The organism is Pseudomonas sp. Marseille-Q7302, assembly GCF_965111925.1.
Genome location: NZ_CBCOPK010000001.1, coordinates 2410468 through 2862063 on the forward strand (window position 1 = coordinate 2410468; position 451596 = coordinate 2862063).

406 protein-coding genes, 3 tRNA genes, 6 pseudogenes and 2 riboswitches (2 of these 417 cut by a window edge) are annotated in these 451596 nt (G+C 65.5%); of the genes and pseudogenes, 214 read left to right on the forward strand and 201 right to left on the reverse strand.

From position 1 onward, the window contains the following. The 8 genes from argE to ACWPW1_RS11365 form a co-directional block, all read right to left on the reverse strand. Positions 1-918: the 5' portion of an acetylornithine deacetylase gene (gene argE / locus ACWPW1_RS11330; RefSeq protein ID WP_454252943.1), read on the reverse strand. It extends 234 nt beyond the left edge of the window; the window shows 918 of its 1152 coding nt (coding positions 1-918); the start codon lies at positions 916-918; the stop codon falls past the left edge of the window. Beyond that, entirely contained in the window at positions 915-1592 is a 678-nt protein-coding gene (locus ACWPW1_RS11335; protein ID WP_454252944.1) for a DUF1028 domain-containing protein, read from the reverse strand. The genes argE and ACWPW1_RS11335 overlap by 4 nt, the downstream gene beginning before the upstream one ends. A 9-nt stretch (positions 1593-1601) precedes the next feature. Next, positions 1602-2018, reverse strand: a complete 417-nt coding sequence (locus ACWPW1_RS11340) for a RidA family protein (protein WP_323149868.1) — start codon at positions 2016-2018, stop codon at positions 1602-1604. A gap of 135 nt (positions 2019-2153) precedes the next feature. Next, entirely contained in the window at positions 2154-3446 is a 1293-nt protein-coding gene (locus ACWPW1_RS11345) for a flavin-containing monooxygenase (RefSeq protein ID WP_454252945.1), read from the reverse strand. A 78-nt stretch (positions 3447-3524) separates the two neighbouring features. Beyond that, positions 3525-4256, reverse strand: a complete 732-nt coding sequence (locus ACWPW1_RS11350) for a class II aldolase and adducin N-terminal domain-containing protein (protein WP_454252946.1) — start codon at positions 4254-4256, stop codon at positions 3525-3527. 19 nt (positions 4257-4275) lie between these two features. Next, positions 4276-5109 (reverse strand): ABC transporter substrate-binding protein, encoded by an 834-nt coding sequence (locus ACWPW1_RS11355; RefSeq protein WP_454252947.1) that lies wholly within the window; start codon positions 5107-5109, stop codon positions 4276-4278. A 28-nt stretch (positions 5110-5137) separates the two neighbouring features. Further along, positions 5138-6010: a phytanoyl-CoA dioxygenase family protein gene (locus tag ACWPW1_RS11360; protein ID WP_059314823.1), complete on the reverse strand. Its 873-nt coding sequence runs from the start codon at positions 6008-6010 to the stop codon at positions 5138-5140. 28 nt (positions 6011-6038) lie between these two features. Next, on the reverse strand, positions 6039-7559 hold the full coding sequence (locus ACWPW1_RS11365; protein WP_059314824.1) for an amino acid ABC transporter permease/ATP-binding protein: 1521 nt from the start codon (positions 7557-7559) through the stop codon (positions 6039-6041). Positions 7560-7950: 391 nt separating this feature from the next. Here ACWPW1_RS11365 and ACWPW1_RS11370 point away from each other — a divergent pair, with 391 nt between their 5' ends. The 9 genes from ACWPW1_RS11370 to ACWPW1_RS11410 all read left to right on the forward strand — a co-directional run bounded on the left by ACWPW1_RS11370 (position 7951) and on the right by ACWPW1_RS11410 (position 17443). Next, a complete protein-coding gene (locus ACWPW1_RS11370) occupies positions 7951-8883 on the forward strand; it encodes a LysR family transcriptional regulator (RefSeq protein WP_059314825.1) in 933 nt (310 codons plus the stop codon). Positions 8884-9007: 124 nt separating this feature from the next. Beyond that, on the forward strand, positions 9008-9520 hold the full coding sequence (locus ACWPW1_RS11375) for a sigma-70 family RNA polymerase sigma factor (protein ID WP_313648146.1): 513 nt from the start codon (positions 9008-9010) through the stop codon (positions 9518-9520). Continuing rightward, entirely contained in the window at positions 9514-10461 is a 948-nt protein-coding gene (locus tag ACWPW1_RS11380; RefSeq protein ID WP_454252948.1) for a FecR domain-containing protein, read from the forward strand. Before ACWPW1_RS11375 ends, ACWPW1_RS11380 begins: the two co-directional genes overlap by 7 nt. 71 nt (positions 10462-10532) lie before the next feature. Continuing rightward, positions 10533-12929, forward strand: a complete 2397-nt coding sequence (locus tag ACWPW1_RS11385) for a TonB-dependent siderophore receptor (RefSeq protein WP_454252949.1) — start codon at positions 10533-10535, stop codon at positions 12927-12929. 101 nt (positions 12930-13030) lie between these two features. Then, the gene (locus ACWPW1_RS11390) at positions 13031-13855 is read left to right on the forward strand and encodes an ABC transporter substrate-binding protein (protein ID WP_454252950.1); all 825 of its coding nucleotides are present in this window, start codon (positions 13031-13033) and stop codon (positions 13853-13855) included. Beyond that, positions 13852-14853: a FecCD family ABC transporter permease gene (locus tag ACWPW1_RS11395; RefSeq protein ID WP_454252951.1), complete on the forward strand. Its 1002-nt coding sequence runs from the start codon at positions 13852-13854 to the stop codon at positions 14851-14853. The genes ACWPW1_RS11390 and ACWPW1_RS11395 overlap by 4 nt, the downstream gene beginning before the upstream one ends. Further along, positions 14843-15874: a FecCD family ABC transporter permease gene (locus ACWPW1_RS11400; protein ID WP_454252952.1), complete on the forward strand. Its 1032-nt coding sequence runs from the start codon at positions 14843-14845 to the stop codon at positions 15872-15874. Before ACWPW1_RS11395 ends, ACWPW1_RS11400 begins: the two co-directional genes overlap by 11 nt. A 10-nt stretch (positions 15875-15884) precedes the next feature. Continuing rightward, on the forward strand, positions 15885-16682 hold the full coding sequence (locus ACWPW1_RS11405; RefSeq protein ID WP_454252953.1) for an ABC transporter ATP-binding protein: 798 nt from the start codon (positions 15885-15887) through the stop codon (positions 16680-16682). Beyond that, positions 16673-17443, forward strand: coding sequence for an IucA/IucC family C-terminal-domain containing protein (locus ACWPW1_RS11410; protein ID WP_454252954.1), 771 nt, complete (start codon positions 16673-16675; stop codon positions 17441-17443). Before ACWPW1_RS11405 ends, ACWPW1_RS11410 begins: the two co-directional genes overlap by 10 nt. A gap of 13 nt (positions 17444-17456) precedes the next feature. Here the strand turns inward: ACWPW1_RS11410 and ACWPW1_RS11415 are convergent, their stop codons facing one another. Continuing rightward, entirely contained in the window at positions 17457-18353 is an 897-nt protein-coding gene (locus ACWPW1_RS11415) for a LysR family transcriptional regulator (RefSeq protein ID WP_454253914.1), read from the reverse strand. 86 nt (positions 18354-18439) lie between these two features. On the opposite strand from ACWPW1_RS11415, the gene ACWPW1_RS11420 reads away from it, so the two are divergent. The 4 genes from ACWPW1_RS11420 to ACWPW1_RS11435 are packed head-to-tail and all read left to right on the forward strand — an operon-like array spanning position 18440 to position 22775. Beyond that, positions 18440-19216 (forward strand): SDR family NAD(P)-dependent oxidoreductase, encoded by a 777-nt coding sequence (locus tag ACWPW1_RS11420; protein WP_454252955.1) that lies wholly within the window; start codon positions 18440-18442, stop codon positions 19214-19216. 1 nt (position 19217) lies between these two features. Next, positions 19218-19970, forward strand: a complete 753-nt coding sequence (locus ACWPW1_RS11425) for an SDR family NAD(P)-dependent oxidoreductase (protein WP_454252956.1) — start codon at positions 19218-19220, stop codon at positions 19968-19970. 40 nt (positions 19971-20010) lie between these two features. Next, entirely contained in the window at positions 20011-21411 is a 1401-nt protein-coding gene (locus ACWPW1_RS11430; RefSeq protein WP_454252957.1) for an aspartate aminotransferase family protein, read from the forward strand. Beyond that, positions 21408-22775 (forward strand): glutamine synthetase family protein, encoded by a 1368-nt coding sequence (locus ACWPW1_RS11435; RefSeq protein WP_454252958.1) that lies wholly within the window; start codon positions 21408-21410, stop codon positions 22773-22775. Before ACWPW1_RS11430 ends, ACWPW1_RS11435 begins: the two co-directional genes overlap by 4 nt. Positions 22776-22784: 9 nt before the next feature. On the opposite strand, the gene ACWPW1_RS11440 is transcribed toward ACWPW1_RS11435, so the two are convergent. After that, entirely contained in the window at positions 22785-24110 is a 1326-nt protein-coding gene (locus ACWPW1_RS11440) for a tetratricopeptide repeat protein (RefSeq protein WP_454252959.1), read from the reverse strand. A gap of 333 nt (positions 24111-24443) precedes the next feature. On the opposite strand from ACWPW1_RS11440, the gene ACWPW1_RS11445 reads away from it, so the two are divergent. The 3 genes from ACWPW1_RS11445 (at position 24444) to ACWPW1_RS11455 (ending at position 27724) form a co-directional block, all read left to right on the forward strand. Continuing rightward, entirely contained in the window at positions 24444-25160 is a 717-nt protein-coding gene (locus ACWPW1_RS11445) for an HAD-IA family hydrolase (RefSeq protein ID WP_059314840.1), read from the forward strand. 33 nt (positions 25161-25193) lie between these two features. After that, positions 25194-26477, forward strand: a complete 1284-nt coding sequence (locus tag ACWPW1_RS11450; RefSeq protein WP_454252960.1) for an NAD(P)/FAD-dependent oxidoreductase — start codon at positions 25194-25196, stop codon at positions 26475-26477. Between the two features lie 158 nt (positions 26478-26635). Then, entirely contained in the window at positions 26636-27724 is a 1089-nt protein-coding gene (locus ACWPW1_RS11455; RefSeq protein ID WP_454252961.1) for an ABC transporter ATP-binding protein, read from the forward strand. A 200-nt stretch (positions 27725-27924) separates the two neighbouring features. On the opposite strand, the gene ACWPW1_RS11460 is transcribed toward ACWPW1_RS11455, so the two are convergent. The 4 genes from ACWPW1_RS11460 to ACWPW1_RS11475 form a co-directional block, all read right to left on the reverse strand. Continuing rightward, the gene (locus tag ACWPW1_RS11460) at positions 27925-28719 is read right to left on the reverse strand and encodes an ABC transporter permease (protein ID WP_454252962.1); all 795 of its coding nucleotides are present in this window, start codon (positions 28717-28719) and stop codon (positions 27925-27927) included. After that, on the reverse strand, positions 28719-29606 hold the full coding sequence (locus tag ACWPW1_RS11465; RefSeq protein ID WP_454252963.1) for an ABC transporter permease: 888 nt from the start codon (positions 29604-29606) through the stop codon (positions 28719-28721). Before ACWPW1_RS11465 ends, ACWPW1_RS11460 begins: the two co-directional genes overlap by 1 nt. Before the next feature lie 58 nt (positions 29607-29664). Next, positions 29665-30717: an ABC transporter substrate-binding protein gene (locus ACWPW1_RS11470; RefSeq protein ID WP_059314845.1), complete on the reverse strand. Its 1053-nt coding sequence runs from the start codon at positions 30715-30717 to the stop codon at positions 29665-29667. 257 nt (positions 30718-30974) lie between these two features. Next, on the reverse strand, positions 30975-31445 hold the full coding sequence (locus ACWPW1_RS11475) for an Lrp/AsnC family transcriptional regulator (RefSeq protein ID WP_313648162.1): 471 nt from the start codon (positions 31443-31445) through the stop codon (positions 30975-30977). A 159-nt stretch (positions 31446-31604) separates the two neighbouring features. Here ACWPW1_RS11475 and ACWPW1_RS11480 point away from each other — a divergent pair, with 159 nt between their 5' ends. Together ACWPW1_RS11480 and ACWPW1_RS11485 are read left to right on the forward strand one after the other, a co-directional pair. Further along, positions 31605-32618, forward strand: a complete 1014-nt coding sequence (locus ACWPW1_RS11480; RefSeq protein ID WP_059314847.1) for a 1-aminocyclopropane-1-carboxylate deaminase — start codon at positions 31605-31607, stop codon at positions 32616-32618. A gap of 34 nt (positions 32619-32652) precedes the next feature. After that, positions 32653-33051, forward strand: coding sequence for a hypothetical protein (locus tag ACWPW1_RS11485; RefSeq protein ID WP_313648164.1), 399 nt, complete (start codon positions 32653-32655; stop codon positions 33049-33051). Positions 33052-33060: 9 nt separating this feature from the next. Here ACWPW1_RS11485 and ACWPW1_RS11490 read toward each other — a convergent pair whose 3' ends face one another. From ACWPW1_RS11490 to ACWPW1_RS11500, 3 genes are all read right to left on the reverse strand, one after another. After that, on the reverse strand, positions 33061-34347 hold the full coding sequence (locus ACWPW1_RS11490; RefSeq protein WP_454252964.1) for a HipA domain-containing protein: 1287 nt from the start codon (positions 34345-34347) through the stop codon (positions 33061-33063). Further along, entirely contained in the window at positions 34344-34595 is a 252-nt protein-coding gene (locus ACWPW1_RS11495) for a helix-turn-helix domain-containing protein (RefSeq protein WP_059314850.1), read from the reverse strand. Before ACWPW1_RS11495 ends, ACWPW1_RS11490 begins: the two co-directional genes overlap by 4 nt. 196 nt (positions 34596-34791) lie before the next feature. Continuing rightward, a complete protein-coding gene (locus ACWPW1_RS11500) occupies positions 34792-35709 on the reverse strand; it encodes a LysR family transcriptional regulator (RefSeq protein WP_454252965.1) in 918 nt (305 codons plus the stop codon). 117 nt (positions 35710-35826) lie between these two features. On the opposite strand from ACWPW1_RS11500, the gene ACWPW1_RS11505 reads away from it, so the two are divergent. The 6 genes from ACWPW1_RS11505 (at position 35827) to mgrA (ending at position 41905) form a co-directional block, all read left to right on the forward strand. Beyond that, positions 35827-36591, forward strand: coding sequence for a 5-oxoprolinase subunit PxpA (locus ACWPW1_RS11505; protein ID WP_454252966.1), 765 nt, complete (start codon positions 35827-35829; stop codon positions 36589-36591). A 93-nt stretch (positions 36592-36684) separates the two neighbouring features. Continuing rightward, positions 36685-36936, forward strand: coding sequence for an acetyl-CoA carboxylase (locus ACWPW1_RS11510; RefSeq protein WP_454252967.1), 252 nt, complete (start codon positions 36685-36687; stop codon positions 36934-36936). A 17-nt stretch (positions 36937-36953) separates the two neighbouring features. Continuing rightward, the gene (locus tag ACWPW1_RS11515) at positions 36954-38306 is read left to right on the forward strand and encodes an acetyl-CoA carboxylase biotin carboxylase subunit (protein ID WP_454253915.1); all 1353 of its coding nucleotides are present in this window, start codon (positions 36954-36956) and stop codon (positions 38304-38306) included. Continuing rightward, positions 38303-39175: a 5-oxoprolinase subunit B family protein gene (locus ACWPW1_RS11520; protein ID WP_313648169.1), complete on the forward strand. Its 873-nt coding sequence runs from the start codon at positions 38303-38305 to the stop codon at positions 39173-39175. The genes ACWPW1_RS11515 and ACWPW1_RS11520 overlap by 4 nt, the downstream gene beginning before the upstream one ends. Beyond that, complete coding sequence (locus tag ACWPW1_RS11525; RefSeq protein WP_454252968.1) at positions 39172-40146, forward strand: 5-oxoprolinase subunit C family protein; 975 nt, start codon at positions 39172-39174, stop codon at positions 40144-40146. Before ACWPW1_RS11520 ends, ACWPW1_RS11525 begins: the two co-directional genes overlap by 4 nt. Positions 40147-40867: 721 nt before the next feature. Beyond that, positions 40868-41905, forward strand: coding sequence for an L-glyceraldehyde 3-phosphate reductase (gene mgrA / locus ACWPW1_RS11530; RefSeq protein ID WP_271654822.1), 1038 nt, complete (start codon positions 40868-40870; stop codon positions 41903-41905). Positions 41906-41998: 93 nt separating this feature from the next. Here mgrA and ACWPW1_RS11535 read toward each other — a convergent pair whose 3' ends face one another. Beyond that, on the reverse strand, positions 41999-42904 hold the full coding sequence (locus ACWPW1_RS11535) for an AraC family transcriptional regulator (RefSeq protein ID WP_454252969.1): 906 nt from the start codon (positions 42902-42904) through the stop codon (positions 41999-42001). A 246-nt stretch (positions 42905-43150) separates the two neighbouring features. On the opposite strand from ACWPW1_RS11535, the gene ACWPW1_RS11540 reads away from it, so the two are divergent. Together ACWPW1_RS11540 and ACWPW1_RS11545 are read left to right on the forward strand one after the other, a co-directional pair. Then, positions 43151-44458 (forward strand): ABC transporter substrate-binding protein, encoded by a 1308-nt coding sequence (locus ACWPW1_RS11540; protein WP_454252970.1) that lies wholly within the window; start codon positions 43151-43153, stop codon positions 44456-44458. Positions 44459-44534: 76 nt separating this feature from the next. Then, the gene (locus ACWPW1_RS11545; RefSeq protein WP_313648345.1) at positions 44535-45308 is read left to right on the forward strand and encodes an L-iditol 2-dehydrogenase; all 774 of its coding nucleotides are present in this window, start codon (positions 44535-44537) and stop codon (positions 45306-45308) included. A gap of 11 nt (positions 45309-45319) precedes the next feature. On the opposite strand, the gene ACWPW1_RS11550 is transcribed toward ACWPW1_RS11545, so the two are convergent. The 5 genes from ACWPW1_RS11550 to ACWPW1_RS11570 all read right to left on the reverse strand — a co-directional run bounded on the left by ACWPW1_RS11550 (position 45320) and on the right by ACWPW1_RS11570 (position 50840). Beyond that, positions 45320-45913: a DUF1349 domain-containing protein gene (locus ACWPW1_RS11550; protein WP_454252971.1), complete on the reverse strand. Its 594-nt coding sequence runs from the start codon at positions 45911-45913 to the stop codon at positions 45320-45322. Positions 45914-45997: 84 nt separating this feature from the next. Beyond that, positions 45998-46483, reverse strand: coding sequence for a DUF2269 family protein (locus ACWPW1_RS11555; RefSeq protein WP_454252972.1), 486 nt, complete (start codon positions 46481-46483; stop codon positions 45998-46000). Then, the gene (locus ACWPW1_RS11560; protein WP_454252973.1) at positions 46480-47580 is read right to left on the reverse strand and encodes a saccharopine dehydrogenase family protein; all 1101 of its coding nucleotides are present in this window, start codon (positions 47578-47580) and stop codon (positions 46480-46482) included. The genes ACWPW1_RS11555 and ACWPW1_RS11560 overlap by 4 nt, the downstream gene beginning before the upstream one ends. Before the next feature lie 643 nt (positions 47581-48223). After that, a complete protein-coding gene (locus tag ACWPW1_RS11565; RefSeq protein WP_454252974.1) occupies positions 48224-49168 on the reverse strand; it encodes a DNA replication terminus site-binding protein in 945 nt (314 codons plus the stop codon). Positions 49169-49265: 97 nt separating this feature from the next. Further along, positions 49266-50840, reverse strand: coding sequence for an alkaline phosphatase D family protein (locus tag ACWPW1_RS11570; protein ID WP_454252975.1), 1575 nt, complete (start codon positions 50838-50840; stop codon positions 49266-49268). A 204-nt stretch (positions 50841-51044) separates the two neighbouring features. Here ACWPW1_RS11570 and aroA point away from each other — a divergent pair, with 204 nt between their 5' ends. Further along, positions 51045-52313 carry a 3-phosphoshikimate 1-carboxyvinyltransferase gene (gene aroA, locus ACWPW1_RS11575; RefSeq protein WP_059314864.1) on the forward strand — a complete coding sequence of 423 codons (1269 nt, stop codon included), beginning with the start codon at positions 51045-51047 and terminating at the stop codon, positions 52311-52313. Positions 52314-52350: 37 nt separating this feature from the next. Continuing rightward, a complete protein-coding gene (locus ACWPW1_RS11580; RefSeq protein ID WP_454252976.1) occupies positions 52351-55422 on the forward strand; it encodes a PAS domain S-box protein in 3072 nt (1023 codons plus the stop codon). Here the strand turns inward: ACWPW1_RS11580 and ACWPW1_RS11585 are convergent. Further along, positions 55382-56299, reverse strand: a complete 918-nt coding sequence (locus ACWPW1_RS11585; protein WP_323148107.1) for a helix-turn-helix domain-containing protein — start codon at positions 56297-56299, stop codon at positions 55382-55384. The two genes, ACWPW1_RS11580 and ACWPW1_RS11585, sit on opposite strands and share 41 nt — an antisense overlap. 113 nt (positions 56300-56412) lie before the next feature. Here ACWPW1_RS11585 and pobA point away from each other — a divergent pair, with 113 nt between their 5' ends. Beyond that, the gene (gene pobA, locus ACWPW1_RS11590; protein WP_454252977.1) at positions 56413-57597 is read left to right on the forward strand and encodes a 4-hydroxybenzoate 3-monooxygenase; all 1185 of its coding nucleotides are present in this window, start codon (positions 56413-56415) and stop codon (positions 57595-57597) included. Between the two features lie 77 nt (positions 57598-57674). Then, entirely contained in the window at positions 57675-58451 is a 777-nt protein-coding gene (locus ACWPW1_RS11595) for a TSUP family transporter (protein WP_271654835.1), read from the forward strand. Here the strand turns inward: ACWPW1_RS11595 and nudC are convergent. The 5 genes from nudC to ACWPW1_RS11620 form a co-directional block, all read right to left on the reverse strand. Next, positions 58419-59246: an NAD(+) diphosphatase gene (nudC, locus tag ACWPW1_RS11600; protein WP_454252978.1), complete on the reverse strand. Its 828-nt coding sequence runs from the start codon at positions 59244-59246 to the stop codon at positions 58419-58421. The two genes, ACWPW1_RS11595 and nudC, sit on opposite strands and share 33 nt — an antisense overlap. Further along, the gene (locus ACWPW1_RS11605) at positions 59243-60922 is read right to left on the reverse strand and encodes a ferrous iron transporter B (RefSeq protein ID WP_454252979.1); all 1680 of its coding nucleotides are present in this window, start codon (positions 60920-60922) and stop codon (positions 59243-59245) included. The genes nudC and ACWPW1_RS11605 overlap by 4 nt, the downstream gene beginning before the upstream one ends. 414 nt (positions 60923-61336) lie before the next feature. Next, the gene (gene dnaQ / locus ACWPW1_RS11610; RefSeq protein ID WP_271654838.1) at positions 61337-62071 is read right to left on the reverse strand and encodes a DNA polymerase III subunit epsilon; all 735 of its coding nucleotides are present in this window, start codon (positions 62069-62071) and stop codon (positions 61337-61339) included. 17 nt (positions 62072-62088) lie between these two features. Next, positions 62089-62553, reverse strand: a complete 465-nt coding sequence (gene rnhA, locus ACWPW1_RS11615) for a ribonuclease HI (RefSeq protein WP_271654839.1) — start codon at positions 62551-62553, stop codon at positions 62089-62091. Continuing rightward, positions 62546-63322, reverse strand: coding sequence for a methyltransferase domain-containing protein (locus ACWPW1_RS11620; RefSeq protein ID WP_059314871.1), 777 nt, complete (start codon positions 63320-63322; stop codon positions 62546-62548). The genes rnhA and ACWPW1_RS11620 overlap by 8 nt, the downstream gene beginning before the upstream one ends. A gap of 77 nt (positions 63323-63399) precedes the next feature. Here ACWPW1_RS11620 and gloB point away from each other — a divergent pair, with 77 nt between their 5' ends. From gloB to fabI, 3 genes are all read left to right on the forward strand, one after another. Beyond that, positions 63400-64179 (forward strand): hydroxyacylglutathione hydrolase, encoded by a 780-nt coding sequence (gene gloB / locus ACWPW1_RS11625; protein ID WP_454252980.1) that lies wholly within the window; start codon positions 63400-63402, stop codon positions 64177-64179. Between the two features lie 145 nt (positions 64180-64324). After that, positions 64325-65959, forward strand: a complete 1635-nt coding sequence (locus ACWPW1_RS11630) for a lytic transglycosylase domain-containing protein (RefSeq protein ID WP_156428944.1) — start codon at positions 64325-64327, stop codon at positions 65957-65959. A 195-nt stretch (positions 65960-66154) separates the two neighbouring features. Next, positions 66155-66955: an enoyl-ACP reductase FabI gene (gene fabI / locus ACWPW1_RS11635; RefSeq protein WP_042134086.1), complete on the forward strand. Its 801-nt coding sequence runs from the start codon at positions 66155-66157 to the stop codon at positions 66953-66955. Between the two features lie 56 nt (positions 66956-67011). Here the strand turns inward: fabI and ACWPW1_RS11640 are convergent, their stop codons facing one another. The 9 genes from ACWPW1_RS11640 to ACWPW1_RS11680 form a co-directional block, all read right to left on the reverse strand. Further along, positions 67012-67875 (reverse strand): formate/nitrite transporter family protein, encoded by an 864-nt coding sequence (locus tag ACWPW1_RS11640; protein WP_059314874.1) that lies wholly within the window; start codon positions 67873-67875, stop codon positions 67012-67014. After that, a complete protein-coding gene (locus ACWPW1_RS11645) occupies positions 67875-68120 on the reverse strand; it encodes a hypothetical protein (protein ID WP_059314875.1) in 246 nt (81 codons plus the stop codon). The genes ACWPW1_RS11640 and ACWPW1_RS11645 overlap by 1 nt, the downstream gene beginning before the upstream one ends. A 95-nt stretch (positions 68121-68215) precedes the next feature. Beyond that, the gene (locus ACWPW1_RS11650; RefSeq protein ID WP_156428945.1) at positions 68216-68599 is read right to left on the reverse strand and encodes a response regulator; all 384 of its coding nucleotides are present in this window, start codon (positions 68597-68599) and stop codon (positions 68216-68218) included. Positions 68600-68703: 104 nt separating this feature from the next. Beyond that, entirely contained in the window at positions 68704-68916 is a 213-nt protein-coding gene (locus ACWPW1_RS11655) for a hypothetical protein (RefSeq protein ID WP_059314876.1), read from the reverse strand. A gap of 231 nt (positions 68917-69147) precedes the next feature. Beyond that, positions 69148-70500 (reverse strand): OprD family porin, encoded by a 1353-nt coding sequence (locus ACWPW1_RS11660; protein WP_454252981.1) that lies wholly within the window; start codon positions 70498-70500, stop codon positions 69148-69150. A 128-nt stretch (positions 70501-70628) separates the two neighbouring features. After that, the gene (locus ACWPW1_RS11665; RefSeq protein WP_454252982.1) at positions 70629-72095 is read right to left on the reverse strand and encodes an ABC transporter ATP-binding protein; all 1467 of its coding nucleotides are present in this window, start codon (positions 72093-72095) and stop codon (positions 70629-70631) included. After that, the gene (locus ACWPW1_RS11670) at positions 72092-72913 is read right to left on the reverse strand and encodes an ABC transporter permease (RefSeq protein WP_454252983.1); all 822 of its coding nucleotides are present in this window, start codon (positions 72911-72913) and stop codon (positions 72092-72094) included. The genes ACWPW1_RS11665 and ACWPW1_RS11670 overlap by 4 nt, the downstream gene beginning before the upstream one ends. Further along, positions 72910-73845, reverse strand: a complete 936-nt coding sequence (locus tag ACWPW1_RS11675; protein WP_454252984.1) for an ABC transporter permease — start codon at positions 73843-73845, stop codon at positions 72910-72912. The genes ACWPW1_RS11670 and ACWPW1_RS11675 overlap by 4 nt, the downstream gene beginning before the upstream one ends. Then, on the reverse strand, positions 73842-75383 hold the full coding sequence (locus tag ACWPW1_RS11680; RefSeq protein ID WP_454252985.1) for an ABC transporter substrate-binding protein: 1542 nt from the start codon (positions 75381-75383) through the stop codon (positions 73842-73844). The genes ACWPW1_RS11675 and ACWPW1_RS11680 overlap by 4 nt, the downstream gene beginning before the upstream one ends. 677 nt (positions 75384-76060) lie before the next feature. Between ACWPW1_RS11680 and dusA the strand changes: the two genes are divergently transcribed. Continuing rightward, the gene (dusA, locus tag ACWPW1_RS11685) at positions 76061-77071 is read left to right on the forward strand and encodes a tRNA dihydrouridine(20/20a) synthase DusA (protein WP_454252986.1); all 1011 of its coding nucleotides are present in this window, start codon (positions 76061-76063) and stop codon (positions 77069-77071) included. Between the two features lie 47 nt (positions 77072-77118). Then, positions 77119-78045, forward strand: a complete 927-nt coding sequence (tal, locus tag ACWPW1_RS11690) for a transaldolase (RefSeq protein ID WP_454252987.1) — start codon at positions 77119-77121, stop codon at positions 78043-78045. 12 nt (positions 78046-78057) lie between these two features. Here the strand turns inward: tal and rssC are convergent, their stop codons facing one another. Next, positions 78058-78540, reverse strand: a complete 483-nt coding sequence (gene rssC, locus ACWPW1_RS11695) for an anti-sigma factor antagonist RssC (RefSeq protein ID WP_059314913.1) — start codon at positions 78538-78540, stop codon at positions 78058-78060. After that, positions 78537-79721 (reverse strand): two-component system response regulator RssB, encoded by a 1185-nt coding sequence (rssB, locus tag ACWPW1_RS11700; protein ID WP_454252988.1) that lies wholly within the window; start codon positions 79719-79721, stop codon positions 78537-78539. Before rssB ends, rssC begins: the two co-directional genes overlap by 4 nt. A 204-nt stretch (positions 79722-79925) precedes the next feature. Between rssB and ACWPW1_RS11705 the strand changes: the two genes are divergently transcribed. Then, positions 79926-80225, forward strand: a complete 300-nt coding sequence (locus tag ACWPW1_RS11705; RefSeq protein WP_313648365.1) for a PilZ domain-containing protein — start codon at positions 79926-79928, stop codon at positions 80223-80225. Between the two features lie 57 nt (positions 80226-80282). Here ACWPW1_RS11705 and ACWPW1_RS11710 read toward each other — a convergent pair whose 3' ends face one another. Then, a complete protein-coding gene (locus ACWPW1_RS11710; protein WP_454252989.1) occupies positions 80283-80909 on the reverse strand; it encodes an MlaA family lipoprotein in 627 nt (208 codons plus the stop codon). Positions 80910-81128: 219 nt separating this feature from the next. Between ACWPW1_RS11710 and ACWPW1_RS11715 the strand changes: the two genes are divergently transcribed. Then, a complete protein-coding gene (locus tag ACWPW1_RS11715) occupies positions 81129-81398 on the forward strand; it encodes a DUF4404 family protein (RefSeq protein WP_007158392.1) in 270 nt (89 codons plus the stop codon). Here the strand turns inward: ACWPW1_RS11715 and queF are convergent, their stop codons facing one another. The 3 genes from queF to ACWPW1_RS11730 are packed head-to-tail and all read right to left on the reverse strand — an operon-like array spanning position 81399 to position 83948. Continuing rightward, positions 81399-82226: an NADPH-dependent 7-cyano-7-deazaguanine reductase QueF gene (queF, locus tag ACWPW1_RS11720; RefSeq protein WP_454252990.1), complete on the reverse strand. Its 828-nt coding sequence runs from the start codon at positions 82224-82226 to the stop codon at positions 81399-81401. Between the two features lie 13 nt (positions 82227-82239). Further along, complete coding sequence (locus ACWPW1_RS11725) at positions 82240-83019, reverse strand: ABC transporter permease (RefSeq protein ID WP_017640581.1); 780 nt, start codon at positions 83017-83019, stop codon at positions 82240-82242. Further along, complete coding sequence (locus ACWPW1_RS11730; protein ID WP_059314918.1) at positions 83016-83948, reverse strand: ABC transporter ATP-binding protein; 933 nt, start codon at positions 83946-83948, stop codon at positions 83016-83018. The genes ACWPW1_RS11725 and ACWPW1_RS11730 overlap by 4 nt, the downstream gene beginning before the upstream one ends. Before the next feature lie 141 nt (positions 83949-84089). Between ACWPW1_RS11730 and ACWPW1_RS11735 the strand changes: the two genes are divergently transcribed. Continuing rightward, the gene (locus tag ACWPW1_RS11735) at positions 84090-84500 is read left to right on the forward strand and encodes a PA2817 family protein (protein ID WP_454252991.1); all 411 of its coding nucleotides are present in this window, start codon (positions 84090-84092) and stop codon (positions 84498-84500) included. A gap of 61 nt (positions 84501-84561) precedes the next feature. On the opposite strand, the gene nfuA is transcribed toward ACWPW1_RS11735, so the two are convergent. From nfuA to ACWPW1_RS11750, 3 genes are all read right to left on the reverse strand, one after another. Beyond that, positions 84562-85146 carry a Fe-S biogenesis protein NfuA gene (nfuA, locus tag ACWPW1_RS11740; RefSeq protein WP_059314920.1) on the reverse strand — a complete coding sequence of 195 codons (585 nt, stop codon included), beginning with the start codon at positions 85144-85146 and terminating at the stop codon, positions 84562-84564. Positions 85147-85227: 81 nt separating this feature from the next. Continuing rightward, positions 85228-86193 (reverse strand): sensor domain-containing diguanylate cyclase, encoded by a 966-nt coding sequence (locus tag ACWPW1_RS11745; protein WP_059314921.1) that lies wholly within the window; start codon positions 86191-86193, stop codon positions 85228-85230. Between the two features lie 2 nt (positions 86194-86195). Next, complete coding sequence (locus ACWPW1_RS11750; protein WP_156428952.1) at positions 86196-87197, reverse strand: response regulator; 1002 nt, start codon at positions 87195-87197, stop codon at positions 86196-86198. 226 nt (positions 87198-87423) lie between these two features. Here ACWPW1_RS11750 and metH point away from each other — a divergent pair, with 226 nt between their 5' ends. Beyond that, on the forward strand, positions 87424-91140 hold the full coding sequence (metH, locus tag ACWPW1_RS11755) for a methionine synthase (protein ID WP_454252992.1): 3717 nt from the start codon (positions 87424-87426) through the stop codon (positions 91138-91140). 93 nt (positions 91141-91233) lie between these two features. Next, positions 91234-92361 (forward strand): PQQ-dependent sugar dehydrogenase, encoded by a 1128-nt coding sequence (locus ACWPW1_RS11760; protein ID WP_454252993.1) that lies wholly within the window; start codon positions 91234-91236, stop codon positions 92359-92361. 36 nt (positions 92362-92397) lie between these two features. Here the strand turns inward: ACWPW1_RS11760 and ACWPW1_RS11765 are convergent, their stop codons facing one another. Then, positions 92398-92700, reverse strand: a complete 303-nt coding sequence (locus tag ACWPW1_RS11765; protein WP_007158402.1) for a DUF1883 domain-containing protein — start codon at positions 92698-92700, stop codon at positions 92398-92400. Between the two features lie 85 nt (positions 92701-92785). Between ACWPW1_RS11765 and ACWPW1_RS11770 the strand changes: the two genes are divergently transcribed. From ACWPW1_RS11770 to ACWPW1_RS11810, 9 genes are all read left to right on the forward strand, one after another. After that, complete coding sequence (locus ACWPW1_RS11770; RefSeq protein ID WP_454252994.1) at positions 92786-93814, forward strand: RNA methyltransferase; 1029 nt, start codon at positions 92786-92788, stop codon at positions 93812-93814. A gap of 100 nt (positions 93815-93914) precedes the next feature. Next, the gene (locus ACWPW1_RS11775) at positions 93915-94319 is read left to right on the forward strand and encodes a hypothetical protein (RefSeq protein ID WP_059314926.1); all 405 of its coding nucleotides are present in this window, start codon (positions 93915-93917) and stop codon (positions 94317-94319) included. A 51-nt stretch (positions 94320-94370) separates the two neighbouring features. Further along, positions 94371-95393 (forward strand): YncE family protein, encoded by a 1023-nt coding sequence (locus tag ACWPW1_RS11780; RefSeq protein WP_454252995.1) that lies wholly within the window; start codon positions 94371-94373, stop codon positions 95391-95393. 150 nt (positions 95394-95543) lie between these two features. After that, positions 95544-96401, forward strand: a complete 858-nt coding sequence (efeU, locus tag ACWPW1_RS11785; RefSeq protein WP_454252996.1) for an iron uptake transporter permease EfeU — start codon at positions 95544-95546, stop codon at positions 96399-96401. Then, the gene (gene efeO, locus ACWPW1_RS11790; RefSeq protein ID WP_454252997.1) at positions 96398-97597 is read left to right on the forward strand and encodes an iron uptake system protein EfeO; all 1200 of its coding nucleotides are present in this window, start codon (positions 96398-96400) and stop codon (positions 97595-97597) included. The genes efeU and efeO (ACWPW1_RS11790) overlap by 4 nt, the downstream gene beginning before the upstream one ends. Beyond that, complete coding sequence (gene efeB / locus ACWPW1_RS11795; protein WP_454252998.1) at positions 97594-98886, forward strand: iron uptake transporter deferrochelatase/peroxidase subunit; 1293 nt, start codon at positions 97594-97596, stop codon at positions 98884-98886. Before efeO (ACWPW1_RS11790) ends, efeB begins: the two co-directional genes overlap by 4 nt. A 21-nt stretch (positions 98887-98907) precedes the next feature. Beyond that, entirely contained in the window at positions 98908-99723 is an 816-nt protein-coding gene (gene efeO / locus ACWPW1_RS11800) for an iron uptake system protein EfeO (RefSeq protein ID WP_271654913.1), read from the forward strand. Positions 99724-99923: 200 nt separating this feature from the next. After that, positions 99924-101582, forward strand: coding sequence for a nitrite/sulfite reductase (locus ACWPW1_RS11805; RefSeq protein WP_271654914.1), 1659 nt, complete (start codon positions 99924-99926; stop codon positions 101580-101582). Then, positions 101566-102066, forward strand: a complete 501-nt coding sequence (locus ACWPW1_RS11810) for a DUF934 domain-containing protein (RefSeq protein WP_059314933.1) — start codon at positions 101566-101568, stop codon at positions 102064-102066. The genes ACWPW1_RS11805 and ACWPW1_RS11810 overlap by 17 nt, the downstream gene beginning before the upstream one ends. 57 nt (positions 102067-102123) lie before the next feature. Here ACWPW1_RS11810 and ACWPW1_RS11815 read toward each other — a convergent pair whose 3' ends face one another. Together ACWPW1_RS11815 and sohB are read right to left on the reverse strand one after the other, a co-directional pair. Next, on the reverse strand, positions 102124-103116 hold the full coding sequence (locus ACWPW1_RS11815) for a YhdH/YhfP family quinone oxidoreductase (RefSeq protein WP_059314934.1): 993 nt from the start codon (positions 103114-103116) through the stop codon (positions 102124-102126). 41 nt (positions 103117-103157) lie between these two features. Then, positions 103158-104183, reverse strand: a complete 1026-nt coding sequence (sohB, locus tag ACWPW1_RS11820; protein ID WP_271654916.1) for a protease SohB — start codon at positions 104181-104183, stop codon at positions 103158-103160. 259 nt (positions 104184-104442) lie between these two features. On the opposite strand from sohB, the gene ACWPW1_RS11825 reads away from it, so the two are divergent. Further along, complete coding sequence (locus ACWPW1_RS11825) at positions 104443-104754, forward strand: SCP2 sterol-binding domain-containing protein (protein WP_140216302.1); 312 nt, start codon at positions 104443-104445, stop codon at positions 104752-104754. Between the two features lie 51 nt (positions 104755-104805). Here the strand turns inward: ACWPW1_RS11825 and ACWPW1_RS11830 are convergent, their stop codons facing one another. The 7 genes from ACWPW1_RS11830 to ACWPW1_RS11860 form a co-directional block, all read right to left on the reverse strand. Beyond that, a complete protein-coding gene (locus ACWPW1_RS11830; protein WP_454252999.1) occupies positions 104806-106287 on the reverse strand; it encodes an efflux transporter outer membrane subunit in 1482 nt (493 codons plus the stop codon). Beyond that, complete coding sequence (locus tag ACWPW1_RS11835; protein ID WP_454253000.1) at positions 106284-109394, reverse strand: efflux RND transporter permease subunit; 3111 nt, start codon at positions 109392-109394, stop codon at positions 106284-106286. The genes ACWPW1_RS11830 and ACWPW1_RS11835 overlap by 4 nt, the downstream gene beginning before the upstream one ends. A gap of 1 nt (position 109395) precedes the next feature. Next, on the reverse strand, positions 109396-112515 hold the full coding sequence (locus tag ACWPW1_RS11840) for a multidrug efflux RND transporter permease subunit (protein ID WP_454253001.1): 3120 nt from the start codon (positions 112513-112515) through the stop codon (positions 109396-109398). Positions 112516-112524: 9 nt separating this feature from the next. After that, positions 112525-113760 carry an MdtA/MuxA family multidrug efflux RND transporter periplasmic adaptor subunit gene (locus ACWPW1_RS11845; RefSeq protein WP_059314938.1) on the reverse strand — a complete coding sequence of 412 codons (1236 nt, stop codon included), beginning with the start codon at positions 113758-113760 and terminating at the stop codon, positions 112525-112527. Between the two features lie 159 nt (positions 113761-113919). Then, positions 113920-114420 carry a thiol peroxidase gene (tpx, locus tag ACWPW1_RS11850; protein WP_059314939.1) on the reverse strand — a complete coding sequence of 167 codons (501 nt, stop codon included), beginning with the start codon at positions 114418-114420 and terminating at the stop codon, positions 113920-113922. Positions 114421-114499: 79 nt separating this feature from the next. Next, the gene (locus ACWPW1_RS11855) at positions 114500-118192 is read right to left on the reverse strand and encodes a translocation/assembly module TamB domain-containing protein (protein WP_454253002.1); all 3693 of its coding nucleotides are present in this window, start codon (positions 118190-118192) and stop codon (positions 114500-114502) included. Next, positions 118189-119865 carry an autotransporter assembly complex protein TamA gene (locus ACWPW1_RS11860; protein WP_454253003.1) on the reverse strand — a complete coding sequence of 559 codons (1677 nt, stop codon included), beginning with the start codon at positions 119863-119865 and terminating at the stop codon, positions 118189-118191. Before ACWPW1_RS11860 ends, ACWPW1_RS11855 begins: the two co-directional genes overlap by 4 nt. 178 nt (positions 119866-120043) lie before the next feature. On the opposite strand from ACWPW1_RS11860, the gene xthA reads away from it, so the two are divergent. Further along, positions 120044-120856, forward strand: coding sequence for an exodeoxyribonuclease III (gene xthA, locus ACWPW1_RS11865; RefSeq protein WP_313648592.1), 813 nt, complete (start codon positions 120044-120046; stop codon positions 120854-120856). A 69-nt stretch (positions 120857-120925) separates the two neighbouring features. Then, positions 120926-122281 carry a substrate-binding domain-containing protein gene (locus tag ACWPW1_RS11870; protein ID WP_454253004.1) on the forward strand — a complete coding sequence of 452 codons (1356 nt, stop codon included), beginning with the start codon at positions 120926-120928 and terminating at the stop codon, positions 122279-122281. A 359-nt stretch (positions 122282-122640) separates the two neighbouring features. On the opposite strand, the gene ACWPW1_RS11875 is transcribed toward ACWPW1_RS11870, so the two are convergent. Then, complete coding sequence (locus ACWPW1_RS11875) at positions 122641-123126, reverse strand: DUF192 domain-containing protein (RefSeq protein WP_454253005.1); 486 nt, start codon at positions 123124-123126, stop codon at positions 122641-122643. 64 nt (positions 123127-123190) lie between these two features. Here ACWPW1_RS11875 and ACWPW1_RS11880 point away from each other — a divergent pair, with 64 nt between their 5' ends. Both ACWPW1_RS11880 and ACWPW1_RS11885 read left to right on the forward strand, forming a co-directional pair. Then, positions 123191-124399: an MFS transporter gene (locus ACWPW1_RS11880; protein ID WP_454253006.1), complete on the forward strand. Its 1209-nt coding sequence runs from the start codon at positions 123191-123193 to the stop codon at positions 124397-124399. Beyond that, positions 124396-125604, forward strand: coding sequence for an MFS transporter (locus tag ACWPW1_RS11885; RefSeq protein WP_454253007.1), 1209 nt, complete (start codon positions 124396-124398; stop codon positions 125602-125604). The genes ACWPW1_RS11880 and ACWPW1_RS11885 overlap by 4 nt, the downstream gene beginning before the upstream one ends. A gap of 60 nt (positions 125605-125664) precedes the next feature. Here the strand turns inward: ACWPW1_RS11885 and ACWPW1_RS11890 are convergent, their stop codons facing one another. Then, a complete protein-coding gene (locus ACWPW1_RS11890; RefSeq protein WP_059314947.1) occupies positions 125665-125859 on the reverse strand; it encodes a hypothetical protein in 195 nt (64 codons plus the stop codon). 227 nt (positions 125860-126086) lie between these two features. On the opposite strand from ACWPW1_RS11890, the gene ACWPW1_RS11895 reads away from it, so the two are divergent. Beyond that, complete coding sequence (locus tag ACWPW1_RS11895; protein ID WP_454253008.1) at positions 126087-126485, forward strand: response regulator; 399 nt, start codon at positions 126087-126089, stop codon at positions 126483-126485. Between the two features lie 317 nt (positions 126486-126802). On the opposite strand, the gene ACWPW1_RS11900 is transcribed toward ACWPW1_RS11895, so the two are convergent. Continuing rightward, entirely contained in the window at positions 126803-127063 is a 261-nt protein-coding gene (locus tag ACWPW1_RS11900) for a hypothetical protein (RefSeq protein ID WP_271654925.1), read from the reverse strand. 157 nt (positions 127064-127220) lie between these two features. Between ACWPW1_RS11900 and ACWPW1_RS11905 the strand changes: the two genes are divergently transcribed. Continuing rightward, complete coding sequence (locus ACWPW1_RS11905) at positions 127221-127454, forward strand: hypothetical protein (RefSeq protein WP_454253009.1); 234 nt, start codon at positions 127221-127223, stop codon at positions 127452-127454. Between the two features lie 676 nt (positions 127455-128130). Here the strand turns inward: ACWPW1_RS11905 and ACWPW1_RS11910 are convergent. Further along, positions 128131-128313: a hypothetical protein gene (locus tag ACWPW1_RS11910; protein ID WP_454253010.1), complete on the reverse strand. Its 183-nt coding sequence runs from the start codon at positions 128311-128313 to the stop codon at positions 128131-128133. A 362-nt stretch (positions 128314-128675) separates the two neighbouring features. Between ACWPW1_RS11910 and ACWPW1_RS11915 the strand changes: the two genes are divergently transcribed. Both ACWPW1_RS11915 and mqo read left to right on the forward strand, forming a co-directional pair. Beyond that, on the forward strand, positions 128676-130265 hold the full coding sequence (locus ACWPW1_RS11915) for an ABC-F family ATPase (protein ID WP_454253011.1): 1590 nt from the start codon (positions 128676-128678) through the stop codon (positions 130263-130265). A 455-nt stretch (positions 130266-130720) separates the two neighbouring features. Continuing rightward, positions 130721-132217, forward strand: coding sequence for a malate dehydrogenase (quinone) (mqo, locus tag ACWPW1_RS11920; RefSeq protein WP_184287940.1), 1497 nt, complete (start codon positions 130721-130723; stop codon positions 132215-132217). A gap of 133 nt (positions 132218-132350) precedes the next feature. Here the strand turns inward: mqo and ACWPW1_RS11925 are convergent, their stop codons facing one another. From ACWPW1_RS11925 to ACWPW1_RS11935, 3 genes are all read right to left on the reverse strand, one after another. Beyond that, complete coding sequence (locus ACWPW1_RS11925; protein WP_454253012.1) at positions 132351-134147, reverse strand: gamma-glutamyltransferase family protein; 1797 nt, start codon at positions 134145-134147, stop codon at positions 132351-132353. Positions 134148-134221: 74 nt separating this feature from the next. After that, positions 134222-134722 carry a DUF1294 domain-containing protein gene (locus ACWPW1_RS11930; RefSeq protein WP_082696335.1) on the reverse strand — a complete coding sequence of 167 codons (501 nt, stop codon included), beginning with the start codon at positions 134720-134722 and terminating at the stop codon, positions 134222-134224. Then, positions 134719-135555 carry an undecaprenyl-diphosphate phosphatase gene (locus ACWPW1_RS11935; RefSeq protein WP_271654931.1) on the reverse strand — a complete coding sequence of 279 codons (837 nt, stop codon included), beginning with the start codon at positions 135553-135555 and terminating at the stop codon, positions 134719-134721. Before ACWPW1_RS11935 ends, ACWPW1_RS11930 begins: the two co-directional genes overlap by 4 nt. Before the next feature lie 266 nt (positions 135556-135821). On the opposite strand from ACWPW1_RS11935, the gene pnuC reads away from it, so the two are divergent. The 5 genes from pnuC (at position 135822) to ACWPW1_RS11960 (ending at position 138483) form a co-directional block, all read left to right on the forward strand. Beyond that, positions 135822-136385 (forward strand): nicotinamide riboside transporter PnuC, encoded by a 564-nt coding sequence (pnuC, locus tag ACWPW1_RS11940; protein WP_434776621.1) that lies wholly within the window; start codon positions 135822-135824, stop codon positions 136383-136385. Beyond that, positions 136382-136909, forward strand: coding sequence for an AAA family ATPase (locus tag ACWPW1_RS11945; protein ID WP_454253013.1), 528 nt, complete (start codon positions 136382-136384; stop codon positions 136907-136909). The genes pnuC and ACWPW1_RS11945 overlap by 4 nt, the downstream gene beginning before the upstream one ends. A 37-nt stretch (positions 136910-136946) precedes the next feature. Further along, entirely contained in the window at positions 136947-137501 is a 555-nt protein-coding gene (locus ACWPW1_RS11950) for a Smr/MutS family protein (protein ID WP_059314958.1), read from the forward strand. A 63-nt stretch (positions 137502-137564) separates the two neighbouring features. Then, positions 137565-138113 carry a GTP cyclohydrolase I FolE gene (gene folE, locus ACWPW1_RS11955; RefSeq protein WP_059314959.1) on the forward strand — a complete coding sequence of 183 codons (549 nt, stop codon included), beginning with the start codon at positions 137565-137567 and terminating at the stop codon, positions 138111-138113. Positions 138114-138177: 64 nt separating this feature from the next. Next, positions 138178-138483 carry a putative quinol monooxygenase gene (locus ACWPW1_RS11960; protein ID WP_454253014.1) on the forward strand — a complete coding sequence of 102 codons (306 nt, stop codon included), beginning with the start codon at positions 138178-138180 and terminating at the stop codon, positions 138481-138483. Positions 138484-138886: 403 nt separating this feature from the next. Here ACWPW1_RS11960 and ACWPW1_RS11965 read toward each other — a convergent pair whose 3' ends face one another. Beyond that, on the reverse strand, positions 138887-139435 hold the full coding sequence (locus ACWPW1_RS11965) for an adenine phosphoribosyltransferase (RefSeq protein WP_454253015.1): 549 nt from the start codon (positions 139433-139435) through the stop codon (positions 138887-138889). Between the two features lie 207 nt (positions 139436-139642). Between ACWPW1_RS11965 and ACWPW1_RS11970 the strand changes: the two genes are divergently transcribed. Genes ACWPW1_RS11970 through rbsD form a run of 6 tightly spaced genes read left to right on the forward strand, consistent with a single transcriptional unit; the run spans position 139643 to position 145463 of the window. Then, positions 139643-140599, forward strand: coding sequence for a substrate-binding domain-containing protein (locus ACWPW1_RS11970; protein WP_454253016.1), 957 nt, complete (start codon positions 139643-139645; stop codon positions 140597-140599). A gap of 15 nt (positions 140600-140614) precedes the next feature. Continuing rightward, entirely contained in the window at positions 140615-142171 is a 1557-nt protein-coding gene (locus ACWPW1_RS11975; RefSeq protein WP_323148513.1) for a sugar ABC transporter ATP-binding protein, read from the forward strand. After that, complete coding sequence (locus ACWPW1_RS11980) at positions 142168-143145, forward strand: ABC transporter permease (protein WP_454253017.1); 978 nt, start codon at positions 142168-142170, stop codon at positions 143143-143145. Before ACWPW1_RS11975 ends, ACWPW1_RS11980 begins: the two co-directional genes overlap by 4 nt. Continuing rightward, positions 143145-144164 carry a LacI family DNA-binding transcriptional regulator gene (locus ACWPW1_RS11985; RefSeq protein WP_454253018.1) on the forward strand — a complete coding sequence of 340 codons (1020 nt, stop codon included), beginning with the start codon at positions 143145-143147 and terminating at the stop codon, positions 144162-144164. The genes ACWPW1_RS11980 and ACWPW1_RS11985 overlap by 1 nt, the downstream gene beginning before the upstream one ends. Next, positions 144154-145062: a ribokinase gene (rbsK, locus tag ACWPW1_RS11990; protein WP_313649676.1), complete on the forward strand. Its 909-nt coding sequence runs from the start codon at positions 144154-144156 to the stop codon at positions 145060-145062. Before ACWPW1_RS11985 ends, rbsK begins: the two co-directional genes overlap by 11 nt. After that, complete coding sequence (gene rbsD / locus ACWPW1_RS11995) at positions 145059-145463, forward strand: D-ribose pyranase (RefSeq protein WP_271654938.1); 405 nt, start codon at positions 145059-145061, stop codon at positions 145461-145463. The genes rbsK and rbsD overlap by 4 nt, the downstream gene beginning before the upstream one ends. Here rbsD and ACWPW1_RS12000 read toward each other — a convergent pair. Then, positions 145460-148333: a sensor domain-containing phosphodiesterase gene (locus ACWPW1_RS12000; RefSeq protein ID WP_454253019.1), complete on the reverse strand. Its 2874-nt coding sequence runs from the start codon at positions 148331-148333 to the stop codon at positions 145460-145462. The two genes, rbsD and ACWPW1_RS12000, sit on opposite strands and share 4 nt — an antisense overlap. A 350-nt stretch (positions 148334-148683) precedes the next feature. Here ACWPW1_RS12000 and ACWPW1_RS12005 point away from each other — a divergent pair, with 350 nt between their 5' ends. From ACWPW1_RS12005 to ACWPW1_RS12015, 3 genes are all read left to right on the forward strand, one after another. Then, complete coding sequence (locus ACWPW1_RS12005; RefSeq protein WP_323149140.1) at positions 148684-149196, forward strand: ferritin-like domain-containing protein; 513 nt, start codon at positions 148684-148686, stop codon at positions 149194-149196. Positions 149197-149236: 40 nt separating this feature from the next. After that, complete coding sequence (locus ACWPW1_RS12010) at positions 149237-150136, forward strand: manganese catalase family protein (RefSeq protein ID WP_059314969.1); 900 nt, start codon at positions 149237-149239, stop codon at positions 150134-150136. A 404-nt stretch (positions 150137-150540) separates the two neighbouring features. Beyond that, positions 150541-150897, forward strand: a complete 357-nt coding sequence (locus tag ACWPW1_RS12015) for a hypothetical protein (RefSeq protein ID WP_059316882.1) — start codon at positions 150541-150543, stop codon at positions 150895-150897. 45 nt (positions 150898-150942) lie between these two features. Here ACWPW1_RS12015 and ACWPW1_RS12020 read toward each other — a convergent pair whose 3' ends face one another. Both ACWPW1_RS12020 and ACWPW1_RS12025 read right to left on the reverse strand, forming a co-directional pair. Next, positions 150943-151542, reverse strand: a complete 600-nt coding sequence (locus ACWPW1_RS12020) for a glutathione S-transferase family protein (protein ID WP_059314970.1) — start codon at positions 151540-151542, stop codon at positions 150943-150945. A gap of 1 nt (position 151543) precedes the next feature. Beyond that, on the reverse strand, positions 151544-152713 hold the full coding sequence (locus ACWPW1_RS12025) for an aminotransferase-like domain-containing protein (protein ID WP_454253020.1): 1170 nt from the start codon (positions 152711-152713) through the stop codon (positions 151544-151546). An 80-nt stretch (positions 152714-152793) separates the two neighbouring features. Between ACWPW1_RS12025 and ACWPW1_RS12030 the strand changes: the two genes are divergently transcribed. The 5 genes from ACWPW1_RS12030 to ACWPW1_RS12050 all read left to right on the forward strand — a co-directional run bounded on the left by ACWPW1_RS12030 (position 152794) and on the right by ACWPW1_RS12050 (position 157318). Beyond that, positions 152794-153255, forward strand: coding sequence for a MarR family winged helix-turn-helix transcriptional regulator (locus tag ACWPW1_RS12030; protein ID WP_059314972.1), 462 nt, complete (start codon positions 152794-152796; stop codon positions 153253-153255). A 108-nt stretch (positions 153256-153363) separates the two neighbouring features. Further along, positions 153364-153969 carry a LysE family translocator gene (locus ACWPW1_RS12035; protein WP_059314973.1) on the forward strand — a complete coding sequence of 202 codons (606 nt, stop codon included), beginning with the start codon at positions 153364-153366 and terminating at the stop codon, positions 153967-153969. Between the two features lie 8 nt (positions 153970-153977). Further along, on the forward strand, positions 153978-155162 hold the full coding sequence (locus ACWPW1_RS12040; protein ID WP_454253021.1) for a benzoate/H(+) symporter BenE family transporter: 1185 nt from the start codon (positions 153978-153980) through the stop codon (positions 155160-155162). Positions 155163-155219: 57 nt separating this feature from the next. Then, positions 155220-156221, forward strand: a complete 1002-nt coding sequence (locus ACWPW1_RS12045; protein WP_059314975.1) for an NADP-dependent oxidoreductase — start codon at positions 155220-155222, stop codon at positions 156219-156221. A gap of 173 nt (positions 156222-156394) precedes the next feature. Continuing rightward, positions 156395-157318, forward strand: coding sequence for a GGDEF domain-containing protein (locus tag ACWPW1_RS12050; protein ID WP_454253022.1), 924 nt, complete (start codon positions 156395-156397; stop codon positions 157316-157318). Between the two features lie 31 nt (positions 157319-157349). Here the strand turns inward: ACWPW1_RS12050 and rluB are convergent, their stop codons facing one another. The 4 genes from rluB to zwf all read right to left on the reverse strand — a co-directional run bounded on the left by rluB (position 157350) and on the right by zwf (position 161536). Then, positions 157350-158402, reverse strand: coding sequence for a 23S rRNA pseudouridine(2605) synthase RluB (gene rluB / locus ACWPW1_RS12055; RefSeq protein ID WP_059314977.1), 1053 nt, complete (start codon positions 158400-158402; stop codon positions 157350-157352). 308 nt (positions 158403-158710) lie between these two features. Next, a complete protein-coding gene (locus tag ACWPW1_RS12060) occupies positions 158711-159349 on the reverse strand; it encodes a bifunctional 4-hydroxy-2-oxoglutarate aldolase/2-dehydro-3-deoxy-phosphogluconate aldolase (protein WP_313649380.1) in 639 nt (212 codons plus the stop codon). 20 nt (positions 159350-159369) lie between these two features. Then, entirely contained in the window at positions 159370-160080 is a 711-nt protein-coding gene (gene pgl, locus ACWPW1_RS12065; RefSeq protein WP_454253023.1) for a 6-phosphogluconolactonase, read from the reverse strand. Next, positions 160067-161536, reverse strand: a complete 1470-nt coding sequence (gene zwf, locus ACWPW1_RS12070) for a glucose-6-phosphate dehydrogenase (protein ID WP_059314979.1) — start codon at positions 161534-161536, stop codon at positions 160067-160069. Before zwf ends, pgl begins: the two co-directional genes overlap by 14 nt. A gap of 163 nt (positions 161537-161699) precedes the next feature. Here zwf and ACWPW1_RS12075 point away from each other — a divergent pair, with 163 nt between their 5' ends. Next, positions 161700-162569 (forward strand): MurR/RpiR family transcriptional regulator, encoded by an 870-nt coding sequence (locus ACWPW1_RS12075; RefSeq protein ID WP_271654949.1) that lies wholly within the window; start codon positions 161700-161702, stop codon positions 162567-162569. Between the two features lie 189 nt (positions 162570-162758). On the opposite strand, the gene ACWPW1_RS12080 is transcribed toward ACWPW1_RS12075, so the two are convergent. The 7 genes from ACWPW1_RS12080 to ACWPW1_RS12110 all read right to left on the reverse strand — a co-directional run bounded on the left by ACWPW1_RS12080 (position 162759) and on the right by ACWPW1_RS12110 (position 168621). Continuing rightward, on the reverse strand, positions 162759-163808 hold the full coding sequence (locus ACWPW1_RS12080) for an AI-2E family transporter (RefSeq protein WP_059314981.1): 1050 nt from the start codon (positions 163806-163808) through the stop codon (positions 162759-162761). Between the two features lie 125 nt (positions 163809-163933). Then, entirely contained in the window at positions 163934-165610 is a 1677-nt protein-coding gene (locus ACWPW1_RS12085; protein WP_454253024.1) for a methyl-accepting chemotaxis protein, read from the reverse strand. 67 nt (positions 165611-165677) lie between these two features. Next, a complete protein-coding gene (locus ACWPW1_RS12090) occupies positions 165678-167021 on the reverse strand; it encodes a sensor histidine kinase (protein WP_454253025.1) in 1344 nt (447 codons plus the stop codon). Then, positions 167018-167683 carry a response regulator transcription factor gene (locus ACWPW1_RS12095; protein ID WP_454253026.1) on the reverse strand — a complete coding sequence of 222 codons (666 nt, stop codon included), beginning with the start codon at positions 167681-167683 and terminating at the stop codon, positions 167018-167020. The genes ACWPW1_RS12090 and ACWPW1_RS12095 overlap by 4 nt, the downstream gene beginning before the upstream one ends. Further along, on the reverse strand, positions 167684-168040 hold the full coding sequence (locus ACWPW1_RS12100; RefSeq protein ID WP_423815089.1) for a PepSY domain-containing protein: 357 nt from the start codon (positions 168038-168040) through the stop codon (positions 167684-167686). Further along, a complete protein-coding gene (locus ACWPW1_RS12105) occupies positions 167980-168288 on the reverse strand; it encodes a PepSY domain-containing protein (protein WP_271654954.1) in 309 nt (102 codons plus the stop codon). Before ACWPW1_RS12105 ends, ACWPW1_RS12100 begins: the two co-directional genes overlap by 61 nt. A 75-nt stretch (positions 168289-168363) precedes the next feature. Then, positions 168364-168621 carry a DUF3253 domain-containing protein gene (locus tag ACWPW1_RS12110; RefSeq protein ID WP_271654955.1) on the reverse strand — a complete coding sequence of 86 codons (258 nt, stop codon included), beginning with the start codon at positions 168619-168621 and terminating at the stop codon, positions 168364-168366. An 81-nt stretch (positions 168622-168702) separates the two neighbouring features. Here ACWPW1_RS12110 and ACWPW1_RS12115 point away from each other — a divergent pair, with 81 nt between their 5' ends. The 4 genes from ACWPW1_RS12115 to ACWPW1_RS12130 all read left to right on the forward strand — a co-directional run bounded on the left by ACWPW1_RS12115 (position 168703) and on the right by ACWPW1_RS12130 (position 172607). After that, a complete protein-coding gene (locus tag ACWPW1_RS12115) occupies positions 168703-169800 on the forward strand; it encodes a DNA topoisomerase IB (RefSeq protein WP_271654956.1) in 1098 nt (365 codons plus the stop codon). 274 nt (positions 169801-170074) lie between these two features. Then, positions 170075-170809, forward strand: a complete 735-nt coding sequence (aztA, locus tag ACWPW1_RS12120) for a zinc ABC transporter ATP-binding protein AztA (RefSeq protein ID WP_059314988.1) — start codon at positions 170075-170077, stop codon at positions 170807-170809. After that, positions 170806-171675 (forward strand): metal ABC transporter permease, encoded by an 870-nt coding sequence (locus ACWPW1_RS12125; protein WP_059314989.1) that lies wholly within the window; start codon positions 170806-170808, stop codon positions 171673-171675. Before aztA ends, ACWPW1_RS12125 begins: the two co-directional genes overlap by 4 nt. Positions 171676-171686: 11 nt before the next feature. Then, a complete protein-coding gene (locus tag ACWPW1_RS12130; RefSeq protein ID WP_454253027.1) occupies positions 171687-172607 on the forward strand; it encodes a metal ABC transporter substrate-binding protein in 921 nt (306 codons plus the stop codon). A gap of 129 nt (positions 172608-172736) precedes the next feature. Here the strand turns inward: ACWPW1_RS12130 and ACWPW1_RS12135 are convergent, their stop codons facing one another. From ACWPW1_RS12135 to cobW, 4 genes are read right to left on the reverse strand one after another with little or no spacing between them, the layout of a single operon-like run. Then, the gene (locus ACWPW1_RS12135) at positions 172737-173399 is read right to left on the reverse strand and encodes a vWA domain-containing protein (protein WP_454253916.1); all 663 of its coding nucleotides are present in this window, start codon (positions 173397-173399) and stop codon (positions 172737-172739) included. Positions 173400-173401: 2 nt separating this feature from the next. After that, positions 173402-174448 carry an ATP-binding protein gene (locus ACWPW1_RS12140; RefSeq protein WP_454253028.1) on the reverse strand — a complete coding sequence of 349 codons (1047 nt, stop codon included), beginning with the start codon at positions 174446-174448 and terminating at the stop codon, positions 173402-173404. A 1-nt stretch (position 174449) separates the two neighbouring features. After that, entirely contained in the window at positions 174450-178199 is a 3750-nt protein-coding gene (cobN, locus tag ACWPW1_RS12145; RefSeq protein ID WP_454253029.1) for a cobaltochelatase subunit CobN, read from the reverse strand. 6 nt (positions 178200-178205) lie between these two features. Further along, the gene (gene cobW / locus ACWPW1_RS12150) at positions 178206-179258 is read right to left on the reverse strand and encodes a cobalamin biosynthesis protein CobW (protein WP_059314994.1); all 1053 of its coding nucleotides are present in this window, start codon (positions 179256-179258) and stop codon (positions 178206-178208) included. A gap of 102 nt (positions 179259-179360) precedes the next feature. Beyond that, positions 179361-179700, reverse strand: a riboswitch (cobalamin riboswitch). Positions 179701-179758: 58 nt separating this feature from the next. Beyond that, positions 179759-180096: riboswitch (cobalamin riboswitch) on the forward strand. Between the two features lie 87 nt (positions 180097-180183). On the opposite strand from cobW, the gene ACWPW1_RS12155 reads away from it, so the two are divergent. The 3 genes from ACWPW1_RS12155 to ACWPW1_RS12165 are packed head-to-tail and all read left to right on the forward strand — an operon-like array spanning position 180184 to position 181430. Next, positions 180184-180369 (forward strand): CbtB domain-containing protein, encoded by a 186-nt coding sequence (locus ACWPW1_RS12155; protein WP_059314995.1) that lies wholly within the window; start codon positions 180184-180186, stop codon positions 180367-180369. Between the two features lie 12 nt (positions 180370-180381). Continuing rightward, entirely contained in the window at positions 180382-181059 is a 678-nt protein-coding gene (locus tag ACWPW1_RS12160) for a CbtA family protein (protein WP_323149691.1), read from the forward strand. Beyond that, the gene (locus ACWPW1_RS12165; RefSeq protein WP_313649142.1) at positions 181056-181430 is read left to right on the forward strand and encodes a cobalamin biosynthesis protein; all 375 of its coding nucleotides are present in this window, start codon (positions 181056-181058) and stop codon (positions 181428-181430) included. The genes ACWPW1_RS12160 and ACWPW1_RS12165 overlap by 4 nt, the downstream gene beginning before the upstream one ends. On the opposite strand, the gene ACWPW1_RS12170 is transcribed toward ACWPW1_RS12165, so the two are convergent. From ACWPW1_RS12170 to ACWPW1_RS12180, 3 genes are all read right to left on the reverse strand, one after another. After that, positions 181421-182149 carry a segregation and condensation protein A gene (locus ACWPW1_RS12170; protein WP_323149693.1) on the reverse strand — a complete coding sequence of 243 codons (729 nt, stop codon included), beginning with the start codon at positions 182147-182149 and terminating at the stop codon, positions 181421-181423. The genes ACWPW1_RS12165 and ACWPW1_RS12170 overlap by 10 nt on opposite strands. 110 nt (positions 182150-182259) lie before the next feature. Next, on the reverse strand, positions 182260-182889 hold the full coding sequence (locus ACWPW1_RS12175) for an L-threonylcarbamoyladenylate synthase (protein WP_059314999.1): 630 nt from the start codon (positions 182887-182889) through the stop codon (positions 182260-182262). Next, positions 182886-183758, reverse strand: a complete 873-nt coding sequence (locus ACWPW1_RS12180; RefSeq protein WP_059315000.1) for a PHP domain-containing protein — start codon at positions 183756-183758, stop codon at positions 182886-182888. The genes ACWPW1_RS12175 and ACWPW1_RS12180 overlap by 4 nt, the downstream gene beginning before the upstream one ends. Before the next feature lie 61 nt (positions 183759-183819). Here ACWPW1_RS12180 and ACWPW1_RS12185 point away from each other — a divergent pair, with 61 nt between their 5' ends. From ACWPW1_RS12185 to ACWPW1_RS12200, 4 genes are all read left to right on the forward strand, one after another. Next, positions 183820-184404, forward strand: coding sequence for a septation protein A (locus ACWPW1_RS12185; protein ID WP_059315001.1), 585 nt, complete (start codon positions 183820-183822; stop codon positions 184402-184404). A gap of 4 nt (positions 184405-184408) precedes the next feature. Continuing rightward, the gene (locus tag ACWPW1_RS12190; RefSeq protein WP_059315002.1) at positions 184409-185086 is read left to right on the forward strand and encodes a response regulator transcription factor; all 678 of its coding nucleotides are present in this window, start codon (positions 184409-184411) and stop codon (positions 185084-185086) included. Positions 185087-185200: 114 nt separating this feature from the next. Continuing rightward, positions 185201-185635 (forward strand): LTXXQ domain protein, encoded by a 435-nt coding sequence (locus ACWPW1_RS12195; protein ID WP_454253030.1) that lies wholly within the window; start codon positions 185201-185203, stop codon positions 185633-185635. A 241-nt stretch (positions 185636-185876) separates the two neighbouring features. Next, positions 185877-187250 carry a sensor histidine kinase gene (locus ACWPW1_RS12200; RefSeq protein ID WP_454253031.1) on the forward strand — a complete coding sequence of 458 codons (1374 nt, stop codon included), beginning with the start codon at positions 185877-185879 and terminating at the stop codon, positions 187248-187250. On the opposite strand, the gene ACWPW1_RS12205 is transcribed toward ACWPW1_RS12200, so the two are convergent. Continuing rightward, positions 187225-187791 (reverse strand): nitroreductase family protein, encoded by a 567-nt coding sequence (locus ACWPW1_RS12205; RefSeq protein ID WP_454253032.1) that lies wholly within the window; start codon positions 187789-187791, stop codon positions 187225-187227. The genes ACWPW1_RS12200 and ACWPW1_RS12205 overlap by 26 nt on opposite strands. A 200-nt stretch (positions 187792-187991) precedes the next feature. Here ACWPW1_RS12205 and ACWPW1_RS12210 point away from each other — a divergent pair, with 200 nt between their 5' ends. Continuing rightward, entirely contained in the window at positions 187992-189374 is a 1383-nt protein-coding gene (locus ACWPW1_RS12210) for an adenylate/guanylate cyclase domain-containing protein (RefSeq protein WP_059315006.1), read from the forward strand. A gap of 67 nt (positions 189375-189441) precedes the next feature. Here ACWPW1_RS12210 and ACWPW1_RS12215 read toward each other — a convergent pair whose 3' ends face one another. Together ACWPW1_RS12215 and ACWPW1_RS12220 are read right to left on the reverse strand one after the other, a co-directional pair. Then, on the reverse strand, positions 189442-191148 hold the full coding sequence (locus tag ACWPW1_RS12215) for a DEAD/DEAH box helicase (RefSeq protein WP_059315007.1): 1707 nt from the start codon (positions 191146-191148) through the stop codon (positions 189442-189444). Positions 191149-191429: 281 nt separating this feature from the next. Continuing rightward, positions 191430-192179, reverse strand: a complete 750-nt coding sequence (locus tag ACWPW1_RS12220; RefSeq protein WP_313649146.1) for a spermidine synthase — start codon at positions 192177-192179, stop codon at positions 191430-191432. A gap of 113 nt (positions 192180-192292) precedes the next feature. Here ACWPW1_RS12220 and ACWPW1_RS12225 point away from each other — a divergent pair, with 113 nt between their 5' ends. Continuing rightward, complete coding sequence (locus ACWPW1_RS12225; protein WP_271654966.1) at positions 192293-193639, forward strand: class II 3-deoxy-7-phosphoheptulonate synthase; 1347 nt, start codon at positions 192293-192295, stop codon at positions 193637-193639. Between the two features lie 34 nt (positions 193640-193673). On the opposite strand, the gene ACWPW1_RS12230 is transcribed toward ACWPW1_RS12225, so the two are convergent. Then, on the reverse strand, positions 193674-194873 hold the full coding sequence (locus ACWPW1_RS12230; protein ID WP_454253033.1) for a winged helix-turn-helix domain-containing protein: 1200 nt from the start codon (positions 194871-194873) through the stop codon (positions 193674-193676). A gap of 33 nt (positions 194874-194906) precedes the next feature. Next, positions 194907-195158, reverse strand: coding sequence for a DUF1127 domain-containing protein (locus ACWPW1_RS12235; RefSeq protein ID WP_454253034.1), 252 nt, complete (start codon positions 195156-195158; stop codon positions 194907-194909). 100 nt (positions 195159-195258) lie between these two features. On the opposite strand from ACWPW1_RS12235, the gene ACWPW1_RS12240 reads away from it, so the two are divergent. After that, a complete protein-coding gene (locus tag ACWPW1_RS12240; protein WP_454253035.1) occupies positions 195259-196110 on the forward strand; it encodes a LysR substrate-binding domain-containing protein in 852 nt (283 codons plus the stop codon). On the opposite strand, the gene ACWPW1_RS12245 is transcribed toward ACWPW1_RS12240, so the two are convergent. The 3 genes and pseudogenes from ACWPW1_RS12245 to earP form a co-directional block, all read right to left on the reverse strand. After that, complete coding sequence (locus ACWPW1_RS12245; RefSeq protein ID WP_059316885.1) at positions 196111-196851, reverse strand: sulfite exporter TauE/SafE family protein; 741 nt, start codon at positions 196849-196851, stop codon at positions 196111-196113. A gap of 121 nt (positions 196852-196972) precedes the next feature. After that, positions 196973-197539, reverse strand: a complete 567-nt coding sequence (gene efp / locus ACWPW1_RS12250) for an elongation factor P (RefSeq protein WP_167348583.1) — start codon at positions 197537-197539, stop codon at positions 196973-196975. 48 nt (positions 197540-197587) lie between these two features. Beyond that, a pseudogene (earP, locus tag ACWPW1_RS12255) lies at positions 197588-198715 on the reverse strand (elongation factor P maturation arginine rhamnosyltransferase EarP); the annotation flags it as partial. 137 nt (positions 198716-198852) lie between these two features. On the opposite strand from earP, the gene ACWPW1_RS12260 reads away from it, so the two are divergent. After that, a complete protein-coding gene (locus ACWPW1_RS12260; protein WP_454253036.1) occupies positions 198853-199545 on the forward strand; it encodes an endonuclease in 693 nt (230 codons plus the stop codon). 6 nt (positions 199546-199551) lie between these two features. On the opposite strand, the gene miaE is transcribed toward ACWPW1_RS12260, so the two are convergent. From miaE to ACWPW1_RS12275, 3 genes are all read right to left on the reverse strand, one after another. Beyond that, positions 199552-200163: a tRNA-(ms[2]io[6]A)-hydroxylase gene (miaE, locus tag ACWPW1_RS12265; protein WP_271655832.1), complete on the reverse strand. Its 612-nt coding sequence runs from the start codon at positions 200161-200163 to the stop codon at positions 199552-199554. Between the two features lie 73 nt (positions 200164-200236). After that, positions 200237-200713, reverse strand: a complete 477-nt coding sequence (locus tag ACWPW1_RS12270) for a DUF1289 domain-containing protein (RefSeq protein WP_271654970.1) — start codon at positions 200711-200713, stop codon at positions 200237-200239. A 96-nt stretch (positions 200714-200809) separates the two neighbouring features. Continuing rightward, the gene (locus tag ACWPW1_RS12275; protein ID WP_454253037.1) at positions 200810-202255 is read right to left on the reverse strand and encodes an NCS1 family nucleobase:cation symporter-1; all 1446 of its coding nucleotides are present in this window, start codon (positions 202253-202255) and stop codon (positions 200810-200812) included. A gap of 296 nt (positions 202256-202551) precedes the next feature. On the opposite strand from ACWPW1_RS12275, the gene ACWPW1_RS12280 reads away from it, so the two are divergent. The 11 genes from ACWPW1_RS12280 (at position 202552) to ACWPW1_RS12330 (ending at position 215785) form a co-directional block, all read left to right on the forward strand. Continuing rightward, positions 202552-203256: an FCD domain-containing protein gene (locus tag ACWPW1_RS12280; protein ID WP_434774262.1), complete on the forward strand. Its 705-nt coding sequence runs from the start codon at positions 202552-202554 to the stop codon at positions 203254-203256. 8 nt (positions 203257-203264) lie between these two features. Then, on the forward strand, positions 203265-203996 hold the full coding sequence (locus ACWPW1_RS12285) for an aspartate/glutamate racemase family protein (protein WP_059315016.1): 732 nt from the start codon (positions 203265-203267) through the stop codon (positions 203994-203996). Between the two features lie 358 nt (positions 203997-204354). Beyond that, complete coding sequence (gene acnB, locus ACWPW1_RS12290) at positions 204355-206955, forward strand: bifunctional aconitate hydratase 2/2-methylisocitrate dehydratase (RefSeq protein WP_271654973.1); 2601 nt, start codon at positions 204355-204357, stop codon at positions 206953-206955. A gap of 156 nt (positions 206956-207111) precedes the next feature. Then, the gene (locus ACWPW1_RS12295) at positions 207112-207324 is read left to right on the forward strand and encodes a hypothetical protein (RefSeq protein WP_454253038.1); all 213 of its coding nucleotides are present in this window, start codon (positions 207112-207114) and stop codon (positions 207322-207324) included. 331 nt (positions 207325-207655) lie between these two features. Next, on the forward strand, positions 207656-207874 hold the full coding sequence (locus ACWPW1_RS12300; RefSeq protein ID WP_059315019.1) for a hypothetical protein: 219 nt from the start codon (positions 207656-207658) through the stop codon (positions 207872-207874). Positions 207875-208016: 142 nt separating this feature from the next. After that, a complete protein-coding gene (locus ACWPW1_RS12305; RefSeq protein WP_017640468.1) occupies positions 208017-208106 on the forward strand; it encodes a potassium-transporting ATPase subunit F in 90 nt (29 codons plus the stop codon). 9 nt (positions 208107-208115) lie between these two features. After that, the gene (gene kdpA / locus ACWPW1_RS12310; RefSeq protein WP_454253039.1) at positions 208116-209813 is read left to right on the forward strand and encodes a potassium-transporting ATPase subunit KdpA; all 1698 of its coding nucleotides are present in this window, start codon (positions 208116-208118) and stop codon (positions 209811-209813) included. Position 209814: 1 nt separating this feature from the next. Then, positions 209815-211845, forward strand: a complete 2031-nt coding sequence (gene kdpB, locus ACWPW1_RS12315; RefSeq protein ID WP_454253040.1) for a potassium-transporting ATPase subunit KdpB — start codon at positions 209815-209817, stop codon at positions 211843-211845. 10 nt (positions 211846-211855) lie between these two features. Then, the gene (gene kdpC / locus ACWPW1_RS12320; protein ID WP_454253041.1) at positions 211856-212407 is read left to right on the forward strand and encodes a potassium-transporting ATPase subunit KdpC; all 552 of its coding nucleotides are present in this window, start codon (positions 211856-211858) and stop codon (positions 212405-212407) included. Further along, complete coding sequence (locus tag ACWPW1_RS12325; RefSeq protein WP_454253042.1) at positions 212404-215031, forward strand: ATP-binding protein; 2628 nt, start codon at positions 212404-212406, stop codon at positions 215029-215031. The genes kdpC and ACWPW1_RS12325 overlap by 4 nt, the downstream gene beginning before the upstream one ends. A gap of 61 nt (positions 215032-215092) precedes the next feature. Further along, positions 215093-215785: a response regulator gene (locus ACWPW1_RS12330; RefSeq protein WP_454253043.1), complete on the forward strand. Its 693-nt coding sequence runs from the start codon at positions 215093-215095 to the stop codon at positions 215783-215785. A 291-nt stretch (positions 215786-216076) separates the two neighbouring features. Here ACWPW1_RS12330 and ACWPW1_RS12335 read toward each other — a convergent pair whose 3' ends face one another. The 4 genes from ACWPW1_RS12335 to ACWPW1_RS12350 all read right to left on the reverse strand — a co-directional run bounded on the left by ACWPW1_RS12335 (position 216077) and on the right by ACWPW1_RS12350 (position 218726). Continuing rightward, on the reverse strand, positions 216077-216451 hold the full coding sequence (locus ACWPW1_RS12335) for a histone-like nucleoid-structuring protein, MvaT/MvaU family (protein ID WP_059315025.1): 375 nt from the start codon (positions 216449-216451) through the stop codon (positions 216077-216079). Positions 216452-216805: 354 nt separating this feature from the next. After that, the gene (locus tag ACWPW1_RS12340; protein WP_454253044.1) at positions 216806-217381 is read right to left on the reverse strand and encodes a hypothetical protein; all 576 of its coding nucleotides are present in this window, start codon (positions 217379-217381) and stop codon (positions 216806-216808) included. A 156-nt stretch (positions 217382-217537) separates the two neighbouring features. Further along, positions 217538-217614: transfer RNA gene (locus tag ACWPW1_RS12345), tRNA-Asp, on the reverse strand. Between the two features lie 164 nt (positions 217615-217778). Then, positions 217779-218726, reverse strand: coding sequence for a LysR substrate-binding domain-containing protein (locus ACWPW1_RS12350; protein WP_313649697.1), 948 nt, complete (start codon positions 218724-218726; stop codon positions 217779-217781). A 180-nt stretch (positions 218727-218906) separates the two neighbouring features. Between ACWPW1_RS12350 and ACWPW1_RS12355 the strand changes: the two genes are divergently transcribed. From ACWPW1_RS12355 to ACWPW1_RS12385, 7 genes are all read left to right on the forward strand, one after another. After that, positions 218907-220205 carry an MFS transporter gene (locus ACWPW1_RS12355; protein WP_454253045.1) on the forward strand — a complete coding sequence of 433 codons (1299 nt, stop codon included), beginning with the start codon at positions 218907-218909 and terminating at the stop codon, positions 220203-220205. Between the two features lie 13 nt (positions 220206-220218). Further along, complete coding sequence (gene rhmD / locus ACWPW1_RS12360) at positions 220219-221403, forward strand: L-rhamnonate dehydratase (RefSeq protein ID WP_059315028.1); 1185 nt, start codon at positions 220219-220221, stop codon at positions 221401-221403. Positions 221404-221424: 21 nt separating this feature from the next. Then, on the forward strand, positions 221425-222759 hold the full coding sequence (locus ACWPW1_RS12365; RefSeq protein WP_064308599.1) for an MFS transporter: 1335 nt from the start codon (positions 221425-221427) through the stop codon (positions 222757-222759). An 18-nt stretch (positions 222760-222777) separates the two neighbouring features. Then, positions 222778-223578 (forward strand): aldolase/citrate lyase family protein, encoded by an 801-nt coding sequence (locus tag ACWPW1_RS12370; RefSeq protein WP_064308600.1) that lies wholly within the window; start codon positions 222778-222780, stop codon positions 223576-223578. 13 nt (positions 223579-223591) lie between these two features. Further along, a complete protein-coding gene (gene aldA / locus ACWPW1_RS12375; protein WP_454253046.1) occupies positions 223592-225025 on the forward strand; it encodes an aldehyde dehydrogenase in 1434 nt (477 codons plus the stop codon). Positions 225026-225134: 109 nt separating this feature from the next. Further along, complete coding sequence (locus ACWPW1_RS12380; RefSeq protein WP_059315031.1) at positions 225135-225359, forward strand: DUF2188 domain-containing protein; 225 nt, start codon at positions 225135-225137, stop codon at positions 225357-225359. 126 nt (positions 225360-225485) lie between these two features. Then, positions 225486-226052: an NUDIX hydrolase gene (locus ACWPW1_RS12385; RefSeq protein WP_454253047.1), complete on the forward strand. Its 567-nt coding sequence runs from the start codon at positions 225486-225488 to the stop codon at positions 226050-226052. Positions 226053-226557: 505 nt separating this feature from the next. On the opposite strand, the gene gabD is transcribed toward ACWPW1_RS12385, so the two are convergent. Beyond that, complete coding sequence (gene gabD, locus ACWPW1_RS12390; RefSeq protein ID WP_454253048.1) at positions 226558-228003, reverse strand: NADP-dependent succinate-semialdehyde dehydrogenase; 1446 nt, start codon at positions 228001-228003, stop codon at positions 226558-226560. A gap of 52 nt (positions 228004-228055) precedes the next feature. After that, positions 228056-229462 (reverse strand): purine-cytosine permease family protein, encoded by a 1407-nt coding sequence (locus ACWPW1_RS12395; protein ID WP_454253049.1) that lies wholly within the window; start codon positions 229460-229462, stop codon positions 228056-228058. A 271-nt stretch (positions 229463-229733) separates the two neighbouring features. Between ACWPW1_RS12395 and ACWPW1_RS12400 the strand changes: the two genes are divergently transcribed. The 6 genes from ACWPW1_RS12400 to ACWPW1_RS12425 all read left to right on the forward strand — a co-directional run bounded on the left by ACWPW1_RS12400 (position 229734) and on the right by ACWPW1_RS12425 (position 235161). Continuing rightward, positions 229734-230771, forward strand: coding sequence for an LLM class flavin-dependent oxidoreductase (locus tag ACWPW1_RS12400; protein WP_059315034.1), 1038 nt, complete (start codon positions 229734-229736; stop codon positions 230769-230771). A gap of 83 nt (positions 230772-230854) precedes the next feature. Next, positions 230855-231445 (forward strand): amino acid synthesis family protein, encoded by a 591-nt coding sequence (locus ACWPW1_RS12405; RefSeq protein WP_059315035.1) that lies wholly within the window; start codon positions 230855-230857, stop codon positions 231443-231445. 13 nt (positions 231446-231458) lie between these two features. Next, positions 231459-232298: an alpha/beta fold hydrolase gene (locus ACWPW1_RS12410; protein ID WP_454253050.1), complete on the forward strand. Its 840-nt coding sequence runs from the start codon at positions 231459-231461 to the stop codon at positions 232296-232298. Beyond that, a complete protein-coding gene (locus ACWPW1_RS12415; RefSeq protein ID WP_231355139.1) occupies positions 232295-233776 on the forward strand; it encodes an aldehyde dehydrogenase in 1482 nt (493 codons plus the stop codon). The genes ACWPW1_RS12410 and ACWPW1_RS12415 overlap by 4 nt, the downstream gene beginning before the upstream one ends. Before the next feature lie 15 nt (positions 233777-233791). Further along, complete coding sequence (locus ACWPW1_RS12420) at positions 233792-234277, forward strand: flavin reductase family protein (protein ID WP_059315038.1); 486 nt, start codon at positions 233792-233794, stop codon at positions 234275-234277. Between the two features lie 128 nt (positions 234278-234405). Further along, on the forward strand, positions 234406-235161 hold the full coding sequence (locus ACWPW1_RS12425; RefSeq protein ID WP_313649639.1) for a GntR family transcriptional regulator: 756 nt from the start codon (positions 234406-234408) through the stop codon (positions 235159-235161). 44 nt (positions 235162-235205) lie between these two features. Here the strand turns inward: ACWPW1_RS12425 and ACWPW1_RS12430 are convergent, their stop codons facing one another. Next, a complete protein-coding gene (locus ACWPW1_RS12430) occupies positions 235206-235493 on the reverse strand; it encodes a DUF1330 domain-containing protein (RefSeq protein WP_059315040.1) in 288 nt (95 codons plus the stop codon). Positions 235494-235571: 78 nt separating this feature from the next. Here ACWPW1_RS12430 and ribBA point away from each other — a divergent pair, with 78 nt between their 5' ends. The 5 genes from ribBA (at position 235572) to ACWPW1_RS12455 (ending at position 240792) form a co-directional block, all read left to right on the forward strand. Beyond that, complete coding sequence (ribBA, locus tag ACWPW1_RS12435) at positions 235572-236681, forward strand: bifunctional 3,4-dihydroxy-2-butanone-4-phosphate synthase/GTP cyclohydrolase II (protein ID WP_323149437.1); 1110 nt, start codon at positions 235572-235574, stop codon at positions 236679-236681. Between the two features lie 190 nt (positions 236682-236871). Further along, complete coding sequence (locus ACWPW1_RS12440; RefSeq protein WP_454253051.1) at positions 236872-237894, forward strand: ABC transporter substrate-binding protein; 1023 nt, start codon at positions 236872-236874, stop codon at positions 237892-237894. A 1-nt stretch (position 237895) separates the two neighbouring features. Then, on the forward strand, positions 237896-238819 hold the full coding sequence (locus ACWPW1_RS12445; protein WP_082696340.1) for an ABC transporter permease: 924 nt from the start codon (positions 237896-237898) through the stop codon (positions 238817-238819). A gap of 4 nt (positions 238820-238823) precedes the next feature. Continuing rightward, positions 238824-239633: an ABC transporter permease gene (locus ACWPW1_RS12450; RefSeq protein ID WP_059315043.1), complete on the forward strand. Its 810-nt coding sequence runs from the start codon at positions 238824-238826 to the stop codon at positions 239631-239633. A gap of 16 nt (positions 239634-239649) precedes the next feature. Continuing rightward, positions 239650-240792, forward strand: coding sequence for an ABC transporter ATP-binding protein (locus tag ACWPW1_RS12455; protein ID WP_271654991.1), 1143 nt, complete (start codon positions 239650-239652; stop codon positions 240790-240792). A 29-nt stretch (positions 240793-240821) separates the two neighbouring features. Here the strand turns inward: ACWPW1_RS12455 and ACWPW1_RS12460 are convergent, their stop codons facing one another. Continuing rightward, complete coding sequence (locus tag ACWPW1_RS12460; protein WP_160922563.1) at positions 240822-241730, reverse strand: LysR family transcriptional regulator; 909 nt, start codon at positions 241728-241730, stop codon at positions 240822-240824. A gap of 364 nt (positions 241731-242094) precedes the next feature. On the opposite strand from ACWPW1_RS12460, the gene ACWPW1_RS12465 reads away from it, so the two are divergent. The 18 genes from ACWPW1_RS12465 to madM all read left to right on the forward strand — a co-directional run bounded on the left by ACWPW1_RS12465 (position 242095) and on the right by madM (position 261215). Then, a complete protein-coding gene (locus tag ACWPW1_RS12465) occupies positions 242095-243258 on the forward strand; it encodes an isovaleryl-CoA dehydrogenase (protein WP_059315046.1) in 1164 nt (387 codons plus the stop codon). A 10-nt stretch (positions 243259-243268) separates the two neighbouring features. Continuing rightward, positions 243269-244876 (forward strand): carboxyl transferase domain-containing protein, encoded by a 1608-nt coding sequence (locus tag ACWPW1_RS12470; protein WP_454253052.1) that lies wholly within the window; start codon positions 243269-243271, stop codon positions 244874-244876. A 3-nt stretch (positions 244877-244879) separates the two neighbouring features. Continuing rightward, positions 244880-245680 (forward strand): enoyl-CoA hydratase-related protein, encoded by an 801-nt coding sequence (locus ACWPW1_RS12475; RefSeq protein ID WP_454253053.1) that lies wholly within the window; start codon positions 244880-244882, stop codon positions 245678-245680. After that, positions 245677-247611: an ATP-binding protein gene (locus ACWPW1_RS12480; RefSeq protein WP_454253054.1), complete on the forward strand. Its 1935-nt coding sequence runs from the start codon at positions 245677-245679 to the stop codon at positions 247609-247611. The genes ACWPW1_RS12475 and ACWPW1_RS12480 overlap by 4 nt, the downstream gene beginning before the upstream one ends. Next, positions 247608-248522 (forward strand): hydroxymethylglutaryl-CoA lyase, encoded by a 915-nt coding sequence (locus tag ACWPW1_RS12485; RefSeq protein WP_454253055.1) that lies wholly within the window; start codon positions 247608-247610, stop codon positions 248520-248522. Before ACWPW1_RS12480 ends, ACWPW1_RS12485 begins: the two co-directional genes overlap by 4 nt. Positions 248523-248612: 90 nt before the next feature. Next, entirely contained in the window at positions 248613-249644 is a 1032-nt protein-coding gene (locus ACWPW1_RS12490; protein ID WP_454253056.1) for a LacI family DNA-binding transcriptional regulator, read from the forward strand. A 309-nt stretch (positions 249645-249953) separates the two neighbouring features. Continuing rightward, positions 249954-251309 carry an MFS transporter gene (locus tag ACWPW1_RS12495; protein WP_271654998.1) on the forward strand — a complete coding sequence of 452 codons (1356 nt, stop codon included), beginning with the start codon at positions 249954-249956 and terminating at the stop codon, positions 251307-251309. An 18-nt stretch (positions 251310-251327) separates the two neighbouring features. Further along, positions 251328-252686, forward strand: a complete 1359-nt coding sequence (gudD, locus tag ACWPW1_RS12500; protein WP_454253057.1) for a glucarate dehydratase — start codon at positions 251328-251330, stop codon at positions 252684-252686. Positions 252687-252892: 206 nt separating this feature from the next. Continuing rightward, entirely contained in the window at positions 252893-253603 is a 711-nt protein-coding gene (locus ACWPW1_RS12505; RefSeq protein ID WP_454253058.1) for a YfdX family protein, read from the forward strand. Between the two features lie 164 nt (positions 253604-253767). Next, a complete protein-coding gene (gene mdcA, locus ACWPW1_RS12510; RefSeq protein WP_271655000.1) occupies positions 253768-255444 on the forward strand; it encodes a malonate decarboxylase subunit alpha in 1677 nt (558 codons plus the stop codon). Next, a complete protein-coding gene (locus tag ACWPW1_RS12515) occupies positions 255444-256301 on the forward strand; it encodes a triphosphoribosyl-dephospho-CoA synthase (protein ID WP_454253059.1) in 858 nt (285 codons plus the stop codon). The genes mdcA and ACWPW1_RS12515 overlap by 1 nt, the downstream gene beginning before the upstream one ends. Beyond that, on the forward strand, positions 256301-256615 hold the full coding sequence (locus ACWPW1_RS12520; protein ID WP_059315057.1) for a malonate decarboxylase subunit delta: 315 nt from the start codon (positions 256301-256303) through the stop codon (positions 256613-256615). The genes ACWPW1_RS12515 and ACWPW1_RS12520 overlap by 1 nt, the downstream gene beginning before the upstream one ends. Then, on the forward strand, positions 256608-257474 hold the full coding sequence (locus ACWPW1_RS12525) for a biotin-independent malonate decarboxylase subunit beta (RefSeq protein ID WP_454253060.1): 867 nt from the start codon (positions 256608-256610) through the stop codon (positions 257472-257474). The genes ACWPW1_RS12520 and ACWPW1_RS12525 overlap by 8 nt, the downstream gene beginning before the upstream one ends. Further along, positions 257471-258286, forward strand: a complete 816-nt coding sequence (mdcE, locus tag ACWPW1_RS12530) for a biotin-independent malonate decarboxylase subunit gamma (RefSeq protein WP_454253061.1) — start codon at positions 257471-257473, stop codon at positions 258284-258286. The genes ACWPW1_RS12525 and mdcE overlap by 4 nt, the downstream gene beginning before the upstream one ends. 11 nt (positions 258287-258297) lie before the next feature. After that, positions 258298-258987: a malonate decarboxylase holo-ACP synthase gene (locus tag ACWPW1_RS12535; RefSeq protein WP_454253917.1), complete on the forward strand. Its 690-nt coding sequence runs from the start codon at positions 258298-258300 to the stop codon at positions 258985-258987. Further along, positions 258984-259919, forward strand: coding sequence for a malonate decarboxylase subunit epsilon (gene mdcH, locus ACWPW1_RS12540; RefSeq protein ID WP_454253062.1), 936 nt, complete (start codon positions 258984-258986; stop codon positions 259917-259919). Before ACWPW1_RS12535 ends, mdcH begins: the two co-directional genes overlap by 4 nt. A 115-nt stretch (positions 259920-260034) precedes the next feature. Next, positions 260035-260439 (forward strand): malonate transporter subunit MadL, encoded by a 405-nt coding sequence (gene madL, locus ACWPW1_RS12545; protein WP_434774292.1) that lies wholly within the window; start codon positions 260035-260037, stop codon positions 260437-260439. A 5-nt stretch (positions 260440-260444) separates the two neighbouring features. Further along, positions 260445-261215: a malonate transporter subunit MadM gene (madM, locus tag ACWPW1_RS12550; protein WP_434774293.1), complete on the forward strand. Its 771-nt coding sequence runs from the start codon at positions 260445-260447 to the stop codon at positions 261213-261215. 9 nt (positions 261216-261224) lie between these two features. On the opposite strand, the gene ACWPW1_RS12555 is transcribed toward madM, so the two are convergent. Continuing rightward, positions 261225-262133 carry a LysR family transcriptional regulator gene (locus ACWPW1_RS12555; protein WP_278441214.1) on the reverse strand — a complete coding sequence of 303 codons (909 nt, stop codon included), beginning with the start codon at positions 262131-262133 and terminating at the stop codon, positions 261225-261227. Positions 262134-262266: 133 nt separating this feature from the next. Here ACWPW1_RS12555 and ACWPW1_RS12560 point away from each other — a divergent pair, with 133 nt between their 5' ends. The 3 genes from ACWPW1_RS12560 to ACWPW1_RS12570 all read left to right on the forward strand — a co-directional run bounded on the left by ACWPW1_RS12560 (position 262267) and on the right by ACWPW1_RS12570 (position 265717). Continuing rightward, positions 262267-263166, forward strand: a complete 900-nt coding sequence (locus tag ACWPW1_RS12560) for a LysR family transcriptional regulator (RefSeq protein ID WP_454253063.1) — start codon at positions 262267-262269, stop codon at positions 263164-263166. Between the two features lie 188 nt (positions 263167-263354). After that, positions 263355-264671 (forward strand): MFS transporter, encoded by a 1317-nt coding sequence (locus ACWPW1_RS12565; protein ID WP_454253064.1) that lies wholly within the window; start codon positions 263355-263357, stop codon positions 264669-264671. Positions 264672-264718: 47 nt separating this feature from the next. Beyond that, complete coding sequence (locus tag ACWPW1_RS12570; RefSeq protein ID WP_454253065.1) at positions 264719-265717, forward strand: succinylglutamate desuccinylase; 999 nt, start codon at positions 264719-264721, stop codon at positions 265715-265717. A gap of 72 nt (positions 265718-265789) precedes the next feature. On the opposite strand, the gene ACWPW1_RS12575 is transcribed toward ACWPW1_RS12570, so the two are convergent. Further along, on the reverse strand, positions 265790-266671 hold the full coding sequence (locus ACWPW1_RS12575) for a LysR family transcriptional regulator (protein WP_454253066.1): 882 nt from the start codon (positions 266669-266671) through the stop codon (positions 265790-265792). An 89-nt stretch (positions 266672-266760) separates the two neighbouring features. Between ACWPW1_RS12575 and ACWPW1_RS12580 the strand changes: the two genes are divergently transcribed. From ACWPW1_RS12580 to ACWPW1_RS12595, 4 genes are all read left to right on the forward strand, one after another. Next, entirely contained in the window at positions 266761-268110 is a 1350-nt protein-coding gene (locus ACWPW1_RS12580) for a CitMHS family transporter (RefSeq protein ID WP_454253067.1), read from the forward strand. Beyond that, positions 268111-269463 (forward strand): acyclic terpene utilization AtuA family protein, encoded by a 1353-nt coding sequence (locus ACWPW1_RS12585; RefSeq protein WP_454253068.1) that lies wholly within the window; start codon positions 268111-268113, stop codon positions 269461-269463. After that, on the forward strand, positions 269460-269774 hold the full coding sequence (locus tag ACWPW1_RS12590) for an AtuA-related protein (RefSeq protein ID WP_313649091.1): 315 nt from the start codon (positions 269460-269462) through the stop codon (positions 269772-269774). The genes ACWPW1_RS12585 and ACWPW1_RS12590 overlap by 4 nt, the downstream gene beginning before the upstream one ends. Before the next feature lie 378 nt (positions 269775-270152). Beyond that, complete coding sequence (locus ACWPW1_RS12595) at positions 270153-270434, forward strand: hypothetical protein (RefSeq protein ID WP_454253069.1); 282 nt, start codon at positions 270153-270155, stop codon at positions 270432-270434. 60 nt (positions 270435-270494) lie between these two features. Here ACWPW1_RS12595 and ACWPW1_RS12600 read toward each other — a convergent pair whose 3' ends face one another. After that, complete coding sequence (locus ACWPW1_RS12600) at positions 270495-271466, reverse strand: SDR family NAD(P)-dependent oxidoreductase (RefSeq protein ID WP_454253070.1); 972 nt, start codon at positions 271464-271466, stop codon at positions 270495-270497. Between the two features lie 169 nt (positions 271467-271635). After that, entirely contained in the window at positions 271636-273519 is a 1884-nt protein-coding gene (locus tag ACWPW1_RS12605) for a sigma-54-dependent Fis family transcriptional regulator (protein ID WP_454253071.1), read from the reverse strand. A gap of 365 nt (positions 273520-273884) precedes the next feature. On the opposite strand from ACWPW1_RS12605, the gene ACWPW1_RS12610 reads away from it, so the two are divergent. Genes ACWPW1_RS12610 through ACWPW1_RS12630 form a run of 5 tightly spaced genes read left to right on the forward strand, consistent with a single transcriptional unit; the run spans position 273885 to position 279153 of the window. After that, positions 273885-274934, forward strand: a complete 1050-nt coding sequence (locus tag ACWPW1_RS12610; RefSeq protein WP_454253072.1) for an ATP-NAD kinase family protein — start codon at positions 273885-273887, stop codon at positions 274932-274934. 1 nt (position 274935) lies between these two features. Further along, positions 274936-275913, forward strand: a complete 978-nt coding sequence (locus ACWPW1_RS12615) for a thiamine pyrophosphate-dependent dehydrogenase E1 component subunit alpha (RefSeq protein WP_059315076.1) — start codon at positions 274936-274938, stop codon at positions 275911-275913. Between the two features lie 25 nt (positions 275914-275938). Continuing rightward, complete coding sequence (locus tag ACWPW1_RS12620) at positions 275939-276958, forward strand: alpha-ketoacid dehydrogenase subunit beta (RefSeq protein ID WP_454253073.1); 1020 nt, start codon at positions 275939-275941, stop codon at positions 276956-276958. Further along, complete coding sequence (locus ACWPW1_RS12625; RefSeq protein WP_454253074.1) at positions 276955-278076, forward strand: acetoin dehydrogenase dihydrolipoyllysine-residue acetyltransferase subunit; 1122 nt, start codon at positions 276955-276957, stop codon at positions 278074-278076. Before ACWPW1_RS12620 ends, ACWPW1_RS12625 begins: the two co-directional genes overlap by 4 nt. 12 nt (positions 278077-278088) lie before the next feature. Next, positions 278089-279153 carry a 2,3-butanediol dehydrogenase gene (locus ACWPW1_RS12630; protein WP_454253075.1) on the forward strand — a complete coding sequence of 355 codons (1065 nt, stop codon included), beginning with the start codon at positions 278089-278091 and terminating at the stop codon, positions 279151-279153. A 46-nt stretch (positions 279154-279199) separates the two neighbouring features. On the opposite strand, the gene ACWPW1_RS12635 is transcribed toward ACWPW1_RS12630, so the two are convergent. The 3 genes from ACWPW1_RS12635 to ACWPW1_RS12645 form a co-directional block, all read right to left on the reverse strand. Beyond that, positions 279200-279778 (reverse strand): glutathione S-transferase family protein, encoded by a 579-nt coding sequence (locus tag ACWPW1_RS12635; RefSeq protein WP_454253076.1) that lies wholly within the window; start codon positions 279776-279778, stop codon positions 279200-279202. A 65-nt stretch (positions 279779-279843) separates the two neighbouring features. After that, positions 279844-280806, reverse strand: a complete 963-nt coding sequence (locus ACWPW1_RS12640) for a methyltransferase (RefSeq protein ID WP_454253918.1) — start codon at positions 280804-280806, stop codon at positions 279844-279846. Between the two features lie 69 nt (positions 280807-280875). After that, positions 280876-282348: an iron-containing redox enzyme family protein gene (locus ACWPW1_RS12645; RefSeq protein ID WP_454253077.1), complete on the reverse strand. Its 1473-nt coding sequence runs from the start codon at positions 282346-282348 to the stop codon at positions 280876-280878. Positions 282349-282619: 271 nt separating this feature from the next. Here ACWPW1_RS12645 and ACWPW1_RS12650 point away from each other — a divergent pair, with 271 nt between their 5' ends. Then, positions 282620-283537, forward strand: coding sequence for a diguanylate cyclase domain-containing protein (locus tag ACWPW1_RS12650; RefSeq protein ID WP_454253078.1), 918 nt, complete (start codon positions 282620-282622; stop codon positions 283535-283537). On the opposite strand, the gene ACWPW1_RS12655 is transcribed toward ACWPW1_RS12650, so the two are convergent. From ACWPW1_RS12655 to ACWPW1_RS12665, 3 genes and pseudogenes are all read right to left on the reverse strand, one after another. Then, entirely contained in the window at positions 283534-283842 is a 309-nt protein-coding gene (locus ACWPW1_RS12655) for a hypothetical protein (protein WP_454253079.1), read from the reverse strand. The two genes, ACWPW1_RS12650 and ACWPW1_RS12655, sit on opposite strands and share 4 nt — an antisense overlap. 155 nt (positions 283843-283997) lie before the next feature. Further along, positions 283998-284879 (reverse strand): methyl-accepting chemotaxis protein, encoded by an 882-nt coding sequence (locus ACWPW1_RS12660; RefSeq protein ID WP_442964888.1) that lies wholly within the window; start codon positions 284877-284879, stop codon positions 283998-284000. Continuing rightward, positions 284853-285617 (reverse strand): annotated as a pseudogene (locus ACWPW1_RS12665) (MCP four helix bundle domain-containing protein); the annotation flags it as partial. The gene ACWPW1_RS12660 and the pseudogene ACWPW1_RS12665, both read right to left, overlap by 27 nt. 225 nt (positions 285618-285842) lie before the next feature. On the opposite strand from ACWPW1_RS12665, the gene ACWPW1_RS12670 reads away from it, so the two are divergent. Next, complete coding sequence (locus ACWPW1_RS12670; RefSeq protein WP_454253080.1) at positions 285843-288923, forward strand: response regulator; 3081 nt, start codon at positions 285843-285845, stop codon at positions 288921-288923. A gap of 21 nt (positions 288924-288944) precedes the next feature. On the opposite strand, the gene ACWPW1_RS12675 is transcribed toward ACWPW1_RS12670, so the two are convergent. Further along, complete coding sequence (locus ACWPW1_RS12675; protein ID WP_434774309.1) at positions 288945-290261, reverse strand: amino acid permease; 1317 nt, start codon at positions 290259-290261, stop codon at positions 288945-288947. A gap of 392 nt (positions 290262-290653) precedes the next feature. Between ACWPW1_RS12675 and ACWPW1_RS12680 the strand changes: the two genes are divergently transcribed. Further along, a complete protein-coding gene (locus ACWPW1_RS12680) occupies positions 290654-293569 on the forward strand; it encodes a PAS domain-containing protein (RefSeq protein WP_454253081.1) in 2916 nt (971 codons plus the stop codon). On the opposite strand, the gene ACWPW1_RS12685 is transcribed toward ACWPW1_RS12680, so the two are convergent. Together ACWPW1_RS12685 and ACWPW1_RS12690 are read right to left on the reverse strand one after the other, a co-directional pair. Further along, the gene (locus ACWPW1_RS12685; RefSeq protein ID WP_454253919.1) at positions 293566-294411 is read right to left on the reverse strand and encodes a SphA family protein; all 846 of its coding nucleotides are present in this window, start codon (positions 294409-294411) and stop codon (positions 293566-293568) included. The two genes, ACWPW1_RS12680 and ACWPW1_RS12685, sit on opposite strands and share 4 nt — an antisense overlap. A 183-nt stretch (positions 294412-294594) precedes the next feature. Then, positions 294595-295578: a helix-turn-helix transcriptional regulator gene (locus ACWPW1_RS12690; RefSeq protein ID WP_454253082.1), complete on the reverse strand. Its 984-nt coding sequence runs from the start codon at positions 295576-295578 to the stop codon at positions 294595-294597. Between the two features lie 277 nt (positions 295579-295855). On the opposite strand from ACWPW1_RS12690, the gene ACWPW1_RS12695 reads away from it, so the two are divergent. Beyond that, positions 295856-296821 carry an alpha/beta hydrolase gene (locus ACWPW1_RS12695; protein WP_454253083.1) on the forward strand — a complete coding sequence of 322 codons (966 nt, stop codon included), beginning with the start codon at positions 295856-295858 and terminating at the stop codon, positions 296819-296821. A 15-nt stretch (positions 296822-296836) separates the two neighbouring features. On the opposite strand, the gene ACWPW1_RS12700 is transcribed toward ACWPW1_RS12695, so the two are convergent. The 3 genes from ACWPW1_RS12700 to ACWPW1_RS12710 all read right to left on the reverse strand — a co-directional run bounded on the left by ACWPW1_RS12700 (position 296837) and on the right by ACWPW1_RS12710 (position 300144). Continuing rightward, positions 296837-297970, reverse strand: a complete 1134-nt coding sequence (locus tag ACWPW1_RS12700; RefSeq protein WP_454253920.1) for a D-alanyl-D-alanine carboxypeptidase family protein — start codon at positions 297968-297970, stop codon at positions 296837-296839. A 145-nt stretch (positions 297971-298115) separates the two neighbouring features. Beyond that, the gene (locus ACWPW1_RS12705) at positions 298116-299489 is read right to left on the reverse strand and encodes a sensor histidine kinase (protein ID WP_454253084.1); all 1374 of its coding nucleotides are present in this window, start codon (positions 299487-299489) and stop codon (positions 298116-298118) included. Continuing rightward, positions 299467-300144: a response regulator transcription factor gene (locus ACWPW1_RS12710; protein ID WP_454253085.1), complete on the reverse strand. Its 678-nt coding sequence runs from the start codon at positions 300142-300144 to the stop codon at positions 299467-299469. Before ACWPW1_RS12710 ends, ACWPW1_RS12705 begins: the two co-directional genes overlap by 23 nt. A gap of 151 nt (positions 300145-300295) precedes the next feature. Here ACWPW1_RS12710 and ACWPW1_RS12715 point away from each other — a divergent pair, with 151 nt between their 5' ends. After that, complete coding sequence (locus ACWPW1_RS12715) at positions 300296-301084, forward strand: substrate-binding domain-containing protein (protein WP_454253086.1); 789 nt, start codon at positions 300296-300298, stop codon at positions 301082-301084. 17 nt (positions 301085-301101) lie between these two features. Here the strand turns inward: ACWPW1_RS12715 and ACWPW1_RS12720 are convergent. The 3 genes and pseudogenes from ACWPW1_RS12720 to ACWPW1_RS12730 all read right to left on the reverse strand — a co-directional run bounded on the left by ACWPW1_RS12720 (position 301102) and on the right by ACWPW1_RS12730 (position 305122). After that, positions 301102-302414 (reverse strand): annotated as a pseudogene (locus tag ACWPW1_RS12720) (CitMHS family transporter). A 114-nt stretch (positions 302415-302528) separates the two neighbouring features. After that, positions 302529-303842 (reverse strand): C4-dicarboxylate transporter DctA, encoded by a 1314-nt coding sequence (gene dctA, locus ACWPW1_RS12725; RefSeq protein ID WP_454253087.1) that lies wholly within the window; start codon positions 303840-303842, stop codon positions 302529-302531. A gap of 200 nt (positions 303843-304042) precedes the next feature. Then, positions 304043-305122, reverse strand: a complete 1080-nt coding sequence (locus ACWPW1_RS12730; protein WP_454253088.1) for a 4-oxalomesaconate tautomerase — start codon at positions 305120-305122, stop codon at positions 304043-304045. 146 nt (positions 305123-305268) lie between these two features. On the opposite strand from ACWPW1_RS12730, the gene ACWPW1_RS12735 reads away from it, so the two are divergent. The 5 genes from ACWPW1_RS12735 to ACWPW1_RS12755 all read left to right on the forward strand — a co-directional run bounded on the left by ACWPW1_RS12735 (position 305269) and on the right by ACWPW1_RS12755 (position 310217). Further along, positions 305269-306168, forward strand: coding sequence for a LysR family transcriptional regulator (locus ACWPW1_RS12735; protein WP_323150026.1), 900 nt, complete (start codon positions 305269-305271; stop codon positions 306166-306168). 120 nt (positions 306169-306288) lie between these two features. Continuing rightward, positions 306289-307230 (forward strand): cytochrome ubiquinol oxidase subunit II, encoded by a 942-nt coding sequence (locus ACWPW1_RS12740; RefSeq protein WP_271655036.1) that lies wholly within the window; start codon positions 306289-306291, stop codon positions 307228-307230. Then, on the forward strand, positions 307223-309286 hold the full coding sequence (locus ACWPW1_RS12745; RefSeq protein WP_454253089.1) for a cbb3-type cytochrome c oxidase subunit I: 2064 nt from the start codon (positions 307223-307225) through the stop codon (positions 309284-309286). The genes ACWPW1_RS12740 and ACWPW1_RS12745 overlap by 8 nt, the downstream gene beginning before the upstream one ends. Then, entirely contained in the window at positions 309283-309912 is a 630-nt protein-coding gene (locus ACWPW1_RS12750) for a cytochrome c oxidase subunit 3 (protein ID WP_323150029.1), read from the forward strand. Before ACWPW1_RS12745 ends, ACWPW1_RS12750 begins: the two co-directional genes overlap by 4 nt. Further along, on the forward strand, positions 309909-310217 hold the full coding sequence (locus tag ACWPW1_RS12755; protein WP_454253090.1) for a cytochrome o ubiquinol oxidase subunit IV: 309 nt from the start codon (positions 309909-309911) through the stop codon (positions 310215-310217). Before ACWPW1_RS12750 ends, ACWPW1_RS12755 begins: the two co-directional genes overlap by 4 nt. 53 nt (positions 310218-310270) lie before the next feature. On the opposite strand, the gene ACWPW1_RS12760 is transcribed toward ACWPW1_RS12755, so the two are convergent. Continuing rightward, entirely contained in the window at positions 310271-311566 is a 1296-nt protein-coding gene (locus ACWPW1_RS12760; RefSeq protein ID WP_271655040.1) for a PQQ-dependent sugar dehydrogenase, read from the reverse strand. Then, the gene (locus tag ACWPW1_RS12765) at positions 311563-311991 is read right to left on the reverse strand and encodes a DUF2231 domain-containing protein (protein ID WP_271655041.1); all 429 of its coding nucleotides are present in this window, start codon (positions 311989-311991) and stop codon (positions 311563-311565) included. Before ACWPW1_RS12765 ends, ACWPW1_RS12760 begins: the two co-directional genes overlap by 4 nt. A gap of 263 nt (positions 311992-312254) precedes the next feature. Between ACWPW1_RS12765 and ACWPW1_RS12770 the strand changes: the two genes are divergently transcribed. Further along, positions 312255-313379, forward strand: a complete 1125-nt coding sequence (locus tag ACWPW1_RS12770; RefSeq protein ID WP_454253091.1) for an MFS transporter — start codon at positions 312255-312257, stop codon at positions 313377-313379. A gap of 47 nt (positions 313380-313426) precedes the next feature. On the opposite strand, the gene ACWPW1_RS12775 is transcribed toward ACWPW1_RS12770, so the two are convergent. From ACWPW1_RS12775 to ACWPW1_RS12810, 8 genes are all read right to left on the reverse strand, one after another. Next, positions 313427-314752: a M20/M25/M40 family metallo-hydrolase gene (locus ACWPW1_RS12775; protein ID WP_059315102.1), complete on the reverse strand. Its 1326-nt coding sequence runs from the start codon at positions 314750-314752 to the stop codon at positions 313427-313429. 149 nt (positions 314753-314901) lie between these two features. Further along, positions 314902-316983 (reverse strand): 3-hydroxyacyl-CoA dehydrogenase NAD-binding domain-containing protein, encoded by a 2082-nt coding sequence (locus tag ACWPW1_RS12780; RefSeq protein ID WP_454253092.1) that lies wholly within the window; start codon positions 316981-316983, stop codon positions 314902-314904. Positions 316984-317001: 18 nt separating this feature from the next. Then, the gene (locus ACWPW1_RS12785) at positions 317002-318252 is read right to left on the reverse strand and encodes an OprD family porin (protein WP_454253093.1); all 1251 of its coding nucleotides are present in this window, start codon (positions 318250-318252) and stop codon (positions 317002-317004) included. A 64-nt stretch (positions 318253-318316) separates the two neighbouring features. After that, positions 318317-319315 carry an ABC transporter substrate-binding protein gene (locus ACWPW1_RS12790; RefSeq protein WP_439000282.1) on the reverse strand — a complete coding sequence of 333 codons (999 nt, stop codon included), beginning with the start codon at positions 319313-319315 and terminating at the stop codon, positions 318317-318319. Positions 319316-319357: 42 nt separating this feature from the next. Continuing rightward, positions 319358-320125, reverse strand: coding sequence for an ABC transporter permease (locus ACWPW1_RS12795; protein ID WP_059315106.1), 768 nt, complete (start codon positions 320123-320125; stop codon positions 319358-319360). Positions 320126-320151: 26 nt separating this feature from the next. Beyond that, a complete protein-coding gene (locus ACWPW1_RS12800) occupies positions 320152-320979 on the reverse strand; it encodes an ABC transporter ATP-binding protein (protein WP_017641234.1) in 828 nt (275 codons plus the stop codon). Positions 320980-321195: 216 nt separating this feature from the next. Next, a complete protein-coding gene (locus tag ACWPW1_RS12805) occupies positions 321196-323283 on the reverse strand; it encodes an acetate--CoA ligase family protein (RefSeq protein ID WP_454253094.1) in 2088 nt (695 codons plus the stop codon). After that, a complete protein-coding gene (locus ACWPW1_RS12810) occupies positions 323280-324092 on the reverse strand; it encodes an enoyl-CoA hydratase/isomerase family protein (protein WP_454253095.1) in 813 nt (270 codons plus the stop codon). The genes ACWPW1_RS12805 and ACWPW1_RS12810 overlap by 4 nt, the downstream gene beginning before the upstream one ends. 84 nt (positions 324093-324176) lie before the next feature. On the opposite strand from ACWPW1_RS12810, the gene ACWPW1_RS12815 reads away from it, so the two are divergent. The 4 genes from ACWPW1_RS12815 (at position 324177) to ACWPW1_RS12830 (ending at position 328216) form a co-directional block, all read left to right on the forward strand. Continuing rightward, positions 324177-325013, forward strand: coding sequence for an IclR family transcriptional regulator (locus ACWPW1_RS12815; protein ID WP_454253096.1), 837 nt, complete (start codon positions 324177-324179; stop codon positions 325011-325013). A gap of 475 nt (positions 325014-325488) precedes the next feature. Next, on the forward strand, positions 325489-326355 hold the full coding sequence (locus tag ACWPW1_RS12820; RefSeq protein WP_454253097.1) for an ion channel: 867 nt from the start codon (positions 325489-325491) through the stop codon (positions 326353-326355). Further along, positions 326355-327179 (forward strand): hypothetical protein, encoded by an 825-nt coding sequence (locus tag ACWPW1_RS12825; RefSeq protein WP_454253098.1) that lies wholly within the window; start codon positions 326355-326357, stop codon positions 327177-327179. Before ACWPW1_RS12820 ends, ACWPW1_RS12825 begins: the two co-directional genes overlap by 1 nt. A 413-nt stretch (positions 327180-327592) precedes the next feature. Then, complete coding sequence (locus ACWPW1_RS12830; protein WP_454253099.1) at positions 327593-328216, forward strand: VOC family protein; 624 nt, start codon at positions 327593-327595, stop codon at positions 328214-328216. Positions 328217-328250: 34 nt separating this feature from the next. On the opposite strand, the gene ACWPW1_RS12835 is transcribed toward ACWPW1_RS12830, so the two are convergent. The 3 genes and pseudogenes from ACWPW1_RS12835 to ACWPW1_RS12845 form a co-directional block, all read right to left on the reverse strand. Further along, the gene (locus ACWPW1_RS12835) at positions 328251-329480 is read right to left on the reverse strand and encodes an HD-GYP domain-containing protein (RefSeq protein ID WP_313648474.1); all 1230 of its coding nucleotides are present in this window, start codon (positions 329478-329480) and stop codon (positions 328251-328253) included. Positions 329481-329836: 356 nt separating this feature from the next. Beyond that, entirely contained in the window at positions 329837-330721 is an 885-nt protein-coding gene (locus ACWPW1_RS12840; RefSeq protein WP_423815093.1) for a methyl-accepting chemotaxis protein, read from the reverse strand. Beyond that, positions 330695-331465: pseudogene (locus ACWPW1_RS12845) on the reverse strand (MCP four helix bundle domain-containing protein); the annotation flags it as partial. The gene ACWPW1_RS12840 and the pseudogene ACWPW1_RS12845, both read right to left, overlap by 27 nt. Before the next feature lie 276 nt (positions 331466-331741). Here ACWPW1_RS12845 and ACWPW1_RS12850 point away from each other — a divergent pair. From ACWPW1_RS12850 to ACWPW1_RS12905, 12 genes and pseudogenes are all read left to right on the forward strand, one after another. Next, positions 331742-332743, forward strand: a complete 1002-nt coding sequence (locus ACWPW1_RS12850; RefSeq protein WP_454253100.1) for a substrate-binding domain-containing protein — start codon at positions 331742-331744, stop codon at positions 332741-332743. Further along, positions 332740-333753, forward strand: a complete 1014-nt coding sequence (locus tag ACWPW1_RS12855; protein ID WP_454253101.1) for an ABC transporter substrate-binding protein — start codon at positions 332740-332742, stop codon at positions 333751-333753. Before ACWPW1_RS12850 ends, ACWPW1_RS12855 begins: the two co-directional genes overlap by 4 nt. Before the next feature lies 1 nt (position 333754). Beyond that, positions 333755-334612 carry an ABC transporter permease gene (locus ACWPW1_RS12860; protein ID WP_271655076.1) on the forward strand — a complete coding sequence of 286 codons (858 nt, stop codon included), beginning with the start codon at positions 333755-333757 and terminating at the stop codon, positions 334610-334612. Next, positions 334609-335403 carry an ABC transporter permease gene (locus ACWPW1_RS12865; protein ID WP_017641248.1) on the forward strand — a complete coding sequence of 265 codons (795 nt, stop codon included), beginning with the start codon at positions 334609-334611 and terminating at the stop codon, positions 335401-335403. Before ACWPW1_RS12860 ends, ACWPW1_RS12865 begins: the two co-directional genes overlap by 4 nt. Continuing rightward, positions 335400-336431 (forward strand): ABC transporter ATP-binding protein, encoded by a 1032-nt coding sequence (locus tag ACWPW1_RS12870; RefSeq protein ID WP_454253102.1) that lies wholly within the window; start codon positions 335400-335402, stop codon positions 336429-336431. The genes ACWPW1_RS12865 and ACWPW1_RS12870 overlap by 4 nt, the downstream gene beginning before the upstream one ends. A gap of 12 nt (positions 336432-336443) precedes the next feature. Beyond that, positions 336444-337271, forward strand: a complete 828-nt coding sequence (locus ACWPW1_RS12875; protein WP_454253103.1) for a phosphodiesterase — start codon at positions 336444-336446, stop codon at positions 337269-337271. A gap of 184 nt (positions 337272-337455) precedes the next feature. Beyond that, complete coding sequence (locus ACWPW1_RS12880; protein ID WP_313648481.1) at positions 337456-338142, forward strand: GntR family transcriptional regulator; 687 nt, start codon at positions 337456-337458, stop codon at positions 338140-338142. Positions 338143-338182: 40 nt separating this feature from the next. After that, the gene (locus ACWPW1_RS12885; protein WP_454253104.1) at positions 338183-338989 is read left to right on the forward strand and encodes an ABC transporter substrate-binding protein; all 807 of its coding nucleotides are present in this window, start codon (positions 338183-338185) and stop codon (positions 338987-338989) included. A 12-nt stretch (positions 338990-339001) separates the two neighbouring features. Continuing rightward, positions 339002-339769: an amino acid ABC transporter permease gene (locus ACWPW1_RS12890; protein ID WP_059315130.1), complete on the forward strand. Its 768-nt coding sequence runs from the start codon at positions 339002-339004 to the stop codon at positions 339767-339769. Between the two features lie 2 nt (positions 339770-339771). Next, positions 339772-340547: pseudogene (locus ACWPW1_RS12895) on the forward strand (amino acid ABC transporter ATP-binding protein). A 13-nt stretch (positions 340548-340560) separates the two neighbouring features. Next, on the forward strand, positions 340561-341649 hold the full coding sequence (locus tag ACWPW1_RS12900; RefSeq protein WP_454253105.1) for a polyamine ABC transporter substrate-binding protein: 1089 nt from the start codon (positions 340561-340563) through the stop codon (positions 341647-341649). A gap of 16 nt (positions 341650-341665) precedes the next feature. After that, the gene (locus ACWPW1_RS12905; protein ID WP_454253106.1) at positions 341666-343282 is read left to right on the forward strand and encodes a gamma-glutamyltransferase family protein; all 1617 of its coding nucleotides are present in this window, start codon (positions 341666-341668) and stop codon (positions 343280-343282) included. A gap of 41 nt (positions 343283-343323) precedes the next feature. Here the strand turns inward: ACWPW1_RS12905 and ACWPW1_RS12910 are convergent, their stop codons facing one another. Together ACWPW1_RS12910 and ACWPW1_RS12915 are read right to left on the reverse strand one after the other, a co-directional pair. Continuing rightward, positions 343324-345525, reverse strand: coding sequence for an OsmC domain/YcaO domain-containing protein (locus tag ACWPW1_RS12910; RefSeq protein ID WP_454253107.1), 2202 nt, complete (start codon positions 345523-345525; stop codon positions 343324-343326). 109 nt (positions 345526-345634) lie between these two features. Then, the gene (locus ACWPW1_RS12915) at positions 345635-346513 is read right to left on the reverse strand and encodes a LysR family transcriptional regulator (RefSeq protein WP_454253108.1); all 879 of its coding nucleotides are present in this window, start codon (positions 346511-346513) and stop codon (positions 345635-345637) included. 106 nt (positions 346514-346619) lie between these two features. Here ACWPW1_RS12915 and ACWPW1_RS12920 point away from each other — a divergent pair, with 106 nt between their 5' ends. The 4 genes from ACWPW1_RS12920 (at position 346620) to ACWPW1_RS12935 (ending at position 348785) form a co-directional block, all read left to right on the forward strand. Further along, positions 346620-347483 carry an SDR family oxidoreductase gene (locus tag ACWPW1_RS12920; RefSeq protein ID WP_454253109.1) on the forward strand — a complete coding sequence of 288 codons (864 nt, stop codon included), beginning with the start codon at positions 346620-346622 and terminating at the stop codon, positions 347481-347483. Positions 347484-347584: 101 nt separating this feature from the next. Next, on the forward strand, positions 347585-347935 hold the full coding sequence (gene bigR, locus ACWPW1_RS12925; RefSeq protein WP_423815125.1) for a sulfite-sensing transcriptional repressor BigR: 351 nt from the start codon (positions 347585-347587) through the stop codon (positions 347933-347935). Further along, positions 347932-348342, forward strand: a complete 411-nt coding sequence (locus ACWPW1_RS12930; RefSeq protein WP_271655087.1) for a YeeE/YedE family protein — start codon at positions 347932-347934, stop codon at positions 348340-348342. Before bigR ends, ACWPW1_RS12930 begins: the two co-directional genes overlap by 4 nt. Further along, entirely contained in the window at positions 348339-348785 is a 447-nt protein-coding gene (locus ACWPW1_RS12935) for a DUF6691 family protein (protein ID WP_454253110.1), read from the forward strand. The genes ACWPW1_RS12930 and ACWPW1_RS12935 overlap by 4 nt, the downstream gene beginning before the upstream one ends. Here the strand turns inward: ACWPW1_RS12935 and ACWPW1_RS12940 are convergent. Then, entirely contained in the window at positions 348751-351159 is a 2409-nt protein-coding gene (locus tag ACWPW1_RS12940; RefSeq protein WP_454253111.1) for a membrane-bound PQQ-dependent dehydrogenase, glucose/quinate/shikimate family, read from the reverse strand. The genes ACWPW1_RS12935 and ACWPW1_RS12940 overlap by 35 nt on opposite strands. 415 nt (positions 351160-351574) lie before the next feature. Here ACWPW1_RS12940 and ACWPW1_RS12945 point away from each other — a divergent pair, with 415 nt between their 5' ends. Then, complete coding sequence (locus ACWPW1_RS12945) at positions 351575-352285, forward strand: SOS response-associated peptidase family protein (RefSeq protein ID WP_454253112.1); 711 nt, start codon at positions 351575-351577, stop codon at positions 352283-352285. Between the two features lie 52 nt (positions 352286-352337). Here the strand turns inward: ACWPW1_RS12945 and ACWPW1_RS12950 are convergent, their stop codons facing one another. Continuing rightward, complete coding sequence (locus tag ACWPW1_RS12950; RefSeq protein ID WP_454253113.1) at positions 352338-352805, reverse strand: Lcl C-terminal domain-containing protein; 468 nt, start codon at positions 352803-352805, stop codon at positions 352338-352340. Between the two features lie 429 nt (positions 352806-353234). Here ACWPW1_RS12950 and ACWPW1_RS12955 point away from each other — a divergent pair, with 429 nt between their 5' ends. After that, entirely contained in the window at positions 353235-353741 is a 507-nt protein-coding gene (locus ACWPW1_RS12955) for a hypothetical protein (protein ID WP_454253114.1), read from the forward strand. A gap of 143 nt (positions 353742-353884) precedes the next feature. Here ACWPW1_RS12955 and ACWPW1_RS12960 read toward each other — a convergent pair whose 3' ends face one another. Together ACWPW1_RS12960 and ACWPW1_RS12965 are read right to left on the reverse strand one after the other, a co-directional pair. Then, positions 353885-355915, reverse strand: coding sequence for an ATP-binding protein (locus ACWPW1_RS12960; RefSeq protein ID WP_454253115.1), 2031 nt, complete (start codon positions 355913-355915; stop codon positions 353885-353887). Positions 355916-356161: 246 nt separating this feature from the next. After that, complete coding sequence (locus tag ACWPW1_RS12965; RefSeq protein WP_454253116.1) at positions 356162-357151, reverse strand: GlxA family transcriptional regulator; 990 nt, start codon at positions 357149-357151, stop codon at positions 356162-356164. A gap of 107 nt (positions 357152-357258) precedes the next feature. Between ACWPW1_RS12965 and ACWPW1_RS12970 the strand changes: the two genes are divergently transcribed. Together ACWPW1_RS12970 and ACWPW1_RS12975 are read left to right on the forward strand one after the other, a co-directional pair. Continuing rightward, entirely contained in the window at positions 357259-357807 is a 549-nt protein-coding gene (locus ACWPW1_RS12970; protein ID WP_454253117.1) for a cysteine hydrolase family protein, read from the forward strand. Between the two features lie 348 nt (positions 357808-358155). Beyond that, on the forward strand, positions 358156-358686 hold the full coding sequence (locus ACWPW1_RS12975; protein ID WP_454253118.1) for a ProQ/FinO family protein: 531 nt from the start codon (positions 358156-358158) through the stop codon (positions 358684-358686). Between the two features lie 331 nt (positions 358687-359017). Here ACWPW1_RS12975 and ACWPW1_RS12980 read toward each other — a convergent pair whose 3' ends face one another. The 10 genes from ACWPW1_RS12980 to ACWPW1_RS13025 form a co-directional block, all read right to left on the reverse strand. Further along, positions 359018-360574 (reverse strand): UxaA family hydrolase, encoded by a 1557-nt coding sequence (locus tag ACWPW1_RS12980; protein ID WP_454253119.1) that lies wholly within the window; start codon positions 360572-360574, stop codon positions 359018-359020. Between the two features lie 13 nt (positions 360575-360587). Next, on the reverse strand, positions 360588-361598 hold the full coding sequence (locus ACWPW1_RS12985; protein WP_454253120.1) for a zinc-binding alcohol dehydrogenase family protein: 1011 nt from the start codon (positions 361596-361598) through the stop codon (positions 360588-360590). Beyond that, entirely contained in the window at positions 361598-362782 is a 1185-nt protein-coding gene (gene uxuA, locus ACWPW1_RS12990) for a mannonate dehydratase (RefSeq protein ID WP_454253121.1), read from the reverse strand. Before uxuA ends, ACWPW1_RS12985 begins: the two co-directional genes overlap by 1 nt. A 1-nt stretch (position 362783) precedes the next feature. After that, positions 362784-364217, reverse strand: coding sequence for a mannitol dehydrogenase family protein (locus tag ACWPW1_RS12995; RefSeq protein ID WP_454253122.1), 1434 nt, complete (start codon positions 364215-364217; stop codon positions 362784-362786). Further along, positions 364214-365491, reverse strand: a complete 1278-nt coding sequence (locus ACWPW1_RS13000; RefSeq protein WP_059315152.1) for an MFS transporter — start codon at positions 365489-365491, stop codon at positions 364214-364216. Before ACWPW1_RS13000 ends, ACWPW1_RS12995 begins: the two co-directional genes overlap by 4 nt. Positions 365492-365561: 70 nt before the next feature. Beyond that, positions 365562-366590 carry a Zn-dependent oxidoreductase gene (locus ACWPW1_RS13005; RefSeq protein WP_434774354.1) on the reverse strand — a complete coding sequence of 343 codons (1029 nt, stop codon included), beginning with the start codon at positions 366588-366590 and terminating at the stop codon, positions 365562-365564. Between the two features lie 14 nt (positions 366591-366604). Beyond that, complete coding sequence (manD, locus tag ACWPW1_RS13010; protein ID WP_454253123.1) at positions 366605-367816, reverse strand: D-mannonate dehydratase ManD; 1212 nt, start codon at positions 367814-367816, stop codon at positions 366605-366607. Positions 367817-367820: 4 nt separating this feature from the next. After that, positions 367821-368804, reverse strand: a complete 984-nt coding sequence (locus tag ACWPW1_RS13015) for a sugar kinase (RefSeq protein ID WP_454253124.1) — start codon at positions 368802-368804, stop codon at positions 367821-367823. A 14-nt stretch (positions 368805-368818) separates the two neighbouring features. Then, on the reverse strand, positions 368819-369712 hold the full coding sequence (locus tag ACWPW1_RS13020) for an SMP-30/gluconolactonase/LRE family protein (protein ID WP_454253125.1): 894 nt from the start codon (positions 369710-369712) through the stop codon (positions 368819-368821). Further along, on the reverse strand, positions 369699-371003 hold the full coding sequence (locus ACWPW1_RS13025; RefSeq protein ID WP_454253126.1) for an MFS transporter: 1305 nt from the start codon (positions 371001-371003) through the stop codon (positions 369699-369701). The genes ACWPW1_RS13020 and ACWPW1_RS13025 overlap by 14 nt, the downstream gene beginning before the upstream one ends. A gap of 181 nt (positions 371004-371184) precedes the next feature. Between ACWPW1_RS13025 and kdgR the strand changes: the two genes are divergently transcribed. Both kdgR and ACWPW1_RS13035 read left to right on the forward strand, forming a co-directional pair. Beyond that, the gene (gene kdgR, locus ACWPW1_RS13030; protein WP_323148840.1) at positions 371185-371967 is read left to right on the forward strand and encodes a DNA-binding transcriptional regulator KdgR; all 783 of its coding nucleotides are present in this window, start codon (positions 371185-371187) and stop codon (positions 371965-371967) included. Between the two features lie 204 nt (positions 371968-372171). Then, positions 372172-372903, forward strand: a pseudogene (locus ACWPW1_RS13035) (methyl-accepting chemotaxis protein); the annotation flags it as partial. Between the two features lie 37 nt (positions 372904-372940). Here the strand turns inward: ACWPW1_RS13035 and paaX are convergent. Next, positions 372941-373864 carry a phenylacetic acid degradation operon negative regulatory protein PaaX gene (paaX, locus tag ACWPW1_RS13040; protein WP_454253127.1) on the reverse strand — a complete coding sequence of 308 codons (924 nt, stop codon included), beginning with the start codon at positions 373862-373864 and terminating at the stop codon, positions 372941-372943. 76 nt (positions 373865-373940) lie between these two features. Further along, complete coding sequence (gene paaY, locus ACWPW1_RS13045; protein WP_454253128.1) at positions 373941-374540, reverse strand: phenylacetic acid degradation protein PaaY; 600 nt, start codon at positions 374538-374540, stop codon at positions 373941-373943. 317 nt (positions 374541-374857) lie between these two features. Between paaY and paaF the strand changes: the two genes are divergently transcribed. From paaF to paaZ, 11 genes are all read left to right on the forward strand, one after another. Continuing rightward, a complete protein-coding gene (paaF, locus tag ACWPW1_RS13050; RefSeq protein ID WP_454253129.1) occupies positions 374858-375631 on the forward strand; it encodes a 2,3-dehydroadipyl-CoA hydratase PaaF in 774 nt (257 codons plus the stop codon). A gap of 35 nt (positions 375632-375666) precedes the next feature. Then, positions 375667-376458 (forward strand): 2-(1,2-epoxy-1,2-dihydrophenyl)acetyl-CoA isomerase PaaG, encoded by a 792-nt coding sequence (gene paaG, locus ACWPW1_RS13055; protein WP_454253130.1) that lies wholly within the window; start codon positions 375667-375669, stop codon positions 376456-376458. 1 nt (position 376459) lies between these two features. After that, complete coding sequence (paaH, locus tag ACWPW1_RS13060) at positions 376460-377977, forward strand: 3-hydroxyacyl-CoA dehydrogenase PaaH (protein WP_454253131.1); 1518 nt, start codon at positions 376460-376462, stop codon at positions 377975-377977. Next, a complete protein-coding gene (paaI, locus tag ACWPW1_RS13065) occupies positions 377970-378419 on the forward strand; it encodes a hydroxyphenylacetyl-CoA thioesterase PaaI (protein ID WP_313649890.1) in 450 nt (149 codons plus the stop codon). The genes paaH and paaI overlap by 8 nt, the downstream gene beginning before the upstream one ends. 86 nt (positions 378420-378505) lie before the next feature. Next, a complete protein-coding gene (gene paaK, locus ACWPW1_RS13070; protein ID WP_454253132.1) occupies positions 378506-379825 on the forward strand; it encodes a phenylacetate--CoA ligase PaaK in 1320 nt (439 codons plus the stop codon). Between the two features lie 300 nt (positions 379826-380125). Beyond that, positions 380126-381118 (forward strand): 1,2-phenylacetyl-CoA epoxidase subunit PaaA, encoded by a 993-nt coding sequence (gene paaA, locus ACWPW1_RS13075; RefSeq protein WP_059315166.1) that lies wholly within the window; start codon positions 380126-380128, stop codon positions 381116-381118. Positions 381119-381136: 18 nt separating this feature from the next. Beyond that, positions 381137-381418 carry a 1,2-phenylacetyl-CoA epoxidase subunit PaaB gene (gene paaB, locus ACWPW1_RS13080; protein ID WP_271655109.1) on the forward strand — a complete coding sequence of 94 codons (282 nt, stop codon included), beginning with the start codon at positions 381137-381139 and terminating at the stop codon, positions 381416-381418. A gap of 8 nt (positions 381419-381426) precedes the next feature. Beyond that, the gene (paaC, locus tag ACWPW1_RS13085) at positions 381427-382188 is read left to right on the forward strand and encodes a 1,2-phenylacetyl-CoA epoxidase subunit PaaC (protein WP_454253133.1); all 762 of its coding nucleotides are present in this window, start codon (positions 381427-381429) and stop codon (positions 382186-382188) included. After that, positions 382175-382708, forward strand: coding sequence for a 1,2-phenylacetyl-CoA epoxidase subunit PaaD (gene paaD / locus ACWPW1_RS13090; protein WP_454253134.1), 534 nt, complete (start codon positions 382175-382177; stop codon positions 382706-382708). The genes paaC and paaD overlap by 14 nt, the downstream gene beginning before the upstream one ends. A gap of 25 nt (positions 382709-382733) precedes the next feature. Continuing rightward, the gene (paaE, locus tag ACWPW1_RS13095; protein ID WP_454253135.1) at positions 382734-383807 is read left to right on the forward strand and encodes a 1,2-phenylacetyl-CoA epoxidase subunit PaaE; all 1074 of its coding nucleotides are present in this window, start codon (positions 382734-382736) and stop codon (positions 383805-383807) included. Positions 383808-383883: 76 nt separating this feature from the next. Continuing rightward, positions 383884-385935 (forward strand): phenylacetic acid degradation bifunctional protein PaaZ, encoded by a 2052-nt coding sequence (paaZ, locus tag ACWPW1_RS13100; protein ID WP_454253136.1) that lies wholly within the window; start codon positions 383884-383886, stop codon positions 385933-385935. A gap of 119 nt (positions 385936-386054) precedes the next feature. Here the strand turns inward: paaZ and ACWPW1_RS13105 are convergent. From ACWPW1_RS13105 to leuC, 18 genes are all read right to left on the reverse strand, one after another. Then, a tRNA-Asp gene (locus tag ACWPW1_RS13105) sits at positions 386055-386131 on the reverse strand. 38 nt (positions 386132-386169) lie between these two features. Further along, a tRNA-Val gene (locus ACWPW1_RS13110) sits at positions 386170-386245 on the reverse strand. An 80-nt stretch (positions 386246-386325) separates the two neighbouring features. Continuing rightward, a complete protein-coding gene (locus ACWPW1_RS13115) occupies positions 386326-387093 on the reverse strand; it encodes an SDR family oxidoreductase (protein ID WP_454253137.1) in 768 nt (255 codons plus the stop codon). Beyond that, positions 387090-388301 (reverse strand): O-succinylhomoserine sulfhydrylase, encoded by a 1212-nt coding sequence (locus tag ACWPW1_RS13120; RefSeq protein ID WP_454253138.1) that lies wholly within the window; start codon positions 388299-388301, stop codon positions 387090-387092. Before ACWPW1_RS13120 ends, ACWPW1_RS13115 begins: the two co-directional genes overlap by 4 nt. Before the next feature lie 10 nt (positions 388302-388311). Next, complete coding sequence (gene purF / locus ACWPW1_RS13125; RefSeq protein WP_323150152.1) at positions 388312-389820, reverse strand: amidophosphoribosyltransferase; 1509 nt, start codon at positions 389818-389820, stop codon at positions 388312-388314. Positions 389821-389902: 82 nt separating this feature from the next. Further along, positions 389903-390448 (reverse strand): CvpA family protein, encoded by a 546-nt coding sequence (locus ACWPW1_RS13130; RefSeq protein ID WP_271655117.1) that lies wholly within the window; start codon positions 390446-390448, stop codon positions 389903-389905. 54 nt (positions 390449-390502) lie between these two features. Further along, complete coding sequence (locus tag ACWPW1_RS13135; RefSeq protein WP_454253139.1) at positions 390503-391156, reverse strand: SPOR domain-containing protein; 654 nt, start codon at positions 391154-391156, stop codon at positions 390503-390505. A 3-nt stretch (positions 391157-391159) separates the two neighbouring features. Continuing rightward, positions 391160-392452, reverse strand: a complete 1293-nt coding sequence (gene folC / locus ACWPW1_RS13140) for a bifunctional tetrahydrofolate synthase/dihydrofolate synthase (protein ID WP_434774368.1) — start codon at positions 392450-392452, stop codon at positions 391160-391162. After that, positions 392452-393321, reverse strand: a complete 870-nt coding sequence (gene accD / locus ACWPW1_RS13145) for an acetyl-CoA carboxylase, carboxyltransferase subunit beta (protein ID WP_059315178.1) — start codon at positions 393319-393321, stop codon at positions 392452-392454. The genes folC and accD overlap by 1 nt, the downstream gene beginning before the upstream one ends. 208 nt (positions 393322-393529) lie before the next feature. Further along, positions 393530-394159, reverse strand: a complete 630-nt coding sequence (locus ACWPW1_RS13150; RefSeq protein WP_059315179.1) for a phosphoribosylanthranilate isomerase — start codon at positions 394157-394159, stop codon at positions 393530-393532. 54 nt (positions 394160-394213) lie between these two features. Then, positions 394214-395065: a tRNA pseudouridine(38-40) synthase TruA gene (gene truA, locus ACWPW1_RS13155; RefSeq protein ID WP_007158660.1), complete on the reverse strand. Its 852-nt coding sequence runs from the start codon at positions 395063-395065 to the stop codon at positions 394214-394216. Positions 395066-395135: 70 nt separating this feature from the next. Further along, entirely contained in the window at positions 395136-397754 is a 2619-nt protein-coding gene (locus tag ACWPW1_RS13160; protein WP_454253140.1) for a FimV/HubP family polar landmark protein, read from the reverse strand. A 174-nt stretch (positions 397755-397928) separates the two neighbouring features. Next, the gene (locus ACWPW1_RS13165) at positions 397929-398924 is read right to left on the reverse strand and encodes an aspartate-semialdehyde dehydrogenase (RefSeq protein WP_271655120.1); all 996 of its coding nucleotides are present in this window, start codon (positions 398922-398924) and stop codon (positions 397929-397931) included. Between the two features lie 77 nt (positions 398925-399001). Continuing rightward, a complete protein-coding gene (asd, locus tag ACWPW1_RS13170; RefSeq protein ID WP_007158663.1) occupies positions 399002-400114 on the reverse strand; it encodes an aspartate-semialdehyde dehydrogenase in 1113 nt (370 codons plus the stop codon). Positions 400115-400170: 56 nt separating this feature from the next. Beyond that, positions 400171-401253 carry a 3-isopropylmalate dehydrogenase gene (gene leuB, locus ACWPW1_RS13175; protein ID WP_059315183.1) on the reverse strand — a complete coding sequence of 361 codons (1083 nt, stop codon included), beginning with the start codon at positions 401251-401253 and terminating at the stop codon, positions 400171-400173. A gap of 19 nt (positions 401254-401272) precedes the next feature. After that, positions 401273-402037 carry a methyltransferase domain-containing protein gene (locus tag ACWPW1_RS13180; RefSeq protein ID WP_434774371.1) on the reverse strand — a complete coding sequence of 255 codons (765 nt, stop codon included), beginning with the start codon at positions 402035-402037 and terminating at the stop codon, positions 401273-401275. Positions 402038-402082: 45 nt separating this feature from the next. Then, positions 402083-402727, reverse strand: coding sequence for a 3-isopropylmalate dehydratase small subunit (gene leuD / locus ACWPW1_RS13185; protein ID WP_454253141.1), 645 nt, complete (start codon positions 402725-402727; stop codon positions 402083-402085). Between the two features lie 11 nt (positions 402728-402738). Beyond that, on the reverse strand, positions 402739-404163 hold the full coding sequence (gene leuC / locus ACWPW1_RS13190; protein ID WP_271655124.1) for a 3-isopropylmalate dehydratase large subunit: 1425 nt from the start codon (positions 404161-404163) through the stop codon (positions 402739-402741). A 141-nt stretch (positions 404164-404304) separates the two neighbouring features. Here leuC and ACWPW1_RS13195 point away from each other — a divergent pair, with 141 nt between their 5' ends. Then, the gene (locus tag ACWPW1_RS13195; RefSeq protein WP_271655125.1) at positions 404305-405180 is read left to right on the forward strand and encodes a LysR family transcriptional regulator; all 876 of its coding nucleotides are present in this window, start codon (positions 404305-404307) and stop codon (positions 405178-405180) included. A 661-nt stretch (positions 405181-405841) separates the two neighbouring features. Here ACWPW1_RS13195 and ACWPW1_RS13200 read toward each other — a convergent pair. The 12 genes from ACWPW1_RS13200 to edd form a co-directional block, all read right to left on the reverse strand. Then, complete coding sequence (locus ACWPW1_RS13200; protein ID WP_082696425.1) at positions 405842-406015, reverse strand: DUF1289 domain-containing protein; 174 nt, start codon at positions 406013-406015, stop codon at positions 405842-405844. Between the two features lie 92 nt (positions 406016-406107). Further along, the gene (locus tag ACWPW1_RS13205; RefSeq protein ID WP_434774373.1) at positions 406108-407508 is read right to left on the reverse strand and encodes a carbohydrate porin; all 1401 of its coding nucleotides are present in this window, start codon (positions 407506-407508) and stop codon (positions 406108-406110) included. Between the two features lie 221 nt (positions 407509-407729). Then, positions 407730-408941, reverse strand: coding sequence for an AGE family epimerase/isomerase (locus ACWPW1_RS13210; protein ID WP_454253142.1), 1212 nt, complete (start codon positions 408939-408941; stop codon positions 407730-407732). 40 nt (positions 408942-408981) lie between these two features. Then, entirely contained in the window at positions 408982-409887 is a 906-nt protein-coding gene (locus ACWPW1_RS13215) for a carbohydrate kinase family protein (RefSeq protein ID WP_454253143.1), read from the reverse strand. Positions 409888-410015: 128 nt separating this feature from the next. Continuing rightward, positions 410016-411116 carry an ABC transporter ATP-binding protein gene (locus tag ACWPW1_RS13220; protein WP_271655128.1) on the reverse strand — a complete coding sequence of 367 codons (1101 nt, stop codon included), beginning with the start codon at positions 411114-411116 and terminating at the stop codon, positions 410016-410018. 11 nt (positions 411117-411127) lie between these two features. Next, complete coding sequence (locus ACWPW1_RS13225) at positions 411128-411958, reverse strand: carbohydrate ABC transporter permease (RefSeq protein WP_454253144.1); 831 nt, start codon at positions 411956-411958, stop codon at positions 411128-411130. After that, on the reverse strand, positions 411951-412868 hold the full coding sequence (locus ACWPW1_RS13230; RefSeq protein ID WP_059315193.1) for a carbohydrate ABC transporter permease: 918 nt from the start codon (positions 412866-412868) through the stop codon (positions 411951-411953). Before ACWPW1_RS13230 ends, ACWPW1_RS13225 begins: the two co-directional genes overlap by 8 nt. A 141-nt stretch (positions 412869-413009) precedes the next feature. Next, positions 413010-414272, reverse strand: a complete 1263-nt coding sequence (locus ACWPW1_RS13235; RefSeq protein WP_454253145.1) for an ABC transporter substrate-binding protein — start codon at positions 414270-414272, stop codon at positions 413010-413012. A gap of 284 nt (positions 414273-414556) precedes the next feature. Next, complete coding sequence (locus ACWPW1_RS13240) at positions 414557-416005, reverse strand: ATP-binding protein (RefSeq protein ID WP_059315195.1); 1449 nt, start codon at positions 416003-416005, stop codon at positions 414557-414559. Then, complete coding sequence (locus tag ACWPW1_RS13245; RefSeq protein ID WP_059315196.1) at positions 415995-416735, reverse strand: response regulator; 741 nt, start codon at positions 416733-416735, stop codon at positions 415995-415997. Before ACWPW1_RS13245 ends, ACWPW1_RS13240 begins: the two co-directional genes overlap by 11 nt. Positions 416736-416839: 104 nt before the next feature. Continuing rightward, complete coding sequence (locus ACWPW1_RS13250) at positions 416840-417817, reverse strand: glucokinase (protein WP_007158679.1); 978 nt, start codon at positions 417815-417817, stop codon at positions 416840-416842. Beyond that, positions 417814-419643, reverse strand: coding sequence for a phosphogluconate dehydratase (gene edd, locus ACWPW1_RS13255; RefSeq protein WP_313647337.1), 1830 nt, complete (start codon positions 419641-419643; stop codon positions 417814-417816). Before edd ends, ACWPW1_RS13250 begins: the two co-directional genes overlap by 4 nt. Before the next feature lie 136 nt (positions 419644-419779). Here edd and gap point away from each other — a divergent pair, with 136 nt between their 5' ends. Then, positions 419780-420784 (forward strand): type I glyceraldehyde-3-phosphate dehydrogenase, encoded by a 1005-nt coding sequence (gene gap, locus ACWPW1_RS13260; RefSeq protein WP_454253146.1) that lies wholly within the window; start codon positions 419780-419782, stop codon positions 420782-420784. Positions 420785-421317: 533 nt separating this feature from the next. On the opposite strand, the gene scpB is transcribed toward gap, so the two are convergent. Next, positions 421318-422061, reverse strand: coding sequence for an SMC-Scp complex subunit ScpB (gene scpB, locus ACWPW1_RS13265; protein WP_454253147.1), 744 nt, complete (start codon positions 422059-422061; stop codon positions 421318-421320). Positions 422062-422198: 137 nt separating this feature from the next. On the opposite strand from scpB, the gene ACWPW1_RS13270 reads away from it, so the two are divergent. Together ACWPW1_RS13270 and ACWPW1_RS13275 are read left to right on the forward strand one after the other, a co-directional pair. Then, positions 422199-423185: a GlxA family transcriptional regulator gene (locus ACWPW1_RS13270; protein WP_454253148.1), complete on the forward strand. Its 987-nt coding sequence runs from the start codon at positions 422199-422201 to the stop codon at positions 423183-423185. A gap of 64 nt (positions 423186-423249) precedes the next feature. Beyond that, a complete protein-coding gene (locus ACWPW1_RS13275) occupies positions 423250-423399 on the forward strand; it encodes a DUF1272 domain-containing protein (protein ID WP_454253921.1) in 150 nt (49 codons plus the stop codon). A gap of 155 nt (positions 423400-423554) precedes the next feature. On the opposite strand, the gene ACWPW1_RS13280 is transcribed toward ACWPW1_RS13275, so the two are convergent. From ACWPW1_RS13280 to ACWPW1_RS13300, 5 genes are read right to left on the reverse strand one after another with little or no spacing between them, the layout of a single operon-like run. After that, entirely contained in the window at positions 423555-424466 is a 912-nt protein-coding gene (locus ACWPW1_RS13280) for a bestrophin family protein (protein ID WP_454253149.1), read from the reverse strand. Beyond that, positions 424463-424945 carry a GNAT family N-acetyltransferase gene (locus ACWPW1_RS13285; protein ID WP_323148404.1) on the reverse strand — a complete coding sequence of 161 codons (483 nt, stop codon included), beginning with the start codon at positions 424943-424945 and terminating at the stop codon, positions 424463-424465. Before ACWPW1_RS13285 ends, ACWPW1_RS13280 begins: the two co-directional genes overlap by 4 nt. A 50-nt stretch (positions 424946-424995) precedes the next feature. Continuing rightward, entirely contained in the window at positions 424996-425520 is a 525-nt protein-coding gene (locus ACWPW1_RS13290; protein WP_059315203.1) for a chromate transporter, read from the reverse strand. Next, positions 425517-426068, reverse strand: coding sequence for a chromate transporter (locus ACWPW1_RS13295; RefSeq protein ID WP_454253150.1), 552 nt, complete (start codon positions 426066-426068; stop codon positions 425517-425519). The genes ACWPW1_RS13290 and ACWPW1_RS13295 overlap by 4 nt, the downstream gene beginning before the upstream one ends. A gap of 13 nt (positions 426069-426081) precedes the next feature. Then, positions 426082-427449, reverse strand: coding sequence for a GntT/GntP/DsdX family permease (locus tag ACWPW1_RS13300; RefSeq protein WP_313647330.1), 1368 nt, complete (start codon positions 427447-427449; stop codon positions 426082-426084). A 196-nt stretch (positions 427450-427645) separates the two neighbouring features. Here ACWPW1_RS13300 and ACWPW1_RS13305 point away from each other — a divergent pair, with 196 nt between their 5' ends. Together ACWPW1_RS13305 and ACWPW1_RS13310 are read left to right on the forward strand one after the other, a co-directional pair. Beyond that, entirely contained in the window at positions 427646-428278 is a 633-nt protein-coding gene (locus ACWPW1_RS13305) for a cyclodeaminase/cyclohydrolase family protein (RefSeq protein WP_059315206.1), read from the forward strand. A gap of 5 nt (positions 428279-428283) precedes the next feature. After that, positions 428284-429537, forward strand: coding sequence for a DUF2254 domain-containing protein (locus ACWPW1_RS13310; protein ID WP_454253151.1), 1254 nt, complete (start codon positions 428284-428286; stop codon positions 429535-429537). Positions 429538-429547: 10 nt separating this feature from the next. Here the strand turns inward: ACWPW1_RS13310 and ACWPW1_RS13315 are convergent, their stop codons facing one another. Then, positions 429548-430486, reverse strand: a complete 939-nt coding sequence (locus ACWPW1_RS13315; RefSeq protein WP_313647328.1) for a cation diffusion facilitator family transporter — start codon at positions 430484-430486, stop codon at positions 429548-429550. A gap of 227 nt (positions 430487-430713) precedes the next feature. Between ACWPW1_RS13315 and ACWPW1_RS13320 the strand changes: the two genes are divergently transcribed. After that, positions 430714-432420, forward strand: a complete 1707-nt coding sequence (locus ACWPW1_RS13320; RefSeq protein ID WP_454253152.1) for an amidase — start codon at positions 430714-430716, stop codon at positions 432418-432420. Positions 432421-432526: 106 nt separating this feature from the next. Here the strand turns inward: ACWPW1_RS13320 and ACWPW1_RS13325 are convergent, their stop codons facing one another. Continuing rightward, positions 432527-433165, reverse strand: a complete 639-nt coding sequence (locus tag ACWPW1_RS13325; protein WP_454253153.1) for a TetR/AcrR family transcriptional regulator — start codon at positions 433163-433165, stop codon at positions 432527-432529. Between the two features lie 172 nt (positions 433166-433337). Between ACWPW1_RS13325 and ACWPW1_RS13330 the strand changes: the two genes are divergently transcribed. Beyond that, entirely contained in the window at positions 433338-434483 is a 1146-nt protein-coding gene (locus tag ACWPW1_RS13330; RefSeq protein ID WP_454253922.1) for an MFS transporter, read from the forward strand. 93 nt (positions 434484-434576) lie between these two features. On the opposite strand, the gene ACWPW1_RS13335 is transcribed toward ACWPW1_RS13330, so the two are convergent. From ACWPW1_RS13335 to ACWPW1_RS13355, 5 genes are read right to left on the reverse strand one after another with little or no spacing between them, the layout of a single operon-like run. After that, positions 434577-436118 (reverse strand): APC family permease, encoded by a 1542-nt coding sequence (locus ACWPW1_RS13335; protein ID WP_454253154.1) that lies wholly within the window; start codon positions 436116-436118, stop codon positions 434577-434579. A gap of 57 nt (positions 436119-436175) precedes the next feature. After that, positions 436176-436922: a gamma-glutamyl-gamma-aminobutyrate hydrolase family protein gene (locus ACWPW1_RS13340; protein WP_454253155.1), complete on the reverse strand. Its 747-nt coding sequence runs from the start codon at positions 436920-436922 to the stop codon at positions 436176-436178. A 45-nt stretch (positions 436923-436967) separates the two neighbouring features. Next, positions 436968-438245 (reverse strand): NAD(P)/FAD-dependent oxidoreductase, encoded by a 1278-nt coding sequence (locus ACWPW1_RS13345; RefSeq protein WP_454253156.1) that lies wholly within the window; start codon positions 438243-438245, stop codon positions 436968-436970. Positions 438246-438299: 54 nt separating this feature from the next. Continuing rightward, positions 438300-439793 (reverse strand): aldehyde dehydrogenase, encoded by a 1494-nt coding sequence (locus tag ACWPW1_RS13350; protein ID WP_454253157.1) that lies wholly within the window; start codon positions 439791-439793, stop codon positions 438300-438302. An 11-nt stretch (positions 439794-439804) separates the two neighbouring features. Beyond that, complete coding sequence (locus ACWPW1_RS13355) at positions 439805-441187, reverse strand: glutamine synthetase family protein (protein WP_454253158.1); 1383 nt, start codon at positions 441185-441187, stop codon at positions 439805-439807. Positions 441188-441390: 203 nt separating this feature from the next. Here ACWPW1_RS13355 and ACWPW1_RS13360 point away from each other — a divergent pair, with 203 nt between their 5' ends. Continuing rightward, positions 441391-442278 (forward strand): LysR family transcriptional regulator, encoded by an 888-nt coding sequence (locus tag ACWPW1_RS13360; RefSeq protein WP_271655148.1) that lies wholly within the window; start codon positions 441391-441393, stop codon positions 442276-442278. Between the two features lie 112 nt (positions 442279-442390). Here the strand turns inward: ACWPW1_RS13360 and ACWPW1_RS13365 are convergent, their stop codons facing one another. Both ACWPW1_RS13365 and ACWPW1_RS13370 read right to left on the reverse strand, forming a co-directional pair. Beyond that, complete coding sequence (locus tag ACWPW1_RS13365; protein ID WP_454253159.1) at positions 442391-443077, reverse strand: LrgB family protein; 687 nt, start codon at positions 443075-443077, stop codon at positions 442391-442393. After that, on the reverse strand, positions 443070-443417 hold the full coding sequence (locus ACWPW1_RS13370; protein WP_271655150.1) for a CidA/LrgA family protein: 348 nt from the start codon (positions 443415-443417) through the stop codon (positions 443070-443072). The genes ACWPW1_RS13365 and ACWPW1_RS13370 overlap by 8 nt, the downstream gene beginning before the upstream one ends. Positions 443418-443734: 317 nt before the next feature. Between ACWPW1_RS13370 and ACWPW1_RS13375 the strand changes: the two genes are divergently transcribed. Continuing rightward, on the forward strand, positions 443735-444934 hold the full coding sequence (locus tag ACWPW1_RS13375; RefSeq protein ID WP_454253160.1) for an amino acid aminotransferase: 1200 nt from the start codon (positions 443735-443737) through the stop codon (positions 444932-444934). A 129-nt stretch (positions 444935-445063) separates the two neighbouring features. On the opposite strand, the gene ACWPW1_RS13380 is transcribed toward ACWPW1_RS13375, so the two are convergent. After that, the gene (locus ACWPW1_RS13380; RefSeq protein ID WP_454253161.1) at positions 445064-446053 is read right to left on the reverse strand and encodes a LacI family DNA-binding transcriptional regulator; all 990 of its coding nucleotides are present in this window, start codon (positions 446051-446053) and stop codon (positions 445064-445066) included. 163 nt (positions 446054-446216) lie between these two features. Here ACWPW1_RS13380 and ACWPW1_RS13385 point away from each other — a divergent pair, with 163 nt between their 5' ends. The 4 genes from ACWPW1_RS13385 to ACWPW1_RS13400 all read left to right on the forward strand — a co-directional run. Then, on the forward strand, positions 446217-447383 hold the full coding sequence (locus ACWPW1_RS13385; protein ID WP_454253162.1) for a Gfo/Idh/MocA family protein: 1167 nt from the start codon (positions 446217-446219) through the stop codon (positions 447381-447383). A 2-nt stretch (positions 447384-447385) separates the two neighbouring features. Further along, positions 447386-448456: a sugar phosphate isomerase/epimerase family protein gene (locus ACWPW1_RS13390; RefSeq protein ID WP_454253163.1), complete on the forward strand. Its 1071-nt coding sequence runs from the start codon at positions 447386-447388 to the stop codon at positions 448454-448456. Between the two features lie 49 nt (positions 448457-448505). Further along, a complete protein-coding gene (locus ACWPW1_RS13395; RefSeq protein WP_454253164.1) occupies positions 448506-449738 on the forward strand; it encodes a nucleoside permease in 1233 nt (410 codons plus the stop codon). 348 nt (positions 449739-450086) lie between these two features. Beyond that, positions 450087-451596 carry the 5' portion of a sugar ABC transporter ATP-binding protein gene (locus ACWPW1_RS13400; protein ID WP_454253165.1) on the forward strand. 41 nt of this gene lie beyond the right edge of the window, so 1510 of the gene's 1551 nt are visible here — the first part of the coding sequence; its start codon is at positions 450087-450089; the stop codon falls past the right edge of the window.

Here is a 451596-nt window from a genome sequence, read left to right on the forward strand (position 1 = left end):
AGTGTCCAGGCCAGGGTAGCTGGAGAGTTCGGCAAAACTCACCGTGCTCTGACCGCTGATGGCACGCATGGCGGGTAGCAGCGTCGCTTCGGCATAGGCCTGCAGCTGATGGATCACCTGGTAGGGGTCCTGGGCGGGCAGGGCGCGGATTTCGAAATCGAAGGTGCAGTCCTGGGGCACGATGTTCAGTGCCTGGCCGCCACTGATGAGGCCGGTCTGCACCGTGGAGAAGGGCGGATCGAAGCGGGGGTCCTGGCTTTCCGCTGTCTTGAGCGCCTCACCGAGCCGGCCGAGCTCCACGACCAGACGCGCGGCGTATTCGACGGCGTTGACGCCCTGGGGCGCATAGGCCGAATGACAGGCCGCGCCGTGCACCTGGCAGCGCATGGCTACCTTGCCCTTGTGGCCGAGCACGGGTTTCAGCTCCGTGGGCTCACCGATCAGGCACAGCAGCGGCTTGACCGGACGCAGGGTCAACTGGTCGAGCAGGCTGCGCACGCCGAGGCAGCCGACTTCCTCGTCGTAGGACAGCGCCAGGTGCAGCGGGCGGCGCAGGGCCGCACGGCTGGCCGCGGGCACCAGTGCCAGCAGGCAGGCCAGAAAGCCCTTCATGTCGGCGGTACCGCGACCGTAGAGCTTGCCGGCGCTTTCGCTGAGGACAAAGGGGGGACGGGTCCAGGCCTGGCCGTCTACCGGCACCACGTCGGTATGGCCCGAGAGCACGATACCGGGCACGTCCGCCGGCCCCAGGGTGGCGAACAGATTGGCCTTGGTGCCTTCGCCGTTGTGAATCAGCTCGTAGGGTACGCCGAAGCCCTCCAGGTAGCCGGCGACGAAGTCGATCAGCGCGAGGTTGGATTCGCGGCTGGTGGTGTCGAAGGCCACCAGCCGTGCCAGTAGTTCACCGCTGGCGCTCATCGGTCGTCTCCCGGGACGCCGTAGCCGGGGGCGAGATCCGGGCGTACCGCCCGGTCGAGATAGTCCTGCAACTGGGGTTCATAGGCGCGCCACAGCGCCGCCAGCTCGCCGATCGGGTCCGTTTCGGCCCAGTCGACCCGCAGGTTGACGATGGGCCAGCTGGCGTCGCCCACCACCAGCAGCGCCGCCGAGTGCACCGGACCGGCCTCGCCACCGGCGGCCATCGCCGCCTGCATGGCCAGCAGCAAGCGCTCGGCGAGGGCGCCCTGGCTGGCTTCGAAGCTTTCCACCAGCGCCTCCACCACTGCGGGAGTCGCCAGCATGTTGCCAGCGCCCACGCAGTCCCGGCCGCTGCGCGCCTGGTGCACGCCCAGGGTATGGGCACCGCTGTGATTGGCACTGCGGCCCTGGGCGTCGATGACGGTCACCTGGCGATACTCGGCGTAGCCGTCGCCGGCCAGGCTCTCGGCCAGGGCCGCGCTGGGAGCCTGTCCCGCGGCCAGTCGCTCCAGGGTGCGCGGCCCCAGCGCGGGCAGGGTGATGTTCTGCGAGCTGACCGCGCCGACACCCGCCCGCAGCCAGGGACAGCGGGCGCCCACGGCGATGCTCGACGAGCTGATGGCGATGCCGAACTGACCGGTCGTGGCGCAGCGGGCGGTGAGGGAAAAGGTCATGGCGTGGCCTCAGTCGGGAATGACAGCGATGACGTCGATTTCCATCAGCCACTGGGGCTGGCCCAGGGCCGCCACCACCAGGCCGGTGGAAATGGGGAAGACCCCCTTGAGCCACTTGCCGACCTCCTGGTACACCGGCTCGCGGTAGCGCGGATCGATCAGGTAGGTGGTGGTCTTGACGATATGGCTGAGGTCGCTGCCGGCTTCTTCCAGCAGTTGCTTGACGTTCTTCATGGCCTGCTCGGCCTGGGCCCGGGGATCGCCCAGCCCTACCAGCTTGCCGTCGAAGTCGGTGCCCACCTGGCCGCGCACATAGACGGTGTTGCCGGCGCGTACGGCCTGGCAGAGGTCGTTGTCCAGGGTCTGGTTGGGGTAGGTGTCCTTGGTGTTGAACATGCGGATACGGGTGTGGGTCGGCGCGGCCATGGGGATGCTCCTTTTTTCGAAGTAGGTTGGGCTGAGGTGGCTCCATCGTCGAAGCCCAACACGGTGGATTTGATCTCGATCATGTTGGGCTTCGCTGGCGGTCAGCCCAACCTAGGCGCCCTATAGGGGTGGGTATCAGGCGCTGCGCGAGTGCTGGATCGGCGCACCGGCGGTTTCGCTCGGGTGGTAGTCCTGGTAGCGGCGCTGGATGGCGATCTGGTCGGCCACATGGCGGGCGTCGTGCCAGCAGCCCCAGATGAAGGCCGAGCCGCGGCGACTGAGCCAGGGCAGCCCGACGAAATAGATGCCCGGCTCGGCGCCGACCCCGCGCTGGTGCCTGGGCTTGCCGTTGTCGCCGAAGGTGTCCACCTGCAGCCAGCTGAAGTCGGTGGCATAGCCGGTTGCCCAGATCACTGACGTGACGCCTGCGGCCTTCAGGTCCAGCTCCTTGAGCGGTTCGCGGATGCAGGCGGCGTCCGCCACTCGTTCGCGGGCTGCGGGCTCTTCGGGCAGGTCCAGGCCGTGGCGCGCGGCATAGGCGTCGGCGGCGTCCAGCAGGGCCAGGTAGTTGGCATCGCCGGCGTCGAGATTCTGGTTGAGGTCCGGGCGGAAGCGCACCACGTCGTCGACGAAGACGTCGGTGAGGCCCACCAGGGTCATGCCGGCCTGGGCCAGGCGGCGGAAGTCCACAGTATGGCCGCCCCGAGCCCCGCTGACGGCGATGGTCACGTGCTCGCGACCCGGCTGCATGGTCTCGGTGTCCCACAGGCCGAGTACGCCCAGCCACCAGCAGAAGTCGCGCCCGCGATAGGCGCGGGGCGGACGATCATGGGGGCCTACCGAGAGATAGACGCGCCTGCCCGCGCGCAACAACTCCTCGGCGATCTGCACCCCGGAAGAGCCGGCGCCCACCACCAGCACCGCGCCCTCGGGCAGTTGCTGCGGATTGAAGTACTGGGCGGAATGGATCTGGTAGAGGCCCTCGTCCTCCGGCGCGATGGGCGGGATGACCGGCTTCTGGAAGGGGCCGGTGGCCACTACCACCCGTTGCGCGCTCAGGCTGCCGGCGCTGGTCTCGACCAGGAAGCCACCCTGGCCTGCCCGGCGGGTCACTCGGGTGACGGCGACGCCGGTGCGGACGGGCGCGTCGATCTGCCGGGCATAGGTCTCGAAGTAGGCGGCGATTTCGTCCTTGCCAGGAAAACCATCCGGCGGCGTGTCGAATTCCAGGCCGGGGAAGCGGTCATGCCAGGCCGGGCCGTTGGCCACCAGGGAGTCCCAGCGGCCGGTGCGCCAGGCTTCGGCGATGCGGTTCTTTTCCAGCACCAGGTGCTCGATGCCGAGCCGCCCCAGGTGTTCGCTCATGGCGATCCCGGCTTGGCCGGCGCCTATCACCAGGGTGTCGATAGCGGTGGGTAATGTGGACATGAGAGTACCCTTCGGCCGCTCCGCAGGGTGCGGCCGTCATCTAAGCAGTAGGAAGGCGGAGCGGAGGCTCCGCGGTGGTCAATCCAGCACGGAAGGGTCCTGCTGGATCATCAGTTCTTTCATCTCGGCGAAGTGCTGCTCGGAGAAGTCGGTGATGCCTTCCCAGGCTCGCGCGGTCTTCTCGGCGACCGCGTCAGAGAGCACCTTGAGCGGCTGACCGGTGGACCAGGCGGTGACCAGGATCTGGCAGGCCCGCTCCAGGGTCCAGATGTCGTCGAAGGCCTGGCCGATGGTGGGGGCGATCACCATGACGCCGTGGTTGCCCATCAACAGCCGCTGCTTGCCGTCGAGCAGACCGGCCAGGCGCGCGCCCTCGGCCTCGGTGTCGGCCATGCCGCCATAGAGCTCGTCCACCGCCAGGCGGTTGAAGTAGCGTGCGGTGTTCTGGTCGATGGGCGGCACCTCAGGCTTGGCCAGGCAGGCCACCGCCGTGGTGTAGACCGGGTGCAGGTGCAGCACCACCCGGGCCTCCGGCAGTCGTCGATGGATCTGCCCATGGATCGACCAGGCCGTGGTGTCCACGTCAGGCCGCTCGGCGCCCTGCGGATCGTCCGCGTCGAGCAGTAGCAGGTCACTGGCGCGGATGCGCGAGAAGTGCTTCCACTTGGGGTTGATCAGGAACTGCTTGCCATCTGGCGAGACGGCCGCGCTGAAGTGGTTGGCGACGGCCTCGTGCATGCCGAGGTGGGCGATGACGCGAAAGGTCGCGGCCAGATCGATACGCAGCCGTTCCTCGTGAGAAATTACCATGGTCGTGACTCCGTAAGGCTCAGGGCTTGGGCATCAGGGCGGCGATATCCGCCTCGGTGGGCGCCTGGAAGTTGTATCTCTCCAGCAGCGCGGCGTATTCGGGAGTGGCGCTGTATTGCTTGAGCGCGTCCACCAGGGCGGTCCTGACCTCGTCGTTGCCCTTCTTCACGCCGAAGCCGTTGAGCACCGGGTAGATCAGGGTGTCCGAGGAGATCACCACGCGATTGCCAAGTTTTTCCACCAGGCCACGGGCCACGGCGGCGTCGGTGATCTGCGCCTCCACGGCCCTGGACAGCAGCGCCTGGGTGGTCTGGGGATCGGTGCCGTACTCGCTCACCGCGATGGGCTTGAGGCCGTTCTTCACACAGTACTCGTCCGACAGCTTGTGCAACTGCTGCAGCCAGGAGGTGGCGCCCATGGAGCCGATCTTGTGGCCACAGAAGTCCTCCGGCTTCTTGGGCTGATAGCTGCTGCCCTTTAGCGAGATGATCGATTCTCCGCTCTTGAGGTAGGGGATCATGTCGATCACCTTCAAGCGCTCCGCAGTGATGTACATCGAGGAGTTGGTGATGTCGAAGCGTCCCCCCTGCAGTCCGGTGATGAGGTTGGGGAAGCGGGTGTCGAGCGTCTCCACGGAGCGGCCCATGACCTTGGCCAGTCCCTCGACGAATTCGATGTCGAAGCCTGCCGGCTTGTTGTCCTGCACGTATTCATAGGGAAAGAAGGTCAGGTCGGAACCGGCGATGAGCTTGCCTGGCTGTTGGAAGGCCCCGGCAGCGGTCGAGGCCAGGGCGATGGCAGCGCCCAGCAGGGTGGCGGCGAGAGGGCGAATCGAGACGCTGAAGCTGTGCATGGCGATGCTCCGTGACGGATAGGAAGGATCAACCGGCGGCCTGGTCGAGCCCGGCCTGCTGGACGAAGAAGGAGGCGCCGCGCGGCTTCTGTGGCAGGCGCACGCTATTGGCTACGCTGCGCACCAGACCGCTTTCCTGACCGGCCACCAGGACGCCGGCGTGCTCGCTGGGCAGCGGGTTCTCGCCGAAGGGCAGGGCGTCCTCGGCGGCATAGACGCTGATGAACAGGGTGCGCGGCAGCTCGGTCTGGTTGGGGCTGGAGGCATGCAGCAGGCGGGTGTGCATGAAGCACACCGAACCGGCCGGGCCGAAGCAGGCGGTCGGCTGGCCGCAGTGCTCGGCGACCACCCCGTCATCGACGGCGCCGCTGAAGCGACCGTCCTGCCAGTGCGACCACAGCGGACCCTGGTGGCTGCCGGGAATGACGGTCAGCGGGCCATTCTCCGGAGTGACCTCGCTCACCATCAGCAGCGCGGTGACCACGTCGTCGTTGCTGTGCGGGGTGAACAGAAAGTCCTGGTGCCATTTCACTTGGGTGGCGGTATGCGGCAGCTTCGAATTGATCTTGCTGTGGTGAAAACGGGTGCCGTTGCCGCCGATCAGCTGGGCGGCGACCTGCGCCATCCGCGAGGAAAGGGCGACCTGGCGATAGGTTGCGGAGATTTCTGTGGGCGAGCTGACCCGGCGCAGGGATGGGTGGTCGGGCCGATGGTCCAGCTCCACGTCGAAGCGAGCCCGACCATCCTGGGTCTCGCCCCAGGCCTCGGCATGGCTGCGGCTGTCTTCGACCCAGAGATCGAAGTCGGCCTGCAGGGCGGCGATCTCCTCGGCCGACAGCAGGTTCTCGACCACCAGGTAGCCGTCTCTGTGGAACTGGTCCAGTTGCGCTTGTTCGATCATGTCGTTTCTCCGAAAGCCAGGGGTGGGGTCAAGCCAGGGACACGTCCTTGAGGAAGGCCTCGACGCGCGGGTGCTGGCCGTTACGCAGTACCTCGGGCGCGTCGTCGCAGACCACGCGGCCCTTTTCCATGAACACGATGCGATCCGAGACCTTGAAGGCGAAGTTCATCTCGTGGGTGACGATCACCATGGTGATGCCCTCCTGGGCCAGGGCCTCGATCACCTGCAACACCTCGTTGACCTTTTCCGGGTCCAGCGCCGAGGTGGGCTCGTCGAAGAGCATGATCTGCGGCCGCATCATCAGCGCCCGTGCGATGGCCACCCGCTGCTGCTGACCGCCAGAGAGCTGGTGCGGATACTTCCAAGCGTGGTCGAGCATCCCGACCTTGTGCAGCAGGGCGTAGGCCTGCTGCCGCAGGGCAGCTACGGTATCCAGGCGGTGATAGCGCGGTGCGAGCAGCAGGTTGTCCAGCACCGTCAGGTGGGGAAAGAGGTTGAAGCTCTGGAACACCATGCCGATGTCCAGGCGATGCTCGCTGTTCTCGATGAAGCGCGGTTTCTGGGCGCCGTCCTTGTGCAGGTGAAGAAAGGGCTGGCCGTTGATGCGGATCTCACCGTTATCCAGTTGCTCCAATCCATTGAGCAAGCGGATCAGCGTGGTCTTCCCCGAACCCGAGGGGCCGATCACCGAGACCACCTCGCCCGGGTGGATGCGCAGATTGACCGAGCCCAACACCTCAACGTCGTTATAGGCCTTGTGCAGGCGCGCGGCCTGCAGCGCCGGGGTGGTGGCGTCCCATTGCGGCTTGGCGCTGGCGGTCGAGGCCTGGGTGGCCAGGGCCAGCACCTGGGCATCGGGGGTACGTACCACCTTGCGCTGGGTAACGTCGAGGAAGCGCTCCAGGCGTTTGAGCAGGAAGTCAAACAGGGTGACGATCAGCACGTAGTAGAAGGCCACCGCCACCATGGTTTCCATGACCAGGAAATTCTGCGAATAGAGGCGCTGGCCGACCATGAGGATCTCGGTGAGGGAGATCACCGACACCAGGGAGCTGAGCTTGACGATGGAGATGTATTCGTTGGCCAGCGAGGGCAGGGCCACCCGCAGTGCCTGGGGGATGACGATGCGCCACTGGGTGCCAAGAAAGCGCAGGCCCAGGGCTCGCGCCGCCTCACCCTGGCCCTTGGGAATCGACAGCAGGCCGCCGCGATGGATCTCGGCGACATAGGCCGTCTCGCTGATCACCAGGCCGATGAGCCCGGCCCAGAAGGGATCGGCCAATACCACCGAGGTAGCCGGCAGCGCCTGGGGCAGGTTGTAGATGAAGATCAGCAGCACCAGCAGCGGCACGCTGCGAAAGAACCAGATGTAACCCCGCGCCGGCAGGCTGAGTGCGGGCAGCCGGGATTGCTTGGCCAGGGCGATGAAGAAGCCCAGCGCGATGCTGATGATCCAGGTGAGGGTGCTAAGTTTGATGACCGTCCAGGTTGCCAGCCAGAATTGAGTGTCGCCGATAAGGCCGAACATGTAGTTCCAGTCGAAAGTCATCGTCGAAAGACCCGTTGCCATTCATTGAAAGTGCGTGCCCGAAGAGGGGCGCGCTGTAGCGGTAATTACAGAATTGGCAGTCAGCGGACTTGTCGTCAATTAACAAATTACGGGCCTTTGTATAGGACTTTCCTATACAGAAAACCGCTTGTTGAAGCCTCTGATTCATATGCCCCGATACAGGGCAAGGCGCCGTCATTCAGGGCGCTAATGCGGAATTTTGGTGCAGTCTTGCAGAAGGGTCGGGAGTTGATAGCGGGCAGGATTCGCTGGATATACAGGCATTTGTCCGTTGTTTGAGCAGGATGTCGGGTGGCTGGCACAGCTTTCGCTTCAGGGGTAGAGGCTATGCAGAACCATTCTCTGCACTGTTTTTTCCTATAGGCGATATGTGACGCATTTTACGCTGAGACAACTTCGTTACTTCGTGGCAGTGGTCGAGGAAGACAGCATTGTCGAGGCGGCGCGGCAACTCCATATATCGCAGCCGTCGATATCCGTGGCCATCAAGAATCTCGAAGAAAGTTTCGAGCAGAAGTTGTTCATTCGCCATCACGCTCAGGGTGTTTCCCTGACGGCCAGCGGGCGTCGGCTCTATGAGAAGGCCAAGCAGTTGCTGCGGCTTTCCCAGGAACTGGAGCAGAACGCCCGGGCGGAAAACGAGATGGTCTCGGGCACGGTGGCCATCGGTTGTTTCGAATCCGCCGCGCCGCTCTATCTGCCCAGGCTGGTCGCCGGCTTCAAGCGGCTCTATCCGGAAATCACCATCCAGCTGCAGGACGGCGAACAGCACGAGCTGATGCATGGGGTACACCGCGGGCGTTTCGACCTGGTGTTTCTCTATGACCTGGAGCTGGGCGACTCCATCACCAAGGAAAAGCTCAACGCGCCGCACAAGCCCTACGCCTTGCTGCCCATTGCCCATCCGCTGGCACACAAGAAGGCGGTGACGCTCAAGGAGCTGAGTCGTGAGCCCATGATCCTGCTGGACGTGGTACCCAGCCGCAATTACTTCATCGACATCTTCAAGGAGAAGGGCTACCACCCCACGGTGGCCTACAGTTCACCCTCCATCGAGATGGTGCGCTGCATGGTGGGGCAGGGCCTGGGCTTCTCGGTGCTGGTCACTCGGCCGACCACGGACCTTACCTACGACGGCAAGCGCCTGGCGCAGGTGAACATCCATGACGACATGCCGGCCTCGACCTTCATCATGGCCTACCTGCGCAACAACGAGCCTACCAAGGCGACCCGGCTGTTCATGGACTATTGCCGGTCCGTGGACCTCTCGCCGCTGGCGCCCGAGCCAGCTGCACGAGATTAATCCTCACCATTCGAGCCTTTTACCTGAGCCCGTGCGCGCGATAGAGCGCCCGGGACTGGTCGATGCCAAGGATGTAAAGTAGAATCAATATCATCTAGACATCATCGACCAGGTAGCAGCCGGCATGAGTGATATGGCTCTCGAGTCCTCGCGCACCCTCCAGGCGTTCTATCGCGACCACAGCGGTTGGCTGCAGGCCTGGTTGCGGCGGCGGCTGGGCAGTGAGTGGGATGCCGCCGATCTCAGCCAGGAGGCCTTTCTGCGACTGCTGCGCAATCCTCAGGTGCTGAGCGAGTTGCACGAGCCTCGTGCCTATCTGCTGACCATTGGCAAGCGCCTGCTGATCAATTTCCAGCGTCGGCGCAGCCTGGAGCAGGCCTATCTCAATGCCCTGGCGGAATTGCCCGAGGCCTGCGCCCCGTCACCCGAGCAGCGCTGGGTGCTGCTGGAGACCTTGCAAGCCCTGGACGAACTGCTCGACGGCCTGCCATCCGCGGTGCGCCAGGCCTTTCTGCTCAGCCAGCTCGAAGGCCTGACCTATCGCGAGATCGCCGACCAACTGCAGGTCTCCGAGCGCACCATCAAGAGATACATGGCGCAGGCCTACGAGCACTGCCTGCTGGCCGAATTGTGCTGAGCGACTCCCAGGACCGCCGGCGGACGGCCATCCGCGAGGCGGCTGGTTGGTTGGCGCTGCTGGAGTCGGGTGAGGCCACTGCGCGGGAACAACAACTCCTGCAGGAGTGGCGCGAAGCCGATACCGAGCACGAGCGCGCCTGGCAGGCGGCGCTGACGCTGCAACAACGCTTCGCCACGGTGCCCTCGCGGCTGGCCATGGCCAGTCTGCGGCCAGCCGATCGCGGTCGCCGCACGGCCTTGCGTCAGCTGCTTGGCCTGGCGGTGGTGATCCCGACCGGATGGTGGCTGATGCGCGAGCTGCCGCTGGACGCCTGGACCGCCGCCGTCAGCACCGCTACCGGTGAACACCGCAGCCTGACCCTGGCCGACGGTAGCCTGCTGCAACTCAATACCGCGACCGCCGTCGACCTGGATGAGACACGCCGCTACCTGCGGCTGATTCGCGGCGAAGCCTCGTTGCAGGTGCCCGGCGCCCTCCCCATGACCCTGGATACCGGCTTCGGCGCGGTGACGCTGCGCCAGGCCGAGGTCTGCGTGCAGCGGCATGACGAGGGGTGCGACGTGCGCGTCGTCAGCGGCAGCGTGGATATCCAGCCGCTGGCGGGGCCTCGCCTGGAGCTGGGAGAGGGCCGGCAGCTGCGTCTGAGCGCCCTGGGCGTCGGTGCCATCGAGCCCTTCGCCGCGACCGTGCTGAGCTGGCGCCAGGGCGTGCTGATCGCCCAGGACCAGCCGCTCGGTGAGTTCCTGGAGGAATTCAGCCGTTATCGCCTCGGCCTGCTGCGCTGGGACCCGGCGGTAGCCGATCTGCGAGTGACCGGCAGTTTCCAGCTCGCCGATACCGACCGCGTCCTGGCGCTGCTGGCCGCCACCCTGCCGGTGGACGTGCAGTGGCGGACCCGCTTCTGGGTCACCCTAGTGCCGCGCTCGACCACCGCCTGAAAAAAGCCTGTCCCCTTTTACGCGCTCGTCGGTCATTACCGGCATAGGACAAACAACAGGAGGGGGATTCGATGGTGGCGTTGGTATGGCGTCCGTTGCTGCGCACGGGCTTGCTGGTAGCGTTGAGCGGTACCCCCTGGTGGGCCGGGTCGGTCTGGGCGCAAGAGGCTGCCCGGCGCCACTATGAGATACCGGCGGGCAGCCTCGCCCAGGCGCTGACGCGCTTCGCCGCGGAGTCCGGCGTCAACCTGGCCGTGGATCCGGGGCTGGTGAGCAATCGCGCCAGCGCCGGCCTCAATGGCGACTACGGCGTGGAGGAGGGCTTCAGCCGCCTGCTCGCCGGCTCGGGGCTGCGGCTGCAGCCGCTGGGCGAGCGGGACTTCACCCTAGCGCCGGCGCCGCGGGAAAGTGGCGTTCAGGAGCTGGCCAGCACCTCCATCGTCGCCACCAGCCTCCAAGCCGACGAAGCCCCCTACGCCGGTGGCCAGGTCTCACGCCAAGGCTCCCAGGGGTTGCTAGGCAAGCGCGATTTCATGGACACACCCTTCAGCCAGACGGCCTACACCGCCCAGACCGTACGGAATCAGCAGGCGCGCACCCTTACCGATCTGATCGCCAGCGATCCCTCGGTACGTTCCACCAATCCTTCCGGTGGGCGCTTCGAGCAATTCACCATCCGCGGTCTCAGCCTCTACAACAGCGATGTAGCTTACAACGGCCTCTATGGTGTGCTGCCGACCTATTCCATCGACCTGGAGATGGCCGAGCGGGTCGATATCCTCAAGGGACCGAGCCAGCTGCTCAATGGCATCTCCCCGCGCGGCAGTGTCGGCGGCGGCATCAACGTGGTGCCCAAGCGCGCCACCGACCAGCCCATCACCGAATTCACCGGGAGCTATGCCTCTGATAGCCAGGTGGGTGGGGCCGTGGACATCGGCCGTCGCTTCGGCGAGGACAATCGCTTCGGGATGCGCTTCAACGGCGTCAAGCAGGCAGGCGACACCACCTGGGATCACCAGCACGTCGACCGCCAGATGGGTGTGCTCGGCCTGGATTACCGCGTGGAACGCCTGCGTCTGGGGCTGGACCTGGGCCACACCGAGCGTGATACCGACGCGCCCCAGGAACGGGTGCTGGTAGGCGCCAATGCGCGGGTGCCCGATGCCGACGACGTGCGCCACAACTATGCCCAGCGCTGGACCCGCGCCCAGACCAAGGACACCTTCGGTGCCTTGCGCGGCGAATTCGACGTGGACGAGTCGCTGATGGTCTACGGCGCCGTGGGGGCGCGCCGCAGCGATCATGATTTCCTGCGCCACAACGTCTCCCTCACCAACGATGCCGGCGACTTCACCGTCCAGCCGCGCGACTTCACTCGCGACGAGAACGTACGTACGGCCAACATCGGTGCGCGCAAGTGGCTGCAGACCGGACCGGTCAGCCACGAGCTCAACGTCAGCGCCGACTACTTCTACATGGACTTCGAGAACGGCGGCGGGCGCTATGCCACGGGCACGAGCAACCTCTACAGCCCCCGCGACCTGCCGCCGCCAGGCGTGCAGACCCGCTCCGATGGTGAGGACTACACCGAGAACCGTTTCAGCGGTGTGGCCCTGGCCGATACCCTGGGCTTCTTCGATGATCGTTTGCTAGTCACCGTCGGCGCTCGTTGGCAGCGGGTGAAGGTGGACGACTGGTCCGATGGCGTGAAGCAGGACACCGCCTACGACGAGGAAAAGGTCTCGCCCTCGGCCGGCGTGCTGTTCAAAGCCACCGAGAAACTGTCGCTCTATGCCAACTACATGGAAGGCCTGAGTCAGGGCAAGATCGCTCCCTCGAGCTCGATCAACGAGGACGAGATCTTCCCGCCCTTCATCAGCCGCCAGGCGGAAGTGGGTGCCAAGTATGACTTCGGCGCCTTCGCCGTCACGGCGAGCGCCTTCCGCATCAAGCAGCCCGCCTACGAGACCAATGCCACCAGCCGGGTCTTCGGCCCCAATGGCAAGCGAATCAACGATGGGGCGGAGCTGAGCGTGTTCGGCGAGCCGCTGCAGGGCTTCCGCGTGCTTGGCGGCCTGATGTACATCGACAGCGAACTGAAGGGCACCGTGGGTGGCACCTTCGACGGCAATCGCGCCCCGGCCACGCCCAAGCTCAATGCCAACCTCGGCGCCGAACTGGATATCCCGGCGGTGCCCGGCCTGACCCTGACCGGTCGCGGGATCTACACCAGCTCCCAGTACCTGGACCAGGCCAACAGCAAGGAAATCGATGCCTGGCACCGCTTCGACGTGGGCGCACGTTATGCCTTCAAGGTCGACGCTACCCGCGTCACCCTGCGCGCCTCGGTGGAGAACGTGATGAACGAGCGCTACTGGGCCTCGGCGGGTGCCCCGGACGATGCCGAGCCGGGCCTGACGATTTCCACGCCACGCACGCTGGTGCTCTCGACCACTCTGGCGTTCTGACGGCCTTGGCGTTGCGCATTCCTGGCGGCTCCGGTCTGACCCGTCGCCACCTGCTCAGGTGCTGGGGTGGGCTCGTCACAGGCGCCGCCTTGGGCCCAGCCATGGCGGCCACCCAGCCGACTCGCGTGGCGACGCTGTTCCAGGGCGCGACCGACAGCACCGTGGCCCTGGGGCTCAGGCCCTGCGGGGTGGTCGAGTCCTGGAGCGAGAAACCCGTCTATCGCTACCTGCGCCCGGCGCTGGCCGGGGTGCCCTCGCTGGGCCTCGAAACCCAGCCGAGCCTGGAGGACCTGGCGCTGCTGGCGCCAGATCTGATCATCGGCTCGCGCTTTCGCCATGGCCGGGTCGCGCCGCTGCTGCAGCAGCTCTGTCCGGTGGTGATGCTGGAGGAAGTCTTCGAGTTCAAGCAGACCCTGCTGGCCCTGGGCACGGCCGTGGGGCGCGAGCCGGCCGCCACGGCCTTGCTGCACGGCTGGCAGGCGCGCATCGCCCGCCTGCGCGGCGCGCTGCAGCGGCACTACGGGGCTCAGTGGCCGCCGACGGTGGCGGTGCTGGACGTGCGCGCCGATCACCTGCGCAGCTACCTGCCCGACAGCTTCGCCGGGCGGGTACTCAGTGAGCTGGGCTTCGCCTGGCCGGCGGCCAGCCAGGGCAGCCAGGCCCCCTCGATCAAGCTGACCTCCCGGGAAAGCCTACCGGTGGTGGAAGCCGACGTCTTCTTCGTCTTCCTGCGTGCGGACCAGGCGTCGCAGCGCAACTATGCGAGCCTGATCGAGCACCCACTCTGGGAGCGCCTGAGCGCGCCCCGGCGCGGGCAGGTCTGGCGGGTCGATGGCGTCGCCTGGAGCCTGGGCGGCGGTATCCTCGCGGCCAATCTACTGCTGGACGACATCGAGCGCGTGCTGGCTTCCAAGGGGGCCGCATGACCGCGCCTGTGCGACTGCTGTTGCTGGCGCTGGCACTGGTGCTTACCGCCTGGCTGAGCCTCTCGGTCGGCGCCCGCTGGATCGCGCCCGGCAGCGTGGCGGCGGCCCTGGTGCAGGAGGCGTCGTTCGCGTTGGACGCCACCCTGGTCAACACCACGCGCCTGACGCGGCTGCTGATCGCCCTGGTAGTGGGCGCCAACCTGGCGGTGGCCGGGGCCCTGATGCAGGCCATGACGCGCAATCCCCTGGCCTCGCCGGGACTGTTCGGCATCAACGCCGGCGCCACCTTTGCGTTGGTGCTGGGAATCACCCTGCTCGGGCTGTCCAGCGCCGAAAGCTGGATGCTCTGCGCACTGCTGGGCGCGACGTTGGCCGGAACGCTGGTGTGGACGCTGGGCAACAGGGGCCAGGCACGCCTGACGCCGCTGCGCATCGTGCTGGCTGGCGCGGCCCTGGCGGCGCTGTTCACCGCCTTCAGCCAGGCACTGCTGGTGATCAACCAGGAGGGGTTGGACAGCGTCCTGTTCTGGCTGGCCGGCTCGGTGGGCGAGCGCAACCTCACTGCCGCCACACCGTTGCTGGTGTTCAGCCTGCTGGCCCTGGTCGCTGCGTGGATACTTGCCGGCCAGCTCGATGTGCTGGTCGCCGGCGACGACCTGGCCCGAGGCCTGGGGCAGCCCATCGGCCTGATCCGGCTGCTGGCCGGGGTGCTGGTGATCTGCCTGGCCGGAAGCGCCGTGGCCCTGGCCGGCAATATCGGCTTCATCGGCCTGATGGTGCCGCATCTGGTACGCGGTCTGTTGGCGCGATCGCGCCATGAGCATCGCTGGCTGATCCCGGGCTGTGCCCTGGGCGGGGCTCTGTTGCTGGTGCTGGCCGACAGTCTGGCGCGGGTGGTAATCCTGCCTCAGGAGGTGCCCGTGGGCATCATGACCGCCCTGTTCGGCGGGCCCTTCTTTATCCATCTCGCCCGCCAGGGAGGTCGCCATGGCCGCTGAACGCGTCTGGCGGCTCGGCCATTTTTCCCGGCGCCTGGCCCCGGCCATCCTGGGACGGCTAGCCGCTGCACTGTCGGTGGCTCTGGTCGTGTTGCTGCTGTGCCTGTGCCTGGGCAAGGTCTGGCTGGCGCCGACTCAGGTGTTCGCCGCCTTGAGCGACGCACACCACGGTGGCCTGGGCTTTATCGTCACCCAGCTACGCCTGCCGCGTGCGCTGCTGGCAGCCCTGGTCGGAAGCGCCCTGGCGCTGTCCGGCCTGCTGCTGCAGGGCCAGGTACGCAATCCCCTGGCCTCACCGGACCTGCTGGGCATCACCAGCGGCGCCAGTGCCGGGGCGGTGTGCTATCTGGCCCTGCTGGCGGGTAGCTTCGGGCCCACGGGCCTGCCAGTGGCGGCCATGCTCGGCGCGGGCCTGGCGGCGCTGCTGGTCTACGGCCTGGCCTGGAATCACGGCGCCTCGCCGCTACGCCTGGTGCTGGTGGGGGTAGGGGTGTCGACCATGCTCGCCGCGGCCACTACCTTCCTGCTGGTATTCAGTCCGCTGACCACCACGCTGTCCGCCTACGTCTGGCTGACCGGCAGTGTCTATGGCGCCAGCTGGCCAGAGGTCCGCGCCCTGGCGCTCTGGTGGCTGGCCCTGCTGCTGCCGCTGACTGCCCTAGCACGGCACGCCATGCTGGCGCAGCTAGACGACGACCTGGCCCGCGGCCTCGGCGCACGCCTGCAGCGGCAACGCGCAGCCTCGCTGGCGCTGGCCGTGGCTCTGGCCGGGGTGGCCATCGCCTGGGGCGGTGCCATCGCCTTCGTCGGCCTCATCGCGCCCCACATCGCCCGCCGCCTGGTCCCGGGTGGTTTCGCCGGTCAGGCCTGCATGGCGATCCTGGTGGGCGCCGTGCTGGTCATGCTCGCCGACCTGCTGGGTCGTACCCTGTTCCTGCCCCTGGATCTGCCGGCTGGCATCTTCGTCGCCGCCCTGGGGGCGCCCTTTTTCCTCTACCTGCTGATCCGGCAGCGTCCCTGAAGGAGTCCTCATGGCAACCCTGGCCAGCCGTGGCCTGACCCTCCGCTATGGCACCCAGACCATCATCGAGGATCTCGACCTCGAACTACCGCCGGGACGCGTCTCGGTCCTGATCGGCAGCAACGGGTCCGGCAAGAGCACCTTGCTCAAGGCCTGCGCCCGCCTGCTGGAACCGCGCCGGGGCCAGGTCCTGCTCGATGGCCAGGACATCCATCGGCAGTCCACCGCGGCGCTGGCTCGGCAACTGGCGGTCCTGCCGCAGATCCCGGTGGCTCCCGAGGGTATCAGCGTGCGGCAGCTGGTCAGCCTGGGCCGCTATCCGTACCAGAATTGGATGCGCCAATGGTCGGCGGAGGATGCCGCGGCGGTGGACAAGGCGCTGCGCCTCACCGACCTGCTGGACCTGGCGGAACGGCCGGTGGACGATCTCTCCGGCGGTCAGCGCCAGCGCGCCTGGATCGCCCTGACCCTGGCCCAGGATACCGACTGCCTGTTGCTGGACGAGCCCACCACCTACCTGGACCTGGCGCACCAGATCGAGGTGCTGGACCTGCTGCGCCAGCTGAACCGGGAGGAGGGCAAGACCATCGTCATGGTGCTGCACGACCTCAATCTCGCCTGCCGCTACGCCGATCACCTGGTCGCCGTCCACCAACGCCGTGCCTTCGCCCAGGGCGCTCCCGCAGACGTGTTGACGGAAGCGCTGGTACGCGAGGTGTTCGCACTGGAGTGTCGGATCATCGCCGATCCCTATTTCGGCACGCCGCTTTGCATTCCCTTCGGCCGCGAGGTGCCGCCATGTGCCTGAGGCCGACCCTGGATAGCGCGGCGCGGGACGAGCTGCGTGCCACCTTCGGCCTGCGCGAAGCCAGTGAGCGCGACGGGCTGCACAGCCAGCCGGTCGCCGCCTGGCTGGACGCCGCGCGCTGCGCCGAGCTGCTCGACGACCTGGCCGTGCGGATGGAAGCCCCCACGCGACGGGTCGCGGCATCGCTGCTGACCAAGCGGCTGGGCTTTCTCACCACGGGGGTGGCCTTCCATGCCCTGTCGGCCTTTGACCGGCGCCTGGACCTGACGCCTGGCAATGTCTGGATCGAGGACGGCCATGCCCAGGGCCGCTGGCGAGCGATGCTGCCGCTGATCGATACCCGGCCGCTGCCCGCCCTCGACGATCACGCCACCGCCCGGGCGTTGCTGGCCCGCACCCTGTTCGGCGATCTGCTGCGACCGCTTTGGGAAACCCTGGCGCGGGTCGGCCGCGTCTCGCCACGCATCCTCTGGGAAAATGCCGCGGTGCGGCTCTACGCGCTGTACGACCGCCGCCTCACCGAGCTGGCCGATCCCGCGATCCGCGCCCGTTGCGCCGAGGACTTCGCCTGGCTGCTGGCCGCCTCGCCGAGCGAGCTGGGGCTGGAGACCAATCCGCTGGCGCAGTTCCGCCGCCCCGCGACCGCCAATAGCGCGGGCCGCGCGGTTCGCTTTCGGCGTACCTGCTGCTTCTACTACCAGGCGACGACGCCGGCGGAATACTGCTCCAACTGCCCGCTGATCAGGCCCCGGGAGGCCTAGGCAGCGGGGCAGGCTACTCCGGCTTGGTCCCGATCTGCTCGCGCAACAGCTGCAGATAGCGCCGTGCCCCCAGGCCCTGGGGGCGGTTCTTGATCCAGATGACGTCGATCCAGCGGCGGATCTGGCTGGCCATGTTGTCGAAGCCGACCGGTTCGAGCAGGCCGGCGGCAATCAGGGGGCGTACCAGCGGATGGGGCAGATAAGCCCAGCCCAGGCCGGCCTGGACCAGGTCGAGGGTGGCCAGGTAGCTGTCTGTCAGCCAGACCCGCTGCGATAGCACGATCTGCGGGTCCGAGGCGTTGCGGTCGCCGCCGGCCACCACGATCTGGCGGGTATCGGCCATCAGCGTTTCGCCCAGAGGTCGACCGGTGCGGGTCGAGGGGTAGCCGGGCGCCGCCACCGCCGTGAGCAACTGGCTGCCGGCCTCGGCGAAGCCCTCGTGCTCGTCGATCCCCGGACGCTCGAAGATCAGCGCCATGTCGACGCTGCCCTCGTGCAGCAGCCGGATCGCCTCGGCGCGTGCCGCCGAGCGGATCTCGATCTCCAGTGCCGGAAACTCCTCGGCCAGGGTGGCGAGTGGCCGGCTCCAGGCGCCGGTCTGCAACTCGGGCGCCATCACCAGCACGAAGCGCCGCTCCAGGCCTGCGTGCAACTGCAGAGCGTGGGCATCGAGCAGATTCAGCTGACTGGCCACCTGCCGCGCCTGGGGTTCCAGGGCGCGGGCGGCAGCGGTGGGCAGGGCCTTGCGGGTGGCGCGGTCGAACAGCACCAGGTCCAGCTCGGCCTCCAGCTGGGAGATCGCCATGTTCACCGCTGACGGCACCCGCCCCAGGACGCGGGCAGCCGCGGAAAAGGAGCCCTCGTCGATCACGGCGAGGAAGACCCGAAGCGTTTCGCTGGTAAAGGCCATGGTTGTCAATTTCACTGATAACGATCGTCTTTTTGTATCAGCCAGACAGGCTTAGAGTCCAGTCAGACAACAACGGAGACAGCGACATGAGCGAGTCGACGGCGGGCCAGGTGGCCCTGATCAGCGGTGCCGGCAGTGAATCCGGCATCGGCATGGCGATCGCCCGCCGCCTGGGCGCGGCGGGGGCACATCTGATCGTCGCTGCCAGTAGTGCCCGGATCGCCGAACGGGTGGAGGAGTTGCGCGCTGCCGGTTTCACGGTGGAGGGGCGGGCACTCGACCTGACCGAAGAGGCGGCGGTCAGGGATTTCGGCCAGTGGGCCCAGGCGCGTTGGGGCCGCATCGACATCCTGGTCAACAACGCCGGCATGACCATGCAGGGCAGTCCCGAGCCCCTGGTGGAGGTGGCGCGGATGACCCTAGCCGACTGGAATCTGACCCTGGCGCGCAACCTGACCACGGCCTTCCTGCTGACTCGTGCCGTATTGCCCGGCATGCAGGCGCGCGGCTATGGCCGCATCGTCCATGTCAGTTCCGCCACCGGCACCCGGGCGGGCATTCCGCAGGCGGCGGCCTACAGTGCGGCCAAGGCGGCCATGGTCGGCATGAACATGAGTCTGGCATTGGAGGTGGCCGGGCAGGGCATCACGGTCAATGCCGTGGCGCCCGGCTGGATCGAGACCGCTTCCAGCCTGCCGGAAGAATTGCTGGCCGCGACCCGGGTCCCCGTGGGCCGCGCCGGCCGCCCCGCCGAGGTCGCCGCGGCGGTGGCCTTCCTGGCCTCGCCCGAGGCCAGCTACATCACCGGCGAGTACCTGGTGGTGGACGGCGGCAACAGCCGCATTGAAAACAAGGGGACCTGACATGCAGCCGGTCGTACTCATCAGTGGGGTACTAGGTGGCATCGGTGGTGCGGTGCGCGAGCATTTCCTGCAAGCGGGCTGGCAGGTCTTCGGCACCGATCTCGATGACGCCGCGCTGGCCGCGCTACAGGCCGATGGCAGGCTGGCCGGCTACCACGCCGCCGATCTGCGCCGGACCGGCGCGGCCCGCGAGGTGGTGGCCGCCGCGGCGACATTGGGGCGCCTGGATGCCCTGGTCAACTGTGCCGGTGTCTGGCGCGAGGGCCCGGCCGAGACCTTCAGCGAGGAAGACTTCGACCTGGTGCTGGACGTCAATCTCAAGGCCAGCTTCTTTCTCTGCGCTGCCGCCATTCCCGCCCTGCGCGAAACGCGCGGTGCCATCGTCAACCTGAGCAGCGATGCCGGTCGCCAGGGCAATCGCAATGCCGCCGTCTACTGCGCCAGCAAGGGCGCGGTGACCCTGATGACCAAGGCCCTGGCGCTGGATCTGGCGCCCAGCGGGGTGCGCTGCAACAGCATCTCGCCCGGGGACGTGGCGACGCCCATGCTGAATTTCCAGGCCGAGCGCTATGGCGAAGGCGATCCGGCCGGCTACCTGCAGGACCTCCTGGCCAAGTATCCGCAAGGCGAGCAGGCGCGCTTCATCCAGCCCGAGGAAGTCGCCGAGCTGGCCTTCTTTCTCTGCCAACCCGCCGCCCGCTCCATCACCGGCGCCGACATGGCCATCGATTGCGGCGTCTCGGCCGGGCACTGAGCCCGGGCCGATCCGCCCTTCACCTCAAGAGGAATCCGACATGACTACCAGTGGCATCAGCGAAGCGGCCGTCGAGGCCTTCACCGCGCGCGAGCGCGAACGCTTTCTTGCGCGCAACCCCCAATCCCTTGCGCTGGCCGAGCGGGCCAGGCAGTCGCTGTTCGGCGGCGTACCCATGCACTGGATGAGCGACTGGTCGATGCCCAGCGCGTTGTTCGTCAGCCATGCCCAGGGTTCGCGTTTCCATGACGTCGACGGTCACGACTACGTCGACTTCTGCCTGGGCGATACCGGCAGCATGTTCGGCCACTCGCCCGAGCCCATCGCGCGCGCTCTGGCCGAGCAGGGGGCGCGTGGCCTAACGACCATGTTGCCGGGCGAGGATGCGGTCGTTGCCGGGGAACTGCTCGCCGAGCGCTTCGGCCTGCCGTTCTGGCAGGTGGCGACCACGGCCACCGACGCCAACCGCTATGTCATCCGCTGGGCGCGCGCCATTACCAATCGCAAGATGCTGCTGGTGTTCGACGGCTGCTACCACGGCACCGTCGACGACGTGATGGTGCGCCACCAGGATGGCCGCACCGTGCACCGTGGCGGCCTGATCGGGCAGGCGCACAACCTGGCCGAGACCAGCCGGGCCGTGCCCTTCAACGACCTCGCAGCGCTGGAGGCAGCGCTGGCGAAGGGCGACGTCGCCGCGCTGCTGTGCGAGCCGGCCATGACCAACATCGGCATGGTGCTGCCCGAACCGGGCTTCATGGATCGGGTGCGGGCCCTGACCCGCCAGTACGGCACCCTGCTGATCCTCGACGAAACCCATACCCTGTCCACCGGCCCTGGCGGCTGCACCCGCGCCTGGAATCTGGAACCGGATTTCATCACCTTCGGCAAGCCCATCGCCGGTGGTGTGCCCTGTGCGGCCTACGGCTGCAGCCACGAGATGGCCCATGCGATGCGCCTGGCGCAGCAGCATGCCAGCGAGACCAGCCACGGCCATGGGCACAGCGGCATGGGGACCACCTTGTCGGCCAATGCCCTGGCCATGCGCTGCCTGCGTGTCTGCCTCGAAGAGGTGATGACCCCGGCCGCCTATGCGCGGATGCTGCCACTGGCGGCGCGACTCGCCGCCGGCCTGCGCGAGGTGATCGCCCGCCATGGTCTCGCCTGGTCGGTCACCGAACTGGGCGCGCGTTGCGAATTCCAGTTTTGCGCCACACCGCCCCGTACCGGTGCGGAAGCCGAGGCCGCCTTCCACGACAGTCTGCAACAGGCGCTGCATCTCTACCTGATCAACCGCGGCATCCTCATCACGCCGTTCCACAACATGACCCTGTGCTGCCCGGACCTGGCGCCCGCAGACGTCGATCTGCTGCTCGCCACCCTCGACCAGGGGCTTGCCGAACTGCTGGCGCTGCCGGGCGCCCGGGAGGTGCAGCCATGAAATTCGCCGACGCCCAGGAAGCCCGGGACTTTCTCGCAGCGCACCCCGAGGTGCGCAGCATCGAGCTCATCCTGATTGACGCCAACGGCGTGCCGCGCGGCAAGCTGCTGCACCGCGACGAACTGCTGGCCATCTACGAGCAGGGCCGGCCGCTGCCCAGCTCCATCCTGGCGCTGACCCTGCAGGGCGAAGACGTCGAAGCCACCGGCCTGGTCTGGGAGGTGGCCGACGTCGATTGCTGGACCTATCCGCTACCCGGCAGCCTGACCCTGCAACCCTGGCGCAGCACCCCTACCGGTCAGGTGCAGGTGAGCATGCACCCGACCCAGGGGTTGCCGGCCACGCCCGCCGATCCCCGGCATGCGCTGGTGCGGGTGATCGAGCGGCTGCAGGCGGATGGCTACCAGCCGGTGATGGCGGTGGAGCTGGAATTCTATCTGCTCGACCGCGCCCGCGATGCCCAGGGCCGTCCGCAACCGGCCGTGCAGATGAATGGCGTGCGGCCGGGTTCGCCCCAGGTCTATGGCGTCTATGAACTGGAACAGCTGCAGCCTTTTCTCGACGACCTCTATGCCGCCTGCGAAGTGCAGGGGCTGCCGGTGCGTACGGCCATCTCCGAATACGCCCCCGGCCAGCTCGAACTGACCCTGCTGCACCGGGCCGATGCCCTCCAGGCGATCGACGAAGGGATTCGCTACAAGCGCCTGGTCAAGGGTGTGGCCAACCGCCATGGGCTGCAGGCTTGCTTCATGGCCAAGCCCTTCGGTGACCAGGCCGGCAGTGGCCTGCACCTGCACGTCAGCCTGGCCGATGCCGAGGGCAACAACCTCTATGCCAGCGAAGATCCACAGGGCACGCCGCTGCTGCGGCATTCCATCGGCGGCATGCTGCACCGGATGCTGGATGCGCTGGCGATCTTCTGCCCCAACGCGAATTCCTACCGGCGCTTCCAGGCCAACAGCTACGCGCCTCTGGCCAAGAGTTGGGGCGTGAACAATCGCAGCGTCTCCCTGCGCGTACCGGGTGGTCCGGCCAGCAGCCGCCATATCGAGCACCGCATCTGCGGCGCCGATGCCAATCCCTATCTGGCCGCCGCGGCCATCCTGGCGGCCATCCACGAAGGAATCCGTGACGAACGCCACCCCGGACCGGCCATCGTCGGCAACGGCTACGAGCAGGCCACCGCCTTCCTGCCCACCGACTGGCTCACCGCGCTGCAGGCGCTGGAACGCTCTGCATGGATCAAGGAGGCGCTGGGGGACCGGTTCATCGAGGTGTATCTCGCCATCAAGCGCGCGGAGTACCGGCAGTTCATGGCCGAGGTAGGGGAGCAGGACTGGCGCTGGTATCTGACCCACGCCTGAGCGTTTTCTTCAAAGCGCCAGGCTGGCCTGCCAGCGCCGGTCCCGCTGTGAAGGCCGTCGGTGCAGGCGCTCGTCCAGCAGCGCGCCGGCCTTGGTGTGGTCGCCGCCGCGTAGCAGGGCGACCAGCAGGGTGTCTTCGATGACTTCGCGCTGGGCGCCACTGCCACCGATGCGGGTGACATCCGCGCGCAACGGCTCCAGCAGCCGTGCGCAGCCCTCATAGTCCTCGTCGGCGAAGGCCAGCAGGGCGCGGCAGAGCAGGGGGGCGACCGGACCGGCTGGCAGGTTGCCGGCGCGCAAACGGGTTTCGAGTCCGGCGACCCGCTCCTGCACCGCCTTGCGATCACCGGTTGCCGCGGCGATCAGGGCCATATGGATGTCGGCGAAAGCCAGGCCAGGCTGCTGGAACAGTCCGGTCGCGCTGGTGGCCGTGGCCTGCCAGAGGCCCGCTGGTACCTCGTGGCCATAGAGGCCGAGGCGCCAGAGAAAGGAGGCATTGTCACTGACCCGATTGAGCGGGCCGGCGGTGGACGCCGCCGGTGCTACGAACCGCTGATAGAGATCCAGCGCGCCCTGGCTGTCGCCCTGTTCCAGCGCCACAAGGGCACCATGCCAGGCGATATGGCCATGCAGGGTACCGTGCCGGGGATACTCGGGCAGCCAGCCGGCGATCAGGGCTTCCGCCGCCTGGCTGTCACCGGATTCATGCAGGACGTGGGTCAGGGCATGGGCCGCGTTGACGTTGTGTCGCCGTAGCTCCAGCGCCCGCTCGGTCATCTGCCGGCCCCGCACCACTTCGCCGTTCTCGCCAAGTGACCAGCCGCGGTAGGTCAGGAACCACCAGTCATCCGCGGCGAACTGGCGGGCATGGCGTTCACAGAGGTCGACCCGCGCCTGGTCATGATCGGCGCGTCCGGAAAATGCCAGCAGGCCGAAGGCTCCCAGGGGCAGGCCCAGGATGAGGATGTCCCGCGGCCAGCGGTCGGCATGCGCCAGCGCGTCTTGCAGCGCCTGGGCGGACTCGCCAGCGATCAGCCGCTGCAGGACCTGCACATGGCTGCGCTCACGCGGTGTGCCGCGTCGCTCGACCAACCGTTTTGCCAGGGCGATGGCATCCCGTGCTGCACCCGCCTGGTTGTCGATCAACTGCAGGCGTGCCCGGGCGGCGTGGGCCAGGGCGAAGTCGGGGTCAGCGGCGATGGCCTCGTCCAAGGCTTCCGATGCCCCCGGCCACAGCGACAGCAGCAGATCGACGCCATCCCGATAGCGGTCGGCGGCAAGGGCGGAAGAGGTGGACAGCGGCAGGTCGTAGCGGTCGGTATAAGGCGTGGGCATCGTGTGTGTCTGTCATCCGGGAAAGGGGGCCGCGGCTCGGGCGCCGGCGCGCTGTCAGGCGCCATGAATAGCAGCCAGGCCGGGTGCTGGATAGCGCCCGTCGCTCAAGGTGACATGAGTGAGTCTCATCGTCGGGAACGGATCTGTCTGCGTCAGGCGCGGAAGTCACTCGAGGCGCGCGCGCTGCCCCAGGGCGCGATCAGCGTCACCCTACATTAAGACGAGCGAGCGCCCGCAAACGGCCGATTGTGTTTCACCCCTGGGCCAAAACGAAACTTCTGTCGAGTGGGGGCGAGGATACTGAAGACACTTCAGACCCCGGAGCCTTCACCCATGTCCTTCCGCCCGTTCAAAGCCATGACCTTCGACGTCGTCGGCACGCTCATCGATTTCGAAGCCGGCATCCTCAATCACGTGCGGCAGGTCAGTGGAGAAGCCGGCAAGGCGCACGGCGATGACGACATTCTTCAGGCATACCGCTATGCCCGGGCCAAGAAGGATGCAGGCTGGTTCCCGGACGACTTGGAGCGCTGCTATCACCTCATGGCGGCGCAACTCGGGCTGCCGGACAGCGAGGATCACGCCCGAGGGCTGGCGCAGTCGGTCAGGAACTGGCCGGCGTTCCCGGATTCGGTCGAAGCCCTCAAGCGCCTGCGCAAGCATTTCAAGCTGGTGGCCATGACCAATGCCCAGCGCTGGGCCCTGGACTTCATGGCCAAGACCCTGGAAAACCCTTTCGATCATGAATTCACCATCGATGACTCGCGCTACGAAAAGCCCGATCCGCAGTACTTCGCCTTCGTGCGGGGGGCGCTGTCGACCGACGGCATCCGCTTCGAGGACATCATCCACACCGCCCAGAGCCAATACCACGACATCGGTGTCGCCATGCGCCTGGGCTATCCGACCTGCTGGATCGAACGGCGCTTCGACAAGCAGGGTTCTGGTGGCACCCTCGAGTCCGAACGCACCGAGCCGACCCATCATTTTCGTTCGCTGGCGGAACTGGCTGACGCCGTCGACGCCGAGCTGCTCAGCCAATCGGCCTGAGCACGGCCATAACCCTCGCTGGCGGACGCCCTGATGACTCCCGATTCCCTCTGGAACGCCACTGCGCTACCGGCGCCGACCTTGCCCGCGCTCCAAGGCGACCACCGCTGCGATGTGGCCATCGTCGGTGGGGGGTTCACCGGGCTGGCGGCGGCCCATCGCCTGGTGCAGGCCGGCCAGGAGCCCGTCGTACTGGAGGCGAACAGCCTGGGCTGGGGCGCCAGCGGCCGTAACGGTGGCGTGGTATCTCCCAAGTTCCGCTTCAGCTTCGCCGGGATGATGGCCCGGCACGGTCGCGAGGCCGCCCTGCAGATGTACCGTCTCGGCTATGCCGCCATCGATGCGCTGGCGGAAAACATCGAACGGCTGGGGCTGCACGAGGCCGAGCTGAAGCTCTGCGGGCACATCGCCGCTGCCCATACCGAGCGCGCGCTGGCCGGCCTGCGGAGCACCGCCGAGTGGATCAGTCGGGAGACCGGTGGTGCCTCTTCGGTCATCATCTCCCGCGAGCAGGTCCGTGAACTGACTGGATCGGACCTTTACCATGGTGGACTGCTGACGCCCAAAGCCGGCGGCATCCATCCGCTCAACTACGCACGGGGGCTGGCGCGGACCCTGATCGAGCGCCAGGTCGGGCTCTTCGAGCACAGTCCGGTCGCGTCGGTACAGCGGGAGCAGGGCGGTTTTCGCCTGCGTACCCCAACCGGTAGCCTGCTGGCTCGACAGGTGATCTATGCCACCAACGGCTACTCCAACCAGACGGCAGCGACCGCCACCTTGCATCGGCGGCTGATTCCCTTCCGCAGCGCGATCATCGCCACCGAACCGCTGGCGCCGGATGTCCTTGCCCGGATCCTGCCGGGCGGACAGGTCTGCGGCGATACCAAAAGGATGCTGCGCTGGTTCCGCCTGGTCGGGAACCGCCTGATCTTCGGCGGCCGTGGCGCCTTTGGCAGCACCGACTCCGAAGCTGCCTTTCGCGATCTGCAGCGCAGTCTGGGCACGGTGTTTCCGCTGCTTGCAGAAGCACGCATCGATTATCGCTGGTCCGGGCTGGTCGCCATGACCCTGGACTATCTGCCCCACGCCGGTCAGCTGGACGACGGCCAGTTCTATGCCGTTGGCTACAACGGTGGGGGCGTCGCGCTCTCGACCTATCTGGGTCAGCAGGTCGCAGCCCTGAGCCTGGGGGAGACGCCGGAACTGGGCCTCATGGTCAGCCAGGGCTTCAACCCCATTCCGCTGCATGCCTTTCGCGCCCCCGGTGTCCGTCTGGCGGCCGGCTGGCAGCAGTTCCTCGACGCGGTCGGGCGCTGAACCCGACCGCGCGGCCCGCCAAACACAATCTGTGCGTCGGCTCTTCCAGAACAGCAGGAAGCGATACCGGCGGCGCTGAAAAGAGCATTTCCACCAGTGGGTACTATGGTGAGATGGCTGCATCGCAGACTCACGGCCATCGCGCCGCAGGAGGAACCATGCAGGGCTTCAACGAAGGCTTCGAGTCGGTCACCATCGACAAGGTGTGCAAGCACTACGGCACCCTCAAGGCGCTGGACAATGTCGACCTCAAGGTCGAGGCGGGCGAGTTCATGTCCTTGCTCGGCCCGTCCGGCTCGGGCAAGACCACCTTGCTCAGCATCCTTGGCGGCTTCAATCGCGTGAGTTCCGGCAGGATCTTCTTCGGTGACCGCGACGTGACCCTGATGCCACCGCACAAGCGCGACATTGGCGTGGTGTTCCAGAACTACGCGCTCTTCCCTCATATGAACGTGCTGGAAAACGTGGCCTTCCCGCTCAAGGCGCGCGGGGAGAAGGCGGCCAGTGCCCGCGAGCGGTCGTTGCGGGCGTTGGCCACGGTCGAGCTGAAAGGCTATGAAGATCGGGACATCGCCGCGCTATCGGGCGGACAGCGCCAGCGGGTGGCGCTCGCCCGCGCCATCGTCTTCGAGCCCAGGCTGATCCTCATGGACGAACCCCTGTCCGCCCTGGACAAGCAGCTGCGGGACGTCATGCAGATCGAGCTGCGCGCCCTGCATCGGCGCCTCGGCGCCACCATGGTCTATGTCACCCACGACCAGCGCGAAGCCCTGACCATGAGCGACCGTATCGCGGTTATGAAGGGCGGCAAGCTGGTGCAGGTGGATACCCCGCGTCGCCTGCACGATCACCCGAGCGATGATTTCGTCGCCAGCTTCATCGGTGAGAGCACCCTGGTACCCCTTTCCCGGGGTGTCGGCGGCGAGTTGCTGCTGGGCCAGACGCCCCTGCGCACGGCTCGGCCCGTACCGCTTTCCGGCGAGCTCTTCCTCGCCGTCCAGGCGGAAAAGCTGCTGCTGGACAGCGAGGTCGCCGGCGGCGATTGGAATCGCCTGCGCGGCCAGGTGATCGACATCGTCTTCCAGGGTGAAAGCCTGAAGATCTTCGTCGAGCTGGAAAACAAGCAGCGGATCAGCTTCCGCCAGTCCAGCCATCACGAAGGCAATCTGCAGCTGCCCCAGGTAGGGGATTCGCTGTCCTTGCGACTGCATCCGGAAGACACCATCGTGGTACCCCGCGCAGCCTGACAAGGGCTTGGCCCAGCGGCATTGGCACTGAGCCAATGCCGGCTTTTCATAGACCACCTGGCGCTTTACCGTCCAGGCCTTATCGCGGCCATGGCGGTCCGCCAATGCGGCCGCTCCTACAGTCAGGGTATCGCTGTAGGAGCGGCCGGGCGGACCGCCATCGCCGCGATAAGACAGTTGCGCCGCTGCACGCCTTCCCGTCAGGCGTGCTCTTTGCCGCCACGACCGGCGATCAACACCATCAGCAGGGTGATGGCGACCAGCATGGTGCTGATGGCGGCGATGGTCGGATCGATTTCATCACGCAGGGCCGTGAACATCCGCTTGGTGATGGTCTCGTTGCTGCCGCCGGAGATGAACAGGGCTACCACGGTTTCATCGAGGGAGGTGATGAAGGCGAACAGCGCGGCCGAGACCACGCTGGGTTTGATCTGCGGCAGCGTCACGGCCATGAAGGCACGGAAGCGATTCATGCCCAGGCTGCGGGCGACCATTTCCTGGGTCATGTCGAAATTGCGCAGCCCCGCCAGCACGGCGATGATCACATAGGGCAGCGCCAGCATGATGTGCGCCAGGACCAGGCCGAATAGCGTACTGATGATGCCGACCCGCGCGTAGACGAAGAAGACCCCGGCGGCGATCAGGATGATGGGCACCATCATGGGCAGCAGCAGGACCAGTTGCAGCGTCCGCATGACCCGGAGTGACGAATTGCTGATCGCATAGGCCGCTGCGATGCCCATCGGCAGGCTGATCAGGGTGGTGGCCACCGCGGTGATGAAGCTCACCTTGGTAGCGGACATCCATTCGATGCTGTCGAAGAAGGCCTGGTACCAGGTCAGTGAGTAGGCCTTCGGCGGAAACTGCAGGAAGCGCGCCTCGGAGAAGGACATCGGCACCACGATCAGGATCGGCAGCACCAGATACAGCAGGATCAGCCCGACCAGCAGGGTGAACAGGAGGCGCGACGGTTTGAGCCCTTGCCGGATGTTCATCAGCGCACCCCCAGTACACGTTCGATGGGAATCACCTTGTTCACCGCCCAGAAGATCAGGAACACCGCGGCCAGCAATGTCAGGCCGACCGCACTGGCCGCGCCCCAGGCGTGGTAGAGCTCGACGTTGCGCTGGACCAGCATGGACACCAGCACGGTGCGTCCGCCGCCGAGCAGTTCCGGGGTAATGAAGAAGCCGAGGCAGATGACGAAGACCAGGATCGAGCCGGCCATCACCCCGGGCGCGGCCATCGGCAGGAAGACGCGGCGAAAGGTATAGAAGGGCCGGGCGCCCAGGCTGTCGGACGCCAGCAGCAGATCGTTGGGGATCTTCTTCATCACCGAATACAGCGGTAGCACCATGAAGGGCAGCATGACGTGCAGCGTACCGATCACGGTACCCGTCGCATTGTGCACCAGCTCCAGGGGGCGGCTGATGATGCCCAGGTCGAGGAGTGTCTGGTTGATGACGCCGCGGCGCTGCAGGAGCACCAGCCAGGCATAGGAGCGGACCAGCACGCTGGTCCAGAAGGGCAGGATCACGCAAAGCAGGATGAGGCTCGACAGCAAGCCGCGGGTGCGGGCCGCGGCATAGGCGATGGGAAAGCCCAGCAGGATGGACAGGACCGTCACGATCACGCTGATCTGCAAGGTCGTGCTGAAGGTGTCCCAGTAGATGGCTTCGGTGAAGATGCGGGTGTAGTTGGCGAGGGACAGGCCTTCCTCGCCCTGCACGGATTGCAGGCCCAGCCAGAGCAGCGGGAGCACCAGCAGCAGGGCTACCATCAGCAGCGCAGGGGTCAGCAGGAGCACCATCGTCAGATGCTCCCTGCGCTCCTCCTTGACCACGGCGGGACTGGTGAACAGCCCCTGTTCCGACGTTTGCAAGGCGCCTCCGGGCAAGGTCTGGATCGTTGTCGACTGGGTCATGCGCAGAAGCCTCCGATCATTTGGCCTGGACGAAGGACAGCCAGCGCTCTTCTGCCTTGACGCCCTCGGCCGAGGCCCACCATTTGGCGGACAGCACCGCTTGCTTGGCCAGGTTCTCCGGCGAGGAGGGCAGCACCGCCCGCCGTGCGGCCGGGATGGTGCCGAGGCTGAAGGCCTCCGGATTGAGCGGGCCGTAGTCGATGATCATCGGCAGGGCCGCCTGCAGCTTGGCGCTGATGGCTTCGTTGACGAACTTCATCGCCGCCTCCCGGTGCCTGGTGCCCTTCAGGACACAGAGGGAATTGGTTTCCAGGATGCCGTCGTTGTAGGTGAAGGCCACTGGTGCCCCGGCGGCCTGCACGGCGGAGGCGCGACCGTTCCAGATCTGCACCATGTCCACCTCGCCGTCGCTGATGAGCTGGGCGGACTGGCCGCCCGAGGTCCACCAGGTGGTGATGTCCGGCTTGATGGCTTCCAGCTTCTTGAAGGCGCGGTCGACATCCAGCGGGTAGAGCTGGTCGGCCGGCACCCCGTCGGCGCGCAGCGCGATTTCCAGGGTGGGGCGCGGCAGATTGCGTAGCGCGCGAGCACCCGGAAATTTCTTGGTGTTCCAGAAATCGGCCCAGGTCTTGGGCGCGTTCCCGTCATCGAAGGCATCGGTCCGGTAGGCCAGGACCGTGGAATAGCTGATGTAGCCGGCCATGTAGTCGTCTTTCAGCTCGGCGGGCAGCTTGGCCAGGTTGGGAATGAGCTGAGGATCCAGCTTTTCGAACAGGCCCTCGGCCTGGCCCCGTACGCAGTCACCGGTGGGCAGGTCGACCACGTCCCAGCTGACGCGACCGCTTTCGACCTGGGTCTTGATGATCGGATAGGCCTTGGGTGAACTGTCCTGCTTCAGCGTCAACCCCAGGTTCCGCGCCGCCGGCTCCAGAATGGCCTTGGCCTGGGCCTCCTGATAGGCACCGCCCTGGGAAACGAAGGTGATCTCTTCAGCGCTGCTGGCGGTCGCCAGACTTGTCAGCCCAAGGGCGACGACCAGCGAGGTGACCTGGTTGCTTAGGTGAGACATGGTCTATCTCCCGTAGTGGCAGAGCTCGAGAATGGCGGAACCTTTGTTATCCCCCGATCGCGCTCAGGATGTTCTCGCCTCAGGTCACTGTAATGATTCTGTTAAATACGAATGCGCTGAAATCTCCGACGCAGGAACGCAATCTCCTGTTTTGCGGGAGGTCGGCGACATGTATTGCTTGGGGAGGCATGGGCGACCTTTGCGGGTATCGGCTTCCTCGGCATGGATACCGCCACGAACGCGCGCCACCTCTCGGATCAGATCGGCAGCAGCCCCTCGCTCTTGACCTCGTTCAGCACGAAAAAGGTGCGTACCTGGCGCACCCCGGGTAGGGCGATCAGCCGTTCGCTGTGCAGGCGATTGAAGGCGGCGATGTCCTTGACCCTGAGCTTGATGAAGTAGTCGACGTCGCCGGCCACCAGGTAGCACTCCAGCACCGGGGGCAGGGCACGTGCGGCGGCCTCGAAGGCCTGGAAAGATTCCGGCGTCGACCTGTCCAGCACCACGCCCACCAGCACCGCGGTTTCCCGTTGCACGGCCTTGGGGTCCACATGGGCCCGGACGCCGGTGATGACGCCGCTGTCGAACAACTTGCGCGTGTGGTTCCAGCAGGCGCTGGGGCTCAGGGATACCTGACGGGCCAGTTCGGCATTGCTCAGGCGCCCGTCCTGCTGCAGGGCTCTCAGGATCTTGCGTTCGACAGGGGTGAGTTCCGCGCTTTCATTCATCGAAAGATTCTCCTTTGTAAGGGGCTTCTGGCTGAAGGGCCTTGTCATTCAGTCAGTTCATCCAAAAGGAAAGCAGCTTTTGTACCGGCTATTCGAAAGCACCTTTTCCAGGGCTTTGCCTAGCATGGAAGGCGACCTTTCATCGCTGGAGTCACCGCCATGTCCCTGGATCTAGAAAAGCGTTTTCCCCGCGTCAAACTCGGCTATTTCCCATCCCCGTTGCACAAGCTGGAGCGGCTGTCGAAGGACCTCGGTATCGACCTCTGGGCCAAGCGCGACGATGTTTCCTCCGGACTTGCCTATGGCGGCAACAAGGTGCGCAAGCTGGAGTGGCTGGCCGCCGATGCCCTGGCGCAGGGCTGCGACACCCTGGTCTCCATCGGCAACATCCAGTCCAACCACACGCGCCAGGTGGCGGCCGTCGCCGCCGTGCTCGGCCTCAAGTGCCGGTTAGTCCAGGAGGAGTGGACCAAGTGGGACGATCCGGTCTACGACAAGGTCGGCAATATCCTGCTTTCGCGCCTGATGGGCGCCCAGACGCTGCTGGAAGGCGAGGGCTATTCCACCGCGGTGAAGGCGACCTGGGAGCGCGCGCTGGACGAGGTGCGTCGCGAAGGCGGCAAGCCCTATGCCATTCCCGCCGGCGCCTCGGACCATCCCCTGGGCGGCCTCGGCTATGCTCATTTCACCGATGAACTGGCTGCCCAGGAACGTGAGCAGGGCATCTTTTTCGATACCGTGGTGACAGCCACCTGTACCGGTTCTACCCAGGGCGGCATGGTGGTGGGCTTTCGCGCCCAGGAGCGGGAACGCCGCCTGATCGGCATCGATACGGCGGCGGACGCCGAGATGACCCGCGCCGCCGTGACCAAGATCGCGCGCAACACCGCCGAGATGATCGGTCTCAAGCAGGAGATCAGGGACGAGGACGTCATCATCGATCCGCGCTTCTGCGGTCCTGACTACGGCTTGCCGGACGCACCTACGGTAGAAGCGATCCGCTACACCGCGCAGATGGAGGGGATGCTCACCGACCCGGTCTACGAAGGCAAATCCATGGCTGGGCTGATCGCCATGGCGCGCAGCGGCGAGATCGCCAAGGGCAGCCGGGTGCTCTATGTTCACCTCGGGGGAGCACCAGCGCTCAACGCCTACCACAACGCCTTCGCCTGAACCCAGGCGACGTCCGGTCACCAGGAGGTCCGGCATGACGATCCAGCCCTGGACAGCGGTAGACGACCTCCGACCGGCCTTGGCGCTGGTCATCCTGCATCGCGGCCTCGAACCGGCGGTGACAGTTGAATTACGTACCGGCCTACCGGGTTGCAGCGACCTGCCCGTGTTGCAACTGGAGGACGCTGCCCGTCTGCATGAGGATTGGCTGGCGCGTGGCCCACAAAGCCGGGTCGTGAATCTGCTGTCCCGCCTGGGCAGCGATTGCCTGCTGCTGGTCGTCGAGCCGGAAGGCGCGAGCGAGCTGGAGTGGCTGGGATCGGTCGCGGGTCAACGGCTGCAGCATTTCTCGACCGCTACGGCCACGAGCGAGCTGATCGCGCGGCTGCAACAACTCAGGCGCGAACGCTTGCTGGCGGTGTTGCCGCTTTGACCCTGTCCGTCACGCCAGTCGTTCGACCTGTTCGGCAATCAGCGCCTTGATCGCGCGCAGGCAACGCAACTCGCCGGCAAAGATGGCCCGCAGCTCCGGTCGCGCGCTGGCCAGGGTCTGATTCTCCTGCTCGGTCTGTTCCAGCAGGAGTTGAGCTTGTTGCGGCAGGCGCTGACGCAGCCGCTGCAACATGGCAGCCGCTGGCGAGCGCTTGATACCTAAGGCCTCGGCGGCATCCAGCAACCGCTCGCGGTCGATGGCAGCCAGGCGGCTTTCACCCAGGATCGGCCAGGCGAGGGTGGTCGCATCCGGCCAGCGCTGCTGATCGAACGCACGGCTCTCATAGACGGCGGTGCAGAGCAGGTCGTAGCAGGGCGCCAGGGTCAGGCCGCGAGGGGAGACCAGGAAGCCCAGATTCTTCAGATGGGCATCGGTATTGCCCACCAGCACGTTGAACGCCAGCCAATTGAACAGCCGCGTACGGGTCACGGCAGGTGCCACGCACAGCCGGGCCAACTCGGCCAGGCGCTCCAGGCTACCGGCCTGGTACTTGAAGTGGCGGTCCAGCCCCAGCACCTGGCAGGCGTCGATGCCATGTTGCCGCTGCCAGCCCCGGGCGGTATGGACCCGGTCGAAGCGCTCGATCAGATAGACCGGTTCGGGTACGTAGCGCCGCTCGACGGCAGGAACGATCAGTCCCACGGTACCCGCCAGGCGCATGGTGAACCACTCGTTGATCACCGAATGAGCGAAGGCCTCGTGAGGGTGATCCGGCTTGAGGATATGGGTCGAGGGCCAGGCCCCCACCGGCTCCTGCAGCCCCTGCTCATCGAGGATCACCGCCAGCTTGTGTTGGGCGCCGGCCAGCGACATGCGTTTGTGCGCTTCATGGGTCAGCGGCAACTGCGGCATGGCGCGGATTCGCCGGGAGAGGTCGGCATCGCTCAGGGGACGACGATCTCCGGGTGGAAGGCGCTGGCCGTCGGCGAGCAGGGTGAGAGAGCCGGCGGATTCGGCGCCGTACCAGTTCAGGAGCGCGAAGGCATCGGCCGCATCGAGGCGGGCATCCTGGGCGAGTAGGTGTCGCTGGCCTTCTTCGGGAAGCAGGTTGTCGAAGTACCACTGCACCGGACGCTGCGAGCTGCCGTCGATTAGTAGCCCGGACTGCAGGGGGAGCTGCGGGCAGAGCGCGAAGGCCTGCCAATCGGGCTCATACTGGAAGGACCAGATACCGTTCTCGTCCCGTAACCGACCTACCAACCGGTCGTCGATCCAGGCCAGCAGTTCACGCCTCATGGTTTGCGGGCATCTGAGAGGAGGTCCACCTCAGGGGGCAGATCCACGATCAGGCGCACGCCTAGGCCTTCGAGCACCTGAAACAGCTTGCCCCACTGAACGCTTTCACCGCCGCGTTCGACCTTGCCAAGGAAGTTTTCGCTGACGCCAAGACTGCCCGCGGCATCGTCCTGGCGTAGCGCCTGAGCCTTGCGCGCCTGGCGAACGAGAGGCCCTAGATCGGCGGCATTTTTGAGTATCACTTGCATGATTTATCCTCACGAGCGTGAGGACTATCTTACCGCCGTCGGTTGATTCCATACAATCCTTACGAGCATGAGGATTTTGCTAGAGCCCATAAACATATCCTTTCGAATCCTTTCGATCGTGAGGATTTAGGCTCGACGCAGCCACCTTATCGATTAGAGCGCCGCTTGGACGGACTCGCTCAAATCAGGCCCGGGATCAACGCCGCGCCCCTATCTGCTGGGGCGCGAGAAAGGCGCTGTGGAAGTAGCTGCGAAAGGCCTGCATGGCTGGCGTCAGCGGCCGTTCACGGTGCCAGGCCAGGCCCACGCTCATCGGCGTGATGGGCTCTACCAGCGTACGCGTTTCCAGCCGCTTGCCTTCCAGCGACCAAGGGCGATAGACCAGGTCGGAGAGGATGGCCACGCCGCTGCCATTGGCCACCATGCTGCGCACCGCTTCTACCGAACTGGTGCGCAGCAGTACCTGGGGCTCATGATCCGCCTGGCGCCAATAGCGCCTCGCGCTCTGTTCTGCCTCGTCGACGGTAAGCAGGATATAGGGCTCGCGGGCGACGTCGGCCAGGCTGACGTTGGGATGGTCCCGTAGCGGATGGCCGCTGGGTAGCCAGAGGCGGCGCTCGGAGTTGAACAGCGTTTCGGAAACGATGTCCTCGTGGGTCAGGTTGGCGGTGAGCACCACCGCCATGTCGATGCGCTTGTCCAGCAGGGCTTCCTCGATGGCCTGACGCTCCTGCTCGTGGACCGCCACCCGTACTTCGGGATAAAGCTGTGCCAGGCGTTGCAGGTGGTGGGGCAGGAAGTAGCCGATCACCGTGTAGCTGGCGGCGATACGCAGTTCGCCGCTGGCACGGTGGTCGGGCAGGGCGCTGCTTAGGGCGTCATCCACCCCGCGCAGGATGCCGTAGGCATGATTGAGGAAATGCCGACCGGCATCGGTCAGCGCCATGCCCTGGGCCGAGCGGACGAACAAACTGGCGCCCAGCAAACTCTCCAGCTCCTGAATGGCACTGGTAACGGCCGACTGGGAAATGTTCAGGTGAATGGCTGCCTGGGAAATCTGCCCCAGTTCGGCGGTCGCGGTGAAGTAACGCAGCTGACGCAGGGTAAGGGCCATGGCGATCGTCCTTGGGTATCGATTTTTCCGAACGCTGGGCTTTGGATAATAAATCTTCCCAAGGGGGCAGGGCAGTCCTAAGGTCGAGGACAACGCACCGCTGCCAGGAAGACCGCAATGATCGAAGTGGATTTCAATTCCGACATGGGCGAGGGCTTCGGCGCCTGGACGCTGGGCGATGGGGTGGATGACCAACTGCTCGACCTGGTCAGCTCCGCCAACATCGCCACTGGCTTCCATGCCGGTGATCCCAGTCTCATGCAGCGCACCGTGCTACAGGCCAAGACGCGCCAGGTGGCCATCGGTGCCCATCCGGGCTATCGCGATCTGGTGGGCTTCGGTCGCCGTCCGTTGCAGATGTCCGCTGAAGAGCTGGTGGCCGACATCGTCTACCAGCTCGGCGCCCTGCGTGAATTCGCCCGGCTGCATGGTCTGCGGCTACAACACCTCAAGCCCCATGGCGCGCTGTTCATGCACCTAGCACGGGACGAGACGGCGGCCCGCCTGCTGGTAGAGACGCTGCAGCGGCTTGAACCCGAGCTGCTGCTCTATTGCCTGCCCAACTCAGCCACCTGGCGTATCGGTCATGAGCTGGGGCAGCCGCTGGTGCGCGAGTTCTATGCCGACCGCGACTACGACGCCAGCGGCTCCATCGTCCTGGTGCGCCGTATGGGTGCCCTCGATCCCCAGGCGGTGGCAGACCGGGTACTGCGTGCCTGTCAGCAGGGCCGAGTCGCCACGGTGGAGGGGGGCGAGGTCGAGGTGGCCTTCGAATCCATCTGCCTGCACAGCGATACCCCTGGTGCGCTGGGCCTGGCCCAGGCCATTCGACAGCGGCTGGACGCGGCCGGCATCGCCGTTCGCGCACCCAGCGCCAGCTAGTTCCGCGTTCGACACCGGCGCCTGAGACGCCTGGTCCTTCATCCATTGGCTACGCCTGCCTTTCCGACAACATCGCCTAGAAGAGGAATCGTCATGGCCGAACATTCGGTGCTTTCACCCCTGCCCGGGACGTTCTATCGCAAACCCACGCCCGATGCGGCGCCCTATGTGGATGTCGGCGAAACCGTCACCGCCGGCACCGTGATCGGTCTCGTCGAAGTGATGAAGCAATTCTCGGAGGTCCATGCCGAAGTCGATGGGACCCTGACGGCTTTCGCGGTCGAGGACGGTGATCCGGTCGAGCCGGGTCAGCTGCTGGCCACTCTGACCGGAGCGGCCTTGTGAGCTCGGCGGCAGGGGGGATCCGCCGTCTGCTGATCGCCAATCGTGGCGAGATCGCCGTGCGCATCCTGCGCGCCGCCAAGGCCCTGAACATCGAAACCGTACTGGCCTGCAGCGAGGCTGATCAGGATTCGCTGGCAGCTCGGCAGGCCGACGCCGTGGTGGTGATCGGCCCGGCGCGGGCGGATCGCAGTTACCTGAATATCGAGGCGCTGCTCGCTGCCCTGCGGGACAGTGGCGCCGATGCGGTCCATCCCGGCTACGGTTTTCTTGCCGAGAACGCTGCCTTCGCCGACGCGGTGGAGGAGGCGGGTGCCATCTTCGTCGGCCCTTCGGGCGACATCATCCGCCGCATGGGCGACAAGGCCGAGGCGCGACGGACCGCCTTGGCCGCTGGCGTCCCCGTGGTACCCGGTTCTGAAACCGAGCCGGTCGATATAGACGCCGCTGTGGTCGCCGCCGAGGCCGTGGGCTACCCCTTGCTGATCAAGGCTTCGGCAGGCGGAGGAGGCCGGGGCATCCGTCTGGCCCGGGATGCCAACGAGCTGGCCCGGGAATTTCCCATCGCCCAGCGCGAGGCCCAGAGCGCCTTTGGCAGCGGCGCCCTCTATCTGGAACGCTTCATCGAGCGTGCCCGCCATATAGAGGTACAGATCCTGGGTGATGGTCAGCGCGCGGTGCATCTGTTCGAACGCGAATGTTCACTGCAGCGCCGTCGCCAGAAACTCATGGAGGAGGCGCCGTCACCGGTTCTGACCGTCGTGCAACGCGAAACCCTCTGTGCCAGTGCGGTACGGCTGGCCGAAAGCCTTGGCTATCGCGGCGCAGGCACCCTGGAATACCTGTTCGATGAAGCCAGTGGCGAGTTCTACTTCATCGAGATGAACACCCGTATCCAGGTGGAGCACCCGATCAGCGAGATGGTCACCGGCATCGACCTGGTCCAGGCCATGCTGCGCATCGCCGCGGGCGAACCTCTGGCGCTGCGCCAGGAGGAAATCTACCTGCAGGGTGCCGCCATCGAGCTGAGACTCAACGCTGAGGACCCAGCGCGCAATTTCTTTCCCAGTCCCGGGACGGTCGAGCGTCTCCAGTGGCCGCGTGGCGCGGGCATCCGCGTCGATAGTCATCTGTATGCAGGGTACCGGGTACCACCGTACTACGATTCGCTGCTGGCCAAGCTAATCGCCCACGGCGCCGACCGTCGCGAGGCGCTGGCCCGCGCGCGTCAGGCGTTGGACGAACTACGCCTCACCGGCATGGCCACCACCGCAACCCTGCATCGACGCCTGTTGGACGAGCCCTGGGTGATTGAAGCCCGCTTCGATACCGGTACCCTGGAACACTGGCTGGCCGAGGAGATTCCCGCATGACGACCGATATCCGCTACAGCTTCGGCGGCGACGAGCACCTGTTCGTCGAAGTGTCCGAAAGCATGTCCCTGGAAGCCTTTTTCCGTGGCTTGGCCATGACCCGCGCGGTCCAGGAGCTGCAGCTGCCAGGCATCCACGACATCTGCCTGGCCAACGCCTCCTTTCAGATCCGTTTCGATCCCGATGTGCTGCCGCCCGACCAGCTATTGGCGGCGGTCCAGGGTGTGGAAGCCCTGGCGGTAGCCGAGCGCCAACTGGCCACCCGGCTGATCGAGATCCCGGTGCTCTACAACGATCCCTGGACCCACGAGACGCTGATGCGCTTTCGCGATCGCCACCAGGATCCGTCCGCCACGGACTTGGAATATGCGGCCCGCATCAACGGCCTGGCCGATGTCGAGGCCTTTATCGCGGCCCACAGCGGCGCGCCCTGGTTCGTGTCCATGGTGGGCTTCGTGGCCGGACTGCCGTTCATGTTCCAGATGGTGGAGCGCGAGCGCCAGCTGCAGGTACCCAAATACCTGCGGCCACGTACCGATACACCCAAGCAGACCCTCGGTCACGGCGGCTGCTTCGGCTGCATCTATTCGGTACGCGGCGCTGGTGGCTACCAGATGTTCGGCGTGACGCCGGCGCCCATCTACGATCCAGCCCAACGTCTCGACTATCTGCAGGAGCACATGGTGTTCTTCCGGCCCGGCGACATCGTCCGCTTCCGCGCCATCGACCGGGCCGAATACGACCGGATGCTGGCCGAGGTAGAGGAGGGTAGCTTCACCCTGAATATCCGTCCGGTGGACTTTTCCCTGGACGGCTTTCTCGACGATCCCCGTGGCTATCCGCGCACCCTGATGGAGGAGCCGGCATGATCAAGGTACTCAAACCCGGCCTGGCCACCGCGATCCAGGATCTCGGTCGCGAAGGCTACTATCACCTGGGCATCCCGCCGTCTGGTGCCATGGACAGCTATGCCTTGCGCGTCGCCAATCTGCTGGTGGGTAATGCCGCCAGCGCTGCGGCATTGGAATGCACCTTGCTCGGACCGGAGCTGCAATTCGCCGAAGATGCCTTGGTCGCCCTGAGCGGCGCGCGCATGACGCCACGCCTGGACGGCGCCGAGATGCCCTTGGATGAGGCTTTCACCGTGCGAGCGGGTCAGGTGCTCAAGTTCGATTATCTCAAGGCCGGCGCCCGTGGCTATCTGGCGGTGGCCGGAGGCTTCGACGTGCCCGAGATGCTGGGCAGTCGCTCGACCTATACCTTGGGTGGGCTCGGTGGCTTCCAGGGTAGACGTCTCGCCGCAGGAGACGAACTGACTGTCGGAACCCCGACGACAGGCGCCAAGCCTGGAGCCCGGTTGCCAGGCGATCTGGTGCCGGCTTGCGGTGGCGAGGTGATCCTGCGTGTCGTGCCGGGTCTCTACCATCACCGCCTGACCGCGGACGCGGCCGAAGCCTTTTTCGCCGATACCTGGACGGTAGGCTCCGAAGCCGACCGCATCGGTTATCGCTTCAAGGGCGGCCGACCGCTGGAATTCACGCCACGCGAGCAACCCTTTGGCGCCGGCTCGGATCCGTCCAATATCGTCGACAGCTGTTATCCCATTGGGTCGATCCAGGTACCGGCGGGCCTCGAACCCATCGTCCTGCACCGAGACGCCGTGTCGGGTGGCGGCTACGCCATGATTGGCACGGTCATCAGCAGTGACCTGGACCTGATCGGCCAGCTGCAGCCGAATCAGAAGGCACGCTTTGTCGCCGTAACGCTGGAAGATGCATTAGCGGCGCGTCGGGTTTATCAGGAACGTTTGCAGCGCCTGGAGCAGACCTTGGCAGGATGACTGGCGGCAAGCAGCCAGAACGCTCAGCGGTGAACTGAAAGATCCTGAAGACGCGGTCGGTAACCGGCACGTCTTCAGGATCGTCGCTGAGCGACCTTTAGTAGAAACGCTGAGCAACGATGCGTGCGGGTGACACTGGAAGCCGGCGGCAAATTGTTCTGCAGCTGTGTAGAGGTCCAGCGATTCTTCAGCGGCCTGACTAGCGAAGGCAACCTCGCAAGCCAAAGACGGTTTTGTTCGCACAGCGAAGATTCGTCACAAGCAGCAATCGCTGCAATGAAAACAAGCTGATCGACAACGTGAGGGTAGGGAAGCCAAAGCCGAGACTGGTCTGGCAGTAAGGGAGAAAGGCAGTGGCCTAATTGGATGCAAAGGGCAATGGCCAGCACCAGTCCATATCTAATTTAACATAATATACATTATGCGAAGTTGTGGTTATGGAGCGCTGCACCGAGTGTCTGCCTTTTCACGTTGGCTGAATTCTCCATTCCCTACGATCTGGCCATTTTGCCTGACATTGCGCCTCCAGGGATTCGGATCGCCGCTTGCCACACACCTGCACCGCAAATTCCGCAGCACTCGTTTGTGCAAGACGTCGTCGCCCGCTTTAATCGGATAGCGTCTTTTCGCCGGACCTCGTTTCGGTTGTCGCGCCTCTGCTGTGTCACCATGCGCGAACGTCCTGGGCTTCCAACAACTATTTCATCCCGAGGAGTTTTAAATGGCTTATCAAGCCGCATCCGATCGTTATGACCGTATTCCTTACCGCCGCGTCGGCCGCAGCGGTCTCGTGCTGCCGGCGCTGTCCCTGGGTCTGTGGCACAACTTTGGCGACACCACGCCGCTGGATCGCCAACGCGCCTTACTGCGCACCGCCTTCGACCTGGGCATCAATCACTTCGACCTGGCCAACAATTACGGTCCGCCTTACGGCAGCGCCGAGATCAATTTCGGTCGGCTGATGCGTGAAGACTTCGCCGCCTACCGCGACGAGCTCATCATCTCCAGCAAGGCCGGCTGGGACATGTGGCCCGGCCCCTATGGCCAAGGTGGCGGCTCGCGCAAATACGTCCTGGCCAGTCTGGACCAGAGCCTCAAGCGCCTGGGGCTGGATTACGTCGACATCTTCTATTCCCACCGATTCGATGAGCACACGCCGCTGGAGGAAACCGCCAGCGCCTTGGCCACGGCGGTCCAGCAAGGCAAGGCGCTCTATATCGGCATCAGCTCCTATTCGGGAACCAAGACCCGCGAAATGGCCAAGCTGCTGGCCGACTGGAAGATCCCGCTGCTGATTCATCAGCCGGCCTACAACCTGCTCAATCGCTGGATCGAAAAGGATTTGCTGGATGCGACCGAGGAAATCGGCAGTGGCGTAATCGCCTTCACGCCGCTGGCCCAGGGGCTGCTGACCGACAAGTACCTCAACGGCGTACCGGCGGAAGCCCGGGTCAACCAGCCCGGTGGCCAGTCACTGCAGCAAGGTCATCTGTCTGCGGAGAACCTGGCCCGGGTCCGTGCCCTGGATGCCATCGCCAAGCGCCGTGGCCAGAGCCTGGCGCAGCTGGCCCTGGCCTGGACCCTGCGCGATCCCCGCATTACCAGTGCCCTGATCGGTGCCAGTCGGCCTGAGCAGATCGTGGAAAACGTGGCGGCCTTGGACAACCTGGCCTTTACCGCCGAGGAACTGGCCGAAATCGATACCCATGCGGTCGAAGGCGACATCAACCTCTGGGCGAAGCCGTCCAGCGCGGAATAAGCCGCTATCTGGCGTACCTGGCCGTTCGACGATCAGGTACGCCAGCGTCCAGCTTGAGACGCAACCACCCTCACCCGCCCTCGCCCATTCGGCTCATGGCTGGCGTCTGGTCCCGACCAGTGCCCGTCGATACTGACTCGGCGTCTGTCCCATCTCGTTCCGGAAATGCCGGTTGAAGTTGGACAGATTGGCGTAACCCACCTCGAAGCAGATGGTTGCGATGGACAGCTCCGCCTGTAGCAGCAAACGACAGGCCCGCTGAATACGCAGCTTGCGCGCCAGTTCGATGAAACCGTGGCCCGTGACTTTCTTGAAAAACCGCGAAAAGCCTGCCTCGCTCATGCCAACGCGCTTGGCGATCACCGGCAGCCGGATATCCTCGGTGAGTTCGCTCAGCAGATAGTCGAACGCCTGATGGACACGTGCGGAACTGCGGGCATCCAGGGCCGGTGCATAACAGGCACTCGCCAAGACCGACATCTCGCTGGCCGGCGCCTTGACCAGCAAGCCAAGCAAGGCGAAGAGCTTGAGCAGCCGTGCGGCGCCCTGTACCTGGCCGATCCCCTCGATCAGTTCGGCGGCCTGCCGGGCCGTATCACCGCTGAATTCCAGGCCGCGTCTGGCCTGTTCCAGCAAAGGTAGATAGTCACCAAGCTCGGGAGCCAAGGCGCTTAGCGAGCGCAACAGCTCGCCGTTGAACTGGATGACCACGTCACGACCGGTCAATACCTCACCGGGCGGCAGATCACCAATCCAATCGTGCGGCAGGTCAGGACCGATCATGGCCACGTGGCCGGCCGCGAACGGCCCGACATAGTCGCCGGCCAGTAGCCGTCCGCTACCCTGGCGGATCAGATGGATCTCGTATTCCGGATGGTGATTCCAGCGCGCCAAGGCATAGGGATAATCGTGCTCGTACCAGCGAAAGCTCTGGTCGGGCGCGGACAGGATCACTTCCAGCTCTGCCGGCCGCGCTTCGAGGAAGGCGGAAGCCTTCATGGTGCCACCTCTGCTTGTTATGGGCCGTTCTACCCTGCCTGAGCCTATCGATGCTTTTTTGATCTGCGACACCTAGGCACTGCCGGTCAAAAAAGTATCGGCACCCGGTCAATGGCCAGTTAGCAAGGGCTTGGGTGCTGCTGTTGTAATCATCTCCAGCCGCCAGGTTGAAATCAAATTTCCATCGGCGACCCACGATGCATAACAACAACAAGCTGCCGTTGCGGCAGTCACGGAGCGAAAACGATGAAGCGCCCCTGCGCATTGCTGCTGTTGGCCGGTCTCGGATTGACCGGTGTCGCTCAGGCTGTCGAATCCGTCACCGTTGCCACCGTCAACAACAGCGACATGGTGCGTATGCAGCGTCTGTCCCAGGTATTCGAAAAGCAGCATCCCGACATCAAGCTCAATTGGGTAGTGCTCGAAGAGAACGTGCTGCGGCAGCGGCTGACGACCGATATCACCACCGGCGGCGGCCAGTTCGATGTGCTGACCATCGGCACCTACGAAACACCGCTGTGGGGCGCCAAGAACTGGCTGGAGCCGCTCGACAACCTACCGGCCAGCTACGACGTCGAGGACATCTTCCCCGCAGTTCGTCAGGGTCTGTCGGTGAACGACCACCTCTATGCCCTGCCATTCTATGGCGAAAGCACGGTTACCTATTACCGCAAGGATCTGTTCAAGGCGGCTGGGCTGCAGATGCCGGACAAGCCGACCTGGTCGCAACTCGCCGACTTCGCCAGCAAGCTCAACCAGCCAGACAAGGACCAGTACGGACTCTGCCTGAGAGGCAAGGCCGGCTGGGGTGAGAATGTCGCCCTGCTCAGCCTGATGGGTAACGCCTTCGGTGCGCGCTGGTTCGACGAGCAATGGCACCCTGAGCTGACCAGTCCGGAATGGATCGCGGCGGCCAATTTCTATGTCGACAACATGAAGAAGTACGGCCCACCCGGGGCGTCCAGTAATGGCTTCAATGAAAACCTGGCGCTGTTCAACAGCGGCAAGTGCGCCCTCTGGGTGGATGCGAGCGTGGCCGGCTCCTTCACCACCGACAAGACCCAGAGCAAGGTAGCCGACCAGGTCGGCTTCGCCGCCTCGCCCCAGGAGGTGACAGACAAGGGATCTTCCTGGCTGTATGCCTGGTCGCTGGCGATTCCTGCCAGTGCCAAGCACAAGGAGGCTGCCAAGACCTTCATCACCTGGGCGACCTCCAAGGAATACATCCAACTGGTGGCCGATCAGGATGGCATCACCAATGTGCCGCCGGGCACTCGGCAGTCCACCTACAGCCAGGCTTACCTGACCGCTGCGCCCTTCGCCAAGATCACCCTGGACATGATGCAGCACGCGGATCCGGCCCATCCCTCGGCCAAGCCGGTGCCCTATGTCGGCATCCAGTACGTGACCATCCCCGAATTCCAGGCTATCGGCACCTCGGTCGGCAAGCTGTTCTCCGCGGCCCTCACCGGCCAGATGAGCGTCGAACAGGCCCTCAATGCCGCCCAGACTTCGACGACACGCGAGATGAAACGCGCGGGCTACTTCAAGTAACGCCCCCTTACCCAAGAGGCCGCCGCCCGCTGCACTAATGACTCGCGCGGCCGGCTTCGCTGATCGGAGCAAGATCATGAACAGACTGGAAGGAAAGAGCGCCCTCATCACCGGGGCCGCCCGCGGAATCGGCAAAGCCTTCGCCCAGGCCTACCTCAGGGAAGGCGCGACGGTAGCCATCGCTGATATCAATATCGAAAGAGCACGCGAGACCGCCGAAGAGCTGGGCGAAGGTGCCTATGCCCTGGCCATGGATGTCACTGACCAGGCCTCAATCGATACCGCCATCACCCAGGTGGTCGCCACTGTGGGCAAGCTCGACATCCTGGTCAACAACGCTGCCCTGTTCGATCTGGCCCCCATCGTCGAGATCTCCCGGGAAAGCTATGACCGGCTGTTCTCCATCAACGTGGCTGGTCCTCTCTTCACCCTGCAGGCCGCGGCCCGCCAGATGATCGCCCAGGGCCACGGTGGCAAGATCATCAACATGGCCAGCCAGGCGGGCCGCCGCGGCGAACCCCTGGTCGCCATCTATTGCGCGACCAAGGCCGCGGTGATCAGCCTTACCCAATCGGCTGGGCTCGATCTCATCAAGCACCGCATCAACGTCAATGCCATCGCTCCAGGGGTGGTCGATGGCGAACATTGGGAAGGCGTAGACGCCCTTTTCGCCCATTACGAACAGCGTCCGCTGGGCGAGAAGAAACGTCTGGTCGGCGAAGCCGTACCCTATGGCCGCATGGGAACCGCGGAAGACCTGGTCGGCATGGCGGTGTTCCTGGCCTCCAGCGACAGCGACTTCGTAGTCTCCCAGACCTATAACGTCGACGGTGGCAACTGGATGAGCTGATCGCCATGCGGTCAGCTCAGGTCGTGCAGTTCCTTGACGATCGCTGGCCCGATCTGGAGGTCGGCAAAGCTGACCTCCAGACCTTCACGCTGCGGCGAGCAGCAATAGGGGCCGACTTCCAGGGCCGCGGCCTCTCCGCTCGCGAACCGGCACAGCCGTAACAGCGGCCAGGCCACCCCGTCCAGGGAATACTGGATGCGCAGCACTTGCTCATGCAGCGTCATCCGCAGCCAGAAACCCCGGACGGCATCGGGCATCGGACCGAGCGCCCAGTCGGAATGCCCCAAGGTCAGGACGCTACCCAGATGGGCGATACCATCGTTGATCTCGAGCCCCGTCTTGCACCAATGCTCGCTCCCCTGCCTTACCATCAGGCCAGCCTGATCGTACAGCTCGGTAAAGGTCCCGGTGATCCGTACCTGTGCCGTGAAATCCTCACCGGCCGTGAAGCCGCGGAAATGCCCACTGTCACGCTCGAAGCCGTATTGGGTCTTCTGCCAGAAGTCGGTCCCGCTATCGGTTCTGATGTGCAGCACGCCGTCCGTGTCGGACCAGTGCATCGGCTCGTTGAGCCATTGGGCAGGCAGGGTCTTCGTTGGGCTCATGGAGAGGCATCCGCAGCTGATGGGCTGCGAACACGATAGATCAAGGATGGGCGATGCGCCAAAGCCGGTCCCAAATGGGTGACGCTACAAGGTCAGCAACTGATGAGGATAGAGCTTGGTGACCATCATAAGCAGGATGATGAACATCCCCAGAAAGCCGGCTATACCCATCCAGAACCACCAGGCATAAGCTCGCTGGAAATCGGCGCCCAGCAATTCACCACGCTCGGTAGCCTGCCGGGCCAGCTTCAACATTCGGCCCTGCAACCAGAGCACCGGTAACCAGAGAGCTCCTACCGCGAAAAACAACACGAGCGAGGTGAATACCCAGCTGGCGAATGGTGACAACCCCATCAGGGTAACCAGCGCAATCCCTGTGCCCAGCTGCAGGAAGCCAGCCGGCGTGGTGATCCAGGTATCGAAGAACACCACCATACGCGCGACATGGGTGATGACCTGCGGTGTGCGGCTGCGTGTGGCCGCGATCAAATAGAGATAGGAACCCATGCCGAAGCCAAATAAAAACACCGCGGCCAGGATATGCAGGTACTTCAACAACAGGTAGGTCATCGCGACCACTCCGTGATCGTGATGAATGAAGGCCCTATCGCCTCAAGGTATTCTTGCAGGCCTATTTCTCCCACACAGACCCGAGCCCCTGATGTGGGCTGGTAGCCTGCGGCCATCTTGCGAGCCAGAGCAATGGCTGCACAGCATGGAATTTCGGGTCCCTTGTTGTGGGTGGCCAGCAATTCCCAACGGTAACTCGCCGGCTGATTGCCAAGCAAACCGCCCAATTCCAGAAAGAAGGCGCTCTTGCCAGTGCCGAACGTTTCGAACCGTTGCCCAAGGCGGTGCAACTGACCGGCCATCTCCCTCGGTCTGCTTACCAGGCCGCTCCGAACGGCCCGTGCCAACAGGTGGTTGGCCAGCGTACCCAGTGCCAGACCGGGACCAGCTTTGAAGCGGATGTCCCGCAGACCATAACGTTCCGGGAAGACTGCCATGTCGGGTACATCCACATCCGCCACGAGGCGTCGACCTCGAATACCCCTTATAGGTACCCATTCCAGACCATACCAGCCTGGTACTTGCTCCAATCGTCCATTTCGCTGCTGCGGAATGGGACTCCCAGCGTAGCTGAGCACACCCTGGACCGTGGAAAGCCCAGGCATTTTGGCTGATGAGGTGATGCCGTAGCACAGCTCCTCCGGCCGAAAATCGCCAGCTGTTCCGGCCAGGTAGGCATCGATGACGGCTGCAGACAATGTAGGTACGGAACTGCAACCGCTAAGAATCGCTACCCCTCGGGCACGAGCGGCCTCATCGAGCTGGGTAATACCCGCGACGAATTCACGAGCGTCGGACAGATCGCAATAGTGTGCACCCTCTTTGATACAAGCCCTGGCGACCGCATAGTTCTGCCCCTGGAAAGGCCCCGCTGTATGAATGACAAGACCTATCTGAAAGGTTCGTAAGGCTTCAGCGAAGTTGGGGCTCAACGCATCACCCTGCCAGAATCTGGTGCCAAGCTCCTGAGCCAATACAGCTACCTGCGCCGCGCGCCCTGCCAGCGTGAGTTCGATTCCGTCCACTCGCGCCAGGCGACGGCTGATGATGGAACCGAAATTCCCATACGCGCCGACTACCATCACCTTCAGACTCACCAGAAGCCGTCCTCTCTCGATTCAAGATCTGCCACCAGCGGCCTGGCGACACCCTTTCTGGAGCATAGGTCAACAAGGTACGGAGTGTCGGATAAGGTCCGGTAGCAAGGCGCGACATTGGTCCTTGACCAGGGAACTGTTCTGAAAGGCGCAACGTGGATTTCGCCATAGGAGTCATAGCCGACTGGTTGCGGTGCGCTGTAAGCACCACTGAAATCGGCGCGAAGCTTTCTTGCAGGCATGAAAAAAGGGAGCCCTAGGGCTCCCTCATCCAAGTACGTCTGCTGTCCTCTTGTTTTTGTTGTCGGACGTCAACGTCATCGATCTTTAGTACGCCCCACCAGAGGTGGGAAGTGAACAGATTACTTTGGTCGCTCTGGAGCGTTCCAAAATGATCGGTTCGCGAGCCTTGGCCATCTTGTTTTTGTTGTGGGCTGTTAGCGGCGCATCTTGTTGTTCTTGTGCCAATAATAAAGCAGGCACTGTGCCAACATTTTTAAGTTGCTGAATTTACTGATTTTTATCAATTCAGCTCCAAAACGAAGCTAGCCCGGCCATAGGATTTCGTTACCTTTTCACTCGGAAATGAAGGATCTGGTTACGACATCCACCCGCCCGGTAACGCCATCGGTTTCCGGAATGGTCAGCGACTGTAGGTCGATCGCTTGAGCGTGGCTTCATTGTTGCGCTGGGCCACTGGCCGCTCCGGATTGTCGGTCGGCAGGTACAACAGTCGTGTAGCCAGCACTTCGCGACGCGGCTTGATGTCGGGTCGCAGCGCCCCGCGCTGGGTGCGGTCGAAGTCCCGCAGATCGACGACCTGCATGCCATCCTGGGCCGGTACCACGAAGACCGGCAGGTTGGCGTGGATCATGGCGTCGTAACGGCTTTCCTCGCCGAACCAGAGCATCGCCCGAGGATGCGGGGCGATTTTCTTGTGCCGAACCAGGATGTCGTCGTCGGCCATGCGATTGAGCGCCTGGTGTTCCTGCCATTCCGGAGTGCGATCCAGGGCGATCCGCTCACGGTCGGCACGTGCCATGGCCAGGGTCTTTAGCTGCTCCCGTACCTTGGCTACCTTCACCCGCTCTCCTCCCGCCGTATGTCCGGCCCAGGTAAAGGTCAGCTGCCGCACCGGGTCGGGAAAGCCATGCACCTTGCGGATCAGCTGCTTGGTATTGAAAGCGCCACCCAAGGCCTTGCGCATGATTCGCGGCCGCGCTTCAGGAGCCAGTTCCAGTTCCAGGCGTGTCTGCTCGATCGCCTCGCTAAAGGCAGCCTTGCAGGTGTTGATGGCCAGGATCTCTTCCATCAAGGGCTCGGCCAAGGCGATATAACCTGGCAGACGACTGACGGTACCCGGCGCCTGCCCCGGTTGCAGATGGAACGCCAGCAAGGCATCGCGGGTGAGTTCCACGGCGGCGGCGCCCTCGAAAGACTCCGCCGCGATGTGGTCAGGCACACGCTGCTGCGCCAGCAAGGGCAATCGCCACGCCCGCGCGGCTATCACTTTACTGGGCCACCGCTCATTGAAGGTCTCGATACTTCGCTTGAGATCTTCGAACGCGCTCTTGATGTCTTCGTGCATAACCGACTCCAACCTGATAACTACCAGATTGTAGCATTTGCGCGAATTTACCCTCTTCCTTGATTACCCTGCGTAGGGGTTTCGATAATTAAATTGCCTATATAGGGGTGGTATTACTTAGCACGGGATGGAGCTGCTGGGTGAATTGGGAGCGTCCATCCTGATCACGCAAGGTGACGGTCAGAACAGCGGATTCGCCCTCGATCTCCACTTCGCCAAAGAACTGAAAGCCTCCCAGGGGGGATGTATTGGCCTGAGGCGGCGCTTTCTGGAAAACAATCTCGGGGCCGAAGGTGGCATCCAGTGGATTGGGGCCGAAGCTACCCGCATTGAGCGGTCCTGCCACGAATTCCCAGAAAGGCTCGAATTCCTGGAAGGCAGCCCGGTTGGGGTGATAGTGGTGAGCGGCGCAGTAATGCACGTCCGCGGTCAGCCAGACGGTATTGCGGATCTTCTGGCGAGAGATGAAGCGGAGCAAGTCGGCCATTTCCAGCTCCCGCCCCTTGGGTGCACCAGGATCGCCATTGGCGATGGCTTCCCAGCGTGCCTGACCCTGCGCATCCTTGCCGTCCGGGACCTGCAGGCCGATGGGCATATCGGCGGCGATGATTTTCCAGGTCGCGGTGGACCCTTGCAGCCCCTTCTTGAGCCACTCCAGTTGCTCAGCCCCTAGGAAAGCACCAGGACCGCCCTCCTCGCTGCCCAGGTTGCTGTCATTACCCGCGCGATAGCTGCGCATATCCAGGACGAACACGTCCAAGAGCGGGCCGTAAGCGATCTTGCGGTAGATGCGCCCTGCCCCGTTGGCCGACACGCCACGCATGGGCGCGTACTCCAGAAACGCCTGACGTGCCCGACCGCTCAGGACCTTGATGTCCTTGACCTGGTAGCGATCGTCCAGCGTCTTGCTTGGCGACCAGTTGTTGGTGGTCTCGTGATCGTCCCATTGCCACACCTGCGGGACTTCGGCATTGAATCGCTTCAGATGGGTATCCATCAGGTTATAGCGATAGTTGCCGCGGAATTCGTCCAGCGTTTCCGCCACCTTGCTTTTGGCTTCGGTAGTGATATTGCGCCAGATGCGCCCTTCTTCAACCGTTAGCTGTGCTGGTACGGGGCCGTCCGCATAGATGGTGTCGCCACTGTGCAGGAAGAAATCCGGATGCCGCTCGCGCATGGCGCTATAGATGCGCATGCCGCCGATGTCGGGGTTGATGCCAAAGCCCTGCCCCACGGTGTCGCCACCCCAGACGAAACGAATATCGCGGCGCTGAGTGGGTGCCGAACGTAGGTGGCCGGCAACGGGCTCGCTGAGGGCACCGGTATCCAGATCCTCGAAGCGGACGCGGTAGAAGATCTGCTGATCAGCCGGCAACCCCGCCAGATCGACGCGGGCGGTGTAGTCCTGGGCTGCCGTGGTGACCGGCCCCGCCGCTTTGTGCGCCGAGCGAAAGCTCGCCTGGGTATCCCACTCAACCAGCAGCCGTGCCGGCCGATCCGTGCGACTCCATATGAGGGCACGGCCGTCCATGACATCTCCGGCCTGAATCCCATCGGTTATGGCCGGTCGCCCTGCAGGCGCTGCCCAGGTACGAGCCCCGAAGGCAGGTAGCAATAACGTAGCGCCCAGCCCCTGCAGGACACGACGACGATCAGGACGAACAAGAGACATGGCAGCAACCTCTGGTGGAAAGCTGCTAGCACTACCCTGCCTTGATTACTTGTTCGTGACAGAGGAGGTTCAGAGATAACAGGTGCCTACACTATAGGGGTGGTATTAAGATCAGATGCTTGGGGTTGCATGCCCTGAAATGGCATCATGGCGCCCCTGTTGCGGCCCGCCGCCATGGCTGTCGCGAAGTTGCTTGGAGCCCCCATGTCCGCCAGACCCTACATCGTTGTCACCCCTACCAAATCCGCGCTGCACGGACGAATCGCCCCTCCCGGCTCCAAGTCCATCACCAACCGGGCGCTCTTGCTGGCGGCCTTGGCCAAGGGCACCAGCCGCCTGACCGGCGCGCTCAAGAGCGACGATACCCGGCACATGTCCGAGGCGTTGCGATTGATGGGGGTGACCATCGATGAACCGGACGCCACCACCTTCGTGGTGACCAGTAGCGGGCGCCTGCAGCAGCCGACGCAACCCCTGTTCCTGGGTAATGCAGGCACCGCGGTCCGCTTCCTGACCGCGGCGGTCGCCACCATTGATGGCACCGTCACCCTGACGGGCGACGCCTACATGCAGAAGCGCCCTCTCGCGCCCCTGCTGGACACCTTGAGTGCCAACGGCATCCAGGTGGCAGCCCCGACGGGCTGCCCTCCCGTGACGGTCACTGGCCAGCGGCGTCTCACGGCGCGCCGCTTCGAGGTGGATGCCGGCCTCTCCAGCCAATACGTCTCCGCGCTACTGATGCTGGCAGCGCTGGGTGAAGCGCCCGTGGAGGTTGCCCTGCGCGGCAGCGATATCGGCGCCCGTGGCTACATCGATCTTACCGTGGCGGCCATGCACGCCTTTGGTGCCGAGGTCGAGCAACTGGACGCCGCGACCTGGCAGGTGGCACCGACCGGCTACGTTGCACGGGACTATTTCATCGAGCCGGACGCCTCTGCCGCTACCTATCTATGGGCCGCACAGGCCTTGACCGGTGGCACCATCGACCTGGGCGTGGCCGACGCTGCCTTTACCCAGCCAGACGCCAAGGCCCGCGAGTACATCGCGGCCTTCCCGCGGCTGCCAGCGGTCATCGACGGTTCGCAGATGCAGGACGCCATCCCTACCCTGGCAGTGCTAGCAGCTTTCAACGAAACCCCGGTGCGTTTCGTGGGCCTGGCCAACCTGCGCGTCAAGGAGTGCGATCGCGTGGCCGCGCTGCACGATGGCCTGAACGCCATCCGTCCCGGTCTCGCCCAGGTGGAAGGTGATGACTTGCTGGTAGCCGCGGATCCCGCCTTGGCCGGCAGCCAGGTCGCGGCCGTGATCGAAACCCACGCCGACCACCGCATCGCCATGTGCTTCGCCCTGGCCGGACTCAAGGTGGCGGGCATTCGTATTCTGGATCCCGAATGCGTGGGCAAGACCTATCCTGAGTACTGGAATGCCCTACGCAGTCTGAACGTCCAGCTGAGCGAGGGTATCGAAGCCTAATAACCCGCATTGCGCGCTCGCTGAACGGAACCCCAGCATGTCGATCACTTCGCTCGAACAGCAGGCACTCTTGCAGCTGACGTCCCATGCCCTGGTCATCACCGACCGCGATGGGCGTATCGAGCGTTGGAACCGGGGAGCGGAGCTCCTGTGCGGCTGGCCAGCTGCGCAGGCACAGGGGCAGCTCCTGCTCGAACTGCTGACGGCTGGCCAGGGCAGCGCCTTCCTGGCGACCGCCCAGCATCAGTCGCTGGTCGATGACCACGGTCGCGGTGCGGGCTGGATCGCCGTTCAGGGCAGCGCCTCCCGTTGGGTGGAAGTCGCCACGACGGCGCTGAGAAGCGCTGACGCGGTACTCGGCTTCGCCCATGTCCTGCAGGATCGAACCGATCAGCTGGTGTCCGAGGAGCGCGTGCGCCTGGCCCAGGAGGTCGGGCGCGTCGGCACCTTCGAGTTACTGCCGGATGAAGCCCGCCTGCTCGTGTCTTCCGGCTTCTGTCAGCTCTGGGGGCTGCCGGAGCGACGCAGCTATGGCCTGGATGAGTTGATCAGGCAGTTGCATCCCAATGACATCGGCAGTCTGCGTACCCTGACCGCGACGCCCGCTGACGACGCCCTCGATTATCTCGAATACCGTATTCGTCGGGCCGATACCGGTGAGGAACGCTGGCTGGGACGCCGTGGCCAGTTGATGAACAGTCAGGGCGGTGGGCGCTACCTGGGCGTCTGCTACGACATCACCGAGCGCAAGCGCGATGAGGCGGCCATTACCGAACGGGATGTCTGGCTGCAGGAGCTTTACCACGGCATGCGCGAAGGGTTCTATACCGCCCAGGCGATCCGGGATGCCAATGGCCTCATGGAAGACTTCCGCTTCCTGGAGGTCAATCCGATCTTCGCCACCCTGACCGGCATCCCGCTGGACCAGGTGCTGGGCAGGACGCTGCGCCAGTCGCTGCCGCAACTGGAAGCCGATCTGCTGCCCGCCTACATCGATTTCATGAACTCCGACGCCGAGTTCACCCAGTTCGACATCCTGTTGCACCTGCAGCACGAGCACTGGTACGAAGTGCGTGCCCACAAGTTGCCGGGCGATCGCTTCGCGGTGCTATTCATCGACATCAGCGGCCACCGCCGCCAAGCCCAGGAACTGGCCCGCAACGAGGCGCAGCTGCGCGCCATCATCAACTCCATCGACCAGATGGTGTGGGCCACCCGGCCCGATGGCCATCACTTCTACTTCAACGATCGCTGGTATGAATTCACCGGGGTGCCCGAAGGCTCCACGGAAGGCGAAGGCTGGGCCAACGTCTTCCATCCCGATGACCAGGAACGCACCTGGAAGGTGTGGCACCACAGCCTCAGCACGGGCGAGCCCTACCACATCGAATACCGCCTGCGGCATCGTTCCGGTCGCTACCGCTGGGTACTTGGCCGGGCGCAACCGGTACGTGACGCCAAGGGCCGCATTGAGCAGTGGTTCGGCACCTGCACCGATATCCAGAGCATCGTCGATGCGCGGGAGGTCCTGACCCGCTCGCGCAAGGAGCTCGAACACCAGATCGAACTGCGGACCCGCGAGCGTGACCGGATGTGGCGCATCAGCCACGATCTCATGGTGATCTGCCGAGCCGACGGCGAGGTGAAGACCGTCAACAGCGCGGCCACTCGCCTATTGGGACGACGCGAGACGGACCTGGCCAGCGTTCAGTTGGCCGAATTGATTCACCCCGACGATCAGCGCCAGGTGTTCGATACCCTGAGCTGCCTGGGGCGTCAGCAGGGCTCCGCGAGCCTGAGGGCACGGTTGCGAGGGCGTGACGGCAGTTACCGGGTGCTCGACTGGACGGCGACGGCCGAGGATGACCTCATCTATGCCGTGGGCCGGGATGTCACCGAGCAGCAGGAACTGCAGGAGCAGCTGCGCCAGGCGCAGAAGATGGAAGCGGTCGGTCAGCTCACCGGCGGTATCGCCCATGACTTCAACAACCTGTTGACCGGCATCATGGGCAGCATCGACATGCTGCAGCGCCACCACAAGGCCGGGCGCCAGGACAAGTTCGATCAATACCTGCACTCGGCGTTGAGCTCCGCCCAGCGCGCGGCGGCTCTGACCCAGCGCCTGCTCGCCTTCTCCCGGCGCCAGGCACTCGATCTGCAGCCCATTCACGTGAACGATAGCGTCAGGTCCATGGAGGAGCTGCTGCTGCGCAGTCTGCGCGGTGACATCGTCCTGGTGCTCGATCTGAACGAGGATCTCTGGCAGGCGTTGACGGACGGGCACCAGCTGGAGAGCGCCCTGCTTAACCTGGTCATCAACGCTCGCGATGCCCTGCCCCACGGCGGGACCATCCGCATCGAAACGCGTAATGTCTACCTTGCCGAGAGTGGCAATGGCCTGGATGCGGTGAGTGCCGGTGACTACGTGGCGCTGCTGGTCACCGACGACGGCACCGGGATGCCGCCCGAGGTCGTGGCGCGCGCCTTCGATCCCTTCTTCACCACCAAACCCATCGGCCAGGGCACCGGTCTGGGCCTGTCCATGATCTACGGCTATGCCAAGCAGTCCAAAGGGCACGTCCGTCTTGATTCCGTACCCGGCAAGGGCACGATCGTAGGCCTGTATCTGCCCCGCTACCTGGGGGCCGACGTCGAGCCACCCCAGGTGGCCATCCCTGCCCCTACCCCCAGCGGCGCCGGCAAGACCGTTCTGGTGGTGGAGGACGAGCCCGTCGTGCGGCAGATGGTCGTGGATCTGCTACGGGAACTGGGCTACGCCACCCTGCAGGCCGAGGATGCCCGCGCCGCCCTGCCCCTGCTGGAAAGCCAGCGTCCGATCGACCTCTTGCTCTCCGATGTCGGCCTGCCCGGCATGAACGGGCGCCAGTTGGCCGAGATCGCACGCCAGCGCCGCCCCGGGCTCAGGGTGCTCTTCGCCACCGGGTATGCCGAGGGCGCTCATCTGGAAGGCTATCTCGACCCGGGCATGACCCTGATCACCAAGCCCTTCAACCTGGATGCCCTGGCGCTTCGCGTCGGCGAAACCCTGGCCGCGGACAGCGACGGCCTCAGCGCCGCAATTCCTCGCCCGCAAGACGTCGATAGCTGAGCGGACTCTGCCCGGTGCCGCGGCGAAAGAAGCGCGAGAAATAGGCCGGGTCGGCGAAGCCGAGCAGATCGGCTACCTCCGCTACCGATGCCTGGGTATAGGTCAGCCTGCGCCGTGCTTCCAGCAACAGGCGCTGGTGCACGATGGCCAGGGCCGAGGCACCCGCCAGCTGCCGGCACAGACTGTTCAGATGCACGCCCGAGATACCGAGCGCCGCCGCATAGCGGCCGAGACTCCACTGCTCGCGATAATGCTGCTCCACCAGCGCCAGGAAGCGACCCAGGTGCTGTTCGGCGCGGCGTGGCAAGGCTACCTCCTGCTCATGTCGATGTTGCCGAATGAGCCAGATCGCCAGGCTATCGAGCAGGGCTTCGAGCAGCACTTCGCGTCCCGGCCGGCGCCCTTCGTATTCTGCGACGAGCTGACCGACGAGCTGGTCGATCCACAGGGCGTCGTCATTGGCCAGCACCAGGCGCTCTGCCTTTAAGAACAGGCCCTGTCCGGCTCTCTGGCAGCGTTGCTTCAGGCGCTCCAGCTGCGGGACCGGCAAGGTGATCACGAAGCCTTCGACCGCTGGATCGAAGGCGAAGGCGTGCACGCACAGCAGGGGTAGCACCACCAGCGAGGGCCCGGACAGCTCGCCGTGCCAATCCTCCAGCTGCAATCGCACCCTGCCCCGGCGTACATAGAGCAACTGGGCCAGATCCGCGTGCCTATGGCTCTCGATGCACCAGCCATGCAACCGACTGCGACTCTCGATCGTCTCGCAGTGCAGCAGATCCGGTGCCGGCCAGGCCTGAGCCTCGCCGTACAGCTTAAAAATAGGTGGATAGGCGTCGTTCACCGTCAGCCCCTGGGCGATAGCCGCACGAATCATTGGAAAGTACCAGAAAGTCAGCGCAAAGCGCCTGCCAATACTCGAAAAAATCGTTCAAAAATACCGGAGCTATACAAGAAGACGGCGATCACGCCAGTAAGAGGACCTGCTTCATGCATACCCATGTCGTCATCATCGGCGCCGGCCCATCGGGCCTGCTGCTCGGCCAGCTGCTCACCCGCTCCGGGATCGATAACGTCATCGTCGAGCGCCAGACCGCCGACCATGTCCTCAGCCGCATCCGCGCCGGGGTACTCGAGCAAGGTACGGTGGATCTGCTGCGCCAGGCAGGTGTCAGCGAACGGCTGGAACAGGAGGGGCAGGTGCATGAGGGGGTGGAATTCGCCATCCATGGCCAGCGCGAGCGACTGGACCTAAACGATCTGCTCGGCGGCCGCTGCGTCACCGTCTATGGCCAGACGGAGGTGACCCATGACCTGATGGCCGCCCGGGTGGCCAGCGGCGCTCCTACCCTCTACCAGGCCAGCGAGGTTCAACTCCACGAGGTCAAGGGTCAACGGCCCTCTGTTACCTGCCAGGTCGCAGGCGACGCCTTGAGGATCGACTGCGACTACATCGCCGGCTGCGACGGCTTCCACGGCGTCTCGCGCCGCACCATTCCAGAAGGTGTGCTCACCGAGTACGAGCGGGTCTACCCCTTCGGCTGGCTGGGGCTGCTGAGCGATACCCCGCCGGCCAGCGAGGAACTCATCTACGTCAATCATCCCCGCGGCTTTGCCCTCTGCAGTATGAGATCCGCGACGCGCAGTCGCTATTATCTGCAGGTGGATGCCAGCGATTCGGTGGAGAACTGGTCGGACGAGCGCTTCTGGACAGAACTCAAGGCACGGCTTCCCGCCGAGACGGCCGCCCAACTGGTGACCGGACCCTCCCTGGAAAAGAGCATCGCCCCGCTCCGCAGCTACGTGGTCGAACCGATGCAGTATGGCCGGCTGTTCCTGGTCGGCGACGCGGCTCATATCGTGCCGCCCACCGGCGCCAAGGGACTCAATCTGGCCTTGGGCGATGTGCGCAATCTGCATCTGCTGCTGGAGCGGGCCTATCACCACGGCGACGCCAGCTGTCTCGAGCGCTACTCCGAACTTTGTCTCAAGCGCGTCTGGGCCGCGGTCCGTTTTTCCTGGTGGATGACCACGGCGCTGCATCGTTTTCCCAATACCGATGCCTTCACCCAGCGGGTGCAGGATGCCGAGGTGCGTGCGGTGCTGGACTCCAGAGCCGGTCGCACTACCCTCGCGGAGAACTACGTCGGCCTGCCCTTTCCCGACCTGGATTGATCGAGCGGGCAGACAGGTGGTGAGCGGCGCCCGTCTGATGCATGATGGCGCCCCCGATCCATCTGGCGCCCGCTCCCATGTTCGAATTCGCCCTGGACCCCATGACCCTGACGCTGCTTGCCGGGGTCGCCTTCCTGGCTGGTTACATCGATGCCATCGCCGGCGGTGGAGGTCTGCTTACGGTTCCTGCGCTGCTGATGGCAGGCATCCCGCCCCATCTGGCCATTGGCACCAACAAGCTCAGCTCCACCTTTGGCAGCGCCACTGCCGCCTATACCTTCTATCGCCGCAAGCTGTTCCAGCCCCGTCAGTGGCGACATGCGCTGGTGGCAACCGCCGTGGGCGCGGGCATCGGAGCGCTGGTGGCTCACCATTTGTCCGCGGAATTCCTCAATCAGCTGCTGCCGGTGGTGGTTTTCAGCTGCGCGCTCTATCTGCTGTTTGGCGGCACGCCCAAGGCGCCGGTGCTGAGCGATGCGCCCGTGCCGCAACGGCGACAGTGGCCCCAGGGCCTGACGCTCGGGGCATACGATGGCATGTTCGGTCCCGGGACCGGCGCCTTCTGGACCGTCAGCAGCCTGTTGCTGTATCCCCTGGATCTACTCAAGGCCAGCGGCGTGGCACGCACCATGAATTTCGTCAGCAACGGCGTGGCGCTGGTGATGTTCATCGCTCTCGGTCAGGTGATCTGGGTACTGGGGCTGACCATGGGATTGTCGCTGACCCTGGGTGCCTATCTGGGCGCACGCAGCGCCATCGCTGGCGGTGCCAAGTTCATTCGCCCGGTATTCATCTGCGTGGTGCTGGCGCTGACCGTCAAGCTAATCTGGCAGCATTGGTTTGGTCCCGCCTAGGCGTTCGACCCGATAAAGATCGATCAGATAGCGGGAGATTGAGAACGGCGGCGGTAGCGTCGGCAGCTCGTTCAGGTGGAACCAGCGGGCATCTTCGATTTCTTCCGGCTGGCAACGGATATCGCCATCCAGGTAATCGACGTGGTACCCCAGCATCAGCGAGTGCGGATAGGGCCAGTTCTGACTGCCCTGGTAGCGCAGGTTGCCAACCGTGACACCCACCTCTTCTATGATCTCCCGGTGTACGCAGGCTTCTGCCGACTCGCCCGGCTCGACGAAACCCGCCAGGGTACTGAAGACCCCTGGCGCGAAGCGCGGCGATCGTGCCAACAGGACCTCGTCACCCCGGGTGATCAGGGCGATCATGCTCGGGGATAACCGCGGATACTGGGTCAGCTGGCAATTCGGGCATTTCAGGCCACGCTGCCCATCCAGCGCGAAGGTGCCTGTGCCGCACTGACCGCAAAAGCGGTGCTGGCGTGCCCAGGTACCGATCTGATTGGCATAGCCCAGGAGCTTGAACAACGCATGGGGCGATTGCAGCATCAGGGGCCGCAGGGGCTGCCAGGTACAGCCCTCGATGTCCGGTGGCGAATCCAGTTCGAGCAAGGTGACGGGCTGATCCTGCCAGAGCCCCAAGCCATGACGATCACCAGCAAGGCCCTGGACGTGCGGATCGTCCGGGGCGAAGAGCACGTCCGTACCCCGAGAGAGAAAGGACTGACCGCTATGGACGACCAGCCAGCCGGTCGCGGGTTGGGTGGTCTGAAACCAACCAGGCTGCCAGGCCATCATGCGGCAGCCGAGGTCCAACCCAGGGCGCGAATGCTCTGTGCCGCGATGTCGAGGATTTCCGGCGTACCGTCCTGGCCCTCGGTACCGCCACTCTCGACAAAGAACTCGATGCTGCTGAGAGCGTCGGCCAATACTTCCAGGGTGGCCGGCTCACAGGCCTGGCCGCCTTCGATCAGGCAGCGCTGGATATAGCCGGTACAGGCCCGTACCAGTTCAGCGGCACGTGGATTGCCCAGGAAGAACAACGCCCCACGTACGGTATCGAGCAGCGCGGGGACCGTGGCTAGGTGCAGAGCATCGCCACGGGAGTCGAGGAAGGCGCCGATCGCGCGCTTGGCATCTGTCAGGCCCTTGTAGGCTTCACGGTGCAGCAACGCCTGGGCTTCGCCGAGCTGATAGTGGGCGACACTGACCTGGACATCGTCGGCTTCCAGGGGAACGTCGATCAGGGAACCCTGCCCTTCGGGATGAGCCACCAGGCTTTCCACGAGCAGCAAGGCGTCGGCCAGGGGGCTGAGATCTTCGAGTACGAAGGTCTTTTCCCGGAGCTGGGAGATGCTCGGCAGGCACTGCTGCAACACCTGCCCGGCATTCTCCTGGCCAACCATCTCCAGCGTCTTGCCAAGCAGGCCGACCTGGACATACAGCCGGGAGACATTGTCGGACACCGGCGCACGATTCTGCACGGCGGCGTTGCGCACCTCGCTCTCGATGAGATCGATCAGGTCCTTGACCGTCTCCAGCTCTTCGCGAATGGCTGCGGACAGCGAATGCATGACCGCATGACCGGGACCGGCCAGACGCTTCTTGCCCGCTTCGAGCTGGCTATCGGTGAAACCGAGACGCTCTATGCTGTAGGCGTTCATGACTTCCTGCTGGTGGGCGCTATCAGCCCCTGCCAGCGCCAGCAGGTAGAGAAGTTCCTTGAGGGTGCTGCGCGCAGGCTCATGCAGATCATTGCCCAGCATCTGGCGCAACTCGCGGTCGACACGGGCGAACAGCTGCTTGCGTTCGCGGGTGGCGGTCAGGCGGCCTTGGGCGAACCCCTCGACCGTGGCGGCCGCGACCCAGGGCAGATAGCCGCCAACATGATCATGCAGCAGTGCAGCGGATCGTTCCAGGGCGCGCGCCATGAGTCTGAGACTGGCCACGGCATTGACGTCACGCAGGAATCCCAGCAGGCCGATCTGGTACATCTGCCGCATCCGGCGAGCCTGGGCCTGGCGTTCACGCATGCCGAGTCGGGTGGTCTCGCTGATCAGCGGACGCTGATCGAGACGAACGCTGAAAAAATAGCTTTCCGAAAGCTCGGGCTCGCCCCCGGCAAGGCGCAGGGCGTTAATCGCGGGCAGCAGCAGTTCGGGCATCTCGTCCTGGCCGCTGCGCAACTGTTCCAGGTACCGGCGCAGTACATGCAGGCCCCGACAGATCGACATCAGGTGTTCGTCGTGTTCGGGACCAGCGCCGGCGGGGATGTCATTGGCGATCTGCAGCGTTTCGTGGGCGAGCAGTTGGGCACCCGCCAGTTCGATGAGCGTCAAGGCGCCTCGAATCTGGCCGATACTCTCGACCGCGCGCTGCAACAGACTGCTGCAGTGCCGCTCGACAATGAAACGTTCAAGATGGGACTCAGCTTCCTCGATGGTCGCGAACAGCTGTTCGCGGACCAAGCTCAAAGCTCTCGCTCCGGTCACCATGGTGCCTTACGCCTCCTGCGCCAATACAACCTCGCAAACGCCACTCTAAAACGGGAAGAAAGATTTGCTGTTTCCGATGAAGCCTAGGTGCCCGTGTCTTCCTGACCGAGCCACGCTAATCATCCCATGCATGGTTGCCGGGATCACTGCTCCGAAACACCAGACCTGTAAATCCACAACAGCGAAGCGATTATTCCGAATCGTCTTATGAATCAAAGGAACGAAGAAAGTTCCGTGAGACTCGAAATATGATGCTTCATGCGGGCTCAATTGCTTAGCCTGCAGCATCTTTGTTGAACGGTAGCTGAAAATTGTGAAGGCTTTCAGCTTATTCAGACGAACGCTAACGCCTTACCAATGATAGGCCAGGCGGTTAGCCGTGCAGAGGAGCTATCACTCGGCGCCAGGCGTGGATAGCCAGAGTGGTACCCTGCCGCAGCTTTTTTCGATCGCTGCCATACGGGCGGCATGGGCGTCGAGATCCTCCGCGGTGGCGCTGATGACCCGAGTCCGCTGCCGATCGGCCGGCAGGCGCTTGATCGGCATGACGTAGTTGCCATCGCCATTGCCCTCCTGCCCATGCGCGGCCAACGACAGGCTGGTCTGGCCACCGGTCATGGCCAGGTAGACGTCGGCGAGAATCTCGGCGTCGAGTAGTGCGCCGTGCAGTTCGCGGTTGGAATTGTCTACGCCATAGCGCTTGCAGAGGGCGTCCAGGCTGTTGCGCTGACCGGGATGGCGACCGCGCGCCATGACCAGGGTATCGAGCACCGAGCAATGCTGGGTGATATCGGCCCGCTCGGGGTGAACACCCAGGCGTGCGAACTCCATATTGATGAAGCCCACGTCGAAGGGCGCGTTATGGATGACCAGTTCCGCGCCTTCGATGAATTCGAAGAAGCTGTCGGCGATCTCGGCGAAGCGTGGCTTGTCGGCGACGAACTCGTCGGTGATGCCGTGGACCGCGATGGCACCCTCGTCGATCTGCCGATCCGGATTGAGATAGACATGGAAATGCCGCCCGGTCAGACGCCGGCCAATGACTTCCACTCCCCCGATCTCGATGACCCTATGCCCATCGGTCACCGGCATGCCGGTGGTTTCGGTATCCAGCACTACGTATCTCATCGCTACCTCTCGCCCTGCTAGACCTTGGCGGCCTGCCTGGCCTGTCTGACTTCGTCCACGCCTCGATTGGCCAACTGGTCGGCCCGCTCGTTCTCCGGGTGACCGGTATGGCCGCGCACCCAGCGCCACTCGACCTGGTGGCGTTGGACCTGGGCATCCAGGGCTTGCCACAACTCGGCATTTTTCACCGGCTGCTTCGCGGCGGTCTGCCAGCCGCGCTTCTTCCAGTTAACCAGCCACTGGGTGATGCCCTTCATTACATACTCGGAATCAGTGGTCAGGCGGATCTGGCAGGGGCGCTTGAGCGCTGCCAGGGCCTGGATGGCCGCCATCAATTCCATGCGATTGTTGGTGGTGTTGGCTTCTCCGCCCCAGAGCTCGCGCTCCGCACCCTTGAACTTCAGCAAGGCACCCCAGCCACCCGGCCCGGGATTACCCTTGCAGGCGCCGTCGGTAAAGACCTCGACGATGTCGTCACTCATTGGATTCACTCGATTCGCGCCGGCTGATCTTGGCCACCGGCATGGGCAGCAGCTTGCCGCGCGGTTCCCTGCGCACCTGGGGTGCGGGGCGCATGCCAAACATCAGCTTGCGCGCCGATAGCAGATAGAAGCCCGCACCCGCCGCCTGTTCGCGGTTGGGTTCGGCTTCGCCTTGCTCCATCCAGGCCAGACGCTGTTGCCACTTGGGGGATGAAAGCGGCGGACGATAACACCCGAAGCGCCGTTTCTCCAGCGCGAACCCCAGCACCGACAGCCAGTCCGCGACCCGATGAGCACCGAAACAGCGCGCCTTGCGCAGCGCATCGCGGGCTAGGTAATGACGCACCCCCCATAGACTCCAGGGATTGATCCCGACCACCACCAGATGCCCGCCGGGCCTGACACTGAGCGCCGCCTCACGTAGCAGTCGATGGGGGGCCAGGGAGAAATCCAGACCATGCTGCAGTAGCACGACATCCGCCGCGTGTTCGCCCAGTGGCCAGGCCCCCTCCTCGCAAACGATATCGACATCGCCGAGCGGCGGACCGATACGAACACGATGCCGGAGTTGGCCACAGTTGGCTGGCGACTCGGGATGAGGGCCATAGTGAACCAGGTAGCTGCCGAAATGCCGCTTGAGCTCTTCATCGATCAGCAGCCGCTCCTGTTCGAGCAGCAACTGCCCCAGGGGCCCCGACAGCCACTCCCGGGCCGAGCTCATCAGTTTCAACCAGCGCGGATCGACCTGGGCGGAGAATTCATCGTGCATCGTCTGGTCCTCTGATACTGAAGCCTCTGCTGTTACCGTGCTACCGACTGCTACCCTAGCGATCAGAGAGTAACCTCATGTTCGACATCCTTCCGCTGCGCGCTTTCAACGACAACTACATCTGGCTGATCACCGACACCGAGAAGAGACAGGCGGTCGTGGTCGATCCCGGCGACGCCGCACCGGTGCTGACCTGGCTCGATGACCACCCCGACTGGCGGCTGACCGACATCCTCATCACCCATCACCACAACGACCACACCGGCGGTATCGCCGCACTCAAGCAGCGCTGCGGTGCCCGAGTGGCGGCACCGGCCGACGAGCATATCGCCGAGGTCGACCTGCCGCTGGCGGACAACGATCGTCTGGAAGTCCTGGGCGCTACCTTCGAAGTCCTGCGAGTCCCTGGCCATACCGCCGGCCATATCGCCTTCTATCTCGCCGGCAAGCGACCGCTGCTGTTCAGCGGCGACACCCTCTTTTCCGCAGGCTGCGGTCGCCTCTTCGAGGGGACGCCTAGCCAGATGCTGGCCTCCCTACGCCGACTGGCCAGACTGCCGGACGCCACCGAGATCTACTGCGGCCACGAATACACCCTGAGCAACCTGCGCTTCGCCCAGGCCGTGGAACCGGATAGTCCCGCCGTCCAGGAAGCCCTGGCCGAGACCAAGCGGCTACGTGACGCCCAGCGCCCCACCCTGCCCTCTACACTAGGTCGTGAACGCCACATCAATCCCTTCCTGCGGACGACCGAGCGCAGCGTTCGGCAACGTTTGCAAGAGCAGCGCGAGGTGGCCGCGGATGCCTCGGAGGATACCTTTTTCGCGGCCCTGCGAGCCTGGAAGGACACGTTCTGACACTCATTGACCGACCTCTCTGGCAGCGCTGGAACAGCGGGTCTTCGGTCGTCGTACAGGTCACAGGCTGACGGGTTGTTCCTTGACCCCCCGGGATGCGGTTTCTAGAATCGCCCATCCTCCAGTTCCCGGAAAGCCCAGACCAATGCCGCCAGCGACGCCGAAAACCCGCGAAATAGACGTGCTGGCCACCTCTTTCAAAGTCTCGGCGCTATGCCTTGCCGTCTTCCTCGCAGGTTGCCAGAGCACCCCGCAGTCGGCGGATCAGCCCTACCAGGCCGATCTGGAAATGACGCCCAACAAGATGCAGCGGCCTCCCGAGTGGTTGCGCAAAGCCCCGGCGGCGGCGGCCACCAGCGGCGATATCTGGGACAGGGTGAGGGACGGCTATCAACTACAGGGCGCGGGCGACAACGGGACCAACCCACGCATCGAACGCCAGCGACTCTGGTACGCGAGCCACGAGGCGGCGCTCGCGCAATCCTGCAGCCGCGGCGCCCCCTATCTGCACTACATCGTCGAGCGCCTCAAGGAGCGCAACATGCCGCTGGAACTGGCCCTGCTCCCGGTGGTGGAAAGCTCCTTCAATCCCAATGCCCTCTCGCGTAGCGCCGCCTCCGGTCTCTGGCAGTTCATCCCGACCACGGGCAAGTACTTCAACCTGCGCCAGACACGCTTCTACGACGGTCGCCGCGACATCACCGCGTCCACCAATGCCGCGCTGGACTATCTGACCAAGCTGCACGACATGTTCGGTGGCGATTGGCTGCTGGCCCTGGCCGCCTACAATGCTGGCGAGGGAACGGTGAGCCGCGCCATCGAGCGCAACCAGTCGCTCGGCCTACCCACCGACTACTGGAATCTGTCCTCGCTACCGGCAGAAACCCAGGATTACGTGCCCAAGCTGCTCGCCGTTTCCCAGATCGTACGCAATCCGGACGCCTATGGCCTGGCCCTGGAATCCATTCCGGACGAGCCCTACTTCGAGGTGGTGGACATCAAGCAGCACCTGGACCTGGCGCGGGTCGCGGAGCTGGCCGACCTGGATGCCAACGAACTCTATCGCCTCAATCCCGCCTACACCCAGCGCGTGACCATGGACGGCCCCAAGCATCTGCTGGTGCCGGCGGAAAAGGCCAAGCGTCTGGTCGCGACCCTGCCCAATATCGCCCCTGAAGCCGTGGTGCGCTGGCAGGAATACCGGATACGTAAGGGCGATACCGTGCGCAGCATCGCCAAGCGCAATCGCGTGAGCGTCGAGCAACTCGTAGCACTCAACAAACTCAGTAGCAGCAGCCGCCTGTCCGCTGGCCGGGAATTGATGATTCCGCGTCGCGAGACCGGCAAGACCACCACCCCTCTCGAAACCATCGCCGTGGCCGAAGAGCCCGTGGTACGGACCTACAAGGTACGGACCGGCGACAGCCTCTGGTCCATCGCCCGCGCCAACGAAGTGGAACTGGGCGATCTCAAGCGCTGGAACGATCTGGGCAAGCGTGGCCTCAAGGTCGGTGAAACCTTGAAGCTGCATGGCACTGGCAGCAGCACTGCCACGGCCGTGGCGATGCCGGCGTCCTATACCGTCAAGACCGCCAAGGCGGCAGCCAAGACGACCAAGACCGCCAAGGCTGCCCCAACCTACTACCGGGTCAAGGCCGGTGATTCGCTGTACCAGATCGCCAAGCGCTACAACATCGGCGTGCAGGCCCTGCAGGATTGGAATCCGCGCATCGCGTCGGCCCTGACGCCTGGTCAGACACTGACGCTGTTCCTCAACTGAGCCGCGACCCCGCACCGCAGCGGTCATCCAGCGCTTTTGTCGCGGGTATCGACCTGCTACCTTACCGCCCCACCCGTGTCGGGTACCTCCAGGTGCCCGGACCAGATCTCGCTCTGACCTGCGCAGAGCCCTGCCCAACCCGGACCTCAGCCCTCTGGCTGCTGCCTGGGATTCAACACAGAAGAGGAAAAAACCATGGGATTTCTCGCCGGTAAGCGCGTTCTCATCGTCGGCGTCGCCAGCAAGCTGTCCATTGCCTCCGGCATCGCCGCGGCCATGCACCGCGAGGGCGCCGAGCTGGCCTTCACCTACCAGAACGAGAAGCTCAAGGGTCGCGTCGAAGAATTCGCCGCAGGCTGGGGCTCGAACCCCGAGCTGTGCTTCCCGTGCGACGTCGCTGACGACGCCCAGATCGAAGCCGTGTTCGCTGCACTGGCGAAGAAGTGGGATGGCCTGGACTGTATCGTCCATTCCGTCGGCTTCGCTCCTGGCGATCAACTGGATGGCGACTTCACCGCTGTGACCACCCGTGACGGCTTCAAGATTGCCCACGACATCAGCGCCTACAGCTTCGTCGCCCTGGCCAAGGCCGGTCGCGAGATGATGCGTGGCCGCAACGGCAGCCTGCTGACCCTGTCCTACCTGGGTGCCGAGCGCACCATGCCCAACTACAACGTCATGGGCATGGCCAAGGCCAGTCTAGAAGCCGGTGTACGCTACCTGGCCGGCAGCCTCGGCCCGGAGGGTACTCGCGTCAACGCCGTGTCCGCCGGCCCTATCCGTACCCTGGCGGCCTCGGGCATCAAGAGCTTCCGCAAGATGCTGGCCGCCAACGAGCGCCAGACTCCCCTGCGTCGCAACGTGACCATCGATGAAGTGGGCAATGCCGGCGCCTTCCTGTGCTCCGATCTGGCCTCGGGCATCAGTGGCGAAATCCTCTACGTCGACGGCGGCTTCAACACCACCGCCATGGGCCAGCTCAACGACGACGAGTGATCGTGGCAGCTGCCTGATCAGCGCGAAGGGCCGGCTATCTGCCGGCCCTTCTGCTTTCAGGTTTCGCTGCGTACCTGAGCGTGGCTGATCAGCGCGAAGATCAGGCTGCCCCCGACGATATTGCCTGCCAAGGTCGGCCCGGCGAAGGTCAGCCAGAAGTCCCCCCAGCTCGCCTCTCCAGCGAACACCAGATACGCCACCTCCACACTGCCCACCACGATATGGGTGAAGTCGCCCAGTGCCATCAGATAGGTGATGAGCACGATGATCCAGATCCTGGCGTTCTCCGCTGCCGGCAACATCCAGACCATGGTGGCGATCATCCAGCCCGAGACGATGCCCTTGGCGAACATCGCCGAGACATCGTTCTCCATCACATGGGTACCGATCTGCAGAAATTTCGCATCGGTCTTGGCATCGAACAGCGGCAGGTGCAGGACCACGTAGGCCACCAGGATGGTACCCAGCAGGTTACCGACCAGCACCACGCTCCACAGCCGCGCCAATCGGCCGAAGTTGTGTAGCGTAGGCTCGCTCATCACGGGTAACACAGCCGTGAGGGTGTTCTCGGTGAACAGCTGCTGGCGCGCGAGGATCACCGCCAGAAAGCCTGCCGAATAGCCGAAGCTGGCGATGATCTTGGTGTAGCCCCCCTCGGGCAGATTGGCATTGAGCAAGCCCATGGCCATCAGCGACAGGCCCATGGTCAAACCCGCGGCCAGCGCCGACCAGAACAGCGCGGCGAGGGTCCGTTCCAGCTCGTGATCACCCTGGGTACGAATGATCTCGTGCAGCACCACGGCACGTGGCAACTGGTTTTCGTCGACATCCTCCTCTTCTTCGCGACTCAGCTCCGGATCTTCCGGAGTGGACTCCCCGCTCTGTCGAGGTTCTTCGTCACGCTCCTGGTCTCGCTTCATCAGACGGCCTGCTCGTCCCAGAGAAGTTCATCGTTCTCGCCGATTTCCGTCACGCGATTGAGGGCCGCATCGGCGGCTTCCTCCGCTTCGGAGGCCAGGTCGAAATGCCGCTCGGTCGCGACCTTGTGAAAGGTCGGATGTGCATCCTCCCGCCGCGCCTTGACGGCGATGACCGCTTCGAATCCTTGCTCAGCCGGAACGGCAGACGAGATCGCTTCGTGATGAGTGAAATGCTTGATAGCCATGGACGCCGATGTCTCCCAACCTGAGGCGACCGGACTGGTCGCGCCTGATCAATAGACTGTCCTGGCGGGAAAACGATCTGTGTGGGGGGTGTCGATCAGGCGCCGAGCAGCTTCTGCACCTGCAGGTGAAGACGTTCGAGGGAGAACGGCTTGGTCAGCAGGGGAACCTTGCCCAGCAGGGGGGAGCCAGTGTCGATGATTTCGGCCGGATAGCCGCTGATGAAGAGGACCTTGAGGTCGGGGCGCAGCTTGAGTGCCGGCTCGGCGATCATCACGCCGGAAACGTCATCGGGCAGACGAAAATCGGTGATGAGGAGATCGAGATGTGGCCTGCCCGCGAGGATACGAAAGGCTTCCAGCGAAGACGGGGCCTGCAAGACGGTGTAACCCAGTTCGGAAAGATAGTCCGCAAGGATCATCAAAATCTGCGGCTCATCCTCGACCACCAGGACGACCTTGCCAGTTTCCCCACTCACCATCTAACCCCTGTACGCAAACGTTCGGCTCCCTTCGACAGAAAGGGCCGATAAAGTTCAAACTATCGAAAGGTAAGGGCCGCCGAGCGTACCGGCAGCCCCTTGCCTTACTGCTGTTTTTTCTGGCCTTGCTCGTTGATGGTGGTCTTGCCAGCACCGGTGGCGGCGCCAGCGCCTTCACCGGTCTTCTGACCAGCCGGGGTACCCATACCAGCACTGTTGGCCTTCGGCGGGTTACCCGCGCTCTCGGCTGCGAAGGCAGCGCCACTGACGGCGATCAGACCAGCAAACATCAAGGCGGCGGTTTTCTTTGCGTTCATGGTAGGACTCCGGTTTGATTGGACACTGTTTAGGCAGGCCAAGCGCCGATTCGTTCTCCACCTCTGCATGCGAGGGCTGTAACCGGATGCGAACCCCAAGAGCGCCGCTCATTTCTGCAGGGCGTTAGCGCCCTCTCACCTGCTCGCGCTCAACCGGCTGGCGCCAGGCCTGGCTTGGAACATCCACACCAGACCCACCGCCACAATCGTGCCAGCCGTACCGGCAGAGCGTCAGAGCAGTCGCAACGGATAGTCGACGATCACCCGCAGCTGATCCACCGAACCACCGGTGGAGAGCGAGCCGCGGTGCCAGGCCTGGCGCACCCTGATGGACAGTCCCTTGGCCGGACCGGCCTGCACGACATAGCGTCCTTCCAAATTCAGCTCGCGCTCCTGGTCATCGGCTCCGTACATCCCTCGGTAGGCGCTACCCATGGGCAGGTGGCTGCCATCGATGTCAGTACCCTTGATATAGCGGGTCATGAGACTGAGACCCGGCACGCCCAGCGTCTTGAAGTTGAGGTCGTAGCGCGCCTGCCAGGAGCGCTCTCCGGGTGCGTTGAAGTCGGAAAACATCGAAGCGTTGCCCAGGAACAGACCACCGCCGGTACGGCCGTTGTCACCCATGCCGATGTAGTCGAACGGCGTATCGCCATCGATCCGCTGCCAGCCGAGGGTGAAGGTCTGGGGGCCGTGGCTGTAAGCAGCAGCCAGGCTGTATGACGTATTGTCGATAGGGCCAGCATTGGCGGCGCCGGTATCCCGGGTGCGATAGAGGTTGCCGTCGAAGGTCAGGGATTGGGTGGCGGACAGTGGCCGTACCAGATTGAAGTTGCCGTAATACTGGTTCCAGATGTCATCGAGCTGGGCCGCATAGAGCGACAGACTGACGCCCTCGGCCAGCCTGTACTTGCCACCGGCGAAGTCGACGTGATCGGCGCGGCGGCGGGCATAGCCCGCCCAAAGATCGCCGTCCCTGTTGGTACTGACCTGATCGGTACCCGAGGTGAAATGCCCGGCTTCCAGGGTCAGGTCGGGGATATCGGTGCTCAAGAGGCTCCAGCCGGTGGCACTCTGGGGCACCAGGCGGCTGGTGCTGATGGCGAACACCGGCGCTGTGGGCAGTTGCTGGCCATAGCGAACAACCGTCTGCCCCAGCCGCAGCTTGGCTGCCGCGCCGGCCCGGGAGTATTCGTCTGCCGGCTCGTTGCCGGCATGGATTGGCAGGTTGCCGGTACCCCGCCGCCCAGGACCGGCATCTAGCTTCATGCCCAGATAGCCGAAGGCATCGACACCCAGGCCAACGGTGCCCTGGGTGAAGCCGGACTGGTAGTCCAACAGGAAGCCCTGGGTCCAGTCCTTCTGGTCAGCACGCCCGTTGCGGCGATCACTGCCGAAGTAATAGTTGCGCAGGGTCAGCGTGAGCTTGCTGTCGTCCAAGAAGCCGTCAGCCCTGGCGTCCTGCCCATTCAGGAGTAGTACGCAGCTACCCAGCACGCCGAGCGCGAGAGGTGCGGCCAGACTGCGCCCCTTCAGCCCGTGAGCGCGAGGGGATGTTCCTTTCCGATAAAGCGAGAGTTCCATGAAGTCCTCTGGATACTGTTGGCGATCTGGTTATGTGAAAGGCGCGCGCGCGAAAGCAGCGGATTCCTTCCGCGGCGGTGGCGACGTCCGGTGGGTGAGGCCCGCCCTCCCCAGCGCGGGCCGTTACGTCAGGTCAGGGACTCAGCCAATCGGCTGCCCCGTCCTGCTACAGGTGCCGGCTCCTGCAGCGGCCTCGTGCCGCCGGCCAGATGCAGGCGCCGGTCCGACACGGCGTCCACGAGGTCTTCGTCGTGACTGACCAGCAGGATGGCCGTCCCGAAGGCTTCGGCAGTCTCGGCCAGCAGCTCGATCATCTCCTTCTGGGTGATGAGATCCAGCCGCGAGCTGGGTTCGTCGGCAAAGATCAGCACCGGATCGAGCAGCAGTACGCGCAGCAGGGAAAAACGCTGCAGCTCGCCACCCGAGATGTTGCCGGGCAGTCGATCCAGCAAGCCTTCGTCGAGGCGCAGGCGCTGCATCAGTCGGCCGATTCTGGAGGCGTCCAGCCGGTGCAGCTGAACCAGATCCGCCAGCAGCTGGCGAAGGGTCACCGAAGGCGCAAAGGCGGCGACCGGATCCTGGTGCAGCTTCTGGAAGGCGAAGCGGCTCAGACCAGGCTGACGCCGGATCTCGCCCGCGCTGGGAGTGGTAAGCCCCAGGATGAGGTCGCCCAGGGTCGACTTGCCACATCCGGATGGTCCGGTCACTCCGAGAATCTCGCCTGGCCTGACCGCGAAGGAGAGGTCTTCGAACAGCTGCCGACCACCGCGCTGGACTGCCAGCCCCTCGACCGCCACCACGGGATCGCCCGTGAGCGGTCGCGGCACCCGTCTGGGCCACTGCGCAGGATCGGCGGCCAGCAACTGGCGGGTATAGGCGTGCTGCGGCTGATCAAGGACCTGTTCAGCGCTACCGGACTCGACCACCCTCCCCTTGAGCATGATCATCACCTCGCCGCCCAGTCGGCGCGCCACTTCAAGATCGTGGGTGATGATGAGCAGACTGCCGCCATCGGCCAACATGGCCTTGAGCAGGTCGATGACCTCATCGATACGATCCCGATCCAGGCCCTTGGTGGGCTCGTCGGCGATCAGCACCGGCGAGCCACCGGCATGGGTGGCGGCGAAGGCCAGGCGTTGCGCCATGCCGCCGGACAACTGGAAGGGATACTTGCGCTCGGCGCCGGCCAGGCCCAGTCGCGCCAGATCCGCGGTAGCCTTGTGGCGGCCCTCCGCGGTCTTGAGCCCGACCACCTGGGTATAGGTCTCGGTCACCTGGGACAGCGCCTTCATGGTTGGGTCCAGGCTCAGCCAGGGTTCCTGGGGCAGCACCGCCAGCCCCCTGCCCCAATGCTGGCGGCGGCCGGACTGACGCCCCTCCTCGCTGAAGCCGTCCGGCAAGCCGACCTGCCCGTGCGCCTGCAGCCCCGCCGGCAAATTGCCGACGACGCCCTGGGCGAAGAGACTCTTGCCGGAGCCGGTTTCACCGATGATGGACAGCACCTGACCCGGTGCCAGGCTGATGGACAGCGGTGCCACCAACTGCGCCTCGGCCGTGCGGATCTCCAGCGCCGTGGTCGTGAGCGACGAGGTCATGGCTTGCGTCCTCCAGTGATGAGCATCAACGACAGCACGGTCAGAAAGATCGCGATGATCGGCAGGGCGATGACGTAAGGCGCCTCCGCGTAATAGGGCAGCAACTCGGTAATCATCAGCCCCAGCTCCGCCGTGGGTGGCCGCACGCCGATACTGACGAAGCCCAGAGCGGCAATGGCCATGATGGTCGAGGCGGCGCCAAAGGCGGCGATGGTCAGCAGCACCGGTGCCAGCTGTGGCCAGAGGTGACGGCGCACGATGTAGACGGGACCGAAGCCCAGCAGCTGGCTGGCGGACACCGCCGGCGAGGCCAGCACGCTGCGCGACAGGGCGCGGGTCATGCGGAAGTATTCCACCCACAGCACCAGGGCCACGGCGCTATAGAGCGCGACGAAAGACCCGGGAAATACCGCGACGATCAGCAGTACCAGCAGCAGACCCGGCAAGGCCAGGAACAGCTCGGCCAGCCCGCCCAGCAGCTTGTCGACCAGACCGCCCTTCCAGGCAGCGAGGATCCCTAACAGCACACCGGGGATGGCAGCGGTACAGACACTGATGAAGGCCAGTCCCAGGGAGAAGCGGATGGCCACCGACAACCGGGCCAGCATGTCGCGCCCCAGGTGGTCGGTACCGAAGGGATAGGCGCTGCTGGGTGCCGCGAGGATCGTCATATAGTCCTGGCGGGCGATGTCGCCTTGCCAGAGCAGCGGGGTCAGCACTGCGAAGGCGACCAGGGCTCCCAGCAGGCTCAGGCCCAGCCAGCGGGCGGAGGATTTTACCGGTGGCGCCGCCAGGGCGGCGGTAGCGTCCAGATTCATGCGTTTCTCCCGCGCGGATCGATCAGGTGGTTGGCTAGATCGACGAGGGTATTGAGGACGACGAACAGCAGGCCCATCGCCAGGGCGGTCCCCTGCACCATGGGCACGTCGCGCTGGACGATGGAATGGACCAGGCCGTGGCCGATGCCCGGCCAGGCGAACAGCGTCTCTACCACCACCACGCCCTCGATGAGATACACCAGCTGCACCCCGAGGTAGGTCACCACCGGCACCCCGATATTGCGCAGGCCATGGCGCAGGAACACGCTGGCGCCTCTCAGCCCCTTGAGTCGGCCAAAGCTGTAGTAGGCGGATGCCGCCACCTCCACGGTGGCGTCCCGGGCAACGCGGGAAGACACGGCCGCCAGGCCCAGAGCCAGGGTCAACGTGGGCAACACGCTGTGCCAGAAGGTACCGTGCCCAGCCGCCGGAAACAGCTTCCAGGAGATAGCGAACAGCAGCACGAAGATCACGCCCAGAACGAATTGCGGCAGCGCCCGGATGGCGGTGGTCAGCACCAGTAGGCCGCGATCCAGCAGACTGCCCGGACGCAGACCCGCCACCACGCCCAGCGGCGGACCGATCAGTAGCGACAGGCAGACGGCGCCGATGGCCAGTCGGATGGAGCTACCTAGCTCATGGGCGACGACGTCCATCACCGGCTTACCGGACACCAGCGAATGCCCGAGATCCAGGGTCAGCAGATCGCCGATCCAGGTAAAAAAGCGCCAGAGCAGCGGCTGATCGAGATTGAGTTCGGCCCGCACTGCCTCGGCGGCGGCGGTATCCACCAGGTCGTAGCCGTAACGTCCGGCCGCGATGCGGTAGGCGGCGTCACCCGGCAGCAGATTCATGAACAGGAAGGTAAGGCCTCCAACCACCAGGGCGACCAGGCCCGCCTGCAGCAGGCGAAAGGCGAGCAATCGGGTCATTGGGTCCACCGCATCTTGCTCAGGCCGAAGGTGCGCTCGAAGGGATCGATGGCGGCGCCTTCGACGGCATTGGAGACAGCCATGGTCTGGCGGTACCAGGCCACGGGAATCACCGGCAGGTCCTTTTGCACCTGGGCAATGGCGGCATAGCGCTGGCGCTGTTGCTCGGCTGGATCATCGCTGGCCAGCAGCGCGGCCAAGGCCTGGTCGAAGGCAGGATTCTTCCAACCCAACGGCCCCCATTCGGCGCCGCCGTGGCTGAAATCATTTAAGAGGGTGACCAGAGGATCGGGCACCAGGGCGAAGTTGCGGCCATAGAGCGCCAGCTGCAGTGAGCCGTCATTGTGGGCTGCCGGAATGGCGCTGGAGTTCTGCACCGCGACCTCGACATCCACGCCAACCTCCCGCAGCTGCGCCTGCAACGCGGTAGCGATCAACGGCAGCTCAGGACGATCGGAATAGGTCAGCAGCTTGAGCTTGAGAGGCTTGCCGTCCTTCTGCAGGATGCCATCGGCTCCAGGTGCCCACCCCTGCCCGGCCAGTAGCGTGCGCGAAGCGCCCGGATCGTAGGCGAGTGGCGCCAGCTCGGGGTCGTGCCAGGCAGGCACGTTCTTGGCGAACAGCTGGGTCGCCCCGGTACCCGGCGCTCGCAATACGGCGGCAGCGACTCCCTCGCGCTGGATGGCCAGACTGAGCGCCTGGCGGACCTCGACCGGCGCAGTGGCGCCAGCGCCGGAGTTGGGGGTCAGCAGCACCACCCGCGGGACCGGCTCGATCAGCACCTTGAGGCTGCTCGAGCGCTTGAGCCGGGCGATGCTCGGCGGATCGAGCTGGAATACCAGCTCCGCATCGCCACTCTCCGCCATCAGGGTACGCGTCTCGCCCCGGCCGGCGGCCAGGTAGGTCGTCCGGGCGATTTCCGGCTTGGCGCCCCAGTAACCCGTGAAGCGCTCCGCGGCCAGGCGCTGCGGCGGCTCCAGCAGCGTCAGTTGGTACGGTCCCGTGCCGATGATCTTCTGCACCTTGCCCTCGGCGTCATAGGCCGCTGGTGCCAGGATGTTGGTGGAGGAATGCGCCAACAGTGCCAGCAGCGGTTTGAAGGGCTTCGCCAGGCGGATCACTACCTCATTGCCTTCCGCGGTGACCGACTCCATGCCGGCCTGCTTGAGTACTCCGGGCTTGCCGCGTGCCGCATTGAGCGCAGCGGCCGCGGCTTCCGCCGTAAGGTCGCTGCCGTCATGGAATTTCACCCCCTGGCGAATGGCGAGCCGCCAGGTCAGGCCATCTGCCGATTCCGTCCAGCGCTCTGCCAATCCGGGAAGCGGCTTACCTTTGGCGTCGGCTTCCAGCAGCGTTTCGGTGATCTGCATGCGCTGGAAGACAAAGCCCGAGATGGACGGATCCAGCCCGCCAATCTCGAAGGGGCCGACCACGTCGAAGACGCGGTCCTGGGCATTGGAAAGCGTGGGCACGAAAGCGACCAGGGTCGCCAAGGCCGAAGCCGTCAGGGCTGTACGGAAGGTGCGGGATAAAAGCATGACAGTCCTTAGCAAAGCGATAACGCCGATACCCACTGCTGACGCCAGAGCATCGGCCAAGCCAATGAAGGCACACGTTATATCATAACGTTTTCACGGGAATCCAAAGACATCCCTTGATGGCAACATCTTGAAACAGCTAGCTAAAATCAAACGATGGAGATCTGGCTGTCGTCGTCTAATAGCAGCGGACCTGCGCTCTGGTAGCCCTGGACGATTCACTGCTGGAGGCCCGTGCAGGAAGAAAGGCCGGTATGTTCATGTGCTGAAGATGGCGTGTTACATCCAAGCGCCTTCCTGACAGGCGACTAGCGTGTCATTGGTGAGATAGCCGTCATCAAGGGCGCGGTCGTTGCTGGCATCGGCCTATCCCACGAACCGCCAAGGGGTGTACAGATTTGCAGCGCTAAGCCCACGCATCCCATGCTCCGCATGCGTCCCCCTCAAGCCTAAGCAGTCAGGGTCCGCTCGGAGACCGGGAAATCTTGATAGACTGTGGGCCTCTCGCGGCGCCGCCTGATCTGGGCATAGTCATTCACGCCCTTATCTCTTTCTCGCCGTGTCATCCTTTCTTCTGCTGCCGAGTGCTAGACGTTTTTCCCGAGTGCTTAGGTTTAGCACTGAGCCAGGAAGACACTCCCACAGGTGCAGCACATTGCTACAAACGAAGTCTCCCAATGCTTGCCGAAACCGCCTCAAACCCAGCAACCACGCGCCCTGAGCCGTCCCGCCGCTTTTCCGTGGCGCCCATGATGGACTGGACGGACCGTCACTGCCGTTATTTCCATCGCCTGCTGTCCCAGCACGCCCTGCTCTATACCGAAATGGTCACTACCGGTGCCTTGCTGCATGGCGATGCCCAGCGGTTTCTGCGCCATGACGAGACCGAGCATCCCCTGGCGCTGCAGCTGGGTGGCAGCGTGCCGGCTGAACTGGCCGCCGCGGCGCGGCTGGGTGAGCAGGCGGGTTATGACGAGATCAACCTGAACGTTGGCTGCCCTAGTGATCGCGTGCAGAACAACATGATCGGCGCCTGCCTGATGGCCTATCCCGAGCGAGTGGCCGACAGCGTCAAGGCGATGCGCGATGCCGTGGCCATTCCGGTGACGGTCAAACACCGCATCGGCATCTCCGGGCGTGACAGCTACGAGTCCCTGCGGGACTTCGTCGGCCAGGTCGCGGAGGCCGGTTGCTGCAGCTTTACCGTGCATGCGCGCATCGCCATCCTGGAGGGCCTGTCGCCCAAGCAGAATCGTGAGATTCCGCCGCTGCGCTACGACGTGGCCGCGCAGCTGGTGCAGGATTTTCCGGATCTCGAGTTCATTCTCAATGGCGGCATCAAGACCCTGGATACCTGCCGGGAGCAGCTGGAGGTCTTTAATGGGGTGATGCTGGGTCGCGAGGCCTATCAGAATCCCTATCTGCTGGCCGAGGTGGATGCGGCGCTCTACGGCTGCGATCGTCCGCAACTCACCCGTCATGAAGTGATGCTGCAACTGCGGCCCTATGTCGAGACGCACCTGCAACAGGGGGGTGTCATTCATCACGTCACTCGCCACGTCCTGGGTCTGGCGCAGGGGTTTCCCGGTGCGCGGCGCTTCCGCCAATTGCTGTCCACCGACCTGCATCGCAGCCCTGAACCGCTGCGCCTGTATGACGAGGCCACTGAACTTCTCAGAGGCCACTGAGTCACGTCTCCACGATGTCCATTCGCTAACCGAAGGAAAGACCTGCCATGAGCAAGCTGGAACAACTCAAGCAATACACCACGGTCGTCGCCGATACCGGCGATCTGGACGCCATCGCCCGTCTCAAGCCCTACGACGCCACGACCAACCCCTCGCTGCTGCTCAAGGCTGCCTCCCTGCCCCGCTATGAAGAACACTTGCAGGTTGCCTTCAGTGGCGCTAACGGCGACATCGGCCTGGCCTGCGATCGCTTCGCCGTGGCGGTAGGTGGCGAGATCCTCAAGCTGATCCCCGGGCGCATCTCCACCGAGGTGGACGCACGCCTGTCGTTCGACACCGGCGCCACCCTGGACCGTGCCCATCGTCTGATCGAGCTGTACGAGAAGGCCGGCATCGGCAAGGACCGCGTACTGATCAAGATCGCCTCCACCTGGGAAGGCATCCGCGCCGCCGAGCAACTGGAGAAGGAAGGTATCCAGACCAACCTGACCCTGCTGTTCTCCTTCGCCCAGGCCGCGGCCTGCGCCGACGCCGGCGTGTTCCTGATTTCGCCCTTCGTCGGTCGCATCTACGACTGGTACAAGAAGGCCGAAGGCCGTGACTACGAAGGCGCCGAAGATCCGGGCGTGAAGTCCGTGACCCGCATCTACCAATACTACAAGGCCAATGGCTACGACACCGTGGTGATGGGTGCCAGCTTCCGCAACCTGAACCAGATCGAACAGCTGGCCGGCTGCGACCGCCTGACCATCAGCCCCGAACTACTGCAGCAGCTGTCGGACGCCCAAGGCGATCTGCCCCGCGTGCTGACCACCGGCACCAGTGGTGGTGAGCCCAAGCAGCAGCTGAACGAACCTGCCTTCCGCTGGGCACACAACGAAGACGCCATGGCCACCGAAAAGCTGGCCGAAGGCATTCGCCAGTTCGCGCGGGATCAGGAAAAGCTGGAAGTGCTGCTACCCGGCAAGCGCTAAGAGCCGACGCGGTCAGTGCCTTTCGAGGGCACTGACCAGATCGCGAAAGGCGTTGCGATTGGATTCATTGAGGCCCATCAACACCCGGTGGGCTTCAAGCACACGACTGCGCACCTCGGCTTCTGACTGATCCTGCGGTGGCAGGTCGGTCAGGCAGTCCGGGCAAGGCACCACGGTTTCGACGATATTGAACACCTGATCGAAGCCCATGGAATCCAGCAGCCGCAGGATGTCCGGGTTGTTCGTGGTCAGCATGGGCAATAGCCCGATGCGCTGCCGCGACAGGATCGACAGCTTGGCCAGTAGGCCCAGGGTGGTGCTGTCGATGCTCTGCGTCTCCGTCAGATCGATGACGATGGACGAGAAATTCAACGACGAGAAGATGTGCTCGATGGTCGCGTCCAACGCCGAGCAGAGGGTCAGACGCACCTCGCCGGTAAACTTCAGGACGAAGGTACCGTCCTGCTCGGCAAATTGGATTTTTCCGGTGCTCATGCCAGGTTCCTGCTCAACACCAGCAAAGCGATATCGTCAGGCATCTCGGTAACGGATGCCAGATCCAGGGCTTCGCTAAGGCCTGCCAGTGTACCGCCAGCACGGCGGACGTAGTCGGGCAAGATGTGTTCTTTCTCTTTCAAATTGTCTCCCGGCAGCAGATCGAAGATGCCATCCGAAAAGAGGGTCAGGCTGAAACGCTCGGGCAAGGCCATCTGGTGGTCGTTGTAGGTGGCCTCCTGGAACAGGCCGACCGGCAGCCCCTTGCCCAGCAGGAAGAGGGTTTCTTCCGGCGTGTGCAGGACAGGCAAAGGCAGATGGCCACCGATGCTGTACGCCAGGGTACCCGTGGTTTCGTCGATGACGCCACCCAGCATGGTCACGTGCTTGCCCAATTTGCAATCCAGTAGACCCCTGTTGATGTGACCGAGCACATCCGACGGCTTGAATTCGGGCAGCGTGCCGTTGCGCTTGGACTCATAGAGCAGGCGCGTGGTCATGAACTTGAGCAACACGGTCACGAAGGCCGACGAGGCGCCATGACCGGAAACGTCGGCCAGGTAGAAGGCGACCCGGTGTTCGTCGATGCGAAAGTAGTCGACGAAATCGCCGGACAGATAGAGCGAGGGGATGATTTCGTGGGCGAAGTTCAGCCCCTCGGTCTCCCAGGGCGTCACTGGCAGCATGTTCATCTGCACGTGCCGCCCGGCGTTCTGGTCTTCCTGCAACAGACTCAGGCTGGCCTGCAGCTCGCGATTGGTGTTTTCCAGCTTGACCCGATAGCGATCGTTTTCCAGTCGCAGGCGCGCACGATCCAGGGCGCGATTGACCGAGTGCTCGAGCACCATCAGGTCTTCGAGCGGCTTGATCAGGTAATCGGCCGCGCCCAGCCGCAGGGCTTCCACGACGTCGCTCATGACGCCGGCGCCGGACAGCACCAGCACGGGCGTATCGATGGACAGCTCACTGATGCGGCGCAGCAGCGTCAGCCCGTCGACCTGCGGCATGCGCAGGTCGCAGATGATGAGGTCAGGCTGTTCGCGCTCGAACATCTCTAGGCCCTGCTGACCATTGCTGGCCTGCAGGACATTGAAGCCACTGTCTTCGAGATAGTCGGCGAGACTGAGGCGAACCACCTCGTCATCGTCAATGATCAAGAGCGTGGCAGGCGAATTAGACATAGAGGATCCAGGCATGCACCCGAACGGCAAACCGGCGGACACGATCCGACACGGGCCACGGTGATTACGACACGGCGGAGACACTACTCCCATCCACCGGGGCGTTCAAGCTTGCCAACCGGATGGAATTTCTTTACAGGGTGCCGTTCATGAGTTTATACCTCCAGCACACCGCCATCCATCCTCCCAAGCAGTAGGATTGCCATGAGTACCATTGACCGCTCTTACAGTGAAAAGCGCGATTTCATTCGCATGCACATCGACTCCAAGGCCGTACTGAAGGTGGGCGATGCCTCCTTCGAGGCGCGCTGCGTCGATTTGTCCAGCACCGGTTTCCAGATCGAGGCCGCCACCAGCCTGCAAGTCGGTGACAAGGTGACTGTCCTGATCCCCTCCAGCCATGCCGAACTCCCCGGACTGGAAGCGGATGCCGAGGTCCTGCGCGTCCAGGCTAGCGATTCGGGCAAGCAGCTGCTGGGCCTGTCCGTGCTCGATATGCGCTAGGCGCAACGACTATAAAAAAAGGCAGCCCATGGGCTGCCTTTTTTTATAGGGCCGAGACTAGAAGTCGTCGACCACGTGACCATCCTCGACCTTGAATTCACGGGTCTGCAGATAGGCGTTGCGTATGAACACGTACTTGTCGCCGGTGATCAGGCGCTCGGCCTGCAGTAGACCGGCACGGGTATCGACGGTACTGAGGGCGAAGGCGCTGTTACGCACGGCCACATCATCGACATAGGGATAGGCACTTGTGTAGCTATCCGGTACCCGGGCCAGGCCGTCACGTACGCTGCTGGGGCCGAAGAACGGCAGGACCAGATAAGGACCGCTACCAGCGCCCCACTTGCCCAGGGTCTGGCCGAAGTCTTCGTCGTTGCGCTGCAAGCCGGCCTTGGTCGCCACGTCTACCAGGCCAAGACCACCCAGGGTGGTATTCATCAGCAGGCGCGCCGTATCGACCCCGGCGTGCTCGACCTTGCCCTGCAGCATGTCGTTGGCCAGGTTGCGCACGTCACCCAGGTTGTTGAAGAAGTTGCTCACGCCGGTCTGCACGAAGCCGGGAGTAAAGCGCTGATAGCCCTGGGCGACCGGCTTGAGGGCATAGGTGTCCAGGGTATCATTGAACACGAAGATCTTACGGTTGAAACCTTCCCAGGGATCGGGATTCTCGGTTTCAGCCGCCATCGCCTGACCGGCAAACGTCAAGGCCGTTACAAGGAGCGCTCCCCAGACCCTGGAACCACGTCGCTCGATCATCATCGCTTCTCTCCTCGTTACACTCAGACGCCTGAAAGGCGCCGATTATAGTCATAGCTTTGCCACTTTGGCTTAGGGCCAGACGCTGTCACTCGATCTTTGACCCAACGTTGCGGTCAAAGAGTCCGAACACAGGAGAAACGCCCCATGACCACCTCTCATCTGCAGGAACAGCTCGACCACCTCCGCCACCAGCTGGACCAGGATCCGCCCGCCTCGCCCGAGGATCGGGAAGAACTGGAGCTGCTGATCAGGGACATCGAATTCCAGCTGGCCAACGAAGACGCCACCCATACCCGGGATGGCAGCCTGGTAGAAGGCGTCAATCTGGCCGTGGAGCGTTTCGAGGTCAGTCACCCCACCATGGCCGGCACGCTCCGTTCGATCATGAACAGCCTGAGCAGCATGGGCATCTGATCACTGCCGTACGTAGCGCTCGGCAGCGGGCTGGACGGCGTCACTGCTTCGGTAGGGATTGATGTCCAGCCCGCCGCGCCGCACATAGCGGGCGAACACCGTCAGCTTCGCTGGCTTAAGTAGCGGCCACAGGTCCAAGTAGATGCGCTCGACGCACTGTTCGTGAAAGTCCGCATGCTGGCGGAAGGCGACCAGGTAGCGCAGCAAGCTGGCCGGGTCCAGCGCCAGCCCCTCTGCGTACTCCACCACCACGGTGCCCCAGTCAGGCTGTCCGGTGACCGGGCAATTCGATTTGAGCAGATGGCTGTAAAACCTTTGACTATCGCGCGCTTCACCCACGCTCAGCAGTTCCGCCTGCGGGTGGGCGTAGCGATCCACGCTGACATCCAGATCATCGACGCACTGGCCGCCCGGGCGCTGCACACCCCGGGTCGTCCAGGCATCCAGCGATACCAGGCTGACACCCACAGCACCGCCAGCTGCTGCGCTCAGGTCCCTGACCAGTACGGCTTCCAGTTCGGCCATGCTGGCGAACACCGACTGGTTCAGGGAGTTGAGGTACAGCTTGAACGACTTGGATTCGATAATGTTCGGCGAATCGGCCGGGATGGCGAATTCGGCGATGGCCACCACCGGCTTGCCGGAAGGTAGCAGCCAGGACAGCTCGTAACAGGTCCAGACATCCACACCGCGAAACGGCAGGCGCTGCCCGTCCAGGCCCAGCTCCGCCCACTTGGGCGCGCGCGGGATCGGATAGAGCAGCGTCGGCGCGTACTGGCTGACGTACTCGGTGCTTTTGCCCAGGGGCGATTGTTCTACGCTATGCATGACGCTCAGACACTCAATGACGCATGCCGCGCCCGCTCACGAGCAGGCGGATGCTGACCAGATAAAGCACGACTACGGCGAACAGCATGAAGGCGATCGCCACCCCGATGCGGATGTCGGACACTCCGAGGATGCCGTAGCGGAAGGCGTTGACCATGTGCAGGATCGGATTGACCAGCGACACCTTCTGCCAGAAGGCCGGCAGCAGGTCGATGGAATAGAAGACCCCGCCCAGGTAGGTCAGGGGCGTCAGCACGAAGGTCGGTACGATGGAGATGTCGTCGAAGTTGCGTGCGTAGACGGCGTTGATGAAGCCGCCCAAGGCAAAGATCGCCGCAGTAAGGACGATCACCAGCAACATGATGCCCAGGTGGTGCACCTGCATGTTGGTAAAGAACAACGACAGCAGGCTGACGATGGCCGCCACGGCGAGGCCGCGCAGGATGCCACCCATGGCATAACCGATGAGGATCACGTGGGGCGACACCGGCGAGACCAACAGCTCTTCCACGGAGCGCTGGAACTTGCTGCTGAAGAAGCTGGAGACCACGTTGCTGTAGGCATTGGTAATCACCGACATCATGATCAGACCCGGCACGATGTACTGCATGTAGGTGAAGCCACCCATGCCACCGATGCGGTTGCCGATCAGGTTCCCGAAGATCACGAAGTACAGGACCATGGTGATCGCCGGGGGCAGCAGCGTCTGCGCCCAGATGCGGGTGAAACGGCGCACTTCGCGATGGACGATGGTCCGCAGCGCCACCATGTTGGCTTGGAATTCGGTACTCATCGGGCGACCTTGGCTAGATTCTTTTCCACCAGGGAGACGAACAGCTCCTCCAGGCGATTGGCTTTGTTTCTCAGGCTCTGGACCTGAATGCCGGCAGCGTCCAGCTGACGGAACAGGGCATTGACCCCGCTGGCCTTGTCGATCTGCACCTCGAAGGAGTGATCGCCCAACAGCTTGGCCGGATAGCCTTCCAGCTGCGGCGCCACCGTCAGCGGCTGGACCACGTCGACGATGAAGGTCTCGACGTTGAGCTTCTGCAGGAGCTTGCGCATGCTGGTGTGCTCGACCAGCTCGCCATGGTCGATGATGGCGATGTTGCGACAGAGGTGCTCGGCTTCTTCGAGGTAGTGAGTGGTGAGGATGATGCTGGTCCCCTGCCTGTTCAGCTCGGTGAGGAAACTCCACATGGAGCGGCGCAGCTCGATGTCGACCCCGGCGGTGGGTTCGTCGAGGATCAACAGACGTGGTTTGTGGATCAGGGCGCGAGCGATCATCAGGCGACGCTTCATACCGCCGGAGAGCATGCGCGAGGGCGTATCGCGCTTGTCCCACAGCCCAAGCTGGGTGAGGTACTCCTCGGCGCGTTCACCGGCGATACGCGCGGGAATGCCGTAGTAGCCGGCCTGGGTGACGACGATGTCGAAGGCCTTCTCGAACTGATTGAAGTTGAATTCCTGGGGCACCACGCCCAGGCAGCGCTTGAGGCCTGCGGGATCCTTGTCCAGGTCGTTGCCGAACACGGACACCTCACCACCCGACTTGTTGACCAGGGTCGAGAGGATGCCGATGGTGGTCGACTTGCCCGCCCCGTTCGGACCGAGCAGCGCGAAGAAATCACCTTCGACCACATCCAGGTCGATTCCCTTGAGGGCGGTGAAGCCGTTGTTGTAGGTCTTGGTCAGACCACGAATGGAGAGAGCTAGACTCATGTGCCTCCCGGCAAGAACTGATTCGTAAAGAAAGTGCTACTTCCTATAACCCCGGCGGAGGGCAAAGGTTCGATCCTAGTCGAACCAGACAACGTCGGACAGTGCCCCTATACTGCGCAGCCGCTTTTTCAGGAGACACCCATGGCCACTTCCTATCTCGCCCACCACGTCGCCCTCCTCGCCCAGCTGCGTGCGGTCTTGGCCGACGTCGGCGCAGCCGAGCAGGTGCCCTCGGAGAACCATGCGCTGTTCCTCGACCGCTTCGATGAGCTGGTCGCCGGACTGCCCCAGGCGCCCGAAGAGTACGCCTATCTTGGCCAGGATCTGCTCAGCCAGATCTTCAGCCGCTATCCACAAATCGCCCACCGGGTACCGCGCGACCTGCTGTGGTTCTTTGGCGGCGATTGCCTGCACTTCATGCCGGATGAAGAGCTGGCGCTCTACCAGCGGCTGGACGAGCGTCGCCACGAGGCGGAATCCAGCGGTGAAGCCTTCGACTGGGAGCAGGAACAGCGCCTGCTGACCCTGCCGGAAGACGCAGCACGTCACTGAAATGTCGAAGGGCTATCGATCGGCTCGATAGCCCTTCACGACTGCAAGGCCGCCAGGCTACCTAGTAGTAGGCGTTTTCGCGGTTGGTATGGTCGGTCACGTCCCGTACGGCGGTGAGCTCGGGGATACGCTCCAGCAAGGTGCGTTCGACGCCGTCCTTGAGGGTCAGGTCGACCTGGCCACACCCCTGGCAGCCACCGCCAAAGCGAAGCACCGCGACATTGTCATCGACGATGTCGACCAGGCTGACCATACCGCCGTGGCTGGCGAGCCCCGGATTGATCTCGGTCTGCAGGTAGTAGTCGACACGCTCGTTGAGCGGGCTGTCCTCGTTGACCATGGGCACCTTGGCGTTGGGCGCCTTGATGGTCAGCTGGCCGCCCATGCGATCGGAGGCGTAGTCCACCAGGGCGTCTTCGAGGAAGGGCTGGCTGATGGCGTCGATATAGGCGGTAAAGCTCTTCAGCCCGATGGGCTGGTCATCGGGTTTCTCTTCACCGGGCTTGCAGTAGGCGATACAGGTCTCGGCGTACTGGGTGCCAGGCTGGGTAATGAAGATGCGGATACCGATCCCAGGGGTGTTCTGCTTTTCCAACAGATCAGCCAGGTAATCCTGAGCCGCGTCGGTAATGGTGATGGCGCTCATGGTAACTCCTCAACAGGTACCACAAGTTTACGCCACCCCACCCCTCGACGAAAGCCCTAGTGAAACAGTCGGATAATCGTCTCAGTCCAGCCGCTGAACGAAGCTGCTCACCCGATTGCGCCCGCCATGCTTGGACTCATAGAGCGCCTTGTCCGCCTGCTGGATCATCTGTTCGTGATTACCCAACGGCACGGACAGGTCCGTGATGCCGATGCTGATGGTGAAGGCGACGGGCGTGCCCAGCACGTCGAGACGCATGGCCTCCACAGCCTCGCGCAGGCGTTCGGCGAGCAGCCGGGCGCCCTCCACCGCCGTATCGAGCAGCACCACGCCGAATTCCTCGCCACCGTAGCGCCCGGCGATGTCGGCGTTGCGCACGTGGGTCTTGATCACCCCGGCCAGGGCCTTGATCGCCTGGTCACCGACGGCATGGCCATAGGTGTCGTTGATACGCTTGAAGTGATCGATGTCGAGCATCATCAGCGCCAGGCGGCCGCCATAGCGCTGGTGACGGGCGAACTCCTCCGTAAGGCGTTCTTCCCAGTAGCCCCGATTGGCCAGGCCGGTGAGGCGGTCGGTGCGCGACAGCTCCTGCAGCTTGTCGTTGGAGAACTCCAGTTGCCGCTTGTTGATGGCGACATCGGTGACGTCGTAGATCACCACGCAGATATGGGCGATGGCGCCGGTGGAGTCACGCAATGGCAGCAGCGTCACGTTTTGGTACATGAAGGCCTCCACGCCGGTGATCGGCTGGTAGCTCTTGAAGTGCACCAGGTAAGGCCGCTGCTCCCAGATGGAGAAAGCCCGGGTGCCGAGCAGGACCACGCTTTCAGCCTTGGCGCGAAACCAGGCCTCGTCGATTTCGGCGAAGACCGCGAACAGCGATTGCTGGCTGACCTCGCTGAGAATTCGACCGGAATGGTTTTCCATGAAGCTGTTCCAGACCTCGATGCGGTAGTCGAGGTCCAGCACCACGACGCCGACATCGATGTTCTGCACGATGTCCAGCAGCCAATGGAGTTCGTTGATATCGATCTGTGCGGCCATGTTCAATTCATCAGGTAGCCGATCTTGCGCGTGATGCGCTTCACCGAGTCCTCGGTGAACAGCAGCAGCAGATCGAAGTGGACGTTATGGCCTTCCAGGCTGTAGCTGAGCTCGACAGCCAGGGTCTTCTTCCAGCGCGTCTTGTTGATGACGATGAGTTCGTCGATGGACGCGTGATGACCGAGGATGGTGGGGTGCCCTTGGGAGAAGCGGATGTCGAACTGTTCGGCGATGCCGGCCAGGCAGGCACCGATGATGATGCTCGACAGATCCAGCAGCATCTCGATGTCGCCGGACTCGCCCGCCTCGCGCCAGCGCACCAGGCGCGCCATGTCATCGAACTCGGAGTCGTGGAAGATCAGCAGCGCCTCGCCGGCGATACCCTCGCCGATGTAGCCCTGGCACACCGCACTGAGCCTATCCTCGCGCTGCGCATCCACCAGCGTCATATGCAGCTCGCTGACTTCCAGGATGTTGACGTTCGGAATGGGCAGCTGCACGAAGACATCCAGCGCCTTGGCCAGCAGGGCACCCGCGCGCCCCATGGAGACGTTCACGACCTCGCGGAAGGCATCGCGGAAACTGACCTGCAGTTCGGGACGCTCGACCGGCTCCGCTGGAACCGCGGGATTGGGGGTGTAGAGACCATGCCGCTGGAGCACCGCGGCCAATTCACCGGGATCCGCGGGCTTGCGAATGAAGTCTAGGGCACCCAGTTCGCGAACCCGCGCCAGCGCCTGTTCCTGGACGTCGCCGGAGACCACGATCACCTTGACGGCCAGGCCTTCGTTGCGGATGGCAGCCAACGTACCATAGCCATCCAGGATCGGCATGGTCAGGTCCAGCAGCATGACCTGGCCCAGCCCCTGACGCAGCGCCGCCAGGGCTTCTTCGCCATTGGTGGCCTGGGTGATGGCTACTCCCCAGCCTTCCGGCAAGGAGCGAACCAGCTGCTTGCGCGCCATGTTCGAGTCATCGCATATCACCAGAGGAATCACGGCCACCTTCCATGACGCAGTTTTGACGCACAGTAAACGTCGGTCATCAGACAGTAAAGCAGCGCTTCAGCGGTTTGCACGGCGCCCACGCCGGATCGCGACGGCGCTGACAATGAAAGAGCCGCTGACCCTGTATGAGCATTGCTCATCCTAGAGACCTTCCAATGCCGGGAGCACCCTTGGCTTTTGCTATGCTGCCGGCCTTTGTCCTTTGCCTCTTCATCTGTGTGGAATGCCCATGACCGATCGCACCGCTCGCCTCGCCGCCCTTCGCCAAGCCCTCGCGCAGCGCATTCTCATCCTCGACGGCGGCATGGGTACCATGATCCAGAGCTATCGGCTGGAGGAAGCGGACTACCGGGGCGAACGCTTCGCCGACTGGCCGAGTGACGTCAAGGGCAACAATGACCTGCTGCTGCTGACCCAGCCGAAGATCATCGCCGAGATCGAAAAGGCCTACCTGGATGCCGGTGCGGACATCCTGGAAACCAACACCTTCAATGCCACTCGGGTCTCCCAGGCCGATTACGGTATGGAAGAGATCACCTATGAGCTGAACCTGGCCGGTGCCCGGGTCGCCCGTGAGGTAGCCGATGCCAAGACCCTGGAGACACCGGAGCGTCCGCGCTTCGTCGCCGGCGTGCTCGGCCCCACCAGCCGTACCTGCTCCATTTCCCCGGACGTCAACAACCCCGGCTATCGCAACGTCACCTTCGACGAACTGGTGGAGAACTACACCGAGGCCACCCGCGGCCTGATCGAAGGCGGCGCCGATCTCATCCTGATCGAGACCATCTTCGATACCCTGAATGCCAAGGCGGCGATCTTCGCCGTCCAGGGGGTGTTCGAGGAGGTCGGCATCGAGCTGCCGATCATGATCTCCGGCACCATCACCGACGCCTCCGGCCGCACCCTGTCCGGCCAGACCACCGAAGCCTTCTGGAACTCGGTGCGCCACGCCCAGCCGATTTCGGTCGGCCTCAATTGCGCCCTGGGCGCCAAGGAACTGCGGCCCTACGTCGAGGAACTGGCAACCAAGGCCGATACGTTCGTCTCGGCCCACCCCAACGCCGGCCTGCCCAACGCCTTCGGTGAATACGACGAAAGCCCCGAGCAGATGGCCGCAGTGGTCGAGGAATTCGCCGCCAGCGGCCTGCTCAATATCGTCGGCGGCTGCTGCGGCACCACCCCGGCGCATATCCAGGCTATCGCCGAGGCGGTCGGCAGGCATGCGCCGCGCCAGTTGCCGGACATTCCCAAGGCCTGCCGCCTCTCGGGCCTGGAACCTTTCACCATCAGCCGCGAGTCGCTGTTCGTCAACGTCGGCGAGCGCACCAACATCACCGGCTCGGCCAAGTTCGCCCGGCTGATCCGCGAAGAAAACTATGCCGAGGCCCTGGAAGTGGCCCAGCAACAGGTGGAGGCCGGCGCCCAGGTCATCGACATCAACATGGACGAGGGCATGCTGGATTCGAAGGCGGCCATGGTCACCTTCCTCAACCTGATCGCTTCCGAGCCGGACATCTCCCGCGTGCCGATCATGATCGACTCCTCCAAGTGGGAGGTGATCGAGGCGGGCCTCAAGTGCATCCAGGGCAAGGGCATCGTCAATTCCATCTCCATGAAGGAAGGCGTCGAGGCCTTCATCCACCACGCCAAGCTATGCAAGCGCTATGGCGCTGCGGTGGTGGTCATGGCCTTCGACGAAGACGGCCAGGCCGACACCGAGGCGCGCAAGAACGAGATCTGCGCCCGCTCCTACGACATCCTGGTCAACCAGGTAGGCTTCCCGCCGGAAGACATCATCTTCGACCCCAACATCTTCGCGGTGGCGACCGGGATCGAAGAGCACAACAACTACGCCGTCGACTTCATCAACGCCTGCGCCTATATCCGCGACAACCTGCCCTACGCCCTCACCTCCGGCGGCGTGTCCAACGTCTCCTTCTCCTTCCGCGGCAACAACCCGGTGCGCGAGGCCATCCACTCGGTCTTCCTCTACCACGCCATCCAGAACGGCCTGACCATGGGCATCGTCAACGCCGGCCAGTTGGAGATCTACGATGAGATCCCAGCCGCCCTGCGCGAGCGGGTCGAGGACGTGGTGCTCAACCGTACCCCGGCAGGCACCGACGCCCTGCTGGCCATCGCCGACGACTACCGGGGCGGCGGCGCGGTCAAGGAAGCCGAGACCGAAGAATGGCGCGGCCTGCCGGTGGGCAAGCGACTGGAGCATGCGCTGGTCAAGGGCATCACCACCTATATCGTCGAGGACACCGAGGAGTGCCGCCAGCAATGCGCGCGCCCTATCGAGGTCATCGAAGGCCCGCTGATGAGCGGCATGAACGTGGTCGGCGACCTGTTCGGTTCGGGCAAGATGTTCCTGCCCCAGGTGGTCAAGTCCGCCCGGGTGATGAAACAGGCGGTAGCCCACCTGATCCCCTTCATCGAGGCGGAGAAAGGCGACAAGCCCGAGGCAAAGGGCAAGATCCTCATGGCCACGGTCAAGGGCGACGTCCACGACATCGGCAAGAACATCGTCGGCGTGGTGCTGGGTTGCAACGGCTACGACATCGTCGATCTGGGTGTCATGGTCCCGGCGGAAAAGATCCTGCAGACAGCCATCGCCGAGAAGTGCGACATCATTGGTCTCTCCGGCCTGATCACCCCTTCGCTGGACGAGATGGTCCATGTCGCCAAGGAAATGCAGCGCCAGGGCTTCACGCTGCCCTTGATGATCGGCGGCGCCACCACCTCCAAGGCCCATACCGCGGTCAAGATCGAGCCGCAGTACAAGAACGATGCCGTGGTCTATGTCACCGACGCCTCTCGCGCGGTGGGCGTGGCTACCCAGCTGCTGTCGAAGGAACTCAAGGCAGGCTTCGTCGAGCGCACTCGCGCCGACTACGTCGAGGTCCGCGAGCGCACCGCCAACCGCAGCGCCCGCACCGAACGCCTCTCCTACGAAAAGGCCGTGGCCAACAAGCCGGCCTTCAACTGGCTCGGCTATAAGGCGCCCAAACCGACCTTTACCGGTGCCCGGGTGCTGGAAGACATCGACCTGGCGGTATTGGCCGAATACATCGACTGGACCCCCTTCTTCATCTCCTGGGACCTGGCCGGCAAGTACCCACGCATCCTCACCGATGAAGTGGTCGGCGAAGCGGCCACTGCGCTGTTCCACGACGCCCAGGCCATGCTCAGCAAGCTGATCGACGAGAAGCTGATCAAGGCGCGCGCCGTGTTCGGCTTCTGGCCGGCCAACCAGGTGCGCGACGACGATCTGGAAGTCTATGGTGAAGACGGCCAACCCCTGGCCACCCTGCACCACTTGCGCCAGCAGACCATCAAGCCCCAGGGCAAGCCCAACCTTTCTCTGGCCGACTTCGTCGCGCCCAAGGAGAGCGGCGTCACCGACTACATGGGTGGCTTCATCGTCACCGCGGGCATCGGCGCCGAAGAGCTGGCCAAGGATTACGAGCGCAAGGGCGACGACTACAACTCGATCATGGTGAAAGCGCTGGCCGACCGCCTCGCCGAGGCCTGCGCCGAGTGGCTGCACGAGCAGGTGCGCAAGGAACACTGGGGCTATGCCGCGGACGAGACCCTGGACAACGAGGCCTTGATCCGCGAGCAGTACAAGGGCATCCGCCCTGCCCCTGGCTACCCGGCCTGCCCCGATCACACCGAGAAGGCCACCCTCTTCAAGCTGCTGGATCCCGAGGCGAGCTTCAACGAGGCCGGCCGTAGCGGCGTCTTCCTCACCGAGCACTACGCCATGTTCCCGGCAGCAGCGGTCAGCGGCTGGTACTTCGCCCATCCCGAAGCCCAGTACTTCGCCGTGGGCAAGATCGACAAGGATCAGGTCGGCAGCTACACCGAGCGCAAGGGCCAGGAGCTGGCGGTAACGGAGCGGTGGTTGGCGCCGAACCTGGGCTACGACAACTAGTCTGGCAGACGCCTCAGGTAACAAAAACGCGGCCCTTTTCGCTGGCGTCCCTACTAGGGTGTAGGGACTTCCACCGACGAGGACAGCGTGCCCATGAAAGGTCTCACCCTAGCTGCCGGCAGTCTCCTGCTCGGTCTCGCCACCCTGAACGCCAATGCCGCGCCCCAGGCTCTCTCCCAGGATCAGTGGCCCTTCACGGCCACGCCCAGGGCCACCCTGGACGCGCCCTGGGCCATCGCCTTCCTGCCGGATGGCACTGCCCTGGTCACCGAGAAAGGCGGTGTGCTCAAGCACCTGAATGTGCAGACCGGCAAGGCCCAGGACATCAGCGGCGTGCCCAAGGTGGTCGCCGCCGGCCAGGGCGGACTGGGCGATGTCATCCTGCATCCGCAATACGCCAGCAACGGGCTGATCTACCTGAGTTATGCCGAAGCCGGTGAAGACGGTACCCAGGGTGCCGCCGTAGCCCGTGCCAAGCTGACCTTGAAAGAAGACGGCAGCGGGTCGCTCGGCGATCTCGAGGTGATCTGGCGGCAGACGCCCAAGGTCAGTGGCAACGGTCACTACGGCCATCGCATGAGATTCGGCCCGGACGGCAAGCTGTGGATCACTTCGGGTGAACGGCAGAAATTCACGCCGGCCCAGGACATGACCGGCAACCTGGGCAAGCTCATCCGCCTCAATGACGATGGCAGTGTCCCCGCGGACAACCCCTTCGCCAAGCAAGGCGGCGTGGCGGCCCAGGTCTGGTCGCTGGGTCATCGCAATCCGCTGGGTATCGCCTTCGATGCCCAGGGTCGGCTGTGGGAACAGGAGATGGGCCCCCAGGGTGGCGACGAACTCAACCTGATCCAGCGCGGCGGCAACTACGGCTACCCTGAGGTCTCCAACGGCGACCACTATGGCGGCAAGCCGATTCCGGATCATTCCACCCGCCCGGAATTCATCCCGCCAAAGGTGACCTGGACACCGGTGATCTCCCCTGCCGGATTGATGATCTATGGCGGCCAACGCTTCCCGGCCTGGCAGGGCAATGCCTTCATCGGCGGGCTGTCGTCCAAGGCGCTGGTGCGGGTCGAGCTCAAGGGCGAAGAGGCACGCGAAGTGGAGCGCTATGCCATGGGCAGGCGCATTCGTGACGTCGAGGAAGGCCCCAACGGCAGTCTCTGGGTACTGGAAGACGGCGCCAATGCACGGCTGCTGGAGCTGCAGCCGAAGTGACGGTCAGGGTCACCCCAGGTTAGGGTGACCGCTGCCTCAGCGCAGCTCGGAGGGCGAGCGGCGGACGATCTTGATCGAGTGCTTGATGTCGGGCTTGCGGGTCACGCTGATCGGCCGCTTGGTGACGGTATCCAGGGTGATGTTCCAGAAACCGGTGCTGGGTACGGTGATGCGCGCCGGAAAGGTATCGAAGGCGCCACCATGATAGGTGTGGCGGCCGCCGTTCTTGAAGCTGCGGAAATTCGCATCGTTCATCAGGCGGATGTTGCACACCCCCGAACTCTGGATGACGACCAGGTCGCCCTCGTTGAGATGCTCGCGCTGGTGGATGAACTTCATGACGGGTCCTCGTCTTGCAAAGGACTAGGATAGCATCCCTGCCCTGTCCTATTATCCCCGCCCGCCCTCGAACTGCCCTTTTCCCATGCGTATTCCCGATGTCGTCCAGTTGCTCGCCGATGCCGGCGCCAAGCCCAAGCACAGCGCCAGAATCCTGCGCGCCTGGTGCCAGGGCCTGCCCCTGGACACCGGCACTCGCCGCCAGCAGGCGGAAAACTTCCTGCCGCTGGAGGTGCGCCGTGCCATCCCGGCGCTGACCGAGCGCCTGGAAGGACTGGCGCGGGTCACGTCGGAACATCCCGGCGCTGACGGTTCGGCACGGATGCTGGTGACCCTGGGCGACGGTCAGGCGGTGGAAAGTGTGCTGTTGCCCCGTGACGGGCTCTGTGTGTCGTCCCAGGTTGGCTGCGCAGTGGGCTGCGTCTTCTGCATGACCGGCAAGAGCGGCCTGCTGCGCCAGGTGGGCAGTGCCGAGATCGTCGCCCAGGTCGCCCTGGCGCGACGGATCAGGGCGGTCAAGAAGGTCGTCTTCATGGGCATGGGCGAGCCTGCGCACAACCTGGACAACGTGCTGGAAGCCATCGACCTGCTGGGCACCGCCGGCGGTATCGGCCATCGCAACCTGGTGTTTTCCACTGTCGGCGATCCACGGGTATTCGAGCGACTGCCCCAGCAGGCGGTCAGGCCGGCACTGGCGCTGTCGCTGCACAGTACCAATGCCGAGCGCCGGGCCCACCTGCTGCCCAAGGCGCCGCGCTACGAACCGGGCGAGCTGATCGAACAGGGTGAAGCCTATGCCCGACTGATCGGCTATCCGATCCAGTACCAATGGACGCTCCTCGCCGGCATCAACGACAGTCAGGAAGAGATGGACGAACTGCTGCGCCTGATGAAGGGCAAATACGGCGTGCTCAATCTGATCCCCTACAACAGCCTGGAAGTGGATGACTACCAGCGCCCCGATGGCGAGCGCATCGTGCAGATCGTGCGCTACCTGCACAGCCGTGGCCTCCTCACCAAGGTGCGCAATTCCGCCGGCCAGGATGTCGATGGCGGTTGCGGCCAGTTGCGGGCCCGGGCCGAGGTGCTGCGGCCAAGACGCGTCAGCGCCTGACCGATCGTCCTGCGACTGGCCCCGCCCATCAGGTGTGGCGGAACGCCAGGCCGGGCGGCCCCTCAGAGTGCACTCGCACCATTCAGAGGGAAGTTTTTCCATGCAGGATCGCATCAAACGCCACGACCCCTTCATCGCCGGTCTGAAGGAACGCCTGCCCGAAGAGCTGCGCGAATCCTTTACCGAGGAGCAGCTGGAAGCCCTCAAGCTGGCCTTCGGCACCCGCAGCTGGGGCAAGCACAGCGTCGATCTGCGCGGCACCGTCAAGTTCTGGCACCGGCGTTACTACTTCGTCTTCCTCGCCGGTCGCAACTACCGTCAGCTCTCGCGCCTGGAGCAGGAATTGTCCCTGCTCGGCAAGGCCACGGTGCTGGCGGCGATCCTGCTGGCCTGCGGTCTCGTGGGTCTGGTGCTGCTCTATCTGCTGAAGTCCGCGCTGGGCATCGACATCTTTCCCGACTACTCCTTCGGAGTTTGGACCTGGTTCAAGGGTCTATTCGAGTAGCACGGATTCGCTTGACCCTGGCAGGGAGGCTTGCCCATCGGGAGACTTCCTATGCCCCATCTGAATCGCCGTCAGACCCTCGGCCTGCTGGCTGCCAGCGCCGCCCTGCCCCTGCTGGGCGGCTATCCGCTCCACGCATTCGCGGCGAGCGATGAATACCTCGCCCTGGTCGAGAAGGAAGCCCCCGGCCTTGGCTTCTATCGTCTGGCCGATGGCAAGCGCATCGGCAGCCTTGAGCTACCCGAGCAGCCCCATGAGATCGTCGCCGATCGCCAAGGCCGCTATGCCTATGTCGGCCAATATGGCGTCAAGAGCTGGCAGGCACCCGGCGAAGGGGGGCATCAGGTCAGCGTGATCGATCTGGCCGAGCGCCGACTGGTACGGTCCATCGACCTGTCGCCCTATCACCGCCTGCACGGCATGCGCCTGGACGACCAGGGTCGCCTCTATGTGCTCAGCGAGACCGATTCGCTGCTCATTCGCTTCGACCAGCCCGCCACCGCCGAATCACCCAGTCAGATCGTCCCGGTGGGCGGTACCCGCAGCCACTACTTCGTGCTGACCCGCGATGGGCGTCGCGCGTATGTCGCCGATACCCTCAGCGGCCTGGTGATCCTGGTGGATGCGCATAATCCGGCCGTGCTACCGGTGAAGAAATATCTCGGCCAGGCGCCGGAAGGCTGCTGCCTGAGTCCCGACGAGCGCATCTTCTATGTGCTGGATCGGTTCGCCGGCATCCTCCATGCGCTGGACGCCCGCGACTTGACCCCGATCCACCAGATCAAGCTGCGTGGCGAAGCCGTGCGCGTGGCTGCGCTGCCAGATGGTCGCCTGCTGGTCTCCAATCTGGCGGACAAGAGTCTTTCGCTGCTCCGGCCCGATACCCTCGCCGAAGTCGCCTATCTGCCCATGGGTAGCGCCGTGCCGGGGCTCAATCTCGACGCCCGGGGTGAACGTCTGTTCGCCGCGCTGGAAGACAACCAGCTGGCAGTGGTCGACCTGCGCAACTGGCGCGAGATTCGCCGCTTCGCCACCGGCAAGGCGCCGGATACCGCGGTGGTCTTCCAGGCCTGAATCCTGCCAGCACCGTGATCCGCTGCAAGCAACCGAGCGGATTCCGGCGGCACGAGAATCATCCTCATTTAACAATCCGAATCATTGTGATACAAATCACCGACCTCCGGGCGCCTTCGCGCCCCTTCGCTTATGTCGGTGATAGCTTTCATGCTCGTTCCCTTTCTGATCATGCTCCGCGAAGGCATCGAAGCGGCGCTTATCGTTGGCATCATCGCCAGCTACCTGCAACGTACCGGTCGCGGACACTGGATGCCCGCGGTCTGGATCGGCGTGATGCTGGCCGCTGCCCTGGCGCTGTTCGTCGGCGCCGGCCTGCAGCTGGCCAGTGCCGAATTTCCGCAACGCCAGCAGGAGCTGTTCGAGGCGATCGTCGGCCTGGCCGCCACCGCCATCCTCACCTCCATGGTGTTCTGGATGCGCAAGGCGGCGCGCTCGATCAAGACCGAGCTGCACGACTCCCTGGAAAATGCCCTGTCCGCCTCACGCAACCAGGTCTATGCCCTGATCGGCATGGTGTTCCTGGCCGTCGCGCGCGAGGGCCTGGAAACCGTGTTCTTCCTGCTCGCCATCTTCCAGCAGAGCGCTGGCCCCGGTGCCCCCCTGGGCGCCCTGCTGGGGCTGATCATCGCCATCGCGGTGGGCTATGGCCTCTATACCGGCGGTGTAAGGCTGAACCTGGGCAAGTTCTTTCGCTTCACCGGCCTGTTCATTCTCTTCGTCGCCGCCGGCCTGTTCACCAATTCGATCAAGGCCCTGCATGAGGCCGGGCTGTGGAATGCGCTGCAGCAGGTGGTCTTCGACTGGAGCCACCTGCTGCCAGCGGACGGCCCGATCGGCACCGTGCTGTCCGGCATGTTCGGCTACCAGGACACCCCCACCGTCAGCACCCTCGGCGCCTATCTGCTGTTCCTGGCCGTGACCCTGCCGCTGTTCTTCCGCACCCCGGCGCCGCCCCAGCGCCCGGTCGCCGCTACTTCCAACGCCTCGCTGGAGCGCCCGTCGTGAGTAACCCCACCCCTCATCCGCCGAAGAGCAGCTCACTGGCGATGCGCCTGGCCGTGATCGGCTCCGCGACCCTGCTGATCGTGGCGGCCGCTGCCTTCTACTATGCCTCGCGCTCGGCTGGCCAGCGCCATGCCGAGGTGGGCGATGGCGAAGTCAGGGTCGAGATCCTGGCCAACCGCTGCGAACCCAACGCGCTCGAAGTACCCGCCGGGCCAGCACGCTTCCGCATCGTCAACCGTTCGGATCGAGCGGTGGAGTGGGAGATCCTCGATGGCGTCCTGGTGGTCGAGGAGCGCGAGAACATCGCCCCCGGCCTCAGCCAGGTCATCAATGCCACCCTGGCGCCCGGGGACTACGCCATCACCTGCGGCCTCCTGAGCAATCCGCGCGGGACGCTGAAGGTGCTGCCCACGGCCGCATCGGAAGCCGCCAGCAAGGCGGGCCCGACCCTGACCCAATTCGTTGGTCCCTTGTCGGAATACCGCGTCTACCTGAATCAGCAGAGCCGGCTGTTGCTGCAGGGCATCGCCACCCTGCAGCAGGCGCTGGCCGCGGGTGACCTGACGCAGGCGCGTGCCGCCTATGCCGCTGCCCGCCTGCCCTATCAGCGCCTGGCGGCGACCGCGCAGCGCTTCGCCGAGCTGGACAATCGCCTCAATGCCCGCGCCGACTACTACGAAAAGCGCGAACAGGATCCGGCCTTTGGTGGCTTCCATCGCCTCGAACAAGGCCTGTTCGCTGGCAACAGCACCCAGGACCTGGAGCCGGTCGCCGACCGTTTGCACCAGGACGCCGGCGCACTGCGCGATGCGCTCCTCGGCCAGTCGCTGCCACCCGAGCAGCTCAGCGGCAATGCCGCGCGCCTGCTGCACAACCTGGCCAGCACCCGGATTTCGGGTGAGGAAGAACGCTACAGCCAACTCGTCCTGCCAGGCTTCGCCGCCAACCTGGAAGGTACCCGCAAGGTGATCGACCTGCTGCGTCCGCTGCTGAGCAAGGGTCATGCGGATCTGCAACAGCGCCTCGACACCCAGGCCCAGGCCTTCGCTGACGCCCTGGGCGATGTCCAGCGCCCCTACACCGCCCTGTCCACCGACGACCGCCACCGCATCGCTACGGCGGCCCAGGCCCTGGCCGACTCCCTCGACCAGGTCGCCCCGGCCCTGGGCCTTGCCGCGACCAAGACCACGCCATGAAGAAGTCCGCCCCCGATCAGCCCAACATCGACCGTCGCCGCCTGCTGGGTGGCCTCGGCGCCACCGGCCTGGCCCTGGCTGGCGCCGGCCTCTGCCCGATGCATGCCCGGGCGGCCAGCACCGCCGAGGTGACCCGCGCCCCTGGCAGCGCCAATACCCATCAGCACCAGGCCTTCTTCGGCCGGCATCAGAGCGGCATCGTCACCCCGCGCCCGGCCGCTGGGATGATCGTGGCCTTCGATGTGCTGGCCAATGACCGTGAAGACCTGGAACGGTTGCTGCGTACCCTCGACGAGCGTATTCGCTTCCTGATGCAAGGCGGCCCGGTCCCCGAGGTGGATCCCAAGCTGCCGCCGTTGGATTCGGGCATCCTCGGCCCGGTGGTGACGCCGGACAACCTCACCGTCACCGTCTCGGTGGGCGAGTCGCTGTTCGATGATCGTTTCGGCCTGAGCGAGGTCAAGCCGCGGCAGCTGCAGCGCATGACCGGCTTTCCCAACGACGCCCTGGAAGCGGACTGCTGCCATGGCGATCTCTGCCTGCAGTTCTGCGCCAACACCCCGGACACCAACATCCACGCCCTGCGCGACATACTGAAGAACCTGCCCGACCTCCTGGTGATCCGCTGGAAGCAGGAAGGCAGCGTGCCGGTGCAGGATCCGCCGCCCGGACAACCGGCGGAGAGCGCGCGCAACTTCCTGGGCTTTCGCGACGGTTCCGCCAATCCAGACTCCACCGACCGACAGGCGATGGATCGCATCGTCTGGGTCCAGCCCGACAGCGGTGAGCCCGCCTGGGCTGCCCAGGGCAGCTACCAGGCGGTACGCATCATCCGCAATTTCGTCGAGCGCTGGGATCGCACCCCACTGCAGGAGCAAGAAGCCATCTTCGGCCGGCGCAAGGCCAGTGGCGCCCCCATGGCCGGCGGTCACGAGACCGACGTGCCGGACTACGAGAGCGACCCCAAGGGCAAGGTCACACCGCTGGACGCCCACATCCGCCTGGCCAATCCCCGCACCCCGGAGAGCCAGCGCAACCTGATCCTGCGCCGCCCCTTCAACTACTCCAATGGCGTGCGCAAGAACGGCCAGCTCGACATGGGCCTGCTGTTCATCGCCTACCAGGCGGACCTGGAACAGGGCTTCATCGCCGTGCAGAAACGTCTGGATGGCGAGCCTCTGGAGGAATACATCAAGCCCATCGGCGGCGGTTACTTCTTCGTGCTGCCAGGCATCACCGATCCAAAGGACTATCTCGGCCGCAGCCTGCTGGCAGCCGCACCGCTTTAAACCCTCGACAGGAGAAGTCGAATGAAACGCTCGTTCCTCGCCGTTGCCCTCGGTCTGGCCCTGGCCACGCCGGCCTTCGCCGCCAACTCGCCGCTGGATCTGGTCGGCCCCATCTCCGACTACAAGATCTACGTCACCGACAACCTGGCCAAGCTCACCGAGCAGACCCAGGCCTTCACCGCGGCGGTCAAGCGTGGCGACCTGGCCACCGCGCGCAAGCTCTATGCGCCGACGCGGGTCTCCTACGAGCAGGTCGAGCCCATCGCCGAACTCTTCAGCGACCTGGACGCCGCCATCGACTCCCGTGAAGACGACCATGAACAAGGCGTCAAATCCGAGGACTTCACCGGCTTCCACCGCCTGGAACACGCCCTCTTCACCCAGAACACCACCGAGGGCCAGGGGCCCATCGCCGACAAGCTGCTGGAGGACGTCAAGGACCTGCAGAGCCGCGTCGACGGCCTGACCTTCCCGCCGGAAAAGGTCGTGGGTGGCGCCGCGGCGCTGATGGAGGAAGTGGCGGCGACCAAGGTGTCGGGCGAGGAAGAACGCTACAGCCATACCGATCTGTACGATTTCCAGGCCAACGTCGACGGCGCCAAGAAGATCGTCGACCTGTTCCGCCCGCAGATAGAGAAGCAGGACAAGGCCTTCGTCGCCAAGGTCGACAAGAACTTCGCCACCGTCGACAAGATCCTGGCCAAGTACAAGACCAAGGATGGCGGCTTCGAGACCTACGACAAGGTCAGCGAACGTGATCGCAAGGCCCTGGTCGGCCCGGTCAATACCCTGGCCGAAGACCTCTCCACCTTGCGCGGCAAGCTGGGCCTCAATTAAGGCCCCAGGTGGGCGGCATCCGGCCCCGCCCACCGTCTCCCCCTTATCGCCGGAATAGATTTATATATAAAGAAACATCGCTTTTAAGCATATAGACCTGCTGCTATCGTGCACGGCCTAGAAAAGTCGCCAGAGCGCCCCCGGGTGCCCAAGACTTCGATCACGCGCAGCCGTGCGCGCCGCCTGACAGCAGGATGACCATGTACGTTTACGATCAGTACGATCAGCGGATCGTCGAAGAACGTGTCGCCCAGTTTCGCGACCAGACCCGCCGCTTCCTGGCCGGAGAGCTCGGCGGTGAAGAATACCGCCCGTTGCGCCTGCAGAACGGTCTCTATATCCAGCGCTATGCGCCCATGCTGCGCGTCGCCGTACCCTATGGCCTGCTGAACACCAAACAGGTGCGCAAGCTGGCGCAGATCGCTCGCGACTACGACAAGGGCTACGCCCACATCAGTACCCGCCAGAACTTCCAGTTCAACTGGCCGGAGCTGGAAGACGTCCCCGAGATTCTTGCCGAGCTGGCCACCGTGCAGATGCATGCCATCCAGACCAGCGGCAACTGCATCCGCAACACCACCACCGACCAGTTCGCTGGTGTCGCCCATGACGAGCTGGTCGATCCGCGCCCCTGGTGCGAGATCATCCGCCAGTGGTCGACCTTCCACCCCGAATTCGCCTTCCTGCCGCGCAAGTTCAAGATCGCCGTCAATGGCGCTGCCCTGGACCGCGCCGCCATCGAGGTGCACGACATCGGCTTGGAAGCGGTGCGCAACGACGCCGGCGAGCTGGGCTTCCGCGTCCTGGTCGGTGGCGGTCAGGGCCGTACCCCCCATACCGGTGCGTTCATTCGCGAATTCCTGCCCTGGCAGCACCTGCTCAGCTACCTGGAAGCCACGCTGCGGGTCTACAACCGCTATGGTCGCCGGGACAACAAGTTCAAGGCGCGCATCAAGATCCTGGTCAAGGCACTGGGCGCCGAGGTCTTCGCCGAGAAGGTCGAGGCCGAATGGGCCCACCTCAAGGACGGCCCCATCACCCTGACCGACGCCGAGGTCGCACGGGTCTCGGCCTTCTTCGTCGACCCGGCCTATGCCGACCTGCAGGACCAGGACGAGGCCCTCGCCCGCCTAGACGCCGAGCACCCCGGCTTCGCCCGCTGGCGGCAGCGCAACACCTTCCGCCACAAGCGTCCGGGCTATGTCGCCGTGACCCTGTCGCTCAAGCCCACCGGCGTAGCCCCGGGTGACGTCACCGACCGCCAGCTGGATGCCATGGCCGACCTTGCCGATCGCTACAGCTTCGGCGAGCTGCGTACCTCCCACCAGCAGAACGTCATCTTCGCCGACGTACGCCAGGACCAGTTGCTGGAGCTCTGGCACGAGTTGCGCGAGCATGGCTTCGCCACGCCCAACATCGGCCTCCTGACCGACATCATCTGCTGCCCCGGTGGCGACTTCTGCTCCCTGGCCAACGCCAAGTCGATCCCCATCGCCGAATCCATCCAGCGCCGTTTCGACGACCTGGACTATCTGTTCGACATTGGCGAGCTGGACCTCAACATCTCCGGCTGCATGAACGCCTGCGGCCACCACCACGTCGGCCACATCGGCATCCTCGGCGTGGACAAGAAGGGCGAGGAGTTCTACCAGGTATCCCTGGGCGGCGACGCCGGCCGTGACGCCACCCTGGCCAAGATCCTCGGCCCCTCCTTCGCCCAGGACCAGATGCCCGAGGTGATCGGCAAGCTGATCAACGTCTACGTCGAGCAACGCACCGAAGACGAGCGCTTCATCGACACCTACCGTCGTATCGGGATCGACCCCTTTAAGGAGCGCGTCTATGCAAAGAATCATTAAGGGCGACCAGCTGGTCACCGACAACTGGCACCTGCTACCCAAGGACGTCGCCTTCGAAGACGTCCCCAACAGCGACGACGTGATCATTCCGGCCGCGCTGTGGCTGGAACACGGCCATGCCCTCACCTGCCGCGACGGCCGCCTGGGTATCTGGCTGGACAGCGACGAAGAGCCGGAGAGCATCGCTGGCGATCTGGAGCACTTCGCCCTGATCGCCATCAACTTCCCGGCGTTCGTCGATGGGCGCGGCTATTCCTATGCCCGCCTGCTGCGCGAACGCTTCGGCTGGACCGGCGAGCTGCGCGCCATTGGTGATGTCCTGCAGGACCAGCTGTTCTTTCTCAAGCGCTGTGGCTTCGATGCGTACGTGATCCGTGCCGATCGTGATCCGGAAGCGGCCCTGGCCGGTCTGCGCGACTTCAGCGTGACCTACCAGAGCGCAGTGGATCAGCCAGAACCGCTTTTCCGCCGTCGTCAGGCCTGACCGCCTCGGACGCAAAAGAAAACCCGCCGCGGCGGGTTTTCTTTTGCCTGGGATCGCTCAACCGAGATCGACCACCACGCGACCTACCATCTTTCCCGCCAGGATCTGGCTGATGGTATCGGGCAGTTCTTCGAGGCCGATCTCCCGGGTCAGGCTGTCCAGGTCGTCCAGCTTCCATTGCACCGAAAGCTTGTCCCAGAGCGCGGCCTTGGCCATCAGTGGCAACTCGACGGAATCGACGCCCAGCAAATTCACTCCGCGCAGGATGAAGGGAAAGACCCCCGCTTCGAATGTGGTGCCAGCAGTCATGCCACAGCAGGCCACGCTGCCGCCGTACTCCAGCGACTTGATGACGTTGAAGAGGATGTCACCACCCACGGTATCCACCGCCCCGGCCCACTGCTGATCCAGCAGCGGCTTGCCGACGCCGTCGGCAAGGGTCGCGCGATCGAGGATCTGGCGGGCGCCCAGCCGATGCAGCCACTCCGCCCGCTCCAGCTTGGCGGTCGATGCGGCGACGTGGTAGCCGAGCCGGGCCAACAGCTTGACCGCCAGGCTGCCGACGCCACCGCTGGCACCGGTCACCAGTACGGTGCCCGCCTCGGGAGTCAGGCCCATCTGTTCGAGCTTCTCGACGCACAGGGCCGCGGTGAGACCGGCAGTGCCCAGCACCATGGCTTCCCGCAGGCCGAGGTTGTGCGGACGGCGGATCACCCAGGCCGCCGGAACGCGGACGTACTGGCCGAAACCACCCGCCGTATTCATGCCCAGGTCATAGCCGGTGACGATGACCTCATCGCCCACGGCGAATTCGGCGGCGCTGGAGGCTTCCACCACGCCGGCGGCGTCGATGCCAGGGGTATGGGGATAACGCCGGGTCACGCCGCGGTTGCCGATGGCCGACAGCGCATCCTTGTAGTTGAGGGATGAGTAGCGCACCCGGATCAGCACCTCGCCCTCGGGCAGGTCGTCCAGGGTGCGCGTCACCACCTCTTGCCGGAAAGCGCCATGGGCCCCTTCGGTCACCCAGAGCGCCTGGAAATTGCTCATCGCAGATCCTCCCTCGAAATCTTGTTATGGAGTTATCGACCTCAGCGCCAGCGGGTCGACTCGGCCAGGCGCTCCCACCAGGTGGTCACCAGGCGATCGACGCCGAGGCTTGCGGCCATGCCAAGGCGTTCGGGCAGCGACTTCTTCTCGACGAAACGCAGGGAGAAGACCTCGACCACCTGGGCCCGTTCGGCCAGGTATTCGTCGCTGGTGCGCAACTCGTCCACCAGTTGCTTGCCGAGTGCAGCCTGGCCCAGCCAGACCTCTCCGGTAGCGACCTCGTCGATATTGAGTTGCGGCCGATAGTGGGCGACGAAGTTCTTGAACAGGACATGGGTGGTGTCCAGGTCGTGCTGGAATTTTTCCTTGCCCTTCTCGTCGTTCTCGCCGAACACGGTGACGGTGCGCTTGTATTCGCCGGCGGTGAACACCTCGAAGTCCACATCATGCTTCTTCAGCAGGCGATGGACGTTGGGCAGCTGGGCGACCACGCCGATCGAGCCAAGGATGGCGAAAGGCGCGCTGAGGATACGGTCGCCGATGCAGGCCATCATGTAGCCACCGCTGGCCGCCACCTTGTCGACGCAGATGGTCAGCGGGATTCCCGCCTGGCGGATGCGCGCCAGCTGCGAGGCAGCCAGGCCATAGCTGTGGACCAGGCCACCGCCGCTTTCCAGGCGTACCACCACCTCATCCTTGGGTGTGGCGAGGGTCAACACCGCGGTGATCTCGTTGCGCAGGTGTTCGTTGGCCGTGGCCTTGATGTCGCCATGGAAATCGAGCACATAGACCCGCGACTTGCCGGACTCGCTCTTGCGCTTGGTCTTTTCGGCCTTGGTCTCACGTTTGCGCAGCGCCTTGAAGGCTTCCTTGCCCAGCACGCTCTGCTGCAATCTCAGGCGTAGATCGCGATAGAAGTCGTTGAGCTTCTGGACCTGAAGCTGGCCGGCAGAGCTGCGCCGATTGCGGCCACGGACGGCGGCGGTGAACAGCAGCACGGCGATGATGGCGACCACCACGGTGACGGTTTTGGCCAGGAAACTGGCATAGTCGGCAAGAAACTCCACGGACTCTCCTAGGATGGCGGCAGCAGTGCCCTGCCCAGCATACCGAGTCGTCGGACCGATAGAAACTCGGCTACCTTCAACCTGTTCTCCAGGCCGCACCCTCGACCGCCTGGATCAGGACGTGCTCGGCCTCCGGGCTTTCAAACAAGCGTATGAATATCCGTTGACAGGGCTCCTGCCGCCCCCTACCCTCGGTCGCGTGCCCCTGCCAGATCGCCATGACCTGGCCTTACCGATAAAGACCACAAGGACCCTCGCCATGAGCGCAGCCGATGCCATCGCCACCCTGAAGAGCAAGTTCGATCCCTCCGCCGCGGCCGGCCTGGATCTCACCTATCAGTTCGACGTCGAGGGTGGTGACAACTACTACGTGGTCATCAAGGACGGTACTTGCGACGTCCAGCAGGGCGATGCGACCGACCCGGACTGCACCCTGATCATGGACCAGGCCACCCTGGCCGGCATCGTCAGCGGCGAGACCGACGGCATGCAGGCCTTCATGTCGGGCAAGCTGCGCGTCGAAGGCAACATGATGCTGAGCATGAAGCTGGGCGAACTTTTCCCCAACTAAGAGTCAGTCGAGAAAAAGCCGGGCAATCGCCCGGCTTTTTCGTGCCTGGGATCAAGGCCGCCGCGGCGGCTCGGGCGGCGTGAGGTTGCCGTCCCAGCCGCCACCGAGCGCCGCGATCAGCTGGACGCTGGTGCTGAGGCGACTGCCCAGCAGGGTCAGGTTGGTGCGTTCGTTGCTAAGCGCGGTGGTCTGCAGGGTGACCACATTGAGGTAGTCGATCAGCCCGGCCTGGTACTGGTTCTCCGCCAGCTGCAAGGCGCGGCGCGCGGCGTCCAGGGCCTCCTGGCGCACGCCGGCTTCGTCATCATAGGTCCGCAGCTGCACCAGGTAGTCTTCCACCTCGCGGAAACCGTCGAGCACGGTCTGGCGATAGCCGGCCACCCGGGCATCGTAACTGGCCTCGGCGGACTCCACCTGGGCCCGGCGCAGCCCCCCATCGAACAGCGCCAGGGCAAAGGACGGCCCGATCGACCAGAAGCGATTCGGTGTGCTCACCAGGCTGCCCCATTGGCTGGCGCTGTAGCCGCCGCTGGCGCTCAGGGTCAGGTCGGGATAGTAGGCGGCTTCGGCCACGCCGATGGCGGCATTGGCGGCCATGACCTGGCGCTCGGCCTGGGCGATGTCCGGCCGCCGTTCCAGCAGCGCCGAGGGCACGGCGCTCGGCAGCGGTGGCAGTTGGGGAATGGCCTTCACCGCAGCCAGCTGGAAGTTGGCGGGTACCTCACCCACCAGCACCGCGATGGCGTTTTCCAGTTGGGCGCGCTGGTACCGGAGGTCGATGGCGTCGGCCTGGGTGCTCTTGAGCTGGGTAGTGGCCTGGGCGACGTCGGCCGGGGTGACGATGCCGGCGCGATACTGGTTCTGGGTCAGCCGTAGGGAACGCTCGTAGGCCGCCACGGTGGCGTCGAGCAGACGCTGCTGGGCGTCCAGCACCCGTAGCTGGAGGTAGTTGGTGGCCAGTTGCGTCTGCAGACTCAGGCGGGTAGCCGCCAGCTCCGCGGCGCTGGCCTGGGCAGTGGCCCGATCCGATTCCACCTGGCGGCGCACGCGCCCCCAGAGATCGACCTCCCAGCTCACGCCGAGGCTGGCGTCATAGGCATTGTTGATGGTGCTGACGCCACCACTGCTGAAGGTACTGCTGGTCCCACTGGAATTGCGGATGACGGTGTTGCTGCCCGAACCGCCGCCGCGACCGGAGCGGGTCGCGCCCAGGCTGCTGGACAGGGTGGGAAACAGCGAGGCCCGTGCCTGACGCACCAGCGCAAGGGATTGCCGATAGGTGGCTTCGGCCTGGGCCAGACTCTGGTTGCGCTGGTTGAGCTGGACCATCAGGCGATCCAGGGTCGGATCATCATAGCGGCGCCACCAATCCCCGCGGATGTCCAGGTCCTTGGGCGCGGCAGCCTGCCAGCCCTCGGCATGCCGATACGCGACCGGCACCGTGGTGGTTGGTCGCTGGTAGTCCGGGCCCAGGGTACAGCCGGCCAGCAACAGTGCCAGGGTCAGCGTCGGCAGGCGCAGGAGTGGGGTCATAGCGGCGTATCCAGGGCAGCGTCGGTACGGATGCCGCGCCAGCGATTGACGCGGCGGCGCAGGCGTTCGAAATAGAGATAGACCACCGGAGTGGTGTAAAGCGTGAGGATCTGGCTCAAGACCAGGCCCCCGACGATCACCAGGCCCAGTGGCTGGCGCATCTCGGCGCCTTCGGTATTGCCGATCAGCAGCGGCACGGCGCCAAGGATGGCGGCCATGGTGGTCATCAGGATCGGCCTCAGACGCAGCAGGCAGGCCTGACGGATGCCCTCCTCGGGCGTCAGCCCCTGCTGGCGCTCCAACTGTAGCGCCAGGTCCACCATCATGATGGCGTTCTTCTTCACTACCCCGATCAACAGGAACAGGCCAAGCATGGAAATCAGGCTGAACTGGCCACCCGTGACCTGGATGGCCAGCAAGGCCCCTACCCCTGCCGACGGCAGCGTTGAAAGAATGGTCAGCGGATGCACGTAGCTCTCGTAGAGCACACCGAGCACGATGTAGACCAGCACCAGGGCGCCGAGGATCATCAGCGGCTGCCCGGAGACGGTACTGGCGAAGATGTTGGCGGATCCGCCCAGGCGACCCTGGACATCGGTCGGCAATCCGATGGCGGCCACCGCGCGCTGCACCGCGCGGGTCGCCTGCTCCAGGCTGACATTCGGCGCCAGATCGAAGTTGATGCTTTCCGACGCGAACTGGCCGTCGTGGGTGACGCGGTCCTCGGCGAGGCTGTTGGTGTAATGGGCGAAAGCCGACAGCGGCACCTGGGCGCCGCGACTGGTGATGACGCGGATCTGGTCCAGGACGGTCGGGTCCTGCGCATAGCGCGGGTTGATCTCCATCACCACCTTGTACTGGTTGAGCGGCTCGTAGATGGTCGAGATCTGCCGCTGGGCAAAGGAGTTGTTGAGCACCGCGGCGACGGTCTCCATGTCCACACCCAGCCGCTTGGCCTTCTCCCGGTCGATCTGCAGGGTGATCTGCTGGGTACTGCCCTCGCGTCCATCCACCGCGGTCAGCTCCGGCAGTGCCTTGAGCGCGGCCAGCACCTTGGGTTGCCAGACCTGCAGCAGCTGGACATCGCCGGAGAGCAGGTTGTACTCGTAGGACGAGGTGCTCTGCTGGCGACCGCCAAACCTGAGGTCCTGGTCGGCCATGAGGAAGAGTTGGGCGCCCGGCACCTTGGGCGCATTGGCGCGGATGCGCTCGATGACCTTTTGCGCATCCAGCTTGCGCTCGGCGATGGGCTTGAGGCGGATCAGCATCACCGCGTTGTTCACCCCGCTGCCGGAACCGGAGCTGCCGACGAAGCCGGAGGCGCTGTCCACCGCCGGATCGGCCAGCAGCGACTTGCGCAGGATCTCGATCTTGGGCTGCATGACCTGGAACGACAGGGCGTTGTCGCCACGGATGAAACCGATCAGTTGCCCGGTGTCCTGCTGTGGCATGAAGGTCTTGGGCACCACCACATAGAGCACCACGTTGAGCGCTATGGTGGCGATCAGGCTCAGCAGGGTCAGCCGGCGATGGCGCAATGCCCAGCCGAGGGTCCGGTCGTAGCCGGCCACCAGGCGCCGATGGGCACGCTCGCTGAAGCGCTGCAGCCGGCTCTCGTTGGTGGGATCATGGGGCCTGAGCCAGCGGGCGCACAGCATGGGCGTCAGCGTCAGGGACACCACCAGGGAGACCAGGATGGCGGCGGCCAGGGTCAGGGAGAACTCGCGGAACAGCTTCTCGACGATGCCGCCGATGAAGAGAATGGCGACGAAGACGGCCACCAGGGAGACGTTCATCGACAGCAGGGTGAAGCCCACCTCGCGGGTACCCTGGTAGGCGGCCTTGAGCGGCGCCATGCCGTTGTCGATGTGCCGGGCGATGTTTTCCAGCACCACGATGGCATCGTCCACCACCAGCCCCGCCGCCAGGATCAGCGCCATCAGCGACAGGGTGTTGAGCGAGAAGCCGAGGATGTACATGACGGCGAAGGTGCCTACCAGCGAGATGGGCACCGCCAGGGCCGGGATCACCGCGCTGCGCAGGCGACCGAGAAACAGCCAGACCACGCCGATCACCAGGAAGACGGCGATGACCAGGGTCAGCTCGGCTTCGTGCAGGGTGGCCTTGATTACCCCCGACCTGTCCATGGCCACTTCCATCCGGGCACTGGCCGGGACGATGGCCTCCAGCGCCGGCAGGCGCGCCTTGAGCGCAGCGATGGTCTCGATGATGTTGGCGTTGGCCTGCCGGTTGACCACCAGCAGTACCGCGCTCTGGTCGTTGTAGAAGCCGGCGTTGTAGCGGTCCTCCACGGCGTCGCTGACCTTGGCGACATCGCGCAGGCGCAGCGCCGCGCCGTCCTGGCAGCGGATGATCAGGGGCGCATAGTCGGCAGCCTTGAACAGCTGATCGTTGGCCTGGATCTGCCAGTTGTGCTCGTCATTGGCCACCGCCCCCTTGGGCCGACGCTGGTTGGCGCTGTTGATCGCGGTACGGACGTCGTCCAGCGCCAGCCCATAGTGCTCCAGCTGTCGCGGCTCCAGCTCGATGCGTACCGCCGGCAGGGAGCTACCGCCGATCTGTACCTCGCCGACCCCGTTGACCTGGGACAGGCTCTGGGCCAGGACCGTCGAAGCGAGGTCATAGAGCTCGCCCTTGCTCAGGGTCTTGGAGGTCAGGGAGAACACCATGATGGGTGCCTGGGACGGATTGACCTTGCGATAGCGCGGCATCTGGCGCATGCCGCTGGGCAGCAGGTTGCGCGAGGCATTGATGGCCGCCTGCACCTCGCGGGCAGCGGTGTTGACGTTCTTATCCAGATCGAACTGGATGATGATCTGGGTCGAGCCCTGGCTGCTCCGGCTGGTCATGGAGCTGATGCCGGCTATGGTGCCCAGCGAGCGCTCCAGGGGCGTCGCCACGCTGGAAGCCATCACCTGAGGACTGGCACCGGACAGCGTCGCCGACACCGTGATGGTCGGGAAATCCATCTGCGGCAGGGGCGCGACCGGCAGTAGCCGGAAGGCGATGGCACCGAGCAGCAGCAAGGCCAGGCTCAGCAGCAGGGTCGCCACCGGCCGGGCGATGAAAGGCGCCGAAAGATTCACCTCAGGCCGCCCTGCGCCGACCCAGGCGGTCGAAGGCCAGGTAGATCACCGGGGTGGTGAACAGCGTCAGTACCTGGCTGACCAGCAGGCCACCCACCATCACCAGGCCGAGCGGCTGGCGCAATTCGGCACCGGCACCGGTCGCCAGCATCAGCGGCACCGCGCCGAACAGCGCGGCCAGGGTAGTCATGAGAATCGGCCGGAATCTCAGCAGCGCGGCCTGGTAGATGGCCTCCTCCGGCTTCAGGCCCTGGTGCCGTTCGGCGTCGAGGGCGAAGTCGATCATCATGATGGCGTTCTTCTTGACGATACCGATCAGCAGGATGATGCCAATCACCGCGATCAGGCCCAGATCGTTGCCGGTCAGCAACAGCGCCAGCAAGGCGCCGATGGCCGCCGACGGCAGCGTCGAGAGGATGGTCAGGGGGTGGATGAAGCTCTCGTAAAGCACCCCCAGCACGATGTACATCACCACCACCGCCGCCAGGATCAGCAGCAGGGTGCTGGACAGCGAAGCCTGGAAGGCCGCTGCCGCGCCCTGGTAGTGGGTGTTGATGCCCACCGGCAGGCCGATCTCCTGCTTGGCCGCGTCGATGGCCGCCACCGCGGCACCCAGGGACACACCGTTCGCCAGGTTGAAGGACAGGGTCACCGCCGGGAACTGGCTCAGGTGATTGATCACCAGGCGGGTCGGACGCTGCTCCATCTTCACCAGGCTGGACAGGCGCACCGGAGCGCGGCTGGTGTCCGTGGTGGTTTCGGTCGTGCTGGCCGTGCCGGTACCACTGCTGCCGCTGGAAGAGGTACCACTGCCCGCCTTTACCCAGACCTGGTTCAGGGCATCTGGCCCCAGGCTGTCGGCAGCGGCACTGGCGAGCACTACCCGGTACTGGTTGGCCTGGGTGTAGATGGTCGAGATCTGCCGCTGACCCAGGGCGTCGTAGAGGGCGTCGGTGATGGCCGAGACCTGCACTCCCAGACGCGCCGCGGCGTCGCGATCGATGGTCAGGTACAGCTGCAGCCCCTTGTTCTGCAAGTCGCTGGTGACATCGGTGAGTTCCGGACGCTCCCGCAGGGCCTCGGTCAGGCGCGGTACCCAGGTGTCGAGCAGGTTGGCATCCGGCGAGTCCAGGCTCAGCTGGTACTGGGTGCGGCTGACCCGGTCCTCGACGCTGAGGTCCTGCACCGGCTGCATGTAGAGGGTGATGCCCACTACCTTGGCGACCTCGGGCCGCAGGCGGTCGATCACCTCCTGGGCGGTGACGTCGCGCTCGCTCTGCGGCTTGAGGTTGATCTGCATGCGACCGCTGTTGAGGGTGACGTTGTCACCATCGACGCCAATATAGGAAGACAGGCTCGCCACCGCCGGATCCTGCAGCACTACCGCGGCCAGGGCCTGCTGGCGTTCGCTCATGCCGCGGAAGGAAATGGACTGGGGCGCCTCGGTGATGCCCTGGATCGAGCCGGTATCCTGGGCCGGAAAGAACCCCTTGGGCACCAGCAGGTAGAGCACCGCGGTCAGCACGAAGGTGGCCACCGCCAGCAGCAGCATCAGTGCCCGGTGCGCCAGCGACCAGCGCAGCGCGCGTCCGTAGCCGGCGATCAGCCGCTCCAGCCAGACCAGCTGGTGCTCGGCGGCTTCCTCGCGCTTGAGCAGCCGCGCGCACATCATCGGTGTCAACGTAAGGGAGATCACCAGCGAGATGAGGATGGCCACCGCCAGGGTGATGGCGAATTCGCGGAACAGTCGGCCCACCACGTCCTGCATGAACAGCAGCGGGATAAGAACGGCGATCAGCGAAACGGTCAGGGACACCAGGGTAAAGCCGATCTGCCGGGCGCCCTTGAGCGCCGCCTCCATTGGCGTGGCGCCCTCTTCCAGATGCCGGGAGATGTTTTCCAGCATGACGATGGCGTCGTCGACGACGAAGCCGGTGGCGATGGTCAGGGCCATCAGCGACAGGTTGTTCAGCGAGAAGCCGGCCAGGTACATGGCGCCGAAGGTGCCGATCAGCGACAGTGGCACCGTGACCGAGGGAATCAGGGTGGCGCTGAACCGGCGCAGGAAAACGAAGGTGACCATCACCACCAGCCCTACCGCCAGCAGCATCTCGTGCTGGACGTCGGTGACGGCGGCGCGAATGGTCTCGGTACGGTCACTGAGCACGGCGATGTCGAGGCCGGCCGGCAGGCTTTCCTTGAGGCTCGGCAGCAGCGCCTGGATGCGGTCGACGGTCTGGATGACATTGGCGCCAGGCTGGCGCTGGACGTTGACCAGGATGGCACCGCTGCGATTGGCCCAGGCGGCCAGGCGGTCGTTTTCCGCGCCCTGGGCGATGGTGGCTACATCCCCGAGACGCAGGGCGCCGTTGTCGGCGTAGTTGAGGATCAGATCGCCATAGGCCTTGGGATCGCGCAACTGGTCGTTGGCGTCCAGGGTAGCCACCCGGGTGGGACCGTCGAAGCTGCCCTTGGGCTGGTTGGTGTTCTCGCTGGTGACCAGGCTGCGTACATCGGCCAGGGTCAGGTTGTGGGCCGCGAGCTTGTCCGGATCGACCTGGATGCGCACCGCCGGGCGCTGGCCACCGGCGAGGCTGACCATGCCGACCCCGGTCACCTGGGCGAGCTTCTGCGCCATGCGGGTGTCGACCAGGTCATAGAGCGTGGGCAGCGGCAGCGTCCTGGAGCTGATCGCCAGGGTGACGATGGGCGTATCGGCCGGGTTGACCTTGTTGTACACCGGGGGCGCCGGCAGATCATTGGGCAGCAGGTTGTTGGCCGCGTTGATCGCGGCCTGGACTTCCTGCTCGGCGACCGACAGGTCCAGTTCCAGGTTGAACCTGAGGGTGATGACCGAGGCGCCACCGGAGCTGGTCGAGGCCATCTGCGACAGGCCCGGCATCTGCCCGAACTGACGCTCCAGCGGCGCGGTGACGGCGCTGGTCATGACATCGGGACTGGCGCCGGGATAGAGGGTGAGCACCCGGATGGTGGGATAGTCCACCTGCGGCAATGCTGCGACCGGCAGCAAGCGATAGGCCAGCAGACCGGCGATGAGCAGTGCCACCATCAACAGGGTGGTGGCGACCGGGCGCAGGATGAAGGGGCGCGAGATATCCATCGCGGCCGATCAGCCCTGGGTCTTGCCGGGCTTGCGTACCGCCGGCTTGGCCGGTTCGCTGGGCGCCGCAGAAGCCCCGGTGACCACTTCCACCTCGTTGCCCTCGCGCAGGCGATCGGTGCCTTCGGTCACCACCCGGTCGCCAGCGGCCAGGCCTTCGGTGACCACGGTCAGGCTGCCGTCATCCGGACCCAGCTTGAGGCTGCGGACCTGGATCTTGTTGTCGGGTCCCACCACATAGGCGAAGGTGCCATTGGAGCCGAACTGGATGGCTGCCGAAGGCACCACCAGCGCCTGGTCCAGCACCTGTTCGCGCACCCGGACGGTCACGAACTGATTGGGGAACAGTGCCTCGTCGCCATTGGCGAAACGGGCCCGGAACTTGAGCGTACCGGTGGCCGTATCGATCTGGTTGTCGAAGCTCTGCAGGGTACCGTCCGCGACCTTGCGCGCACCGCCGCGGTCCCACGCCTCCACTGGCAGGGTCTGGCCGGCACGGGCTCGCTTGAGCAACTCGCCGAGCTGGCTTTCCGGCAGGGTGAAGACCACCGAAATCGGCTGGGTCTGGGTGATGACGGCCACCACGGTGCTGTCGTTGGCGGACAGCAGGTTGCCGCCGTCGAGCTGACGCAAGCCGACGCGGCCGGCGATGGGCGCCTTGATCTGGGTGAAGGCCAGATTCAGCTTGGCATCGGCCACCGCGGCCTGGCTGTTCTTGAGGGTGCCGCGATACTGGTTGACCAGGGCTTCCTGGGTATCCAGCGTCTGCTTGGCGATGCTGTCTTCGCGGAACAGGCCCTGATAGCGCTTGAGGTCCAGCTCGGCGTTGCGCAGCTGCGCCTGATTCTGCTGCAGGGTGCCCTCGGCCTGCTGCAGGGCCACCTGATAGGGTCGCGGATCTATGGTGGCCAACAGGTCGCCGGCTTTGACCTTTTGCCCTTCCTCGAAGGCAACGCGTACCAGCTCACCGGCGACCCGAGTGCGGACGTTCACGGTATTGAGCGCGGTCACCGTGCCGATGGACCGGCGCACGATGGGAAAGCTGCGCTGCTCGACCGCCACCACGCGCACCGGCGTCGGCCCGGTCATGCCAAAGGGCGAGCGCGCGCCCTTGCCCGCGGCAGCCTCGCTCTTCTGCCCGTGCTGGTGATACCAGTACCAGCCGCCAGCGGCCGCCAGCACGATGAGGACGAGCAGCCAGACGAGTCGGCGACGGGAGGAGGAGCGGAGCGAAGAGTCGGCCATCGGAGAATACGTACACGCTGGAGAAGGCGGAAGATAAGCAGTAGCGAGACGGCTAACCAGCGCCTTTACTGCGATTTTACCTAAAGCAAAACGGGCAGACACAAAAGGCGCCTGCCCGTTTCGAAGCGCCCACCGCTCTGGGCGGTGGGTTGTCGGCAATCAGCCGAGAACGGCGAGTGCGGCCGCGTAGTTCGGCTCCTGGCCGATCTCGGGCACCAGCTCGCTGTGCAGCACCTTGTCCTGCTCGTCCAGCACGACCACGGCGCGGGCAGCCAGGCCTTGCAGCGGACCGCTGGCCAGGGCGACGCCATAGTCCTGCAGGAATTCGGCACCGCGCAGGGTGGAGAGGTTCATCACCTTTTCCAGGCCTTCAGCGCCACAGAAGCGCTTCTGGGCGAACGGCAGGTCGGCGGAAATGCACAGCACCAGGGTGTTATCCAGCTTGTCGACTTCGGTGTTGAACTTGCGCACCGAGGCGGCGCAGGTCGGGGTATCGACGCTGGGGAAGATATTGAGCACCTTGCGCTTGCCGGCGAGGCTGGCCAGGGTGATGTCCTGCAGATCGCCATTGACCAGGCTGAAGGCCGGCGCCTGCTGCCCGGGCTGCGGCAGGTTACCCTGCACCTCGACCGGATTGCCGCGCAAATTGACGGTTGCCATGAACTGCTCCTTTCTGATGAGACGGGACAGGGAGTAAACACGTTTTCCGCAGACGATCAAAGCGTTACACGCCCCTGCTTTAAAAATCGCGGCGATAGAAGAAATCCAGGGAATTGGCCAGACCGCTGGCAATCTCGAGATAGAGCCGTCGGGTGAGCTGGTAGCGCAGCGCGACGGTATTGGCCGAATCGAACACCCCTACGCCATAGCGCACCGACAATCGATCGGTAAGGTTGCCCGAGGCGACGACGCTGGTCTTGTCCCCTGACCCGGCGGTATCCAGCTGGAAGTTCTGGATGCCCAGGCGCTGCGCCAGGGCGCCCGCGGTACCCGAGCTGCCGGCCAGGCCCAGCGCCAAGGCGGCCTGACCGAGCACGTTGTTGTCTCCCTCGCTTCCGCTCGACAGCGGCCGCCCCAGGACCAGGTAGGCCAGCGCCTGCTCCTGGCTCATGCTCGGCTCGGAGAACACCTCGATACGTGGCTGCTGGGCGAAGCCCGAGAGGCGCAGCCCCGCGGTGACGTTCTGCTCCTGCACCACGCGCACCGCCTCCACATCGATGTAGGGCTGGGCGATGGGGCCCTGGAAGAACAGTCGGGCGCGCCTCATGGTCAGCCGCTGACCGTAGGCGTTGTAGCGGCCGTTGCGCAGATTCAGCTCGCCACGGGTGTCGAGGTTGTCACCGATATGCACCTTGCCGACGATTTCGGCTGACAGGCCGAAGGCATCGAAGGTGAGCTTGTCGGACCCGACCAGGACGTCGACGTCCATGGCGATCTGCATGGCCTGCTGCTTGGCCGGTGCCTCCTGGCCGACGATGACGGCATCGTCCGACACCTTGACCGTGGACGGGGGCAGCTGCTGCACCCGGATACGGCCGCGGGGTACCCGGACCTCACCAGCCAGGGCCAGACGCCCGTCCTTCATCAGTATCTTCAGATTGGGCGCTACTTCCAGCTGCGCATAGGGCTCGACGTTGACCGGCAACTTGTCGCCGGTAATCGCCACGTCGACATCCAGGCCTTCGGCCCAACCGACACTGCCCTGGATCTGTCCACGCCCCTGGGTGCCGCTGCGCCAGCCCCCGTCGAGGATCGCGGTATCGCCCTGGATGCGTGCGGTAAGACCGAGATCTTGCAGACGGGTCGGCACGCTACCGCCGCCAATGTCCCCGCCAGTGAGCTGGATCTGGCCATTGACCCGCGGCTGCAGCAGGGTGCCGCCCAGTTCGCCGGAGCCGCTGACCTTGCCTTCGAGATGCTCGATGCCCTCGACGAAGGCCTTGCCCAGGGCCAGGTTCAGCCCCTGCAACTGAAAGCGCCCGGCCAGCGCCTGACGCGGATCGCGAGGATCCAGCCGGGCCTGGACATTAAGTTGCCCGAGGTCGGCACTGGTCAGTTGCACCTGGGTATCCACCTGTTGCGGCTTCAGGGCGCTGGTGGCATCGAGGCGGTCATAGCTGAAGGTCTGCCACTGACCGGCGGCGTCGCGCAGCTTGAGGCTACCGCGCCCGGCCTGCAGGCGTATCTCGCCATCGGGCCCGGCCTTGGGCAGGCGCAGGTCGACGTCGCCGTCGAGGGTGCCTTGCCAGGCCAGCTCCGGTGGCAACAGGGGTTGCAGACTGGCCAGCGGGAAGGCACGCAGGTGCCAGGCGAGACGGGTATCGGGCAGCAACTGCTGATCGTCGCCACAGAGGCTGGCCGCGCCGGAGCGCCAGCAGTGGCGACCCAGCTCCAGACGACCACTGTTCAGGCGCTCGATGCGGGCCGGACTCTGCAGGGTCCAGTTCTGGCCGCTGGCCGCGACTGACCCACGAGACAGCCGACCCTTCCAGTCCCCGTTGTCGGCCAGGGTGCCACCTGCCGCGAGCATCAGGTTCAGTTGCGATCCCTTGAGCGAAAGATCCGCCTGCTGCTGACGGCGATCACCCTGTCCCTGCAGGCGCAGGACACCGAAATCGCGACCGGCGGCCTGCAGCCCCTGGGCTGTCAGGTCCAGCGTGCCGTGTTGGCGATCATCCAGGTTGGCGGCCAGCGCGAGGCTGCTGATGCGGCTGTCGGCATAGGCCAGCTGGCGACCGTCGAGGCGCAACTGACCGGCAGGGGCCTTGAGGGTCCCGGCCACGTCCAGACGGCCCTTGGCGCTACCGGAAAGATCGGGCCAGAGCTGGGCCAGGCGGCGCAGGTCCAGCTGGAGCTGACCTTGCAGACGCTGGTCGAGGGCGCCCTGCCCCTGAATCCGGTTGTCACCCAGGCGAATGTCGAGCTCGGATACCTGCCACTGCTCGCCAGCGCCCTTGGCCTTGGCAGCCAGCACGGCCGGCTGGTTGCGCAGTCGACCCTTGAGGTCCAGATCGGCATCCAGCTGCAGGCGACCATCCTTGAAAGCGCCCGAGCTGCGCAGCGGACCGCCAAGGCTGCCGGGCAGCTGGGCTACCCAGAAGGCCGGATCGAGGCGGCTCAGGTCCAGGGCCGCCTGCCAGCTGACGCCGTCGGTGAAGCCCAGATTGACCTTGCCCTGCGCCCGCCCCTGGCCGGCCTGGAGATCCAGGGACGGCAGATTGAGCTGGGTGGTGTCGCCACTGAAGGGGGTGGCCAGGGTAAAGGCGCCGGCCGGGCCCGTGGCGGCGGCCTTGAGATTGCCCAGGTAGGCGCCATCTCGATAGGCCACTTCGCCTTGCAGGCGCTGCAGGCTCACCGGTGGCTCCGCCATGGGATACAGCCGCCGCCAGGGGAAATCACGCCAGTCCAGCGTGGCATCGGCGGCCAATCCCTCGTGCCAGTCGACCTGCCCGGCCAGCACCACCCGTTGTTCGGGCGTGGCCTGCAGGCGCAGGGCGGCGATCCGCGCGCCCTGGGCATCGACGCGGCCATCCAGATTCAGGGCCACCGGACCACCCTCGCCCGGCAATTTCGCCTGGCCCACCAGGGCGTAGCCGGCGGCAAGATCGCCCCGGGCGGTCAACGTGAGGTCATTCAGGCGCAGGGTGTCGGGCAGACTGGCCGCCGCCTTGAAACCATCAGCCACCAGTTGCAGATCGGCCGGGACATTCTCCACCAGCGGCTGGACCGTGCCGGTCAGCCGTCCGGGTAGATAACCACTGCTATCGGCCTCCAGGTGGAGGGCCTTCTGCAGTTCGCCTTCGAGCTTGAGCGTCAGCGGCCAGGGAGCATTATCCGGCGCGGGCAGGCCCAAAGCGCCCTGCAGTTGCAGCGGCCAGTCGCCGTTGGGTTGCAACCGACCATGGGTATCCAGGGTGACGCCGTGGGCTGCGCCGGCCAGACGCTCGATGGCGATGCCATCGGCCTGCCAGCGGGCCTGCAATTCCACGTCTCGTGCCTGCTCGGCACCGTTGTAGAGCACTTCGCCGATGCGGACCTCGCCCAATTGCACACCGAGCGGCAGGTCCAGGCTGGGCAAGCGAACCGGACCGTCCTTCTCTGGCGCGGGCTCGGTGCTGGGCGCCTGGTCGATGGCGATCCGCGAGGCGACCAGGGTGTCGATGCACAGCTGCAACCGGAACAGGCAGCCGGGCCGCCAGGCGAATTCGGGCGCCTCGACCGTCACCCGCGTGGCGCCGCCATCCCACACCAGCTGCCGCGCCTGCCAGTGGCCGCCCAGACGGCCCTGGAAATCGGCTAGGGTCAAACCAGGAACGTGATCCAGCACCAGGCGGCCGATACTGCCGTTACCCAGCACCAGGGCCAGCAGCAGGATCAGTGCACCGAGCAGAGTCGCCAGTACGCCAAGGATGACACCACCTACCGACTTCACAGCTCAGGTCCTATGGAAAAGTGCAGACGGATGCCGCCGGGTTCGTCGAGGCCGTGGGCCAGGTCGACACGGATCGGTCCTACCGGCGAGACCCAGCGTACGCCTATGCCGACGCTGGTCTTGAGTTCGTAATTGTTGAGGTCGTTGAAGGCGCTGCCCTGGTCGATGAAAGTCGCCAGGCGCCACTTGTCGCGCAAGGGATACTGATACTCGACGCCGCCCGCGACGAGGTATCGGCCGCCTACGTAGTCACCTTCGTCGTTTTCCGGCGACAGGGTCTGGTAGTCATAGCCGCGGACGCTCTGGTCGCCCCCCGCAAAGAACCGCAACGACGGTGGGACCTTGTTGTAGCCGTTGGTGAGGTTGCCCCCCAGTTGCAGCCGCCCCAGGAAGCGATGGCCATCGCCCACCGTGATCAGGCCACGAGCCAGGGCGGTGGCATGGATCATGTTGGCGTCCGAGAGCAACCCCTCCTTCGCCGCCGAGACGCCGAACTGCAGCCGATAGCCGCGATTGGGGTCGATCCGGTTGTCACTGCGCAGGAGCGAGAAGTCCACCCCAGGCATCACCAGGTTGGAGGTGCCCTCGTCGTTGCCCAGGCGATAGCTTTCGTTACGCCATTTGAGGGACAGCACCCGCTCCCACCCGTTGGGAAACTTGCGGTGCCACTCGGGGCCCACGGTAAGCAGCTGGCTCAGGGAATCGTCGTCGGCGATCTGCTCGTACTGGTAGCCGCCGGCGAAGCGGAACTTGTCGTCGATCGGATCCTGGCCAGGGATGTCGTACCAGGTGGCGATGCTCTGCCGGGGCGCAGACAGCTCGGCCTCGGCGCCCAGGCTATGCCCCTGAGGGTTGAGCCAGTGGTTTTCCCAGGTGAATCTGAGTCGCGGGCCAACGTCCGTGGAATAGCCGGGGCCAAAGCCGAAGGTCCGCGGCTTGCGGGTTCTCAGGGTCACGGTCACCGGCACCTCGGCGGCGCCTTCGGACTTTGGATAGGTATCGAGCCGCGCACCGTCGAAGAAGCCACTGGCCAGCAGGTTGCTCTGGAAATCGGCGATCAGCTCGGAATCGTAGGGCGTACCAGGGGCGAAGGGCACCATGCGCTGCAGCAGATCGGGATCGAAGGGGGCATTGCCTTCGAAGGAAACCTTGCCCAGGACAAAACGCGGGCCGCTGTCGAACACCAGCGCGATGTCGGCGAACCCGGTGGCAGGATCGATACGCAACTGATGCTGGGTAAAGGTGCCGCGAAAGAAGCCGTAGCGCTGCGCCTGATTCTGGATCAGGCTCTTGGCGTCTTCATAAAGTCCCTGATTCAGCGCCTGACCGGGCTTCAAACCCGCCGGAACCGGCCGTTGGAAGGCGCGCAGCTCTCGCGCCGGACCCTCGATACGGATGTCGACATGGCGCAACTTGACCGGCTCGCCTGGACGCACCTCGACCACCAATCTCGGCGTCTCCCCCGGCTCGACCCGGGTCTCGATCTGCGCGTGGTAGTAACCCAGCGCCTGCGCCGCCTGCTCGGCCTGCCGCTCCGTTGCCGTACGCAGACGCTGCAAGCCTGCCGCATCGCGCCCCTCGACAGAGCCGATATAGGCCTGAATGTTGTCTCGCAGTGGGTTGTTGGCCGGCTGAACACGAACACTGACCTCGGCCGGCGCCGCCCAAGCCATGCCATGCAGACAACAAACACCAATCAGGACACGGCGTAGAGCGTTCGGTTTATTCATACAGGAATGCTAACGGGCGTTGCGCTGTGAGACAAACCGGAAAGGCCAGGGTTCGCCTGGTGGCCGCTTCGGCGAGGCGCTTTCTGATAGGCTAGGACCAATCATCTTTCAGGAAGGTAACATGAAGATTATTTGCTTCAATATCAATGGATTGCGCGCAAGACCTCATCAGCTTTCTGCGATCATAGAACGCTACGATCCCGACGTGATCGGCCTGCAGGAAACCAAGGTATCGGATGACCAGTTTCCCCTGGCGGACGTGGAGTCCCTCGGGTATCACGTGCATTACCACGGCCAGAAGGGCCACTACGGTGTGGCGCTACTGTCGCGTCTGGCGCCGTTGGAGCTGCACAAGGGTTTTCCGGGCGACGGCGAAGAGTCCCAGAAAAGATTCATCTACGGGGTCTTCGCCGACAGGCAGGGCCAGCCCCTGGTGGTCATGAATGGCTATTTTCCTCAAGGCGAGAATATCGCTCACCCCACAAAATTCCCTGGCAAGAGGAAGTTCTACGCCGATCTTCAGAATCTACTTGAAGAGCGTTTCTCGCCTGACACGCCCTTGCTGCTCATGGGTGACTTCAATATCTCCGCCCAGGATCACGACATCGGCATCGGTGCAGCCAATGCCAAGCGCTGGCTGAGAACCGGCGCCTGCAGCTTCCAGCCCGAAGAGCGCGAGTGGATGCAGCGCCTGCTGGGCTGGGGCCTGATCGACAGCTACCGTCATCTGCATCCGGACGTGGACGATCGCTTCAGCTGGTTCCCCTATCGCAGCCGGGGTTTCGAAGACGAGCCCAAGCGTGGCCTGCGCATCGACACCATCCTGGCCTCCCGGGCGTTGCGCGAGCGTATCGCCGGGGCGGGCGTGGACTATGAAATCCGCGGTATGGAGAAGCCCTCCGACCATGCGCCGGTCTGGCTAGAATTGACGTGAAGTCCTGTCACGCCGCCGTCACACGGCGTGCCTAAGGTGGCGGCCTCGTTTCAGCTTCGAGGCCCGACCATGAACCGCTCTGCGCCAGTATTCCGCCGCCTGTTCCTGCAGAGCACAGTGCTCATGCTGCTGTTTCCGCTGCTGCCCTTGCCGCTCCTGGCCAGCCAGCCGGCAACCACCCTGCTGCGCCTGCAGGGCTCCAACACCATCAACGCACGCCTGGGACCCCGTCTGGTTGCGGCGCTACTCGCCGAGCGCGGCTACCGCGATCCCCAAGTGGTACCTACCGACGTGATGGACGAATGGCGGCTGACCGCCCGCGCCCCGGACGGCACCTGGGTGGCAGTCCCCATCGCCGCCCATGGCTCCAGCACTGGTTTCACCGCGCTGGCCGCCGGCACCACGGACCTGGCCGCCGCCTCGCGACCGATCAATGATGCTGAAGTCAACGCCCTGGCCGGCCTTGGAGACTTGCGCAGCAAGGACGCGGAATATGTCATCGGCCTGGACGGCCTGGCGATCATCGTGCATCCGGGCAACTCCTTGCACGAGCTCAGCCTCCAGCAACTGGCGCAGGTCTTCGCAGGAGAGATTACCGACTGGCAACAGCTGGGCGGCAAGCCTGGTCCGATCCGGCTCTATGCCCGGGATGATCGCTCGGGCACCTACGACACCTTTCGCGAGCTGGTTCTGAACCCACAGGGCAAGCACCTCAACGCCGCCGCCAAACGCTATGAATCGAACGAGGAACTCGCGCAACAGGTCGCCAGTGATCCGGCGGGCATTGGCTTCACGAGCCTGGCGGCGGCGGCCAAGCTGCCGAAGCTCGCCCTGCGCGATGGCCAGGGTCGGGCCATCGCACCCAGCGAAGCCAGCATCGCCACCGAAGACTATCCGCTGGCACGGCGACTGTTCCTCTACGGCCCGCCGGCGCGGCGTTCGGATTGGGCCCGCGCCCTGCTCGAATTCAGCCAGACGCCGGCGGGCCAGGCCGTGGTCCAGCAGAGCGGGTTCGTCGCCCAGCGCATCGAGCCAGTCAAGATCAGTGATACCCAGGGTATGCCGGCCCCCTATGCCGAACTGGCCCGACGGGCGCAGCGCCTCACGGTCAACTTTCGCTTCACCGCCGGCAGTGCGCATCTCGACAACAAGGCGCTGCGCGACGTGGAGCGGCTGGCCGCCTTCATGCGCCGCCCGGAGAATGCGCAACGCCAGCTCATCCTGGTCGGCTTCAACGACACCACCGAAGACCCCGCGCGCGCCGCCCTCCTGGCCCGCCTGCGGGCCAACGCAGTCGCCACGGCCCTGCGTCACCAGAAAGCCTTCGCCAACGAATTGCTCTGGCTTGGCGACCAGTTGCCAGTGGCGGGGCTATCTCCCAATGGCCGCGTGAAGAATCGCCGCGTCGAGGCCTGGATTCATTAGAGATCGCGCATCCTGGCTTTGAGGCGAACGCGTAACGGCAGCGTAAGGCGCTACGCGATTGGCCGTTGCAGGCTAGTGAAAAGACGTTTCCTGACGGCCGTCCCGACAACCCTAGCTCGTGTGCACCATGCGGGGAGACTTAAAGTGGTTTCTCAAGATTAGTTCATAAATAACTTCAATAAGTATACTTAACCTATTGATCCAAAGCATATTTATCAGGGAGTAAATCGCATTGCCTTCTAGCTGGGACAGCCTCAATTCCCATCTTGATATCTTCAACGCCCAATCGACCTGAGTCCAGGCATCGGCTTGTGTCACCTAGACCAGGCAGCCCAACCAATGCTTCTCGCGCGTCGCAATCATCTGGGCACAGGCGCGACGGCACCGAGCCCCTGGATGCGCTCCCCCGGATGAATGTCCCGCGTCGAGAACCAACCCGTGGCTGTTTCCAAGGCATAACGCGCAGGTGCGCGCGAGCAGTGATGGGTGTCGCTCAATGGGCGCATCTCGACGACGTTCAGAATGTCGCCTTGCGCAGAGATGAAGGCGGCGGCCAGCGCACTGGGCGTATCGCGCATCCATAGGCAGCGCGCTTCGTCACCAGGGAAGACAAACAGCATGCCCTCGTCCGCTCCCAGGGGCGAACGCCCCATGAGCCCGCGAGCCCGTTGCTCAGGCGTGCTCGCCACCTCGACGCGGAGCCGATGGTCGCCGATCCGTAGAACAAGGGGCTCGGCTGCCGCAACCGAAAAAGCACTCAGTGCCGCCAATAGGACAGCCAGTCTGGCCATGCCCGGCGACCGGCGCTGCCTGAGTGCCTGGAGATCATGGACAAAAAACCTCATGACGTGTGACCTTTGCCAGGCGAAAGCAATCTATCCCACATTGTCAGACAACCTCTCGAGTCCGATGTCGACCGCAAGCCTACCACCCGCACCCTCACCCGCGCTGGCCACCCGCATCACCCTGGGGACGGTGCTCTTTACCTTCATTGCCTACCTGACCATCGGTATTCCGCTGGCCGTGCTGCCGGGCTATGTGCATGAGGATCTGGGCTTCAACTCCATCATCGCGGGGCTGGTCATCAGCAGTCAGTACCTGGCTACCCTGCTCTCGCGCTCCCACGCCGGTCGCCTTATCGACACCGTGGGGGCCAAGCAGTCGGTGCTCTACGGCATGCTCGGTTGCGGCATCAGCGGACTGCTGATGCTGGCGTCGATCCTCCTGCAGGACTGGCCCTGGATCAGTCTCGGCGCTCTGCTGCTTGGGCGCCTGGTACTGGGCTGTGCGGAAAGTCTGTCGGGTACCGGTGCCATTTCCTGGGCAATCGGCCGCGTCGGCCCGTCCAATACCGCCAAGGTGATCTCCTGGAATGGCGTCGCCAGCTATGGCGCCCTGGCCATTGGCGCGCCCCTTGGCGTCGTGCTGGTCGACCTGCTGGGTCTCTGGGTCATGGGCGCCAGCATCATAGCCCTGGCGGTATTGGGCTACCGCATCGCCAAGCCGCGCCCACCCATCGTTCCGGTACGCGGTGAACGCCTTCCCTTCACCACGGTGCTCGGGCGGGTCCTGCCCTTTGGGCTCGGCCTGGCGCTGGGCGGTATCGGTTTCGGCACCCTGGCCACCTTCATCACCCTGTATTACGCCAGCCAGGGCTGGAGCGGCGCGGCGCTGTGCCTGACGGTGTTCGGCTGCTTCTTCATCGGCGTGCGCCTGGTATGCGCCAATGCCATCAACCGGCATGGCGGCTTCCGTGTCGCCATCGTCAGCCTGGCGGTGGAAGCCATCGGCCTGGCCACGCTGTGGCTGGCGCCCAGCATGACCACTGCCCTGGTCGGCGCGGCCCTCACCGGGATCGGTTTCTCGCTGGTGTTCCCGGCGCTGGCCGTGGAAGCGGTGCAGCGGGTCCCGGCCTCCAACCGGGGCGCTGCCCTGGCAGGCTATTCGGTGTTCATCGACCTTTCGCTGGCGGTGACCGGCCCGCTCATCGGCGCGGTAGCCACCCACTTCGGCTATGCCGCCAGCTTCCTGTGCGCCGCGCTGTCCGCCCTCGCCGGCCTGTGCCTCAGCGTCCGCCTCCTCCGCCGTTTCGACGAGTCTTCTCGAGAACAGCCATGACCACGACCGTCCCGCCTGTCACCGCACTCGCCATCAATCGACGCATCGTTTCCATCGTCATCTTCAGCTTTCTGCTGTTCCTGGCCATCGGTCTGCCACTGGCGATCCTGCCGGGCTATGTGCATGACGATCTCGGCTACGGTTCGGTGATCGCGGGGCTGGCGATCAGTATCCAGTACCTGGCGACGCTGTTCACTCGACCGCTCGCCGGCAAGCTGGCCGATAGCATCGGCGCCAAGCGCGGGGTCATTTACGGATTGTTCGGCTGCGTCGCCTGCGGCGTCCTTACCTTGCTCGCGACCTCGTTGCAGAGCGTGCCGGCGCTTAGCCTGGGCTTGCTGATCGTCGGTCGGGTGATCCTGGGCATGTCCCAGGCCATGATCGGCACCGGCTGCCTCAGTTGGGGCATGGGCAGCGTCGGCATGCAGCACGTGAGCAAGGTGATCTCTTGGAACGGCATCGCCGCCTACGGTGCCCTTGCCATAGGCGCACCACTAGGCGTCGCCATGGTGGCCAGCTTGGGGCTGTGGAGCCTGGGTGTCGCTATCGCCCTGCTGGGTGCTCTGGGCCTAGCGCTGGCCTGGAACAAGGAACCGGCCCCGGTCATCGCCGGTGATCGACTGCCCTTCCACAAGGTATTCTGGCGCATCAGTCCTTTCGGTCTTTGCCTGCTGCTGAGCTCCATCGGCTTTGGCGCGATCGCAACCTTCGTCACCCTCTACTACGCCAGCAATGGCTGGCCGAACGCGGCCTTCTGCCTGACCGCCTTTGGCGCCGCCTTCATCTGCGCCCGGCTACTGTTCGCCGGGGCTATCAACAAGATCGGCGGCTTCCGCGTTGCCCTGGCCTGCTTCACGGTCGAGACCATGGGGCTGTTACTGCTCTGGTTGGCGGTCACGCCCGAGATGGCCCTGATTGGCGCCGCCATGGCCGGCTTCGGCTTGTCACTGGTCTATCCGGCCCTGGGAGTCGAGGCCATCGTCAAGGTACCGCCCACCAATCGCAGCGCTGCCCTTGGCGCCTACTCTCTGTGCCTGGATCTGGCGTTGGGGATTACCGGGCCGCTGGCTGGTGCCATTGCCAATGGCTTCGGTTTCAGCGCCATCTTTCTCTTCGCTGGCTTGATGGCCCTGGCGGGTCTGGGCCTGAGCGCGCTGCTCTATCGCCGCGCGCTCAGGGAAAATCTCACCGCCTCAGGTGCCTAGGCCAGCCTGGGGGGCGATGCCCTAGTGGTCCGGCGCGACGCCCCCGCCTGGCTACTTTTCCTACAGTGGACCAGGATCCGGAATCGGCGCGGGCGGCTTGGCCGGCTCGGTCAGGTTCTCCGCCACCTCATCGGGGATCTCGGTATCGATCTCCTCGTCGGCCATGTCGGAGTCGTTGAGCGGCGCCTGGTCACCACCCAGCCACCAGGCCAGGGGTACCGTCGTGTCGGGTGCGGAAGAAAGCAACAGGTTCATGCCAAGCTCCTATGAGGGGTAGGTCTTGAGCATTAGTAGGCGGTCAGCCGCAGAGGTTGCAGCGAAGCCGTGACCGCACGTCGTCATGGCATCGCTCGTGGCGAGGCCCTGGCCAGAGCAACGCCCAAGGCCAGACTCGATCAGGAATCTGCCTTGGCACAATCGGCCAGGCAAAAAGCCGGCGCTTGACTAGACTCCAGATATCCTCCATTCCTGGAACGCCGCCTATGGATACGCCGACCCGTCCAGCCAACGATGCCTATCTGCTCGCCGTCGTCTCAGAAGATGAATTGCTGCTGCAAGCCCTGGTGCGCGAGGTGCTCAAGCAGGAAGGCTTCCAGGTGGAAACCTTCGGGACCGCCGATGCCGCCCTGCAGTTTCTGGAACTGCACTGGCAGCAGGTGAACGTAGTGGTGTCGAACGTACGAATGCCTGGGGTGATCGATGGCATCCAGCTGGCCAAGATCGTCACCGAGCGCTGGCCCGCGGTGCCCTTCGTGCTGATGTCAGGCTATGCCGGCCTGAGAAACGACGTGCCACCCGGCGTGCCCTTCCTGCATAAACCCTGGACCCTCGATCAGCTGACCGAGGCCGTCTGGAAGGTCGTCCCGCTACCGGCGCCTTAAGTCGCCATGGACAGGGATGTCCGCCGACCCGTTGACGGGGAACCGAACGCTCAAGGCATCTGTATCAGCAGGACAGATGTCGCAGGTTAGGAAATGACCAAGTCCCCTACTGCATGGCATCGCCAAGGTGAGCCCGCAGACATCGGCTGCTGCCAGGCAGGCGTTCGTGCACAGAATACGGCCATCAGAGGCGGGCGCGGACGAGAAAGAACGTGGCCCTTACGGCCGGCAGTTGCCCACTGCGATGGCAAAGGGCACCCATCCCAGGTGGCAATGGTCACCATCATCTTTATCACTCACTTAACCTCTGATGCGAATTAAGGCGCCTTCCTGCCGATGAGCACCGTATCGGCTTGCAAAGGAACAAGAGAGCCTTTCAGACGAAGTTCGTTGACGGCATACAACACCATGACATTGAGTGCCTCACTATTCAGTACCGTGCGTTTGGCAATGAGGCGCGATACCTTCGCTGGCACCTTGGGATCCAAAAGCGTCAGCAAGACGTCTTCACCCCGGTATTCGATGAAATGCTTCACCGGAGGATCCAGCATCTCCAACGCTTCTTTTAACCTGTTCATGGGACTCCCGGGTGAAACTACCGATACGTCTCATCCTTTGACATATATCTCGCAACGCTGTCGTTGACCACCCATCCGACACTTCGGGTTTAAACTCTTTCCTAACGGTGGCAAAACGATCGCCGGATACCGATCAGCCCGTACCGGAGGAAGTCGCATGAACGAACAGGACCGAAAGCATGGCCTGCTGCTACTGGAGCGATACGCCGCGGAACAGGATGCGATCAACCAGCTACTGCGACAGATATACGAATGCCACGGAACCGATGACTCAGAAGCGCTCAGGGACATGCTGACGCTGTGCATCGCAGAGATACAGGACCGCCAGACCACCGTTCAAAGTGCGTTTCGCTTTTTACTCGACCTACAAGACAAGCCAGTTATCAAATAGCGAAGCGGCACTTACGATTACCTTCCACTCAAACTCCTTGCTGTTTAGCCGCTTCGTTTAATACAGACCAATAGTGGAATCAGAGAACCACATTCTTTACTGCCGTTACTTCCCAATAGTGCCGATTGCATCACCCTTCAAGATAGGGCTCTGGAGTTTCAGAAAGACGTCCTCGTTATTGACGATAGAAGGCACATTTAGCCCAATCCAAAGGAAAGCACTCTTCGGGCAGCTGAAAGCGTCAAAAAGCCTCTTCATGCTGGTGCATTACCTGCCGCTGTTCGTGAAAGAGCCCAACACGTCGGCTGGGCTCTATCGGGACTCAGGGGATTACCGAGGCGCTGGTTCCTGGTCGTCGCTTTCGCCAGGCACCGGCGTCGAGGGCTCGTCAGGATCGAGCACAGACTGATCGGTGCCATCCGTATCGGCAGGCTCCGGTAGCTCAGCCGGAGCGGGCTCTATGGCCTGCCCACCTTGCTCCCCAGCCAGCTGGACGTCGATCCCGAACATCGACCTTGCGATCATTCCGGGAGCCTGTGGCCAGCTGAATCTTTGCCAATGAGTGGTCGTTGTGATCATGGGTCACCTCGCAGTGAGGCCAATAGTGGCCTCACTGTATTGGAGACGCGCAAGGAGGTACCTGTTCAGTGGCCACTATGACCGATGGTCCCGAGGCTCAAGGCACCTGCTTTTCATTCCTGGCAGCGGTGAGCGACCGTTCCGCCAGCGCCTGCTGGCGTTGCTTCGCCATCTTCTGCATCCGCAGCTCGGCATTGCGGGCCTGTATCTCTTCCAGCGTGGGCGGCAACTGCTCCCGCGGCGCTCCAGCATCTATTCGGCTCTTCGTCTGCTCGGACATATCTGCTCCTGGGATGGCTGCATCGGTGCAGCATGAGAAGCGTGCGGGTGATCGCCGTTCACTGGCCATCATCACCAGCGGTCCGAAGATCATGCGACCCAGGGCGAGTCGGAGCAGCGCTCCGGTACCCACGGCGGCCTTATCACCGCTGGCGGACCTATGCGACAATGAACGCAATGTCCGGCATGAGCTTCGGCCTCATCGCCCTACAGCTGGGAAACCCTCCTCCAGATTTTTTCTTTCCACCTACGCTCGCTGGATCGGCACAGGTTCAGCTCCGAGCGAGATAGCCAAGCTCGGCGTCGGTATCGAATCGATACCGTCAGCTCTCGCGACGCCTTTAGTCCCTGATAGGTACCCCCTTGATCTCCACCGCTAACATCACCATGCAGTTTGGCGCCAAGCCGCTGTTCGAGAACGTGTCCGTCAAATTCGGCAACGGCCATCGCTACGGCCTGATCGGCGCCAACGGCTGCGGCAAGTCCACCTTCATGAAGATTCTCGGGGGTGACCTCGAGCCCACCGGCGGCCAGGTGATGCTCGAACCCAATGTGCGCCTGGGCAAGCTGCGCCAGGACCAGTTCGCCTACGAAGACTGCACCGTCATCGATACCGTGATCATGGGCCACGCCGAGTTGGCCAAGGTCAAGGCCGAGCGCGACCGCATCTACTCCCTGCCGGAAATGAGCGAAGACGACGGCATGGCAGTGGCCGAACTGGAAGTGCAGTTCGCCGAATACGATGGCTACACCGCCGAAGCGCGGGCGGGCGAGCTGCTGCTCGGCCTGGGCATCCCGCAGGACCAGCACTTTGGCCCCATGAGCGCCGTCGCCCCCGGTTGGAAGCTACGGGTACTGCTGGCCCAGGCACTGTTCTCCGATCCGGAGCTGCTGCTGCTCGACGAACCGACCAACCACCTGGATATCAACACCATCCGTTGGCTGGAAGGCATCCTGGTCGCGCGCAACAGCACCATGATCATCATCTCCCACGACCGCCACTTCCTGAACAGCGTCTGCACCCACATGGCCGACCTGGACTACGGTGAGCTGCGCCTGTTCCCGGGTAACTACGACGAGTACATGACCGCCGCCACCCAGGCCCGCGAGCGCCTGCTGTCGGACAACGCCAAGAAGAAGGCCCAGATCGCCGAACTGCAGCAGTTCGTCAGCCGCTTCTCGGCCAACGCCTCCAAGGCCAAGCAGGCCACCAGCCGGGCGCGCCAGATCGACAAGATCCAGCTGGACGAGGTCAAGCCGTCCAGCCGCGTCAGCCCCTTCATCCGCTTCGAGCAGAACAAGAAGCTGCACCGCCAGGCGGTGACCCTGGAGAACGTCACTCAAGGCTTCGACGGCACCCCGCTGTTCAAGCGCCTGGGCCTGCAGATCGAAGCCGGCGAGCGGGTCGCCATCATCGGCCCCAACGGCATCGGCAAGACCACCCTGCTGCGCACCCTGGTGGGTGAGATGGCTCCCCAGAGCGGTGAAGTGAAATGGACCGACAGCGCTGATGTCGGCTACTTCGCCCAGGACCACGCCGAGGATTTCGCCGACGATGCCACCCTGTTCGAGTGGATGGCCCAATGGACCCAGGGCGGCGAGCAAGTGGTGCGTGGCACCCTGGGCCGCATGCTGTTCTCCAGCGACGACATCCAGAAGTCGATCAAGGTCATCTCCGGTGGTGAACAGGGACGCATGCTGTTTGGCAAACTGATCCTGAAGAAGCCCAACGTGCTGGTGATGGACGAGCCCACCAACCACCTGGACATGGAGTCCATCGAGGCGCTGAACCTGGCCCTGGAAAACTATCCGGGCACCCTGATCTTCGTCAGCCACGACCGCGAATTCGTGTCCTCCCTGGCCACCCGCATCCTCGACATGAGCGAGAGCGGTGTGGTGGATTTCAGCGGCAGCTATGACGATTACCTGCGCAGCCAAGGCATCAACGGCTAAGCCCGAGGTCCGTGTAGTGGGTCCTGATACCCACTACACGGTTAAAATAGATGGTGCCCTAAGCAGTTACCCTAGGTATCATTTCGCACCGAAACGGGTACTCGACCAGGATCGCCGCGATCAATACCTATCGTTTGCGCCGGGAGACCAGGGGTCTCCTGCCACGTCTCGTAACACGTAGCGCCCCCTTCCGGCACGCTCGACGGGCTCCCTGTCGCATCCTGGCCGCCCCGCCTGGCATCGGCCTCCGCCGATCCACCAGGACATTTGGCTCCAACTCAATAAATCAGAACATTGCCGGACGGCCGCTGTCGCAACTGACTGCCATGCCCTACCGGTTGCTCACCCCTGCTCGGCCCTTTGCGGCCAGCTCGGGGTTGCCCAACTCGAGGTCGGGCTCCGACGCCCGATCTCCCTCAGGTGTAAAGCGAGACACTGTCTCAGGAGTACGATGAATGCACAGTGGTAACGAAGAGTCGGATTTCGTTTTCGTCGGCGCGGGAATCATGAGTGCGACCCTGGCGGTCATGCTCAAGGAGCTGGAGCCCACGAGTACCGTCGAGGTACTCGAACTGCTCGACGTAGGCGCGGCGGAGAGTTCCAACCCCTGGAACAACGCCGGAACCGGCCATGCGGCCCTCTGCGAGTTGAACTACACGCCCGAAAAGGCGGACGGCAGCATCGACGTCACCAAGGCCCTCAGCATCAACGGCATGTTCGAGGCTTCCAGGCAGTTCTGGTCCTACCTGGTCGAGGAAGGCCACTTCGGTTCGCCGCGCGCCTTCATCAGCCCCGTGCCACACATGTCCTTCGTGCATGGCGCCAAGGACATCGCCTTCCTGCGCAAGCGCTATGAGGCCCTCAAGGACCACGCCTGCTTCGACGGCATGGAATATTCCGAGGACCACGCCAAGCTGCGCGAGTGGATGCCCCTGGTGATGGAAGGCCGGCCAGCTACCGAAGCCGTGGCGGCGACCCATGTGGCCGGTGGTACCGACGTCAATTTCGGCGCCCTGACCATGAGCCTGCTGGGTCACCTGCAGACCCGCCCCGGCACCCAGGTCCGCTACAACCAGAAGGTGGTGGACCTGACCCGCGAAGCGGATCAGCGTTGGCGCCTGACCATCGAGGACAGTCGCTCCGGTGCTACCCGCACGCTGATCGCCAAGTTCGTCTTCCTCGGCGCCGGTGGCGCGGCCCTGCCGCTGCTGCAGAAGTCCGGCATCCCCGAAGGCGCCGGCTACGGTGGATTCCCGGTGAGCGGCCAATGGCTGCGCTGCGACGATCCGCACATCGTCGAACGGCACCAGGCCAAGGTCTACGGCCTGGCCGGGGTCAACTCCCCGCCGATGTCGGTACCGCACCTGGACACCCGCGTGGTGGATGGCAAGAAGTCGTTGCTGTTCGGACCCTTCGCCGGTTTCACCACCAAGTTCCTCAAGCGCGGTTCCTTCCTCGACCTGCCCAAGTCGATCAAGTCGGGCAATATCGGCCCCATGCTCGCCGTGGCGCGGGACAACATGCCGCTGACCCGCTACCTGGTCGGCCAGGTCCTGCAGTCCTTCGACCAGCGCGTCGAAGAGCTGCGCGCCTTCTACCCGGCCGTGCGCAAGCAGGACTGGCGCCTGGAAGTGGCCGGCCAGCGGGTGCAGATCATCAAGAAGGACCCGCAGAAAGGCGGCATCCTGCAGTTCGGCACCGAGATCGTCGCTTCCGGTGACGGTACCATCGCCGCCCTGCTGGGCGCCTCTCCAGGTGCTTCCACCTCGGTGTCCATCATGCTGACCCTGGTCGAGCGCTGTTTCCCGAGCCGCTACCAGAGCGAAGAGTGGCAGGCCAAGCTGCGCAAGATGTTCCCCTCCTTTGGTCACAAGCTGGCCGAAGAGCCGGAGCTGCTGCGGGAAGTGCGGGAGCGCACCACCCGCGTACTGCAACTCGACCAGCCGGCGTGATACCCAAGGTGCCGAACCGGAAGTGGTCCGGCGCCTCCTTTCCCCGCGAGCCTGCTCCAGCGCCCTAGTGGCTTCCTCTCCCCCTGGGAGAGGACTGGGGTGAGGATCCTCCCCAGCCCCGACGACCCGCGACCTAATCCCCCAGCGCCGCGCCCTCGCGCCGCGGATCGGCGCCACCCTGCCAACCTGATCCCACCCGGCGAATGACCTGGATGCCACTGGTCATCTCGTCTTCGCGCACCTGATGCCCACGCTGCTCCAGCGCCTGGCGCAAGGCCGGCGTGGTCTCGCCGCGCTCCAGCTCGGTGGGGCCGTTACGGCTGCCGAAATTCGGCAAACCCGCCGCCGTCTGGGGATCCAGCTGCCAGTCCAGCAAACCAACCAGCGTCTTCACCACATAGCCGGCGATCTGGGAGCCACCCGGCGACCCCAGAGCCGCTACCAGGTCGCCGCTCTGGCGATCGAACACCAGGGTGGGCGACATGGTCGAGCGCGGGCGCTTGCCCGGTTCGACCCGATTGGCCACTGGCAAACCCTTCTCGCGAGGCACGAAGGAAAAGTCCGTCAGCTGGTTGTTGAGCATGAAGCCCTTCACCATCAGGTGGGAGCCGAAGTAGCTCTCTACCGTGGTCGTCATGGACAGCGCGCCACCCCAGGCATCCGCAGCGACCACCTGGGAGGTGGAGATGCGCAGCGGTGAACGATCCGGCGCCCAGGCCAGGGTCGGCCCCGGCGGCGTACCCGGGGCGGCCTTGCCCAGGCTGCGCTCGCCTACCTGCTGAGCGCGACTGGCCAGATACCCTGAATCAAGCAGGCCGCTGACGTTGACCGGCACCAGATCCGGGTCCGCCACGTATTGGGCGCGATCGGCATAGGCCAGGCGTTCGGCCTCACTGATCAGGTGCACGGCTTCTGGTCTGGGCTCCTGCGCCGCCGGCAGCGCGGTTGGCACCGGGCGCAAGGGAGCCAGGGCCCAGGCCGGGTCGCGCGCCTCCAGCGCCTGGAGAATGCCGAGCGTCTGGGCCACGGTGATACCACCGGCCGGCGGCGGCATGCCGCAGACGCGCCAGCGTTGGTAGTCGGTGCACAGCGGCGTGCGGACCTTGGCGCGATAACCGGCAAGGTCCTTGAGGCTCAGGCTACCGGGATTGGGACTCCCCTGTACCGCTGTGGCGATGGCTTTGGCCAGGTCGCCGCGATAGAGCGCGGCCGCACCCTCCTTGGCAATCAGCGCCAGGGTATCGGCCAACTCAGGGTTACGCAGGCGGGTTCCCACCGGCTTCACCTGGCCTTGGGCATCGAGATAGAGCGCAGCCATGCCGGGCGATTGCCTAAGGAAGGGATCGTGGAGGAGCTGGTTGTGCAACCGTGGCGACAGCGGAAAGCCTTCCCGCGCCAGGCGAATGGCCGGCTCGAACAGGCTTTGCCAAGCCAGCTTGCCATGGTCGCGATGGGCGAGCTCCAGGGCGCGCAATACCCCCGGCACGCCCACCGAACGACCACCGATGCGGGCCTCTTCGAAGGCCATGGGGCTGCCATCCGCGTGCAGGAAGAGATTTTCCGTGGCGCCTGCGGGCGCCGTCTCGCGACCGTCGTAGGCCTGGACCCGGTGACCGTCCCAATAGAGCAGGAAAGCACCGCCGCCGATACCCGAGGACTGGGGCTCGACCAGGGTCAGAACCGCCTGCATGGCGATGGCGGCATCGATGGCCGAACCACCTCGGCGCAGGATCTCGCGCCCCGCCTCGGCGGCGAGGGGATTGGCCGCTGCCGCCATCTGCCGGGTGGCTTCACTGGCCGTCAGCCCGCTCCGGTAACCAGAACCGGCCTCGGGAGCCGTGGGCAAGGGGGTTTCGCGACTCTGGCTACAGGCGGCCAGGATCAGGGACAAGAACAGTGGCGTGAGGATCGTTCGAGGGGTTCGCAACATGGGGCTCCTGGGCAACGGGCGGCATTCGCCCGCAAGCCTAGCCCATCACCTGCATCGGTGCCGCTTGCCTGACCTCAGAGCGGCAGGTGACGGTGCAGAAAGCCGCCGCAGAGCACATCCAGCCACAGCAACTGATGCAGGGCGACGATGGCGAAGAACACCAGGCGAAAACTCAGCTTGACCGTCTTGTGGCGAAACCGCTGCTGGGCGATCAGGGCGCCCGGCCAGCCGCCGAGCAGCTCGCCCAGGTGCAGGACCCGCTCCGGCACCCGCCAGCCCTTGTCGCGTGCGCGTTGCTTGTCATGCTTGTAGAGCAGGTAGGTAACGATGCTGGCGATCAGGTATAGCGGCAGTGGCCAGAGCACGCCGCGGCCGAAGGCCAGGGACAGCATGCCGACCAGGGGCAGGATGAAGACTGCGATCTGCAGCAGCGCCAGCATGTCCTGACGGGCGATGGCCGCGCGCTGTTGATAGGGCGTCGGTGCGGACGCCCGCTTGGCGGTCTTGGGCGTAGCGGACTGCGCAGATGCACGAGCCGGCTTGCGCCGGCTCTGCTGTTCCTTCTCGGGTTTCACCCGGCCGCCTTGGCCGCATGCCAGTCGATCCAGCCGAACTGCCAGGTGGCCAGAATCAGCAGTCCGAAGACGATACGGTACCAGCCGAAGACCACGTAGCTGTGATTGCCGATGAACTTCAGCAGCGCCTTCACCGCCAGCATGGCGAAGATGAAGGAGGTGACGAAACCAACCGCGAAGATCATGGCGTCGCTAGGGACGAACATGTGGCGGTACTTGTAGACCGAATAGACCGTCGCGCCGACCATGGTGGGCATGGCCAGAAAGAAGGAGAACTCGGTGGCAGCCTTGCGCGACAGGCCGAACAACAGGCCGCCGATGATGGTCGAGCCGGAACGGGAGGTGCCCGGAATCATAGCCAGGCACTGGGCGAAACCGACCTTGAGGGCGTCGTGCCAGCGCATGTCGTCCACTTCTTCCACGCGGATGCGGTGCTTGCGCTTTTCCGCCCAGATCATGATCACGCCGCCGATCACCAGGGCGAAGGCCACGGTGATGGGGTTGAACAGGTACTCGTGGATCAGGTCGCCCAGGATCACACCCAGCACCGCCGCCGGCAGGAAGGCCACGATCAGGTTGCCGGTGAACCGCTGCGCATAGGATTTGCGCGGCAGGTCGGTAACGATCTCGAAGACCTTGAAGCGGTACTCCCAGACCACGGCCAGGATGGCCGCCAGCTGAATCACGATGTTGAAGGCGATGACGGTATCGCCGCGAAAGCCGATCAGGTCAGCCACCACGATCTGGTGGCCGGTACTGGAAACCGGCAGGAATTCGGTGATGCCCTCGACGATCCCCAAAATCAGCGCCTGCAAGGCACTCCATAGGTCCATGGTATTACTCCATCCAAGTGAAACATTTGCAGGTAGCCGGGTCCGAAGACGCCGGCGGCAACGGGGTTCGAACCGTGACGCTCCGCAGGGCGTGGCCCTTCGCGGTACCCAGGACAGCTCATGCTGTAGCGGCCGCCCGGCACCTTACCAGAGCGAGACCGGTTGAAGAGACCGATAGACGGCCATTAGGTGCCGTACAATGACGAATTGAATCTTTCCGGATGTGAAGCATGTCGTTTCTGGAGTCACTCACCACCCTGCTGGGCATGTCGCCCGTGGAGCTGCTGGCCGCCGTTCTCGGGGTGATCGCCGTCTGGCTGACGGTCCGCCAGAACATCTGGGCCTGGCCCATAGGCCTGGTGATGGTGGTGCTCTACGTCTGGATCTTCTACGACGTCAAACTCTATTCCGACATGCTGCTGCAGTGCGTCTATGCGGTGCTGCAGCTCTACGGCTGGTGGCAGTGGCTGCGTGGCGGCCAGCAACATCAGGGTCGGGTGGTCAGCTCGCTCACCGCCAAGCCGTTGCTGGCCGGCCTCCTGGCGGGTGCGCTGGGTAGCCTTGCACTCGGCTATCTCATGGGCACCCACACCGACGCCGCCCTGCCCTGGCTGGACGCGGCGCTCACCGGCTTCAGCCTGGTCGCCCAATTCTGGATGGCGCAGAAGCGGCTGCAGTGCTGGATGCTGTGGTTCGTGCTGGACGTCATCTATGTGGGCCTCTTCTATTACAAGGGCCTCTACCCCACCGCGCTTCTCTATGCGGTCTTTGTCGCCCTGGCCGCCTACGGCTGGCTCGACTGGCGCCGCGCCCTGGCGAGCCCTCGATGAAGGTGGTGGTGCTGACCGGCCCCGAGTCGAGTGGCAAATCCTGGCTGACGACAGTCCTCGCCGAGCGATTCGGCGGTGTCCGGGTCGATGAGTACGTCCGCGAATACTGCGAGCGGCACGGCACCGACACCACCCTGGCGGACGTGGAAGTCATCGCCCGCGAGCAATTGCGCCGCGAAGACCAGGCGCGGGCCGCCACGCCGGCCCTGCTGCTGCTCGACACCCATCTGCTCAGCAACCTGCTCTGGAGTCGCCTGCTGTTCGGCGACGCGCCTGCCTGGCTGGAACCCGCGCTGCTGGCCCGCCGCTACGACCTGCACCTGCTGCTCGACCCCCGCGATGTGGCCTGGCAGGACGACGGTCAGCGCTGCCAGCCGGATCTTGCCCAGCGCCTGGCATTCTTCGCCCACTGCCGGGACTGGCTGCGGGCGCATCGCCAGCCGGTCCTGGAAATCTCCGGCGATTGGGCCGAGCGGCAACAGGCCGCGCTGGCCGCGGTGAGCCGATTGCTGCACGAGTCCTGACCCGCCGGTAGAATGACGCCCTGTACCGGAGAACGCCATGCACGACGACGATGCCTCTTTCGCTGACTTCACCCGCGGGATCCGTCCGCTCAAGCAGGATCGCGCCGACACCGGCAAGCCACGCGCCGACCTCGGCCAGGTCGCCCAGCGCCGCGCCGATGCGACCAGAACCACGACCGCGATCCGGGTCGACGGCCTGAGCGATGCCTTCGTCATCGACGTGGGCGCCGAGGACGAACTCTACTGGGGCCGTGACGGACTGCAGGACAGCCAGTTGCGCCGCCTCAAGGGGGGGCAGATCCCCTTCGAAGGTAGCCTGGACCTGCACGGCATGACCGTGGAGAAGGCGCGCGAAACCCTCTGGGACTTTCTCGCCGAGGCGACCCGCCTGGAAATCCGTTGCGTGCGGGTCACCCACGGCAAGGCCGCGCGCACGGATGGCCGCCGGCCGCTGATCAAGAGTCACGTCAACACCTGGTTGCGCCAGCACCCCCAGGTGCTGGGTTTCACGTCCTGCCTGCCGCGCCATGGCGGGACCGGCTCGCTTTATGTCTTGCTCAAGCGCACCATGCTAGAAGGTCGCGACGAGTGATCCTGTGACTCGGGTGACGTCTCATCCGAGCGCTCTCTTCCTTATCGACAAACAGGAACCCAAATGTCTCTCGAACAGCACTACTCCTCGATCCTGACCGGACTCGGCGAAGACATCAGCCGGGAGGGGCTGGTGGACACGCCCAAGCGGGCGGCCAAGGCCATGCAGTATCTCTGCCGCGGCTACAACCAGACGCTGGAAGAAGTGGTGGGCGACGCCCTCTTCACCTCGGACAACAGCGAGATGGTGCTGGTGAAGAACATCGAGCTGTATTCCCTGTGCGAGCACCACATGCTGCCCTTCATCGGCAAGGCCCATGTCGCCTACATGCCCAAGGGCAAGGTACTGGGCCTGTCCAAGGTCGCACGAGTGGTCGACATGTTCGCCCGCCGCCTGCAGATCCAGGAAAACATGACCCGGCAGATCGCCGAGGCCATCGAGCAGGTCACCGGCGCGGCAGGTGTCGCCGTGGTGATCGAGGCACAACACATGTGCATGATGATGCGCGGCGTGGAAAAGCAGAACTCGTCCATGGTCACCTCGGTGATGCTCGGCCAGTTCCGCGCCAACGATGCCACCCGCGCGGAATTCCTCGGCCTGATCAATCGCTGAGACCGCTGCGACGTCCGCTATCCTGAAGGGTCGAAACCTCGATCCTTCAGGAGACTCCCACACCATGCCGGACGTCCATAGCCTTACCCTGCTCAGGGCGCAGCCCGAACGCTCTCTGGCGCTGGGCGCCCATCTGCTGGATCTGGCCACCCTGGCCGTGACGGATGCGGGATGCCTGGACTACCGGGTATTCCAGGGCGGTGAAGACCGCGATCTCTGGGTGATCCAGGCCCGCTGGGCCTCGGTCGCCGCCCAGGACGATCACTTCAACCAGCCGCATACCCTCGCCTTTCTGAACGAGTTGCCCAAGCTGGCGGACGAGGTGGATCTGTATCCGCTGGAGCCCAAAAAGCCTACGGCTGAGCTTTGACGAGAGGCTGCCAGGCTTGCGATAAAGCGTAGGTTGGGCTGAGACGGCTTTATCGTCGAAGCCCAACGGGGCCGGCGCCAAGGCAGGAGCTGTTGGGCTTTGCTGGGCTCAGCCCAACCTACGACTTGATTGACCTTTTACGGCCATGGCGATCTGCAGACGCGGCCGGTCCCGAAAAGGTACCACCGTCGTAGGGTGGACAACGGCGCAGCCTTGTCCACGAACGAGCATCGGCATCAGGTGGAAAACGCTACGCGGTTTTCCACGCTACGGGCTGGACGCAATCGCGGCCATGGGCCGCTCCTACATTTGTTCGGTGTACCTGTAGGAGCGGCCCATGGCCGCGATAAACGAGAGCAAAGGCACAGCAGTGCGGACCGCGATAGTCGCGATCAACTGCAACTCAATACTCGGACAGCGCAAAGCTCGTCAGGGCGAAGGTGGGAATGCCTGCCGCTTCCAGGCGCTTGGAGCCACCTAGCTCAGGCAGGTCGACGATGGCGGCGGCTTCATGGACCTCGGCACCCAGGCGCTTGATCAGGTTGCCAGCGGCGACCAGGGTGCCGCCAGTGGCGATGAGGTCGTCCACCAGGAGCACCGAATCACCGGCGCCGACGCTGTCCTTGTGCACCTCGATCACCGAGTCGCCGTATTCGGTGCTGTAGACCTCGGTCAGCAGCTCCGCCGGCAGTTTGCCCTGCTTGCGAAACAGCACCAGTGGTTTGCCCAGTTCATAGGCCAGGATCGGGCCGATGAGGAATCCGCGCGCATCCAGCGCCCCGACGTGGCTGAAGGACGCCGAGCGATAGCGTTCCAGCAGTGCCTCCATGACGGCACGCAGGCCTTCGGGCGACTGGAACAGCGGCGTGATGTCCCGAAAGATCACCCCCGGCCTGGGAAAATCGGGCACGGCGCGGATGAGGGATTTCAGGGCGGATTCGGAAAAGGACATGGCAGAGACTCTCGGGCGTCGGGCGCCTGGTTGAACACGATTGCACAGTATACCGGGGCCTGCCCAGCCAGGGCCAACCAGCCGTCCCTGGAAGCTGAATCGATTCATGTAGTGACTTCCGTTGACAGCTACCAACGAAGCGGACATCCTCCTTTCCGCGCAAACGTTTGCGCGACCACAAGAACCATAAGAATTCGGAGATCCCCTATGCTGGCCTTTCGCCCTGCCCGCCTGCTGGCGGCTATCGCTCTCACCTCCGCTTCGCTGATCCTGCCGCTCACCGCCAGTCATGCCACGGCCGCCGAAAAGCCCAAGGTCGCGCTGGTCATGAAGTCCCTCGCCAACGAATTCTTCCTGACCATGGAAGACGGCGCCAAGACCTACCAGAAAGCGCATTCCGCGGACTTCGACCTGATCTCCAACGGGATCAAGGACGAGACCGATACCTCCAGCCAGATCCGCATCGTCGAGCAGATGATCGTCTCCAAGGTCGATGCCCTGGTCATCGCGCCGGCCGACTCCAAGGCCCTGGTTCCGGTGCTGAAGAAAGCCAGCGACGCCGGTATCAAGGTGGTCAACATCGACAACCGCCTGGATCCCGAGGTGCTCAAGTCCAAGGCCCTGGACATTCCCTTCGTCGGCCCCGACAACCGCAAGGGCGCACGCCTGGTGGGCGAATACCTGGCCAAGCAGCTCAAGCAGGGTGACCAGGTCGGCATCATCGAGGGCGTCTCCACCACCACCAACGCCCAGCAGCGCACCGCGGGCTTCAAGGACGCCATGGAAGCGGCCGGCATGAAGATCGTCGGCGTGCAGTCCGGCAACTGGGAGATCGACAAGGGCAACGCTGTCGCCGCGGCCATGCTCAACGAATACCCGGACCTGAAGGCCCTGCTGGCGGGCAACGACAGCATGGCGCTGGGCGCCGTCTCCGCCGTGCGCGCCGCTGGCAAGAAAGGCCAGGTGCAGGTGGTCGGCTACGACAACATCAAGGCCATCAAGCCGATGCTCAAGGACGGTCGCATCCTCGCCACCGCCGACCAGTACGCCGCCAAGCAGGCCGTGTTCGGTATCGAGGCCGCGCTCAAGCTGGTCAAGAGCGAGCCCACCGGTGCCAAGGACGGGGTGATCGAGACGCCGGTCGAACTCGTCACCCAGCCCTGATCCGAGGAGAACCCCATGTCGTCCGAGGTCATCCTCAGCGCCCGTGGCATCGGCAAGACCTATGCCCAGCCGGTACTCGGCGGCGTGGACCTGGAATTGCGCGCCGGCCAGGTGCTGGCGCTCACCGGGGAAAACGGCGCCGGCAAGAGCACCCTGTCCAAGATCCTCTGTGGCCTGGTGCAGCCCACCACCGGTGAGCTGAGCTTCCTCGGCCGCCCCTATGCACCGGGTAGCCGCCGCGAAGCGGAAGCCCAGGGTGTGCGGATGGTCATGCAGGAGCTCAATCTGCTGCCTACCCTCACCGTGGCGGAAAATCTCTTTCTCGACCGCCTGCCCCGCCGTTTGGGCTGGATCGACCGGCGCCAGCTGCGCGAACAGGCGCGGCTGGCCATGGCCCAGGTCGGTCTGGAGTCCATTGATCCCGACACCCCCATCGCGGAGCTCGGTGTAGGTCACCAGCAGATGGTGGAAATCGCCCGCAACCTGATCGGCGATTGCCGGGTGCTGATCCTCGACGAGCCTACCGCCATGCTCACCTCCCGCGAGGTGGAGCTGCTGTTCGAGCAGATCGAGCGCCTGCGCGCCCGAGGCGTGGCGCTGGTCTACATCTCCCATCGCCTGGAAGAACTCAAGCGTATCGCCCAGCAACTGGTGGTGCTGCGCGACGGCCGCCTGGTGGCCGATGCGCCCATGGCGCACTACGGCATCGACGAGATCGTCAGCCTCATGGTGGGTCGCGATCTTGGCGAACACCTGGACATGGGCGAGCGCCGCTTCGGGCCACCGCTGCTGGAAGTCCAGGGCCTGAATCGCGCGGACAAGGTGCGCGACGTCTCCTTCAGCGTCCGCGCGGGCGAGATCTACGGTATCTCCGGCCTCATCGGCGCCGGTCGCACCGAATTGCTGCGCCTGATCTTTGGTGCCGACCGTGCCGACTCCGGCGCGGTGCGCCTGGCTGGCAAGCCGGTCGACCTGGGCTCGCCGGCCAAGGTGGTGCGCCAGGGCATCGCCCTCATCACCGAGGATCGCAAGGGCGAAGGGCTGCTTCTCAGCCAGCCGATCAGCGCCAATATCGCCCTCGGCAATATGGCCAAGGTCGCCCGGCAGGGCGTGGTCAGCGGCGCCCGCGAGGCAGCCCTGGCCGAGCGCCATATCAAGAGCCTGCGCATCCGCTGCAACGATGGCACCCAGCCGGTGGGCGAGCTCTCCGGCGGCAACCAGCAGAAGGTGGTGATCGGGCGTTGGCTCGAACGCGACTGCCAGGTGCTGCTGTTCGACGAACCCACGCGCGGCATCGACGTCGGTGCCAAATTCGAGATCTATGGCCTGCTGGCCGAACTCACCCGCCAGGGCAAGGCCCTGGTGGTGGTCTCCAGTGACCTGCGCGAGCTGATGCTGATCTGCGATCGCATCGGCGTGATCTCTGCCGGGCGCCTGGAAGCCACCTTCGAACGCCATGACTGGGATCAGGAGCGGCTGCTGGCCGCCGCCTTCGCCGGCTATCGCTCGCGCGAAGCCCTGCTGGAAGAACCTGTCCCGCCGCAACCCCTTTCTCAGGAAGCCATTCGATGAGCAGCCTTCCCGTCACCTCTTCCCGGCGTGCCTTCGGCCTGGGCCTGGGCACCTACATCGGCCTGGCCGCTGCCCTGCTGGCCATGATCGTGCTGTTCTCCCTGATGAGCAGCCACTTTCTCTCCTACGCCACCTTCACCACCCTGGCCAACCAGATCCCCGATCTGATGGTGCTGGCGACCGGGATGACCTTCATCCTGATCATCGGCGGCATCGATCTCTCGGTGGGTTCGGTGGTGGCCCTGGCCGCTGCCGTGGTCAGCGTCGCCACCCTGGAGTGGGGCTGGGGCATCCTGCCGGCTGCCGCCCTGGGCATGCTCTGCGCGGCCCTGACCGGCACCCTCACTGGCAGCGTGACCGTCGCCTGGCGCATCCCGTCCTTCATCGTCTCCCTGGGCGTACTGGAGATGGCGCGTGGTGTGGCCTACCAGCTGACCGATTCGCGCACCGCCTACATCGGCGATGCCTATGCCTGGCTGTCGACGCCCGTCGCCTTCGGCATCTCGCCGTCCTTCGTCATCGCGCTGCTGGTGATCGTGGTCGCGCAGCTGCTGCTGACCCGTTCGGTGCTCGGCCGCTACCTGATCGCCATCGGCACCAACGAGGAAGCGGTCCGCCTCGCGGGGATCAACCCCAAGCCCTACAAGATCATCGTCTTCGCCCTGATGGGCCTGCTGGCGGGCCTGGCCGCGCTGTTCCAGATATCGCGCCTGGAAGCCGCCGACCCCAATGCCGGCGTCGGCCTGGAACTGCAGGTGATCGCCGCCGTGGTGATCGGCGGGACCAGCCTCATGGGCGGCCGTGGCTCGGTGATCAGCACCTTCTTCGGCGTGCTGATCATCTCGGTGCTGGCCGCGGGCCTGGCCCAGATCGGCGCCAGCGAACCGACCAAGCGCATCATCACCGGCGCGGTCATCGTCGTCGCGGTGATCCTCGACACCTACCGTAGCCAGCGCGCCAAGAGACAGGGCTGATGGCGACCATCAAGGATGTCGCCGCGCGCGCCGGCATCTCCTACACCACGGTCTCCCATGTGGTGAACAACAGCCGCCCGGTGAGTCCGGGCGTGCGGGAAAAGGTCGAGGCGGCCATCGCCGAGTTGGGCTACGTGCCCAGCGGCGTGGCCCGCTCACTGCGCAGCCGCGCCACCGGCACCTTTGGCGTGCTGGTGCCCAATGCGGTGAACCCCTATTTCGCCGAACTGGCACGCGGCATCGAAGATCACTGCGAGCGCCAGGGCTACAGCGTCATCCTCTGCAATTCCGATGACGATGCGGACAAGCAGCTGCGCTACCTGCGAGTACTCAAGGAGCGACGGATCGACGGTCTGGTGGTCGCCACCGTGGACGGCGATCCGCGCTTCGCCAGGGCCCTGGCCGGCCTGCGCATCCCCCTGGTCCTGGCCGACCGGCCACTGGAAGGCGTCCAGGCCGCGCACATTCGCGTCGATCACCACCAGGGCGGGCTGCTCGCCACCCGCCATCTGCTGGAACTCGGCCACCGCCGCATCGCCTGCATTGGCGGCCCTGGCGACTCTCCGGTCGCCAGCGAGCGTATCACCGGCTACCAGCAGGCCCTGGCGGACGCGGGCGTGCCAGCAGGTACCATCCGGCGCTGCCCCTTCACCGCCGCCGCCGGTCATGCCGCGGCGCGCGAGCTGCTGGCCCAGCAAGAGGGTCCGACCGCGATCTTCGCCGGCAACGACACCATCGCCCTGGGCGTGCTGCGCGCCGCCGCCGAACACGGGCTCAGCGTACCCGGCCAACTCTCGGTAGTAGGCTTCGACGACATCGAACTCAGCCGCTATCTCTACCCTGCCCTGACCACCATCGGCCAGTCGATCCGCGACCTCGGCGAGCGCGCGGCCCAGTTGCTGCTGGCGCGACGCGAGGCGGTCGGCAGCCCTTCCACCCACGACATCGCCGTACCCCGGCTGGTGCTGCGCGAATCCACCGCGGCGCCCCCTGCTCTGGAGACCTCCCATGCACCCTGACGTCGTCGTCATCGGCAGCCTCAACATGGATCTGGTGGTGCGCGCCCCGCGCCTGCCCAAGGGCGGCGAGACCCTCGCCGGCCATGACTTCACCACGGCGCCTGGCGGCAAGGGCGCCAACCAGGCGGTCGCGGCTGCGCGCCTGGGCGCCCGGGTCGCCATGATCGGCTGCGTCGGCGCCGATCCCTATGGAGACTTCCTCACCCGCAGCCTGGTCCAGGAAGGCATCGATTGCCGCGGCGTGTCGGTGGCCGCCGAGGTGCCTACAGGCATCGCCTCGATTCTGGTGGACGACCAGGGCCAGAACGCCATTGTCATCGTCGCTGGCGGCAACGGCGAGCTGTCCGCCGCGCACCTGGAAGAACAGGCGACGCTGCTCGACCAGGCCAAGCTGGTGATCGCCCAGCTGGAGGTTCCGCTGGCCACCGTAGGCGACGCCCTGGCCCGCGCTCATGCCCTGGGCAAGACGGTGATCCTCAATCCAGCACCTGCCACGGGGCCGCTACCAGCCGACTGGTACGCCCATATCGACTATCTGGTGCCCAACGAAAGCGAGGCCAGCCTGCTCACCGGCCTGCCGGTGGACGATCTGCAGCAGGCGGAAGCGGCTGCACGCCAGCTGGTCGCCGCCGGCGCCCGCCAGGTGCTGCTGACCCTGGGCGGCCAGGGCCTGCTGCAGGTCAGCGCCGACAGCTGCCGTCACCACCCGGCCACTCCGGTCAAGGCGGTGGACACCACCGCCGCCGGCGACACCTTTCTCGGTGGCTTCGCGGCAGGTCTCGCCGAAGGCCTGAGTGTCGATGAGGCCATCGCCCTGGGCCAGCAGGCAGCGGCCATCGCCGTTACCCGTCCTGGCGCCCAGCCCTCCATCCCCACTCGCCAGGAGCTCGCCCGGTGAAAAAGACGCCTTTGCTCAATATCGCCCTGTCCCAGGCCGTCGCCAGTCTCGGTCATGGTGATCTGGTGGTCATCGGTGACGCCGGCATGCCCGTGCCGCCCGGTACGCCGCTGGTGGACCTGGCCGTCACGCCTGGCGTGCCCGACTTCCTCAGCGTCCTGCGCGCCCTGCTCAGCGAGATGCAGGTGGAAAGCCATCTGCTCGCCGAGGAGTCCCTCGCCGCCCAACCGCCCGCGCTGGCTGAACTGGAGCGCCTGACCACGGAGGGCGCCCTGGGTACTCGGCACCTGGTCTCCCATGCGGAGATGAAGACCCTGTGTCGCCAGGCGCGGGTCCAGATCCGCACCGGTGAATGCCAGCCCTATACCAACCTGATCCTGGTCGCCGGCGTGGCCTTCTAGCCTGCCGCGGGCAGCAACAGACGCTGGGTTGCCAGCAGCTCCAGGGGCCGGGCGAAGTGATAGCCCTGGGCATGGCGCGCGCCCATGTCCTTGAGCAATTGCAGCGCCTGGGCGTCCTCGACACCCTCGGCGACCACATCCAGCCCCAGGGACTCGGCCATGCGCACGATGGCGCGAACGATGGCGACACTGCGATTGCTTTCCGCCAGGCGCAAGACAAAGGACTTGTCGATCTTGAGGCCACGAAAGCGATATTCGTGGACGTAGCCCAGCGACGAAAAACCTGCGCCGAAATCATCCAGCACCACCGAGACGCCCTGGCGGTCGAGGGCCTCCATGGTGGCCTTGGCCCGCTCAGGCTCGGCCACCAGGGCGCCCTCGGTCAACTCCAGGCAGATGCGCGAAGGTGCCACGCCATGCGCCGCCAGGATGCCCAGCACCTCGTCGGCGAATTCCGGCCGCACGATGCTGTAGCTGGAGCAATTGACGTGCACCACCGGCCAGTGGGCCTGGGCGGGCTCGGCCAGGATGGCGGCGATCCGCGTCAGCATGTAGGTATCCAGGCGCCCGATCAGGCGCAGCCCCTCCAACTCGGTCAGGAAAGCCGCGGGGGCCAGCACGCTGCCGTCAGGCTGACGCCAGCGGATCAGTGCTTCCAGCGCCGCGACCCGCCCGGTCCCCACCTCCACGATGGGCTGGAAGAACGGCTCCAGCTCGTTGCCGTTCTTCAGCGCCTTGCGCAGTGCCCCCTCACGCACCACCTGGTCGGACACCACCTGGCGCAGTTCCTGGTTGAACACCGCGAAGTTGTCGCGCCCACCCTGCTTCACCCGGTACATGGCCGTGTCGGCATCGCGCAGCAGGTCGTCCGGCTGCCGATGCAGCGCGGGATCGGCAACCACGATGCCGATGCTGCAGGAGGCGAACAGACTGTGATCGTCGAACACCAGGGGGCGATCGAAGGCCTCGATGATGCGCTGGGCGATGGCCACCGGCGGTTCCAGACCGCCGCCAGGCACCAGAATGGCGAACTCGTCGCCGCCCAGCCGCGCCAGCAGGTCGGTGTCCCTCAGGCAGCTGGACAGGCGCTCGCCGGCTGCGATCAACAGGAGATCGCCAAAGGGGTGGCCGAACTGATCGTTGATCCTCTTGAAGCGATCCAGATCGAGAAACATCACCGCCAGGCCCGTCCCCTCGCGCTCCAGGGCCGACCAGTGCAGACTCAGGCGCTGCTGGAAGAAGCTGCGATTGGGCAGCCGCGTCAGGGCGTCATGATTGTTCTCGTACAGCAGCCGGGCGTTGGCCTCGTCCAGCGCCCGGGTCCGTTCCTGTACCCGCACTTCCAGGGCATGGCGGGACTGCTGGATCGCCTCGGCGGCGCTGCGCCGTGACAGCGCGGTGTCGATATGGCGCGACACGAACGTCAGCAATTCCTGATCGCGTCGGCTGTAGTAGACGTCTTCTCGATAACTCTGTACCGCCAGCACGCCACGAACGTGCTTGCCATCGTAGAGCGGGATGCCCAGCCAGGACCAAGCCTCAAAGGTACCCGGCACCGGGGTGATTTCTCCCTGGGCGACCAGCAGGCGAGCCTTCTGCCGATCGATGAGACAGGGCCGCCGCTGGCGGATGGTGTATTCCGTGTAACCCCGGCTGCCACGCCGGGCGACCGGCGCCGTGGCGCGGCGCTCGTCGGCGAAATAGGGAAAGCTCACCTCACCCGACGCGTCGTCGTAGAGTGCGATGTAGAAGTTGTGGGCGTAGAGCAGTTCACCGACCACCTGGTGCAGACCGCCTAGCAACTCGGGCATGTCCGTGCTGGCGCTGGAGAGTTCGGCGATGCGAAACAGGGCGGCCTGCAGTTGCTCGGCGCGCTCGCGTTCGGCGATCTGTTCGCGCAGCCGGGCATTGACCTCGGACAGTTCCTGGGTGCGCTGCCCTACCGTGGCCTCCATATCCTCGCGCCGAAGGATGCGATCCAAGGCCATGGCCACGTCGCGCGCGATCACCTGGAACAGCGCCTGGTCCTCGCTGCCGTAGCGCCGCTCACGGTCATAGACCTGCAGGCTGAGCACGCCGAAGGTGCGATCGGTGCCATCCTTGAGCGGGATGCCCATCCAGAATTCGGGGACCGATCCCTGGCAATAATAGGGACCCTGTACCTGAGCGGCTTCGATGGCCTCCTTGGGCAGCAGCAGGGGCACCCCGTGCATGAGCACATAGGCCGTCAGGGAGGGGCGCGTCCGGTCCATGAGCTCGAAGGAGCCTGGCTCTGGCGGGCTTTCATCGCGTTGGTCGAAATAATAGGGATAGTGGATCTGCTCCGAGTCGACATCCTGTAGCGCCAGGCAGAAGTTCTCGGCGTCGATCAGCGTCACCAGCAATTCATGGGTGCGCCGCATGAACAGCTGACGATCCACCGTCGAACTGGCCAGGTAGGTAATATCATAGAGCACCTGCTGAACGGCCTGGGCGCGCTGCAGTTGTAGCTGTTGCAGGACGAAGCCGAACCTGAGGGCCAGGGCGGCGAAATCGGTATGACCGTCAGGGCGCGCAAGGAGCCAGCCCAGGGGCGTCGGCCCGCCTCCCGTCGGCTGGCAGCTGGCCCCTATCTCGGCGCGACGCTGAGTCAGCTCATCGTCATCGAGGACCTGCGGCCAGTCGCTGGCGCCGCTGCCCATGGCCATGCGCGACCAGTTACCCCGCCGCTGATACCAGGCCCAGTCGGCATCCGCTGTCGCCATGCGCAGCTGCGCGATGATCTCCTCTACCTCCAATCCAGGCGCATTCGGATCCGGCCAGCTTCCTTCTGGCGAACGTTGCAGCCCCGGTAAGCGCGCGTCCAGCTGCTGCTTCTCAGGCACCTTCATGCTGACTCCTTCCCTTGCACTTTTCGAATCCTGACACAGAAGCCAGTGGGCCCGGCAAGTTAGGGGTGAACGGTTTACCTGGGGGTGCGAACGGCAAAGATATGACTAAACCAAAAAAATCCGCGACAAGACTTGTACAGCAAAAGGAATCTTGTCCAATAAAACGCCCTGCCAGATACCCCGTTGCCGCTGCGCTTGTAGAACAAACAGTGGCCTACCTTTCCATCGATCCGAAAGGCCACCACGCAGCGAATCTATGGCTAGAGAGAAGCCACTAATAAGCAGACAGATCGCAATCTGGCGGGGCCTTCCAGCCCGTTGTCGCCTCTCTTCAAGAGCAGGAGTTTTTCATGACCGCTTCCAAAAAAGACAACCTCATCGACTGGCTGCGCGACGCCCATGCCATGGAAGAACAGGCCGAGAAAATGCTCTCCGCCCAGGCCTCGCGACTGGAGCATTATCCGCAGCTGCGCCAGCGCATCGAGCAACACATCAAGGAAACCCAGGAACAACGCCAGGTGCTCGAAGGCTGCCTGACCCGCCTCGGCAGCAGCGCCTCTACGCTCAAGGACATGGGCGGCAAGTTGATGGCGCTGGGCCAGGCCATCGGTGGCGCGCCCATGAGTGACGAAGTCATCAAGGGCGCCATTGCCGGCTATGTCTTCGAGAACATCGAAATCGCCACCTACACCACATTGATCGCTGCCGCTGCAGAGATCGGTGACACCGAAACGCAGCAGGCCTGCGAACGCATCCTCGAACAAGAGAAGGCCATGGCGGCCTGGTTGCTGGACGACCTGCCCGTCACCACCCGAGCCTTCCTGGAACGCTCCGCCGACCCCGATTTGACCGCGAAGCGCTGAATCGCCCGTGCTCTACCCGTGACTAGCCCCTGGAGGTTACATGTTCGTCCATAACAAGCGACTGCAATATACCGTGCGCGTGTCCGAGCCCAATCCCGGCCTTGCCAACCTGATGCTGGAACAATTCGGCGGTCCCCAAGGCGAACTCGCCGCCGCCATGCGCTACTTTACCCAGGCGATAGCCGAGCTCGACCCGGGTCGTAAGGACATGCTGTTCGACATCGCCACCGAAGAACTCAGCCACCTGGAAATCATCGGCTCGATGATCGCCATGCTGAACAAGGGCGCCAAGGGTGACCTGGCCGAGAAAACCCAGGAAGAAGCGGACATGTATCGCTCCCTGACCGGTGCTGGCAACGACTCCCACCTCACCCAGATTCTCTATGGGGGTGGTCCAGCCCTGACCAATTCGGCTGGCGTACCCTGGACCGCGGCCTACATCGACACCATCGGTGAACCGACTATCGATCTAAGGTCCAACATCGCCGCCGAAGCGCGGGCCAAGATCGTCTACGAACGCCTGATCAACGTCACCGACGACGCGGGCATCAAGGACACCTTGAGCTTCCTGATGACGCGCGAAATCGCCCACCAGAAATCCTTCGAGAATGCCCTGCACTCCATCCAGCCCAACTTTCCCCAGGGCAAGATGCCGCCGCGTCCGGAGTTCGCCAGCGTCTACTACAACATGTCGCAAGGCGAAGGCGATCTGCGCGGTCCCTGGAACCAGGGTCAGGATTGGGAATACGTGGAGCAGCCCGGACCTGCCGTGGATGGCGGCGACGGCATGGCCAGCGTCAAGCTGCCGCCCATGCAGGCCAAGGCGGTGGAGCAGCTCGCCACCCGGACCATGTCGGATCCCGAAGCCGCGCCGGTGACCGGTGCCGATCTGGGCGCTGGCCTGGCCAAGCAGCTCGACAAGAACCGCCTGGACGAGTGATGTATAGGCGGCGACGCCTTTAGGCGTCGCCGCCTTCTCCCCGCGCTGACGACCTTCCGTCGGCCAATCCGCCCTACCCCCTCTTTCGCACGAACCTGGCCATTTGCCATCGGTCCTACCGCTCTCATCGTAGTAGGGAACCCCTGATGGAAGATTATCTGCTGGCCTTCGCCATGGTCGCTCTGACCGCCCTGTTCATAGGTCTCACTACCGTCGGTCTGGTGGAATTCACCTGATGGCGTTTTGCCGCTTTTAGCGCTGAACATTTGCCCCGCGGCGCAGTCTGCCGCTGTGCATTGATGCCATCACGTCATCTTGACGTAGCCAGGGACGCCACCATGAAACGCCACGCTTACGCCTTAGCCTTCGTTGCAGCCGTCGTATGCAGTACCCCCGCTTTCGCCATGGACCAAGATGCCCTGCAGTTCGAGCAGGCCAGCATGCTTGCGTTCAAGAGTTGCGCGAACAAGGCGGTCATCGCCGGTACCCGCATCGGCGACACCGCACGCTTCTCCGATACCGACAGCTGTGTCGACCAGGCCCTGTCGCAGGTCGAGCCCGCCTACCAGAAGGCGCTGACCTCCCTGCGAAACAACGGTACCGCACGACGCTGCCTGCAGACCTACTACAGCAATTGGCTGACCCTCATGAAATCCCTGCCGGCGCTGCAGTCCAAGCCGCCGTCCTCGGTACTGCTGACCGCCAACGGTGGCGAGCGGCGGCTCAACCAGTACTGGCAATTCGTGGTCAGCGCACGCTGAACCCAGGCGCGCCAGCCTAGGGGAGCACTGCTCCCCTTTTTCATTTCAGCCAATGGCGACATGGCCCGGTTGCGCTGCGACCCGGCCCAGCCAGGCGCTGATCGCCGGAAAATCGTCCAGCGCAAAGCCGCCCTCCTCGGCCACATGGGTATAGGCATAGAGCGCGATATCAGCGATGGAGTAGCACTCGCCGACCAGGAAAGGCGTTCGCTGCAACTGCTGCTCCATCACTGCCAGCGCCCGGTAACCACGCGTCAGGCACTGTCGATGCTCGGCTCGACGCTCCTCTGGCATTCCCTGGTAGAGCTGGATGAAGCGTGCCACCGCCACATAGGGCTCGTGACTGTACTGTTCGAAGAATTGCCACTGCAGCACCTGGGTCCGTAGCCGCGGCTCGCGGGGCAGAAAGGTCGTGCCTTCGGCCAGGAAATTGAGGATGGCGTTGGACTCCCACAGGCAGGTGCCGTCTTCCAGTTCCAGTACCGGAATCTTGCCGTTGGGATTCTTTGCCAGGAACGCCTCGCGCTGGGTTTCACCGGCGAGGATATCGACCTCGTGCCAGTGATAGTCCAGCCCGAGCAGGTGCAGCATCAGCACCACCTTGTAGCAGTTGCCGGAACGACGATCGCCATAGACCTGATACATCTCACAGCTCCTTGTTGGTAGGGGTGGCGTCCCGAATCACATCGGCCAGGCGCGCCAGGCCGGTATCCAGCCGCGCGGGCAGCACATGACTGAAATTGAGTCGTAGCAGGCCAGGGTGTCGATCCGGATCGGCGAAGAAGGGCTCGCCCGGCATGAAGGCGACATCCTGTGCCAGCGCCCTGTCCAGTAGCGTACGGGTATCCAGTGGCGTTTTCAGTCGCAGCCAGAAAAACAGGCCACCCTGGGGTAGCTCCCAGTCGGCGATATCGCTGAAGTGTCGCGTAAGCGCCGCGGCGAAACCGTCCCGGCGCTCGCGATAGAAATTGCGCAACTCGGCCAGGTGCCGCTCATAACGCTCACTGCCCAGCCACTGCAGCACCTGCCATTGGCTCATGCGGCAGGTATGCAGATCGGCGGCCTGCTTGAGGGCTCTTAGCGGCTGGAGCAGGTCGGGTGAGGCGATCAGATAGCCCACCCGCAAACCAGGCATCAGCGACTTGGACAGACTGCCGGTATGGATCCAGGCGCTGCGCTTGAGCTGAGCGCACAGCGGCCGCGCCGGTGCGCCGTCGTAGCTGAGTTCGCGATAGGGCTCGTCCTCGACCAGGGTCACCGCGAATTCATCCAGCAGCGCCGCCACCGCCGCGCGATTGGCCGTGGAATAACGCACGCCGGAGGGATTCTGGAAGGTCGGGATCAGATAGGCGAACGCTGGCCGCTGCTGCTCCAGGCGTTCACGCAGCTCCTCCAGATCGAGTCCCTCGGAGGTCAGGCTGACACCCAGGCACTCGGCGCCAAAGAACTGGAAGCTCTGCAGGGCCGCCAGGTAGGTAGGCCCTTCCACCAGTACCGGGGTGCCGACGTCGAGGTACAGCTTGGCGATCAGATCCAGCGCCTGCTGTGAGCCCGTGGTCACCAGCACCTGTTCCGCCGTGCAGTCCAATCCATAGGCACTCGCCTGGGCGGCGATGGCCTCGCGTAGCGCCGGCTCACCCTCGCTCATGCCGTACTGCCCAAGCCCGGGTGGCATTCCGCTCCAGTCCACCGTGGGGAGACAGCACTCAGCCGGCAGGCCACCGGCGAAGGACATCACCTCCGGCCGCTGTGCCGCCGCCAGGATGTCACGGATCAGGCTGCTCTTGAGTCGGGTCACCCGTTCGGAAAATGCCATCTGCCCTCCTGTGGCCTGCGGCCTGGCAATGAGTCAAACTACTTGACCGACCCTAATCCACCCTTGAAAGACAAGTCAATATGCTTGACCTAAATCAGACCACCCAGCAGCGCCTGGTCATGGAGACCTTTTTCTTCGGTTACCAGGCCTTCACCGCGAAGGCCGACGACATGCTGGCCCGCCGCGGACTGAGCCGAGTGCACCAGCGCATCCTGTTCTTCATCGCCCGCGAACCCGGGCTGAGCAACAAAGCCTTGCTGGAGGTGCTCAACGTCAGCAAGCAGGCGCTGAACATCCCGCTGCGGCAGTTGCTGGAGATGCAACTCGTGATCATGGAGACGGATACCGCGGACAAGCGTAAACGGCGGCTGTCGCTGACCCGTGGCGGTGCGGCGCTGGAACAGACCCTGAGACGGGAACAGATGCGGCTGGTGCAAGCAGCGCTGGGCGCGGTCGGCCCGGACGCCGCCGCGGGCTGGCTGGCGTTCAATCAGGCCTTGGCCGGCCATCACGATACCGCGGCTGTTAGCCAGGACAGTTGAGAACACCTGGTCGATCATGGAGAACTGTATCGGTCGTTCGCGGCCTTGGTGTACGGATACCGTCTGTCGACGCCTGGCTAAGCTGGCGCAAAGCCCAGGAATGTCCTCATGACCGTCGAACTGCTCTCTGCCTTCATGCTCTTCGCCTTTGTCTCCTCCGCCACGCCGGGACCCAACAACATGATGCTGCTGGCCTCAGGGGTCAACTTCGGCTTCCGGCGTACCCTGCCGCACATGTTCGGCATCAGCCTCGGTCATATGCTGCTGGTCATCTGTACCGGCCTGGGCCTGGGTCAGCTGTTCGTGCTCTATCCACCCCTGCAGATCGCCTTGCGGGTGATTGGTGGCGCCTACCTGCTCTATCTGGCCTGGAAACTGGCTACCGCGTCAGCACCCACACCACGGGAGACAGGTAGCGGCAAGCCCTTCGGCTTCTTTCAGGCCGCGGCCTTCCAGTGGGTGAATCCCAAAGCCTGGGTCATGGCCATTGGCGCCGTCACCGCCTATATCCCGGCCGAGAACTTCACCGCCAACCTGTTGCTGGTCGCCGTGCTCTTCGCCCTGATCAACCTGCCCAGCGTCAGCCTCTGGACGCTGTTCGGCATGGGCTTGCGGCGGCTGCTCAGCAGTCCTGCGCGACTGCGATTGTTCAATTGGAGCATGGCGCTGCTGCTGGTACTGTCCCTTTACCCTATCCTGTTCGGCCATCACTGAGGCTCGCCATGCACGCAGCTCCGCAACGGCTGACACCTCTGGCCGATAGCTCACCCGCCGCCGTGGTCGCCGGTTTCGTCGCCATGCTGGTGGGCTACACCAGCTCCCTGGTGCTGATGTTCCAGGCCGGTCAGAACGCCGGCCTGAGCTCCGGACAGATTTCCTCCTGGATCTGGGCGCTATCCATCGGCATGGCCGTGACTACCATCGGCCTCTCGCTGAAGTACCGCACCCCCATCGTCATCGCCTGGTCGACTCCGGGCGCCGCCCTGCTGGTCACCAGCCTGCCGTCGGTGCCCTACAGCGATGCCATCGGCGCCTTCGTGATCTGCGCGGTGCTGCTCGCCCTCTGCGGCCTGACCGGTAGCGTCGACCGCCTGCTGCGCCGGGTACCGCCAGCGCTCGCCGCCGCCCTTCTGGCAGGCATCCTGTTTCGCATCGGCATCGAGATCTGTACTGCGGTCCAGCACCAGACCGCACTGGTACTGGGCATGGCCCTCGCCTATCTGGTGGCCAAGCGGCTGTGGCCGCGCTATTGCGTGCTGGTGGCCCTGATGGTCGGCCTCATGCTGGCCGCCGGGCTGGGGCTGCTGGATTTCCAAGGCTTGCGGCTGGAGCTGGCCGTCCCGGTATGGACCGTGCCGACCTTTTCCCTGGCTGCCACCATCGGCATCGCCATCCCGCTGTTCGTGGTGGCCATGGCCTCCCAGAACATGCCCGGTATCGCCGTGCTGCGTACCGATGGCTACGACGTACCGGCTTCGCCGCTGATCGCCACCACAGGGATCGCTTCACTGCTACTGGCCCCCTTCGGCTCTCACGGCATCAACCTGGCGGCTATCAGCGCCGCGATCTGCACCGGCCCTCAGGCCCATGAAGATGCCAGCAAGCGCTACACCGCCGCGGTCTGGTGCGGCCTCTTCTATGGCATGGCCGGTCTGTTCGGTGCCACCCTGGCGGCGCTGTTCGCCTCCCTGCCGGGCGAACTGGTAATCTCGGTGGCCGCTCTGGCCCTGCTGGGTTCCATCATGAACGGCCTGCACGGCGCCCTGGCCGACCCTGGCCAGCGCGAACCGGCGCTGATCACCTTTCTGGTCACTGCCTCGGGGCTGACGCTGGCCGGCATCGGCTCCGCCTTCTGGGGTCTGGTGGCCGGTCTTTTGGCCAGTTTGCTACTCACCGCACGCCGCTAGGAAACCTCAGCCCCTCCTGACCGGTCGGAACTGGATCCTTCACGTCAGGAGAACACCATGTCCCGTACCAATCGCCAGTTCCTGCTCGCCAAGCGCCCGTCCGGAGAACCCACCGCCGACACCTTCGAGCGCGTCGAGCAGCCAGTCGGCGAACCCGGCGCCGGTCAGGTGCTGATCAAGAACCTGTTTCTCTCTCTCGACCCGGCCATGCGTGGCTGGATGAACGAAGGCAAGTCCTATATCAAGCCCATCGGCATCGGCGAGGTCATTCGCGCGCTGGGCGTGGGTGAGGTGGTCGCATCCAACCACCCGGATTTCAAGACCGGCGACACGGTCAACGGCATGCTCGGCATCCAGGACTACTACCTCGGCGACCCCCAGGGCTTCTACAAGGTGGATCCCAGCAAGGCCAGCCTGCCTCAGTATCTCTCGGTGCTTGGCATGACCGGTCTGACCGCCTACTTCGGTCTGCTGGAGGTCGGTGAGCCCAAGGCTGGCCAGACCATCGTGGTCTCCGGCGCTGCCGGTGCGGTGGGCAGCATGGTCGGCCAGATCGGCAAGCTCAAGGCCTGCCACGTAGTGGGCATCGCCGGCGGCGCGGAAAAGTGCCGCTATCTGATCGAGGAATTGGGCTTCGACGCCGCCATCGACTACAAGGCTGAGCCGGATCTGGCTGCTGCGCTGCGTCGCGAATGCCCCAACGGTATCGACGTCTATTTCGACAACGTCGGCGGCGAAACCCTGGATGCGGTGCTGACACAGATCAACTTCCGCGCGCGGGTGGTGCTCTGTGGCGCCATCAGCCAGTACAACAGCGACAAGGTCCAGGGCCCGCAGAACTACCTGGCGCTGCTCAGCAACCGGGCACGCATGGAAGGTTTCATCGTGCTTGACCACGCCGCTCGCTACGCCGAAGCCCAACAGCAGCTGGCGATCTGGCTGGCCGATGGTCAGCTCAAATCCCGCGAGCACGTAGTGGAAGGCCTGGATACCTTCCCCGAGACCCTGATGAAGCTGTTCTCTGGCGAGAACTTCGGCAAGCTGGTTCTCAAGGTCTGAACCAGGCGTCGGAAAATCGTCACGAGCGGGCCGCTTGGGCGGTCCGCTTGGGTAAAAGACGTCAACTTACAGACGGCCACTGGCCAGCATATCGCTAAGTAGTTGATTTCATTGATTCTCCTGAGCTGGCACGGTTCTCGCTGTAGCGAGGCTATCGGCCAAGGAGAACAGGCATGGTCCCGCCCTCATCCAACACCATCAATCTCGATCGCGCGCGTCAACAGCGTAACGCCAGTCAGGCTGCCTTCAGCCGCGAAAGCAACCCTGAGGTCCTTGGCACGCTACGCCAACGCCTGACCTCCATGCTGCAGTCGTCCCTGGATCTCGAACGGGTGCTGCAGCTCTTCCAGCAGGAAGTGGGCACCCTTATCGAGCTACCCGGACTCAGCTACCGCCATGCGCGAGAAGACGTGGCCATCCGCCTCGGTCTGGAAGAAGGTCCTCAGGTGCACTACCACCTGAGCCAGGGTGACATCCGCCTGGGCGACCTGAGCTTCATCCGTCACGACCCGTTTCGAGACAACGAACTCTCGGCCCTGGAATACCTGCTCGGCAGCCTGATGTTTCCCCTTCGCAACGCCCTGCTCTATCGAGAGGCCTTGAACAATGCCCTCCGCGATCCTCTGACTGGCGTCGGCAACCGCAGCGCCCTGGATCGTGCCCTGGTACGCGAACTTGAGCTGTCACGGCGTACCCAACAGCCGCTGTCGCTGCTGATGCTGGATCTGGATCACTTCAAGCGCGTCAATGATCGCTTCGGCCACAGCGTGGGTGACGATGTGTTGCGCCAGACCGCCTGCACGCTCGGCAACAGCCTGAGAAGCATGGACATGGTCTTTCGCTTTGGCGGCGAGGAATTCTGCGTTCTGCTTTCGGCCACCGGCCATGAGGCGGCGCAGATCGTGGCCGAACGTCTGAGGGCGGCAGTGGAGACTCAGGGTACGACGGATGGGGCCATTCCACTGCCGGTGACGCTGAGCATCGGCCTGGCGACCTTGAGAGAGGTTGAGTCGCCGCGCTGCCTGGTGCTGCGTGCGGATCGAGCCCTCTACCAAGCCAAGGCCGAGGGCCGCAATCGCCTTTGCAGCCTGGCCTGAAGGTCGCCTGTAGCCAGGCGACCGTTATTGCTTAACGGCGACCGCCCTTGCCAGTACCGCCACCGCTGGGCCCACGACGCGGGGCGATGCCCGGCGAGGTACGGCCCTTGCTGACCGGCTTGCGGCCCATCTCGCTGGGCCGTTCGGCCACGGCAGAGCCTTGGGGCTTGCTGGTTTTGCTGGTCTTGTTGCGCGAACCCCGACCGGCATCGATCGGCCGCGCGGTCTTGCGCTGCTGACGCTCGATCTTTTCCTTGGTCTTGCCCCCCATGGACGGGAGCGCTACCGGTGGCAGGCCGACTTCGCCCGCGAGGATGTCGATCTCCGCCTGGTTCATTTCGCGCCAGCGTCCAACCGGCAGATCGCTGGTCATGAACACCGGACCGAAACGCACGCGCTTCAGACGGCTCACCACCAGGCCCTGGGATTCCCACAGCCGGCGTACTTCGCGGTTACGACCCTCCATCACCACGCAATGGAACCAGTGGTTGAAGCCATCACCCTCAGGTGCCTGCTGGACGTCGGTGAAGCGCGCAGGACCGTCTTCGAGGATCACCCCGTTCTTCAGGCGCAGCAGCATCTCTTCGGTCACCTCGCCACGGACCCGTACCGCGTACTCACGGTCCATCTGGTAGGACGGGTGCATCAGCCGGTTGGCCAATTCGCCATCGGTGGTGAACAGCAGCAGGCCGGTGGTGTTGATGTCCAGGCGACCGACGTTGATCCAGCGACCCTGCTTGGGCTTGGGCAATCGATCGAACACGGTAGGCCGACCTTCGGGGTCGTCACGGGTGCAGATCTCGCCTTCGGGCTTGTTGTAGATCAGCACACGCCGTACCACTTCCTCGGCCTGATCGCGCTTGAGCAGGCGCCCGTCCACCGCGATGGCGTCCTTGGGCATGACCCTCAGACCCAGGGGGGCGACCACCCCGTTGACCTTGATACGGCCTTCGCCGATCCAGGCTTCGACGTCGCGACGCGAGCCAACGCCCAGGCGCGACAGCACCTTCTGCAGCTTTTCGCCGGCTGGCGCAGGTGGGGTTTCGTCGAGGGATTCGTTTTGGAGATTCTTGTCGAGGGTCATCAGGCACCTCCCGGTGTAGTGGACGACAAAGGCACCGCGGAACGGGCACCAGGAAAAAGACAGGGGCGCATGATAGCGCCCCTGCTCGCGCCAGCCTAGCGAGTGTGGCGTCTCAGAAGTTGACTGCACAATCTTGGCGGCGCTTTTTCGGCTTTGGCGGCGTTGCCACTCCTCGCCATAGCCCTGCTATGACTCCTCCCGGCGCCTCGCCACATCGGAGCGCCGAACCGCCAAAAAATCACTCGCCAATTCTTGCACGAACTTCAGAGACACCACACTAGCCTGGCAGGTGACGAATGGCCGCAGTATCAGTCGAGCGTCGCCAGGGCGTCGCGGCAGAGCTGTTCGACGCGCGTCCAGTCCTTGGCCTTCACCACATCGCCGGGCAGCATCCAGCTACCGCCCACGCACAGCAAGTTCGGCTGCTGGAAGTAGTTCTTCACATTGCCCGGATTGACGCCACCGGTGGGGCAGAATTTGAGCTCGGCGAAGGGACCGGCGAAGGCTTTAAGTGCATCCACGCCTCCATAGACGTTGGCGGGGAACAGCTTGAAGCGGCGATAGCCAAGGCGGTACGCCTGCATGATCTCCGACGGCGTGGCGATGCCTGGCAGCAGCGGAATGGGTGCCGAAACCCCAGCCTGGAGGATCTCCTCGGTGGTACCGGGTGTGACGATGAACTGGGCACCGGCCTCGACCGCCGCCTCGAACATCCGCACATCGAGCACCGTGCCGACCCCGACGTCCAGCTCGGGACGTTCCTGACGCAGCAGACGCACCGCATCCAACCCATGGGCTGATCTCAGGGTGATCTCCAGCGCGGTGAGACCACCCGCGGCCATGGCGTCGGCGAACGGCAATACGTCGGCCGGATCGTTGATCACGATCACCGGCAGGATTCGCGCGCGGGCGCACAGGGCATCTAGGGTCGCGATCTTGTTCTGCATGTCCAAAACTCAACTCCTCGTCAGGGGCACCAATAGACGACCAGGGGTTCGCGCAGGAACGCCTTGATCGGAGTGGCCAGCTCGTCGCCCTCGGCCAGAGCGGTTTCCAGTACCTGTCGCTTGCCCGCGCCTTGGACGGCGAGGATCTGCTGACGGGCGCGGCTCAGATAGGCACGGCTCAAGGTGATCCGGGTCTGGGGCGCGGATGGCGCTACGCCGGGAAAGCTCAAGCGTTCGCTGGTCGGGTCCAGGGCCTCTTCCAGGCCAGGACTACCCGGGAACAGCGAGGCGGTGTGGGCGTCATCGCCCATGCCCAGGACCAAGACATCAGGGGTCACCAAGGCGTCGCGCAGGCGGGCCTCGGTCAGGGCCATGCCCTCTTCCGTGGTGGCCGCTGGCGTATAGAGATCGACGAAACCCGCAGCAGCTGCAGGTCCCTGGAAGAGGTGCTTGCGCAACAGGCCGCCATTGCTGTCGGGATGGTCGCCTGGCACCCAACGCTCATCGGCCAGGGTGACCAGCACCTTGGACCAGTCCAGGTCGGCCTGGGCCAGACGCTCCAGGAAAGGCACCGGACTGCGGCCACCGGAAACGATCAGCAGCGCTTCGCCACGGGCAGCCAGGGCCTCGCGCAGCGCCGCGGTGACCGTCTCGGCCAGCGCCGCGGCGTGGGCCTCGCGGTCGGGCCATTCGTGCAGGGTCACACCCTGTCCCAGATCAGATGTCGCCATACCAGGATCTCCCGTCTCGTGCGATCAATGCGATGGAGGTCAGCGGACCCCAGCTGCCAGCAGCATAGGACTTAGGCGAATCGCCCATCTTCGACCAGCCATCCATCAGCTGGTCGCACCATTTCCAGGCCGCTTCGATTTCGTCCTTGCGAACGAACAGCGACTGGTTGCCCTGCATGACTTCCAGCAGCAGCCGCTCATAGGCATCCGGCGTGCGCAGGTGCTTGAAGGTCTCGGAGAAGTTGAGTTGCAGCGGACCACTGCGCAGTTGCATGCCCTTGCGCAGGCCCTGGTCCTTGCTCATCACCTGCAGCGAGATGCCCTCGTCCGGCTGGATGCGGATGATTAGGCGGTTGCTGATCAGGCTGCGTTGCTCCGGCGCGAAGATGTAGTGCGGTGGTTCCTTGAAATGGATGACGATCTGCGACAGCTTCTGCGGCATGCGCTTGCCGGTGCGCAGATAGAAAGGCACGCCGGACCAGCGCCAGTTGCGGATATCCGCGCGGATGGCGACAAAGGTCTCGGTGCGGCTTTCGGTATTGGAGTTGGGCTCTTCCAGGTAGCCCGGCACCGGCTTGCCATCGCTGTAGCCCGAGGTGTACTGCCCCAGGACCACGCGGCTGGCCAGCTGATCGGCGGTGATGGGCTCCAGTGCCTTGAGCACCTTGACCTTCTCGTCGCGGATGCTGTCGGCCGAAAGATCCGCCGGCGGATCCATGGCGGTCAGGCAGAGCAGCTGCAGCAGGTGGTTCTGCACCATGTCGCGCAACTGACCGGCCTGGTCGAAATAGCCCCAGCGGCCTTCGATACCGACCTTCTCGGCCACGGTGATTTCCACGTGGGAGATGTAGTTCTGGTTCCACTGGGTCTCGAACAGGCTGTTGGCGAAACGCAGGGCGATGAGGTTCTGGACGGTTTCCTTGCCCAGGTAGTGGTCGATGCGATAGACGCGGTCTTCAGGGAAGAAACGTGCCACAGCATCGTTGACCACCTTGGAGGATTCCAGGTCGTAGCCGATGGGCTTTTCCATCACCACCCGGGTACGCTCGCACAGACCAACGGCGGCGAGGTTCTCGCAGATGGCACTGTAGACCAACGCCGGAGTGGCAAAATAGGCGATCAGCGGCGCGGTCTCGCCCACATCCTCGGCCAGTCCCGTATAGTCTTCGCGATTGCGGAAATCGATGGCGCGATAGCCCAGGCGAGCGCGCATCCGGGTCCATACCGCTTCGTCCCAATCGGCTTTGGGCACATAGTGGCGCAGACGCTCCTCGATGTGCTCAAGCTGCTTGACCCCATCGCCCTGGTCACGCGCCAGCGCCATGATGCGGGTATCCTCGTGCAGCAGACCTTCACGATCCAGCTGATACAGGGCAGGGAAAAGTTTGCGTAGGGCCAGATCGCCCAACGCGCCGAAGATTGCCAGGGTACAGGGTAGAACTCGGACGCCAGCCATAAATATTCGTTCTTTTACTTAAAGTTTGAGATATTCCAGCGCCATCATAGGGGAGCCGGGGCGATTCGCGTAGTCTTTATATTAAAAAATACGGCCCAGAGTCAGCCTGGTCCAAACCTTTTATAGCCTTAGGATAGAGGCACAACAACCACTAGGAGTTCTCATGGATCGTGCCAGCACCCTGCTGCAAACCATCCAGACCCGTATCGGCGAACTCAATCGCGCGGAGCGCAAGGTCGCCGAGGTCATCCTGCAGAATCCCCGGCAGGCCACGCGTTACACCATCGCGGCCCTGGCCCAGGCGGCGCAGGTCAGCGAACCCACGGTCAATCGTTTCTGCCGCTCCCTGGGCGTGAGCGGCTATCCCGAAATGAAGATCCAGCTGGCGCAGAGCATCGCCAGCGGTGCGGTCTACGTCAGTCAGGCGGTGGCTGCCAACGACGGCCCCGAGGCCTACGCGGAAAAGATCTTCAGCAGCACCATCGCCTCGCTGGACAGTGCCCGCCAGCGCCTGGACGCCGGGGTGGTGGATCGCGCGGTCGACCTGCTGATCCAGGCTCGGCAGATCCACTTCTTCGGCCTGGGCGCCTCGGCGCCGGTGGCCCTGGATGCCCAGCACAAGTTCTTTCGCTTCAACATGGCGGTCTCGGCGCATTCGGACGTGCTGATGCAACGGATGCTGGCGTCCATCGCCCGGACCGGCGAGCTGTTCGTGATCATTTCCTATACCGGACGCACCCGTGAGCTGGTGGACGTGGCCAAGCTGGCGCGGGATAACGGCGCCTCGGTGCTCGGCCTCACCGCCAGCAATACCCCGCTGGCCAAGGTCTGTACCCTCAGCCTGGACATCCCGCTGCCGGAAGACACCGACATCTACATGCCCATGACCTCGCGGATCATCCAGCTCACCGTGCTGGACATCCTGGCGACCGGGGTGACCCTAAAGCGCGGCGTGGATTTCCAGCCGCACCTACGCAAGGTCAAGGAGAGCCTGGTCGCGACCCGCTATCCCTCGGAGCCGGACCAGGGCTGAGGGCACCCTGACCTGCAAGTAAAAGCCTGCTTGCGAGCTCGCACACCCGCATCGAACAAGATCTGGACGAGCCCGCGAAACCGCCCGAGGAAGCCCGCTTACCTTTAGTAAACGAGCTTCCAACAGGGCTGCCTTCCAGCGCATTTTCAACGACGCCTGGCCGACACCAGGCAGACCGCAAGCGGGTTTTCAGATGTCGTCGCGGTGGCTGAACAGGTCCCAGGTCGACATGAACAGCGCCGCGATCAGCGGGCCGATGACGAAGCCGTTGAGACCGAACAGCGACATGCCGCCGATGGTGGAGATCAGCACCACGTAGTCGGGCATCTTGGTGTCCTTGCCCACCAGGATAGGGCGCAAGATGTTGTCCACCAGGCCGATTACCACCACCGCGAAGACGATCAGGATCACTCCCTTGAGCACCGAACCGGTCGCCAGGAAGTAGATCGCCACCGGTACCCAGATCAGCGCCGAGCCGACCGCGGGCAACAGCGATAGGAAGGCCATCAGGGTACCCCAGAGCACGGCGCCCTGGACCCCCAGCACGCCAAGAATGAAGCCACCCAGAGCGCCCTGCACTGCAGCGACGATGATGTTGCCCTTGACCGTGGCGCGCACCACGGCGGTGAACTTGGCCATCAGGCTGCGCTTGTGCATGTCGCTGAGCGGTATGGCCTTGCGAATCATCGCCACCAGCTGCGAACCGTCGCGCAGCAGGAAGAACAGCAGATAGAGCATCACGCCGAAGCCGATGAGGAACTGGAAGGTGCCCTGGCCAAAGCTGAACGCCTGGGTGGCGACCCATTGACTGCCCTGCATGGCGCCGGTGGACAGCTTCTGGCGGATGCCATCCAGGTCACCAGCGCCAAAGCGCTGCAGGACGCCACGGACCGAGTCCGGTAACGCACCCCAGACCTGCTGGTAGTACTGGCCGAAATTGAGTTGACCGCTACTGATCTGTTGGTAGAGCAAGGAGCCTTCCTGCACCAGGGAAATGGCGATGAACACCACCGGCAGGATGACGATGAGCAGGATCACGAACAGGGTGCAGAGGGCACCGAGGTTACGTCTGTTGTTGAAGCGGCTGACGAACCAGCGCTGCAGGGGGGCGAACAGGATGGCGAGGATGGCCCCCCAGAACACCGCGCCCAGGAAGGGGGTGAGGATCCAGACGAAGGCCAGCGAGACCACCACCAGCAGGATCAGGAACGTCTTGTTTTCCAGCCGAGCACTTTTCATTGGCGTTTCGCGATTCCAAACAAGGAAGACAGGCCTTGCTTAGAGCCTCGGAAGCCGTGGGGTTCCCATAAGCACCCCCAACTCGGCCTGGAGAGGCGCGCCGGAGCTTCCGGCGCGCCTCCGGATCATACACGGAACTGGCGGACCAACCCGTCCAGGCGTTCGCCCAGGCCGACCATCCCAGCGGTGCTCTGGGCCCCCTGTTGAGCACCCTGAGCCATGCTGTCGACGGCATTGGCGATGGTATGGACGCTGCGATTGATCTCCTCGGCCACCGCGGTCTGCTCCTCGGCGGCGCCAGCGATCTGGATGTTCATGGCGTTGATGGTGGCGATCAGCTCGCTGATGGCGGCCAGCGCAGTGCCGGCCTGCTCGGCCTGGGCGGTGGTCGCCTCACCCATGCCACCCGAGCGCTCCATGGCACCTACCGCACGCCCCGTCGCCTGCTGCAGGCGATCGATCATGCCCTGGATCTCCTGGGTGCTCTGCTGGGTGCGACTGGCCAGCTCCCGCACCTCGTCGGCCACGACCGCGAAGCCACGACCGGCCTCACCGGCCCGGGCCGCCTCGATGGCGGCGTTGAGGGCCAGGAGGTTGGTCTGTTCGGCGATGGCGCGGATCACATCCAGAACGCCAACGATGGCCCCCACATCCTGCTTGAGGCCGTCGAGGGAGACGCTGCTCTGGCGGACCTCTTCGACCAGTTCATGGATGCGCGTCACGCTGGTGGCAACCGTTTCCCGGGCCAGACGGCCCTGCTCCTCGGTCTGCCGGGTCGCCTCCGAGGCCTTCAGCGCGCTACTGGCCACTTCCTGGGCTGCAGCGGACATCTGGTTGATGGCGGTGGCCACCTGATCGGTTTCGCTGCGCTGACGCTGCATGTCTCGATCGGTGTGCTGGGCCTGCCGGGCGACATCGCCGAGCAGACCGGTGAATTGCTGGGTGATGTCGACGACCTGGCTGATGGTGCCCTGGATCCGATCGACGAAGCGATTGAAGGAGGCAGCGAGCTCACCGATCTCGTCGCGACCGTTGACCGGCAGGCGGCGAGTGAGATCGCCCTCCCCGGCAGCGATGTCGTCGAGATTCTCGCGAATCTGCGCCAGGGGTCTCAGGGTCCGCGCCGCGAAGACGTGCGCCACGATACCGATCACCACCAGCAGCACGCCGGCCACGCCGAGGATCAGCCAAAGCTGGGCACGGGTGCGCTCGGCGACCTGATCGGCTACCGCCGCGACCTCGGCGTCCACACCGTCCAGGTTTACCGCCGACCCTATCACCAGGTCCCACTTGGGCAGGTAATCGGTGTAGGCGAGCTTGGGGACCAGCATGTCCTTGTTGCCCGGCAGCGAGGAGCTGTAGCGGCTGAAGTGAGAGCCGTCCTTGCCGGCACGCACCAACTCCTGGTTGAGGTAGACACCCGCAGGATCGCGGTTGTCCTTGAAGCTCTTGCCGATGCCGGCCGGGTCATTGCCCTTGAACAGCCGGACGACGTTGGAGTCGTAGCCGAAGATATAGCCGTCCTTGCCATAGCTGATCGACGACAACAGGCGGATGGCCTCCTTGCGCGCCTCGGCATCACCTTCCGCGGCCTTGTCGTACAGTGGCTTGACCACGGTCATGGCCGTCTCGACGGTGTTCTGCAACGCACTACGACTCTGGGCCATCAGCCGCTCGCGGGCGTCGGTGACATCCTTAAGTGCCTGCTCATGCAATACCCAGTAGGACAGGCCACCCAGTACGAGGGTAAACAGGCAGACGGGTAGCACGGCCAACAGGGTAACTTTGACTTTCAGGCTCATGGGTTTCTCCTTGGTCGCAAGAGCTTGGGCCGTTATCGGCCTCCTGCCCGCGAACTTGACCGCGGAGTCACCTCCCGAACGAATTTTTTTTACCCACTCCTGGTGCCGGCAGGCGAATGACCACGGCGAGCCCACCGAGCGCCGAGGTTTCTAACTCAAGGGTTCCAGCGCAACCGTCGACGATGTCCCGCGCGATTCCCAGTCCCAGACCGTGGCCCGCCACGGCTTCATCCAGGCGGCTGCCGCGACTCATGATGGCCTGACGCTCACCTTCCGGTACGCCCGGACCATCGTCCTCGACCAAGATCAGATACCCCTCCTCCTGCCGGACTTCCAGGCGTACCCGCTGCGTGGCCCATTTGCCCGCGTTGTCCAGCAGATTGCCAAACAACTCCAGCAGATCCTCCCGATCCCAGGGCAAGCGCAGCCCCTCCGGTAGCTGGCAGTCGAAGGTCAGGTGCTCGCCATGCACGCGCCTGAGCAACGCGCAGAGCTCCTGTAGCTCCGCGACCTCCAGGTGCGCCCCGGGCAGGGCCTCGCCGGCGAGCCGGGCACGCCGCAGCTCCCGCTCCAGCCGTTCACGGATGCGTGCCAGCTGCTCGCGCAATACGTCGCGCTGATCAGGCAGCGCCTGCAGCTCGGGTCGCTCGGCCAGGCTGGTGAGCACCGCCAGGGGCGTCTTGAGCGCATGCCCCAGATTGCCAATGCCGTGGCGCGCGCGCTTGAGGCCCTCATCCGTGTGTCGCAGCAACCCATTCATCTCGGCTACCAGCGGTACCAGCTCGGCAGGTACCGTGGCGTCCAGTGCCGTGCGCCGCCCCTGATGCAGCTGGGCGATCTGCTCGCGCACCTGGTCCAGCGGTCGCAAGGCGCGGCGGACGATGAGCCGCTGCAGGAGCAACACCAGCAGCAGCGTCGCCAGCCCTAACAGGGCACCGAGGCCAAGGATACGGGTCAGGCTCGCCAACAGCGGATTGTAGTCATCGGCGACGGTTACCCTCACCCGCTGGCCATAGCGCTGGTAGTCGGCACGATAGGTGAGCAGCCGCTGGCCACTGGGTCCGTCGGCCAGGGCTTCGGCCAGGCCTTCGGCGGACGGTGTCTCAAGCTGGGCATCCCAGAGCGAGCGCGAGCGCCAGCGGATATCCAGCGCCGGAATCTCGATGAGGAAATAGCGGCCAGACAGGGGCCGGGTGTACAGGCTGCCCAGGCGGCCTTCGTCCAACTGCAGGCCATGGGGGCCGCGCACCAGGGCAGCCAGCAGGTTTTCCGTCTCACCGCGCAACCCGGTTTCCAGATAGCGCCGCAGTGCGTGGTCCACCAGCCAGGCACCGCTCAGCACCAGCAGCAGCCCCGCCACTAGCAGAATGGCAACCAGCCCGATCCTGAGCCGGGCCTGGATGGACCTCAATCCACACCGCCCAGGCGATAGCCCTGACCGCGGCGTGTTTCGATGACGTCTCGCCCCAGCTTGCGCCGCAGATGGTTGACGTGCACCTCGATGACGTTGGAATCACGCTCGCTCTCACCATCGTAAAGATGATCGTTCAGGCGCGTCTTGGACAGGATCTGCCCGGGATGCAGCAGGAAGCAGCGCAGCAGGCGAAACTCCGCGGCGCTCAGGGGGATGGTGTCGCTGCCGCGAACCACGCACTGGCGCGCCTCGTCCAGCGCCAGCCCCGCGGCTTGCAGGAACGGCTGATTGGTCACGCCCCGCACCCGCCGCAGCAGCGCGGCGATGCGCAGGCCCAGCTCCTCGGGATGGAAAGGCTTGGTTAGGTAGTCATCGGCACCGGCCTTGAGACCCTCGATACGCTCCGCCCAGCTATCACGGGCGGTCAGGATCAATACCGGGGTTGCCAGGGCGGCGGCGCGCCACTCGCCGAGCACCTCCAGGCCTGGTCGTCCCGGCAAGCCGAGGTCGAGCACGATGAGATCATAGGGCTCCTGGGCGCCCTGCCAGGCCGCGTCCCGACCATCCGCCAGCCAGTCGACGGCATAACCCTGGCGGGCAAGGAATGCGGCGATCTCGTCGGCCAGGGCTACGTCGTCCTCCACCAGCAGCAAGCGCATCTAATCGTCAACCTCGTCTTTCATGATGGCGCCGTCCATCGCGCCAATTTCCAGCTCGCGGACCACATCATCGACGAGAATCTCGATCTCGTAGCGATACTGGCCGTCCTCCTCCTCCAGCTCGGCCTCCAGCAGCCGTGCCTGGGGATAACGAGCATTGACCTGTTGCAACAGGGATTCCAACGGGCGGATCACCCCTTCCTTGCGAAGTCTCAAGGCCTCGTCCTGATCCAGATCGCGAGCCTGGATCAGGGGTGGCAGGCTGCCGAGCAACAGCAGCCCAACAAGCGCGACACCTAGTCGTCGCGCTGGTCTTTCAGGACTTCGCCGGTGGTGGCGTCGAGTTCCAGATCCCATTTCACACCTTTGGGGTCACGCAGTTCCAATTGGTAGACATAGCGGCCGTATTCTTCTTCCAGCTCGGTTTCGTGGGTCGTCGAACCCGGGTGCTTGGCAATGGCAGCCTGGTTGAGCACCTCGAAGCTCTTGATCTTGCCACTGTCACGCAGCTTGAGGGCTTCGTCGGGGCCGAGGTCGCGGGCCTGGGCTACGCCCACGCCGGTGAGCAGGAAGGCGGCAGCAGCGATGGTGGTCAGCTTTTTCATGGTGATTCCTCTCTGGTTGCAGTTCGATCTGGGTCCAGAGTAGCGATTCGCCATTAATCGAAACTTAAACGGCGCTTAAGCCAAGCTTAATCGGATCGGACCCTGCCAGGGCACTTCGGCATCCAAGGGTTCGCCCTTCTGCGTCACCCGCAGCCGACCGTCGCGGGCCAGCTCGCGAGCCGCATGGCGCAGCGGCTCCATAAGCGGCCGCCAGTCCGCGGCCAGGTCGCGAGCCACTTCCGAAGGGCAGAAGGTCGTGCCTGGGCGCCGTGCCGCCGCCTTGGCCAGCAAGGCGTCACGCAACTGTGCGTCGGTCGGCTTGAGTGCGGTCATGAGAACCCGGTCCCTTTTCCTGGAGTCCACCGTTTCGACCAGGAAAACGTCGGTGTAGTCATGACCTCTCGCTCGAAAGTAATGCAACGTCTCGCCCAGACCGACCTGCCCGTCCCCGATGACGAGCGTGATGACACCGGTACCGCCCTCTGCACCCCCTTGCCGCCCGACCTCAGCTACGTCGACGACAGTCAGCCGGGCCTGAGCCGGCGCAAGCTGCGCGGCAAATGGGCCTATTTCACGCCGGACGGCGAGCGCATTCGCGACCAGGCCGAGGTCGAGCGCATCAACAAGCTGGCCATTCCGCCGGCCTATACCGAGGTATGGATCTGTCCGGATGCCAACGGCCACCTGCAGGCCACCGGTCGCGATGCTCGCGGCCGCAAGCAGTATCGCTATCACCCCCGCTGGCGCGAGATCCGCGATACCGACAAGTACGAGCGGATGCTGGCCTTCGGTCAGGCCCTGCCCAAGCTGCGCCAGCGCGTGGAAGAGGATCTCGCCCGGCGAGGCCTGTGCCGGGAAAAGGTCATGGCTACGGTCATCAGCCTGCTGGATGCCACCCTCATCCGCGTTGGCAATGCCCAGTACGCCAAGAGCAACAAGTCCTACGGCCTTACCACCCTGCGCAACCGGCACGCCGAAGTCCATGGCAACACCATCGCCTTCCACTTCCGTGGCAAGAGCGGCGTGGAGCACAACATCAAGGTCAGCGATCCGCGCCTGGCACGTACCGTGAAGAAATGCCGGGAGTTGCCCGGCCAGCACCTGTTCCAGTACGTGGATGCCGATGGCGAGCGTCACACCGTGACCTCTTCCGACGTCAACGCCTACCTGCACGAGTTGACCGGCGCCGACTTCACAGCCAAGGACTATCGCACCTGGGCCGGCAGCGCCCTGGCGCTAGAAGCCCTGCGTGAACTGCGCTGCGAGACCCAGACCGACGCCAAGAAGGAGCTGGTGGACATGGTCAAAGCGGTGTCCCGCACCCTGGGCAATACCCCAGCGGTGTGCCGCAAGTGCTATATCCATCCGGGTGTGCTGGATGCCTTCCTCGCCGGCGACCTCTGCACCCTGCCCAAACCGCGCAAGCGCAAGGGCCTCAAGGAGGAAGAGGTGCTGCTGCTCAACTTCCTGCAACGCCTGGAACAGCGGATGGCGGAAACCCAGGCCGCCTGATGATCAGGGCGGCTTAGGCCGCCTTCCCTTCCATCTTGACCTATTGGCCGCTCGTAGCGCGCCTTGCCCACTCATGTCGCCTTCACACAGCCGCCAAGCGCCTTGATGACTCACCAAAAACGTTATGTTATAACTTAAAAGACGTTAATCAAGGTTCGATCATGGCACCCCACCGCTCTTCCCTCCTGCTGCTCTCCGTCCCTACTCGCCTGCTGCTCACCTGCATTCCACTGGTCGCCCTGTGGCTGGCGGTCTCCTGGGCGGTCGCCTTGCCATGAGCGCCGCCATCGAATTGCAGGACCTGACCCTGGCCTATCAGCGTCACCCAGCCATCCACCACCTCAGTGGCCGTTTTCGGACCGGGAGTCTCACCGCCATCGTCGGCCCTAACGGGGCGGGCAAGTCGACCCTGCTCAAAGCCATCGCCGGCACCTTGCGTCCCGTCAGCGGGCGGGTCAACCGGGCCGTATCCCAAAGACGCCTGGGCTATCTGCCGCAAGCCGCGGAGATCGACCGCAGCTTTCCCCTCAGCGTGCTCGAAACCGTGGTGTTAGGCGCCTGGCGCGGACTGGGCATCTGGCGTGGCGTTACCGCCGCCCACCGGCAGGAGGCGTGCCAGGCACTGCGGGCGGTAGGTCTCGAAGGCCTTGAAGATCGTCTGGTAGGCGCCCTGTCCTCCGGGCAATTCCAGCGGGTGCTGTTCGCCCGCCTGCTGCTGCAGGACGCGCCCGTCTTGCTGCTCGATGAGCCCTTCACCGCCATCGATGCCCGAACCACTGCGGATCTGCTGACCATAGTCCGCCGCTGGCATGGTCAGGGCCGCACCGTGATCGCCGTGCTGCACGACCTTGAGCAGGTCCGCCAGCATTTCCCCGAAACCCTGCTGTTGGCCCGGGAAGCCATCGCCTGGGGCAGCACCGAGCAGGTGCTGGTAGCCGACAACCTGGCTCGGGCGCGCAATCTCGCCGAGCGCTGGGACGCCAACGCGGCGGTCTGTGAGCGCGCATGACCCTCTATCAGCTGCTTTTCGAACCCTTCGTCGAGTTCGGCTTCATGCGCCGCGCCCTGGTTGCCTGCCTGGCCCTGGCGCTGGGCGCCGGTCCGGTCGGCGTCCTGCTGATGCTCAGGCGCATGAGCCTGGTAGGCGATGCCATGAGCCATGCCGTGCTACCCGGCGCAGCCCTGGGCTTCATGGTCGCGGGTCTGTCACTACCGGCCATGGGTATCGGCGGCATGCTCGCCGGGCTCCTGGTGGCCGGACTCGCCGGGCTGGTCAGCCGCTTTACCAATCAGCGCGAAGACGCCAGCTTCGCCAGTTTCTACCTGATCTCCCTGGCCGCCGGGGTGCTGATCGTGTCGCTGCATGGTTCCAGTGTGGATCTGCTGCATGTGCTGTTCGGCACCATCCTGGCCATCGACTCCACTGCGCTCTACCTGGTCGCCAGCATCGCCACCCTGTCGCTGTTGGTCCTGGCCGTGATCTATCGACCGCTGGCCCTGGAATGCTTCGATCCGGGCTTTTTGCGCGCCGTTGGCGGTCGTGGCTCCCTCTATCACCTGCTGTTCCTGTTGCTGGTGGTGCTTAACCTGGTGGCCGGCTTTCAGGCCCTGGGCACCCTGATGGCGGTGGGCCTGATGATGCTTCCGGCCACGGCTGCGCGCTTCTGGGCCACCAGCCTGCCCGGCCTGATGGCGGTGGCCAGCCTCATCGCCAGTCTCAGCGGCCTGGTCGGCCTGGTGCTGTCGTACCACCTTGGCTATGCGTCGGGGCCCGCCATCGTGCTTACCGCTGGCGGCTGCTACCTCTTTTCCCTGCTGTTCGGCCGTCTGGGCCTGTACCGGCGGCTACGTCCTCGCCCTCATCTCACCCACTGAAAGGAGTCATCATGAAATCCCTGTTCTCGCTGGGCGCCGCCCTGTTGCTCGCCGTTGCCGGCCAGGCACAGGCCGCGCCGGTCAAGGCCGTCGCCACCTTCACCGTAATCGCCGACGTGGTCAAACAAGTAGGCGGCGACCAGGTGCAGGTCACCTCCCTGGTCGGCCCCAACGGCGATCCCCATGCCTACGAGCCCACTCCGGCCGATGCCCAGGCGCTGAAGCAGGCCGACGTGGTCTTCATGAGCGGCTTGCACCTGGAAGGCTGGATGGATCGGCTGATCAAGGCCTCCGGCCAGGCGCGTCCGCCAGTGGTGCTCAGCCAAGGCGTCAAGACCCGGGAAATGGCAGAAGACGAGGATGAACACGGTCACGACGACCACGGTCATGACCATGGCGGCATCGATCCCCACGTCTGGAACAGCCCGCTCAACGTGATCGTCTACACCCGCAACGTGGTGAAGGCGTTGTCCGAGGTGGATCCGTCCGATGCCGCCCTGTTCAAGGCCAACGGCGATCGCTACATCGCCGAACTGGAGGCCCTGGATCGCTATGCCCGCGAACAGATTGGCCAGGTACCCAAGGCCCAGCGCAAGGTGCTGACCTCCCATGATGCCTTCGGCTATTTCGCCGATGCCTATGGCGTGACCTTCATCTCGCCCCTGGGGCTGTCGACCGAAGCCGAGGCCTCGGCCCAGGACGTCGCCAAGCTGATCCGCCAGATCAAGCAGGAGCACGTTGCCGCCTACTTCTTCGAGAACTCCAATGATCCACGCCTGGTACAACAGATCGCCAAGGCCAGCGGCGCGCAACCGGGTGGCGAGCTCTATGTGGAGGCCCTGTCACCCGCCGATGGCCCGGCGCCTACCTACGCGGCCATGTTCCGCTACAACGTGGATACCCTGGTCAAGGCGATGAAGGGCGCACACTGACAGCGGAACCCTCCCGACAACGCAAGACGGAAGCCTCGCTGCGTTGGGCTTCGACGGCAGAGCCGTCGCAGCCCAACCTACGTCCGTAGCATCCGTAGGTTGGGCTGAGCGCAGTGAAGCCCAACAGGGCTAGACGACCGGCACCTCTTCGAGATGCCGGTACTCCGCCCCCAGGCGGCGAGCCAGTTCCCCTGCCCGCCCCAGGCGCAGCGGACCCAGCTCGATGTCCAGGACCCGAATGGGACAATTCGGGACCGCCAGGCCTTCCAGCTCGCGCAGCCGCCCATCGGTGACCAGCAGCAGCTGACACTCTTCACCGGGATGCTGCCGGCGGCGGCGCGCCAGCCAGTCCTCAGCTTCCGCCAGCCCGGCCAATAACGGCGTGCCGCCGCCCGCTTCCAGCTGATCCAACCAGGCCTGCAACACCTGGCCACTACGCTGCCCCTGGAAGGACCACTCGGGTCGCGCGCCCGCCGCTTGCAGCACCGCCACCCGGACCCGCTGTCGATAGGCCTGTTCGAACCAGTCGGCCAGCACCCCCTTGGCCTGGGCCAGGGCGCCATGGCGACGAGTGGACGCAGAGTGATCGAGGATCACCAGCCAGAGTTGGGCTGGCCGTTGACTGCGAGGCTGGCGCACGAGATCGCTCATGCGCTGCGGGCGACCACGGAGCAATGTGGGCACCCAGGCGACGGCGCCTGCTGCGCCCGGCGACCGTGCGCCTTGACGACCGCCTGACGCCTTGCCCACCCCGACCCGGGCATCGCGATCCTGGGTGTGGGGAGATCGGATGCCTAGGGCTTTTTTAGCCCGCCCAGTCGACGTCTGGGGCCGCCTGCCACAGGCTCCGGTGCCAGAGCGCCCCAGGCGTCTCCCTCACCTCCCGCAGGCTCGCCTTCACCCTGTCCCTGTTGGTTACCCATCCCCTGCTCAGGAGTGGCGGAAGAAGGTGACTCACTTTGCAGGGGTGGTATTGTCTGAGCGGAATCCGCTGGCTCTCTGCGCCGATGGCGCAGGGCGAAGTCGGCTACGGCGGTAATGTCCGCGTGTTCTATCGCTATGGCGCCGCGCCAGGCGGCATGCGCTCGAGCGGCGCGCAGCCAGACCAGGTCGGCGCGCAGGCCATCGACGCCAGCCTGGTGGCAGCCCGAGGTGATGGCCTCAAGGGCCGCATCATCCAGGGGAATGCTGGCCAGGCGCTCACGGGCCTGGGCGCAACGTTCGCGCAACCACGCCTGATCAGGCTCCCAGTGGGCGACGAATGCCGTGGGATCACTATCGAAGGCCAGTCGCCGACGCAAGATCTCAGCGCGTTCACGCGGCGCCGGCCGGCTGTCTAGTGCCAGGGCGAAACCGAAGCGGTCGAGCAACTGCGGACGCAGCTCGCCCTCCTCTGGATTCATGGTGCCTACCAGCAGGAAACGGGCAGCATGTTCATGGGAGATGCCGTCGCGCTCTATCCGGTTGAGACCGCTGGCGGCTACGTCCAGCAGCAGGTCCACTAGGTGGTCCGGCAGCAGATTGACCTCGTCGACATAGAGCACACCCCCGTCCGCGGCGGCCAGCACCCCGGGCGCGAAGCGCGCCTGGCCCGCGCCGAGGGCGGCGTTCAGATCCAGGGTGCCGACGATGCGCTCTTCACTGGCGCCCAGCGGCAGAGTGACGAAGGGGCCACCCCCGAGCAGATCCGCCAAACCACGCGCCAGGGTCGACTTGGCCATGCCGCGGGGCCCTTCGATCAGCACCCCGCCAATCCGGGGGTCGATGGCATTCAGGCACAGCGCCAGTTTCAGGTCGTCCGCGCCGACCACGGCGGCCAGGGGGAAGACGGGAGCGGTCATCTCAGGCTTCATCCATATCCATCAGTAGCTGTTCGAGGGCTTCACGGTAGTCGCCTGGCTCCTGCCAGAGGCCGCGCTGCTGGGCTTCCAGCAGGCGTTCGGTCATGTCGCGCAGGGCTTCGGGATTGTGGCGCTCGACGAAGTCGCGGGTATCGGCGTCCAGCAGATAGGCATCGGCCAGTTGCCGATAGTGGTGGTCCTCCACCAGTTCGGTGGTGGCGCTAAAGCCGAACAGATAGTCCACTGTGGCAGCCATCTCGAAAGCGCCCTTGTAGCCATGGCGCTTCATGCCGGCGATCCATTTGGGATTGGCCGCTCGCGAACGCACGACCCGGCCCAGTTCTTCCTTGAGGGTGCGGATGCGTGGCAGGTCGGCCTGGGCATGGTCGCCGAAGTAGCTGGCGCGGCGCTGGCCGCTCAGGGTCTCGGCAGCCGCCAGCATGCCACCCTGGAACTGGTAGTAGTCGTTGGAATCGAGCAGGTCGTGCTCGCGATTGTCCTGATTCTGCAGCACCGCCTGCAGGCGACCCAGACGCCGGGAGAAGTCGTCGCGCGCAGCAGTGCCCTCGTCCTCGGCGCCATAGGCATAGCCGCCCCAGTTGAGATAAGCGGTAGCCAGCTCGCTGCGGTCCTGCCATTGGCGCTCCTCGACCGCACCCTGGACACCGGCGCCATAGGCCCCAGGCTGGGCGCCGAAGATGCGCCAGCCCGCCTGACGCCGGGCCTGGTCGGCCTCGATGCCGGCCGCTTCCAGCGCGGCCCGCTCCCGCCGCACCTGGGCGGCCAGGGGATTGAGGTCGTCCGGTTCGTCCAGCGCGGCGACAGCCTGGATCGCGGCATCGAACAACCGCACCAGGCCACCGAAGGCATCGCGGAAGAAGCCGGAGATACGCAGGGTGACATCCACCCGCGGTCGATCCAGCAGTGACAGTGGCAGGATCTCGAAGTCTTCGACCCGGGCGCTGCCGGTCTGCCACACCGGGCGCACGCCGAGCAGCGCCATGGCCTGGGCGATGTCATCGCCGCCGGTTCTCATGGTCGCCGTCCCCCAGACGGAAAGGCCCAGCTGGCGCAGGTGATCGCCCTCCTCCTGTAGATGGCGCTCCAGCAGCAGGTTGGCCGACTGCCAGCCAAGTCGCCAGGCCGTCATGCTTGGCAGGTTGCGCACGTCCACGGAGAAGAAATTACGCCCGGTGGGCAGCACGTCCAGTCGGCCGCGACTCGGCGCCCCACTGGGCCCGGCCGGGACGAAGCGACCGCCCAGAGCGGCCAGCAGGCCGCCGATTTCCGCAGGGCCACAGCCATCCAGGGCCGGTGCCACCTGCGCGACCAGCTGCTCCAGCACCGGGTGGGTCGCCGGCAGGTCGGCCAATGCCAAGGGCAGTGGTTCGCCATCCACCATCGCGGCGACCAGGGCGAGCGCGAGCAGCTCAAGACGCTCGCGGGTGTCGCCCCGGGTGCGCCAGGGTTCCGCGGAAAGCGCGGCAAGGCACGCCGGACGGTCGCCCTGCCAGGGCTCGCCAAGATCGGCGGCCAGAGGATCGAACGCCAGCTGCAGATCCTTGGCCAGGGCACGCAGCAGGCTGGCGTTGCCGCCCTGGGCGTCGCCGCGAGGAATGCGCAGCAGGGCCACCAGGGTGTCGCGGCGCAGCTGGCCGGTCGGGGATTCGCCGAACACGTGCAGGCCATCGCGGATCTGGGATTCCTTGAGGTCGCAGAGATAGGCGTCCAGCTGCGGCAACCAGCTGTCGGGGTCATCGGTAATGACCAAGCCCAGCTCGCGGTCCAGGGCAGTCTCGCGCACCAGCTGCAGGATCTCGGCGCGCAGCTCGGTGGCCCGGCGCAGATCCAGCAGGCTGGCGTCGTAGTATTCGTCGGCCAGGCGTTCCAGGTCACGCAGCGGGCCATAGCTCTCGGCCCGGGTCAGCGGCGGCATCAGGTGATCGATGATCACCGCCTGGGTACGACGCTTGGCCTGAGCACCCTCGCCCGGATCGTTGACGATGAAGGGATAGACGTTGGGCAGCGGCCCGAGGATGGCGTCCGGCCAACACTCCTGCGACATGCCCACGCCCTTGCCCGGCAGCCATTCCAGGTTGCCGTGCTTGCCCAGGTGGACCACCGCCTGCGCCCCATAGGCCTCGCGCAGCCAGAAGTAGAAGGCCAGGTAGCCGTGGGGCGGGACCAGCGACGGGTCATGATAGACCGCAGCGGGATCGACGTCATAGCCGCGGGCCGGCTGGATGCCGACGAAGGTCAGGCCGAAGCGCACCCCGGCCACCATCAGCCGGCCACGCCGCTGCATGGGATCGGCCTCGGGCGGCCCCCAGCGCTCGGTCACCGCCTGCTGCAGGCTCGGCGGCAACTGGCCAAATAACGCCTGGTAGTCGTCCAACGCCAGGCTCTGCAACGCTGGGCGCAGATCGCGCAGGGCACTGTCGTTGGTGACGCCACCGAGCAGGCGCTCGATCAGCGCAGTACCGCTCTCCGGCAGATTGGCCACCGGGTAGCCGGCCGCCTGCAAGGCCTCCAGCACCTTGAGGGCCGCCGCCGGGGTATCCAGGCCTACGCCGTTGCCGATGCGACCATCGCGGGTCGGATAATTGGCCAGGATCAGGGCGATGCGCTTGTCCGCCGGCGGGCGCCGCGCCAACTCGACCCAGTTGCGCGCCAGGCGGGCGACGAAGGTCATGCGCTCCTCGTCGGCCTGGTAGTTGACCACGTCGCTCTGGCTGCGCTCGCAGCGCCAGGCCAGACCCTTGAAGCTGATCGGCCGGGTGATGATGCGCCCATCCAGCTCTGGCAGGGCGATGTGCATGGCCAGGTCGCGGGCGCCCAGGCCCTGGGGATTCTCCAGCCAGCGCTCGCGGTTGTCCTGGGCACAGATGGCCTGGAGCACCGGCACCGGTCGGCGGAAAGGAGCCAGGTTAGGCCGCTCCGGACTGGATTGAGCGAAGCCGGTGGTATTGAGGATCAGCGCGGTACCGGTCTCATCCACCAGCCGCTCCACTTCCGTCAGGCAAGCGGATTCCTTGAGACTGGCCACGGCGATAGGCAGCGGATTCAGTCGCTGGGCCTGCAGTTGCTGGCAGAAGACATCAACGAAAGCCGTGTTGGCCGACTGCAGATGGGTGCGATAGAACAATAGCGCCGCCGTCGGCCAATCCGGCTGCCAGCGTTGGCGCCAGCCATCGAGGCCAAGGCCTTCGGGCTGGTACACCGCCACGCGCGGTAATTCTCGTGGCGCCTCGTGAGTGTAGCTGGCACCCAGGCATTCGGCGGCCAGGCAATGGAGAAAATCCCGGGCATTCGTCAGACCGCCTTGGCGCAGATAGCGCCACAATCGATCGGCCAGCTCGGGCGCGACCGTACCCAGGGCCATCAGCTCCGGATCAGGGCGATCGCAACCCGGTACCGCGATCAGGGTCAGACCCCGTGCGGCCAGCTCGGCGAGACGTTCCATGCCATAGCGCCAATACCCCTGGCCGCCGTGCAGGGAGATGAACACCACCCGCGCCTGGCTCAGCACCTCCTCGACATAGAGATCCACCGAGGCGTGGTTTTGCAGCTGCATGGGGTTGGCCAGGCGCAGGCTGGGATAGCCGTCATCCAGAGTGCGGGTGGCCTCGGCCAGGAGCGCCAGATGCGAGTCGCCACTGCAGAGGACGACGATTTCACCCGGCGTCTGCGCCAGGTGGGCAATGCCATCGTCCGGGACGAAACCGCCCGGCTGGGTACGCAGCAGATGCATCTAGGTTCAGGCCACCGCAGCGCGCAGCTGAGCGGTGATCGCCGCCTGGTCCAGCTCCTGGCCGATCAGCACCAGTTGAGTGCGACGGGGTTCCGCCGCCTGCCAGGCCCGGTCGAAATGCTTGTCGAAACGGGTGCCGACTCCCTGTACCAGCAGGCGCAGCGGCTTGCCGGCAATGGCGGCGAAGCCCTTCACCCGCAGCACGCCATGGCGCTTGACCACCTCGGTCAGCGCTGCCAGCAGGGTTGCTTCGGCGACCTCGGGCAATTCGACACCAAAGGAGTCGAATTCGTCATGATCGTGGTCTTCATGCCCCTCGAGGTCGTGGTGGGTCGGACGGCTGTCGATATGGGCCTCGGACTCGGCCTGCAGCCCCAGCAGCACCGACAACGGCAGCACGCCGCGACTGGCTTCCACCACCTTGACCGCCGGCGGCAATTCCTCGGTCACCTCGGCGCGGACCCGGGCCAGCGCCTCGGCATCCAGGCCGTCGGCCTTGTTGAGGATCACCAGGTCGGCGCTGGCCAGCTGGTCTTCGAACAGCTCATGCAGCGGCGACTCGTGGTCCAGGTTGGGATCCTGGCGGCGCTGGACGTCCACCTGCTCGGGGTGGGCGGCGAAGGTGCCGGCAGCCACCGCCGGACTGTCGACCACGGTGATCACCGCGTCCACGGTGCAGGCGTTGCGGATCTCCGGCCACTGGAAGGCCTGCACCAGCGGCTTGGGCAAGGCCAGGCCGCTGGTCTCGATGAGGATGTGGTCGATGTCGCCACGACGCGCCACCAGCTCCTTCATGACCGGGAAGAATTCTTCCTGCACGGTGCAGCAGAGGCAGCCGTTGGCCAGTTCGAAGACTCGACCCTGGGCTTCTTCTTCGGTGCAGCCGATGCTGCACTGACGGAGGATCTCCCCGTCGATGCCCAGTTCGCCGAATTCATTGACGATCACCGCGATGCGGCGGCCTTCGGCATGGTCGAGCATGTGGCGCAACAGGGTGGTCTTGCCGGAGCCGAGGAAGCCGGTGACGATGGTGACGGGGGTCTTGGCCAGGGTTTTCATGGGCTGCCCTTAGGTGAAATGCGAGAAAAGGCGGGCAGGCATGCCGGACGCTCGCACGCTGGCGAGGCCCTGGTGGCAGCCCGGATCACCCCGCCCGGTTGCGTATGGAAAACTAGCGAGGCAGGTCTCCTGGCTCACGGCGCCCGACTCCGGCCTTCCCGCGTGAGCAGTGGCCTTAGAGCTTGTTCATGATTTCGCGAGCTAGAGTCAAACAAGGCGAAGATGCTTAAGGAAGCGGATCGGACTCGCGCTCGAGTTTACGAATGGTAAATGAGCATTCCGAAAGCATCTTCAACGCAGTTGATCGACGCGCAGCACATTATGAACAGGCTCTGTGGAGAGGCTGAAGATGCCGCTTACAGTTGCGGGGGCAGCCGCGGTGTCGCACCGCGTTCCCTTTCAAGCTCTTGCGGACAAGAGCACCTCGAAGCCCGACAGGCTACGAGTGCCCCGCCGGGGTGTCAATCGGACAGGCTTGACCGTCGGACGACCCGCGTGGTCTGCTCGACCCTGCTTCAGGTGTCGCGACTCCGCCATGGGTCGCGGTGAAACGGGAAGCCGGTCCAAGTCCGGCACTGCCCCCGCAACGGTAGACGAGCGCAGGATCACGATGCCACCCGGCCGGCAAGCTTGGGGAAGGCGATCCTGGTAGTCGTACGGGAATGCGATCTTGAGCGAGCCCGCGCACGGCAAGACGAAACCTTCGTAGCAAGCGTCATTTACAGGGTGTAGATGAGCCTTGCGGAGAAGGATTCGACAACGCCGGGCCGAGCGCTGCCAAGCCCGCCCCCGCAAGACCCTCGTGAGTCCGGAGACCGGCCTGTCGCTTTCAAGCAACCCGCGGTGGGCGGTCGTGCTGGACGGCGGCTGCCTACCGGCCCGCTGCCTAGGCGCGTCCCTGCCGCTTCGACTCCGAGGCCTCGTCATGACCGCTGCCCGCTCCACCACCGCCCTGCCCCAGACCAGTACCCGCACCCAACGCCTGACGGCCACCCTGCTCGCCTGCCTGTTTGGCCTGGGCCTGGTGTTCCTGGCCGGCTTTTCCCATGTCGAGGCCCTGCACAACGGCGCCCACGACACCCGCCACAGCGAAGGCTTCCCCTGCCACTAAGAGGAGATCGGCATGTTTCAGCGTATCGCCTTCAGTGCCGGCGTGGCCGGCCTGCTCGCCGCCCTTCTGCTGAGCGTCCTGCAGAGCCTCTGGCTGACCCCGCTCATCCTTCAGGCGGAAACCTATGAGGTACAGGTCGAGGCACCGGTCATGACGGAGCAGCATGAGCACGGCGCAGAAGCCTGGTCGCCGGAAGACGGCTGGCCACGCACCCTGGCCACCTTTGGCGGCAACCTGGTGGTGGCTGTGGGCTTCGGCCTGGTCCTGGCGGGCCTGTTCAATCTGCGCACGCCGCACCGAACCTACCAGGGCCTGCTGTGGGGACTGGCTGGCTATGCCACCTTCTGCCTCGCGCCCAGCCTCGGCCTGCCACCGGAACTGCCAGGGACCGCCGCAGCCGACCTGACCCTAAGGCAAACCTGGTGGATCGGCACCGCTGGGGCCACCGCGTCCGCCCTCGCCCTGCTGGTCTTCGCCCGCCATCCCGGCTACAAGATCATCGCTCTGGGTCTGCTGGTATTGCCGCATGTGCTAGGTGCGCCCCAGCCCATCGAGCATTCCAGCCTGGCACCGCACGAGCTGCAGCGGCACTTCCAGATCGCCGTGCTGGCGAGCAATCTGCCGTTCTGGCTGTTGCTGGGACTGGCCTGCAGCTGGCTGTTTCGCCGTCAGGGTGCTTCGCACCCATGAAACGGGTTCTGGGCCTGGGCTGTCGGCGGGGCTGCTCGCTGGACGAACTCGCCGAACTGGCGCAGTCGGTGTTGCAGGAAGCCGAGTGCGAAATCACCGCCCTGACGGCCCTGGCCACGGTGGAAAGTCGACTGGAAGAAGGGGCCTTATGCGCCCTCGCCGAGCGCTGGCACCTGCCACTGCTCGGTTTCACGGCGGCGCAGTTGGCCCAGCAGGTCGGCGTCCTTTCACCCAGCGTTGTCGCGCTGGAACACACCGGTAGCTCGAGCATTGCCGAGGCCGCGGCATTGAGGGCGGCTGGCGAAGGTGCCCGATTGCGCGTGAGCAAGCGCAAGAGCGCGGCCGCCACGGCGGCCCTGGCCTATTCCTGAGGCGCCACTTCGGCGTCGGCGCCACTGATCCGGGCGCGGACATGGATGGGGCTGAAGGCTTCGTTCTGGACCAGCTCCACCAGGGATTCCTTGACCAGTTCGAGGATGGCCATGAAGGTCACCACCACACCGAGACGGCCTTCTTCCTGGGTGAACAGGGCGACGAAGGGCACGAAGGCGCCGTCCTTGAGTCGCTCCAGCACCTGGCTCATCCGCTCGCGGGTAGACAGCACCTCACGGGTCACCTGGTGGCTCTCGAAGAGATCCGCCCGGCGCAGCACCTCGCCCATGGCCAGCAGCAGCTCGCCCAGTTCGACCTCGGGCAACAGTTTGCGCGCACGCGCCTCGGGCGCCGGCAAAGTGGGTACCACGAAGTTACGCCCCTCGCGCGGCAGGTCATCGAGATCCTCGGCGGCCTTCTTGAAGCGTTCGTACTCCTGCAGCCGGCGAATCAGTTCGGCGCGCGGATCCTCTTCCTCGGCTTCCAGGCCTTCGGCACGGGGCAACAGCATGCGCGACTTGATCTCCGCCAGCATGGCTGCCATCAGCAGGTACTCGGCGGCCAGTTCCAGCTGCACCGCCTTCATCAACTCGACATAGCTCATGTACTGCCGGGTAATCTCGGCGACGGGGATGTCGAGGATGTCGATGTTCTGCTTGCGGATCAGATAGAGCAGCAGGTCCAGCGGACCTTCGAAGGCTTCGAGAAAGACCTCCAGCGCATCCGGCGGGATATAGAGGTCCTGGGGCAGCTCGGTGAAGGCCTCGCCATACACCAGCGCCAGGCGCAGCTGCTCGGGTTCGAGCAGCTGGGGATCCAGGGCCTCGCTCATGCTTCGATCATGAAGGGCGTGGGATCACCGGCACCGACACGGATCACCTCGGGCTCGTCGTCGGCCAGGCTGATAACGGTGGACGGCTGCAAGCCACCGGGTCCGCCTTCGATCACCAGGTCGACGAAGTGGTCGAGGCGCTCGCGGATTTCCCAGGCATCGCCGAGGGCGTCCTCATCCCCGGGAAGAATCAGGCTCACGCTCATCAGCGGCTCGCCCAGCGCTTCCAGCAGCGCCAGGGTGATGGGATGCTGGGGCACCCGAACACCAATGGTGCGCCGCTTGGGATGCAGCAGCATCCGCGGCACCTCGCGGGTAGCGTTGAGGATGAAGGTATAGGGCCCGGGCGTATAGGCCTTGAGCAGGCGGAAAGCGCTGGTATCCACCTTGGCATAGATGCCGAGCTCCGAGAGATCGCAGCACACCAGGGTGAAGTTGTGCTTGTCGTCGAGCTGGCGGATGCGGCGAATCCGCTCCACGGCACTCTTCTCGCCGATTCGGCAGCCCAGCGCATAGGACGAATCGGTGGGATAGGCGATGACACCACCGGACTGGATGATTTCCACGGCCTGACGAATCAGCCGCGGCTGGGGATTCTGCGGATGAATCTCGATGAACTGGCTCATTGGGGTTCCCGATTCTGAGGGTACAGCGGTTGACTGAAGCGCGCCCAGAGGGGCGGCAGATCTTCGGGCAACGGACGGTACATGCCCAGGTCCGACCAATCGGCTGGCGCATGGAAATCGCTGCCCGCACTCACCATCAGACCAAATTCCCGCGCCAGAATTGCCAGGGTGCCGACCTGCTCGGCCGGCTGTATGCCGTTGACCACCTCGATGGCATGGCCGCCACCGGTGACGAATTCGCCGATCAGCTTGCGCAGCTTGGTGCGCGTGAAGCCATACGCCAGGGGGTGCGCCAGGCTGATCCAGGCCTTGGCGCCCTTCAGGGTGGCCAGGGTATCGGCCAGGGTCGGCCAGTGCTGCTTGACGTCGCCGAGCTTGCCGCCGCCCAGCCACTTGCGAAAGGCGTCGCCTCGGTCTTGGACAAGACCGGCCTGTACCAGGTATTCGGCGAAGTGGGGTCGTGCCGGCGCGTTGCGACTATCACCCAGCGCCAACTGCACCGCCCGGGCGCCTTCCAGAGTGCCGGGCATGCCCTTGGCCGCCAGCCGCCGGTCGATTTCCCGGGCACGCTCCCAGCGTCCTTCGTGCAAGGCTTCCAGGGCGGCGTTCAGCGCCGGCGCTTCGGGATCGAAGTTGTAGCCCAGCACATGCAAGGTCGCCCCGCCCCAGGTACAGGACATCTCGATCCCGGAGAGCAGGCGAAGACCCAGGCCATCCGCCGCTTCCAGCGCTTCGGCGTAACCGTCCAGGGTGTCATGATCGGTGATGGCCAGCAGCTGTACCCCGCGCTCATGAGCCCTTCTGACGACCTCGGCGGGCGCGAAGGCGCCGTCCGACGCAGTGGTATGACAGTGCAGGTCGATACGCATGGGCTTTCTCCTTCGGCTTCATCGGGTATTATGCCGCGATGCACTGCTATCGGCTGCGTTAATGAAACAATTCATCGACTTCATTCCCCTCCTGCTGTTCTTCCTGGTCTACAAGCTCGATCCGCGTCCGGTTGAATTCGCCGGGCACGCCTTCACCCTGGGCGGCATCTTCAGTGCCACCGCGGTGTTGATCATTGCCTCTCTGGTGGTCTACGGCGTGATCTACGCGACCCAGCGCCGGCTGGAGAAGAGCCAGTGGCTGACCCTGATCGCCTGCCTGGTATTTGGCGGCATGACCCTGGCGTTCCACAGCGAGACCTTTCTCAAGTGGAAGGCGCCGGTGGTGAACTGGCTGTTCGCCCTCGCCTTCCTCGGCAGTCAGTTCATTGGCGACAAACCGCTGATCCAGCGCATGCTGGGCCACGCGGTGCGCTTGCCCGCGCCGATCTGGACGCGCCTGAACATCGCCTGGATCATCTTTTTCATCGTCTGCGGCTGCGCGAATCTCTATGTGGCCTTCACCTACGAAAGCTTCTGGGTCGACTTCAAGGTCTTCGGCAGCCTGGCGATGACCCTGGTATTCATGCTCGGTCAGGGCCTCTATCTGGCGCGCCATCTGCAACCGATGGATGAACCGCGAGATTGATCCCATGAGTCAGATTCTGCTGATCGACGACGATCAGGAGCTGTGCGAGCTGCTCGGCGCCTGGCTGAAACAGGAAGGCTTCGAGGTCACCGCCTGCCACGCCGGCAGCGACGCGCGCATCCAGTTGCGCGACGCGACGCCGGACGTCGTGGTGCTGGACGTGATGCTGCCCGACGGCAGCGGCCTGGAATTGCTCAAGCAGCTGCGCAGCGATCATCCGCAACTGCCGGTACTGATGCTGTCGGGGCGTGGCGAACCACTGGACCGGATCCTCGGCCTGGAGCTGGGCGCCGACGACTACCTGGCCAAACCCTGCGATCCGCGCGAACTCACCGCACGCCTGAGGGCCATCCTCAGGCGCAGCCATCCGGCCCAGCCGGCAGCACGCCTACAACTGGGCGACCTGTCGCTGAGCCTGGCACGGGGCGTGGCCAACATCGGCGAAACCGAGATCACCCTCACCCTCACCGAGAGTCGCATCCTCGAAGCCCTGCTACGCCAGCCCGGAGAACCCCTGGAGAAGCAGGCCCTGGCCCAGGTGGCACTCGGTCGCAAGCTGACACTCTATGATCGCAGCCTGGACATGCACGTCAGCAATCTGCGGCGCAAGCTCGGTAGCCACGCCGATGGCCGTCCACGCATCCTGGCGCTGCGCGGTCGCGGCTACTACTACAGCGTCTAGCACCGCCACGTCGCCTTTACCCCCTCTTTACGCCCGCTGACCGCCACTGACTCCCCCCGCTCCTAGACTGGGCCCATCCGGTATTGCACCGGTCATCCCAAGGAGATTTCCCCGATGCGCAAGCTCATGCCCGCCGTGCTGTTCGCCGCCCTGCTGCCGACCCTGACCCTGGCCGCCACCCAGGACGGCCCTGAGATCACCCCGCCGCCCCACGGGAAGCTGATGGATGGCGGCCCCCGTGGCGGCGGCCCCCTGCGCGGCCTCAAGCTCACCGCCGAGCAACGCGAGCAGGTCGGCAAGCTGATGGGCGAAGAGCGTCAGCAGCAGCGCGAGATCGTCAAAAGCTATCTCGACAAGCTGCCCGAGGATCAGCGCAAGGCCCTGCATGATCAGCTGGATGGCAACCGCGACAAGACTCGTCAGTCCATTCGCGCCCTCCTCAAGCCCGATCAGCAGAAGCGCTTCGACGAAATGGAAAAGAAGCGGGAGGATCGCGCCAGGGAGTGGGCCGAGTTCCAGCAGTGGAAGCAGGACCACAAGTCCTCGTAATCCCCACCCGCTGCGCCGATGGTCCTCGGCGCAGCGCCCAACCAAGAGCCTGCCCCCAATCTCGCGCGCTAGAGTCAGACAAGGCCTAGGCGGCCCCGCGAAAACACCTGAAAAGCGGACCGGACCTGCGCTCACGGTTACCACTGGTAAGTGAGCACTCCGACCGGGCTGACGACCCAGGCCTTTCCGACGCAGTCTGGCCGACCCGCAACAGGATAAAAGCAGGTTTCAAGGCGACCGCATGGTTTTTCGCTCTCTCTTCTGGCGCATCTTCGCCACCTTCTGGCTGGCCATCCTGTCCGCGGTGGGCCTGACCATGCTGCTCGGCCACCTGGCCGATCAGGACTCCTGGATCCTCGCGCAGCATCCCGGCTTGCGCGACCTGCCCGAACAGTGGGTACAACGCTATGAAAACGAAGGCCCCGCCGCCGCCCAAGGATTGCTCGAACAGCGCAAAGGCCGCTATGGCATCGATGTGCTGGTGCTGGGCGAGAACGGCTCGCCCCTGGTGCGCGGCACCCTGCCACCGCGCATCTTCGACCAGGATCTTGACCAGCCGCAGCGTCAGCAGCGCCCCGGCCCCGGCGCCCGCGATCCAAACCGTCCGTTGCCCTGGCGACGGCTGACCGACGAATACACCAGTTCCAGTGGCCAGAACTACCTGTTCATCTATCACCTGCCCACGCCCGAGCTAGGCGCCTGGCGCCGTCAGAGTCTGTTCTGGCCGGTCGGCATGCTGGCCATCGCCACCGTGGTGTTGACCCTCTTCAGCCTGCTGCTGACCCTGAGCCTGACCCGGCCGCTCAATCACCTGCGGCGCGCGGTGCACGATCTCGGCCAGACCGCCTATCAGCAGGACACCCTGGCGCGTCTTGCGCGCCGCAAGGACGAACTGGGCGTGCTGGCCGGAGACTTCAATCGCATGGGCGCCCATCTGCAGCGCCTGATCGACAGCCAGCGCCAGCTGCTGCGCGATGTGTCCCACGAATTGCGTTCACCCCTGGCACGCCTGCGCATCGCCCTGGCACTGGCCGAGCGCTCCGATCCCCACGACCTGGGCAACATGTGGCCGCGCCTCACCCTGGAATGCGATCGCCTGGAAACTCTCATCGGCGAGATTCTCGCCCTCGCCCGCCAGGAAGCGGATCCGGGCCCACCCGAGCAGCTGGAACTGCACCCGCTGCTCGAAGGTCTGGTCGAGGATGCCCAGCTCAGCGCGCCCCAGCAGCGGATCGAACTGGACGTTCCCCTCGCCCTGCGCCTGGACGGTTGGCCGGATGTGCTGGAGCGCGCCCTGGACAATCTGCTGCGCAATGCCCTGCGGTTCAATCCGCCGACACGGCCCATCATCATCTCCGCGGCAGTGGCGGAAGGCGAAGTGCGCATCCAGGTGCGCGACCACGGCCCCGGCGTCAGGGCCGAGGACCTACCGCGCCTGGGCGAGCCCTTCTTTCGCTCGGACCAGCAGCAGGCCACTGGCTACGGCCTGGGCCTGGCCATCGCCCGGCGTGCCATTGAGCGCCATGGTGGCGAGCTGCACCTGAGCAACCACCCGGACGGCGGCTTTCTCGCTACCGTCACCCTGCCACTCAGACCGGTCCTGGCCAATGGCTGACCTGGGCGCTCAGATCGCGCGCCGCCGGAACTCGCGGCGCCACCTCCGGCGTGCCCAGGTAGATGTAGCCCACCAACTGCTCGTTATCGGTCAGCCCCAGGCCCTGCAGCACCCAGGCGTCGTAGCTGAATTCACCGGAGCGCCAAACCGCGCCCAGGCCCAGGGCGAAGGCCGCATTGACCAGACCGTGGGCGACGCAGCCAGCGGTGATGATCTGCTCCTGCAGGGGCACCTTGGGGTGCTCCTGGGGCGCGGCGACGACGGCGATCACCAGGGGCGCCCGCAGCGGCATGCGTCGGGCCTTGTCCAGGGCGGCAGCATCCGCCTCGGGCTCGCGGCGACGCAGGGCTTCGGCATAGAGCTCGCCGAGGGCGGCTCGATCCTCGCCAGACACCAGAATCAGCCGCCAGGGGCGCAGCAGCTTGTGGTCCGGGGCACGGTCCGCGGCGCGCAGCAGTGTCTCGAGTTGCTCGGGGGTGGGGCCCGGTTCGGTCAGGCGACCGACCGAGGCGCGGTTGCAAAGGGCTGCGAGGGCATCCATAGCGTCTCTCCTGTAAAGATGCCGCAGTGTACCCCAGGGACGACTGGTGATTTTCGATGTCACAGCAGCGGAATTGCTGACATTCTTGGCCGCCACCCAGGCGGTCAGCTAAGATCGCGACAGCTAGAAAACCCGGCCGCTTTCATCGTCGCGAACGGAGTTATCCCGACCTCTCGCCTTTTTCGAAACGGACCCGACAGATGAAGTTTGCGCTCAACCGGTTCCTCGCTGCATCCGGTGACAGCCTGGGCGTCTACTACGCTCGGGTATTCGCCTATCTGATCGCCGCCGCCAGCGTCACCGCGGGTTACTACACCCAAGCCGATGCCGTGGGCCTGTGGCTGATCCCCTATGCCCTGCTCTATCCCCATGTGGCCCAGACCCTGAGCCTGAAGCTCAGGCGCGATCGTGGCGCCCAGACCGATATCCTGCTGGCCGCCATCGATGCCATCCATGTCGGCATGGCCGCGGTGGTGTTGCGCTTCCCGCTGATGCCCACCCTGATGCTGCTGTTCATGCTGGGCTACACCAGCATGTTGCGAGGCGGTCCGCGCCTGCTCGGTCTCTGCCTGCTGTTCGCCACCAGTGCCGCGGCGCTGGGCAGTGCCACCTTCTTCCAGGGCGTCGACCTCACCAGTCCGCTGCTGGTGGCCGTCACCAGCGTGGTGGGCACCATGCTGCACCTCTGGGGTACCGGCTACTTCCTGCATAGGCAGCGCAAGCGCCTCATACAGATCAACGACGACCTCAAGCGCGAGCAGGAGAAGTCCGCGATCCTCGCGCACAACCTGGCGAAATACCTCTCCCCTCAGGTGTGGGAGTCCATTTTCACCGGCAAGCAGCACATCGCCCTGGGCACCCAGCGCAAGAAGATCACGGTGTTCTTCTCCGACATCAAGGGCTTCACCGAGCTGTCCGAAGAACTCGAGGCCGAAGCCCTCACCGACATGCTCAACAACTACCTCAACGAAATGTCGAAGATCGCCGTGAAATACGGCGGGACCATCGACAAGTTCGTTGGCGACTGCGTCATGGTGTTCTTTGGCGACGCCAACAGCCAGGGTGCCAAGAAGGACGCCGTGGCCGCGGTCTCCATGGCCATCGCCATGCGCAAGCACATGAAGGTGCTGCGCCAGCAGTGGCGCAGCCAGGGCATCAACAAGCCCCTGGAAATCCGCATGGGCCTCAACACCGGTTATTGCACGGTCGGCAACTTCGGCTCCAGCACGCGCATGGACTACACCATCATCGGTCGCGAAGTGAACCTGGCCAGCCGCCTGGAAAACGCCGCGGACGCCGGCGAGATCCTGATCAGCCACGAGACCTACTCGCTGATCAAGGACACCATCATGTGCCGTGACAAGAGCTGGATCACCGTCAAGGGCTTCAGCAAGCCGGTACAGATCTACCAGGTGGTCGACTTCCGGCGCGACCTGGGCGCGTCGCCCAGCTATGTCGAGCACGAGCTGCCGGGCTTCTCCATGTACCTGGATACCAACAACATCCAGAACTACGACAAGGAACGGGTCATCCAGGCGCTGCAGCTGGCGGCGGAGAAGCTCAAGGACAAGGTGATCTTCTAGCCGACCGCTTTCCTGCAGGCAGAAAAAAGCCCCGGATATCCGGGGCTTTTTCATGTGACCGCGGGGATCAATCCTCGCGATAACGACGCAGGCGCAGGGCCTTGCCCGCCACGCGGGTGTCCTTGAGCTTGGTCAGCAGACGCTCCAGGTTTTCCTCGGGCAGCTCCACCAGGCTGAAGGAGTCACGGATCTGGATGCGGCCGATGGCCTCGCGATCCATGCCGCCTTCGTTGATGATGGCACCCAGCAGGTTCTTGGCAGCAACGCCATCGCGCGCGCCCAGGGCGGTGCGGCAGCGGACGCGGCCTTCCGGCAGGGGCTGCATCGGACGACGCTCACCACGATCGGGACGCTCGCCGCGCTCGCCGCCACGGTCAGGGCGTTCGCCACGCTCGCTGCGCTCACCACGGGGACGCTCGCCACGGCCGGCGCCGGGGGTCAGCGGCTGCTCACGGCGCACCGACTCCAGGTCCAGGGCACGGCCGCTGGTCAGCTTGGCCAGCAGCGCCGCCGCCAGGGTGGAAGGATCGCACTGCAGACGCTCGCACAGCTCCTGACGCAGCGCGCCGTGGGTGGCGTCGGCATCGGCCAGCAGCGAACCCACGCCATCGGCCAAACGGGAGATACGAGCTTCCAGCACGGCTTCGGCGTCGGGCAGACGGATCTCGCCAACGCGCTGACCGGTCACGCGCTCGATGACCTGCAGCATGCGACGCTCGCGCGGGGTGACCAGCAGCAGCGCGCGGCCTTCACGCCCGGCACGACCGGTACGGCCGATACGGTGCACGTAGGATTCGGGATCGTAGGGCATGTCCACGTTCAGCACGTGGGTGATGCGCGCTACGTCCAGGCCACGGGCCGCGACGTCGGTGGCGACCACGATGTCCAGCGAACCGTCCTTGAGGGATTCGATGGTCTTCTCGCGCTGGGCCTGGGGCATGTCGCCGTTCAGGGCGCTGACGCGATAGCCCTGGCGTTCCAGCAGTTCAGCCAGATCCAGGGTCGCCTGCTTGGTCCGCACGAAGGCGATCAGGGCGTCGAAGTTTTCCACTTCCAGCAGGCGCAGTACCGAGGCCGGCTTCTGGTCGGCATGGACCATCAGGTGCGCCTGCTCGATGCGGGCGACGGTCTGGGTCTTGGCCGCGATGCGGACGTGTTGCGGCTCCTTGAGGTGACGCTCGGCGATGGCGCGGATCGACGGCGGCAGGGTCGCCGAGAACAGTACGGTCTGGCGGGTTTCCGGCATGGCCTCGAAGATGAATTCGAGGTCGTCCATGAAACCCAGCTTGAGCATCTCGTCGGCCTCGTCGAGCACCAGACGCTGAACGGTGGCCAGCAGGTTGTCGTCACGGCGCAGGTGGTCGCACAGGCGGCCGGGAGTAGCGACGAGTACCTGGGCACCCATGCGCAGGGACTTCAGCTGCGGCCCCATGGGCGCGCCGCCATAGAGGGCCACGACCTTCACGCCGGGCATCTCGGTGGAATAGGTTTCGCAGGCGGTAGCGACCTGCAGGGCCAGTTCACGGGTAGGAACCAGCACCAGAATCTGGGGTTCACGACGGGACGGGTCGAGCTGCGAGAGCAGCGGCAGAGCAAAGGCTGCGGTCTTGCCCGTACCGGTCTGCGCCTGGCCGATCATGTCGTGGCCGGCGAGGATCACCGGAATGGACTGCGACTGGATGGGCGACGGCTCTTCGTAGCCGACGGCCTTGATGGCGGCGAGGATGGCGGGATTGAGATTGAGCGCAGCGAAATTGCTGATGTCCTGGGTCATTGTCTTGCCTCGTGTGCTTCGCAAAGACCCCAAAGCCAAGAGCTGCGCTTATCCGAATGACCGAAGTCGCCCAGGCAGCCAAGGTGTGAGCTTTTTGCGAAATAGCGGATGAAAGGGGGTGAAGCGTCTAGGATTGTTCGCCGTCGGGCGAACGCACGACCGGCGTGGCCATGGTGGCGGACCGGGAGAATGCAGTTCCTGAACGGAAGGTCAAAAAGACCGGGGCGAATAATACCCGAACCCTGGACATTTCTCCAGAGAACCTTGGTCTATCTTGATGGTCAGGTTGCCGCACGCAAGTTGTCCAGGTAGGACTCCACATCGAAGCCTATCTGCGGGGTCAACTCCCTTGCGCGCCGCCGCGTCTCGGGCTGGTCCAGCTCCTGTTCCAGACTGGCCGGCACCAGCAGGATGACATTGCCTTCCACCACCGGGCACTCCCAGTAATGATGGCGGAACAGCCCGCGCAGCAACGCGGCGCCCAGGGGCTTGCCGTCGGTAGCGCTCCACTGATTGATCATCAGCCAACCGCCCGGATTGAGCTTGGCCTGGCAGTTTTCCAGGAAGCGCCACGCCAGGTGAGCACTGGACGGGCCGACATCGGTATAGAGATCGACAAAGATCAGGTCGGCAGGCTCTGCACTGTCGAGCAGCTCCAGGGCATCGCCGATCCGGATCTGCAGCCGTGGATCCTCGCCGAGCCCCAGGTGCTGCTGCGCCAGGCGCGGCACCGCGGGACGCAATTCCAGTGCCTCCACTGCTTCCAGCGGCAGCCACTTGAGACAGGCCTGGGTCAGGGTACCGGCGCCTAGTCCAAGAAAGAGCGCCCGTCGCGGCTGCGGATGGCAGAGCGCGCCCAACAGCATGGCCCGGTTGTAATCGTATTCCAGCCAGGCTGGGTCCTGGGTGAAGACGCAGCTCTGCTCCACCTCCTCACCGAACTCCAGAAAGCGATAGGGCCCCACCTCGACCACCCGGATCCGTCCATGGTCATCGATGACCTCTTCCAGCAACACTTCCGTCTCGGCCATCACCGCCCTCCTCTATAGGCGCCCATGGTAGCTGCGATGGGCACTGTCTATCGAGCGTTACACCCTTCATCGGTTAGTATGAAAGGCTTCATCGAACCACCGCAGAGAGAGCCATGTCCGCGCCTTGGAGCCCCACCAGCTGGAGAGGCCTGCCTATCCAGCAGCAGCCCGAATACCCCGATCACGCCCGCCTCGCCGACGTCGAGCGCACCCTCGCCGGCTATCCGCCGCTGGTGTTTGCCGGCGAAGCCCGCGAACTACGCCGGCAATTCGCCGAGGTCACCCAGGGCCGGGCCTTCCTGTTGCAGGGTGGTGATTGCGCGGAAAGCTTCTTCGAATTCTCCGCCGGCAAGATTCGCGACACCTTCAAGGTGCTGCTGCAGATGGCCGTGGTCATGACCTTCGCTGCCGGTTGTCCGGTGGTCAAGGTTGGCCGCATGGCCGGGCAGTTCGCCAAGCCGCGCTCTTCGAACGATGAGGTCCAGGATGGCATCTCCCTGCCCGCCTACCGTGGCGATATCGTCAATGGCATCGACTTCACCGAAGGCAGCCGTATCCCGGATCCGCAGCGCCTGATCCAGGCCTACAACCAGTCCACCGCGACCCTCAACCTGCTACGTGCCTTCGCCCAGGGCGGTTTCGCCGACCTGCACCAGGTGCACCGCTGGAACCTGGACTTCATCGCCAATTCGGCCCTGGCCGACCGCTACCACCAGTTGGCAGATCGCATCGACGAGACCCTCGCGTTCATGCGCGCCTGTGGCCTGGACACCGCGCCCCAGGTCAAGGAAACCAATTTCTTCACTGCCCATGAGGCGCTGCTGCTCAACTACGAGGAAGCCTTCGTCCGCCGCGACAGCCTGACTGGCGACTGGTATGACTGCTCCGCGCACATGCTCTGGATCGGCGACCGCACCCGCCAGCCTGACGGTGCCCATGTCGAATTCCTGCGCGGCGTGAACAACCCCATTGGCGTCAAGGTCGGTCCCTCCACCACCAGCGAAGACCTGATCCGGCTGATCGACACCCTCAATCCTGAGAACGATCCGGGTCGTCTCAACCTGATCGTGCGCATGGGCGTGGGCAAGGTCGGCGACCACCTGCCGCGCCTGATCCAGACCGTGGAGCGCGAGGGCCGCCAGGTGCTGTGGAGTTCCGACCCCATGCACGGCAACACCATCAAGGCGTCCAGCGGTTACAAGACCCGGGATTTCGCCAGCGTGCTGGGCGAGGTCAAGGAATTCTTCGGGGTACACAAGGCCGAGGGCACCTATGCCGGCGGCATCCATATCGAGATGACCGGCCAGAACGTCACCGAGTGCATCGGTGGCGCCCGTCCGGTTACCGAGGACGCCCTTTCCGATCGCTACCACACCCACTGCGACCCGCGCCTGAACGCCGACCAGTCCCTGGAACTGGCCTTCATGATCGCCGAGACCCTCAAGGGCATTCGCCGCTGAGTCGAGGTCGGGAGGTCGCCTGCCCGGCGACCTCCTAGTGCCGCGCCAGTGCCTCCTGCAGCAGGCCGGCCGGACCGTGCAGCGCTACCTCCGCCAGGCCCAGCCAGTCCGCCAGCGCACGCAACTGTCCTGCCAAGGCATCGCAGCCCTCGTCATCCAGCCCCGCCGGCTCCAGGTGCACGGCATGCACCGCCAGCCGTGAGGCCGCTCGCTCAGCCCGTAGATCCACTCGCGCCGCCAGGCGTTCGCGATAGAGAAAGGGCAACACGTAGTAGCCATAGACCCGCTTGGGCGCAGGTGTATAGATCTCCAGCCGATAGCGGAAACCAAATAACTGCTCGGTACGTTCACGCTCCCAGACCAGGGAGTCGAAGGGCGACAGCAGCGCCGCGGCGCGTACCGGCCGCCCGGGGCTTGGGGTGTCCGCGACATAGGCGAGCTTCGCCCAGCCCTGTACCTGAATAGGCCGCAGGCCGCCCTCCTCCTGCAATTCGGCGATGCCCTGACGGGCCTCGGCCGGACTCAGACGAAAATAGTCACGCAGCTGGACCTCGGTCGCCACGCCCAGGGCCCTGGTGCTGCGCAGCAGCAGTGCCCGGCGCGCCGCCTCCGGTGTCGGCGCAGGCGCGGCAAGGGTCGCCGCCGGCAGGACCCGCTCCGGCAGGTCATAGAGCCGCTCGAAGCCCCGCCGCCCAGCCACCGCGACCTCGCCGGCGGCAAACAGCCACTCCAGCGCCAGCTTGCTCGGGCTCCAGTCCCACCAGGGGCCAGCCTGATCGACCCGCTTCGCCAGGCTGCCCGCGCCCAGGGCGCCGCGCTGCACCACCGCCTCCAGGGTCTGGGCCACCAGCTGTGGCTGCTCGGCCGCGAAACGCGCCAGCTGACGATAGATGCCGATGCCCTGACGGGCCAGCTCACGGCGCCAGCGCAACTCGGCCCAGACCTCCGCAGGCACCAGGGAGGCTTCATGGGCCCAGCATTCATAGAGCTGTCGCGCCCTGCCCGGGCCCCAGGCCAGGGCGTCGAAGTCGCCAAGGTCATAGCGTCCCAGGCGACTGAACAGCGGCAGATAGTGCGAGCGGACCAGGGCATTGACAGAGTCGATCTGCAGCACGTTGAGGCGTGCAGCCTGGCGGTACAGGGCGGCCAAGCCGGCGCTGCCCTTGGGCTGGCTACCAAAACCCTGGGCACGCAAGGCCAGGCGCCGGGCCTCGCGCAGGGAAAGGCTATCCATCCGAGCTCCTGCTTAAAGAGGTGATTCTCCACCCTAGCAGGATTGGCGGTCGCCCTCCTCTGCAGGCTGCTGCCAGAACGGCTTGTCGGCCTCCTGCCAGGCATCGGCGCGGCTCAGACCCAGGTCGTGCAATACGCCTTCATCCAGCCGATAGAGGGCCCGGCGCTGACGGGAGACCTGCACTGCCCGCTGCAGCCAGACCAGGATCCGACGCAAACGAAACCTGACGTCCAGAAAGTCACGGACGCGAGTGGACGAATGACTGTGATGAGCGAGGTGAACCATGGTGAATCTCCTTCTGCAAGGGTATGGCTCAAGTCTGAAAGCCCGGATAACATCAATCCAACGAATCCTTCTGATGCAACCCATTCATCTGGTTGATGCCATGAATTATCCGAATATAGAGACCGATCTGCTGCGTACCTTTGTCGCTATTGCTGATCAGGGCGGCTTCACCCGTGCGGCCGAAGTGGTCAACCGTACGCAGTCCGCAGTGAGCATGCAAATGCGCAAGCTGGAAGACGACCTGCTGCAACGCCGGCTGTTCGAGCGAGATGGGCGCCAGGTACGGCTGACGGCGGAAGGCCAGATTCTGCTGGGCTATGCCCGGCGAATCCTCAAGTTGCACGGCGAAGTCATGACGACCCTGCGTGCGCCGCACATGGTGGGTACGGTGCGCATCGGCACGCCGGACGACTATGTCATGAGGTTCATCCCAGGGATTCTCGCAGGCTTCGCCAAGGCCTACCCGCTGGTACAGGTGGACGTGCACTGCGAGCCCAGCGCCGGCCTACTGCAGCGCCAGGACCTGGATCTGACCATCGTTACCCGCGAGCCTGGCAACGAGATCGGGCTGCCGCTGCGCCGGGAGCGCTTCATCTGGGCCGAGGCGCCCGGCTTCGATGTCCATCAGCGTGACCCGCTGCCTTTGGCCATGTTCAATACCTCGTGCTTTCTCAGCGAATGGGCCCGGCGTGCGCTGGACACTCGTGAACGCGGCTATCGCCTGGCCTACAGCAGCCCGAGCCTGGCGGCGCTGCTGGGCATCGTCAAGGCGGGCCTGGCGGTCACCGCGCAACTGGAAAGCCTGCTGCCCAATGAGCTGCGGCGGCTGAGCGAAGCCGATGGCATGCCGGACCTGCCCGCCTGCTCCATCGAACTGCTGCGCAATCCCCGCAGCGCCTCGCCGATCATCGACACCCTCGCCGAGCACATCGCCGAAGGCTTTCGGCAATAGTCAGCGCAGCGCCAGCAGCACCGCACACAGCAGCAGGAAACCGCAGAACAGCAGGCGTAGCAGCCGCTCGGGAAGCTGGTGGGCCAGGCGCACGCCCCAGCTCACACTGAGCAGCCCACCCACCGCCAGCGGGATGCCCACGTGCCAATCCACCTCGCCGTGCCAGGCGTAGCTGGCCAGGGTGACACCCGTGGTGGGCAGCGCCATGGCCAGGGACATGCCCTGGGCCGCGACCTGGGTCATGCCCATGACGCCGGCCAGGATCGGGGTGGCGATGACCGCGCCGCCCACGCCGAACAGGCCACCGACCAGACCAGCCACCAACCCCAGCACGCCGAGGCCCAGCCGGCTGGGCGCGGTCAAGGGCGGCTGGCCGCGGCGATAGAGCTGCCAGAGGTTGTAGAGGACCAGCAGCAGCAGGAAGCCCACGAAGCCGTGACGCATCGAGCGGGCGTCCAGGGATACCGCCAGCACGGTGCCTACCAGTGCCGAGACCATGCCCGCGCCCGCCAGCAAGGCGGCGCGACGCCAGTCGATACGATTGCGCTGGTTGTACTTGTAGACCGACAGCAGCACGTTGGGCACCACCATCACCAGGGCGGTGCCCTGGGCCAGTTGCTGGTCGAGGCCGAACAGCAGGGCCAGCACCGGAATGGCGATCAACCCACCGCCGATGCCGAACAGGCCACCCACCACGCCCAGCACCGCGCCGAGGACGACATCGATCAAAAGCTCAGGCAGCAATTCCACAGCAGCACTATCCAGGGATGAATGGGTACGGAGAGGTCAGCCGGGCGCTACGACACAGGCGCCCAGACAGCAAAAAGCCCGGCGAGCCGGGCTTTTTATCGAGACGCCTGGTTTAGACCTTGGCGCGCGACTTGTACTCGTTGGTACGGGTGTCGATCTCGATGTGATCACCGATATCGCAGAACTCGGATACCTTCAGCTCGTAGCCGTTGTTCAGGCGAGCGGTCTTCATGACCTTGCCCGAGGTATCGCCGCGAACGGCCGGCTCGGTGTAGGCGATCTGGCGCACGATGGTGGTCGGCAGCTCGATGGAGATGACGCGATCGTTGTAGAACACGGCTTCACAGACGTCGGTCATGCCGTCTTCGATGAAGGCCAGGGCTTCGCCCAGGTCGTCCTTCTCGACTTCGTACTGGTTGTAGTCGGCGTCGACGAAGACGTACAGGGGATCGGCGAAGTAGGAATAGGTCACTTCCTTGCGATCCAGGATGACCGGCTCAAGCTTGTCGTCGGCACGGAAGACGGTCTCGGTCGCGCTGCCGGAGAGCAGGCTCTTCAGCTTCATCTTGACCACTGCAGCGTTACGGCCGGACTTGTTGTAGTCAGCTTTCTGGATGACCCAGGGAGCGTTGTCGATCATGGCCACTTGGCCGGCACGGAACTCTTGTGCGGTTTTCATGCGGTTATCCGTATGGATGGAAGAACGGGATTTCGAGGCGCCATATGATAGCCAATCTGAGTGGAAATGCACCAGGCTGGCAGCAAGATCGCTGTGAGAAGCCATCCGATCGCTCCAATCACGCGCCAGCAGACGCCACGCCGCCCCTTGCGCCTCCAGGGCTGACCAGGCTGCGGCCAGGTCACCGCGGCCGTTCCAGGCCAGCCAGAAGGCGGTGACCGCCGCTGCCAGTTCAGGCGAGGCGGCCTCGGTATAGCGCCCGAGAAAGGCCTCCAGCTTGACGAAGTGCGCGTCCTCCTCCTGCGGATAGATGTGCCAGACGAAGGGATGCGCGGCCCACTGCGCGCGAACGAAGGAGTCCTCACCGCGAATGGCGTTGAAATCGCAACACCAGAGCAGTCGGTCGTAGTCCTGCTGGGAAACGAAGGGCAGTACCTGCACCCGTAACACGCCCCGGTGATGGCTATCACCGGCCTTGAGCCAGTCGACCCCCAGCCAGGCGGCGACGTTGGCCAGTACCCGGCCCTCGGGCACCAGCAGACAGGTGGGCTGGGTTCCCGCGCTGAGGGCATCGAGCCAGTCGATCAGTGCGGGATTCTCGTAGGCGAACAGCGAGAACAGCCGCTCGCCCGCTTGACGCTGGACGCCCAGGCCGGCGAGATAGGCCGCCGCGGCCGCAGGATCGGCGACAAAGCCGTCGCGCTCGCCGAGCAGTCCGCGCTCACGCAACAGCCCGCCCACCTTGGGGGTGAAGCCGGGAAAGAAGAAATACTTGTTGAGTCCGGTGGGCTGCAGCGAAGGCAGGGCGTGGCAGCCCTCGATCCACTCCTCGGCGCTCAGGTACTCCAGATTGAGCCATAGCGGGCGCTCGGTGCGGCGCGCCATGGCCGTGACGAAACCCTCCGGCAACTGACAGGCGAAGGCTTCCACCACCACGTCACCGGATTCGGCGTCGGCCCAGTCGGGACGCCATAGCCTGACTTCCACCCCCCGGTGCCATTGCTGTTCGGCGGCTCTGTCCACGCCGGGCTGGATGCGCGCCAGGGGATAGAGGTCGTCGATCCAGAGGCGGACCTGCTGGTCGTGTTCGGCCACCAACTGATGGGCCAGGCGCCAGGTGATGCCTGCGTCGCCATAGTTGTCCACCACCGTGCAGAAGATGTCCCAGGCTGCCATGCCTTACCTCTAAGTCATTGATATCGAATCGGGTTCCGCTTCACCAGCGGTGCAATGCGGGACGGCTTCCAGTGAACCGAGTCACATCGCGACCCTGTGCGGGTCGGTAGTATCCGCGCTTTTCGGACGGATTCTCCATGTCGTTGCGCTCTGCCCTGCTGTTCTGTTTGACCCTGGCTTCCCTGAGCGCCCTGGCGACGCCTCAACCGCCCCGTACCTTCAGCGAAGCCAAGGTGGTCGCAGCCAAGGTCTATGCCAAGCAGGGCGTGGACTTCTACTGCGGTTGCCACTACAACGGCAAGACCGTGGATCTCAAGAGCTGTGGCTACGTCCCGCGCAAGAGCGCCCAGCGCGCCAGTCGCATCGAATGGGAACACATCGTCCCCGCCTGGGTGATTGGCCACCAGCGCCAGTGCTGGCAGAAAGGCGGTCGCAAGAACTGCACGGCCAAGGACCCGGTGTACCAGAAGGCCGAGGCCGACCTCTTCAACCTGGTGCCGGTGGTGGGCGAGGTCAATGGCGACCGCAGCAATTTCGCCTTTGGCTGGCTGCCGCAAAAGGCGACCCAGTACGGCGCCTGCCAGATGGTGGTGGACTTCAAGGCCAAGACCGCCATGCCGCGCCCGGAGATCCGCGGCATGGTCGCTCGCACCTACTTCTACATGAGCGACCGCTACGGCCTGCGCCTGTCCAAGCAGGACCGCCAGCTCTACAGCGCCTGGACCAAGCAGTACCCGCCCGAGGCCTGGGAGCGCCAGCGCAATCAGCGCCTGGCCTGCATCATGGGCCACGGCAATCCCTACGTCGGTCAGACCAAGACCTGCAAGTAGCGCGACTCAGGCAGCGGTTGGAATACCGCTGTGGAATCTCATCTCGCGGTCGCTGGAGCTGATCAGCTCCACTTCCAGCGCGCGGACCTCGGCGATCTTGGCATCGACGTCGTCCCGCTCGCCATAGAGGTAGGCGAGCTTGAGATAGTCCTGAAAATGCCGCGCCTCGGAGGCCAGCAGGCCGCTGTAGAACTTGCCCAGCTCCTCGTCCAGGTGGGGCGCCACGGCGCCGAAGCGCTCACAGGAGCGACACTCGATGAAGGCCCCGATCACCAGGCTGTCGGTCAGCTTCAGGGGCTCGTGATTGCGACAGAGCTTGCGTAGGGCGCCGGCGTAACGCGCCGAGCTGACATTGCGGTGCTCGATGCCACGACGCTTCATGATCTGCAGCACCTGCTCGAAGTGCCGCAGCTCCTCGCGGGCGATGCGCGACATCTTCCAGGACAGTTCGGCGCGATTGGAATAGGTGAACAGATAGTGGAAGGCGGCGCCGGCGGCCTTCTTCTCGTTGTTGGCATGGTCCTGCAGCAGCGTCGGCAGATCCTGCAGCGCGGCTTCGACCCAGGCATCCGGCGTACGGCAACCGAGGAATTCGTTCATCTCGGGCAAGGACATCAGCGTAATCCCGTGCAAAAGCCGCGCATTATAGAGAAAGGCGCGCGCCTGGGCAGCGCCGCTCGCCTGCCAGCGCTCAGACGCGACTGTCCACGCCTTCGAGCAGGAAGCGCGGGGCGATGTAGCGGTCGTAGTGGGCTTCGGAGAGCAGAAAGAATTCCCGGTCGATGGCGTCACGCAGATCGGCCAGGGGCCGCTCGCGAAATTCCGGCAGCAGGCGCACACCATAGGCATCCAGCTGCTGGATATGCCGCGCACCGCGAGCCAGCAGCTGATAGGCCCAGCAATATTCCGACTGGTCCGGTCGGAAGCGGATGCTGCGCTGCTGCAGCTGCTGACGCAGCAAGGCCGGATCGAAGACATCGACCTTGGCCGACACCACCTGCACCAGCAGCAGTTCGAGACGCGCCCAGACGGCGCGGCGCTCGTCCTCGCCGTAGAGATTCCAGTTCACCACCTCGTGGTGGAATCTCTTGCAACCACGGCAGACGTGGTCGCCGAACATCGTCGAGCACAGGCCGACGCAGGGCGTCTTGATGACAGGAGCGGGCATGGACGGCAAGCCTTGGAGCAAAACGTCTAGTCTAGCCGGAAACGCCAATGACCGGCGCGGGTTACCCGTGCCGGTCTTGCAGGATCAGCGGGTCGATCACACTGCCGCCGCGCCCCGGACCGACAGCGGATTGGCGCTGCGCCGACTCAAGGCATAGAAGAACAGCCCGCCAAGGAAGCAGCCGGTAAACCAGGCGAAATTGGCGATCGGCTTGAACCAGGGCACGAAGGTAAAGCACAGCCCGATCAGCGCGGCCGCCACCAGTGCCTGCACCGCGACCCAATTGACGCCACCGCTGTACCAGTACGCACCCTTGGGAGTGTCGTCGAACAGGGCAGTGACCTCGATCCGGCCTTTGCGCAGCAGGTAGTAGTCCACCAGCAGAATGCCGAACAGCGGGCCGATGCAGGAGGCCAGCACGTCCAGGGTGTAATGGATCACCTCGGGATTGTTGAACAGATTCCAGGGCGTGATGAAGATCGAGGCCACCGCGGCGATCATGCCACCGGCGCGCCAGCTGATCTTGCTGGGCGCCATATTGGCGAAGTCGAAGGCGGGTGAGACGAAGTTGGCGACGATGTTGATGCCGATGGTAGCGGTGATGAAGGTGAAGGCACCCAGCAGCACGGCGGTGGTGTTGTCGATACGGGCCACGGTGGCGATGGGATCGTGGATCATCTCGCCAAACACCGGCAAGGTGCCGGAGACGATCACCACGGTGACCAGCGAAAAGGCCAGGAAGTTGATCGGCAGGCCCCAGAAGTTACCCCGACGCACGTCCTGCATGGAACGGCAATAACGACTGAAGTCCCCGAAGTTGAGGGTGGGACCGGAGAAATAGGACACTACCAGGGCGATGGCCATGATCACCTGCCAGAACGCGGCCCAGCCGGTGGGCTGCTTTTCCGCCAGGGTGAAGCTGATGTTGCTCCAGCCGGCGCGCCAGACAATCCAGGCGGCGAGCAGGAACATCACCGCATAGACGGCGGGACCGGCCCAGTCGATGAAACGGCGGATGGAGTCCATGCCCGCCCAGAAGACGCAGGCCTGCAGCACCCAAAGGGTGAGGAAGCCCATCCAGCCGAGATAGGACAGCCCCAGAAAGCTGGTGTCGCCAAAGGCGGCCAGGGCTGGAAAGAATCTGAGCACCACGATGACCAGCGCGCTGGAGGCGAGATAGGTCTGAATGCCGTACCAGGCCACTGCGATCAGGCCCCGGATCACTGCCGGGATGTTCGCGCCAAAGACGCCGAAGGCCAGGCGGCAGATCACCGGATAGGGTACGGCGGCTTGCTGGCTGGGCCGCGCGACGAGATTGGCGATCACCTGAATGATGCAGATGCCCACTAGCAAGGCGATCAACACCTGCCAACTGGCCAGGCCCAAGGCGAACAGGCTGGCGGCGAAGACGTAGCCACCGACGCTGTGCACGTCACTCATCCAGAAGGCGAAGATGTTGTACCAGCTCCACTTCTGCTCGACCGGCCCGAGATCTTCGTTATACAGACGTGGGCTATAGCCCGCGGGACGCTGCTGGGTCATGGATCGCCTCCTCCGTGGTGACAGGCACCTGCATACGGGCCCATCTGGTCTTGTATACAATCCGCCAGGCAGGGACCGTGCCAGCTACTTCGGAAAGGCGTTAACTTCCTGGCCCTACAACAGATTTTCTGAATGAAGCGCTTTGCCATGGGTCTTAGAGTGCTACCAGAAACGCACTTCCCTGGGGCGTTTGGTGGCAGCCAGGCGCTACCTTGGCGCACAGGGGTGGTGTTTCTCACCCATCGTCGCGCGCGGCATTTCTGTATACAATTCATCCAAATCGCCGGAGTCAGCCCATGGGTGCAGCCCCTTCACCACTCGCCGTTGCCGCCTCTCCCCGGGACGAGCGGATCTACCAGGACATTCTCGACGCCATCGTCGAGCATCGACTGACCCCAGGCACTCGACTGCCGGAAGACACCCTGGCGGAGACCTTCGGCATCAGCCGCACCGGTATTCGCAAGGTGCTGCAGCGGCTGGCCCTGGAGCGGCTGGTGACCTTGCGCGCCAATCGCGGCGCCCAGGTCGCCCAACCCACCGCCAAGGAAGCCCAGGACATCCTGGCTGCGCGCCAACTGATCGAACCCGCCTTGATGCCCCTGGTGGCCGCCCGGGTCGACAGCGCCCAACTGGCGCCCTTGCGGCAACTCTGTAGCGAGGAGCACGAGGCCCAGCATGGCGGGCGCCATAGCCTGGCGATCCAGCTGTCCGCGCGCTTCCACGTCGAACTCGCGGCCCTGGCCGACAATCAGGTACTGACCGAACAGGTCGCCCAGCTGGCCAGTCGCTCATCGCTGCTGATCGCCATCTATGGCTCACGCCACAGTCTGGGCTGCGATTGCGGCCAGCACGGCGAGCTGCTGGACCTGCTCGCCGAGGGCCAAGGCGCGGCCGCCAGCGACTGGATGGCGCAGCACCTGCGCCTGATCCGTGAATCCCTCAGGATCGACCGGCCCGTGGCCGCCGAGCCCGATTTCCGCAGCATCTTCAAACGCAGTTGAGGCGTCCCATGCAGATTCAGGTCATCAACCCCAATACCAGCGCCGGCATGACCGCCAAGATCGGCCGCGCAGCCCAGGCCATCGCCCGCCCGGGCACCACCATTCTCGCCAGCAATCCCGAAGCCGGCCCGGTCTCCATCGAAAGTCACTATGACGAGGCGGTGGCCGCGGTCGGAGTGATCGAGGAGATGCGCAAGGGCGTCGAAGCCGGCTGCGCCGCCCATGTCATCGCCTGCTTTGGCGATCCAGGCCTGCTCGCGGCACGGGAAATGGCCAAGGGGCCAGTGCTCGGCATCGCCGAGGCCGGTTTCCATCTGGCCAGCCTGCTGGCCACCCGCTTCGCCGTGGTGACCACCCTCACCCGTACGCGCATCATTGCCGAGCATCTGCTGCAGCGATATGGCTTCGCCGAGCTGTGCACCTCGGTGCGCTGCATCGATCTGCCGGTGCTGGCACTGGAAGACGCGGACGACAGCCTGATCGAGCTGATCGCCGCCGAAGGGCGTCGGGCGCGTGACGAGGAAGGTGCCGGCGCCATCGTGCTGGGCTGCGGCGGCATGGCCGATCTGCGCGAAGCCCTGAGCGAGGCCATCGGCGTCCCGGTGATCGAAGGCGTCAGCGCCGCGGTCAAGCTGGCCGAGTCGCTGGTCGACCTGGGCCTGGGGACCAGCAAGCACGGCGATCTGGCCTACCCCATCGCCAAGCCCTTCACCGGACGCTTCGCGCATCTCGGCCGCTAGGCTACCGCCAGGGTCCAACCTCGTGACGCACACGATGCGACAACGCAGCGCTTAACTTCGCCAGAGGCTTGGCGTAGAATTAGGCAGCCTTATAGGCGCAATGTCCGATACGAAGCTGTTTTCAAAGCGTCACGAGCAAAGTTTCCGGCGACCCTCCGGGCAGCGGCGGCCTCATCAACCGCCCTGCTGCCCGACCTGCCCAGCAGGAGCCGGCGTAAAACTTTGAAAACAGCTTCTAGCGGAATGCGTCCGGCGCGACGGCGGTCCTGCCCGCAGCCTCCCCCGTCATACCCTGCCGGATACATTTCGGGGCGCCAGCCCCCGGACGCAATATTGGACCACTGATGAGGGTCAACCCGTGCTTGAAGCCTATCGTAACCACGTAGAAGAGCGTGCCGCCCAAGGCATCGTGCCCCAGCCGCTGAACGCCGAGCAAACGGCCGGTCTGGTCGAACTGCTGAAGAATCCCCCTGCCGGTGAGGAAGCCTTCCTCGTCGACCTCATTACCAACCGCGTCCCGCCGGGCGTCGACGAAGCCGCCTACGTCAAGGCCGGCTTCCTCTCCGCCGTCGCCAAGGGCGAGGCCCAGTCCCCACTGATCTCCAAGCAGCGTGCCACTGAACTGCTAGGCACCATGCAAGGCGGCTACAACATCGCCACGCTGGTCGAGCTGCTGGACGATGCCGAACTGGCCGCCGTGGCCGCCGAGCAACTCAAGCACACCCTGCTGATGTTCGACGCCTTCCACGACGTGGCCGAGAAGGCCAAGGCCGGCAACACCCACGCCAAGGCTGTCCTGCAATCCTGGGCCGAAGGCGAGTGGTACAAGAAGCGTCCGGAAATTGCCGAGAAGTACACCCTGACCGTGTTCAAGGTGCCTGGCGAAACCAACACCGACGACCTTTCCCCCGCGCCCGACGCCTGGTCGCGTCCGGACATCCCGCTGCACGCCCTGGCCATGCTGAAGATGGCTCGCGACGGCATCGTGCCCGAGCAGCAAGGCAGCATCGGTCCGCTGAAGCAGATCGAGGAAGTACGTGCCAAGGGCTTCCCGGTCGCCTACGTCGGTGACGTGGTCGGTACCGGCTCTTCCCGCAAGTCCGCCACCAACTCGGTGCTGTGGTTCTTCGGCGACGACATCCCCTACGTGCCCAACAAGCGCGCGGGCGGCTTCTGCTTCGGTTCCAAGATCGCCCCGATCTTCTACAACACCATGGAAGACGCCGGCGCCCTGCCGATCGAGTTCGACGTGTCCGCCCTGGAAATGGGCGACGTCATCGACGTCTACCCCAAGGCTGGCAAGGTCACCCGCCATGGCAGCGATGAAATCGTCGCCACCTTCGAACTCAAGACCCCCGTGCTGCTGGACGAAGTCCGCGCCGGCGGCCGTATCCCGCTGATCGTCGGCCGCGGCCTGACCGAGAAGGCGCGCGCCGAACTGGGCATGGGCCCGTCCGACCTGTTCAACAAGCCGGACCAGCCGGCCGAGAGCACCAAGGGCTACACCCTGGCGCAGAAGATGGTCGGCAAGGCCTGCGGCGTCGAGGGCGTGCGCCCCGGCACCTACTGCGAGCCGAAGATGACCACCGTCGGCTCCCAGGACACCACTGGCCCGATGACCCGTGACGAGCTGAAGGACCTGGCCTGCCTGGGCTTCTCCGCCGACCTGGTGATGCAGTCCTTCTGCCACACCGCGGCCTATCCCAAGCCCATCGACGTCAAGACCCACCACACTCTGCCGGATTTCATCCGTACCCGTGGCGGTGTCTCCCTGCGTCCTGGCGACGGCATCATCCACAGCTGGCTGAACCGCATGCTGCTGCCCGACACCGTCGGCACCGGTGGCGATTCCCACACCCGCTTCCCGATCGGCATCTCCTTCCCGGCCGGTTCGGGCCTGGTGGCCTTCGCCGCTGCCACCGGCGTGATGCCGCTGGACATGCCCGAGTCGGTACTGGTGCGCTTCAAGGGCAAGATGCAGCCCGGGATCACCCTGCGTGACCTGGTGCATGCCATCCCCTACTACGCCATCCAGAAGGGCCTGCTGACCGTCGAGAAGAAGGGCAAGAAGAACATCTTCTCCGGCCGCATCCTCGAGATCGAAGGCCTGGAAGACCTGACCGTGGAGCAGGCGTTCGAGCTGTCCGATGCCTCCGCCGAGCGCTCCGCTGCCGGCTGCACCATCAAGCTGTCGCCCGAGTCCATCACCGAGTACCTGCAGTCCAACATCACCCTGCTGCGCTGGATGATCGAGGAAGGCTACGGTGATCCCCGTACCCTGGAGCGCCGCGCGCGCGCCATGGAAGCCTGGATCGCCAACCCGGAACTGCTGGCTGCCGATGCCGATGCCGAATACAGCGAAGTCATCGAGATCGACCTGGCCGAGGTCAACGAGCCGGTCCTGTGCGCGCCCAACGATCCGGACGACGCCCGCCTGCTGTCCCAGGTGGCCGGCGACAAGATCGACGAGGTGTTCATCGGTTCCTGCATGACCAACATCGGTCACTTCCGCGCTGCCGGCAAGCTGCTGGACAAGGTCAAGGGCTCGATTCCGACCCGCCTGTGGCTGTCGCCGCCGACCAAGATGGACCAGCACCAGCTGACCGAGGAAGGCTACTACGGCATCTACGGCAAGGCTGGCGCGCGCATGGAAATGCCGGGCTGCTCGCTGTGCATGGGCAACCAGGCACGTGTGGCCGCCAACGCCACCGTGGTCTCCACCTCCACCCGTAACTTCCCCAACCGCCTGGGCGACGGCGCCAACGTCTACCTGGCCTCGGCGGAACTGGCCGCAGTGGCTTCGATCCTGGGCAAGCTGCCTAGCGTCGAGGAGTACATGGAATACGCGAAGAGCATCGACAGCATGGCAGCGGACGTCTACCGCTACCTGAGCTTCGACCAGATCGCCGAATTCCGTGAAAGCGCCGAGAAGGCCCGTATCGCCGCCGTCGAAGTCTGACGCCAGCCTGCGGTACTGAAAAACCGCCCCTCGGGGCGGTTTTTTTATGCGCCGCGATCCTGGCTCGCCAGGACGGCTCCTTCCCCCGAGCCGGTCTTAAGCGGCGGTTAACCCAGACGCCCTACTCTCAAGTTGTCCTTCTACCGAGATCACCCCATGAAACGTCTTGTCATCGTGAGCCTATCCACCCTGTTGCTCGGTCTCGGCCAGACGACGATGGCAGCGGGTTGTATCAAGGGCGCCGTGGTTGGCGGCGTGGCGGGACATGTGGCCGGTCACCACGCCATCGCCGGGGCAGCCGCCGGCTGTGTCATCGGCCATCACCTGGCGGCGAAGGCGAAGGAAGAACAGCAGCACGGTCATTCCTGAATGCGATAAGGCGCATTCCAGGAGTCGCTATCAGCATCATGACCACCCATCGAAGCAGCCGCTCGCACGACGCCTGAGACGGCTTTAACGCAGACTCTTCACGTTCTCCCCAAGCCCACAGTCCGTATCGCGGCCATGGGCCGCTCCTACAGCTTCAGGTATGGCTGTAGGAGCGGCCCTTGACCGCGATATCGATAGTCTGCTGACGACCCAGGTGACTGGTGAAGTCCAGGGCGACCTAGTGGCCAAGGTGTAGCGCGGGAGAACTGGCGAGGCTCTTCAAGGTCAATTGTTACAGAACATTACTTCGCACCCACGAGAGGTCGCCACCATGAAGCTCCTGCCTACCCTTGCCCTTTCCGCTCTGCTACTCGGCGCCAGCCAGGCCACCTTCGCTGCCGGTTGCGTCAAGGGCGCCGTGGTCGGCGGCGCCGCGGGCCATGTCGCCGGGGGTCACGGCGTTGCCGGTGCCGCCGCAGGCTGCGCCATTGGTCACCACGAGGCCAACAAGAAGGCCAAGGAAGAACAGCAGAACGCACCCAAGCAATAGTCTCCAGGCCCCGCCAGCACTGGCGGGTGGGGCCGATTTAACGCTTTCTTTACGCCCCGCCAACCTTCCCCGCCTCGCTTCTTTACGCCCCTCCTCCCGACAATTTCTCCACGCGGCAGCTGCCGTCTCTGGAGAACTCGTGATGACCCCCTGGAATCTTCTGGCCCTGCTTCTGGCACTGGGTCTGTTCGTCTATCTGCTGGCGGCGCTGTTGCGCGCCGGCCGCTCCTAGGGAGGCGGCATGGACAGCCACGCCGCGTTCCTGATCCTGGCCTTCCTGGCCCTGACCTTTCTTCCCGCGCCCTTCCTGGGGCGCTACTTCTACCGTGCGCTGGAAGGCGAGCGGACCTGGCTGAGCTTTGTCGGCACGCCCCTGGAGCGCCTGACGCTAAAGGTGGCGGGCACCGACGGCCGTGGCCAGGACTGGCGCACCTATGCCATCGCCCTGGTGCTGTTCAACGGGCTGGGAATCGCGCTGCTGTTCGCCATCCTGCTGCTGCAGGGCGGTCTGCCACTCAATCCGCAGCAGCGGCCTGGCCTGGAGTGGACGCTTGCGCTGAACACCGCCATCAGTTTCGTGACCAACACCAACTGGCAGGCCTACAGCGGCGAGGCCTCGCTAAGCTACTTCAGCCAGATGGTCGGCCTGGGCGTGCAGAACTTCGTCAGCGCCTCGGTAGGCGTGGCGGTGCTCGCCGCCCTGGCGCGCGGCATCGCCCGGCGTAGCACCCAGGAGATCGGTAATTTCTGGGTCGACCTGTTCCGGGTGGTCTTCTATATCCTGCTGCCGTTGTGCCTGCCGTTGGCACTGCTGCTGATCTGGCAGGGCGTGCCCCAGACCTTCATGCCCTATGTCGACGCCACCACCCTGCAGGGCGCGACCCAGACGCTGCCGCTGGGGCCAGCCGCCAGCCAGATCGCCATCAAGCAGCTGGGCACCAATGGCGGCGGATTCTTTGGTGTCAACTCCGCGCATCCCTTCGAGAATCCCACGGCGCTCAGTGATCTGCTGGAGCTGTCCGCCATCCTCATGATCCCGGCGGCACTGGTATTCAGCTTCGGTCACTACGTCAAGGATCGGCGGCAGAGCTGGGCGATTTTCGCCGCCATGTTCGGCCTGCTGGCCATCGGCGCCACGGTCGCCATCGCCGCACAGAGCCAGGCCAACCCGGCCCTGGCCAATCTGGCGATCACCCAGGGAGCCTCGATGGAAGGCCTGGAAACGCGCCTGGGCGGGACTGCCTCCGCACTCTGGGCGACGGTGACCACCGCCGCGTCCAACGGCTCGGTGAATGCCATGCACGACAGCCTGGCACCCCTGACCGGACTGATCGCGCTGTTCAACATGATGCTCGGCGAGGTGATATTCGGCGGCGTCGGGGCCGGTCTCTACGGCATGCTGCTCAACGTGCTGATCGCCGTCTTCATCGCCGGCCTCATGGTCGGCCGCACGCCGGAGTACCTGGGCAAGAAGCTGGAGGCACCCGAGGTGCGGCTGTTGGTGGCGACCCTGCTGGTGATGCCGCTGGGCGTGCTGGTGCTGGGCGCCATCGCCGCCAGCGTCCCGGCTGGTGTAGCTGGCATCGCGGCCACGGGCCCCCATGGCTTCAGCCAGCTGCTCTATGCCTACACCTCGGCCACGGCCAACAACGGCTCGGCCTTTGGTGGGTTCGGCGCCAATACGCCCTTCCATAACCTCATGCTGAGCCTGGCGCTGCTGATCGGTCGCTTCGGCTACATCCTGCCGGTCCTGGCCATTGCCGGCAGCCTGGCGGCCAAGCGCGCCGTCCCGCTCGGCCCCAACAGCTTCCCCACCCACGGCCCGCTGTTCGTCACCCTGCTGGTGATCACCCTGCTGCTGGTGGGAGGCCTGACCTTCCTGCCGACGCTCGCCCTGGGGCCGATCGCCGACCATCTGCAACTGTTCGGAGTCCGCTGAAATGGATGCCCAGACCCACACCCTGCCCACGCCCACTCCTGGCACCCTCTGGCGCCAGGCGCTGCGGCAGGCCTTCGTCAAGCTCGACCCACGGCAGCAGATCCGCTCGCCGGTAATGTTCGTGGTGGAGATCACCGCGCTGTTCTCCACCCTGCTGTGCCTGGCGCCGAACAATGGCGTCAGCACCGGGGTGGCGGTGCAGATCACCCTCTGGCTGTGGTTCACCCTGCTGTTCGCCAACTTCGCCGAAGCCCTCGCCGAAGGCCGCGGCAAGGCCCGCGCCGACAGCCTCAAGGGCATTGGCCAGAATCTCGCCGCACGCCTTGAGGAAAACGGCGAGCACCGGATGGTGCCGGCCAGTTCGTTGCGCAAGGGCCAGATCGTGCGGGTGGAAGCCGGCGAACTGATCCCCGGCGACGGCGAGATCATCGAGGGCGTGGCCGCGGTCAACGAGGCGGCCATTACCGGGGAATCGGCGCCGGTGATTCGCGAATCCGGCGGCGACCGCTCAGCCGTCACCGGCAATACCCGCGTGGTGTCGGACTGGATCCGGGTGCGCATCACCGCCAACCCCGGCGAATCGACCCTGGACCGCATGATCGCCCTGGTGGAAGGCGCCAAGCGCCAGAAGACCCCCAACGAGGTCGCGCTGGACATCCTGCTGATCGGCCTGACGCTGATCTTCCTGCTGGTGGTGGTGACCCTGCAGCCCTTCGCCGCCCTGGCCGGTGGCGAGCTGCCGCTGCTGTTCCTGGTGGCCCTGCTGGTGACGCTGATCCCCACCACCATCGGCGGTTTGCTCTCGGCCATCGGCATCGCCGGCATGGATCGCCTGGTGCGGCTGAACGTGATCGCCACCTCGGGTCGCGCCGTGGAGGCCGCCGGGGACGTCCATACCCTGCTGCTGGACAAGACCGGCACCATTACCTTCGGCAACCGCCGCTGCAGCGCCCTGTATGCCGCCCAGGGCATCACCCCCAAGGCCCTGGCCGAGGGTGCCCTCTATGCCTCGCTGGCCGACGAGACCCCGGAAGGCCGCTCGGTAGTTAAGTACCTGCGCAACCTGCACCCGCTGGAAGAGCCGCCACGCGCCCAGGTCGCGCCCATCCCCTTCAGCGCCGAGACGCGCCTGTCGGGCATCGACTGGCAGGGCCGTGAGTACCGCAAGGGGGCAGTGGACGCCGTGCTGATGTTTCTCGGCCAGACCCGCGCCGACCTGCCGGAGGTGCTGGCCCGGGAGATCGAGACCATCGCCAAGAGTGGCGGTACCCCGCTGCTGGTCTGCGGAGAAGGCCGGCTGCTGGGCGCCATCCACCTCAAGGACGTGGTCAAGCCGGGGATTCGCGAGCGCTTCGCCGAGCTGCGTACCCTCGGCATCCGCACCGTGATGGTGACCGGCGACAACCCCCTGACCGCCACCGCCATCGCCGCCGAGGCGGGCGTGGACGATGTCATCGCTGAAGCTACCCCGGAGAAGAAGCTGGAGCGCATCCGCAGCGAACAGGCCGAAGGCAAGCTGGTGGCCATGTGCGGCGACGGCGCCAACGACGCCCCGGCCCTGGCCCAGGCCGATGTGGGCATGGCGATGAACGACGGCACCCAGGCCGCCCGCGAGGCCGCCAACCTGGTGGACCTGGATTCGGACCCTACCAAGCTGCTCGACGTGGTGCAGGTGGGCAAGGAGCTGCTGGTGACCCGCGGCGCCCTGACCACCTTTTCGGTGGCCAACGACGTGGCCAAGTACTTCGCCATCCTGCCGGCGCTGTTCGCCGGCATCTATCCGCAGCTGAACGCGCTCAACGTGATGCACCTGGCCAGTCCGCAGAGCGCCATCCTCTCGGCCATCGTGTTCAACGCCCTGATCATCGTCGCGCTGATTCCCCTGGCATTGCGCGGGGTGCGGGTCAAGGCCGCCAGCGCTGCCGCCCTCTTGCGCCGCAACCTGTTGATCTATGGGCTGGGCGGCATCGCCGTGCCCTTCATCGGCATCAAAGCTATCGACCTGGCGCTCGGCGCCCTGGGTCTGGTCTGAGGAGACTGCCATGCTCATGCAACTCCGTTCCGCCGTGCTGATGCTCCTGCTGCTCACGGCCCTCACCGGCGGCGTCTATCCCTTGTTGGTGACGGTGCTCGGCCAGACGTTGTTCGCCGACCAGGCCGGCGGCAGCCTGATCCGCCGCAACGACGGCAGCGTCATCGGCTCCCGCCTGATCGCCCAGCAATTCACCGGTTCCGAGTGGTTCCAGCCGCGTCCTTCGGCCGGCGACTACGCCACCGTCTCCAGCAGCGCCAGCAACCTGGCGCAGTCGGCGCCAGCGTTGCGCGAGCGGATCGAGAAGGCGCTCCCCGACGTGCAGGTGGCCGGCCAGGGCCCGGTGCCCCAGGAACTGGTGACCACCTCCGCCAGCGGCCTGGATCCTGACCTCACCCCGGCCGGCGCCCGCTACCAGATCGCCCGTATCGCCGCCGCGCGCGGCCTCCCACCGGAGCGGCTGGAAGCCCTGGTACGCGAGCAGACACGCACCTCGCGCATCGGACCGGCAACGGTTAATGTCCTGCTTCTCAATCTGGCCCTGGCGGAACTGGCCCCATGACTGACAACACCGGGCGCGCCGAGGCGCTGCTCGCCGAACACCGCGAAGGGCGTGGTCGCCTCAAGGTCTTCCTCGGGGCGGCGCCGGGTGTCGGCAAGACCTACGCCATGCTGCAGGCGGCCCAGACCGCCCTGCGCCAGGGCCGCCGGGTACGGGCCGGCATCGTCGAGACCCATGGGCGCCGGGAGACCGCCGCCCTCCTCGCCGGCCTGCCGCAGCAACCTTTGCGACGGGTGGAGCACCGTGGCCTCAAGCTCACCGAACTGGATCTGGAAGGCCTGCTGGCCGATCCGCCGGAGCTGGTGCTGGTCGACGAACTGGCCCACAGCAACGCCTCCGGCAGTCGCCATGCCAAGCGTTGGCAGGACGTGGAGGATCTGCTGGCCGCCGGGATCCACGTCTACACCACGGTCAACGTCCAGCACCTGGAAAGTCTCAACGACGAGGTGCGCGACATCACCGGCGTGCAGGTTCGCGAGACGGTACCGGACCAGGTGCTGCTCGATGCCGATGACCTGGTGCTCATCGACCTGCCACCGCGAGAACTGCTGGAGCGCCTGCGCGAGGGCAAGGTCTATGTACCCGAGCAGGCCCGTGCCGCCATCGACGCCTTCTTCAGCCAGACCAACCTCACCGTCCTGCGTGAACTGGCCATGCGCACGGCTGCGGCCCAGGTGGATTCGGCGCTCGCCCTGAGATACCGCCAGCAGGGCCAGGCCGCGCCGCCGCTGCTGGGCCGGCTGATCGTCGGCGCTGGCACCGCCCCTTCGGCGGAACGCCTGGTGCGCCACGCCAGCCGCCTGGCCGACCAGCGCCACCTGCCCTGGACCCTCGTCCACGTCGACACCGGCCAGCCGCTGGACGATGCCGCCCGCGCCAACCTGCAAGCCAGCCAGCGCCTGGCCGAACGGCTCGGCGGCGAGGTGCTGACCCTGAGAGACAGCGATCCCGCCCGGGCGCTGGTCCGTCATGCCCGCGACCAGCGCGCCAGCGTGCTGCTGATTGGCCGCGGCCGCCCGCGCGGCTTCAGCCTGAGGCGTCGCCTGGCCAGCCGCCTGTTGCGCCTGGCACAGGGGCTGGAGATCGCCATTCTCGACCTGGACCGCGACGCTCCACCCACCACGCGCCCCCGGCGAACCCTGAAACCTGGCCCCTATGGCGTTGCCATCCTGGCGACGGGCGTGGCCGCGGCCATCGCCGAAGGCCTTTCCGGGTTGCTGGAGCTACCCAACATCTCGCTGATCTTTCTCGCGGCCGTCCTGCTGGTGGCGGTACGCAGCAGTCGCGGTCCGGCGCTGTTCTGCGCGCTGCTGGGCTTTGTCGCCTATGACGTCCTGTTCATACCTCCTGCCTTCTCGCTGACCATCAATCGCGAGCAGGATGTACTCACCCTGGCCTTTTTCCTGCTGATGGCCCTGCTCACCGGCAACCTGGCCGCACGCCAGCGGCGACAGCTGCAGGCGCTGCGCCTGACCCAACGCGAGACCCTGGCGCTGCTGGATTTCACTCGCCAGCTGAGCGCCGCCAGCGACCGCCAGGCGGTGGTCAGCGTGACCTTCAAGCAGCTGGGCACCACCACTCGGTACGTCTGCCTGCTGTTGCCCGAAGACGGCGAACGGCTGGCGACCCAGCCCGCAGATCTGGCCCTGGCCGATAACGAGCGCATTGCCGCCGAGTGGGCCTGGAAGCAGGAAAAGCCAGCCGGTTGCGGTACCGACACCCTGCCGTCCGGTCGCTGGTGGTGGTGGCCGCTGCTGGCCGAGAGCGGCAGCCTCGCCGTCCTGGGCGTGCGCTGCGACGACGCCCAGCCGCTGGATCACGACGAACGTCGTCAGCTGGCCAGCCTGGCGCAGCCGCTGGCCCAGGCCCTGGCCCGGGTTCGTCTCAGCGAAGACCTGGAAGCCGCCCGCCTGCACGGCGAGACCGAACAGCTGCGCAGCGCCCTGCTGGCCTCGGTATCCCACGACCTGCGCACCCCGCTGACGGTGATGCGTGGCTCCATCGATGCCCTCGCCACCCTGGGTGAGGCCATTCCCGCCAGCGATCGCCAGGAGCTGCTGGAGGCTACCCGCCAGGAGGCCGAGCGCCTCGACCGCTATATCCAGAATCTGCTGGACATGACCCGCCTGGGCCACGGCAGCCTGCAATTGGCCCGCGACTGGGTCGATCCCGGCGACATTCTCGCCAGCGCCTTGCAGCGTCTGCAGCCCCTGCTAACCGGGCTGCAGGTGGACACCCGGATCGAGCCGGGCTTGCCTCTCCTCTGGGTGCATCCGGCGCTGATCGAACAGGCCCTGGTCAATGTGCTGGAGAACGCCATCCGCTTCTCCGCACCCGGTGGGCGCCTGGAGATCTGCCTGGAGCGCCAGGACGGCGAGTTGCAGATCGCCGTGGCCGATGAAGGCCCGGGCATTCCGCCGGAAGACCGCTCGCGGATCTTCGACATGTTCTATACCGCCGCGCGCGGTGATCGGGGCGGCCAGGGCACCGGCCTGGGCCTGGCGATCTGTCATGGCATGGTGGGCGCGCACGGCGGCCGGGTCAGCGTGGACGAGGGCCTGGGCGGTCGGGGCACGACGATGCGGATGCATCTGCCGCTGCCGGCGACGCCACCTGCGGAATAAGCCTAAGTATCCCTGCAGCACCAGACGCTATGATGATGCCCTCCTGCCTGGAAAGCCCCAGATGCCTGCTCACGTCCTCGTCATCGACGACGAACCCCAGATCCGCAAGTTCTTGCGCATCAGCCTCGCCGCCCAGGGCTACCAGATCAGTGAAGCGGCCACCGGAACGGATGGCCTCGCCCAGGCGGCCTTGGGCCAGCCGGATCTGGTGATCCTCGACCTGGGCCTGCCGGATCGCGATGGCCAGGAGGTACTGGTCGAATTGCGCGAATGGTCCACGGTACCGGTACTGGCGCTGTCGGTACGGGCGGACGAGCGCGAAAAGGTCCGCGCCCTAGATGCCGGCGCCAATGACTATGTCACCAAGCCCTTCGGCATCCAGGAGTTTCTCGCCCGCAGCCGCGCGCTGTTACGCCAAACCCCCGCCACAGCCGCCCACCAGGCCGCAGCGCTGGAAGTAGGCCCGCTGCGGGTGGATTTCGCCTATCGACAGGTAACTCTTGCCGGTATCGAGATCGCCCTGACACGCAAGGAATACACGGTCCTGGCCGCCCTCGCCCAACATCCCGGGCGTGTGGTGACTCAACGGCAATTGCTGATCGATATCTGGGGGCCGAGCCACGCCCAAGACAGCCATTACCTGCGCATCGTGATCGGTCATCTGCGGCAGAAGTTGGCCGACGATCCGCTGGCACCACGCTATATCGTGACCGAACCTGGCGTAGGTTATCGCTTGCGCGCCGATAACGGCTGAGCGAATCGGGACAGCATTGGTTTCGCTATAGGCAAAGGCAGCCCGCCATGTGTTTGCCACTAAGACGAACCTTCTCGTTGGCACTGGCCGCTACGGATACGCATCGGAAGCTGATATGGCAGTGGCAGACATCCGCCTCTTTTCAGCGGATAGAGGCCGAAAAACCGCGCTAGTCTGGCGATTGCAACTTCAGCTGCCGGTCTCAACCAAGAACTATCAGGGACAGCAGAAAAAGGATGCCGGTCGGTAGCGGAGCCTTGCGCTGTTACCGACCGACGTCCCGGCAGCAACTTACTGCAGCCAGCCTTCGACGGTATCGGCGCCGTGTTCGGCTTTCCAAGCCTTGAGCACCTTGTGGTTGCCACCCTTGGTTTCGATGACTTCGCCAGTCTTGGGGTGCTGATAACGCTTGGTGCTGCGCGGACGACGCTTGCCAGCCGGCTTTTCCGGATGCGGCGTCTGCGCCTTGTGCTTGGGGGCAGCGTTGGGATCCAGAATGCCAATGATATCGCCCAGGTTCATCTGGTATTCGTCCATCAACTCCTGCAGCTTGCTTTCGAATTCGATTTCCTTCTGCAGGGAACTGTCCTGCTTCAGATCTTCGAGCAATTGCAGTTGGGCGCGAAGTTGTTCTTCGGCGGCGCGGAATTCGGCGAGACGGGACATAGGCACTCCTGATGAAAAGTAACGGCGAGACGTGAGACTTCGCTGACGGGCGAAAGTTGAAGGCGAAGATAAAGGATTAATGCCAGAGTTGCCAGTGACAAATAAAAAGGGACGCGGCAAAGACCCTGTCTTGCAAACGAAAGTTGATTTAATTAAGCAATCCTTAACTAAAGCCAATCCCTTGGCGCCAGTTGTGCCTAATGGAGCGCGCGCCAACATTGGTAGGCGCCAACAGTACCCTGTAGTTCACGGCAGGATTCATGCTGGAAAAAGAGTAAAACAATCCCGTGAAAGTCACCTAGACACAACTTTTGCATGTCCAGGTAATTCGGCCAGAAGGCTCTGGTAGGCGCGTTAGGCCGATGCCTCCACGTCCGAACGAGCTTCGGGCAATGGTGACCAATTGAAGGTTTCCGCAATTACCCGCCGGTACGCCGTGTCGATGGACACCGGTGTCCGACGGATATAGTCGCGCGCATGAGTCTGACGATCGGGATCGAGTTTGCGCAGGTAGTCGAGCGCCTCTTCCACCGTGGGCATCCGCTGATTGAGCCCTGCGCTACGGGGTGGCAAGGCCGTCCAGACCACCGCCTCCAGCTCCTTCGCACGCGCCCACTCGCCAATACGTTGCTGGAACCCTGATTGCGGGCCGCTCGGCCAGCTGCCGATGCACTCAGGTTGTTCTCGCGGCACGCCCTCGCGCTCGCGCAGGGCGTCGCGGGCTTTTTCCAGGCTATCGACAGCCAGGTAGGCCCAGAACACCTGAACGTCCGCGGCATCCTCACAGAGCACCGTGGCCAGCTCTCCGCTGTCGCCCTCCCGAGCGAACTCGATGGGCAACCGGGGTCCATCGACGAACCAATCCGAGGCCACCGGTAATTCCGCGGCCTTCCAGATCAACGACCCCCAGCCCAGACAGGCGATCTTCATGGCCACTCCCCGCGTATCGACGATGGGCATTGGAGGCCACCGAAGCGTTTGGGTTTCGCACCAGCAAGACGTGGCGACAAAAATTCAGGACGAAAAAAAGCGGCCACGAGGGCCGCTTCTTTCGATAACCGCGAGCCAGAGCTCGTGGGTGGTATGTGGCGCAGCGGACGGGACTCGAACCCGCGACCCCCGGCGTGACAGGCCGGTATTCTAACCGACTGAACTACCGCTGCGCATGGAAGCCTTGCGGCATCCTGCTGGCCTTTGCCGAGAACCTGTTCAGCGGGGGTTCTCTGCACCAGCGGCCGCTAAGATACTGATTTATCAGGGAAGAAACAACAGGCACAGGAAAATATTTCTGATCGCGCCGCGAAGCCAGCCAGAAGCCCCGTTCTGCTCAGGCTCCGCCACCGCTCGCCTGCCGCCTGAGCAGGGTGAGAAACCCCTCCAGCGCCGCGCTGGGCACCTGTCCCGCGCGCAGCAGAATGCCGAAGGGTGTCAGGGGTTCGGTGATCTCCAGATCGAGGGACACCATCAGCCCGGTGCGCAGATGATCCCGTACCACCGCCTCGGTCAGCACCAGGATGGCGTCGGTGATCTGTACCAGCTGCAACATGGCGAACACCGAGCCGCATTCGATGACGTCCGCGGGTGGCGGCAGCTGCCGTCGGGCGAAGGCCGCCTCCAGGGCCACCCGTGCCGGGCTGGCTTCCGGCTGCAGGATCCAGGGCCACTCCGCCACCAGCTCCGCCAGATCGGGCGCGGCGCGACCGGTCAGCGGATGCCCGGTGCGCACCACCACCGCGAGGTGCTCGTTGCCCAGCGGCTCGAAGACGAAGCGTCCCAGGTCCGCCTGCTGGGTGAAGCGGGCGATGGCCACGTCGATCCGCTCCTGTTCGAGCAGCTCGGTGAGCTGGTCACTGGTGTCGCCAAGGATGCGCAGCTGCAGGCCGGGTTGGCGCGCCTTGCTTGCGGCGATGGCCCTGACCACCAGATCGGGCAAGGCGCCCATGATGGCGCCGATCGCCAGATGCCCATAGCCGCCGGAGCGCCGGGCGTCGAGATCCTCGGCGCAGCGATCCAGGCCATTCAGGGCGCGCCGCGCGAATTCCACGATCTCCATTCCCAGGGCCGTGACCTTCAAGCCCCGCGCCTGGCGCTCGAACAGCACGCAGCCAAAGGCCTCCTCGACCTCCTGCAACATGCGGGTGGTGGCGGGCTGGGACATGTGCAGGGCTTCCGCGGCGCGGTGCAGGTTGAGGGTCCCGGCCAGGGTCGCCAGCATCAGCAGATGCTTGTAGCGCAATCGATTGAACAGCGCGCGGGCATGAGGGGAGGCGTTCATCTGCAGCATCCTTGTGGAGAGATCAGTGATGCGTCCTGAGCGAGTCGGCGGGTCTGGCCAAGGCCACGTCGCCTGCCGATACCTTAAGGGTATCGATACTTAACCAAAAGCGATTATCCAGGCATTGCAACTGCGACTACCTTGGGCCGTGGCCGAATCACAACAACAAGAGAGATCGCCATGCACACCTCCCTGTCACCGGGGCTGGTCGCCAAGGTCACCCGGCGCCTGCTGCCCTTCCTGCTGCTGATGTACGTCATGGCCTTTCTCGACCGGGCCAACGTAGGCTTCGCCAAGGTCGCCTTCCAGGCCGATACCGGCATCTCCGACGCGGCCTTCGCCCTTGGCGCCGGGATCTTCTTCGTCGGCTACGCCTTTCTCGAGATTCCCAGCAACCTGATCATGCACCGCGTCGGCGCCCGCCTGTGGATGTGCCGCATCATGGTGACCTGGGGGTTGATCTCCGCCGCCATGATGTTCGCCCATACGGCGACCTCCTTCTATGTGCTGCGCTTCCTGCTCGGGGTAGCCGAAGCCGGCTTCTTTCCCGGGGTCATCCTCTACCTCACCTACTGGTTTCCCTCGCGCTACCGCGCCCGGGCGCTGGGTTTCTTCTATTTCGGCGCGCCCCTGGCCTTCATCTTCGGCAGCCCGCTGTCGGGGCTGCTGCTGGAATTCGACGGCTTCGGCGGCCTGCACGGCTGGCAATGGATGTTCCTGGTGGAAGGGGTGCTGGCCAGCCTGGTGGGGGTCTGGGCCTGGTTCTACCTGGACAACCGGCCGCGCGATGCGCGTTGGCTGAGCGATGCGGAAAAGCAGGCGCTGCAACAGGCGCTGGATGCCGAGGACGCCGCCAAGCCCCATCACGGCGGGCTGCTGCGTCTGCTCGGTCAGCCGCGCATCCTCCTGCTGTGCAGTATCTACCTGCTTATCCAGGCCAGCGTCTATGGCGTGGTCTTCTACCTGCCGACCCAGGTGGCCGGCCTGCTGGGGCAGAAGGTCGGTTTGCTGGTCGGCCTGGTCTCGGCGATTCCCTGGGTCTGCGCCCTGCTCGCCGCCTGGCTGATCCCCAGCTGGTCGGATCGTACCGGCGAACGCCGCCGCACCGCGGCCGCCACCCTGGCCATTTCCGGGCTGGGCATCGCCGCCTCGGTGACCTTCTCGCCGCTCTATGCGCTGACCGCCCTGTGCTTCGCCGCTGCCGGCTTCATCGCCGTGCAGCCGCTGTTCTGGACCTTTCCGTCCGACCAGTTGCGCGGCAGCGCCGCGGCCGGCGGCATCGCCCTGATCAATACCTGCGGCGCCATCGGCGGCTTCATCGCGCCCCTGGCCAAGCGCTGGGCCGAGGTGACCTTCGCCCACCCCGGCGCCGGTCTCTATCTGCTCGCCGGGACCACCCTGGTGGCGGCCGCCCTGATTCTCGGCTTGCGCCAGCGTCGCCAGGTCGATCCCCAACCCCAGCTCACGCCCAGTCACTAAGGGAGCCCTTTCCATGACCCTACCCACCATCAAGCAGGTTCGTGCCTACACCCTTCGTGGCGGCGGCGCCGATTATCACGACCAGGGCGACGGCCACTGGATCGACGACCATATCGCCACGCCCATGGCCAAGTACCCGGAATACCGCCAGAGCCGCCGCAGCTTCGGCATCAACGTGCTGGGCACCCTGGTGGTGGAAGTCGAGGCCAGTGACGGTACCGTGGGCTTCGCCGTCACCACCGGCGGCGAGCTGGGCGCCTTCATCGTCGAGCGACACCTGGCGCGCTTCCTGGAGGGCGCCAAGGTCACCGACCTGGAAAAGATCTGGGACCAGATGTACCTCTCGACTCTCTACTACGGCCGCAAGGGCATAGTGCTCAACACCATCTCCGGAGTGGATCTTGCGCTCTGGGACCTGCTCGGCAAGCTGCGCCAGGAACCGGTACACCAGCTGCTCGGCGGCGCCGTCCGTGACGAATTGCAGTTCTATGCCACCGGCGCGCGCCCGGACCTGGCCAAGGAGATGGGTTTCATCGGTGGCAAGCTGCCGCTGCAGCACGGCCCGGCCGAGGGCGAGGAAGGCCTGCGCAAGAATCTCGAGGCCCTGGCGACCATGCGCGAACGGGTCGGCGACGACTTTTGGTTGATGCTCGACTGCTGGATGAGCCTGGACCTGAACTACGCCACCCGCCTGGCCCAGGGCGCCCATGAATTCGGCCTCAAGTGGATCGAGGAGGCATTGCCGCCGGACGACTACTGGGGCTATGCCGAACTCAGGCGCAACGTGCCGCGCGGGATGCTGGTCACCACCGGGGAGCACGAGGCCACCCGCTGGGGCTTCCGGCTACTGCTGGAGATGGGTTGCTGCGACATCCTCCAGCCTGACGTCGGCTGGTGCGGTGGCCTCACCGAGCTGATCCGCATCTCGGCGCTGGCCGATGCCCACAACGCCCTGGTGGTGCCCCACGGCTCCTCGGTCTACAGCTACCACTTCGTCATCACCCGCACCAACAGCCCCTTCGCCGAGTTCCTGATGATGGCGCCCAAGGCCGACGAGGTGGTGCCCATGTTCCATCCGCAACTGCTCGACGAACCCGTACCGGTGCGGGGCCGCATGCGCGCCTCGGCGCTGGATCGGCCTGGCTTCGGCGTGCGCCTCAATCCGGAGTGCGCCCTGGAACGACCCTATAGCCACTGAGGCGTTGCCCGGGAGGGCTAGATGAAAGCGACCCAAGATACCCTGGTGACACCGGTACCGGATGCGCGCCCCGCCGCGACGCCACTACCTCCCAAGAGCGCCCGCCTCAAGCGGGTGCAGGTAGTCGCCCTGGCGCTGCTGGTGCTGGCCGGCTTCGTCAACTACCTCGACCGTAGCACCTTGGCCATCGCCAACCAGACCATCAGCGGCGAGCTGGGCTTCACGCCGACCGAGATGGGCCTACTGCTGTCGGCCTTCGCCTGGGCCTATGCCTTTGCCCAGTTGCCCATCGGCGGCTTGCTGGACCGCTTCGGCGCGCGCCTGACCCTGGGCCTGGGCATCTGCCTCTGGTCAATCGCCCAAGGCGTGCTGGGGCTGCTCAGCAGCCTGCACCTGATGATCCTCGCCCGCATCGGCCTGGGTATCGGCGAGGCGCCGCAATTCCCGGCCGGTGCCAAGGTGGTCAGCGAGTGGTTCAACGTCCGCGAGCGCGGCCTGCCCTCCGGCATCTTCAACCTGTCGTCGTCCCTGGGGCCGGCGATCTCCCAGCCGATCCTCACCGCCCTGCTGCTCTGGCTCGGCTGGCGGCAGATGTTCATCGCCATGGGCGTGCTCGGCGTCGCCGTGGCGGCGCTCTGGTACCTGAGCTATCGCGACCGGGTCCAGGTGGCGCTGGACGCCGCCGAGCGGGCGCATCTGGACGCTGGCCTGCCGCCTCAGGATGCCGGTCTGCGGCTGACCTTCGCCGACTGGCTGGGGCTGTTCCGCCGCCGCCTGACCTGGGGCGTGGTGATTGGCTATGTGGGCATCATCTACATGCTGTCGCTGTTCCTGACCTGGCTGCCGGCCTACCTGGAACGGGTCCATCACCTGTCCCTGTCCCAGGCCGGCTGGGTCGCCAGCCTGCCGTTCCTGGCCGGGGCCTGTGGTGTCATCAGCGGCGGCCTGCTGGTGGATCGCCTGACCCGCAGCGGTCGCAGCCTGGCCTTCAGCCGCAAGTTGCCGATCTGTGGCGGTCTTGCTGCGGCCGGGCTGTTCGCCCTGTGCAGCGCCGGGGTAACCGGCATCGGCAGCGTCATCCTCTGCTTCAGCCTGGCGTTGTTCAGCCTCAACGTAGCGGTAGCCGGCACCTGGTCGCTGGTCAGCGTCGCGGTGCCTTCGCATCAGGTGGCGTCCCTGGCCAGCATCCAGAATTTCGGCGGCTACTTTGGCGGCGCCTTCGCCCCGGTCATCACCGGCATGATCGTCCAGCAGACCGGCTCCTTTGGTCTCGCGCTGGGCATCGCCGCCGCCGTCGCGGTGGCCGGCGCCCTGAGCTATGGGCTGCTGGTGCGCCTCCCCGATACCCCTTCCTGAATCCTCCTGGAGACCGTCATGGATCTGCCCCGCAATCCCTTCAAGGCCCGCCTGGCGGGCAGCGACACCCTCTACGGCCTTTGGGCCGGCTTCGCCACCGGCTACGCCGCCGAGATCGCCGCCAGTACCGGCTACGACTGGCTGCTGATCGACGGCGAGCACGCCCCCAACACGGTGCCAAGCATCCTCGCGCAATTGCAGGCGGTGGCGCCCTATTCCACGGCACCGGTGGTGCGCTGCGTGACCGGCGATGCGGTGCTGATCAAGCAATTGCTGGACATCGGCGTGCAGACGCTGATGGTGCCCATGGTGGAGACCGCCGAGCAGGCCCGCGCCCTGGTACGGGCCATGCGCTATCCGCCCCACGGCATCCGTGGCGTCGGCGGCGGCCTGGCCCGCGCCACCCGGTGGGACGCAGTGCCCGACTACCTGCACACCGCCCATAGCGAGCTGTGCCTGATCGTCCAGGTGGAATCGCGCCTGGGCAGCGACAATGTCGCCGAGATCGCTGCGGTGGAGGGCGTGGACGCCGTCTTCGTCGGTCCGGCGGACCTCTCCAGTGGCCTGGGACATGCCGGCAATCCGGGCCACCCGGAGGTCCAGGCGCGCATCCGCGCCGCCATCGAGGCGACCCGCGCTGCCGGCAAGGTGGCCGGGATCCTGGCGCCCCAGGAAGACGATGCCCGGCGCTATCGCGACTGGGGGTGCCAGTTCGTTGCCGTCGGTATCGACATCAGCCTGTTCCGCCAGGCGGCGCTGGCCAACCTGGCCCGCTATCGCCCCCTCGAAGCGCCCCAGGCGCCCTCTCGAACCTATTGACCCGGAGTCCGCCATGGCCGATCTGCCTCTTTACCAGAACTACATCGATGGCCGCTTGCTGCCGGCCGCCGAGGACTTTCTCGTCCATAACCCCGCCACCGGCGAGGCCCTGGCCCGGGTGCCGGCGTCCAGTCGCGAAGACGTCGATCAGGCCATCGCCGCCGCCCGTCGTGCCCAGAAGGCCTGGGCGCGCAAACCAGCCATCGAGCGCGCCGGCTATCTGCGGCGCATTGCGGCAAAGCTGCGTGAGCACGCACCGCGGCTGGCCCGGACCATTGTCGCCGAACAGGGCAAGGTCCGTGGCCTGGCCGAAGTGGAGGTCAATTTCACCGCCGACTATCTCGACTACATGGCCGAGTGGGCGCGACGCATAGAAGGCGAAATCATCACCAGCGACCGGCCCGACGAGCAGATCTTTCTGCTGCGCAAGCCACTGGGCGTGGTGGCCGGCATCCTGCCCTGGAACTTCCCCTTCTTTCTCATCGCCCGCAAGCTGGCACCGGCGCTGATCACCGGCAACACCATCGTGATCAAACCCAGCGAGGAAACCCCGATCAATGCCCATGAATTCGCCCGCCTGGTGGCCGAGACCGACTTGCCGCCCGGGGTCTTCAACCTGGTCAGCGGCGCCGGGGCCATAGGTGGCCAGCTCAGTGCCCACGCCGGCATCGACATGGTCAGCTTTACCGGCAGCGTCGCCACCGGCTCGCGGATCATGGCCGCTGCGGCACCGAATCTGACCAAGCTCAACCTGGAGCTAGGCGGCAAGGCGCCGGCCATCGTCCTGGCCGATGCCGACCTGGACCTGGCGGTCCGGGCGATCCGCGACTCGCGCATCATCAACACCGGCCAGGTGTGCAACTGCGCCGAGCGCGTCTATGTGGAACGCGCGGTGGCCGAGGACTTCATCGAGCGTATCGGCCGCGCCATGGCCGCCACTCGCTATGGCGACCCCCAGGCTGATGCTGGCGTGGAGATGGGGCCGTTGATCAACGCCGCCGGCCTGGACAAGGTGGCGGCCAAGGTCGATGTCGCCCTCGGCCAGGGCGCTCGCCTGGTCACCGGCGGCAGCCGCGCCGACCTGGGTCGCGGCTTTCACTTCCAGCCCACGGTACTGGCGGACTGTCGCGCCGAGATGCCGATCATGCGCGAGGAGATCTTTGGCCCGGTGCTGCCGATCCAGGTGGTGGACGATCTCGACGAGGCCATCGCCCTGGCCAACGACTGCGAATACGGCCTGACCTCCTCCGTCTATACGCGCAGCCTGAGCAAGGCCATGCACGCCATGCGCGAGATCGACTTCGGCGAGACCTACATCAACCGGGAAAACTTCGAGGCCATGCAGGGCTTTCACGCCGGGGTGCGCAAGTCCGGCATCGGTGGCGCGGACGGCAAGCACGGGCTCTATGAGTACACCCACACCCAGGTGGTCTATCTGCAGGGCTAGGGGTCGAGGCTGGTGGCTACCCGCTTCGCTCGAATGTTCCTGGGCGAACGCGGGTCGAAACAGGCGCAATCCAAGATCAGGCATGGGCCAGCGGCCCCAGGGAGACCAGATGCAGAACTACCACATCGTACCTACCGACACCGGCTGGGAATTCAAAGAGGAACATGGCGATCGTGCCCTGCTCAAGGCGTCGACCAAGGACGCCATCGTCCACCAGGCGGCACAATACCTGGATGGCAAGACCGGCAGCGTCAAGATTCACACCAGCGACGGTCGTATCGAGGAAGAGCGTACCTATCCACGCAGTGCGGATCCGGCCCAGTCCAAGGGCTGACGCGTCAGGACCTTGCTGCTGAGCACGGCAGGGTCCTGCTTTGACCGCATCCCCCTCGCCTACCATCCGTAGCGGTGGTATACCGTAAGACCACAACAATCAGAATGGCGGTCAAGCGAGGTCAGCATGGATTCATCTCCGCGTTTCTGCTGCCAGTGCGGCAGTGCCGAACTCCGACGTGGCCGGCCCGCTGGGGATAGCCAAGAGCGGCTGCTGTGCGGCGCCTGCGGTCATGTGCTCTACGACAATCCGCGAGTGATCGCAGGCTGCCTGGTGGAGCACGAGGGACGCTACCTGCTCTGCCGCCGGGCCATCGAGCCACGCCGGGGCTACTGGACACTACCGGCAGGCTTCATGGAGAACGACGAGAGCGCCGAACAGGCCGCGCTGCGGGAGACCTGGGAGGAAAGCGGGGTCAGAGCCCGGATCCTTGCGCCCTACTCCATCTTCAATGCCGCGGGCGTCAATCAGGTCTACCTGATCTTCCGCGCCGAATTGGTCGAAATCGACGCCGAGGCTGGCATTGAAACCCTGGAGCGACGCTTTTTCGCACCGGACGAGTTGCCTTGGGCCGACCTGGCCTATCCCTCGATTCGCCAGATCCTCGAACGCCGGCTTCAAGAACAGGTACAGGGCCATCATGGCCTCTATTTCGGGACCGCGGAAGCCGGACAGTTGCATACCCTTGGCTGACGTGAGCGGGCCCCGTTGGGCTTCAACGATGGAGCCGTCTCAGCCCAACCTACGATAGGCGCGTAGGTTGGGCTGAGCATAGCGAAGCCCAACACATCCAGACTCGGTGCCTCCCGTTGGGCTTCAACGACGGAGCCGTTTCAGCCCAACCTACGAGAGGCGTGTAGGTTGGGCTGAGCATAGCGAAGCCCAACACATCCAGACTCGGTGCCTCCCGTTGGCCTTCGACGATGGAGCCGTTTCAGCCCAACCTACGTATCTAGCGTAGGTTGGGCTGAGCGTAGCGAAGCCCAACACATCCAGTCTCGGTGCCTCCCGTTGGGCTTCAACGACGGAGCCGTTTCAGCCCAACCTACGAGAGGCGTGTAGGTTGGGCTGAGCATAGCGAAGCCCAACACATCCAGACTCGGTGCCTCCCGTTGGCCTTCGACGATGGAGCCGTTTCAGCCCAACCTACGTATCTAGCGTAGGTTGGGCTGAGCGTAGCGAAGCCCAACGAACGGGATCAGACGCCCAGGCAGAGGTACTTGATCTCGAGGTATTCCTCGATGCCGTACTTGGAGCCCTCGCGGCCCAGGCCCGAAGCCTTAACGCCACCAAAGGGTGCGACTTCGTTGGAGATCAGGCCGGTGTTGATGCCGACCATGCCGTACTCAAGCGCCTCGGCCACACGGAATACGCGGGACAGGTCGCGGGCATAGAAGTAGGAGGCCAGGCCGAACTCGGTGTCGTTGGCCAGATCGATGACCTCGGCCTCGTCCTTGAAGCGGAACAGCGGCGCCAGCGGGCCAAAGGTCTCTTCCTTGGACACCTTGGCGCTTTTGGGCACGTCGGCGAGGATGGTCGGCTCGAAGTAGCTGCCCCCGTTGGCGTGGGCCTTGCCGCCGGCGATGACCTTGGCGCCCTGGCTCACGGCGTCGTCGATGTGTTCCTTGACCTTGGCCGCCGCCTTGGCGTCGATCAGCGGGCCGATGGTGACGCCCTCCTCCAGGCCGTTGCCAACCTTGAGCTTGGCCACCGCGGCCTTGAATTTCTCGGCGAAGGTGTCGTAGACACCGTCCTGGATATAGAGACGGTTGACGCAGACGCAGGTCTGGCCGGCGTTGCGGTACTTGGAGGCGATGGCGCCTTCCACGGCCTTGTCCAGGTCAGCGTCGTCGAAGACGATAAAGGGCGCGTTGCCGCCCAGCTCCAGCGACAGCTTCTTGATGGTGGGGGCGCTCTGCTCCATCAGCTTGGCACCGATCTCGGTGGAGCCGGTAAAGGAGATCTTGCGCACGATGGGGCTTTCGGTCAGCTCGGCGCCGATCTCGGCGGCGGAGCCGGTGACAACGCTCAATACACCCTTGGGAATGCCGGCGCGCTCGGCCAGCTCGACCAGGGCCAGGGCCGAGTACGGGGTCTGGCTGGCGGGCTTGATGACCATGGTGCAGCCGGCGGCCAGGGCCGGACCGGCCTTGCGGGTGATCATCGCGGTAGGGAAATTCCACGGCGTGATGGCGGCGGTGACGCCGATGGGCTGCTTGATCACCAGGATGCGCTTGTCGGCCTGGTGGCCGGGAATGGTGTCGCCATAGATGCGCTTGGCTTCCTCGGCGAACCACTCGATGAAGGAGGCAGCGTAGGCGATCTCGCCCTTGGCCTCGGCCAGCGGCTTGCCCTGCTCCAGGGTCATCAGGCGACCCAGGTCGTCCTGATTCTCGATCATCAGCTCGTACCAGCGCCGCAGCTTGGCCGAACGCTCCTTGGCGGTCAGCGCACGCCAGGCCGGCAGCGCACGGTTGGCGGCGTCGATGGCACGCTTGGTCTCGGCGCGGCCGAGCTTGGGAATGGTGCCCAGGGTCTCGCCGGTGGCCGGGTTGTCCACCTGGACGGTGGCACCACTGTCGGCGTCGATCCAGGCGCCGTCGACATAGGCTTGCTGGCGAAACAGGGAAGCGTCTTGCAACATGGTCTGGATTCCTAGCTAGGGAGTTGAAGGCGATTACGAAGGGCTGCTGCGGTCATTGCGGGGAAGCCGCCTGCAGACGCGCTACCTGGGCCGGTGAGCCCTGATAGGCCAGCCAGAAATACAGCGGGCAGGTCACCAGCAGACCGAACAGCCAGGAGAGGTCGGCGCCTGCCACCAGGTCGGCATAGGGCCCCTTGAACAACGCCGTGTTGGCGAACGGCAGCTGCACCAGGATGCCGACCGCGTAGGCGGCGATGGCATGGCCGTTGAAGCGACCGTAGCGGCCACCGTCGGCGGCGAACAATGAAGGGATGTGGTAGTCGCCGCGCTTGATCAGATAGAAGTCGATGAGATTGATGGAAGCCCAGGGCACCAGGATCATGGTCATGGCCAGTACCAGGCCGATGAATCTTTCGATGAAATCGGCCGAGGCCATGAGCGCCACGCTGCAGCAGCCCACCAGCACCAGGCTGGACAGCACCACCTTGACCTTGACGCCCGGTGTCCAGCCGGCGGCGAAGGTCTGCACGCAGGTGATGATGGCAAGTACCGCGCCATAGAGGTTGAGGGCGTTGTGGCTGATGATGTTGAGCAGGAACAGCACCATCAGCACCGGGCCCAACCAGCCGGTGGCCTGGGCCACGGCGGCCATGGCGTCGTTACCGGCCGGCACCGCCAGCACCGCCACCACACCAAAGGAAAAGGCCAGGATGGTGCCCAGGGTGGCGCCAAGGTAGGTCGCCCAGAAGGGTCGTGCGATCCCCACCGCTTCCGGGAGATAGCGCGAATAGTCGCTGGTGTAGGGCGAGAAACTCAGTTGCCAGATCACCCCCAGCGACAGCGTAGCGACGAAACCACTGGCGTTGAGACCGCCGCGGGTCAGGAAGTCCGCAGGCAGCGGCTGGCTCAGCATCATGGCGAAACCCGCCAGCAACCCCGCGCCCATGACCCAGGTACCCCAGCGATTGAGGGTATGGATGCAGCGATAACCGATCACCCCGATGGCCGTGGCGCTCAGGGCGCCGACCACGATGGCCAGCGGCATGGGTACGGCCGGCACCAGGCCTTGGATCGACTTGCCGGCCAGCACCACGTTGGAGGTGAAAAAGCCCACGTAGATCAGCGCGGTAACGCAGACGATCAGCAGGGCGCCATAGCGGCCGAACTGGCCACGACTCTGCACCATCTGCGGAATGCCCAGCCGCGGTCCCTGGGCCGAGGCCAGGGCCAGCACCACCCCGCCGAGCAGATGCCCGAACACGATGGCCATCAGGCCCCAGGCCAGATTCAGGTGGAAGGTCTGGACCACCATGGCGCCGGTGACGATAGGCAACGGCGCGATATTGGTGCTGAACCAGAGGGTGAAGAGATCGCGGCTATGGCCGTGGCGTTCGGCCGGGGCGACGTGATCCACGGTATGGGTTTCGATGGCGACGGCGGAGCGAGGGGCTGCGGACATCCAGGAATTCCATTGTTGTAGTTGTGGAAGACGCCTGCTGGACAGGTCGTCCTGGTGAGCAGAAAGTATTACGGTATACCAGATTACACAACCGCCTTTTGACCTGTGGAAGCGATGTCTGGGGACTGCCGCCGAATCTCGTTACATCTCTGCTTGCCAGCTCACGTATTATGGTATACCAATAAAAACATCGACTGGCTGAGCCGTCGCGTACCGCCAACAAGAGACACCCGAGCCCCGCGCCGAGGTGGAAGACAAGAGGTAGGCTTCTATGAAATTTTCCCTGTTCGTGCACATGGAACGCTGGGACGAAAGCGTCAGCCATCGGCAGCTGTTCGAAGAACTGACCGAGCTGACCCTGATGGCCGAAGCCGGCGGGTTCTGCACCGTCTGGGTCGGTGAGCATCATGCGATGGAATACACCATTTCCCCCAGCCCCATGCCGATCCTGGCCAACCTCGCAGCCCGTACCTCGACCATCCGCCTGGGCGCCGGCACCCTGATCGCGCCCTTCTGGCATCCCCTGCGGGCGGCCGGCGAATGCGCCCTGCTCGACGTGATCAGCGAAGGCCGCATGGAAGTGGGTCTGGCCCGCGGCGCCTACCAGGTGGAATTCGATCGCATGGCCGGCGGCCTGCCCGCGACGGCCGGTGGCAAGCACCTGCGCGAACTGGTACCGGCGCTGCGCAAGCTGTGGGAGGGCGACTATGCCCACGACGGCGAAGTCTGGCAGTTCCCCACCTCCACCAGCGTGCCCAAGCCGGTCGGCACCCCGCCGATCTGGATCGCCGCGCGGGATCCGGATTCGCACAACTTCGCCGTGGCCAATGGCTGCAACGTCATGGTCACGCCGTTGATGAAGGGCGATGAGGAAGTGGTCGACCTCAAGCACAAGTTCGACAACGCCCTGGCCAACAATCCCGGCGTCGCCCGGCCCAAGCTGATGGTGCTGCGGCATACCCATGTGCACGCCGCCGAGGAGCCCGAAGGCTGGAAGATCGGTGCCCAGGCCATTGGCCGCTTCTACCGCACCTTCGATGCCTGGTTCGGCAACAAGGAAACCCCGGTCAACGGCTTCCTCGCCCCGAGTCCGGAAGAGAAGTTCGCCGGCCGCCCGGAATTCGAGCTGGAGAATATCCGCAAGAACACCATGATCGGCACGCCGGAAGAGGTGATCGCCCGCCTGCGCCACTACGAGGAACTGGGCGTCGACGAATTCAGCTTCTGGTGCGACAACAGCCTGCCTTTCGCCGAGAAGAAGAAGTCGCTGCAACTGTTCATCGACAAGGTGGCGCCTGCCTTCGCCTGATCCTCGGGCTGCGTAGTGACGCGGCCCTCAACACGCCCAAGCGCGTGGCATACCATCATCCAACAGACATCCCAGGAGTCAGCATGAGTTTCGAAATCCGCAAGGTCGTCACCTATCTCGAAGAAACCCATATCGAAGGGGGCAAGGCCACCGACAAGCCGGTGACCATGGCCGGCGTCGCCGTGGTGATCCGCAACCCCTGGGCCGGCCAGGGCTTCGTCGAAGACCTCAAGCCCGAGATCAAGGCCCACTGCTCCGACCTGGGCGCCTTCATCGTCGAGCGCCTGACCCGCGCCATCGGCGGCGCCGAACGCATCGAGGCCTATGGCAAGGCGGCCGTGGTCGGTGCCGACGGCGAGATCGAACACGCCTCGGCGGTGATCCATACCCTGCGATTCGGCAACCACTACCGCGAGGCGGTCCAGGCCAAGAGCTACCTGAGCTTCACCAACAAGCGCGGCGCGCCGGGCACTTCCATCCAGATCCCCATGATGCACAAGGATGACGAGGGCCTGAGATCCCACTACATCACCCTGGAAATGCGCATCGAGGATGCCCCGCGGGCCGACGAGATCGTGGTGGTGCTGGGCGCTGCCGATGGTGGCCGCCTGCATCCGCGCATCGGCAACCGCTACATCGACCTCGAGGAACTCGCGGCTGAAAAGGCGCGCTGAGGAGAACCCGCGAATGATCCGGTCTACAGACGCCAAGACCCCCGCCGGCACCGCCTACCGCATCGCCGGCGATGGCAGCCCCCTCGTCCTGATCCACGGGGTGGGGCTCAGCAAGGACATGTGGGGCGGTCAACTCGCGGGGCTCGCACCACGCTACCAGGTGATCGCCTATGACATGCTCGGCCATGGCGAGAGCCAGCGCCCGGCGGCGCAGGCGACGCTCGACGACTATGCCGCGCAGCTCACCGAACTGCTCGATCACCTGGGGCTGGAAACGGCCGTGGTGGTCGGCTTCTCCATGGGCGGCCTGATCGCCCGGGCCTTCGCCCTGAGCCATCCGCAGCGGCTGGACGCGCTGGTGATCCTCAACAGCGTGTTCAATCGCTCGGTGGAGCAACGCAGCGGGGTTCTGGAGCGGAGCCGCCAGGCCGAACTTGAAGGCCCCGACGCCAATCTCGATAGCGCCCTGGCCCGCTGGTTCAGCCGCGAGTATCAAGGCGCCAACCCGGCGCAGATCCAGGCGCTGCGGCAAGCCTTCGCCAACAACGACCCCCAGGGCTATCTGACCACCTACACCCTGTTCGCCACCCAGGACCGCTACGGTGCCGAGCGGCTGGACAGCCTCCAGGTACCCACCCTGGTGGCTACTGGCGAGCTGGACAGCGGCTCGACCCCGGAGATGGCGCGCCAGCTGGCCGCACGGATTCCGCGCGCGCGCACTGCCGTGCTGGCCGACCAGCGCCATATGATGCCGGTCGAGTCACCCAAGCTGGTCAACGCCCTGCTGCTGGACTTCCTCGACGACGTCCTGGCCAAGGCCCCTTCCACTTCCATCAAGGGATACGTGGCATGACCCTGCAACGTTTTCAGATGTGCATCGACGGCGAATGGACCGCGGCCCAGTCGGGCCGTACCTTCGCCAGTCTCGATCCGGCCACCGCGACCGCCTGGGCGGAATTGCCCGACGCCGATGCCGACGACGTCGACCGCGCCGTCCAGGCCGCCCAGCGAGCCTTCGAGGCGCCGGCCTGGCGTGGCCTGACCGCCAGCGCCCGCGGCAAGCTCTTGCGCCGGCTGGGCGATCTCATCGCCGCCAACAAGGAGGCCCTGGCCCAGCTGGAAAGTCGTGACAACGGCAAGCTGATCCGCGAGACCCGCGGCCAGGTCGGCTACCTGCCGGAATTCTTCCACTACACGGCGGGCCTCGCCGACAAGCTCGAAGGCGGCACCCTGCCCCTCGACAAGACCGACCTCTTCGCCTACACGGTGCATGAACCCCTGGGCGTGATCGCCGGCATCGTGCCCTGGAACAGCCCGCTGTACCTGACCGCCATCAAGGTCGCCCCGGCCCTGGCCGCTGGCAACACCGTGGTGATCAAGCCGTCCGAGCACGCCTCGGCCACCATCCTGGAGCTGGCGCGACTGGCCCTCGAAGCCGGCATTCCGCCCGGCGTGTTCAACGTGGTGACCGGCTATGGTCCGGGCGCCGGCGCGGCCCTCACCCGCCATCCGCTGGTGCGCAAGATCGCCTTTACCGGTGGCGCCGCCACGGCCCGCCACGTGGTCCGCGCCAGCGCCGAGAACTTCGCCAAGCTGAGCCTGGAGCTGGGCGGCAAGTCGCCCAACATCATCTTCGCCGACGCCGACCTCGATAGCGCGATCAACGGCGCGGTGGCCGGTATCTATGCCGCCTCCGGGCAGAGTTGCGTGGCCGGCTCGCGGCTGCTGGTGCAGGACGAGATCTACGACGAATTCGTCACTCGGCTGGTAGAGCGCGCCCAGCGCATCCGCATCGGCAATCCCCAGGACGATGCCAGCGAGATGGGCCCGATGGCCACCGAGCAGCAGCTCGCCATCGTGGAGCAGCTGGTAGAAGCGGCCCTGGCCGAAGGCGCGACGCTGCGCCTGGGCGGCAAGCGACCCGACACCGGCAGCGCCGGCTGGTACTACGAACCCACCCTGCTGGAATGCGACCGCCACTCGCTGCGTATCATGCAGGAGGAAGTCTTCGGCCCGGTGGCCGCGGTGATCCGCTTCAAGGACGAGGCCGAAGCCCTGCGCCTGGCCAACGACAGCGAGCTGGGCCTCGCCGCGGGCATCTGGACCCGCGACCTGGGCCGTGCCCATCGCCTGGCGCGGGACATCCGCTCCGGCATCATCTGGGTCAACACCTATCGCGCGGTTTCAGCCATGGCGCCGATCGGCGGTTTCAAGAACAGCGGCTACGGCCGCGAGAGCGGCATCGACTCGGTTCTGGCCTATACCGAAACCAAAACGGTATGGATCAATCTGTCCCAGGCGCCGATGCCCGATCCCTTTGTAATGCGTTAAACGAGGTTGGCAGTCATGATCGATCCCGCAATCTACAAGCAAGTGATGGGCGCCTTTCCGTCCGGCGTCACCGTGGTCACCACCCTGGATGCCGAAGGCAACCTCGCCGGCCTGACCGCCAGTGCCTTCAGCGCCCTGTCGCTGGATCCGGCGCTGGTGCTCTTCTGCCCCAACTACAGCTCCGACACCTACCCCTTGCTGCGTGACGGCAAGGGTTTCGCCATCCACCTGCTGAGCGCCGAACAGCAGCGTATCGCCTATGCCTTCGCCAGCAAGGGCAAGGACAAGACCCAGGGCATCGAATGGACGCGCAGCGCCCTGGGCAATCCGCTGCTGGCCGATGCCACGGCGGTGATCGAGTGCGAGCTGTGGCGCGAGTACGACGGGGGCGACCACGCCATCATCGTCGGGGCGGTGAAGAATCTGATCGTGCCGGACCAGGAGGTGATCCCGATGCTCTATCACCGGGGCCGCATGGGCGCCGCACCGATCTATGCCTGAGCGGACGGGCCCATGAACGCCTGCAGGGGGCATGCTAGACTTGCCCTCTTCCGCCCTGGCGAGCACGCAGGCCCCACGTAGTCGCGTGCCTCGTCGTCGCCTGTAGAACCGGTCCGCCAGAGAGCCCCATGAGACGCGCGCAACTAGACGACAGCTTCAAGATCACCCGCAGCCCGGTCACCCTGCGTGAAATGGTGTGCAATCGCCTGCGCCAGGCGATCCTGAACTTCCAGTTGCTGCCGGGTGACCGCCTGGTGGAACGCGATCTCTGCGACCGCTTGGGCGTGAGCCGCACCTCGGTGCGCGAAGCCCTGCGTCATCTCGAATCCGAAGGCCTGGTGGAATTCGCCGATGCCCGTGGGCCGCGCGTCGCCATCATCACCCTGGAGGATGCCTGCGACCTCTATGAGCTGCGCTGCGTGCTGGAAGGCCTGATCGTGCAACTCTTCACCTTGCGCGCCGGCCCCCGGGAAATCGAGGCGCTGGAACAGGCCCTCGAGGAGAACCGCAAGGCCCTGGAGGGCGCCGAACTGCCAGAGGTCATCGAGACCGTGCAGAACTTCTACAACGTGCTCATGGAGGGCTGCGGCAACCGCGTCGCCGCCACCCAGCTGCGCCAGTTGCAGGCGCGGGTGAGCTACCTGAGGGCCACCTCGGTGTCCCAGGCCAATCGCCGCCAGGCGAGCAACGCGGAGATGGAGCGCATGGTCGCCGCCATCCGCAGTGGCGATGCCCTGGCCGCCCACCAGGCTTCGGTCGATCACGTCCGTGCCGCCGCCCAGGTCGCCCTCGACTACCTGCAGCGGCAACAGGAGCACCAGGGCGAACAGGCCCGTGAGCTGTTCGTTCCCCGCGTCCAGGACGAGCCGCGCATCGAGCGCTAGCCGTCTTCGGCCAGACGCGGCAGTGCCGTGCCTGGCCGCCTGTCTCAGAGTCCTTCGACGATGAAGATCTCGGCCCGCGCCGCCGTCTGCCGGTGCCCGCAGGCGTCCTGATACTCCGCCGAGCGATAGCAGGCCAGGGCCTGTTCGTAGGAATCGAACTCGATCACGACCCGGCGCGTCGCCCAGCCCTCTCCCTCCAGCTGCTCGGCGCGTCCGCCCCGCGCGAGGAAGCGTCCGCCATAGCGGGCGAAGGCCGCAGGGGCGCGCTCCGTATAGCCGCGATAAGCCTCGGGATCGGTCACATCGACCTCTGCAATCCAATAACCTTTCATGGCGCTTTGCCTCTTTCACTACGTTTTGTCTCATGGTATACCAGATTACAGAACAATCCAGAACCCTGAGAGGTAGCCGTGGCCATCCATCCCATCGAAGCGATCATCGAGGATTTCCGTGCCGGCAAGATGGTCATCCTGGTCGACGACGAAGACCGCGAAAACGAAGGTGACATCCTGCTCGCCGCCGATGCCTGCACCCCTGCCGCGATCAGCTTCATGGCCCGCGAAGCCCGCGGCCTGATCTGCCTGACGCTGACCGAGGAACGCTGCCGCCAGCTCAACCTGATGCAGATGGTCAGTGACAACGGCACCGTCCACGGCACCGCCTTCACCGTGTCCATCGAAGCCGCTACCGGCGTCACTACCGGCATCTCGGCCGCCGACCGGGCGCGCACCATCGAAGCCGCGGTGGCGCCGGACGCCACCGCGCGGGACTTGGTCCAGCCCGGCCACATCTTTCCGCTACGCGCCCGCGATGGCGGCGTACTGACCCGTGCCGGCCATACCGAGGCCGGTTGTGACCTGGCGCGCCTGGCCGGTCGCGACCCTTCCGCCGTCATCGTCGAGGTGATGAACGACGACGGCAGCATGGCCCGGCGTCCGGATCTGGAACGTTTCGGCGAACGCCACGGCATCAAGCTGGGCACCATCGCCGACCTCATCCACTACCGACTGCGCCACGAACACACCGTCACCCGCATCGGCGAGAGCGAATTGCCTACCGTGCACGGCACCTTCCGCCTGCTGACCTACGAGGACCGCATCGAAGGCGGCGTCCACCTGGCCATGGTGATGGGCGACATCGACCGCGAGACGCCCACCCTGGTTCGCGTCCATGCCCTGGACCCCTTGCGCGACCTGGTCGGTGCCGAATACAGCGGGCCGCCGAGCTGGACCCTGTGGGCTGCCCTGGAACGCGTCGCCCGGGAAGGCCACGGCATCGTGGTGGTGCTGGCCAACCACGAATCTTCCCAGGCGCTGCTGGCCCGGGTGCCCTCGCTGACCCAGCCCAAGCGGCTGTTCGAACGCTCCCAGTCGCGCATCTATGCCGAGGTAGGCACCGGTGCGCAGATCCTGCAGGACCTGGGCGTCGGGCGCATCCGTCACCTGGGTCTGCCCCTGCGCTACGCCGGCCTGACCGGGTACGAACTGGAGATCGTCGAAACCCTGCCTTTTCCTGGCTGAAGCCCTTTCCAGAGGCCTCTGGAAGGCTTGCAAAAAGTTTGGAATACCATAATATCGAATGACAAAACGGCCCGTTCGACAGGGTCGACAGCTCTACTTCGAGGTGCCGCTATCCGCCTCGAATCGCACGACTCCTACAAGGCCGCGGCACCTCTGCCGCGCCGATCCAATAACAAAAGAGGGCGTCACGATGTTGCTGAAGCTTAAAGTCGTCTCTGTGGTCGCTGCCGGCCTGTTGACTACGCTAGTCCTTCCGGCCCAGGCCGAAAGTCTCAACTTCACCAGCTGGGGCGGTACCACCCAGGACGCCCAGAAGCAGGCCTGGGCCGAACCCTTCACCCAGCAGACCGGCATCCAGGTGGTGCAGGACGGCCCCACCGACTACGGCAAGCTCCAGGCCATGGTGCAAAGCGGCAACGTCCAATGGGACGTGGTCGACGTGGAAGCCGATTTCGCCCTGCGCGCCGCCCAGCAGGGCCTGCTCGAACCCCTGGATTTCAAGACCATCGATCGCACCAAGATCGATCCGCGCTTCGTCAATGACCATGCGGTGGGCTCCTTCTTCTTCTCCTTCGTGCTCGGCTACAACCAGGGCAAGCTCGGCAGCAAGCAGCCGCAGGACTGGTCGGCGCTGTTCGATACCACCACCTACCCTGGCAAGCGTGCGCTCTACAAATGGCCGAGCCCCGGCGTACTGGAGCTGGCCCTGCTGGCCGACGGCGTGCCCAAGGACAAGCTCTATCCCCTGGACCTGGACCGCGCCTTCAAGAAGCTCGACACCATCAAGAAGAACATCGTCTGGTGGGGCGGCGGTGCCCAGTCCCAGCAGTTGCTCGCCTCCGGCGAAGCGACCCTGGGGCAGTTCTGGAACGGTCGCGTTTACGCTCTGCAGCAGGACGGCGCGCCAGTAGGCGTGAGCTGGAAACAGAACCTGGTCATGGCCGACATGCTGGTGGTGCCCAAGGGCGCCAAGAACAAGGACGCCGCGATGAAATTCCTCGCCGAGGCCAGCAGCGCTCGCGGCCAGGCGGATTTTGCCAATCTCACCGCCTATGCGCCGGTCAACGTCGACAGCATCGCCAAGCTGACCCCGGACCTGGCCAAGAACCTGCCCACCGCCTACGGCAGTGAGCAGGTCACCCTGGACTTCGCCTACTGGGCCCAGCACGGTGGCGAGATCGCCAGCCGCTGGAACGAATGGCTGGTGAAATGACATGTCTGCCTCCAGCTCCAGCCGGGCGGTGCTCGGCACTGCCAAGGACCGCCGTGCGCTGAACGATCCGGCGCGGACCCGGGGTGAACGCGCCGTCCGCTGGAAGGGCGCGAGTCACCTCGTCCCTGCCCTGCTGTTCCTCGGCCTGTTCTTCCTGGTCCCGTTGATCGGCCTGCTGCTGCGCGGCGTCCTCGAACCCACGCCGGGACTGGGCAACTACCAGACCCTGTTCGCCAATGGGGCCTATGCCCAGGTGCTGCTCAACACCTTTGGCGTTGCTGCCCTGGTGACCCTGTTCAGCGTGCTGATCGGCTTTCCGCTGGCCTGGACCATCACCCTGATGCCCCGCGGCTGGGGCCGGGTGCTGTTCAACATCGTGCTGCTGTCGATGTGGACCAGCCTGCTGGCCCGTACCTACGCCTGGCTGGTGCTCTTGCAGGGCTCAGGGGTGATCAACAAGCTGCTCATGGCGATGGGCCTGATCGACGAACCCCTGGCGCTGGTCAACAACCTCACCGGGGTGGTGATCGGCATGACCTACATCATGATCCCCTTCATCGTGCTGCCGCTGCAGGCAACGTTGCAGGCCATGGACCCCATGGTGCTGCAGGCCGGCGCCATCTGCGGCGCCAGTCCCTGGACCAATTTCCGCAAGGTGTTCCTGCCCATGTGCCGCTCGGGCCTGGGCTCTGGCGCGCTGATGGTGTTCGTCATGTCGCTCGGCTACTACGTTACCCCAGCGCTGCTGGGCGGGGCGCAGAACATGATGCTGCCGGAGTTCATCATCCAGCAGGTGCAGTCCTTCCTCAACTGGGGCCTGGCCAGCGCCGCCGCGGCCTTGCTGATCGTCATCGCCCTGGTGCTGTTCGCCCTCTATCTCAGGTTGCAACCGGAATCCCCGGTCGACCCCCAGAACGCGAGGTAATCCCATGCTGCTGACTCCCAGTGCCCTCGGCTGGCGGCTGCGCGGTGGCCTGCTGCTGATCACCGGCGCCATCGCCGCGGTGCTCCTGCTGCCCATCGTCTTCATCGTGCTGCTGTCGTTCGGCTCGTCCCAATGGCTGGTCTTTCCGCCGCCCGGCTGGACGCTCAAGTGGTACCAGCAATTCTTCGCCAACCCGGAATGGATGCAGGCGGCGCTGGCCAGCCTCAAGGTGGCGCTGCTGACCACCCTGGTTTCGGTAGCCCTGGCGGTGCCTTGCGCCTTCGCCCTGGTGCGCGGCAAGTTCCCCGGCCGCAAGACGCTCTATGCGGTCTTCACCCTGCCGATGATCGTGCCACTGGTGGTGATCGCCGTGGCCATCTATGCCCTGTTCCTGCGTCTGGGCTACACCGGCACCCTGCTGGCCTTCGTGGTCAGCCACGTGATCGTCGCCCTGCCCTTTGCCCTGATCGCTGTCATCAACTCGCTCAAGCTGTTCGATCAGTCCATCGAGGATGCCGCGGTGATCTGCGGCGCCTCGCGCCTGCAGGCCATCTACCGGGTGACCCTGCCGGGGATCTGGCCGGGGGTGTTCGCCGGCGCCCTGTTCGCCTTCCTGGTGTCCTGGGACGAGGTGGTGCTGAGCGTGATGATGGCCAGCCCCAACCTGCAGACCCTGCCGGTGAAGATGTGGGCGACGCTGCGCCAGGACCTGACACCGGTGATCGCCGTGGCCTCCACGGTGCTGATCGGCCTTTCCCTGCTGGTGATGCTCGCGGCTGCCCTGCTGCGCCGCCGCCAACCCCTTTCCCGCTGAGCTCCCGGAGCCTGCCATGAGCGCCGTACTCCAGAACAACGCCCCCGCGGCCCCGCTGGTCCGCCTGCAGAACCTGAACAAGCACTACGGCGATTTCACCGCCGTGGATGATCTCTCGCTGGACATCCAGGAGGGCGAGTTCCTCACCTTCCTCGGCTCCAGCGGCTCCGGCAAGTCCACCACCCTGTCGATGCTTGCTGGCTTCGAGACGCCCAGTTCCGGCGCCATCAGCGTGGCTGGCCGCTCGCTGCTGCGGGTCCCACCGCACCAGCGCGACATCGGCATGGTGTTCCAGCGCTATTCGCTGTTTCCGCACCTGTCGGTGCGCGACAACATCGGCTTCCCCTTGGATATCCGCAAGATCGGAGCCGCCGAGCGCAACCAGAAGGTCGACGCCATGCTGCGACTGGTGCAGCTCGAAGCCTTCGCCCATCGGCGTCCCGCGCAACTTTCCGGCGGCCAGCAGCAGCGGGTGGCCATCGCCCGGGCGCTGGTCTACGAACCACGCATCCTGCTGATGGACGAACCCCTGGGCGCGCTGGACAAGAAGCTGCGTGAAGACCTGCAGGACGAGCTGCGCCAGCTGCACCGTCGCCTGGGCATCACCATCGTCTACGTGACCCATGACCAGGAGGAAGCGCTGCGGCTATCCCAGCGCATCGCCATCTTCAGCCACGGGCGCATCGTCGGCCTGGGCAGTGGCTACGACCTCTACCAGAATCCGCCGAACGCCTTCGTCGCCGCCTTTCTCGGCAACTCCAATTTCCTGCGCGTGACCGCGCGCGCCCAGGCGCACTGCGCGTTCGAGGGCCAGGAACTGGCGATGCGGCCCACCGCCAGCGTCAGACCGAACCAGGAACTGCTCCTGATGCTGCGCCCGGAAAAGCTGCAGCTGCTGACCACCGAGCAGGCGGCGACCCTGCCCATGCCGGCGGGCTGGAACGAGATCCCGGCCCGGGTGGGCGAAGCCCTCTTCCTCGGGGAAAGCCAGAGCTGCGTACTGCAGACCGCGGGCGGCGCCCAGCTGATGGTCAAGTCTCTGGCCCACACCCAGGGCCTGCAACCTGGCCAGGTGGTGCGCCTGCGCTGGGCCGCCAGCGATGCCTGCGTCTACACCGAGTGGAACGACGCCGACCTGACCAAGGCCGCCGCCCACTGAGGCCGGAGGGGGGGCCTCGCGCGTCCGCCTCAGCCCGCCGCCGATACCAGAAACTGCCGAAACGCCTGGGCGCCGGGTCCCAGGCGCTCCTCGGGGCTCCAGATCAACCCCAGCTCCATGGGCGGGATGGCATCGGCCACCGGGCGCGCTTCCAGCTTGCGGCCTTCCAGGGACCAGCCGCGATAGAGCATGTCGGACAGGATGGTCACGCCAAAGCCATGGGCGACCAGGCCGCGCAGGGATTCCATGGACGAGGTCTTGAACACCACGTTGGGTTCCAGGCCGGCCGCGCGCCAGTAGCGCAGGGTGGAGGTTTCCCCTTCGTCCACCGTGGCGAGGATATAGGGATAGGGCGCGATGTCGGCCAGGCTGACCTGCTCCGGAGCGAGCAAGGGATGGGCGCTGGGCAACCAGAGCTGGCGCGGCGAACGCATCAGCAGATGGCGCTCGAAGGGCTGGGCGGCGTCGACGTTGGAGATGACCGTGAGGCCGAGCTCCAGGGTGCCATCGTTGATGCCCGCCTCGATGCTGGGTCTGTCCATGTCGCGCAGGTCGATGTCGATCTGCGGATAGCTGCGCTTGAAGCGCGCCAGCAGGGTCGGCAGGTAGTAGCCAAGCACCGCATAGGAAGCCCCAACCCGGGCCTGGCCGGTCAGGGCATGGCTCTGGAACAGCGGCTGACTCACGGCGTCCTGCAGGGTATCGAGGATGTGCCGGGCATGGTGATAGAACTGGTGCCCCTCGGCGGTCAGCTTGACTCCATGGGGCAATCGCTCGAACAACCGCACCGCAAGCATCGTCTCCAACTGGCTGACCGCCGTGGTCACGGCCGACTGGCTGACGTTGACCGCGCTGGCGGCCAGGGAAAACTGGCTGTTCTCGGCGGCGGCGACGAAATAGCGCAGTTGCCGCATCGAGATGTCCTTGTGCAGTGCCATCTGATTTTCCAATACCTGGATTCTATTTTTATCGTTTCACGATAGCGCATTTCTCCTCCTAGACTCAGAGGCACAGGCGCGCCGCCTTCCTCTCGCGGTCGCCACGACAAGAATAATGAACAGGAGGACGGACCATGCGCGCCCTGGCGCCCGCGTCCCGCACCCGCGCCCCGCGCGCATCCTTGCTTTGGCGTTGGCAGCCCTGGCCGACGGTTTTCCAGCGTCCGCCTGCGCGCCACGCCCGCTCCTGGCCATCAGTGCTGCCCCGCCCTGTTTCTTTCAGCCCCGCGCCGTACCGGGCGACCCCGTGCGCGCCTGATCGGCTGACCGCTCTCACCCGACAATCCCAACAACAGGTGACCCCATGAGCTATCCGAGTCTCAACTTCGCCCTGGGCGAGACCCTCGATCTGCTGCGCGATCAGGTGCGCACCCTGGTCACACGCGAGGTGGCACCGCGCGCGGGCGAGATCGATGCCAGCAACAGTTTCCCCATGGACCTCTGGCGCACCTTTGGCGACCTCGGACTGCTTGGCATCACCGTGGGGGAAGAATACGGCGGCTCGGGACTTGGCTACCTGGCGCACGCGGTGGCCATGGAGGAGATCAGCCGCGGCTCGGCTTCGGTGGCCCTCTCCTATGGCGCCCACTCCAATCTCTGCGTCAACCAGATCCATCGCAACGGCACCGCCGCGCAGAAGGCGCGCTACCTGCCCAGGCTGGTCAGCGGCGAGCACATCGGCGCCCTGGCCATGAGCGAGCCCAATGCCGGCTCGGACGTAGTCTCCATGAAGCTGCGCGCCGAGCGGCGTGGCGATCGCTTCGTGCTCAATGGCAGCAAGACCTGGATCACCAACGGCCCCGATGCCCATACCTATGTCATCTATGCCAAGACCGAACCGGAACAAGGCGCCCATGGCATCACCGCCTTTATCGTCGAGCGTGACTGGACCGGTTTCAGCCGCGGCAGCAAGTTCGACAAGCTGGGCATGCGCGGCTCCAACACCTGCGAGCTGTTCTTCGACGACGTCGAGGTGCCGGAGGACAACGTGCTGGGACAGGTGAACGGGGGCGTGAAGGTGCTCATGAGCGGCCTGGACTATGAGCGGGTGGTCCTCGCCGGTGGTCCGGTGGGCATCATGCAGGCCTGCCTGGACGTGGTCCTGCCCTATATCCACGACCGCCGGCAATTCGGCCAGAGCATCGGCGAATTCCAGCTGATCCAGGGCAAGGTGGCCGACCTCTACACCGGCCTCAATGCCAGCCGCGCCTATCTCTATGCCGTGGCCCAGGCTTGCGACCGTGGCGAGACCACCCGCAAGGACGCTGCCGGGGTGATTCTCTACACCGCCGAGAAGGCCACCCAGATGGCCCTGGAAGCCATCCAGATCCTGGGTGGCAACGGCTATATCAACGAGTACCCCACCGGCCGCCTGCTGCGTGACGCCAAGCTCTACGAGATCGGCGCCGGCACCAGCGAGATCCGCCGCATGCTGATCGGGCGCGAGCTGTTCAACGAAACCCGGTGAGGAGCCCTCCATGACCGTGCTGACCTCCACCCTGAACCGCCGCACCCCGGACTACCAGCGCAACGCCGCCGCCATGGCCGAGCAACTGGCCCGGCTCGACCAGCTCCTGGCGCGCATCCGTGAAGGCGGCGGCGCCAAGGCCCAGGCGCGCCATACCGGCCGCGGCAAGCTGCTGCCCCGCGAGCGCATCGACCAGCTGCTGGACCCCGGTTCGCCCTTTCTGGAAATCGGCGCCCTGGCGGCCCTCGACGTCTATGAGGACGAGGTGCCGGCGGCCGGGGTGGTGGCCGGTATCGGCTGCATCGAGGGCGTCGAGTGCATGATCATCGCCAACGACGCCACCGTGAAAGGTGGCTCCTATTATCCGCTGACGGTGAAGAAGCACCTGCGCGCCCAGGCCATCGCCCTGCAGAATCGCCTGCCCTGCCTCTATCTGGTGGATTCCGGCGGTGCCAACCTGCCGCGCCAGGAGGACGTGTTCCCTGACCGCGAGCACTTCGGGCGGATCTTCTTCAACCAGGCGACCATGAGCGCCCAGGGCATCCCGCAGATCGCCGTGGTGATGGGCTCCTGCACGGCCGGCGGGGCCTATGTGCCAGCGATGAGCGACGAGACCATCATGGTCCGCCAGCAGGCCACCATCTTTCTCGCTGGCCCGCCGCTGGTGAAGGCCGCCACCGGCGAGGTGGTCACCGCCGAGGAACTGGGCGGCGCTGATGTCCATTGCCGCATTTCCGGCGTGGCCGACCACTATGCCGAGAACGACACCCATGCCCTGGCCCTGGCGCGGCGCTGCATCGCCAACCTCAACTGGCGCAAGCTGGGTGACCTGCAGCTCAAGACGCCAGTCGCCCCGCTGTATCCGGCCGAGGACCTTTACGGCCTGGTCCCGGCCGATCCCAAGCAGCCACTGGAGGTACGCGAGGTGATCGCCCGGCTGGTGGACGGCAGCGTCTTCGACGAATTCAAGGCGCAATTCGGGACCACGCTGGTCTGTGGCTTCGCCCATTTGCAGGGTCATCCGGTAGCCATCCTCGGCAACAACGGCATCCTCTTCGCAGAATCGGCGCAGAAAGGCGCGCACTTCATCGAACTGGCCTGCCAGAGACGCATCCCTCTGCTCTTCCTGCAGAACATCACCGGCTTCATGGTCGGCAAGAAATACGAGGAAGGCGGCATCGCCAAGCACGGCGCCAAGCTGGTCACCGCGGTGGCCTGCGCCCGGGTGCCCAAGTTCACCGTGATCATCGGCGGCAGCTTTGGCGCCGGCAACTACGGCATGTGCGGTCGCGCCTACGATCCTCGCTTCCTGTGGATGTGGCCCAACGCACGCATCGGCGTGATGGGTGCCGAACAGGCGGCCGGGGTGCTGGTGCAGGTCAAGCGCGAGCAGGCCGAACGTGCCGGCGAGCCCTTCGACGATGACGAAATCACGCGCATCAAGGCGCCCATCGTCGAGCAGTACGAGCGCCAGGCCCATGCCCACTATTCCAGCGCGCGGCTGTGGGACGACGGGGTGATCGACCCGGCCCAGACCCGCGAGGTCCTCGCCCTGGCCCTGTCGGCCAGCCTCAACGCCCCTCTCGAGCCGACGACCTTCGGCGTCTTCCGGATGTAGGCCATGACTGACTTCCACACCCTGGATCTGACCCGCGACCCGCGCGGCTTCGCCACCCTCTGGCTCGACCGTCCGGACCGCCACAACGCCCTGGATGCACGGATGATCGCGGAGTTGGGCACAGTGCTCACCGAGATCGCCGCCGATGCCGAGCTGCGCTTTCTGCTCGTACGCGGGCGCGGCCGGCACTTCTGTGCCGGCGCGGATCTCGCCTGGATGCAGGCATCCGCCACCCTGGACGCGGCCGCCAACCAGGCCGACACCGAGCGCCTGGCCGAGGTGATGTATCGCCTGCAGGCCTTGCCGATGCCCACCCTCGCCGTGGTGCAGGGCGCAGCCTTTGGCGGCGCCGTGGGTCTGGTCAGTTGCTGCGACCTCGCCGTGGCTGCCAGTGACGCCACCTTCTGCCTGTCGGAGGTGCGCATCGGCCTGGTGCCCGCCGTCATCGGCCCCTTCGTCATCCGCGCCCTGGGCGAACGGGTGGCACGGCGCTACATGCTGGGAGCCGAACGCTTCTCCGGCGCGCGCGCGGCCGAGCTGGGCCTGGTGGCCGAGATCGCGCCCGCTACCGACCTGGAAACCCTCGTGGACGCCTGGATCGCCCGCTTGCTGGACAACGGCCCTCAGGCCTTGCGGGCCTGCAAACGGCTGCTGGCCGGCGCCGGCGATGGTGTGCCGAGCCCCGCTGTGCGCCAGTTCACCGAGGGCCTGATCGCCGCGGTCCGCGTCACCCCTGAAGCCCAGGAAGGCCTAGCCGCCTTCCTGGAAAAGCGCCGCCCCGCCTGGCAGGAGACCACGCCATGACCTTCGACCGTCTGCTCGTCGCCAACCGAGGCGAGATCGCCTGCCGGGTGATGCGCACCGCCAAGGCCCTGGGCCTGGGCACCGTCGCCGTGCACAGCGCCATCGACGCCAGGGCACGCCATGTGCGCCAGGCCGACCTGGCGGTAGACCTCGGGGGCGCCAAGCCGGCCGACAGCTACCTGGCCGGCGAGCGGATCATCGCCGCCGCCCTCGCCATCGGCGCCCAGGCCATCCATCCGGGTTATGGCTTTCTGTCCGAGAACGCCGCCTTCGCCGAGGCGGTGGCCGCGGCGGGACTGGTCTTCGTCGGGCCACCCGCCGCGGCGATTCTCGCCATGGGCAGCAAGTCCGCAGCCAAGGCGCTGATGACCGACGCCGGAGTACCCCTGGTGCCGGGCTATCACGGCGAGGACCAGTCCCTGGCCACCTTTCGCGACGCCGCGGCGCGCATCGGCTATCCGGTCCTGCTCAAGGCCACCGCCGGCGGTGGCGGCAAGGGCATGAAGATCGTCGAGCGCGAAGCGGACCTGGCCGAAGGTCTCGCCTCCGCCCAGCGCGAAGCGCTCTCGGCCTTTGGCGATGCGCGGATGCTGGTGGAGAAGTACGTGCTGCAACCGCGTCACGTGGAGATCCAGGTCTTCGCCGACGGGCACGGCCATTGCCTCTATCTCAACGAACGCGACTGCTCCATCCAGCGCCGCCACCAGAAGGTGATCGAGGAGGCCCCCGCGCCCGGCCTCACACCTGAGCTACGGCGGGCCATGGGCGAAGCCGCGGTACAGGCGGCCCAGGCCATCGGCTATGTGGGCGCCGGCACCGTGGAATTCCTGCTCGACGCCCGCGGCGACTTCTTCTTCATGGAAATGAATACCCGGCTGCAGGTCGAGCATCCGGTCACCGAGGCCATCACCGGCCTGGATCTGGTGGCCTGGCAATTGCGCGTCGCCGCCGGCGAGGCGCTGCCCCTCACCCAGGCCCAGGTGCCCCTGCACGGCCATGCCATCGAGGTACGGCTCTATGCCGAGGACACCGACCAGGGCTTTCTGCCAGCGTCGGGCACCCTGCAGCTCTATCGCGAGCCGACGCCCGGTCCGGGGCGGCGCGTGGACAGCGGCGTGGAGGAAGGCGACGAGGTATCGCCCTTCTATGACCCCATGCTGGCCAAGCTCATCGCCTGGGGCGACAGCCGCGAACAGGCGCGCCAGCGACTGCTGGCCATGCTTGATCAAACCGCGGTGGGCGGCTTCGCCACCAACCTCGCCTTCTTGCAGCGCCTGCTTGCTCATCCAGCCTTTGCCGCGGCCGAGCTGGATACCGGCTTTATCGAGCGTTACCGGGATGCCTTGCTGCCCGCGCCCGGGGAGCTACCGGAGGCCTTCTGGACCCTGGCGGCCCAAGCCTGGCTGGCGACGCTGCCGGCCGCTGCCGATCCGACGTCGCCCTGGGCTTCCCGCCAGGGCTGGCGCCTGGGTGGACCGCCACTTGTCTCGCTACGCCTGGCCTGTCGCGGCGAAGTGCGCGCCGTCACCCTGCCCGGTTCGGCGGCGGTGGAGCTGCGCGGTGATCGCCTCCATTGGCAAGCGGACGGCATCCGCCAGAGCGCCCGCTTCTATCGCCGTGGCCAGACACTGTTCCTCGCATGGGAGAATCGTTTCGAAGCCGTCACCTGGGCCGATCCCCTCGCCGAGGTCGCGCGCCAGGCGGATGCCGGTGGGCTCACGGCGCCGATGAACGCCAGTGTGGTAGCCGTCTCGGTGGCGGTGGGCGACAGCGTGGACGCCGGTACGCCGCTGGTGGTCCTGGAGGCGATGAAGATGGAACACAGCATCCGCGCACCCCGCGCCGGCGTCGTGGCCGCGCTGCTCTGCAGCCCTGGCGAACTGGTGGCCGAGGGCACACCCCTGGTGGAACTGGAGGAGTCGGCATCATGAGCGATGCCCTGCCGTCCCGGGTGCGGGTGGTCGAGGTCGGGCCACGCGATGGCCTGCAGAACGAACCCCAGGCGCTTGGCACTGCCGAGCGCATCCAGCTGTGCGAGACCCTGGTCGCCAGCGGCGTGCAACATCTGGAAGTGGGCAGCTTCGTTTCGCCCAAGTGGGTGCCGCAGATGGCGGGGACCGCCGAGGTACTGGCGGGACTCGGGCAGCCGGCGGGCGTGGTCCGTTCGGTACTAGTGCCCAATATGAAAGGCTTCGAAGCCGCCGTAGCAGCGGGGGTAGATGAAATCGCCGTCTTCGCCGCCGCCTCGGAGGGCTTCTCCCAGCGCAACATCAACTGCTCCATCGCCGAGAGCCTGGCGCGCTTCGTGCCGGTGGTCGAGGGCGCGCGGGCGGCGGGGATCCGGGTGCGAGGCTATGTATCCTGCGTGCTGGGCTGCCCCTACGACGGCGAGATCGCACCTGATCAGGTGGCCAGCGTGACGCGCGAGCTGCTGGAGCTGGGCTGCGCCGAAGTCTCCCTGGGCGATACGATCGGCGTCGGTACCCCCGGCCGAACCCGAGCGCTCTGGCAGCGGCTGGGGCAGGAGGTGCCGCTCACCCGGCTGGCCGGGCATTTCCACGACACCTATGGCCAGGCCCTGGCCAATGTCTATGCCAGTCTGCTCGAAGGCGTCGCGGTGTTCGACAGCGCCATCGCCGGCCTGGGGGGCTGCCCCTATGCCCAGGGCGCCAGCGGCAATGTCGCCAGCGAAGACCTGGTCTACTTGCTCGACGGCCTGGGCATCGCGACCGGCCTCGACCTGGACCGACTCATCGGCGTAGGCCAGGCGGTCACCAATACCCTGGGGCGCCGCTATGGATCCCGCGTGGGGAGCGCTCGCGCCACGTCGGCCGCCCGCTAACGTCTCCGTTTACAAAGCGGCAGCGGTCAGCCATGGCAAGCGTCGGAGCTTGCTTCCATAATGACCGTTTATCCGCTCCAAGGATCTGTTTTGGCCAGGAAGTCCCGACGCGAACTCGCCCAGCTCGATGGCACCGAGCTGCCCCTCACCGTCCGCGAGGTCGCTCTCGCTGCCGGAGTGTCGCCCATTACCGTATCCCGGGCGCTGCACCGCCCGACCCTGGTGAGCGCTGCCACCCGCGAGCATGTCCTGGCCGTGGTCAAGGAGCTGGGCTACGTGCCCAATCTGCTGGCGGGCAGCCTCGCCTCCAGCAAGAGCCGGCTGGTGGCCATCCTGTTGCCCACCATCGCCAACTCCATCTATGCCACGGTGGTGCAGGCGATCATGGAACGCCTCACCGAGGCCGGCTATCAGGCGCTGATCGGGCCCACCGGCTATTCCCCGGAAAAGGAAGAGGAGCTGCTCGAAGCCATCCTCGGCCGCCGACCCGATGGCATCGTACTTACCGGGACCCTGCACACCCCGGCGAGTCGCGAGCGCTTGGCGGCGCTGAACGTTCCGGTGGTAGAGGCCTGGGATCTGAGCGAAGAAGCCCTGGACATGCAGGTGGGCTTCTCCCATGAGCAGGTCGGCGTCGCCCTGGCCGACCACTTCGTCGCCCGCGGTTATCGCCGCTTCGGGGTGATCTCGGTGGACGATCCCCGTGCCATGCGCCGCAACCTGGCACTGCAAGCGCGGCTGGCCGCCCTGGGCGTCACCGAGGTGCCCATGGAAGTCCTGCCCCTGCCGGCCACCTGGGAGGTCGGTCGCATCGGCCTCGCGCGGTTGCTGGCAAGGCCCGAGCCCCCGGAGCTGGTGCTATGCAGCTCCGACACCCTGGCGCTGGGCGTGGTCGCCGAGGCTACCAGCCGCGGCTTGAGCATTCCCGAGCAGCTGGCCGTGATCGGCTTCGGCGACACCACCAATGGTCGTTTTGCCAATCCGGCGCTGTCCACGGTCAGCGTCAACGCCGACGCCATGGGTCACCGCGTCGCCCAATCGCTGCTCGATCGGCTGGCCGGCGATCAGCGGACCGTCCGCCTGGATACCGGCTTCGTACTGATCGAACGGCAGAGCTCCTAGTGTGATATTCCAGGCGTCACCCGCACCATTTTGACGGCACTTTTTTTGATCTGGCAGGCGTCGCCCTTCTTGCAACAGCGCCGCCATGACTCGTCATGGCGCCTGGCGCAGATCGCCAACCGCTCAACCGTGCCTGTGCGATTTTTCGAAGCACCACGCTGATCAGCTTTTTGCGCTCCGCCACAGATTTACCAGTTGAATGATAGCGTTATCTGTTTAATGATAACGCTATCGTTGTCAGACGACTTACAACCTAAGGCCGCTGCTCGATCTCCGCCCGCACACAAAAACAACCAGTGGGAAATATCCATGCAAGACACCAAGCAGACGCGCGTCCGCTATCTGATCCTGTTCATGCTGTTCGTGGTGACCACGATCAACTATGCGGACCGCGCTACCATCGCCATCGCCGGCTCCAGCCTGCAGAAAGACCTTGGCATCAGCGCCGTCTCCCTCGGCTACGTCTTCTCCGCCTTTGGTTGGGCCTATGTGCTCGGTCAGATCCCGGGCGGCTGGCTGCTCGACCGCTTCGGTTCGAAGAAGGTCTATGCCGCGAGCATCTTCACCTGGTCGGTGTTCACCCTGCTGCAGGGCTACATCGGTGAATTCGGCATCGGCACCGCGGTATTCCTGCTGTTCGCCCTGAGATTCATGGTCGGTCTGGCCGAAGCCCCCTCCTTCCCCGGCAACGCCCGCATCGTCGCCGCCTGGTTCCCCACCAAGGAGCGCGGTACCGCCTCGGCCATCTTCAACTCCGCGCAATACTTCGCCACCGTGCTGTTCGCGCCGCTGATGGGCTGGATCGTCTACACCTTCGGCTGGCAGCACGTCTTCGTGGTGATGGGCGTACTGGGCATCGCCTTCTCGGCAGTCTGGATGGCGGTGATCTACAGCCCGCGCGAACATCCTCGCGCCAATGCCGCCGAGGTCGAGTACATCGCCAGCAACGGCGGCCTGGTCGACCTGGATACCCCCGGCAAGAAGAGCGAGGGTCCGAAGTGGAGCTACATCGGCCAGCTGCTGACCAACCGCATGATGGCCGGCATCTACCTCGGCCAGTTCTGTATCAACGCCCTCACCTACTTCTTCCTCACCTGGTTCCCCGTGTACCTGGTGCAGGAACGCGGCATGACCATTCTCAAGGCCGGCATCATCGCCTCCCTCCCGGCGATCTGCGGCTTCATCGGTGGCGTGCTGGGCGGGGTGATCTCCGACTACCTGCTGCGTCGTGGCAACAGCCTGAGCGTGGCGCGCAAGACCCCCATCGTCGCCGGCATGCTGCTGTCGATGAGCATGATCCTGTGCAACTACGTCGACGCCGACTGGATGGTGGTGGGCTTCATGGCCCTGGCCTTCTTTGGCAAGGGCATCGGCGCCCTGGGCTGGGCGGTGGTCTCCGACACCACGCCCAAGCAGATCGCCGGTCTTTCGGGTGGCCTGTTCAACACCATCGGCAACCTGTCCTCCATCAGCACCCCGATCATCATCGGCTACATCATCGCCGCCACCGGCTCCTTCAAGATGGCCCTGGTGTTCGTCGGTGCCAACGCCCTGGTGGCCGCCATCAGTTACCTGTTCGTCGTGGGCGAGATAAAACGCGTCGAGTTGCGCGGCGTCACCACGCCGCCTGCCGAAGCCCCGCTCGCCGCTGAAACCTCTCGCTGATCGACAAGGAGCCCGACCATGACTCAATTCAATGCCTCCCCAGCCCTGCACACCGGCACGCCCGTGGTCACCTCGCTGGAGGTCGTTCCCGTTGCCGGCCAGGACAGCATGCTGCTCAACCTCAGCGGCGCCCACGGTCCCTATTTCACCCGCAACGTGCTGATCCTCAAGGACAACGCCGGTCGCACCGGCGTGGGCGAAGTACCCGGCGGTGAGACCATCCGCCAGACGCTGGAAGACGCCCGCAAATTCCTCATCGGCCAGCCGCTGGGCCAGTACCAGCGCATCCTCGGCCAGGTCCGCCAGGCCTTTGCTGGCCGCGATGCCAGCGGCCGCGGCCTGCAGACCTTCGACCTGCGCGTCACCATCCATGCGGTGACCGCCATCGAAGCCGCTCTGCTCGACCTGCTCGGTCAGCACTTGGAGGTACCCGTGGCCGCCCTGCTTGGCGAAGGCCAGCAGCGCGATGCCGTGGAGATGCTCGGCTACCTGTTCTATGTCGGCGACCGCAACAAGACCACCCTGGACTACCGCAGCGAAGCCGAAAGCGACGACGCCTGGTTCCGCGTGCGCAACGAAGAAGCGCTGACTCCCGAGACGGTGGTACGCCTGGCCGAGGCCGCCTATGACCGCTACGGCTTCAAGGACTTCAAGCTCAAGGGCGGGGTGCTCAGCGGCGACGCCGAGATCGAGGCGGTCACCGCCCTGGCCGAGCGCTTCCCCGAGGCGCGCGTCACCCTGGACCCCAATGGCGCCTGGTCGCTCAAGGAAGCCATCCGCCTGTGCCGCGACCAGCACCACGTGCTGGCCTATGCCGAAGACCCCTGTGGCGCCGAGAACGGCTACTCCGGTCGCGAAGTCATGGCGGAGTTCCGTCGCGCCACCGGCCTGCCCACCGCCACCAACATGATCGCCACCGACTGGCGCCAGATGGGCCATGCCATCCAGCTGCAATCGGTGGACATCCCCCTGGCCGATCCGCACTTCTGGACCATGCAGGGTTCGGTGCGGGTGGCGCAGATGTGCAACGACTGGGGCCTGACCTGGGGTTCGCACTCCAACAACCACTTCGACATCTCCCTGGCCATGTTCACCCATGTCGCCGCCGCGGCGCCGGGCAAGATCACCGCCATCGACACCCACTGGATCTGGCAGGACGGCCAACGCCTCACCCGCCAGCCGCTGGAGATCAAGGGTGGCCTGGTCGAGGTGCCGCAGCAGGGTGGCCTGGGCGTGGAACTGGACCTGGACGCCCTCGCCCGCGCCCACGAGCTGTACAAGACCAAGGGCCTGGGTGCGCGGGACGACGCCATGGCCATGCAATTCCTCTCGCCCAACTGGACCTTCGATAACAAGAAGCCCTGCCTGGTGCGCTGAGCCGCTTCCGCCCGCCAGCAACGACCGCTCCGAGCCTTCGGGGCGGTCGCCTCTTCCGCTACAGCCTCCCGAAATACCTGGTTACAGCTACCGATAGCCTGCTAAGCGTTCGTTAAGCTCACCGGATCGACACTGAACTCACGGTATCTCGCAGCCCCGCCCGATACCTCCGCGGTTCCAGTCACTTTCGTATTCGGGAGAAGCACATGAACCTCAATCGTCGTATCGCCAAGAGCCTCCTCGTCCTGACCATCGCCTCGGTGTTTTCCACCGCCGCCCTGGCCGATGCCCGTCCCGACGTTGCCAGCCAGCAGGTCGCCACCCTGCCGGCGATCTCCCAGCAAGGCCAATCGGCCTTCAAGGACGTGATCGCCGCACGCCAGGATCTCTTCGAAGGTCACGTCGATCAGGCCAAACAGCAACTGCGCGCCGCTGAAAGCGCGTTGCAAACCGCCCAGACCGACAAGACCGTCTATATGAGGGCCGCCAAGGACCTGCGTGGGCAGACCGGCCAGGCGGTCCCGGTAGCGGAGCAGGACGCCAAGGCCACCGCCTGGCTACCGATCTGGAGCGGCATGACGCTCAGGGACGACTATGTCGCCACCCCCGCCAAGAATCAGGCCGTGGCCCAGGCCAGTGACAAGATCCAGCACGGCGACACCCAGGGCGCCAGCGAGATCCTCAAGGTGGCCGGTGTCGATGTCGACTACTCCACCGCCGTACTGCCCGCCCAGGAGGCCCTGGACCTTGTTCACAGGGCCAATCAGGAACTGGCCCACGAGCAGTTCTGGCAGGCCGGACTGACACTCAAGCAGGTGCAGAGCAGCCTGAAATACGACAACGCCAACGTCGACGTGACCCCCACCAGCTGGTTCTCCAGGACCACCTCGATCTTCACTCCGGTCGACAAGACCTGAGCAGACCCTCGCCCGCCGGGACCTTGCCTCCCGGCGGATTTCCCCAAGGACTGAACAGCCTGAAAACGTTAACTTCAGCGTAACGGTTTCGCCTCCAGGTTGATTGAATGCCAGGCAGCCGAGGTCTAGGGTGGCTCCACGACAGGTGATTCGTGGAGACCACAATGACAACGACATCCTCCCCACCGGCTCGGATCGCCAGGCGCCGCAGTGACAAGCAGCAGCGCCTGGACCGGGTGGCCCGGCTGGCCGATGGCAAGGTGTTGCCCACCGCCTCCATCGTCGCCGCACTGGAAAATCTGCTGGCCCCCGGCGACCGGGTGGTGCTGGAAGGCAACAACCAGAAGCAGGCCGATTTCCTCTCCCGCAGCCTGGCTCAGGTCGATCCGGCCAAGCTGCATGACCTGCACATGATCATGCCCAGCGTGGGTCGCGCCGAGCACCTGGACCTGTTCGAGCGCGGCATCGCCCGCAAGCTGGACTTCTCCTTTGCCGGCACCCAGAGCCTGAGGATCAGCCAGCTGCTGGAGGACGGCCTGCTGGAAGTCGGCGCCATCCATACCTACATCGAACTCTATGCCCGGCTGCTGGTGGACCTGATTCCCAAGGTGGTACTCAGCGCCGGCTTCATGGCCGACCGTGCCGGCAACATCTACACCGGCCCCAGCACCGAGGACAGCCCGGCGCTGATCGAGCCGGCGGCCTTCAGCGACGGCATCGTCATCGTCCAGGTCAACCAGCTGGTGGACGATGTCTCCGAGCTGCCACGGGTGGACATCCCGGCGGACTGGGTCGACTTCGTGGTGGTGGCCGACCGGCCTTTCTATATCGAGCCGCTGTTCACCCGCGATCCGCGCCACATCAAGCCGGTGCACGTGCTGATGGCGATGATGGCGATCCGCGGCATCTACGAACGCCACCAGGTGCAGTCGCTCAACCATGGCATCGGCTTCAACACCGCGGCGATCGAGCTGATCCTGCCCACCTATGGCGAGCGCCTGGGCCTCAAGGGCAAGATCTGCCGGCACTGGACCCTCAATCCGCATCCCACGCTGATCCCCGCCATCGAGAGCGGCTGGGTGGAAAGCGTGCACTGCTTTGGCACCGAGCTGGGCATGGAGGGCTATATCGCCCAGCGCCCGGACGTCTTCTTCACCGGTCGCGATGGTTCGCTGAGATCCAACCGGCTGCTCTGCCAGCTGGCCGGTCAGTACGCCGTGGACCTCTTCATCGGCGCCACCCTGCAGGTGGATGGCGACGGCCATTCCTCCACCGTGACGCGTGGGCGCCTCGCCGGCTTCGGTGGCGCGCCCAACATGGGCCATGATCCGCACGGTCGGCGTCACCCCACCCCGGCCTGGCTGGACATGCGGCAGCAGACCGGTGACAGCGCGCCCGCCCTGCTGGAACGCGGCAGGAAGCTGGTGGTGCAGATGGTCGAGACTTTCCAGGAAGGCGGCAAACCTACCTTCGTCGACACCCTGGATGCGGTGGAGGTGGCGCGCAAGAGTGGCATGCCGCTGGCGCCCATCATGGTCTATGGCGACGACGTCACCCACCTGCTCACCGAAGAAGGCATCGCCTATCTCTACCGGGCGCGCTCGCTGGAGGAACGCCGGGCGATGATCGCCGCCGTGGCCGGGGTCACCGCCATTGGCCTGCGCAGCGACCCGGCCGAGGCCCGGCGCCTGCGCCAGGAAGGCCTGGTAGCCCTGCCCGAGGACCTCGGCATCCGCCGCACCGACGCCAGCCGCGAGCTGCTCGCGGCCAAGAGCATCGGCGAGCTGGTGGAGTGGTCCGGCGGTCTCTATCAACCCCCGGCCAAGTTCAGGAGCTGGTGATGCGCGCCCTCGCCCACCTTGCCCCGTCACCCGCCGAGCGCCTGGCCGATTTGGCCGTTTCCGCCTTGGTGGACGAAGCCGAACTCTCGCCCAAGCCGGCCCTGGTGGATCGCCGCGGCCAGGGCGCCCACAGTGACCTCACCCTTGGCCTGATGCTGACCTCGGCCCAGGCACTGCAGCCCTGTTTCCAGGCCATGGCCGAAGCCGCCGAGCGGGGGCTGCCCGCGGCCGAACTGCGCCGTCTGATCGGCCAACTGGGGCGTGACGGCGAAGCCGCCATGCTGCAGGTCACCGGTGGGGTCAACACCCATCGTGGCGCCATCTGGGCGCTGGGGCTGCTGGTGACGGCGGCGGTACATGAACGTCCGACTTCTGCCCAAGCGCTGTGCCTGGTGGCCGGTCGCCTGGCCAGCCTGCCCGATCCGGAAGCGCCCCAGGCCGCGCCCAGCCATGGCCAACGCGTCGCCCAGCGCTATGGCGTCGGCGGTGCCCGGGCCGAGGCCGCCGCGGGCTTTCCCGCCATCCACCAGCGCGGCTTGCCGCAGCTGCGCGCCAGCCGCCAGGCCAGTGCGGGCGAGCAGAACGCTCGCCTGGATGCACTCCTGGCCATCATGGCCGCGCTGGACGATACCTGTGTGTTGCACCGCGCGGGCCCCGCGGCCCTCACCACCATGCAGCAGGGTGCCCGCGCCGTGCTGCAGGCCGGGGGCAGCGCCAGTCTCGCCGGGCGCCGCCAGCTGCTGACACTGGACCGCCAGTTGCTGGCCGCCAATGCCTCCCCCGGCGGCGCCGCCGATCTGCTGGCCGCCACCCTTCTCGTCGATCGCCTGGAGCCCCGGCTCCCTGGAGACCTCTGATGGAACATTTCACTTGCAGCTATCCGGCCAGCCAGCGCCGCCAGGGTCGCGCCCTGGTGGGCTGTGTCGGTTCGGGGGACCTGGAGGTCCTCCTCGAACCCGCCAACGCCGACTTCACCCTCAAGGTGACCACCTCGGTCAACGGCAGCGAACCTCGCTGGCGCGCCCTCTTCGACCGGCTGTTCGCTACCCGCGAGGACCTGCCGGCCCTGACCCTGGACATCCATGACTTCGGCGCCACCCCTGGCGTGGTGCGCCTGCGCCTGGAGCAGGGCCTGGAAACCCTCGACCTAGAGGAAAGCACCCATGGCTGAAGCCCCTCTTCCCGATGTCCAGGAGCTGCTGCACAGCCGCAGCTTCGTCGAACTCGGTGCCCGCGAGCGGGCCCGTGTGGTGCTCGATGCCGGCAGCTTTCGCGAGCTGGTCGGACCCTTCGAGCGGCTGATGTCGCCGTGGTTGCCCAAGCAGGGCATCGTCTGCCAGGCCGATGACGGCGTGGTGGTGGCCAAGGGGCTGATCGACGGCCAGCCCGCGGTGGTCTGCGCCATCGAGGGCGCCTTCCAGGGCGGCAGCATGGGTGAAGTGGGCGGCGCCAAGATCGCCGGTGCCCTGGAGCTGGCGCTGGAAGACAACCTCGCCGGCACCCCGACCCGCGCGGTGCTGTTGCTGGAAACCGGCGGTGTGCGCCTGCAGGAGGCCAATCTGGGCCTGGCCGCCATCGCCGAGATCCAGGCCGCCATCGTCGCCCTGCGTGCGCATCAGCCGGTCATCGGCGTCATCGCCGGCAGCGTCGGCTGCTTTGGCGGCATGTCCATCGCCGCCGGCCTATGCAGCCAGCTGATCGTCACCCGCGAGGCACGCCTGGGACTCAATGGTCCCCAGGTGATCGAACAGGAAGCCGGCATCGAGGAATACGATTCCCGCGATCGCCCCTTCATCTGGAGCCTGACCGGCGGCGAACAGCGGGTCGCCACGGGTCTAGCCGACGTCTTCGTCGCCGACGACAGCACCGCCGTGACCGCTGCCATACGCCAGGGCTTCGCGGGCGGCGGTGCAGCTCCCCTACGCAGCCAGCAGGCCGAGGCCTATCTGGCACGCCTTGCCGACCTCGACACCGGCCCCCAGGCGGATGCCGCGGCGGTTCGCCACCTCTATGCGGGAGATCAGCCATGAGCACCCAGCCTTCGCAACGCGGCCTGACCTGGTTCCAGGCCCTCGCCGGCCAGGGTGACCCCATCACGGGCCTGCCCGCTTCCCTGCGCGTCGCCGACCTCGAACTGGCCGGCCGGCCCGCACGCTGGCTGGCCGTGGTGCCCGATACCGACAATCCCTTCCCCCGCGCCCGGCAGGGCGAGGTCGGCCTGCTGGAAGGCTGGGGCCTGGCCCGGGCGATCCAGCAGGCCGTCACCCAGGATCGCGACGCCTCGGTAAAACGCACGTTGATCGCCCTGGTGGACGTGCCCAGCCAGGCCTATGGCCGGCGCGAAGAAGCCTATGGCATCCATCAGGCCCTGGCCGGAGCCGCGGGTGCCTATGCCGAGGCGCGCCTGGCCGGCCACCCGATATTGGGCCTGCTGGTGGGCAAGGCCATGTCCGGGGGCTTTCTGGCCCACGGCTACCAGGCCAATCGGCTGCTGGCCCTGCGTGATCCCCAGGTGCAGGTGCACGCCATGGGCAAGGCCTCGGCCGCGCGAGTGACCCTGCGTAGTGTCGAAGACCTGGAGCGCCTGGCCGCCGACATCCCGCCCATGGCCTACGACCTGGACAGCTATGCCTCCCTGGGCCTGCTCTGGCGCCAGCTGGAGGTCGCTCAGCCCGACCAGCCCTCGGCCGCCGATCTGGAGCAGGTACGCCAGGCCCTGGCCGAGGCCCAGGCCGATGTGCTCGCCAGCGGCACCACCGATCTCAAACTGCGTCTGGACGGTGCCAATCGCGCGGCCTCTCGCGAGGTGCGCGAGCGCCTGCGGGCAGGTTGGAAGGCGTGATGAGCGGGCGGATGGGCCCGTTGGGCTTCGCTGATGCTCAACCCAACCTACCGGACACCCCCGTAGGTTGGGTTGAGCGCAGCGAAGCCCAACACAGGCCCCACGACCTCCTCTGGGGCCTGACTCCGGAAGCCTTGCCCGCGCACGCTCCACTCTGGGCCCACCAGATCGCTCAGACTGGGCTGCCCGTGGTGGTGCGCCGAACCGCACCCGAGGCCGGCCGCATCCCCGTCGGCCTGCGTGGTGCCACCCGCGCCGAGCGCTTGGCGGCCTGGCTGGCACCGACCGCCGTAGTGCAACAGCGCGCGCCTGAAAACCTGCGGATCGCGGAGGGTCGCCGCGATCTACCCGTCTTCGACACCCTGGCCCGCATGCAAAGCCTGCTGGATGACCTGGGGCTGCCCTGGGGTCCTACCGGTGCTGCCGGTTACGAACTGGCTTGCGGCTGGCCGGCGCTACATGCCGGGAGCGATCTGGACCTGCTGGTCCGCTGCGACGTCCCGCTGCCTCGCGATCAGGCACGAGCGCTGTTGGCGTCGCTGCAGGCGCAGGCCCTCTGCCGGCTGGACATCCTCCTGGAAACCCCGCATGGCGGCGTCGCTCTCGCCGATTGGGCTGGACGGACCGCTCGGGTATTGCTCAAGACCGACGCCGGCCCCTGCCTGGTGGACGATCCCTGGCAACGGGAGCGCGCCGCATGAGCACCCTCTTCCAGTTTCCCGGCCAGGGCGCCCAGCGTCCCGGCCTGCTGCATGCCCTGCCCGCGGACCCCGAGATCCGACGCACCCTGGAGGAAGCGGCCAAGGTGCTGGAGGCCGACCCCCTGAGCCTGGACACCGCGCACGCCCTGGAACACACCCGCGCCGTCCAGCTGTGCCTGCTGATCGCCGGCGTCGCCACCGCGCGCCTGCTGCTGAATCGCGGACCGGCGCCGCAGCTGGTGGCGGGTCTGTCCATTGGCGCCTATGCCGCGGCGGTGGTGGCCGACGCCCTGGACTTCGCCGATGCCCTGCGCCTGGTGGCGCGTCGCGGTGAGTTGATGCAGGCGGCCTATCCCAAGGGCTACGGCATGCTGGCGATCCTTGGTTTGGACCGTGCCACGGTGGAAGGGCTGGTCGCTGACCACCATCGTGCCGAAGCGCCTATTTATCTCGCCAACGCCAATGCCGAACAGCAATACGTGGTGGCAGGTAACGACGCCGGCCTGGCGGTGCTGTCCGAGGCGGCGCGCACCCAGGGCGCCGCGGCGGCCAAGCGCCTGGCCATGAGCGTGCCCTCTCACTGCCCGCTGCTCGCCGAAGCCGCCCAGACACTCAACCAGGCCTTTGCCGAGGTCGAGCTACGTGCGCCTCGGCTGGCCTATCTGAGTGGGACTTCCGCGCGGCGGCTGGTGCACGCCGAGCAACTGCGTGACGACCTGGCCTTCAACATGGCGCGGCCCATCGAATGGCACGCCACCCTGGAAGCCGCCCGCGAGCGCGGCGTGCGCCTGGCTATCGAACTGGCGCCCGGCAGCGTCCTCAGCCAACTGGCCAAGCGCGTCCTGCCTCCGGCTGGCGTACTGGCCTGGCAGGATACCCACCCCGAGACCCTGGATGCGCTCAGGCGCGAGGAGGCGGCACGACTGGACTGAGCATTCCCCATACGGCGGCTGCCCTCACCCCAGCCCTCTCCTGAGGCAGAGGAGGTAAAAGCGAGGACAGTGGCCAGGCTTCACCCCACCCCAAGCACAACCGAGGAAAACAACAATGATCATCTACGGTGTCGCTTTACTCTCTCTCTGCACCCTGGCCGGTATCTTCATCGGCGAGGTCCTGGGCCGGCTCATCGGGGTCCCCGCCAACGTCGGTGGCGTCGGCATCGCCATGTTGCTGCTGATCTTCTTCAGCAGCTGGATCAGCAATCGCGGCACCGGACTCAAGGCCAAGACCGAACAGGGCGTGGAATTCTGGAGTGCCATCTACATTCCCATCGTGGTCGCCATGGCGGCGCAGCAGAACGTGGCCGGGGCCCTGCACAGCGGACCCATGGCCATCCTCGCCGGCCTCGCCGCGGTCGGTATCGCCTTCGCGCTGGTCCCGGTGATCGACCGCCTGGGACGCAAGAAGCCGGCGACCGCCGCCACCGCCCCCCTTAGCCAGACCGCCCGGTGACCACCATGCTGATCGAAGCCCTGAGCAAGACCACCCAGTCCTACGGTTTGATCGCCTCGTTCGCCATCATCGGCGTCATCATGTGGGTCTCCTACTGGCTCTCCGACAAACTGACGCGCGGCCGCCTCCATGGCTCCGCCATCGCCATCTTTCTCGGGCTGCTGCTCGCCTATGTGGGCGGGGTCATCAGTGGTGGCCAGAAGGGTCTGGTCGACCTGCCGCTGCTGGGTGGCCTGGGCCTGCTCGGCGGTGCCATGCTGCGCGATTTCGCCATCGCCGCGACGGCCTTTGGCGTGAACATGCGCGAGCTGCGCGAGGCCGGCATCGCCGGGGTCGTCGCCCTGCTCCTGGGCGTGCTCTCGTCCTTCATCGCCGGCGTCGCCATCGCGCTGGCCTTTGGCTACACCGACGCCGTGAGCCTGACCACCATCGGCGCGGGCGCGGTGACCTACATCGTCGGCCCGGTCACTGGCGCGGCCATCGGCGCCAGCTCCGACGTCATGGCGCTGTCCATCGCCGCCGGCCTGGTGAAGTCCATCGTGGTGATGATCGCCACCCCCTTCCTGGCGCCCTACATCGGCCTGAACAATCCGCGCACCGCCGTGATCTTCGGCGGCCTGATGGGCACCTCCAGCGGCGTGGCCGGGGGCCTTGCGGCCACCGATCCGCGCCTGGTGCCCTATGGTTGCCTGACCGCGGCCTTCTACACCGCCCTGGGTTGCCTGCTCGGTCCTTCGTTGCTGTTCCTGGCGACTCGCGCCGTCGTGGGCGGTTGAGAGCCTGGTCTAGCCGCGGGCATACATCCGGCATTCGGCGACGAAGGCCAGCAGATTGGGATCGCGCTCGCGGCTGCGCAGGAACACCGCGCCAATGCGCTGCTGCAGACGGTAGCGCGGCGCCAGGGGCAACAGCTTGAGGCGGTTCTGGTAGACCGCCTCGACCCGCCCGGGCAGCAGTGCGTAACCCACCCCGGAGCTGACCATGCTCATCAGCGAGAAGATGTCGTTGACCTGCATGATCACCTCCGGCTCGAAGCCGGCCTGGGCGAACACCTGGCGCCCGTCGCGAAAGGTGGCGAAGCCCTGGGTCAGGGTCACGAAGGGCACGCCGGCGAGGTCACGCAGGTCGACCTCGGCCTGGTCGGCGAAGGGCGAATCACTGGGCGCGGCGAGAAAGATGTCGTCACTGAACAGCTCCACGCTTTCGCAGTCGGCATCCACCACGGCGTCGTCCAGGGCCACCAGCATGGCGTCCAGCTTGAAGTCGTGCAGTTGCTCGGCGAGATCGGCGTTGGAGCCCAGCACCAGATCGATGTTGAGTTCGCTGCGCCTGAGCTTGAGCCCCATGATCAGCTGGGGCACGGTCTTGACCGTCAGCGAATAGAGCGCCCCCAGACGAAAACGATCAGCCGAAAACCCCGCCGCCTGGCGCGTGAGCCGTACCGTCTCGGCCAGGTCCTGCATCAACCGTTCGGCACGGGCCTCCAGCACGAAGGCGCCGTCCAGCGGCGTCAGGGTGCGCCCCTCGTGCTTGAACAGCGGGCAGCGCAGGGCGTTTTCCAGCGAGTGGATGGCCCGATGCACGCTGACATGGCTGGTGCCCAGTTCAGCGGCGGCGCGTGCCAGGTTGCGACTGCGCATGAAGGCCAGAAAGATCTCCAGCTTGCGCAGGGTAAGTTCGTCGGTATCGGACATGGCGGCCAGCGAGCGAGGAAGACAGCCGCTCACCTTGCCCGGATAGGCGGGCGGCGTCGAGGCCCCGTGGCGGACTGGTCGTGAACGCCGGCACACCGTACCCTGCCCTGGCCTCGAAACAGGTCTGGGATCTATGCAACTGGAATGGCTGGAAGACTTCATCGAACTGGCGCGCACCCGTAGCTTCTCGCGTGCGGCGGAAAACCGCTTCGTGACCCACCCGGCTTTCGGCCGACGTATCCGAGCCCTGGAAGACTGGTGCGGCGCTTCGCTGATCCGTCGTCAGCAGCCCATCAGCCTGACGCCCGAGGGCCTGCTGCTGCTGGAAACGGCGCGCGAGGTGGTCGATCGGCTGAGCGAATGCCGCTCGCTGTTCCAGGGCGCCGCCCTGCAGCGCGAACAGCCGATCCGTATCGCCACGGGCCGTACGCTGGCCAGCGACTTCTTTCCGGAGTGGTACGACAGCCTCAGTGCGCGCTTCGGCGAGTTTCCCGTCTCGCTCATTACCAGCGGTGCCCAGGAAGCCATCAGCCGACTGGCCGCGGGCGATGCCGATCTGATGCTGATCTTCAGCAGTCCGCTGACCGAACGACTGCTCGATCCGGCGCGCTTCGACTCCCTGGTCATCAGCCAGGACGAGCTGCTGCCCGTCAGCGCGCCAAATGCCGACGGGCAACCCCGCCACCGTCTGGACGATGGCGCTCCCGCCGTACCTTGGCTGGCCTTCGCACCGTCGCTGGCCCTGCGTGGCGTCCTGGCGCGGCATCTCGCCCGCCTGCCGGGCAAGCTGGCCATGCGCATGATCTACCAGGCCGACTCCTACCCCGCCATCCACCAGATGGCCCGACGCGGCCACGGCCTGGCCTGGTTGCCCCGCATGGTGGTACGGGAGTCCCTGGCCCAGGGCACTCTGGTGCTGGCGGGATCGACCGGTCTGGTCGCCACCTTCGACATCTGCCTGCACCGGCTGCGCGGTCGCCACGATGAACGCCTCGAACGCATCTGGCAGACCTTGGCAGAAAGCGCCCCATAACGGTGCACGGCGAAATAATCGGCTCCAGGCACTCCGCCAGCACGCAGGCTCTTGAGCCCCTGTGCCCACTTGGCCCTCAGTTGTGCCGAAACGGCAATTGAGCCACTGCCCAACCATGACCCAAGGTTGAACCTCACTCGTGAAGGCGCCGCCACCCTCGGCCGCGCTCCGCCAAGGGGAACCAGGCCATGCCGCACTCCATATCGACCCTTGCCAGCGCCGTGGCTGGCGCACCAGCCCGGCGCGGCTCCTGGAAGGAAATCTGCGCGGCCGGCATCGGCAACGCGCTGGAATTCTACGACCTGCTGATCTACGGCTACTTCGCCGTCATCATCAGCCGGCAGTTCTTTCCTGCGGAAAATGAAACCACCTCCCTGCTGCTAAGCGTGGCCACCTTCGCCATCTCCTTCATCATGCGGCCTCTGGGTGCCGTGGTGCTGGGCTCCTATACCGACCGCCGCGGTCGCAAGGCCTCGCTGACGCTGTCCATCGCCCTGATGATGATCGGCACCCTGCTGATGACCTGCGTGCCTACCTACGGCCAGATCGGCCTGCTGGCGCCGCTGATCGTGATCATCGCGCGGATGCTGCAGGGCTTTTCCAGCGGCGGCGAGTTCGGCGCCTGCACCGCCTTCATGGCCGAGAACGCCACCGAGGGTCGGCGCGGCTTCTTTGCCAGCTGGCAGCTGTCCACCCAGGGCCTGGCCACGGTCTTCGCCGCCGGCGTGGCGGCGGTCCTGAGCTATGTGCTCAGCCCGGCGCAGCTGGACGACTGGGGCTGGCGCCTGGCCTTCGGCATCGGTCTGTTGATCGGTCCTATCGGCCTGTATATCCGCCGGCAGATGGATGAAACCCCCGAATTCAAGGCGCTGGCCCGCCGCGAAGGCCCGGAGCCGACCCCGGTGCGGGATCTGCTGAAGGCCGACTGGCGCGTGCTGCTGCTGTGCATCGGCGTGGTGTCCGGCGCCACCGCCTTCAACTACGTGCACAAGCTGTACATGCCCACCTACGCCATGAAGCAACTGCACATCGCCGCCACCTCTTCCTTTCTGGGCGCCTTCATTACCGGCCTTGCCATCATGCTAATGTCCCCGGTGTTCGGCATCCTGTCCGATCGCTTCGGCCGCCTGCGGGTGCTGGGCATCGCCATGACCCTGGTCGGCCTGTCGTCCTATCCGCTGTTCCTGCTCCTCAACGCCCTGCCCTCCATCACCACCCTGCTGCTGGTGCAAGCGCTGGTGGGCGTCTTGATCGCCGCATCCCTCGGGCCGATCCCCGCCATGCTGGCCGATGCCTTTCCCACCCGTACCCGCGGCTCGGGCCTGTCGCTGAGCTACAACTTCTCGGTCACGGCCTTTGGCGGCTTCGCCCCGTTGGTGGTGACCTGGATGATCAACAGCAGCGGCGACAACCTGGCCCCCAGCTATTACGTGATGGCCACCGCCGCCCTGAGCCTGGTCTCGATCCTGGCGCTGACCCGCGCCCGGCGCCACGTCCCGTCCTGATCCATCGCCGGGGCCCGGCCCCGGCATGCCCACCCTAGGAGCCTGCCATGACCACTCTCGCCCAGATCCGTGCCGGTCTGCCCCGCTACCCCATCGAAGTCGCGTTTCCGGACGTCGACCGCTGGAAGACCGGCAACACCGGCATCGACTACGTCCACACCTTCGACAGCGGCGTCGAAGGTCCTCACGTGGCCATCATGGCCCTGACCCACGGTAACGAGGTCAGCGGCGCCATCGCCGTCGACGAATTGCTGAGCCGGGGTATCCGTCCGCGCCGCGGCAAGCTGACCCTGGCCTTTGGCAACGTGGCCGCCTATCACGCCTTCGACCCGGACGACATCGACGCCACCCGCTACCTGGAGGAGGACATGAATCGCGTCTGGCTGCCACAGCGACTCCAGGGTCCGGCCACCACGGCAGATCTGGCGCGCGCCCAGCAACTGCGCCCGCTGATCGACGAGATCGACTGGCTGCTGGATATCCATTCCATGCACGAGCATTCCGCACCACTGATGATGACCGGTCCCCTGGAAAAAGGGCTGCGTCTGGCCGCCCAATTGGGTACACCGGAATTCGTCATCGCCGACGCCGGGCATCAGAACGGTCGGCGTCTGCGTGACTATGGCGGCTTTGGCGAAGGCGATAGTCCCAAGAACGCCCTGCTGATCGAAACCGGCCAGCACGTGCTGGCCGTGAGCCGTCAGATCGCCCTCGATTGCGTCGCGCGCTTCCTGCTATTGGCCGAGGTGGTGGATGAAGCTGCGGTAGCCGACCTGTTACAGGTGGCCAAGCCGGTGCGCCAGCGCTTCCTGCGGGTGACCGATGCCATCGTCGCGGACACCCTGGACTTTCGCTTCACCCAGGACTTCAAGGGCCTGGAGACCATCGCCGAAGCGGGCACTCTCATCGCCACCGACGGCGAGCGCGAGATCCGTACGCCCTACGCCAACTGTGTGCTGATCCAGCCCTCGATCCGCCACCTGGGTAGCGGCGTCACCGTCGTGCGCCTGGCGCGGGAGCTGGGCGAGGACGAAGTGCCGCGCTGAGCCGGGGAGTGAGGCGCTGCAGGTGCCGCTTGTCACACTGTCTTAGCAGGAACGAGGGTGATCCTTCGACCACTAAGGCACCTGCAGCCGTTCCCTGAGCAGCGCAACGAACGCCTGAGCCGCCGGGGTAAGGCTGCGGCCGGCGGGGGTCAGGATGCCCAGCGGGCGGGCCAGGCTTTCGCCGCGCACCGGCAGCGCAACTACCAGCGCCTCGCCGCCCGCCGACTCCGGCAGCAGGGCCACGCCCTGCCCGGCGGCCACCAGGGCCAGCAGGGTGCTCATGTAGTTCGCCTCCAGGGCCGCCACCAGGCGCAGGCCGGCGGCGGCGAAGGCGAAGTCCAGGCACTCGCGCACGCTGCTGTCACGCCCGGTCAGCAGCAAGGGTACGGCGTCGAGTTCGGCCAGGGTGATTTCCGTCCGCTCCGCCCAGGGATGGTCGCGGGGCACGAACAGCTGCAGGTGATCGACGTACAGCGGCTGAAAATCGAGCCCCACGGCGCGCGGGCGGACGCCAATGCCGAGATCGACATGACCTTCGCGCACCAGCGCCTCGACTCTACCGGCCACCACATCCTGCACCCGGATTTCGATAGCCGGATGGCGCGCCTGAAAGACCCTCAGCAGTTCCGGAAAGGGCCCCATGAAAAACGACGGCAAGGCGGCCAGGGTGACCCGCCCGCGGCGCAGGCCGGCCAGGTCCCGGGCATGGGTCTGGACATCGCCCAGGTCCACCAGGACCCGTTCCAGAGGGCTGCGCAGCTCTTCACCCGCGGTGGTCAGCTGGACCCGCCGCGGGGTGCGTTCGAGCAGCTGCACCTCAAGCCAGGCTTCGAGCTGCTGGATCTGCACGGTGAGCGCGGGCGGTGACAGGTGCAACTCCTCTGCGGCGCGGGCGAAGGAGCCATGACGGGCCACGGCAAGGAAGGCCTGCACGTGCTGGAGCAGATTCTTCATTTTGTTTTTCTGAACGCTGCTTCGGAAGATTCCAATTTACAGGACGTCGGCCGTCTTCGAATACTGCGGGCACAACAACAAAACCTCCCGTGTGCCCGCTCGCCGCGCCACGGTCCAAGGAGTCCGCCATGCTCGCCCTGCTCGGTGTCGTCACCATTCTTGCGTTGCTCGTCGCGGTCATGAGCAAACGCGTTTCACCCCTGGTCGCCCTCATCGTCATCCCCATCGCCGCCGCCCTGATCGGTGGCTTCGGCCTGGGGACCAGCGCCTTCATCATCGCCGGGATCAAGGGCGTCGCCCCGGTGATCGGCATGTTCGTCTTCGCCATCCTGTTCTTCGGCATCATGACCGACGCCGGGATGCTCGATCCCATCATCGATCGCATCCTGCGCACCGTCGGCACCCGGCCGACGCGCATCGTCTGCGGCAGCGCCCTGCTCGCCCTGCTGGTGCACCTGGACGGCTCCGGCGCGGTGACCTTCCTGGTGACCATCCCCGCCATGCTGCCGCTCTATACCCGCCTGGGCCTGGATCGCCGCATCCTGGCCTGCGTCGCGGCCATGGCCGCCGGGGTCAACTTCCTGCCCTGGACCGGGCCGGTGCTGCGCTCGTCCGCCGCCCTGCATGTACCGGTGGCCGACCTGTTCCAGCCGCTGATCCCCGTGCAGCTGGTGGGCCTGGCCTTCGTCTTCGCCAGTGCCTGGTGGCTTGGGCGCCGCGAGGAGAAGCGCCTGACCCTGGCCGGCCAGGCGCCCTGGCTGGACGCCAGTGGCGCGGGCGCTGCGCCGGAGCGGGTACTCAGCGACGCCGAGCGCGCCCTGCGCCGCCCTGGGCGTTTCTGGATCAATCTGCTGCTGACCCTGGTAGTGATGGGTGTGATGATCGCCGGCTGGGTCGATCCGGTGGTGATGTTCATGCTCGGCACCGTGGCCGCGCTGTGCCTGAACTACCCTTCGGTGGACGCTCAGAAGGCGCGGATCGACGCCCACGCCAAGACCGCCCTGACCATGGCCAGCATCCTCTTCGCCGCCGGCGTCTTCACCGGCATCATGCAGGGCAGCGGCATGCTCAAGGCCATGGCCCAGGTGGCGGTGGCCGGCATCCCGGCCGGGCATGGCCAACTGATCCCGGCGGTGGTGGGCTTCCTGTCCATGCCGCTGAGCCTGCTGTTCGATCCGGATTCCTTCTACTTCGGCGTCATGCCGGTGATCGCCGAGGTCGGCCGCAACCTGGGTGTCGACCCAGTGCAGGTGGCCCAGGCCTCGCTGCTCGGGGTGCACACCACCGGCTTCCCGGTCAGCCCCCTGACCCCGGCGACCTTCCTGCTGGTGGGCCTGTGCAAGCTGGACCTCGCCGATCACCAGCGCTTCACCATCCCCTTCCTGTTCGCGGCCTCGGTCCTGATGACCCTGACCGCCCTGCTCCTGGGAGTCTTCTAGATGACCCGTCTCCTTCGCATCGGCTGCGGCGCCGGCTATTCCGGTGATCGCATCGAACCCGCCGTGGAGCTGGCCGAGCATGGCCGCCTCGACTACCTGGTGTTCGAATGCCTGGCCGAACGCACCATCGCCCTGGCGCAACAGGCGCGACTCGCCGATCCCGAGGCCGGCTTCGATCCGCTGCTGGAGGCGCGGATGCGGCGCATCCTGCCACTGCTGCGCCAGGCGGACCGTCCGCGCCTGCGGGTGATCACCAACATGGGCGCCGCCAACCCGACCGCCGCGGCGCGCAAGGTCGCCGCCCTGGCCCGGGAGCTGGGCGTCACAGGGCTGAAGATCGCCGCGGTAGCCGGCGACGATGTGCTGGCCCAGCTGCCGGCCGACGCCCTGCTGGACAATGGCCAGACCCTGGCCGAACTGAGCGACCGGGTGATCTCGGCCAACGCCTACCTGGGGGTGGACGGTATCGTCCAGGCCCTGGAAGCGGATGCCGATATCATCGTCACCGGCCGGGTAGCCGATCCCTCGCTGTTTCTCGCCCCCCTGGTGCACGAGTTTGGCTGGGCCGCGGATGACTGGGAGCGCCGCGGACGTGGCACCCTGGTCGGCCACCTGCTGGAATGCGCCGGTCAGGTCACTGGCGGCTACTTCGCCGACCCGGGCTACAAGGACGTTCCGGACCTCGCCCGCCTTGGGTTTCCCCTGGCGGAAGTAGACGCCGATGGCCACGCCACCCTTACCAAGGTGGCCGGTTCCGGCGGCTACGTGACCCCGGCGACCTGCACCGAGCAGTTGCTTTACGAAGTGCATGATCCAGCCGCCTACCTGACCCCGGACGTGACGGCCGATTTTTCTGGTGTCGCGCTACAGCAAGCGGGCCCGGACCGGGTCGCCGTGAGCGGCGCTCGTGGCACCGCGCGGCCGGACCAGCTCAAGGTGTCGGTGGGCTATCGCGATGGCTGGCACGGTGAGGGTCAGCTCTCCTACGCGGGTCCCGGCGCCGTCGCCCGCGCCCGACTGGCCGCTGCCGTGGTACGCGAGCGTTTGCAACTCTGCGGCGTACCGGTCGAAGAGCTGCGCTGTGAGCTGATCGGCTGCGACGCTCTCCATGGAGAGACGCTTGCTGCCCGGGCGACCGGCGAACCCTGGGAGGTACGGCTGCGAATAGTTGGCCGCTGCGCCACCCGCGCGGCGGCAGTGCAGATCGGCAACGAGGTGGAAACCCTCTATACCAATGGCCCAGCGGGCGGCGGCGGTGCGACCAAGGCGGTGCGCGAGGTCATCGCCGTGGCTTCGCTGCTCTGGCCCCGAACCGCCGTCACCCCCACCCTGGATCTGGAGACGCTGCCATGAAAGTACGCGAGATTGCCCACGTCCGTACCGGCGACAAGGGGGACACCTCGAACATGGCGGTGATCGCCTATCGTCGGGAAGATTTCGACCGCCTGCGCCAGGCCCTTACCGCCGAACGGGTCGCGGCCTGGTTTGCCGACAGTCGCCCGACCGATGCCGCGCCCGTCCGCCGCTACGAGTTGCCGGCCCTGGGCGCGCTGAACTTCGTGCTGCCAGGCGCGTTGCGCGGGGGCGTCACCCGCTCCCTGGCCCTGGACGCCCATGGCAAGGGCCTGGGCGCAGCCCTGCTGGACCTGGAACTGGACGACTGATCAGGCGCGGCGCGATACCCAGCCTGGCGCGCCAACCTCGCTGCCCGGCAGCGTCGTCAACAGCGGGGATTCCGTATCGAGTGACACCTGGGCCCCCTTGTGCTGAAGGATCGAAGCTCGCCCTGTCACGAAGCTGCCATCAGTCCCCAGCAAGCTGGGGTCCCTGATCGCACCCGTGGCCGAGGCCGCCTGATGGATAACCGCCGCGCTCCTCACTTGCTCAGTTCGCCCGGTATCACTCGACGTCCCTGCCTAATCACCACGGCTGAACGCTGCCTTGCGCCGCAGGCACGGATCCAGCGCATCGCCGATGCCACGCAATGCCTGGTCGCACTCGGTCATGAGCGAATCCTGCTGGTTTCAATGGCGGAGCGAGCCATGGCACTGGCGGACGCCGAGTTGCAGGGACACTGCCAGATCATGCTTGCAGCCGGCCTGCCGCTCTTGCCCCGTCTGGAACTCGATGAGGCAGGCGAGCCAGTCTGGCCGGAGCTCACGACCTTGCTTGCAGAGGTCGCCCCCACCGCCTTGCTGTGCACTCAGCACGCACTGGTGGCAAGACTCAGAAGCGCCCTGCACCAGCACGCCGGACTGCTGGGCTCTGTGCTCGTCGTGGGGCCAGGGACCAGCGACCCGCAGGGAGGTACGACCTGGCATTGACCCCGTGGAGACATCTGGAAGCACCAGCCCCAACCAGACGTCTGCCGATTCTTTCCTCGCTCAGAAATTCGAACCCCGGATGCCCTGCCCGGCCTGATCGGGCTGCTGCAGGTTGCCCGAGGTATCGGCCTTGACCGCGTTCCAGTCGATCTCGGCGCGCTGCACCGCATCGGCCGTGAAGCGTTCGTTGAGTTCCGGCGCCAGGCGATGGCCCCAGTAGGCCATCTTCGCCTTGTAACCCACGGTGATTTCCTTTTGTGGTTGCAGCAGCGCCTTGACGATGGCCTGGACCGCCTTGTCCGGTGCGTCCTTGGTCGGCAGATCGGGACGGTGGCCGGTATAGGTGGCCGCATGGCCCCAGATCGGGGTATCCAGCGCCCAGGGCAGCACCGTCGACAGCTGGATGTTGGGCTGCCGACCACGCCGCAGTTCCTGCTGGAGCACACGGCCGAGGCTGAGCACCGCGGCCTTGGACGCCGAATAGGAGGCCTGGTAGGCATGGGGAATCTCCCCGTCGACCGACGCCACGTTGACCAGCCGGCCATAACCCTGGCGGCGGAAGCGCTGCATGGCCAGGTGGGTGCCGATGACCACGCCTTTGACATTGGTATCCAACAGACGCAGGTGGTCGTCCAGCGGGATCTCTTCGAAGCGACCCACCGCGACGACGCCGGCATTGTTGATCCAGCCGTCGATACGACCGAAGCGCTGCTCGGCCTGCTCGGCCAGGGCATTCATCTGCGCCACGTCGGCGACGTCGGTCGGCACCACCAGGGCAGCGACGCCTAGCGCCTGCACCTCCACCGCCAGGGCTTCGAGTGCTTCGGTCCGCCGTGCGGCCAGCACCAGATTGGCACCACGCTGGGCCAGCGCCAGGGCCACACCGCGACCGACGCCACTGGAAGCGCCGGTGACGACGATGGTCCGGCCGAGCAGCTGCTGGCGATCAGGCCGCTCGGAACGCCGGGACGAGGTGCGGTTCAGCAGGGCCAGGGCGGCAGGCAGGGCAAGTAACAGTGGCAGGGTACGCATCAGGGGTCTTCCTCGGGTCTGTGTCTGAGGTGTGACCCGCAGGCGACCGCGGTAACGTCCCGCTTGGGACGACCGGGGCCTGGCACGACGACGGCAACCGCTTCGCTTGATCGGCGAGATCGCCGCGCCAGGGCAGCCGCCATGCTCCATGACCGTTCGGCGGAAGACTTCAGTCTTCTGGCTGGCGATGCGGCATGACGATGCCATGCAGCTTGAGCCGCCGATAGAGGGTGGCCCGGGACATACCCAGCGCTCGGGCAGCAGGAACGGCCTTCCAACGGTGCCGCACCAGCGCGGCGAGGATCAATCGCCGTTCAGGGCTATCGACCTGTGGCTGTGGCTCCGTGGACAGCGGCACGTCTAACCCCAGGCTGGCCGGCAGGTGATCGAGGGTGATGAGGGCACCGTCGCAGAGCGCACAGGCGTAACGCAGCACATTGCGCAGCTCGCGCACGTTGCCCGGCCAGTCGTGAGCGAGGATGGCCTCTTGCACCTGGGGTGCCATTTCCGGGATGGCACCGCTATCGCGCTCCTCCGCCAGCAGGTGCTGCGCCAGGGCCAAACGGTCGGCGCGTTCACGCAGCGGTGGCAGCTGGAAGACGGCGCCGTTTAAGCGATAGAGCAAGTCTTCACGAAACAGGCCGGCCGCGACCCGTTCGCCGAGATCCCGATGGGTAGCGCAGACCAGACGGACGTCCACCCGCCGTGGCTGGGCGCTGCCCACCGGCAGCACCTCGCCCTCGGCCAGCACGCGCAGCAGGCGAGTCTGCAGGACCAGGGGCATGTCGCCGATCTCGTCGAGAAACAGCGTGCCGCCATCGGCCGCCACGATCAGGCCGTCGCGGCCCTGGCGCTGGGCCCCGGTAAAGGCACCGGCCGCGTGGCCGAACAGCTCGCTCTCGATCAGGCTCTCCGGCAGCGCCGCGCAGTTGAGGGCGACGAAGGGCCGTCCTGCGCGATCACCGCCCTCGTGCAAGGCGCGGGCAAAGACCTCCTTGCCAGTACCTGTCTCACCCGTGACCAGGATCGGCAGGCCGTGGCGATAGAGGCGCTGGCCAGTCTGTAGTGCTTGGCTGATCCGTGGTTCCTGTTCCGGCTCAGCCTCGAGCTGGGCGCGAACCAGGGGAATGACCACGCCCGCACGCTGGCGCGGCGCCCGCACCCGGGCATGGAAGTGCGCTTCGCCCAGGCGCAGGGGTTCGCCATAGTCCTCCTGTAGCCGCGCCGAGGCGTCGCGACCGAACAACTCGTCGAGGCGCTGCGGCAGATAGCCCAGCTGGCCCAGGCAGAGCTGTCGGGCCGGACGATTCAGACCGGTCAGGCGACCGCTGGCATCCCAGGCGAGCAGAAATTCCGGCTGGGTGTCCAGGTAGCTGGCCTGGGCATGGCCGCAGAGCACCCAGTCCCCCCGGGCACTGTGCATGAAGTAGGCATTCTCGATGCGCTGGGCGCTGTCACGGGTGAATTGCTGGATCAGCAACTGGCTGCGGCGATCGTCCGGCGAGCGTGGCGCCGACACGTCCAGCACTCCGAGCAACTCGCCACCCGGGGCGAACACCGGCGCGGCGGTACAGGTCAGGCCGGTGAAGGCCACGCGGAAGTGATCGGCCTTGTGCACCGTCACTGGTGCCCGGTCGGTCAGCACCGCGGCCACGCCGCAGGTGCCCTCCTCCTGCTCGGACCAGCAGGTCCCCAGGTAGAGTCCGGCGCGGCGGCATTCCTCATCGAGCCGATCGCTGACCCGGTAGTCCAGGGTATGGCCCTGGGCGTCAGCCAGCAGCACGCAGTAGTCGGCGGCCTCGACCCGCCCATGCAGGGCCGCGAGTTCGCCGTCGGCCACGCGCAGGAAGTCTTCGGCGGCCTGCTGGTGCTGGCGCAATTCGTAGCGCGAGAGGATGCGCGGGCCCCGCAGGCTGCCCGGGTCGAGCTGATACTGCTCGAAGGAGCGCCGCCAGGAATCGAGGATGCGCCCGGGCGGACTGGCCGCGCGCAGCGGGGCGCGCAGGGCCTGGTCGATGGCGCGGGCGTGATAGCGGGCCTGGGTAGACAACATGGGCGTCTCTCCCTGAATTCCGGTCATGGCATGGAAGGCCGGTCATTGTTCTGCCCTTCATTTAGCGCTCCCCGGGCGCTGGCTTCAAGTCCGCCGCTCCGTGAGACGAATCGTCTCAGCGTCTCGCTGTTCCGCCATCGCTCTGAGACGAGCGGGCTCGTCCAGCCGCTCCCGACCAGACCGCTCCAGGTGCCTGCAGCCCGCGCCAGGCCTGACCCGCGAGGGATCGACGCCAACCTGGCACCGGCCTTGCTCTGGGCTCTGCGACGCTCCCATGACAACGACAAGAGGGCCAGCCCCATGAGCGCATCGCGGTATAGCAGAGCGGCTCCCATGACGGGCGACCTGGCACTCCGGAGCCCGTCATGCCCATAACCGTTGGCATCCTGCCCAACCCGGCCTCGGGCCGTGACCTGCGGCGGCTGACCGGTAATGCCGCCCTGACCTCCAGCACCGACAAGGCCGGGGTGGTGATGCGCCTGCTGGCCGCCTTTGGCGCCACCGGCGTGGAGCGGGTGCTGCTGCCGCCGGACATGACCGGCATCGCTGCCGCCGTGCTCAAGGCCAGCAGCAGCCGTCAGGCCCGCGAGCAGCACTGGCCGGAGCTGGTGTTTCTCGATCTGCCGCTCACGCAAACGGTGGATGACACCCGCCGTGCCGCCAGGGCCTTGCAGGCCCAGGGCGCCCGGGTGATCGCCGTGCTCGGCGGCGACGGCACCCACAAGGCGGTCGCCGCCGAGGTGGGCGACCTGCCGCTGCTGACCCTCTCCACCGGCACCAACAACGCCTTTCCGGAATTGCGTGAGGCCACCAGCGCGGGGCTGGCCGGCGGCCTGGTCGCGGCCGGCCGGGTCGACCCGGCGCTCGCGCTGCGGCGCAACAAGCGGCTGCGGGTGGAAGTGCCCGAGCGCGGCATTCGCGACTGGGCGCTGGTGGACGTGGCGGTCTGTCGCCAGACCTATATCGGTGCCCGCGCGGTGACCCAGGTGGAGGATCTCGCGGAGGTTTTCACCACCTTCGCCGAGCCCTGGGCCATCGGCCTGTCGGCCTTGTGCGGCCTCTGGCATCCGGTCGCGCGCAGCGCCCCCCATGGCGGCTGGGTACGGCTGGAGCCGGAGGCCCCGGCGCAACTGACCGTTCCCCTCGCCCCTGGCGTGCTGGCCCAGGCCGGCATCGCCGCCAGTGGCCTGCTCCTGCCCGGCGAACCCCGGGCGCTGTCGCTGGCCACCGGCACCCTGGCGCTGGACGGCGAGCGGGAAATCGAATTCGGCCCCGAGGAGCGTCCGCAGGTGACGCTGGACCTCGACGGCCCCCTGAGCATCGACGTGGAGCGGGTATTGGAACTGGCGGCGCAGCAGCGCCTGCTGGTCCGGCGCCTGCCCGCGTCGGCCCTCGGCAATCCTGGAGAACAATAAGATGAGCGAGAACCCCAGCGTCGAAAACCTGAGCCATGCCTACCGGGTGATGCGCACCATCCGCGCCTTCGAGGAGCGGCTGCACGTGGAATTCGCCACCGGCGAAATTCCCGGCTTCGTCCACCTCTATGCCGGCGAGGAGGCCTCGGCCGCCGGTGTCATGGCCCACCTGGGCCACGAGGACAGCATCGCCTCCACCCACCGCGGCCACGGCCACTGCATCGCCAAGGGCGTGGACGTCTACGGCATGATGGCCGAGATCTACGGCAAGAAGACCGGGGTCTGCCAGGGCAAGGGCGGCTCCATGCACATCGCCGATCTGGAAAAGGGCATGCTCGGTGCCAACGGCATCGTTGGGGCTGGCGCACCCCTCGCCGCAGGTGCCGCCCTGGCGGCCAAGCTCAAGGGCAGCGACGCGGTGGCCGTGGCCTTCTTCGGTGACGGCGGCTCCAACGAGGGCGCGGTATTCGAGGCCATGAACCTGGCCTCGGTGTGGAACCTGCCGTGCATCTTCGTCGCCGAGAACAATGGCTACGCCGAGGCCACCGCCGCCAACTGGTCGGTGGCTTGCGACCACATCGCCGACCGCGCCGCCGGCTTCGGCATGCCCGGCGTGACGGTTGACGGCTTCGACTTCTTCGCCGTCCATGAGGCCGCCGCGGCCGCCGTGGCCCGTGCCCGGGCCGGCGAAGGTCCCTCGCTGATCGAGGTGAAGTTCACCCGTTACTTCGGCCACTTCGAAGGTGATGCCCAGACCTATCGCGATCCGGACGAGGTCAAGCAGGCCCGGGAGCAGCGCGACTGCCTGATGCAGTTCCGCGAGCGGGTGACGCGCTCCGGCCAGCTCCAGCCCGCCCTGCTCGACAGCATCGACCAGGAGGTGGAACAGCTCATCGAAGACGCCGTGCGCAAGGCCAAGGCCGATCCCAAGCCCGGCCCGGAAGACCTGCTCACCGACGTCTACGTCACCTACGCCTGATCGGAAAACAACAAGGAGCGCCACCATGGCCAGAAAGATCAGCTACCAGCAAGCCATCAACGAAGCCCTGGAACAGGAGATGCGCCGCGACCCTACCGTCTTCCTCATGGGCGAAGACAACGCCGGCGGGGCCGGAGCGCCTGGCGAGCAGGACGCCTGGGGCGGCGTGCTCGGGGTCACCAAGGGCCTCTACCACAAGTTTCCCGGACGGGTGCTGGACACCCCGCTGTCGGAGATCGGCTACGTCGGCGCGGCGGTAGGCGCCGCCGCCCGAGGCACCCGGCCGGTGTGCGAACTGATGTTCGTCGACTTCGCCGGCTGCTGCCTGGACCAGATCCTCAACCAGGCGGCCAAATTCCGCTACATGTTCGGCGGCAAGGCGGTCACCCCGCTGGTCCTGCGGACCATGGTCGGCGCGGGCCTCCGCGCCGCGGCCCAGCATTCGCAGATGCTGACCTCCTGGTGGACCCATATCCCCGGCCTCAAGGTGGTCTGCCCGGCCACCCCCTACGATGCCAAGGGCCTGCTGATCCAGGCCATCCGCGACAACGACCCGGTGATCTTCTGCGAGCACAAGCTGCTCTACGGGATGCAGGGCGAGGTGCCCGAGGAGTCCTACGCCATCCCCTTCGGCGAGGCCAGCTTCCTGCGTGAAGGCGACGACGTCAGCCTCATCACCTATGGCCGCATGGTGCACCTGGCCATAGAGGCCGCTGCCAACCTGGCGCGCCAGGGCGTTTCCTGCGAGGTGCTGGACCTGCGCACCACCAGCCCGCTGGATCGCGACAGCATCCTGGAAAGCGTCGAGAAGACCGGCCGCGCGGTGGTCATCGACGAGGCCAATCCGCGCTGCTCGGTGGCCACCGACATCGCCGCCCTGCTCGCCGAACAGGCCTTCGATGACCTGCGCGCCCCGGTGCAACTGGTCACGGCGCCGCACACCCCGGTGCCCTTTTCCGATGCCCTGGAAGACCTCTACATCCCCGACGCGGCCAAGATCGAGCGCGCCGTGCTGAAGATCACCCAAGGGAGGCAGGCCGCATGAGCCAGATCCATACCCTGACCATGCCCAAGTGGGGCCTGTCCATGAGCGAAGGCCGGGTCAACGCCTGGCTCAAGGCCGAAGGCGACAGCATCACCAAGGGCGACGAGGTGCTCGACGTCGAGACCGACAAGATCAGCAGCAGCGTGGAGGCGCCCTTCTCCGGTACCCTGCGCCGCTGCCTGGCGCGCGAGGACGAGACCCTGGCGGTAGGCGCCCTGCTGGCCATCGTGGTGGAAGGCGAAGCCAGCGACGCCGAGATCGAGGCGGTGATCGCGCGCTTCCAGGAAGACTTCGTACCCGGTGGCGAAGACGCCGCCGACGCCGGTCCCCAGGCGCAGCGCATCGAGCTCGACGGGCGGCCGCTGCGCTATCTGGAACGCGGCGAAGGCGGCCTGCCGCTGGTGCTGATCCACGGCTTCTCCGGCGATCTGGACAACTGGCTGTTCAACCACGAGGCCCTGGCCGCCGAACGCCGGGTGGTCGCCCTGGACCTGCCTGGCCATGGTCAGTCCGGCAAGGGCCTGGCCACCGGGGACCTTGCCGAGCTAAGCGCTGCGGTGCTGGCTCTGCTTGACCATCTGGACATCCCCCGCGCCGTGCTCGTCGGCCACTCCATGGGCGGCGCCGTGGCCTTGCAGCTGGCGCAGACGGCGCCGCAGCGGGTTGCCGGCCTGGTGCTGATCGGCAGCGCCGGGCTGGGCCAGGACATCAATGGCGCCTACCTGGAAGGCTTCGTCGCCGCCACCAGTCGCAACCAGCTCAAGGGGCCGGTCAGCCTGCTGTTCAGCGATCCCGGCCTGGTCACCCGGCCACTGCTGGAGGACCTGCTCAAGTACAAGCGCCTGGAAGGGGTGGACCAGGCCCTGAATCGACTGGCCGGCACGCTCTTCCCCAATGGCCAGCAGGCCCAGGTGCTGCGCCAGGTACTCGAAGGCGATCTGCCCGCCCTGGTGATCTGGGGCAAGGCCGACGCCATCATTCCGGTCCAGCATGCCCAAGGCCTGCCGGAAACCGTTCAGGTCGAGATCCTGGAGGGCCAGGGCCATATGGTGCAGATGGAGGCCGCGGACCGGGTCAATGCCCTGATCCAGGCCTTCCTGCCCCGCTGCGAACGCTAGAGGAGCCTCACGATGAAAGCAGCCCGTTTCCATGCCGCCCGCGACATCCGGGTGGAAGACGTCCCGGCTCCCGGCGAGCCGGGCCCTACCCAGGTCCTGGTGAAAAACCAGTTCTGCGGGATCTGCGGCACCGATCTGCACGAATACCTTGGCGGTCCCATCTTCATTCCCACCGCGCCGCACAGCTACACCGGCGGTAAGGTGCCGCAGATCCTTGGCCACGAGTATTCCGGCGTGGTGGAGGCCGTGGGCAGCCAGGTGACAGCGGTGAAACCCGGTGACCGGGTCTCCATCCAGCCCATGGTCTCGCCACGCGACGACTACTACGGCCGCCGCGGCCAGTACCAGCTCAGCGAACAGCTGGCCATCATCGGCCTGTCCCATCCCTGGGGCGGCATGGCCGAGTACTCCCTGGTGGAGGACTACAACGCCATCCCCATGCCGGACGACCTCAGCACCGAGCATGCGGCGCTGATCGAGCCCACGGCGGTGACCGTCTATGCCACCCACCGGGGCGGCGTGAAGCCCGGCGACAGCGTGCTGGTCGCCGGCGCCGGGCCCATCGGCCAGTTGCAGGTCCTGGCCGCCCGCGCGGCGGGTGCCACCCGGATCTTCCTGGTGGACCTAAACGACAACCGCCTGGAGATGGCTCACCGCCTGATGGAGGGGCTCATCACCCTGAATCCCGGTAGCACCGATGTGCTGCGCGAGATCCGCGCCCGGACGGCGGGGGGCGTGGGGGTGGATGTGGCCTTCGAATGCGTGGGTGCCGAGGCGCCACTGGGACTGTGCCTGGAAGCCGTGCGGCGCCAGGGCGTGGTGGTCCAGGTGGGGATGCAGGGCAAGCCACCGGCGCTGGATGGCTTCACCCTGACCTACAAGGACGTCGACCTGCGCGGCTCCTGGTGCTACTCCACGCTGATGTGGCCCCAGGTGGCAGCCCTGATCGCCAGCGGCCAGCTACCGGCAGAGAAGGTCGTGACCCGCCATATCGCACTGGACGACGTGGTGGAACAGGGCTTCGAGGCTTTGCTGGACAAGGCCGGGACCCAGCTGAAGATCCTGATCGAGCTCTAGCGCTTACCACGCGGTCGGCGGGGGCCGCCGCGTGGGCTTTTACGCCTTACTGGAAGGTCGTCGCGGCAAAGCTGGGGCGCGCCATGAGCCGCCGGTGAAAGGCCACCAGCCGTGTGCGGCCCGCCCAGTCGATCTCTGGCAGGCGAAAGCTCAGGTAGTCCAGGCCGACGGCTACGAGGCAATGGCTGAAATCGAGGTCTTCCGCGTCACGCTCCGGATGTTCTTCCAGGCGCGCCAGCAGGCGCTCGATGGCTGCCAGCCGCCGTGCGCCGAGCACGGACCCATCCTGGCTCGTACCGCCATGCTTGCGGGCGATGACGGTACCGAAGGCCGCGTCGATCAGGCCCTGTCCCAGACCAGCCAGTTGCAGGCGTTCGGCCGCAAGCGGACCGCCGCCTGCCCGCTGATGCAGATAGACACAGATCAGCAGGGTCTCGCTGAGGGCGATACCCTCTTCAGTGATCAGCACCGGCACCTTGTTGACCGGGTTGGCGGCCAACAGCTGCGCGTCTTCGTTCCAGGGGTCGCTCCATACCAGTTCCAGTCGATCGCCAAAGCCGGCTTCGAGGGCGGTGAGGCGCGCGACGCGGGCATAGGGCGAGGTCTGGTTCAGCAGCAATTGCATGGTCGACTCCTAGACACGAGCGGGCGGTGAAAGGGGCCCACAAGTGTAGCCGCTCCCGAGCGCCTTCAGCGCGGCCGGGTCACGGTCAGGACGACGGCGGCGATGCGATCGGTATGGGCATAGACCCCTGCCTCCAGCTCTTCACCGAAGACATCCGGATCGAGTTCGCGATAGCGCCAGGCCATGTCATGGCCGTCCAGGCGGGTGCGGACTTCTTCGAGGAAGGGATCTCGACCGTCGACCATGGCGACACCGGTATAGAGCAGCAAGGTGCCGCCCGGTGCCAGGCGCTGCAGCGCCGTGTCGAGGATGGCCAGGGACAGGCCAGCCCCAAGGGGACCGCCGCCATGGCGATAGGCGCGCTCGCCGGGATCGACCAGATAAGGGGGATTGGACAGGATGAAATCGAAGTCACCCGCCACATCGTTCAGCAGGTTGCTGTAGCGCGCGCTGACATTGTCGGCACCGGCCAGCTCGGCATTGACCCGGGTCAGCGCCAGGGCGCGCTCGTTGATATCCACCGCCAGCACCTCGGCATCGGGCCGCGCCAGGGCGACCAGGATGGCACCCGGACCGGCGCCGCTGCCGATGTCCACGGCGCGGCGGATGTCAGCGGTGTCGAAGCGCAGCTGGGCTTCCAAGGCATTGGCGTAGCGATAGGTGTCGGGGCCGAAGAACACCGCATCGGCATCTTCGGTGGGATAGGCGGAATGCACGAACAGCTGGTCGCCCAGGCTCGATACCCGCACCCGGCTACGCCAGCCGCCCGGCACCGCGGTCAGCAGCTCGGCCGCCGCCAGGGTATCGACGAGAGATCCGGGCAGCAGCTCGGGGGAAAACGGCCGGCTCCAGCCGAAGATGCCCTGCAGATCCTGTGCCCAGGCATTGCCGGGCCGGGCATTGACCCGCGCGTGAGAGGCCGGGGTGGGCGTGATGAAGTGATAGTCCGCCGCACGCAGCGTCTCGATCAGGAGTTTCAGGGCAGCGGCCGCGTCAGGGCTGGTCGCGGTACGTTCGGGATGTTCCATGGCCGTCACGGGTGGTTCCTTCAATGACAGTCGAAATGAAAAAGGACCCGCGAGGGTCCTTGAATAGGGTCAGCCCAACAGGGAGACGAACAGCCGCGTCGCCAGCAGGCCTGCGCGGCTGTGATGGCGTGCCGGTGACAGCTGCTCCACCAGCAGGGCCATGGCGGCCGCGCGGCTGGGCTGGCTGGCCAGACGCTGCTCCAGCGCGACCTCATCGCTATCGAAGTCGCTCGCCTGGGCCTTGCTCGCATTGGCCGCTGTGCCCTGCTCGGCTTCCAGCGCCGGGCACAGGCGCTCCTGCTGACGCTGGCGAGCGCGAAAGCTCACTTCCCGGCGTGGCAGTACCGCCACCCGCTCGGCGGCAGCCTGGTTCCGAGCGCCGCTGTGCACGAAGTCGCCAGCGATCCAGTCGTGGATCAGCTGTTGCTCGTAGGCAGTGAAGACGCCGAACATCTCGGCGCGCTCCCCCTGGATCAGCCGCCAGAAACGACTGTTGGCCGGATCTTCATGACGCTTGATCCAGCCCTGCTCCTGCATGACCTGAAGGAAATCGGGAATCTGCGAGGGATCGGTCAACCAGTCGCTGACACTGCGGCCACCGATGCGGCAATAGTCCGAGTGCACATAGCGGCCAACGGTACTCTTTTCCGCCAGCACCTCGATCACCGCCTGCTCCAGATCGAAGCTGCCGATCACCGACGTAGTGCCGGCGCCCAGCTCGTTGAGCAGATAGCCCTGCACCACGCGCTGGTAGAAGGCGGTGCGGCCTTCGGCAGGCATGGCATCGTGCACCGCCTGCAGCGCCTTGCGGGCATGGCCGGTACCGGCGTTGTCGACGGTGACATGCAGGGTGAAGTAATAGGGATCGATACCCAGTTCGTTGAGCTCGTAGGAGGTGATCAGCAGGTGCAAGGGCAGCTGCTCGTAACCCAGATTGAAACCGAGTACCTCGGGCAGGTAGTGATCGGCGTGATAGGCCAGGGCCAGCTGGATCGCGCCCTGGACATAGTGGTCGTCGCTCAGCTGCGAGAAATCTTCACAGCCGTGGCTGGCCAGCAGCTTGCGATAGAGCACCACATGATTCTTGTCGGGCTGACCGTCACCCAGTTCTTCGAGATAGATCTGGATGGCCGCGCGATAGCGCAGGTCGTCCCAGTGGGCGAGCGTGCCATAGAGCCAGGCGCCATCAACCAGCTTGGTAGGCGCCACGCCACGCAGGAAGTACAGCGCATGGGCCTTGCTGCCAAAGTAGCGTCGCGGAGCGCCAGCCTTGCGGGCCGCCAGATAGTCCTGGTACTGGGCGCCCACCCGGGCGTTGTTCTCCAGCACCCAGGCTTCCAGCGTCTTGGGATCCGCCGGGAGGTCGGCCTTCATGGCACTCACGGCCTGCAGCTGGTCATCGAGATAGTGCCGCGCCCGCTCCCGCGCACCACCGCTGGGTTTTTCCACCAGCAGCTCGCGATAGAGCGACTTGGCGGGTTCCAGGGCGACGGGAGTCGACCCAGGGCGCTGGCCGGCTACGGCTCTTGTAGTGGTCTGCATAGAAGGCACATCTGGCAGCTGATGAATACCCTATTCGGCCTGCAGGCCACAGCTTGGTTCCGACCGGCCCAGGCATACGGGCTGGCCGTCTCGCTTGAAGCCGTCAAACGCCTACGCTTGCCCGGCCTGCCATTCGTCGGCGAACGCCCCAATCGGCTGACCTGCCCTGCTTTCACCCACAACGCGGCGACGGGTGACCGGACGACAGGCCTCAGTTCCTGCCGTACCAGGCCGATAGCCTGACAATTCGTACGACCTCCAGGCCCTGCCCATGTCCCCTGCCGATTCCGACGTCGATCTTCGCGCCCTCCTCGATTCGATTCAGGAGTTCATCGTCGCCAAGGACGGCCAGGGGCGCTGGTTGTTCGTCAACCGCATCGTGCTCGAAGCCTATGCCATGGTCGGCTTCGACTACGTCGGCGTCACCGACGCCGAGTTGATCGAGCGCTTTCCCGCCTTTGCCGAGGCGTTCGTCTACAACATCCGGACCGATGAACTCGCCTGGCAGAACGCGGCGCCGACATTGGTCGAAAAGTCCTTCATGGGTCCCGATGGACGTATCAATACCTGGGAGGTGGTCAAGACCCCGCACTTCGACACCCAGGGCGAGCGCCGGCTGCTGACCATCGTCAGTCGCAACGTCACCGAGCGCAAACTGGCCGAGACAGCCCTGCAGGAGAGTGAAAGTCGCTACAAGTCCCTGGCCTATCTGGATGCCCTGACCGGGGTGGCCAACCGACGCAGCATTCTCGACCAGATCGCGCGCCATAGAGCCAGTGATGCCAACAGCCCCTGTGCCCTCCTTTACCTGGACCTCGACTGCTTCAAGGCCATCAACGACGAATTCGGCCACGAGTTCGGCGATCTGCTACTGGTGGCCTTCGTCGCCCGGGTGACGGCCTGCTTGCGTCAGGGGGATCTGCTCGGCCGCATCGGCGGTGACGAATTCATCGTCTTCCTGCGCGATACCTCGCCCGCTGCCGCCCTGTCCATGGCCGAGCGCCTGTGCCGCGCCCTGCAGGAGTCCTGGCACCTCCAGGGCGTCACCTTGAGGACCACCTCCTCCATCGGCATCGCCCGCTGCACCGATGGCAGCCTCAGTGTCCATGAGCTGATCCGCCGGGCGGACGCCGCCCTTTACCAGGCCAAGCGAGCTGGGCGCGCGCGGGTCATGCTGGACGAGGCCTAGAGTCTTTCCGTAGGCTGGGCCCGGATCAGGATCTCGCGCTGCCGGAAGGCCACTTCCAGCTGTCGACGATAGCCGTCCCACCAGGCCCGATCCAGGGCCTCGGTCATCACTTCGTAGACCAGCAACTCATCGTCCTCGACCCGATCTGCCTCGTCCTGGCACAGGCCTTCGACCGGAGCCCGGCTGAAGGCCGTCAGGCCGCCGAAGCGCTCGACCAACACCTGGCGTACCTCCTGAAACAGCGCCCCTGGCAGGCGCTGGCCGTCATTGTCGTTGAGGGGTAGCAGCAACTGGACGAGGTACATGGCCGTCTCTCCTGGGGTATTGGCTGCAGACCCTGGCGCACCCCGGATGGGTTCCCGCCCGTTGGTCCTGCAGCCCCTCCCTGCCAGCCGCCTGGAAACGAAAAGGCCCTGCCGAGGCGCTCTCGGCAGGGCCTTTCATCACCTTTGCGTCTGGATCAGACCGAGAAGCGGCCAACCAGGCGATTCATGTCCACCGCCAGGCGCGAGACCTCGTGCGCGGCCGCGGCAGTCTGGTGGGCACCGGCCGAGGTCTGGATCGACAGGTCACGGATGCTGACCAGGTTCTGATCCACCGAGCGGGCAACCTGGGCCTGCTCCTCCGAAGCCGTGGCGATGAGGAAGTTGCGCTCGTTGATCTCGGTGATCGAGCGCGCGATCTCTTCCAGGGCGGCGCCTGCTTCATTGGCGATCTTCAGGGTAGCGTTCGCCTCGTCGCGGCTGCGCTGCATGGCCTGAACAGCTCCTTCCGAACCGCTCTGGATACCGCCGATCATCTGCTCGATTTCACGGGTGGATTCCTGGGTCCTATGGGCCAGGGCGCGTACCTCATCGGCGACCACGGCGAAGCCGCGGCCCTGTTCACCCGCCCGGGCGGCCTCGATGGCCGCGTTCAGCGCCAACAGGTTGGTCTGCTCGGCGATCCCGCGGATCACGTCGACCACGGTGGCGATACCCTGGGCCTGCCCCGCCAGCGCGACGATCTGCTCGCTGGTATGGGATACGGTGCCGGTCAGCGAGTGAATGGCGTTGACGGTTTCGGTGACCCGCGCCGCGCCCAGACCGGTCGACCGCTCCGACTGCTGCGCCGAGGTCGAGGCGGAGGCGGCATTGCGAGCCACTTCTTCGACAGCCGCGGTCATCTCGTTGACCGCAGTCGCCGCCTGTTCCACTTCGCTGTTCTGCCGCTGCAGCCCACGGCTGCCCTCTTCGGTCACCGCGTTCATCTCTTCGGCCGCCGAGGCCAGCTGCGTCGAGGCCTCGCCGATGTGGCTGACGGTATCGCGCAGGGTCTGCTGCATCTGCACCGTGGCCTGCATCAGCTCGGCCATCTCGTCGCGCCCCTTTACCTCGGCCACGACCCGCAGGTCACCCTCGGCAATGCGCCGGTTGATTCCGAGCACCTCGCGCAGCGGTTGCAGGATGCTGCGGGTATAGAGCACGGCCAGCACCACAGTCAGGGCCACGGCCACGGCCGAGATCAGGCCCAACAGCCAGAGGTTGCGGCTGTAGGTATGGGTCGCCAGCTCGCCGGCCTGCTTGGCCCCACGCTGGTTGAATTCGCCCAGGGCCACGATCTTGTTTTGCAGATCGTTGGTCAGCGGGCGAATGTTGGCGTTGATGAAGGCGGTGCCTTCATTGGTCGGCCGCGTCCGCGCAATCACCAGAATCTCGTCGAGGCGCGCATCGTAGGCCTTGACCCCAGCGGTCACCGCGTCGGCCAACCGCTGCTCTTCAGGTGAGGCGACCAGTGCCTGATAGTCCGCCACCGCCTGTTGCAGATCGCGGCGCGCCTGGGCGATGGTCGCGCCGGCGGTCTGCTTCATCTGCTCGTCTTCAGAAGCCACGATGCGCAGCGTTTCCAGGCGCAACCGGAGCACCAGGGTGTCCATCTTGCCGGTCTGGCCGATGCTGGCCATCCAGTTGGTCTCGACGTCCTGTTCGGCGTTATACAGCGAATTCAGGCCCAGAGCCGAGGTAACGGCGAGCACCAACAGCAACAGAGTGATGGTGGCAAAGCAAACGGCCGAGCGGGCCGACAATTTCAGGGTACGCATGGCGCAACTCCGAGAGGGAAAGGCAGGTTCACCCCTTCTGGTCGGCGGCCCGCCCCCCCCCTGAACCACCACCCATCGCCGATAGGCGGCCGCCCTGTCGACAACCGCATGCTAGAGCGGCCGCGGGTTCCAGGGAGTTGTCCGGGTTCCCGACGACCGTGCATTCCTGGCAAATCGCCACCGGTGCTCAGGCTAGAATGACGACTTTCCGCCATTGAAACCGACATGCCACCGCCGATCGCTCGCCCCAAGCGTCTGGTCCCCTTGCGCAACCGCCTGCTGGCGATCGCTCTCGCGGGAATCGTGCCCCTGGCCCTGGTGGCCGGCCTCGGTCTCTGGCTGCTGGTGCAGCACCAGCAACGTGAAACGGAGCAGCGGGCGCTGGAATCCAGTCGCCAGGCGGCGACCACCATCGAAATCGAATTGCGCCGCTCCGTGACCATCCTGCAGGCGCTCGCCGAGTCCCCCCTGCTGAACGAGAACCTCGACGACTTCGCCACCCAGGTCGGACGGGTATTGCCCCTGGTCCCGGGCTGGCGGACGGTATTGCTGGCCGCTCCCGACGGCCAGATCGTGCGGCGGATCTCGGCCCACAATCGGGCACCTGGGGGCCCCCTGGCCGAACCGGACAGCTTTGCCGAGGTGATCGCCCAGCACCGGCCGGTGATCGGCCAATTGGCCCGCGGACCCGCCGGGCAGTTCGCCTTTCCGATACGGGTACCGGTACTCCGCGACGGGCAGCTCAACTTCGTGCTGACTGCCGTGATGACGCCGGAAAGCATCAGAGCGGCCCGTATGACCCGCACCCTGCCGAAAGACTGGGTCGGCTCGGTGTTCGATCGTCAGGGTCTTCGCATCGCGCGAACGGCCTTGCACGAAGAATCCCTCGGCCAGCGGGCCTTGCCGGGGTTGACAGAGATCCTGGCGCAACCGGGTGACGAAGGGGTCGGCATTTCCCGTACCCGGGAGGGCCATGACGTCTACACGGCCTTCGTGCGCCTGCCCGATTCCGGCTGGACCGTGACCACGGCCATCCCGACCGAAGAGGTGTCGGCAGCCGCCATCCGCTCCTTCGCTCTCTATGGCGGCGGGCTGGTGCTGTCGGTGGCCTTCGCCTGGGCGGTGGCCCTGCTGCTGTCACGGCGGATCAGCCGCCCGGTGCAGGCACTGCAGAAGGCGGCCGAGGCCCTGGGTCAACGCCTGCCACCGGTACTGCCCGACAGCGATGTCCTGGAGGTCCAACTGGCAGGCGAGGCGCTGCTGGCCGCCGCCGAAGCGCGCCGGCTGATCGAAGAGCAGCGCGACGACTACCTGCGTGGTCTGCAGCTGAGCCAGGGGGAGCTGCAGCTGCAGGTCGCCGACCTGGAGATCCTTCAGCGGCTGAACCATCGCCTGCTGCAACTCCCTTCGCTGCCGCAGCAGTTGCAGGAGATCCTGGATGTCCTGTGCCGCTTTCATCAGACGGCCTTCGGCTGTGTGTCGCTGGTCGAAGACGGCAGGCCGCCGCAACTGTATTTCACCGCAGGCTTCGCGGCCGAGGACCACGCGCAGTTGGCCGTCCTGCCGCCCGAGGCCAGCGCCTGTGGCGCTGCCATTCGCAGCGGTGACCGAGTGGTGGCCGAACTCGCGGCCTCGACCGAATTCGCCGCCTTGGCGACCGTCGGCCGCCGCCTGGGCTTCGCCGCCGTGCATGCCGTGCCCCTGCGCAGCACCCTGCATGGCACCCTTGGAGCCATCACCGTGCACCTGCCGGCGGCCCGGGCTCCTACGCCACGCGAGCAGCGACTCGCCGATCTCTGTGCCTCCAAGGCGGTGCTGGTGATCGACCGTGCGCGCAGCCAGGAAACCGCGCAGCGATCCCAACGACGCCTGCGGGTGGCCCTGGAGAGTTCGCAGGTCTGCTTTGGCATCGCCGTGCCCACAGCGGGGGCTACCCTGGCCTGGGACTACCTGAATCCCATCGGCGCAGCGACCCTGGGTCTCGCTCAGGCGGAGGCCCACGGCAGCCTGACATGGGCCAGCGCCAGCATCCTGCAGCTCTGTCAGGAACGACTGGGCAGCGACACGACCTGGTCCACCGAGGTGCAGGGCCCTGACGTCGTGGATACCAGCAGCTGGCTACAGGTCAGCGCGACGCCGTTCGATGGCAACGTGGCCGTCTGGTTCCTCGACATCAGTACTCGCAAGCAGCAGGAACAGGCGCTGAGGGACATCGATCGGCAAAAGGACGAATTCCTCGCCATCCTCGCCCACGAGCTGCGCAACCCGCTGGCGCCGATTCGCCATGCGGCGGCGCTGATCGCGTCCCCGGCCGCCTCGCCCGAACAACAGCGTCGCAGCTGCCAGACCATCGATCGGCAGGTGGAGCGCATGGGCGCCCTGCTCAACGACCTGCTGGACATCTCCCGCCTTACCTTTGGCCGGATCACCTTGCACCCGGAGTTCGTCACGCTCCAATCGGTTCTCGACGCGAGCGCGGATGCGGTGCTGCCCCTGTTTCAGGAGCGGGGGCAGGCCTTCGACCTGCAACTGCCCGAGGCGCCCATCTGGCTCTATGCCGATCCACTGCGCCTGGAGCAGATCTTCCTCAACCTGCTGGGCAATGCGGCTCGCTATACGCCGGTGGATGGGCAGATCAGCCTGGCCGTCCGGGAGCGCGCCGACGAGGTCCGGGTGGAGATCGCCGACAACGGCATCGGCATAGCGCCGGAACGCCTGGACGCCCTGTTCCAGATGTTCGGCCAGGTCGATCCGCGCCTGACGGAGCGCTCGCCGGGGCTGGGCATCGGCCTGGCGCTTTCCCGGGAACTGGCGCGGCTACAGGGGGGCGACATCACCGCCGACAGCGCCGGACTCGGCCAGGGCAGCCGTTTCACCGTGGCCCTGCCGGTCACGGTCGCGCCGCCGTCCGCCCTGCCGGCAGCGCCCGAGCTGGAGCCCGCGGCCCCAGTCGTTCGCCGGATCCTGGTTGCGGACGACAACCCCGACATCGCCAACACCATCGCCGAACTGCTGGAGCTGGACGGTCATCAGGTGCGAATCGCCTACGACGGTCAGCAGGCCCTGGACAGCTTCCAGAGTTATCACCCCGACATCGTCATCTCCGACATCGGCATGCCGGGCCTGACTGGTCATCAACTGGCCCGGGCGATCCGCGAGACCGCCGCGGGTAAGGCGGTCAAGCTGATCGCCATGACCGGCTGGGGCCAGGCGCAGGACAAGGCCGATGCCCTGGCCGCGGGCTTCGATCATCACCTGACCAAGCCCGCCGACATGCAGACGCTCTATGAGCTGGTTGCCTCCTGATCGCGTGAAAGTACGCGGACCTCAGGCCGCGACCCGACGCGTTCCGGCCAGCCGGGTCAGGCCATAGAGCACGCCGCCGACCAGCAGCAGGACGCCGGCACGCAGCCAGGTCGCCGCGCCCTGCTGGGCGATCAGTAGCACACAAGAAGCCAGGGCCAGCACCGGAAAGACCCAGTGCACCCGGAAATGCGGATGCTCGACGCGATCGCGTTTGAGCACCAGTACCGCCAGGTTGGTGCTGATGAATACCACCAGAAGCAGCAGCACCACGGTTTCGGCCAGCACGTCCAGGGTGCTGGTGTAGGTCAGGGCGATGGCCACCGCCGTCGTGGCGAGGATGGCTACGCCAGGGGTTTGCCGCCGCGGCAGCACCTGCCCGAGCACCCCAGGCAGCAGCCCCTGGCGGGCCATGCCATAGGCCAGGCGGCTGGCCATGATCATGGTCAGCAGGGCGCCGTTGGCCACCGCGATCAGTGCGATGACCGCGAACAGCCGGGTCGGCACGCCTAGGCCCGAAGCGCCGAGCACGTCCATCAGCGGCGCGCCCGACGCCTTGAGCTGGTCGACCGGCAGAACCAGGGCGGCGCCTGCCCCTACCAGCAGGTAGACGATGCCGGCGATGATCAGGGCGCCGAACAGGGCACGCGGATAGACGCGACTCACGTCCCGCACCTCTTCAGCCAGGTTGGCCGAGGTCTCGAAACCGACGAAGGAATAAAAGGCCAACAGCGACGCACTGAGAATGGCCACGGTGGCGGAAGGCGCATCCACTTCCAGCAGGCGCGCAGGCTCGGCCTGCCCCTGGGCGACGAACCAGGCCGCCGCCGCGACGACGATCACCAGGCCTGACAGCTCGATCAGGGTCATCACCAGGTTGACCGACAGCGACTCCTTGATGCCGCGAGCATTGAGCAGGCCTATCAGCAGCAGGAAGGCCAGGCAGACCCAGCTGGCGGGCCAGGGCACCAGTGCCTGCAGATAGCCACCGGCAAAGGCCACCGCCAACCCCGCGGCGCTGGTGACTCCGGCGGCCAGCATCGAGAAACCTACCAGGAAGGATAGCCAGGGCCGCCCAAAGGCCCGTTCGGCGAACACCGCCGCCCCACCCGCCTTGGGATACTTGGTGACCAGTTCGGCATATGAGGCGGCGGTGAGCAGCGCGAACAGCAGGGCGATCAACAGCGGCGCCCAGATGGCCCCGCCAACCCGTCCGGCGATGGTGCCGGCCAGGGCGTAGACGCCTGCTCCCAGCACATCACCGAGGATGAAGAACAGCAGCATCGGCAGGGTAATGGCGCGGCGAAGCGCCGCCGGTGCAGAAGAGGATTCGGTGGCCATGCGGGTGGTGCTCCTGAGTCAGGGGGCTGCGGGGTCCTTGACGGTCGTGACGACTGCCCCGTGCCTTCGTAGAGAGCCGGGGTGGCGACCGGGTTCCAGGCCAGGCACCGTACGTCTGGTCGCCACGGCGCAGAGGGACGCCACGCGGCTCCTTTCGGCCAGGTCGGTGCAACCAGCCGGCTTCCACCACTCGCACGGCTCTAGCGCTACTATTTAAGCCAGTTGGCCGCTTCGCTGCCCTGCCCCCTTCGACCAGGTCCTCCAGGGAGATCGGTACCCCAGCAAACCGCCGATCAGCGGCAAGGGCTTTTCTGCTCCGCGCCGTGCGGACACACTGCGCGGTTTGTATGGTCGAACGCCCCGTCAATGGATTCCGAGAGGTCCCCAGCGCGATGAATGAGGTACCCCTGGCCACGCTGACCCGCGAAGAGCTGGAAGCTGAAGTGCTTCGCCTACGCGAGGCGCTGCAGGCCAATTCCACACCTGCCTCGCCAAGGGACGAGCGCGGCCGCCTGAGCAAGGCCCGCAGCCGGGCGGTGCTGGAGAGCACGACTCAGTTCGCCATCGTGGTCAGCGATCGCGATGGCCGCATCACCGACTGGAATCCGGGTGCCGAACAGGTCATGGGCTGGACCGCCGAAGAAATGATCGGCCAGGACGCCTCGCGCTTCTTCACGCCCGAAGACTGCGCCAACCATCGTGCCGAGTACGAGATGGCCAAGGCCCTGCGTGACGGCAGTGCCTTGGACGAACGCTGGCACCTGCGCAAGGACGGCCAGCGCTTCTGGGCCTCCGGCGAGATGATGGCCCTCACCGATGACGACGGTGAGCCACTCGGCTTCGTCAAGATCCTGCGCGACCGCACCGTCGAACACCTGGCGGGCCAGGCGCTCAAGGAAACCCAGGAGCGCTACCGGCTGGTCGCCGAAGCGACCAACGACGCCATCTGGGACTGGGACTTCAGCTCGGGCCAGATTCGTTGGAACGAAGCCCTGACCGCCGCCTATGGTCATCTACCGGAGCACCTAGCATCCACTGGGACCTGGTGGCTCGAGCAGATCCATCCGGATGATCGCGCGCGGATCGATGCGTCCATCCATGGCGTGATCGACGGCGATGGCGTGGTGTGGACCGACGAGTATCGCTTCCTGCGGGCCGATGGCTCCTATGCCCTGGTGTTCGACCGCGGCCGGGTGATCCGCGATACCTACGGGCGCCCCACGCGCATGATCGGCGCCATGCTGGACATGAGTCAGCTGCAATCGGCGCAGACCGCGCTGCGCAAGAGCGAGGAACGCTTTCGCGCCATCATCGAGACCATCGGCTCGGCCTTCGCCATCATCCAGGTCAAGTTCGATGCCGACGACAAGCCCATCGACTACCGTTTCCTCGAAGCCAACCCGGCATTCGAACTCCAGGCCGGCGTCAACCTGCGGGGCAAGTGGGTCACTGAATTCGCGCCCAACCTGGAGCAGTTCTGGTTTGATACCTATGGCCACGTGGCCAAGACCGGTGAGCCGGCGACCTTCGAGAACTACGCCAACACCTTCGAGCGCTGGTTCGACGTGCGCGCCGTGCGGGTGGGTGACCCGGACGAGCGCCAGATCGCCATCCTGTTCAGCGACGTCACCGAGCGGCGCAATGCCCAGGAGCGCCTGCGCATCAGCGAGGCCCTGGCCCGCCAGAACATCGAGCGGGTGCAGTTGGCGCTCTCCGCTGGCGCCATCATCGGCACCTGGCACTGGGACCTGCCCAGCGACAGCTTCACGGTGGACGAAGCCTTCGCCACGGTGTTCGGGCTCGATCCGCAGCTGGGCCTGGACGGCCTGAATCTCACCCAGGTGGTGACCAACGTCCATCCGGACGACAAGGAGGGCCTCGCCCGGGCCATCGGGGTGGTCGTCGCTCAGGGCGGCCCCTTTGCCCATCAGTACCGCGTGCGCCGGGCTGACGGCCACTATTACTGGATCGAGGCCAACGGCCGGGTCGACCATGATGCCGAAGGGACGCCGCTGCGCTTTCCCGGGGTGCTCATCGACGTGGAGGAGCGCCGGGCCATCGAGGCGGAGCGCGACAAGGCCCTGGCGGCCCTGCGCACCCTCAACGATACCCTGGAGATCCGCGTGGCCGAGCGCTCCGCCGAACTGATGCAGGCCGAAGAAAAGCTGCGCCAGTCGCAGAAGATGGAAGCCGTCGGCCAACTGACGGGGGGCCTGGCTCACGACTTCAACAACCTGCTGGCCGGCATCTCCGGCGCCCTGGAGTTGATGGAAACGCGCATCGCCCAGGGCCGGCTGCGCGACCTGGATCGCTATCTGGTCGCCGCCCAGGGTGCCGCCAAACGCGCCGCCGCCCTCACCCACCGCCTGCTGGCCTTTTCCCGCCGGCAGACCCTGGCGCCGCGTCCGGTCGACGTCAATCAGCTGATCAATGGCCTCACCGAGCTCATCCAGCGCACCGTGGGCCCGGGCATCCAGGTCGAAACCGTCGGCGCTGCCGCCCTGTGGCCGGCACTGGTGGACCCGAGCCAGCTGGAGAATTCGCTGCTCAACCTCTGTATCAACGCCCGCGACGCCATGCCCGAGGGTGGCCGCATCACCATCGAGACCGCCAACCGCTGGATGGATCGGGAGGCGGCCCGCGCCCAGGACCTGCCGGAGGGTCAGTACCTGTCGCTGTCCGTGACGGATACCGGGGTAGGCATCCCGCCCGAGGTCGCCGCCCGGGTGTTCGAGCCCTTCTTCACCACCAAGCCCATCGGCCAGGGCACCGGCCTGGGCCTGTCGATGATCTATGGCTTCGCTCGCCAGTCGGGCGGCCAGGTGCGGCTCTACTCCGAGGTCGGCCAGGGCACCACCCTGTGCATCTACCTGCCGCGCTACTTCGGCGAGATGCCGGCCGATGAGGGCCTTGCGGCGCGCCTGGACGTAGCCGGCGCCGCCCAGGGTGAAACGGTGCTCATCGTCGACGACGAGCCGACGGTGCGGATGCTGGTCATGGATATCCTCGAAGACCTCGGCTATGCCGTCATCGAGGCGGGTGACAGCCTGACCGGCTTGAAGATCCTGCAGTCGGACGTCCACCTCGACCTGCTGATCACCGACGTCGGCCTGCCCGGCGGCATGAACGGTCGGCAGATGGCTGAAGCGGGACGCCAGTCGCGCCCCGGTCTCAAGACCCTGTTCATCACCGGCTACGCGGAGAACGCCGCCATCGGCAACGGGCATCTGGATCCCGGCATGGAGATCCTCACCAAGCCCTTCGCCGTCGACCACCTGATCAGCCGCGTCCGCGACATGCTCGGCTAGAAGCTGGCGCCGATGCGCAGCGCCACGGTATAGCCCTCCGCCCGGTTGCGCGCCTCGAATTCCTTGTAGGCGTGCAGCCAGATGGCCGGCAGCCCCGAGGTGGGCTGGAAGAAGCTTACCGCCGGGCCTAGCGCCAGCACCCGTGCGCGATTGCCGCGGGTCAGGCCCGGGGCGTCGTCGTCACTGAGCTGGCGGTAATAGTAGCCACCCAGGCCCAGGGTCCAGTCGCCAATATGCTGGCCCACGGCGAACTCGTGGCGATACTCCACCCCGCTGCGGTAGTCGGTGGCCGCGTTGCGCGCATTGATGTCGAGCTGGAAGCTGGACGACAGCTCCAGCCCGCTCGGGCTGATGTAGCTGGCGTTGAGGATCGGCGAGACCGTCCAGTGGTTGGTGCCGGGGCTGACCAGGCGGTCCTTGTCGTAGTCGCCGGTGGGCGCCTGGATGGACAGCTGGGTATTGATCCCCACCCCTGGCGCCGGCCGCCAGTCGAGGATCACGGGGATCAGTTGCACGTCCGCCGGGCGGAACAGCTCGGCGCTGTTGCTGAATACCCGCTGCCCGCCCGCGTCGATGCCGAGGTCGGCGTCCATGCGAAAGAACACCGAGACCGCGCCAAAGCCGTAGCGCGCGCCGAGCAGCTGCTGGTCGGTCATGCGCAGATAGGCCAGGCCGATGGCCAGGACGTTGATGTTGAAGTCATTGCCATTGTCCTTGCCGTGGCTGTCCTTGATCACCCGCGCCTGGTAGTCGCTGATGCGCATGCCGACCGTGCCGAAGGGCGTCGTCGGCGGCGTGAAGCCGGCCCCGAAGTCCTGCACCCCGGCCGCCGTGGTCGGCATGCCCTTCTCGGTGGCATGGGTGATGGGGGCGGCCAGCGCGGCGACGGACAGGACAGCGGCGCGAGTCAGAACTCCGGGCGAAGGCATGGTAAAGGCTCCTCAAGACGTTCGAGCGGGCGAGCGAGGCCTCACCAGGCGCGCGGGGCGCCCGGTCTTGGCGAAAGGGTCAGAACGGGGGTGGGATCAGTCCGGCGCGGCAGCGACCTGCTGGGCGATCTGCGCCTTGCGATTGACGCCGAGCTTTTCGTAGATCCGCCTCAGGTGATGGCGCACCGTGGCCGGTGCCATACCCAGGGTGCGGGCGACTTCCTTGTAGGTCTGGCCCAGGGCGAAACACTGGGCCACTTCCAGTTCGCGGGCGCTGAGCCGCTCCGCCGAACTGCGCCGGCGCGCCTTGAGCAGCAAAAGGTCGCCCAGCGGCTGGGCGTCCAGCTGCAGGGTCCGGCCCTGGTAGCTCTGCTGGGGTGCACAGGCGGGTGGCAGCCGGTTGCCCTGCCAGCCCTCCCATTCCGCTGCCAGCAAGGCGGCGAAACCCGGCTCCATGGACAGCAGCACGCCGTAGCGATCGCACACCGCCAGGGCCAGTTCGTCGAAGCTGCCGCCACTGTCCCTCAGGGTCGCCAGGGTGCGCAGGCAACTATCGCGCTCGGCGTGCAGCAGGTGCGGCATCAGCCATTCCACCAGTTGGCATTCCAGGGCGGTGAAGGGGGTAGCGCGGAACAAGGTGAGGTGCACACCCAGGCGGGTCTGGTCGTCGGTCAGCACGATGCGCAGGCCCTGGGCCAGACCATAGCGTTGCCCCAGGGCGGCCAGCGCCGGCGAGGCCGTTGCGTCATGGCAGTCGAACACCTGGCAGCGCCCCTGCTCCTGGTGCAGCTCGCCGAGGTCGTGATCGTCGGCCTTGAGGGCGTCCCATTCCTGGGTATAGGCGCTGGGCAGCCCCAACAGGAAGGCGCTGTGCGCCACCGGCACCCCGTCACGCCAGGTGGAGTTGCCCCACCAGGCCTTGTCGAAGGCGACCAGGCGCTGCAGTTGCTCCAGCGCCTGGGCATGGAACTCGGTGATGGCCCCGCCGCGCAGACGGGACTGCAGGGCCAGGACGACCTCGCTGAAGCGGGCGACCACCTCGGCGGGCACACTGCAGGAAACGGCGGCTGACTGAGCCATGCTACCCCCATTGTTGTGATTGTCTTGGGTAGAACGCCGGCCCCAGGAGGACCCGGCTTGGGGTCCGAGTTTACCGTAGCGGGGCGGCGCGCCTATCGTTCAGATGCAGGATAGGGAGCCCTCTGCTACCCGCATGCCAGCGCAACGGCCGCGCGATAGCGGAGGTCCCTGACGGGCGACCATCGTTCATCTGATCGATAGACCGGTCCGCGCCCACCGGCGAGGCTGGCAGCGACTCGGCGTCCACCCTGGCGCCCCGACATTCAGGAGAAGCCCCATGCCAGACGCCTTCGCGCGCCTCACCCCGGAAGTCGCCCAGCTGCTGGCGCAGTTGGCGGCCCAGCCGCAGCCGCCAATGGACAGCATCACGCCGCAGGACGCGCGCGCCGCCTATGTGCAGATGAGTCGCGCACTCGGTCTGCCGCCGGCCCCGGTGGCGCGGGTCGAGGCGCTGAGCGCGCCCGGTCCCCTGGGGCCCATCCCGCTGCGCCTCTATCGACCCTATGCGGAAGACGACCGGCCGCGCCCGCTGGTGGTCTATCTGCACGGGGGCGGTTGGGTGATCGGCGACCTGGACAGCCATGATTCGCTCTGCCGACAGATTGCCCTGGGCACCGACTGCGCGGTGCTGGCGGTGCACTACGCCCTCGCCCCGGAACATCCGGCGCCGGCCAGTCCCGATGATGTCCTGGCCGTCCTGCGCTGGCTGGCCGAGGCCGGCAGCGCCTTCCACCTGGATCTGCAGCGGGTTGCCCTGGCCGGCGACAGCGCCGGCGGTGGCCTGGCCGCCATGGCCGCCCTGCACCTGCGCGAAGGGCCCTTCACGCTCAGGGCCCAGGTGCTGATCTATCCCGGGGTCGACAACACCCCCGCGGCCTGGAATCACCCCTCACGGATCGAGAACGCCCAGGTCCCGCCGCTGACCCGGCCGATGATGGACTACTTCTCCGGCATGTACCTGCAGGACGTGGATACCCGCGATCCGCGGGTGTCACCCCTCTATGCCTCCTCCCACGCCACTCTGCCGCCAGCGCTGATCTTTGGCGCCGAATGCGATGCCCTGCGCGACGACGCCCGCCTCTATGCCCAGGCACTGATCGGTGCTGGCAACGCCGTGGAGTATCACGAGCTGCCCGGCATGATCCATGGCTTCATCGAGATGCTCGGGGTGCTGCCAGGGGTGCGCTGGACCCTGGCGCGGATCAATGCCTTCCTGCGCGAGCACCTGCAGCGCCAGGCCTGAGCCCCGCGCCCCCTCCTAGATCCGTCCCAGCCAGTGCAGCACCAGACGATAAAGGTGCTGCGGCCAGCGTGACCACCAGCCGCCCTGCTCCACCGCCTCCAGGGCTACCAGCGGGCGGGTCTGCAGGACTCGCTCGCCATCCAGCAGCTCCAGCTGCCCCACCACCGCGCCCTGAGCGATGGGTGCCACCAGCGGCTCTTTCAGCACCAGGCGATGCTGCGGCGGCTGCTGGCCCTTGGGTTGGGTAAGGACCACGTCCTGGGTCACGCCCACCGGTACACTGGAACGCTCCCCCTCCCAGACCGCCGGGGTACCCAGGGTCGCGCCAGCCTTGTCGACGGTCAGGTTGTCGAAGAAGCGAAAACCATAGGTCAGCAGCTTCTGGGTATCGGCGGCACGGTTGTTGATCGAATTGGAACCAAACACCGCGGTGATCAGCCGGCGCCCGTCGCGCAGTGCCGAGGTCACCATGCAATAGCCAGCGGCCTCGGTGTGGCCGGTCTTGAGACCGTCCACGCTGTGATCGCGCCAGAGCAGCAGATTGCGATTGGGCTGGCGGATGCCGTTCCAGGTGAAGTATTTCTTGGCGTAGAGCTCATAGTAGGCCGACTCGTCCTGGATGATGGCGCGGGCAAGCAATGCCATGTCGTAGGGCGAGGAAAAGTGCTCGGGATTGGGCAGCCCGGTGGGATTCATGAAATGGCTGTCGTGCAGGCCGAGGCGCTGGGCAGTGGCGTTCATCAGGCTGGCGAAGCTGTCGTTGCTGCCGGCGATATGTTCGGCCAGCGCCACGCTGGCATCGTTGCCCGAATCGATGACGATGCCCTGCAGGAGATCGTGCACCGACACCGGGGTGCGCGGATCGAGAAACATCCGCGAGCCCTCGGTCCGCCAGGCGTGCTCGCTGACGGTGACCTTGTCGTCGGCCTTGAGCTGGCCAGCCTGGATATCGCGGGTCGCCACATAGACGGTCATCAGCTTGGTCAGGCTGGCGGGTGGCAGGTGCTCATGGGAGTCCTCCTCGGCGATCACCTGGCCGGTGGTGGCATCCATCAGCACCCAGGCCTTGGCCGAGAGCTGGGGTGGCGAGGGAATCAGGACGGAGGCGGTAGGCGCAGCCTCGACCTGGCCGAGCCAGGTGAGACCCAGGGCGGCGAAGCCGAGAAAGAGCAAGGGGCGTTTCACGAGCGGCAAATCCGGATCGGCAGGAGGGGCCGCCACCCTAGGCAAGCCCTGCTTCGGTCTCAAATGAAGGAAAGTGAAGAAAAATTTAGGAAGGCCCCACCGCCGACGCTCAGTCGGCGGTGGCGATGATCACCCGGGCGCCCACCGGCTCAGCTGCCGCGATGCTCAGGTGGAACCCGTGCAGCCGGACGATGGCCGCCACCAGCGACAGGCCCAGACCGTAGCCTGGCTGCTGGCGACTGGCATCGCCGCGATAGAGCCGGCGCAGCACGCTCTCCCGCTCGGCTTCGGGAATGCCGGGGCCGTCGTCGATCACCTCGATGCGTACCGCGGTGCCGACCCCGCGCGCTACCAGGCGTACCTGTCCACCCTCGGGGGCGAACTTGAGGGCGTTGTCCAGCAGATTGACCAGGGCCTCGAACAGCAACTCCGCGTCGCCCTGCACCTCCGGCAACGCCTCGCCCAGTTCCAGACTCAAGGTCTGGGCCTTTTCCTGGGCCAGGGGCTCGTAGAAGTCGTGGGCCTGGCGCAGCAGCGCGGCCAGGTCCAGAGGGGCGAAGGCCATGCGCCGGCGGGTGTCCTCCAGTTCGGAGATCCGCAACAGGCCCTGGAAGCGCGACATGATGGCCTCGGTCTCGGCCAGTGCCTCGCCCAGGCTGTCGGCCTGAGGCGCCGCCAGCGGCAGCTGCTGCAATTGGTGCAGTCGCGCCCGCAATCGCGTCAGTGGGGTGCGCAGGTCATGGGCGATGCCGTCGCAGACCCCTTTCACCTCGTGCATCGAGCGCTCCAGCTGGGCCAGGGTGGTGTTGACCGCATCGGCCAGCATGTCCAGCTCGTCATGCCGAGACGACAGCGGCAGGCGCTCCTCCAGATGACCGGCGACGATCCGCTCCAGGCTGCGCTGCAGCCGTTCCACCCGTCGCAGCGGGCGCCGCCGCAGCAGGTGCCAGCCCACCAGGCCGGGAATCAGGGTCAGCGACAGCCCCCAGAACAGCGCCTGGCCGATGATGCCGCCTACCGCGGAGATCGAGCCGCCATCACGCGCCAGCACCAGGATGCGGCCGTCCGCGCGGCGCTGCAGGAAGGCGTGGCTGCTGCGCGTCTCGTCCAGGGCATCGGTGGTCCTGAGGCCGCGCTGCAGATAGTGCACCTGGCCGTCGTCCGGCAGGTTGCGCAAGAGCTTCACCAGGTTGCCGGCGATATAGCGGCCATCGGCCTCGAACAGGCCGTAGGCGTCGATGCCCGGCATGGAAAAGACCTCGCTGGCCTGCAGCTCACCCAGCAGGTCACGGTCGGCGACCTTGCGGTAGTAGTGCGCCCGTTGCAGCAGGGTGCGTTCCGCCACGGCGCCAAGGTAGTTGGAGATCTGCCAGTAGAGCACCCCGGTGAAGACCGCACCCCAGGCGGCAAAGAACAGCGCATAGAGGGCCAGCAGGCGACTGCTGCCCGAGCGCCATCGTCTAGTCCTGGGCGACGAGGACATAGCCGGCCCCGCGTACCGTGTGCACCAGTGGCCGCCCTGCCCCCTCGATCTTGCGCCGCAGGCGGCCCATGTGCACATCGATGATGTTGGTGCCCGGATCGAAGTGATAGCCCCAGACCTGCTCGAAGAGCATGGTGCGGGTGACCAGTTGGCCCGCGTTGCGCATCAGGTAGGTGAGGATCTTGAATTCGGTGGGCAACAGGGCGATGGCCTCTCCGGCGCGGGTCAGGGTGTTCTCGATCAAATCCAGGGTCAGCTCGCCGACTCGCAGCTGGTGACTGGCGGATGGCACGGCCGGCCGCCGCAACAGCGCCTCCAGCCGGGCCATCATTTCCACCAGGGAAAACGGCTTGGTCAGGTAGTCGTCGCCGCCGCATCTCAGGCCGCGGACGCGTTCGTCGACATCGGACAGGGCGCTGAGCATGAGCACCGGGGTAGCGATGCCAAGACCCCGCAGGGTGCTGACGATGGTCAGGCCATCGAAGTCCGGTAGCATGCGGTCGAGGGTGATGATGTCGTGGCCGCCGGCGATGGCCGCGGCCAGGCCGTCGCGGCCGGTGCGTTCCCAGCGTACCTGATAGTCTTGCGCCTGCAATTCGCTGGCGATGGCGTGGGCGGTCACCTCGTCGTCTTCGATGACCAAAGCCTGGGTCATGATGGCCTCTGGATCTGGCGCCCGGTCTGGCGGACCGCACAGCCTAGGGAAAACCTCCAGGGTAATAAATTAAATTTTTCTTCATCCGGACTAACGCGCTCCGCGCACGCCCGCGGTCTATCGTCCGTTCTTTCCTATCGGAGTCATCCTCATGTTTCCACGTTTGCCCACCCTTGCCCTCGGCGTCCTGCTGCTGGCTTCCACCCCGCTGCTGGCCGCGCAACCCGTCACCACCCTCACGGTGCTGAGCTCGGGCGGCATCATGGGCACCATCCGCGAGGTCGCCCCGGCCTATGAAAAGGCCACTGGGGTCAAGCTGGACATCGCCGCCGCGCCATCCATGGGCGATACGCCCCAGGCCATTCCCAATCGCCTGGCACGCAATGAGCCGGCCGACGTGGTGCTGATGGTGGGTTCGGCGCTGGACAAGCTGGTCGCCAGTGGCCAGGTGGCCAAGGACAGCCGCGTCGACCTGGGCCAGTCCTTTATCGCCATGGCAGTGCGCCAGGGCGCACCCAAGCCGGACATCTCGAACATGGACGCCTTCAAGCAGACCCTGGAGAAGGCCCAGTCGGTGGCCTATTCCGACAGCGCCAGCGGCGTCTACCTGTCGCGCATCCTCTTTCCGCGCATGCAGCTGGACAAGAGCTTCATGGCCAAGGCACGCATGATTCCCGCCGAACCCGTGGGCGCCGTGGTAGCCCGTGGCGAAGCGCAGCTGGGCTTCCAGCAGCTGAGCGAGCTGAAGGCTGTGCCAGGCATCGACATCGTCGGCCTGATCCCCGACCAGGCGCAGAAGATGACCCTCTACTCCGGCGCCATGGTCAGCAAGAGTCAGCACCCCGAGGCCGCTCGCGCCCTGCTCCAGTACCTGGCCTCGAAAGACGCCGCCAAGGCCATCGAGGACAGCGGCCTCAAGCCGGTTCCCGCCCAACCGTAATCGCCAGGCCGCCGGCGTCAGACGAAGAAGGAAATGGCGCCTGTGAGCAGCGCGAGGGCGGTGATGACCAGGGAGGTCAGCACCGCCCATTTGACGGTGGCCTTCTGGAAGTCACCGATGTCGCAGTCGACCATGCCCACCAGCAACAGGGTGGAGGCCACCAGCGGACTCATCAGGTGCACCGGCTGGCCCAGCACCGAGGCGCGGGCGATCTCCACCGGGTCGATGCCGTAGGCCGCGGCGGCATTGGCCAGGATGGGCACCACCCCGAAGTAGTAGGCATCGTTGGACAGCACGAAGGTCAGCGGCATGCTGGTGATGGCCACCACCAGCGGGAACCAGTGGCCCAGGCCGGCGGGATCCAGTCGACCAGGGTCTGGGCCAGGGCGTCGACCATCTTGGTGCCGGAAAAGATGCCGGCGAAGATGCCTGCGGCGAACACCAGCAGCACCACGGTCATGGCATTGCCGGAGTGCGCCAGGATGCGCTCCTTCTGCAGCTCCAGCTGCGGGTAGTTGATCATCAGCGCCAGCACGAAGCCGATCATGAAGAGAATGGCGGCATGCATCACGCCCATGACCAGGGCGGTCATCACCAGGATCACCAGCACCAGGTTGACGTAGGCCAGGCGGGGGCGCTTGTTCGGCGAGTCGCCGAGGATCTCCTCGATATAGCACCTGCCACCAGCCGCCCCACCACTTTCCAGGCTGACGTTGCCGATGCGGGCGCGCTCGCGGCGACCGAGCAGGAAGGCAGTGAACACCACCCAGGCCGCGCCGCCAATCACCGTGGGCAGCAGGGGGATGAAGTAGGCGGTGGCGTCCAGGCCCAGCGCGGCGATGGCGCGGGTGGCCGGGCCACCCCAGGGACTCATGCCGCTCATGATGCTCAGGGAGAGCATGGACACCGTCGCCAGCACCATGGGATTCATGCCGATCCGCTTGTACAGCGGCAACATGGCGGCGCAGGTGATCATGTAGGTGGTGGTGCCGTCGCCGTCCAGGGCGACCAGCAGCGAGAGCAGCGCGGTGCCGATGGCGATCTTCACCGGATCACCATTGACGCGCTTGAGGATCTTGCGGATCAGCGGATCGAACAGGCCGGCATCGATCATCAGGCCGAAGAAAAGGATGGCGAACAGCAGCAGCGCCGCCGAGGGCGCCACCATCTTGAGGCCGTCGAGCATCATCTTGCCGGTGGTGGGGGCGAAGCCACCGATGAGGGCGAAAACGATGGGCACCACGGTAAGCGCCACGATGGGCGACAGACGTTTGCTCATGATCAGGTAGGTGAAGGTCACCACCATGATCAGACCGAGAAGCGCGAGCATAGGCATATCCCTTGTTCTTGTTGTGTACCTGGCCAAACGCAGGCCAGCCGATCCCCTCCTCCGGCCAGCTGACGACGCGGAGGTGGGGCTACAGCAGGAGAGGCGTTTGGACGGTCAGGCGTGGGGACGGGCGTCCGGTACGGTCCACTCGACGGCGTCGGGCATTGCCTGGGGTTCGGCCTTGCCGCTGGCCAGGGCGCGTAACAGTCGCTCCCGATCGCAGGCACCTTCGGACAGCGAGATCACCACGGTGGCCACGGCGTTACTCGCCAGGCTGGTCAGCGCGCGGGCTTCGGACATGAATCTGTCGATCCCGATGAGCAGCGCGAGTCCCGCTAGGGGGATGTCATGGATCACAGTGAGGGTCGAGGCCAGGGCGACGAAGCCGCTGCCGGTCACGCCGGCTGCGCCCTTGGAGGACAGCAGCATGATCGCCAGCATGGTCAGGGTCTGGCCGATGGTCAGGTCGATGTTGCAGGCCTGGGCGATGAAGACGGCGGCCAGCGACAGGTAGATGGCGGTGCCGTCCAGATTGAAGGAATAGCCAGTGGGCAGCACCAGACCGACCACACCCTTCTTGCAGCCCAGACCTTCGAGCTTCTGCAGCATGCGCGGCAGCACCGGCTCGGTGGACGAGGTGCCCAGCACCACCAGGAATTCCTCGCGGAAGTAACGCAGGAGTTTCCACAGGCTGAAGCCCCGCGAGCGGCACAGGGCGCCCAGCACCACGAAGACGAAGAAGGCGCAGGCGATGTACAGGGTGGCGATCAACTTGGCCAGGGAGCCCAGCGAGGTGATGCCGTACTGGCCGACGGTAAAGGCCAGGGCGCCAAAGGCACCCACCGGCGCGAAGCGCATCAGGTAGCCGAAGATCCGGAAGACCATCTGGGAGGCCGACTCCAGCACATCCAGCACCGGCCGGCCGCGCTCGCCCATGGCGGACAGGGCGAAACCGCAGAGCACGGCGATGAATAGCACCGGCAGTACCTCACCCTTGTTGAACGCCCCCATGAAGGTGTCCGGGATGATGTGCATGAAGAAGTCCACCACGCTGAGTTTGGCCGCCGACGCCGTGTACTGGGCGATGCTGGCGGTGCTCAGGGTCGCGGGATCGATGTTCATGCCTACGCCGGGCTGGAACAGATAGACCGCGCCGAGGCCGATGAACAGGCTGATGACGGTGAGCACCAGGAACAGCAGCAGCGTCTTGCCCATCAGCCGACCCAGGGTGCTCTTGTCGGTCATGCCGGCGATGCCGGTGACGATGGTGCAGAACACCACCGGGGCGATCATCATCTTGATCAGCTTGATGAAGGCGTCACCCAGGGGCTTGAGCGCGACGGCCTGTTGCGCCCAGAAGTGACCGACCAGCACCCCGAGGACCACGGCGCAGAGGATCTGGAAGTACAGCGATTTGGCAAGTTTCATGGGGCATCACCGTTTATTGAAGTTGTGCGGATGCGCTGGTGGGGGTGGGTTCTTAGAGCCTGTTCATAATCTTGCGAGCTAGAGCCAAACAAGGCGAAAAGGGCTGAGGAAGCGGAGTTTACGAGTGGTAAATGAGCATTCCGAAGCCCTTTCCAACGCGGCTTGGCCGACGCGCAGCAGATTCTGAACTGGCTCTTGCGTCAGCCGGCGAGCCTCCGCGCGACGGGCGCATAGACATGGCCGGCGAACAGGCGGCGCGCGGTCCGGACGACCGAGGCCTGGATGGTAGTGCCGTCAGCGCCGCCGCGCGACAGCACCACGTCGATACCGCCGCTGGGATGCTCCAGGCGAACGTCGGTGAGGGTTTCGGCGCCGGCTCCGAGCAGCGTCATCACCACCGTTTCCGGGGTGACGCAGGCGGTGGCCAGGCCGATGGAGCCGGTGATGGCCAGCGCCCGGTGGCAGCTGTGCGGCATGAAGTAGCGGACCTGCAGGGTGCCGCCGTGCTGAGGCAGGGAAATCAGCACCGGCTTGGGGATCACCTTGCCGCTGACATCGCCCAGGCCCATGGCCCGGCCGGCCTGCAGCCGCAGGGTTTCCAGCCGCGCCAGCAGCCCGGTGTCGGCGTCCAGCTCGGCCGGGCGCTCGCTGCCGGTCACACCCAGGTGGCGGGCGTCGACGATCATCATCGGCATGGCCATATCGATGCAGGTCACCGGCACCCCGTCGAAGACATCGGTGGCCTGGCCCGTGGGAAACAGCTTGCCGGTCTTGCTGCCCACGGCGTCGAGAAAGGTCAGTTGGACCGGTGCCGCGGTGCCGGGCACGCCGTCGATGGCGGTATCGCCTTCGTAGCGCACCACGCCGCCGGGCGTGTGCACCAGGGCGTCGACGAAGCTGTCGGTGTTGAGGTTGCGGATACGCACCAGGGTCTTGCCGTCTCTGGCGGCGACCAGGCCCTGCTCCACGGCGAAAGGACCCACGGCGCAGAGCATGTTGCCGCAGTTGGGCGCGGTATCGACACGGCGGTCGGCGACCATCACCTGAACGAAGAGGTAATCCACGTCGGCATCGGCATGGCTGGACGGGCTGATGATGGCGACCTTGCTGGTCTGGGGACTGCCACCCCCGATGCCGTCGATTTCCAGCTCGTGGCCGGCGCCCATGAGGTCGATCAGCATCTCGTCGCGTAGCGCGGGATCGCTGGGCAGGTCGCTGGCGTGGAAGAAGGGCCCCTTGGAGGTGCCACCGCGCATGAGAACGCAGGGAATACGTTGCATGACTGCTGTCTCTTGTTGATCAATAGCGTTCATTGATGTTCTAGGGGCAAGATTGGCAGCCGTAGATAAATCTATCCAATGCAAATATCGTCGCTATTATTCCACTTGGATAATCAATAAAGCTGGATTCGAGAGACAGGTAATTCATGGACTACGAGCTGCAAGACATTCGATCTTTCGTGAAGATCGCCGAATTAGGCAGCTTCCATGAAGCGGCCGATGCCCTGCACCTGTCGCAGCCAGCCCTGAGTCGGCGCATCAAGAAGCTGGAAGACGGCCTGGGCACGCCCCTGCTCGAACGCACCACTCGTCGCGTCGGCCTCACCAGTGTCGGACGGGATTTCCTGCCCAAGGCACGCCGGCTGCTGGATGACTTCGAGGATTCCATCCTCAGCATCCGCGAACTGGCCGAACGCCAAACCGGCCAGGTCACCCTGGCCTGCATCCCCACCGCGGCCTTCTACTTCCTGCCCTCGGTGATCCGCCAGTACAACGAGCACTACCCCAAGATCCGCATCCGCCTGCTGGACCTCAGTGCCAACGATGGTCTGGAAGCCGTGCTGCGTGGCGAGGCGGACTTCGGCATCAACATGCTCAGCGGCCAGCACCCGGACATCGAGTTCGTGCCCCTGGTGCAGGAGCAGTTCGTGCTGGCTTGCCGGCGCGACCACGAACTGGCCGGGCGCCCGTCGATCAGCTGGGGCGAACTGGTCGAGCACCGGCTGATCGGCGTAGGTCGCCTGAGCGGCAACCGGGTGCTACTCGACCATGCCCTCTCCGCCCGTGGCATCCGTCCCAAGTGGTTCTATGAGGTACAGCACCTGTCCACCTCCCTGGGCATGGTGGAAGCCGGGCTGGGCGTTTCCGCCATGCCCAGCCTGGCCATGCCAGCCGCCGACCATCCGACCCTGGTCAGTGTGCCCCTTACCGATCCGGAGGTAACCCGGACCCTGGGCCTGGTGTCCCGGCGCGGCGCCTCCCTGTCCCCCGCCGCGGAAAAATTCGTTGCCATCCTGCTCGGCCAGTGGAAGACCGAACAGCCCTAGCGCGGGTCCTGTATGCCACCGTGTCCCGAGCTGATGCGGCCAAGCGCCAGTATCCAGTGAACGCCGCCCCTGATCGGATGGTCTGTTGGCTGCAATAACTGGTTACGGTCGAGTCCGCTCATGTCCCTTGCGCGATTACCGCGTCCCGCTCTGCGCCTGCCGACCTTCAAGGGTGGGCAGCCCCTACCATTCCGGTTGGCTGCCACTCTGGTCGTGGCCACCCTGCTGGCCGGCTGCTCGCCCCTCCAGCATGGTTTCCTCGTGCCCGCAGGCCTCGCCGCCAGTGGCGAGCGGGACCTGCTGCAGTGGATCGTCGGCCTGGCGCTGGTGGTGGTGCTGCCGGTGATCCTGCTCACCCCGCTCATCGTCTGGCGCTATCGCCACGGCAATGATCGCGCCGCCTACCGGCCGCGCTGGGAGTTCTCCTGGCTGCTGGACATCTTCGCCTGGGGCGTGCCGGCGCTGATCGTGGTAGCCCTGGCCTTCCTGGTCTGGACCCGGACCCATAGCCTGGACCCCTATCGCTCGCCAACGCCCAGCGTGGCGCCGCTGGAGGTCCAGGTGATCGGCCTGGACTGGAAGTGGCTGTTCCTCTACCCCGAGCAGGGCATCGCCAGTGTCAACGAACTGGTCCTGCCGGCGGGCCGTCCGGTACAGCTCAAGCTCACCAGCGATACGGTGATGCAGTCGCTGCTGTTGCCGCGCCTGGGCGGCCAGATCTATGCCATGGCCGGCATGCAGACGCAGCGCTATCTGCAGATTCCCGCGCCCGGCCAGTTCGAGGGACGCAATGCTCAGTACAGCGGTAAGGGCTTCCAGGACCAGCACTTCCCGATCCGGGTGTTGGGCGAGGCCGACTTTCAAGCCTGGACCCAAAGGGTGGGTCAGGCTCGCGAGGCGCTGGACTGCGCTCATTACCAGGTGCTGGCCCGCCCCGGCACCCTGGAGCAGGCCGCCGAGCTGCGCCTGACCCAACCCGCTCTCTTCGCCTGGGTGCTGGCGCGCTATCGCCAGGACCCGGTACCCGCCTGCGACACCTTCACCGGAGCCGCCCATGACTGACTCCTCGGCCCTCTGGCATCTGTTGTTCGGCCGCCTGGGCTACGACGCTCTGCCCTTCTACAGCCTGGTCGCCACCTGCGGCGCCAGCGTGGTGATCCTCGGCGCCCTCGCCACGGCCGGGGTGATCACCTGGCTCGGCAAATGGCGCTATCTCTGGCAGGAGTGGTTCACCAGCCTGGACCACAAGCGCATCGGCATCATGTATGTGGTGCTGGCCCTGGTGATGTTCAGCCGTGGCGTGGTGGAAGGGGTGATGATGCGCACCCAGCAGGCCCTGGCCATCGATGCGCCGGGCTATCTGCCGCCGGAACACTTCGGGCAGCTGTTCAGCACCCACGGCACCATCATGGTGTTCTTCGTGGCCATGCCCTTTCTTACCGGGCTGATCAACTTCGTCATGCCGCTGCAGATCGGCGCCCGCGACGTGCGCTTTCCGCTGCTCAATGCCATCAGCCTCTGGTTGACGGTAGCCGGCGCGGCGCTGGTGATGGTCTCACTGGTGCTGGGGCGCTTCTCCACTGGCGGCTGGAGCGGCTATCCGCCCTATACCGGCATCGAATACCAGCCCGGCGTCGGGCCGGACTACTGGATCTGGGCGCTGACCCTGAGCTCCCTGGGCAGCACCCTCACCGGCCTCAACTTCGCGGTGACTCTCTACAAGGAACGGGCGCCGGGCATGCGCCTGTTCCACATGTCGCTGTTCAGCTGGACCGCGCTGTGCACCAGCATCCTGATGATCTTCGCCATGCCGCCGCTGACCGTGGCCACCCTGCTGCTGGCCCTGGACCGCTACCTGGACTTCCACTTCTTCACCAATACCCAGGGCGGCAACCTGATGAACTACATCAACCTGTTCTGGCTGTTCGGCCACCCGGAGGTGTACATCCTCATCCTGCCGGCCTTCGGGGTGTTTTCCGAGGTCTTCGCCACCTTTTCCACCAAGCGTCTCTATGGCTATCACTCGCTGGTCTGGGCCACCCTGGTGATCGCCGTGTTGTCCTTTACCGTCTGGCTGCACCACTTCTTCACCATGGGCCAGAGCCCCAGGATCAACGCCGCCTTCGGCATCGCCACCATGCTCATCGGCATTCCCACCGGGGTGAAGATCTACGACTGGATGGCGACCATGTTCCGCGGTCGCATCCGCCTGACCACGCCGCTGATCTACGCGGTGATGTTCATCATGCTGTTCGTGATCGGCGGCCTCACCGGCATCACCCTGGCGACGCCGCCGGTGGACTACCAGGTGCACAACACCGTCTACCTGGTCGCCCACTTCCACAACATGCTGATCCCGGGAATGCTGTTCGGCATGCTGGCCGGCTACCACTTCTGGTTTCCCAAGGCTTTCGGCTTCCGCCTCGACGAACGTTGGGGCCGCATCGCCGCGCTGAATTTCGGCCTGGGCTTCATCCTCGCCTTCATGCCCCTGTATGTGCTGGGCGTCTCCGGCCTGCCGCGGCGCAGCCAGGCCATCCACAACCCCGATTTCGCCCCGCTGCTGTGGGTCGCCGAACTCGGCGCGGTGGTGCTGCTGGCCGCCCTGGGCAGCCTGGTGATTCAGCTGGTGGTGAGCATTCGTCGCCGCGACAGTGCGCGGGTGCCGGCGGGTGATCCCTGGAACGGCCGCACCCTGGAATGGGCGGTCGCCGCGCCGCCGCCGGAGTACAACTTCGCCGTGCCGCTGCCGATCAACGACCGGGATCCCTTCACCTGGCTCAAGGAACAAAGCCTGGCCTACGACCGGCCGCGGACCTATGCCGATCTGGTGCTTCCCAAGAACAGTGCCGTCCCGGCCATCGTCGGCGCGGCGGGCTTCGCCTGTGCCTTCGGCCTGGTGTGGCACATCGGCTGGATGGCCGTACTGGGGCTGCTGGTGGCCTGGGGGGCGGTCATCGCCCGCAGCTTCCAGCGCGATACCGAGCGACTGATCTCGGCGGCGGACGTTCGGCGCGAACATGAGGCCTGGCTGGATGAGGTCGCCGCGACCCGCCCGGTCACGCGCGACGAGGAAACCAGCCCGGGCAATCGTGGCCTGGCGGAGATGGGGCCATGAGTTCGCGTGACATGAACCACGCTGGTCTCAACGTCGGCGCCACCGATCACGCGACCCACGCCGAGGCTGAGTACTCGCTGTTCGGTTTCTGGATTTTCCTGATGAGCGACGCCCTGGTGTTCGCGCTGCTGTTCGCCATCTATGCGACGCTGCAGCACGCCACCGCCGGGGGGCCAGTCGCTCGCGACGTCTTCGAACTGGGCAGCGTGACCCTGCAGACCCTGGTGCTGCTGGCCAGCAGCTTCACTTATGGTCTCGCCTCACTGGCGATGAAATACCACGAGGGCCGCCTGCGCCCGCTGGTGACCTGGCTGCTGGTGACCCTGGCGCTGGGCCTGGTCTTTCTCGGCCTGGAGCTGCACGACTTCCTGGGTATGGCGGACAAAGGTGCCCTGCCCCAGCGCAGTGCCTTCCTGTCGGCGTTCTTCGCCCTGGTGGGCATGCACGGGGTGCACGTCGCCAGTGGCTGCCTGTGGCTGGTGGTGATGCTGGTGCAGCTCAGGGTGTTCGGCCTGGATACGCCCGTGAAGACCCGGCTGATGCGCCTGGGGCTGTTCTGGCACTTTCTCGATATCGTCTGGGTCGCCATCCTGTCGGTGGTCTACCTGCAGGGGCTGTTGCCATGAAGCGTGACGACTATCGCCGCGAATTGGCGAGCTATGTGACTGGCCTGACGCTGGCCGTGCTGTTGAGCCTGATACCCATCGCCCTCATCCAGTTTCCCAGCCTGCCGCGCGGAGCCACCCTTGGCGTCATCTTTGGCCTGGGCTTGCTGCAGATCCTGGTGCACCTACGTTGCTTCCTGCATATCAGCCTGGGCCGTTCGCACCGCCACGACCTCTATCTGTTGCTGTTCACCAGCCTGATCCTGGTGCTGATGGTGGTGGGCAGCCTGGTGGTGCTGGGGGATCTGCATCACCGCATGGGTTGAGCGCAGTTGCCGCCCCTCCAGGGGCGGCAACGCAATCGTCTCTCGGCAGGGCCTTACTGGGTGCGAGTCACGCGCCAGATGGTGTTGGCCAGGTCGTCGGCGATGATGACGCCGCCCCGCTGATCCACCGCCACCCCGACCGGTCGGCCACGGGTCTTGCCGTCTTCGCCATAGAAGCCGGTGGCGAAATCGACAGGCTCGCCGGCCGGACGGCCATCCTTGAAGGGCACGAAGACCACCCGGTAACCCACCGGCTTGTCGCGGTTCCAGCTGCCGTGTTCGCCAACGAAGACGCCGTCGGTGAACTGCCCGCCCACCGCGGCAGTGGAAAAGCTCAGGCCCAGGGCGGCAACGTGGGAGCCCAGGCTGTAATCGGGCTTGATGGCCGCCGCCACCTTGGCTGGATCCTGCGGCTTGACCCGCGGATCGGCGTTCTGACCCCAGTAGCTGTAAGGCCAGCCATAGAAGCCGCCTTCACGAATTGAGGTCAGGTAGTCGGGCACCAGGTCCGGGCCGAGTTCGTCACGCTCGTTGGCCACCGCCCAGAGCTGGCCGCTGCCGGGCTGCATGGCTAGCGCCGTGGGATTGCGCACGCCGGTGGCATAGGCCTTGTGGGCGCCACTCTGGGCATCGATCTGCCAGATCTCCGCGCGATTCACCTCGACGTCCAGGCCACGTTCGCCGACGTTGCTGTTTGAGCCGATGCCGACATAGAGGTAGCGGCCATCAGGACTCGCGGCGAGCGACTTGGTCCAGTGGTGATTGATCGCCGCCGGCAGGTCCACCACCTTGGTCGGCGCGGCACCGGCCTGGGTCTGGCCGTCCTGGTAGGGAAAGCTCACCAGGGCATCCTGGTTGGCCACATAGATGCGGCCGTTCGCGAAGGCCAGGCCGTAGGGGGCGTTGAGATTCTCCGCGAACACCGTCTTGAGTTCGTAGGTGCCGTCGCCGTCGGCGTCGCGCAGCAGGGTCAGGCGATTGCCACCCTTCACCTGGGTGTTGCCCTTCGCCTTGATGTAGCCGGCGATGACGTCCTTGGGCTTGAGCTTGGGCGCATTGCCGCCCCGGCCTTCGGCTACCAGGATATCGCCGTTGGGCAGCACCAGCATCTGCCGGGGAATGCGCAGGTCAGTGGCGATGGCGGTGATCTTGTAGCCTTGGGGAACGGCGGGCGTGCGGTCGCCCCAGGCCGCCGGCTCGGCGATCTTCATGCTTGGCAGGAGACCGCGCTGGGGTTCAGGCAGCTTGGGATCAGGACCTCGGGCCTGGGTATCGGCGCCACCTTCGCCACCGCACGCGGCGAGCAACATGGCCAGACTGAGGGCGCTCAGGGCTCTTGGCGTGCTCATCGGGTCACCTCCGAACGCAGATTGGACAGGCCGATCCAGGCAGCCGCCAGGCTCAGCACCGTGACGACCACCGAGAGGATCAGCCCGTTAGGCATCACCGCCCAGGCATCCTTGGCGTGTTCGAAGGCATTGACCAGCCCGAGCACCCAGGCCAGCAACAGCAGGAGGAAGTAGACCGCCGGCCGGCCACCCTTGCGTTCGGCGCGGATCAGATTGACCAGCGCGAACAGCAGCGCCAGCCCCGACAGCAGCAGGGCGCCAGCGATCAGCCAGGCCGCGAAGTTGGCCCACTGGATGTGATAGGTCTGGTAATAGGCGATATCGCTGAGCAGACCGCCGATAAACAGCGGCACAGAGCCGCCCAACAGCAGCGCATGCAGCGGGCCGGGCCGGACGGGATGGTAATGATGGGCAGCTACGGTCACTGACGACTCCTTTTCATGACGGGACGCCGTGGGCCTAATGGCCACCACGACGGGAAGGACGCACTGAAAAGGATTGCTGGCGCGCGAGGTTAGTTCAGCCGTATCGCTTGGCGGACACCTCTTGAAAAAGAAGAGATAATGACAGGCTCGTTGCAGCCGCAGCGTCTACCAGGCGCCTGCGCGGACGCGCCGTCCCTGCAATCCGCTGTCCAGCCGCCGACCATCGGGCTGGATGTCACCTCGTCTACAGGAATTCCTCGCGCATGACCTCTTCCCGGTCCGTCGACCAGGCCTCCCGGCGCGCGGCCATCGCCCTCGCCTTCTGCCTGCCCAGCGACGTGCTGCTCTACCTCGTCCTGCCCATGTACGCCTCGGTCTTCGGCATCACCCTGATCGAAGCCGGCATCCTGCTGGCCGCCAACCGGGTGATCCGCATCGTCGGCTATCGCTACGTGGTGCAGCTCTATGCCCGTTTCGGCGATCGGCGCAGTCTGGTGGTGGCCGCCGCGGTGGCCGCGCTCTGCGCCCTGGGCAATGCCAACCTCTCGGGTTTCTGGGCGTTGCTGGGGCTACGCCTGGCCTGGGGCCTGAGTTTCGCCACCTTCAACCTGTCCACCCAGGTACTGGCCACCGCCGACCCGGCCGGCGCCGCCCGGCGCACCGGCACCTCCCGCGCCCTGATCGCCATCGGTCCCATGCTCGCCCTGTCCGCGGGTGCCTGGCTCACCCTGCAATACGGGCCGCGCGCGGTGCTGCTGATCTGCAGCGGCCTCTGCCTGATCGGCCTGCTGCTGGCCCTGGGGCTGCCCAGCGCCGGGCACCAGTTGCCGGCACCCGGGCGCCGCCTGCGCTGGCCGGATCGCATCGTCACCTGGTCCTTCATCGAAGGAGTGACCCTGGACGGCTTGTTCATCTTTGGCCTGTCGGCCTTTTCCCAGGCGGTGCTGGGCGGCGACGCGGTGCTGGTGGCCGGGCTGCTGATGGCGCTGCGCTATGTGTCCGACATGCTGCTCAGCCCGCTCGGCGGCCGGGCGGCGGATCGCTATGGCGCAGCGCCCATGCTGGTGGCCTGCTCGACGTTGACGGCGCTATCGCTGACCGCCTTCGGCTTCCATTGGCTGATCCTCGGCGCCGGCGGGGTGCTCATCCTGCGCGCCCTGCAGATCCCCCTGGTGGTGACCCTGGTCGCCACCCGCCATCCGGGTCAGGCACGGCTGCCAGCGCTGGCGTCCAACGCCATGTGGCGCGACGTGGGTGCAAGCGTGGGGCCGCTGCTGGCGGGCGTGCTCATCCCGCTGGTGCCTTCGACCCTGCTGTACCCGTTGTCCGGCCTGGCCATCCTGGTCAGCTCCCTGGCGTGCCTGAAATTGAAACCGGCTTCCGAGTAGCCATCCGTACCCTGGCGTCCATTGCGGACGCCAGGGTCTGCCTGCCGCTACTTGCCGTGGGCCTGCAGCACCGGCTCGCTGACGCCCTTGACGCCCACCAGGGTCAGGCTGGTCAGCAGCACGTTCTGCGGGCCCTGGTAGGCATCCACCGGCTTGTACCACTCCGCCAGCGAGTGGGCACTGCCGCCCTCCCCGCCGCCGCTGATGGTCATGGCCGGCACACCCAGGGACATGGCGGTGTTGGAGTCGGTGCTGCCACCGCTCAAGGTGACCTTGGCGCCGTTGGTGACCGCGGCAATGGAGCGCTGCGCCGTCTGCACCATGGGCGAATCCTCCGCCGTCCCGCCGGCCGGACGATCACCGATCAGCTTGATGTCGACCGAGATCTGATCGGTATCCCAGCGCTTGTTCTCCTCCTTCACCGCATCCTGCACCAGGGCCAGGATCTCCTTCTCTTCCGCCAGCAGCGCGGCCTCCTCGTTGGATCTCATGTCCAGGGTCAGGCGCGCTTCGCCGGCGATGGCGTTGACCGAGGTGCCGCCCTGCACCGTGCCCACGGTAAAGGTGGTCTTGGGCTCCTTGGGCGGCCGCACCTCGGCGATCTTGGCGATGGCACGACCCATGGCGTGGATGGCGCTGGGTCGACCGAATTCGGCGAAACTGTGGCCACCCGGGCCCTTGAAGGTCATCTCGTAGCGGTGGCTGCCGGTGCCGCGATTGACGATCCGCCGCACGTCGATGCCGTCCACCGAGATGAAACCGTCGATGCCCTGGCGATCCTTGAACAGGGCCTTCACCCCGCGCAGGTTGCCCAGCTCCTCCTCGCCCACGGTGCCGACGAATACCAGATCACCCACCGTCTCGATGCCGCTCTTGTTCAGGGCGTCGATCACCGACAGCAGGGCCGCCAGGCCCCGGGCGTCATCGCCGATACCGGGGCCGTAGGTCTTGCCGTCCTTTTCCTTGAGGGTCAGGTCGGTGCCCTCGGGGAACACCGTATCCAGGTGCGCCGAAACCACCAGCTGCGGACCCTGGCCGCTGCCCTTGCGGGTGGCGATCACATAGCCTTCCGGGGCGATGCTGGCGTCCTTCAGGCCCAGCTCCTGGAAGCGCTTGAGGTAATACTCGGCGCGCACCTTTTCCTTGAACGGCGGCGAGGGAATCTGGGCGATGTGCTTCTGTTCCGTGAAGGTGCGACCATCATCGGCGCGCAGCGCGTCCAGCGCCTTGGTGACCCGGGCATCGCCCTGCACCGAGGACAGGGCGCCCTCGACGGTGGGTGCCGCAGCCAGGGGTAGCGACAGGGTGGCGGTCGCCGCCGTAATAATCATTGCGGAAAAGCGATTGGCCAAAGCCGAACGAGCAAAAGACATCTGACACTCCCATTGCCTGAATTGGTATTCCGATCGGGCGCAATCGTCTGACGAATACACCCTTGCCTGACCCTAGGGGTGCGCGAACGAAAGGTCAAAGAACGGGGCGCTATCGGATATGTAGCGTCGCTCAGGGTGCTGCTTTCGACTCACAGGTCCAGAAATGTCCGACCCTCTGCCGCCAGCTGCGTGAGCCGCGGCGAGATCCGCGTCCCGCGCTCGGCCAGGGCGGCGGACCAGCCTTCCAGGGTGGTGACGATCCGCTCCAGCCCACACTCGTCGGCGTGGTACAGCAGCCCGCCGCGATAGCGCGGAAAGCCGTAGCCGTGCAGCCAGACCAGATCGATGTCCACTGCTTGCTCGACGATGCCCTCCTCCAGCAGCCAGGCCGCCTCGTTGATCATCACGAACAGGCAGCGTTCGAGGATCTCCGTATCACTGTGGCTGCGTGGGGTGATGCCCCGGCGCCCACGGTGGGCGGCGAGCAACTCGACGACCAGGGGATCCGCCTGGCCCCGGCGCTGACCTGGTTCATAGCGGTAGTAGCCGGCGCCGGACTTCTGGCCAAGACGGCCGAGGGCGTGCAGCTGCTCGATCAGGTCGCAGGCCCGCTCGGCAGGGCTGAGGGATTCACCCCGCCCCTGGCGATTGCGCCAGGCGATGTCGATCCCGGCCAGGTCACGCAGCTCGAAGGGACCCATGGGAAAGCCGAATTCACGCAGCACCCGGTCGACCTGTTCGGGGGCGGCGCCCTCTTCCACCAGCAGGGTCGCCTCGCGCTCACGCACCGCGAGCAGGCGATTGCCGACGAAGCCATGGCAGTTGCCCACCGCCACCGTGGTCTTGCCCAGACGCTCGCCCAGTTGCAGGGTGCTGGCCAGGACGGCGGGCGCGACCGCGCGGGTCCGAACCACCTCCAGGAGCGTCATCACCTGGGCCGGGCTGAAGAAGTGCATGCCGATCACCGCCTCCGGTCGGCCGGTCACTCCGGTGATGGCATCGATGTCGAGATAGGAGGTGTTGGTGGCCAGGATGGCGCCGGGCTTGGCCAGGCGATCGAGCTGGCGAAAGACCTCCTGCTTGACCGCCAGATCCTCGAACACCGCCTCGATGATCAGATCGGCGTCGGCTACCGCGTCCAGGGTCGCTTCACAGCGGATCAGGGCGGCGCGCGCGTTGGCCTGATCGGCCGTCAGGCGGCCCTTGGCCAGGGCCCCGGAGAAATAGCGGTCGATAGTGGCGCGGCCCCGTTCCAAGGCCTGCGGCTGGGTATCGATCAGGACGGTGGCCAAGCCGGCGTTGGCCAGGCAAAGGGCGATACCGCTGCCCATCAGCCCCGCGCCGATCACCGCCACTTGCCGCAACGCTACGGGAGGCGCCGCCTTGGCCAGGGCGCGGTTACGACCCGCCAGGGCGCGCTCGGCGAAGAACACATGGCGCAGGGCTTGGGCCTGGGCGGACTCGCGCCGAGCGACGAACAGCTCACGCTCGCGCTGCAGGGCGGCAGACAGCGGCAGCTGCCAGGCACCGCGCAAGGCGTCCAGCGCCAGCACCGGTGCCTCCTGGCCCGGCAGCTTGCGCAGCAAGGTATGCGCCTGGAACTCGAAGGCGTCGTGGTCGAACGGAGATACTGTCTGCGCCGCCGTCGGCCGTGGCGACAAGGAGGGATGATCACGCAGAAAGCCCTGGGCCAGGACCAGCGGCTCACCCTCGCCCAGACCATCGATCAGCCCCGCGCCAAGCGCCGCGCTGGCATCCAGGCGCGTGCCGCCCACGATCATGTCCAGCGCCAGGGGCACGCCAACCAGGCGCGGCAGGCGCTGGGTGCCGCCCGCGCCCGGGATCAAGCCCAGGCTGACTTCTGGCAAGGCGAAGGTGGTAGCGCTCGCCGCGACCCGGTAATGACAGGCCAATGCCAACTCCAGCCCACCGCCCAATACCGTGCCATGCAGCGCGGCGATCACCGGCTTGGGCGAGGCTTCGAGGGCCGCCAGCACCTCCGGCAGATGGGGCTCCTGCAGCGGCAGGTCGAATTCGCGGATGTCGGCGCCGGCGACGAAGGTCCGCCCGGCGCAGGTGATCACCAGGGTCTGGATCCCGTCATCGGCCAGGGCCTCCTGCAGCCGTGCCAGGAGCCCCGCACGCACCTCGCGGGACAGGGCATTGACCGGTGGATGGTCCAGGGTGATGACGCCCAGGGCGTCGATCCGTTGCAGGGTTACGGTGGTCATATAAGGTCTCCCGAAGGGTCAGAGCAGCGACAGCGGATAGCTGGCGATGACGCGGACGTCATTGGCGTCCCGCGAGAAATCGGAACGGTAGGTGGCGCTGCGCAGGCGCAGGTTCAGGCCCTTGAGCGAGCCGCCCTGCAGCGCGTATTGCAGCTCCACATCCAGTTCTCGCTCGCTTCCGGACGCGCCTCCGCGCAGTTCGGCCTGGCTGCCGCGTACGAAGCGCGTCATGAAGTTCAGGCCAGGAATACCCAGTCGACCCAGGTCGTAGTCGTAGCGTGCCTGCCAGGAACGCTCATTGGTCTCGGCGAAGTCGCCCACCTGGACGAAGTTGACCAGATAGGGATCGGTGCCATTGACGTAGGGAAAGGCCGTTGAGCCCGACATCTTCTGATAGCCCAGGCCCAGGGAATGGCCGGCGCGCTTGTAGGTACCCAGGGCGCTGAAGGCACGGTTGTCGATCCGTCCGCCGCGGGCGCTGCCCTCGTCGTCGCTGTCGAACAGCCGCACCTCGGTGAGGAAGGCGCCCCAGTCGCCCTCGCGGCGGTCGGTCAGGCCGAGAAAGCGCTGGCGATAGACATCTTCCAGCACGGCGTACTGGGCGCTCACATCGGTGGTGGTGCCGAAGCGGTAGAGGGCACCGACGACATTGAAATCACCCCCCTCCAGGGAACCGCTGAAACGGCGATTCTTGTTGTTCAGCGAAAGGCCATCGGCCCCGGAGCTGTCGCGATAGACCGTGCGCTGGATGTTGGCGCCGGTCAGGGTCAGCCCCTTGATCTCCTTGAATTCGAACTGGCTGCCCTCGAAGGTCTGGGGCAGCAGGCGGCCATTGTTGGTGACCAGGGTCGGCCAGCGCGGTACCAGGGTGCCGATCCGCAACTCACTCTTGGAGAGACGCGCCTTGAAGGTCGCCCCGGCCTTGGCGTACTCGCCGGGCGCGCGGCCCTCGTCGTCTACCGGCAGCAGGCCGGTGCCAGTGCGGCCACGGCCCGAATCGAGCTTCACCCCCACCAGGCCCAGGGCGTCCAGGCCGAAGCCAAGGGCGCCCTGGGTAAAGCCGGATTCGTACTTGAGGATGAAGCCCTGGCCCCACTCTTCACGCTTGGACTGGCCGCTGCCGTCGCGAAAGTCGCGGTTCATATAGAAGTTGCGCAGCTCCAGGGTGGCCTTGCTGTCTTCGAGGAAGCCGTCGGCATAGGTGAGGGGCGACAGCAGGGCAATACCCAGCCCTGCCGCCAGGATCGGCTTGTCATGATGCCTGTGCATAGGAGATCTCTACCGAACCCTGGCCGCCCGCGGCGTACCAGGGGGATGGAAGGAAGCGTGCGGTTCAGCGCACCTGCGTCAGGTAGTCGGCGGCGGTACCAGGGATCTGGGTGTTCTGGATCTGGCCCAGGAAGGTAATGGCGCGCTGGACGTCTTCATCGGTGAGATAGGGCGTCGCGGGGAAGGACTTGCGGTTGCTCTTCCAGGCGGCGGCGTAGACCTCGTCGTTGACGCCCTCGAAGCGAGTGCGCACGGCCTTGGCGGCCTCGTCCGGATGCTGGCTGATCAGCTGGGTGGCATCACTGAGCGCGGCGAGAAAGGCCTTGACCGTGTCCGGGTGCTCTTGCGACCACTCGCGGCGAGCGCTCAGGGCGATAGAAGGATAGCCGTCCAGGGCCTTCACCTGGCCCTCGGACATGTCCAGTAGGGTGAAGCCCTTCTGCTCGATCACCGCGCTGTCCGACGCGGGCGACGACAGCGCGAAGCCGTCGATGCGGCCCTGGGCGAAGGCGGCCAGCATGGCGCCGCCGTTGTTCAGGTACAGCAGGGTGAAATCCTTCTCCGACTGCAGCTTGGCTTCCTGGCCGAGGAAGCGCACCAGGAAGTCGGCGCTGCCGCCAGTACCGCTGACCGCCAGGCGCAGCCCCTTGAAGGCGGCCAGGCGCTGCTCGACGGTGGAGTTGGCGTTCAGCCCCAGGCGGTCGGCCACCTCCTGGCGGATCACCACATTGCTCGCATACTGGCCGACCATGCGCCCCAGCAGGGTCACGTCGGCGCCCTTCACCTTGGCGTTGATGGCGTTCTGGATGGCGCAGGAACAGAACTCCACCGAGCGGCTGACCAGTCCGGAGGCGGCGGCGCCGCCACCCTTGAACTTGACCAGGCTGACGTCCAGCCCGTGCTTCTTGAACAGCCCGGCATCCAGCGCCACGAACAGCGGCATGTGCACGAAACCTTCGGTACCTATGGCCACCTTGACCGCTTCATCGGCCTGCACGGCGGGGGTGGCGGTGAGCAGCGCGGCGCTCAGGCCGAGGGCGGAAAACAGACGCTTGAACGACATGGCAAAGACCTCTCTTCTTCTTGTAATGGCTAGTGGGGGCGATCAGATCGAGAGTTCGCGGGCGTCCTGTTCCTTCTTCCAGGGCATCAGCGCGGTTTCTAGCTTGCGCACCGCCGCCTGCAGCAGCAGCGCCAGGAAGATGATCGCCAGCAGCGCGGCGAAGACCCCGGCGGTGTCCAGCTGGCCGGCGGCGTCCTGCAGCAGGTAGCCCAGGCCCCGGTTGGCCGCCATGATCTCGCCGACGATGGCACCGATCAGCGCATAGGGCACCGACAGCTTGAGCCCGGTGAACACCCACTGGATGGCCGAGGGCAGCACCACCTTGCCGATCAGGTGATGTTCCTTGGCGCCCATCAGCCGCAGGATCTCCAACTGCTCGCGCTCCACGGCGCGCACGCCGCTGTAGGTGTTGAGGAACACCAGGAAGAACACGATGGTGGCGGTCAGGATGATCTTCATCTCGATGCCGATGCCGAACCACATGATGAACAGCGGCGCCAGGGCCACCTTGGGCAGGCTGTAGATGGAGATCAGGATGGGGTCGAGTAGCTTGGCCAGGGTCTCGTTGCGGCCCAGCAGCAAGCCGACGCTGATCCCGGCGCAGGCGCCGCAGAAAAAGCCGGCCAGGGTCTCGACGACGGTGATCCAGCCGTGGGCGAACAGCCGGCCACTGGAGACCAGCTCGACGAAGCGGCCGCCGATCTCGCTGGGCGAGCTGACGAAGAAAGGATCCACCAGCGGTCCCGAGGCGAACTGCCAGGACAGCAGGATGACGGCGAAAATGGCGACGCGGCCGAGAAAGATGTTCATAGCAGGATTCTCCAGGGGTGGGCCACTCAGGCGTCTTGGCTCGGGGTGATGAATTCCCAGAGATCACCGCAGAGCTGGTGATACCGCGGGTCCTTGCGCAGCTGCAGGATGTTGCGCTCGTCGCCCAGGGGGATGGGCACGTCGCGGACGATGGTGCCGGGGCGACCGGAGAAGATCAGGCAGCGATCGCCCAGGGCCACCGCCTCGTCCAGGTCGTGGGTGACGAACAGCACGGTCTTCTTCAGCTGGCGACTGAGCTTGAACAACTCGGTCTGCATGCGCATGCGCAGCTGGGCATCGAGCGCCGCGAACGGCTCGTCCATCAGCAGGGTCTCGGGATCGTAGGCCAGCAGCCGGGCCAGGGCGGCGCGCTTGCGCATGCCCCCGGAGAGCTGACTGGGATAGGCCTTCTCGTGCCCTTCCAGACCGACCAGGGCCAGCAGGTCGCGGATGCGTGCCTGGCGTTCGGCCTTGCCTACGCCACGGATCTCCAGGGGCACGGCGATGTTGCCGGCCACGTCGCGCCAGGGCAGCAGGTGATCGCTCTGGGTCATGTAGCCGGTGCGGCCGTTGATGCCCTTCACCGGCTGGCCACCGTAGAGCACCTGGCCTTCAGTGGGGGCGAACAGGCCGGCCACCATGTTGAGCAGGGTCGACTTGCCGCAGCCGGAAGGACCGACGATGGTCACCACCTGGCCTTGCTGGATGTCGACAGTAATGCTGTGCGAAGCCTGTTTCGCCACGCCCTTGACGGTAAAGGCCTTGGCGACGTTGCGAAAGGAAATCACGGTGGGCGCCGGGGCGATGCCACCGATCGGCTCGCGAGGGCTGGCGTTCTTCAGTACGGCGGACATGGCATTACTCCCGGTTCGAGGACGTGGCGTCGGGTTCAGGACTCATGAACGACGCGACGGCGCCTGACGGTAGGAATGCACACCATGGGAAGTTGATCTGGAAGCTGTTCATAGTGACCTACTTATTGTTATGAGTCAGAAATGAAGCGTTCTTGGATTATGCAAGGGTGAACCTGAGCGGCAATGGCGCTGTTCCACCCTGTGGAACAGCGACCTTCAGCTCAGCACCGTGAGACCGTCGAGGGCGACCACGCCCTGCCCGTGTGGCCTGACCAGCAGCGGATTGATCTCGGCTTCCTGCAGGCGCTCGCCCAGACGCAGGGCCATGTCGGAGAACGCCACGATGCAGTGCGCCGCCGCCTCGACGTCGGCCTTGGGTCGGCCGCGATAGCCGTCCAGCAAGGGGTAGGTACGCAATTCGGCGAGCATTTCCCGGGCATCCTCCAGGGTCACCGGCAGCAGGCGCAGCGTGGTGTCCTGGAACAGTTCAGCCGTCACCCCGCCCATGCCGAGCAGCAGCGCCGGGCCCAGTTGCGGATCACGGGTGAAGCCGAGGATCAGCTCCTCGCCGCCGCTGACCATTTCCTGCACCAGGAAGGCCTCGGGATCGAAGCCAACCTGGGTGGTCACCTCGTCGCGCATGCGCTCCAGACGCGCACCGATCCCGTCGGGTCGCTGGCGCAGGGCCACGCCGCCCACCTCGCTCTTGTGCGGGATGCGCGCCGAGAGCACCTTGAGCACCACCTCGCCACCCAGTTCACGGGCCGCCGCTTCGGCCTGACGCGCGTCACCCACTACCTGCTCGCGGGTGACCGGAATGCCAAAGGTCTCGTAGAGCTGCTTGCTGCGTGCCTCGTCCAGCGGGCCCGGTTGCAGACCGGGCAAGGTGACCCCTGCCGTGTCCGTGACGGTACCGACCTGGGTCTGTCGCTGGCGAGCGAAGCTACCCTGCAGGGCCAGGGCCTTGAGCGCACCGGCACAGCTTTCAGGGGCACTGAAGGCTACGCCGCCCGAGCCGTTGATACGCTGCGCCGCTGCCGGCGCATGGGGACTGATATAGGCCAGGACCGGCTTGGTCGAATGGGCCAGGCTGTCACGGATGGCATCAGCCATCAGGTGCGGCTGGGCCACGCCGGAAGAGCCCACCACGCTGATCACCGCGTCGTAGTCGGGGCTGTCCAGCAGGATGCTGATGGCGCCGCGCATCACCTCGGGTTGCAGACCCGCCAGGGTCAGGTCGATGGGGTTGCGGTCGAGCACCGCCTGGTCGCCGACGTCCAGGGCGCGCAGCCGCGCCGCCGTCTCCGCGCCGGGCGGCGGGGTCTGGAAGCCGTTGACGCCCAGGTTGTCGGCGATCAGGGTGCCGGCGCCACCGGTGGAGGTCAGGATGGCCACCCGGGTACCCTGCATCACCCGGCCACTGGCCAGGGCGAAGGGAATGTCCAGCAGGTCGGCGAAGGTCTCCGCGCGGATCACCCCGAGCTGGCGGAAATAGGCCGAATAGAGATCGTCCGAGCCGGCCAGGGCGCCGGTATGGGAGGCCGCGGCGCTGGCGCCGGCTTCCGAACGGCCGACCTTGAACACCACCACCGGCTTGCCGGCGGCGCGGGCCCGGCCCACGGCGCGGGTGAACCTGGCAGTGTCGCGCACCCCTTCGAGGTAGAGGGCGATCACCGCGGTCGCCGGATCGTCAGCCAGGTGGTCGACGAAGTCGGCGACATCCAGATCCACCTCGTTGCTGGTGGAGATCAGCTTGGAAAAGCCGATGCCGGCCGCCACGCCGCGAGAGAGCAAGGCGCCAAGGATGCCGCCGCTCTGGGACACCAGGGCCACCTTGCCCGGCAGCAGGGCATCCATGTCCAGGGCGCCACTGGCGGACAGGGTGATGCGCTCGCTGACGTTGACCAGGCCGATGGTATTGGGGCCGAGGATACGCATGCTGCCGCGCGCGGCCTGGAGTTCCGCCTGGCGGCGGATGCCGCTCTCCCCCGTTTCGCCATAGCCGCCGGCCAGCACGATGGCCGCCGCACAGCCCAGCGCCGCCAGTTCGGCCACCGCCTGATTGGCGCGTTCGGCACCCAGCAGGATGACGGCCACGTCCGGCACCTCGGGCAACTCGGCGATGGAGGGATAGCAGCGCAGGCCATCGATCTCCTCGTAGCGCGGATTGACCGGGTAGAGGCGCCCCTGGAAACCATGCTTGCGCAGGAAGGCGATGGGCCGGCCGGAGGTCTTGCGGGCGTCGCCCGAGGCGCCGATGACGGCGACGCTGGCGGGGGTGAGCAGACGGTCGAGGGCGCTCATCGCTGGCCACCCGTGCTCTTGCGCGCCAGGAAGGCGGCGACCGACTCCTGGTGTTCGCTGGATGTGTAGCAGATACCCTGGGCCTGGCTGCCCATGGCCGAGATCTGGCCCTGGGTCAGCTCGAAAGTATTGTTGAGGATCGACTTGCTCAGGCCCAGTGCCGTGGCGGAACCGGCGGACAGTTGCAGTGCCCAGTCCTGGGCCGCTGGCAGCAGATCGTCGTGGGGCACCACCCGGTCGATCATGTTGATGCGCTCGGCTTCGCCCGGCGCGACGGTGCGACCGGTGAAGATCAGCTCCTTGGCCCGACTCAGGCCGACCCGCCGTGGCAGAAAGTAGAGGCCACCGCCGTCGGGGATGAGGCCGCGGGCGATGTAGCTCATGGCGAAGGTGGCCTGCTCCGAGGCGATGATGAAGTCGCAGCTCAATGCCATGTCGCAGCCCAGCCCGGTGGCGGCGCCGTTGACCGCGGCGATGGTCGGTTTGGGCAGGTTGTGCAGCAGCGAAACGGCGTGGTGAACCCGTTGCTGGCGCTTCCAGCCGTTGAAGGCCACCGAACCGGCCGGCGCACTCATGCGCGCCTGCATGCCCTTGATGTCGCCACCAGCGCAGAAGCCCTTGCCGGTACCGGTCAGGATCAGCGCCTTGATCGCGCTGTCGGCGGCGATACGCTCCAGGTGCTCGATCAGCAGGGTGCGCATGTCGTCACTGATGGCATTGCGCGCTTCGGGGCGGTTGAGCGTCAGGGTGGCGATGCCCTGGGTCACCGTTAGCTCGATGGGGGTCGAGGATTCGGGAGCTGTCGTCATGGGAGGTCTCTCTCTTATTCTTGGGTTGATTGGCTGCCCGGATCTGCGCCAGGCTTGAAATCAATCTGCGCGAGGAGACCTGTCATGACAACGCAGCCATTCCACCAGGTGGAACACGCCATCGCCGAGCCGAACGCCGCCGACATGCCTGGCCAGGGCAAGGCGCCGGCCAACCGCTCGCTGGAGCGTGGCCTGGATGTCCTGCGGGCCTTTCGTCCGGGCACCGAATACCTCACCAATGGCGACCTCAGCGACCTCCTCGGCCTGGCCAAGTCCACCGTCAGCCGCCTGACCCAGACCCTGGTGCGCACCGGCTTTCTGGACTACGACGGCGGCCGCAGCGCCTATCGCCTGGCGCCGACCTTTCTCGGCCTGGCCCATGCCATGCACCAGGGCAGCAGCCTCCTGCAGGCCGCCTCGCCGCTGATGATCAAGGTGGCGCGGGAACACCAGGTCAACGTCAGCCTGGCGGCGGCGGACCGTGACGAGATGATCTACCTGGAGTCGATTCGCCTCAGTCAGCGCAAGACCCCGCGCAACGTCCTGGTCGGCCAGCGCCTGCCGATGGACATCACCTCCCTCGGTCGCGCCTGCCTCGCCGGCCTGGGCGAAGCCCAGCGCGAGACGCTGATCGCCACCTTCTGCGCACGCCGCTGCGAGGTACGCCGGGCGCCACTCGAACAGGAGATCCGCGCCGCCATCGCCAGCGTCCGCCACAAGGGCTACTGCCTGGCTGCCTGGCAACCCGAAGTGGTCGCCATCGCCACCCCCCTCGGCCTCCCCGGCTACCGCACCCATGCCCTCAACATCAGCCTGGCCACCCCGCTGTCGGAAGCGGAGATCGAGGAACGCTATGCCGGGGTGCTGCTGGAACTTGCGCAGGAGATCAGAAGAGTAATAGCAGGTGGCTTTTTTAATTAACTTAGTGACGCGTGTAACCAGAAAAAAATCTAGGAAATTCGATTTCATACATAAATCTATGTCCTATTTTTTAAATTAACTGTTTCACCTAGAGGCATCACAACACCCGCGATACATATATGTAAATTTAACACCAGAAAGCAAGCCAAACCTCAACAAGATAAGCTATAATCAAGATAAGCATTCCTATATAAATATAAATTAGCTAGACCCTAATAAAATCACCATTTGAATAATTTCAATACTCACCACAGCAAGATCAAGAAAAGTCTATAGCAATATAAATTGCCAAACCGATTTAGGAACCCTTCTACAGGCCAAAGCAACTAACCCATTATTAAATAAGATTGGAGCAATGCAAATAAAGACCAAACCATTAGCACGTCTAAGTCAGCCGAAGGACATTATCCAACAAGCCTGTAAGTACTGTAACTCAAATAAAATAACCGTCAAAATTTAAAAAAGAGCCACTCGAATGTATAAGAAAATTAAGAGCCAAACGGTAAAAATTATAAAAAACTACTTCTCCACACCAATGAGCCGAAAGCTCAGCGTAGAGGAACCGGTAAAAACTATTATCAAGGCTAGCGAATTAGCATCACTCGATGAGATTTCTTTAGCTTTTATTGATTTTGATAATTCAGATAAAAAAGTTTGGAAGATTTCAGACAAGCTTTTCTCAAAATGTATTTTTTCGCAAAAGATCATAGCAAATATCGATTTTCAAAATTGCACTTTTAAAGGCTGCGCATTTAATAATGCGTTATTTCTAGAAGTTGAATTTCACAATTGTAATTTTTACGAATGTCATTTTTACAAAGCCAAATTCAAAGAAACCTATATCGACCCAGACTGCCTACACTTTTCTAGCAAGTGGAAATGGCATAGAGCCAATGTCAACTCAGGCTTATTTCAATCCCTATATCACAATTCAAAATCCATGCACCAGGAAAATTTTGCAATGCGAGCAGATAGAAGCTTTCAGTTCTATAGACGATATCAACTGCTTTACGAAGAAAATCCAAACTTCAAAGGATTCTTACAAAGCCTCCTATTCGATTACCTACTTGGCAGCGGATATGGGATAAAAAACAGCCTCATAATTACAATTCTCGGAATCCTTGGATTTGCATGGCTTTTAGAGGACAAAATTACACCTGAAAGCAATAATTTTCTCGAGGCCGTATATTTTACGGTTGTGTCATTGACCACTGCTGGTTACGGGGATTTTTCTCCAACCCACAAAATGCTTCCGATGTTAATCACGACGTGCCTACTACTTTCATCTGTTGCCTGGTGTGCGGTTGTCACTGCAATTATCGTTAAGAGGATAGTTAAATAGTGACCCATCTGATTATTCAATGCGGATCCACCGCGAGGGGCGATTCAAACTACAACAGCGATGTAGACTTAGTTTGCCTCTGGTCAGGTAGCCCGCCCAACTTTAGCAAACTCAAAAAGCAGTACGGCGAGCTGACATTTTACTCACTAGCAACAATCAATCGCATGCGCACCAAAGGATCTTTATTTCTTACTCACCTAGATATCGATGGCATTTTTATCGATGGAGACGAAGAGTTAGCCAGAAGCTATAAAGGATTTCGCCCTTCAAATAAGCAAGTAAGTAAATCATATAAAAGCACAGAAAAAGCAATAACTAAAGTGCAGTGGTTTCCTGACAGCGCCCTTGGAGAGCTCTGGCTATACGACATTCTTTATGTTGCACTTAGAAATTATGTCTACTGTAGAAATGCCAGCTCTGGCATTTACACATTTGGTTATGTTGACGCTTTAACAGCATACGGATTAACCCTCGATCAAATCGCCACGATGCTCTTCCTAAGAGAAGGAAAATATCGGTACAGAGCATCGACAATAGAAGCGTCGAAGGGAAATGACAGAGTCGACATTGAATTGGCCTCTGACGCATGCCTTGCCATTCTTTCTAAAGTTATTCACGTGACACGAGGCGGAAAAACAAACTGGACGGACTTGTCTAAAAGGGATTACTGGAGTGAAAGATTAATAGAAAGAGCCATAATCAACAACGAGCATAACGACGATAAGTTTATGCTCAAAATTAAACAGCATAGCTATAATAAAATTTCTCTCAAGGCTGACATTTCCAGAATAATAGAGATGCACACACTTAACCCCATAAATTGATCAAAAACCACATACTCACCAGCTTAGTAATGACAGACACTTCCTACAAAAAGCAGAACCTACCAACTCAAATAATGAATTACTGAACATTAACATTATTACCTCGCAAGCACATCACAACAACGCCTTCTGCGGCACCATACAACCCGCAAATATCATCACTGCGAAATCAGACTCTTATTGCACCAATACATGACTGAGCTCATAATATATTTTGATTAGAGCACAAACTACCTGCAGGGCAAGCTAGTAGACATCAAGCGGAGCCCCGCTTTATTTATGCTAGATTTAAAGGGAGATCATGAAGACATGTAAGCATTGGGTCGTATACCTTCTTGCTCTAGGCTCCAAGCAAAACTACTAGCGTCGGGCTGGCTACAAGACATCAAACCTCTCCCGATCAGGAGCCGCCCATGAGAGTTTCACGCCTGGATCATCTGGTCGTCGTGGCCCCGACGCTCGCCGCAGGCGCCCAGTACGTCGAAGAACGACTCGGGGTAGTGATGCAGCCAGGCGGCAAGCATCCGCGCATGGGTACCCATAACCTCTTGCTGCGCCTGGGCGACTGCTATCTGGAGGTCATCGCCCCGGACCCCGACGCGCCGGCGCCGACCAGACCCCGATGGTTTGGCCTGGATGATCTGGCGCCTCGGACTGCCCCCTGCCTGGCGCACTGGGTCGCGCGGACCCAGCGGCTTGATCGCGCGGACGCTAGCCTCACGCAGACCTTCGGCACCATCGAATCGATGAGCAGAGGCACGCTTTCCTGGCAGATATCGATCCATGCCGATGGACACTTGCCGCTGGGAGGGATGCTACCCAGCCTGATCGACTGGGGCGACGCCCAGCATCCCGCGCGAGGGCTGACTGACAGGGGTTGTCAGTTGCAGCGCCTGGAACTCAGGCATCCTGATCCGGCATTGCTCAGGCAACAGCTGGAGGCTATCGGATTTTCCGGACCCGTCGCTGTGATACCTGGCGATGGATCTGGCTTGCTGGCCTGTATCGAAACACCACGGGGCCCAAAAACCCTTTGATGCCAGGCCCTAGGGTGGCCGATCAGCTCGCCACTCAGGTCGGCACCACCAGGCCCTTGTCCCGGTAGCTGTCGATGTCGATCCCGTAGGCACCAGAGGGCTTTACCGAGCGGACAATGATCAGACGGTCAGCGGCATCCCGCGGATTGCGCGCCAGATCGAGCACCTGTTCCGGCCGTGGCTGCTTGTCGGCGTCAAGGACGAGCAGGACCCGCGGCTTCAGTTTGCTGCCGGTTTCGAAGCCGATGATGATCCCGACCTCCCCGGTGCTCAGTTCGACGATTTCGCCGGGTGGGTAGACGCCAATCAACTGGATGAAGGCGAGGACGACCGTTTCGTCGAATTGCGTGCCCTTGGCTTCGAAGAGAATACGCAGAGCTTCCAGGCTCGACCGCCCTTCGCTGTAGGCCCTGTCGCTGGTGATGGCATCGTAGGCATCCACCACGGCGATGATCTTGGCCTTGAAGGGGATGCGCTGCGCCGGCAGCTTTCGGGGATAGCCCAGGCCATCCATGCGCTCGTGGTGGGTATAGGCGACATCGACGGCCGCGGGCGGCACCTCGCGGTTGGCCATCAGCAGCTGCCAGCCGTAGGTGGTATGGGCTTGCATGATGAGGAATTCCTCATCGGTCAAGCGACCCGGCTTGTTGAGGATCTCGTCGGGAACCTTGATCTTGCCAACGTCGTGCAGTATGCCGCACATGCCGAGCTCTTCGAGCTCAAGCGGCAACATGCCCAGTTCCTTGCCCAGGGCGATGGCATAGAGGGCTACGCGCAGGCAATGCTCCGCCGTGTATTCGTCACGGTGCTTGATGCGCGCCAACCAGAGGCTGGCTGCCGGGTGCTTGAGGACACTCTCGACGCACTCGCCGATCGCCTGGCGCACTTCGCCGACATCGAGCTCCTTGCCGAACCTGACGGCATCCAGCATCCGCCTCGACACCGCCTGGGCTTCGCGCCACATCGGCTCGGCGACATTGACCGCCTCCCGATAGTCGATGGCATAGGTTTTCGCCTGGGCACCTACCGCCTGAGCACCTGCCGCCTGGGCGGTCGAGAGCGGGGTCAGCGACCTGTTCTGACGCCGATCAACCCAGACGAACTCGCAGGTTTCCTGCAGGGTGCGGATATCCTGCACGCTCTGGATGGGAAACCCCTGGAACAGAAAGGGCGTGCCTTCCCATGGGCGATCCAGTTCGCAGACGTACATGCCCAGTTGCAGCTGGGTGACAGGTACTCTGATGCTGTATTGGGGCAGCGCCATGGTTTCTCTACGAGAGCGTCGGGTGCGGATCTAATAGGTATTACAATAACCATTGATACCAAAAAGCCATCATCTATGGAAGTGAGCGGACGGCTTGAGCCGATGAGCCGGCAGAAATGAGTCGCCAGAGGCATATCATCGGATAGCCGCAGGCCAGGGTGACGCACTGCTACCCAAGGTGGAGCCGGCATCTCTCACCTCCGGTACCCACCGTGATGCCCGGGCCAGCCGCTTCATGGCCTACCTCCTCGCGGAACAGCAGCCCGCCTCAGGCAGTACGGCCACTCGCCCCAGACCGGGGATGCCCACTCACGCGGTCAGGCGCGCAGCCCAGCTGCGCGCCCGTCCCCACTCACTCACGCCAGCTTGAAACGGCGCACCAGGGTCTGCAGCTCCCCGGCCAGTTCGGACAGTTGCTCGCTGGCGCCCACGGTTTCGCGATTGCCGTCGCTGGTCTGCACCGACAGGTCGCGGATGCTGATGAGGTTGCGGTCGACCTCGCGGGAGACGTGGGCCTGCTCTTCGGAGGCGGTGGCGATCTGCAGGTTGCGCTCGTCGATCAGGCGCACGGCTTGGAGGATGTCGTTCAGCGCCCGGCCGGCTTCCTGGGCCACCTCGTAGGTGGCCTGGGCCTGGTTGGTGCTGAGCTGCATGGAGTCCACGGCTTCCGCGGAGCCCTTCTGGATTGCCTGGATCATCTGCTCGATCTCGCGGGTCGAGGTCTGGGTACGGTGCGCCAGGGCGCGGACCTCATCGGCGACGACGGCGAAGCCACGGCCCTGCTCGCCGGCCCGCGCCGCCTCGATGGCCGCGTTGAGCGCCAGCAGGTTGGTCTGCTCGGCAATGGAGCCGATCACGCTCAGCACCTGGCTGATGTCCTGTGCTTGCCCGGCCAGGCCTTCGACCTGAACCGACGTCGACTGCACCTGCTGGGTGAGGCGCTGCATGGCGTCCAGCGCCTGGCCGACCTTGGCATTGCCGTTTTCCGCGGCCGCACTGGAATCCCGCGCGGCCTGGGAGGTGGAGGAAGCGTTGCGCGCCACCTCTTCGACCGCAGCGCTCATCTCGGTGACCGCGGTGGCGGCCTGGTCGATCTCGGCGTTCTGGCTGGACAGCGCACGGCTGGCCTGGTCGGTGACCGCGTTCATGGTGCGGGCGGTTTCGCTCAGGCGCCCGGAGGATCGGGAGATGCCGTGCAGGGTGTCCTTGAGGTTGTCCTGCATCTGCGCCAGGGCGCGCATGAGGCCAGCGGCCTCGTCCGCACCGCTTGGATCGATCTTGCCGGTGAGCTCGCCCTTGGCGATGGCGTTGGCCACGGCCAGGGAATCTCCGATGGGTTGGGCCAGGCTGCGGGTCAGGCGCCAGGCCAGCAGCAGGGTCACCACGACTGCCAGCAGCATGATGCCGACGGTGATGCGCACACTGTGCTCATAGATGCCCAACGCGGCCTGGCTGGCCTGGCGGGCACCTTCGCTGTTGAATTCGCGCAGCGCGGTCAGTCGTTCCTGATAGCCCTCCGCGCGCAGGCGCTGGTCACCGTTGGCCAGCTTGAGCGCCTCGTTGCGGTCGGTACCGACCAAGGTGACGACGTGTTCCAGCCCTTCCAGATAGGCCTTCATCTGCAGGGCTGCCTGCTCGAAGTTGGTCCGCTCTTCAGGGGTCGAAACCAGGTGCTCCCGGTAGTAGGCCGTGCGGGCGTTCATCACGTCGCGATTCATCTGGATCTGCCGGGTCGCGATGGCCATGGCCGCGCTGTCTTCGCTGGCCAGCAGGCGGATGCTTTCCAGGCGGGTATGCAGCAGCGCGATTTGGATGTCGTCGGTGGTCTGGACGCTCGCCAGCCATTCGGCCTCCATCGCCTGTTCGGTCGCCCGCAAGGCATTGAGCTGGAACAGGGCGAACACCCCGAGCAGCATCACGAACAGGGTGACCGCACCAAAGCAGAGGGCGGCGCGGGGGGCAATGCGTAGCGAGCGAAGGTTCAAGACGGGCTCCTTGAGATCAGCGAAAGGCGATCCTCTAACGCCCTAAGATCGACTGACTATTTCCTTTCTTTAGCGCGATTTTTATTTATGCGCTGATTAAATCTGACTATCTGACTGACTATTCTGGTCGTGGCTTGATCCTGACCGAAACAAGGCGTCTGGTCCCCGCACACCGTTCTTGTTCGTGGCGTCGAAACTTCATCTCCCTGTCATCGAAACGACATTCGTAGCCCTCACTGTCTGCCCTCAATGAGATCGATCTCAAACGAGGCAGGCATGACCGATCTGAAACAGGTAGCGCAACAGGCAGGCGTCTCCCGGGCCACCGCGGCGCGGGCCTTCGCCACGCCCGAACAGGTGCGCGAGAGCACCCGGCAGCGGGTGCTGGACGCCGCGCGTAGCCTCAACTTCCGGCCCAACCTGCTGGGTCGCCAGCTGCGCCAGCAGAGCACCCGTCTGATCGGCGTGGTGGTGCCCAGCCTGCTCAACCCGGTGTTCGCCGAGCAGCTGCAGGCCATGGAGCGCACCGCCCGTAGCCAGGGCTATTCCCTGGTGATCGCCACCACCGATTACCAGCTCGAGCGCGAGGCGGCGGTGGTGGAAGAACTCTTGCGCCAGCGCGTCGCCGGGCTGGTGCTGACGGTGGCCGATGCCGACCGCAGCCAGGTGCTGGCCGAGCTGAGCCGGGAACAGACGCCCTTCATCCTGGCCTACCACGAACCCCAGCGCCCCTATGCGGCGGTGGCGGTGGACAACCGCCAGGGCATGGCCATGGCCACCGAGCACCTGCTCGCCCTGGGTCACCAACGCATCGCCCTGGTCTCGGGGCCGGCCCAGCAATCGGATCGCAGCGAGCGGCGCTTCACCGGCTATTGCCAGGCGATGGACGCGGCCGCCCTGCCCCTGCTGCCGCGCCTGGAGCTGGCCAGCCATACCGATGCCGACTGGGCGGAGCTGGCCCCACTGCTGGAGCGTCATGCCCCGACCGCCCTGCTCTGCACCAACGACCTGCTGGCCATCAGCGTCATCGCCGAGCTGCAGCGGCATGGGCTATCCGTCCCCGACGACCTCTCGGTGGTGGGCTTCGATGGCATCGCCATGGGCGCCCGCCTGGAACCCAGCCTGTGCAGTGTCATGCAGCCGCTGCAGAGCCTGGGCGCCGTGCTCGTCACCGAATTGCTGGCGCTGATCGCTGGCAGCCCCATCCACCAGCAGTGCCTGCCCTGCCTCGTCCGTCCCGGCACCAGTGCCGGTCCCTTGAAGGAGCCTTGCCGATGAAATCCCGATTCCCCTTGCGTCGTCTCCTGGCCGGTGTGGCCCTGGCTTGCGGTCTGGCCAGCGCCCAGGCCGCCGAAACCGCCATCTGCTACAACTGCCCGCTGGAATGGGCCGACTGGGGTGCCCAGCTCAAGGCCATCGCCGCCGATACCGGCATCCAGGTGCCCCAGGACAACAAGAACTCCGGCCAGTCCCTGGCCCAGCTGGTGGCCGAACGCGAAGCACCGGTGGCCGACGTCGTCTACTACGGGGTGACCTTTGGCATCCAGGCCGACAAGGCCGGGGTGCTGCAGCCCTATCAGCCCAAGCACTGGGACCAGGTCCCCACTGGCCTCAAGGATCCCAAGGGCCAGTGGACCGCCATTCACTCCGGCACCCTCGGTTTCATGGTCAATACCCAGGCCCTGGGCGGCAAGCCGGTACCCCAGCGCTGGAGCGATCTGCTCAAGCCCGAGTACCGCGGCCTGGTCGGCTACCTGGATCCCTCCAGCGCCTTCGTCGGCTACGTCACCGCCGTGGCGGTGAACCAGGCCCTGGGCGGCACGCTCGACGACTTCGGCCCGGCGCTGGGCTTCTTCAAGAAGCTGGCGGCCAACGATCCCATCGTGCCCAAGCAGACCGCCTATGCGCGCCTGCTGTCCGGTGAGATCCCGATCCTGGTGGACTACGACTTCAACGCCTATCGCGCCCGCTACAAGGACCAGGCGCCGGTGGCCTTCGTGATTCCCCAGGAAGGCAGCCTGACGGTGCCCTACACCATGAGCCTGGTGAAGGGCGCGCCGCACCGCGCCAACGGCGAGAAGGTGCTGGACTACGTGCTGTCGGACAAGGGCCAGGCGCTCTGGGCCCAGGCCTATCTGCGCCCGGTACGCGACGTGCCGCTGCCTGACGAGGTTAAGGCGCGCTTCCTGCCCGCCGCCGACTATGCCCGCGCCGGCACCGTGGACTACGGCCACATGGCAGCGGTCCAGGAAGCCTTCGCCAAGCGCTACCAGGCCGAGGTGCGCTGAGATGCAGGGCCTCGCCGTCTCCCTCGGGCGCCGCCAGGCGCCGCGTCGGCTACCCTGGCCAGCGCTCGTCGCCCTGGCACCGGCGAGCGCCTTTCTGCTGGCGTTCTGGCTGCTGCCGCTGGCGCAGCTGCTGGTGCTCGGCGCCCGCCCGGACGCCGCCGGCAGCTCCGGCTACTGGCAGGTGCTGACCAGCGCCGGCTATCTGTCCGGGCTCGCCCAGACGGTGGTCCTGGCCGCCGTCACCACCCTGGCCACCCTGGTGGTGGCCGGCATCACCGGCTGCTTCCTGGCGCGCCATGCCTTCGCCGGACGCAGCCTGCTGGTGGCGCTGCTGACCTTTCCGCTGGCCTTTCCCGGCGTGGTGGTGGGCTTTTTGATCATCCTGCTGGGCGGCCGCCAGGGTCTGTTCGCCGGCCTTGGGCGCAGCCTGTTCGATGAACCCTGGGTGTTCGCCTATTCGCTGTTCGGGCTCTTTCTGGGCTATCTCTATTTTTCCATCCCGCGGGTGATCCTCACGGTGATGGCAGCCTGCGAAACCCTCGACACCAGTCTGGAAGAAGCGGCCCGCTCCCTGGGCGCCGGGCTCTTTGCCGTGGTGCGCGATGTGCTGATCCCCGGTCTGACCCCAGCCCTGCTGTCCAGCGGCGCGCTCTGCTTCGCCACCGCCATGGGCGCCTTCGGCACCGCCTTCACCCTCGGCACGCGCCTGGCGGTAACGCCCATCGCCATCTACGACACCTTCACCAACTTCGCCAACTTCGGCGTGGCGGCAGCGCTCTCGGTGGTGCTCGGCCTCGTGACCTGGCTGGTCCTGCTGCTGGCCCGGCGCCTCGGCGGCGCCCAGGGAGACCTGCGATGAATCGCCCCCTGCGTTTCTGGCTGCAACTGCTGTTCACCCTGCTGGTGGCCGCCTTCCTATTGGTGCCCGTGCTGCTCTCGGTGCTGGCCGGCCTCACCCGCAACTACTTCCAGGGCCTCGCCAGTGGCCTGACCCTCGACTGGGTGATCCAGGTCTGGCAGGCCTATGCCCCCACCGTCTGGCTGTCGCTGCAACTGGCGCTGGGCACGGCGGCCCTCGCGGTCGTGCTCGGTGTCCCCGCGGCCTATGCCCTGGTACGGCTGGACAACCGCTTCGCCCGCGCCTTCGAGGAATTGCTGGTGCTGCCGGTGGCCATGCCCGGCTTCGCCTCGGCCCTGGCGCTGCTGCTGACCTACGGGCACCTTGGCGGCTTTCGCCGCAGCCCGGCGATCATCCTGGTAGGCCACCTGCTGTTCACCCTGCCCTTCCTGATCCGCCCGGTGATGGCGGTGCTCAGACGCAGCCAGTTGCCGCAGCTGGAAGAAGCCGCGGCCAGCCTGGGTGCCGGTCCCTGGCGGCGCTTCTTCGGCGTGGTGGTGCCCAATGCCCGCGCCGGCATCCTCGCCGGCAGCCTCATGGTGATCACCCTCTCGCTGGGCGAATTCAACCTCACCTGGATGCTGCACACGCCCCTGACCAAGACCCTGCCGGTGGGCCTGGCCGACAGCTACGCCTCGGCGCGGCTGGAGGTGGGCTCCGCCTACACCCTGATCTTCCTCTTGCTGATCGTGCCGCTGCTGGTCGCCCTCCAGGCCCTCAGCGCCCGCCTCTCCCGTGGAGCCCTGCGATGACCCAAGGTACCGCCGTTCGCCTGCGCTACTGCGCCAAGACCTTCGCCGGAGGCCGCCAGGTGCTGCAGCCCCTGGACCTCGACATCCACCCGGGCGAGACCCTGGTGTTCCTCGGTCCATCCGGCTGCGGCAAGACCACCACCCTGCGCCTGATCGCCGGCCTGGAGCAGCCCGATGCCGGTGGCCAGGTGTTGTTCGACGACCGTGACGTCACCGCCCTGCCCATCGAGCGCCGCGACGTCGGCATGGTGTTCCAGAACTACGCCCTGTTCCCCAACTTGGACGTGGCCGGCAACATCGCCTACGGCCTGAAGATCCGTGGCCTGACGCGCGCCGATCGCGATGCCCGGGTCGCCGAATTGCTGGCCATGATGCAGCTGGAGGCCCTGGCCGACCGGCGCATCCAGCAGCTGTCCGGTGGTCAGCGCCAGCGAGTGGCCCTGGCCCGCGCCCTGGCGCCACGGCCGCGGGTGCTCTTGTTCGACGAACCCCTGGCAGCCCTGGACGCCCAGTTGCGCGAGCAGCTGCGGGCCGACATCGGCGCCCTGTTGCGCGAGCTGGGTACCACGGCGGTCTATGTCACCCACGACCAGCAGGAGGCCCTGGCGCTGGGCGACCGCATCGTGGTGATGGGCGCCGGGCGCATCGCCCAGATCGGCACGCCAACGCAGATCTACCAGCGCCCGGCCAGTCGCTTCGTGGCTGGTTTCGTCGGCCAGCTCAATCGCTTCGAGGTGCGCAGCCAGACGGGCAACGAGGTGGCCGTCGCGGGCGGTCGCCTGCCCTGGACCGGTTCGGCCAGCACCCTGTTCTGCCGCCCGGAACACCTGGAGCCCAGCACAACGCCTGCGCACCTCGTCGGCATCCTGGTCGGTCAGTTTTTCCAGGGCGCCCATTCGCGGCTGCTGGTGGAAGTGGGCACCGGCCAGCCGCTGCTGGTCGACACCGCCCAGAACGTGCAGGCCCAGCCGGGCGACCTGCTGCACTTGAACGTGCGCCCCGACGCCCTCTTCACCCTGGCGTCCTGATCGGAGAATCTCATGCACGAACCCTTCCTCCTGGCCCAGCTCAGCGACCTGCACATCAAGGCCGGCGGTCGGCTGTCCTACGGCGTGGTCGATACCCTCGGCGCGCTGCGCATCGCGGTGAGCCACCTCAACGCCCTGCAGCCGCGCCCGGATGCCCTGGTCATCACCGGCGACCTGGTGGACTTCGGCACCCCCGAGGAATACGCCACCCTGCGTGAAGTACTGGCCGAACTGGTCATGCCCTTCTTCGTCATCCCCGGCAACCACGACGACCGCGCCGCCCTGCGCGCCGCCTTCGCCGACCACCGTTATCTACCGACCCAGGGCACCCTGGACTGGCGGCAGGACTGCGGCCCGCTGCGGCTGATCGGCCTGGATACCCATATTCCCGGCGAGCACGGCGGTCGTCTCGATGCCTCTCAGCTGGCCTGGCTCGACGACCAGCTCAGCCAGGCGCCCGCGCAGCCGACCCTGGTGCTCCTGCATCACCCGCCCTTCCCGGTCGGCATCGGCCATATGGATCGCATCGGTCTGGACGGCAGCGCCGAGCTGGAAGCCGTCATCCGCCGTCATCCCCAAGTGGAGCGGCTGCTTTGCGGGCATCTGCACCGGCTGATCCAGCGCCGCTTCGGCGGCACCCTGGCCTGCGTCTGTCCCGGCGTGTCACACCAGGTCGACCTGGACCTGCGCGAGGCGGCCCCTTCGCGCTTCCGCCTGGAGCCGCCGGGGCTGCTGCTGCATCGTTGGGCGGAGGAGGCCCTGGTGACCCACCATCTGCCGCTGGGCAACTACCCGGGGCCCTACCCCTTCTTCGCCGCCGATGGCCAGTTGCTGGACTGACGCCAGCGGCCGCCCCGTTTCGGGTCCTCGGGTAGCAAAGGCCCCCAGCGGCGAACCAGAGCGGTGCAAAAGGTAACGGCGGCCACCAGGCGCTCAGGCTCCCAACCCAGCACTGGCGCGCCTTGCCCTCCCTGGCATGGCCCTTCCTCTGGCAGATTGGATACAAAAATCCAGGAAGCCAGCCATGCCGCTCTCCGCCCTGTCCCGCTCCGCCGCCCTGAGCGCCGAAGAAGAGGCCTATCGCCACCTGCTGCAGGCCATCTGCGCCGGGCGCTATCGCAACGGCGAGCGCCTGATCGCCGAGGACATCGCCACCACCCTGGGCATGAGTCGCATGCCGGTGCGCAGCGCCTTCCAGCGCCTGGCCGCCGAGGGCCTGGTGATCCTCCGGCCGCACCGCGGCGCGGTGGTCAGCGGGCTGGACCTGGACGACATGCGCGAGGTGTTCGAGATGCGTGGCGCCCTGGAAGGGCTGGCAATCCGCCTGGCCACGCCCCATGTCGGGCCGCGCGAGATGACCCGCCTGGAACGTTTGCTGGAAGACCTGGACGACGAGCAGGAACCCGGCGCCTGGGTCGCCCAGCACCGCGCCTTCCATGAATACCTGTGCAGCCTGGCCGCCCGCCCGCGGCTGCTGCGCCAGATCAACGGCCTCTACGCCCTGATCGAGCCGCACATGCAGCTCTGGCTGCACGCCGACCGCCCCCAGTCGGCGCGTGACGAACACGCGCCTATCCTTGCCGCCCTGCGCGCCGGAGACGCCGTCGAGGCCGAACGGGTACTGCGCGAGCACATCGAGGGCACGGTGCCCGATCTGCTGACCTTTATCGAACGATCGGGCGACCAGACCCGACCTGAGCCCCCGCGTTGAGCCATCCGCCCTGCCAACCCCTGTCCTTCCGGAGAAGACCATGACCCGCCACCGGCTTTCCTGCAGTCTGCTCGCCCTGACCCTCGTCGCCGGCTTGACCCAGGCCGCCCCCCAGATCCCCGACCGCCTGGCTAAGGCGTCCAAGATCACCTATTGCGGCGCCCTCGATACCCCGCCGATCGGCTTCTTCGACGAAGCCCAGAAGCCCAAGGGCCTGACCGTCGACCTTGGCGCCGAGATCGCCAAGCGCCTTGGCGACAAGAAGGTCGACTGGCGCGTGGTGCCCTTCTCGGGGCTGATCCCGGCGCTGCTCGCCGGTCAGTGCGATGTGCTCATCGACCAGCTGTTCGACAAGCCCGAGCGCCGCCAGGTGATCGACATCGTCAACTACATGTATTCCAGCCAGGCAGTGGTGGTGCCCAGCGGCAACAAGGCCGGCATCCACACCCTGGACGACCTCGCCGGCAAGAAGGTGGCGGTGCTCAATGGCTCCACCATCCGCACCCTGCTCGACGCCCACAACGAAGAGCTGAAGAAGGCCGGCAAGGCGCCCATGAAGCTGGTGGCCTACAACAGCGACACCGACGCCTTCCAGGCCCTGCGCCTGGGCCAGACCGACGCCTACGGCACCACCGTGGAAACCGCCGCCTACTACCAGGGCGTGGCGCCCGGCCAGTTCGAGACCGGCGTGCCGGCCTTTGCCCGCATCCTCACCGGCGTCGGCGTGCGCAAGGACGACAGCCAGCTCAGCGCGGCCCTCACCCAGATCCTCGCCGACATGAGAGCTGACGGCAGCTACGCCGCGCTCATGGCGAAGTGGCACCTGGAAGGCGACAAGCTCGATTAAAGGATGGCCACGATGAATTTCAGCTGGGATGTGTTCTGGCAGTACCTGTTGCACCCGAGCGACGTCTACCTCTACGGCCTCTGGCTGACCTGCGTCATCGCCATCGGCGCCATGCTGCTGGGCTGCGCGCTCGGCCTGCTGGCGGCACTGGCACGGCTGTCGCGCTACCGGGCGCTGCAATACCCGGTGCGCGGCTATGTGTGGCTGATGCGCGGCACGCCACTCCTGGTGCAGATCGTCTTCCTCTACACGGCCCTGGCTGCCGGCGGCATCTTTCGCTTCGAAGACCTGGACCTGGGTTTCCTGGTGATCCCGGGTAACATCCAGGCCGCCATCATCGCCCTGGGTCTCAACGAGGGCGCCTACATGGCCGAGATCATCCGCGCCGGCATCGGCGCGGTGGATCGCGGCCAGTACGAAGCGGCCCGCTCCCTGGGCATGACGCCAGCCAAGCTGATGCGCCGCATCGTGCTGCCCCAGGCGCTGCGGGTGATCATTCCGCCGCTCGGCAACGAGTTCAACGTGATGCTCAAGAACACCACCCTGGTCAGCGTCATCGGGGTGCAGGAGCTGCTGCTCAGCACCCAGATGATCACCTCGGCGACCTTCCGCGTCTTCGAGCTGTACCTGGTGGTCGCCATCTACTTCCTGGTCCTCACGACCCTGTGGGGGCTCTTCCAGTCCTGGCTGGAGCGGCGCTTCGGCAAGGCCGACGGTCAACGACCCACCGCCACAGGCCGGCTGTTCAGCCTGCAGGGCTTCAAGCTACGGGGACGCTAGCCATGACGACCACGCAAGACGTTGTGATCCAGGCGCTGGAGGTACACAAGGCCTTCGGCGAGCTGGACATCCTCAAGGGCGTGACCCTGGAGGTGCGCCGTGGCGAGGTGGTGGTGCTGATCGGCGCCTCCGGCTCGGGCAAGACCACCTTCATCCGCTGCCTCAATCAGCTGGAAGAGATCCAGGGCGGCACCATCCGCGTCAACGGCGAGCTGATGGGCTTTCGCGAACGTCCTGACGGCCGTCGGGTGCGGGATTCGGAGCGCAACATCGCCCGCCGCCGCCGCGACATCGGCATGGTGTTCCAGAGGTTCAACCTCTTCCCACACATGACGGTGCTGGAAAACATCGTCGAGGCGCCCATCCAGGTGCTGGGCGTGGCGCGCGCCGCCGCCGTGGAGCAGGCGCGCGCCCTGCTCGCCCGGGTACGCCTGTCCGACAAGGCCGATCACTATCCGGCGCAACTCTCCGGCGGCCAGCAGCAGCGTGTCGCCATCGCCCGCGCCCTGGCGATGAAACCCCAGGCCATGCTGTTCGACGAACCCCCAGCGCCCTCGACCCGGAAACCGTCGGTGAGGTGCTGCAGGTGATGAAGGAGCTGGCCGAAGACGGCATGACCATGGTGGTAGTGACCCACGAGATGGGTTTCGCCCGCGAGGTGGCCGACCGCGTGGTGGTGTTGCACCAGGGCGAGCTGATCGAAGAAGGCCCGCCGGCCCAGGTGTTCGGCAATCCCACCCATCCACGCACCCGCGAATTCCTCAGCCGCGTGCTCTAGACCGGAGACCTTCATGACTGTTCGTCCCCTGCTGGCCGCCCTCGCCCTCTGCCTGACGCCCCTGGCTCAGGCCGCCGAGTCCGAGGTGCGCTTCTACAACTGGTCGGACTACATAGGTCCGGACACCCTCAAGCAGTTCACCGAGGCCAGCGGCGTCCAGGTGCGCTACGACGTCTTCGACACCAACGAGATGCTCGAAGCCAAGCTGCTGTCCGGCCACTCCGGCTATGACCTGGTGGTGCCGTCCAACCAGTTCCTCACCAAGCAGATCAAGGCGGGCGCCTACCAGCCGCTGGATCGCAGCCGGCTGCCTAACTGGCAGCACCTGGATCCACGGCTCATGCAGCGCCTGGAAGCGGCCGATCCCGGCAATCGCTACGCCGTGCCCTACCTCTGGGGCACCGTAGGCATTGGCTACAACGCCGCCAAGGTCCGCGCCGCCCTGGGCGACGGCGCCCCGGTGGATTCCTGGGACCTGCTGTTCAAGCCGGAGAACCTGGCCAAACTCAAGGGCTGCGGCGTGGCCCTGCTCGATGCGCCGCAAAAGGTCTTCGCCCAGACCCTGCACTACCTGGGCCTGGACCCCAACAGCCAGAAGCCCGAGGACTACCGCAAGGCTTCCGCGCTGCTACAGCAGCTCAAGCCGTCGGTGACCTATTTCAGCTCCAGCAAGTACATCACCGACCTGGCCAACGGCGACGTCTGCGTGGCCATGGGCTATTCGGGCGACGTCATGCAGGCCCAGAGCCGCGCCAGGGAAGCCGGCAAGACCAGCGACGTGCGCTACGTGATCCCCAGGGAAGGTGCCAATCTCTGGTTCGACATGCTCGCCATCCCCAAGGACGCCAAGAACCCCAAGGGCGCCCTGGCACTGATTGACTACCTGCTGCGCCCCGAGGTGATCGCCCCGGTCAGCGACTATGTCGGCTATGCCAATCCCAACCGCGACGCCACCGCCCTGCTCGATGCCAAGGTGCGCGACAACCCGGGCATCTACCCGAGCGAGGCCATCGCCGAGCGCCTCTACGTCTCCGCCGATCTGCCGCCGCAGATCCAGCGGCTGATGACCCGCGAGTGGACCCGCATCAAGACCGGACAATGACCTCGAAGAGCCTGCCATGCTGAATTTCTCTGCCCACGACTACCCCTACGCCTCGCAACGCCAGAGCGTCTTCGCGCGCAATGGCATGGTCGCCACCTCCCAGCCGCTGGCCGCCGAAGCCGGCATCACCATGCTGCGCCAGGGCGGCAACGCCATCGACGCGGCCATCGCCACCGCCGCGGCCCTGACCGTGGTGGAACCTACCGGCAACGCCATTGGCGGCGATGCCTTCGCCCTGGTCTGGATCAAGGACCAGCTGCACGGCCTGGACGCCAGCGGCCATGCCCCGGCCAGCCTCGACATCGCCACGGTCAAGGCCGCCGGCCACGAGCGCATGCCGGTGCACGGCTGGCTGCCGGTCACGGTGCCGGGTTGCCCCGCGGCCTGGGCCGAGCTGTCGCGTCGCTTCGGCAAGCTGCCCTTCGCCACCCTGTTCGAACCCGCCATCGCCCTGGCCCGCGACGGCTTCCCGGTGTCGCCGGTGGTCGCCCACCAGTGGCGCATCGCCCAGGCCGAGTACCAGGCCAGCCGGGACCAATCGCCCGAGCTTGCGGCCTGGTTCGACACCTTCCTCATCGACGGCCAGGCACCGGTCGCCGGCCAGCTGTTTCGCAACCCCGCCCAGGCCCGCACCCTGGAGGAACTGGCACAGACCCGCTGCGAGAGCTTCTACCGGGGCGCCATCGCCAAGCGCCTGGCGGATCATGCCGCGGCCAGCGGCGGCCAGCTGAGCGCAGCGGACCTGGCCGGCTACCAGCCGCGCTGGGTGGAGCCGATCAAGGTCGACTACCGTGGCTATCAGGTGTGGGAGATTCCGCCGAGTGGCCAGGGCCTGATCGCCCTCATGACCCTGAACATCCTCAAGGGCTATGACTTCGATCAGCGCGACAGCCAGCTCACCTGGCACCGCCAGCTGGAGGCCATGAAGAAGGCCTATGCCGACGGCTTGCACTACATCACCGATCCCGAGCACATGAGAGTCGCCGCCAGCGTCCTGCTGGACGACGCCTACGCCGACCGCCGCCGCGCCGAGATCACCGACCAGGCCCAGCCGCCGCTGCATGGCGATCCCCAGGCCAGCGGCACCGTCTACATCGCCACCGCCGATGGCGAGGGCAACATGGTGTCCTTCATCCAGAGTGCCTACCACGGCTTCGGCTCTGGCGTGGTACTGCCCGACAGCGGCATCGGCCTGCAGAATCGCGGTTCGGAATTCAGCCTGGATGCCGGGCACTCCAACGCCCTGGCGCCGGGCAAGCAGACCTTCCACACCATCATCCCGGGCTTCCTGAGCAAGGGTGACGTGCCCATTGGCCCCTTCGGCGTCATGGGTGGCTATATGCAGCCCCAGGGGCATGTGCAGATGGTGATGAACCTGGTGGACTTCGGCCTCAATCCCCAGGCAGCGTTGGACGCGCCGCGCTGGCAGTGGCTGGGAGAGATGAAGGTCGGCATCGAACAGGCCGCTTCGCGGGCCCTGGCCAGCGGCCTGGCGCGGCGCGGTCACCAGATCGAGATCGCCCACGACTCCACCGATTTCGGCCGCGGCCAGATCATCGTCCGAGATCCGGAAACCGGCGTGCTCTGCGGCGGCACCGAGCCGCGCGCGGATTCCCATATCGCGGTCTGCTGACCGCCAGGAAAGCCCCGCCCGGGTCCGGGCGGGGCTTTCCGTTAGAGCGTAATCCCAGCCGCCCTGGCCCGCGCCGCGTGCAGCTTGCGATAGCTGTCGATCAGCCGCAGGTGCTTGTCGAGGCCTTCCAGCTTGAGGCTGGTGGGCGTCAGGCCATGAAAGCGCACCTCGCCCGAGACCGAACCCAGGGCGGCGTCCAGGCGCTCGTTGCCGAACATCCGGCGGAAATTGACTTCGAAGTCGGCCAGTTCCAGTTCGTCGTCCAGCTCGACTTCCAGCACCGCATTGAGCGCCTGGTAGAACAGGCCGCGCTCCAGGGTGTTGTCGTTGAACTGCAGGAAGGTCTCCACCTCTTCCTTGGCCTCTTCGAACTGCTGCAGCGCCAGATGGATGAGCAGCTTGAGCTCCAGCACGGTCAGCTGGCCCCAGACGGTGTTCTCGTCGAACTCCACGCCGATCAGGGTGGCGATGCGGGTGTAGTCGTCCACCTGGGTATCGTCCAGGCGTTCGAGCAGGGATTCCAGGGCCGCATCGTCCAGCTGGTGCAGCGTGAGGATGTCCTCGCGCACCGCCAGCGCCTTGTTGGTGTTGTCCCAGATCAGGTCCTCGACCGGATAGATCTCCGAATAGCCCGGCACCAGGATGCGGCATGCCGGCGCGCCCAACTCCTCGTACACCGCCATGTAGGCTTCCAGATCGCGCTCGGCGAGGATGCCGAACAGGGTGGCGGCCTCCTGGGCGGTGGAATCTTCGCCCTCGTGGGAGAAATCCCAGTCGACGAAGTCATGGTCGGCCTTGGCGCTGAAGAAGCGCCAGGAGACCAGGCCGCTGGAGTCGATGAAGTGCTCGACGAAGTTGTTCGGCTCCATCAGCGCCTGGCTTTCGAAGGTCGGCTGCGGGAGGTCGTTGAGGCCCTCGAAGCTGCGGCCCTGCAACAGCTCGGTGAGGCTGCGCTCCAGGGCGATCTCCAGGCGTGGATGGGCGCCGAAGGAAGCGAACACCCCACCGGTGCGCGGATTCATCAGGGTCACGCACATCACCGGGAATTCGCCGCCCAGGGAAGCATCCTTGACCAGCACCGGAAAGCCCTGGGCCTCCAGGCCGCGGATGCCGTCAACGATGGCGGGATAGCGCGCCAGCACCGCCTCGGGCACGTCGGGCAACGCCAGTTCGCCTTCGAGGATCTCGCGCTTCACCGCCCGCTCGAAGATTTCCGACAGGCACTGCACCTGGGCTTCGGCCAGGGTGTTGCCCGCGCTCATGCCGTTGCTGAGGTAGAGGTTCTCGATCAGGTTGGAGGGGAAGTACACCACCTCGCCGTCGGACTGGCGCACGAAGGGCAGCGCGCAGATGCCGCGTGCCACGTTGCCGGAATTGGTGTCGTGCAGGTGCGAGGCGCGCAGTTCGCCTTCCGGGTCATAGATCTTGCGGCAATGGCGATCCAGGATTTCCCGGGGCAGCGCATCCTTAGGGCCCGGCTGGAACCAGCGCTCGTCGGGGTGGTGGACGAAGGCCGCGTTGCCGATGTCCTCGCCCCAGTACTGGTCGTTGTAGAAGAAATTGCAGTTGAGGCGTTCGATGAATTCGCCCAGCGCCGAGGCCAGGGCCGCTTCCTTGGTCGCGCCCTTGCCGTTGGTGAAGCACAGCGCCGACTGCACATCGCGCAGGTGCAGCGACCAGACGTTGGGCACGATGTTGCGCCAGGAGGCGATCTCCACCTTCATGCCCAGGTTGGCCAGGATGCCCGAGAGCTTGGCGATGGTCTCTTCCAGCGGCCGGTCCTTGCCGGGAATGTAGGTCTCGCTGCCGGTATCGCTCGGCAACAGCAGGGCCTGGGCATCGGCATCCAGACTCTCCACCGCCTCGATGATGAAATCGGGACCGGCCTGCACCGCCTTCTTCACCGTGCAGCGGTCGATGGATCTGAGGATGCCCTGACGATCCTTGTCGGAGAGATCCGCCGGCAGCTCGACCTGGATCTTGAAGGTCTGCTTGTAGCGATTCTCCGGGTCGACGATGTTGCTCTGCGCCAGGCGGATGTTGTCGGTGGGAATGTCGCGGGTCTGGCAGTAGAGCTTGACGAAATAGGCCGCGCAGAGCGCCGAGGACGCCAGGAAATAGTCGAAGGGACCGGGGGCCGAGCCGTCACCCTTGTAGCGGATGGGCTGATCGGCGATCACCGAGAAGTCGTCGAACTTGGCCTCGAGCCTCAGGTTGTCGAGAAAATTGACCTTGATTTCCATGCACAGCTTTCCGGTTTGAAGACAGATTGGCCGCCATTATCCGGACAAAGGGGCGCGGGCGATATGCAGGCCGTCGTTCCGTGGACCACGGGGCAGGCGTCGTCAGTCGCTAGTCCAGCAGAAAGGTGCCGTCTGGATACCGTGCGCAGAGGAAGTCGACGAAGGCCTTCACCTTGGGGCTCTGCAGTCGTCGCGAGGTGTGCAACACCCAGAGTTCGGTCTCACCGGCGAGGGTGCCCCAGCGCCTGAGCGCGCCTTCGTCCAGCTGACGTTGAACCAGCGAGAGCGGCAATAGCGCCGCACCCGCCCCGGCCAATACCGCCTCGCGGATGGTCAGCAGCGAAGTCAGCTGCAAGACCGGCTGGGGCAGGAAGCGCTCCCCATCCTCCGTCAGTGTCCAGACCTCGCCCTCGCGCTGGCCGGGCATGACCACCGCAGGCAGAGGTGCAGGTTCGGCGCCGGACGCCAGAGGGCCTTCGAGGCCCGGCGCAGCGACCAGCACCCGGCGGTCCCGGGCGAAGCAGCGACCCACCAGGGAGCTGTCGGGCGCGGGGTTGATACGAATGGCCAGGTCGAAGTGTTCCTCCACCAGATCGACCAGGCGATCCTCGGCCACCACTTCGATGAGGATCTCGGGGTACTGCCGCCGGAAATCCGCACTCAGCCGGCCCAGCGCCACCTGGGAGAACAGCAGCGGCGCCGCGATGCGCAACCGCCCGCGTGGCACCGCCACCCCTTCCTGCACCGCCGCCAGCGCCTCCTGCAACTCGCGCAGCGGCCCCAGGGTACGGGCCGCCAATTCAGCACCGGCAGGCGTCAGGACGAGGCTGCGCCCGCCGCGCTCGATCAGGCGTATCCCCAGCGCCTCTTCCAATTCGGCCAGCCGCCGCGACAGGCTGGCCTTGGGTCGGCCACTGGCACGACTGGCCTTGCCAATGCCGCCATGAGTGGCGATGAGCTGAAAATCCGCCAGCAAGCTGAAGTCCATCAGGATGTCTCAATAATGGAACGGTATGTCCCTATCCTAGCGGCTATTGGCGAAAGATGGGACGACTTAAGGTGGCTCCACCCCTCACCCACCTGGAGTTACCGACATGACCATCCTCGTCACTGGCGCCACCGGCCGCGTAGGCCGCCACCTCGTCCACCAACTGGTACAGCGCCAGGCCAAGGTCCGGGTGCTGACACGCAATCCGGCCAACGCCGTTTTCCCCGCGGCGGTGGAAGTCATTCGCGGCGACCTGCTGGATCTGGATTCACTGCGCAGCGCCTTCGCTGGCGTTTCCACCCTCTTCCTACTCAACGCCGTGACCGGCGACGAATTCACCCAGGCGCTCATCACCCTCAACATCGCCCGGGAAAGCGGGGTCGAGCGGATCGTCTATCTCTCGGTCTTTGGCGCTGACACCGCGGTCAACGTGCCGCACTTCGCGGTGAAATTCGGCGGCGAGCGGATGCTGGAAGCCATGGGCTTCAGTGCCACCGTCCTGCGGCCCACCTACTTCATCGACAACGAGGTCGTGATCAAGGACGTCATCCTGCAGCATGGGATCTATCCCATGCCCATCGGCAGCAAGGGCGTGGCCATGGTCGACGCCCGGGATATCGCCGAGGTCGCAGCCCTCGAACTCATTCGCCGCGATCAGGCGATCGACAAGCTGCCCAGCGAAACGATCAACCTGGTCGGCCCGGACAGCCTCACCGGCGCAGGCGCCGCGGCGATCTGGAGCGAACTGCTGGGCCGCCCCATCCACTACGCCGGTGACGATCCGCGCGGCTTCGAGCAGAACATGGCGACCTTCATGCCGGCCTGGATGGCCTACGAAATGAGACTCATGGCCGAGCGCTATGTCAGCGACGGCATGCTGCCGCAACCTGGGGACCGTGAGCGGCTGGTGCAAATGCTCGGGCGCCCGCTGCACAGCTATCGCGATTTCGCCCGGTCGCTGATCGACTGACCGTGCGCCACCCCTGAGCCTGGGCCGCCCGAAAACCCCGACTTGCCAGCTAGACAATATACATTATATAAAACTGTATATTGAATAAGTCGGGCTTGCTCATGACCACTCCACCTACCAGACCCACCCCAGGCGCGGTCCTCTCCCCCCAGGACATGCAGACCCGCGCCCGGGAGGTGGCCGCCCTGCTCAAGACCCTGGCGCATCCGGTTCGCCTGCTGCTGGCCTGCGCCCTCGCCGAAGGTGAGTACGCGGTCGGCGAACTGGAAGCCCGCCTTGACATCCACCAGCCCACCCTCTCCCAACAACTCGGCGTGCTGCGCGAGGCTGGCCTGGTCACCACCCGCCGCGAGGCCAAGCAGATCTTCTACCGGCTCACCGAAGACAAGGCCGCCCAGCTGCTGCAGGCGCTCTACCAGATCTTCTGCCAGCCCGAGAGCCAGACACCATGATCCTCGTCTCCTATATGCCCGCCCTGGGTGGCGGCCTGCTGCTGGGCCTGGCCGCCAGCCTGCTGTTGCTGGTCAATGGGCGGATCGCCGGCATCAGCGGGATCTTCGGCCGGCTGCTCGGCGGACAGCAGGCCGGCACCGGCCTGGTCTTCGTGCTGGGCCTAGTGCTGGGACCGCTGCTGGTGAGCGGCCTGCACGCGCCTCCCTCCCTGACCGTGGACGCGACCTGGCCTCAACTGCTACTGGCCGGGTTGCTGGTCGGTTTCGGGACGCGGCTGGGTTCGGGCTGCACCTCGGGCCATGGCATTCTCGGCGTGGCCCGCGGTTCCCGCCGCTCGCTGGCCGCCACCGCCGTCTTCCTGGCCTGTGGCCTGGCCACGGCCACCCTGCTGGGGCTGCTGCGATGAAATCGTGGCGACTGGTCGTAGCGCTGCTGGCTGGCCTGCTCTTCGGTAGCGGCCTGGCCCTCTCGGGGATGCTCGATCCCGCCCGCGTGCTGGGTTTTCTCAATCTCGCCAGCGGACACTGGGACCCTGGCCTGCTGTTCGTGCTGGGCGGCGCCCTGCTGGTGGCGCTGCCCGCGGTCCAGCTCCAGCGCCGGCTGGCGCGGCCCTTGCTCGACAGCGCCTTTCACCTGCCGCCCACCGTACCTGTCGACCGCCGCCTGCTACTGGGCGCTCTGATCTTCGGCCTTGGCTGGGGGCTGGCCGGGCTATGCCCCGGGCCCGCGCTGGCAGGCCTGGGGTTGGGTATCGCCAAGGTCCAGGGTTTCGTCGTGGCCATGGTCTTGGGGATGGTGCTGCATGACCGCCGCGCTAGTGGGCATTCCCAGGCAAGGCGTAGGCCTTGACGTAGTCCCCTGCCTTGGTGCCCAGACCACCATGACCGCCTGCGGCGATGACCACATACTGGCGACCATCACGCCCAGTGTAGGTCATGGGCGTCGCCTGCCCCCCCGCGGGGAGGCGCGTCTTCCAGAGCTCCTTGCCGCTGGCCGCGGAAAAGGCCCGCAGGTAGTTGTCCGCCGTGGCGCCCATGAAGATCAGCCCCGAGCGGGTATTGATCTGGCCGCCGATATTGAACATGCCGGTGGGGAACGGCGGCGCCATGTGCAGGCCCAGAGGACCCATGTCGCGGGTGGTACCCACGTCATGCTGCCAGGCCAGGGTGCGGGATTCCAGATCCACGGCCGCCAGCTGTCCCCAGGGCGGCGCCTTGCAGGGCGCACCGAGCAGGCCGAGCCAGGGATCGACCTTGACCACGTAGGGCGTGCCGTATTGCGGGTTGATGGCGAACTTCTTCGGCCGCGGCGGTGTGCCCTTGCCGTCCCAGGGCTCCACCAGCCCTTCGCGCTCGGCATCCGCCCGGGCATAGACCTCGGCCTTGAAGGGGATGTAGCTGAGGTTGGCATAGAGGCGCTTGCGCTCCGGGTCGATGGAGGCGCCATGCCAGTCGATCACGCCGTCGAACGCCGGATACACCAGGGTCGTCTTGTCCAGCTCGAAGGGCGTGAAGGCGCCCTTGTAGTTCATCTGGCGGAATTCGATCCGGCACAGCAACTGGTCCAGGGGCGACACGCCCCAGGTGTCGGACTCCTTGATCTCCGGCGGCGCGAAGGTGGGCATGCCCGTCGAATAGGGTTGGGTCGGCGCGACATGCTCCTCCGGCAGCCCGCCCTGGGGGGCCGGTTTTTCCTCGACCTGGGCGATGGGTTCGCCGGTCACCCGATTGAGCATGAAGAGTTCGCCGCGCTTGGTGGTCTGCACCAGCGCGGGGACGCTCTTGCCCTTGCCGTCCGGCAGGTCCACCAGCGATGGCCCTATGGGTACGTCCATGTCCCAGAGGTCATGGTGCAGGGTCTGGAAACTCCAGCGCGGCGCACCCGTGTCCACGTCAAGCGCCACCAGGGAGCTGGAATACTTCTCGTCGAAAGGTCTGCGCTCGGCGCCGTAGTAGTCGGGCACCGCATTGCCGGTGGGTAGGTAGATGATCCCGCGCGCTACATCGGCGGTATAGACGCCCCAGGCGTTGGGCGTGCCCCGGGTGAAGGTCTGGTCTGGCGCCGGATGGACCACCGGATCGTCCGGATGGCCGATATCCCAGGCCCAGACGATCTCGCCATTGATGGGGTTGAAGGCCCGCACGGCGCCTGATGGCTCGTTGGTCTTCTGGCCGTCATAGATCCAGCCCCCGAGCACCACGCGGTCGTGGATCACCAGGGGTGGCGAGGTCACGAAGTGAAAGCCCTTGGGTACCTCGCCCAGATACTGCCGCAGCGAGACATAACCGCCTTTGCCGAAGTCCTGGCACAGCTCCCCGGTACGGGCATTGAGAGCCATGATGCGGGCATCGCCCACCGACGAGATGATGCGCTCCGGACAGGCCGTCGCCGTTCCTTCGGGGGCCTTGTAGTAGGCCACGCCACGGCAGGCCAGGTAGGCATTGTTCGAGGTATCGGCGCGCGGATCGAAGCGCCAGCGCTGCTCGCCGGTATCCGGATCGAGGGCGATGACCTCCCGGTGCGGGGTGCAGAAGTAGAGGGTGTCGCCAACCTTGATCGGCGTGGCCTCGAAGTTGAATTCGTAGCCGTGCTTGTTTTCGTCGCCCCTGGGCAGATCGCCCGTGCGGTAGGTCCAGGCTTCCTGCAACTGGCTGACATTGTCAGGCGTGATCTGCGCCAGCGGCGACCAGCGCTCGCCTTCGGCGGTGCGCCCATAGAAATTCCAGTCACCCTCGGCGACACCCGAGGCATTGGTAGTCACCTGGCTACCTGGCGCGACGGCTGCCAGAGGCTGGTCTGGCGGATAGGGATGGGCGAAGAACAGACCGCCGACCAGGGCCGCGGCGGCCAGGGGAACGATCACATAGCCTGCCCCCGACACCCTGTGGTTGCCGTCCAGGCGCCGACGGATGAAGGGCAACAGCAGATAGAGCCCCAGCAGGGTCGGTAGCATGAGTCGGGGTTCGAGCTTCCAGACGTCGGGGCCAACCTCCCAGAACGCCCACAGCACGCTGCCCAGCCAGACGAGGCCATACACCCACAGCGCCAGCCGGCGCCCCTTCATCAGCAAGCCGCCGGTCAGGCAGAGGCCTATGCCAGCAACCAGGTAATAGGCGCTGCCGCCCAACAGCAGCAGCCAGGCCCCGCCAGCGGCCAGCAGTATGCCGAGGAGTAGGATGAGCAAGCCGGATAACCGGGGTTTCGTCAGGAGCCAGGACTTCATGCGTCTTATCCGCCAGGTTTGTTGTTCTCCACTGGCAGACTAGGCACGACCGGCTGGTGTTCAAATGTTTTGCAAGAAATTTCAAAGATGGCGAGGGGTGGAACTAGCCATGCTCTGCCTACCTGCAGGCTCACTCGCCTGAAGATCGCCCGAGCAGGACCGCGGTGGCCCTTCCTCACTACGGGCGGTGCCTGGCCACGACCTGTGCAAAGGCCCTCCTCCCGATCAGCCACCACCGGTCTCGTTTTCATGATGAGGCCGGCGCGGACGCTGCGGGTACTTCAGCCAAACGTCACTGTCCAAGCCTCTGACAGGTTGCCTCGGCGAACAGCGGGCAGTGGACTTCCGCTTGCGGACCGTCCAGGCCAGCGCCAAAAGCGCCACTCGCCTTGATCCCTTGCCCCAGGAGGCGCCCATGTGTGGCCGCTTTGCCCAGTACCGTTACGCTCTCGACTATCTGGACGCCCTGGGTGCCAATGCGGCTGACGTCCGCACCGGCCTGGAACCTCGCGCCCTGGGCCGCTACAACGTGGCACCCGGCACCCGGGTGCTGCTGCTCAATCAGCAGGAGGATGGCTTGCACCTGGACCCGATGCTCTGGGGCTACCAGCCCGCCTGGGCGCGCCACGCCAAGCGCCCACCCGTGATCAATGCCCGCGTCGAAACGGCGGCCACCAGCCGGATGTTTCGCGGCCTCTGGCAAAGGGGCCGCGCCCTGGTGATCGCGGACGGCTGGTACGAATGGAAAAAGGATCCTGAGGACCCGAAGCGCAAGCAGCCCTATTTCATCCAGCTGAAATCCGGCGAGCCGCTGTTCTTCGCCGCCATCGGCCACTTCCGGCCGACAGACCAGGCACCCCAGGAGGATGATGGCTTCGTCATCGTCACCGAAGCTTCCGACGCCGGCATGGTCGATATCCATGACCGCCGCCCCCTGGTCCTGCCCCCGACCGTTGCCAGAGAATGGCTGGACCCTGACCTGTCCATGGAGCGCGCCGCCGAGATTGGTGAGATCGAAGGAACGCCAGTGGAGGCCTTCGACTGGTATCCGGTCGGCAAGGCCGTGGGCAGCGTGAAGAACGAAGGGCCTGAACTGCTGGAGCGGATCGCCGAGCCGCTGGTGTAGGCGCGATCAGCGTGAGCCTGGGCATCCAGCCCGCCGCGCCCGTGGTCAGCCCTTACTGACTCTTGCCCTTGGCATCCTTGACCAGCAAGACGCCAAGACCGAAGCCAGCGGAGTGCATGTCCAGACCGCCAACGCTGAAATTGAGGAAGTAGAACATTCCCGGCAAGGCCTCCGAACTCGTCCAGATCTTCGCGCCTTCGCCGAAATCCGCCGCTGCGACATTGGGAAAGACGCGTCGATCGAGCTTCAGGCCCGCGCAGCTTTCCACCAACAGGGTCTCCAGCTCAGGCTCCGTGGGCAGGCGCCACCCGCCGAGAACAGCCTGAGCGGCGCGCTGGGCCTCCTTCTGCGAGTACCCCTTTGCCACACCCTCGCAACCCTTGGTCCGTGCGTTCCAGTTCGTTCCCAGCAGACAACGCTTCCAGACCAGTTGGGCCTGGCTGTCCAGGGCGCTGTCGCCCGCGATCTGCAGTTGTAGTGGCGGATGCTCGACGCAGGTGGCCGCTACTGCCGAACTCAACAGGAGCCCCCCAAAACACGACAACCCCACTCCCAGCCTCATCAACATCCCTTGCAAAATAAATACTCCAGAACGCCAAACAGCAATTAAGACCAAATAAACGAGCGCGTGTATATCATGAAGAACAAACAACAAAAATACTACGAACGCACTATCAACGCTTATAAGCCATTGATGTCAAAGTACTTCTCCAAATTGCGACGTTTTTAACCTGAAGATCATGAGCTTGCAGTCGCTCTTTGTAATAACCTAGAACCACGTCGGCAAACTTATAGAAACTTATCGCCAGAAGAATGGATAGCGCCGGCCGAAGCATGATTCCAGCGACTTACCCATGACTGCAACCTTATCATCTTCGTTAAATGGCCAAGCTCGATGAAAATCATACTGATGCGCCATGGCAAGCCGGCGCTGAAGAGCTGTCCCGCCATGGCCTCCGCTGCCATGGCGCGCTGGATCGCGGACTATGATCGGTCCGAAATAGGCACGGATGCCCCCACTTCGGAGGCAATAGCCGCGGTCAGGGATATCGGCCTGACAGCCACCAGCACTGCCCCACGCGCCCTGACCTCTCTCGCCGCGCTGGGCATAGCACCAACCATCAGGGATTCGGTCTTCTGCGAGGCAGCGCTGCCCGTAGTGAGCGTTCCGATTCTGCGCCTGTCGCCCTTCTCCTGGGCGTTCGTCTTTCGTCTGCTCTGGCTCTGCGGGCTGGCGAAGGAGCCAGAGTCCTATGCCCAGGCAAAGGAGCGGGCGCACCAGGCGGCGGATCAGCTGGCCGCGCTGGCCGGGCGCACCCCGGGAAGCGTATTGCTGCTGGGACACGGCTTCATGAACCGCCTGATCGCCAGGCAGCTGCAGCGTGGCGGCTGGGCCGAAACTGGCAATAGCGGTAGTGGCTACTGGAGCGTTGCCGTCTATGAAAAGGCGGGGTAACGCCGTCTTTAGTAAGCGCCTTTGACCAAGAACGGGTAACGTTCCCCTTTGCGGTTCGTTGCCAGAGCGCCGGAACGGTCTTTACGCCTCAGGGGCGCCGCCAGACGCAAGCCCGGCAGCCACGCCTCAACGCAGACCCGGCCTCAACCCTCCGGATTCAGCATCTCGCTGATCTTGTTGGCCAGGGTATCGATGGCGAAGGGCTTGGTGATGATCTCCATGTTGGCGGCGAGATAACCACTCACGTTCGAGCCTTCCGCATAACCGCTCGCCAACAGCACCTTGAGCTCCGGACGATTGGCTTGAGCCAGGTCCGCCAGTTGGCGGCCATTCATGCCAGGCAAACCCACATCGGAAATCATCAGATCGATGCGTTGAGGATTCTCCAGGAAGGGTATGGCCTCCTGGGCATCCGCTGCTTCCAGGGTCTGGTAGCCCAGTTCACCCAGCACCTCCAGGATCAGGGAGCGAACCACGGCCTCATCTTCGACGACCAGGACCACCTCGCCGCCTCCCAGAGGTGCAGCCTTCCGCTCCTCGACCGCGAGGATGCCCACCTCCCCACCCAGGCACGGCATGTAGAGTTGCACCCTTGTCCCTTTCCCCGGTTGCGAGAGGATACGGACGGCGCCATTGGCCTGGCGCATGTAGCCATACACCATGGACAACCCCAGGCCCGTGCCCTGCCCGATCGGCTTGGTGGTGTAGAAGGGCTCGAAGACCTTGGCCAGCACCTCGGGAGTCATGCCCAGGCCAGTATCGGCGACGGAGAGCATCACGTAGTCACCCTCCTTGAGCTCCATGGCCGCGCCCTGCTCTGCGGTGAGGTGCACGGCTGAGGTGCCGATGGTAATGGTGCCGCCATCGGGCATGGCATCGCGGGCATTGATGGCCAGGTTGATGATGGCGCTTTCCAGCTGGTTGGCATCCATCCGCACCAGCGACAGGCCGGCGGCCAGCTGCGTCTGGATGGCGATGTTTTCCCGGGTCGTGCGATGCAGGAGGTCTTCCAGCGAGGCCACCAGTGGATTGACCTCGAGCGGTTTGAGATCGAGGGTCTGCCGACGGGAAAACGCCAGCAGCCGCTGGGTAAGCGCCGCCGCCCGCTGGGCCGAGGTGACCGCCGCGTTGATGTAGCGCTCGTCCTCACTCGCATCGCCACCGCGTCGGCGCCGTTGCATCAGCTCCAGGCTGCCAATGACGCCCGTGAGCAAGTTGTTGAAGTCATGGGCGATACCACCGGTGAGCTGACCGACTGCCTCCATCTTCTGCGCCTGGTGCAGGGTGTCTTCCACCCGAGAACGCTCGGCCACCTCGGCGGCGACGCGCGCTTCCAGCGTCTCGTTGAGTTCGAACAGCGCCTTCTCGGCCCGCTTGCGGGCGGTGATGTCGGCGCAGGTGCCGGTCACATAGGACGGCTGGCCAGCAGCATCGTGAAAGACCTTGCCCTTGCTCAGCAGCCACTGCTCTCCTGCCCCGCGCTGGAGCCGAAACTCGACAGTGAAATCCTTCCCCCGCAGGCAATCGGCCAGGCATCCGCGTAGCACGTCCCGGTCGCCCTCATGCACGAAGTCCAGAAAGCGCTCGATGGGATTCGTCGTCAGGACATCGGGCAGGCCGAAAAGCTGTTGGAGGGCGCTATCGCAATAGAAGCGACATTCGTCGAGGTACCAGTCGAAGATACCGGCTTCGGAGGCAAGCAGCGCCGCCCGAAAGCGTTCGTCGGCGAGCTTGAGACTCGGGCGGGAATGTTGCTGGGCCAGCACCTGCTCGGTGACGTCTTCGGTCTGGTGGATGATGTAGATCACCTCACCCTGGTCGTCCAGCACCGGAACGTTCAACGGACTCCAGTAACGCACCTCGAAGCCGCCGCCTTCGCTGGCCGGCCGCGGAATGTCGTACTGAGTCACCGCCATGCGATCAGGCTCACGGCTCTGCATCACCCGCTCCAGCGAAGCGCGCAACACGCCGGCGCCGAATTCCGACTTGCCGTCGGGATTACGGCCGAACACCTCGAATACCGACCGCCCCATGCAGTCTTCGCGACGGGTATTGGTGCCGCGCAGGCGTCCTTCGTTGGCTGCCACCATGATGAAGTCAGGGCCCGGAGAGAGCACCAGCACCAGATGGGGAAGTCCTTCGAACAGCAACTGGAAGTCTGGATCCTGACGCATTGGCACCTGCGGAGTCGGTCGTCGCGAAGCGAGTCGATGCCTGGTCTAGTCCAGACACCCCTGTCTTGTCTCCTTCAGTGGAGGCCGATCGCCAGCGCTCGGTTCAACCGACAAGACGAGACGCCTTTGGTGGAACCATGAAGCCTGCCGATCCAGCAAGCCTGATGGGTTCGGGTGAGAGCAGCAGACGGCGGTCTGGTGCTGGCTAGACTCGCGGATGAGCGCGCGTTGCAGCGAGAGCGGGCCTCACCGCCCTGCCCTCACCACACCCCCGAACCGCCGCCGGTAATCCCCCGGGCTCAGTCCCACGACACGGGTGAAGACTTTGCGGAAGGCGCCCGGATCGCTGTAGCCCACCTCCCAGGCGACGCGTTCGAGGGGCAGACGGCTGGCCTGCAACAGCTCCCGGGCGCGGCCGACGCGCAATTGCTGACAGTAGGCGGTGGTGGTCATGCCGGTCGCCTGGCGAAAGCGGCGTAGAAAGGTGCGCTGTTCGAGTCCGGCGCGCTGGGCCAGGGTAGCCAGGGCGATGTCCTGGGCGCCGGTTTCCTGCAGCCACTCCTGAACGGCGAGGACGGCGCTGTCGCCATGGCTCAGGCGCGGCGAAAAGGCGCTGTAGTAGCGCTGCTGTCGACCCGGCGGGTCGATGACCAGGATGCGTGCGGTATCGAGCATCCGCTTGGCGCCCAGGTACCGATCGACCAGGCGCAGGCCGAGGTCGGTCCAGGCCATGAGGCCGCCCGCGGTGACGAGATCCTCGCCATCGATGAGGAGCTGGTCGGCGTCCAGGCGGACGCCAGGGAAACGCGCGTTGAAGCGTTCGACATAGAGCCAGTGGGTGGTGGCGGTGCGACCGTCGAGCAAGCCGGTTTCAGCCAGCAGAAAGGCGCCGGCGCAGATCGAGGCCAGACGCACGCCGCTCTGGTGCTGGCGACGTAGCCACTCGCGATAGGGCGCAGCAGCCTCCGGTGTGATCGGCTCAGCCAGGCTGGGTGGCAGGATCAGCACGCTGGGTGAGCCGCTCGCTGCCGACAGCGAGTCGTAGACCCGCCTGGGTGCCGCTTCGCCCTCCTCCAGCCGCCAGTGGCTGACGCGCAATCGAGGGCGCTCGGCATCCTCCGCGGTCCCGGTCAGGCGCCCGGCGATCTCGAACAGATCCGTGAGGCCGTGGACCGTCGCCAGTTGTACGCCGGGATAGAGCAGCAGACCGAGTTCGACCGGTGGTTGATCGTGCATGTGTCGCTGGCACCCCTGATGTTGTCGGTCACGCCCCTTCGCCTGCCGGCGCGGCTGGCCAATCATGACCGGACCCAAGACCTGAAGCATCTTCCGAGGAGCTGGACATGAGCAAGCACGCCGTCGTCGTCATCGATCTGCAGAACGAATACCTCCCCACCGGCAAATTGCCCCTCGACGGCATCGAGGCCGCGGTCGCCAACGCCGCCCGGATCATCGCCAACGCCCGCGACCAGGGCGTCCCGGTGATCCATGTGCAGCATCAATCGCTCAGCAGCGAGGCACCGATCTTCGTGCCTGGCAGCGAGGGCGTCGCGATCCAGGCGGCCGTCACGCCCCAGGCAGGCGAGCCGGTGGTGGTCAAGCATCATCCCAATGCCTTTCGGGAAACCAACCTGAAGCAGCTGCTGGACGAGCGGGGTATCGGCTCGCTCGTCGTGGTGGGCGCCATGAGCCATATGTGCATCGATGCAGGCGTCCGGGCCGCGGCCGACATGGGCTACGCCGTGACGGTGATCCACGATGCCTGCGCCACCCTCGATCTGGAATTCGAAGGCGTCCGGGTGCCGGCTGCCCAGGTGCATGCCGCCCTGATGGCGGCGCTGGCCTTTGCCTATGCGAGCCTGGAATCCACCGACGCCTATCTCGCCGGCTAAGGCGCTGGCGAAAGGTTGCCCAGGCCGGCGAGGAATTTCAGCCGTCGCGCCGCAGCCTCAGGTACCGGCTCGACAGGGTCGGCCCCGCGCAGCAGGTATTCTCCAGCCGATGTTCGGACTTTTTTCCAAAGACGCAGTAGGTATCGCGCCTGACCGGTGGTAGCTAGAAAACGCCCGTCAGGACCACCATCCGCCGGGAAGGACACTTTCAAGGATGCCTTATCGGCAGGCCAGCCTTTAGAATGACGAGCTAACCGGTTTGGCCGTGCCGATTTGCAAAGGGCGCGGTCCAAGCCCGGCATGGGTTACCCTTGCACGTGAATTCTATTTGGAGCGGTGAGCTGAACGATGGGCTTTGAGCAACTAGCTGAACTACGCGACCGCCTGCGGGCCGAGAAAGCGCAGGTAACGACCGAGAGCAAAGAGCGGCCGGCGCGGAGACCTTCACCGAAAGCCAAGCCCCGCGAGCAGGATCCGGTGGTCGAGGGCATCCGCCGCCTGCAAAAGCATTTCCCGCTGGCCTTCCCGGTCAACCCTGCGCCCAAGGTGCCGCTCAAGGAAGGCATCCTGAAAGACGCCGAGCAGCACCTGGAGCGGCTGGGCATCACCGGTGACCAGCTCAAGCAGGCCATCGCCACCTGGTGTCGCGGCACTCGCTACTGGGCGGCCATGACCGAGGACGCGCCCCGTCTGGACCTGAATGGCCAGCCGGCAGGCAGCGTGACCGCTTCCCAGGCGGTCTATGCCAAGCAGCAGGCGCGCCGCCAGCGCGCCCAGGCCCGCCGCGAGCAGGCCAAGGCAAAGGCTGAAACGGCCTCGCCCGCCGAGCCCGAAGCCACCGAACCCGTCGCCGCTCCCGCGGACGGCGAATCGGCCTGACGCCGATGGCGCGCTGCCCTGGGCGGCGCGCTACTCGACGACGGGTTGCTGTTACAGCAGCAAGGCTACTTCTCCGGTAACGATCGCGACTGGCGCGGCCATCTGGTGGTCGCTATCTCCGTCGCCACACCCCTTTCATCCTTGCAGCGTTCGCTGCGGGGCCGAAGTCTGGCACCTGCCCCGCAGCCGGGATGGCTGAGCCTGATAGGCTTCATCGCGTCATTCCAGGACGTCGAGCCCCTGCTTCCGCTTGGCAGCCTCCACCAATAGGCGGCGCCCTTCTCCAAGGGGATGCAGGTGCCCGCTGTCTATCAGGCGAGTGGGGCACCCTTCAGGTCACCGCACCCAGCTGCCAGGGCACGAACTCGTTCTGTCCATAGCCATGCAGCTCGCTACGGCTACGCTCTCCCGAGGCCAGGGCCAGCAATCGCTCGAAGATGAAGGCGCCGCGCTCTTCCAGGGTGGTGCTGCCATCGACCAGGCCGCCGCAATCCACGTCCATGTCATCACGCTGGCTCTCCCAGAGCCGGGTATTGGTGGCGATCTTGAGCGATGGCGTCGGTGCACAGCCATAGGCGGAACCGCGTCCGGTGGTGAAGGCGATGAGGTTGGCACCGCCCGCCACCTGGCCGGTGGCCGAGACGGGGTCGTAGCCAGGGGTGTCCATGAACACCAGGCCGGGGGTGCGCACCGGTTCGGCGTAGCCATAGACCGCCATGAGATCGGTGGAGCCGGCCTTGATCACGGCGCCGAGGGATTTCTCCAGGATGGTGGTGAGACCACCCGCCTTGTTGCCCGCCGACGGATTGTTGTCCAGGCTGGCGCCCGCACGGGCGCAATAGTCCTTCCACCAGCGGATGCGCTCCACCAGTCGCTCACCTACCGCCGGGCTGGCGGCGCGGCGGGTGAGCAGGTGTTCGGCGCCGTAGATCTCCGGGGTTTCCGAAAGGATCGCGGTGCCGCCGGCGGCCACCAGCAGATCCACCGCGCGGCCCAGCGCCGGATTGGCACTGATGCCTGAATAGCCGTCCGATCCGCCGCATTGCAGACCAAGGATCAGATGCCGGGCGCTGACCGGCTCGCGCTCCACCTCGTTGGCCGCAGGCAACAGGGCTTTTACGGCTTCAATGCCGCGAGCAACGGTGGCGGTGGTACCGCCGCTGTCCTGGATGTTGAGGCTGCGCAGCCCCGCATGCTCGGCGAGACCCTGGTCAGCCAGCAGCGTGGGGATCTGGTTGGCCTCGCAGCCCAGGCCGATGAACAGGACGGCGGCGAAATTGGCATGGGCCGCGTAGCCGCCCAGGGTCCGGCGCAGCACCGCCATGCCCTCGCCCTGGGTATCGATGCCGCAACCGACGCCATGGGTCAGGGCTACCACGCCGTCGACATGGGGATAGGGCTGCAGCGCCTCGGGGTGGACGTCTCGTCGAAAGTGGTCGGCCACCGCTCGCGCCACCGTTGCCGAGCAGTTCACCGAGGTGAGGATGCCGATGTAGTTGCGGGTCGCCACCCGACCATCGGCACGGACAATGCCCCGGAAGCTGCGCTCGATCGGCACCGGCGCGCCACGGGCCTCGATGCCGAAGGCATGCTCCCGGGTGAAGTCGCCCATGGCGAGGTTGTGCACGTGGACGTGGCTGCCCGCGGTGATGGCCTCCCGGGCGAAGCCGATGATCTGACCATAGCGTCGTACCGGCTCGCCCACCGCTATAGGACGCACGGCAACCTTGTGACCGGCAGGCACAGGTTCGCGAACCCGCACCCCCTCCTCCGGCAGTTCCAGGCCCGGTACCAGTGGCTGGCGGGCGATGAGCACATCGTCCTGGGGATGCAGGCGCAGGGTGGCGCGGGTGGCCGCCGCGGCGCCGCTACGGGTGATCAGTTCCATGTCCGTCTCCGCTTCAGCATTCGATGAGGGCCTTGACCACGCCCTCGGCAGGATCGAGCAAGGGTGGGAAAGCCTCGGGCACGTCCTCCAGGCGCAGTCGGTGGGTATTCAGTGCCTGGGTGGGCACCAGCCCGCGCCGGAGACAATCGTGCACGTGGCGGAAATCCTCGGCGGTGGCGTTGCGGCTACCGAGCAGGGTCGCCTCGCGCTTGTGAAATTCTGGATCGGCAAAGCTCAGGTTGCCCTGGACGATGGACACCAGCACGTACTTGCCGCCATGGGCGATGAAGGCGAAGCCGCGCTCCATGGCGCGGGGATTACCGGTGGCGTCGAACACCACATCGAAAAAATCACCGCCGGTGAGGTCGCGCAGGCGCGCCTCGTCATCCTCGCCAAGCGCGACCGTGGCCTGCCCCCCCAGATGCTCGGCGCAGAAGGCCAGGCGATCGGTACGGCCGTCCAGCACCGTCACCCGCGCCCCGCGCAGGCGGGCGAACAGCGCCACCGCCATGCCGATGGGACCGGCGCCCACCACCAGCACCTGCTGCTGGGCGGCCACCTCAGCGCGCCGCACCGCATGGGCGCCAATGGCGAGAAACTCCACCATGGCCGCCTGGTCGGCATCCAGGCCATCCGCACGGAACAGCGCGCCGTGGGGCAGGCTCAGGTAGCCGGTCATGGCGCCATCACAATGCACGCCCAGGACCTGGATGCGGGTGCAGCAGTTGGTCTTGCCCTGGCGGCAGGCCACGCAGTCGCCACAGGACAGATAGGGCATCACATAGACCAGATCGCCCTCGGCGAGGCCCGAGTCGGCTTCGGTCTCGGTCACCGTGGCGGAGATCTCGTGGCCCATGACCTGCGGATAATTCAGGTAGGGCTGATTGCCGGAAAAGATGTGCAGGTCGGTGCCGCACACCCCGACCCGCTCGATGCGCACCAGGGTTTCGCCCGGGCGACGCGAGGGCTTCTCCCGCTGCTCGGCGCGCAGCAGACCGGGCTCCTGACAGACGATGGTCAACATCAGTGTCTCTCCTCTTCCAGGCGCCGCACGGCCTGTTCCACGCCGCGCAATTCGGCCAGGCCCTTGAGCCGGCCGATCAGCGAGTAACCCGGATTGGTCCGTCGGCCCTGATCATCCAGCAGTTGGTGACCGTGATCCGGTCGCATCGGCAGGCGCGCACCGCCTTCGCGTTCACGGCGACGCTCCTCGCGCACCAACTCGCGGATCACCCCGACCATGTCCACGTCGCCATCCAGATGATGGGCTTCGTGGAAGCTGCGTGGATCTTCCTCACGGCGGGTCGCCCGCAGGTGGACGAAGTGAATGCGCGAGGCGAACTGGCGGGCCATGGCTACCAGGTCGTTGTCGGCGCGCACGCCATAGGAGCCGGTGCAGAAGGTCAGGCCGTTGGCGGGGCTGGGCACCGCCTCCAGCAGCCACTGGGCGTCGGCGGCGGTGGAGACCACGCGGGGCAATCCCAGCAGCGGCCGGGGCGGATCGTCCGGATGCACCCCCAGGCGGATCCCCACCTCCTCCGCCACCGGCACCACGGCCTGCAGGAAGACCGCCAGGTGCTCACGCAGGCGCGCGGCGTCGATCCCGGCATAGGTGGCCAGCAACTGTCGGAGGTCGGCGACCGAATAACCTTCCTCGGCACCGGGCAGCCCGGCGATCAGGGTGCGTACCAGCTCTTCGCGACCGGCCGCGTCGAGATCTTCGTGATAGCAGCGCGCGCGTTCGATCTCTGCGGCGGAGTAGTCCGCTTCGGCCCCATCCCGCTGCAGGATGCAAAGGTCGAAGGCGGCGAAGGCATCCTGATCGAATCTCAGCGCCCAGCCGCCGTCGGGTAGTCGATGGGCCAGCTGGGTGCGGGTCCAGTCCAGCACCGGCATGAAGTTGTAGCAGACCACGTCGATGCCGCACTGGGCGAGGTTGCGCAGGCTCTGCCGGTAGTTGTCCAGGTAGCGCTCGCGCCCCGGCAGGCCACGCTTGATGTCCTCGTGCACCGGGATGCTTTCCACCACCGACCAGCTCAGACCCGCCGCCTCGATCAGCGCCTTGCGCTCGGCGATGGCCGCTAGCGGCCAGACCTCGCCATTGGGAATCTCGTGCAGCGCCGTGACGATGCCGGTGGCACCGGTCTGGCGGATATCGGCGAGGGAGATGGGATCGCGCGGGCCGAACCAGCGCCAGGTATGTTCCATGTCAGACTCCTTGATCGGTCAAGTCGGCGATGGCTGCGCCTATGCCCGCCTCGGCGATGCGCCGATGGGCCCGCTGCACCGCTTCGCGGAAGGCGGCCTGCTCGGCCAACGCGGGCGGAAAGACCTCGGCCAGCGCCAGGACGGCATCGACCCGCGCCATGCCCTTGGGCAAGGCGGCCAGGGTGGCGCGCAGGGGATCGTCCAGCGCCTCGCCCTCACCTTCACCAAAGTGAATCCAGGCCGCCACGCCGAGGGCGGTACAGGAGAAATCACCGCCCTGCTCCAGCAGCCGCTGGGCCCCCAGCAGCCAGCGCTGGGGCAGCTTCTGCGAGCCATCCATGGCGATCTGCCGCAGCCGGTGCTGCAGGGCATCGTTGCGAAAGCGTGCGACCAGGGCTTCGGCATAGGCATCGAGGTCGACACCGTCGGGCATGTCCAGGGTCGGCGCCGCCTCGCGACTCATGTAGCGGTGCACCAGGGCGGCCAACTGGCGGTCGGCCATGGCCTCGGCCACGGTGCCGTGGCCGGCCAGGCTGCCCACATAGGCCAGTAGCGAATGGCTGCCATTGAGCAGCCGCAGCTTCATGGTCTCGAAGGGGCGGACGTCCGCCACCATCTGCACCCCTTCGTGCTCCCAGTCCGGGCGTCCCTGGGGAAAGCGATCCTCGATCACCCACTGGCTGAAAGCCTCGCCCACCACCGCAGCGGGATCGTCACAGCCAAGGTCGCGCAAACGGGCGAAGGCGGCCTCGTCCATGGCCGGCACGATGCGATCGACCATGCTGCAGGGAAAGGCCACCTCGGTGGCGATCCAGGCCGCCAGGTGGGTGTCCTGGGCCTCGGCCAGGGACATCACCGCCTGTCGGGTGCGCTGGCCGTTGTCCGGCATGTTGTCGCAGCAGAGCACGGTGAAGGGAGCGATGCCCGCGGCACGGCGCCGGCGCAGCCCCTCCACCAGCAGGCCGGGCGCCGTACGCGGGGTGCGCGGTTCGGCCAGGTCGTGGACGATGCCCGGATCGTCGCGACGCAAGGCGCCACTGGCCGGGCTCAGGCAGTAGCCCTTCTCCGTCACCGTCAGGCTGACGATGCGCACCTCGGGATCGGCCAGGCGCGCCAGCAGGGCTTCGCGGTCGGCTCCGCCGTCACCGGCATAGAGCACTTCGCGCAGGGCGCCGATTTCACGCAGCACCCCCTCGCGTTGGTTGCGGTACTCCGCCACATGATAGCGACCGCCGCTGGCCTGCAAGGTCTCCACGAGGGCCCGCCCGGATCTCAGGTTGGCGCTGCACAGGCCCCAGGCGCCGCCACCGTGGCGGGCCAGGTTGCGCTCCAGGTAGACCGCCTGGTGGGCACGGTGGAAGGCGCCCAGGCCCAGGTGGACGATGCCGATGGCCGGCGCAGGATAGCGCGAAGGGATCCGATCGAAATCGCTCATCGGACACCTCCCGCTGCCAGCTCGGCCGGTGCGTCAGCCGGCCGCTCGGCCAGTGGCTTGACGAAGCGCGCCACGCACAGCGAACCGATCACGGTCAGGGCGCCGGCCAGCAGGAAGGCACTGGTGAAGGCGCCGGTGAATTGCACCAGGTAGCCGGTCACCGCTGGGCCGATGATGCCCGAGGTGTTGGCCAGGAAGTGCATGAAGCCACTCACCCCGCCCACCCGCGCCGCCGGCACCGTGTCCTGGATGATCGCCCAGTAGATGGCGCCGGTCAGGTAGAGGAAGAACACCGAGAGCGCGACCAGCGCCACGGCGGCATAGAGGGTGCTGACCAACCCAGCCACGGCGATGCACAGGGCACAGGCCAGCAGACAGGTCACCAGCACCACCTTGCGCGAGAACATCAGCCGGCCGGTCTTGCGGAATACCCAGTCGGACAGGTAGCCACCCACCGCCAGGCCAATGAAGCCCAGCACCCAGGGAATGACCGTGGCGATGCTCATGTCCTTCACGTTGAGGCCGTAGGCCTGGATCAGGTAGCTGGGGAACCAGGTCAGGAAGAAGAACAGCGTGTAGTTGTAGGCGAAGAATGCCAGGGCGGTGAACAGCACCGTGGGCTGGCGCAGGTAGTATTTGAGCGGCCGCACCTCGGTATCCACCACGGCCACGGCGCGCTCCTCGGCGGCGATGTCGGCGGCCAGCTGGCCGGTCGGCTTGTCCTTGATCCAGAGGTACCAGACCACCGCCCAGACGAAGCCGATCAGCATGATGACGACAAAGGACACCTTCCAGCCGTAGGCCACCGCGATCACCCCGACGATGGGGCCGGAGATGGCACCGCCCAGGGGCGTGCCCGACATCGACAGGCCCAGGGTGCGTCCGCGGTTATGGGGCGCGTACCAGTTGTTGACCATCTTGCTGGTGGAAACGCTCAAGGGACCCTCGGCCATGCCGAACAGCACCCGGATCACGATCAGCGCGGCGAAGCCCGAGGCCAGCACCGTGAGGCCGCTGAACGCCGACCAGAGCACCATCGCCAGCAGCAGCGTGGTCTTGGCACCGTAGCGGTCGGCGGCCCAGCCACCGATGAAGTTGAACGCCGCATAGCCGACGAAGAAGGCGCTGAACAGCAGCCCCATCTCCCCGGCACCCAGCCCGAAGTCCTTCTGGATCAGCGGCGCTGCCACCGACAGCGCCGAGCGATCCAGATAATTGACGACCCCCGCCAGGAACAGCATGACGAGTACCAGTCCACGACCTTGTCCAGCCATTTGTTACCTCCCGCTCATTGTCTTTATTCGGTAAGGCATCAGAGAACTCCCCGAGGGGGGAGCGTGTTTTTCAGGCGTTACCACCCCACTGCACCAGCACCTTGCGCGTCTGCTCGGGGTGCTTTTCGATCAGCTCGATGGCGGCCGGCATCTCCTGGCTGGCCACCTGGTGACTGATCAGCGCCGCGGCATCCAGCTTGCCTGCCGCCAATAGCTCGATGACCCGCGGAAAACGCCCGTTGTTGAGCCGCGAACCCACCAGGGTCAATTCCTTCTTGATGATCTCCAGCTGCACCAGCTCGCTGGGCGTGGCGCTGAAACCCAGCAGGCCGATGCGCCCCGCCGGCGAGGCCAGGCGAACGATCTCTGGCAGCAGGGCCGGATGGCAGGCCGCATCGACGATCAGGGGTACGCCCTCGCCACCGGTGGCCTCGCGCAGCGCCGCTTCCACGTCGGTATCGCGGCCGTTGAGGGTCCGCGTCGCCCCCAGGGCGCGGGCGGTGGCCAGGCGATCGTCCAGTACGTCGGTGACGGTGATGTCCTCGATGCCCAACGCTCTGCCCATCTGAACCAGGGTCAGGCCGATCACACCCGCGCCATAGATCAGCAATGAATCGCCGGGAAAGACCTGCATCCGCTCCAGCACATTCAAGGCGATGCTGTAGGGCTCGACCAGCGCGGCCTGCGCCAGCGGCAAACCGGGCGGCAGGCGATGGGCATTGGCCGCGGGCACGCAGACCTCTTCGCTGAAGCCGCCATCGCGATGCACACCCAGCACCTGCAGGCGACTGCAGACGTTGGGGCGGCCAATGCGGCAGGGATAGCAGCTGCCGCAGGCGATCACCGGATCGACGCAGACCGGATCGCCCACCGCCAGGCCGCTGACGCCCTCGCCCACCTCGCGCACCACGCCGGCGAATTCGTGGCCGGTGACGCGGGGAAAGCGTACGAAGGCGTTCTGGCCGTGGATGATGTGCATGTCCGAGCCGCAGATGCCGGCATAGGCCACCCCGACGCGGACCTCGCCGGGCGCCAGCGCGGGCACCGCAACCTCTTCGATGCTGAATTCGTGGGGTGCTCTGACCTGAAAGGCTTTCATCCTGGATTCCTCGCTCACCAATGCCACAGGGTGCCGTCCACCAGCCGGTTCACCGGCAGGCTGGCGCGTTTGTAGGGATAACGGGCGGCGAGGTCTTCGTCGATGTCCACGCCGTGGCCGGGCACCTCGCCCGCGGTGAAATGGCCGTCCTCGAAGCGATAGGCATGGGGAAAGACCTCGTCGATGCGCGCCTCGTGGGGCATGTGCTCCTGGATGCCGAAGTTGGGTACCCAGGTGTCGAAGTGCAGCGCCGCGCCCATGCACACCGGCGACAGGTCGGTAGCGCCATGGAAGCCGGTGCGCACCTGGTAGAGCGCCGCCAGGTCGGCGATGCGCCTCATGTGGGTGATGCCGCCGGCATGCACCAGGGTGGCGCGGATGTAGTCGATCAGCTGCTCCTGGATCAGCTCGCGGCAGTCGTGGATGGAGTTGAACACCTCGCCCACCGCCAGCGGCGTGGTGGTGTGCTGGCGAATCAGCCGGAAGGCCTCCTGGTTTTCCGCCGGGGTGCAGTCCTCCAACCAGAACAGGTTGTACTCCTCGACACGCTTGCCCAGCCGGCCCGCCTCGATGGGCGTCAGCCGGTGGTGCACGTCGTGCAGCAGATGCAGGTCGTCACCGAAGCGCTCCCGCACCGCGGCGAACAGCTTGGGGACATGGTTCAGGTACTTGGCGGTGTCCCAGACGTGCTCCGCCGGCAGATCGCTGTCGGCCGGCTCGTAGCGCTCGCCCTCGCGCTTGGCGACACCGTAGGTGGTGGGGATGCCCGGCACCCCGCACTGCACCCGTACCGCCCTGTAGCCCTGCTCGACATGGCGGGCCACCTCGTCCAGGCAGCTCTCGATGTCCTTGCCGGTGGCGTGGCCATAGACCATCACCCGCTCGCGGCTCTTGCCGCCAAGCAGCTGGTACAGCGGCAGGTTGGCGGCCTTGGCCTTGAGATCCCAGAGCGCCACGTCCACCGCGGCGATGGCGGTCATGGTGACTGGGCCGCGCCGCCAGTAGGCCCCGCGATAGAGGTACTGCCAGATGTCTTCGATGCGGTGGGCGTCGCGGCCGATCAGCGCCGGCAGCACGTGTTCCTCCAGGTAGGCCACGACCGCCAGCTCGCGGCCATTCAGGGTGGCGTCACCCAGGCCATAGAGGCCTTCGTCGGTGACGATCTTGAGCGTGACCAGATTGCGGCCGGGACAGGTGACGATGACGCGGGCTTCCGTGATCTTCATGGGTTCAAGCCTGGGCAGTGAGAGAAAGAGACAGCGCCGGCATTGCCGGCATGGCCGCGCGCGGGATGAGCGCGCCAGGATGCTGGATGACCGTGGCGGCAAGGCGATGGCCCCAGCGGGCGGCCACGTCGGGCGTACCACCCTGGAGGCGGCAGGCCAGGTAGGCAGCGCTGAAGGAATCGCCGGCGGCCGTGGTGTCGACCACCCGGGCGACCGCTTCGCCATCCACCTCCTGGCGCCCCTGGCGATCCTGCACCAGGCAGCTGCGCGCGCCCCGCTTGAGCGCGACCTCGGCCACCCCCCACTCGGCGTACTGGGCGAACAGCGCGGCTTCGTCAGCGAAGCCGAACAGCGCGGCGTCGTCCTCCCAGGTCACCAGCGCCAGATCGGTGAGCTGCAGCAGCCGCTGGTAAGCCGTGCGCGCGGCTTGAACGCCTGCCCACAGCCGTGGCCGGTAGTTGTTGTCGAACACAAGGCGGGTACCTGTGGCGCGTGCTTCACGCAGGGCGGCGAACAGCCGCTCGCGCCCGGTATCGGTCAGCACCGCGAGGCTGATGCCACTGAGATAGAGCACCTGATAACCAGCCAGCGCCGCCAGCAGGGGCTGGGCGTCGGCGCCATCGAAACATTCGCGTGCCGCCGCCTCGCCCCGCCAATAGAGAAAGCGCCGCTCGCCATCGGCGTCGGTCTGGATCAGGTAGAGGCCCGGCAGGCGCCCGGGCAGCACCCGCACCCGCTCGTCACTCACGCCCTCCTCGCGCCAACGGGCGCGCATGGCCTGGCTCAGGGTGTCGTCGCCCACCGCGGTCAGGTAATCCACCTGCACCTCGCCATCCTCCAGCAGGCGCCGCAGGTAGACGGCCGCATTGAGCGTATCGCCGCCGAAGGCCTGGGCCAGTTGCCCATCCGCCTGGGTACGCAACTCGACCATGCACTCGCCGATGAGGCCGATGCGGGTCAGCGGGGACGAAACGAGGGGCAGCGTCATGCAGATTCCTTTGGTTATTCCGGTACCCGGACGCGGCAGGCGGAAATCGCCAGGCCGGGTACCCCGGGATCAAGGTGGAAGGTACGGCCGGCCAGGGGCTGGGCCAGGCGCGCACGGTCGTCGAGTCCCACGCAGGCGGTGGTCACCAGCAATTGCTCCAGACGCTCACCATAGAAGGCGCAGGAAGTCACCCGCGCCACCGGGAAATCCAGCCAGTCGAGCAGGTGTCCCTGGGCATCCCAGCGACTCAGCCGAGCGCCGTCCCAGTGTGCGATCCACAGGGCGCCCTGGCTGTCCACCGCGAGCCCGTCAGGCACGCCGGGCTGATCACCGAAGTCGATCAAGGTTCGCGTCCGACCGAGTTGGCCACTGCTGAGATCGAAATCGAAGGCCTGCACCCGGCGGGTGGGCGAATCGATGTAGTAGAAGGTACGGTTGTCCGGGCTCCAGCCCAGACCATTGGAGACGGTGACGCCGTCGAGCACCTGGTGCAGGCGGCCGTCGAGGTCGAGGCAATACAGTCGTCCACCGCCTGGCGCCTCGTCGAGCAGCGTCGTACCCAGCCAGAAGCGTCCCAGCGCATCGCACTTGCCATCATTGAAGCGATGCTGCGGCCCATGTACCGCCTGGGGCGGCGTCGTGATCCGCACCGGTTGCGAAGTACCGGCGGCGAGGCGCCAGATGCCATCGCTCAAGGCCAGCCAGATGGAGCCATCGACATGGGGAACGGCGCAGCCCAGCGGTCGCCCGAAGCCCAGGACATCGACCACGGCGGCCTGGTGCGGCGCCGCCCGCAACAGCCGGCCGGCGAGAATATCGACCCACAGTAGCGCCCGCTGCCGGGCGTCCCACACCGGCCCTTCGCCCAGCTCATCCTGGTGATCGAACAGACACTCAGGCTGCGCCATGACCGGTCTCCTCCACGAAGCGCAGCGGAATCAGCACCAGCAGGCAGCTCAGCGCGAGCATGGCGTAGCTCCAGTGCCAGCCGAAATGCTCGATCACATAACCGGCCACCGGTCCTACCAGAAAGCCCGCGAGGCCCAGGCCGACCCCGATGAGCAGGCCCAGGCCACTGCCGGCCGCGCGTGGCGAAGAGTCCACCGCCAGCGAGTAGAGCACCACATAGGGCGAATTGCGGAACAGGCCCCAGGCCAGCAACAGGGTCCAGGCCATGGCGCGGCTGTCGATGAACATGCACAGGGCGACGCACACGGAGAAACCGACGGTCAGGATACCCAGGGCGAACTTGCGGCCGCGGCGGTCACTCAGGGTTCCCCAGAAGATCTGCCCTGCCCAGCCCACCAGGCCCGAGGCGCCCGAAATCACCGCGGCTTCGGCCAGCGTCAGGCCCAGCTGGCTGGTCAGCTGATAGGTCAGAAAGGTGGCCACGCCCATTTCGGTCCAGAGAAACAGGAAGTTCATCACTAGGCAGAGGCGCACATTGCGCTCGGCGAACGCCTGGCGCAGGTTGGTCAACGGATTGCGCGAAACCGGCGCTGAAGCATCGACGGGAACCGTAAGCTGCGCCTGGCGAATCCAGGCATAGACCTGCTCCTCGTTGCGACGCCGCCCCAGGTACAGCTGCAGCAGGATGATCGGCAGGCCGATGAGGGGAATCCACAGGAAGGTGGCGCGCCAATCGCCATTGGCCAGGATCAATCCCATCAATACCGGACCGGCGAACTGGCCGAGCGGCATGCCGGTGTGATGGACACCCAGGGCGAAGCCGCGATTCTCCTTCTGCCAGAATTCGCTGGCGACCGCGATGTTGACCGGCTCCATGGCGCCGGTGCCGAGGCCCATGGTGAATCTCAGCACCTGCAAGGCGCCCAGCGAACGCGCATAGACGGTGGCGAAGGCCGAGCCTATGGTCAGCGCGCAGGCACCCACCCAGCTCCAGGCACGGCGATGGCCGGTGCCGACGCTATCGGCCAGCACCCCCACCACCAGGGCCCCGATCAGGGTACCGACAAAGCTCAGGGAACTGAGCCAGCCGCCCTGGGCGGCGTCCAGACCATACTCCTGCATGATCGCCGGCAGCACCGTCGGCAGGAGCTGGCGATCCACCGAAATCATCAGCATCGCCAGGGTAGTGACGCCCAGCATCTGCCAGGAGACCGGGTGAGCCCGGGGCAGCCAACCAGAGGCCCGACCGGAAGGCGCCAGGGCGCCCGGCGCTTTGGTAGTGGATTTCATCGTCGCAGGTCCCGTTGTTGTTTTTGTCCGCTTCGCTGGCGACCGCCAGCGCTGGGATACCGGCCCTTAGCAAAATTCCGTGGAACGTTGTTCCATTCGCTAAATCCAGTGTCGCTGGCATTTCCCGCATCCGTCAATCAGAATGGAACAGTGTTCCGTCAACCAGACGACAGGCGGTCTTATGGAAAAAACAGCGACGCTCGGCAACGACATGGTCAGCGCGGTCGGCCGCACCCTGGCGGTATTGGAGGCTCTTGGCGAGCGCGAGGATGACTGTGGCGTCTCCGAGCTGGCGCAGCAGCTCGGCCTGTCCAAGAGCACCGTTCACCGCTTCCTGCAGACGCTCAAGGCACTGGGCTATGTGGTCCAGGACACCGAGGACCGCTACCGGCTGAGCGTCAAGCTGTTCGAGCTGGGGGCACGCGCCCTGCCCCAGCTGGACCTGGTCCGTGAGGCCGAACCGGGGATGCGTCACCTCAACGATCTCACCGGGGAAACCGTGCATCTCGGCATCTTCGACGAAGGCGCCATCGTCTATGTACACAAGCTCGATTCGCGCTACACCCTGCGCATGTATTCGCGCATCGGCCGCCGGGCGCCGTTGTATTGCACCGGGATCGGCAAGGTCCTGATGGCCTGGCGCCCGGAGGGCGAGGTCCGCCAGATTCTGGCCCAGGAAACCTTTGTTCGCCGCACGCCCAATACCCTCGACAGCCTGGACGCCTACCTTGCGGAACTGGCGCGCGTCCGCGACTTGGGCTTTGCCGAAGATCACGAGGAATTCGAGGACAACATGAGGTGCCTGGCCGCGCCGATCCGCGATCGTTTCGGCCAGGTCGTCGCCGGCCTGAGCGTGTCCTTTCCGTGCTTTCGCTTCCGTGAGGAACTCAAGGCCGACTACGTCCGGGAGATGCTCACCACCACGGCACAGATCTCGGCCCAGCTGGGTGTACCAGCGCGCTAGCGATTCCTGAGCGTCCGGCGCATGCGGATCGCCGGGCGCCCTGCGCCTGCACCCAAGAGTGCCTGGTGCAGGCGATCACCGACGGCCCTAGGGCACCTCCGGCAGTGCCTTTCCAGCCCGGTGGTCCTCGCCAGAAGAATGACCAGGCGGCCTGGGACCTTCTCAAGGCATGACTAAGACACCGCCTATAGCGTGTGACGCACATCACAAATCAATCCCACTGTGAGGGAAATGAGCGCCGCCGTGGACGAGGTGACGCGCCATGCCGAGGAAAGCGCCGGCGCGTCGCAACAGGGCAGCGCCCTCACCCGGGCCGGCCTGCAGCACGTCGGCTCCACCCTCGCCGCCATCGAACGGCTGACCGCCCAGGTTGGCCAGAGCAGCGGCCAGATCCAGACCCTGTCGAGCCGGGTCCAGGACATCAGCAACGTCGTCGACGTCATCCGCGCCATCGCCGAGCAGACCAACCTGCTGGCCCTCAATGCCGCCATCGAGGCCGCCCGGGCAGGCGACCAGGGACGCGGCTTCGCCGTGGTGGCGGATGAGGTCAGGGCGCTGGCTCATCGTACCCAGCAGTCGACGCGAGAGATCGAGACGATGATCACCACCATCCAGCACAACTCCACGGAGGCGGTGAAGGCCATGCAGCAGAGCAGCCAGACGGCCGCCGCCTCCCTTGCCGTGGCGCTGGACGCCAACGGCGCGCTGCTGGCCATCGCCGAGGCCATGGACGGCATCGACGAACGCAGCGCCCTGATCGCCACGGCCGCCGAAGAACAGGCGCTGGTCGCCAAGGACATCGACCGCGGCCTGATCAGCATCAAGGACCTGTCCGATCAGAGCGCCGCCGGCGCAAGTCAGACCTCTGGGGCCAGCAACGAGGTCTCGCGCCTGGCCGCGGGCCTCAAGCAGGTGGTGGCCGAGTTCGTGATCTAGCCAGTGGACTCAAGGTCCCGTGAGGTACCGCCCTGGATTAGCGCAACCCGCCAAAGCGCCGATAGAAGCCGTCGTTCATCTCCGGCAGCGGACCATCAGCGGTTTCCAACACCTGGGCCAGGTAACCTTCAGCCGGTAGCGCGGTGAGTCGATAGAGGTTGCGACAGAGTTGCCGGGCCGCACGGCCTTCCCAGTCGGCAGGCAGCAATTCGTCTGGCAACTGGGGATCGCGCAGGACCAGCTTGCGGTACTCGTGGATCAGCAGCAGTCGCACCAGAAAGCATTCCTGGGCATCGAGCACGGTCTTCTCGTTCAGTGCCTGCCACAGGGGCCGGAACAGGGCGATGAATTCGCGGTAGTGCTCGCCTAGTTCGTCCAGCCGCCAGCTGTCCCGCACCTGCAGGCGCATGGCCTTGGACGCCAGCACCTCCTGGCCACGAGTCTCGAAGATGAGGCTGTCGTCCAGCACGCCCAGCTCCTTGAGGGTGGTCGTGACATCGGCGCGGTCGCTGCGCGGACAGGCCAGGGTATTGGCCGCCAGCGCCCCGAAGCCCTGCCACTCCAGCTCTTCGCGGACGCGCTTGCGCTGCTCGGCGGGAACCTGCGACAGCAACACCATCAGCCAGGTACCGTCCCACGCCGCGGGCGCCCCGCTGTAGACGCGCTTGAAGGCCGTCTCGAAGCGGCGCCGCCCGGAGCCAGTGAGGCTGTAGTAGCTACGACGACCAACTTTATCCGCGATCAGCCACTCTTCCTTGGCCAGCCGAAAGACCGAGGTGCGCACCAGGCGTTCGTTGATGCCCATGGGTTCGAGCAGGGTGAAGAGGCTGCCAAGCCAGACCGTGCCGCCGTGGGGTTCGATCACATCGCCATAGAGGGTAATGATCAGCGAACTGGCGCGGACGGGACCGTTCTGCTGGAAGCGGGCGATCAGTTGATCGAGTTGCGGCTGACTGCTCATGGGCGAACGCATGGAAAAGGAGCCGCGACTATACCCGCGCGGCCGCGGCGCTGACCACGCCCCTCCGTAGGGCTGTTCAGGACGGCGAAGGCGTCTTGGGGCGGAAACCGGCATCCACCTGCCGCGGCCGATTCGCCTCCACAGCCGTCAGGGGCGCACACTCCGCCAATCCCTGCCGGCAACGCTGTGCCAGCAACTGGTATTCCGCCGTGCCCCGCTGCTTCCAAGCCAGCTCTTCGGCGCTCATGGTGCGCACCACCTTGGCCGGCGAGCCCATCACCACGCTTAGCGGCGGGCACTCGAAGCCAGCCTTGACGAAGGCGGTGGCCGCTACCAGGCAGCGCTCGCCGATCCGCGCGTTGTCCATAACCACGGCGTTCATGCCTACCAGGCTGTCCGCGCCGATATGGCAGCCATGGAGCACGGCGCCGTGACCAATATGGCCGTTCGACCCCACCACGGTGTCACTGGCGGGAAAGCCGTGCAGAACGCAGGTGTCCTGCACATTGGCGCCTTCCTCCAGCAGGATTCGCCCGAAGTCGCCCCGCAAGGCGGCCAGGGGGCCGACATAGCACCCCGGTCCGACGATGACGTCGCCGATCAGTACGGCGGTGGGGTGCACGAAGGCACTGGGATCCACGACCGGCACCAGGCCGTCGAGTCGGTAACAAGGCATCTGGCGATCTCCTCTACGCGGCCGCCCTGGCAAGCCGACTGAACGAAACACGCGGCAGCCTCGCCAGACAGGGCTGCACTCAAGGGCTGGCAAGGGACGACGGTAGGTCAGGCCCAAGGTCCCTCGGCCATCCCACCCTGACGAACACAACCAATACGCCAAAGAGACACAAGATAAAACCAAAACGTTGATTATCTGTATCGTTTAGTGCCTATACTTGGACTGTCGAGTGCAAGCTTCAACACGAGACCCTGCTGCAGAACCACAACAACACCAAGACGCCGGCCCCGCGCCGCGCCTGCTGCAAAGGAGTGTCCATGCCGCGCACCCTGAATGTGCTGCCGCCGGAGGAAGGTGTCTGCCTGATCACCCTCCAGCGTCCCGAGGCTCTGAATGCCCTCTCCACCGAGCTGCTGGGCGAGTTGGGGGAGGCCCTGGAAACAGCCGAGCGGGAGCCTGAGGTCCGCGTCGTGGTCCTCACCGGCAGCCGCAAGGCCTTCGCCGCGGGCGCCGATCTCAAGGAGATGGCCGAACGGGATCTGATCGGTACCCTCGAAGACCCCCGGGTCCGCCACTGGCAACGCATCGCCGCCTTTTCCAAACCCCTCATCGCCGCGGTCAATGGCTTCGCGCTAGGTGGCGGCTGCGAGTTGGCCATGCATGCCGACATCCTCATCGCCGGCCGCGACGCCCGCTTCGGCCAACCGGAAATCAATCTCGGCATCATCCCCGGCGCGGGTGGTACCCAGCGCCTGCTGCGTGCGGTCGGCAAGTCCCAGGCCATGCAGATGGTGCTCACCGGCGAGGCCATCGATGCCCGCCAGGCCCAGCGCGTCGGCCTGGTCAGCGAGATCACCCAACCCGAATTCACCGTCGAACGCGCCCTCGAGATCGGCCGACTCATCGCGACCAAGGCGCCACTGGCGGTGCGCCTCGCCAAGGAGGTGCTGCTCAAGGCGCAAGACGTGGATCTCGCCAGCGGCCTGAACATCGAGCGCCAGGCCTTCGTCATGCTGGCGGGCACCACGGATCGCAACGAGGGCCTTCGCGCCTTTCAGGAAAAACGCCCGCCGCGCTTCGTCGGCCGCTGAGCCCTCCTTTCCGCCTCTGTTTTGGAGCCAGTCCCATGACCTTCGAACACCTGCTGTTCTCCGTCGAAGACGGCGTCGCCCTGCTCAGCCTGAATCGGCCGGAGCAGCTCAACAGCTTCACCCCGCCGATGCACCTGGAGCTGCGCGAGGCCCTCAAGCAGGTGCGCCAGACACCCGAGGTGCGGGTGCTGCTGCTGACCGGTGAAGGACGCAGCTTCTGCGCCGGCCAGGATCTCTCCGATCGCAATGTGGCACCCGAGGCGGCGATGCCAGATCTCGGCGCCTCCATCGAGACCTACTACAACCCCCTGATCCGCGCCCTGCGTGACTTGCCCATGCCGGTCATCTGCGCCGTGAACGGCGTGGCCGCCGGCGCCGGGGCCAATATCCCCCTGGCCTGCGACCTGGTCCTGGCCGCACGCTCGGCGAGTTTCATCCAGGCCTTCTGCAAGATCGGCCTGATCCCTGACTCGGGCGGCACCTGGATGCTGCCACGCCTCATCGGCATGGCCCGCGCCAAGGCGCTCGCCCTGCTGGGTGAACGTCTCACCGCCGAACAGGCCGCCGACTGGGGGCTGATCTACCGGGTGGTGGACGACGCCGAACTGCGCAGCGAAGCCCTCAAACTTGCCCGCCATCTCGCGACCCAGCCCACGGCCGGACTGGCGCTGATCAAGCGCAGCCTGAACGCCAGTTTCGACAACAGCTTCGACGAGCAACTGGACCTGGAGCGCGACCTGCAACGCCTGGCCGGGCGCAGCGACGACTATCGTGAGGGTGTCAGCGCCTTCATGGCCAAGCGCTCCCCCACCTTCAGGGGCCGCTGAGATGGTTGCCTTGCCGGAGACGGCGCGGATCGCGGTCATCGGCGCCGGGGCCATGGGCGCCGGCATCGCCCAGGTCGCGGCCCAGGCCGGCCACGAGGTGCAGCTCTACGACAACCGCCCCGGCGCCGCTGTCCGGGCCATCGATGGCATCGCCTGGCAACTCGGTCGGCTGGTGGAAAAGGGCAAGCTGGAGGGCGCCACGCGCGACGCCATCCTCAGTCGCCTGCGGCCCGCGGTGTCCCTCGACGCCCTGGACGAGGTCAGCCTGGTGATCGAAGCCATCGTCGAGGACCTCGCGGTCAAAGGCGCGCTCTTCGCGCAACTCGAAGCCCTCTGCACCCCTGACTGCATCCTCGCCAGCAACACCTCTTCGCTGTCCATCACGGCGCTGGCCGCGGGTCTCGAGCGACCCGAGCGGCTGGCCGGCCTGCACTTCTTCAATCCCGCGCCGCTGATGGCGCTAGTCGAGGTGGTCAGCGGCCTGGCCACCGACGCGGCGGTGGTGGAGACGCTGCTGGCCACCGCCCGTCGCTGGGGCAAGCGCCCGGTCCGTACCCGTTCAACCCCCGGTTTCATCGTCAATCGCGTCGCCCGCCCCTTTTATGCCGAGAGTCTGCGCCTGCTGCAGGAAGGCGCCGCCAGCTGCGCCTCGCTGGATGCGCTGCTGCGTGAGGCCGGTGGCTTCCGCATGGGCGCCTTCGAGCTGACCGACCTCATCGGCCAGGACATCAACTATGCCGTCACCTGCTCGGTGTTCAACGCCTACCACGGCGATCCGCGCTTTCGGCCCTCGCTGATCCAGAAGGAGCTGGTCGATGCCGGCCGCCTGGGCCGCAAGAGCGGTCAGGGCTTCTATGACTATCGCGAAGGCGCGACCCGTCCGGCTCCAACCGAGTTGGAAAGCGCCGCCACCGTCGACGGCTGCGTGCTGGAAGGCGACCTCGGCGTGGCCCGGCCCCTGGTGCAGCGCCTGCGGGCCACGGGGATCGCCGTCACCGAGCGGGCCGGTAGCGGCCTGTTGCGAGTGGGCGATGCGGTACTGGCCCTGAGCGACGGGCGCCTGGCAAGCGAGCGCGCCCGGCAAGAGGGCCTGCGCAATCTGGTCCTGTTCGATCTGGCGCTGGACTACGGCACGGCTACCCGCCTGGCCATCAGCTGGGCAGCCGACACCACCCCCCTGGCCCGTGATCAGGCCATCGCCCTGTTGCGCCACGCCGGCCTCAAGGTCACACCGATCCGCGACCTGCCCGGTCTGCCGGTGCTACGCACGGTGGCGATGCTGGCCAATGAAGCGGCCGATGCGGTCCTGCATCAGGTGGCGTCCGCTGCGGACGTGGATCTCGCCCTTTGCGCCGGCGTCAATTACCCCCTTGGGCCACTCGCCTGGGCGGAGGCGATCGGCCTGGGACCGGTACTGACCACCCTGGAAAACCTGCAGCGCAGCTATGGTGAGGATAGGTATCGACCCTCACTGCTGTTGCGCCGGACCCTGGCCGAAGGAGGTCGCCTGCATGAATGACGCCCATTCACAGCCCCTGGCCGAGGCCTGCGCCGAAGCCCTGCTCAGTCGCGACCGCGCCTCTCGCCAGCTGGGCATCCAGCTGCTCGACGTCGGCCCCGGCAGCGCCCGCCTGAGCATGCTGGTCACGCAAGACCACCTGCAGGGCTACGGCACCTGCCACGGCGGCCTGCTCTTTACCCTGGCCGACTCGGCCTTTGCGGTCGCCTGCAACACCTACGACCAGGCCACGGTCGCGAGCGGCTGCAGCATCGATTTTCTGGCCCCGGCCCAGGCGGGAGACCGCCTGGTGGCGACCGCCGTCGAGCAGAGCCGGCGCGGTCGCACCGGCCTCTATGACGTCCGTATCGACAACCAGCAGGGCCAGCTGATCGCCCTGTTCCGCGGCAGGGCCTACCGCGTGCATGGCCCGGTGCTGGTACAGGAGACCCGTGAGGAGTGATGCCCTCTGAACCCGGACGCCTGAGCAACACCCAGGCATTGCGCAAAGGCCGCCCGCAGCCCCCACCACAACCTTCGAGTGACGCCATGAACCTGCCCCTCGACGCCAATCGTGCCCTGCTCGACCCGCTGGAGATCGCCAGCCTCGACAGCCTGCGCCAGCATCAGCTGGACCGGCTGCGCTGGAGCCTGAAGCACGCCTACGAGAACGTACCCCTGTATCGCCGGCGTTTCGAGGAGGCCCAGGTGCACCCGGACGACCTGCACTCCCTGGACGATCTGGCGCGTTTTCCCTTCACCGGCAAGAGCGACCTGCGCGATCACTATCCCTACGGCATGTTCGCCGTGCCCCAGCACGAGATCGTGCGCTTGCACGCCTCCAGCGGCACCACCGGCAAGCCGACGGTGGTGGGTTATACCCAGGGGGACATCGACACCTGGGCCAGTGTCATGGCCCGCTCGATTCGCGCCGCGGGCGGTCGCAAGGGTGACAGGGTGCATATCGCCTATGGCTACGGCCTGTTCACCGGCGGGCTGGGCGCCCATTACGGCGCCGAGCGCCTGGGCTGCACCGTGATCCCGATGTCGGGCGGCCAGACCGAGAAGCAGGTCCAGCTGATCCGCGACCTGCAACCCGACATCATCATGGTCACCCCTTCCTACATGCTCAACCTGGCGGACGAGATCGAACGCCAGGGCGTGGACCCTCACGAATTGCGGCTGCGCCTGGGTATCTTCGGCGCCGAACCCTGGACGGCCGAACTCCGCCGTGTGGTGGAAGAGCGTCTGGGCATCGTTGCCCTCGACATCTACGGCCTCTCCGAGATCATGGGGCCTGGCGTGGCCATGGAATGCGCCGAAACCAAGGACGGCCCCACGGTGTGGGAAGATCACTTCTATCCGGAGATCATCGATCCGGTCAGCGGTGCCGTGCTGCCGGATGGTGAATACGGCGAGCTGGTCTTCACCTCGTTGAGCAAGGAAGCCCTGCCGATGATCCGCTATCGCACCCGTGACCTGACCCGTCTGCTGCCGGGTACCGCCCGCCCCATGCGGCGCATCGACAAGATCACCGGGCGGAGCGACGACATGCTCATCATCCGGGGCGTCAACGTCTTCCCGACCCAGATCGAGGAGCAGGTGCTCAAGGCCGGTATCCTGGCCGAGGTCTATGAGCTCCACCTGTCCCGCCAGGGCAACCTGGACAGCATCGAGGTGCATGTGGAACTCAGGCACGAACTCCAGCACCTGGCCGCCACCGAACAGGCGCAGATCGCCCAGGAACTGGCACGGCAGATCAAGACCCACGTCGGCATCAGTAGCAGGGTCCTGTTGCAGCCCTGCCACAGCCTCAAGCGCTCGGAAGGCAAGGCCTGCCACGTCTACGACCGTCGTCAGCACGCCTGAGCCACCGCCACTCTCCAGACGCGAGGGCGGCGCCTCGGTGCTCGGCCCCAAAGCCGTCTTTCTCGCCTACGCAGTGTGTGAATCGATCGAATCACGGGCCGGGCAGGCGCTTGCCAACCGTGGGTTCCCCGCAAAGCGGCGCCTCTAGCGGATGTCATGGCCACAGGTGATCCACCAGCGGCCCTTCAGGCGTCCACAACCCGACACAGATAAATTGCACTGTACATTGCTTTTTGTATCGTTTAGAACTGAAGACCTGGGAGGCGATACCTCTTTCCTCCATTGCACAGGAGCCGACTCATGTACGCGCAACTGGTCGAGACCGGCACCAAGGGTGTCAAGTCGCTCGAAGAGATGTCACCCGAGGAGCGGGCGTTCCAACAGAAGATCGATGACGAGATCAAGATCGAAGCCAAGAACTGGATGCCCGAGGCCTATCGCCAGACGCTGATCCGGCAGATCTCCCAGCATGCCCATTCGGAAATCGTCGGTATGCTGCCCGAGGGCAACTGGGTGACCCGCGCGCCGACCCTCAAGCGCAAGCTGCAGCTGATGGCCAAGATCCAGGACGAAGCTGGCCACGGGCTCTACCTGTACAGCGCCATGGAGACCCTGGGCGCCGACCGTGACGAGGAGATCGCCAAGCTGCACACGGGCAAGGCCAAGTACTCCAGCATCTTCAACTACCCGACACTGAACTGGGCCGACATGGGCGCGGTGGGCTGGCTGGTGGATGGCGCCGCCATCGTCAACCAGGTGGTCCTGCAGCGCACCTCCTACGGCCCCTATTCCCGCGCCATGATCCGTATCTGCAAGGAGGAGAGCTTCCACCAGCGCCAAGGCTACGAGCTGCTGCTGACGATGATGCGCCAGGGTACCCAGGCCCAGCGGGACATGGTGCAGGACGCCATCAACCGGCTCTGGTGGCCGGCGCTGATGATGTTCGGCCCGAACGACGCGCACTCTCCCAACAGCGCCCAGTCGCTGGCCTGGAAGATCAAGCGGCAGAGCAACGACGAGCTGCGCCAGCGCTTCATCGACCAGACCGTGCCGCAGCTGGAGCTGCTCGGCTGCACCGCGCCCGACCCGGAGCTCCGGTGGAACGAGGCTCGCGGGCATTACGACTTCGGCGCCATCCAGTGGGAGGAATTCTACGAGGTGCTCAAGGGCAACGGCCCCTGCAACGCCGAGCGCCTGGCCACCCGCCGCAACGCCATCGACGGTGGGGCCTGGGTCCGCGAAGCCGCGGTCGCCCACGCCCGCAAGAAACAACAACGCACTAGCGCCGCCTGACCCTGGGAGATCGCCGCCATGGCTGAATGGGCCCTGTTCGAAGTCTTCGTGCGCAGCAAGCACGGTCTCAACCACAAGCACGTCGGCAGCGTCCATGCGGCCGATGCCGCCATGGCCCTGGAGAACGCCCGTGAGCTCTACACCCGGCGCAGTGAGGGCGTGAGCCTCTGGGTGGTGCCCTCGGCGCAGATCACCGCCTCGTCGCCGGACGAGAAGGAGCCCCTCTTCGACCCCGCCGACGACAAGATCTACCGGCATGCCAGCTTCTATGAGCTGCCCCCTGAAGTCGGCCACATGTGAGCCCTGCCATGAGTGAGCATGACGCCAAGATCGAGTACCTGCTGCGACTGGCCGACAGCGCCCTGATCCAGGGCCAGCGGCTGTGCGAGTGGTGCGGCCGGGCCCCGGCGCTGGAAGAGGAGCTGGCGCTGATGAACGTCGGCCTGGACCTGGTGGGCCAGGCGCGCAACTGGTACGACTACGCGGCGGAATTGCTGGCCGACGGCCGCGATGCCGATCACCTGGCCTTTCGCCGCGACGAGCGCGCCTTCCGCAATCTGTTGCTGGTCGAGCAACCCAACGGCGACTACGCCGTGACCCTGACGAAGCAGTTCCTCTACGACGCCTGGCACCTGCCCCTGCTGCGCGGCCTGAGCGAGTCCGGCGACGCCCGCATCTCCGGTATCGCCGCCAAGGCGGTCAAGGAAGTCACCTACCACCTACGCCGCTCCGGCGAATGGGTCGAGCGCCTGGGCGATGGCACCGAAGAGAGTCACGCACGGATGCTGGCTGCCCTGCCCCAGGTCTGGCGCTTTACCGTGGAGCTGACCCAGGGCGACGAGGTGGAGCAGGCGCTGCATGAGGCAGGTATCGGCCCGGATCCGCTGGCCATTGCCAGCGCCTGGCAAGCGCAGGTCGAGGAGACCTTCGCCCGGGCCACCCTGCCCGTGCCCGCCCCTGCGGTGAACTTCTACCTCAGCGGCCGCCGTGGCCTGCACAGCGAACACCTGGGCACCCTGCTGGCGGAAATGCAATTCCTGCAACGAGCCCATCCCGATGCGACCTGGTGAGCTGATCGCCGGCAGTCATGGCGCCCGTCCAGGCACCGCCGCCGACCTCGACCTGGCCTGGCGGGTGCTCGGCGCGGTGATGGATCCCGAGGTGCCGGTTGTCAGCGTGGTCGACCTGGGTATCGTGCGCGACCTGGATTGGCAGCAGGGCCACCTGCATGTGGTGGTGACCCCGACCTACTCCGGCTGCCCGGCCACCGAGGTCATCGAGCAGGACATCCAGCAGGCCCTTGAGACCGCCGGCTTCGCCGCCCCGCGCCTGGAGCGCCGCCTGGACCCGGCCTGGACCACCGACTGGATCACCGCCACCGGCCGCCAGGCGCTGAGCGCCTACGGCATCGCTCCCCCCGCCCCCGGTGGCAGCAAGCGCAGCCTGCCGGGCGAGGCGCCGGAAGTGAGCTGTCCGCAATGCGGCAGCCGCCACACCGAACGGCTGAGCGAATTCGGCTCCACGGCCTGCAAGGCGCTGTATCGCTGCCTGGAATGCCGCGAGCCCTTCGACTACTTCAAGTGCATCTGAGCGGCGGCGCCGCACGAGGTCGACCATGAGCCGATTCCACCGCCTGACCATCCGCGACGTCCGTCCCGAAACCCGCGACGCCGTGTCCATCGCATTCGACATCCCCGTCGAACTGCAGGAACGCTTTCGCTTCACCCAGGGCCAGCACCTGGTGATCCGCACCCGGGTGGAGGGCGAGGAGCTGCGCCGCTCCTACTCGATCTGCAGCGGCGTCAACGATGGCGAGCTGCGGGTGGCCATCAAGCGGGTCAACGGCGGCCGTTTCTCCACCCACGCCAACCAGGCGCTCAAGGTCGGCAGCCAGCTGGATGTCATGCCGCCCGCGGGCCGCTTTCAGACTCCCCTTGATCCCCAGCGCCAGGGCCACTATCTGGCCGTGGCGGCAGGCAGCGGCATCACCCCCATCCTGTCGATCATCAAGACCACCCTGGAAACCGAACCGCTCAGCCAGATCACCCTGCTCTACGGCAATCGCTCGGGCAACGCCGCCCTGTTTCGCGAGCAACTGGAGGACCTGAAGAATCGCTATCTGCAGCGCCTGAACCTGATCTTCGTCTTCAGCCGCGAACAACAGGACGTGGACCTCTACAACGGTCGTATCGACGCCGATAAATGCGCGCAGCTGTTCAGTCGCTGGCTGGACGTTCCTTCCCTCACCGCCGCCTTCATCTGCGGTCCCCAGGCGATGACCGAAACGGTACGGGCGCAGCTCACCGCCAGGGGCCTGCCGGCCGAGCGCATCCACTTCGAGCTCTTTGCCGCCGCGGGAAGCGAGCGATCGGAGGCGCGCCAGACCACCGAAACCGGCAGCACCGCGACCAGCCAGATCACCATCATCCACGATGGTCGCGCCCTGGCGTTCGATCTGCCGCGCAACAGTGCCAGCCTGCTGGACGCCGGCAACGCCCAGGGGGCTGAACTGCCCTATTCCTGCAGGGCGGGCGTCTGCTCCACCTGCAAATGCCGGGTGATCGAGGGTGAGGTGGAAATGGACAGCAACTTCGCCCTGGAGGATTACGAGGTCAAGGCCGGCTATGTGCTCGCCTGCCAGGCCTACCCCCTCAGCGACCGGGTGGTGCTGGACTTCGACCAGCGGTGAGCCGTCGCCCAGGGCGAAACCAAGAACGATAACGAGAGCCGCCGCCCGGTGCAGGACGCGCTCCAGGAGAAGTCCCATGAACAACGCCCCCGTCCTGCAAAGCTTCATTGGCGGCCGCTGGATCGGCCAGCACGGTGCCCAGCCGTTGCGCAGCGCCGTGAATGGTCGACCGGTCGCCCATACCCACGAGGAACGCCTGGACTTCACCGAAGCCCTCCGGCATGGCCGCATCCAGGGGCAGCAGGCGCTGATGGCGCTGGATTTCCAGCAGCGCGCCCAGTGCCTCAAGGCCCTGGGGCTCTATCTGCTGGAACACAAGGAGCGCCTCTACGAGATCAGCCGCCACACCGGCGCAACCCGCGCGGACAGCTGGATCGATGTCGAGGGCGGCGCCAGCACCCTCTTCGCCTACGCCGGCCTCGGCCGCCGCGAGCTGCCCTCCGGCAACCTCATTCACGAAGGCCCGGCCTTCCCCCTGGGCAAGGCCGGGCATTTCGCCGGCACCCATATCCTGGTCCCCCGCGGGGGCCTGGCGGTGCATATCAATGCCTTCAACTTCCCCATCTGGGGCATGCTGGAGAAATTCGCACCCAGCTTTCTCGCCGCCGTGCCCTGCATCATCAAGCCGGCCACTGCTACCAGCTACGTGACCGAGGCGGCTGTGCGCCTGATGCAGGATTCCGGTCTGCTGCCCTCCGGCAGTCTGCAACTCATCATCGGCAGCACCGGCGACCTGCTGGATCAGCTGCAAGGCCAGGACGTGGTCACCTTCACCGGCTCGGCGGACACCGCTGCCCGGCTGCGGGTCACGCCCAACCTGATCCAGCGTTCGATCCCCTTCAACGCCGAGGCGGATTCGCTGAACTGCGCCATCCTCGCCCCTGACGTCACACCCGACGATGAGGAATTCGAGCTCTTCGTCCGCGAGGTAGCGCGCGAGATGACCGCCAAGGCCGGGCAGAAATGCACCGCCATTCGCCGCGCCATCGTCCCCAGCCAGCATCTCGATGCCGTGGCCGAACGCCTGAGCGCCCGCCTGGCCAAGCTGGTGATCGGCGATCCGGCGGTGGAAGGCGTGAAGATGGGCGCCCTGGCGTCCCACGCCCAACAAGCCGATGTGGCCGAGCGCGTGCAGGCCCTGCTCGCCTCCAGCGAGCTCATCCATGGCGCCCGCGACGGCTTCGAGCCCCGTGGCGACGGCGTGCGGGACGGCGCCTTCTTCGCCCCGACCCTGCTGCGCAGCCGCGATCCCCATGCCCCCGGCGGCGCCCATGACATCGAAGCCTTCGGTCCGGTCAGCACCCTGATGGGCTACGACGATCTGGACGAGGCCCTGGTACTGGCGGCCCGCGGCCAGGGCAGCCTGGTAGCCACCCTGGTCACCCGCGCGCCACAGATCGCCGCGCGGATGGCACCTACCATGGCCGCCCTGCATGGCCGCCTGCATATCCTTGATCGTGACGCCGCCGCCGAATCCACCGGCCACGGCTCCCCGCTGCCCATGCTCAAGCATGGTGGCCCTGGTCGCGCCGGTGGTGGTGAAGAGCTGGGCGGCCTGCGCGCGGTAAAGCACTATCTGCAACGCGCCGCAGTCCAGGGCTCCCCGACCATGCTCATGGGTATCACCGGCGAGTACGTTCGCGGCGCCGTCCTGCACGAAGGCGAGGTTCATCCCTTCCGCCGCCACTTCGATGACCTGCGGATCGGTGAATCCCTGCTTACCCATAGACGCACGGTGACCGAGGCCGATCTGGTCAACTTCGGCTGCCTGTCGGGGGATCACTTCTACATGCACTTCGATGAACTGGCCGCGCGGCAATCGCAATTCGGCAAGCGCATCGCCCATGGCTACTTCGTACTCTCCGCCGCGGCCGGGTTGTTCGTTTCTCCCGGCGTCGGCCCGGTGCTGGCCAACTACGGCCTGGACACCCTGCGCTTCGTCAATCCGGTCGGTATCGGCGACACCATCCAGGCCCGCCTCACCTGCAAGCGCAAGATCGACCAGGGCAAGCTGAGTCCTCTAGGTGAGCCCCAAGGCGTGGTCGCCTGGGATGTCGAGGTCACCAATCAGGACCAGGTGCTGGTGGCGAGCTACGACATCCTGACGCTGGTCGCGAAGCGCGCCTGACCTGGCGCCTGCCAGCTGAATTGTCAGCAGGCCTTTTCTAAAGGCACAAAAAAAGCTGCCCTAGGGCAGCTTCTCTTGCGTCGTTCGGGCAGTTCAGAGGACCCGGAACGACTTCTATATGGCGCAGCGGACGGGACTCGAACCCGCGACCCCCGGCGTGACAGGCCGGTATTCTAACCGACTGAACTACCGCTGCGCATTGCGTGTACCTTGCGGAACACTTCCCGAAGAGTTTGGTGGCTGATGACGGGATCGAACCGCCGACCCCCTGCGTGTGATGCAGGTGCTCTCCCAGCTGAGCTAATCAGCCATCCCCTTCGGGTGACGCGCATTCTGCTCGTAGCCCCTTGATCCGTCAAGGATTTTTCCAATTTATTTTTCTGCTCGCGACTATTCGACGTAGATCATCTTGCGCGTCATGCCGCCATCCAGGGTGATGGCTTCGCCACTGATGAAGCCGGCATTGCCACCCAGCAGCCAGGCCACGCACGCCGCCACGTCTTCCACCGTCCCCACCCGCCCAACCGGATGCTGCTCGTGGTCGGCGGCGGACAACGGCTCGGCGTCCCGGACATGGGAATCCCGTGCATCGATCCAGCCGGGACAGAGGGCGTTCACCCGCACCTCCGGCCCGAGGCTGATCGCCAGCGCATGGGTCAGCGCCAGTAACCCGCCCTTGCTGGCGGCATAGGCTTCGCTGTGCGGCTCGGATTGCTGAGCGCGAGTCGACGCGATGTTGACGATGGCGCCCTGCTGCTCGCGCAGATAGGGCGCGCAATGCTTGGCCATGAGCATGGGGCCGTCCAGATTCACCCCCAGCACCCGACGCCATTCGCCCAGTGCAAGGCTTTCCAGCGGCTGGCCTTGGGCGCTGGCGAGGCCGGCATTGTTGACCAGGGCATCCAGCCGCCCGAACTGGCCGATCACCTGGGCGACGGCGGACTCGACCTGGGTCTCGTCGGCCACGTCCACCGCCACGAACCAGGCACGATCACCCAGGGCAGCGGCCACCTTGGCGCCACGCTCCTGCTCGACGTCAGCCACCACCACACGCCAGCCCTCGGCCACCAGCCAGGCGGCAATGCCCAGACCAATGCCACGCGCCGCGCCCGTGACCAGGGCCACGCGCAGCTCTACCGGTGCGAAGGTCAGACTCATAGGGCCGCCAGTCCGCGAGCCAGGTCCTGCTGCAAATCACCGCGGTCCTCCAGACCGACGGCGATGCGGATCAGGCTGTCGCTGATCCCGGCGCTGGCCCGCTCGGCCGGCGACAGCCGCCCGTGGGAAGTGGTGGCCGGGTGGGCGATGGTGGTCTTGGTATCGCCCAGGTTGGTGGTGATGGAAATCATCCGGGTGGCATCGATGAAGCGCCAGGCAGCATCACGCCCACCCGCTACCTCGAAGCTCACCACGGCGCCAAAGGCCGTTTGCTGGCGGCAGGCCAGCTCATGCTGCGGATGGCTTTGCAGGCCGGCGTAGTGAACACGCTCGATACCGGGCTGCGCTTCCAGCCAGCGCGCCAGTTCCAGCGCGGTCTGGCTGTGCGCCTGCATGCGGATCTTCAGTGTCTCCAGCCCCTTGAGGAACAGCCAGGCATTGAAGGGACTCAAGGTCGGCCCGGCGGTGCGCAGGAAGCCCACCACCTCCTTCATCTGCTCGGCCCGGCCAGCGACCACGCCGCCCATGCCACGGCCCTGGCCGTCGATGTACTTGGTCGCCGAATGGATGACGATGTCCGCGCCCAGCGCAAGCGGCTTTTGCAGCGCCGGGGTGCAGAAGCAGTTGTCGACCGACAGCAGCGCACCCTGGGCGTGGGCAATCTCGGCCAGGCCGGCGATGTCCACCAGCTCGGCCAGTGGATTGGACGGCGACTCGACGAAGAACAGCCGGGTGTTGGGCTTGCAAGCCACCCGCCAGGCGTCCAGGTCCGCCAATGGCGGGTAGTCCACCTCGATGCCGAAGCGCTTGAAGTACTTCTCGAACAGACTGATGGTGGAGCCGAACACGCTGCGCGAGACCAGCACGTGGTCGCCAGCGCTGCACAGGCTCATCACCATGGCCAGGATGGCCGACATGCCCGAGGCGGTCGCGACGGCCTGCTCCGCCCCTTCCAGCGCCGCGATGCGGGTTTCGAAGGTACGGACCGTGGGATTGGTATAGCGCGAATAGACATTGCCCGGCACTTCGCCGGCAAAGCGCGCCGCCGCATCCGCGGCGGTACGGAACACGTAGCTGCTGGTCAGGAACAGGGCTTCGCCGTGCTCACCTTCCGGCGAGCGCTGCTGCCCTGCCCGCACCGCCAAGGTCTCGAAGGCCGCGCCTTCGAGATCACTGTCCAGGCGTCCGGCATCCCAGTCTTGGCTCATGTGCAGCTCCTTAGTCGTTGTAGAGATCGATGATGGCGCTGACCGCCTGGTGCTTGACCTTGGCCGAGTCGTTGCGCGCCTGTTCGATCCGGTTCAGATAGGCGGCATCGATGTCGCCGGTGATGTACTCGCCATCGAACACCGCGCAATCGAACTGCTCGACCTTGGGTGCCTTGCGGGTCCGTACGGCCTCCTGCAGGTCCTGCAGGTCCTGGTAGATCAGCCAGTCGGCGCCGATCAGTTCACCGACTTCCTCGGTGGTACGACCATGGGCGATCAACTCGTGGACGCTGGGCATGTCGATGCCGTAGACGTTGGGGAAGCGCACTGCCGGGGCGGCCGAGCAGAAGTAGACCTTCTTCGCGCCCGCCTCGCGGGCCATCTGGATGATCTGCTTGCAGGTGGTGCCGCGGACGATGGAGTCGTCCACCAGCATCACGTTCTTGCCGCGGAATTCCAGCTCGATGGCATTGAGCTTCTGGCGTACCGATTTCTTGCGCGCGGCCTGGCCGGGCATGATGAAGGTACGGCCGATGTAGCGATTCTTGACGAAGCCCTCGCGGAACTTGACGCCCAGGTGGTTCGCCAGTTCCAAGGCCGCGGTGCGGCTGGTGTCCGGGATCGGGATGACCACGTCGATGCCGTGATCCGGACGCTCGCGCTGGATCTTCTCGGCGAGTTTTTCGCCCATGCGCAGGCGGGCCTTGTAGACCGAGATGCCATCGATGATGGAATCCGGGCGGGCCAGGTAGACGTGTTCGAAGATGCAGGGCGCGTACTGCGGATTCTGCGCGCACTGACGGGTGTAGAGCCGGCCGTCTTCGGTGATGTACACGGCTTCGCCCGGCTCCAGGTCGCGGATCAGGGTAAAGCCGAGCACGTCGAGGGCGACGCTTTCGGAAGCGATCATGTATTCCACGCCGTATTCGGTGTGGCGCTGGCCGAAGACGATGGGACGAATGGCGTTGGGATCGCGGAAGCCGACGATGCCGTAGCCGGTGATCATGGCCACCACGGCGTAACCGCCACGGCAGCGCTCATGGACTTCGGATACGGCGGCGAAGACGTCGTCCTCGGTCGGCTGCAGCTTGTTGCGCACCGCCAGTTCGTGGGCGAAGACGTTGAGCAGCACCTCGGAATCGGAGGTAGTGTTCACGTGGCGCAGATCGGACTCGTAGATCTCGCGGGACAGCTGCTCGACGTTGGTCAGGTTGCCGTTGTGCGCAAGGGTGATGCCATAGGGCGAGTTCACGTAGAACGGCTGCGCCTCGGCGGAGCTGGAACTGCCGGCCGTGGGATAGCGCACGTGACCGATACCCATGTGGCCGATCAGGTGCTGCATGTGTCGTTGCTGGAAGACGTCGCGAACCAGGCCGTTGTCCTTGCGCAAGTAGAGTTTACCGTCCCGACTGGTCACGATACCGGCGGCATCCTGACCGCGATGTTGAAGGACGGTGAGCGCGTCGTATAGCGACTGGTTGACGTTCGTCTTGCCCACGATACCTACGATGCCACACATGTGACGCGACCCCACTGTTTCAAGTGATGCGACGGCGAACCATCGCAGGATGACCCCGGCAGAGCGAGGCCTGGAAAACGGTTCACGGGGCCTTGGGCCCCAGCTGTGGCAGCAGTTGCAAGCTCGGCATGGGCGTCGCGCCCAGCCATTGACCGGCAAAGCCCAACAGCAGATTCTTCGACCAATCGGCTACCAGTAGAAAATGCGGCACCAGCACCGACTGCTGCCACCAGCCGTCCTGCTGGACCGGCCCCAGGCTCAACAGGCCCACGGCTACGGTGATCAACAGGGCGCCCCGCGCGGCGCCGAACGCCATGCCGAGAAAGCGATCGGTGCCCGACAGTCCGGTGACGCGGATCAATTCGCCAAGCAAGAAGCTCACCAGGGCGCCGACGAGCAGCGTCAGCACGAAGAGAATGACACAGGCGGCGATCACCCGTCCGGAAGGCACCTGAATATAGTCCACCAGGTAGGTGGAAAGCGCCCCGCCGAATACCCAGGCTACCCCACCGGCAACGATCCAGGTGGCCAGTGACAGCGCTTCCTTGACGAAGCCGCGCCTGAGGCTGATCAGGCAGGAAACGATGACAACGGCGACGATCGCCCAGTCCACCCAGGTGAAGCCCACGGCAAGGTCCACTAACAAAAAGGCTCTGCATTCTAGCAGAGCCTTGTGACCGGGTTAACCGCGCTCTGGCTGAAAGCGTACGACGAAGCCCTTGACGCCATTCTGCTTGTTGAGCTGATCGCGCAGGCGATCCGCCTCGCTGCGCTCGATCACCGGCCCGACGAAGACGCGATTCATGCCGTCGGCGGTCCGTACATAGGCGTTGTAGCCCTGGCTGCGCAGCTTGGCCTGCAGCGCATCGGCACTGGGCCGGGACGACAGGCTGGCCAGCTGGACCGACCAGCTGTTCGGTAGGTTGGCCGCGCCCAGGCGCGAGTCCGGCTTGGCAGCCGGTGCCGGGGTAGCGACCGGAGCGGCAGGGGCGCTGGCGGCAGGCGCCTTGGCGACCGGAGCGGCAGGTGCAGCCTGGGGTTGCGGCGGCGCCGTTACCGGAGCGTTCTGTGCCGGCGCCTGACCGGAGGTACCGGCGATAGGCGTCTGCGGCTTGCCGAGCGGCTTCGCCGGCTCGTCGGGGACCACCACCACCGGCGGTGCCTCAGGCGTCTGCGCCGGCTGTACCTCGGTGCTGGGCACGGTGGGCGCCGCCGGCTGAGGCGGTGCCTCGACCACCACCTTGCGAGCGTCATCCTGGCGATTGAAGAGCATGGGTACGAAAATGATGATCAGCGCCAGCAGCACCAGCGCTCCGATGACTCGTTGCTTGAGCATGGGTTATGCCTCCGCGGATTCGGATGGGGAAGAAAGCTGCGCGACGACCTCGGCAACGCTGTAGAAGGAGCCGAACACGACCACCTCGTCGGCCGCCGCACTGGCCGCCAGTTGCGCCTCGAAGGCGGCCAGCAGCGAGGCATGGACCTCGGCCTGGGCGCCGCGTGCGGTCAGGATGCCCGCCACCTCGGCGCCATCGCGACTGCGTCCGGTCGGCAACGTGGCCACCGCCCAGCTGGCGAAGAGCCCTTCCAGCGGTGCCAGGATCCCGTCCAGGTCCTTGTCCGCCAGCACGCCAAATACCGCCCGACGCACGCCGGCGATCGGCTTCATTGCCAGGCGGCGGGCCAGGTACTCGGCCGCATGCGGATTGTGCGCCACGTCCAGCAGGATGTGACGCGCCTCCCCTGCCCGCTCAACCTGCCGACGATCCAGCCGACCGGTCATACGGGTGGCCAGCAAGGCGGCAGCGATCTGCTCAGGGAGCCAGGGCTGGTCGAGCAAGGCATAGGCCTGTAGCGCCAGTGCCGCGTTCTCCATGGGCAAATCGAGCAACGGCAAGCCAGGCAGGAGCCGCTCGTTGCCCTGGGCATCCCGACCGCGCCAGAACCAGCTAGCGCTCTCGATCTGCAGGTCGAAGGCTTCGCCACGTTGCAGCAGCGGTGCTCCCAGCCGCTCGGCAGCCTCGGCCAGCTCCGCCGGAGGCTGCACGTCACCACAGAGAGCCGGTTTGCCGGCGCGGAAGATGCCGGCCTTTTCCACAGCGACGCTTTCGCGGGTGTCGCCCAACCATTCGGCGTGATCCAGGCCAATGCTGGTGACCAAGGCCAGATCGGCGTCGATCAGGTTCACCGCGTCCAGGCGGCCACCCAGACCGACCTCGAGGACGGCGACGTCCAGGTCGGCGCGTTCGAACAGCCAGAAGGCCGCCAGAGTGCCCACCTCGAAATAGGTCAGGCTGATCTCGCCACGGGCGGCTTCCACCGCGGCGAAGGCGGTGCAGAGCTCGCTATCGCTGGCAAGAGTGCCATCCACATCGACGCGCTCGTTGTAGCGCACCAGATGGGGCGACGCATAGACGCCCACCCGCTGCCCGCTGGCGCGCAGCAGGCTGGCCAGAAAGGCACAGGTAGAGCCCTTGCCGTTGGTGCCGGTCACGGTCACCACCCGCGGGGCCGGCCGGGTCAGTCCCAGCCGCTGCGCGACCTCGCGCACCCGGTCCAGGCCCATGTCGATCGCCGAGGGATGCAGCTGCTCGAGATAGGCCAGCCACTGCGCGAGGCTGCGCGAAGCCATCAGGCCGCCGGAACCGGCTGGTGCTGGAAGGTCGCCAGTAACCGCGCCAGGCGGTCACGCAGCTCCTTGCGCGACACGATGAGGTCGACGGCGCCGTGGTCCAGGAGGAACTCACTGCGCTGGAAACCTTCCGGCAGCTTTTCACGCACGGTCTGCTCGATCACGCGCGGACCGGCGAAGCCGATCAGCGCCTTGGGCTCGGCGACGATGACGTCACCCAGCATCGCCAGACTGGCGGAGACACCACCGTAGACCGGATCGGTCAGCACGGAGATGAAGGGAATGCCCTCTTCGCGCAAGCGTGCCAGCACCGCGGAGGTCTTGGCCATCTGCATCAAGGAGATCAGGGCTTCCTGCATCCGCGCACCACCGGAGGCGGAGAAGCAGATCAGCGGGCAGCGCTGTTCCAGGGCCACATTGGCCGCGCGCACGAAGCGCTCGCCGACCACGGCGCCCATGGAGCCGCCCATGAAGGAGAATTCGAAGGCACAGACCGCCACCGGCATGCCCTTGAGGGTGCCACGCATGGAGATCAGAGCATCTTTCTCGCCGGTTTCCTTCTGCGCTGCGGTGAAGCGATCCTTGTACTTCTTGCTGTCGCGGAATTTCAGCCGATCTACCGGCTCCAGCTCGGTACCCAATTCCTCACGACCTTCGGCGTCGAGGAAGATGTCCAGGCGGCGACGCGCATTGATACGCATGTGGTGACCGCACTTCAGGCACACGTCCAGGTTCTTTTCCAGCTCCGGACGGTAGAGGACCGCTTCGCAGGCCGGACACTTGTGCCAAAGACCTTCCGGCACCGAACTGCGCTTCACCTCGGACCGCATGATGGAAGGAATCAGTTTGTCGACCAGCCAATTGCTCATGCATCTCTCTCCACTTGCATGGGCTCCCAGCGCGGCCTAGGCCACGCCTTCCTTGAGCATCTAATAGGTTCGGCAACGCCCGCTACGTCCCGGGCCGCTACCCTCTTGTCTCATGCCGCCTCCAAGGGAGCCGGACTTCAGCCCCGCGCGAGGCGGGCCTGTCGAATATGTCGCAGGTGTGGACGGCCATCGGCCCACGAGGGTCACATCAGGCGACCGGCGCACCCCGCACAGCGGCGATGAAGCGCGCGATCTCGGCAGCATCCTTGATGCCCTTGGCCTGCTCTACGCCGCCGCTCACGTCCACGCCATAGGGCCGGGATGCGGCGATGGCCGTGGCGACGTTGTCCGCGTCCAGCCCACCCGCCACGATCAATGGCAGCGAGAGGTCAGCAGGCACGCGCGTCCAATCGAACGCCTGGCCGGTACCTCCGGGTACGCCAGCGACATAGGTATCGAGCAACAGACCGCGGGCGTCCGCATAGTCCCGGGCGATGCCGGCAAGGTCGATGTCCTCGCGCATGCGCAGGGCTTTGATATAGGGACGGCGATAACGGGCACACTGGGCCGGCGACTCGTCGCCGTGGAATTGCAGGAGATCCAGGGGCACGGCATCCAGCGTCTCTTCGATCTCGCAGGGCGAGGCATCGACGAACAGCCCCACACTGGTCACGAAGGGCGGCAGCGCCGCGACGATCTGCCGTGCCTGAGCGGCCGTGACCGCCCGCGGGCTGCGCGCATAGAACACCAGGCCGATGGCATCGGCACCGGCTGCCGCAGCCGCCAGCGCATCCTCGACCCGGGTGATGCCGCAGATCTTCACTCGAACGTTAGCCAAACCGGAATGACCTCGTTCCAAATCGATGGATGTTAGCAGACCACCTGCCCAGCGTCAGCCTTGGGGGTCATCCAGCTCGGGGATATGCCCCAGGAACAACGGACCCAGCGGCCGCTTCGGTACGGGCGTGCTTTCGGGATATTCGGCGTCCACCAGGTAGAGGCCGTAGGGATGGGCCGTAACGCCGCCCAGGCGCCGCTCACGCGCGGCCAGGACCTCGGCGACCCATTCCACCGGCCGCTCGCCACAGCCCACCGCCATCAGCACCCCGGCGATGTTGCGCACCATATGATGCAGGAAGGCATTGGCGCGGATGTCCAGCACGATCAGCCGTCCGCTCTGCCAGAGACGCAGATGGTGGATCGTCTTGATCGCCGACTTGGCCTGGCAGGCCTTGGCGCGAAAGGAGGTGAAATCGTGCGTACCGAGCAGCACCTGGGCGGCTTCACGCATCGGTTCGATCCGCAACGGCCGATGATTCCAGGTGACCTCTTCGGCCAGGTGGGCAGGCCGGATCGGATCGTTGTAGATCACATAGCGGTAACGCCGCGCCATGGCGCTGAAACGGGCATGGAATTCATTGCTGACCGGCTTGACCCAGGTGACGCTGATGTCGGACGGCAGATTGGCGTTGGTGCCCATCACCCAGGCCTTGAGCGGTCGAGCGACAGGGGATTCGAAATGCACCACCTGGCCGGTAGCATGCACCCCGCAATCGGTCCGCCCCGCGCAGTGCAGGGCGATAGGTGCCGCGGCGACCTCGGACAAGGCGTCTTCCAGCGTCTCCTGAACGGAGCGCACACCGGGTTGCTGGCGCTGCCAGCCGCGATAGCGAGCACCCTTGTACTCGACGCCAAGCGCGATGCGTTGCGGGGGAACGATGATGGTGGGATCTAGAAAATCCAAGGCGGCGGCCAGGTAAAAAAAGGGGTGGCAGCTTATAGCGCCTCCCCTCCTCTGCCAAGCCCGGCCGGCGTCAGCTGAGCTGGGCGATGATCGCCCGTGCTTCCTGCTGCTGCCCGGCATTCCCCTCGGCCAGTACCTCGTCGAGGATGTCCCGGGCACCCTCGGGATCGCCCATGTCGATGTAGGCACGCGCCAGATCCAGCTTGGTAGCGGTCTCGTCTTCGCCGGACAGGAAATCGAAGTCGTCCAGACCATCTTCCTTCGACGACCCGCTGGTGGTTTCCGCATCGAACTGACGCGAAGCCTCCTGCAGGCGTGCGGCGAACTCCTCGTCGCTCTCACGCTTGGCCGCAGGCTGCTCCTCGAAGTCGGCGAGATCGAAGTGCGCCGGCAACTCGGCATCGGCGGCCGGCTCCTCCGGCGTGGTCAGCGGCTCATCGAATGCCGCGGTGCTCGGTGCCTCGTCGCTTGCCAGGTCGCCCTGCCGCTCGAACTCGCTGAAGTCGAGGGCGAAGTCGTCATCCTTGGCCGCCGGGGTGGTACCGGGAGCAGCAGCGGGTTCAGGATCGAAGTTGAGATCGAAGTCGAAGTCGTCCCGGGAGTCGGCTGCGTTGGCCTTGGCTTCGGCAAAGGCTTCGCCGAACAGCGGCTCTTCGGCCGGGCCGGCAGGCTGGGTCGCATGATTATCTTCGGTGCCGAAGTCATCCAGGGACAGGTCGAAGTCCTGGCTGTCCTCGGTCGCCGAGAAACCCTGATCCCGGGCCTGTTCTTCGCTCAACTCATGAGCGGCGGCCAGGGCCGCAGCGCCGACCGCCGCGGAGGCCACGGCCACGGTAGCCATGGCCGGATAGCGTGACTTCAGGTGCTCGACCTCTGGCTGGGCACCGCCGATCTCCTTGAGCTCACGCTCCTCGCGCTGGAAACCGTCCTTGTCACCCATCTCGGCATAGACTTCCATGAGTTTGAGGCGCAGATCGGCGCGATGAGGCTCCTGGTCGCTGGCTTTCTTGAGCACCTCAGCCGCCTGGCTGAAACGGCCGTAGGCCATGTAGATGTCCGCCTGCCCCAGGGCATCGTCCTGGGCGTCGGCGTCGCGGGAGGTATCCTGGCCGGCCTGGCTCAGTTCCAGGCCCGCGAGGCCGTGGTGGTCGCCCAGCTCGGGATCGGCATCGAAGACGGTATCGGGACGCGCCGCTTCGGCCTCCCGCTCGCGCTCGGCCTCCTTCACCGCATTGCGGCGCGAGTTGATCATCAGCAGCACCAGCAGAGCCAGCAGTGCGCTGCCACCGATGATGCCCAGCCACAGCGGGTTGCTGAGAATCTCGTCAAGGAAGCTGTTGGTCGCTTCGGTAGGCTCGGTCGCCGGACTGCTTGGGGTGACCGGAATGACCTTGGGCTCGTTGGCACTCGCCGCGGGCGGCGCGTTACCGGTAGCGGCTTCGCTGGCCGGCGGCGTGGCGGGTTGAGCCGGTGCAGCCTCGGCCGGCGGCGTAGCAGGCGCGGTCGCCGCCGGATCCTGAGGCACTGGCGTGTTGGGGTTTTCGGCGGGAGCAGGCGTGCCTGGGACCGCCGTCTCAGGCGTGGCCTGCGCGGCGGGCTGACCCGCCGCCTGCGGATTGGCCATGTTGGCCTGCATCCGGGCCAGCTGGGCGTCCTTGAGCTGCATGATCTTCTGCAGCTTGTCGAGCTGCGACTGCAGATCGCCCAGACGACTCTTGAGTTCTTCATTCTCGCGCCGGGTGGTGTCCAGGCTTTCCTGGGTCACCGCCAGCTTGTCGGCGAGGGCCTGATCACTGCCCTTTCCACCTGCGGAGTCGCCTCCGCGGCTGGACGACTGGCCAGAGAGCAGCTTGAGGTTGTCCTTGGGTGCGGCGGTCGCCGGCGCCTCGTTTCCACTCGGCTGGGCGGAGGCATCCACCTGCCGACGCGGCGTACCGGTCGGAGCACTGTCGCCACCCTGCCTCCAGGCCCGGGTCTGACGCGCGATCTCCGCTACGGCTTCGCGCTGGGGACGTGCTCCAGCCTGTGCCTGATCGGGCAGGCGCAGCACCTGGCCGCTCTTCATGAGGTTGATGTTGCGATCGATGAAGGCGTTGGGGTTCAAATCCTGAATCGCCAGCATGGTCTGATCGACGCTGACAGTGGACGCCGGGCGATTGCGCGCCGCCACTTCCCAAAGGGTGTCACGCGGCTCGGTGGTGTAGGTACCAGGCGTCTGGGTCGCGCTCGGCGCTGGCGCGGCGGGCGGCGTGGCCGGACGCGGGGCGTTCGACGTGGTGTTGCGTGCACGCGGCGTGCCCGGAACCTGGGGGGCGAAGGGCGCTGCCGCAGCCTGGGGGGTGTAGAGCGGCGGATCCAACAGCACCGTGTACTCGCGGAGGATACGCCCGCTTGGCCAATTCACCTCGAGCAGGAAGTTCAGATAGGGCTCGCGCACCGGGCGCGCCGACGTCACGCGAATGACGGTCCGCCCATTGCGCACTTCCGGCGCGAACTTGAGATCGTTGAGGAAGAAGGCACGGTCGACGCCGGCCTTGCCGAAGTCCTCGGCGGACGCGAGGTTGGGTCGCAGGTCGGCGGTGCCAAGATCACGCAGGTCCGACAGATCGATGGTGGCATCGAAGGGCTGATTGAGCGCGGAGTTGAGATGGATCTCCCCCAGGCTGAGGGCCTGGGCCGCGCCAGACATCAAGGCGCTCGCCGCTGCAATTGCCCGCACCAGTTTCTGAACTCGAACCATGACCGTCCCTTTTTAGAAGCTGTCGATCGCGCCACCGTGCGGGCGCCTGTGTCCATCGCTGCGTGCCACGTCTACTGCCCTTTCGCTCAAGCCAAAAGGGCGAAGCATTTCACGAAGTATCTTTTAGGCCGACTGTTTAAGCAACAATTCGGCCAGCTGAACGGCCGTGAGCGCCGACAATCTGACGTTGTCCGCCACCAACCAGCACTCCAGCCGCCGCGCATCCCGCGGATGCAGCCTTACCCGTCCCACCAGCACCTCTTCGCGCCCCAGGGCATCGCCCACCGCCGACGGACAGTCAACGTCTTCGTCGAGTGCCAGCCCGGGCTCATCACCCAGCGCTTCCAGCACCTGCTCCAGCTGCCAGGCTTCCCTACCCCGCAGACTCAGCGCCAGGCTGTCGCCAAAGAATACGGGCGCCTGTACGGCAGTGACGTCCAGTACCGGCAAGGTCTCGCCCAGCACCTGCTGACATTCGTCCAGCAGGCGATGTTCCTGGGCAGTATAGCCACCCACAGCGGGAGCACCGGTGCGACCGAGCAGATTGAAGGCCAGCTGGCCTTCGAACAGCCGGGCCTCGACGGGCCGACCATTGAGCAGTTCGGTGGCCTGCCGCGCCAACTCCTCGACACCGCCACGGCCGGCGCCGGACGCGGCCAGGCAGGCGGTCAGGGACGCATCGCTGAGCGTATTGAAGCGAGCCAGCACGGCTGCCACGCTGGCAGCGGCCTGTGCCGCCGCGAGCGGTACGCCAAGCCAGGCGGCAGCGGGAAGGCTATCGAGCGTCTCGCCATTGATGCGCGGCAGTACGGACGCCGCGGCGGAGGCACCGCTGAGGTCCAGTACGGCGCAACCAGCGGCGGCCAGTTGTGGCCTCAGGGTTTCCACCACGGCTGCCGGCACCGCGAGGATGACAAGGCCGACCTGAGCGAAATCGAAACCTTCGAGACCGGCGACGCGCAGATTGCTGCCTCGGAAGGGCAGATTCTGACCCGCCGATTCACCGCTGGCGAGCAGGTGCAGCCTGCCGAGCGGCACGTCACGTTCGTCGAGGAGCTCACGAATGGCTTCGCCATAGGCACTGGTGGCGCCGATGAGGGCGATATCTCTGGCAGTCATGATAGGACGGTCCGCAACGAAAGAGGGCCGCACTTTACTGGCGGCCCTCCTCTATAGGCAAACGTTTAACCGTCGGCTCACTGCTCGAGCAGGATCCGCAACATGCGGCGCAACGGCTCCGCGGCGCCCCACAGCAGCTGGTCGCCCACGGTGAAGGCGCCCAGGTACTGGGAGCCCATGTTCAGTTTGCGCAGGCGGCCAACCGGTACGCTCAAGGTGCCGGTAACGGCAGCCGGGGTCAGGTCGCGCATGCTGACGTCGCGGTTATTCGGCACCAGCTTGACCCAGGGATTGTGCTGGCTGATCAGACCATGGATGTCGGACAGCGGCACGTCCTTGTTCAGCTTGATGGTCAGCGCCTGGCTGTGGCAACGCATGGCGCCGATGCGCACGCAGATGCCATCCACGGGAATGGGATTCTTGAAACGTCCGAGAATCTTGTTGGTCTCGGCCTGGGCCTTCCATTCCTCGCGGCTTTGGCCGTTGGGCAGTTCCTTGTCGATCCAAGGGATCAGGCTGCCGGCCAGCGGGACGCCGAACTGCTCGGTGGGGAAGGCCTCGCTGCGCAGGGTCTCGGCGACCTGACGGTCGATGTCGAGGATGGCGCTGGCCGGGTCGGCCAGGCTGTCGGCGACGGCGGCGTGGGTCGCGCCCATCTGGCGAATCAGTTCGCGCATGTTCTGGGCACCGGCACCGGACGCGGCCTGGTAGGTCATGGCGCTCATCCAGTCTACCAGACCGGCTTCGAACAGCCCGCCCAGGGCCATCAGCATCAGGCTGACGGTGCAGTTGCCGCCGATGAAGTCCTTGCGGCCATCGGCCAGGGCCTGGTCGATGACGCGACGGTTGACCGGGTCCAGCACGATGACGGCGTCATCCTGCATGCGCAGGCTGGAAGCCGCATCGATCCAGTAGCCTTTCCAACCGGCCTGGCGCAGCTTAGGGAACACCTCGCTGGTGTAGTCGCCGCCCTGGCAGGTGAGGATGACGTCGAGGGTCTTGAGCTCGTCGATGCTGTAGGCATCCTTGAGCGGCGCCACGCCCTTGCCAATGGCAGGGCCTTCACCGCCAACATTGGAGGTGGTGAAGAACACCGGCTCGATCAAGTCGAAATCCCGCTCTTCGAGCATGCGCTGCATGAGCACGGAGCCCACCATGCCACGCCAACCGATCAGACCTACACGTTTCATCGCTACTGCACCTTTATTGTCTTGAGGACGGCCGCCTCCCCTGGCGGCCGATCAGATTAACGCCTTGCGAGGGCGGCGACCACTGCTTCGCCCATCTCGCGGGTACCGACCCGCTGCTTGCCTTCCGACCAGATGTCGCCGGTCCGCAGCCCCTGGTCTAGCACCTGGCCCACCGCCGCCTCGATGGCCTCGGCCGCCACGGCGGCGCCAAAGGTGTATCTGAGCATCATGGCCACCGAAAGGATGGTCGCGAGGGGGTTGGCCACGCCCTGGCCGGCGATGTCGGGCGCCGAGCCGTGGCAGGGTTCGTACATGCCCTTGTTGTGGGCGTCCAGGGACGCCGAGGGCAGCATGCCGATGGAGCCGGTCAGCATCGAGGCTTCGTCGGAGAGGATGTCGCCGAACATGTTGTCGGTGACGATCACATCGAACTGCTTGGGCGCGCGCACCAGCTGCATGGCAGCGTTGTCGACGTACATGTGGCTGAGTTCGACGTCCGGATAGTCCTTGGCCACCTCCTCCACCACTTCTCGCCACAGGCGGCTGGATTCGAGGACGTTGGCCTTGTCCACCGAGCACAGCTTCTTACCGCGCAGGCGCGCCATGTCGAAGCCGACACGGGCGATGCGGCGGATCTCGCCTTCGCTGTACGGCAGGGTATCGAAGGCCTGGCGTTCGCCGTTCTCCAGCACCCGGGTCTCGCGCGGCGAGCCGAAGTAGATGCCGCCGGTCAGCTCGCGGACGATGAGAATGTCCAGGCCGGAGACCACTTCCGGCTTGAGGGTCGAGGCCTCGGCCAGCTGCGGGTAGAGAATGGCTGGACGCAGGTTGCCGAACAGACCCAGGGCGGAACGGATCTTCAGCAGACCGCGCTCGGGGCGGATGTCACGCTCGAGCTTGTCCCACTTGGGGCCACCCACGGCGCCCAGCAGCACGGCAGCGGCGGCGCGGGCGCGCTCCAGGGTCTCATCGGCCAGGGGAACGCCGTAGCGGTCGATGGCCGCACCGCCCAGGTCGTCGTGGACCAGCTCGAAGCCCAGCTCATGATCGCGGTTGACCGTTTCCAGCACCTTGACCGCTTCGGCCATGATTTCCGGACCGATACCGTCGCCCGGCAGGATGAGGATCTGCTTGCTCATTGTCTTTTCCTGTCTCACATCAGATGGGCTGGGCCCAGAGAACCATGACGTCGACGCTGAAGGAGCCGTCGCGGTCGATTTCGAAATATTGGCGCACTTCCTGGCCGATCTTGCTCTGCAGGCTGCGGATGGCCTGGCACTGCGGCTCGGGGGTACGCATGCGCTCGGTCCAGCTGGCGAAGTCCAGGCGCAGGCGCTGGCGGCGGCAGCGGGTCACGCCCAGGCGCGCCATGTCCAGCAGGCGATGCCACTCGGCGAAGGAGTAGTCACGCACGTGACTGATGTCGCGCAGGATCTCCACCGTCTGCAGATAGGTATCCAGGCGCGGGTTGGCCGGCGAGATCACGTCGATGATGGCCATCTCGCCGCCATGGCGCAGCACCCGGCGCACTTCGCGCAGGGCGGCGCCGATGTCGCGCCAATGGTGCGCCGAATAGCGGCTGAAGACGAAGTCGAAGCTGGCATCGCCGAAGGGCAGATGCTCGGCCATGCCGGGTTGGACGCTGATGTTGTCCAGGCCCTGCTCGGCCGCGGTGCGCTTGACCACCGACAGCATTTCCTCGGCCAGATCCAGGGCAACCACCTGCCCGGCCACCGGCGCCACGTTGTAGCTCACGTGACCGCCACCGCACCCGAGATCAAGCACCTTGGCGCCTTCTCGCTGCGCCACCGCCTCGCGCAACTCGGCGAGTTCGGCGCCCTGGGCATGGACGGCGCTGGTCAGGTAGGCCTCGGCGGTGGCGCCGAATTGCTGCTGTACGTGTTGCTCGTGTTCACCGCTCATGGAGCCTCCGGAAAGAGCGCCGACCCCGAGGGCCGGCGACTGGGTTCAGGCGCTGGGGAACATCCAGGGACTGCTCTGGCGATAGCGGGCTTCGAAACTCCCGATGGCGTCGGCATCCTGCAGGGTCAGGCCGATGTCGTCCAGGCCGTTGAGCAGGCAGTGCTTGCGGAAGGCATCGATCTCGAAGGGCAGCGCCACGCCGTCGGGACGGCGCACGGTCTGGCTTTCGAGATCGACCACCAGCTGGTAGCCCTCATGGGCCTCGACCTGACGAAACAGCTCCTCCACCTCGGCATCGCTGAGGATGATCGGCAGCAGGCCGTTCTTGAAACTGTTGTTGAAGAAGATGTCGGCGAAGCTCGGCGCGATCACCGAGCGAAAGCCGTAGCCATCCAGCGCCCAGGGCGCGTGCTCGCGACTGGAACCGCAACCGAAGTTCTCCCGCGCCAGCAGGATGCTGGCGCCCTGGTAGCGTGGCTGGTTGAGCACGAAGTCAGGGTTGAGCGGGCGCTTGCTGTTGTCCTGGCCGGGCTGGCCGACGTCCAGGTAACGCCACTCGTCGAACAGGTTCGGGCCGAAGCCGGTGCGCTTGATCGACTTCAGGAATTGCTTGGGAATGATCTGGTCGGTGTCGACGTTGGCGCGATCCAGGGGAGCGACCAAACCGTTGTGCTGGGTAAAGGCTTGCATGGTTAGGCTCCTCAGGCGTTGGCGAAGTCGCGGACGTCGACGAAACGACCGGCGATGGCAGCAGCGGCGGCCATCGCCGGGCTCACCAGGTGGGTACGGCCACCGGCACCCTGGCGGCCTTCGAAGTTGCGGTTGGAGGTGGAGGCGCAGTGCTCGCCACTCTCCAGGCGGTCGGCGTTCATCGCCAGGCACATGGAGCAACCCGGCTCGCGCCATTCGAAACCGGCTTCGATGAATACCTTGTCCAGGCCTTCACGCTCGGCTTGCGCCTTGACCAGACCAGAGCCCGGTACCACCAGCGCCTGCTTGAGGGTCGCGGCGACCTTGCGGCCCTTGGCTACGGCGGCAGCGGCGCGCAGGTCCTCGATACGGGAGTTGGTGCAGGAGCCGATGAAGACGCGATCCAGCACGATGTCGGTGATCGGCTGGTTGGCCTTGAGACCCATGTACTTCAGGGCGCGTTCGATGGAACCGCGCTTGACCGGATCGGCTTCGCGGGTCGGATCCGGCACCTGCTGGTCGACGGCCAGGACCATCTCGGGCGAGGTGCCCCAGCTGACCTGCGGCTTGATCTGGGCGGCGTCGAGCTCGACCACGGTATCGAAGTGGGCATCGGCATCGGACACCAGGCCACGCCACTCGGCCACGGCAGCTTCCCAGACGGCACCAGTGGGCGCGAAGGGACGACCCTCGACGTAGTCGATGGTGGTCTGGTCCACCGCCACCATGCCAACCCGGGCACCGGCCTCGATGGACATGTTGCAGATGGTCATGCGGCCTTCCATGGACAGGGCGCGGATGGCGCTGCCGGCGAATTCGATGGCATGGCCATTACCGCCCGCGGTGCCGATCTTGCCGATGATGGCGAGGACGATGTCCTTGGCGGTGACGCCGAAGGGCAAGTCGCCTTCCACCTTAACCAGCATGTTCTTCATCTTCTTGGCCACCAGGCACTGGGTGGCGAGCACGTGCTCGACCTCGGAGGTGCCGATGCCATGGGCCAGGGCGGCGAAGGCGCCGTTGGTGGAGGTGTGGGAGTCACCGCAGACCACGGTCATGCCGGGCAGGACGGCGCCCTGCTCCGGGCCGATCACGTGGACGATGCCCTGGCGGACGTCGTTCATCTTGAATTGGGTGACGCCGAAGTCGTCGCAGTTCTCGTCCAGGGTGCGGACCTGGATGCGCGAAATCTCGTCCTTGATGGAGTCGAGGCCTTCCTTGCGATCGGGAGTCGTCGGCACGTTGTGGTCGGGGGTCGCCAGGTTGGCGTCCAGACGCCAGGGCTTGCGGCCGGCCAGACGCAGGCCTTCGAAAGCCTGGGGCGAGGTCACTTCGTGGATGATGTGGCGGTCGATGTAGAGCAGCGCGGAACCATCGTCGCGCTGCTTGACCAGGTGCATATCCCAGAGTTTGTCGTAGAGCGTCTTGCCAGCCATGGGTGGATTCCTCATCAGGCGTGGAACGGCACGGGCCTTTGCATGCCCTTGGTGCTTGTGGGGTCAAAGATACCGCGCTAGGCTCGCATGAAACAAATTCATCTTTTTCATGAAGCGCATAACCAACAGGAATTCGAAGTCTTGGACCTCGCCAATCTCAATGCCTTCGTGGCCGTCGCGGAACTGGGCGGCTTTTCCGACGCCGGCGAGCGTCTGCACCTGACCCAACCTGCGGTCAGCAAACGCATCGCCGCGCTGGAGCAGCAACTGGGGCTGCGGCTGTTCGACCGCATCGGGCGCGAGGTCAGCCTGACCGAGGCCGGACGCGCCCTGCTCCCCCGCGCCTATCAGATTCTAGGCGTGATCGATGACACCCGACGCGCCCTGACCAATCTCAATGGTGCCATCGGCGGCCGGCTGACGCTGGCGACCAGTCACCACATCGGCCTGCACCGGCTGCCGCCGATCCTTAGACGGTTCACTCGGGAGTATCCCGAGGTCGCCCTGGACATCCGCTTTCTGGATTCGGAAGCGGCCTACGACGAGATCCTGCATGGGCGGGTGGAGCTGGCCATCATCACCCTGGCGCCCCAGACCGCGGCCCCGATCAAGGCGGTGCCGGTGTGGAGCGATCCGTTGGATTTCGTGGCGGCGCCCGAGCATGCGCTGGCAAACCAGAAGGAGGTCAGCCTGGCCGATGTGGCGCGGCACCCGGCGGTGTTTCCCGGCGGCAATACCTTTACCCGCCTGATCGTCCATGGCCTCTTCGATGCCCAGGGACTGACACCCAACATCGCCATGAGCACCAACTATCTGGAGACGATCAAGATGCTGGTCTCCATTGGCCTGGCCTGGAGCGTCCTGCCGCGTACCCTGCTGGACGATCAGGTCCGCCGGCTGCCGCTACCGGGGATTCAGTTGGAACGGCGGCTGGGCTACATCCTGCATACCGAGCGTACCCATTCGAATGCGGCTCAGGCGTTCATGGGGTTGCTGGATGAGGTGGAGCGGGCGTAGCGAGAGCTGTTCGATGCCCGGTTAACCGTAGCGTGGAGAACGGCGCAGCCTTTTCCACCCGGGTATTCAGTGGGAAGGAGCGCCCTCACGCCAACCCTCTCCCATGGGGAGAGGGGGCTAGCCGAGCAGGCGTTCAGCTCCATCAGGCGTAGGTTGGGCTGAGACGGCTTTATCGTCGAAGCCCAACAGCAGGGAACTGGCTTGGCATTGTTGGGCTTCGCTGCGCTCAGCCCAACCTACGGAAAGTGCCAACCAGGGCGCTCGGTGTTAGGTGGCAAGAAGCGCCCTCACCCCAACCCTCTCCCGTGGGGAGAGGGTCTAGCCGAGCAGGCGTTCAGCTCCATCAGGTGTAGGTTGGGCTGAGACGGCTTTATCGTCGAAGCCCAACAGCAGGGAACTGGCCTGGCATTGTTGGGCTTCGCTGCGCTCAGCCCAACCTACGGAAAGTGCCAACCAGGGCGCTCGGTGGTAGGTGGCGAGGAGCGCCCTTACCCAACCTTCTCCCGCGGGGAGAGGGGGCTGCCAAGCGGGCGCTCGACTCTATCAGGTGTAGGTTGGGCTGAGACGACTTTATCGTCGAAGCCCAACAATGCGGCGGTGACCTGGCCAACGTTGGGCTTCGCTGCGCTCAACCCAACCTACGGGTACCGACAGGAACGCATCAGCCCTTCTTGAGCTTCTTCAGGCGCTTCTTAGACTTGTCGATGACTTCCTTGCGCTCCTTGTCCTTCAGCTCTTTCCATCCCTTGATCTCTGAGCGTTTGCGGCCACATCCCTGGCAGACGTCGTCTTTGATCTTGCACTGGCTGATGCAGGGACTTTCGACCTTACCCACGGCAACCTCGGAAATGAAAAAGGCCCTGCAGTATAACCACTGCAGGGCCCTGACCAGCGCCATCCGGCAGGATGGCGGGCTATGGGGGCGATTTAGAAAACCGCTTGAACCTTCAGGCCACCCACCACGGCATTGTCGACCTCACGCACACCACCCGGATTCTTGATGTACTGGAGGTTGGGGCGCACGGTGAGCCAGTTGGTCACGTGCACGCCGTAGTAGATCTCGGCGTCGTACTCGTTGTGCTGCAGCGGCGTGAAGGCCGGATCGTTGTAGTCGGTGGCACCGGCGGCCTGGTTGAGGGCGCGCTGGTTGTCGCGGAAGTCACCGTTGGTGGTGATGCGCGCGACACCGAAGCCAATGTCATCCTTGGGACGGCCATCGAAGGGGCCCTTGTAGACCAGGCCGGCCTGGACGTAGCTGCTGACCTTGTTGACGTCCTTGGCATGGGCGGTGAAGTTGGCGAACACCGACAGGCCACGGCTCGGGTCATCATTGTGCGCGGTGATCTGCTGACGGGCGACGACCCAGTAGCCGTGCTTGCTGGAGTGCTCCTTGTAGTCCAGACCGGTAAGGGCCGCGGAGTTGCCGTTGACGTCCTCGTAGACGTCGTTGGCATCGGCGGTGCTGTAGTAGTAGCCGACGCGGTATTCGCCCGGCAGGCCGTTGACCTTGGGCGACCAGACCATTTCCACCGGCAGGACCGCACCCTTGGTGCCGCTGCCGTTGAGCTTGAAGCCGTTGCCGGTTTCCAGCAGTGACGGATTCTGCTCGTAGGCACCGACCTGTACGAACAGCTCGGGGGTCAGGTTGTACTTGACGCGCAGGGCCCACTGGCTGACCGGCCAGTTGTACCAGACGCCTTCCCAGTTGCCGACCTGGGAGCCGCAGAACGCCAGGTTCTGGAAGTCGCACTCGAAGGAGTTGAAGTCCTCGCCTTCCCCGAAGCGACCGGCCTTGATGTCCAGGCGGCCATCGAAGAAGCCCTTGGACAGCCACAGCTGGGTCAGACGCCAGGTCTGGCCACGGCCATAGACTTCCTGCACCGAGGAGTAGCCGCCCACGCGCGGATCGGTGATGCGGTCATCGGTGAGGTTGCGGCCGTCACGGGAGGTGATGGCCAGCTTGAACACCGAGTTTTCCCAGCCGGCGATCTTGTTCATGTCGCCCCACAGGCCGAACATGTACTGCGAGCTCCAGCGCCCGGTGCGATCGTCGTCGTAGCCGCCACGCAAGTTGGTCGCGCCCTCGCCCACGTATTCGAGCTTGATGTCCCAGCCCTTGTCGCGCAGGTCCTTGCGTACGCCACCCCAGTCACCGGTCATGGTGTTGCCCAGGGGCTCGAAGGCGGCCTCGGTGTTGTTGACGCCGCTGAAGTTGCCACCCGGGTTGGCCTGGGGGGCCGCCTGGATACCGGCGGAGACCGCCAGGGCGAGCAACGACACCAGGGGCAGTGCGAGCCCCGAACGATTCTTGTGATTCTGACTATTCATTACTGAGATCCCTTTTTATTGAAGTGATGACACCTTGAGGCCCGAAACCCGCGTCTCTAATACTTAGAAGCTGTGCACGATCTGCTGCGCGTCGGCCAAACGGCGTTGAAAAGACCCTGGAAGGCCAGCCCCGTCGAAACGCTCATTTACCACTCGTAAACTGCGCTTTCTCAGGTCTTTCGCCTTGTCTGGCTCTAGCTCGCGAGATCTTGAACAGCTCCTTACGGCAGGACGCTGAGGACTTCGTAACAGGCACCCATGGTGTGGTAGTCGACCTTGCCGGCCGGACTCTTGTCGTCGGAGTACTTCTGGTTCCGACGGTCGAGCAGGCGCCACCAGGCGCCCTGCTCGTGATCGATGAAAAATTCCCAGCTGTAGCGCCAGAGCGCCTCGTAATGCTCCCAGTAGCGCGCCTCGCCACTGCGCTCGGCCAGCAATGCTGCCGCGGCCAGGGCCTCGGCCTGCACCCAGAAATACTTGTCCGGATCGCAAGGTGCGCCATCCGGGGCGAAGCCGTAGTAGAGGCCGCCGTGCTCGCCATCCCAGCTCAGGCGCCAGGACACGTCGAACAGCTCCTTGGCACGCGGCAGCAGCCAGGGCTGGGGGCGATGGCGTTCAAGGATGAGCAGCAGCTTGGCCCATTCGATCTGGTGGCCGGGCTGGAAGCCCCAGGGCCGGAACAGATTCGCCGGATCATCCCGGTTGTAGTCCCAGTCGATGGACCAGTCGCTGTGGTAGTGCTCCCAGATCAGGCCACCGGGGACCTGGTCGGCTACGCCACCCTGCCCCTTGGTCAAGGCCGCCTGACGCTGGGTCATGTTGCGGGCCAGCGTCTCGGCGCGATCCAGATAGCGCGTCTCGCCGCTGGCTTCGAAGGCGGCCAGCAGGGCTTCGCAGGCGTGCATGTTGGCGTTCTGGCCGCGATAGGATGAAACGGTCTGCCAGTCGGCGCTGATCTCGTCGACGTAGAGGCCGTCGGCTTCGCGCCAGAAATGGGTTTCCAGGGATTCCCAGGCTTCGCTCAGCCAGCCACGGGCTTCCTCGATTCCGGCGAGCAGGCCGTGGGCATAGGCCAGCACCACGAAGGCCAGGCCATAGCAATGGTTGGTACCATCCACCACGGTGTCGCCGTCGAGCAGCCAGGCATAGCCCCCATTGGCCTGGCGATGCCGCTCGCGCAGGTACCTCAGGCCGTGACGGGTCGCGTCCAGATAGGCCGGGTCGCCGAAGTGTCGATAGGCCATGGCGAAATCGAAGACGAAACGGGTGCTGGAGACCAGGTGACGGGTCTGGCGGTCATAGACCGTCCCGTCGTCCTTGAAGAAATGATAGAAGCCGCCTTGCGGATCAACACAGCGGGGATGGTAGAACGCCAGGGTCTGACGTACGTGCTCCAGCAGGGTGTCGCGACGACGAAAATCGGGGAAGTCCATCGGGTTTCCTTGGCGGCTATTATTGTTGTGGGAAAACGTCTCAGTGGGGACTCACCTGCAGCAGGGCTTCCACGTCGGCGCGAGTCGGCGCATAGGCGCCGGCGTGACGGCAGGACACCGAGGCACTGGCGGCGGCAAATCTCAGGCGCTGCTGCAGATCGGTCAGGCCCAGCAGGCCCGAGGCCAGCCAGCCGGCCATGCAGGCGTCACCGGCACCCACGGTGTCGGCCACGTCCACGGCGATGGCGGCCTGCTGCCACTCGCCTTCCGGCGTATAGAGCACCAGACCGTGCTCGCCGCGGGTGAAAAGAATACGGGCGTGGGGATTGAGGGCGCGCAACTCGTCCAGCGCGGCCCGCTCGTCCAGCCCGGGGTAGATTTGGCGGATGTCTTCGTCGGACAGCTTGATGTCGTCGGCCAGGCGCACCAGTTCGGGGAAGGTCTGCTGGCGATAGCGGTCATCCATCAGGTTGCGCCAGTTGGGGTCGTAGCTAAGGCGCTTGCCGGCGGCTTTGGCCTTGCGCGCCAGGTCTAGCAAGGTGTCGGCCAGCGGATAGCGAGCCAGGCTGATGCAGCTGAAATGGCAGACTTCGGCAGCGTCGAGCCAGCCTTCGGGCAGCAGCGCCGGATCGAATTGGAGATCGGCTTCGCCCGCGAAGAAATAGCGCGGTGGGCGGCTCGACGGCACGATGGCCACCAGGGGATCGGCGGCGACGCGCTGCAGGAAGCGGGTATCGAGGCCGGCGGTTTCCGATTGCCAGGCGATCTCGTCACCCAGGCCATCCTGACTGATGGCGCCACCGAAGGCGCTGTCCACACCCAGCCGGGCCAGGCCGCGCGCCACGTTCCAGGGGGCGCCACCCGGGTAACCCCGCCATTCGCCAGGATTGCCCTGGACGATGTCGGTGAGGGCTTCGCCAAAGACCACGACTCGGGGTAGTGCCATTCCTGTTCTCCTGTCTGTCACGGCAGCCGGGGGTCAATCCCGGGCCTCTGGTAAGGCCGCAACCCGACCTCAGGCGCGGCGGCGGGCGGACCTTACCATTGCTGTAACGTTTCAGCCATGAGCTAGGTTCAAGAAAGTCGGCGACCGCTGGCCGGATCGAACAGTACCGCCCGTCGCGGATCGATCCGCCACAAGACCTGATCGCCCGCCCGAGGCGCCTCACCCGGGGCGACCCGGCAGCACACCTTGGTGCCGTTCCACTCGGCATATAGCAGGGTATCCGGACCTGTGGGCTCGACCACCTGGACGCGTGTCAGGATGCCTGGGACGGCGCTATCCGCCGGATGCGCCGACTGGATCTGCTCCGGACGCACCCCAAGGATAGCCTCTCTGCCGGCCAGCGCCGGATCCAGTTCCGGCAACTCCACCTGGCTGTCGCCGGTGTCGCCGGTGACTCGCGCGACCACCCTGCCCTCACGGGCTTCGAGACGCACCGGCACGAAGTTCATCGGCGGCGAGCCGATGAAGCTGGCGACGAAGAGGTTGGCCGGATCGTTGTAGATCTCTTCAGGGGTGCCGAACTGCTGCACCTCGCCATCCTTCATCACCGCGACCCGATCGCCCAGGGTCATGGCTTCGATCTGGTCATGGGTGACGTAGACGGTAGTGGTCTGCAGGCGCTGGTGCATCAGCTTGATCTCGGTACGCATCTCCACCCGCAGCTTGGCGTCCAGGTTGGAGAGCGGCTCGTCGAACAGGTAGAGCTTGGGCCGCCGGGCCAGGGCGCGGCCCATGGCCACCCGCTGCTGCTGGCCGCCGGAGAGTTGTGCCGGCTTGCGTTCGAGCAGGTGCTCGATCTGCAGCAGCTTGGCCACGCGCGCCACCTCGGCGTCGATCTGCTCCTTGGGTGTCTTGCGGATCTTCAGGCCGAAGGCGATGTTCTCGCGCACGGTCATGGTCGGATAGAGGGCGTAGGACTGGAACACCATGGCGATGTCCCGGTCCTTGGGTTCGACCTGGGTGACATCCTCGCCATCCAGGCAGATGGCGCCACTGCTGATGTCCTCGAGGCCGGCGATGGCGTTCATGAGGGTGGACTTGCCGCAGCCGGAGGGCCCGACCAGGATGAGGAACTGACCGGCGTCGATGCGGATATCGATGCCCTTGAGGGCTTCCTGGGCGGCGTTGCCGTAGGTCTTGCGTACGCTTTTGAGTTCGAGAGCTGCCATGGTGGCCTTCCTTATCCTTTGCCCACGCCCGAGGTCAGGCCCCGGACGAAATACTTGCCAGCGAAGATGTAGACCAGCAGGGTCGGAAGCGCGGCGATCATGGCGGCGGCCATGTCGACGTTGTATTCCTTGGCACCGGTGCTGGTGTTGACCAGGTTGTTCAAGGCCACGGTGATGGGCTGCGACGAGCCGCTGGCGAACACCACGCCAAACAGGAAGTCGTTCCACACCTGGGTGAACTGCCAGATCAGGCTGACCATGACGATGGGCGTGGACAGCGGCAGCAGGATCTTGAAGAAGATGGTGAAGAAGCCCGCCCCGTCCAGCCGCGCCGCCTTGATCAGGGCATCGGGAATGCCCACGTAGTAGTTGCGGAAGAACAGCGTGGTAAAGGCCAGCCCGTAGATCACGTGCACCAGCACCAGGCCGGCGGTGGTGTTGGCCAGGCCCAGCTGGCCGAGGGTGAAGGACATCGGCAGCAGGATCACCTGGAAGGGAATGAAGCAGCCGAACAGCAACAGGCTGAACAGCAGGTTCGAGCCACGGAACTGCCACTTCGACAGGGCGTAGCCGTTGAGCGCGCCGATGAAGGTAGAGATGAGCACCGCTGGGACGGTGATCATGAAGGAGTTCCAGAAGTAGCTGTGCACCACGTCCCAGGCCTTGAGCCAGCCGATCACCGTCCAGTCCAGGGGCAGGCTCAGCAGGTTGCCGGTACGGACATCGTCCGGGGTCTTGAAGCTGGTCAGCAGCATCACCAGCAGCGGCACCAGATAGACCGCGCAGGCGACGATCAGGGTGGCGTGGATGGCCACGCGATTGACGTTCAGAGCCTTAGCCATTTCGCTTGCTCCGCAATTCCGAGTAGAGGTAGGGCACCAGCACCGCCAGCACCGCGCCAAGCATCAGCACCGCACTGGCTGAACCCAGGCCCATCTGGCCGCGGGTGAAGGTGTGCTGATACATGAACACCGCCGGCAGGTCCGAGGCGTAGCCGGGGCCACCCGCGGTCATGGCCATGACCAGGTCGAAGCTCTTGATGGCGATGTGGGCGAGGATCATCACCGCACTGAAGAACACCGGCCGCAGGCTCGGCAGGACGATGCGCAGGTAGATGGTGGGCAGCCCTGCCCCGTCGACCTGGGCGGCGCGCAGGATGGAGGAATCCACACCACGTAGACCAGCGAGAAACATCGCCATGACGAAACCCGAGGCCTGCCAGAGGGCGGCGATCAGCAGGCAGTAGATGACCCGGTCGGGGTCCACCAGCCAGTCGAAGCGAAAGCCTTCCCAGCCCCAGTCGCGCAGCAGCTTGTCCAAGCCCATGCCGGGGTTGAGCAGCCATTTCCAGGCGGTACCGGTAACGATCATCGACAGCGCCATGGGGTAGAGATAGATGGTGCGGATGAAGCCTTCGCGGCGGATGCGCTGGTCCAGCAGGATGGCGAAGAAGACGCCGATGGCCAGGCTTAGCAGGATGAACAGGCCGCCAAAGATCGCCAGGTTCTTGCAGGCCACCAGCCAGCGGTCGTTCTCCAGCAGCCGTGCGTATTGGGCGAAACCGGCGAAATTGTAGCTGGGCAGGAAGCGCGAGTTGGTAAAGGAGATCACCGCCGTCCACAGCATGTAGCCATAGAGGCAGACGACCATGGCGATGGCCGTGGGCGCCAGCACCAGCTTGGGCAGCAGGCGCTGCAGCCGGTCCGGACGCCGGGTGACCGCCGTCGCGGGAAGAGTTTCGGTAAGAGCCATGGAGGCATTCTCAGGGGTGGTATTATCTTGGCGTCAGGCAGTTGGATGATCGCGGCCATGGGCCGCTCCTACAGCCGATGGTTGGCCTGTAGGAGCGGCCTACGGCCGCGATAAACAATCCTCACCGATGGCTGTTTGCGCTTACTTCGCGGCCTGGATGGCGGCGACCAGTTGCTCGGTGGCCTTCTTCGGATCGGCGTTGGCGTCGTTGAAGAAGTTGGTCACCACGTCGAAGATCGCGCCCTGCACGTAGCTGGTGTTGGCCATGCTGTGCGCCATGCTCGGCTCGGCCTTGCCATCGGCGTTGGCCGCCTGGAAGTCCTTGGCGGACTGCTGGGCGCAGCTGTCGAACTTGGCCAGGTCGATGTCGTTACGCACCGGGATGGAGCCCTTGTTGAGGTTGAAGACCTCCTGGAAGGGCTTGTCGATGACGGTGCGTACCAGGTCGTCCTGGGCCTTCTGGTTGTCCTTGTTCTTGATCTTGAACATGGCCAGGGAGTCGATGTTGTAGATGAAGTCGCCCTGGGTGCCTGGCATGACCACGCATTCATAGTCGACGCCCGGCTTCTTGCCAGCAGCGGTGAATTCCGCCTTGGCCCAGTCGCCCATGATCTGCATGCCTGCCTTGCCCTCGATGACCATGGCGGTGGCCAGGTTCCAGTCGCGACCGGCGGCGTTGGGATCGACGTAGCCCTTGATGCGCTTGAAGGTCTTGAAGACCTCGACCATCTTGTCGCTGCGGATGGTGTCGGCATCGGTCTGCACGAAGACCTTGTCGTAGCCTTCCGGGCCCATGATGGCCATGACCAGGGATTCGAAGATGGTGCCGTCCTGCCAGTTCTGGCCACCGTGGGCCAGGGGTACGACGCCAGCGGCCTTCAGCTTGTCGGCGGCTTCGAAGAATTCGTCCAGGGTGGTGGGGACCTTGGCGCCGGCCTTCTTGAAGACGGCGGGGTTGATCCACAGCCAGTTGATGCGGTGGATGCCGGCCGGCACGGCGACGTACTCGCCCTCATGCTGCATGGTCTGGGCCACGCGCTTGGGCAGGATGGTGTCCCAGTTACCCTGTTTGGCGATGTCGCTGATGTTGGCCAGGAAGCCCATGCTGGCCCATTCCTGGATGTCGGGGCCTTTCAGCTGGGCAGCGGACGGCGGGTTGCCGGACACGGCGCGAGTCTTGAGCACGGTCATGGCGGCTTCACCAGCGCCACCGGCCACGGCGAAGTCCTTCCAGGTATCGCCCTGCTTCTGCATCAGCTGCTTGAGGACATCGACAGCGCGAGCCTCGCCACCGGAGGTCCACCAGTGCAGCACCTCGACCTCACCGGCATGGGCGGTCAGGGGGGCGACGACGGCGGCGCAGGAAAGGGAAACGGCGAGAGCGAGACGATTCAACGCATTCATGAGGGGTCGTTCCTTGTTGTTTTTTTATTGGAGCTGGGCCGAGTCTAGTCAGACGACTGCGGCCGTGGGTAACGAAGGGAAGGAGTTTTGTCACGGACTGGTGACATAGCGGCCGACCAGTGTCTAGCGTGGTGTTTTAGAGTTCGAGCAAGAATTGGCAGGTGATTCTTTTGCTCAGGCCAGGCGCCGCGACGAGTCCTAACAGCGCCATGGCAAGTAGTGGCAACGCCACCTGTGCAAAAAAAGCGCCACCAGATTGTGCGGTCGGCTTCTGGACCACCACACTAGCTACGAGGTAGCGTCAGGGTCACCCGCAGACCACCCTCGCGGCGATTGCGCAGCTCTACCTCGCCGCCATGGGCGTGGGCCAGGTTGCGGGCGATGCCCAGGCCGAGGCCGTAACCATGGCGATCGGTAGCCAGTCTTACATGGGGCTGAAAGACCTGCTCCAGCTCCTGCTCCGGCACGCCAGGCCCCTCGTCGTCGACATGCAGGACAAAGACATGGCCGTCGTCTTCCACCTGCAGGTGGGCGCGATGGCCATACTTGAGGGCGTTGTCCAGCAGGTTGCCGATGCAGCGCTTGAGCGCCAGGGGCTTGCCCAACAGAGTGCCCTGGGCCTCACCGGTGAGACGGACACGCGGTGGCTGCTCCTGGGTGAAGGGCTCCACCAGCTGCAGCAGCAGTGCCTGGAGATCGACCGGCTCCAGATTCTCGTGGATGTCGGTGTCCTTGACGCACTGCAGGGCGCCCTTGACCAGCAGGTCCAGCTCATCCAGGTCACGCACCAGCTTGGCTTGCATCACCTCGTCGTCCACCAGCTCGGCGCGCAGACGCAGCCGGGTGATGGGGGTGCGCAGGTCGTGAGAGATGGCGCTGAACAGCTGGGCGCGCTCGTCCAGATAGCGGGCGATGCGTTCACGCATGGCATTGAAGGCGCGGGTGACCTCGCGGATCTCCTGGGCGCCCTCCTCCCGCACCGGCGGCGTATGGACCTCCAGCGACAGCTCCCGTGCGGCGCGCGACAGGCGTTTGAGCGGGCGACTCTGCCAGCGGATCAGCAAGCCGATGAACAGCAGCAGGAAGGCGCTGCTGAAGACCATGAACAGCAGCTGCTGCAGGGGCAGCCAGGACTCGTCCAGGCTGTAGTAAGGCGCCGGCATCAGGGTCGCCAGGTACACCCACTCCCCTTCACCGATGCGGATCTGGGTCACCAGCACCGGTGGCTCCAGCGGTTCCAGACTCAGCGCATAGTGCGCCCAGGAGCGCGGCAGGTCGTCGAGCGCCACCGCGCCGTTGAACAGGCGCAGCTGTTGCGGGCCGATGAATTCCACGTACATGGGCATGGTGGCGCCCAGGCGCTCACGCAGCACCGTTTCGACCTCCTGCAGCACCGCGCGACGCCCCGGGGTCGCCGGCAACGCCTGCATGGTCAGTGGCTTTTCGTTCAGGGAGACGAAGAAGCGCGTGCCGCCCATGTTGCGCAGTTGTTCCAGCACCAGCGGGCGATAGGCCGGTGGCAGCAGACTGAAATAGCGCACGCTGGCGGCGATGGAGTAGCCCAGGCTGCGAGCGGCGGTCTGCAGGCCCTGGTTGCGATCGCTGCGCAGGGCGGCCGACCAGAACAACGCTGAGGCGCCCTGGGCCAGGAGTACGGCCAGCAAGGTCAGGAGCAGCATGCGCGCCAGCAGGGAACGTGGCACCAACCGGGTGAGTGAACCGCTACACCGCATCGGCGACCAGCCCGCTGACCTCGGCGGCGAGCAAATACCCGGAACCCCGCACGGTGCGGATCAGCCGCGGCGACTTGCCGGTATCCCGCAGACGCTGGCGCAGGCGACTCACCGCCATGTCGACGATGCGCTCCAGCGGCAGCACCTCGCGCCCACGGGTGGCATTGGCGATGGTGTCGCGGTCGAGGATCTGCTGGGGATGATCGAGAAACAGCTTGAGCAGGGTGAAATCGGCGCCGGACAGGATGACCTCCTCGCCGTCGCGGTGAAACAGCCGATGGCTGACCGGATCCAGGCGCCAGTCGTCGAAGGTCAGCAAACCCGTAGCCACCGGACGCGTTTCGCCAAAGCCGGCGCGGCGCAGCAGCGCCTTGATGCGCGCCAGCAGTTCGCGAGGGCTGAAGGGCTTGCCCAGGTAGTCGTCGGCGCCCAGTTCCAGGCCGATGACCCGGTCGGCTTCATCGGAGCTGGCGGTGAGCATGATGATGGGCACCTGGCGGCAGCTCGATTGCTCGCGCATCCAGCGGCAGAGGGCGAAGCCGTCTTCGCCGGGAAGCATGACGTCGAGGATCAGCAGGTCGGGGACGAAGTCACCCAGCGCCCGGCGCAGCTCCCGGCCGTCGCCAACGGTACGCACCAGATAGCCGGCACGGGTGAGATAGGTGTCGAGAAGCTCACGGATTTCCCCGTCGTCGTCGACGATCAGGAGAGATTTGCCCAGGGTGGACATGGCGATGTTCGCTCTTGTTGTCTTGGCCGGAGGCCAGCTACCGGTAGTGCCGGCAGCATACCGGGGCCGGGCGACCTTGAGTAGTCGCCTGACCCCGGGGTGGATCAGGCCTGCCGCGCTTCGGCGATGGTCTGATCCAGGGCGACGCCGGCACCGAACAGTCCCGGATATTCGGCTGTCACCAGCCAGGCCGGGATGTCTTTGAGATAGGCGCTGCTGGTCTTGCCCTTGTCAGCGAAGGCATGGGCGAAGGCCCCGCTCTGGAAGCGCTCGACGAAGCGCGGCAGGATGCCGCCGGCGATATAGACGCCACCCAGGGCGCCCAGGGTCAGGGCCGCGTTTCCGGCCACCCGCGCCAGCCAGATGAAGAACTGCTCCAGCACCGCGTCGGCATAGGGATCGCCCTTGAGCGCCAGCTCGCAGATGTCCGCCGCGCTGTGCAGGGCGGCGGTACGGCCGTCCAGCTCGCAGCTCGCATGATAGAGGTTGACCAGGCCGCTGCCGGACACCACGCGCTCAGCGGAGACGTGATTGCCGAACTGGCGCTTGAGGATCTTCCAGATATCGAATTCACGCTGGGTGTTGATCGGCAGATCGACGTGACCGCCCTCGCTCGGCAGCACGATCCAGCGATCCTTGCCACTGGGCACCAGGCTGGCGAGACCCAGGCCGGTGCCAGGGCCGATCACCAGGCGCGGACGGGTCGGCAAGGCGATGCCGTCACGGACCTGTACGGAGTCGGCCGGATCCAGGCGGGCGATGGCCCAGGCCATGGACGTGAAGTCGTTGATCAGCAGCAGATGGGTCAGACCCAGCTCGCGGCAGAACTGCTCGCGCTTGATCACCCAGTGATTGTTGGTGAAGCGGAAGTCACCCTCGCCGACCGGGCCCGCGCAGGCGAGGCACACGGCGGTGATGTCATCCAGCGCCACGCCGGTCTGCGCCAGGTACTTGCGTACCGCGTCTTCCGGACAGGCGTAATCCGCACAGGCGAAGACCTCGATGGCCTCCAGGCGACCGTCGCGCCACAGGGCGAAGCGGGCATTGGTGCCCCCGATGTCGCCAACCAAAGCCAAACTCATTTCAGCGCCTCCAGGCTGGAAGTGAATGCACTGGCACCCGATTCAGCCGTGCTCATGGCGCCGCGCATGAAGGCGAACAACTCACGACCACAGCCTACCCCGGTGCCCTGGGGCGCTTCGACCGCCTGGCGGGCCATCCATTCGTCCGCCGGGACCAGAATCTTCAGTTCCCCGGTACGCCCATCAACGCGGATGAGATCACCGTCACAGACCTTGGCCAGCGGACCGCCATCGATGGCTTCCGGACAGACGTGAATCGCCGCCGGAACCTTGCCCGAGGCGCCGGACATGCGGCCATCGGTGACCAGAGCCACCTTGTAACCACGGTCCTGCAACACACCAAGATAGGGAGTGAGCTTGTGCAGCTCGGGCATGCCCAGGGCCTTGGGTCCCTGGAAGCGTACCACCGCGACGAAATCCTGCTCCAGTTGGCCGGCCTTGAAGGCCTCTGCCAATTCGCTCTGGTCGTGGAAGACGCGCGCCGGGGCCTCGACCAGCTGGTGCTTGGGCGCCACGGCCGACACCTTCATCACGCCGCGGCCGAGGTTGCCCTGCATGACGCGCAGGCCACCCTCTTCGTTGAACGGGCGGCTGGCCGGACGCAGGATGTCTTCGTCCAGGCTCTCGGCGCGACCGGTGCGCCACTCCAGCTTGCCGTCCACCAGGAAGGGCTCCTGCAGGTAGCGCGACAGACCGTGGCCCATGATGGTGTTGACGTCTTCGTGCAGCAGCCCGGCTTCGAGCAGGGTGTGCACCATGAAGTTGACGCCACCGGCGGCGTGGAAATGGTTCACATCGGCCTTGCCATTGGGATAGACCTGCGCCAGGGTCGGGGTGACCGCCGAGATCTCGGCCATGTCGTCCCAGGTAAGCTGGATGCCGGCGGCCTGGGCGATGGCCGGGATGTGCAGGGTATGGTTGGTCGAGCCACCGGTGGCGCTCAGGGCGACCACGGAGTTGACGATGGACTTCTCATCGACGATCTCGCCCAGCGGCATGAAGTTGCCGCCCTGGTGAGTGATACGGGTCACCTGGCGCGCCGCCTCGCGGGTGAGTTCGTCACGCAGCGGGGTGTAGGGGTTGACGAAGGAAGAACCCGGCAGGTGCAGGCCCATCACTTCCATCACCACCTGGTTGGTATTGGCGGTGCCATAGAAGGTGCAGGTACCGGGGCTGTGGTAGGACTTCATCTCCGATTCCAGCAGCTCTTCGCGGGTGGCCTTGCCCTCGGCGAAGGCCTGGCGCACACGTGCCTTCTCCTTGTTGGAGATGCCCGACGGCATGGGCCCCCCCGGCACGAAGATCATTGGCAGATGGCCGAAGCGCAGCGCGCCGATCATCAGGCCGGGGATGATCTTGTCGCAGATGCCCAGCAGCAGCGCCGCGTCGAACATGTTGTGCGACAGCGCCACCGCAGTGGACATGGCGATGACTTCACGACTCGCCAGGCTCAGCTCCATGCCGGCCTCGCCCTGGGTCACGCCGTCGCACATGGCCGGCACGCCACCGGCGAACTGACCGACGGAGCCGATCTCGCGCAGGGCCTGTTTGATCAGCTCCGGGTAGTGCTCGTAGGGCTGATGAGCCGACAACATGTCGTTGTAGCTGGAAACGATGGCGACGTTGGCCTGGTCCATCAAACGGAGGCGCTGCTTATCCGTCGAGGATCCACACCCGGCGACGCCATGGGCGAAATTGGCGCATTGCAGCTTGCCGCGCTGCGGACCGTCGCTGGCGGCGGCCCGGATCATGGCGAGGTAACGCTCACGGGTCGGACGACTGCGTTCCACCAACCGCTGTGTGACTTCGAGGACGCGAGGATGCATGGTTTCGATTCTCCACCGGGCTAAATTTGTTGTTATTTAAAACATTCACAGCCAAATTGGCGCTATTATTCCGCTTAGCACGCGTCATGTGTAATGTTTTTTACAACAAAACCCAGCTATCGCGAGGTTTCTCTCAATGAGTATTCGTATTGCCATCAATGGTTTTGGACGCATCGGCCGCAACGTGCTGCGGGCGCTGTATACCGAAGGCTATCGCCAGGACCTGGAGGTCGTTGCGATCAACGACCTGGGCGACGCCGCCATCAATGCGCATCTCCTACAGTATGACAGCGTTCATGACCGCTTCCCTGCCGAGGTGTCCGTCGAGGGCGACAAGCTGGTGGTCAATGGCGATCGCATCGCCGTGACGGCCATCCGCAACCCGGCCGAGCTGCCGTGGAAGGACCTGAAGGTCGATGTGGTGTTCGAGTGCACCGGTCTCTTCACCAGCCGCGACAAGGCCGCTGCCCATCTTGAAGCCGGCGCCTCCAAGGTGATCATCTCGGCACCGGGCAAAGAGGTGGACGCCACCATCGTTTATGGCGTCAACGACAACATCCTGCGTCAGTCGCACCAGATCATCTCCAACGCCTCCTGCACCACCAACTGCCTGGCGCCCGTCGCCCAGGTGCTGCAGCACGAGCTGGGCATCGAGAATGGTCTGATGACCACCATCCATGCCTACACAAACGACCAGAACCTGTCGGACGTCTACCATTCCGACCCCTTCCGGGCGCGTTCGGCCACCCAGTCGATGATTCCGACCAAGACCGGTGCCGCCGAGGCTGTGGGCCTGGTATTGCCGGAGCTGCAAGGCAAGTTTAGCGGCATGGCGGTGCGCGTACCGACCATCAACGTGTCGCTGGTCGATTTGACCATCCTGACCGCCAAGGAAACCGACGCCAAGACTATCAACGCCTTCATGAAGGCGGCGGCCGAAGCCTCGCCGGTGCTGGGCTACAACGACAAGCCGCTGGTCTCCATCGACTTCAACCACAACCGCCTGTCGTCGATCTTCGACGCCAACCACACCAAGGTGAGCGGCAAGCTGGTGAAGATCATGGCCTGGTACGACAACGAGTGGGGCTTCTCCAACCGTATGCTCGATACCTGCAAGGCGCTGGTCAACGCACCGGCCTGAGGTCTGTAGGACCTGATGGAAAAAAGCGCCTTCGGGCGCTTTTTTCGTTTTCAGTTGCGGCAAGGTCGGTCCACAGAAGTGGCGGCTCCTTCGGGGAGTTCCGAAGATAAGGGCAACTGTCTTTATCGCGGCCATGGGCCGCTCCTACAGAAGATCCGGCTGCTGTAGGAGCGGTCGCTACGGCGCAACGCCATGCCCGCGATACGCATCAGATAACTAGAAAACCGTAGCGTGGAAAACGGCGCAGCCTTTTCCGCTTGGGCATTCACCCTGAGCGTGCCCGCACCCCGGCCCTCTCCCCGAGGGAGAGGGGGTTATTCGAGCGAGGGGTGATCTTCCACGGTCAGGGGGGAGCCGTAGCGTGGAAAACGGCGCAGCCTTTTCCGCTTGGCATTCATCGTGAAGCGTGCCCTCACCCCGGCCCTCTCCCATAGGGAGAGGGGGTTGATCGAGCGAGGGGGCTGCTTTCGGCGGGAAAGGGGCGGTTCAGCGCGTAGGTCGGGTTGAGCAACGCGAAGCCCAACAGGCCTGACTCAACCCTCATTCTCCTCGTCCGCCGCCTGGCGCAGGTCGTCGAAATCGGTCTTGAGACCGGTCTCCATGGCGTCCAGCTCGGTAAGCAGGGTGCGAAAGCTGGTGCGCTCGGGAATCACCAGGGTGTCCTCTTCTTCCTCCGGCTCCCCTACCCCCAGCGCCGCCAGGCTCAGCTCGGGGTCTTCCAGCACCGAGGCCGGCTCGGGTTCCAGCTGGCGGACCTCGGCCAGGGGCGGCAGTTGATCGAGGCTGCGCAGGTCGAAGTAGTCGAGAAAGGTCTTGGTGGTGGCGAACATGGCCGGGCGGCCGGGCACGTCGCGATAGCCCACCACACGGATCCAGTCGCGCTCCAGCAGCGTCTTGACGATCTGGCTGTTGACCGCCACGCCGCGCACCTCTTCGATCTCGCCACGGGTGATCGGCTGGCGATAGGCGATCAGCGCCAGGGTCTCGAGCATGGCCCGGGAATAGCGCGGCGGGCGCTCCTCCCAGAGGCGGCCGACCCAGGGCGCGTATTTCTCGCGTACCTGCAGGCGGTAGCCGGACGCCACCTCCTTGAGTTCGAAGCCGCGCTTGCGACAGGAACCGCCGAGCACGGCGAGGCCGGCGCGCAGATGGGCAGGCTCGGGGCGTTCGTACTCTTCGAAGAGTTCGGCCAGGCGCTCCAGGGTCAGGGGTCGGCCGGCAGCGAGCAGGATGGCTTCCAGCAGGGGCGCCAGTTGCTTGGGATCGGTGTAGTTCATGGGCGGCGATGATAAGGCCGGGCGCGGGTCACGCCAAATCCAACCTGCCACCGGATGGCAAGATCCGTGGGGTCCTTGACCTTGTCGCCTACATGGACGCCAAGGCATGCTTGCCAAATCGCTACGGAGAGCCATCCATGCCGCTGATCGCTGCGCTGCTCTACCCCGACGTCATGAGCCTGGACGTCACCGGCCCGCTGCAGGTATTTGCCTCGGCCAACCTGGAACGGGAACGCCAGGGCCTGTCCGCCTACTATCAGCTGCGCCTGCTGGGTGCCGCCGAAGGCTTGGTCAGGACGTCAGCCGGCATCGGCATCCAGGCCGAACAGGGCTGGTACGACCTGGACGCGGATGAAGTGGACACCCTGCTTATTCCTGGTGGCATAGGCATCGAGACGCTGCGCCGGGATGCCGGCCTGCAGGCCTGGCTGCGCGACCTGGAACCCCGGTTGCGACGGGTCGGCTCAGTGTGTTCCGGCGCCCTGCTCCTGGCCAGTGCCGGTCTGCTGGACGGCCGCCGTGCCACCACCCACTGGGCCTATGTCGACGAGCTCGCGGCCTTTCCTGCCATCGAGGTCCAGGGCGACCGATTGCACACCTATGACCCGCTGGGGCGTGATGGCGACCCCCATGTCTTCACCTCGGCGGGCGTCACCGCCGGCATCGACCTGGCCCTGGCGCTGGTGGAGGCCGATCTCGGGCGTCCCCTGGCCCTGGCAGTGGCGCGCCGGTTGGTGATGTTTCTGCGGCGCCCCGGCGGCCAGGCGCAATTCAGTGCCTGCCTGGCGCCCGATCCGGGGCGGACGCCGCGCCTGGCGGCCCTGCTCGACTGGATTCCTGGGCACCTGGGTGAAGACCTCGGGCTGGAACGCCTGGCCGAACGCGCCCATATGGCGCCCCGCACCCTGTCGCGGCTGTTCAGTCGCGAGGTGGGCATGGGCCCGGGCCGCTATGTCGAGCAGGTCCGGCTGGAGACCGCGCGAGTACTGCTGCAGGACGGCCAGGCCTCCATCGCCACGGTCTCGCGCCTGTGTGGCTTCGGCCATCCGGAAAATCTCCGGCGCACCTTTCACAAACACCTGGCGGTCAGCCCCCAGGACTATGCGGCACGCTTCGGCGCCTGAACCGGGAGAAACAGCCATGCTGGAAATGCGGACGTCATGTGAACACTGCGCCAATGCCCTGTCGATGGAAAGCGAGGGCGCGGTGATCTGCTCCTATGAATGCACCTTTTGCGTGGAGTGCGCGGCTGGGCCGCTGCAGGAGCAGTGTCCGAATTGTCGCGGGGAGTTGGTCAGGCGTCCGCGGCGGAGAGCGAAAGAAGCTCAAGACGCCTGATAGTAAGGCAAGGCGCGGCCATGGCCAGGGTGATCCGCCGATGCGGCCACCCTGAGGCAGACTTCTTATCGCGGCCATGGGCCGCTCCTACAGATACACCTCTGCTGTAGGAGCGGCCCATGGCCGCGATCGCATCAACGCGAATCGTCACGCCTTCACCGCAACAACCCGCCCTCCGCCCGGATCGGCTCGGGGGTGGGCTCGCCCAGCAGATCCAGCACGGCGATTTCCAGACCACGACTCAAGGCGTCCAGCGGCAAATGGTTGGGCTGGGTGCCGAAAGGGTCGGCGATCTGGTCGCCCAGGGCGTCCAGGCCGAAGAAGGTATAGGCCAGCACCAGCACCGCCAGGGGCGTGAACCAGCCCAGGCTGTCCACCAGACAGAACGGCAGCAGGAAGCAATAGACGTGCACCACCCGGTGCAGCATCAGGATGTAGGGATAGGGAATGGGGGTCTGGCGGATGCGCTCGCAGCCGCTGAGCACCGTGGTCAGCCGGTCCAGCTGGTTATCGACGTTGGCGATCAGAGGGTCACCGAGCCCTTCCTGTCGCGCGCGGGCAACCAGCGTCGTGCCAAGTCGGCGGATCAGCGCACTAGGTCGGTGAGGGGCCGCGAGCAGGGTTTGCTCCCCCGCCAGCAAGCGCTGCAGATCGGCAGACGGTGCTTCCCGGCGCAGGTGATCACGCAGCGCATAACCGAAGGCCAACAGTGGAGCCAGGAGCTGGCGGCGCTCGGCCGCGTTCAGGCCGGGTAGCAGGGTTTCGACCTGGCGCGCCAGATTGCGTCCGGCGATCAGCAGCTCGCCCCACAGGCCGCGCGCCTCCCAGAAGCGCTGGTAGGCCGTGGTGTTGCGAAAGCCGAGGAAGATCGCCAGGGTCAGACCCCAGAGGGTCAGCGGCGTGGTGGTCAGGCCGAAGTCGAAGCGGAGGATGACGCCATGGCTGAGGGTCACCGCCAGGCTCAGCAGCACCACGTAGAGGAGCTTGCGCCAGATGGCCTGGACGATGGACCCGCGTACCGTGAACAGCAGTTCGCGCAACGAGGGATTCTGGGGACGGGTGATCACCGGCGAGGCCGTGGCAGTCTGAGATGAATCAGCGCCACCCGCTCATCGGCGACCGAACGTCGCTCTTCGATGGCATAGGGGGTGAAGCCCAAGGTTTGGTAGAGCAGTAGCCCCGCCACGTTTGCGTTGAAACAGGAAAGGACCACTTCACGAGCGCCGTGCGTCTCGAACGCGCGCTCTATCATCATCTTCAGCAGGTAACGTCCGACCCCCTGCCCCCGGTAGGCGGGATCAACGACGGCATTGCCAATCGCATACACCTCATCCGCCCACCTGCAGAAGTTGGAAAATCCCACCACTCGCCCACCCGCCACCACGACGCGGCTGTCGCGACGCTCCGCGATGGCGGCCTGCAACTGAACCGGGGTGAGCGGGAAGTGGGCACGGGGAAACCAGAACATCAGCTCCGTGGGGTTTTTGGAGAATTCGCATAGGGCGGGCAGGTCACTGTCCTGGACCGGCCGATGGCTTAGCTGCAAGGTGATGTCCTCGGGTCGATGGCTAGACGATCTTGCCCAGCTTTTTTGGCTTAGCTACCAAACACTATCCCGACCAGTGTCCCGCCGGCCAGCAGCCACAGCGGATGCCAGCGGGTAAATAGCGACCCCAGAGCACCCGCCGCCAGGATCAGCACCCACAGCGGCGTGGTGGCCACGCTCACGCCCACCAGCCAGGCACTGGCGGCTACCAGGCCGACGGTGACCGGCACCAGTCCGGCCTGCAGATGGCGACGCCAGGGGCGGTCGGCGAAGCGCTGCCAGAGGTGCAGCACGCCCAACGTCAGGAGCGAGGACGGCACGAACTTAGCCAGGGAGGTCACCAGCAGACCCGGCCAGCCGGCTACGTGCCAGCCGATCAGCGGCACGATCATCAGATTGGGACCGGGCGCCGCCTGGGCCAGGGCGAACAGGGCGGCGAAGTCGGCGGCGCTCATCCAGCCGTGCACCGTCACCACCTGGCGCTGCATCTCCGGCAACACCGAGTTGCCACCGCCGAAGGCCAGCAGCGAGAGCTGGGTAAAGATCAGCGCCAGGGCCAGCAGGGTCGCGCTCATAGGCCCTGCCGATAGCTGAGCAGGACGCTGATCGGGGTGAGCACCAGCATGGTCCAGAGCAGCGGCAACTTGAGTAGCGCCAGGGCGAGGAAGGCTAGGCAGGCGATGCCCAAGGCCAGCCAGCGACCGCGCAAGGGTTGAATGAGCTTGATTGCCATGGCTACCAGCAGGCCGGCGGCCGCGGCCGCGAGACCGGCGAAGGCGCGGCCCACCAGGGGGTCGTCATGGTAGCGGTCGTAGAGCACGCCCAGGCCGACCACTACCAGGGTCGGCCCCACCAGCAACCCGGCGGCAGCGGCCAGGGCGCCGCTCCAGCCGGCGAATCTCATGCCCACCGCCACCGAAAGGTTGATGATGTTACCGCCTGGCAGGAACTGGCAGAGGCCGAGCAATTCGGTGAATTCCTCCCCCGACAGCCAGCGCCGCTTCTCCACCAGGTAGCGCCGCGCCAGCGGCAGCACCCCACCGAAGGCCGTGATGCCCAGGCCGAAGAAGCCGAGGAAGAGATCGCGGCGCCGCGGCCGGTTCGAGGTGGAGTCGTTATCCATGGGCAGGTGTTCGTCAGATCCAAAGCGACAACAATAGCGTACCTGCAAGGCCGGTGACGGAAACCAGGGTCTGCAGCACCGACCAGACCCACAGCGTCTGCTTGAGCTCCAGACCGAAGTATTCACGCACCATCCAGAAACCGGCATCGTTGACGTGGCAGAAGAACACCGAGCCGGCACCGATGGCCAGGGCGATCAGTGAGGCCTGGGGACCGGCGAGCCCTGCCACCACCGGCGCCAGGATACCAGCCGTGGTGGTGGTGGCGACCGTTGCCGAGCCGGTCGCCTGGCGCAGGGCCACGGCGATCAGCCAGGCCAGCAGGATGTAGGGCAGATGAGCGCCCTCGGCCACCTTGGCCACCGTATGGCTGACGCCGGCGTCGAGCAGGGTCTGCTTGAGGCCGCCGCCGGCGCCGATGGTGAGCAGCAAGGCCGCGATGGGCGCCAGGCTCTTGCGCAGTACCCCGCCTACCCGCTCGCGGGGCATGCCGCTGCCCCAACCGAGCAGCACGGTGGCGGCCAGTACCGCGAGACCGAGGGCGATCAAGGGTTCGCCGAGAAACTTCAGGCCTTCCGCCAGACCGCTGTGCGGGTCGAGGGCGACCTTGGCGAAGGTACTGCCCAGCATCAGCAGCACTGGCAGCAGGATCACCAGCAGTGACAGACCAAAGCCCGGCTGGTGCGCGCTCTGGTCACGGGCGCTGAATAGCTCGCCCAGCGCGGCTGGCGGTTCGATCACCATGCGTCGCGACAGCCAGCCGCCATACAGCGGCCCGGCCAGGATCACCGCCGGGATGGCGATCACCAGCCCCAGCAGCATGGTCAGGCCGAGATCCGCATGCAGCGCCCCCACCGCGATCAGCGGACCGGGGTGCGGCGGCAACAGGGCATGCAGGGTGGTCATGCCCGCCAGCGCCGGAATGGCGATGCGCAACAGCGGCTGGCCCGAGCGCTGCGCCATGACGAAGATGATGGGCACCATCAGCACCAGGCCGACCTCGAAGAACAGCGGCAAGCCGATCACCATGGCCACCAGGGCCATCACCCAGGGCAGGCTGCGGCCCTTGCCCAGCCCCAGCAGGGTGCTGGCGATGCGATCGGCGGCGCCCGATTCGGCCATCACGGCACCCAGCATCGAGCCCAGGGCAATGATGATACCGGCCTCGCCCAGGATGCTGCCGGCGCCCTTGCTGAAGGCCTTGGCGACAGCCTCGGCCGGCAGCCCAGCGCCCAGGCCGGCGATGAAGGTGCCGATGAGAATGGACAGAAAGGGCGGCAGCCGGGTAACGGCGATGAGGAGGACAATGGCCAGGATGGCGGCCAGGCAACAGAAGATCAGCCGGGTGTCATGGGCGACCCAGGCGAGCGCAGCAGGATCCACATCAAGCTCCTTGTAACTTATTGTTTCAAGCCCACGATACCTGAAGGCCCCTCGCCAGTACGACAGGAATCGAACGATGGCGGCCCAGGGACCGGTCGCTTATTGCACTTAGCCAGCGAACCTCGGCCGTTTCGGACGATCCTATTAGCGGTCGGTCATGACCGATTCCCTTACCCTTTGCTTGCAGGCGGTTGGCATGAACGAAACCTCTACTCTCTGGCAGCAGACCCTCGCCCAATTCCGCGACGGTACCGGCTCTACCCTGCCAACCCCCGGTAGCGGCGCGGTGGCCGGTGTGGCGGCGTCCCTGGGTGTGGCGCTGATTCTCAAGGGCCTCAAGCTCAGCCAGCAGCGCCAGCCCGTGACCCGCCATGCCGAATTGATCGCCCTGGGCGAGCGGCTGCAGGAAGCCCTGAGCACCTGCGCCGACGCCGATGTCCAGGCCTTCGCCAACTACCTGGAAGCCGATCGCCAGGCCAGCGGTGCCACCGAAGAAGGCGAGCGCCGCAAGCAGGCGCTCAACCTGGCCGCGGCCAATGCCGTGCAGATTCCCATCGCTACCGCCCAGTTGTGCCTGGAAGCGCTGGATCTCGCGGTCACTGCCACGCCCCTCACCATCGAACCGCTGCGCAGCGATGCCCTGGCCGGTGGCCGGTTGCTGCACGGCGCCCTCGGTGCGGTGCTGACCACCGTCGATGCCGACCGCAATGGGCTGAAATCTGGCGACGCCCGCGAAGCCGCCCGGCAGATGCGCGACAAACTCCAGCAACAGGCTGACCAGCGCCTCGCCCAGTTGCGCGCCACTCCCGTTCCCCAGACGATGGGCTGAGGCTGATGCTGGCTCGACTGGGCTGGGTCCTGCGCGGCCTGCAGCGCCGCCTGTGGTTTCGCGCCACGCTCTTCTCGGTCGCCGGCGTGGCGACCGCCCTCCTCGCCCTGCTGCTGCGCGACCACATTCCGGCCGGCCTGCCGACCAAGGTCGGTGCCGATGCCGTCGACAAGATCCTCACCATCATCGCCAGCAGTATGCTGGCGGTGACCACCTTCTCGCTGAGCACCATGGTGACGGCCTACAACGCCGCCGCCAGCAGCGTGACGCCCCGCGCCTATCCACTGCTGCTCGAAGACAGCACCACGCAAAACGCCCTGGCCACCTTTCTCGGCTCCTTCCTGTTCAGCCTGGTGGGCATCATCGCCCTGAGTACCGGGCTCTATGGCGACAACGGCCGCGTGGTGCTTTTCACCGTGACCCTGGTGGTGATCCTGCTGATCGTCTTCACGCTCCTGCGCTGGATCGATCATCTCTCGCGGCTGGGCCAGCTGGATGCCACCAGCGACAGTATCGAAGCCGCCGCCCAGCACAGCCTGAAGCGCTGGCTGGCGAATCCCTATCTCGGCGGGCGTGCGGCGCCGGTCGACGAACCGCCGCCCGGCCGACCGGTAATGGCCGATCGCACGGGTTACTTGCAACGGGTGGACATGTCTCTGCTGGCCGACCTCTGCGGCAAGCGGGGCCGCCTGCGTCTGGCCGCCCTGCCCGGCGCCTTTCTCGATCCGGCGCAGCCGCTGCTCTGGATCGACGGCCTGCCACCCGACAAGGACGACCAGCTACGGACGGCCTTCAGCCTGGATGCGCGGCGTGTACATGACCAGGATCCGCGCTTCGGCCTCACGGTCCTGGGCGAGATCGCCACCGGGGCCCTGGTGCCGTCGCGCAGCGACTCGGGTACCGCCATCGCCATCCTGGGCCGTGCCCAACGGTTGCTGACCGAACTCACCGTCGCCCGCGACCCGGTCGAGCCTCGCTATCCGCAGATCGAGGTGCCGGAACTGTCGCTGGACGACCTGTTCGACGATTTCTTCCTGCCCGTGGGCCGCGACGCCGCGCCCCTGGTGGAGGTGGGCATGCGCCTGCAGAAGTCACTCGCCCGCCTGGCGGTTCAGGGCGATGCGCGCATCAGGCGCGAGTGCCTGCGGCATTCCCGCCTGGCCCTCTCCCGGGCGGAGGCCAGTCTCGGCCAGGCCGAGGACCGCGTCGTCCTCCAGCAGCTTGCGGCGGACGTCGAGCGCCTGTGCACCCCGCGATAGCCAGGCGGCGCTAGCGCGACCAGGCCGGATCGGTGGTGAAGGCGATGGTCAGCCAGCGATCCGGGCCTTCGCCGCCAATGGCCTCGCCGATCTGGTCACGAATGGCGTCCCACTCGTCCAGGGTCTTGGCCGGCCAGCCGACCGGCACGATGAAGTACAGCTCGATCTGCCGCGCCCGTCCGACCTTGGCCACATAGGCGCGGTAGTCGAGGAAACCGAACTGCGCGACCATGCCGCGAGCCACCTCATCGACCTGCTGCTTGAGCTGCGGCGGAGTCACCATGAGGATCTCGGCGAAGGCCTGCCAGACGGTCTTGAAGGGAACGGGGATGATCAGCACGCAGATGATCGACAGCACCATGGGGTCGATATAGGGCGTGATCCAGGCATAGGCCGTCCCCTGGGCCAGGGCGCCGACCAGGAAGGCCAGCACCAGGGCCGCGGAAATGCTGCCCGACATGATCCAGCTCTTGATGTCGAGCTTGAGGAAGTCGGACTGGATCTGCCGATTCATACGCAGCTCCAGCGCCGCCACGCCGTAGCAGACCAGCGCGGCCACCAGCGCATAGAGCAGTGCCACGCCGAATTCCAGCTCCTTGCCGCCACTCATCAGGCTGATGATCGAATTGACCAGCGCATAGCAGGCGACGATGCACAGCACGCTGCCGTTCAGGGCCAGCACCATGGGCTCCAGATGCCAGAAGCCCATGTTGAAACGCTCGGCGAGCTTGCGATCACCCTCCAGCTCCAGGCCGTGTCGATGGATGAGCATGGCCACCAGCAGGGCCATGCCGCTCATGAGCGCATCGATCAGCGAGTAGAAGCCATCGAAGACGATGGCGTAGGAGCCGGAATGCACCCCGAAGGCGATGCCCACCAGCGCGACGAGCACCGTGGCGAAGATGGAGCAGCGCAGGACCGTCCGCTCGTTGTATAGGCGTTGCAGCATCATTGACTCCAAGGAAAGAGGTCGGCCCGGCAGCGGCGAACCCCGGCAATCCTCCCATGATAGAGCTCGACCAGTCGCCCCGCATGGGCGGTCCGGCAAGGCGTCCATGCGTGTACGCAATCAGAACCCCGCAAGCTTCGGGTGTACACTGCACCGGTGCTTTTTTCTTCCGGGATGGCTGTCAGCAGCCGTTCCCGTATAGCGGAATCCTCAACGGCGACCCCACCATGATCGAAGTTACCGAACGCTCCATCGCCGAGTTGCGTCGCGCACTCGAAACCGGCCAGACCACTGCGGTGCAGCTGGTCGAGGCCTACCTGGCCCGTATCGATGCCTACGACCCCCCCACCAGCGCCACCGCGCTCAATGCCGTGGTGGTGCGCAATCCCGACGCCCTGGCCGAAGCTGCCGAGTCCGACCGCCGCCGCGCCCGGGGTGAGAGCCTGGGGCCGCTGGATGGCATCCCCTACACCGCCAAGGACAGCTATCTGGTGAAGGGGCTGACCGCCGCCTCCGGCAGTCCGGCGTTCAAGGACCTGGTCGCCCAGCGCGACGCCTTCACCATCGAACGGCTGCGCGCCGCTGGCGCCATCTGCCTGGGCAAGACCAACATGCCGCCCATGGCCAACGGCGGCATGCAGCGTGGCGTCTACGGGCGCGCCGAAAGCCCCTACAACGCCGGCTACCTCACCGCGCCCTTCGCCTCCGGCTCGTCCAACGGCGCCGGTACCGCCACCGCGGCCAGCTTCGCCGCCTTCGGCCTGGCCGAGGAAACCTGGTCCAGCGGACGCGGGCCAGCCTCCAACAATGGTCTCTGCGCCTATACCCCCTCGCGCGGGGTCATCTCGGTGCGCGGCAACTGGCCGCTGACGCCGACCATGGACGTGGTGGTGCCCTATGCCCGCACCATGGCCGATCTGCTGGAAGTGCTCGACGTGGTGGTGGCGGACGATCCCGATACCTCCGGCGACCTCTGGCGCCTGCAGCCCTGGGTACCACTGCCCAAGGCCTCGGAGGTCCGCCCGGCCCGCTATGGCGACCTCGCCGTCGATGCCAGCGCCCTGGCCGGCAAACGCCTTGGCGTGCCGCGCATGTTCATCAACCGTGATCCGGACGCCGGCACCAGCGAGAATCCAGGCATCGGCGGCCCAACCGGTCAGCGCATCCATACCCGCGACTCGGTCATCGCGCTCTGGGAGCAGGCGCGCGCGGCCCTGGAAGCGGGCGGGGCCACGGTGGTCGAGGTGGATTTCCCCCTGGTCTCCAACTGCGAAGGCGACCGTCCCGGCGCGCCGACGGTGTTCAACCGCGGCATCGTCTCCAAGGCGTTTCTCCATGATGAACTCTGGGATCTCTCCGCCTGGGGGTTCGACACCTTCCTGCGCGACAACAACGACCCCAACCTGAACCGGCTGGTGGACGTCGAAGGCGAGCTGATCTTCCCTCATGAACCCGGCACCCTGCCCAATCGCGAGGGCGACCTGGCCGCCGGGATGGCCGAGTACGTGCGCATGGCCGAGCGAGGTCTGAAAGCCTGGGATGAGATCGCCACCCTTGCCGACGGCCTGCGCGGTCTGGAACACACGCGCAGAATCGACCTGGAGGACTGGCTGCAGGCCCAGGGACTGGACGCCGTGCTCTTCCCCACCGTGGCCGACGTGGCGCCAGCCGATGCCGAGATCAATCCCGCCTCCGCCGACATCGCCTGGAGCAACGGCGTCTGGGTCGCCAATGGCAACCTCGCCATTCGCCACCTGGGCGTACCGACCGTCACTGTGCCCATGGGCGTGATGAGTGACATCGGCATGCCGGTGGGCCTGACCTTTGCCGGGCGGGCCTATGACGACTCGAATCTCCTCAGGCTCGCCGCCGCCTACGAGGCCACCGGTTCGAAGCGAGTGGTGCCGCCACGGACGCCGCCGCTGGTGGGATAAGGGTGCGGGTGTCGTCTCTCCCAGGGGCGACACGAGGCAGCTATGACATTGACCAGGAGCGCCTAAGCCGGTCGACCAGAGGCATCCGCCTGATCCGCAACGGCCATCAGGCGTCTGGTCGAGCTGTTGCGGTCGAGCGCGCGTTGCCATCCCATAGCGTCATCACCTGGGCGATGGCGCCCTCGATGACGACCAACGCCACCCCATCCCGCGCCATGGGTGAGATGCCCAGCAGCAAGCCTTCGAACACTGTCGCCAGGGCGCGAGCGTCGGTGCCTTCCGCGAGGTCGCCACGGGCGATACCGCGGCTGACGCACGCCAACAGGCCCTTGCGGATCCGGGCGCGGGCTTCGCGCAGCGGCAGTGGAATGCTGGAGTCTTCTTCCGCATAGGAGCCCAGGGTGCCGAGCGCCACTAGGCAGCCCTTGGGCAACTGCTCGTCACACTGCATCCGCGCGGAACGCCCGAGGGCCGAGGCGATCGCCTCCCGGGGCGCCAGGGCCTCGTCGAACAGGGGATCGTTCACCCGGCCATGGGTTTCCATGTAGCGGGAGACCACCTCCTTGAACAGCGCCTCTTTCGAACCGAAGGCGGCGTAGAAGCTGGGCGCCGTGATACCGCCTCCGATCGCCGCTTTCAGCCGATTCAGCGAGGTGGCCTCATAGCCGTAGCGCCAGAACAACAGCATGGCCTCGTCAATGGCCTGAGTACGATCGAACGACCGCGGACGTCCCAGTTGAGCCATAGCGAATCTCCTCTCTTGCCTGCTTTATATACTAACCGATACAAAAATCATTGACCACGCGAAGCCGCGGCTGCTTAGATATGTACCGACCGATACATATCTAAGGAATCTTCCCGTGACCTCGACACCCGATCCCGAACGCCTACCCGTGGCGGCGCTACTGGCGCTGGCGATGACCGGTTTCATCTGCATCATGACCGAGACCCTGCCCGCTGGGCTGCTCCCCGAGATAGCCCAGGGACTCGGGGTATCGAACGCCCTGGCCGGACAATCGGTGACCGCCTATGCCGCCGGCTCGCTGGTGGCCGCGATTCCCCTCACCATGGCGACGGCTCACTGGCGGCGACGGCGCGTGCTGCTCGCCACCATCCTGGGATTCCTGCTGTTCAATACCCTCACCGCGCTGTCGACCCACTACCTCCTGACATTGGTCGCGCGCTTCGCGGCGGGGGCCGCGGCCGGGCTCGCCTGGAGCCTGCTGGCCGGCTATGCCCGGCGCATGGTGGCGCCGCGCTTGCAGGGAAAGGCGATGGCCATGGCGATGATCGGCACGCCCATTGCCCTGTCCCTGGGCGTCCCCCTAGGCACCTGGCTGGGCGGTCTGCTGGGATGGCGACTGGCTTTCGCCACCATGTCCGCACTCACGCTGGGCCTGATCGTCTGGGTCGTGGCGAAGGTGCCCGACTATCCCGGGCAAACGGAAGGCCAGCGGCTACCGCTTCGCCAAGTGCTCGCCACGCCCGGTATCCGCGCCATTCTCGCCGTGGTCTTTACCTGGATGCTGGCCCACAACGTTCTCTACACCTACATCGCCCCCTTCGTCGCCCAGGCGGGGCTCGGTGACCGAGTCGATCTGGTACTGCTGACGTTTGGTGCTGCCTCGCTGCTGGGCATCTGGATAACCGGTCGCATCGTCGATCACAGTCTGCGCCGGGCCGTCCTCGTCAGCCTGGCCACCTTCGCCTCGATTGCCGTGATCCTGGGCCTGAGCCACGACTCCGCGACGGCGCAGTACCTGGGTATCTTCGTCTGGGGCCTGACGTTTGGCGGCGCCGCCACCCTGCTACAGACCGCCCTGGCCGACACGGCGGGCGCAGGCGCGGACGCGGCGCTGGCGATGAACGTGGTGACCTGGAACAGTGCCATCGCCGGTGGCGGCGTTCTGGGCGGCGTGTTGCTGGAAACGGCGGGCCCACAAGCGCTGATCTGGGCCGTGCTGGTGCTGTCGCTGGCCGCCCTCGCCATCGCGACAGCGGCGCGTCACCACGGCTTTCCCGCTGGTGCACGCGCGACCGGCGCGCCGGTTCTGGGCCACTAGCCACCCTTCCCCGCCGCAAGAGGCAGTAGCGTCCGCCCTGACAATCCCGTCCGCTGAAAAGGAACGTCGCGGACGGGAGGCAGCAGGCCCGGCTCAGCCCTGATGCGGCAGCGCTTCCAGCGTGGCGCCCTGAAAGAACGCCGGGGCGCGCCAGCGGGTGAACAGCATCAGCACCAGGCCTAGCAGCAGGATCACCACGGCGATGATGAACACCAGACCGATGCCGCCCAGGTGCGAGCCGCTGCCGAAGTCCGGTGACAGGCTGGCGACAGCGGTCTGCCAGAAGATCACCGAGAGGATGAGCGCGCCGAGCAGCGGGCACAGGCCGCGCAGCAAGGCGTGACGCAGACTGCCGAACAGACTGCGGCGGAAGTACCAGACGCAGGCATAGGCCGTCAGCGAGTAGTAGAAGCAGATCATCATGCCCAGGGCAGTGATGGTGTCTGCCAGGACGTTGTCGCTGAGGGTGCGCATCACCACATAGAAGGTGGCGGTGGCGATGCCGGCGGCGATGGTGGCATAGCGCGGCGTACGCGAGCGCGGGCAGATGTGGGCGAAGCGGCGCGAGACCGCACCGTAGTGCCCCATCGCCAACAGGGTGCGCGCTGGCGAGATGAAGGTGGATTGCAGGGAGGCGGCGGTGCTGGCCAGCACCGCGATGGACATCAGGATCGCCAACGGCCCCATCACCGGTCCGGCCAGATGGGCAAAGACGTTTTCCTGGATCTCCGGATTGCCCAATCCCAGACCCGAATCGCTGATACCGGCGAATTGCAGGGTCGCCGCCGCAGTGAACAGGTAAAGCATCAGGATCAGCAGCACCGTGACGGTCGCTGCGCGCCCCGGCACCTTCTGGCTGCCCACGGATTCTTCGCTCACCGTCAGGCAGACATCCCACCCCCAGAAGATGAAGATCGACAGCGACAGGCCCGCGGCGAAGGCGGAAAAGGACTCGACGTTGAAGGGGTTGAACCATTCGGGGTGGAAGACTACCGGCGCCACCTGCGGCGCGGCGTTGAAGGCCGCCAGCGAAAAGCCGACCAGCACCAGCAGTTGCAGCGCGACCAGACCGTACTGGATGCTCATGGTCATGCCGATGCCACGGCAGCTGATCCAGACCGCGATGGCGATGAACACGCAGCAGGTGACGATGTTAACCAGCAGGTTCTGCGACAGCGCGGCCAGCTCCGCCCGGCCACTGAGCTGGGCGAGGAAAAGATAGAAGAAGTCCACCGCCACCCCGGCGAGATTGGACAGGACGATGGTGGTGGCCGTCACCAGCCCCCAGCCACCGATCCAGCCGATCATGGGGCCGAAGGCGCGGGTCGACCAGGTGAAGGAGGTGCCGCTGTCCGGGTCGACGGCATTCAGCTCGCGGTATCCCAGGGCCACCAGCAGCATCGGCAGGAAGCCGACGATAAAGACCGCGGGCAGATAGACACCCACCTCGCGCACGGTCGGCCCCAGGGCCCCGGTCAGGGTGTAGACGGGGGCGATGGTGGAAATGCCCAGCACCACACAGGCGAGCAGGCCCAGGGACCCCGCCGCCAGACCCTTGGCGGACGGGTCGGTCAGGGCTTCCGGCCCGGTGTTGCCCGGGGCGCCTGCAGGTGCGCCCTTGCTCTGTTCAGTCATGCGTCTCTGCCCTGCTGTTGGAATTGTTTTCAGAGTCCGGCGTGCGCGGCAAGGTGCCTAACGCGACGCGGCATGGCGCTGGCAGGCGTCACGGAACGCGTTCAACAGCGTCAGGGATTCGGGGTTCTCGCGGAAATTCCACTCGGGATGCCACTGCACCCCGACGACGAAACCGGGAGCGTCCGCCAGCGACACACCCTCCACCAGACCATCCGGTGCCCGGGCCTCGACGCGCAGCCCACTGGCCAGCCGATCGAGGCCCTGGCTGTGCAGCGAATTCACCTGGAAGCTCGCCGGCAGCCCCAGGCGCTCGAACACCCCGCCCGGCGGCACCTGGACCGGATGCTTGGATGCGTATTGCTCGGCCAGCAGCTCGCCCTGGGGCTCGCGGTGATCGTCATGGCCGGGCAACTCCTGCACGCGTTGATGCAGGCTGCCGCCGAGGGCCACGTTGAGCTCCTGAAAGCCCCGGCAGATGCAGAACACCGGAATGCCGCGATCGATGGCCAGCCGCAGCAGCGGTAGGGTGTAGGCGTCACGGGAGGCATCGTGGTGGGTACCGGCCAGACTGGCGGGCCCCTGATAGTGATGGGGCTCGACATTCGACGGCGAGCCGGTGAACAGCAGGCCGTCCAGGTGCTCCAGCAGCGCCTGCGGATCGCTCGGCACGCTGCGCGCCGGCAGTACCACCGGCAGCCCGGCGTGGCCTGCCGCCTCGACGTACTTGTCGCCGACGGTATGGGAATCGTATTTGCCGAGCGTCTGCCGGCAAGCCGTCACGCCGATCAGGGGCATAGGGGACATGGCTATTCTCCAGAGTGCCCGCCTGGATCAGGCGGGCGGACAGGGTCAGATACCGAGGCGATCGCGCAACTGGTAGTAGGTCGCGCCCAGCGCGGTAAAGGGCACGCGCAGCAGCTGCCCGCCCGGGAAGGGATAGTGCGGCAGGCCGGCGAAGGCATCGAAGCGCTCCGCCTGCCCGCGCAGGGCTTCAGCCAGCACCTTGCCCGCCAGGTGGGTATAGGTGACGCCGTGGCCACTGCAGCCCTGGGAGTAGTAAATGTTGTCGCCGAGGCGGCCCACCTGCGGTAGCCGCGACAGCGTCAGCAGGAAGTTGCCGGTCCAGGTGAAGTCGATCTTGACGTCCTTGAGTTGCGGGAAGGTCTGCAGCATCTTTGGCCGGATGATGGCCTCGATGTCGGCCGGATCCCGCGCGCCATAGACCACGCCGCCGCCATAGATCAGCCGCCGATCGGCGCTCAGGCGGAAGTAGTCGAGCAGGTAGTTGCAGTCCTCCACGCAGTAATCCTGGGGCAACAAGCTGCGCGCCAGCTCCTCGGAAAGCGGCTCGGTGGCGAGCACCTGGGTACCGCAGGGCATGGACTTGGCGGCCAGTTCCGGCACCAGCCCGCCCAGGTAGGCGTTGCCGGCCACCACCACGAAGCGCGCCTTCACCTGACCCTGGGCGGTATGCACCACGGGGTTGGCGCCGCGGTCGATACGGATGGCCGCACTCTGCTCATAGAGTTTGCCGCCCAGAGAGGCCACTGCCGCCGCCTCGCCCAGGGCCAGGTTGAGCGGGTGGATGTGACCGCCGCTCATGTCCAGCATGCCGCCGATATAGCGATCGGTGCCGACCACCTCGCGAATGCCACGCGCGTCGAGCAGCTCCAGCTGGGTATGGCCATAGCGCTCCCAGAGCTTTTTCTGGGCCTCCAGATGGCCCAGCTGCTTGCCCGTCAGTGCGGCGAACACACCGCCATCCTTGAGATCGCACTGGATGTTGTAGCGGGCGATACGGTCGCGAATGATCCGTCCGCCCTCGAAGGCCATCTCCCCCAGCAGTTGCGCCTGCTTGGCGGGCAACTGTCGCTCGATGGCATCGATGTCGCGGCTGTAGCTGTTGACGATCTGGCCGCCGTTGCGCCCGGAGGCGCCGAAGCCGACCCGTGCCGCTTCCAGCACCGTCACGCTGAAGCCGTGCTCCAGCAGGAAAAGCGCGGTGGAAAGCCCGGTGTAACCGGCGCCGATGATGCAGACGTCGCTTTCGACACTGCCTTCGAGCCTGGAATAGGGAGCCGGCTGATTGCTGGAGGCTGCGTAGTAGCTACCGACGTGTTGTTGCATGGTGTGATTCCTCTGCCTGCGCCCCGACGTCGCCGCCAGGGTCGCCGCGCCTGTTCAGAGCTTGATCCAGGTCGCCTTGAGCTCGGTGTATTTGTCGAAGGCATGGAGCGACTTGTCGCGACCATTGCCAGACTGCTTGAAGCCGCCGAAGGGCGCCGTCATGTCGCCGCCATCATACTGGTTGACCCAGACACTGCCGGCGCGCAAGGCCCTCGCCACGCGATGGGCACGCGAGATATCGCGCGTCCAGACGGCAGCGGCCAGGCCATAGGGGGTATCGTTGGCGATGCGCACCGCTTCTTCTTCGCTGTCGAATTCGATCACGGCGAGCACCGGGCCGAAGATCTCCTCCTGGGCGATACGCATGGCGTTGTCCACGCCCTCGAAAATGGTCGGGGTCACGTAGCTGCCGCCAGTCTCCGCCAGGGCCTGGCCGCCACCGCTCACCAGTCGGGCGCCCTCGGCGCGGCCCGCCTCGATGAAGCCCAGCACGGTACGCAGATGGCCTGCGTCCACCAGGGCACCGACGCGGGTGTTGGGGTCCAGCGCGTGGCCAGGCGCCCAGCCCCGCAGGGCTTCCACTACCAGCGCCAGAAAGCGCTCCTTGATCGAACGCTCGACCAGCAGCCGGGAGCCGGCGACGCAGACCTCACCCTGGTTGAAGGCGATGGCCGCCGCGGCCGCTTCGGCGGCGGCCGCCAGATCCGGGGCATCGGCGAAGACGAGGTTGGGACTCTTGCCGCCCGCCTCCAGCCACACCCGCTTCATGTTCGACTCCCCCGCATAGACCAGCAGCTGCTTGGCGATACGGGTGGAGCCGGTAAAGACCAGGGTGTCGACGTCCGGGTGCAGCGCCAGTGCCTGGCCGACGGTATGACCGTAGCCGGGCAGCACGTTGAACACCCCTGCGGGAATGCCCGCCTCCAGCGCCAGGCCGGCGATGCGGATGGCGGTCAGCGGCGACTTCTCGGACGGCTTGAGGATCACCGAGTTGCCGGTGGCGAGCGCCGGACCCAGCTTCCAGCAGGCCATCATCAGGGGAAAATTCCAGGGCACGATGGCGGCCACCACACCCACGGGTTCGCGGGTCACCAGGCCGAGCTGATCGCGCGGGGTCGGCGCCACCTCGTCATAGACCTTGTCGATGGCCTCGGCGCTCCAGCGGATGGCATTGGCCGCCGCCGGAACATCGATACCCAGGGAATCGCTGATGGGCTTGCCCATGTCCAGGGTTTCCAGCAGCGCCAGTTCCTCGGCGTGGGCCAGCAACAGATCGGCGAAGGCGATGAGTACCCGCTTGCGCTGCGCCGGTGCCTGGTGCGCCCAGTCGCCTCGGGCGAAGCTGGCCCGCGCCGCCTGTACAGCGGCATCGGCATCCTCGGCCATGCAACTGGCCACCTGGGCCAGATGGCGACCATCCACGGGGCTCGAATCCTCGAAGGTCGCGCCACCCAGGGCATCGCGGTAGGTCCCGTCGATGAAGGCACGGGACTCGACGGTCAACCGCTGGTAGCGCTGCTCCCAGTCCTGCTGCGTCAGCATTGTCATGGTCACGCTCCTCAGACGGTATGCAGATACCAGTTGTATTCGAGATCGGAGATGGTGGTTTCGAACTCCTCCAGCTCGGCTTCCTTGCAGGCGACGAAGATGTCGATGTACTCGGGGCTGATGTACTGGTTCATCACCGCGCTGTCGTCCAGGCAGCGCAAGGCATCGCGCAGGTTGTTGGGCAGGCTCTGTTCGAGCTGTTCGTAGGAATTGCCGCTGACGGGCGCGCAGGGTTCCAGGTGCTGGGTCATGCCGTGATGAATGCCGGCCAGGATCGAGGCCATCATCAGATAGGGATTGGCGTCGGCACCGGCCACCCGGTGTTCGATGCGGATCGCCTCGCTGCTGCCGGTGGGCACGCGTACCGCCACGGTACGGTTATCCAGGCCCCAGCTCGGCGCGTTAGGCACATAGAACTGGGCACCGAAGCGCCGGTAGGAATTGACGTTGGGGCAAAGGAAGGCCATCGACGCCGGCAGGGTTTCGAGGATGCCGGCGATGGCGTGACGCAGCGGCGCGTGGTGCTCCGGATCGTCGGTGGCGAAGATGTTCCGCCCGGTCTGCTTGTCCAGCAGCGAGATGTGCACGTGCAGGCCGTTGCCGGCCTGGCCGGGATAGGGCTTGGCCATGAAGGTGGAATCCATCTCATGGTCGTAGGCGATGTTCTTGATCAGGCGCTTGAGCAGCACCGCATAGTCGCAGGCCTTGATGGCGTCCTCGACGTGATGCAGGTTGACCTCGAATTGCGCCGGCGCGGATTCCTTGACGATGGCATCCGCCGGCAGCCCCTGCTCCTTGGCGCCTTCGAGCATGTCCTGCAGACAATCCACGTATTCGTCCAGGTCGTCGATCAGATAGACCTGGGTGGAGACCGGCCGCTTGCCGGAGATCGGCGAGCGCGGCGGCTGCGGCCGGCCGTTCACGTTCTCCTGGTCGATCAGGTAGAACTCCAGTTCGAAGGCGGCGCAGATGGTCAGGCCCAGGTCATCGAATTTCTTCACCACCCGCCGCAGCACTTCGCGCGGATCGGCGAAGAACGGCGAGCCGTCCTGTTCGTGCATGGTCATCAGCAGCTGCGCGGTCGGGCGCTTCTGCCAGGGCTCGTAGCTCAGGGTGCCGGGGATGGGAAAGCAGGTGCGGTCGGCGTCGCCGATGTGCAGCCCCAGGCCGGTGCTTTCCACCGTGGAGCCGTTGATGTCCAGGGCGAACAGCGAGGCCGGCAGGTTGATGCCGCGCTCATAGACCTTGGACAGACTGGCCCGCTCGACACGCTTACCCCGGATGACGCCGTTCATGTCGGTGATCAACAGATCGACGTACTGAATCTCGGGGTGCTCCTTGAGAAAGCCGTTGGCTTCGGTGAGCTGGACGACGCGGGGGGATATCGAATTCATGAGGGGCATCCTTGACGCTGGCCCGCTTCGTTGTGCTTGCTCGTGCGGGTCTGGCAGCGTGGCTGTGGGTGGTGGTTGCTGCAGGCGCCGACCCTGTCTGCCAAGGTCCGCCCTTCCACCTGATTGCCCTTGCGGGGCTGGGCCAGTATAAATTGGCATAAGCGCAACCCATATCGGCGAATCGGCAAAGGAACAATGCACCGATGCAATATCAGATAGGCCATGCCGATCTCAAGCTGATTCTCGCCCTGGTGCGCGGCAGGACCCTGGCCAGAGCGGCCGAGCAGTTGCAGGTGGATGTCTCCACGGTGTTTCGCGCCATCCGCAAGCTCGAAGCCAATCTCCAGGTCGCGCTGTTCGACAAGAACCGTCGCGGCTACACCCCCACCCAGAGCGCCAAAGCCCTCGCCGAACAGGCCGAGCGCGCCGAACAGGCGCTCGACGCGGCGCGGATCGCCCTGGCCCAGGGTGAGAACGTCATCAGTGGTACCGTGCGCCTGACCTGCACCGATGCGGTGCTGCGCAGCCTGCTCCTGCCGGGGCTCGCCGAACTCATGCCACGCTATCCCGCGGTCGCCCTAGAAGTCGCCACCTCCAATACCTTCGCCAGCCTGAGCAGACGGGATGCGGACATCGCCCTCCGGTTGTCGAACGCGCCGCCCGAGCACCTGATCGGGCGCCGCCTCGGTCGCAGCTCCTATTTCGTCTGTGGGCATGAGCGCTATCGCGCCGGCTATGGCCGGGCCGCCACCGAACTGCCCTGGATCGCCCCCGATGACTCCCTGGCCGATCATGTGTCGGTCACCTGGCTGCGCCAGGCCTATCCCAGTCTCACGCCCCGCTATCGCTGCAGCAGCATGTCTTCGGTGGGCAGCCTGGTCGGCGCCGGGCTCGGCGTGGCCGCCCTCCCCGACTTCATGATCAGCAGCCTGGACGGCGTCGAGCGCCTGAGCGCCGCGCTCGACAACTGCGACACCGACATCTGGCTGCTGACCCGCCCGGACAACCTGTCGCTGCGTTCGGTGCAGATCCTCTTCGACCAGCTGGCGGAGCTGCTCAGGGCGCGGATAGAGGCGGCCTGCCACACCTGAATCTCGACCGGTCGCAGCCCTGACCGTCGTTGCAAGGGCGCAACGCCGATCCGGCCGTGCCGGTCAGGCGCACATCGAGGTCGCTCGCGAGTCCGCAACGGGAGGTCCGCGTTCAGACCGCGAGGGCGACCGGCAACAGGACCGCCGTGGCTATTCCCAGGAGAATCATGCCGAGTGCCGAAAAGGCGGCCGTTTCCTGGCCTTCGCGCAGTGCATGCGCCGTGCCTATGGCATGTCCGTTCATGCCCAGGGTCAGGCCTCTGGCCGCTGGATCTTCAACCTTGAACAGCTTGAGCAGCGGCAGGGCCAGCGTCGTGCTGATGACGCCGGTCAGCATGACGATCACGGCGGTCAAGGACACCAGCCCGCCAAAATGTCCGGACAGGGGCAAGGCGATAGGCATGGTCACCGATTTCGGCGCCAGGCTCATCACCAGGGTCGGGGACAAACCGAACAGCCAACCCAAGGCAAGGGTCAAGGTCACCCCCACGATGCCACCCACGGACAGCGTGACCAAAAGGGGCCCGGATAGGGAGATCACGCGCTGGATATTTCGGTAGAGGGGCACTGCCAGCCCTACGGTCGTAGGCCCCAGCAACAGCGAAAGCGTGCCACTCGCGCTGCGATAGTGCTCATAGGGCACGCTGGCGGCCCAGAGCAGGCTCGCGACGAGCGCCGTGGTGATCAGCACCGGCTGCAGCATCACCAGACGCAGGCGCTGCTGCAGCAGCAACGCTACCTGGTAGGCAGCAAGCGTCACGGATAACGCCAGTAACGGCGCCAGATAGGGATCAGCCATCGGTCTTTCTTCTTATCAGGTATTGCAGCAGCAAGCCGCACAGCGGAACAGTCACCACCAGGGACAACGCGATCACCAGCAGCAGACGCAGCCAGACCGTCACTTCCAGCGTATCGACATCGATGATTCCAACAGCCGGCACCACGAGCATCAACGGAAGGTAGCGAAGCAGACTGCCAGCCATGGCATCCACCCCTTCGGGCACTCTTCGCAGCAGCAATAACATGCCGAACAGAATGAATATCCCGATGACACTGGCCGGGATGCCACTCACATAGCCGGCAATACAGGACCCCAACAGGTAGCAGCCTGCAAGTACCAGCATGCCCGTTATGTTCATGCCCCCTCCTCGTTGTTGTTCGTTTTACCGTGGCACCACAGCGTACTGGATTTCAGTTGACTGACTACAGGCTTCCGCAATGAGGCGTGTCCTGGGCAGCCACTGCCTGAAGATCGAGATCGCTGCTGATATGGTTTTTTTAGGCCCGCCTGCTCCGAATGCTCCATTCGGAGCGGTGCTACCCTTCGCGTCGATAAAGGCAACGTCCATGTCTTCCAGCGACTTGGCATGTGACGAGCGAAGGCCGCCGCTCGGCGTGGCGCCAGGTACTGGCGGCGGCGAGACCGGAAATCTCATTGATCAGGTAATGGATAACGATGTTCGAACACCTGACCGAATACCAGGGCGATCCCATCCTCTCCCTGATCAGGACCTATCAGCAGGACCGCCGGCCTGAGAAGGTGAATCTGAGTGTCGGCGTCTACACGGACGCATCCGGCCGGTTGCCGGTCCTGCGGGCCGTGGCGGCAGCTGACCAGCATCTGCGAAAAACAGCGCTGGCCCCGTCGATGTACCTGCCCATGGAGGGCCACGAAGGTTTTCGACTGAATGCTCAGCACCTGCAGTTCGGCGATGCCAGCCCGGCACTGGCGGATGGCCGCGTGACTACCATCCAGACCGTCGGTGGATCGGGCGCGCTCAAGATAGGCGCGGACTTCCTGCGGCGGTGGTTTCCGGAGTCCGGCGTCTGGGTGAGCGATCCCACCTGGGACAATCACGTCGCCCTCTTCGAAGGCGCTGGCTTCTCAGTCAGCAGATACCCCTATTACTGTCCGTCCTCCGCCGAGCTTGCCTTCCAGGACATGCTCGACACCCTCAGCGGCCTGGCTGCCAGGAGCATCATCCTGCTCCACCCCTGCTGCCACAATCCCACGGGCCTGGATCTCACCACCGCCCAATGGCGGAAGGTCATCCAGGTGCTGGCCGAGCGCGAGCTCATCGCCTTCGTCGACTGCGCCTATCAGGGTTTCGGCACTGGGCTGGAAGAAGATGCCTTCGTCATCAGGGAAATGGAGCGCGCGGGCCTGACCTTTCTCGTGAGCTATTCCTGCTCGAAAAACTTTTCGCTGTACGGCGAGCGGGTCGGCACCCTGTCCGTGGTCTGCGCCTCGGCGGCAATGGCAGCCCGGGCGCTGGGCCAGCTGCAAGCCACGGTGAGACGAAACTACTCGAGCCCCCCGCAGCATGGCGCGCAACTGGTGGACCTGGTGTTGGGCAGCGAGCTCGCCGATCTCTGGCGAGCCGACGTGGATGACATGCGCCAGCGCACCTCCGCCATGCGCGAGCTGCTCGCGACCGCCCTCGGTCACGCGGACCGGTCACTCGGTGAGCGGATTCGTAGCCACCGCGGGCTATTTTCCTATACAGGTCTGGGCAGGACCGAGGTGCAACGCCTGCGGCAGGATTTCGGCATCTATCTGGTCGATAATGGCCGGCTTTGTGTGGCGGGGTTGACCGCTGAACGGGTTGATCATGTCGCCTCGGCTATCGCGGAGGTGCTGCGGCATCCGGAGTGATCCCGCCTAGGCATGGCAAGCCCTGCGGACGGCCTTCACTGCTCCGGTCGGCCCAGGACTGTTCCGCGACGGCGCCCGCCTTCGCTCACGCCTACTGCTGGCAAGCGCCCAATGGGTGGAGAGCTGCGCTCACCTACATACACCGGTGCTCCCCCGCACCTTCAGTTCGAAGGGCAACACCACCTCTCGCGCAGCCGGCGTACCCCCGTTGAGCACCTCCAGCAGCATGGCCACCGCGCGCTGGCCGAAGGCCTCCGCCGGCTGGGCAATGGTGGTCAGTGGCGGCTCGGTGTAGGCAGCGAAGGCGATGTCATCGAACCCCGCCAGGGAGATGTCTTCCGGGACACGCAACCCGGAGCGCCGCAGGATCTGCAGCGCTCCGATCGCCATCTCGTCGCTGCAACAGAACAGCGCGGTCGGGCGCTCGGGTAGCGTCAGCAATGCCTTGGCCGCGGCGGCGCCAGCGGCCAGGGTGAAGTCGCCTTCGTGCAGCAGACCAGGATCCAGGGCAATGTCCGCCTGCGTCAGCGCCTCCTGGTAGCCGGCCAGCCGTTCCAGGGTCAGCGGGCTGTCTTCCGGCCCCTTGATCAGGGCAATGCGCCTGTGTCCGAGCGCCAGCAGATGCTCGGTCAGGCAGCGCGCGGCGGCGCGATTGTCCAGCCGGACCTTGGGCCAGGTGTGCTCGGCGAGCACTTCGCAGGCATTCACCACCGGCGGTATGTCGCCCTGGCCGGCAAAGGGATCGAAAGCGCGGAGCTGGATCACCCCATCGGCCTGACGTGCATAGACCAGTTCGGCGTATTCGCGCTCGCGGCGTTCGTCGCCAGCGGTATCGCACAACAGCACCCGATAACCGGCCGCCTGCGCCGCCTGCTGGATGCCGGCGATGACCCGGGCGAAGAAGCTGTTGGCGATCAGCGGAACCAGCACCACCAGGTTGCCGGTGCGACGGGAGCGAAACTGCACGGCCATCCCGTTGGGCCGATAGTTGGCAGCGGCAACGGCGGCCTGCACGCGCTCGCGGGTAGCGGGCGCCACGACGTCGGGATTCTTCAAGGTACGCGACACGGTCGCCACCGATACCCCGGCCAATTCGGCAACCCGGCGAATGTTGGACATGCAGCCTCGGTAAGCGATGGAAAGGTTGCCACTGTGCGCAAAGGCAATCCGCCAGGCAAGCCATACGCCTGAGTGGCACTTGACTAAATCCGCCAGCGGCCGCCAAATGCCGAAAAAATGTAACCGGTTACACCTAGCGCGATAGCAGCCGGAGGATCAGGGGATGCAGGCTCATACCAGCCACAGGATTCGCTACGGCATGATCGGCGGCGGCCAGGGCGCTTTCATTGGCGCCGCCCATCGTCGCGCGGCGGCGCTGGATGGCGCGCTGGAGCTGGTCTGCGGCGCCTTCAGCCGCGATGCCGGCAACAATGCCGCCTCGGGCCGTGAGCTGGGCCTGGCACCTGAACGGGTCTATGCGTCCTGGGAGGCACTGTTGGCTGGAGAACGCCAGCTGCCAGCCGAGCAGCGCGTCGAATTGCTGGTGATCGTCACGCCCAACGACCTGCACGTCCCCATCGCCGAGGCCGCCCTGGCCGCGGGCTTCCACGTCTTTTCCGAAAAGCCTGCCGGCACCTCGCTGGCGCAGGTGCAGCACCTGGCGGAGACCCTGGCCGCGCTCCCCCTGCGCTATGCCCTGGCCCACACCTATTTGGGCTATCCCCTGGTATGGGAAGCCCGCGAGCGGGTCGCCCGCGGCGAGCTGGGCGCCCTGCGCAAGATCCATGTGGAATATCCGCAGGGCTGGCTCGCCCAGGACCTTGCCGCCACCGGCAACAAGCAGGCGACCTGGCGCGACGATCCGGCCGCGTCCGGCCCGGGCGGTTGCCTGGGCGACATCGGCACCCACGCCTTCAGTCTCGCCGAGTTCCTCAGCGGCCAGCGCATCTCCCGGCTCAGCGCCCACCTGCGCAGCCACCTGCCCGGCCGGCGCCTGGACGACGATGTCATGGTGCTGTTCGAGACCGCCGAGGGTGCCAGCGGCAGTCTGCTGGCCAGCCAGGTCTGTGTAGGCGAGGAAAACGGCCTGCGTATCCGGCTCTATGGTGAGCAGGGCAGCCTGGAATGGCATCAGCAGGAGCCCAACAGCCTCCTGCAGCGCAGTCTCGACCAGCCGCCCCGCACGCTGCGCGCGGGTCTCGGCCAGCCCTGGCTAAGCGCCAGTGCCCAGCAGCGGCTGCGGTTGCCGGGCGGCCATCCGGAGGGCTACCTCGAAGCCCTGGCCAATCTCTACCGCGACCTGGCCGCCGCCATCCGCGATCCGGCGGATCCCGCCGCGGGGCTGCCCGGCATCACCACCGGCTGGCGCGGCCTGGCCTTTATCGAAACCGCCTTGGCCAGCCATCAGCGCCAGGGTGCCTGGACGCCACTACCGACCCTAGGAGCCTGACCATGGCCGCTACCTCTCGCCCAGGGCTCAAGGGCCCGGCAATCTTTCTCGCCCAGTTCCTCGATGACCAGCCGCCCTTCGACACCCTGCCCCATCTCGCGCGCTGGGCGGCGGACCTGGGCTACCGGGGCATCCAGCTGCCGACGCTGGGCCATCAATGCCCGAACCTCGAACGCGCGGCCGCCAGCCAGGACTACTGCGACGAGCTACTTGGCCAGTGCGCCGCGGCAGGCGTGGCTATCAGCGAGCTGTCCACCCATTTGCAGGGGCAGCTGGTGGCGGTGCATCCGGCGTTCAACGAGGCTTTCGACGGCTTCGCCCCGCCGGCCCTGCGCGGCCGGCCGGATGAACGCCAGGCCTGGGCGGTCAAGCAGCTCAAGCTGGCCGCAAAGGCCAGCCGGCGCCTCGGCCTCAAGGCCGTGGCGACCTTTTCCGGTGCCCTGCTCTGGCCCTATGTCTATCCCTGGCCTCAGCGTCCGGCCGGTCTGGTGGACGAAGGCTTCGCCGAGCTGGCACAGCGCTGGCGGCCGATCCTGGACGTCTACGGCGAAGAGGGTATCGACCTGTGCTTCGAACTGCATCCAGGCGAGGACCTGCACGACGGCGCCACCTTCGAGCGTTTTCTGGCGGCGGTCGACGACCATCCTCGGGCGCGAATCCTCTATGACCCCAGCCACCTGTTGCTGCAGCAGCTGGACTACCTGGGGTTCATCGACCGTTATCACGCGCGCATCGGCATGTTCCACGTCAAGGACGCGGAATTCCGTCCCGACGCCCGCAGCGGAGTCTATGGCGGCTACCAGGACTGGGCCGAGCGCCCGGGTCGCTTCCGCTCCCTGGGGGATGGCCAGATCGATTTCGGCGCCATCTTCAGCAAGCTCACCCAGTACGGGTTCGACGGCTGGGCGGTGCTGGAGTGGGAGTGCTGCCTGAAGGATGCGGCCCAGGGCGCTGCCGAAGGCGCACCCTTCATCGAGCGTCATCTGATCCAGCCGGCCACTCGCGCCTTCGACGACTTCGCCGGCAGCGACGCCGATCCGGCGCGCAATCGGAGGATGCTTGGCCTGCAGTAGCAGCCCCACCTCGTTTTTTCGTCACATAACCCACAACAAGGAATCGACGATGAACGCACTTTCGCTACGCCTGAGCACCCTGATGTTCCTGCAGTTCTTTATCTGGGGCAGCTGGTTCGTCACCCTCGCCACCTTTCTTGGCAACACCCTCGGCGCCAATGGCGGCCAGATCGGCCAGGCCTTCGCCACCCAGTCGTGGGGGGCGATCCTGGCGCCCTTCGTGGTGGGCCTGATCGCCGATCGCTATTTCAATGCCGAGCGCATCCTCGGCCTGCTGCACCTGGTCGGTGCGGTACTGCTCTACCAGGTCTATGCGGCCGCCGACTTCGCCACCTTCTATCCGCTGGTGCTGGCCTACATGCTCTGCTACATGCCGACCCTGGCACTGGCCAACTCGGTGGCCTTCCGTCATCTGGCCGATCCGGCCCGCCAGTTCGCCAAGATTCGCGTCTGGGGCACCCTGGGCTGGATCGCCGCGGGGTTGGCCATCAGTTTCGTCTTCGCCTGGGACAGCCGCACCGGCATCGCCGCCGGTGCCCTGCGCAACACCTTCCTGCTCGGTGCTGGCGCCTCCCTCATCCTCGGGCTCTACAGTTTCAGCCTGCCGCGGACCGCACCGCTGCCGTCCGCCGGCCAGGGCCTGGGCGCAGCGCTCGGCCTGGACGCCCTGCGCCTGCTCAAGGACCGCAGCTTCGCCGTCTTCTTTGCCGCCTCGGTGCTGATCTGTATCCCGCTGGCCTTCTATTACCAGAACGCCAACCTCTTCCTGGCCGAACTGGGGGTCGCCAATCCCACCGGCATGATGACCCTGGGCCAGGTGTCCGAAGTCGGTTTCATGCTGCTGCTGCCGCTGTTCATCCGCCGCTTCGGCCTCAAGCGGACCCTGCTGGTGGGGATGCTCGCCTGGGCCGTACGCTATGGCTGCTTCGCCCTGGGCGCCCAGGGTGACGCCCTCGCCTACCCGCTGCTGGGCATCGCCCTGCACGGCGTCTGCTACGACTTCTTCTTCGTCTCCGGCCAGATCTACACCGATGCCAAGGCCGGCGAGGCGAACAAGAGCGCCGCCCAGGGCCTGATCACCCTGGCCACCTATGGCGTGGGCATGCTGGTCGGCTTCTGGGTCGCCGGGATGGTCTCGGATCACTATGCCAGCGGCACCGGCCATGACTGGCAAGGCATCTGGCTATTCCCGGCGGTGTTCTCCCTGGGTGTATTGCTGGCCTTTCTGGTCACCTTCCGGGACGCCCGGCCGGAACGCCTCGCAACTGCGCCCGTGCGCTAGCACGACTCCGCGGGTGGCCTGGCGCGGTAACGGCCGGGCCACCCGCGGCGCCCTCCCCACAGACCATCCAGATGGACCCGTGGATCGGACGCAGCCCCCGCTGGTCCGCCCCTGCCGTCTTGCCCCGCGCCGACCCGGTACCAAGCCGCAGTGTCCTGAGCGCTGGTCCGTCCGCTACCTATCGCCTGCCTTGGGCCAAAGGGACTTCCGGAACCACGCCGCAATCTGGCAAGACCAATTCCAAAAAATCTAATTGGTCTTGCCAGTCATCTTGAGTGAGGTGTAGCTTTCCCTGCCATGGATCTCACATAGGGCAACGACCCTAAAACAACAACAAGAGAGAGCACCATGCTGGATACCCCATCGCCCCGCGGTGACGGTGGCGGCCCCGTACCGCCCGCGCCCTCGCCCTGCCTGACGCTCGAAAACATTTCCAAGCGCTTTCCCGGCGTTGTGGCCCTCGACGACGTCAGCCTTAGCCTCTACCCGGGCGAAGTCCACGCCATCTGCGGTGAGAACGGCGCCGGCAAGTCCACCCTGATGAAGATCGTCAGCGGCCAGCAGCCGCCGGACGAGGGGCGGATCCGCTACCTCGGTGAAGAGCGGCACTTCAAGTCCGTGTCGGAAGCCGAGCATGTCGGCATCGCCATCATTCACCAGGAACTCAACCTGGTGCCCCACCTCACGGTGGCGGAAAACATCTTCCTGGCCCGCGAGCCGGTGCGCTTCGGTCTGATCGACAGACGCAAGATGCAGTCGGACACCGAAGCCTGCCTAGCGCGCCTGGGCGTGGCCATCAGCCCCCGCGCCCCGGTGGCCAAGCTGTCGGTGGCCCAGCAGCAGATGGTGGAGATCGCCAAGGCGCTGTCCTTGGACGCCCGGGTACTCATCCTCGACGAACCGACCTCCTCGCTGACCGAAAGCGAGACCCAGGCGCTGTTCAAGGTCATCCAGGACCTCAAGGCGCGCGGCGTCGGCATGCTCTACATCTCCCACCGGCTGGACGAGATGCGCCACATCGTCGACCGGGTGACCATTCTGCGCGACGGCCGCTACGTCTCCACCCAGCGCTTTGCCGATACCAGTGTCGACGCCATCGTGGCGGGCATGGTCGGGCGCTCCCTCGACGAGAAATTCCCGCCGCGCACCTCGGTGCCTACCGGCGAGGTACTGCTGCGGGCGCAAGGCCTGGCCCGCAAAGGGGTCTTCCAGGACATCAGCTTCGAATTGCGCCGCGGCGAGATCCTCGGCTTCGCCGGTCTCATGGGCGCCGGGCGCACCGAGATCGCCCGGGCGATCTTTGGCGCCGACCGGCTGGATGCCGGCGAGGTGGAGATCAACGGCCGCGCGGTCAGCATCCGCACGCCGCGCGACGGCATCGATGAAGGCATCGCCTACCTGTCCGAAGACCGCAAGAAGGACGGCCTGGCGGTCAAGATGACCCTGGCGCACAACCTGACCCTGGCCAATCTGGATGCCCTCTGCGGGCCGCTGGGCTTCATCCGCTTCGGCGAGGAGGCGCGGGTCGCCCAGGACTACGTGCGGCGGCTGGACATTCGCACGCCCTCGATCGACAAGGTCACCCGCTACCTCTCGGGCGGCAACCAGCAAAAGATCATCATCGGCAAATGGCTGTTCCGGGATGCCAGGATCATGTTCTTCGACGAGCCCACCCGGGGCATCGACGTCGGCGCCAAGTACGCCATCTACGAAATGATGGACCAACTGGCCGCCCAGGGCATCGGCGTCGTCCTGATCAGTTCGGAGCTGCCCGAACTGCTGGGCATGAGCGATCGGATCCTGGTCTTCCACGAAGGCCGCCTGACCGGTGACGTCGAGACCCGGGCCACGTCCCAGG

What these genes read in the sequence shown, in the direction of transcription:
- ACWPW1_RS11805 (WP_271654914.1), top strand. Translation starts at nt 99,924, where the DNA reads ATGTACGTTTACGATCAGTACGATCAGCGGATCGTCGAAGAACGTGTC.
- ACWPW1_RS13275 (WP_454253921.1), top strand. Translation starts at nt 423,250, where the DNA reads ATGGAAAGCGAGGGCGCGGTGATCTGCTCCTATGAATGCACCTTTTGC.
- ACWPW1_RS12335 (WP_059315025.1), bottom strand. Translation starts at nt 216,451, where the DNA reads ATGTCCCGTCTCGCCGAATTCCGCGCCGCCGAAGAACAACTTCGCGCC.
- pnuC (WP_434776621.1), top strand. Translation starts at nt 135,822, where the DNA reads ATGTCGCCCGTGGAGCTGCTGGCCGCCGTTCTCGGGGTGATCGCCGTC.
- ACWPW1_RS11765 (WP_007158402.1), bottom strand. Translation starts at nt 92,700, where the DNA reads ATGAAGTTCATCCACCAGCGCGAGCATCTCAACGAGGGCGACCTGGTC.
- gloB (WP_454252980.1), top strand. Translation starts at nt 63,400, where the DNA reads ATGTTCGACATCCTTCCGCTGCGCGCTTTCAACGACAACTACATCTGG.
- kdpC (WP_454253041.1), top strand. Translation starts at nt 211,856, where the DNA reads ATGCTCATGCAACTCCGTTCCGCCGTGCTGATGCTCCTGCTGCTCACG.
- ACWPW1_RS12930 (WP_271655087.1), top strand. Translation starts at nt 347,932, where the DNA reads ATGATCCTCGTCTCCTATATGCCCGCCCTGGGTGGCGGCCTGCTGCTG.
- paaD (WP_454253134.1), top strand. Translation starts at nt 382,175, where the DNA reads ATGCGACCTGGTGAGCTGATCGCCGGCAGTCATGGCGCCCGTCCAGGC.
- ACWPW1_RS11415 (WP_454253914.1), bottom strand. Translation starts at nt 18,353, where the DNA reads ATGGCCTTTACCAGCGAAACGCTTCGGGTCTTCCTCGCCGTGATCGAC.
- ACWPW1_RS12260 (WP_454253036.1), top strand. Translation starts at nt 198,853, where the DNA reads ATGTCGTTGCGCTCTGCCCTGCTGTTCTGTTTGACCCTGGCTTCCCTG.
- ACWPW1_RS11495 (WP_059314850.1), bottom strand. Translation starts at nt 34,595, where the DNA reads ATGCAAGTGATACTCAAAAATGCCGCCGATCTAGGGCCTCTCGTTCGC.
- uxuA (WP_454253121.1), bottom strand. Translation starts at nt 362,782, where the DNA reads ATGGAACATACCTGGCGCTGGTTCGGCCCGCGCGATCCCATCTCCCTC.
- ACWPW1_RS12495 (WP_271654998.1), top strand. Translation starts at nt 249,954, where the DNA reads ATGCAAGACACCAAGCAGACGCGCGTCCGCTATCTGATCCTGTTCATG.
- ACWPW1_RS11960 (WP_454253014.1), top strand. Translation starts at nt 138,178, where the DNA reads ATGCCGGACGTCCATAGCCTTACCCTGCTCAGGGCGCAGCCCGAACGC.
- ACWPW1_RS11655 (WP_059314876.1), bottom strand. Translation starts at nt 68,916, where the DNA reads ATGAACGCAAAGAAAACCGCCGCCTTGATGTTTGCTGGTCTGATCGCC.
- ACWPW1_RS11745 (WP_059314921.1), bottom strand. Translation starts at nt 86,193, where the DNA reads ATGGCCGCACAGATCGATATCAACGAACTCCATTGGCTGCTGGACATC.
- ACWPW1_RS11725 (WP_017640581.1), bottom strand. Translation starts at nt 83,019, where the DNA reads ATGAGTACCGAATTCCAAGCCAACATGGTGGCGCTGCGGACCATCGTC.
- ACWPW1_RS12420 (WP_059315038.1), top strand. Translation starts at nt 233,792, where the DNA reads ATGATCGATCCCGCAATCTACAAGCAAGTGATGGGCGCCTTTCCGTCC.
- ACWPW1_RS12200 (WP_454253031.1), top strand. Translation starts at nt 185,877, where the DNA reads ATGGTTTTTCGCTCTCTCTTCTGGCGCATCTTCGCCACCTTCTGGCTG.
- dusA (WP_454252986.1), top strand. Translation starts at nt 76,061, where the DNA reads ATGCTTGCCGAAACCGCCTCAAACCCAGCAACCACGCGCCCTGAGCCG.
- ACWPW1_RS11975 (WP_323148513.1), top strand. Translation starts at nt 140,615, where the DNA reads ATGTCGTCCGAGGTCATCCTCAGCGCCCGTGGCATCGGCAAGACCTAT.
- ACWPW1_RS12140 (WP_454253028.1), bottom strand. Translation starts at nt 174,448, where the DNA reads ATGACCGCTCCCGTCTTCCCCCTGGCCGCCGTGGTCGGCGCGGACGAC.
- ACWPW1_RS12520 (WP_059315057.1), top strand. Translation starts at nt 256,301, where the DNA reads ATGGAACATTTCACTTGCAGCTATCCGGCCAGCCAGCGCCGCCAGGGT.
- ACWPW1_RS12175 (WP_059314999.1), bottom strand. Translation starts at nt 182,889, where the DNA reads ATGAGCCAGTTCATCGAGATTCATCCGCAGAATCCCCAGCCGCGGCTG.
- ACWPW1_RS11390 (WP_454252950.1), top strand. Translation starts at nt 13,031, where the DNA reads ATGGCGGCCACCCAGCCGACTCGCGTGGCGACGCTGTTCCAGGGCGCG.
- ACWPW1_RS11980 (WP_454253017.1), top strand. Translation starts at nt 142,168, where the DNA reads ATGAGCAGCCTTCCCGTCACCTCTTCCCGGCGTGCCTTCGGCCTGGGC.
- ACWPW1_RS12660 (WP_442964888.1), bottom strand. Translation starts at nt 284,879, where the DNA reads ATGCAGGCCACGGTGCAGATGCAGCAGACCCTGCGCGATACCGTCAGC.
- scpB (WP_454253147.1), bottom strand. Translation starts at nt 422,061, where the DNA reads ATGAACTACACCGATCCCAAGCAACTGGCGCCCCTGCTGGAAGCCATC.
- ACWPW1_RS12975 (WP_454253118.1), top strand. Translation starts at nt 358,156, where the DNA reads ATGGGCTTTGAGCAACTAGCTGAACTACGCGACCGCCTGCGGGCCGAG.
- ACWPW1_RS12045 (WP_059314975.1), top strand. Translation starts at nt 155,220, where the DNA reads ATGTCCCGTACCAATCGCCAGTTCCTGCTCGCCAAGCGCCCGTCCGGA.
- ACWPW1_RS13325 (WP_454253153.1), bottom strand. Translation starts at nt 433,165, where the DNA reads ATGGCTCAACTGGGACGTCCGCGGTCGTTCGATCGTACTCAGGCCATT.
- ACWPW1_RS12940 (WP_454253111.1), bottom strand. Translation starts at nt 351,159, where the DNA reads ATGAAGTCCTGGCTCCTGACGAAACCCCGGTTATCCGGCTTGCTCATC.
- ACWPW1_RS11880 (WP_454253006.1), top strand. Translation starts at nt 123,191, where the DNA reads ATGTCGACCGCAAGCCTACCACCCGCACCCTCACCCGCGCTGGCCACC.
- ACWPW1_RS13360 (WP_271655148.1), top strand. Translation starts at nt 441,391, where the DNA reads ATGCAATATCAGATAGGCCATGCCGATCTCAAGCTGATTCTCGCCCTG.
- rbsK (WP_313649676.1), top strand. Translation starts at nt 144,154, where the DNA reads ATGCACCCTGACGTCGTCGTCATCGGCAGCCTCAACATGGATCTGGTG.
- ACWPW1_RS12565 (WP_454253064.1), top strand. Translation starts at nt 263,355, where the DNA reads ATGCCGCACTCCATATCGACCCTTGCCAGCGCCGTGGCTGGCGCACCA.
- ACWPW1_RS12225 (WP_271654966.1), top strand. Translation starts at nt 192,293, where the DNA reads ATGTCCGCGCCTTGGAGCCCCACCAGCTGGAGAGGCCTGCCTATCCAG.
- ACWPW1_RS12835 (WP_313648474.1), bottom strand. Translation starts at nt 329,480, where the DNA reads ATGGCGCTGCCCCAATACAGCATCAGAGTACCTGTCACCCAGCTGCAA.
- ACWPW1_RS12965 (WP_454253116.1), bottom strand. Translation starts at nt 357,151, where the DNA reads ATGCACGATCAACCACCGGTCGAACTCGGTCTGCTGCTCTATCCCGGC.
- ACWPW1_RS12935 (WP_454253110.1), top strand. Translation starts at nt 348,339, where the DNA reads ATGAAATCGTGGCGACTGGTCGTAGCGCTGCTGGCTGGCCTGCTCTTC.
- ACWPW1_RS12015 (WP_059316882.1), top strand. Translation starts at nt 150,541, where the DNA reads ATGGACCAAGATGCCCTGCAGTTCGAGCAGGCCAGCATGCTTGCGTTC.
- ACWPW1_RS12595 (WP_454253069.1), top strand. Translation starts at nt 270,153, where the DNA reads ATGGCACTGGCGGACGCCGAGTTGCAGGGACACTGCCAGATCATGCTT.
- efp (WP_167348583.1), bottom strand. Translation starts at nt 197,539, where the DNA reads ATGAAAACCGCACAAGAGTTCCGTGCCGGCCAAGTGGCCATGATCGAC.
- ACWPW1_RS13205 (WP_434774373.1), bottom strand. Translation starts at nt 407,508, where the DNA reads ATGAATAGTCAGAATCACAAGAATCGTTCGGGGCTCGCACTGCCCCTG.
- ACWPW1_RS11630 (WP_156428944.1), top strand. Translation starts at nt 64,325, where the DNA reads ATGCCGCCAGCGACGCCGAAAACCCGCGAAATAGACGTGCTGGCCACC.
- ACWPW1_RS11470 (WP_059314845.1), bottom strand. Translation starts at nt 30,717, where the DNA reads ATGTCTCACCTAAGCAACCAGGTCACCTCGCTGGTCGTCGCCCTTGGG.
- ACWPW1_RS12980 (WP_454253119.1), bottom strand. Translation starts at nt 360,574, where the DNA reads ATGGAACTGATCACCCGTAGCGGCGCCGCGGCGGCCACCCGCGCCACC.
- ACWPW1_RS11595 (WP_271654835.1), top strand. Translation starts at nt 57,675, where the DNA reads ATGTTCGAATTCGCCCTGGACCCCATGACCCTGACGCTGCTTGCCGGG.
- ACWPW1_RS11825 (WP_140216302.1), top strand. Translation starts at nt 104,443, where the DNA reads ATGAGCGCAGCCGATGCCATCGCCACCCTGAAGAGCAAGTTCGATCCC.
- ACWPW1_RS12115 (WP_271654956.1), top strand. Translation starts at nt 168,703, where the DNA reads ATGCAACGTCTCGCCCAGACCGACCTGCCCGTCCCCGATGACGAGCGT.
- ACWPW1_RS13330 (WP_454253922.1), top strand. Translation starts at nt 433,338, where the DNA reads ATGACCGGTTTCATCTGCATCATGACCGAGACCCTGCCCGCTGGGCTG.
- ACWPW1_RS11675 (WP_454252984.1), bottom strand. Translation starts at nt 73,845, where the DNA reads ATGACCCGATTGCTCGCCTTTCGCCTGCTGCAGGCGGGCCTGGTCGCC.
- paaZ (WP_454253136.1), top strand. Translation starts at nt 383,884, where the DNA reads ATGAACAACGCCCCCGTCCTGCAAAGCTTCATTGGCGGCCGCTGGATC.
- ACWPW1_RS12195 (WP_454253030.1), top strand. Translation starts at nt 185,201, where the DNA reads ATGCGCAAGCTCATGCCCGCCGTGCTGTTCGCCGCCCTGCTGCCGACC.
- ACWPW1_RS12440 (WP_454253051.1), top strand. Translation starts at nt 236,872, where the DNA reads ATGTTGCTGAAGCTTAAAGTCGTCTCTGTGGTCGCTGCCGGCCTGTTG.
- nfuA (WP_059314920.1), bottom strand. Translation starts at nt 85,146, where the DNA reads ATGAGCGCCATCACCATTACCGACGCGGCTCAGGATTACCTGGCTGAT.
- efeO (WP_271654913.1), top strand. Translation starts at nt 98,908, where the DNA reads ATGAAACGCTCGTTCCTCGCCGTTGCCCTCGGTCTGGCCCTGGCCACG.
- ACWPW1_RS11355 (WP_454252947.1), bottom strand. Translation starts at nt 5,109, where the DNA reads ATGCACAGCTTCAGCGTCTCGATTCGCCCTCTCGCCGCCACCCTGCTG.
- ACWPW1_RS12705 (WP_454253084.1), bottom strand. Translation starts at nt 299,489, where the DNA reads ATGTCCTCGTCGCCCAGGACTAGACGATGGCGCTCGGGCAGCAGTCGC.
- ACWPW1_RS12730 (WP_454253088.1), bottom strand. Translation starts at nt 305,122, where the DNA reads ATGCAACGTATTCCCTGCGTTCTCATGCGCGGTGGCACCTCCAAGGGG.
- ACWPW1_RS11640 (WP_059314874.1), bottom strand. Translation starts at nt 67,875, where the DNA reads ATGAAGCGAGACCAGGAGCGTGACGAAGAACCTCGACAGAGCGGGGAG.
- ACWPW1_RS12425 (WP_313649639.1), top strand. Translation starts at nt 234,406, where the DNA reads ATGAGACGCGCGCAACTAGACGACAGCTTCAAGATCACCCGCAGCCCG.
- ACWPW1_RS13245 (WP_059315196.1), bottom strand. Translation starts at nt 416,735, where the DNA reads ATGTCCACCCTGGGCAAATCTCTCCTGATCGTCGACGACGACGGGGAA.
- ACWPW1_RS11970 (WP_454253016.1), top strand. Translation starts at nt 139,643, where the DNA reads ATGCTGGCCTTTCGCCCTGCCCGCCTGCTGGCGGCTATCGCTCTCACC.
- ACWPW1_RS11875 (WP_454253005.1), bottom strand. Translation starts at nt 123,126, where the DNA reads ATGAGGTTTTTTGTCCATGATCTCCAGGCACTCAGGCAGCGCCGGTCG.
- ACWPW1_RS12475 (WP_454253053.1), top strand. Translation starts at nt 244,880, where the DNA reads ATGACTGACTTCCACACCCTGGATCTGACCCGCGACCCGCGCGGCTTC.
- ACWPW1_RS11500 (WP_454252965.1), bottom strand. Translation starts at nt 35,709, where the DNA reads ATGGCCCTTACCCTGCGTCAGCTGCGTTACTTCACCGCGACCGCCGAA.
- zwf (WP_059314979.1), bottom strand. Translation starts at nt 161,536, where the DNA reads ATGGCTGGCGTCCGAGTTCTACCCTGTACCCTGGCAATCTTCGGCGCG.
- gudD (WP_454253057.1), top strand. Translation starts at nt 251,328, where the DNA reads ATGACTCAATTCAATGCCTCCCCAGCCCTGCACACCGGCACGCCCGTG.
- leuB (WP_059315183.1), bottom strand. Translation starts at nt 401,253, where the DNA reads ATGAGCAAGCAGATCCTCATCCTGCCGGGCGACGGTATCGGTCCGGAA.
- ACWPW1_RS11965 (WP_454253015.1), bottom strand. Translation starts at nt 139,435, where the DNA reads ATGTCCTTTTCCGAATCCGCCCTGAAATCCCTCATCCGCGCCGTGCCC.
- ACWPW1_RS12410 (WP_454253050.1), top strand. Translation starts at nt 231,459, where the DNA reads ATGATCCGGTCTACAGACGCCAAGACCCCCGCCGGCACCGCCTACCGC.
- ACWPW1_RS12905 (WP_454253106.1), top strand. Translation starts at nt 341,666, where the DNA reads ATGCTGAATTTCTCTGCCCACGACTACCCCTACGCCTCGCAACGCCAG.
- ACWPW1_RS11360 (WP_059314823.1), bottom strand. Translation starts at nt 6,010, where the DNA reads ATGATCGAACAAGCGCAACTGGACCAGTTCCACAGAGACGGCTACCTG.
- ACWPW1_RS11705 (WP_313648365.1), top strand. Translation starts at nt 79,926, where the DNA reads ATGAGTACCATTGACCGCTCTTACAGTGAAAAGCGCGATTTCATTCGC.
- ACWPW1_RS12270 (WP_271654970.1), bottom strand. Translation starts at nt 200,713, where the DNA reads ATGCCCGCTCCTGTCATCAAGACGCCCTGCGTCGGCCTGTGCTCGACG.
- ACWPW1_RS12220 (WP_313649146.1), bottom strand. Translation starts at nt 192,179, where the DNA reads ATGGCCGAGACGGAAGTGTTGCTGGAAGAGGTCATCGATGACCATGGA.
- ACWPW1_RS12275 (WP_454253037.1), bottom strand. Translation starts at nt 202,255, where the DNA reads ATGACCCAGCAGCGTCCCGCGGGCTATAGCCCACGTCTGTATAACGAA.
- ACWPW1_RS13015 (WP_454253124.1), bottom strand. Translation starts at nt 368,804, where the DNA reads ATGACGCTGCCCCTCGTTTCGTCCCCGCTGACCCGCATCGGCCTCATC.
- ACWPW1_RS11545 (WP_313648345.1), top strand. Translation starts at nt 44,535, where the DNA reads ATGAACAGACTGGAAGGAAAGAGCGCCCTCATCACCGGGGCCGCCCGC.
- ACWPW1_RS12185 (WP_059315001.1), top strand. Translation starts at nt 183,820, where the DNA reads ATGAAACAATTCATCGACTTCATTCCCCTCCTGCTGTTCTTCCTGGTC.
- ACWPW1_RS12165 (WP_313649142.1), top strand. Translation starts at nt 181,056, where the DNA reads ATGAAACGGGTTCTGGGCCTGGGCTGTCGGCGGGGCTGCTCGCTGGAC.
- ACWPW1_RS11870 (WP_454253004.1), top strand. Translation starts at nt 120,926, where the DNA reads ATGAACCGCTCTGCGCCAGTATTCCGCCGCCTGTTCCTGCAGAGCACA.
- ACWPW1_RS12610 (WP_454253072.1), top strand. Translation starts at nt 273,885, where the DNA reads ATGCCCATAACCGTTGGCATCCTGCCCAACCCGGCCTCGGGCCGTGAC.
- ACWPW1_RS13025 (WP_454253126.1), bottom strand. Translation starts at nt 371,003, where the DNA reads ATGAAATCCACTACCAAAGCGCCGGGCGCCCTGGCGCCTTCCGGTCGG.
- rluB (WP_059314977.1), bottom strand. Translation starts at nt 158,402, where the DNA reads ATGACCCTCGACAAGAATCTCCAAAACGAATCCCTCGACGAAACCCCA.
- bigR (WP_423815125.1), top strand. Translation starts at nt 347,585, where the DNA reads ATGACCACTCCACCTACCAGACCCACCCCAGGCGCGGTCCTCTCCCCC.
- ACWPW1_RS12570 (WP_454253065.1), top strand. Translation starts at nt 264,719, where the DNA reads ATGACCACTCTCGCCCAGATCCGTGCCGGTCTGCCCCGCTACCCCATC.
- paaK (WP_454253132.1), top strand. Translation starts at nt 378,506, where the DNA reads ATGAACCTGCCCCTCGACGCCAATCGTGCCCTGCTCGACCCGCTGGAG.
- aroA (WP_059314864.1), top strand. Translation starts at nt 51,045, where the DNA reads ATGTCCGCCAGACCCTACATCGTTGTCACCCCTACCAAATCCGCGCTG.
- ACWPW1_RS12745 (WP_454253089.1), top strand. Translation starts at nt 307,223, where the DNA reads ATGACTGACTCCTCGGCCCTCTGGCATCTGTTGTTCGGCCGCCTGGGC.
- tal (WP_454252987.1), top strand. Translation starts at nt 77,119, where the DNA reads ATGAGCAAGCTGGAACAACTCAAGCAATACACCACGGTCGTCGCCGAT.
- ACWPW1_RS11455 (WP_454252961.1), top strand. Translation starts at nt 26,636, where the DNA reads ATGCAGGGCTTCAACGAAGGCTTCGAGTCGGTCACCATCGACAAGGTG.
- ACWPW1_RS12350 (WP_313649697.1), bottom strand. Translation starts at nt 218,726, where the DNA reads ATGAACGCCTCCCCTCATGCCCGCGCGCTGTTCAATCGATTGCGCTAC.
- ACWPW1_RS11815 (WP_059314934.1), bottom strand. Translation starts at nt 103,116, where the DNA reads ATGAGCAATTTCCAGGCGCTCTGGGTGACCGAAGGGGCCCATGGCGCT.
- ACWPW1_RS12340 (WP_454253044.1), bottom strand. Translation starts at nt 217,381, where the DNA reads ATGAAGATCGCCTGTCTGGGCTGGGGGTCGTTGATCTGGAAGGCCGCG.
- ACWPW1_RS12040 (WP_454253021.1), top strand. Translation starts at nt 153,978, where the DNA reads ATGCACGCAGCTCCGCAACGGCTGACACCTCTGGCCGATAGCTCACCC.
- ACWPW1_RS13235 (WP_454253145.1), bottom strand. Translation starts at nt 414,272, where the DNA reads ATGAATGCGTTGAATCGTCTCGCTCTCGCCGTTTCCCTTTCCTGCGCC.
- rhmD (WP_059315028.1), top strand. Translation starts at nt 220,219, where the DNA reads ATGACCCTACCCACCATCAAGCAGGTTCGTGCCTACACCCTTCGTGGC.
- ACWPW1_RS12430 (WP_059315040.1), bottom strand. Translation starts at nt 235,493, where the DNA reads ATGAAAGGTTATTGGATTGCAGAGGTCGATGTGACCGATCCCGAGGCT.
- ACWPW1_RS12575 (WP_454253066.1), bottom strand. Translation starts at nt 266,671, where the DNA reads ATGAAGAATCTGCTCCAGCACGTGCAGGCCTTCCTTGCCGTGGCCCGT.
- ACWPW1_RS13165 (WP_271655120.1), bottom strand. Translation starts at nt 398,924, where the DNA reads ATGACTGCCAGAGATATCGCCCTCATCGGCGCCACCAGTGCCTATGGC.
- ACWPW1_RS12620 (WP_454253073.1), top strand. Translation starts at nt 275,939, where the DNA reads ATGGCCAGAAAGATCAGCTACCAGCAAGCCATCAACGAAGCCCTGGAA.
- tpx (WP_059314939.1), bottom strand. Translation starts at nt 114,420, where the DNA reads ATGGCAACCGTCAATTTGCGCGGCAATCCGGTCGAGGTGCAGGGTAAC.
- ACWPW1_RS11585 (WP_323148107.1), bottom strand. Translation starts at nt 56,299, where the DNA reads ATGATTCGTGCGGCTATCGCCCAGGGGCTGACGGTGAACGACGCCTAT.
- ACWPW1_RS12450 (WP_059315043.1), top strand. Translation starts at nt 238,824, where the DNA reads ATGCTGCTGACTCCCAGTGCCCTCGGCTGGCGGCTGCGCGGTGGCCTG.
- ACWPW1_RS11395 (WP_454252951.1), top strand. Translation starts at nt 13,852, where the DNA reads ATGACCGCGCCTGTGCGACTGCTGTTGCTGGCGCTGGCACTGGTGCTT.
- ACWPW1_RS12010 (WP_059314969.1), top strand. Translation starts at nt 149,237, where the DNA reads ATGTTCGTCCATAACAAGCGACTGCAATATACCGTGCGCGTGTCCGAG.
- ACWPW1_RS12910 (WP_454253107.1), bottom strand. Translation starts at nt 345,525, where the DNA reads ATGGAAATCAAGGTCAATTTTCTCGACAACCTGAGGCTCGAGGCCAAG.
- ACWPW1_RS13180 (WP_434774371.1), bottom strand. Translation starts at nt 402,037, where the DNA reads ATGAGCGGTGAACACGAGCAACACGTACAGCAGCAATTCGGCGCCACC.
- paaG (WP_454253130.1), top strand. Translation starts at nt 375,667, where the DNA reads ATGACCTTCGAACACCTGCTGTTCTCCGTCGAAGACGGCGTCGCCCTG.
- ACWPW1_RS13305 (WP_059315206.1), top strand. Translation starts at nt 427,646, where the DNA reads ATGAACGAAACCTCTACTCTCTGGCAGCAGACCCTCGCCCAATTCCGC.
- metH (WP_454252992.1), top strand. Translation starts at nt 87,424, where the DNA reads ATGCCCATGACCGATCGCACCGCTCGCCTCGCCGCCCTTCGCCAAGCC.
- ACWPW1_RS12105 (WP_271654954.1), bottom strand. Translation starts at nt 168,288, where the DNA reads ATGAAAAAGCTGACCACCATCGCTGCTGCCGCCTTCCTGCTCACCGGC.
- ACWPW1_RS12480 (WP_454253054.1), top strand. Translation starts at nt 245,677, where the DNA reads ATGACCTTCGACCGTCTGCTCGTCGCCAACCGAGGCGAGATCGCCTGC.
- ACWPW1_RS13380 (WP_454253161.1), bottom strand. Translation starts at nt 446,053, where the DNA reads ATGTCCAACATTCGCCGGGTTGCCGAATTGGCCGGGGTATCGGTGGCG.
- ACWPW1_RS12650 (WP_454253078.1), top strand. Translation starts at nt 282,620, where the DNA reads ATGTCCCCTGCCGATTCCGACGTCGATCTTCGCGCCCTCCTCGATTCG.
- ACWPW1_RS12960 (WP_454253115.1), bottom strand. Translation starts at nt 355,915, where the DNA reads ATGCGTCAGGATCCAGACTTCCAGTTGCTGTTCGAAGGACTTCCCCAT.
- ACWPW1_RS11580 (WP_454252976.1), top strand. Translation starts at nt 52,351, where the DNA reads ATGTCGATCACTTCGCTCGAACAGCAGGCACTCTTGCAGCTGACGTCC.
- ACWPW1_RS12760 (WP_271655040.1), bottom strand. Translation starts at nt 311,566, where the DNA reads ATGAGCACGCCAAGAGCCCTGAGCGCCCTCAGTCTGGCCATGTTGCTC.
- ACWPW1_RS11900 (WP_271654925.1), bottom strand. Translation starts at nt 127,063, where the DNA reads ATGAACAGGTTAAAAGAAGCGTTGGAGATGCTGGATCCTCCGGTGAAG.
- cobW (WP_059314994.1), bottom strand. Translation starts at nt 179,258, where the DNA reads ATGAAAACCCTGGCCAAGACCCCCGTCACCATCGTCACCGGCTTCCTC.
- ACWPW1_RS11340 (WP_323149868.1), bottom strand. Translation starts at nt 2,018, where the DNA reads ATGGCCGCGCCGACCCACACCCGTATCCGCATGTTCAACACCAAGGAC.
- ACWPW1_RS11660 (WP_454252981.1), bottom strand. Translation starts at nt 70,500, where the DNA reads ATGGAACTCTCGCTTTATCGGAAAGGAACATCCCCTCGCGCTCACGGG.
- ACWPW1_RS13160 (WP_454253140.1), bottom strand. Translation starts at nt 397,754, where the DNA reads ATGTCTGGCGCGGCCCAGGCCCTCAGCCTGGGGGAGATCCATCTCAAC.
- ACWPW1_RS11775 (WP_059314926.1), top strand. Translation starts at nt 93,915, where the DNA reads ATGCAGGATCGCATCAAACGCCACGACCCCTTCATCGCCGGTCTGAAG.
- ACWPW1_RS12855 (WP_454253101.1), top strand. Translation starts at nt 332,740, where the DNA reads ATGAAATCCCGATTCCCCTTGCGTCGTCTCCTGGCCGGTGTGGCCCTG.
- ACWPW1_RS11730 (WP_059314918.1), bottom strand. Translation starts at nt 83,948, where the DNA reads ATGAGTCTAGCTCTCTCCATTCGTGGTCTGACCAAGACCTACAACAAC.
- ACWPW1_RS11645 (WP_059314875.1), bottom strand. Translation starts at nt 68,120, where the DNA reads ATGGCTATCAAGCATTTCACTCATCACGAAGCGATCTCGTCTGCCGTT.
- ACWPW1_RS12280 (WP_434774262.1), top strand. Translation starts at nt 202,552, where the DNA reads ATGGGTGCAGCCCCTTCACCACTCGCCGTTGCCGCCTCTCCCCGGGAC.
- ACWPW1_RS12355 (WP_454253045.1), top strand. Translation starts at nt 218,907, where the DNA reads ATGCACACCTCCCTGTCACCGGGGCTGGTCGCCAAGGTCACCCGGCGC.
- ACWPW1_RS12710 (WP_454253085.1), bottom strand. Translation starts at nt 300,144, where the DNA reads ATGACCCAGGCTTTGGTCATCGAAGACGACGAGGTGACCGCCCACGCC.
- asd (WP_007158663.1), bottom strand. Translation starts at nt 400,114, where the DNA reads ATGAAACGTGTAGGTCTGATCGGTTGGCGTGGCATGGTGGGCTCCGTG.
- ACWPW1_RS12230 (WP_454253033.1), bottom strand. Translation starts at nt 194,873, where the DNA reads ATGGATAGCCTTTCCCTGCGCGAGGCCCGGCGCCTGGCCTTGCGTGCC.
- ACWPW1_RS12695 (WP_454253083.1), top strand. Translation starts at nt 295,856, where the DNA reads ATGCCAGACGCCTTCGCGCGCCTCACCCCGGAAGTCGCCCAGCTGCTG.
- ACWPW1_RS13115 (WP_454253137.1), bottom strand. Translation starts at nt 387,093, where the DNA reads ATGAGTCTGACCTTCGCACCGGTAGAGCTGCGCGTGGCCCTGGTCACG.
- folE (WP_059314959.1), top strand. Translation starts at nt 137,565, where the DNA reads ATGTCTCTCGAACAGCACTACTCCTCGATCCTGACCGGACTCGGCGAA.
- ACWPW1_RS12035 (WP_059314973.1), top strand. Translation starts at nt 153,364, where the DNA reads ATGACCGTCGAACTGCTCTCTGCCTTCATGCTCTTCGCCTTTGTCTCC.
- ACWPW1_RS11555 (WP_454252972.1), bottom strand. Translation starts at nt 46,483, where the DNA reads ATGACCTACCTGTTGTTGAAGTACCTGCATATCCTGGCCGCGGTGTTT.
- ACWPW1_RS13355 (WP_454253158.1), bottom strand. Translation starts at nt 441,187, where the DNA reads ATGAATTCGATATCCCCCCGCGTCGTCCAGCTCACCGAAGCCAACGGC.
- ACWPW1_RS11770 (WP_454252994.1), top strand. Translation starts at nt 92,786, where the DNA reads ATGCGTATTCCCGATGTCGTCCAGTTGCTCGCCGATGCCGGCGCCAAG.
- ACWPW1_RS11895 (WP_454253008.1), top strand. Translation starts at nt 126,087, where the DNA reads ATGGATACGCCGACCCGTCCAGCCAACGATGCCTATCTGCTCGCCGTC.
- ACWPW1_RS11335 (WP_454252944.1), bottom strand. Translation starts at nt 1,592, where the DNA reads ATGACCTTTTCCCTCACCGCCCGCTGCGCCACGACCGGTCAGTTCGGC.
- ACWPW1_RS12885 (WP_454253104.1), top strand. Translation starts at nt 338,183, where the DNA reads ATGACCCGCCACCGGCTTTCCTGCAGTCTGCTCGCCCTGACCCTCGTC.
- ACWPW1_RS12945 (WP_454253112.1), top strand. Translation starts at nt 351,575, where the DNA reads ATGTGTGGCCGCTTTGCCCAGTACCGTTACGCTCTCGACTATCTGGAC.
- ACWPW1_RS12525 (WP_454253060.1), top strand. Translation starts at nt 256,608, where the DNA reads ATGGCTGAAGCCCCTCTTCCCGATGTCCAGGAGCTGCTGCACAGCCGC.
- ACWPW1_RS12775 (WP_059315102.1), bottom strand. Translation starts at nt 314,752, where the DNA reads ATGTCTTTTGCTCGTTCGGCTTTGGCCAATCGCTTTTCCGCAATGATT.
- ACWPW1_RS11365 (WP_059314824.1), bottom strand. Translation starts at nt 7,559, where the DNA reads ATGACTTTCGACTGGAACTACATGTTCGGCCTTATCGGCGACACTCAA.
- ACWPW1_RS12180 (WP_059315000.1), bottom strand. Translation starts at nt 183,758, where the DNA reads ATGCGTATCGACCTGCACTGTCATACCACTGCGTCGGACGGCGCCTTC.
- ACWPW1_RS11890 (WP_059314947.1), bottom strand. Translation starts at nt 125,859, where the DNA reads ATGAACCTGTTGCTTTCTTCCGCACCCGACACGACGGTACCCCTGGCC.
- ACWPW1_RS12050 (WP_454253022.1), top strand. Translation starts at nt 156,395, where the DNA reads ATGGTCCCGCCCTCATCCAACACCATCAATCTCGATCGCGCGCGTCAA.
- ACWPW1_RS12325 (WP_454253042.1), top strand. Translation starts at nt 212,404, where the DNA reads ATGACTGACAACACCGGGCGCGCCGAGGCGCTGCTCGCCGAACACCGC.
- edd (WP_313647337.1), bottom strand. Translation starts at nt 419,643, where the DNA reads ATGCATCCTCGCGTCCTCGAAGTCACACAGCGGTTGGTGGAACGCAGT.
- ACWPW1_RS12880 (WP_313648481.1), top strand. Translation starts at nt 337,456, where the DNA reads ATGCCGCTCTCCGCCCTGTCCCGCTCCGCCGCCCTGAGCGCCGAAGAA.
- ACWPW1_RS11710 (WP_454252989.1), bottom strand. Translation starts at nt 80,909, where the DNA reads ATGGCGGCTGAAACCGAGAATCCCGATCCCTGGGAAGGTTTCAACCGT.
- madL (WP_434774292.1), top strand. Translation starts at nt 260,035, where the DNA reads ATGATCATCTACGGTGTCGCTTTACTCTCTCTCTGCACCCTGGCCGGT.
- rssC (WP_059314913.1), bottom strand. Translation starts at nt 78,540, where the DNA reads ATGAGCACCGGAAAAATCCAATTTGCCGAGCAGGACGGTACCTTCGTC.
- xthA (WP_313648592.1), top strand. Translation starts at nt 120,044, where the DNA reads ATGAAGATTATTTGCTTCAATATCAATGGATTGCGCGCAAGACCTCAT.
- ACWPW1_RS13390 (WP_454253163.1), top strand. Translation starts at nt 447,386, where the DNA reads ATGGCCGCTACCTCTCGCCCAGGGCTCAAGGGCCCGGCAATCTTTCTC.
- ACWPW1_RS11405 (WP_454252953.1), top strand. Translation starts at nt 15,885, where the DNA reads ATGGCAACCCTGGCCAGCCGTGGCCTGACCCTCCGCTATGGCACCCAG.
- ACWPW1_RS11350 (WP_454252946.1), bottom strand. Translation starts at nt 4,256, where the DNA reads ATGGTAATTTCTCACGAGGAACGGCTGCGTATCGATCTGGCCGCGACC.
- ACWPW1_RS12675 (WP_434774309.1), bottom strand. Translation starts at nt 290,261, where the DNA reads ATGGCCACCGAATCCTCTTCTGCACCGGCGGCGCTTCGCCGCGCCATT.
- paaB (WP_271655109.1), top strand. Translation starts at nt 381,137, where the DNA reads ATGGCTGAATGGGCCCTGTTCGAAGTCTTCGTGCGCAGCAAGCACGGT.
- leuD (WP_454253141.1), bottom strand. Translation starts at nt 402,727, where the DNA reads ATGCAAGCCTTTACCCAGCACAACGGTTTGGTCGCTCCCCTGGATCGC.
- ACWPW1_RS11925 (WP_454253012.1), bottom strand. Translation starts at nt 134,147, where the DNA reads ATGTTGCGAACCCCTCGAACGATCCTCACGCCACTGTTCTTGTCCCTG.
- ACWPW1_RS12715 (WP_454253086.1), top strand. Translation starts at nt 300,296, where the DNA reads ATGTTTCCACGTTTGCCCACCCTTGCCCTCGGCGTCCTGCTGCTGGCT.
- ACWPW1_RS13220 (WP_271655128.1), bottom strand. Translation starts at nt 411,116, where the DNA reads ATGGCAGCTCTCGAACTCAAAAGCGTACGCAAGACCTACGGCAACGCC.
- ACWPW1_RS11950 (WP_059314958.1), top strand. Translation starts at nt 136,947, where the DNA reads ATGCACGACGACGATGCCTCTTTCGCTGACTTCACCCGCGGGATCCGT.
- ACWPW1_RS11760 (WP_454252993.1), top strand. Translation starts at nt 91,234, where the DNA reads ATGAAAGGTCTCACCCTAGCTGCCGGCAGTCTCCTGCTCGGTCTCGCC.
- madM (WP_434774293.1), top strand. Translation starts at nt 260,445, where the DNA reads ATGCTGATCGAAGCCCTGAGCAAGACCACCCAGTCCTACGGTTTGATC.
- ACWPW1_RS12020 (WP_059314970.1), bottom strand. Translation starts at nt 151,542, where the DNA reads ATGTATCAGGTCTATGGCGATCGTCGTTCCGGCAACTGCTACAAGGTG.
- ACWPW1_RS12005 (WP_323149140.1), top strand. Translation starts at nt 148,684, where the DNA reads ATGACCGCTTCCAAAAAAGACAACCTCATCGACTGGCTGCGCGACGCC.
- pgl (WP_454253023.1), bottom strand. Translation starts at nt 160,080, where the DNA reads ATGGCGACATCTGATCTGGGACAGGGTGTGACCCTGCACGAATGGCCC.
- ACWPW1_RS12970 (WP_454253117.1), top strand. Translation starts at nt 357,259, where the DNA reads ATGAGCAAGCACGCCGTCGTCGTCATCGATCTGCAGAACGAATACCTC.
- ACWPW1_RS11715 (WP_007158392.1), top strand. Translation starts at nt 81,129, where the DNA reads ATGACCACCTCTCATCTGCAGGAACAGCTCGACCACCTCCGCCACCAG.
- ACWPW1_RS12740 (WP_271655036.1), top strand. Translation starts at nt 306,289, where the DNA reads ATGTCCCTTGCGCGATTACCGCGTCCCGCTCTGCGCCTGCCGACCTTC.
- ACWPW1_RS11425 (WP_454252956.1), top strand. Translation starts at nt 19,218, where the DNA reads ATGCAGCCGGTCGTACTCATCAGTGGGGTACTAGGTGGCATCGGTGGT.
- ACWPW1_RS11435 (WP_454252958.1), top strand. Translation starts at nt 21,408, where the DNA reads ATGAAATTCGCCGACGCCCAGGAAGCCCGGGACTTTCTCGCAGCGCAC.
- ACWPW1_RS12085 (WP_454253024.1), bottom strand. Translation starts at nt 165,610, where the DNA reads ATGAGCCTGAAAGTCAAAGTTACCCTGTTGGCCGTGCTACCCGTCTGC.
- ACWPW1_RS12160 (WP_323149691.1), top strand. Translation starts at nt 180,382, where the DNA reads ATGTTTCAGCGTATCGCCTTCAGTGCCGGCGTGGCCGGCCTGCTCGCC.
- dctA (WP_454253087.1), bottom strand. Translation starts at nt 303,842, where the DNA reads ATGAAACTTGCCAAATCGCTGTACTTCCAGATCCTCTGCGCCGTGGTC.
- ACWPW1_RS11910 (WP_454253010.1), bottom strand. Translation starts at nt 128,313, where the DNA reads ATGTCCGAGCAGACGAAGAGCCGAATAGATGCTGGAGCGCCGCGGGAG.
- ACWPW1_RS12025 (WP_454253020.1), bottom strand. Translation starts at nt 152,713, where the DNA reads ATGGCATTTTCCGAACGGGTGACCCGACTCAAGAGCAGCCTGATCCGT.
- ACWPW1_RS11550 (WP_454252971.1), bottom strand. Translation starts at nt 45,913, where the DNA reads ATGAGCCCAACGAAGACCCTGCCTGCCCAATGGCTCAACGAGCCGATG.
- ACWPW1_RS12820 (WP_454253097.1), top strand. Translation starts at nt 325,489, where the DNA reads ATGTATAAGAAAATTAAGAGCCAAACGGTAAAAATTATAAAAAACTAC.
- ACWPW1_RS13295 (WP_454253150.1), bottom strand. Translation starts at nt 426,068, where the DNA reads ATGGATAACGACTCCACCTCGAACCGGCCGCGGCGCCGCGATCTCTTC.
- ACWPW1_RS12455 (WP_271654991.1), top strand. Translation starts at nt 239,650, where the DNA reads ATGAGCGCCGTACTCCAGAACAACGCCCCCGCGGCCCCGCTGGTCCGC.
- ACWPW1_RS12670 (WP_454253080.1), top strand. Translation starts at nt 285,843, where the DNA reads ATGCCACCGCCGATCGCTCGCCCCAAGCGTCTGGTCCCCTTGCGCAAC.
- ACWPW1_RS12505 (WP_454253058.1), top strand. Translation starts at nt 252,893, where the DNA reads ATGAACCTCAATCGTCGTATCGCCAAGAGCCTCCTCGTCCTGACCATC.
- ACWPW1_RS11460 (WP_454252962.1), bottom strand. Translation starts at nt 28,719, where the DNA reads ATGAACATCCGGCAAGGGCTCAAACCGTCGCGCCTCCTGTTCACCCTG.
- gap (WP_454253146.1), top strand. Translation starts at nt 419,780, where the DNA reads ATGAGTATTCGTATTGCCATCAATGGTTTTGGACGCATCGGCCGCAAC.
- ACWPW1_RS12830 (WP_454253099.1), top strand. Translation starts at nt 327,593, where the DNA reads ATGAGAGTTTCACGCCTGGATCATCTGGTCGTCGTGGCCCCGACGCTC.
- ACWPW1_RS11420 (WP_454252955.1), top strand. Translation starts at nt 18,440, where the DNA reads ATGAGCGAGTCGACGGCGGGCCAGGTGGCCCTGATCAGCGGTGCCGGC.
- ACWPW1_RS11480 (WP_059314847.1), top strand. Translation starts at nt 31,605, where the DNA reads ATGTCCCTGGATCTAGAAAAGCGTTTTCCCCGCGTCAAACTCGGCTAT.
- ACWPW1_RS11430 (WP_454252957.1), top strand. Translation starts at nt 20,011, where the DNA reads ATGACTACCAGTGGCATCAGCGAAGCGGCCGTCGAGGCCTTCACCGCG.
- mdcH (WP_454253062.1), top strand. Translation starts at nt 258,984, where the DNA reads ATGAGCACCCTCTTCCAGTTTCCCGGCCAGGGCGCCCAGCGTCCCGGC.
- ACWPW1_RS12655 (WP_454253079.1), bottom strand. Translation starts at nt 283,842, where the DNA reads ATGTACCTCGTCCAGTTGCTGCTACCCCTCAACGACAATGACGGCCAG.
- ACWPW1_RS11945 (WP_454253013.1), top strand. Translation starts at nt 136,382, where the DNA reads ATGAAGGTGGTGGTGCTGACCGGCCCCGAGTCGAGTGGCAAATCCTGG.
- ACWPW1_RS12460 (WP_160922563.1), bottom strand. Translation starts at nt 241,730, where the DNA reads ATGGCACTGCACAAGGACATCTCGATGCGGCAACTGCGCTATTTCGTC.
- ACWPW1_RS12285 (WP_059315016.1), top strand. Translation starts at nt 203,265, where the DNA reads ATGCAGATTCAGGTCATCAACCCCAATACCAGCGCCGGCATGACCGCC.
- ACWPW1_RS11810 (WP_059314933.1), top strand. Translation starts at nt 101,566, where the DNA reads ATGCAAAGAATCATTAAGGGCGACCAGCTGGTCACCGACAACTGGCAC.
- ACWPW1_RS11345 (WP_454252945.1), bottom strand. Translation starts at nt 3,446, where the DNA reads ATGTCCACATTACCCACCGCTATCGACACCCTGGTGATAGGCGCCGGC.
- nudC (WP_454252978.1), bottom strand. Translation starts at nt 59,246, where the DNA reads ATGATGGCCTGGCAGCCTGGTTGGTTTCAGACCACCCAACCCGCGACC.
- ACWPW1_RS12130 (WP_454253027.1), top strand. Translation starts at nt 171,687, where the DNA reads ATGAAATCCCTGTTCTCGCTGGGCGCCGCCCTGTTGCTCGCCGTTGCC.
- ACWPW1_RS12680 (WP_454253081.1), top strand. Translation starts at nt 290,654, where the DNA reads ATGAATGAGGTACCCCTGGCCACGCTGACCCGCGAAGAGCTGGAAGCT.
- ACWPW1_RS11665 (WP_454252982.1), bottom strand. Translation starts at nt 72,095, where the DNA reads ATGACCTCGTCGCTCACGACCACGGCGCTGGAGATCCGCACGGCCGAG.
- ACWPW1_RS12305 (WP_017640468.1), top strand. Translation starts at nt 208,017, where the DNA reads ATGACCCCCTGGAATCTTCTGGCCCTGCTTCTGGCACTGGGTCTGTTC.
- ACWPW1_RS11735 (WP_454252991.1), top strand. Translation starts at nt 84,090, where the DNA reads ATGGCCACTTCCTATCTCGCCCACCACGTCGCCCTCCTCGCCCAGCTG.
- ACWPW1_RS12000 (WP_454253019.1), bottom strand. Translation starts at nt 148,333, where the DNA reads ATGAAGGTGCCTGAGAAGCAGCAGCTGGACGCGCGCTTACCGGGGCTG.
- ACWPW1_RS11540 (WP_454252970.1), top strand. Translation starts at nt 43,151, where the DNA reads ATGAAGCGCCCCTGCGCATTGCTGCTGTTGGCCGGTCTCGGATTGACC.
- mqo (WP_184287940.1), top strand. Translation starts at nt 130,721, where the DNA reads ATGCACAGTGGTAACGAAGAGTCGGATTTCGTTTTCGTCGGCGCGGGA.
- ACWPW1_RS11985 (WP_454253018.1), top strand. Translation starts at nt 143,145, where the DNA reads ATGGCGACCATCAAGGATGTCGCCGCGCGCGCCGGCATCTCCTACACC.
- efeU (WP_454252996.1), top strand. Translation starts at nt 95,544, where the DNA reads ATGCTCGTTCCCTTTCTGATCATGCTCCGCGAAGGCATCGAAGCGGCG.
- ACWPW1_RS12955 (WP_454253114.1), top strand. Translation starts at nt 353,235, where the DNA reads ATGGCCTCCGCTGCCATGGCGCGCTGGATCGCGGACTATGATCGGTCC.
- ACWPW1_RS11565 (WP_454252974.1), bottom strand. Translation starts at nt 49,168, where the DNA reads ATGCACGAAGACATCAAGAGCGCGTTCGAAGATCTCAAGCGAAGTATC.
- ACWPW1_RS13215 (WP_454253143.1), bottom strand. Translation starts at nt 409,887, where the DNA reads ATGGCACTACCCCGAGTCGTGGTCTTTGGCGAAGCCCTCACCGACATC.
- fabI (WP_042134086.1), top strand. Translation starts at nt 66,155, where the DNA reads ATGGGATTTCTCGCCGGTAAGCGCGTTCTCATCGTCGGCGTCGCCAGC.
- ACWPW1_RS11535 (WP_454252969.1), bottom strand. Translation starts at nt 42,904, where the DNA reads ATGAAGGCTTCCGCCTTCCTCGAAGCGCGGCCGGCAGAGCTGGAAGTG.
- ACWPW1_RS11375 (WP_313648146.1), top strand. Translation starts at nt 9,008, where the DNA reads ATGAGTGATATGGCTCTCGAGTCCTCGCGCACCCTCCAGGCGTTCTAT.
- ACWPW1_RS11440 (WP_454252959.1), bottom strand. Translation starts at nt 24,110, where the DNA reads ATGCCCACGCCTTATACCGACCGCTACGACCTGCCGCTGTCCACCTCT.
- ACWPW1_RS12645 (WP_454253077.1), bottom strand. Translation starts at nt 282,348, where the DNA reads ATGCAGACCACTACAAGAGCCGTAGCCGGCCAGCGCCCTGGGTCGACT.
- ACWPW1_RS12445 (WP_082696340.1), top strand. Translation starts at nt 237,896, where the DNA reads ATGTCTGCCTCCAGCTCCAGCCGGGCGGTGCTCGGCACTGCCAAGGAC.
- pobA (WP_454252977.1), top strand. Translation starts at nt 56,413, where the DNA reads ATGCATACCCATGTCGTCATCATCGGCGCCGGCCCATCGGGCCTGCTG.
- ACWPW1_RS12690 (WP_454253082.1), bottom strand. Translation starts at nt 295,578, where the DNA reads ATGGCTCAGTCAGCCGCCGTTTCCTGCAGTGTGCCCGCCGAGGTGGTC.
- ACWPW1_RS13345 (WP_454253156.1), bottom strand. Translation starts at nt 438,245, where the DNA reads ATGCAACAACACGTCGGTAGCTACTACGCAGCCTCCAGCAATCAGCCG.
- ACWPW1_RS12080 (WP_059314981.1), bottom strand. Translation starts at nt 163,808, where the DNA reads ATGAAAAGTGCTCGGCTGGAAAACAAGACGTTCCTGATCCTGCTGGTG.
- paaH (WP_454253131.1), top strand. Translation starts at nt 376,460, where the DNA reads ATGGTTGCCTTGCCGGAGACGGCGCGGATCGCGGTCATCGGCGCCGGG.
- ACWPW1_RS12095 (WP_454253026.1), bottom strand. Translation starts at nt 167,683, where the DNA reads ATGCGCTTGCTGCTGGTGGAGGACGACGTAGCCCTGGCCGACGAGATC.
- ACWPW1_RS11485 (WP_313648164.1), top strand. Translation starts at nt 32,653, where the DNA reads ATGACGATCCAGCCCTGGACAGCGGTAGACGACCTCCGACCGGCCTTG.
- queF (WP_454252990.1), bottom strand. Translation starts at nt 82,226, where the DNA reads ATGCATAGCGTAGAACAATCGCCCCTGGGCAAAAGCACCGAGTACGTC.
- ACWPW1_RS12190 (WP_059315002.1), top strand. Translation starts at nt 184,409, where the DNA reads ATGAGTCAGATTCTGCTGATCGACGACGATCAGGAGCTGTGCGAGCTG.
- ACWPW1_RS12600 (WP_454253070.1), bottom strand. Translation starts at nt 271,466, where the DNA reads ATGCGTACCCTGCCACTGTTACTTGCCCTGCCTGCCGCCCTGGCCCTG.
- ACWPW1_RS13230 (WP_059315193.1), bottom strand. Translation starts at nt 412,868, where the DNA reads ATGGCTCTTACCGAAACTCTTCCCGCGACGGCGGTCACCCGGCGTCCG.
- ACWPW1_RS11845 (WP_059314938.1), bottom strand. Translation starts at nt 113,760, where the DNA reads ATGGCCGACTCTTCGCTCCGCTCCTCCTCCCGTCGCCGACTCGTCTGG.
- ACWPW1_RS12875 (WP_454253103.1), top strand. Translation starts at nt 336,444, where the DNA reads ATGCACGAACCCTTCCTCCTGGCCCAGCTCAGCGACCTGCACATCAAG.
- paaI (WP_313649890.1), top strand. Translation starts at nt 377,970, where the DNA reads ATGAATGACGCCCATTCACAGCCCCTGGCCGAGGCCTGCGCCGAAGCC.
- ACWPW1_RS12780 (WP_454253092.1), bottom strand. Translation starts at nt 316,983, where the DNA reads ATGACCACCGTAACCCTGCAACGGATCGACGCCCTGGGCGTCATCACC.
- ACWPW1_RS12075 (WP_271654949.1), top strand. Translation starts at nt 161,700, where the DNA reads ATGGATCGTGCCAGCACCCTGCTGCAAACCATCCAGACCCGTATCGGC.
- ACWPW1_RS12295 (WP_454253038.1), top strand. Translation starts at nt 207,112, where the DNA reads ATGAAACGTCTTGTCATCGTGAGCCTATCCACCCTGTTGCTCGGTCTC.
- ACWPW1_RS12405 (WP_059315035.1), top strand. Translation starts at nt 230,855, where the DNA reads ATGAGTTTCGAAATCCGCAAGGTCGTCACCTATCTCGAAGAAACCCAT.
- ACWPW1_RS12370 (WP_064308600.1), top strand. Translation starts at nt 222,778, where the DNA reads ATGGATCTGCCCCGCAATCCCTTCAAGGCCCGCCTGGCGGGCAGCGAC.
- ACWPW1_RS12860 (WP_271655076.1), top strand. Translation starts at nt 333,755, where the DNA reads ATGCAGGGCCTCGCCGTCTCCCTCGGGCGCCGCCAGGCGCCGCGTCGG.
- efeB (WP_454252998.1), top strand. Translation starts at nt 97,594, where the DNA reads ATGAAGAAGTCCGCCCCCGATCAGCCCAACATCGACCGTCGCCGCCTG.
- ACWPW1_RS12385 (WP_454253047.1), top strand. Translation starts at nt 225,486, where the DNA reads ATGGATTCATCTCCGCGTTTCTGCTGCCAGTGCGGCAGTGCCGAACTC.
- ACWPW1_RS12890 (WP_059315130.1), top strand. Translation starts at nt 339,002, where the DNA reads ATGAATTTCAGCTGGGATGTGTTCTGGCAGTACCTGTTGCACCCGAGC.
- rssB (WP_454252988.1), bottom strand. Translation starts at nt 79,721, where the DNA reads ATGTCTAATTCGCCTGCCACGCTCTTGATCATTGACGATGACGAGGTG.
- ACWPW1_RS12585 (WP_454253068.1), top strand. Translation starts at nt 268,111, where the DNA reads ATGACCCGTCTCCTTCGCATCGGCTGCGGCGCCGGCTATTCCGGTGAT.
- ACWPW1_RS13240 (WP_059315195.1), bottom strand. Translation starts at nt 416,005, where the DNA reads ATGCGGTGTAGCGGTTCACTCACCCGGTTGGTGCCACGTTCCCTGCTG.
- ACWPW1_RS12205 (WP_454253032.1), bottom strand. Translation starts at nt 187,791, where the DNA reads ATGGATGCCCTCGCAGCCCTTTGCAACCGCGCCTCGGTCGGTCGCCTG.
- folC (WP_434774368.1), bottom strand. Translation starts at nt 392,452, where the DNA reads ATGGCTTCGCGCAGCCTCGCGCAGTGGCTGGCCTATCTCGAGCAGCTG.
- ACWPW1_RS12920 (WP_454253109.1), top strand. Translation starts at nt 346,620, where the DNA reads ATGACCATCCTCGTCACTGGCGCCACCGGCCGCGTAGGCCGCCACCTC.
- ACWPW1_RS11525 (WP_454252968.1), top strand. Translation starts at nt 39,172, where the DNA reads ATGATCAAGGTACTCAAACCCGGCCTGGCCACCGCGATCCAGGATCTC.
- ACWPW1_RS12985 (WP_454253120.1), bottom strand. Translation starts at nt 361,598, where the DNA reads ATGTTGACCATCGTCTGTCAGGAGCCCGGTCTGCTGCGCGCCGAGCAG.
- ACWPW1_RS12210 (WP_059315006.1), top strand. Translation starts at nt 187,992, where the DNA reads ATGAAGTTTGCGCTCAACCGGTTCCTCGCTGCATCCGGTGACAGCCTG.
- ACWPW1_RS12770 (WP_454253091.1), top strand. Translation starts at nt 312,255, where the DNA reads ATGACCTCTTCCCGGTCCGTCGACCAGGCCTCCCGGCGCGCGGCCATC.
- ACWPW1_RS12470 (WP_454253052.1), top strand. Translation starts at nt 243,269, where the DNA reads ATGACCGTGCTGACCTCCACCCTGAACCGCCGCACCCCGGACTACCAG.
- ACWPW1_RS13020 (WP_454253125.1), bottom strand. Translation starts at nt 369,712, where the DNA reads ATGGCGCAGCCTGAGTGTCTGTTCGATCACCAGGATGAGCTGGGCGAA.
- ACWPW1_RS12215 (WP_059315007.1), bottom strand. Translation starts at nt 191,148, where the DNA reads ATGACCCAGGACATCAGCAATTTCGCTGCGCTCAATCTCAATCCCGCC.
- kdpA (WP_454253039.1), top strand. Translation starts at nt 208,116, where the DNA reads ATGGACAGCCACGCCGCGTTCCTGATCCTGGCCTTCCTGGCCCTGACC.
- ACWPW1_RS12380 (WP_059315031.1), top strand. Translation starts at nt 225,135, where the DNA reads ATGCAGAACTACCACATCGTACCTACCGACACCGGCTGGGAATTCAAA.
- ACWPW1_RS12515 (WP_454253059.1), top strand. Translation starts at nt 255,444, where the DNA reads ATGCGCGCCCTCGCCCACCTTGCCCCGTCACCCGCCGAGCGCCTGGCC.
- aztA (WP_059314988.1), top strand. Translation starts at nt 170,075, where the DNA reads ATGAGCGCCGCCATCGAATTGCAGGACCTGACCCTGGCCTATCAGCGT.
- ACWPW1_RS12235 (WP_454253034.1), bottom strand. Translation starts at nt 195,158, where the DNA reads ATGGTTCACCTCGCTCATCACAGTCATTCGTCCACTCGCGTCCGTGAC.
- manD (WP_454253123.1), bottom strand. Translation starts at nt 367,816, where the DNA reads ATGAAGATCACGGAAGCCCGCGTCATCGTCACCTGTCCCGGCCGCAAT.
- ACWPW1_RS12560 (WP_454253063.1), top strand. Translation starts at nt 262,267, where the DNA reads ATGCAACTGGAATGGCTGGAAGACTTCATCGAACTGGCGCGCACCCGT.
- ACWPW1_RS13315 (WP_313647328.1), bottom strand. Translation starts at nt 430,486, where the DNA reads ATGCTGCAACGCCTATACAACGAGCGGACGGTCCTGCGCTGCTCCATC.
- ACWPW1_RS11935 (WP_271654931.1), bottom strand. Translation starts at nt 135,555, where the DNA reads ATGGACCTATGGAGTGCCTTGCAGGCGCTGATTTTGGGGATCGTCGAG.
- ACWPW1_RS13395 (WP_454253164.1), top strand. Translation starts at nt 448,506, where the DNA reads ATGAACGCACTTTCGCTACGCCTGAGCACCCTGATGTTCCTGCAGTTC.
- ACWPW1_RS13210 (WP_454253142.1), bottom strand. Translation starts at nt 408,941, where the DNA reads ATGGACTTCCCCGATTTTCGTCGTCGCGACACCCTGCTGGAGCACGTA.
- leuC (WP_271655124.1), bottom strand. Translation starts at nt 404,163, where the DNA reads ATGGCTGGCAAGACGCTCTACGACAAACTCTGGGATATGCACCTGGTC.
- ACWPW1_RS12125 (WP_059314989.1), top strand. Translation starts at nt 170,806, where the DNA reads ATGACCCTCTATCAGCTGCTTTTCGAACCCTTCGTCGAGTTCGGCTTC.
- accD (WP_059315178.1), bottom strand. Translation starts at nt 393,321, where the DNA reads ATGAGCAATTGGCTGGTCGACAAACTGATTCCTTCCATCATGCGGTCC.
- ACWPW1_RS13250 (WP_007158679.1), bottom strand. Translation starts at nt 417,817, where the DNA reads ATGAGTTTGGCTTTGGTTGGCGACATCGGGGGCACCAATGCCCGCTTC.
- ACWPW1_RS11830 (WP_454252999.1), bottom strand. Translation starts at nt 106,287, where the DNA reads ATGACCCCACTCCTGCGCCTGCCGACGCTGACCCTGGCACTGTTGCTG.
- ACWPW1_RS12400 (WP_059315034.1), top strand. Translation starts at nt 229,734, where the DNA reads ATGAAATTTTCCCTGTTCGTGCACATGGAACGCTGGGACGAAAGCGTC.
- purF (WP_323150152.1), bottom strand. Translation starts at nt 389,820, where the DNA reads ATGTGTGGCATCGTAGGTATCGTGGGCAAGACGAACGTCAACCAGTCG.
- rnhA (WP_271654839.1), bottom strand. Translation starts at nt 62,553, where the DNA reads ATGAGTGACGACATCGTCGAGGTCTTTACCGACGGCGCCTGCAAGGGT.
- ACWPW1_RS12240 (WP_454253035.1), top strand. Translation starts at nt 195,259, where the DNA reads ATGAATTATCCGAATATAGAGACCGATCTGCTGCGTACCTTTGTCGCT.
- ACWPW1_RS12870 (WP_454253102.1), top strand. Translation starts at nt 335,400, where the DNA reads ATGACCCAAGGTACCGCCGTTCGCCTGCGCTACTGCGCCAAGACCTTC.
- ACWPW1_RS12685 (WP_454253919.1), bottom strand. Translation starts at nt 294,411, where the DNA reads ATGCCGACCACGGCGGCCGGGGTGCAGGACTTCGGGGCCGGCTTCACG.
- paaY (WP_454253128.1), bottom strand. Translation starts at nt 374,540, where the DNA reads ATGCCTTGTTACCGACTCGACGGCCTGGTGCCGGTCGTGGATCCCAGT.
- cobN (WP_454253029.1), bottom strand. Translation starts at nt 178,199, where the DNA reads ATGCATCTGCTGCGTACCCAGCCGGGCGGTTTCGTCCCGGACGATGGC.
- ACWPW1_RS11445 (WP_059314840.1), top strand. Translation starts at nt 24,444, where the DNA reads ATGTCCTTCCGCCCGTTCAAAGCCATGACCTTCGACGTCGTCGGCACG.
- ACWPW1_RS12735 (WP_323150026.1), top strand. Translation starts at nt 305,269, where the DNA reads ATGGACTACGAGCTGCAAGACATTCGATCTTTCGTGAAGATCGCCGAA.
- kdpB (WP_454253040.1), top strand. Translation starts at nt 209,815, where the DNA reads ATGGATGCCCAGACCCACACCCTGCCCACGCCCACTCCTGGCACCCTC.
- ACWPW1_RS12995 (WP_454253122.1), bottom strand. Translation starts at nt 364,217, where the DNA reads ATGAGCGATTTCGATCGGATCCCTTCGCGCTATCCTGCGCCGGCCATC.
- ACWPW1_RS12415 (WP_231355139.1), top strand. Translation starts at nt 232,295, where the DNA reads ATGACCCTGCAACGTTTTCAGATGTGCATCGACGGCGAATGGACCGCG.
- ACWPW1_RS12155 (WP_059314995.1), top strand. Translation starts at nt 180,184, where the DNA reads ATGACCGCTGCCCGCTCCACCACCGCCCTGCCCCAGACCAGTACCCGC.
- ACWPW1_RS12590 (WP_313649091.1), top strand. Translation starts at nt 269,460, where the DNA reads ATGAAAGTACGCGAGATTGCCCACGTCCGTACCGGCGACAAGGGGGAC.
- ACWPW1_RS12640 (WP_454253918.1), bottom strand. Translation starts at nt 280,806, where the DNA reads ATGGAACATCCCGAACGTACCGCGACCAGCCCTGACGCGGCCGCTGCC.
- ACWPW1_RS11475 (WP_313648162.1), bottom strand. Translation starts at nt 31,445, where the DNA reads ATGAATGAAAGCGCGGAACTCACCCCTGTCGAACGCAAGATCCTGAGA.
- kdgR (WP_323148840.1), top strand. Translation starts at nt 371,185, where the DNA reads ATGGAAAAAACAGCGACGCTCGGCAACGACATGGTCAGCGCGGTCGGC.
- paaC (WP_454253133.1), top strand. Translation starts at nt 381,427, where the DNA reads ATGAGTGAGCATGACGCCAAGATCGAGTACCTGCTGCGACTGGCCGAC.
- ACWPW1_RS12795 (WP_059315106.1), bottom strand. Translation starts at nt 320,125, where the DNA reads ATGAACATCTTTCTCGGCCGCGTCGCCATTTTCGCCGTCATCCTGCTG.
- ACWPW1_RS11620 (WP_059314871.1), bottom strand. Translation starts at nt 63,322, where the DNA reads ATGCACGATGAATTCTCCGCCCAGGTCGATCCGCGCTGGTTGAAACTG.
- ACWPW1_RS11505 (WP_454252966.1), top strand. Translation starts at nt 35,827, where the DNA reads ATGATCGAAGTGGATTTCAATTCCGACATGGGCGAGGGCTTCGGCGCC.
- ACWPW1_RS12750 (WP_323150029.1), top strand. Translation starts at nt 309,283, where the DNA reads ATGAGTTCGCGTGACATGAACCACGCTGGTCTCAACGTCGGCGCCACC.
- ACWPW1_RS12915 (WP_454253108.1), bottom strand. Translation starts at nt 346,513, where the DNA reads ATGGACTTCAGCTTGCTGGCGGATTTTCAGCTCATCGCCACTCATGGC.
- ACWPW1_RS13335 (WP_454253154.1), bottom strand. Translation starts at nt 436,118, where the DNA reads ATGACTGAACAGAGCAAGGGCGCACCTGCAGGCGCCCCGGGCAACACC.
- ACWPW1_RS12755 (WP_454253090.1), top strand. Translation starts at nt 309,909, where the DNA reads ATGAAGCGTGACGACTATCGCCGCGAATTGGCGAGCTATGTGACTGGC.
- ACWPW1_RS12615 (WP_059315076.1), top strand. Translation starts at nt 274,936, where the DNA reads ATGAGCGAGAACCCCAGCGTCGAAAACCTGAGCCATGCCTACCGGGTG.
- ACWPW1_RS13005 (WP_434774354.1), bottom strand. Translation starts at nt 366,590, where the DNA reads ATGAAAGCCTTTCAGGTCAGAGCACCCCACGAATTCAGCATCGAAGAG.
- ACWPW1_RS11450 (WP_454252960.1), top strand. Translation starts at nt 25,194, where the DNA reads ATGACTCCCGATTCCCTCTGGAACGCCACTGCGCTACCGGCGCCGACC.
- ACWPW1_RS12625 (WP_454253074.1), top strand. Translation starts at nt 276,955, where the DNA reads ATGAGCCAGATCCATACCCTGACCATGCCCAAGTGGGGCCTGTCCATG.
- ACWPW1_RS12865 (WP_017641248.1), top strand. Translation starts at nt 334,609, where the DNA reads ATGAATCGCCCCCTGCGTTTCTGGCTGCAACTGCTGTTCACCCTGCTG.
- ACWPW1_RS11670 (WP_454252983.1), bottom strand. Translation starts at nt 72,913, where the DNA reads ATGAATCTGGACGCTACCGCCGCCCTGGCGGCGCCACCGGTAAAATCC.
- ACWPW1_RS12805 (WP_454253094.1), bottom strand. Translation starts at nt 323,283, where the DNA reads ATGAGCGCCCTCGACCGTCTGCTCACCCCCGCCAGCGTCGCCGTCATC.
- mdcA (WP_271655000.1), top strand. Translation starts at nt 253,768, where the DNA reads ATGACAACGACATCCTCCCCACCGGCTCGGATCGCCAGGCGCCGCAGT.
- paaX (WP_454253127.1), bottom strand. Translation starts at nt 373,864, where the DNA reads ATGAGCAGTCAGCCGCAACTCGATCAACTGATCGCCCGCTTCCAGCAG.
- paaA (WP_059315166.1), top strand. Translation starts at nt 380,126, where the DNA reads ATGTACGCGCAACTGGTCGAGACCGGCACCAAGGGTGTCAAGTCGCTC.
- mgrA (WP_271654822.1), top strand. Translation starts at nt 40,868, where the DNA reads ATGGCTTATCAAGCCGCATCCGATCGTTATGACCGTATTCCTTACCGC.
- ACWPW1_RS11905 (WP_454253009.1), top strand. Translation starts at nt 127,221, where the DNA reads ATGAACGAACAGGACCGAAAGCATGGCCTGCTGCTACTGGAGCGATAC.
- ACWPW1_RS11400 (WP_454252952.1), top strand. Translation starts at nt 14,843, where the DNA reads ATGGCCGCTGAACGCGTCTGGCGGCTCGGCCATTTTTCCCGGCGCCTG.
- ACWPW1_RS12330 (WP_454253043.1), top strand. Translation starts at nt 215,093, where the DNA reads ATGCCTGCTCACGTCCTCGTCATCGACGACGAACCCCAGATCCGCAAG.
- ACWPW1_RS11520 (WP_313648169.1), top strand. Translation starts at nt 38,303, where the DNA reads ATGACGACCGATATCCGCTACAGCTTCGGCGGCGACGAGCACCTGTTC.
- ACWPW1_RS13350 (WP_454253157.1), bottom strand. Translation starts at nt 439,793, where the DNA reads ATGACAATGCTGACGCAGCAGGACTGGGAGCAGCGCTACCAGCGGTTG.
- ACWPW1_RS12810 (WP_454253095.1), bottom strand. Translation starts at nt 324,092, where the DNA reads ATGACGACAGCTCCCGAATCCTCGACCCCCATCGAGCTAACGGTGACC.
- ACWPW1_RS12900 (WP_454253105.1), top strand. Translation starts at nt 340,561, where the DNA reads ATGACTGTTCGTCCCCTGCTGGCCGCCCTCGCCCTCTGCCTGACGCCC.
- ACWPW1_RS12485 (WP_454253055.1), top strand. Translation starts at nt 247,608, where the DNA reads ATGAGCGATGCCCTGCCGTCCCGGGTGCGGGTGGTCGAGGTCGGGCCA.
- ACWPW1_RS11410 (WP_454252954.1), top strand. Translation starts at nt 16,673, where the DNA reads ATGTGCCTGAGGCCGACCCTGGATAGCGCGGCGCGGGACGAGCTGCGT.
- ACWPW1_RS12300 (WP_059315019.1), top strand. Translation starts at nt 207,656, where the DNA reads ATGAAGCTCCTGCCTACCCTTGCCCTTTCCGCTCTGCTACTCGGCGCC.
- ACWPW1_RS13375 (WP_454253160.1), top strand. Translation starts at nt 443,735, where the DNA reads ATGTTCGAACACCTGACCGAATACCAGGGCGATCCCATCCTCTCCCTG.
- ACWPW1_RS11680 (WP_454252985.1), bottom strand. Translation starts at nt 75,383, where the DNA reads ATGCTTTTATCCCGCACCTTCCGTACAGCCCTGACGGCTTCGGCCTTG.
- paaE (WP_454253135.1), top strand. Translation starts at nt 382,734, where the DNA reads ATGAGCCGATTCCACCGCCTGACCATCCGCGACGTCCGTCCCGAAACC.
- ACWPW1_RS13310 (WP_454253151.1), top strand. Translation starts at nt 428,284, where the DNA reads ATGCTGGCTCGACTGGGCTGGGTCCTGCGCGGCCTGCAGCGCCGCCTG.
- gabD (WP_454253048.1), bottom strand. Translation starts at nt 228,003, where the DNA reads ATGTTGCAAGACGCTTCCCTGTTTCGCCAGCAAGCCTATGTCGACGGC.
- ACWPW1_RS12030 (WP_059314972.1), top strand. Translation starts at nt 152,794, where the DNA reads ATGCTTGACCTAAATCAGACCACCCAGCAGCGCCTGGTCATGGAGACC.
- ACWPW1_RS11570 (WP_454252975.1), bottom strand. Translation starts at nt 50,840, where the DNA reads ATGTCTCTTGTTCGTCCTGATCGTCGTCGTGTCCTGCAGGGGCTGGGC.
- ACWPW1_RS12800 (WP_017641234.1), bottom strand. Translation starts at nt 320,979, where the DNA reads ATGTCCGCCGTACTGAAGAACGCCAGCCCTCGCGAGCCGATCGGTGGC.
- ACWPW1_RS13290 (WP_059315203.1), bottom strand. Translation starts at nt 425,520, where the DNA reads ATGAGCGCGACCCTGCTGGCCCTGGCGCTGATCTTTACCCAGCTCTCG.
- ACWPW1_RS11780 (WP_454252995.1), top strand. Translation starts at nt 94,371, where the DNA reads ATGCCCCATCTGAATCGCCGTCAGACCCTCGGCCTGCTGGCTGCCAGC.
- ACWPW1_RS13365 (WP_454253159.1), bottom strand. Translation starts at nt 443,077, where the DNA reads ATGGCTGATCCCTATCTGGCGCCGTTACTGGCGTTATCCGTGACGCTT.
- ACWPW1_RS12110 (WP_271654955.1), bottom strand. Translation starts at nt 168,621, where the DNA reads ATGACCGCACTCAAGCCGACCGACGCACAGTTGCGTGACGCCTTGCTG.
- ACWPW1_RS12535 (WP_454253917.1), top strand. Translation starts at nt 258,298, where the DNA reads ATGGGCCCGTTGGGCTTCGCTGATGCTCAACCCAACCTACCGGACACC.
- ACWPW1_RS11650 (WP_156428945.1), bottom strand. Translation starts at nt 68,599, where the DNA reads ATGGTGAGTGGGGAAACTGGCAAGGTCGTCCTGGTGGTCGAGGATGAG.
- ACWPW1_RS11885 (WP_454253007.1), top strand. Translation starts at nt 124,396, where the DNA reads ATGACCACGACCGTCCCGCCTGTCACCGCACTCGCCATCAATCGACGC.
- ACWPW1_RS13135 (WP_454253139.1), bottom strand. Translation starts at nt 391,156, where the DNA reads ATGCTCAAGCAACGAGTCATCGGAGCGCTGGTGCTGCTGGCGCTGATC.
- aldA (WP_454253046.1), top strand. Translation starts at nt 223,592, where the DNA reads ATGGCCGATCTGCCTCTTTACCAGAACTACATCGATGGCCGCTTGCTG.
- ACWPW1_RS13385 (WP_454253162.1), top strand. Translation starts at nt 446,217, where the DNA reads ATGCAGGCTCATACCAGCCACAGGATTCGCTACGGCATGATCGGCGGC.
- ACWPW1_RS12365 (WP_064308599.1), top strand. Translation starts at nt 221,425, where the DNA reads ATGAAAGCGACCCAAGATACCCTGGTGACACCGGTACCGGATGCGCGC.
- mdcE (WP_454253061.1), top strand. Translation starts at nt 257,471, where the DNA reads ATGAGCACCCAGCCTTCGCAACGCGGCCTGACCTGGTTCCAGGCCCTC.
- ACWPW1_RS13270 (WP_454253148.1), top strand. Translation starts at nt 422,199, where the DNA reads ATGCCGCTGATCGCTGCGCTGCTCTACCCCGACGTCATGAGCCTGGAC.
- paaF (WP_454253129.1), top strand. Translation starts at nt 374,858, where the DNA reads ATGCCGCGCACCCTGAATGTGCTGCCGCCGGAGGAAGGTGTCTGCCTG.
- ACWPW1_RS12555 (WP_278441214.1), bottom strand. Translation starts at nt 262,133, where the DNA reads ATGTCCGATACCGACGAACTTACCCTGCGCAAGCTGGAGATCTTTCTG.
- ACWPW1_RS12395 (WP_454253049.1), bottom strand. Translation starts at nt 229,462, where the DNA reads ATGTCCGCAGCCCCTCGCTCCGCCGTCGCCATCGAAACCCATACCGTG.
- ACWPW1_RS12630 (WP_454253075.1), top strand. Translation starts at nt 278,089, where the DNA reads ATGAAAGCAGCCCGTTTCCATGCCGCCCGCGACATCCGGGTGGAAGAC.
- ACWPW1_RS12635 (WP_454253076.1), bottom strand. Translation starts at nt 279,778, where the DNA reads ATGCAATTGCTGCTGAACCAGACCTCGCCCTATGCCCGCGTCGCGCGC.
- ACWPW1_RS11490 (WP_454252964.1), bottom strand. Translation starts at nt 34,347, where the DNA reads ATGAGGCGTGAACTGCTGGCCTGGATCGACGACCGGTTGGTAGGTCGG.
- ACWPW1_RS12850 (WP_454253100.1), top strand. Translation starts at nt 331,742, where the DNA reads ATGACCGATCTGAAACAGGTAGCGCAACAGGCAGGCGTCTCCCGGGCC.
- ACWPW1_RS13225 (WP_454253144.1), bottom strand. Translation starts at nt 411,958, where the DNA reads ATGGCTAAGGCTCTGAACGTCAATCGCGTGGCCATCCACGCCACCCTG.
- ACWPW1_RS12785 (WP_454253093.1), bottom strand. Translation starts at nt 318,252, where the DNA reads ATGCACAGGCATCATGACAAGCCGATCCTGGCGGCAGGGCTGGGTATT.
- ACWPW1_RS11510 (WP_454252967.1), top strand. Translation starts at nt 36,685, where the DNA reads ATGGCCGAACATTCGGTGCTTTCACCCCTGCCCGGGACGTTCTATCGC.
- ACWPW1_RS13320 (WP_454253152.1), top strand. Translation starts at nt 430,714, where the DNA reads ATGATCGAAGTTACCGAACGCTCCATCGCCGAGTTGCGTCGCGCACTC.
- ACWPW1_RS12060 (WP_313649380.1), bottom strand. Translation starts at nt 159,349, where the DNA reads ATGCAGAACAAGATCGCGACCCTAGATGCCCTGTGCGCCCGCGCGCGA.
- ACWPW1_RS11860 (WP_454253003.1), bottom strand. Translation starts at nt 119,865, where the DNA reads ATGGCTTGGGCGGCGCCGGCCGAGGTCAGTGTTCGTGTTCAGCCGGCC.
- ACWPW1_RS12100 (WP_423815089.1), bottom strand. Translation starts at nt 168,040, where the DNA reads ATGGGATCTGGAACTCGACGCCACCACCGGCGAAGTCCTGAAAGACCA.
- ACWPW1_RS13340 (WP_454253155.1), bottom strand. Translation starts at nt 436,922, where the DNA reads ATGTCCCCTATGCCCCTGATCGGCGTGACGGCTTGCCGGCAGACGCTC.
- dnaQ (WP_271654838.1), bottom strand. Translation starts at nt 62,071, where the DNA reads ATGAGATACGTAGTGCTGGATACCGAAACCACCGGCATGCCGGTGACC.
- ACWPW1_RS13370 (WP_271655150.1), bottom strand. Translation starts at nt 443,417, where the DNA reads ATGAACATAACGGGCATGCTGGTACTTGCAGGCTGCTACCTGTTGGGG.
- ACWPW1_RS13120 (WP_454253138.1), bottom strand. Translation starts at nt 388,301, where the DNA reads ATGAGCCAAGACTGGGATGCCGGACGCCTGGACAGTGATCTCGAAGGC.
- ACWPW1_RS12465 (WP_059315046.1), top strand. Translation starts at nt 242,095, where the DNA reads ATGAGCTATCCGAGTCTCAACTTCGCCCTGGGCGAGACCCTCGATCTG.
- ACWPW1_RS13000 (WP_059315152.1), bottom strand. Translation starts at nt 365,491, where the DNA reads ATGGCTGGACAAGGTCGTGGACTGGTACTCGTCATGCTGTTCCTGGCG.
- ACWPW1_RS11840 (WP_454253001.1), bottom strand. Translation starts at nt 112,515, where the DNA reads ATGGATATCTCGCGCCCCTTCATCCTGCGCCCGGTCGCCACCACCCTG.
- ACWPW1_RS11385 (WP_454252949.1), top strand. Translation starts at nt 10,533, where the DNA reads ATGGTGGCGTTGGTATGGCGTCCGTTGCTGCGCACGGGCTTGCTGGTA.
- ACWPW1_RS12840 (WP_423815093.1), bottom strand. Translation starts at nt 330,721, where the DNA reads ATGCGCGCCCTGGCGCAGATGCAGGACAACCTCAAGGACACCCTGCAC.
- ACWPW1_RS12605 (WP_454253071.1), bottom strand. Translation starts at nt 273,519, where the DNA reads ATGTTGTCTACCCAGGCCCGCTATCACGCCCGCGCCATCGACCAGGCC.
- ACWPW1_RS12790 (WP_439000282.1), bottom strand. Translation starts at nt 319,315, where the DNA reads ATGTCGTTCAAGCGTCTGTTTTCCGCCCTCGGCCTGAGCGCCGCGCTG.
- ACWPW1_RS12815 (WP_454253096.1), top strand. Translation starts at nt 324,177, where the DNA reads ATGACAACGCAGCCATTCCACCAGGTGGAACACGCCATCGCCGAGCCG.